The sequence below is a fragment of the Mycolicibacterium neworleansense genome (assembly GCF_001245615.1).
Classification (GTDB): domain Bacteria; phylum Actinomycetota; class Actinomycetes; order Mycobacteriales; family Mycobacteriaceae; genus Mycobacterium; species Mycobacterium neworleansense.
Genome location: NZ_CWKH01000001.1, coordinates 1255632 through 1717004 on the forward strand (window position 1 = coordinate 1255632; position 461373 = coordinate 1717004).

Genomic DNA, 461373 nt, shown 5'->3' on the forward strand with positions numbered 1-461373 from the left:
GCCCGGTCAGTCAGCCGAATTATGGGATTGGCGCCCAGCGCCCGCACGATCCAACAACGTCCGGCGCCGAAGGTGAAGTGCATCAACAGAAACCTCCTTGTTTGAATCCCGCCTTCCATCGTGCTGAGGCCCGCCGCACGATGGACAGAGGACAAAGGCCGCTCCATACTCTGATTCTTGGGGACCTTCGGCGTCAGATCGATTACGAAAGACCCTATGCTGCATGGACTTTCTCCTCCAGAGCTCACCCTTTGACGACACGTCCCGATAGAGGACTTATGGCCCTTCCGTGCGGGGACCGAGCGAGAAACAGTGGATAGCCAACCGGACACCTTGCGGAAAGCGCCGCCAACTGCCTGATCCTGAGAACCGCCGATTCAGCCCTTCGTCGGTGCGTGGGTGTGGGTATAGAGAGGAGATCTGTCAGTGACTGCCGAAGCCCCTCCAATCGGAGAACTCCAGGCACGTCGTCCGTTTCCGGAACGGACAGGCCCCAAGGGCAACCTGATCTACAAACTCATCACCACGACCGATCACAAGCTGATCGGCATCATGTACTGCGTCACGTGTTTCACGTTCTTCGGGATCGGCGGCGTGATGGCGCTATTGATGCGCACCGAACTGACCGAACCCGGGATGCAGTTCTTATCCAATGAGCAGTTCAACCAGCTGTTCACCATGCACGGCACGGTGATGCTGCTGTTCTATGCCACCCCGATCGTGTTCGGGTTCGCCAACCTGGTGCTCCCGCTGCAGATCGGCGCGCCCGACGTGGCGTTCCCGCGGCTGAACGCCCTCTCATATTGGCTGTTCCTGTTCGGAGCGCTGATCGCCCTCGGCGGCTTCATCACCCCCGGTGGCGCAGCCGATTTCGGCTGGACCGCCTACACCCCGCTCAGCGACGCCATTCACTCCCCCGGCGCCGGAGCGGACCTGTGGATCCTGGGAATCGCCGTCGGTGGTCTGGGCACCATTCTCGGCGCGGTCAACATGATCACCACCGTGGTCTGCATGCGCGCCCCAGGTATGACGATGTTCCGGATGCCGATCTTCACCTGGAACATCCTGATCACCTCCATGCTGGTGGTGATCGTGTTCCCCCTGCTGACCGCCGCGATGTTCGGACTGGCCGCCGACCGCCGGCTCGGCGCCCACATCTACGACCCCGCCAACGGCGGCCTCATGCTGTTCCAACATCTGTTCTGGTTCTTCGGCCACCCCGAGGTCTACGTCCTGGCCCTGCCGTTCTTCGGTGTCGTATCCGAGATCATTCCGGTGTTCAGCCGCAAGCCGATCTTCGGTTACACCACACTGGTCTACGCCACCATCAGCATCGCCGCTCTGTCCGTGGCTGTTTGGGCGCACCACATGTACGCCACCGGCGCGGTCCTGCTGCCGTTCTTCTCCTTCATGACGTTCCTGATCGCGGTGCCGACCGGCATCAAGTTCTTCAACTGGGTGGGCACCATGTGGCGCGGCCAACTCACCTTCGAATCCCCGATGCTGTTCTCGATCGGCTTCCTGGTCACGTTCCTGCTGGGCGGTTTGTCCGGCGTGCTGCTGGCCAGCCCGCCGATCGACTTCCACGTCACCGAGAGCTATTTCGTCGTCGCGCACTTCCACTACACCCTGTTCGGCACCATCGTGTTCGCCACCTACGCCGGCGTGTACTTCTGGTTCCCGAAGATGACCGGACGTCTGCTCGATGAACGCCTGGCGAAAGTGCATTTCTGGCTGACCTTCATCGGCTTCCACCTCACCTTCCTGGTGCAGCACTGGGTCGGTGACGAGGGCATGCCGCGCCGCTACGCCGACTACCTGCCCACCGATGGGTTCACCACATTGAATGTGGTCTCCACCATCGGATCCTTCATCCTGGGCATCTCGGTACTGCCGTTTGTGTGGAACGTGTTCAAGAGCTGGCGCTACGGCGAACCCGTCACCGTCGACGACCCCTGGGGCCACGGCAACTCGCTGGAGTGGGCGACCTCCTGCCCGCCGCCGCGGCACAACTTCACCGAGCTGCCCCGCATCCGTTCGGAGCGCCCCGCATTCGAGTTGCACTACCCCCACATGGTCGAGCGGATGCGCCTCGAAGCCCACGTCGGCCACAACAACGAACCATGACCATGCCGAGCGCGGACGAGCCGCTACCGGAGCCTCTGGAAGCGATCAACTGGAACGCAGTCACCGACTACCGGGACATCGAAGTATGGAATCGGTTGACAGCCAACTTCTGGCTCCCCGAGAAAGTGCCATTGTCCAATGACCTGGCCAGCTGGAACAGCCTCAGTGAAGCCCAGCAACTGCTCACCATACGGGTATTCACCGGCCTCACGCTGCTCGACACCATGCAGGGAACCGTGGGATGCGTTGAAATGCTCGCAGATTCGCTGACCCCACACGAAGAGGCCGTCTATACGAACATGGCGTTCATGGAGTCGGTTCATGCCAAGAGTTACAGCTCCATCTTCTCCACCCTGTGCTCCACACGCGAGATCTCCGATGCGTTCGCGTGGTCACGCAGCAATATCTACCTACAGCGCAAGGCTCATATCGTCCACGACTACTACCGCGGCAACGACCCGCTGAAAAAGAAGATCAGCTCGGTCATGCTGGAGTCGTTCATGTTCTACAGCGGCTTCTACTTGCCGCTGTATTGGGCAGCACACTCGATCCTGCCCAATACCGCCGACATCATCCGGTTGATCATTCGCGACGAGGCCGTGCACGGGCACTACATCGGCTACAAGTTCCAACGCGGATTTCACTACGAAACGACCGCGCGGCAAAACGAATTGCGCGAGTTCGCCTACGCCATGCTCACCGAGCTCTACGACAACGAAACTGACTACGCCCGCTATCTCTACGACCCGCTGGGCATGACAGATCCAGTGCTGCCCTATATGCGCTACAACGCCAACAAAGCCCTCGCCAACCTTGGCTTCGACCCATTGTTCGCGCGCGCCGACAGCCAGGCTCCCGTGGAGATCCTGTCCGCGCTCGACCCCGGGGCAGCCGAGAACCACGACTTCTTCTCTGGCAGCGGCAACGCGTACGTCATCGGAACCGCGGTCACGACCACCGACGACGACTGGAACTGGTAGTTCCACATCGAGGGTCTTTCTGCTCTAGCAGCCGGCAGCGGATCGGTGGATCGTCCAAGTGACACCGCTCATTTGACGACGGTGCCGGAAGAGGGATAGTCCTATGGGCCTTTCGTATTGCATTGTCGGTGGCGGAATCTCGGGTCTGGTAGCCGCCTACCGGCTTCGAAGGTCCGCCGGTCCGGACGCGTCGATCACGTTGTTCGACGGCGCTGATCGGCTCGGCGGCGTACTGCGCACCGTGCGTCTTGGCGGGCAACCATTCGACATCGGCGCCGAGGCCTTCATCACCCGCAGGCCGGAAATGCCGGCTCTGCTGGCCGAGCTCGGGCTGGCCGATCGCCAGATCCAGACCACTGGTGCGCAGCCGTCGCTCTACAGCTGTGGGCAGTTGCACCCGTTGCCGCAGGGCGCAGTGCAAGGGATCCCGACGTTGGCATCGTCGATGCTCGACCTGGTGGACAACGCATCGATCGCTCAAGTTCTCGACGAACGCATCCGCCCGCTGACCTGGAACGTCGGCGCTGATCCGACCGTCGCGGAACTGGTCGGCGATCGGTTCGGGCAGCAGGTCGTAACCAGGTCGGTGGACCCCCTGCTGGCCGGTGTGTATGCGGGATCGGCGGCGAGCATTGGCTTGCGCGCGGCTGCCCCGGCCGTGGCTGTCGCGCTCGATCGCGGCGCGACGAGCTTGACCGAGGCGGTGCGCAGGGCATTGCCAGCCCCGGTTTTCGGGTCGGCCTTCGGTGCGGTGCGGGGTGGCTACTCAGTGCTGGTCGACGAACTACGTCACCGGGCCGGTGCCCATTGGATTCAGAAGGGTGTCCAGCGAATCGACAGCACCACCGGTGGCTGGGAGGTGATCGATGAAGAAGGTGGCTACTGGCCGGCCGATGCAGTCGTGATTGCTGTTCCGGCGCCACGCCTGCCCTCACTGATCGAGCACCTCGCGCCGCACAGCGCGGCAGCTGCGCGCCGCATACCCGTCGCCTCGGTGGCCGTTGTAGGGCTGGCTCTTCCAGCGGGCACACCGCTGCCCCAGCAGTCGGGGGTCTTGGCGGCCAGCGGAGAAAAGCTGCGCTGTAAGGCGATCACCCTGTCGTCGCGGAAATGGGGCCGGTGCGGCGATGTAGAACTGGTCCGGCTGTCGTTCGGCCGACTGGGCGACGAACTGGCCCGCAACGCCACTGACGACGACCTGCTGTCCTGGGCACAACAGGATCTGGTCACCCTCTTCGGCATTGCCGTGGAGCCCGTGGACTCTCACGTGCATCGCTGGATGGACGCGATCCCGCAGTACCAGCCGGGCCACCGAGGGGTGATCACCGAGCTACGGGCTGGGCTGCCGCCAACGCTGGTGGTGGCAGGCGCATACCTGGATGGAGTCGGGGTTCCAGCGTGTGTCGGGACGGCTACCCGCGCGGCCGAGTCACTGCTGACCGCCTGCGCGACACGGTAGGCGTGCCGCCTTGCGATCGAGGAGGCACGCTCCGAAAGGTGGTCAGTCAGTCGACCGGGTACGGGGGCTGGTCGCTAGCTCGTGGCCCTTGGTGGTCAGGCATTTGCCGTTGTCCAGGTTCCACTGCCAGCCGTGCAGGTTGCAGGTGAGGGTGTTGCCCTCCACCACACCGAATTTGGACAGGTCGGCTTTCAGGTGTGGGCATCGGCGCTGGATCTGGTAGCCGTCCAGGGTGATCGACGAGGAATCGTCGTGGGCCTCGGCGAACCAGCCGTCGGCGTAGGCGATGCGTTCATCGGTCAGGCACTTGAAGAAGGTGTACAGGTACTCGTTGTAGCCGCCGACGCGCCAGGCTTTGAACCGGGTGGACAGGAAGATGGTGTTGACCCAGTCCGGCTCGTTGTCGCGCAGCACGGTGCGCACCAGCTCGGGCGGGATGGCGAATCCGTAGCGGAACTTCTCGTCCGCGATAGGTTCGCGCACAAGACGTTTCGGGAAATCCAGGACCACGGTCTCGGTGTGGTCGGGCCCGGACAGGCGCAGTTCCACCGGGTAACCGATACCGTCGCAGATCTGGTCGGTCTGGCTCATGATCGGCTCGAACAACGCCCGCAGCCCGGGCAGCAGGGATTCCCCGGCCGCGGGCGCCCATGACGCCTTCTGCGCGGCCAGCACCGGGGCCATCCGCGCGGCGTACTCTTCGATGTAGGCGGCTTTGCCGGTGGTGAAGATCGTCTCCGGATCCGGCACCGGATGCGTCAGCGAATCCAGTTGCGAGCCGGTGAAATCCGCGGTGCTGCCCGGGATCATCAGCAGGCCGCCGTCATGGCCGTGGCGCCGCATCTGATCGAGGAACACCACCTGGTCGGGGAAGATGTTGGCCGGGTCGCCGTGGTCGTCGTTGAGATCACGCAGCTCGGCATCCAAAAAGCACGGCGGCCCGGCCGACGGGATCACCCACGTCGCACCGACCTGCGCGATGTACTGGCGGCACCGGTCCATCTGGCGCTGGCGCTTTTGGACGCCGAAGGCCTCCTTGGCGCGGGCCGGCATGTCATAGACCATCGGATACCAGATGGCGCCCGAGTACTGCAGCATGTGCACGTCGATCTGACCGAAATCGGTGTGCAGCATGTCCAGATCCACTGGGCGCGCGTCGTTCATGTTGACGGCAACGGCTTGGTCTACCTCGAGGACACAGGACCGACTCGCTGATCGGTCCGTCGGCCGGTGCGCGCAGGGCGATGATCATCACGTCCAGCTCGCCCTTGGGGCCGCGCACGGTGTGCTTGACCGAATCGGTGGTCTCGAAGAACCGGTGAAAGCCCAGCGCCTGCAGTTCGCGCTGCAAATCCGGCACCGGGAAGTCGGGCAGCAGCACCACCGCGTCCTTGTTGACGTGGCGGCTCAAATTCTGCGGGTCGAAGTGATCCTTGTGCAGGTGCGACACGTAGAGGTAGTCGACGTCGCCGAGGGTGTCCCAGTCCAGTCCGCTGTTGTCGGGGAACGGGAACCACGAGGCAAAATAGGCGGGGTTGACCCAGGGGTCGCACAGAATGCTGCCAGCCTTGGTCTCGATCAGGAAGCCGGCATGCCCGACGCTGGTGACCTGCACAAACAACCTTTCGATGGAATCAGAAACGAAATGGACCGGTGCCCAATAGGGTTTCGCTGTGCGGCGTCAGTGGCCGCCGTAGTCGACTTGCCAGTGCTTGATGAGCGTCGAGAGGATCGAAGCCTTCCGCGAGATTCAGATTGGCCATGGCTGAGGGCTCCCCACATTCCACATTCTCGGGCTCTGCGATGTAGCAGCGCACCATCACTATTGCCCTGGGCACCTGTCCACAAAAGGGCCTTTAGTCCCTAGCTCCATGTTCGAACCATGAATCGTATTGCATGCCAACAAAGTTCATCCTGGCTGCGGCTGATCCGTATGCACGCCAATAGGGACAGCCCGATGCGGCGGACCGCGCCGGGGTCGCATCGGGACGGCCCAAACTAGGGACCTTCGTCCCTATTCGACCGCTTCGGCCTGCCCTTAGTGTAGCAATCCAGCGAATTAAGGAACGTGTTCTCGTTTCCCGTTAGGTGGCTGGAGGTAACGGATTGTCCAACGATTCGACTGGTGCCGCGGTGCGTGAGATCGATGTCGGGACGGCTCCGACGCGATTTGCCCGGGGCTGGCATTGTCTGGGCATGCTGTCAGAGTTCGTTGACGGAAAGCCGCACTCGATCAACGCATTCGGAACGAAGTTGGTGGTCTTCGCCGACAGTGAGGGCGCGGTGCACGTGCTTGACGCGTACTGCCGACATCTCGGTGGCGACCTCTCGCAAGGCGAGATCAAAGGTGATGCCGTTGCGTGCCCGTTCCACGACTGGAGGTGGGCCGGCAATGGCCGCTGTACACAGGTCCCGTATGCGAAGCGCGCTCCCCGACTTGCTCGTACACGTGTGTGGATATCGAGTATCCGTGCAGGTCTCTTGTTCGTCTGGCATGACCCAGAGGGCGGTGCACCGTCGCCGCATCTGGACATCCCCGACATTCCTGAGTTTCGTGACGACGGCTGGACGGAATGGTCTTGGCGCACTGAGCTCATCGGCTCGAACTGTCGAGAGATTGTCGACAACATCGTCGACATGGCGCATTTTTACTACATCCATTTCGGCTTTCCGACCTATTTCAAGAACGTGTTCGAAGGCCAGGTGGCGTCGCAGTACCTTCGGACAATCGGCAGGCCCGACGTCAACCTGGGCGGTTCGCACTATGCCGGCGAGCAGATCCTCGATTCCGAGGCGTCCTACTTCGGGCCGTCGTTCATGATCAACCGCCTGCACAACAGCTACAGCGGGTACGAAGTTGAAGCGATCCTGGTCAACTGCCACTACCCCGTGACGCCGGATTCCTTTGTGCTGCAATGGGGAATCATGGTATGTCGCCCGCAAGGCCTGAGCGACGAGGCCACCGACATGCTGTTGCGGGCGTTCACCGATGGTGTCAGCCGTGGCTTTCTGCAAGACGTCGAGATATGGAAGAACAAGACGCGTATCGACAATCCACTTCTGGTGGAGGAGGACGGTCCGGTCTATCAGCTGCGACGGTGGTACGAGCAGTTCTATGTCGACGCCGCCGACGTCACCGCGGACATGACCGATCGCTTCGAGTACGAGGTGGATACCACGGCCGCCAACGAGTACTGGCGCCAAGAAGTCGCGGAGAACCTCCGGCAGCAAGAAACCCTGACCCCGGTCGACACAGACCTCGGTCTCAATCAGCGCAGCGTTGGGAAGGCAGTTCAGTGACTTCTGTTCAGCAAGGTACTACCCGGGCGGTTCACGACACCCGAACAGTTCTGGCGGGCGTCGACGAGTTGTTGCCGCTGCTGCGCGAGCGGGCCCAGTCCACCGAGGATTTGCGGGCGATCCCCGACGAGTCCCTGACAGCGCTCGAGGACATCGGGTTCTTCACCCTGCTGCAGCCCGAGCAGTGGGGCGGTCTGCAGTGCGACCCCACCATCTACTGCGAGGCAGTGCGCCGGCTGGCCAGCGCCTGTGGTTCGACCGGCTGGGTGGCGGGTGTGCTGGCCGTGCACAACTGGCACCTGGCGCTGTTCGATCAGCAGGCCCAGGAAGACGTCTGGGGTGACGACCCGTCCGCACGCGTGTCCTCGTCGTACGCCCCGATGGGTGCGGCCCATGCCATCGACGGGGGCTATCTGGTGTCGGGATCATGGCAGTGGTCGTCAGGAAGTGCGCACGCCACCTGGGCCTTCGTCGGTGGCCCGGTCATCAAGGACGGCCGGCCGGTCGATTTCGGCAGCTTCCTGATCCCGCGGACCGACTACCAGATCGACGACGTCTGGAACGTCGTCGGCCTGCGCGGCACCGGCAGCAACACCGTCGTGGTCAAGGACGTGTTCGTGCCCAAGCACCGCTTCCTGTCCTACAAGGCCATGAATGACGGCACCGCCGGCGGGTATCGGACCAACACCGCCCCGGTCTACAAGATGCCTTGGGGCACAATTCATCCCACCACCATCTCGGCCCCGATCGTGGGTATGGCCTACGGCGCCTACGACGCCCACGTCGAGCACCAGGGCAAGCGTGTCCGCGCCGCCTTCGCCGGCGAGAAGGCCAAGGACGATCCGTTCGCCAAGATCCGGATCGCCGAGGCCGCCAGCGACATCGACGCCGCCTGGCGCCAGCTGTCGGGCAACGTTGCCGACGAGTACGCGCTGCTGGTCGCCGGTGAGGAGATCCCGTTCGAGCTGCGCGCCCGCGCCCGTCGCGACCAGGTGCGTGCCACCGGCCGCGCGATCGCCTCGATCGACCGGCTCTTCGAGGCCTCGGGTGCCACCGCGCTGTCCAACGACGCTCCGGTACAGCGGTTCTGGCGTGACGCACACGCCGGCCGGGTGCACGCGGCCAACGATCCCGAGCGCGCCTACCTGATCTTCGGCAACAACGAGTTCGGCCTGCCCCCGGCCGACACGATGGTCTGATACATGACCGCTACTCACAAGATCACGGAGAAGAGAATCCGGTCGTTGGGGTACCTGCGCATCGAGGCCACAGACATGGCGGCTTGGCGCGAGTACGGGTTGAAGGTGCTCGGCATGGTAGAGGGAGCGGGGCCTGCTGCGGGAGCACTGTATCTGCGGATGGACGACTTCCCTGCTCGACTGGTCATCATCCCGGGTGAGACTGACCGCCTGTTGTCGTGCGGTTGGGAGACTGCGAACGCCGAGGCCTTGCGCGACGTTCGGTCCCGCCTCGACTTCGAGGGCATTCCCTACCGTAAGGGGACAGCGGCCGAGCTCACCGATCGTCGCGTTCGGCTGTGAAGGATTGCAGGTCGACGACCTCGATTGGATTGTCCGGGAATCGACTGCCGTCAGCCTGTGGGGACACGACTTCGGCGTTGGATCCCAGCTGCGCTGACGCTGTTTGAACTCCCCCGGCTTCGCTACGTCGCCGAAGCGCCTCCCTCCCCGCTGGCCGGCGACAGTGCCATCAGTATGTCGCCGCGTTCATCGGCCGTCAGCCCTCCCCAGACCCCGTGCCGTTCGGCGAGTCTCAGCGATTGTCTGAGGCATGCACGCTTTACCGGACATGCTTGGCAGATCGCCTTGGCCTGGGCTACACGTCGTCGTCGCGCCGCGGCTCTTTCGCGATCGGGGCCATAGAACACCGTCGGGTCGGCGTCGCGGCAGCTGCCCCGTGAACGCCAATCCAGAGAGGCCGACTCAGCAATCGGCCGCTGGCAGGTGTTCATCGGACCAGCACGGTGAGGTGCGGGAAGGCGGGCCACAAATGCTCCTTTCGCGGCTACCGATCAGGTACAACGATTCGACCACCGCACACCTGCTGCCGCTAGGGACTGAAGTCCCCGGCCGGTGAGGGCATTTGTCAGGGCCTGATCTGGATCCCCGACAAGATGTGCTCCGAGTCCAGTTGGAATGTACGGTTTTGCGGTGTCACGCTCTGTGCAGCGACAATGACGACGGACATCTTGCCTTCGATGGGAACAGCGACGGCGATTGCCGTGGCACTTACTCTGTCAGCGGTGTAGGAGACTCTGCGGGCGGAGTATCCGCATACGGTCGCCGGGTGCTGCGAAATATTCTGGGCGCCAATATTTTCGAAGCCCGCGATGCTGTCGTTCAACATCTCGTCAGGCGTCTGATCTGGCTCTGTTGCCTCACCGGCGGCAACAGTGATCACAGGCACCCCGTTTCCATCGGCCAGTGCATTGTTGCGCAACACGAGCTTCATCGGCGGCTTGATGAAGTCCGGTTCTGATTCCCAATTGGGTGGCTGCGGAATCCGCATCGTCGGTTGCCCGGCGGCCAGGGAAACATCGATCCACCGGTCAGCCCTCACAATTGCGCAGTGTGCTGCCGCAGGCTGCGGCGTCGGTGTTCCTGTGGCTCCTTGGGCGGCCGCCGAAGTCGCTCGCTTGTTCTCCTCTGCGCTGCCGCAAGCGGCCAACAGCGCGGCGGCGACGGCGACCACAACGAGTGTGTGTCCGAGCAGCTGGGGACTACCTCGATGTGCCGCTGACCGCGAAACCGTCATCAGGTCCGAAAAACCTTTCACCGAACAGATCGGGTTTTCGTCGCAACCTTCTCGAACGCGAGATTCGGGTCGACCACGGGCCCGTTTCGTAGCATCGCCACGTCATGGAAGTAGTTCATCGACATCACCCACGGGCCCGTGACGCCGCGGCGAGGCATCTGACCCAGAGCTCGCTGCACGTACCCTGCCGAGAAGTCCAGCAACGGAAGAGTTTCCATCTCCGGATCAGCGACCGGCCACACCATGTCATAGCCGTGACCGTCCATGTGGCTCAGCAGCCGGCAGAAGTGCTCGCACAACAGGTCGATCTTGAGCGTCCACGACGAGTTGGTGTAGCCGAACGCGAGCACGAAGTTGGGAACGCCGGACAACATCATGCCCTTGTAGGCCACGGTCTTCGATATGTCGACCGGATCACCGTCAACCGTAAGGGTCATCCCGCCGAGCAGCTGGATGTTCAATCCGGTTGCGGTGACGATGATGTCGGCGTCGAGCTCGCGGCCGGACTCCAGCAGGATGCCCTTCTCGGTGAACGTCGCGATGCGGTCGGTGACCACCGAAGCACCGCCGTCACCGAGCGCGGCGAACAGGTCACCGTCAGGCACTGCGCACAACCGCTGGTCCCACGGGTTGTAGTGGGGGCTGAAATGCTCGTCCACCGGATACCCCGCGGGCAGCTTGGCGGCGTTGATCCAGCGGATCACAGCCCGGGCCGCCGTCGGGTACTTCTGGCAGAACGTGTAGACCCCACGCTGTTTGAGGATGTTCTTACGCCGGGTCAGCGCGTAGCCACGCTTGTCGCCCAGCAGCCGCTTGGCGGTGTTGGCGAACTTGTCCTTGGCCGGCACCGGCATCACGTAGGTCGGTGAGCGCTGCAACATGGTGACGTGGGCCGCGGTCCCCGCCATCGCCGGGACCAGCGTGACCGCGGTGGCACCGCTGCCGATCACGACGACCTTCTTGTCGGTGTAGTCGAGATCCTCGGGCCAGTGCTGGGGGTGCACGATGCGTCCGGTGAACCGCTCCTGGCCTTCGAAGCGCGGGGTGTAACCCTGGTCGTAGCGGTAGTAGCCGCCCCCGCAGAACAACCAGCTCGCCGAGATCTGCACGAATTCGGGATCCGCGCCCTCACCGTCGGTCCGCTCGATGTCCACCGTCCAGCTCGCCTGCACCGAATCCCAGGCCGCGCCCAACACCTTGTGGTGGAACCGGATGTGGCCGTCGATGCCGTTCTCGGCGACGGTCTCACGCAGGTAGGCCAGGATCTTGTCGGCGGTGGCGATGGCATGCTCGTCGCGCCACGGCTTGAACTCGTAGCCGAAGGTGTGCAGGTCCGAATCCGACCGGATGCCCGGGTAGCGGAACAGGTCCCACGTGCCGCCGGTGGCGCCACGGGCCTCCAGGATCGCGTAGCTGCGGCCCGGATGTTCACGCTGCAGGTAATAGGCGGCACCGATGCCGGAGATGCCGGCGCCGATGATCAGCACGTCGAGGTGTTCGATATCAGTCACAGCCAACCAAGCCTTTCGATGCACGGGTTTATCGATGCCGCAGTTCTTGTCGGGTCAGCGACGCTGCCGGCGGCTAGACGACGGAAAGCAGATGCTGACGTTGCGGTTCGCTGCGGTAGCGGCTCGGGGGCCCGTCGATCTTGCAGATCCGCCACATCAGCTTGGCGATCGGGTTCATCAGGCCGGTGTCGTGGCACAGCATGCGGACATCGCCGAACATGTCCCGCAGGATCTTGCGCGACTCGGGCGAACCGAAGAACAGGTCCTTGCGCACCGAGCGCGGGATGTCGAACTCCTTCCAGAACGCGCGCGGCGGCACGATGATCGCCGAGCACAGGATGCGCATGGTCAGCGGCACGAACAGCGACAGCAGCAGGCGCTGGTGGAAGCGAAGATTCGGCACCCGCTTGTGCAGGTACTGGTGCGCGAAGGACATGTGACGGGCCTCCTCGGCGACGTGAATCGCCATGACCCGCTCCATGATCGGATGCAGGGCCTTGCCCTCGCGCAGCACGTTCTTCTGCGTGTGGTCGATGGGCTCCTCGCCGGCGAGCACACCGAAGAAGAACGGGATCGGCAGCGGGCCCGCGGTCAACGGGATCAGCGGCTGCATCCACTTGAGCAGCCGCGGCATACCCGGCACGTCCATCCCGATCCGATTCACCATCTCCTGGAACATCAGATTGTGGTTGCACTCCTCAATGGATTCGTGCAGGCAGTACCGGTACTCCGGCGAGCCGTTGGGCACCCAGAACGAGTACTCCATCAGGCCGCGGATCAGGATGTTCTCGAACTGCTCACCAACCTTGGCGACATTGGCCTGGCGCCACATGCCGATCTCGATCTGCCGCTCCACCGGCTGCGCCTGGTACCACGCATGAGCGCCGATCGGGTCCGATTCGGGCAGGATCCAGCGCGGATCGTCTGCTTTGACAGCGAAAGCTGGTGTGTCCCACTCGATGTCCTTGTACGGGTTGAAGCTGCGACGCACCGACCCCTCCGACAGGGTCGCGAGCATATCGGCGTACTGCATGTCGTCGCTGACGTCCATGTTCTTGCGCCAACGCCTGATCATCCTGGTCCGAGCCATTGTCCAACCTCCCCTTCGGGGTTTACATACACCCGCTTCGTGTACACAAACGGTACCGGCGGTATCCCCATCTGCGGATAGGGCCAAAAGGCCCTATTGGTATGGACGAGAGGCGGCGGCGGTTCAATGCCAGGTGAAGGATTCACAGCGCTCCGGCGGACACCCCGCAGTTGGCCGCTAGCCACCCTGGGCACCCCCGGGTTGGGTCTATCCCAGAACTACGGCTAGACAACAAAATTCAGCAGGGACGAAGGCCCGTAACGATTTTGCGGTCCGTTGTTGTGATTCGAGACGCCCGTTCACCGAACAGGTCGTCGACGTTGAGGACCAAGGACTCTTCACCTCGTCCAGCCGGGTACTCCAATCTGGATGACGAGCCGGCCGGGAACGGGGACAACGGCGAGCAGCGTGGGCGTCATCGCTAAGTCCGCCAGCCAAATCGATATCAAGGAGTATCTATTGCCCTGGATCGCAAGCGCGGTTGAGAGTACCGCCAACGTTCTTGTCGGCATTGACGGATCGATGTCTGCCCTCGAAGCAGCCGCATGGGCGGCACGGGAGGCAGAACGACGGAGGATCCCGCTGCGGCTGGTACACATCGTCGATCCTGGTGAAGCAGAGATCGAACTAGGTCCTTGGTCGCAGCACAGGGTACTGAAGTACCTGGAATCCAGGGCCGTTGACTTTCTGGCCGAGGCTCGGCAGAAGGTAGGTGTGGCATGTCCGGAGGCAGCAGTTGAGACCACATGCATCACAGGCCGACCTCTGCCGACGCTGATTGCGTTGTCGCGAGAGGCGCTGCTGACGGTTGTGGGATCGAGCCGCGCCGATCCCCGGGGCGTCGTCCATGCCGGGTCGGTAGCGGTATCCGTGAGCGCTCACGGGTACGGTCCAGTGGTCGTTGTGCGCGGCACAGAGGACGATTCCCGAGAGCAACAGCGGCAGACGGTCGTAGTCGGTATCGACAGTTCCAACGCCGCCGAGAACGCAGCCCAGTGGGCTTTCGAGGAAGCGGCTCTGCGCGGCGCTGATCTCACGGCCGTCTTCAGCTGTGGTGAACTGCCCGGTAGCCTCACGGATCGGGCATCCGATCACCAATGGTGGCTGGAATATCAAGCCCGTCAGAAACAATCGCTGGTTGAGCGCATCGGGCAGTGGACCGAACGGTATCCCGAGGTTGTCGCCAATTGCGAAGTAGCAACTGGCCGGCCGGCGTGGGCGTTGATGCGTTGGGCGCACGATGCGAAACTGGTCGTCGTTGGCAGTCGCGGCCGAAGTGAATTTGTGGGTTCCGTCCTGGGATCGACCAGCCACACCCTCGTTCATCATGCACCGTGTCCGGTGATGATCGTGCCGTCGAGCGCCTCCTCGAACCGCAGTGGTCAGCCATAGACCCAGATGTCACCGATCATGCGGCCTCAGATGCGATTACCTCTCCCCTGTTGTCGCCTGCGTTCGCACGCCTTGAACGCTGTTGTGGTCAGCATCAGTGCACCGCCCGAAGATGCCGAGCAGCGCCACTATCAGTAGCAACCACACCCACATCGGTGCGCGGTATTGAGCCATCACACAGGCCTCTCGATCTCGGGAGAGCCCAGTTTGGCCTAGTCCAGTGGCATGTCGAAAGGGCCACAAGACCCTAGATCCGCCTACTACAGCTGTGAATGCAGGCGGGCCGTTGGTTCGTCGAGGAGTCCATCGCATCGGCGATGGTCGGCTTAGGGCCGAAAGTCCCTACATGAGTACCTCGCCCGTGAATTATCTTGGCGATGCTGCGGTTCCAATTGGTCAAGGGGGCACGACTGGGCCGAGGATCCGTTGTCCTCGACCTCCCTAGCAGTCGGTCGTGCTGCCGCAGCCGCCCCGCTGAACTTCCGCAGCGGGGCGTCCCCTGCCTTGGGCGATCGCTGCCGAGAACAAAAGTAGGGTCGAGAGACCCTAGGAGGGGCGGACCCATTCCGTCTAGCGTAGCTATTGCTGCGGGCGTGGCGGGCCACTTTGCTCACGTGGGCGTGCATCAAGGGCAGGTCCGCTACGTCCGCGGCTCGATCATGCCCAGGCGACCGTCATCCTGCACCGTGGCAGCGCGACCACGGCGTTACCCCTGCTGACGTCAAACATGTTGCCGCATTGTCAATCCCACGACCCGACCTCACTGAGTGTGGGACCTTCGCCTCTATTGCCGGAGGTCCTGTCGACGTACACAGAAGGGGTTGCGCAACCGAGGGTTGCGTCACAGAACAACAGACCGAAACACAGGGAAGGTCCGGAGATGACGAGTAGGCCAGGCCCGGCAACCAACGGCGACAGGCCCTCCTCCGACTGCACGATCACCGAAGAACGCCGCGGTGACATCAGCATCATCTCAGTTGCGGGAACTCTCGACGCTCTGACACTTCATCAGCTGGAAGCGGCGATGACCTGGCCGGCGACCAACACGCCCAAAGCCGTGGTTGTGGATCTCAGCGAGGTGGATTTTCTCGCCTCAGCCGGGATGGGGCTGCTCGTGTCCACACACAACGCCCTCGCCCCGGCGGTTCGGTTCGCTGTTGTGGCCAGCGGGCCGGCCACCGGGCGCCCGCTGGCCCTCGTTGGTATCACCAACATTATCGACGTGTATGCCACGCTTGCCGAGGCGCTCGTCGCCGTGGCGGAGCAGGTAGATTGACCGGGATAGATGGACGGGTCGATGTCACGGATGCCGTTGGGGCCGGGTGCTTTCGCAGGATTGGCATCCCCGCGACGCTGACGCACGTCGCACAACTGCGCTTCGAGTTCTCGGACTGGCTATGCAGAAACTTCGCATTGGCTCCGCAGAAGGCCAGCGATATCGTGCTCGCGGTACACGAAGCCTTGGCCAACGCCGCCGAGTTCGCATACATCACCAACGCGCAACATGGCGTGATGCATCTGCGGGCCGACTATAACCAGCCGGAGACTCTCACCGTCACGATCGCCGACGAAGGTCGTTGGCGTATAAGAGACCCCGCGACGGAACAGGACCCTACCCGTGGTCGTGGGATCTCATTGATGCGTGCACTTGCAGACCGTGCGGTGGTTGAGTCTGCGCCATCCGGCACCCAGGTTCGGTTGCAGTGGAACCACATCCGGGCAATCCCCCAGACGGAGGTTGATGCCTGGCAAACGAGTGATGGACCTCGGACTCACTGAGTGGCGGCCCGCCGGGGTCGAATGGTCAAGTGCCGCGTCATCTCGGTCCCCGCGCGACGCGAAGGACAGCATTTGGGGCGTCTGGCTGAGTTGACGGATACTAGTTGGGTGACAGCCCGCGATCCGAGGAGAACCATCCTGCAGCGCTTCCCGGTGCAGGGCAGGTTCAAAGACCGCCGCGTCATCGTGCGCTTCTTGGGAAACCCCAGCGCCACGTTCGCCGGGAGAATCGTGCGGTTCGACGTCGCAGATCCATTCGTGACCATCATCAAGCTCGACGACGGGCGGTACGTGCTGGCTACCGAATGTCTCTACTCCCTCGAGCAACCGACGATCTGACGACGGAATCCCCTACGGCAGGGAAACATTGGTCCACCGAGATAGGACTTTTGGCCCTGCTGAACACCATTCTTCCCGACCTATCATCAAGGCAGGGGCTACTCAACGATCCACAGCTCAACTTAGGGGCACAGGATGGTGGACAGCACAAACACATTCAGCCTTTTCGTTGCCGACGACGGCTCAGCGGGGGCCGCAGTCTCGCCATGGGAACGCCCCGCTGGGAATCCAGCGGGGCGGCTGCGACCACGGTGCGAAAGCACCGCACCCGACACGGCGAAGTCGCAGCGACACCGAGCGTAGGCAGGCGAACGTCGTTCTGGTAGAGCCTTTCGGCCCTATCGCTGTGGACGGTCCTGAGGCGGTGGCAGCTAGGCATAGCGGGTTTCATTGACGAATCGGTCGATGATCTCCCTCGCGGCAGCCGTGTGCTTGTGAGCCTGCTCCATGTCGGTATCGAACTCGGCCCGATAGCTGACAATGGCGCCGCCAATTGTCGACAGACAGATATGCGCTGCGTCATGTGCGTCGTCCGCAGCGGCGGTCAGTTCGGCGGTCAGCCTCACATCAGGTGTGGGAAGCTGGGCAGCAACGTCTACGGCAGCCACGTCATGCATCCGCTCGCACGCTGCCTCCAGCGCCGCAACGTCCGCCTGCTGTAACGCTTCCTGCGAATCATCCAGGGCGCTCTGAAAGGTGATGAAGTCCGTGCGACTGGCGATCCACCACTCGCGTATCGCGGCGTCTATTGACACACCCTGAACGGATCGCAGGTCCCCCCGTTCACGCACCCAGGCCGGGACCGTAATCGCCAGAGCAACAGTGACAACTCCTATTAGACCCAGCACCAGAATATTCCGGGTAGATAACCAATCCGACCGAACAGCGTCACGTTCGTTCGCCACAACTCCAGTGTCAGCGTGTGAGTTGTTCTGCGTCTAGGGGCTTTTGGCCCTCCTGGCAGAACTTCGGCAGTGTGCGGCAGTACGCCGAGCTCTCGGGGCTTTTGAACTTCTAACGAGGTGTCAAAGTGATTCTCCCCCTTATTGTTTCCTATCGCGTGTCGATGTGGGCTTCTCCTCGACAACCAGTCTGGAACGCCTGGAGTTACCCGAATACCCGACGGCTGAATGTCGACTGAGGACTTTCGACCATAGCCATGGCACTCTGCCGCCGGTAGGTTCTGCCTCCTGCATGAACGGGCTTCAGAAGGAGTTGTATGCACACGGAAGCAGCTACGGGTGGATCGGCTCAGACCGACAAGTTCCCGGACGTGCCTATCAGCAAGACCAGCGCGTTCTGGGTGCTGATCGCCGGGATTCTGGGCCTCGCGGCAGCGATGGCGTTGACCGTCGAAAGGATCGAGCTGCTGATCGACCCGTCCTACACGCCCTCGTGCAGCATCAACCCGGTGTTCTCTTGTGGCTCTGTGATGGTCACTTGGCAGGCATCAGTGCTCGGATTCGCCAACTCGCTGATCGGCGTGGTCGCATTCACCGTTACCGTCGTCACGGGTGTGCTCGCCGTCGGAGGAGTTCGGTTGCCCCGCTGGTACTGGGCGGGTCTGGCCGCAGGGACGGTCTTGGGGGCAATGTTCGTGCACTGGTTGATCTTTCAGAGCCTGTACCGCGTCGGAGCACTTTGCCCCTACTGCATGGTGGTCTGGTCGGTGACAATCCCGCTGCTGGTGGTGGTGTGTTCGATCGCGCTGCAACCGCTACGCCACAACGCGCCGGTCCGGGCGATCTACGGGTGGCGCTGGTCGATCGTGGCGCTCTGGTTCACGGCTATGGCGCTGTCGGTCTTGGTGCGGTTCTGGGACTACTGGTCAACACTGCTGTAGCCGCCCGGCGACTTCGTCACGGAATAGCCCAGGCAGGATGCTCAGGCCGCAGGAACCGCTTGGCGCGCCGGTTCGCTCCGGTAGCGCGATGCCGGACCGTCGATTCGCAGGACCCGCCAGAGGACCTTGGCGATCGGGTTCATCAGTCCCGTATCTACGGCAAGCATCCGCACATCGCCGTAGATCTCCCTGAGCATCGCCCTGGATTCCGGTGCCCGCCAGTAGATTTCCTTCTTCACTGATCGCGGGATGTCGAACTCGCGCCAGAAGGTGCGCGGAGGTTTGGCGATCAGCGATGCGGCCAGACGGAAGCTGAGCGGGTAGATGATCGACAGCCCGAACCGGTTGAGCCGCCGCATCTCCGGGATGCGCCGGCGCAGGAATTCATGGGCGAACGAGATGTGTCGGGCTTCCTCGGCGACATGGATCGCCATCACGCGTTCCATGACGGGGTGTATTGGTTTGCCCTCGCGCAGAATGGATTTCTGCATGTGGTCGATCGGCTCCTCGCCGCACAGCACCATCATGAAGAAGAACGCCGGCATCGGGCTCGCGAACAGCGGCGGCAACCAGTGCATCCAACGGAGCCACCGCACCAGACCCGGTACATCCACGCCCGCGTGATTCACCATCTCCTGGAACATCAGGGTGTGGTTGCACTCCTCGACCGCCTCGTGCAGGCAGTACCGGTATTCGGGGCTGCCGTTGGGCACCCAGAACGTGTAGTTCAGGATTCCCCGGATCAGCATGTTCTCGAACTGCAGGCCGGCCTTGGCGACATTGGCCTGACGCCACATGCCGATCGCGATCTGCTTCTCCAGCGGCTGCGATTGGTACCACGGACTCATTCCGATGGGGTCACTATCCGCCGCCAGCACCCAGCGCGGGTCGTTCTCGGTCACCTTGAACTCCGGCGAATCCCACGGAATGTCCAGGTACGGATTGAAGTTGCGCCGCACCGATCCGTCCGAGAGGGTTGCCAGCCTGGTGCAGTAATCCGCGTCGTCGCTGACGTCCATCCTCCCGCGCCACCGACGGACCGCCTTCGTTAATGCCATGACGTCGCTTCTCCTCGGCGATTGAGCACCGGCCCATTTATCGGGACAGCGAGTCCCATACGTTATCGGTATGAGACACCCTGTCCCATATAGCTGTCAAGGCGCGGCGCCGGACATCAACCGCGAATCTGCCCTGGTCGCAATCGACAAGTCACCGCGGACCGGCGGGACCAGACACGCTGTCGATCACTTTGGCAACTGTGGTCGCGGTCAACGCACAGGCCCTACGCCGAGCCGCGCCGTCGAGCATGTAATGAGCGTCTCGAAGCGGCGACTGAGGCTGCGCACCGCGTCCAACTCCGGGTTGCCATAATCGGTCGGGCCGGTGCCGAGGAAGGCGTACCTCGCGGGGTGATCGATCCGCCAGGTCAGCAGGGAGCCGGCGGTTCTGGTGACGATCTCGTCGATCGATCCCGTCGAGAAGTCCAGGTTCGCCGCGTACATCTGGAAGCACTGATGACAGCGCTATGGGAACTCAGTGTGTCACGGCCCGTCGACGGTGGCCTCGGGGAAATCACACCGGTTGGGCGCCCGGTTCGAGCAATCGCTTGGGGTGCATACCGTCGACCTGCCCGATGAACGGCGGATGGATGCTGTAGCCGAGCATCCGCCGAATGTCCTCGGAGACTGCGCGCACTGTATCCCGGGTCATCGACAAGGTGAACGCCTCCTGTGGACGCAGCCACGGCTCGCAGTATTGCGCCGTTACGGCCAAGCGGGCGTTCGTGGTTCGGTTGGCGCCGCCGCCGTGCCACAGGGTACCGAGGAAGAACACGCACGACCCAGCGCTCATCACCACCGGTTCACGTTCGGCGGGTTCGGGCAGCCGGTCGCCCCACTCGTGGCTACCCGCGACGATGTCGGTGGCGCCGTTGTCGGCGGTGAAGTCATCGATGGCCCAGATCGTGGCCGCACTCAACGCCTTTCGCGGCCTGGGCAGCGGGTAGAAGCCGTCGTCGGTGTGCAGGAACTGGGCCTGCTCCCCCGGCAGGATGTTGATCACCTGCAACATCGACAACAGATAGTTCGGCATCAGCAGCCGATCCAGCAGCGCCAGCACACGCGGATGATCAGCGATCCGGTCGCAACTGCGAGTCTTGTTCAACACGCTGTACACCCGCTGGGTGGTGTGACCTTCGAATCCGTTGCGGCCCTTTCGATCCAGTAACGGCTCGACATCCGCTCGGATCGTGTCGAGTTCGGCCGCGGCGAGCAGGTCGGGCAGGATCACGTACCCGTCGCGCAGCACGGCCTCCAGATCGGCCTCGGCGACCGCTGGGTCGACCTGCTCGCCACTACTGGGGGTGCGCCGATAGGTGCCCGCCAGGTCACCGGCCAATTCGGTCAACGATGTCACTTCGGTGCTCATACTCGCCCCTGCCCGAAACATAACTGACTTCTGTTATGGTTCGCACTATGGCACGGGCCCCGATCGGACGTCAACAGTTGCTCGACGCCGCCCGCGACGAACTCGTCCAAGGAAACGGTGTCTTCGAACTCAGCGGACTGACCCGCCGCGCCGGGCTCAGCACCGGTGCCCTTTACCACCACTTCGGGTCCAAGAGCGGACTTCTAACCGCGATCTACGACGGCTTCTACGACGGGCTGCGCCACGCTATCGCCGATGCCCATCTACCCGCCGGCGACTGGGCCACCCGCGAACGTGACCGCACCCACCGCTTCGTGGCCTACCACCTCGCCGACCCATTGGCGCCAATTCTGCTGAACCGCACCGCCAGTGACCCACAGTTGACCGAACTCGAAGCCGCCTACATCCGCGACCTGATCGACAACGCGGCCGCCAACGTCCGCCACGGCCAGCGTCTGGGTGAACTCCCGCCCGATCTGGACCCCGGCAGCGCCGGCGCTTACGTCATCGGGGGTCTACGCCACGGCATCGCTCAGCAACTCCGTGTCACTCCGACGCCGAACGCCGATGAGGCCACCCAGACGCTGTGGCACTTCACCGCTGCCGTCCTCGGCATCGTGTAGGGCGGCAATCCCAGTCAGCGCCGGTCATCTTGACCGCGTCCGGCGATGCGGCCCAAGGCGGAGATACCCGGGATATTCGTCAACATCCGGAACACATCGTTGCCCGTGTTGATCAACGCCTCGAGTTGTGGCAACAGGCGGTCCAACGTACGAAACATCGGATCGGCCGTGGCCATATACCGCTCGGTCCGGTCGATCGTGGTGTTGAGGCGTTCGGTCGCGACGGCGAGGTTCTCGAGCAGATCGGGCAGCTGGGCGACGAGTTGAGCCGACGCGGGCGGAATTCGCATCGCGCCGCTGGCAACCGCCTGCGCGGCTCCCACGGCGGACTGGGCAGTTTCGACCGCAGACTGAGCGGCCGACCTGAGATCACTGGGTTTGGGCACTTTCTGGCTACTCATATTGGCAACTGTGCCCCACATCGGCCGTACCGTCAGTCATATCCAGCAACAATGAGCCACGGTTGCCCCACCGTGATTGCCGAAGGGCACACTTGATCAACGGCACCGCGGCGCTCACGGCGCCGGCGACCGCCCGCAGCCCGGATGTCCGAACGGAAGGAACCCTCCATGAGCACAGCGCGGACCCCGATCGACCCGGACGCACCGGTGCTCGTGACCGGCGCCAGCGGCTACATCGGCAGCTGGATCGTCCGGTACCTGCTGGAAGCCGGCCGCACCGTCCACGGCACGGTGCGCAACCCGCAGAAGGCCTCCGGGTTGGAGCATCTGCACAAGCTGTCGGCTGACCATCCCGGCCGGCTGAAGCTGTTCAAGGCGGACCTGCTCGAGCCCGGCAGCTTCGACGAGGCGATGGCCGGGTGCGAGCTTGTCATGCACACCGCCTCGCCGTTCCTGCTCTCGGGCTTCACGGATGCGCAGGAGGCGCTGGTCCGCCCGGCGCTCGAGGGCACCCGCAACGTGTTGGATTCGGTCAACCGCACCGAGAGCGTCAAGCGTGTGGTGCTGACCAGCAGTGTGGTCGCGATCTACGGCGATGCCCGAGAATCATGCGACGTCCCCGGCGGCGTGTTCACCGACGAGCACTGGAACACCACGAGCAGCGTGGACCACCAGCCCTATCCCTACTCGAAGACGGTGGCCGAGCAGGAGGCCTGGCGTTATCAGAACGCACAGGAGCGCTGGGACATGGTCACCATCCATCCGGGCCTGGTGCTCGGCCCCGCCCTGACCAGCGCCAGCGATTCGGCCAGTCTGAGCACGATGAAGCAGTTCACCGACGGCAGCATGCTGGCCGGGGCTCCGGCGCTGACCATGGGCGTGGTGGACGTGCGCGAGGTCGCCGATGCCCACCTGCGTGCCGGGTTCACCCCGGAGGCCCACGGCCGCTACATCGTCAACGCCGATTCTCTGAGCCTGCTGCAGATCGGCAAGGTGCTGCGGCGCCGGTTCGGCCCCTTCTACCCGTTCCCGAGGATGACCGCCCCCAAGGTGCTTGTGAAGGCCATCGCACCGCTGGCCGGGCTGACTCGAGAGTTCGTGGACCGCAATGTGGGCTACCCGCTGCGATTCGACAACAGTCGCAGCCGCAACGAGCTGGGTCTGGCCTATCGGCCGGCCGAGCAGACCGTCACCGACCATTTCGAGCAGATGCTCGACGACGGCGTGGTCCGCCGCATGCCTGGCAGCTAGTCCGAGGGTTCGAGCGGAAGTCCGTACTGCACGGCAATTCCGGTGAGCAACATCGTCATTCGGTGTTGGAATGTTCCTTCACTGAACGGGTCGTAGCCGGACTGCGCGACCGCTCGCAACGTCGGATATTCGGACGCGGGCCGTTTGGCGATGAGCTTGAAGATCCGGGCCAGCCATGGCTGTCCGTTCTCGGCGTGAAGATGTTCGCGATGCGCCTCGGTGACACTGCCGATCGCCATCGCGCTCACCGCCGCCCACACGGCCATCGCGTCATCGGGTGCCAGGCCGTGCTCGGCCAGCGCCTCTACCGCGTCGCCGTTGCACTCCATCTCCATGTCGTCGCGCACCCCGCCGGTGACGAACTTCTCCACCAGCGCCGGCTGTGAGGCCAGCACCGTCCGGATGTAGGACGCGTAGCTGCGCATCCAGGTCGCCCAATGCTCGCCGGAGTACCGCGGTGGCGGCGAGTTCACCAGTGCGTTCTCTGCGACCATGCGCAGCAGATCGTCCTGGTTCTTCACATGGTGGTACAGCCCGGGAAGGCTGATCCCGAGGCGCTCGGCGACCCGCCGCATCGTGACGTTCTCACTGCCGATCTCCAGCACCGCCGCAACGATGGCGCCTTGGTCTATGCGCGGCGGCCGACCCCGGCGCGGGGTTAAGTCGTTGGAGGTCACGGAATCCTCCTACCAAGCGGGACATTAGCGATCCGGGGGTTGACGCTAATCGATGCGAGTTCTAAGAATCAATATGAAAACTCCGATGACTACGGGAGACACGAATTGACTGACGCCGCGCATCGCCAGAACCGCCAGATCCTGTTGCGGCGCCGCCCCGATGGTCTGGTCTCCCCCGACGACACCCAGATGGTGACCACACCCGCGCCCGTCCCCGCCGACGGTGAGGCGCTGCTGCGGACAACGTATATCGGCATCGACGCCGCGGCGCGCACGTGGCTGGACGGCGAGCCCGGTTATCTTCCGGCCCTCGAGCTGGGCGAGGTGGTACGCGTGGCAGGGATCGGCGAGGTCGTCGAAACACGTTGTGACGCCTACAAAGTAGGTGACATGGTCACCACCCTGACCGGACTGCAGGACTACGCGATCATCCGCGATGACCTGTTCAGCACGCCGGTGGTCGGTTACACCGATCCGCTTGCCGTGATGTCGATCTACGGCCCGACGGGCGCGACGGCTTACTTCGGGATGAAAGGCGTCGGCAATCCGCAAGCCGGCGAGACCGTCGTCGTCTCGGCAGCCGCGGGCGCCACCGGGTCGGTGGCCGGCCAGATCGCCAAGATCGCCGGCGCCCGGGTGGTCGGGATCGCGGGCGGCCCCGAAAAATGCCGGGTCGTGGTCGAGGAGTTCGGCTTCGACGCCTGCGTCGACTACAAGGCCGGCGACCTGACCGCCGCGCTCAAAGAAGCGTGCCCGGGCGGCATCAACGTCTACTTCGACAATGTCGGTGGCGAAGTTCTCAATGCCGTGCTGGCCAACCTTGCACACAGAGCGCGGGTGGTGATGTGCGGCATCATTTCGAGCTATTTGCACGGCGATCATCCGGGCCCGTCCAATTACGTGAACCTGCTGGCCACGGCCTCGACGATGCAGGGCTTCATCGCTCTCGAAGAGTGGGCACGCTTCGACGAGGCGTTCGCCGCACTGCAGAGTTGGGAAAAGGAAGGCCTGTTGGTGCACCGCGAAACCGTCTACGAGGGACTGGAATCCAGCATTGATGCCCTCAACGGTCTGTTCAACGGGGCCAATATCGGCAAGATGCTGGTGAAGATCAACGAACCCGGCGGAGCGTGACGGCAACGGCCGCGGTGAACAGAAACAAGACCCATGCTCACACCTTTTGACGACTACCCCATCCACTCGACGGCCGAGCCGGTCGCGACACCGGCCAGTGCCGATCCCAATCACTACGACCGGTACTGGTTCAACGGCCATCAGCGCGACGCGGAGTTCTACTTCGGCGCGGCGATGGGCCATTACCCCGTCCGTGGAATCATCGATGCCGCGTTCAGTCTCGTCAAAGACGGTGTGGAGCATTCGATCTTCGCTTCCGGGGCCATGCCGCTGGACCGGTCGGCGACCATCGGGCCGTTCCGCATCGAGGTCATCGAACCGTTGCGCACCATCCGCTACGTCGTCGACTCGAACGACCACAACATCGCCTGTGACCTGACGTTCCGAGCCACCACGGTGGCGATCGAGGAACCTCGACAAACGCGTCGGACCGCCGAAGGCGTCGTGCTGACCGACCACACCCGGCTGACGCAGTGGGGTACCTGGGAAGGGACCATCAGTGTCGACGGTGAGGACATCAAGGTCGACGCCGGTTCGGTGCCCGGCACCCGGGACCGCTCGTGGGGAGTTCGGCCGGTCGGCGAGCAGGTGCCGATGGTTCGTCAGCCGATGCCGTTCCAGGTTTTCTGGCTCTGGGCGCCTTTGCATTTCGGCGACAGATTCACCCACTACGCCTTTCACGAACACGAGGACGGCCGTCGGTGGTTGGAGACCGCCCAGATCCTCGATCCCTTACCGGCCGGTGTTTCCCCGTCCAGTCGAGCGGGCGTGCGTGAGTGCCACGACCTCGGCTATGACCTCGAGTGGGAACCGGGGCGACGTGAAATCCGGAGGGCGCACCTGTGGTTCACCGACCCGGTAGAGGGTGAGATTCACATCGAGGTGGAGAAGTTGTTCACCTTCCGCATGCGCGGGATCGGCTACTGGCATCCGTACTGGGGACACGGTTCCCACCACGGGCAGTTCGAGATCGGCCGGGAATCCATCCGTCTCGATGAGTTCGAGCCCACCGACTTCGCCTCGATCCACCTGCAGAACGTCGTCAAAGCCACGATGGGTGAGCGCACCGGCATCGGTGTCGTCGAGCAGATCGCCATCGGACCGCACGAGCCATCTCGGTTGAAGGGATTTCTCGACGGCTATCGAGCCTGAGCCGCGTAGTGCGTGACGTTAGCCGCTGCGCCTGTAACCAAAATGCAATCTCTGCAATGAATTACAGAAATGCAGTTTGTGACGGGTGAGGCAGACGCGAACACTGTGATGTACAGTACGTATCTACGTAGTATCTCAGTAGCATGTGTCGAGCCGGTTCTTGAACCGTCACGGCCGGCGCGAGGCGGAAAGGAAATGCGTGACAATGCCTTCCATTCCGCACGCAGACCGTTCCCGCTGGGATCGCCGAAGTCTCTTGCGCACCGGGGTATTGGCGGCCATCTCGCTCGTCTGCGTTGCAGCGCCACGCGCCTATGCAGAACCCAACGCCGGGCAGTGGGATCCCACGCTGCCCAACCTGCTCAGTGCGGGGGCACCCGGCGATCCGGTCGCCATTGCCAATGCCTCGTTGCAGGCCAGTGCGTTCGCGGCGCAGACGACCTTCGACATGGGCCGGAAGTTCCTCGGGAGCCTGGGACTTGCGCCCGCCGAAGCCGGTGCGGCCCCGACACTTCGCGGCAACCGTGTGTACGGCAGGCAGGCGGTCGAATACGTCATCCGGCGGGCCGGCACTCAACTCGGAGTGCCGTATTCCTGGGGCGGCGGAAGCTTGACCGGACCGACTCGAGGAGTCGATTCCGGTGCAGGCACCGTCGGTTTCGACTGCTCCGGACTCACCCGGTACGCGTTCGCCGGTGTCGGTGTGCTGCTCCCCCGCTATTCAGGCGACCAGTACACCGCGGGACGCCAGTTGCCGCCATCGCAGGCCAAGCGGGGCGACCTCCTGTTCTGGGGGCCGGGCGGCGGACAACATGAAGCGCTCTACCTCGGCGGCGGTCAGATGCTCGAGGCTCAGCAGACGGGTGTTCCGATCAAGATTTCTCCGGTCCGCACCGCCGGTATGACTCCCTATGTCACCCGCATCATCGAGTATTGACCCGTGCCCAGCCGACGAGTCCCGCTATGGCTCCTGGCCTGCGCCCTCGTTTTGGGCGTAGTTGCCGTGATCGCCGTCAAAACGCACGGCTTCGGCCTCGTGAAGTCCGCGGACCAGAAAGCCCAGGAACGTTGCGAAACCGATGTACGTGCCAAGCTGGCGTCCCCCGACACGGCCGAGCTGTCTCAGGTGCAGTCGCAGCGCGCCGACCTGGACCCAGACAGTCGGGACATGTTCGCGTTGACGACCAATGAACCGCTCAAGGGCATCGATCCTGCGCGCATCACCGTGTGGAATGTGTCCGGGATGGTCCAGGCGCAGACCGAGGTCGGCAGCGTGATCCACGACCCCTTCACGTGCCGGGCGTATTTCGTCGACGGCAACTTGGCGGACACGCTCGTCGTGTTCGACCGCGAACACTGACATCACCAGCAGAGCAGGCCAGAGGCTCCCAGCACGAACGTCGCGACGGGCGCGACGGCGATGACGGTGATGGCGCCGAGAAGGCCGGCGTGCGCACTGACCCGGGCCCACGCCGCGGGTGGCAGCGCAAGCCGTTCAGCACGGCTCAGCAGCGCCACGTCGGCGGCGCCGAGTGCCTGGGCCGGTGTGGCTCCGGCGAGCGCCATCAGTCCGCCCAGCAGCGTGTGCTGCCCGAACCGGCGCGCAGCGGCATCGTCGGCACACATCTCCAGTAGCCGCCCGACCTCAACAGCTCCGCGGGTCATCAGCGTGATCCTCGGGAAGACCATGGCCAGCCCGCGCAGCGCCGTGACGATCTTCAGATGATGACCATCCAGGTGCGCCCGCTCATGGGCGAGTACGGCAAGCAACTCCTCGGTACCCAGCGCGGCAATCGCACCGGTGGTGACCACGATCGCCGGAGGTGCGCCCGCCACGCAGTATGCGGTGGGCTTACCGGCGTCGACGATGAAGACATCCCGCTTGTCGGTGGGACGTCCGACCAGCCGCACAGCTTGCGCGTGGCTGTAGGCGTGGGCGTGCAGCCGACGAATGGTCCGTATCGCCTTTATCCCGACACCGATCACCGTCACCGTCAACACGACCGCGAGGACAGTCACCGTGGCCTGCGCCGCGAGACCCCGTCGGCCGGCGGCGATGTCGCAGAGGAACTGGACACAGGAAGCCAGGAAGGACCGGCGCCGCCCGTCGTGAAGTACCACGTCGACGATGATCAGCAACGGAATGACCATCCAGGTCGCCAACACGCTGACGATGGCGGTCAACCATGCCGCGACACCGAATCTGGGGGCCGACCCGCCGCGGGTGAGAGCACTGAGCAGCGCGGGCGCCACCAGCACCATCACCACGCTGTAGATCAGCAGGCCCGCGGCGATGCTCACTGCTTCTTCGCCTTTGTGGAGCGTCTGGCCAGCGTGCGCAGCGCGGCGCGCAGTCGATCGGAGTCCTGCGGGTCGATCTGTTCGATGAAGTAGCTGAGCACCAGGTCAGAACGACCGCCGCCGTCGAGTGCCTCGCGCATCAATTGAGCGGTGTGTTGCTCGCGGTTCAGCCGCGGCCAGTACCGATAGGCTCGCCCGTCGCGGTCGCGTTCCAGCCAGCCCTTCGTATGCAGGTTGTCCATCGTCGACATGACGGTGGTGTAGGCGATTCGGCGCTCCCCCGCGAGTTCGTCGAACACCTCGCGCACCGTGACTGCTGCATCGCCGCGATTCCAGATCCGATCCATGATGTCGGCTTCGAGTTCGCCGAACCCTCGTACGCGCACTACATCCCTCCACGTTCGGTGATGCGAGCGTACCCCCCGGCGCGGGCTGACAGGGGTCTCGACGCGGCCACGCTATCTACTACCTAGGCTAGTACGTAGTACTTCCGCGCTGTGCGCTTCGTCACGCGGTGTAGCCGAGAGTCGTCATCATCCCGCCCTCTTGGTGATAGGTGTTGTGACAGTGCAGCATCCACACGCCGGGGTTGTCGGCCGTGAAGACCACCCGTTGCCGCTGCATCGGCAACACGATGAGGGTGTCCTTGCGGGCACCTGGGCGTCCGTCGTCACTCAGCACCTGAAACGTGTGCCCGTGCAGGTGCATCGGATGCCACATCATCGACGAGTTGCGGAATGTCATTGCCACCCGCTGCCCTTCGCGCACCTTCAAAGGCTGGGTGTGCGCGAACGAACGGCCGTTGATCGTCCACTCGTAGGTCGCCATCGAGCCGCCGAGCTCGACCGGAAGCTCGGCTTCCGGTCGAGCGGCGTCGAAGGTGGCCTCCGGTGATGCGGTGAACGACCGCACCGTGCCGAGCCGGCCCCGCAACTCCGGTGGCGCATAGTCGGGCGGCGGGGTGGACCCGTCCGCGGTCACCAGTAGTGCGCGCGTCGACGCACCCTTCCCCTCGGCGGCGGCAACCAACGGAAATACCCCGTCTTGCGCCGTGACCACCACGTCGTACCGCTCCCCCATCCCGATCAGCACCGCGTCCACCTCGGTGGGAACCACCGGGAAGCCGTCGGTGTGAGTGACAGTCATCCGGTGACCGGCCAGCGCGACCCGGAACGCGGTATCAGAGCCGGCGTTGATCAATCGGATCCGCACCCGCTGGCCGGGGCGGACCCGGAAGCTGTTCGGGTTCTGAGCATTACGGCCATTGACCACGTACAGCGGATAGTTGACGTCGCCGGCATCGCCGCCTAGTGGCGAACCGTCACGGCCGCCCATCGAACCCATCTCCGCATCGTGGTCCATGCCGGGCATACCGCCCATACCGGGCATGTCGTGCCCGCCGCCAGAACGTATCCGGAGCCGGTCGTAGATCTGGGCAGGGCTTGGCCCGACGTCATCGGTCCAGTCGTCGAGCATCACCACCCATTCCGCGTCGTAACCGCCCGGCTCATCCGGGTCATCAACGATCAGCGGGAAGTACAGTCCGGTGTCCGCATCGAGCCCGGTGTGAGGATGCGCCCAGTACGTCCCCGGGTGAGGTACGGAGAACCGGTAGGTGAAATCGCTGCCGTCGGCAATGTCCGGAGTAGCCGGCGCCGCCCCGTCCATGTCGTTGCGCAGCGCCAGGCCATGCCAGTGCACCGAAGTCGAATGGCCGAGCCTGTTGCGTACCGTGACCTCCACTTCATCACCGACCGAGGCCCGCAGCAGCGGCCCCGGCACGATGTCGTTGTAGGCGATGGTGTCGGCGATCGTGCCACCGAGGTCCACGCGTGTGCGCTGGGCGGTCAAGGTGGTAGAGACCGTGCGACCGCTATGGGGCCGACGCGCCTCCGCCGCGGCGATAGCATCCTGGGAGTCAACGCGGGTGGGGGTGGCGCCCGGGTCGCGCTGACACCCTGCGAGGGCCGTCGCGCTCAGGGCGACGGATGCCGCGAGGAATCCGCGGCGGCCGAACCGGTGCAAGTTGGCGATCTCAGACATGCCTTCCACCCTGAGCACGGAGATCGGTGAATCGGTATGAGTTGTGTGAAGGTTCGTTGAAGAATCTGGGCGTTTCAGCGGTCACACGTCAGGTCGACATACACAGTCGGGGCGATGCTCTGTTGCGGACGCGTTCGTACCCCGACCAGTGGATTCTGGGACAGCGAGGATTTGCGCCCGGGGCGTACCGCGTTGACGGTGCATCTGTTGAGCGGTCCATGACCGACCTTGCTCACCATGACCCGAAATCCCTGGGCCTGCAGCATCCCGATGGTCGTCTGAGCATCCGAGGTCCCGGTCGGAGCGGCCCCGGCAATGCTCGCGGATGTCATCATCACGGCGGCCGCAACTGCGAGAACCGCCATTCCTGAACGTAATAGGGGCATCGACGTTTCCTCTCTCGAGTCGATCGTGTGCGCCAAGCGTAAGTACGCGACGGCGACCCGCACCGAAACTCATACCGAATGCACAACGATCTACGTACCATCCTCGTATTGCCTGACTACGTACGCCCCAATCCAGCAGGTCAGCGCCACGACGGTTACACGTGTCGATGGTGAGCAATAGCAAGACCATCCGCGCTATCTACTATCCACGTACGTAGCTAGTAGACTGGGTCGCGTCATGTATCCGCCCTGGCGGGCGTGGTCATCAAGGACATCGCGTCGATGGAGGCCTCGTGCAGCAGCGCACCAGAAACCTGTGGATCACCTCGATCGCGGCGACCGTCATGGTCACCGCATCGAGCGTTACCGGCACTTCCGCCTGGGCGGAGCCCGTTGGCCCACCGCAGCCCGTCGACCCGGCGCCACACCTCGGCCCCGCCCAAATGCCTTGGCCGGCACCGTTCGGTCAGTCGGCCGGTGCCGACGTCCCGGCCGGCCAGAATCCGCTGCCGTTCATCGGTGAGCCGCCATTTGCGCCACCGACGTTCAATCCGGCCAACGGAGCAATGGTCGGTGTCGCCAAGCCGATCTACATCAACTTTCAGCGGCCGATCGCCGACCGTAAGATGGCCGAGGACGCAATCCACATCTCCTCCAACCCACCGGTGCCCGGCAAGTTCTACTGGATGAGCAACACCCAGGTGCGCTGGCGGCCAATTGATTTCTGGCCGGCAGGCACCGTGGTCAACATCGACGCCGCGGGCACGAAATCCAGTTTTCGGGTGGGCGATTCACTGGTGGCCACGATTGACGACGACACCCACCAGATGCAGGTCCACCGCAACGGCACGCTCGAAAAGACCTTCCCCGTCTCCCTGGGCAAGCCGGGTTACGAAACTCCCAACGGCACCTACTACGTACTGGAGAAGTTCTCCGACATCATCATGGATTCGTCCACCTACGGCGTTCCGGTGAACTCGCCCGAAGGCTACAAACTCAAAGTCCAAAACGCGGTCCGTCTCAGCAACACCGGGATTTTCGCGCACAGCGCCCCCTGGTCGGTCGCCGATCAGGGCAAGCGCAACGTCAGCCACGGCTGCCCCAATCTCAGCCCGGCGAACGCCCAATGGTTCTTCGACCACTTCGGCAGCGGCGATCCCGTCGTCGTCAAGAACTCCGTCGGCCTCTACAACCAGCCAGACGGCGCGCAGGACTGGCAGATCTGATTCGACTGCGTAAGACCCGGACGCAGTGCGTCAGCTCAGAAGTTGCCGTCCAGGAACTCGGCGTACGCCGGCAGATCGAGTTGGCCATGACCAGAGAGGCCGATCACGACCACCTGCTCGGCCGGGTCGTCGGCCACATGTGCGGCGGCGGCCGCGATCGCGTGCGTGGACTCGGGAGCGGGCACGATGCCCTGCGTCCGGGCGAACAGGACCCCTGCCGAGAACGCATCGTGCTGACCGATGGCAACACCTTCAACCAGTCCCAGCTCGACGGTGTGGCTCAGCGCCGGTGCCATCCCGTGATAGCGCAGGCCGCCCGAGTGGATGGGATCGGGCACGAAATCCATTCCAAGCGTGTGCATCTTGAGCAGCGGGGTAAGGCCTGCCACGTCGCCGTGGTCGTAGCGGTACTCACCCTGTGTGATCGACGGACAGGCGGACGGCTCCGCGGCCACGATCTTCGGGTTCGACCGCCCGTGGATCTTCTCACGCAGGAACGGGAATGCCAGGCCGGCAAGGTTGGACCCCCCTCCAGCGCAGCCGAAGACGACGTCGGCACCGTCCGGCTCGACCGCGGCGAGCTGCGCGACGGCCTCCAAACCGATCACGCTCTGATGCAGCACAACATGATTCAGCACGCTGCCCAGCGCATAGCGGGTGTCGGTGTTGGCAGCCGCCACCTCGACAGCCTCGCTCACCGCCATTCCGAGGCTGCCGGTGGTATCCGGGTTCGTCGCGAGAATCGCGCGACCCGACTCGGTCAGGTTCGACGGGCTCGAGTGCACAGTGCCGCCGTACGTTCGGATGAGATGGCCCCGGTAGGGCTTCGACTCATAGGACGCACGCACCTGCCACACCTCGACCTCGAGGCCGAACTGCGCTCCGGCAAAAGACAGTGCACTGCCCCACTGCCCAGCGCCGGTCTCGGTGGTGAGCTTCCGGACACCGTCGATGCTGTTGTAATAGGCCTGCGCCACAGCGGAGTTGGTCTTGTGGCTGCCGACCGGGCTGACGCCCTCGTACTTGACGTAGATGTGGGCACCGGTGTTGAGCGCCTGCTCGAAACGCCGGGCCCGGATCAACGGCGACGGCCGCCACATCGAGTAGATGTCACGCACCACCTCCGGGATCTCGATGTACGCCTCGGTGGACACCTCCTGCGCGATCAGTCCGCTGGGGAAGAGCGCCGCGAGATCGTCGGGGCGGACCGGCTGCTTGGTGCCGGGATGCAGGTGCGGCGGGATCGGCTGATCCAACTCGGCAGCCAGGTTGTACCAGTGCGTCGGCACCCCGACGGAAACCAGGTCCGGATGGGAAGCGTCAGCGTGCAGCGTCATGCCGACACTGTAGTCCGGCCCTACCGCATGCCCTCCACCAGTGCGTTCGGCACCGTGCAGCACGTCTAGTGAGCGCGCTCCGCGAGGTTGCGACGCACCGCAGTCACATGTCCGACTTCCGGATCGGCCACCGCGACGACGCGATCGAACTGTGTCACCGCGTCGTTCCAACTGCGAAACTTGGTGTCCCAGCCGAGGCCGTCGAGCCGCTCACACACTCCGCGGATGGTGTCATCCGGGACGTCGACCGAGGCCTGGCCGCCGACCAGGCTTCGCAGTCCGGCGTACGGCGAGCTGTCGGCATCCACCGCGTACCGGCTGACACCGAACTGGCTGCCCGGAGCGGAAAGATCGGTCAAGGCCACCACCACGTCATCGCGCGGCTCGGGCGGCAGATAGGCCAGCGCGCCCTCGTCGACCCACAGTGTTGGAATATGCGAGCGAAACCCACTGTCACACAAAGGCTTCGTCCAGTCCGACCGCAGATCGGCGGCGATGACGTGGCGGCGACACGAGGGAGTGACTTCGGCGGCGGCCAGAACCGGCTCTTTGAACTCGAACAGCTCAGGCAGGTCGATCTCGAAGACTGTGACGCTGTCCGGTAGATCCATCCGAAAGGCGCGGGTGTCCAAACCGGCACCGAGCATGACGATCTGCGTGATGCAGGCAGCGACGGCCTCCTTGATGCGGTCGTCCACCAGGCGGACTGCCACGGTGCGTCCCTCGTAGAACTGATCGGCGAGCTCCTCGAGGTATTCCCACCGCTGTGCGGGGAACCCGGCCCGAGCCGCATCGACAAATGCCTGTGCCAACGGGTCGCTGTACAGCCGATCTGGACGTCGGCTCTCCCGCGCCCGGATGACCGCAACCCCGATTGCGGTCAACGCAACACCGGCAAGCGGCACTGCAGGATTGATTTCCCCCACGATTCCCCCGAGTCTGTGTCGTCTCAGGACGCTAGGCGGCCCTATCTAAGTCGTCAAGAGATAGCAGATTTTCATTGCCGTCATTAGGTTTACGGCTCGCCGGTGTGGGATAGCCAACGTATCCGTGAGATTCATCCGCATACGGATTGGAGGTCTACGGCTATGAAGATCACCAAGATAGTCGCCGGTACAGCTATTGCAGGTGCGCTGGCGGCCGGAGCCGCCGGACTGAGTGCGGCCGGCGCGAGTGCGGCCCCACCGCAGGCACCCGCGCCAAACCAGCCGATGGTTGCGATGACCATTCCGGGTGGCCCGAATCCCGGTCCGCCGCCGGCGTGGGCACCGCCAACGCCGGCGCAGCCGACGTGGGGTGCCGGCAATCCCCAGGTGTGGGATGAAGGCTGGCAGCACTGGGGCGTCTGGATGAACGGCGTGTTCGTGCCGACGTTCTGACCCGATCTGGACCTCCGCCACCGTGGATCCGGTCCGCGGTGGCGGAGCTTTGAGAACCCAGACAGTGTTCCGCCGGCCGGGACTGGCGATGGGCCGGCGGGTGTCCCCCCGTAGGTTGGTCGGCATGACCGAGCTGGAACTGAGGGAGATCGAAACCGCCGCCGGAGCGTTGCGGTACTACGACACCGGCGAGGGACCGGCGCTGCTGTTCCTGCACGGCTCGGGCCCCGGCGTTACCGGTTGGCGCAATTTTCGCGGGATCCTGCCCACCTTCGCCCAGCAATTCCGTTGTCTGGTCTTGGAATTCCCAGGATTCGGGGTCACCGACGACCTCGGCGGCCATCCGATGATCACCGCGCAGGGTGTGGTGGGTCCGTTCCTCGACGCCCTGGGTGTCGACCGCGCGCACATCGTCGGAAACTCGATGGGCGGCGGGGTGGGAATCAACTTCGCCATCCGGCAGCCAGATCGCATCGGCAAGCTCGTCACCATCGGCGGTATCGGAACCAACGTCTTCAGCCCGGGGCCCAGTGAAGGTATCCGTCTACTGCAGGAGTTCACCGAAGACCCGACCCGCCAGCGCCTGATCGACTGGTTGAACTCGATGGTGTTCGATCCGGCGCTGGTCACCGAGGAACTCATCGAGCAGCGGTGGGAGCTGGCCACCGACCCCACGACACTGGCCGCGGCAAAACGGATGTACGGCAAGGCCGCGTTCGCGGGAATGATGGCCGCCATGCGGGCGTCCGATGCTCCGCTGCCGTGGGCGCAGATGCACAAGGTGGCCGCACCCACGCTGCTCACCTGGGGCCGCGATGACCGGGTCAGTCCGTTGGACATGGCGCTGATCCCCATGCGGACCATTCCGAACGCCGAGCTGCACGTGTTCCCCAACTGCGGACACTGGGCCATGATCGAGGCCAAAGAGGCCTTCGAGCAGACGGTGCTGGGGTTCTTGGCCCGCGCCTAGGTTTGCCGCCCACGCGGGTCCGCGGACTCCACGTGGGCCATCACCATCTCCAGGAACGGCCGGTACAGGTCCTCGGAATCGATGTGGCTGCCGAGCGTGATGCCCTCATTGGCGGCGATCAGCACCTTGGCCAGGAGGTCGGACCGTACCCGTAGGCGTCCACCGATCTTGTCCAGGTGAGCGTCGATGTAGTCGGCCAGCGAGCGCACGGTCTGCCGGCGCTGTGCGGCCACTCGATCGCGTGCTTCGGGATTGCGCAGTAGGAACAGCGTGAACTCGTAGCCGAGCGCCGCGCGGTCGGGTGCGCCGATGCTCAATTCCCGCCAGCGCTCGGCCAGCTTGCCGGCATCGAAGTCACTGACCGTCCGAAACGACTCGACGATGTCGGCGAAGCCGTCCAGGAAGCGCTGCAGCTGACGCTCCATGACGGCGAGGAACAGCTCCTCTTTTGTCCCGAAATGCGAGTAGATCGCCCCGCGGGTGTAACCGGCGGCGTCGGCGATGACCTCGAGGGCTGCTGCGCCAAAACCATCCCGCGCGACCACCTCTTCAGCCGCGTCCAGCAACAACGAGCGCGTGTGCTCCACCCGCTTCTGCCGGGTCCATCGTTGCGTCACGGGTCCCCCTCCCAAGAGGCGCAGCCGACATCATCAACCTGCACCGCACGCATGAAAATTCATCGTTGAATCTACGATACAGATATGTATATTAGTTGTGTGCGCCACGCCACATGAGTCGCTGGCCTGGCCTCTGCCGCTCCCCCAATGGATAAGGACCGCAATGGATCTCGTCGATCGAATCGCCAAACACCGCCGAATGGCCGAGAGCTACCGCGACAAGTACGTGCTGCGGAAGGTGCAGGAAGGCGAGAGCTACGACGAGTGGGAGTTCACCGACGACGCCGTGTACACCTCGCCCTACTTCGTGGCCGGCCAGGAACTCGTCCTCAAGGACGTGGCGACGTCATTCGACGTCGCGGCCACCGTCGAGGCCAAGGCGTACTCCGTGGTCTTCCCGGACTGGAAACCCGTCGACCACAAGTTCTGGCCCGCGGAGAACGGCCTGGTCATGCGGTACCGGTGGGAAGGCACGACGGCCGACGGCGAAACGATGGGCTTCTACTCGATCAGCTTCATCGACACCAACGATGACGGCCAGATCACCCATTGGTCGACCTACGTCAACGATGAGGAGTACGGCCCCTTCCTGGAAAAGGCCATCGGCGCCCGCGGTCCGTTCCACGGCGACGAATACATGGAGGCACTGGCCCGCCACTTCGAAAAGCACAACCTCACCTGGTGACTCAGGACCGGTTTTCATTTCGTTACGAATCACACAGCCCGGCCCCACACTGAGCACAGGGCAAACATATCGCGCCGAAATAGCTTTGCTCTCCGTGCGGCACCGTCGTCGCACTGGTCAGAAACGGAGTAGAGCAATGCGTTTCAAGAAATCCGTGGGCGTATCGGCGATGGCGGCAGGAATCGGGATCGCCGCGTTGCTGGGCGTCGGCATCGGTACCGCCGGCGCCGATCCGGGCCCGGGGTGCGATCGTCCCGGCGCACCATGCGAACATCGCGACGACCGGGGGCCGCAGCCCAACGATTGGCACGGCCGCGGCATCGACGCGGGGCGCCGCGATCATCAACCGTTCGAATGGAATGGGCAGCGTGTGACCCCGATGCCTGCCGGTGACGGCCGCGGGTGGGGCTTCTGGTTCCTCGGTACCTGGATTCCGCTGTAGCCGAAACGATTTCTGGTGGGGCACCATCCCCAAGTGCCCCACCAGATACCGGAACGAGTGTGCTCACCGTGGCGTCGAGCACACCGCCTTCACCGCACCGTCGATGGCTGTGGCCGCAGTCCAGCTCGCGTGATCTGGCGGCTCGAACTTCGGAAGCTTCGCCGCGTAATTGTCGATGTACCGAGATTGGGCCCGCAGCATGCCAGTCAGCAGCGGGTCCATCGACTTGTCCGCCAGACGACGTAGTTCGGCAGCCTCCTGCCGCATCACCGGGATGACGGCCAGCGTCACCGACCGCTGCTTGGGCGACCAGCGAGCGGCCGGCACCCGGTGATCGGTTTTGGCCCAGGCCTGCTGCTTCCCGTCGAACCCGGAGCTGGCCCGCTGCCACTGTGCGCACACCGGATCCGGCTTCGCCGCGGCAAAGGCCTGAGACGGCTTGGTACCCGGATCATCCGTCACCGACGCAACCACTTCTGCGGGAACAGGTTTCGCCGCACTGGACGGCGCTGGACCCACAGCGGCCGGCTCCGCCTCGTGCCGCGACAGCGTGACCGCCACGACGCCACCGACGAGCAACGCCGCGGCGGTGGTCACACCGATCACCGTCCGTGCCCGTGACTTTTTGGTCAGCCCCGAGCTCACCGGCCAGCGGCTGCCACCACCGGCACCTCGCAGAGCCACATTGAACGCCGCGTCCGGGCGGGCCCGGAGTTCGGCGACGGCCATCTCGACAGCGGCGGTAGGCGTGCCCAGATCCGTGAGCGACTTCACGAATCGGGCAACCGATACGAGATCGCGTCCGTAGAGATTCTCTTGCGGCTGCGCGGCCGGCAGGAACCGCTCGACCAAGTCCTCGCGCAGCTGCGACGCGCGCGCAACCTCTGCCGCCGTCAGCCACTGCCCTGGAACGTCTTCTGTCCCAATCCCGGCCATTCAGATGGTCCTTCCCGCGCACACCTGATGATTGGTACTCCATTCGACGTACCGGCGGCAACCGGGTGAGCCCCTCACCGCCGCCACGTTGCTGTCACAAGTTGGCCACCGGAAGGTCACGGCCGCCGAAGACGGATGCCGCACGGGATCGCCTGGCAAACAGTAGTTCTCGTCCAACTCGACATAGCCGCCCGCATCGCCAATAGTCCACGTTCAGTTCAGATGCCGGACGGTGATGGGGACGGTCCCCGACCAACCGTCGACTTGGCATGATGCAGGGTATGGATCAATACCGCCGCGGGGAGCTCGTGTTCGACGTGATCGATGACGGTCCGGCCGACGGTCCGGTGGTTGTGTTGCTGCACGGCTTCCCACAACAGAACAGCAGCTGGGAACCGATCATCTCGCTGCTCACCGCGGAGGGCTTCCGGTGTCTGGCGCCCAATCAGCGCGGCTACTCCGCCGGTGCCCGGCCGCTTCGCCGCCGCGACTACCGGGCGACGGAACTGGTCAAGGACACGCTTGCTCTGATCGATGCCAGTGGTTCCGACCGGGTGCACCTCGTCGGCCATGATTGGGGCGCCGCGGTGGCTTGGGGCCTGGCCTCCTACGCACCTGAGCGGCTGGCCTCGTTGTCGGCACTGTCGGTACCCCACCCGATCGCCTTCCTGCGGTCGATGTTGACCAGCCGGCAGGGACTGTATTCCTGGTACATGTACGTCAACCAATTCCCGTGGCTCGCCGAACGGTTGATGCTCGGGCGCGACGGTAGCGGAAAATCCATGGCCAAAGCCCTGATCCGTAGCGGGCTTCCACAGGAGGCAGCCGCGCGTGACGTGCGGTCCATGGCCGAAGCCGGGGCCCTGACCGCCGCTCTGAACTGGTACCGAGCCATGCCGATGAGTCGCCCGCGCTCGCGCTCGCGCTCGCGCGCCGGCGCGGCGCAGAAGGTCACGGTGCCGACTCTGTATGTGTGGAGTGACCGCGACATCGCGATCACCGCCAAACCGGCGCGCGACACCGCCAATTACGTGAGCGGTCCTTATCGATTCGAAACGATGCACGGAGCCTCACACTGGCTTCCGGAGGAGAAGCCGGCCGAAGTCGCTCGCATGTTGTTGGAGTGGTTCGCGGCCCATCCCATCTGAGCGGAGGACGAAGCGTGCTGACCCTGGGAGTTCTGCCCGGCGACGGTATCGGGCCCGAGATCGTGTCATCGGCCCGCCGGATCGCTGAACGGGCACTGAGAACTGTGTCCATCGATGTGCAGTGGCGTGAACTGCCCTTCGGACTCGCCGCGATATCCGAGTTCGGCACTCCGCTGCCCGAGGCGACTCTCACCGGCCTCGACGGCCTGCCCGGCTGGATCTTGGGCCCGCACGACAACGCGGGATACCCGGAACGATTCAAGGGGACGCTGTCGCCCGGCGGGGCCATCCGCAAGCACTTCAACCTGTTCGCGAACATCCGGCCTGCGCGCGCCCTGAGCGCCGCCGTCGCTGCCGTGTGTCCAGATCTCGACGTGGTGATCGTCAGGGAGAACACCGAGGGTTTCTACGCCGACCGCAACATGTACGACGGCGCAGGCGAATTCATGCCCACACCCGACGTCGCGCTGGCGGTCGCCGTCTTCACCCGGTCCGCCTGTGAACGGATCGCTCATCAGGCATTCCAGTTGGCCAGCGATCGGCGCAAGTCCGTCACCATCGCGCACAAGACGAACGTCCTGGCCAAGACCACCGGCCTGTTTCGCGACGTGTGTCTGACCGTCGCCGAGCGCTACCCCGATGTCGACGTGCGCGGTGAGCACATCGATGCTCTGGCGGCACGATTGGTGAGCCACCCCCGCGAGTTCGACGTGATCGTCGCCGAGAACATGTTCGGCGACATCCTCTCCGACCTCGCCGGCCAGCTGAGCGGCTCACTGGGAATGGCACCCTCCGTCAACGCGTCCCACACCCGCGCGATGGCCCAGGCTGCCCACGGGTCCGCGCCCGACATCGCCGGACGCGACATCGCCAACCCTGTCGCGATGATCCTGTCCACCGCGATGCTGTTGCGCTGGTTGACCGGACACGACGATGGCGCACCGGCACTCGGTGTGGCTGCTGATCGCATCGAGGACGCCGTCCGGCACACCCTCGATGCCGGCGTCGGCACGCCCGACATCGGGGGCACCGCCTCGACATCGTCATTCACCGAGCACGTACTGGCCGCGCTGCCGTGAACGCCTAGAACCGACGGTCTGACCGCGTCAGCGACCGATATGCACCGTAAAGCGCCAGCGCTACAACAAAATTGACAAAGTAGGCGATGTCGGCGCCGTGCCAGGCGGTGGCGACCGGCCCCTGGATCAACGTGGTGTTCATGAACGGCACCGCCACCGCGTATGCCACCAGGAAGGCGATCAGGGCGGCCACCGCGTCGCGGCGCCCGGTGGGCTCCGTACCAGGATCGATGGTGCTGCGCCCACGGGTACGGATCACCCAGTCCACCACAACCACGGCGACGAACGCCGGAATCCAGTAGCTGACCAAGAGCAGGACATCGGTGAACCGGGTCGCGGTATCGGCGGCATGCAGCCACAGGATCAAACCGAATGCCAACGCCGTCACGATGATCGCCGACAACGGCCGTCGTACCCGTACACCGATGGTCTGCAGCGCGAGGGAGCCGCTGTAGTCGTTCATCACTCCCGAGCCGATCGCCGCGAGCGCGATGACCGACAAGGCCAGGCCGCCGAGCAGGCCACCGCCCATGACGGCGTGAACTCCGGCGGCGGTGTGCTCACCGATGACGGAGGCGGCCGCGATTCCGATTGCCTGAACGAATATGTAGCCCAACACGATCCCGGCGAACGAGTATCCGAACACCTGCCACCGGGAAGAGTCGGCAGGCAGATACCGACTGAAATCGGCGGCGTAACTGGCCCAGGAGATTGCCAGACTCAGGGCGATCGTGACCTCGAAGACGAACGCCCCGGCCAGGTCGGCACCGGCCACCGACGGCGCCACCACGATGTCGTGGCCACCGACCAGTTTGACGGTGAAGACCGCGAACGTCAGGAACAGGATGACGGTCAACACCGCCTGCAGGCGATGGATCACCTCATAGCCGAAGAACCCGACGACGCCCTGTACGACCAGCACTATCAACACCGCGGCCCAGAACGGGATACCGAGCAGCGCCGCGAGGGCCTCCCCGCCGAAGAGGCCGACGAGCGCGTCCCAGGCGATCGACGATCCCCACTGCAGGATGCCCGGCACCACGACCAGGCCGCCAAATGCCATGCGCGCGTTGGGAAGCTGTCCGGTACCGGTGCGCGGGCCCCACGTCGACAGGTACGCGACAACGGCCGAACCCAAGACGGTGCCGATCACCATTGCCAGCAGACCCAGCCAGAAACCCAGTCCCAGGGTGATCGCCAGCGTCCCGGTGAAGACTCCGGTCATGTTGACCTGGGGCGCGAACCACACCGTGAACAGCCGGGCGGGATGTCCGTACCGCTGATCGGCCGTCAACGGTGCGATCCCGTGGGTCTCCACCGTCAGATCACCCGATCCGGCCGGGCGACGCCCGCTGAACGTGGACGCGGTGAGCGCACTGACTCCGAAAGCCATTCACCTATTCGACCACGCACCCGGTGCACGGGCACCTGCCCCACCATGGCCATAATCAAGAAACACAAAGATTAGCTATGGATCGGAGCGGGACGTGGCCAGGACCGAAAGTGACCGGTCCGCCTCCCCCGCGATCGCCGGAGCCCCACGGCGCCCCGGTGTGCTGATCGCCGGGCTGAGCCTGGTCGCCCTGACCGTCGCCATCCTGCAGACCGCGGTGGTCCCGATCCTCGGCATCATCGCCCAACAGTTGAACACCTCATCGGTGGCAGTCAGCTGGGCCGTCACCGCCAACCTGCTCGCGGCGGCTGCGTCGACCCCACTGATCGGCCGGCTGGCCGATCTCTACAGCAAGAAACGCGTCCTGCTCGGCGTGCTGCTGGTCGTGCTGACCGGATCGGTGCTGGCCGCGGTGACGGCGTCGGTGCCACTGCTGGTGGCGGCGCGCATTCTGCAGGGCGCCTCATACGCGCTCTACCCGATCAGCATCGCGATCCTGCGTGAAGAACTGGCCGAGGACCGGCTGGTCGGCGCGATGTCGGTGTTGTCCGGAACGCTGGGTTTCGGCGGTGGCGTCGGGCTCGTCGTCACCGGTCTGCTGATGTCGGGCGACGCCGGCTATCACCGGGTGTTCTGGCTCACCACCGCCTTCACCGCCGTCGTCATCCTGGTGGCGGTCGTGATCGTGCCCAACCGCCGGCCGGACGCCGGTGGCGCGATCGACTGGCTCGGCGCCGCCGGCCTCGCGATCGGACTGTCGTCGGTGCTGTTGGCGATCACCCAGGGCAACTCGTGGGGCTGGAGCCACCCGGGGACGATCGGCTTTCTGTGCGGGGGCATCGCCGTCCTGATCGGCTGGTGGTGGTGGGAGCGCCGGGCCGCCGATCCCCTCGTCTCCACCACGATGCTGGCCCGCCGGCCGATCCTGCTGACCAACCTGGCCACGATCCTGGTCGGAATGGGCCTGTACTTCGCCTTCCTCGGCCTCACCCAGTTCGTACAGATCTCGCGTCAGGCCGCCGGCTACGGGTTCGGCGCGAGCGTGCTGCAGGCCAGCGTCTACTTCCTGCTCCCCGGTGCGCTCACCGGTTTTTTGGTGGCACTCGTCAGCGGCCGGTACATCGACCGGTATGGCGCCCGCCGGGTGCTCGTGGTCGCTGCTGTCGCCGGTATCGCCGGGTTCGTCATGCTCGCCGTCGCGCATGACCGTCCCTGGCAGGTCGTGGTGGCCGGGGTGCTGGCCAACGCCTATATCAGCCTGGGATACGGCGCCTTGCCCGCGCTGGTGGTCAGTGAGGTCGACGGCAGCGAGACCGGCATCGCCACGAGCATGAACGCCATCGCGCGGACGATCGGCAGCTCCGTGGCCGCGGCCGTCGTCGCCGTGCTGCTCGGGCATCGCCTGGTGCCGTCGGAGGCCAGCTTCGTGACGATCTTTGTCGCCGGCGCCGTCACCGCCGCCCTGGCGATGGCCCTCATCGCGGTGTCCCGCGCGCCCGACCGCCACCGTGAGTCCGTGCAGACGCTGTCCGAGTCCCGCGCGATGAACCATGAGTGGGGCTGACCCCTGCAGTCGCCGGTTTCCCGCCGTGACAACCCGCTGAACTGCGAAACTTGACCCTGGCCAGTCAGCGCCCGTGCGAACCCGGAATCGACCACACCCGCCGTGGCCGATCGCCCGACACGCTATGGAATCACGCTGTCAAGCCGCTTCAAACGAAGGATTCCATTGAAAAATTGTTAATTCATTGCGGAATCCCTTGCGAAGGTCGGCTGAATCCGCGATTGTTTACCGACAGCTTCCAGGCTGCACCGGAGGAGGAGACCGCTGACCGGCCCAGATATCACCGCCGTCGACAAGTCGACGGGACCGGACGACGCGCCACGTAGTGGCACGCCCGTCATCGAGATCGACCACGTCACGAAACGGTTCGCCGACTACGTGGCCGTGGCCGACGCAGACTTCTCGATCGCGTCGGGCGAGTTCTTCTCGATGCTCGGCCCTTCGGGCTGCGGGAAGACCACCACCCTGCGCATGATCGCCGGATTCGAAAGCCCGACCGAGGGCGCGATCCGGCTCGAAGGCGTCGACGTCTCGCGCGTGCCACCGCACAAGCGCAACGTCAACACCGTCTTCCAGCACTACGCGCTGTTCCCGCACATGACCGTGTGGGACAACGTGGCCTATGGCCCGCGCAGCATGAAGAAGGAAAAGGCTGAGATCAAACGCAGCGTCGACGAGCTGCTGGAGATCGTGCGGCTCACCGACTTCGCCAAGCGCAAGCCGGGCCAGCTTTCCGGCGGGCAGCAGCAGCGCGTCGCGCTGGCCCGCGCGTTGGTCAATTACCCGAGTGCGCTGCTGCTCGACGAGCCACTCGGAGCCCTCGATCTCAAGCTGCGCCACGCGATGCAGTTCGAGCTCAAACGCATCCAGCGCGAGGTCGGCATCACGTTCATCTATGTGACCCACGATCAGGAAGAGGCGCTCACCATGAGCGACCGGATCGCGGTGATGAACAACGGGAACGTCGAGCAGATCGGCAGTCCCACCGAGATCTACGACCGTCCGTCGACCGTGTTCGTCGCCAGCTTCATCGGACAGGCCAATCTGTGGCCGGGCCGGCAGACCGGGCGCAGCAACCGCGACTTCGTCGAGGTCGAGGTGCTCGGAACCACGCTGAAGGCCAAGGCCGGCGACACCACGATCGAATCCGGCGGCCATGCCACCCTCATGATCCGCCCCGAACGGGTACGTGTGTCGTTGGACCAGCCGGTCGGTGACGTCGCGACCGTGCCCGCCACGGTCAAGGATCTGACCTTCCAGGGGCCGGTGTTGCGGCTTTCGCTTGCCGCACCGGACGATTCGACGATCATCGCCCATGTCGGGCCCGAGCAGGACCTGCCCTTGCTGCGCCCCGGTGACAAGGTGCACGTCAGCTGGTCGCCGGAAGCGTCGCGAGTACTTCCGGCAGCCGACATTCCCACCGCCGAAGACCTCGAAGAGATGCTCGACGACACGTAGACACGCTCCATGCCCCGCTCGAACCCCTGACATAGCCAAGCGCCCCAATTCACCGAAAGGTCGCCCATGCCTGACAACATCGACCCCCGACTGCTCGCCCGGCTGACCGCGAATCGCACATCGCGTCGTCGATTCCTCGGCGGCGGTGCAGCTGCCGCCGCCGCACTGGCACTGGGCCCCTCGGTCCTCGCCGCCTGTAGCTCCGGCGAGAAATCCAGTGCCCCAACCACTTCGGCTGTTCCCGATGACGGGTCGCCGGCCAGCGGCACCGTCCGCATCTCGAACTGGCCGTTGTACATGGCCGACGGGTTCGTCGCGGCCTTCCAGACCGCGACCGGTCTCACGGTGGACTACAAGGAAGACTTCAACGACAACGAGCAGTGGTTCGCCAAGGCGAAGGAACCGCTGTCGCGCAAGCAGGACATCGGCGCCGACCTCGTCGTTCCCACCGAGTTCATGGCGGTCCGGCTCGCCGGACTCAAGTGGCTCAACGAGATCAGCGAGTCCCGCGTCCCGAACAAGAAGAACCTGCGCCCGGATCTCCTCAACTCGAAGGCCGATCCCGGCCGCAAGTTCACCGCTCCGTACATGACCGGCATGGTCGGCCTCGCCTACAACCGGGCTGCCACCGGACGCGACATCACCAAGATCGACGATCTGTGGGATCCCGCCTTCAAGGGCCGGGTCAGCCTGTTGTCCGACGTCCAGGACGGGCTCGGCATGATCATGCAGTGGCAGGGCAACTCCGTCGAGAACCCCACCACCGAAGCCGTCACGAAGGCCGTCGATTTCATCCGCGAGCAGAAGGACAAGGGGCAGATCCGCCGGTTCACCGGCAACGACTACGCCGACGACCTCGCCGCGGGCAACATCGCTGTCGCCCAGGCATATTCGGGTGACGTCGTCCAGCTGCAGGCCGACAATCCGGATCTGAAGTTCATTGTGCCCGAGTCCGGCGGCGACTGGTTCATCGACACCATGGTGATCCCGTACACCACGCAGAACCAGAAAGCCGCCGAGGCCTGGATCGACTATGTGTACGACCGCGCCAACTACGCCAAGCTCATCGCGTTCACCCAGTTCGTGCCCGTGCTGTCGGACATGACCGACGAACTCGCCAAGATCGACCCGAAGGTCGCCGGCAACCCGCTGATCAACCCGCCGGCCGACATCCTGTCGAAGCTGAAGTCGTGGTCGGCACTCACCGACGAGCAGACCCAGGAGTTCAACACTCTCTACGCCGCAGTGACCGGAGGCTGACGCCGATGGCGGGTGTGGCCACAAGCAGCCGGCAGCGAAGCAAGATCGCTCCCTACCTGATGATCCTGCCGGCGTTGGTGTACCTCGGGATCTTCTTCGTGGTGCCGTTCTTCTCGCTGGCACGGACCTCGTTGTCGACGTCGGGCGGGTCGGTGTATCTGCCGACCCTGGAGTTCGATTGGAACTTCGGCAATTACACGCACGCGTTCAGCCTGTACCAGGATCAGATACTGCGATCATTCGGCTACGCGCTGGTGGCGACCGTCGTGTGCGCGGTGCTGGCGTTTCCGTTGGCCTACGTGATCGCGTTCAAGGCCGGCCGGTACAAGAACCTCATCCTCGGGCTGGTCATCCTGCCGTTCTTCGTGACCTTCCTGATCCGCACCATCGCCTGGAAGACGATCCTGGCCGATGACGGACTGGTGGTCAGTGCCCTCGGCTCGATCGGGCTGCTGCCCAGCGAGGGACGGCTGCTCTCGACGAGCTGGGCGGTGATCGGCGGCCTGGTCTACAACTGGATCATCTTCATGATCCTCCCGCTCTACGTGAGCCTGGAGAAGATCGATCCCCGCCTGATCGAGGCATCCAAGGACCTGTATTCGTCCAACCGGCGCAGCTTCACCAAAGTGATTCTGCCGCTGTCGATGCCGGGTGTGTTGGCCGGCAGCATGCTGGTGTTCATCCCGGCCGTCGGCGACTTCATCAACGCCGACTACCTGGGCAGTACCCAGACCAGCATGATCGGCAATGTGATCCAGAAGCAGTTCCTGGTGGTCAAGGATTACCCCGCGGCCGCGGCACTCAGCATGGTGCTGATGGCCATCATCCTGGTCGGCGTGCTGCTGTACACCCGAGCACTGGGCACGGAGGATCTGGTATGACAGCCACCGCGGTCGAGGCCGCCATCAACCCGGCCGAACCTCGAGTCGTCAAGGGCTCGCCCAGATGGGGCGACCTGGTACTGCGACTCGTGGCCGGCGTGGTGTTGTTGTATCTGTTCCTGCCGATCTTCGTGATCGTGCTGTTCTCGTTCAACAAGCCGGCCGGCAAGTTCAACTACACCTGGCAGGGTTTCACCCTCGACAACTGGGCGAACCCGTTCAAATACCCGGCGCTCACCGATGCCCTGAAGCTGAGCCTCAACGTCGCCGCGGTGTCCACGGCCGTTGCCCTGGTGTTGGGCACACTGGTGGCAATCGCGCTGGTGCGTCAACGCTTCCGCGGCCAGAAGGCGGTCGACACCTTCCTGGTGCTCCCGCTGACCGCCCCTGAGGTGGTCATGGGCGCGTCATTGCTGACGCTGTTCCTCGATTTGGGTTGGGCCACCGGCTACACCACGATTCTGCTGGCCCACATCGGCTTCCAGATCAGCTTCATCGCGATGACGGTGCGGGCCCGGGTGCGCGGCTTCGACTGGACTCTCGAAGATGCCTCGATGGATCTCGGCGCGAGTCCGACCCGGACGTTCTTCAAAGTGACTCTGCCGCTGATCGTTCCGGGCATCGTGGCCGCGGCGATGCTGTCGTTCGCGTTGTCGCTCGACGACTTCATCATCACCTACTTCGTCAGCGGCTCCACGGTCACCTATCCGCTGTACGTCAACGCGGCGGTCAAGGCTGCCGTACCGCCGCAGATCAACGTGTTGGCCACGGCCATCCTGGTGGTGAGTCTGCTGCTGCTCATGGCCGGAACGCTCTACCGGCGAAAGCGCATCGACGCCTGACGTCAGGGTGCGTCGAGTTGCACCGTGACGGCCACTTTGCCCTGGCCGTCACGGTGTGCGACGGCACGTCCCGTACGGTCGCCGCCGTCGAGGTTCAGCAAGGTGAGCTCGCCGCCCTCCCCGAGGAAGTTGCGCCACCAGTTCTTGCTGTCCGGCGCCATCACGTTGATGGTCACCTCGTTGTCGTCGCGCGTCACCGACACCGGAGTCTCGAAAGTGCGGCCCGACCGGCGCCCGGTGTACCGGATGACCACCACACCGTGGCCGATCCAGCTGCCGAGCACCGGAACTCGGGTGAGGCCGACCGCGACCGTATTGAACCACCGCGCGATCGGGGAATTGAAGATTCCACGTGACATTGGCGCCAGCGTAGCCCGATCAGCCGATCTCGGCAGGGACGGGCGTGGCACGCGCTCCGGTGCGCGCCGCGCCGATCCCGGCGGCCACCACCAGGCAGATGCCGAGCGCGGCGGCCGGCGCCGGAATCTGGTGCAGCAGGACGAAGCCGACCAGCATCGCGAACGCGGGTTCAAGCGCCATCAGCGTGCCGAACGCCGCGGTGCTCAGATACCGCAGCGCAGACATCTCCAGTGCGAACGGGACCACCGGCAACAGGATCGCCAGACCCACACCGATGAGCAGCAACTGTGGCGTCAGCTGGGGAAACACCGACGGCCCGACAACCGCTGAGCCGACCAGCCCGGCCACCGGCATGGACACCCCCAGACCCTTGATGCCGGCCACCTCGTCACCGACCCGTTGTGTCAGCAGGATGTAGCCGGCCCAGCACAGCGCCGCGCTCAGCGCGTAGAGCACACCGATGAGGTCGACGTCGCCCGTCCAGGGCTCGGTGAGCAGCACGACGCCGGTCGCCGCCAGCCCGGGCCACAGAATCCGGTTGCGCCCCTTCCCGTGCGCGACTGCCACCCCGAGCGGGCCCAGGAATTCCAGGGCGCTGGCCGTGCCGAGCGGGATACGGGACAGCGCCGCCATGAACAGCATCGTCACCCCGGCGGTGACCACACCGAGTGCGACACAGGTCCAGAATGCGGATCTGGTGAACGCCGAAGGCCTCGGTCGCACGATCACGAGCATCAGCACGCCGGCCCAAGCCAGACGCAGCCACGCGGCACCCTCGGCCCCGATGTCGTCGATCAGGCCGACAGCAACCGCCAGCCCGATCTGCACGCACAGCATCGAGGCCATCGCCATCAGCGCACCGGTGCGCGCGGGATGTGCGGCCTCGGTCACAAGTTGTTCCCCTTGGGGACAACGATGTTGGCCAGCACCATGCGGAGAAACGGCCGGTAGACCGCCTGATCGTCGAGCAAGCTGTTCAGCGTGACGCCATCATTGGCGGCCAGGATGACCCGGGCCAGATCCACCGCCGGAATGCTCACGTGGCCGCCCAACCGCGCAGCACCCTTGGAGATGTAGTCGGCGAGGGCACGAACCGTCTCCTCCCGCTGTGCGGCCACGCGCTCGCGTGCTTCGGGATTACGCAGCAGGAACAGCGTGTACTCCGAGCCCAGGACGGCCCGGTCCGGCCCCTCGGCGGTGACCAGGTCCCGCCAGCGGTCGCCGAGTTCGTCGGCGTCGAGATCGTCGAGCCGGTGAAACGTGGCGATGACATCGGCGAAGCCGTCGAGGAATTGTTGGCGCTGCCGTTCGACCACTGCCAGGAACAACTCGGCCTTGCTCCCGAAGTGGGAGTAGATGGCGCCGCGGGTGTATCCCCCGACCTCGGCGATGTCCTCGAGCGCTGCCCCGTCAAACCCCTTGCGCGCAAACACCTCCTCGGCAGCATCCAGCAGGACGTTGCGCGTGTGCTCCAAGCGGCGTTGCTTGGTCCAGCGTTCGGCCATCACCCCATCCTGTCAAAGGTCAGCGCAGTTGTGTCGACATGGTCCAGCCAGCAGTGGGACCAGTGCGCCACCGAGTGCCGGTGCGGCGGAACACACCTGCGCCGCCTCGGCCGAGACGGGTGGTCCACAGGCTCTCAGAGCCTGGCCTTGACGGCTCGTGCAGCAAAGCTGGGCGCACGTCACCTATTGCTCCACGCTTTCGGCCGTGAGCGCCACATCCCGTCTATATTCATTCTTGTATTGAATATACGTCTATGTATAGTAGTGATCGCAGTCACAGCCACTCACCGAGGCGCCGACAGAGCCGGGCGTCCCCGGCCGTCGGCGACACCTCACCGCCCACAATTCGATCGAGGAGGTCCTGCCCGTGCAGACAGCACGCCCCGGAGATTGGGTCGAGAACGCCACCTGCCTGGACGACATCGCACCCGATGCGTATCGGATGGAGATTCCGACGAGCCGTTACGTCGCGCCGGAATTCGTTGCCCAGGAGCGTGATTCGATCTGGAAGAAAGTCTGGCAGGTGGTAGGCCGAGCCGACGAGTTGATCAAGGCCGGCGACTGGAAGCAGTACCAGATCTTCGATCAGTCCTACCTCATCGTGCGGGGCAAGGACGACAGGATCCGGGGTTTCGTCAATGCCTGCCGCCATCGGGGCAATGTGCTGTGCCGCGAGGCGCGCGGAAACGCGAAGCGCGGCTTTCTGTGCCAGTACCACCTGTGGTCCTACGACCTGGACGGTCGCCTCAAGGGCATGTTGCGTGAAGCGCTGGCCGGGCCGATCGACAAGGACACCCACGGACTCATCGAGGTCTCGGTGGATACTTTCGCCGGATTCGTGTTCCTCAACCCGGATCCGGATGCGGCGCCCCTGGCGGACTTCATCGGCGACGAGGTCGCCACGATGCTGGCGCCCTACCACCTCGACGAGATGGTCACCGTGATGGACGTGACCGAGGCCATCGACTGCAACTGGAAGGTCGTCCTCGACGCCTTTCAGGAGGGCTATCACATCAACGGCATACACCCGCAACTGTTGCGAGTGATCAACATCGACCCCGCCACCAGTCGGTACCGGTTCTTCGAGCAGCACAGCGTGTCGATGGCACCGTTCGACGTCGTCGGCGCCACCCCGGAACAGCAGGTCGACGGCATCATGGACCTTCCCGAGACGTTCCCGTCCACTGTCGCGGTGATCCCCCGGTTCTCCGAACTCGTCGCCGAATACCGCGGCGACGACGGCACGTTGACATTCCCCGACGGGGTCACCGCCCGCACTCTGCTGCAGAGGGCGACGCGAGACACCTTGACCGCCATGGGACTTGACGTCAGCGGGCTGACAGATGCGCAGATGAGCGACAACCACGGCTGGGTATGGTTCCCGAACTTCTTCATGACCATCCGCGCCGGCGAAGCGCACATCATCATGTCACTGCCCCACCCCGACGGGGATCCCAACCGCTGCATCTGGCACGTCGCGAGCTACATGTGGTTGCCGGACGAGGCGAAAGCCGCCTTCACCGCTGAACCGATCGTCGTCGACGAGGCGGGCAGCTACAAGTATTTCGAAGCACTGCAACAAGATTACGAGCAGATGCCCCGCCAGCAGATCGGATTGCGCAATACCGCGCTCAAACACATGGCGTTGGTCAAGGAGGAAGTGGTGATCGCCCATTTCCATGCGGTCGTTGACAAGTACCTGGAGTCAGCCGGCACCCACTGATGATCGACCAGGTTGCGAAACATACTACAGAACAGGAGTTTTCGTTGAAGCATGTCAGTGAGGTGGTCCACGATCACAATGGGCGCAGCCGTGCGGCGGTGCAGTACGCGGTCACCACCAAGCAACTCGTGGACGCCGCCAAACAACCCGGCTTCGGGGTCGAGGGCTGGGCACCGCTGGCGGACCTGGTGGCCGTCGACGAGTTCGAGCGGGTCGGCAATTTCAAAGAGGTGATGAATTGGGAGCAGTACACCGACTTCCTCACCAACTGGGCCACCGCGTCGGAATGGGACGGCTTGTTCAAACGAGTCAGCGAGGTCGACGGCGTGGTGTTCCTCGAGCTCGAGGAACGCACCAAGATGGGTGATTTCGAGTCGGTGGTGAACTCGGTCTCGGTGTATGAGTTCACCACCGAGGACAAGATCCGTCACATCGACGTGTACCTGCAGATGGCGTTGCCGAACACCGAGATGCTGACGAGCTACGAGGGGGTCGAGATCGCGGACTGAGCAACCAGTGGAGTTTGCTCAGTGCTCACGGAACTGACACCTTCCGATGCCACGGTGACCAGGTGCGGAGCGAACCCGGCCAGGTGTCCACGGCCGAGCGGTTTCACCGGATCTGTGTCCAGGTGGTTCGGCGCCTGCCCGCGCCGCTGAATTCGCTCGTAGCGCCCACATTCCTCGGCTTCGTGGTGATCAACAGCTTCACCTTCGGCGTCGATCTGGCGATTCTGACGGTCCTGCACGGGGTGTTGCGGCTGCCTCTGCCACTCGCGGTCACCCTCGGGTATGCCGGAGCATTCGGCCTCGCGTATTACCTGAACCGGACACTGAACTTCCGCTCGCACGCTGCCGTCGGTCCTCAGCTCACGGTGTATGTGGTGGCGGTCGTGATCAACTACCTGGCGTTCATCCTCGGGGTATCCAGCGGGCTGGCGGCCCTCGGTGTCGAGTACCACCTGGCCCGGATCGTCGCAGGCGGCTGCGAGGCGGTCTTCATGTACAGCGCCATGCGGTGGGTCGTGTTTCGCCGCTGACGGCGCCCGTGCGTCAGCCGGCCAGAGATTCGGCGAGGTCGCGGTAGCCTGCTGCCCGGTGCGACTCGGGCAGCCGTGGACCACGTCCGAACAGCTTGTTGCGCAACGTGCCCTCCCCATAGGAGGTCTTGTACAGCCCGCGTCGCTGCAATTCCGGCACCACGTGATCGACGAAATCGACGAACGAACCGGGAGTGATCACGTTGGTCAGGTTGAAGCCGTCGACATCGGTCTCCTCGAACCACTCCTGCAGCTCGTCGGCGACTTTCGTGGGCGACCCGACGGTGAAGCCGCCCTCCGCGTCGATCGATTTCGAGTCGATGAAGTCACGCAATGTCCACTGTCCCTGACCGAACGTCTCCACCGAGGACTTCAGGAACTCATTGTCGGTCACCGCCACCGGATCATCGAGGTCGAAACGTGAGAGGTCCGTACCCAGCCACCCGGACCACAGCGCCAACGTCCCTTCCGGATCCGTATACCGCCGAAACTCGTCGTAGCGGGCTTGCGCGGCCTGTTCGGTCGCCCCGGTCACCACCACATGCCCGTTCACGATCTTGACGTCGTAGGGGTCACGGCCGGCCGCTGCCGCCCGGCTACGGATATCGGCCACCGCCTCGCGCAACAGGTCCTTGGTCGGCGCCCCGATGAAGATCACCTCTGCGTTCTCCGCCCCGAACTGGCGGCCACGATTCGACGCTCCGGCCTGATAGAGCACCGGGGTGCGCTGCGGCGACGGTTCGCACAGATGGATGCCGGGCACGCGAAAATGCTTGCCGTCATGGGCGATCGGGTGCACCTTGGCCGGATCGGCATAGGCCGGCCGTCCCGGCGCGGTGCCCACCGCATCGTCCTCCCACGAACCCTCCCACAACTTGTACAACACCTCGGTGTACTCATCGGCGATGTCGTAACGGTCGGCATGCGGGACGATGGTGTCCAGACCGTGGTTCCGCGCCGCACTCTCCAGGTACCCCGTGACGATGTTCCACCCGACCCGCCCTTTGGTCAGGTGATCCAGCGTGGACATCCGGCGGGCGAACGAGTACGGGTGCTCGAACGAGGTGGCTGCCGTGATGCCGAAGCCCAGATCGGTTGTCACAGTCGCCATTGCGGGCACCACAAGCAGCGGATCGTTCACCGGCACCTGGGCGCCTGCGCGCAGCGCGGCCGCCGGACCTCCCCCGTACACGTCGTAGATTCCGAGCACATCGGCGATGAACAGGCCGTCGAACAGGCCGCGCTCGAGCAACCTGGCCAGGTCCAGCCAGTAGCCGATGTCCTTGTAGCGCGCCGCCTGTGAGTCCGGGTGCCGCCAGGTACCGGCCACGATGTGGGCCACACAGTTCATATCGAACGCATTGAGCACGATCTGGCGTGTCACGGTAGACCTCCGGCAAACAGGGCACGGGCTGACGAATCTCCCGCGGGCGGCGAAACTATCCGCCAACCCGCACGCCGAAACAAGGGATCAAATCCGGTCGATCAAAACCGCGTTACGAATTCGGCCAGGACGTCGGTCACCGCGGCGATGGCGCTTCGTGAGATCACCTCGTAGCCGTGCGTACTGAGGGTGGGCAGGCACAACAGCCCGGCCTGGGGCGAGAGCCCGGAAGCTTTCGTGTGTGACGCATCAGACTCGAAGGCGCCGAGCACCGCGGCCTGTGGCGAATAACCGAGCTCCCGTGCGATTTCACACAGGCGATCGGCTACGCCTTTGTCATACACGCACTGCGCGTCGCTGTACGCCACTATCGGCCCGCCGGTAACCGTTGTGCCGTACTCCGCCTCGGTCGGTCCGACTTCCACCGCCAGCGTGAGATCCCCGGGCAGGGTCCGGCAGGCGTGGGCCGCTCCGACCCCGCCGACCTCTTCGTTCGTCGTGAAAACCAGGTACAGGTCGCCGGCCGGGCCCCGGCCGGTGTCACGCAGCCGGCGGGCGAGCAGGATCAGGGCGAGTACGGCGGCACGATCGTCCATGAAATAGCAGCCGACATACTCGCCCACCTCGATCAGTTCACGCTTGCTCCGATCGATGCAGACCCTGGTGCCCGGCCCGACCCCCGCCTTGGCCAACTGTTCGGGCTCCAGGCCGGTGAATACGTAGACGTCTGGCCAATCCAGCGCCTTGTCACCCTGGTCCGGCTTGGTCTGCCAGACGTGCTGGGTCTCCTGGGTGGTGTGCTCTGAGCCCAAAGCGAGGACTCCGCACAGGGTTTCGTCGTTGCCCAGAATCGCGACCGGGCCCAGACCGAAATTGGCCGGGTACATCGTGCCCAGCGGGGTCAGTCGCAGCGTGCCGTCCGGCTCGATTCGTTTGACGAGCATGGACAGTTCATCTAGGTGGGCCAGCACCCGGGTGGTCGCGGCGTCTTGCTCTGATCCTTTGATGAGCGCGACAAGGTTACCGGCGGCGTCGGTCGAGAGTCCGTCGACGAGGTGTTCCAATTCTCGGCGGCAGACCGCGCGAACCTGGTCTTCCTGGCCGCAGGGCCCGTATGCCGACAAGAGTTCCTGCAACAGCGCACGTTCGAACCCGTCATTCAGCTCGGCCACACCTGCTGGATTGCCGGCGGAGCCGAACTGGAAACCTCCCGGTCGCTCAGGTGATCACCGCGGCGCGGATCGCTCCGGGAACGGGTCGTTGGAGAAGTCGATCTGGGCTGCCGGATTGCTGATTGCGGTGACGAGGCCGGTGCCGAACGCCCCGGCACTGTCGAACAGCGTCGACGCGCCCACGGCGATGCCTTCGGCGGCCAGGTGTGAATCGGCCTGCACCCCGATCCACTCGTCGACGGGCAGCCGCGACAATGCCACCGTCAGGTCGCCGTTGATGTAGCCGACGCCGGCGGTGCCCAGGTTCGTCACCAGGCTGGTGCCCTCGGCCGCCATCGCCGCCCGCACGAACGGCGAGTTCGCTTGCCCCTGCACCACGGTGATGGTCCGGTTCATGAACCGCTTGCGGGACGCGTTCTGATGCTCGGCGATGGCGCGACTCCAACCGCCCGCGTCACTGCCCATATACGTCGTCCGGTCCTCGTCGAGTGCGGCCGGCGGTTCAAAGCCGGTCGCTGCGGACCATTCCTCACCACGCGGGGGTGCGCTCAACCGGTATTGCACCAGCGTGGCGCGTGCCACGGTCACGCCGTCCTGTACGAGCTCGCATTCAGAGTTGCGCACTCGCCGGCCATCGCGGACCAACGCCACCTTCGTGGTGGTCGGCACCCCGCGCGCGGCCTTGAACAAGTCGACCGTCAACCGGGCCGGCAGGAACTCGGGCAGGCCGAACGCCGACTCCAGCGCCCGTGCGGCCAAACCCACGAGCGCCGGGCCGTTGAGGTGGTCCTCACCCCAGTGGCTCTGCGCAAAGCGGGTCGGCTGGAACCGGTCCTGCTCGGACTGCACGAAATGGGCGTCAACCTCGGTCATCGGCGAATCGTCGCATATGGGCTAACTAAATTTGTCGGCGGGGATCACGAAGCGCTGCGGGCGCTCAACCACCGCTGCTGGAGCCGGATGAAATGAGCGTCGACGACGGCGCCGTGCCCGGGCACGAACACGGCGTCCTGCCCGCCCGCGGCCAGTACCGCCTCCAGCGTCGCCGGCCAGGCCGCGAGATCGGAATCGGCGTCGACGACCGGATCACCAGACTGCTCGATGAGGTCCCCGCAGAACACCACGGTGTGCTTGTCCGGCACGGTGACGATCAGGTCGTGGGTGGTGTGGCCCCGGCCGGGGCTGCAGATGCTCACGGTCCGGACACCGAGATCGATACGGCCGTCGCATAATTGGTGCGTGGCGACCGGCAGCCCCGTGATCGCCTGGTCGACCTCGTCGGCGGCTGCGCCATGGCTCACCGCGTCCGTGCGCAGATGCGTCCGGCCGGAGTCCATCGTGGCGGCAACTTCTGGTGCGCAATAGATTTCGGCATCTTTGAACCAGGAGCAGCCGAGGATGTGGTCAAAATGATTGTGGGTCAGGACGATATGGCCGACGCGCTGGCCCGTCAGCGCTTCGACATCGGCCTCGATGCCGCGAGCCTCGGCCAACGTGGTGCCCGAATCTATTAACAGGGCGTGCGTGCTGCCGCTGACCAGTCCGACCGTGACATCGAGAAACGGCAAGCGGGTGCGCCATATGCCCCCGCCCAACTGTTCCCAGTCGTAATTCACTGCCCACCGTCGATGCCGGCAATGTGTCGCACGCCTGCGAAGCTACTCCCATGCGCCGCCTCCTGTTCTGTGTTTGTGTCCTCGTCGCGATCGCCTGTGGCATCGCGATCCCGCCGGCGAGCGCAGCCTGCAGGGCCGTTACGGACTGCGACTTCGCCGAACGCATCGCGGCCGCAGACGCCTATCTTGCGACCCGTCCCGGCACCGTCGGATACGTGTTGCGCGACCGCGCCACCGGTGCCGTCTACCGGAACGCTCACGCCGGCGAACAGGTGTGGACGGCGTCCACGATCAAGCTCGGCATGGTGGTCGACCTACTGGCCAGGCAACGTGCCGGCACCGTGTCGCTGACCGATTCGGACCGCGCGTTGATGGCGGCCATGCTGCACTCATCCGACGACGACGCCGCCGACACCCTGTGGTCCCGGTACGGCGGCGCCGACCACCAAGCGTTCAACGCCGATTTCCCGGCCTACGGCCTGACGGGGCTACAACCGCAGCGCGGGTACAGCCGCATCTATCCGTACTGGGGCTTTCAGAAGGCCACCCCAGAGGATCTGGACCGCTTGATGGCGTACACGCTGACCAGCCTTCCCGCGGCCGAGACCGCAGGCATCGTGGATGCGCTCCAGCATGTGGACGCCAACCAGCAGTGGGGTGTCTGGGGCGCCGGACCGGAGATGGATCCCGGCAACAAGGACGGCTGGTCACTCGAACAGGGCGGCTGGGTCGTCAACAGCGTCGGTTTCGCCGGACCGCAGCAGCGCTACACCTTGGCCATCATGAACGCGCTCGGTGATCAGGGCGGCTATGACGACGGCGTTCAGACCACCACTCACCTCAGCGAACTGCTCCTGGCCGGGCGACGGTGAACTGACCGCACAGGTTTGCCGTAGCGGGCTGTGGGAACTCCTAGCCCATGTTGATCAGACGAATCGCCCGCCCCATGCTGTCTGCGACCTTCATCGCCCGAGGTGTTGACACCCTGCGCGACCCGAGCACCTCCACCGAGTCGACGCGCCGAACCCTGGGCGCCCTGAGCTCATTACCCGGTCCGGTCGGAGCCGAGGTACCGAACAATGCGAACACGGTCGCCCGCGTCAATGCCGCGGTCCAGATCGCAGGTGGGCTGCTGCTGGCGGCCGGGCGAGCGCCCCGGCTGACGGCGGCTGCCCTGGCTGTCACGATGATCCCGAACAGCATCGGTTCGCAGGCGTTCCTGAAGGATTCGGATCCAGAACAGGCCGCGCGGCATCGCCGCGAGTTGCTCACCGATGTGAGCCTGCTCGGCGGTCTGATCATCGCCGCGGCCGACACCGCCGGCAAACCGTCGCTGGCCTGGCGCGGACGCCGGGCCGCACGCCAGGTGTCGGCCAGCGTGGCCGCTGCCGTTCCGGGCGTGGCAGCCGGCGGTGACACCCTCGCCGACAGCGCGATCGCCGAGAAGATCGGCCACAGTCTGGCCGTCGGCGCCGAGCGGGGCCGCGAGCTGGCCGACGCGGCCGTGGAGCGGGCGTCCGAATTGGCCTCCGAGTTGGCCCAACTCGCGCGTGAACACGGACCTGAGGTTGCCGACGCCGCCCGGGCCCGGGCAGGTGAGTTCGCGCTCGTCGCCCGCGAACGTGCGCCCGAGCTCGCCGAGGCCGCCCGCGAACGCTCCGCTGCGCTGGCCGATCTCGCACGAACCCAACTCGACCAGCGCCGTGATCGGTAGCGTTATGGCATGAGCACGGGTGACTATCAACCGGAATTCGGTCAATACGGACAACCGGGTGGCTATCCGCCGCCCTATGGCGGACAGGTGCCGGGCGGCTATCCCCCGCCGTACGGCACGCAGACCCCGGGCGGCTTGGGGCGGCGCTTCTTCGCGCGGGTGATCGACGGCATCATCGTCGGGATCGTGGCGTTCTTCCTGTCGTTCATCACCGATTCGCTGTCGAATTACTGGGTCACGGGCCTGTTCAGCGGATTGCTGATGTTCGTCTACTTCGTCGGTCTCGAAGTGGCGACGGGCGCGACACCGGGCAAGAAGCTCCTCGGCCTGGCGGTGCACGGCGCGGGTAACACACCCAAGCCGACGGCCAAGGAGTCAGCGATTCGCAACGCGTTCACCCTGCTGCCGATCATCCCGTTCGTGGGCGGCTTCCTGGGCATCATCGCGATGATCGTCATCGCGGTGACCATCAGCGCCAGCCCGACCAAGCAGGGCAAGCACGACGAACTCGCCGGTGGCACGCAGGTGGTCCGAGGCTGAAAACCGTTGCGTGAGGTGCCTGTTGGCTCAGGCACCTCACGCAGGGGTTGGTGTTACCGGCTCAGATGACCAAACCGAGCAACAGCACGAACACCAGACCGGACACCGACAACACGGTCTCCATCAGAGACCAGGATTTGATGGTCTGACCGACGGTCATCCCGAAATACTCCTTCACGAGCCAGAATCCGGCGTCGTTGACATGTGAGAAGAACAGGGAGCCGGCGCCCACCGCGAGCACGACCAGCGACACCTCGCCGGAGCTCATCCCCTCGACCAACCCCAGCATCAGTGAGGACGCGGTGATGGTGGCCACCGTGGCCGAACCCGTCGCCAACCGGATCAGTACCGCCAACACCCAGGCCAGCAGTATCACCGAGAGATTCGCGCCCTTGGCCCATTCGGCGAGCAGGGTGCCGATCCCGGTGTCGACCAGAACCTGCTTGAACCCGCCACCGGCCGCGACGATCAGAATGATGCCGGCCACCGCGGGAAGCGAGGACTCAACGCATTTCACGATCTGGTCGCGGCTCATCTTCGCGCCGCCACCTAGGGTGAACATCCCGACGACCACCGCGATCAGCAACGCCATCAAAGGCTGGCCGAGGATGTCGAACGTCTGCCGCAGCAGATGCGACTTGTCGTCGACGAAGATGTCGACGAGCGCCTTGCCCATCATCAGTGCCACCGGCAGCAGAACGCTGAAAATCGTGACGCCGAAACTCGGCCGCGTCTTCGTCTCGGTGGCGGTCGCGGTGGCCTCGGAGCCCGCGGTGGCCTCGGAGCCCGCGGTCCGGCTGTCCGTGGCGTCGAAGCGGTCCGGGACCTCAAGGACGACCCAGCGTCCGGCCAACCTGCCGAACAACGGACCCGCCACCACGATGGTCGGGATGGCCACCAGCACCCCCAGCGCCAACGTGACACCGAGGTCGGCGTTGAGCAATGAGATGGCGGCGACCGGTCCCGGGTGCGGTGGGACGAACCCGTGCATGGCCGACAGGCCCGCCAGCGCGGGGATACCGACCGTGATCAAGGACAGTTGAGAACGACGGGCCACCAGGTAGATCACCGGCATCAACAACACCAGGCCGATTTCGAAGAACATCGGCAGACCGATGATCGCGCCCACCAACGCCATGGCCCACGGCAACATTCGCGGTGACGCATGCCCGACGATGGTGTCCACGATCTCGTCCGCGCCCCCGGAGTCGGCCAACAGCTTGGCGAACATCGCACCGAGCGCGATCAGTATCCCGACGCTGGCAGCAGTGGAACCGAAGCCGCTGGAGAACGAGGCGAGCACGTCGCTGACGTTCTCGCCCGCGGCCATGCCGACGGTCAGCGCGCCGAAGATCAGAGCCAGGAACGGATGCAGTTTGACCAGCGTGATGAGCACGACGATCAGGGCGATGCCGGCCAGCGCGGCCAGAACCAACTGCACGCCCCCCGCCACCGGTTCGACCAGTTCCGTCCCGGCTGCAAGATGAGTGAGCGCCGAGGTCATCGGTTCTCCTGTTCTTTTGTCTCAGTGTCGGATTGGGCCACATATTCATCGACGATGGCGTCGATGCTCTGATCCACGTCGATGGCGATACCGGCCTCATCCGGGCCGAGCGGCTCCAACGTCGCGAACTGGGAGTCCAATAGGGCCGCCGGCATGAAATGGCCCGGCCGGCTGGCCTGGCGTCGGCGGATCACCTCGGGTGATCCGCTCAGAAACAGGAACACGACATCTGGGCAGTGGCGCCGCAATTGGTCGCGGTACTTGTGTTTGAGGGCCGAGCAGCTCATCACGCCGCCGTTGTGGTGCTTGGCGAGCCATTCACCGATCGATTCCAGCCACGGGTAGCGATCGTCGTCGTCGAGCGCATGGCCTGCGGACATCTTGGCGATGTTGGCGGCGGGATGAAAGTCGTCGGCGTCGGCGAACGGCACCCTCAAGCGTTGTGCCAGTGCTGCGCCGACGGTCGACTTGCCCGACCCCGATACGCCCATGACCACCACTGGTGAACCCATACGACCGCCTCGTGCTGTGTGTCTGCCGTCACACAGCATGGCTTAAAAAGCATACTTTTGCAATACCCAGCTCATTACGTCTGTTCTTTAGTCCCTCACTGCCCAATATGACACGATGTAACCGTGTCCTCGCCATCAAACGTCGGAGCGTTGCACGCCAACCTGCTCGCCGCCCTCGGTACCGGAATCGTCTCGGGCGAGCTGGCCGCCGACCAGGTGCTGACGCTGGACCAGCTCAGCACCGAGCACGAGGTGTCTCGCAGCGTGGCGCGTGAGGTGATCCGGGTGCTGGAGTCGATGGGCATGGTGGAGTCGCGACGCCGCGTCGGAATCACGGTGCAGCCGTCGCGCAAGTGGAATGTGTTCGATCCCAGACTGATTCGGTGGCGCTTGCGCGCCGGAGACCGCGCTGCCCTGCTGGCGTCGCTGTCCGAGCTGCGGCGGGGCTTCGAACCGGCCGCCGCAGCACTTGCCGCCCGGCGGGCGAACCCTGACCAGTGCCGCATCATGGCCGCGGCCGTCTCCGACATGGTGGTGCACGGGCGGGCCGGGAACCTCGACGCATACCTGTTGGCGGACAAGGTTTTCCACCAGACACTCCTGGAAGCCAGCGGCAACGAGATGTTCCGCGCCCTCAACGACGTGGTGGCCGAGGTCCTTGCCGGGCGTACCCAGCACGGGCTGATGCCGGACTCCCCCAATCCTGCCGCCATCGAACTGCACGACGAGGTGGCCCGGGCCGTCCGGTTGCGCGACGAGGACGCGGCAGAGCGGGCCATGCGGGCGATCATCGACGAGGCGGCCACCGCGGTCACCAACAGTGACCGGCCCGGTGCTTAACTAGCGTCATGGGTCGTTCTCCCGCACTGGCGCGTCGTTTCTTCGATCGACTGGAACCGGTGCACGCGGTCACCTACTTCGCCCCGGAGCCGCGTGCGGCCCTCGACGCCCTGGGCTACCGCGGTTTCTGGATGGGCTATTTCGCCGCCCGCTCAGCCCCGCTTGGCATCGTGCCGGCGGAAGTCGTCGCCGCCGCGTTCTACAACTTCACCGCCGAGCGGGTCGCCAAGGCGCTCCCCGCGGCCTGGGACACGGCAAGTCCGGCAACGCTTTTGCAGGTCCGGTCGGACTCGGCGGTCGCGGCGCTGCGTCGATCCGGGGTGACCGACTCCGACTCGACCCGCCGGGCTGCCGAGCTGACCGCCAAGGCCGCCCGCACGGCCCCTCTCGACGGCCGTCCGCTATACGCGGCGAATCGGGCTTTGCCGTGGCCCGAGGAGCCGATCGCCGAACTCTGGCACGCCGTCACCCTGCTGCGCGAGCAGCGCGGTGATGCGCATATCGCGGTGCTGGTGGCCGAAGGGATCAGCGGCCGGGAATGCAATGTGCTGCACGCCGCGGCCGGCCGGGTGCCGCGCGAAATGATCATGCGTAGCCGCGATTACGACGAGGACCAGTGGGCGGGCTACGTGGAGCAGTTGCGCTCGCGTGGCTGGTTGGACGGTGCGGGCGAGCTCACCGACGCCGGCCGGGGCGTCAAGCAGGCCATCGAGGACCGGACCGATGCCCTGGCGCTCGGTGCGCTCGACGCGTTGAGCGACGAGGAGATCACCGAGCTGTTCCGGGTGCTGACGCCGATCACCCGGCAGGTGGTGGCCGCCGGCGATGTTCCGGCCGCCACGCCGATGGGGCTGAGTCGCGATGACCTCGAGGACGACAGCTCCCATCTGAGCTGAACCGGATCAGCGCGGCGCGTACATGATCAGCCCGACGCCGATCAGCGCCACGAGCGCACCGGCGACATCCCAGCGGTCCGGCCGGAAGCCGTCGGCAACCATGCCCCACAACAACGAACCGGCGATGAAGACCCCGCCGTAGGCGGCCAGGACGCGGCCGAAGTGGGCGTCGGGCTGGAAGGCGGCGACGAAACCGTAGGCACCCAGCGCGATCACCCCGGCACCGACCCACACCCAGCCGCGGTGCTCGCGCACGCCCTGCCACACCAGCCAGGCGCCGCCGATCTCCAGCACCGCGGCGAGGGCGAACAGCACGATCGATTTACCTACCATCACCACCTCAGCGTGCCGTGAGGGTGCGCAAATGTCGGGTTCTGCTCGGCGTGTCGCCGGCAGACGCGCACGCTCGCGGTGCTGGAGGTGCTGGAGGTGCTGGAAAACACGGTGGCGGGATAAGTGCGTGGGTTACGCGACGCCGAGGTAGGCGGCGCGAATGCTGTCGTCCGCCAACAGTTCCCGCGCGTCACCGGTGCGGGTGACGCTGCCGGTCTCCAGGATGTAGGCCCGGTCGGACCGGCTCAGTGCCTGCTGGGCGTTCTGCTCGACCAGCAGCACCGTGGTGCCCTGGGCGTTGATCTCGGAGATGATCTTGAAGATCTGCGAGATCACCATCGGCGCCAACCCCATCGACGGCTCGTCCAGCAGCAGCACCCTGGGCCGCGCCATCAACGCCCGGCCGATGGCCAACATCTGCTGCTCCCCACCGGAGAGCGTGCCGCCGACCTGGTACCGCCGTTCGGCCAGCCTCGGGAACGTCTCGAACACCCAGTCCAAGCGCTCGTCATGTTCGGCGCGGGTCGCGAATTTGCGCCCATAGCATCCCATCTCGAGGTTCTCCACCACCGTCATGCCGGGGAAGACCCCACGGCCCTCAGGCGCCTGGATCAGTCCGTCGATCACCCGCTGATGCGCCTTCACCCGGGTGATGTCACGGCCCTCGAACCAGACCGAACCCGAGGTCAGCGGTCGCAGACCCGAGATCGCCCGCATCATCGTGGTCTTGCCGGCCCCGTTGGACCCCAGCAGCGTGACCAACTCCCCCTCATGCACCACCAGCGAAACCCCGTGCAGCGCCTTGATCCGGCCGTAGTGCACCACCACGTCACGCACCTCGAGCAGCACCTCAGGGCCGGCCTCAGCCGAGTTCGTCATCGGGCACCCCCAGATAGGCAGCGATGACCTTCGGGTCCTCGCGGATTTCGTGCGGCAATCCGTCGGCGATCTTGCGGCCGAACTCCAGCACCACGATGCGGTCGGTCACGCCCATCACCAGACGCATGTCGTGTTCGATCAACAGCACGGTGTAGCCGTCGTCGCGGATCTTGCGGATCAACTCGATCAGCGAAGCCTTCTCGGCCGGATTGAACCCCGCCGCCGGTTCATCGAGGCACAGCAGCTTGGGCTCGGTGGCCAGGGCACGAGCGATCTCCAGGCGGCGCTGATCACCGTAGGGCAGGTTCTTGGCCTTCTCCTCGCCGCGGTGCGCGATCCCGACGAAGTGCAGCAACGCAGCGGCCCGTTCGATCGCCGACCGTTCCTCACGACGATGCCGCGGGGAGCGCGCCAAGGCGCCCGGCACCGAGGTCTTGTGCCGCGCATCGGTTCCCACCATGACGTTCTCCAGTGCGGTCATCTCGCCGAAGAGACGGATGTTCTGGAAGGTGCGGGCGATACCACGACGGGTGATCTGGTGACGCTTGATCCGGCCCAACGGGGCGCCGTCGAACACGACCGACCCCGCACTCGGCCGGTAGACACCCGTGATCGCGTTGAAGCACGTCGTCTTGCCCGCGCCGTTGGGTCCGATCAGGCCGAGGATCTCACCACGACGAATGTCGAAACTGACCGAGTCCAGGGCCACCAGGCCACCGAACTTGACCGTGAGATCCCGTGTCTCCAGCAGGGTCTCGCCCTCGGCTGCCTGGATGTCGCGGTGTACCCCGGCCAGCTCCTCGACGCTCTCGGTCACTCCGGGCATGGGCTCGCTCATCCCACCGGCTCCTTGTCCGTGCCACCGCGCAACAACTGTCGAGCCGATCTTCCATAGGTCAACAGCTGTTGGCGGACCGGGAACAGGCCCTGCGGCCGGAAGATCATCAGCACCACCAACGCCAGACCGAAGAACAGATACTTCAGGTCACCGAGGTTGATGCCGAGGAATTCCACACCCAGCAGCCGGTTGGGCAGATATACGACGATGAAGGCGCCGAAAATGACACCGAGCTTGTTGCCCTGCCCGCCGAGCACCACTGCACACAGGAACAGCATCGAGTTGATGATGTTGAACGTCGGCGGTGCGACGTACTGAACCTGGCCGGCATACAGCGCACCGGAGAGCCCGCCGATCGCGGCGCCGATGACGAACGCCCACAGCTTGAACCGGAAGGTGTTGACGCCCATGACTTCCGCGGCGTCCTCATCCTCACGGATCGCCACCCAGGCGCGTCCGACCCGGCTGCGCTCCAGATTGCCGACCAGCAGCAAGATGCCGATCATCAGGATCAGGCCCAGCCAGAACCACCAGGTGCCGTAGTTCGCCTCACCGGCCGAGTTGCCGCTGGAGAACACCCCGTTGGGCAACTCCTCGCTCTCCCCCAGCCGCGGATAGGCGACCTGGTTGAGCCCTCGCGAGCCGTTGGTGATGTCGGACAGGTTGTCGGCGAGCAGCCGGATGATCTCACCGAAGCCGAGCGTCACGATGGCCAGATAGTCGCCGCGCAATCGCAGGGTGGGCGTTCCGAGGATCAGCCCGGCCAGTGCGGTGACGGCCATCGCCAGCGGCACGCACGACAGCCAGGCCCAGTCCTTGCTGAAGAAGCCGTCGGGGCCCACCTTGTTCCACGGGCTGTCGGGACTGGTCAGCAGCGCCACCGTGTAGGCACCCACCGCGTAGAAGCCGACGTAACCGAGGTCGAGGAGGCCGGCCTGCCCGACCACGACGTTGAGGCCGATGGCGATGATGGCGACCATCGCGAACTGGGCCATGGTGCCACCGAAACTGATCCCCGGGGTGGCCAGGAAGCTCGGGGTGAACAGCGGCAGCAGGCCCAGCAGCGTGAATCCCACTATGCCGACAAGCCATTTGGCCATCCGCGGCAGAGTCGACCACGCTTCGCGGATGGCATCGCCGGGGGCCAGCAGCGTCTTGGTCACCGACCCGGCGGACTCTGAACCGTGATGCTCGCTCATACCCGCGCCTTCCCGAGGCTTTCACCGAGTATGCCGGTCGGCCGGAACAGCAGGACCAGCACCAGCAGGACGAACGCGACGACGTCGCGCCACTGCGTTCCGAACACCGCCTGCCCGTAGTTCTCCATGATGCCCAGCAGCAGGCCACCCAGCAGGGCGCCGCGCAGGTTGCCGATACCGCCGAGCACCGCCGCCGAGAAGGCCTTGATGCCGAGTAGGAATCCGCCCGAGTAGATGATGCCCTGCGGCACCTTCAACGTGTAGAGCAGCGCCGCGGCGCCCGCCAGCAGGCCGCCGATGAGGAAGGTCCGCATGATGATGCGCTCGCGCGAGACACCCATCAGCGTGGCGGTGGTCGGATCCTGTGCGACCGCCCGGATGCCGCGGCCGAACTTGGTGCGGTTGATCGCGATATCGGTCAGCAGCGCGAGGACCAGCGCGGCGCCCACGATCACCAGCGTCACATTCGACACCGAGGCACCGAAAATCGTGAACTGGGTTTTCGGCTGGACCAGGACGATGGGCTGTTGAGCGTTGCTGCCGCCGTACCCCTTCAACAGCTTCGGTAACACGAAGTGCACGAACTCCTGCAGCACGAACGACATACCGATGGCCGTGATGAGGAACGTCAGGGCGCGGGCGTTGCGTTTTCGCAGTGGCCGGTAGGCAATGAACTCCAGACCGACCGCCGCCGAGCCCGAGACGAGCATCGCGAACAACATGGCGATGCCGAGATACAGCACGGTCAGTGCCACGCCCTTGTTGTAGGCGTTGCCGCTCGGGGTGAACCCGAGGATCACGTCCAGACAAAAGTAGGCGCCGAACATGCCAAGCATGAAGATCTCGGAATGGGCGAAGTTGATCAGGCGCAGCACACCGAACACCAGGGTGTAGCCCACCGCCACCAGCGCATAGATCGCGCCCCAGGACAGGCCGTCGATGGTCAACTGCCAGAAGCCGTCTCGCAGGCCGTCCAGGTTGAAACTGATGTTGGCTGCCAGGCAGGCGGACTGCTCGACGCACTGGTGGATCATCCGGTGGCGGCTCCTGACTCCGTGATGTGAAGAGAAACGCGTCCGAGTCCGGGCTACGGTCTCGGACGCGTCTCGTCAGAGGACTACTTGACTTCGTACATCCAGATCAGGGTCGTGGTGAGCTCCCCCTTGTCCGTCCACTGGTACTTGCGGGCCACGCCCTGGCCCTCGTAATTGCGGACGAAGTCCAGCAGTGCCGGACGGGTGATGGCGCCGGAGTCGATGCCCTTGAGCAGGATGGTGCCCAGGTCATAGCCCTCGGTGCTGTAGGTGCCCGGGGCCTGACCGAACTTCTGCGTGTACTCGTCGGCGAACGATCCGGTGGCCGGGCCGCACGGGCAGGACAGCAACGCGCCCTTGGACGATTCACCGGCCTGGTCGACGAACTGCTGGTCCTTGGTGCCGTCGGCGCTGACGAAGGTCGCCGTCACACCGCCGTCCTTGAGCTGCTGCACGAACGGTGCGGCCTCGGAGTAGTACCCGCTGTAGAACACCGAATCCGGAGCGGCTCCCTTGATCTGGGTGACCGCGGCCGAGAACTCCTTGTCGCCCTTCTTCACCGAAATGTTGCACGACGAATCGGCCACCGGGCCAAGCGTTTCGCGTACCGCCTCGGCCAGGCCCAGCCCGTAGTCGGTGCTGTCGTCGACCACGCACACCTTCTTGTTGCCCAGCGTGTTCTTCAGGTAGTTGGCCACCGAGGGACCCTGGACGCCGTCGTTGGCCAGGCCGCGGAAGAACGTCCGCCACCCGTTCTCGCTCAACGTGACGTTGGTGGCCGATGCGGTCGCCGCGACCAGGCCGGCCTGGTTGAAGACGTCGCCGGTGGCCTTGGTCTCGCCGGAGAATGCCGGCCCGATCAGGCCGATGATGAACGCCTCGTCGACGATCTGCGGCGCCACACCGGTGGCCTTCTGCGGATCGCCTTCGGTGTCATAGCTCTTGAGTTGCACCTGGCAGCCGGAGTTGGCGGCGTTGTGCTTGTCGATCGCGAGCTGCACACCGTTCTTGATGTTGATACCCAGGGCGGCGTCCGGACCGTTGAGCGCACCCATCATGCCGATCATCACCGGCGGGCAGGTGGCCTTGCCGTCGCCTGCGGGGTCGGCGGGCGTGACTCCCTCGGCAGCCTTCACCTCGGCACCGTTCTCGTCGATCTGGACCTTCTCGACGATCTTCAAATCGGTCTGCGATGTCTCGCCTTCCGGCGAGGACTGGTTGCAACCGGCAATCGCCAGGGCAACCACACCCGCACTTCCGAGAGCAAATGCTTTCCGTGCCACGCGACCGCGCACGCTTCACCTCCGGGTCAGAGTTGTCAGCGGCACCGGCGCCCTGGCCCTGTGGGGGCTGGGCGCCGGAGCTTCGGGTAGAACATAGCCAACGACCGGCCCCGGTGCGGGATGTTGAGTGAATGGTTCTGCCGCGGATCCTGGCTGAACGCGGAATATCGGTCCGGGGGAAACGCACAATTAACAACCGGGCCCGCCGGTCAGCTCTCCTGAGCGGGTGCTTCCTCGGAATCCTCGAGCGTTTCCAGCACCACCTCGGCCACCCTTTTCATGGTGGTGCGGCGGTCCATCGCGGCCCGCTGGATCCACTTGAACGCCTCGGGCTCGGTCATCTGATGTTTGCTCTGCAGCAAACCCTTGGCCCGCTCCACCAATTTGCGGGTCTCCAGCCGGTCCCCCAGCGTCGCCACTTCGTTCTCCAGGGCGGCGATCTCGCTGAACCGGCTGACCGCCACCTCGATGGCCGGCACCAGGTCGGTGATGCTGAAGGGCTTGACCAGGTACGCCATCGCCCCGGCATCACGGGCCCGTTCGACCAGCTCGCGCTGGCTGAACGCGGTCAGGATGACGATCGGGGCGATGCGCTTGCTGGCGATCTCCGAGGCGGCGTCGATGCCATCGCGACGCGGCATCTTGACATCCATGATCACCAGGTCCGGGCGCAGCGACTCGGCAAGCTCGACGGCCTCCTGGCCGTCACCGGCTTCACCGACGACCTCGTAACCCTCTTCGCGCAGCATCTCGGCGAGATCGAGGCGGATGAGCGCTTCGTCCTCGGCGATGAGCACGCGGCGTGGTCTGTCAGCGTCGTTCGGTGACCCGGTCATGGGAGACATTGTGTCGTGGAGGCCGCCGTTCGGCGACCGCGGGGCCATCCTCTATGGTGGTAAGGCCGCAGTACAGATCGGCACGCCCTCGTATCCCAACTGGCAGAGGAAACGGATTCAAAACCCGTACAGTGTGAGTTCGAATCTCACCGAGGGCACCACCACACGCCAATCGGCTCCTGGCTGATCGGTGATCAGAAACCCGGGCGCCAATCACCACGTCCGTGCCAGTGCCCGCGGTCACGAGCCTCGCCGTCGAAGTAAAAGTCGTCATGGCACCGGTCGCCACCCCAGTTGAAACCCCATTCGGGGTGCCAGAACTCCCCCGGGCACCAGTGGTAATCCGGCGGCGGCGCCATGGGCGCCGCCTGCGCGACAGCTCCGCCCAGACCCGCGAGACCGATACCTGCGGCAAGTACCGCTGTCATTGCCGCAACACGTGCTTTCGTCTTCATGTTGTCAGGCCTATCACCCGACCCCCGGCCTACCGCTGCCAGAAGGCTTCGGGTCCGCTGTCGCTTCAAGGGCCTGCGTTCAGGGCCTTGACTTGTGCGTCAATCGTGCCCGTCTCACAGGTGACCGACGGTAGGTTGAGCCGTGCGTCGCGTGGCCGCCTGCAGTCGACACTGCGGCGGACGACAGGAGGATTCGTGAAAGCCGTTGCGAGAGTGGTGGGATTCGGGCTTGTCGAACTGATCGTGTTCGGCTTGGTGCTGTTCTCACTCGCCGGCACACTCGACTTCTGGCAAGCCTGGGCCTTCCTCGTCGTATTCGCCCTTTCGACATGGATTCCCAGCATCTTCTTGCAACGGACAAACCCCGAGGCACACCAACGGCGTAAGCACGCCGGACCGGCGGCGGAGACCCGAACGGTCCAGAAGATCCTCATAGCCGGCTGGTATCTGTCGCTGGCGGCCATGGTGGTGGTCAGCGCCCTGGACCATCGTTTCGATTGGTCGTCGGTACCAGCGGCGATCTGCGTGGCCGGTGATGTTCTGGTGGCCCTCGGACTGGGTGTCACGAGCCTGGTGGTCATCCAGAACAGCTTCGCGGCCTCCACCGTGCAGGTGGAGACTGGCCAGAAGCTCGCCTCCACCGGCCTGTACGGGTTGGTACGTCACCCCATGTACACCGGGAACGTGCTGACGATCGTCGGCTTCCCCCTCGCGCTCGGCTCCTACTGGGGGCTCCTGCCCGTGATACCGAGCCTCGTCGTGCTCGTCATCCGCATCCAGGATGAGGAAAAGCTGCTTGTCGAAGAGCTGGACGGCTACCGCGAATACGCCCAGAAAGCGCGCTACCGCCTGGTCCCCTATATGTGGTGACGACCGCCGGCCCGCACGGGTCGGCGCGGTCGCCGTTCACCGAACCGGTGCGTTTGCCAACTGCTGAGCCAAGCTGCGCACGGATGGCGCCTCGAACAGCGTGAGCATCGTGAGTTCGACGTCGAGGGCTCCGTTGATCGCGGCGATGGCGCGCATCGCAGAAATCGAATCGCCACCTGAATCGAAAAACGACTCCTCCACACCCACCCGGTCGACGCCCAGCACCTCGGCGTAGATGCTGGCCACGATCTGCTCGACCAAGGTGGCCGGGGGGCGATAGGAACCGTCGGCGTCACCGCCTTCGGGTGCGGGCACCGCGCCGCAGTCCGGCCGAGCCGATTCCGCCTTGCGCCCCCACTCGTCGAGCCGCCCGGTACTCGTCAGGAGATCCAGCGATGACACGCGGCGACCGGGGTGGGCGGTCATCCCCACCAATACCTTCTTGAACCGCTCCATCAGCGCATCTATCGTCTCGCGGTCGAATACATCGGTGTCGTATTGGACCCGCAGTTCCAACTCGCGACCAGGCCCGGCTTGTACCGCGATCGGGTAGTGGTAGAAGTCGCGGCTGCTGAAACCGGTGACCGCCAAACCCTCGTCACCTGGTGGCGTTCCGGTATCGGTCGGATAGTTCTCGTAGACGAAGACGGTGTCGAAGAGGCTGTCCTGGCCCGTCATGCGGTGAATGTCGCTGAGCGCCACGTGCTGATGATCGAGGGTGTCGTTGTGGGCACTCTGTAACTGATCCAGCAGATCGGCCGTGGTGGTGTCGGGGGTGAAGGTGGCCCGCACCGGCACAGTGTTGATCAGCAGACCGACCATCGAATCCGCGCCGTCCACCTCCGGTGGTCGACCAGAGACCACAGTTCCGAAGGCGACGTCGTGGTGACCGGTCAGCGAGCTGAGCAGCAGCGCCCACGCCCCCTGAAGCACGACGTTCACCGTGGTGTGATGCGAGCGAGCCAGCTTGGTGAGGGCGCGCGTGGTCTTGGCAGGCACCCGGTACACGTCGACACGTCGCTGCCCGAACCGCAGCTTCTGCGGTGGCCCGACGAGAATCGGGGTATCGAATCCGGCCAGCACCTCACGCCAAGCGGCATGGGCGGCATGGTGATCGCGTTCGGACAACCACGTCACATAGCTGCGGTACGGCGAGGCCGCGGGCAGCCGCAGCCCCTGGTAGCCGGCGAAGATCTCCTGCATCAGGATCGGCATCGACCAGCCGTCGAGCACGATGTGATGGTTGGTCACCACGAACCGGTGCCGGTCTTCCGCGATGCGGATGAGCGCGGTGCGGAAGGCGGGTTGATTCTCGAGGTCGCACACCGCGGCGCGTTCGGCGGCACAGATTTCCTCGATCTGTCCGTCGACGCCGATGCCGTCGCCGTTCAACTCGATATACCGCCAGGGCGCCACCGGGTCGGCGGGAATGACCTGCACCGGTTGCTCGAACTGCGAGCAGAAGCGGGCCGCCAGATGGGGATGGCGGCTCACCACCGTCTGCACGGCATCGCGCAGCCGGTGCACGTCGAGCGGACCACTCAATGCCAGGATCAGCTGGACCGCGTAGACGTCATCGCCGGAACAGTTCGCGACACTGGCGTGATATAGGAGCCCCTGCTGCAACGGCGTCAACAGAAGCACGTCGGCGATGGGGAATTCGCTGTGCAGTGCATCGATCTGCTGCTGGCCCAGCCGCGCCGGCGCGATGTCCGACGGGGTGAGCCCGCCGCCGCCCCGCCTCACGTGGGCGCAGATCCCTGCCAGGGCGTCGAACCACAACCGGCTGATCCGAGCGACAGCCGTCCGATCCAGGACGGTGGGCGCCCAAGTCCAGGTGGCGTTGAGGTGCGGGCCGCTGTCGGTGTCGATGGTGACCGCATTGAGCTCCACGGAATGGGCCAGCGCAACGGGCATCGCTCCGGCGGCGCCGGTCATCGACACGCCGTCCTCACTGAAACGCCACACGTCGCCGGACGCATACGCCGCCGGTGAGCCGAGTCGCCCGAGATAGTTGAACCCGATCACCGGATCGGACCCGGGCAGATCCACGGCAGGATTGAGGTAACGCAACAGACCGTAGGTCAGGCCGTCGGGCAGAGCACGGAGCTGCTCCTTGGCGTCCTTGATCACCGCGCCGAGCGCCGCATCGCCTGCCACCACCTGCGTCCAGCGCAAACCACCGACCCCCAGCGACACCGGGTACTTGGCGGTGAACCACCCGACCGTGCGGGAGAGGTCGACCTCTGGATCGTCGGGCCCGACCAGATTTTCCAGGTCCTCCTGGCGCCCATGGCTTTCCACATCGATGGCGATCGGCGCACCGCCGGTTCCGAGATATTGCGCCCAGGCCAAGGCGAACGCGATCAACAGGATCTCTTGCACCCCGGTATGAAAGGCCGCCGGAACGTCACCCAGCAGCATGTGGGTGGTCTCGGCATCCAGAAACTCCGACAGGTGTCCGGCGGTTGCGAACGTGTTTTCCGGGAGTCGCGGTGCCGGCAGAGCGGGTGGGATCGATGCCACCTGGCGCCACGTCTCCGCGTGGCAGACCACGTCGCGGTGGTGCGCATACTCCCCCAGCAGGTCCGCCCATCGCTTGAACGACGTTCCCGACGGCGGCAGCAGCACCAGCTGTCCGCCGCGGTGCTGAGTCCAAGCGATGTTGAGGTCCTCCAACACAATTCGCCACGACACGCCGTCGACCGCCATGTGGTGGGCGATCAACACCAGCTGGCTCGTGGAGTCCACCCACAACGCGCTCAGCATCACGCCGGCGGCAGGACTCAACCGTGACCGCGCCGCAACCAGCGCGTCCTCCGTCAACTGGTCGACGGTGTGCAGGTACTCGCGCGCATCCACCGCGTCCGGTTCGGGCACCGTCAACGCCCATCCACCGGTGCCGTCGTCCTCGGCACGCAGTCGGAGCATGCCATGCCGATCGAGCAAGGCCTGCAACAGGATTGCCACGTCGGCCGCGGAGGTACCGGCGGGCGCCTGCAACACCACCGTCTGATTGAACTCGTCGATCGGGGCGTCGGCACGTTCCAGCCCCTTCAGCCACCGCATGATCGGGGTCGCCACCACCGGCCCTAGACCTTCGTCGATCACGTCGCCGGTGCCGCCGGCCATCCTCACCACCCGCGCCAGCCGAGCGACGGTCTGCTGAACGAAGATGTCGCGTGGGCGCCCGGTCAGGCCGGCCGCATGGGCGCGCCAGATCACCTGAATGGCCGAAATGCTATCGCCGCCAAGGTCGAAGAACGAGTCGTCGACGCCGACCTGCTCCAGCCCCAGCACTTGGGCGAAGATGCCGGCCAGGAGCTCTTCGACGCCGGTGGCCGGGGCCCGGTAACGATCGACGTCCTGGTATTCCGGCGCAGGCAACGCACGAACGTCGAGTTTGCCGTTGACCGTCAGGGGCAGGGCCTCGATCTCCACCACTGCGGTCGGGACCATGTAGGACGGCAGTTTCTCCGCCAGCGCCGCACGCAACTCGGCAGGATCGGCGGTCCCGGTGACGTAACCGACCAGGCGTTTGTCCCCGGGACGGTCCTCCCGGGCGATCACCACCGCCTGTTCGACGCCGTCCAGAGCCGCCAGCGCGGACTGGATCTCGCCCAACTCGATCCGATAGCCGCGGATCTTGACCTGCTCGTCAGCACGACCCAGATACTGCAGTTCCCCGTCCGTGCGCCAGCACACGAGATCCCCGGTGCGATACATCCGCGCCCCCGGCGACCCGAACGGGCAGGCGATGAACCGCGTCGAAGTCAAGGGCGCCCGGCCTACATAGCCGGATCCCAAACCCGCACCGGCGACGTACAACTCGCCCACGACCCCGACCGGCACCGGACGCAACCAGCGATCGAGCACGACAAAGGCCAGATGCTTCAACGGCACACCGATCGGGCTGACGGCGACCTCCGCATCCGTTTCGGTGATCTCGCGGAACGAGGCGTGCACGGTGGTCTCGGTGATCCCGTACATGTTGATCAACCGCGGCAACACCGGATGGTCCTGAAACCACTCAGCCAGCCGGGTCGGGTCCAGTGCTTCACCGCCGAATACGACCAACTCCAGCTCGAGTTCAGAACCTGCGCCCGGCGCGAGTTCGTCCGCGGCTTGCAGCGCATAGAACGCCGACGGCGTCTGGCTCAACACGCTGACCTGCTCCGCGACCAGCAAGGCGTGGAGCTCTTCGGGCGAGCGCGCGACCGAATCGGACACCACCACCAGCCGTCCACCGTGCAACAGTGCGCCGAATATCTCCCACACCGAGAAGTCGAAAGCCAGCGAATGACTGTGCGCCCACACCTGGTCCGCCGACAATTCCAGATCGGCGTTCAGGGCCTGCAGCAATCGGGTCACGTTGTGGTGTGGGATCGCCACACCTTTCGGCACACCCGTGGTGCCCGAGGTGTAGATCAGATACGCGATATCGTCCGGTTCCGGCCCCGGCAGACCAGTATCGGGTTGGCCGGCCACCGCGGCATCGTCGAGGGCGATCACTGTCAATTCGTGCCCGGTCAGCCGATCGGCCAGATCCGCGGTGGTGACCGCGGCCACCGGCGCGGAGTCGGTGAGGATGAACTCCAATCGAGAATCGGGTACCGCGGGATCAATGGGCACATAGGCCGCACCGGCTTTGAGTACCGCGAAGATTGCGACGATCGCCTCGACCGACCGCGAGAACAGCAACGCCACCCGTTGTCCCGGACCCACGCCCTGCTCGACGAGCAGGTGCGCCAACCGATTCGCGGCCCGGTCGAGTTCTCCGTATGTGATATGGCTGCCGTCGGAACTGACTGCCACCGCACCGGGATCACGGGTCACCCGAGCGTCGAACACAGCCGATATCGACGCGTACCCTGCCGCCGGATGCATCAGAGTCGCCAGATTGCCCACCGCGTCCAGACGGGCCTGCTCGTCGGGAGCGAGCACATCGATCGCGGAGAGTCGCTGGGTCGGATCGGCAGCCATCGCCGCCAGGACCCGACGTAGCCGATTGATCAGGGCTTCGATGCTGGTGGCATCGAACACATCGGTACGGAACTCGACGGTGCCGGAAATACCTGCGGCCTCGCCGGTTTCCGTCCAGCGTTCGGCCAGCGACAACGACAGGTCCATCCGCGCGGTACGGGTGTCCAGCGGCAACTGGGTGACCTCTACATCCCCCAGCGACACTCCGCCGCCGGACTCACCTGTCTGTCCGGGGACGTTCTGCCAAGCCAACATCACCTGCACCAGCGGGTGATGAGTCAGCGAGCGGGTCGGATTGAGCCGCTCGACGAGCACCTCGAACGGCACGTCCTGATGCTCGAAGGCAGCGAGACTGCGTGCTCGAACCTGAGCCAGCACCTCTGCGACACTCGGATCGCCCGCCAGGTCAACGCGAAGCACCAATGTGTTGACGAAGAACCCGATCAGTTCGTCGAGGGCAGGGTCGCGCCGCCCGGCGATTGGGAAACCCACCGCCACATCGGAACTCGAGCTGAGTTTGGAAAGCAGCGTCAGCAGTGCCGCCTGAACCACCATGAATTTGGTCGCGTTGTGCTCGCGAGCCAGGCGCGCCACCTGCTGCTGCAGATCAGCAGGCCACTCAACATCGACGCGGTCGCCGTTCTGGTCGGCCACCAGGGGAAAGGGACGGTCGGTCGGCAATGCCAGGCGTTCAGGCATCCCGGCCAGGTTGTGCGCCCAGAATCTCAGTTGCTGGGAGATGCGGCTGTCGGTGTCCTCCAGATCGCCGAGTTGGGCACGCTGCCACAGCGTGTAATCCGCATATTGCACCGCCAATGGCTGCCAGTCCGGCGCCTGCCCTTCACACCGACTCGCGTAGGCCACCCCGAGATCGGCTACCAACGGAGTGATCGACCAACCGTCGGCAGCGATGTGATGCACCACCGCCACCAGCACATGCTCGTGGTCGGAAACCCGGAAAACCTTTGCTCGCAAGGGTATCTCGGCAGCGAGGTCGAAGCTGTGCCGCGCGGCGTCATCGACGGCCGCAGCCAACCTGCCGGCCGGCCATCCGACGGCGTCAACCACATCCCAGCCGAATTCGCTCTGTTCGGCGGGAACGATCAGCTGCTGGGGCGTCCCGTCGACCGTCGGAAACAACGTGCGCAAGCTCTCGTGACGATCCAAGAGATCCCCGAACGCCTCACCCAGCGCCTCGACGTCGAGGGGTCCGTCAAGGCGCAAACCCGCAGCCAGGTTGTACACCGGTGAGGGCCCGTTCAGTTGGTCGATGAACCACAACCGGCTTTGCGCAAACGACAGCGGCATCGCCGCCGGCCGCGGGCCGGCCAGCAACGGTTGACGCCGACCTTCACCATCACCGATGCGCAGCACCAACTGCGCCACGGTCGGAGCGTCGAACACGACACGCTCTTCAAGCCCAGTGTCCAGCGTACGGTTGATCGCCGCGACCAGGCGCATGGCCTGCAACGAATCCCCTCCGAGATCGAAGAAGGATTTGTCGGTGCTGACGCGGTCCAGGCCGAGGATCTGGGCGTAGATGCCGGCCAGGATCTCCTCGGTGGGTGTACTCGGGGCCCGGTAGCCATCGAGGTGCTGGTATTCCGGTGCCGGCAAAGCCTTCTTGTCGAGCTTGCCGTTGACCGTCAACGGCAACGCCGCCAACGCCACCACCGCAGCGGGCACCATATACGGCGGCAGCCTCTGCCCCAACGCCGCCCGCAACTCAGCAGGATCAGCACTGCCGGTGACATAGCCGACCAGACGCTTGATGCCCGGATGGTCCTCGCGGGCGATCACCACCGCCTGCTCGACACCGTCCAACCCCATCAACGCAGACTGAATCTCACCCAACTCGATCCGATAGCCGCGGATCTTGACCTGCTCATCGGCTCGGCCGAAATAACGCAACTGCCCCTCGGCGCCCCACGACACCAGATCGCCGGTGCGATACATCCGCATCCCCGCCGACCCCAACCGGCACGCAACAAACCGTGACGCGCTCAACCCAGGCCGACCCACATAGCCGTATCCCAAACCCGCACCAGCGACATACAACTCGCCCACCACACCCGCAGGCACCGCACGCAACCAGCCATCCAGCACAAAAAACGCCAGATCCGCCAACGGCACACCGATCGGGCTGACCGCGTTCCCGACATCGGCAGCGGTGATCTCCCGCACCGAGGCATGCACCGTCGTCTCGGTGATCCCGTACATATTGACCAACCGCGGCAGCCCCGCGTGCCGGTCCAACCATGGTGCAAGCCGCTGCGGCTCCAAGGCCTCGCCGCCGAACACGACGAGCTCGAGTGAGAGCTGGTGGTCAGCCCGGGCGCCGTCGACCGCGGCCAACGCATAGAACGCTGCCGGTGTCTGACTGAGCACACTCACCCGCTCGGCGACCAGCAACGCGTGGAACTCTTCGGCCGAGCGCGTCACCGATTCGGGCACCACCACCACCCGGCCGCCGTGCAGCAGTGCGCCGAAAATCTCCCACACCGAAAAGTCGAAAGCCAACGAATGACACTGCGTCCACACCTGACCCGCCGACAACTCCACATCACGATCGATCACATCCAGCAACCGCGCCACATTCCGATGCGCAACCGCCACACCCTTAGGCACACCCGTCGTCCCCGACGTGTAGATCAAATACGCAACATCATCGCCAGTTGGTTCGACGGGCGGTGGGCTGCCCGGCCGGCCGGCCGCAGCGGAGTCGTTGATATCGATCACCGTCAACCCGCGTCCGTCCAACCGACTCACCAGATCAGCGGTGGTGACCACAGCGATCGGAGCCGAGTCGGTGAGGACGAAATCCAAGCGCGCATCCGGCACCGAAGGATCAATCGGCACATACGCCGCACCGGTCTTCAGTACCGCCATGATCGCCACAACCGCCTCGACCGACCGCGCGAACAACAACGCCACCCGCAGCCCGGGACCTGCTCCCCACTCGACCAGCAGATGCGCCAACCGATTCGAAGCCGTGTCGAGTTCCCGATAGGTCAACGAACTGTCACCGAGGCTGACCGCCACCGCGTCCGGATGACGAGCCACCTGCTCAAGGAACAAGGCCGGGATCGACACCGACACCGGGACCGCCCCATTCAAGGCAGCCCGGTTACCCCACTCATCCAGCTCCTCGACGTCATCGTCATCGTCGAGATCCATCGACGACAATCGCCGGTTGGCGTCCGCAGTCACGATGGCTGAACCTCCCCGGTCATGGCCTCAAGTACCCGCTGGAAACGTCCGACCACCTTGTGCACCCGTTTCGCGGTGAACACGTCGGTATCGAATTCGACTCGCAGAACCAGTTCGGTGCCGGGCATGGCCTGCAGGGTCAGTGGGTAGTGGTTGTATTCGCGGCCGTTGACTTCGGTGATGGCCAACCCGTCGGGCATCGCCGCCGCGACCGACTCGACCGGATAGTTCTGGTAGACGAACAGGGTGTCGAACAGCTGATCGTGGCCGACAGCACGGTGGATCTCACTGAGCGCCAGATGCTGATGCTCGAGAGTGTCGCCGTGATGGCGTTGCAGTTCCTCGAGCAGCCCGGCGATGGTCGTGTCCGGCGTGATGGTCGCCCGAACCGGCACGGTGTTGATCAGCAGGCCCACCATCGAATCCGCGCCTGCCACCTCTGCCGACCGGCCCGAGACCGCGACGCCGAAGGCGACGTCATGCTGGCCGGTGAGCCACATGAGCACCTGCGCCCAGGCTGCCTGGAGCACGGTGTTGGCGGTGGTGTGCTGCGAGCGCGCGAGTTCGTTGACCGCCCTGGTGGTTTCGGCGGACAGCCGGAAGGATTCGGTGGCGCGTCGCCCTGGTGTCACCCGATTCGGTGCGACCAGAGTCGGTGTGGCGAAGCCGGCCAGAACCTCACGCCACGCGGTGTGAGCGGCATCGACGTCTCGATCGACCAGCCAGGTCACGAACCTGCGGTAGGACGCAGCGCCAGGAAGCCGCTGCCCGTAGTAGCCGGCGAAGATCTCCTGCAACAGGATGGGCAACGACCAGCCGTCGAGCACGATGTGGTGATAGGTCATGACGAACCGGTGCTCGTTGTGCGCGGACCGGATGAGCGCCGCACGGAACGCCGGTTGGTGGATCAGGTCGCAGACCAACGTGCGTTCGTCGGTACATAGCCGCTCTATCTGCATCTCGACATCGGAACCGGCCGTGCCCGTTTCCATTTCGAGGTACTGCCACGGCACGCTCGGGTCGGCCGGAATGATCTGGACGGGTTCGTCGAACCGCTTGTCGAACCGCGCGGCCAGGTTGGGGTGGCGCCTGACCACGGCCCGCACCGCCTCGCTCAGCCGATGTGGATCCAGGGGGCCGGTTATGGTGACGTCGAGTTGCATGGCGTAGACATCGTCATCGTTGGCGCGAGTTGCATTGGCCTGGAACAGGAGTCCCTGCTGGAGCGGCGTCAGTGGCAACACGTCGGCGATTCGGTGGTGCTCACTGAGTTCGTCGAGCTCTGGCTGAGTGAGGCGGGCGGGCAGGATGTCGGACGGAGTCAGACCGCCGCCGCCCCTGCGGATGTGCGCGCAGATACCGGTGAGCGCCTCGAACCACAGTTGGCTCAGCCGGCTGACCTGGGTCTCGTCGAAGGCTGAGGGTGCCCATGTCCACGTGGCGTGAATGCTTGGGCCGCTGTCGGTTTCAGCGGTGCTCGCATTCAGTTCCACGGTGTGCCCGAGCGGCATCGGGATGGCCGCAGCGACCGCGGCGATCTCCGCACCATCGCGGCTGACCTGCCACAGACCGGCAAGCTCGTCCGACTGTGCCGCGCCGGTCGCACCCAGCCTGCCGAGGTAGTTGAAACCGATGGTCGGTTCAGCCCCCGACAGGTCGGCGTCGGGGTTGAGGTAGCGAAGAAGCCCGTAGGTCATTCCGTCGGGCACACCGCGCAGCTGTTCCTTGGCGTCCTTGATCACACGGCCGAGTGCCGGAGCGCCGGCCTGCACGTCAGACCATTGCAGCCCGGCGATAGGCCCTCGGACATTCAGCGCCACCGGGTATTTGGTGGTGAACCAACCCACGGTTCGCGAGAGGTCGACGTTCCGGCCGTAAGGTCCACCCAATTCCTCGGTGCGGCCGTGGCCCTCGACATCGATGGCGACCGGCAAGGTGACTCCCAGGTACTCAGTCAATGCCAGCCCGTAGGCGATCAGCAGAATGTCTTGTACCCCAGCGTGGAACGCTGACGGAGCCTCACCGAGCAGCACGCGGGTCGTCTCGACGTCCAACGATGCGGTGAGGTGCCCGGCGGTCGCGTACGTGTCGCGTTCGGGCCTGACCTCGGGCAATGCGGAGGGGATCGCCAAGGCGCGCCGCCAGCTGTCGGCCTGGTCCACCACTGCCTTCGAGCGCGCATGTTCACCGAGCAGTTCGGTCCACTGCCCGAACGAAGTCCCGGTGATCGGCAATTCCACCGTCTGGCCCTGGCAGTGCTGCGCCCAGGCGATGTTGAGGTCTTCCAGCAGAATCCGCCAGGACACCGCATCGATCGCGAGGTGATGAATGGTCAACACCAATTGGCGGGTGGACACCACCCACAGGGCGCTGACCATCGCACCCCTACCCGGGTTCAACCGCGACCGGGCCCGCACCAACGCTTCTTCGGTCAGCACATCGACCGACTCCAGATGTGCTCGCACCGAGCCCGTCTCTGGGACTGCCAGCGACCAGCCTGCGGTCCCGTAATCGTCGGCGCGCAACCGCAGCATGGCATGCCGGTCCAGCAGCGCGGTCAAAAGCGTCTCGACGTCGGACACGGTCGCTCCCGGCGGTGCCTGGACGACCACCGTCTGGTTGAACTGGTCGACCGGGCCGCCGGCGCGATCGACCTCTTCCAGCCATCGCATGATCGGGGTCGCCCCAACCGGGCCTACGCCGTCGTCGACCGGACCGGCGTCATCACCGTCGACGCCTGCCACGAGAGCCAGTCGCGCCACCGTCTGTTCGACGAAAATGTCACGCGGCCTGCACACCACCCCGCACGCCCTGGCCCGAGCCACCACCTGCATCGACAGAATGCTGTCGCCGCCCAGGTCGAAGAACGAGTCGTCGACGCCGACCCGATCCAGCCCTAGCACCTGGGCATAGATGCCGGCCAGGACCTCCTCGACCGCGGTTTCCGGTGCACGGTAGTGCTCGGCGTCCTGGTATTCCGGTGCCGGCAAGGCCCGGGTGTCGAGTTTGCCGTTGACCGTCAACGGCAATGCGTCCAGGACCACGACCGCAGCCGGGACCATGTACTGCGGCAATCGATCGGCAAGGACGCTCCTGACGCCCGCCGGATCCACGGAACCGGTCCCGTCCGCAGTGACATAGCCGACCAGACGCTTGATGCCCGGATGGTCCTCGCGGGCGATCACCACCGCCTGTTCGACTCCGTCCAGCGCGCCCAACGCGGCCTGGACCTCGCCGAGTTCGATGCGATAACCACGAATCTTGACCTGGTCATCGGCACGACCCAGGTACTGAAGTTGCCCGTCAGCACGCCAGCTGACCAGGTCTCCGGTGCGATACATCCGCGTTGCGGGCTGGCCCGGCTCACCGAACGGGCACGCCACGAAACGCGCTGCGGTCAGTCCCGCGCGGCCCAGGTAACCGCACGCCACACCCTCACCGGCCACGTACAGTTCACCGACCACCCCGGCGGGCACCGGGCGCAACCACTCGTCGAGCACGAACAATGCCGACGTCGGGACGGGCGCCCCGATGGGCGCGGCCCCCGACCCAGCCGTCAGGGGTGCGCTCATCGACGCGTAAACCGTGATCTCCGTGGGGCCATAGGCATTGATCACCACTCGTCCTGGTGCCCAACGATCGACCACCTCTCCCGGACAGGCTTCACCGCCGAGCAGCAATGCGACCGACTCCAGGCCCTGCGGGGACAGCGCGCCGGCTGCCGACGGGGTCTGGGTGAGCACATTGACCCGTTCGCCGACCAGGAGAGCGTGGAAGTCTTCGGGTGAACTCACGACGGGCTCGGGCACGACGACCAGGCGTGCACCACCCAGCAGGGCAGCCCAGATCTCCCATACCGAGAAGTCGAACGCGTACGAATGACACTGCGTCCAAACCTGCTTCGCCGGCAGGTGCTCCGGCGTGGACCGCGCCAGGTGAGCGAGGTTGCGGTGGGTGACGGCCACGCCCTTGGGCAGTCCGGTCGTTCCCGAGGTGTAGATGAGATAGGCGATATCCCCGGGCGCCGGCGCCAGGTCCGCGGGCGCGCTGCCGGGTTGGTGAACAATCCCCGGGTCATCGACGTCGATCACCCGCAAGCCATGGCCGTCCAGCCGACCGGCCAGACCGGTGGTCGTGATCGCGGCGACCGGTGTGGCATCGGCGAGCATGAACTCGATTCGGGCCGCGGGCAGGGCAGGGTCGATCGCGAGATAGGCGGCTCCCGCTTTCAACACCGCCAACATCGCGACGATCGCGTCGGCCGAGCGCTCCAGCAGCAGGGCCACGCAGCAACCGGGCCCCGCACCTTGCTCGATGAGCAAGTGTGCCAACCGGTTTGCGGCCTCATCAAGCCCGCGATACGTCAGGTGCCTGCCGTCGAAGGTCACCGCGACGGCCTCCGGGTCCCGCGCCACCCAGGCTGCGAACAACCCCGGCACCGAAATCTGATCCGGGGATGGCAGCGCGGCATCCAGAGCGGCCCGGTTACCGAGCGCGTCGAGTTGTGCGTGTTCGACGGCATCGAGCAGATCGATCGAGGACAGGCGCCGGTCCGCGTCGGCGGTCATCGCCGACAACACCAGTTCGAAACGCTTGATCATCGTTTCGATGGTCGCGGGGTCGAACACGTCGGTGCGGAACTCCACGGTCCCAACGATTCCCGCCGGTGCACCGGCCGTGGTCCGCTGTTCCGCCAGAGAGAAGCTCAGGTCCATGCGTGCGGTGTGGGTCTCGGCCGGCATCTGGCTTACCTCCAGATCACCGAGCGCCAGGGCGTCGCCGGACTGGCCGGGGACGTTCTGCCAGCCCAGCGCCACCTGAATCAGGGGGTGGTGGGTCAGCGAACGGGCCGGATTGAGCCGCTCGACGAGTACCTCGAACGGGACGTCCTGATGGTCGTAGGCGGCCAAGCTACGGGACCGCACCTGCGCCAAGAGCTCGGCCACCGTCGGGTCGCCGGCCAGGTCGGCACGCAACACCAACGTGTTGACGAAGAACCCGATCAAATCGTCGAGGGCGGGATCACGGCGCCCGGCGATGGGGAAACCCACTGCCACATCGGAACTCCCGCTGAGTTTGGACAGCAGGGTCAGCAGCGCTGCCTGGATCACCATGAAGCTGGTCGCGTTGTGCTCGCGGGCGACCCGGGCGATCTGCTGCTGCAGTTCGGCCGGCCAGTCCAGCGAAACGACGGCGCCGCGCTGATCAGCGGCCGGCGGATAGGGCCGGTCCGTGGGCAATGCCACCCGTTCCGGCATGCCGGCCAACGCGTCCTGCCAATAGCTCAGCTGGGTGGCGATACGGCTCCGGCTGTCGTCGAAGTCACCGAACTGCGCGCGCTGCCACAGCGTGTAATCGACGTACTGAACGGCCAGATCGGCCCAGGCGGGGGCCTGCCCGGCGCTTCGGCCCGCGTAGGCCACTCCGAGGTCGGCCACCAGCGGGGTGAGAGACCAGGCGTCGGCGGCGATGTGGTGCACCACCGCCGCCAGCACGTGCTCGTCACCGGCGAGGCGGAAAAGCTCTGCCCGCAACGGTATTTCGTTGGACAGGTCAAACGTGTGACGAGCCGCCTCGCCGATCGCCTCGTGCAGCTGCTCCCCCGACCAATCGGTGGCATCGACGACGTCCCAGCCGAACTGCGCGTGCTCGATCGGCACCACCGACTGCCGCGGGATTCCATCGACTACGGGGAAGACGGTACGCAAGCTTTCGTGCCGGGCCACCACGTCGGCCAACGCGACGCCCAAGGCGTCGACATTCAACGCCCCACTGATCCGCAGTGCGGTGGCCATGTTGTAAACCGGTGAGGGGCCCTGCAATTGGTCCAGAAACCACAGCCGGGACTGCGCGAACGACAGCGGGATCACGGTGGGCCGCTGACCGGCCACGAGCGGATCCAGATGAGCCGCTGCGCCGCCGATCCGCGGGGCCAGTTGCGCCACCGTGGGCGCCTCGAACAGGACCCGGACCGAAAGACCTGTGTCGAGGGCCGCGTCGATGGCAGCGACCAGGCGCATCGCCGACAGCGAATCTCCACCCAGATCGAAGAACGAATCGTCGACCCCGACCCGCTCGACGCCCAGCATGGCGGCGTAGATACCGGTCAGGATCTCTTCGGTGACTGTTCCCGGCGCGCGGTAGCGGTCGATGTCCTGGTATTCGGGCGCGGGCAGGGCGCGGGTGTTCAGTTTGCCGTTGGAGGTCAACGGCAGCGTGGGCAACGAAACCACCGCGGCCGGAACCATGTAGGCCGGTAGCTGCTCGGCCAGCTGGGCGCGCAGCTTCGCCGGGTCCGCGGTCCCGGTTACGTAACCCACCAGTCGCTGGTCCCCCGGACGGTCGGTACGGGCGATCACCGCCGCCTGCTCGACGCCGTCCAGTCCGGCCAAGACCGACTGGATCTCGCCCAGCTCGATGCGATACCCGCGGATCTTGACCTGTTCATCGGCTCGGCCGACATAGCGCAACTGCCCATCGGGGTCCCAGCGCACCAGATCGCCGGTGCGATACATCCGCTGTCCCGGAGACCCGAACGGGCAAGCCACAAAACGCGAACCGGTCAGATCCGCCCGTCCCAGATAGCCGACACCGACGCCGCGGCCGGCCACATACAACTCGCCGACCACACCGGGCGGAACCTGGCGCAGCGCCCCGTCCAACACGAACAGCGCGGCGCCGGGCACAGGAGCGCCGATCGGTGGAGCCCCGGTCCCTACGCCCAAAGGTGCAGTCCGGGAGGCACATATCGTGGTCTCGGTCGGGCCATAGGCATTGACCATCACCCGGCCCGGCGCCCAGCGGTCCACCAACTCGGCCGGACAGGCCTCACCGGCCACCAACAACGACACCGCACCCAGCCCCTCGGGTGAGAGCATCGACACCGCCGACGGGGTCTGGCTCAAGACATCGACCTGTTCGGCAACGAGCAAGGTCTGCAGATCCTCCGGCGAGCGGGCCACCGACTCGGGCACAACCACCAGGCGCCCCCCGTGCAACAGTGCACCCCAGATCTCCTCGACCGAGGCATCGAAGGCGTAGGAATGCCACTGCGTCCACACCTGTCCCGCCAGGAAGGTGTCGCGCGACCCCAACAGTGCGGTCACGTTGCGGTGGGTGATCGCCACGCCTTTGGGAACACCGGTGGTGCCCGAGGTGTAGATGATGTAGGCGACATCGTCCTGGTGCGGCGCCGGCAATGCGGTGCCGGCAGCGCCATCGAGAGCCGGATCGCCGAGATCACCGACCTGGATGACCCGCAGATCGCACCCGGCCAGCCGATCGGCCAGGCCGGCGGTGACGATGGCGACCGCCGGCCCGGCATCGGCGAGCATGAATTCGATTCGCGCATCGGGCAACACGGGGTCGATCGGCAGATACGCGGCGCCGGCCTTGAGCACCCCCAGCATGGCCACGATCGCCTCCGCCGAGCGGTCCGACAGCAACGCCACGCAGGCACCCGGACCGACGCCGTGCGCGGTCAGCTCGTAGGCCAGCCGAGTTGCGGCCTCATCTAGTTCCAGATAGGTCATGCGGCTGCCCTCGAAGCTGACCGCCACCGCCTCGGGCACCCGGGCAACCTGTTCGGCGAACAGTGCCGGAACGGACATGCGGGACGACGCAGGCTCGGTGGTCTGCAGTACGGCCCGGTTGCCCCACCCGTCCAGGCGGGCGTGCTCGGCGTCGTCGAGCAGATCGAGAGACGAGAGTCGCTGGGCCGTATCGGCCGTCATCGCCGCCAGAACCCGCCGCCACCGGCCGATCAGAGCCTCGATGCTGGCGGCGTCGAACACGTCGGTGCGGAATTCCACCGCCCCGCCGATGCCCGCAGGCTCTCCCTCGGGGGTCCAGCGCTCCCCGAGGGAGAAGGTCAGATCCATGCGGGCGGTCTGGGTGTCGACCGGCAACGGGGTGACCCGAAGGTCCCCCAGGCTCAGCCCGCCGGCCGGGCCGGTGTCCTGCCAGGGCAGGTTCTGCCACGCCAGCGCCACCTGGACCAGCGGGTGATGACTCAGACTGCGAGTCGGGTTGAGCCGCTCCACCAGCACCTCGAACGGCACGTCCTGATGCTCGAAAGCGGCCAGGCTCCGGGCTCGCACCTGGGCCAGCAACTCCGCCACGGTGGGATCACCGGCCAGATCCACGCGGAGCACCAAGTTGTTGACGAAGAAGCCCACGAGCTCTTCGAGGACGGGGTCGCTGCGTCCGGCGATCGGGAATCCAACGGCGACATCGGAACTCGCACTCAACTTGGACAGCAGCACTGCAAGCGAGGCCTGCATCACCATGAAGTTCGTCGCACCGTTCTCACCGGCCACCGCACATACCTGCTGCTGCAGCTCGACCGGCCAGTCGACCGGCACCGTTGAGCCGCGCTGATCGGCAACCGGCGGGTAGGGACGGTCGGTGGGCAGCTCGATTCGTTCGGGCAGGCCCGCCAGGGCGTCTTCCCAGTAAGCCAACTGCGCGGCGATGGGACTGCCGGCGTCGTCGAAATCGCCCAACTGCTCGCGCTGCCACAACGTGTAGTCGACGTACTGCACCGCCAGCGGCTGCCAGTCGGGCGACTGTCCTGCGCACCGGCGCGCGTAGGCCACACTCAGATCACGCACCAGCGGGGCGAGGGACCAACCGTCGGCGGCGATATGGTGCACGACTGCCACCAGCACGTGATCGTCGTCAGAGACTCGGAACAGCTTTGCCCGCAAGGGGATTTCGGCCGCAAGGTCGAAGCTGTACCGGACTGTTTCCTCGATGGCGTCGGTCAGAGCGCTCTCGGGCCAGCCCGCGGCATCGACGACGGCCCAACCGAAGTCGGCCCGGTCGATGGGCGTGACCACCTGGCGAGGCGTTCCGTCGGGTGCATCGAACCGTGTGCGCAGGCTCTCGTGACGTGACACCACATCGGCCAGCGCCGCCCTGAGGGCTTCGGGATCGAGCCGTCCATGAAGACGCAGACCGACCGGCATGTTGTAGACAGGTGACGGCCCCTGCAACTGGTCGACGAACCACAATCGGTTCTGGGCGAACGACAGTGGGATCACCGCGGGGCGCTCAACGACCACCATCGGCGCCAGTCGGCGCTGGTGTTCACCGATACACAACGCCAGCTGCGCAACCGTGGGCGCTTCGAACACCGTCCGTACCGAAAGCTCGGTATCCAAGCTGGCATTGATCGCGGAAACCAGGCGCATCGTCGAGACGGAATCCCCGCCCAGATCGAAGAACGAGTCGTCGGCGCCGACCCGATCGACACCCAGCACCCGTGCGTAGATCCCGGCCAGGATCTCCTCGTCGGGACTGGCCGGCGCGCGGTAATGGTCGGCATCCCGATAGTCGGGCGCCGGGAGTGCCCGGGTGTCGAGCTTGCCGTTCACCGTCACCGGCAGTGCGGCGAGGGCCACCACCGAGGCCGGAACCATGTAGCCGGGCAGCCGTTCGGCCAGCGCGGCACGCGCTTTCACCGGATCGGCCGTCCCGGTGATGTAACCCACCAGGCGCTTGTCGCCCGGGTGATCCTCGCGGGCGATCACCGCCGCTTGGTCCACGCCCTCCAGCGCGGTCAGCGCAGACTGGATCTCTCCGAGTTCGATGCGGTAGCCGCGGACCTTGACCTGCTCATCGGCACGGCCGAAGTAATCCAGCTGCCCGTCGGCGCGCCACCGCACCAGATCGCCCGTGCGATACATCCGAGTACCGGGCTCCCCGAACGGACACGCCATGAAGCGCGACGCGGTCAGCCCCGACCGGCGCCAATACCCGATGCCGACCCCGGCGCCGGCCAGATACAACTCACCGACCACACCGGCCGGAACCGGACGCAGCCACTCGTCGAGCACGAAGAACGCCGCCCACGCGGTCGGCGCACCGATCGGCGGAGCTCCCGTCCCGGCAGCCAACGGAGCACTGGCACACAACCACATCGTGGTCTCGGTGGGTCCGTAGACGTTGACCATCACTCGTCCCGGCGCCCAGCGGTCCACCAGATCCGGCGGGCAGGGCTCAGCACCGATCACCAGCGCCGTGGCATCCAGGCCCGGCACGGGCAGCACCCCCACCGCTGACGGGGTCTGGGTCAACACCGTGACCTGTTCGCGCAGCAGGAGGGCGTGGAAGTCTTCCGGCGACCGGGTCACCGAGTCGGGCACCACCACGAGGCGCCCGCCGTGCAGCAACGCACCCCAGATCTCCCACACCGAGAAGTCGAACGCGTACGAGTGGAACTGCGTCCACACCTGTCCTGGCGTCAGCGGTATCCCGATCTCGAGCGAATCGAACAGTTGCGCCACGTTGCGCTGGGTGACCGCCACCCCCTTGGGCTGTCCGGTGGTCCCCGAGGTGTAGATGATGTGGGCCATGTCGTCGGGAGCGGGCGGCGCCAACGCCGTACCGGGCTGGTCGGCCACGCCGGTGTCCGCCACATCGAAGATCATCAGGCCGCGCCCGGCGAACCGGTCGGCCAACTCGGCGGTGGTGACCGCGGCGATCGGGGCGGAGTCGGTGAGCATGAACTCGACCCGGGTCTCCGGCAGCGCCGGGTCTATCGGCAGGTACGCCGCCCCGGCCTTGAGTACCGCCAAGATCGCGACGATGGCCTCGGCCGAACGGGGGAACATCAGGGCCACCCGCTCGCCGGGGCCCACCCCGTGACTGACGAGCAAGTGCGCCAAACGATTCGCGGACTCGTCGAGCTCCCGATACGTCAGCGAGTGATCCCCACAGACCAGCGCTACCGACTCCGGCGCCCGCGACACCTGCGCGGCGAACAGCTCCGGCACCGAGTCCGGCCGCGGCAAGTCGGACAACACCGCCCGGTTGCCCCAGCGCGCCAGGCGCGTGCGCTCAGACTCGTCGAGCAGGTCCACGGACGACAGCGAGCGACCCGGTTCGGCGGTCATCGCCTCCAGCACTGCCTCAACCCGTCTGGTGAGGGTCTCGATGTCGGCGCGTTCGAAGACGGCCGTGTCGTACTCGAGGCGCAGGCGCAGTTCGTCACCGGGTATGGCCTGCATCGTCAGCGGGTAGTCGGTGGACTCGTGGCTGGTTACCTCGGTGATCTCCAACCCGCCGTCGGCACCCGACAACGCGCTGGTGTCCACCGGGTAGTTCTCGAACACGAACAGCGTGTCGAACAGGCGGTCATGGTCGGTGATGCGGTGGATCTCGCCCAGTGAGAGGTGCTGGTGCTCAAGGGTCTTCGTTTGCGCACCTTGCAGCTGGTCGAGCAAATCGCTCGTGGTGGTCGTCGCGGCGATGTCGGCGCGCACGGGCACTGTGTTGATCAGCAGGCCCACCATCGACTCCGCGCCCACCACCTCGGCCGGGCGCCCCGAGACGACGGTGCCGAAGACGATATCGCGCTGGCCCGTCAGCGAATTCAGCAGTAGTGCCCAGGCGCCCTGCAGCACGATGTTGACGGTGGTCCGGTGCGAGCGCGCCAGTTCGTTGAGCGCACTGGTGGTTCGCGCCGACACCCGATGAGCCAGGACTCCTCGCTGCCCGAGCTCCGACTTCTGCGACGGGCCGACGAGGGTCGGGGTGTCAACGCCTTCCATCACCTCGCGCCAGGCGGCGCGGGCGGCCGGAAGGTCCCGATCCGCGAGCCAACTGATGAAGCTCCGATACGGCGTGGCCGCGGGCAACCGGTGTCCCTGGTAGCAGGCAAAGATCTCCTGCAGCAGGATCGGCAGCGACCAGCCGTCGAGCACGATGTGGTGGTTGGTGAGCACGACCCGGTGCCGGTTGTGTGCGGTGCGGATCATGGCCACCCGGAAGGCCGGCGGATGAGCCAGATCACAGACCGCCGCGCGTTCATCCGCACACACCTGCTGGATCTGCTCTTCGGTTGCCGCAGTGCCCAATTCGACATACCGCCAACCCGCGGTGGGGTCGGCCGGAATGATCTGCACGGGCTCGCCGAACTGTTCACAGAACCTGGCCGCCAGGTGCGGATGGCGGTTGGCCACGGATTGCACGGCATCCCGCAGTCGGTGCTCGTCGAGCACACCGGCAACGGTGATGTCCAACTGCACCACGTAAAGATCGTCGTCGGGACTCTGTGCGCTGGTGCTGTGAAAGACGAGCCCCTGCTGCAGTGCCGTCAGCGGCAGAATGTCGGCGATCCGGTGTTGCCGTGACAACTCGTCGATCTCGGACTGGACGAGCCGGGCCGGCGCGATGTCCGAAGGCGTCAGCCCGCCGCCACCGTTTCGCACGTGCTCGCAGATGCCGGCCAGGGCATCCAGCCACAGTTCGCTGAGCCTGGTGATCTGCTCGTCGTCGAAGATTGAGCGCGCCCAGGTCCAATTGGCCTGCAGCTGCGGTCCGCCATCGATGTCGAGGGTGCCGGCATTGAGTGCCACGGTGTGGGTCAACGGCATGGGTATCGCCGCGGCCGCCCCGATCGCCGACAGGCCATTCGCGGACATCCGCCACAGTTCATCGGTCCCCCCGGCGGATTCCCCGCCGAGGCGACCCAGGTAGTTGAAGCCGATCGTCGGGTCGGCCCCGTCGAGGTCAATGTCGGCGTTCAGATAACGCAGCAGGCCGTACGACAGTGGATCCGGGAGTGAACGGAGTTGCTCCTTCGCATCTTTGACCACCGCGCCCAACACGGCATCACCGCTCAGCACCTGGGACCAGGTCAGTCCCCCGAAGGCCAACGCCACCGGATATTTGGTGGTGAACCACCCGACCGTGCGCGACAGATCGACGTTCCGGTCGAGGGTTCGGCCCAATTCTTCATGACGCCCGTGACCTTCGACGTCGACGGCGATCGGCAGATCCGAAGTGCCCAAGGTCCCGGAAAATTCAGCCACGGCAAGCCCGAACGCGATCAGCAGTATGTCCTGTATCCCGGCGTGGAATGCCGTCGGCACCTCGCCGAGCAACATGCGGGTGGTCGCGGCATCGAGGGACACTGCCAACTGCCCGGCCGTCTCATAGGTGTCCGTGTCGGGGCGCACCGCCGGCAGCGTCGCAGGAGTCCCCGCCACCCGCCGCCACACCGGCGCCTGAGCCACAACTTCGGGGTGGACCGCGCGTGTCTCCAGCAGTTCGGCCCACCGCGCGAAGGACGTCCCGGCGGGCGGTAAATCCACCGGTTGTTCGCCGCGGCGTTGTGCCCAGGCGAAATTCAGATCCTCCAAGATGATTCGCCAGGACACCCCGTCGACAGCCTGGTGGTGGACGATCAGTACGAGCTCGCGCGTGGAGGTCACCCACAGTGCGCTCAGCATCACTCCGGCCGCCGGGCTGAGCCGCGACCTCGCCGCCACCAGCGCCTCGTCCGTCAGTGTGGGTACGGATCGCAGGCATCCGTTCGCGTCGACCGAGCCCGCCTCGGGCACCGCCAATGACCAGCCGGCCGCGGCGTCTTCGGTCCGCGCCCGCAGCATTCCGTGCCGATCGAGCAAGGCCTGCAACATGATTGCGACGTCGTCCTCAGCCACACCGTCAGGAGCCTGCAACAGCACTGCCTGGTTGAACTGGTCCACGGGTCCGTCGGAGCGCTGCACGTCGTTCAGCCACCGAATGATGGGAGTCGCCGGTACCGGCCCGACCCCTTCGTCGACCGGGCCACGGGAAGCGGCCGCCGTTGCCGCTACCCGCGCCAACCGGGCCACGGTCTGCTCCACGAAAACGTCGCGCGGGTGGCACACCAGTCCTGCCGCCCGGGCCCGGGCGACCACCTGCATCGACAAGATGCTGTCGCCACCGAGATCGAAGAACGAGTCGTCGACCCCGACGCGCTCCAGCCCGAGAACCTGGGCGTAGATACCAGTCAGAACCTCTTCCACCGCATCTGCCGGGGCGCGATACCCGTCCCCGGAGTCGTAATCGGGGGCAGGGAGTGCACGAGTGTCGAGTTTTCCGTTGACCGTCAACGGAATTGCAGGCAACACCGTGACTGCGGCGGGCACCATGTAGGCCGGCAGCCGCTGGGCCAGTTCGGCGCGGATCGCGGCCGGAGATGTGGTCCCGGTGATGTAGCCGACGAGGCGCTTGTCACCGGGACGGTCCTCGCGGGCGACCACCACCGCCTGCTCGACGCCGTCGAGTCCGGCCAAAGCGGCCTGGACTTCACCGAGTTCGATGCGATAACCGCGGATCTTGACCTGCTCGTCAGCGCGGCCCAGGTACTGCAACTGCCCGTCCGGACGCCAGTACACCAGATCTCCGGTGCGGTACATGCGTGTGCCGACCCCGCCGAACGGGCACGCGACAAATCGCGAGGCGCTCAACCCGGTTCGGCCCACGTAGCCGTATCCGAGGCCCGCACCTGCCACGTACAGCTCGCCGATGACTCCGGCAGGCACCGGACGAAGCCACTCATCGAGCACGAACAGTGCGGCACCCGGAACCGGTGTACCGATGGGGACGACGTCCGGGCGCTCCGGGTCGAACTTCAGTGGCGCACTGATCGCCACACACATGGTGGTCTCGGTGGGTCCGTAGGCGTTGATCATCACGCGACCGGGAGCCCACTGCTCGACCACCTCGGGTGAGCAGGCTTCTCCCACCACGACCAACGCCGTCGATTCCAAGCCGTCGGTCGGCAACATCTTGACCGCAGAGGGTGTCTGGGTGAGAATGTCGACCCGCTCGCGAACCAGCAAGGAATGGAAGTCGTGCGGGGACACCGCTATCTCCTCGGGTACGACCACCACGCGTCCGCCACGCAGCAGGGCGCCGAAGATCTCCCACACCGAGACGTCGAAGGCCAGGGAGTGACACTGGGGCCACACTCCAGGATGCGGCAGCCGGGCATCGAGGGAACCCAGCAGCTGGGTCACGTTCAGATGGGTGACCGCAACGCCTTTGGGAACACCGGTGGTGCCCGAGGTGTAGATCAGGTAGGCGATGTCGTCGGCGCCCGGCATCGGCAACGGACCCCCGCCGGGGACGAGGCCCCCGAGCTCGCCGACGTCGACGACCGCCACACCGCGATGCTGCACCCGGCCGGCGAGTTCCGCGGTGGTTACCACGGCAACCGGTGCGGCATCGGTCAGCACGAACTCCAGCCGGGTATCGGGCACGGCAGGATCGACAGGCAAATACGCCGCCCCGGTCTTGAGGACGGCCAGGATGGCGATGATCGCCTCGGCGGAACGGCTGAACAGCACCGCGACGCACTGTCCCGGGCCGGCACCGCGGGTGATCAGCAAGTGCGCCAACCGGTTCGCGGCGTCATCGAGTTCCCGGTAGGTCCACGAACGGTCTCCGCAGGAGACCGCCACCGTGTCGGGGGTGCGCCCGGCATGCTCGGCGAACAGCGCGGGGACCGAGACCGGTCTCGGCGCCGGACGGGTCAGCGTCTCGTGATTGCCCATTGCCGCGAGACGGGCGTGCTCGTCGTCGTCCAGCAGATCGACCGACGACAACCGCACCGTCGGGTCGGCGGTCATCACCGCCAGCACCCGCTGGAACCGGTCGATCAGCGCGGCGATGGTATCGGCGTCGAACACGTCGGTACGGAATTCCACCGCTCCGCCGATTCCGGCCGGCTCACCGGCCTCGGTCCGGCGTTCGGCCAGGGAGAAATTCAGATCCATTCGGGCGGTATGGGTGTCCACCGGGACCCGGGTGACCTGCGAATCACCGAACTTCAGTCCGACAGTTGAATCGTTGACGTCGTGCCCGGCCAGGTTCTGCCATGCCAGCGCCACCTGGATCAGCGGGTGGTGCGCCAGGGATCGAGCTGGATTCAGCCGCTCGACGAGCACCTCGAACGGCACATCCTGGTGATCGAATGCGGCCAGGCTGCGGGCGCGCACCTGGGCCAGTACCTCGGCCATCGTCGGGTCGCCGGCCAGGTCGACCCGCAGGACCAAGGTGTTGACGAAGAAGCCGACCAGGTCATCCAGCACGGGGTCGCGTCGTCCGGCGATCGGGAAACCCACCGCCACATCGGAACTGCCGCTGAGTCTGGAGAGCAGCGACAGCAACGCCGCTTGAACCACCATGAAGCTGGTCGCATTGTGCTCACGCGCTACGCGGGCAACCTGCTGCTGCAACTCCACCGGCCAGTCCACCGCGATCGTGGCACCCCGCTGGTCGGTGGTCAGCGGGTACGGCCTATCGGTGGGTAGGGCGAGACGCTCGGGCATACCGGCCAAGGCATCCTGCCAGTAGCTCAACTGGGTGGCGATGCGACTCTGGCTGTCGTCGAGGTCGCCGAGCTGCGCGTGCTGCCACAACGTGTAATCGGCGTACTGCACAGACAGGGGTGTCCATTCGGGAGCCCGCCCCGCGCAACGGCTGGCGTAAGCCGCCCCCAGGTCAGCCACCAGCGGCGTGATCGACCAGCCGTCGGCGGCGATATGGTGGACGACGGCGGTGAGCACGTGCTGGTCCTCCGCCAGGCGGAAAAGCCTTGCCCTCAGCGGAATCTCGCTGGACAGATCAAAAGTGTGCCGTGCCGTGGCCTCGAGCTCCGCGCTCAGCTGCGCCGGCGTCCACCCATTGGCATCGACGACATCCCAGCCGGGTTCGGCCCGCCCTGACGCGACCACCACCTGGCGTGGAACGCCGTCGGGAGCCACGAACAAGGTGCGCAGACTTTCGTGGCGAGCCACCACGTCGCCCAACGCCTCCTTCATGGCGTCGATGTCGAGCACACCGCTGATCCGGAAGGCGGCGGTCATGTTGTAAACCGCTGACGGACCCTGCAATTGGTCTAGGAACCACAAACGCGACTGGGCAAACGACAGTGGAACCACCGCGGGCCGCTCACCGGCCACCAACGGCTCCAACCGCGCCTCCTGCCCGCCGATGCCGAGCGCCAGCTGGGCCACGGACGGCGCGTCGAACAGGGACCGCACGGTGATGTGGGCATTCATCGATTTGTTGATCGCGGCGACCAAGCGCATCGCGGACAGCGAGTCCCCGCCCAGATCGAAGAACGAATCGTCGACACCCACCCGGTCCCGGCCGAGAACACGGGAGTAGATGTCGGTCAGGATCTCCTCGACCGGGTTGGCCGGGGCCCGATAGTGCTCGGCGCCGGCGTAGTCCGGCGCGGGCAGGGCGCGCCGGTCGAGTTTGCCATTGACGGTGAGCGGCATCGTCTCGATGACCACCACCACGGACGGGACCATGTAGCCAGGGAGTCGCTCCGCCAGCCGAGAGCGGAGCTGTCCCGGGTCGGCGGCACCGGTGACGTAACCGACCAGACGCTTGTCGCCCGGGGCATCCTCACGAACGACCACCACGGCTTGGATTACGCCGTCGAGGGCAGCCAGCGCGGCCTGGACCTCACCCAGTTCGATACGGTAGCCGCGGATCTTGACCTGTTCGTCGGCGCGACCCAGATACTGCATTTGACCGTCGCGGCCCCATCGCACCAGATCACCGGTGCGGTACATCCGGCTTCCGGGCGCACCGAACGGGCACGCCACGAACCGTGACGACGTCAGCCCCGACCGGCGCCAATACCCGGTTCCCACACCACGGCCGGCGATGTAGAGCTCACCGACCACTCCGGGCGGCACCGGACGTAGCCAACTGTCCAAGATGAACAACGCTCCCCCGGCGACCGGCGCGCCGATCGGCACCGCCGACCCCGTCGTCAGCGGCGCGCTGATCGACGCGTACACCGTGGCTTCGGTGGGACCGTAGGCGTTGATCATGACGCGGCCCGGCGCCCAGCGCTCCACCAGCTCGGGCGGGCAGGCCTCGCCTGCCACCACCAACACCACCGACTCAAGGCCCTGGGGCGCGATCATTCCCGCGGCCGACGGGGTTTGACTCAACACGGTGACGTGTTCAGCCGTCAGCAGATCATGGAAATCGTCGGGTGAAGCGGCGACCGACTCGGGCACCACCACCAGACGCGCGCCATGGAGCAACGCACCGAAGATCTCCCACACCGAGACGTCGAAGCTGTAGGAGTGCCACTGCGTCCACACCTGCCCCGGTCCCGACGGCACGTGGGCACCGAGTGATCCGAACAGGCCGGGAACGTTTCGGTGCTGGATGGCAACACCTTTGGGGACACCGGTGGTACCCGAGGTGTAAATGATGTACGCGATGTCATCGGGCGCCGGTCCCGACAGGGTCGTGCCCGGCTGAGCGCCCGCGACGGAGTCCGCGGTGGTCGCGATGTCGCCGATCTCGACGACCGGAATGTCGCACCCCTCGAGGCGGGACCGCTGTCGCGCCGTGGTGACCGCGACCACCGGCGCGGCGTCGGCGACCATGAAGTTGATCCGCGCAAGCGGTAGGGCCGGATCGACCGGCACGTAGGCCGCACCGGTTTTCAAGACGGCGAGTATGGCCACGATGGCTTCGGCCGACCGCGAGAACAGTAGCGCCACAGCCTCGCCCGGGCCCGCACCATGAGCGGACAACACGTGGGCGAAGCGATCTGCGGCCGCATCGAGCTCCCGGTAGGACATCGACCGGCCGCCGACGGTGACTGCCACCGCGTCTGGCGTACGGACCACCTGTCGGGCGAACAACGTCGGAATCGATTCCGCCGTTGCAGGTTTGACCAATGCCGCGTGGTGGCTCCACTCGTCGAGACGGGCGTGCGCAGCCGCGTCGAGCAGGTCGAACGACGACAACGGCCGCAGCGGATCCGCGGTCATCACTGCCAGAACCGCTTTCAGCTGTTCGACCAGGGCCTCGATGGCGTCGAATTCGAATACCTCGGTGTCGTATTCGACACGGAGCTGCATTTCGCGACCCGGCAGAACCTGCACTGCCAACGGGTAATGGTTCGATTCGCGGAAATCGAACCCGGTGACCGCCAAGCCGTCGACATTCGACAGAGCGTTGGTGTCGACCGGGTAGTTCTCGAAGACCAGAAGGGTGTCGAACAGTCTGTCCTGGCCGGTGATGCGGTGGATGTCGCTGAGCGCCACGTGTTGATGCTCGAGGGTGTCATTGTGGGCACCCTGCAGTTGATGCAACAGGTCTGCGGTGGTGGTGTCGGGGTGAAGGGTGGCCCGCACCGGAACCGTGTTGATCAGCAGGCCCACCATCGAGTCCGCGCCGACGAGCTCGGCAGGACGTCCGGAGACCGTCGTGCCGAAAGCGATGTCTTGCCGGCCGGTCAGCGAGCTGAGCAGCAGCGCCCACGCACCCTGCAGCACCACGTTGGTGGTGGTGTGATGCGAGCGGGCCAGATCGCCGAGCGCCCCCGTAATCTCGCCGGGCAGCCGGAAGGACCCAACACCTCGTTGCCCCAGACGATCTCGGTCAGCCGGACCGATCAACGTCGGCGTTTCCAACCCGGCCAGCATCTCACGCCACGCCGCGTGGGCACCGGCGCGATCACGTCCGGTGAGCCAGGTGACAAAACTGCGGTACGGCGCGGCCGCGGGCAATCGCTGCCCGCCGAGACCGGCGAAGATCTCCCGGAGCAAGATCGGCATCGACCAGCCATCGAGCACGATGTGGTGAGTGGTCAGCACGAACCGGTACTGATCGCCATCGACGTGAATGACGACAGCCCGGAAGGCGGGCTGGGTCTCGAGGTCGCAGACCGCGCTACGTTCGGCGGTGCGAATCCCCTCGATTTGGTCGTCGATTCCGATCCCGTTGGCGTCCAGTTCGATATAGCGCCAGGGCACCACGGGAACAGCGGGGATCACCTGCACCGGTTGCTCGAACTGTCTGCAGAATCGGGCGGCGAGCTGCGGATGTCTGCGGACCACGCTCTGCACCGCTTCGCCCAGCCGCTGCACATCGAGCCGGCCGCTCAGCGCGACATCCAGCTGCATCGCATACACGTCGTCGGAGCCCAGCGCCGTATCGGCGTGGTAGAGCAGTCCTTGCTGCAGAGGAGTCAGCGGCAGGATGTCGGCGATAGGTTGTTGCCGGCTCAGCTCGTCGATCTCGTCCTGGCTCAGCTCAGTGGGGGCGATATCTGACGGAGTCAGACCACCGCCACCGCTTCGCACGTGCGCGCAGATGCCGACCAGCGCCTCGAACCACAACCTGCTCAATCGGCCGACTTGCTCGCTGTCGAGAACAGAACTCGCCCACGTCCAGTCGGCGTTCAGCTGCAGGCCGGTGTCGGTATCGACGGTGGCTGCATTGAGTTCGATGGTGTGCCCAAGCGTCGTGGGCACCGCTGTGGCCGCGCGCGCCAACGACAGGCCCTCGGGTCGGATCTGCCAAAGATCGCCGGACGTATCGCCGGGAGTTCCACCCAGGCGGCCCAGATAGTTGAACGCGATCGCCGGGTCGGGTCCGGAAAGGTCCACGCCGCTGTTCAGGTAGCGCAGCAGACCGTAGGTCAGGCCGTCGGGCAGCGCGCGGAGCTGTTCTTTGGCGCCCTTGATCACCGCGCCGAGAGCCGCGTCACCGGCCACGACCTTGGCCCACGGCAGTTCACCGACGAGAAGGGCCACCGGGTACTTGGTGGTGAACCATCCGACCGTGCGTGACAAGTCGATTTGTCGATCGCCGGCTCCGCCCAATTCTTCGGTGCGACCGTGGCCCTCGACGTCAATGGTGATCTGGGCACCGTCGGCGCGCGAGAATTCCGCGACCGCAATCCCCAATGCGATCAACAGAATGTCTTGGGTGCCTGCGTGAAAGGCCGTAGGCACTTCACCTAGGAGCATCCGGGTGGTACCGGCGTCCAGCGTCATCGACAGCTGCCCGGCGGTCTGGTAGGTATCGACGCCGGATTGCGGGGCGGGCAGCACCGGCGGTCCGGCCGCAACCTGCAGCCAGGCCTGTGCCTGCTCCGTCGCTTGTGGGTGCTGCGCGAACTGGGTAAGCAGGCTCGCCCATCGGGCGAACGACGTGCCGGGCGGCGCCAGCGCTACCGGTTGCCCGCCGCGATACTGGGCCCAGGCGATGTTGAGGTCCTCCAACAGTATTCGCCAGGACACCCCGTCGACCGCCAGATGGTGAACGATCAACACCAGCTGACTCGTCGAAGCGACCCACAGCGCGCTGAGCATCGCCCCGGAGGCGGGTTCCAACGCTGACCTCGCCGCCACCAGCGCCTCATCGGACAGCACATCCACCGAACGTAGACACCCAGCGGCGTCGACCGCCCCCGCGTCGGGCACCGTCAGCGACCATCCGCCTGCGCCGTCGTCCTCGGCTCGCAGTCGGAGCATTCCGTGCCGATCGAGCAAGGCCTGCAACAGGATTACGACGTCAGCCGTGGTCGTGCCCGTCGGAGCTTGGAGCAGCACCGTCTGGTTGAACTGGCCGATCGGGCCGTCGGTGCGTTCCAGGCCCTTCAGCCACCGCATGATCGGGGTCGCCACCACGGGGCCGAGGCCCTCGTCCGCCGGTTCGTCGGCGGCACCGGTCACCTCGACTACCTGGGCCAGCCGGGCCACGGTCTGCTGGACGAAGATGTCTCGCGGGCGACACGTCAGGCCTGCGGCCCGCGCGCGGGAGGCCACCTGCATCGACAAGATGCTGTCGCCACCCAGTTCGAAGAAGGATTTGTCGGTGCTGACGCGGTCCAGGCCGAGGATCTGGGCGTAGATGCCGGCCAGGATCTCCTCGGTGGGTGTACTCGGGGCCCGGTAGCCATCGAGGTGCTGGTATTCCGGTGCCGGCAAAGCCTTCTTGTCGAGCTTGCCGTTGACCGTCAACGGCAACGCCGCCAACGCCACCACCGCAGCGGGCACCATATACGGCGGCAGCCTCTGCCCCAACGCCGCCCGCAACTCAGCAGGATCAGCACTGCCGGTGACATAGCCGACCAGCCGCTTGTCACCGGGACGGGCCTCGCGGGGGACCACCACCGCCTGCTCGACACCGTCCAACCCCATCAACGCAGACTGAATCTCACCCAACTCGATCCGATAGCCACGGATCTTGACCTGCTCATCGGCCCGACCCAGATACCGCAACTGCCCATCGGCGCCCCACGACACCAGATCCCCGGTGCGATACATCCGCATCCCCGCCGACACGGACACGCAACAAACCGTGACGCGCTCAACCCAGGCCGACCCACATAGCCGTATCCCAAACCCGCACCAGCGACATACAACTCGCCCACCACACCCGCAGGCACCGCACGCAACCAGCCATCCAGCACAAAAAACGCCAGATCCGCCAACGGCACACCGATCGGGCTGACCGCGTTCCCGACATCGGCAGCGGTGATCTCCCGCACCGAGGCATGCACCGTCGTCTCGGTGATCCCGTACATATTGATCAACCGCGGCAGCCCCGGATGCTCGGCCAACCACGGACTCAGACGCGACGGCTCCAGCGCCTCCCCGCCGAACACCACGACCTCCAGCGCCAGCCGATTCTCCGGCTGGACCGCATCCACCGCCTGCAACGCATAAAACGCCGACGGCGTCTGACTCAACACACTCACATGCTCAGCAACCAGCAACGCGTGGAACTCCTCAGCCGAACGCGTCACCGACTCAGACACCACCACCAACCGACCACCATGCAGCAGTGCGCCGAAAATCTCCCACACCGAGAAGTCGAAAGCCAACGAATGACACTGCGTCCACACCTGACCCGCCGACAACTCCACATCACGATCGATCGCATCCAGCAACCGCGCCACATTCCGATGCGCAACCGCCACACCCTTAGGCACACCCGTCGTCCCCGAGGTGTAAATCACATACGCAACATCGTCCGGCGACGGCCCCACTACCAACGCCGTAGCCGGCTGACTGTAGACCGCACGATCATCGACATCGATCACCGTCAACCCACACCCACCCAACCGATCAACCAAATCGGCCGTCGTCACCACGACCGCCGACCCAGAATCGGCCAACACGAAATCCAGCCGCGCATCAGGCACCGAAGGATCAATCGGCACATACGCCGCACCAGTTTTCAGCACCCCCAAGATCGCCACGACCGCCTCAACCGACCGCGCGAACAACAACGCCACCCGCTGCCCAGGCCCCACACCCCGCTCGATCAGCAGATGCGCCAACCGATTCGAAGCCGCATCCAACCCCCGATACGACATCGCACTAACACCAAAACTGACCGCCACCGCATCCGGATGACGAACCACCTGCTCAAGGAACAAGGCCGGGATCGACACCGGCACCGGGACCGCCCCATTCAAGGCAGCCCGATTACCCCACTCATCCAGCTCCTCGAGTTCACTGCGGACAGCGATCGAGGAAAGGGTTCGTCCCGGGTCCGCAGTCATCGAGGTCAGAACGCGTTCGAAGCGCTCAGCCAAGTCGCGGGAGTCGCAACCGGGGAAGAACTGCCCGACACCGGTCGTGCTGAGAAAGAGCTCCTCATCCTTCTGAAGGAAAACCAGGCCGAACTGATCCACCAGGCCGGTGTGCGTGACAGTTCCCACGGCGGGAGCACCATCGAACTCGGCCCTGGGAATAGTCGGAATGAAGTTGATGGCAGGGCGGACCGACGGCTGACCGGTGCCTCGGAATCTCGACTTGTTCTCGACCGCACGTAACGGGAATCGTTGATGGCGCAGCGCTTCTCGGATCCGCTGGTCGACATGTTCACACAGGCCCGCAACCGTGGACCGCGGTGGCGTGGCCAAGATCAAGGGCACAACCCCAGAGACCATCCCGGGCACCATCAGCGTCTCGGGACGCACCCGTCGACTGACCGGAAAGTCGAGTGTGACCTCGGATCCTCCGGTCTCGCCGTGCACCAGCAACGCGTATGCCGCGGTGATCACCGATGCGCGGCGTACCCCGAGAGTTTTGGCCAGATCGCGGGCCCTGGCCACGACAGAAGTTGCCAGTTGGACTGGCGCAGAAGGCTCATACTCGTCGGACCGGTTTGCGACTTCGACGACGACCCCGTGGCGGTGTTCATTCTCGGGGGGAACGTTCTTGGCCCAATAGGCTTCATCGTCGAGGTAATCACCGGTAGCCTCGTAATCCGACTCGCAATCGATCAGGCTCTTCAACGAGCCGAAGATCGCAGGTGGCATCGGTGCGGATTGGGCGATTGCTGTGTAGACAGCGGCAATCTGGTGGCAGACCAGGCCCATCCCGATTCCGTCGATCGCGATGTGGTGGCAGCACACAAAAAAGTAGAACTCGTCGGCGCGCGTCTGCAGCAACGCGAACTTGAACAGCGGGCCGCCGAGCGGCATCGGGGTCCGTCGGATCGATGACGCTACTCGGTAGGCGTCCAGCGCCGGATCCGACGAGTTCGTCAGGTCATGGCGAACAAGCTCGATATCCGGATGGTCAACTGGCGTCTGGAAGACCTGGCCGTCTACTTCGGAGAGGGTGATTCTGAGCGGTTCGGCCTCGTGCACCACGTGGCGAATCGCCCGTTCGAGCAGGCCATGCTCGATGACTCCGTCAATCCGCGCCAGCATGCCCAGCTGCCACTTGACGCCCGCGAGACCGGTTTCCTCCGAAAGCCAAATGTCCAGCTGGCCCCGCGTGAGCGGGAATCTCTCGTGATCACATTCCATCGGTCGCAGCCCGCCGACTACTGATCAACGGTCCGACCCTGTGCCAACCTCTCTCGCAGACTCTTCGGCCGAATGTCGGCCCATTGTTGCTCGATCCACTCCAGACACGCGGCGCGATTCGCCTCGCCGTAGACCACCCGCCATCCAGCTGGGACATCCGCGAAGGCCGGCCACAAGCTGTGTTGCTCCTCGTCGTTGATCAAGACGAAAAAACTGCCGTTGTCGTCGTCGAATGGATTGATACTCACCAGTTCTCCAAACCGTCTGGGCGAGTTAAATGGAACACGTTCTAAACCTAACCCAGACGGAGCCCGCGGCAGTCGATTTTAGGTAAATCGTCAATATTTGCTGCTCGACATCCAGCGCAAGCCGCTCGTTGCGGCGCTTCCCCGCGAGGCCATCGTTAACATGGCGAATTAGCCACCGAGCCTTGATGTACGCCTGGTAGAGAACGCGCCCGGGCAGTCGAAGCCAGCTGTTTCACCGATGGTGTCAGAGTGTGCCAAATTTGCTGCCGCATGCACGTCTTGCATCCGCCAAGAGTCGAGGTACCACCCAGGTGTCGGCTACGGCGCCTCGGCGATAACAAATTCAATCGATGTGAGCATGCTGTGCAGCCGCTTAGGACTCAGCCGGTAGAAGGCCGGAACGGTGCCCACTCGAATCGATTCTGGCCGCAGTCATCGGCACAACGTGTGCACCAGTCACCGCCGGCCGGCCTGGAGGGGCGGCGGTATCGCCGAAAGTGCCCCGCACCCCATCCGGCAACGTACGGTTGGGAGTTACCGTAGAGCCCAGAGCTGCGACCGCGGATCGGCCCGGAGCACAACTCCCCCGCGACCGGCGGTCAGCGTCGGTCGCAGCGCGAGGCCGTCATGTCGGAATCCGTAAACGTCGAGTAGCTAGGGATCACGTAGAAGTGAGCGATACCGCGAAATCCGCACTGCCGCCTGGTCCTCCGCTTCCGATGGTGGTGCAGTCCGCGTTGATGGCGGGTTACGGTTTGCGCTTCCTGCGCGGGTGCCAACGCCGTTACGGCAACATGTTCACGCTGCGTATTCCGCTGTCGGGCACGGTCGTGTACCTCGCGGATCCGGCTGACATCAAGACGGTGTACGCCGGCGATCCGAAGGTATTCCATTCCGGCGAAGCGCATTGGTTTTTTCGTGGACTTCTCGGCGACAGCTCGCTGTTTGTGCTCGACGAGGATGCACACCACATCTTGCGCCGCCTGACGATGCCGGCATTTCACCGTGATGCCGTGGCAAACCAGGCTTCTCAGATGACCGAGATCGCTGCCGCGAACATCGCCGGCTGGGAGGTCGGCAAGAGCTTCGCGGTATTACCCAAAACAACAGAGATCACGCTGGAGGTGATCCTGCGGACCGTCATCGGCGCCAGCGACCCGGCGCGACTGGCCGCGTTGCGCAGGGTCGTGCCGCGGCTCCTGTACATGAAGTCGTGGGAAACGCCGGCGATCACGAAACCCAGCCTGCGACGCCATCATCCGTGGCGCGGAGTGGGCCGGCGATTCGAGGAGACCGACGCCCTGCTCTACGCCGAGATCGCCGACCGCCGTGCCGACCCGAACCTCGCCGAACGCACCGACGTTCTGGCCATGCTGGTCCGCGCCACCGACGACGACGGTCGCGTGATGTCCGACAGCGAACTGCGTGACCAGCTGCTGACTGCGATCGCGGCCGGACACGAGACCACCGCGACAGCCCTGTCCTGGGCGCTGGAGCGGCTGACCCGCCACCCGGCGGCGTTGGCCAAGGCCGTCCAGGCCGCCGATGCCAGCGCAGCGGGCGATCCGGCCGGCGACGAGTACCTCGATGCGGTGGTCAAGGAGACGCTGCGGATTCGCCCGGTGCTGTTCAGCTCGGGGCGGGTGCTGAAGGAGCCGATAGAGGTGGGCGGCTACCGGCTTCCGGCCGGCATCATGGTCGACCCGGCGATCGGACTAGTGCACGCCAGCCCCGCGGTGTACCCGGATCCGGACAGGTTCGACCCGGATCGAATGCTCGGAACCACTCTCGGCCCAACCACCTGGCTGCCGTTCGGCGGCGGGAACCGTCGCTGCCTCGGTGCCACCTTTGCCATGGTCGAGATACGGCTCGTACTACGTGAGATTCTCCGCAGGGTCGAGTTGAGCACCACGACTGCAGCAGACGAGAAGCAGAGGCCGAAGCATGTCACCTTCGTGCCGCATCGCGGTGGGGTGATCCACGTTCGGGCGATCAGGGACACTCCACTCACATCACCGGCGTCGATGGCGCAGGCCCACTGTCCTGCCAACGTTCATGGCTCACCGAACTCGCAGTCGTAACGCACCGCGAGGTTGATTCGGCTTCTGTCAGGGGCGGCCGAGGGCGGCGAACTTCTCCACGAGGTCCGCGGTGGCCGTCACGCTTTCGGACGCCTTGGTCATGTGCGCGGCGACCTCTCGAGCGCGAACCGCATATTGCGGAGCGAGGATGGTGCGCAGGTCTGCGACCAGTGACTTTTCGGTGGTGGCCGAAAAGCGGCGGGCCGTACCCACATTCAGTCGTTTTACCCGTCTACCCCACAGTGTCTGATCGAGGTCCGTCGACAGGATCAACGTGGGAACTCCGGCACGCAGCCCTGCTGCCGTGGTGCCCAGTCCCCCGTGGTGCACGACTGCGCGGCAACCGGGAAAGGCGGTCGAGTAACTCATCGAGCCGACGACCTTGACGTGATCGGACTGCGGTACGTCGCTCAAGTCGGTTCCGGCAGCGCACACCAAGGCCCGTTCACGCAGCTGCGCGCAGGCGGAGCTGATCATGGCGAGAGTCTTGGCGCCCGATTCCATCGGCAAGCTGCCGAAACCGAAGAAGATCGGCGGTGTTCCCGCGGCGATCCAGGAGGCAACCTCCTCATCGGAATCGCCGGGCAGATCCATGGTCAAAGCCCCGACGAAGGGCCTTTGAGCAGACCATTGCGCCCATTCGGCGGCCAGGCCCGCGAAGCAGACTTCGTCGTAGCCCTGGATCTCCAGACATCCGCGTTCGGTGAGCCGCCATGGTGAGGGTGAGGTGGCCTTCGGCAGTGCCAGTTCACCGCGCTGTATGCCCTCGACCTTCTTCGCGTTGCGCCACGCGATCCATTCGGAAGCCTTCATCGCGCGACGGCCCAGCGGCGCCGGCAGATACGGTACGAACTGACCGTTGGCCCGCAACGGGAACAAGTGGAGGGTGGCCAACCGAATGTCGTAGTACTCAGCGACGTTGCCGGCGGCGTCTTCGAAGTTCACGCCGGTGAACAGCAGGTCAGCCCCCTCGGCGAGTGAGGTGAGGGTGGCGATGATGTCCTTCCAGCATTGGTGAAACGGCTCCACGACTTCGCGCCGCAACCTGATCAGTTCCCGGACTTTCCAGAAATTCCGAAAGAAATGGGTCCAGAAGTCGCGGTGCGCATCGAGCACCGCCTGCAGATCTGGCCCGTATGGAACGGCCGTCACCCCGGCCGCCTCGGCGAAGGAAACCAGGTCAGGGGGGACAGCCATCTGCACCTCGTGCCCGCGAACCCGCAGCTCACGGCCAACGGCCACCAAGGGCTCGATGTCACCACGGGTGCCGTAGCTCGCGAGCACGAATTTCATCGCAGATTCTGGCCTCTCACTTGCCTTGTGCGCGTGCGGAACGCCGGCGAGATCCTCGCCGGCGCCGTCACTACTTGCGCCACAACACAGCAGTCCCGTCGATGTCGACGATCTCGGCCGTAATCCCGTGCTCCGCCCGGTAGTCGGTGACGGCTTCCCGGCAGGGTTTCAGGTCGTGGTAATCGTCGATGATGCAGAAACCCTGTGGGGACAGCCGTGGGTAGAGCGCCTCGAGCGCCTGGATCGTGGACTCGTACAGATCGCCGTCGATCCGCAGGACCGCGATGCGATCGATCGGCGCATCGTGCAGCGTGTCCTTGAACCACCCGGCAAGAAAGCGGACCTGATCATCGAGCAGTCCGTAGCGCTGGAAGTTTGCCCTGACCTCCGTCTCGGGTACGCCCAGGATGCCTGCGAGGCTCTGAGTCCGCAGGCCTTTGTCCGCCTTGTAGTTCTCGGGGTCTGCGGGTGGCAGACCTTCGAACGAATCCGCCACCCAGACGCTTCGCGTCTGATCGCCATAGGCCGCCAGTACAGCCCTCATCAGGATGCAGGCCCCGCCTCGCCACACTCCGCATTCGATCAGGTCGCCCGGGATCTCCTCCGCCAGCACCGTCTCAACGCAATGCTGAAGGCTGGTGAGTCGCTTCATTCCGATCATCGTCTCGGCCTCCGCCGGCCAGTCGATACCCAAGTCTCGCTTGTGCTGAACGAGGGTGCTGCGATTCTCGTTCGGACTGGCAAGGGCAAGTCGATGCGCCCCGCCGCGAACCATCAGGCGATTGAGGGTCTTGAAGTAGAGCCGTCGCCGCAGTGTCCATTGCGCGGGCATTCGCTCGTGCATCCCGTACCTGGTGAGGTTGCCTCGGATCAGTTCGAGGTACAGAGATCGAACGTCGAGATCGGTCACGTGAAACGGGCCCCCAGCTTGTATTCCAGTCGGTTTCGCTGACTCTAGCCCCGAACGGGCATGGACTCGGCTCGGTTTGGTTGATTCAAATTCAATAGTTGACTCGGCGGGTGCTGCTCGATTGACGGGCCAAGGTCCGTCCGAGCTTTCCATCTGGCGCGAACAGCTGGATTGATTGCGGCAGAGCAGATTTCCAGCTGTCTGACGCCTCACATCGCCCGCAGGACGAACCCAGTCTGGTCGCCACGCTGCTGCCGGTTGAGCGATAACGCGCGTTTCTCCCACTCCCACAGCTGCTTGGGTCCAAACATTCGAAGAATCTTGGGATCGGTCACCGCAACGTCCCGTCGATAGGCTTCGCTGCCGAGGAACTGGCCCAAATTCGAATCATCAAACGTACGGACCACTCGCAGTCCAGCCCGCTCGGCTGCCATCGCCATTCCCTGCCGCGACGGTATGACCATGTGCCGGGGCGCATCGGCCTGCACCCAGTCCGCCCGGTAAGTTGCCCAGGCTTCTGACGAGGTCGTGGGCACACGAGCCAGACACATAGCTCCCGCAGCGAGCTTGTCGTAGGCAACCTTGAGCATTGCGACCGGATCGGGAACGTGCTCGAGGGAATGATTGAACATCACGAGGTCGAATCTGCCGTCGACCTCGCTCAAATCGCGCTTCATCAATGGCACACCTTCGGCAGACACCCCGTCTGCCACGATGAACGGATCCACACCGAGCAAATTATTGAATCCAATTCGACTCAAGCGGTCGAGCAGTCCACCGGTACCACAGCCGACATCCAGAATTCGTGCCTCACGCTTGACTTCAAGTTGAGCGAGCATCTTGACGACGTCTCCGCCGAGGAGCACGCGGAAGATCCCTTCGGACACCCGTGCCGTTATGAGGGCACTGAGCATCCGGTTGCCGCCGCCGCGCAGCTTGTACTCGTCGTGCTGGGTAACCAGCCATCGGAACGCAGTCGGCTCGGCCGACGCATTGTGAGAGTAGTAGTTTGGCGGATAATGGCGCATGAGTTCTTCGCCCTCGAGCGCATCATGGATCTGCAGGGTGTCGCACGCAGCGCAGCTGAAATACTCGAACAGTTCCCGAGTGCCGAACATCATCTCGCGAACTTCGATTGCCTGATGAGGACCGGTTGACCCGCATAGTCGGCAATCTCTGGTAACCGCGTTCACTCGGCCAACCTCAGAGATCTCCACGCCACCGGAGCAGGATAGCGTTTGCGGACGCTGCCCGTGCTGAAACCGCCATGCCGCTGGAGTCAGCATGCGGACGAAGTTTGCTCTGGCACGCCGACTTTGGCGCACGGTGAGCACTGTGAGCAACCAGGGTTTCAAAAGAGCGGACAGTTCCGGGCAACCGAGTTAGTGTTTCGGCGGTGTGGGGTTCGGTGCTTGCGCTAGGTGTTCTGGTTGGGCTGGATCCCATGCGACTCGGCATCACCCTTCTCGTGATCTCACGTCCGCGACCAGTGCAGAACCTGCTCATGTTCGGAGCCGGGTGCGTAACGGCATGCATTCCCACCTTGGTGATTCCGCTGACGCTGCTGCACCTCACGCCGATGTTCAAGTCCACGGCGGAATCGTGGGCCAAGAGCTCTACCGGCGGTTACATTCAAATCGGCATGGGTTCTGTCGCGCTGATGACGGCCACGGTGCTGACCGTGCACTTCTGGGCGCGCCGGCGGGTGGAAGTGCCGGCTCCGGAGGGTGGCGCGTCGACCCTGGTGTCGGACGCGAAGACGTCGACACCGGTCTCGCGGCTCCTGGCCCGCGCGCAGGATGCCCCGGCAGAGGGTGGGTCCTTCTTCCGGCGGTTGTTGCGGCGCGGCCATGATGCGTGGGAAGACGGTTCCTTGTGGGTCTCGTTCGTCATCGGCTTCTCGTTTGCCGGTACGCCGCCCGACGTGGCTCTGTTCCTGCTTGCGATCGTCGTGGTGTCGGGAGCTGCCGTGGGCACGCAGATCACCGCCACCATCGCGTTCGTGGTGGGGATGCTGGCCGTTGTCGAGATCGTCCTCATCAGTTATCTGGCCGCACCCTCGAAAACCGAAGCCATCGTGCAACGGCTGCACGATTGGGCCTGGGCGCATCATCGAAAGATCCTGGTGGCCATGTGCGTATTGGCCGGCGCAATGCTGATCTCCAAGGGCTTGAACAGCATCTGAGTCGTAGCTGCGAGCCATCTCCTCCGGTTGGCACCGGGTTAGGAGCGACTGGCTACCGCCACCGTCGGCCCCAATACCCGCCGAGTCCGAAACTCCACCGTGATGGACGGGTCGGCGTGACGGCCCAGCGCACGCAGCGCCGACGGGCTGTAGGCGCGGAGCGAGCTGATGAACCCGTCGTGTTGCAGCGGAGAGATCCTGACAAGCGGCAGCACCACCGCCAACAACGCGATGTGCAGGGGTGCGGGCGGTCGGGGAAGGTCGACTATCAGGAGCTTCTTCGCTGCGCGGGTACCTGCCGCGAACACTCGGGCCGCGAGCTCCGGAGGCAGATGGTGCAGCGACAACGCGAACACCGCGAGGTCGTAATAGCCCTCTGGAGCGTCGATTTCAGTGGCATCCATTTGCCGCACGGTGGCGCGTGGGTGACTGCCGAGGTCTCCCTCTGCCATATCTGCGACAAACGCCGGTTCGATGTCGGTGACCGTCATCTGGGCGGTGGGATGGCTGTCCAGCAGCTTGCGCGATAGACCGCCGAGGCCTGCACCGAGTTCGAGGATCCTCGGAGCGGGCACCTCAGCCACCTCGCGAAGCACCATCTGGGCGCATTTGTCGTGAATGCCGATCCGCCGCCGTCTCCCGGCGCGGTCGAGTGAATCCATGACTTTGCGTTTCAGATCGTCGACATCGTCCCGATCCAGGTACTCCAGCCGGTTGGTCTGCAAACGCCGGTCCAGCCAGGACGCATCAGGTCCGCCCCGGGGCATGTTCTCGATGTCGCGGATGCCGCTATCCACGGAGCCCAACTTGTCTGAGCTGCGCGAGCTTTTCCAGCAGGTCGGCGGCGGCCGCAGCGCTTTCGGCGGGCTTGGTCATCTGTGTGGCGACCTCGCGGGCACGGGTCGCATACCGCGGCTCGAGAATCGTGCGCAGGTCAGCCACCAACGACTTCTGGGTGGTAGCCGAAAGCCGCCGGGCGGTACCAACTTTCAGCTGTTTGATCCGCGCGCCCCACAGCGTCTGGTCCAGATCGGTTGAGAGGACCAAAGTGGGCACACCTGCGCGCAAACCCGCAGCGGTGGTACCCGCACCACCGTGGTGCACGACCGCCCGGCAGGCAGGAAAGGCGGCTGCGTAGTTCATGGTGTCCACGATTTTGACGTGGTCGAGGTGCGGGAGGTTGCTGAAGTCACTCGCGCCGGCGCACACCAACGCCCGCTCTCCAAGCTCGGCACATGCGGCACTGATCATCGCCAGCGTGTCAGCGCCTGAATCCACCGGCATGCTGCCGAAACCGAAGCAGATCGGCGGTGTGCCGGCAGCAATCCACGTGGCGATTTCGTCGTCGTTTTCCGTTGGCAGCTCCATCGTCAACGCACCGACAAAAGGCCTTTGGCCATCCCATTTCGCCCATTCGGCAGCAAGTCCCGGAAAGTAGATCTCGTCGTAGGCTTGGATTTCCAGCGAGCCGCGCTCGGCCACCCGCCACGCCGAAGGACCGGTGGCCTTGGGTAGACCCAGCTCGCGCCGCTGCGGATCCTCCAGGCGCTTCATCATGGGCCAACTCAGCCACTCCGACGCCCTCATCATCGTGCGGGCCAACCGCGCGGGTAGGGCCGGAACGAGCTGACCGTTGGGCCGCAACGGAAACACATGGAGCATGGCGAAAGGGATGTCGCATGCCTCCGCGACATTGCCCGCGGCCTCCTCGCCGATCACGCCGGTGAACAGCACATCCGCCCCGTCCGCCAACGACATCAGCGTCCTGCTGACTTCCTGCCAGTACTGGTCGAACAGATGCCATTCCTCGCGCAGCAACCCGACCAGATCGCCGACCCGCCAGAAGTTCTTCCAGAACTTGCGCAAGAAGCGGGCCCAGAAGTCACGGTTCAAGTCTTGCCACACCCGGACATCGGGCCCGCAGGCTATGGCCTCCGGACCGGCAGCCTCCACGAACTCAACCAGATCGGGCGAGACGGCCATCCGTACTTCGTGTCCGCGGCGCAGCAGCTCACGGCCGACCGCCACACCGGGCTCGACGTCACCACGAGTCCCGTAGAAAGCCAGCACAAATTTCATCGCGAAGACCTTGAGCCTTTCAAATTGTCGCGCCCGTAGGGCGCCCAGAGACATCGGTCATTATCCCGATCCCCTGCCCGTTCCGGTCCGAAACTGAAGAGGAACCTGTGCCAGGTTCAACCGAGATCAAATGGATCCATCCGTGATGGGCGTTGTCATCCCATGGCCGCACCAGGAGGCCTGCCGAGCCCCGAACCGCCCGCGGGCGGACCGAGGCCGGCTCATCGGACCGACCGTCGCGCGCACCTGTCCGGCAGTCAAACCGAAACGACGGCAAGTACTCTCAACGCACCGCAGGAAGTATCCGCAGCTGGTACTCCACGCACTGATCTCCGCTGGCCCGGCCGATCAAGATCGCCAGGGTTTCGAAAGCCACAAAATACAAACAACCAGCAGGTAGTGTCCCGGGCCGTGTGGGGCTCACTACTCGGGATGGCCGTTCTGATGGCGTTCAATCCCGCCCTGCTGGCCCTCATCCTCCTGGTGATCTCCCGTCCGCGTCCTGTGCAGAACCTGCTCGTCTGCTGGATCGGGTCCCTCACGACGAACATTCCGGCCCTGGTGATCCCGGTGCTGTTGCTGCACCGTGCGCCCATGTTCAGCCCTCAAGCCCCAGCCGCCAGCGCCGCGACCCGGCACATACAACTCGGCATGGGTGTGCTCGTGCTGTCGGTCGCCGGGCTGATCGCAGTACGTTTCTGGTTGGGTCGGCGAGCGCGGGTGCCGGCGCCGAGCGGCAACAGCTCGGGCCAGGTGCTGGAATCCGAGCGGCCGGCACCGATGTCTTCGCCGTTCGCGGCCCTGCAAGATGTGCCGGACGGCAAATCCGCAATTCGGCGGCTGTTCGGTCGCCTTCAAAGAGCTTGGGACAGTGGCGCTTTGTGGGTCGCTTTGGTCTGCGGCATGGGATTCTTGCCGGGATTCCCGTTGGTCCTGTTCGTGGCCACCACCGTCGCGTCCTCCGGGGCCTCGACGGGCACCCAGATCGTCGCCGTAATCCTGTTTGTCGTCGCGATGTTCACGGTTTTCGAGGTCGTCGTGGTCAGCTATCTGATCGCGCCGGTGCGCACCGAAGCGGTGTTGGGACCGGTGCACGACTGGGCGCTGGCCAACCGTCGCCAGGTGATGATCGGCATCTTCGTGATGATCGGGTTGCTGCAGGTGGTGAAGGGCTTGAACATCATCTGAGTTCGACGTCGGTCAAGAAGCCTTGGCGGCGAACCGTTCCAGAAGATCAGCGGTGTTGGCAACGCTTTCATCCGGTCTGGTCATCTGGGTGGCGACCTCACGTGCCCGGGCGACATACTGCGGATCAAGAATCGTGCGTAGGTCTGCGACGAGAGATTCGCTACTGACAGCCGATATACGCCGGCCCAGGCCAACTTTCAGCCTTTTGACCCGAGTTGCCCAGATCGCCTGATCGAGCGCCGTCCAGAACACCAGCATCGGTACACCGGCGCGCAGACCCGCCGACATGGTGCCCATGCCACCGTGGTGCACCAAGGCGCGGCAGGCTGGGAACACGGCGGCGAAGTTCATCGTGTCCACGACCTTGACCCGGTCGGAATCCGGGATCTGGCTGAAGTCGCTCGAACCGGCGCACACCAACGCCCGCTCTCCCAGCTCCGCGCAAGCGGTTTCGATCATGGCAAGGGTGTCTGAGGGAGATTTGACCGGTGTGCTGCCGAAGCTGAAGAAAATCGGCGGTGTTCCCGCGGCAATCCAGGCGGCGACGTCGTCATCGCCGGCCGTTGACAGCTGCATCGTCAGCGCTCCGACAAAGGGCCTTTGGCCATTCCATTTCGCCCATTCGGTGGCCAGTCCGGGAAAGCAGACCTGATCGTAAGCCTGAATCTCCAATGATCCGCGGTCGGCCATCCTCCGTGGTGAGGAGCCGGTGGCCTTGGGCAGACCCAGCTGCCGGCGCTGCGCATCGTCGAACTTCTTCACCCCGCGCCAGTTCGCCCACTCGTATGCCTTCAGCGCATAACGACCCAGCGTCGGTGGTAGGAATCCGAGCATCCGCCCGTTGGGACGAACAGGCGAGACGTGCACTGTCGCCAATGGAATGCCGTAGTACTCTGCAACATTGAGGGCCGGCGGCTCGAAATTCAGGAAAGTGATGAGTAGGTCGGCACCGTCGGCCAGCGACGTCAGCGTGGTGGAGATCTCCTCCCAGAACTGGACGACCGACTCCCCGATCTCGCGCATCTCGCGCCACAGTCTGGTCAGTTCTCCGACCTTCCAGAAGTTGCCGAAGAATCGGATCCAGAAGTCTCGGTGCGCATCCGCCCATACCGCCGTGTCCGGTCCGTAGGGAACTGTCGGAAGGCCGGCCGCCTCAGCGAAACCTACGAGGTCCGGTGATACCGCCAGCCGCACGTCGTGGCCGCGGCGCAGCAACTCGCAGCCGACCGCGACGCACGGCTCCACGTCTCCGCGAGTTCCATAGCTTGCCAGCACCAGCTTCATAGCGCTTCTTTCGACATGAGGTCTCCACTCGACCTGTTGCGAACAACGCTGCAGCGCCGGGTGTTCGGGGTCGAACCGTAAAGGCTACCCACGGTTTTACGCGCACGTCAGTGAATTTCCCCGGTCAGGCCGAAATCAGTCAGCGTGCGAGTGGCCAATTCACGCAATGCACACGTGGTGTTCTCGGCGCCAGGCTGATAAGCGCCCACGCTGATGAAAATCTTGCCGCTGATGCGTCCGGAAAGGATGACAGTGCGGCCGCCTGTTCGTTCGAGGAGCTGTCGCGATTCTCGTTGCCCAGTCGTGCGTGCGTTGGCGAAGGCAGCCAGCGTGCCATCGGCCTGACTGATCAGTGAGCTCAGATCGCCGAGATAAGAAGAGAACACTGCCTGGTCGGGATCGGCGGGCGCTCGGGCCACCATCTGTTTCAGCATCCGCTTCGGCACGAATGACGGCAGCCATAAGAGTTGCTTTGACTCGTCCGAGGTCTCTTTCAGAGTCCTGAGCGTCTGTTTGACGGCTGCCCGGATCTCGCTCAAATCGGTTGTGCACTGTGCCGGGTCGACCGTGACGCGCGCGTACGACAGTGCCATCGCCCGGGTGTCGTTCTCGTCCGCGCGGTCACTGATCGGGATCTGGAGTGTGACGGCGCCGTCCTCGGCGCGTACGCGCCCGATGTTCTGCCCGAACTTGGCCGCGAAAGCCGCTGCCAGAGTGTGGCTCGCTCCGCCCAGGGCGGTCGCTCGCGCGTCCCAGTCATTCAGGTCGACATAGATCGTGAGGGCCGGCACGAGGACGACCTCATCGGCTCCCTCGACCGAGGCCGGGCGCGGTGCCGACGAACGCTGACCTTCAACCGCCGTGCGCGTTTGCTTCCGGGCCGATTTCACCGCGCTGACAAGCGCTCGGGCGACATTCGGCACGTCCCGGGCTGTCTGTCGGACATCCTGGCCCAATGCGCGCAGTCGTGTCCGTGACAGTGGCGGAGGGTAGTCAAGATCGCGCGTTTTGCCCAGGACCCCTTCGACTATGACAAGGGCGAGCCCGAGGCCGTCGATCAAGTTGTGTGAAAGTACGAGGCTGACGGCGGTCGAGCCGTCGTCGAGGGGAAGGACGCCGATGTGCCAGCCCGGACCCGATTGTGCGTTGACGGGAAGTTGCGACCGTTCATCGACCCAATTGCCGAACTCGGTGCGCGGGCGGATCGTCTCGACGACGTCGACGTCCGACGGTCCACGATCGGCGACCCACCGATGCCGCGCGATCGGTAACGCCGGACGCTCGATGCGACGCCCCAACAACCCCCGGCCGAGATTGTGGTGGAACCGGCGCAACCCATCGAGATCGACAGGACGCTCATACAGCCAGGTGACCTGTATGACCACGTTCATGCCGGCAGCCTGATGCTCGGCCAACAGGGCTTCGTCTGCCAATGCGAGCCGATTATCCGGTCGTACAGGCGGTTTGGATGTGCGGCGGATGCTCATCAAGCCCAAGTTCCCCGGCGCCGGTGAGCCATCGCGACGACCTCGTAGCGAAACTTGAGGATGGAGGGCCTGATGAATCGGTTGAGCTTGTGCAGGCGAGCGGAATTCTCGAATACCTTCCGGAAACCCTGTTCGCTCGCCCGATATTCGGCATAGACCCGATCCAGCGCAGACTGATCCCAGGGTTCATCACGCGCCGCCGCGTGCAACGCCTCGTAGACGCCAGAAATCCAATCGGTGCCGAAGGTTTCGTCCACTGGGCCAGTACGCCGCTGGCGGTGAAGATCTGGTGTCAGGAACTCCTCGATGGCGCTCTCATCCCGCTTCTCCAGATCGATGCCGAGTGCTACCGAGATCCGTTTCACTTCCCGACGCCAATCCTCGAGGAGGTTGGCGTACTCGACGAACACGCGCGGCAGCTCGCGGGTGTCGCGCTCTGCCAGCAAGTTGAATTTCAGCCACAGCGCGCTGCCGAGTTCGGGCAGTGTGAGAAAGTCCGCCGCGCCCGATGCGATGACTTCCTGCGGCGGGCGCACCATGTTCACGACCGCGACGTCGAAGCCGGCCTGCCGCGCGGCCTCGAACCACAAGCCGGACAACAGCGTTATCTGCAGATCTTTGATGAGTACGAGCGGCGCGGCGGGCAGCGTGGCGAAGAACTGTCCGATCTTGTTGATGCAGGCGGCCTTCTGGCTTGCATCAAAGCCGCCTTCTTCTTGCAGACGCAGCGACGCGTCGAACACGGCGCTGCCGTGGCTACGCAAAATCGTGTTGTTGAGATGCAGGGACGCCCGCGGCTCCCAGTAACCGCGCGGGTTTCGCGGGTCGGCGCCGGACAATCCAGTCGGGAGCGTGGCACCGCACAACGACAGCACACGGGTAACAGCCGACGTACCAGATCGAGGCACGCCCAACACAAACAGGGCTACGGGACGGGCCGAAGATCCGCTGTGTCCGGCCGGGTTCACAGACACGGCTCCGGGTACGGTGCTGCGGACAGCTCAGGAGCGCGGCGGTCCGCGGCGAGGTTCGACGACGATGCGTTCGGGCATGTCCCTGCGGTGCCGTTCGCGGCGTGGTATCGGCTCTGAATCATGCCCGCAGAGTATTCGGATATGCGGGGTTGACGTCGTGAATTGCCATATGCCGCAAGATCTTCTGGCCGTCCCGCGCGGTCATGTGACGACACCCGGGCACCGGCCGACAACTGCCGACGGTCAGGCCCTGCGGGCAGATTCTCCGCCGGAAACCAACATGATGGCTCCCATCTCGGGATCAGAAGTTGTTGCAGGTGTTGAAAGCCTGCTCGATCGTGCCCAGGTACGGCTGAAAAATCGGAGCGTTGGCCACGTCCTGGGCTGTCCTCGCCCGCTTGTCCGGCGGGTCGGCGATGAATTGACGTAAGCCGCGCTGCAGGATCGGCGACTGGTCGAAGGCCTGACGGACCTGGGGATCTTGCGCATCGAGCGCCGACACCAACTGCGGGTAACTGCAGGTCGTGTTGATCGCGGAATCCAGGTTGGGCCCCGCGGATGCGACACCGGCGCCTGCGGTCAAGGACAATGCCAGCCCTCCGAGCCCGACAGCCAGTCTGGTCAGCGACGGACGGAACGTATACAAACTTCCTCCCTACCATTGCTCCCGACCCTTCCGACTGTAATCGGCTCGGGCCGATCTCACCCATGAATTGGCCAGTTCTGAATCAGCACGAAATTAGGCCTCCTGCTTGACCAGTGGGCCGGAAGGAAGCGTCACCGGGCCCAGGACCGCGCTGGCCGGCCGTTGCCGGACCCTCAGCGGCCACCAGAACCACCGCCCGAGCAACGCGGCGATCGCAGGTGTCATGAATGCACGTACCACCAGGGTGTCGAACAACAATCCCAGCCCGATGGTGGAACCGACCTGGCCGATGATGCGCAGGTCACTGACGACCATCGACAACATGGTGAACGCGAACACCAGACCTGCCGACGTCACCACCTTGCCCGTGCCGCCCATCGCCCGGATGATGCCCGTATTGATCCCGGCGCCGACTTCTTCCTTCATCCGCGATACCAGCAACAGGTTGTAATCGGAACCCACGGCCAAGAGGACGATCACAGACATGGCCAGAACCAGCCAGTGCAACTCGATGCCGAGGATGTGCTGCCAGACCAGCACCGACAAGCCGAAGGCCGCGCCCAGGGAAAGCGCCACGGTGCCGACGATCACCAGCGCAGCGACCAAACTCCGCGTCACGACCAGCATGATGCCGAAAATCAGACAGAGTGCCGCGACACCCGCAATCAGGAGATCGTATTTGGACCCGTCACGCAGGTCCTTGTATGTCGCAGCGGTTCCGGCCAGATGGATCGAGGCGTTCTCCAGCGGCGTCACCTTGATCGCTTCCTCGGCCGCCGTCCGCACCGCGTCGACCCGTGAGATGCCCTCGGGCGTTCCGGGATCACCGCGGTGCGTGAGGATCAGCCGTACCGCTTTGCCGTCCGGAGAGAAGAACAGACTCATCGCGCGTTGGAAGTCCTTGTTCTCGAACACTTCCGGAGGCAGATAAAAGGAATCGTCATTCTGGGCGCCGTCGTAGATCTTCCCCAACGCGGTGGCGTTCGACGTCGTGTCTTCCATGATCGCGATCATCCCGGACATGGTGCTGTGCATCGTCAGCATCATGGTCCGCATCGACTTCATGATCTCGATCATCGGCGGCAGTTGCGTGACGAGTTGCGCCTGTAGCCCGTCGACTCGCACCAAATTGTCGAGCAGTTTGTGCAGCTGAAGGCTGAGCCGGTCAGTGCCGTCGAGCGCGTCGAACACCGATCGGATGGCGAAACAAACGGGAATGTTGTAGCAGTGCGGTTCCCAATACAGATAGTTGCGGAGCGGCCGGTAGAAATCGTCGAAACTCGCAACAGTCGCCATCAACTGGTCGGTGAGATCGGCTGTTTCGCCGGTCAACTCGACCGTGTTGTGGGTGATCGAGCCGATCAACTTCATGAGGTTGTGGGTGCCCTGCATCTGGGTGATCATCCGCTGCATGTCGTCGGCCTGCTTCAACATGCCGTCCATGCGGTCTTTGGCAAACGGCACGATCTGACGGAGACCGGCGCTCTGGAGGCTGATCTGAAATGGGATCGACGTACGCTCGATCGGGCTGCCCTCTGGACGGGTGATGCTCTGTACCGTGGCGATTCCCGGGACCGCGAAGACCTGTTTGGCCAGTTTGTGCAGGACCAGAAAATCGGTCGGATTGCGCATGTCATGGTCTGCCTCGAGCATCAGGATGTCGGGCGTCATCCGCGACTCGGGGAAATGTCGCTCCGCGGCCGCATAACCCAGATTGGCCGGAATCTCCTGGGGCACATACAGGCGATCGTCGTAGCTGGTTTGGTACCCGGGCAGCGCCAACAGTCCGATGAACGCCACCGCGCAAGCCGCGGCGAGAATGGGCACCGGCCACCGAACGACCGCGGTGCCCACGCCGCGCCAACGGCGGACCATGAGCCGGCGCTTGGGTTCGAACAACCCGAAACGGCCACCGACGGCAATGACTGCCGGGACCAGCGTGACGGCCACCGCCACCGCGACTGCCATACCCACGGCGGAAGGAATGCCCATCGTCTCGAAGTAGGGCAACCGGGTGAAGCTCAGACAATAAAGGGCTCCGGCAATCGTCAAGCCCGAAGCCACAACGACTTTGGCGACGCTGCGGTAGGTGGTGTAGAACGCGGTCTCGCGGTCCTCCCCGGCTTGCCGCGCCTCGTGATATCGCCCGACGAAGAATATGCCGTAGTCCGTTCCGACCGCGATCCCGAGTGAGACCAGCAGATTGACCGCGAAGGTCGACAGCCCGATTACGTCGTGATCGCCCAGGAATGCGACGACTCCCCTGGCCGCCTGCACCTGAACGCCCACCATGACCAGCAGGAGAACGACGGTGATGATCGAGCGATACACGAACAGCAACATCGCGAAGATCACCACGAGGGTCACCAAGGTGATCCTGATGATCGACGTATCGCCGGCGTGGTTCATGTCCGTCACCAACGGCGCCGGACCGGTGACGTACGCCCTGACCCCCGGTGGCGCCGGTGTGCCGGCCACGATGTCCCGGACAGCTTGCACAGACTCGTTCGCCAGGGCCTGCCCCTGATTACCCGCGAGATTCACCTGCACATAAGCACTCAGATCATCGGCGCTCTGAACGCCCGCCGCGGTGAGCGAGTCCCCCCAGTAATCCTGGACGTGCTGCACATGCGTCGTATCGGCTCGCAACTGACGAATCAGGGCGTCGTAGTAGCCGTGTGCGTCTTCGCCGAGGGGCTTGTCTGCCTCCAAGACGATCATCGCGACGCTGTCGGAATCGGATTCCTTGAACACCTGACCCATACGCTGCATCGCCTGAAACGACGGCGCGTCTTTGGGAACCAGCGATACCGAACTTTCCCGCCCGACTTGTTCCAGCGAGGGAACAGCAAAGGTGAGGACGGCGGTGATCGCCAACCAGCCGAGGATGATCGGCACCGCCAGCCGATAGATCACCCGAGCGATCACCGGTGGTCGGTCGGTTCTGTGCCGTTCGCTCATGCGGCTTTCACCGCACAGGAGGAAGACGCTTTCATGTCAGTCAGCGCTCTTCCCTCTGCAGGATGGAACGCACAAGCTGGCCGCGGCCGGCTGTGCGCCGTGATGCACTGAGCGGCCGCGGGTGCACCCGCTGTGGCCACCAGAACCACCGCCCGAGCAGTGCGGCGATCGCCGGAGTCATGAATGCACGCACCACCAGGGTGTCGAACAGCAGCCCGACACCGATGGTGGCGCCCAGCTGCCCGATCGTGACGAGGTCGCTGACGACCATCGCCAGCATGGTGAACGCGAACACCAGGCCGGCTGCCGTCACCACCTTGCCGCTGCCGCCCATCGCCCGGATGATGCCTGTATTGATCCCGGCGCCGATTTCCTCTTTCATCCGCGACACCAGCAGCAGGTTGTAATCGGAACCCACTGCCAGAAGCACGATCACGGACATCGCCAGAACCACCCAGTTCAATGGCATACCGAGGATGTGCTGCCAGATGAGCACCGACAAGCCGAAGGCCGCGCCCAACGAAAGCGCCACCGTGCCAACGATCACGAGCGCGGCGATCAAACTCCGCGTCACGATCAGCATGATGCCGAAAATCAGACAGAGGGCTGCGACGGCAGCGATCAGCAGATCGTATTTGGACGCTTCCACAAGGTCTTTGACCGACGCCGCCGTGCCGGTGACATAGATCGTGGCATTTTGCAGCGGCGTGCCTTTGAGTGCTTCTTCGGCCGCGGTTTCGATCGGGCCGACCAGTGACATTCCCTCGGTCGTCGCCGGATCGCCCCGTTGCGATATCAGCATTCGAGCGGCTTTCCCATCCGGGGACAGGAAGATGTCCATGACGCGCCGGAAGTCCTTGTTCTCGAACACTTCCGGCGACAGATAGAAGGAATCGTCGTTCTGTGCGGCATCGAATGCCTTGCCCATGGCGGTGGCGTTGTTGGACGTCTCCTCCATTTGATCCATGATTCCGGACATGGTGCTGTGCATCGTCAGCATCATGGTTCGGGTGGATTCCATGGTCGAGATCATCACGGGGAACTGCTCGGCCAATTGCGGCAGGATCTCGTCGAGCCGATCCAGATTGGCAACCAGGTCAACCATCTTGACCGTGATCTGGTCAATACCGTCGAGCGTGTCGAAAACCGATCGTATCGACGAGCAGATCGGGATCGTGTAGCAGTGCGGCTCCCAATAGAAGTAATTGCGGATCGGTCTGAAGAAATCATCGAAATTCGCCACATGATCGCGCAATAGATTGGTTGTCTGTTGCAGCTCATGTGTATCGGCCACCATTTGGTGCGTCGTGGCGACCATCTCTTGCGTCAGCGCCTGCATGCGCTTGACGATGGCGATCGTTTTCTCCATGTCGGCGGCCTGCACCAGCAGATCGTCCATGCGGTTCTTCTGGAACGGCATCAGATGCGTCTGGGAGGCGTTGCTCATGCTGAGCATGAACGGAATCGTCGAGTGTTTGAGCGGCTCACCGCCGGGGCGGGTCGGCGCCTGGACGGTGGAAACGCCCGGCACGGACAACACGCCCTTGGCCAGCTTGTTCAGCACCAGGAAGTCGACCGGATTGCGCATGTCGTGGTCGGCCTCGATCAACAGGATGTCGGGGGCCATCATCAACGACTGGGGGAAGTGTCGAGTGGCCGCCGCATAACCCACATTGGCGGGGATATCTTGCGGGATGTACTTCTGGTCGTTGTAGCTGGGCTTGTAGGCGGGAAGCGCCAACAGTCCGATCAGCGAAACCGCACACGTCGCAACGAGTATGGGCCCGGGCCACCGAACGACCGCCGTACCGACCTTGCGCCAGCGGCGGACCGTGATCTTCCGCTTGGGCTCGAACAGGCCGAAACGGCTACCCACCGCGATGACCGCGGGAACGAGTGTCACGGCCACCGCGACGGCGGCGACCATGCCGACGGCGGTGGGAACGCCCAGGGTCTGGTAGACGGGCAGGCGCGTGAAGTGCAGACACAGAACCGCACCGGCGATGGTCAGACCGGAACCCACCACCACCTTCGCGACGCTGCGGAACGTCGTGTAGAACGCCGTCTCCTTGTCCTCCCCCGCCTGGCGCGCCTCCTGGTAGCGCCCGGTGAAGAAGATGCCGTAATCCGTTCCGGCCGCGATCGCGAGGGCGACCAGGAGGTTGACGACGAACGTGGTGATCCCGATGACCCCGAGGCTGCCGAGTAATGCGACAACCCCTCGGGCGACAGTCAATTCGATGGCGACGACCACCAGCATGAGAATGACCGAGATGACCGATCGATAGACGAGCAGCAACATCACGAAGATCACCGAGAAGGTCAGGGAGGTGACCAGCGCGACCGTCCGGTTGCCGGCGGGTCCCAGATCGGCGGCGAAAGCGGCGGGCCCGGTGACATACGCCTTGACCCCCTGCGGCGCCGGAATCCCCTCAACGATCGCCCGCATCGCCTCGAGGGATTTGATCGCCGTGATGTCCTGATTGGCGGTGAGCGTCACCTGTGCATAGGTGGCCTTGCCGTCGACGCTCTGCGCGGCGCCCTGGGTCAGCGGATCACCCCAGAAATCCTGGACATGCTCCACATGCCTTGTGTCGGCTTTCAACTGACGAACCATCTCGTCGTAGTAGCCGTGCGCCTCGTCACCGAGGGGTTGTTCGCCCTCCAGGACGATCATTGCGACAGCGTTCGAACCCGATTCGCCGAACAGCTCGCCCATCCGGTGCATCGCCTCGAACGACGGTGCCGCGGTGGGGTCCATCGCTACCGGGTGCTGTTTCTCCACCTGTTCGAGCGAGGGGACGGTGACACTCAGGATGACGGTGATCGCCAGCCACCCCAGGATGATCGGCACCGAGAGCCGGTGGACCATCCGCGCGATGAACGGCGGGCGCTCAGCTATCGGCAACGGCTCCGTTGCGGGTTCGCTGTCGGTACTCATGCAGCCTTCAGCACACAGAAGGTGAAGGCGCTGACCCCTTGCCGGACCTTCTCGTCTTTGACTTCATCGCCGACGAGGATGCGGCAACCGATGCTGTCGGTGTTGCCCTGCGCAGTGACGTTCCCCATCGCCGTCGCCTCGGAAATCGGGAACTCGACCGACCACGGCAGCGTCGCCTCCCTGACCACTCGCGGTTCGGCATCGGCATCGAAGTAACTGATCGTCGCTACCGTGCCTGGCGGCCCGAAGACCTCGTAGACCAGGTGTTTGGGGTCATGGGGCCGCTTTTCCTCGCGTTCGGCGCTGGTATACGCGGGGCGGCTCTGGCTGCCGAAGACACCGTGCAATCGCGACACAGTAAATCCGCCTGCAATTCCCACCACCACCAGCACTAGCGGAATCCACAGCCGCTTCAGGATCCTGAAAATCGCGCGTTCCTCCGACTGTCTCCCGTGTCGGCCCCCTGCCGGGTGCACAACATGCATTTGCAGATCGGATGCGAACAGTCGAGTCCCGAGTGCGGCGGCATCCCCGGCAACATTGTGCGCGAAGTCACCGCAAACGTACGGCGCGCCTCGATGAGCGCACCCGATCCCGAAGAGTAAACCATGCCGGTGCGTCAATATGGCGCAAACGAGTCAGTTCGCCGGAATCGGTTCAACGCCTTGACAATCCCTGTGACGCCCCACCCGCTGGCACACCAACCGGCGCCTCCGGTGAACACCGGCGTGCGGGGACCTCGGGGTCGCACCACGCCGCTCCGGAACTGGGAACTGGCTATGAATCTTCTATGAAAGGACCACGAAGTGCACCATTGCTGCGGTCGGCTCGGCGGATGCGACCTGGCGGGGATGAATCCATCCAGCGCACGCACCGGCACCGATCGCGCGCCCCGGAAACCAGGGTTCAGTCGCTACGAGTTTCCGACTGCGTTCAGGGCAGGAAACGGGCGATCTGTGGCGACGGCAGGGTCTGTGCGGCCCGGGCCTGGCGGAACCCGACCAGCCCGCCGGCCGCCGTCATCAACACCATGCCGCCCAGCCCCGGCAACACTGCGAACAACAGGTCGGACGTGCTGGCCGTACGCAGGTAGTCGGCGTAGCCGATCCGGAATGACTCCGGCACCGCGGGCACCGAAAGCGGCTGGGCGGCTGGAGGTTCGGACTGTGGCGCGGGAAGGCTCGGGCCGCTCGGAGCGGCGGGCGGGGCGCCCACCGGTGGAGCCGAGGGCACCGGGGCGGTGAGCACCGGAACGGCAGGGACGACCACGGGTACCGGAGCCACGGGAGCAACCGGTGCCGCGGGTGCCGCCGGAGCCGGGGCGGATGGAGCGGACGGCGCTTTTGGCGGGGCCGAGCGGATCACGATCTTGCGGCTACTCGGGGCGGTCGGCACGGGCGCGAGGTTGGGGGCCCGACCGATATTGCCGTTGGTGGGTGTTCCGCCGCCGCCTCCCCCACCGCCGGATACGACTGCCGTGGGAACCTCTGCGACCCCGCCGGTCACCGCAGCGGTGGGAGCCTGGGCCGCGCCGCCTGTCACGGTTGACGCAGTGGGGGCCTGCCCGGTCGCCGTGCCCGTCACGCCCACCGACTGCGGGGCCTGGTCCGTCGAGGACTGGCCGGCGCCCACTTTCGCCGTGGGACCGCTGGACGCCGGTGACCGGCTCGCACCGACCTTGGCCTTCGGCCCGGTGGACGCGTTGGGCCCGGTGAGGCCGCCACCGGAATTCTTCGCCCCACCGGTGCGCTGGTTGCCGATCTTGGCACTGTGGTCGGACTTCTTCTTTTCCTTGTGATCGAAGATGTCCAAGACGTCGAAGTCGATGCCGAACAGATCGGCCGAGGCCACCCCGGTGCCGAGCATCCCTGGCCCAACCACCATGGCGCCGCAAGCGATCGCACAGCCAGCTGCGGTGTTACGCATCCACGACCGGTCCACTACGAGATCCCCCCACAAGAGATCGGCGGCGCAACTGCCGCACTCAATGGAACAAGTTGCCATTGTGACATACCGACGTTTCGTCGGGTTTGCTGGACCATGCCAATGACAACGGCCCGGCCAATGTCGACCGGCCGGGCGGCGTGCGGCGATACGCTTTGTCCGTGGTGGTCGGCGAGTTCCGCCGCTCGGTGTGCATGCCCGAGATGGCGCTGAACAACCGCGTATCGGCCCGCACTCGGCACTACGCCGAGAGCGTGTCGAGCCGACTGCGCGTCCTGACCATTGCCACCTGGATCGCCGCCACCGTGTGTACGGGCTTCGGCATCTTCCAGTTGACGCTGGACGGACCGATGTGGCGATTCGGGTTCATCAACCTCGTTTCAGCAGGTCTGTTCCTCCTTGTGCCACTGCTGTACCGGTTCGGCGAGCTGATCGCACCCTTGACGTTTTTCCTGATCGCCTACGTATCGGTGTCCGTGATGTGCTTCGCCATCGGGACCGACTCGGGGCTTCAGTTCTATTTCGTGGTGGCGGCCGCGCTGGCGGTCCTGCTGCTGGGAATCGAGCGCATCGTGCTCGCGGCGTCGCTGTCGGCGATGGCCGTGGCCGCCACGATCGCGCTGGAGGTGTTCGGACCCGACGATCGCGGCCTGGGCCCAGCGTGGGCAATGACCGCGGGCTTCGTCATCTCCACGGTGTCCGCGGCGGTGATGGTGTTTGCCACGGTATGGATGTCGCTACGTGAGATCGCCCGCGCCGAGGAAGCCATGGAGGCCGAATATCAGCGGTCCGAGCAACTGCTGGCCAACATTCTGCCCACCACGATCGCCCAGCGGCTCAAGGAACCATCCCGCACCATCATCGCCGACGATTACGACGACGCCTCGATCCTGTTCGCCGACATCGCCGGCTACACAGAGCGGGCCAGTGACCTGACCCCGACCGACCTGGTGCGCTTCCTCGACCGCCTGTACACCGACCTCGATGCCCTGGTCGATCGGCACGGCTTGGAGAAGGTCAAGACCAGCGGTGACTCCTACATGGTCGTGGCCGGCGTACCCAAGCCGCGTACCGACCACATCGAGGCATTGGCGTGTCTGGCGCTCGACCTGGCCGATGCGGTCGCCGACCTCAAGGACCCGCGAGGACGCGCGGTTCCACTGCGGATCGGCCTGGCCGCCGGTCCCGTGGTGGCAGGAGTGGTCGGCGCTCGCAAGTTCTTCTACGACGTGTGGGGTGACGCGGTCAACGTCGCATCACGCATGGAGTCCACCGATATCGCCGGCCGGATTCAGGTGCCGCAGAACGTCTATGACCGGATCAGCCACGCTTTCGTGCTCGAGGAACGCGGCGACGTCGAGATCAAGGGCAAGGGGCTGATGCACACCTGGTACCTGGTGGGGCGCCGCGACGACGAGGAGGCGCGCGCCAGACTGGAGACTGCCAGTCCGGTGCGCACCGCCTCGGTCGTGCCGCCGGCCGGCGTCTAGACCTTGCGGTTCTCCGACTTGATCAGCCAGGCCAGTTTCTCCAGGCCGTCGATCAGCTGGTGCAGAATGTCGGCGGTGGTGGGGTCATGGGCATCGACTGCGTCGTGCACTCCGCGCAGGGTGCCGACCGTCGCGTAGATCCGCGTGGTGATCAGATCGACCACCTCGCCCGTGCTGCGCTCGTAGGCGGGGAAATCCGGAAGCGTCGTGCTCGCGACGACGGTGTCCGACCGTCCGTCAGGAACAGCATCCAGCGCGCGCATCCGCTCGGCGATGGTGTCGCTGCCCTCTCTGGCGAAATCGACCACCTCGTCGAGCTGCAGGTGCAGATCCCGGAAGTTCGTGCCGACGACGTTCCAATGCGCCTGCTTGCCCTGCAGGCCGAGCTCGATCAGGTCGACGAGGACCTGCTGAAGATGACCGCCGAGCTCCGGCGCGGCCTGGTAACCCTGGATATCCGATTCGTTTCGACGTGTACTCATGCCATGTGCAACAGCGCCTAAATTGGAATAAATCCAGATTAGCGATTGTGTGGTCACCCTCACACCGGATGTCGCTCGCTCACCTGGTCCTGCTGATTGAGCAGGCGTGCATACCCCGCGCCCATGCCCAGCAGCGCCAACCCGACGACGATGAACACGGCCACCCGGAACATCCCGTCGAGCGTTCCCAAGTCGAACAGGAACAGTTTGGCCATGGCGGCGACGACCAGTGCCATCCCGCCGCCGATCGGCAGCGACCGCTGCGCACGGGGGCGACGGGCCGCGTAGCCGAGCAGCCCGGCCGCCACCGCAATCCAGCAGATGGTTGCCGCCATGTGACCGCCGAAGAACCCGGCCCCGGTACCGCCCATGACGACACCGGCCGTGACAGTGAACGCCGTGACCGCATAGCCGGCTGCCACCGCCGCGGCCACCCACACCAGCCGGACCACCTCCTGATCCGCGTCACCGCCCACCGACCATGCCCACGAGATTGTGGCGGCCGCGGCGATCACCAGTACGCTGCCGACCAACACCGAAACCGTAACCCCGCCAGACGGTTTCGTCGCATGCACGAGAATGTCAGGGCTGGCGGAGTCAAAGTAGATCAGGCCACCGACCACGGCCAGGCCGACGGCGATCCACCGCGTCACCGCGCCTCGTCTTAATGAGACGGCGACCACCGGGCCCGGCCACCGGTCCGTCGAAGGCGACCAGCACGGCGATCAGCGCGGCAACCGCGGCGAGCACCGTCCACGCCTGGCGCACCACCGCGCTCAGCCCGGGTATGCGGTCACCTAGGGCCACGATCGCCACCAAAGCCGCGGCCAGCGCCGCCATCATGAGGGCTGCGAGAACACGGTCGACGGCGGCCGCCACGCTCAACAGCGGCAGCACGCCGCCCGCCGTGAGGACCGCCGTCGCCGCCGGCCTGGTGGTCCACCGCAGCACCAGCACCCCGCCCGCCAGCGCCAGCACAGCGGCAAGCCCGCAGGTCAGCCCGAGTACGACGTCATGCCGATCATCGAAGGAGGCCGCAGCCAGCGCGATCAACAACGGCAACGTCGCCGCCGCGGTGCGCGCGGCATACAGCCACAGCCAGTCCCGGCCGAACTGGACCGGCAGGGCGGCGGCCGACAGGGCCAGCATGAACCCGATGAGCAACAGGGTGACACCGTCGGTGACGACGGGCGCCAGGGCGATCAGCGGTATCAGGACCAGCAGGCCCAGCTGTTCGGAGTTCCAGCGCCGCGCCAACGTCAGGCCGCCGCCACCTATTGCCGCGGCCAGCGCCAGACCGACCGGCGCGGACACCCAGTCGTAGATCGTCGTCACGGCGATCACGTCGATGTATCCAGCGGCGATTCCGGTTGCGGCCAGGGCGATCGCACCGACGCGGCCGCCCGGGCGGCGGTAGAGCCACCACCCGGCACCGATCAGTCCGCCGGCCAGGACAGCGCCGGCCGCGACCCGGAATTCAGGTCGCAGAATGCCCGCTTGCGCCGCCAACACCAGTAGCAGCACCACTCCGGTGAGTGTCACGGTCACCCCGGCCACCGCGAGTGCCTTGCCGATCCAGCCCTCTGAACGTTCAGGACCGAGTGCGGGTGCGGGCCGGGGTGGCACGGAGACCGGCCCCGTGACCGACGGCCACGTCGTGGCCACCGCGGCAGGCGCAGGCAACGGAGGTGGCACCGGCGCCGGCGCCTGATCGACCATGCGGGCCAGCTCCCCCAGATCCGCTGACACCCGGTTCAAATACGCCGAGATCGCGGCCAGGTCGGAGGACATCCGGGCGATGACAACGCGATGAGGTTCGCTCATGCGGTCATCGTGGCAACAAAAAGGGCGGCCGTGATGAGTAGGACTACTCGTCGAGTCCGTGCTCGATGGCGTAGCGCGCCAACTCGACGCGGTTGGCGACCTGCAGCTTGCGGAACGTCGCCTGGACATGGTTTTCCACCGTCCGGTGGCTCAGCGAGAGGCGGGTGGCGATCTGCTTGGCCGTCAATCCTTTTGCCACGTAACGCAGCACCTCGGTCTCCCGCTCGGTCAGACTGGGAGTGGCCGGGCCGTCGTCCGGCCGTTGCGCGATCCGCCGGTATTCACCCAGGACCAGCCCGGCCAGCCCCGGGGTGAACACCGCACGCCCGTCCGCGGTGGCCCGCACCGCGTCGGTCAGCTCGGCTTTCGACGCACTCTTCACCAGATAGCCGGTGGCCCCGGCCTTCACCGCCTCCAGAACGTCGTCGCGCTCGTCGGAGGCCGAGAGCACCAGCACCCGCGACGACGGCGACACCGACAGCACCTCGGCGGTGGCTGTGGCACCGCTACCGTCGGACAGGCTCATGTCCATGACCACCACATCGGGCAGGACCACGCCGGCCCGCCTGCGCGCCGAAGCCACGCCATCGGCGGTGGCCACCACGTCGAACCCCTCGTCGGCGAGGTCACGGGCCACCGCGTCGCGCCAAATCGGGTGATCGTCGACGACCATCACGGTCAGTGCTGCCTCGGTCATCACTGCCCCTTCTCCATCGCGGTGCCACTCGGGCGGGGCAGCGTCAGCTCCCATTCCGTGCCGCAACCCGGTGCCGTGTGCAGCACGGCTTGTCCGCCCAGCCAATCCATGCGGCCCACAATTGATTTCGCGATACCCACATGGCCTTCGCCGACCGCCTCGGCCAGGCGCCCGTCGCCGATACCCACCCCGTCGTCACGGATGCTCACCGTCACCGAATCGCCCAGATCTTCCAACAGTACGAAGACCCGGGCGTCGGCACCGGCGTGTGCGGCCGCGTTGTCGAGGGCATTGCACGCCGCGGCGAACAACTCTTGGGCAGTTTCATGTTCGAGCAACACCGGCTCGGCCGGGAGGCTGACCGAGACCCGATCGGAGGCGCGGCTCCGCAGCAGCGCGCCGATGTCGGTCGCCCCGCCGGTGTGCACCTCCGGGTCGGGCGCGCTGACCAACCTGCGCAAGGCGCGCTCCTGCTCGCCCGCCAATTCAGCCAATTCGGCTGTCTCACCACCGATTTCGCGTCCGCGCCGGGATACCAAGGCCAGCACCTGAATGGCTCCGTCGTGCACGCGGCGTGACAACCGCTCCCGTTCCTCCAGCGACGCGGTCAGCCGCGCCGCGCGCTCCAACTCGGAGTGGGCACGGCGCGCGGTCTGGGCCGCCATCCCCACCGCGAGACCGACGGCCAATTCGATGACGATGGTGGCGTTGCGGCCCAGATTGACGCTGACGTAGCCCTTCAGCGCGGCCGCGGCGGCCATCACCGTCAGGCCGGCCGCCATACCTCCGACCGGGCCGAATTGCAGTGCGGCCGAAATGGTGGCATTCGTCGCCCACAACGTGGTGGGCCAGGACTGGTTGTCGGCGATCCAGTGGTCGGACGCCACCAGCTCGGTCGAGAGCATGAGCGCCAGGACCACCACGATCTCGGCGATCACCCACGCCGGGCGACGGCCGAAACCCTGCAGGTAGGCGATCGCGCACGCGATGCTCCAGGCGATCAGCACCGCACACAGCACGCCGGCCAGTACCGGACGCATCAGATCGTCGTTGATCGCGATCTGAAAACCCACTGCGTACAGACAGCTCAGCAGCCGGAAGATCTGCGCGGCACGCCACAACGGCGTGACCGGGTCCGGGCGGCGCTGCATGCGCCCAGCATAAAGTTGCCCAGCAGCGCCAGGGAGCACCGATCTGGCGCGTCGGGCTACCCGTCGCCCCGTGCCACGGGCCGGTCCGGATCAGAGGCCCACTCCGACCACGACCCGGGATACAGTGCCGCGTTCACGCCGGCGGCAGCCAGGGCAGCCACCGCCAGCGCCGCCGTCACCCCTGACCCGCAGTAGGCGCCGGCTTTGGCGCCACCGGCTATGCCAAGATCGGCGAGAAGCGCGTGAAGCCCGGCATCCGGGAGCAGTGTGCCGTCGGCGGAAAGCAACTGGGTGCTGGGCAGATTGACCGCCCCGGGGATGTGGCCGGCCACCGGGTCGACCGGTTCAGCGTCGCCGCGAAACCGTTCCGGCGCCCGCGCATCCAGCAGCACATCGACGCCCGACTGCGCCTGTTCGGCGGTCAGGGTGCGCAGTGCCCCGCGGTACAGGTCGTCGTGGATGACCTCGACATCACCGGGCCCGGGCGTGACCGGGCCGGATTGCAGAACCTCACCCGCCGCGGTCCAGGCCGGAAGACCTCCGTCGAGGATGCGGACGCCGTCGACCCCGGCCGCGGTCAACACCCACCAGGCCCGGGACGACCCGGCGCGGTTCCAGTCGTCGTAGACCACCGTCGGTACGCCCTTGCGCACGCCCCAACGGCGTGCGGCTGCCTGCAGGTCCGCCCCGGAGGGCAACGGATGGCGGCCACGGCCGGTGACCCGGTGATCGGACAGGTCGTCGTCCAGCGAGACGTAGACGGCGCCGGGAAGATGGCCGGTCAGGTACGCCTGTTCACCATCGGGCTCGGCCAATGACCAACGCACGTCCAACACGGTGACGGGACTCCCGGAGGCGATGTGCTCACGAAGTTCACCGGCAGTGACGAATACGCCATCTCGTGCGGAAGCCACGTAATCGAAGCTACATCACCTTCGACAGAAACTCCTTTGTGCGTGCGTGTTTGGGATTGGCCATCACCTCGCGCGGAGGACCGCTCTCCACGATCACGCCGCCGTCCATGAACACCAGCTTGTCGGCGACCTCACGGGCAAAACCCATTTCGTGAGTGACCACCACCATGGTCATGCCCTCGCCCGCCAGTTTCTTGATCACCGCCAGCACCTCACCGACCAGCTCGGGATCCAGTGCCGACGTCGGCTCGTCGAACAGCATCAGCTTGGGGTTCATCGCCAGTGCCCGGGCGATGGCCACCCGCTGCTGCTGTCCGCCCGACAGCTGGGCCGGATAGGCGTCGGCCTTGGCGGCCAACCCCACCTGGTCGAGCAGGTCCTTCGCCCGAGCCACCGCGGCTTCCTTTTTCACCTTCTTGACCCGGATGGGTGCCTCGATGATGTTCTCCAGCGCCGTACGGTGCGGGAACAGGTTGAAATGCTGGAACACCATGCCGATGTCGCGGCGTTGGCGAGCGGCGTCTCGCGGGGCCATCTCGTGCAGCTTGCCGCCGCGTTCGCGATAGCCGATCAGCTCCCCGTCGACGTAGAGCCGGCCGGCGTTGACCTGCTCGAGATGGTTGATGCACCGCAGGAACGTCGACTTGCCCGAGCCCGACGGACCGACCATGCACAAAACCTCACCCCTGCCGACGTCCAGGGTGACGCCCTTGAGGACGTGCAGGGCACCGAAGTTCTTGCACACGGTTTCGGCCCGCACCATCGGTTCGGCGGCAGCGGTCATGGATGCGGTTCTCCCATCTGCGCTTTGGCCAGAGCCTGAAGCTGTTTGGAGGTGAGCCTGCGCGACGCACCCCGCGAGAAGTGCCGCTCCAGGTAGTACTGCCCGACCATCAGGACGCTGGTGATCGCCAGGTACCAGGTGGAAGCCACCAGCAGCAGCGGAACCGGCTCGAACAATGCGACCCCGATATCTTTTGAGCGGCCGTACAACTCGAAGCTGTACGGCACGGCGGTGACCAGCGATGTGGTCTTGAGCATGCTGATGAACTCGTTGCCGGTCGGCGGGATGATGACGCGCATCGCCTGAGGAAGAACGGTGCGCCGCATCGTCATTCCCCACGACATGCCGAGCGCGACAGAGGCTTCGGTCTGGCCTTCGGGTACCGAGATCAGCCCGCCCCGGATGATCTCGGCCATATAGGCGGCCTCGTTCAGGCCCAGGCCGAGAACCGCCAGCCAGAACACATTCGGATCGGCCAGGCTGAACTCGAACAGCGTCGGACCCCACGGCACACCGAGCTGGATGTTCTTGTAGATCACCGGTACCAGGCCCCACAGCACCAACTGGACGTAGATCGGTGTGCCGCGGAAGATCCACAGATACGTCCAGGACACCGCCTTGAGCACCGGGTTCGGCGATAACCGCATCACCGCGAGAATCACGCCGAGCACCAGCGCCAAGACCATCGAGTAGATGGTCAGTTGCAGTGTGTTCCAGGCAGCTTCGGAAATCCGTTGGTCGAAGAGGTACTTGGCGTACGTCTGCCATCCGTATGCCTCGTTGGTGGCCGCGCCCCAGACGAACAGCCCGAGCAGGATGACAATGATCCCCGCCGCCACCCACCGCCACGGATGTCGCAGCGGGACCGCGTCGATGGCGGGCGGCGGCGACGCATCAGTCATCGGCGGCTCAGCTGACTGCACCGTTGATGACCGGCTTGTCGATCATCCCGTTCTCGGCACCCCAGTTGGTGGCCACCTGCTTGTACGCCCCGCTGTCGATGAGGTGCTGCAGTGCCTGCCTGAGGGATTCGGCCAGCGGCGAGCCCTTCTGCACGGCCCACCCGTAGGGAGCGGAATCGAAGATCTCCCCCGCGGCCTCCAACTTGCCGTCACTCTGCTTGATCGCGTAGGCCGTCACCGGCGAGTCCGCGGACATGGCGTCGGCCTGACCCAGCATGACCGCACTGGTGGCCGCGGTCTGGTCATCGAACTTGATGACATTGATCGTGGGCTTACCGGCCTCCAGGCACTTCTTGATGCGGGCCGGCATCTCTTCGGTGTCCTGCACGGTGGCCGTCTGCACCGCAACCTTCTTGCCGCAGGCGTCATCCGGGTTGATGCCCGCACCGACCTTCTGCGCCCACGCCGAGCCGGCCTTGAAGTAGGTGACGAAGTCGACCTGCTCCTCACGTTTCTTCGAGTCGGTGAACGAGGACATACCGACGTTGTAGTTGCCGCCCTGAACCGACGGAATGATCTTGTCGAACAGCGAGGCCCGGTACTCGGGAGTGAGGCCCAGCGTCGCGGCGATGGCATTCATCAAATCGACGTCGAAGCCGATGATCTTGCCGGCGGGGTCCTTGAATTCGTTCGGGGGGTACGACGGATCGGTGCCGATGATGAGCTTGCCGCTCGATTTGATCGGCTCCGGCAGGGTGTTGGCGATCGCGTCGACCTTCTCGGCCGACGCCGCGGTGGTCTCGGTAGCCGGCCCGCTGCTATCGGTGTTGGTGGCGCAGCCCGACATTGCCAGTGCGCCGCTGGCGGCGACCACCACCGCGAAACGCCACACCTTGCTTCGTCGGGGTTGACATCCAACTGTCACGATTGCCTCTTTTCTCTGTCTGCGGCTGTGGTCGGGCTATCCCAAATCGGAGACGTTAACGCCCTCCGGCCGGGGATGCAGCGCCGGTAACGGAACCTTAACGAGCATGCTTCGACGCCACAGCCGTACCGTAAAATCCGTGTTCAGGGCCGCTGTCTGTGCCACACTGCGACCATGGAAAGCACCGCTGCCCCAAGCTTGTTGCCGCACCTGTGGAAGACGGCGTTAGTCACCGGCATCCTCGCCATCCTCCTCGGCATCCTCGTATTCATCCGCCCCGGAGCGGCGATCTTCGTCACCGCCATTTTCTTCGGCGCCTATCTGTTGATCACCGGCATCTCACAGCTCGTACTGGCATTCAGCCTCCGTGCGTCCGTCGGCGGACGGGTGTTGCTGTTCATCGGCGGTGCCGCCGCGCTCGTCCTGGCCGTGCTGTGCTTCGTCAACCTACAGAATTCGGTCGATCTGCTGGCGATCTGGATCGGCGTCGGGTTCATCTTCCGCGGTGTCGCGACAACGATGTCGGCCATCGGAGACCCGTCGCTGCCCGGACGTATCTGGGAGATCATCGTCGGCATCATCAGCGTGATCGCCGGCATCATCATGTTCGTCGCCCCGCTGGAAGGTCTGGTCGCCCTGACTCAGGTCACCGGCATCATCCTGATCATCGTCGGCGTGTTCGAGGTGATCTCGGCGTTCGGCATCCGCAGCGACGCCAAGAAGCTCAAGGCCGCGTTCTCGCCGGAGGCGCCGGCGTCGTGACGTAGGACACCGGTCAGCGACGGCGGTTTCTACCCGAACATCTACTACACTCCGTCGTAGATTGGTCTGAGACCTCGGAAGTAGGACCAGATGGACGCTTTGGACGTATCGCGGTGGCAGTTCGGGATCACCACCGTCTACCACTTCATATTCGTTCCGCTGACCATCGGGTTGGCGCCACTCATCGCCGTCATGCAGACGGCGTGGGTGGTGACCGGCAACGACAGCTGGTATCGACTGACCCGCTTCTTCGGCAAACTGTTCCTGATCAACTTCGCCATCGGTGTGGCAACCGGCATCGTGCAGGAGTTCCAGTTCGGCATGAACTGGAGCGAGTACTCCCGATTCGTCGGTGACATCTTCGGCGCTCCGCTGGCATTCGAAGGCCTGGTCGCGTTCTTCGTCGAGTCCACCTTCATCGGCTTGTGGATCTTCGGTTGGACCCGGCTCCCCCGGGCGGTCCACCTGTTCTGCATCTGGATGGTGGCCTTCGCGGTCAACGCGTCAGCCTTCTTCATCATCGCGGCGAACTCGTTCATGCAGCACCCGGTCGGCGCCAAGTTCAACCCGGAGAGCGGCCGCGCGGAGCTGATCGATTTCGGCGCCCTGCTGACCAACAACACGGCGATCTGGGCGTTCATGCACGTCGTCGCCGGATCACTGCTCACCGCCGGCACCTTCGTCGCGGCCGTCAGCGCCTGGCTGATGGTGCGGGACCGGCGGCGCGCCGCCCGCGAAGAGAGCCTGGACACCCCGGCCGCCGAACCCACCGCGGACTCCGCGGGGATGTACCGGCCCGCCACCATTCTCGGCAGCGTCGTCGCACTGGCGGCCGTGGTGGTGCTGTTCTTCACCGGCGACGTCCAGGGCAAGCTGATGTTTGTCCAGCAGCCGATGAAAATGGCTTCGGCCGAATCACTCTGCGACACGCAGACCGACCCGGACTTCTCGGTCCTCACCGTCGGCACGCACAACAACTGCGCCAGCGTGACCCACGTGATCGAGGTGCCCTACGTCCTGCCCTTCCTGGCCGAAGGCAAGTTCAGCGGTGTGACTCTGGAGGGTGTCAATGACCTTCAGCGGCAATACGAATCAAAGTTCGGACCCGGCGATTACCGGCCCAACCTTTTCGTCACCTACTGGTCGTTCCGGGCCATGATCGGCCTGATGCTGGTGCCGCTGGCGTTCGCGCTGGTCGCCCTGTGGCTCACCCGGGGCCGCCGGCTGCCCGATCAGCGGTGGTTCGGCATTTTCGCGCTGATCACACTGCCGACACCATTCCTGGCCAACTCCGCGGGCTGGGTGTTCACCGAAATGGGACGTCAACCCTGGGTGGTGGTACCCAACCCGACCGGCGACCAGATGGTCCGGCTGACCGTGCAGCAAGGCGTGTCGGATCATTCGGCCGGCACGGTGTTTTTCTCGCTTGCGGTCTTCACCCTGCTCTACGGCGTCCTCGCGGTCGTCTGGTTCTGGCTGATGCGTCGCTATGTCACCGAAGGACCCCTGGAACACGACTCCGAACCGGCACCGCCCACGCCTCCCGGCGAGGACGAATCTGCCCCCTTGTCTTTCGCTTACTGAGAGGACTGATCGCAGATGGGACTCCAAGAGCTTTGGTTCATACTCATCGCCGTTCTGTTCCTCGGATTCGTGGTACTGGAAGGCTTTGACTTCGGCGTCGGCATGCTGATGGCGCCGCTGGCCAGCGCAGGCGAAGGCGATCCGGAAAGCCGGAGGCGCGCTGTGCTCAACACCATCGGACCGGTGTGGGATGCCAATGAGGTGTGGCTGATCACCGCGGGCGCCGCCATGTTCGCGGCGTTCCCGAACTGGTACGCCACTCTGTTCTCAGCGCTGTACCTACCGCTGCTGGCCATCCTGTTCGGCATGATCCTGCGCATCGTCGGCATCGAGTGGCGCGGCAAGATCGACGACACCAAGTGGCGCAAGTATGCGGACCTCGGCATCGCCGTCGGATCGTGGTTGCCCGCCATCCTGTGGGGTGTCGCCTTCGCAATCCTGGTGCGCGGCTTGCCGATCGACGCCGACCATCGCGTCGATGCCTCGATCGGCGACGTGCTCAACGCCTACACCCTGCTCGGTGGCCTGGCCACCGCATCGTTGTTCGCGTTCTACGGTTCGGTGTTCATCGCCCTCAAGACCGCCGGGCCCATACGCGATGACGCCTTCCGGTTCGCCCGGATACTGACTCTGCCGGTCATCCTGCTGGCCGGCGGGTTCGGGCTGTGGACGCAACTGGCTCACGGCAAGCCATGGACCTGGGCCGCGTTGGCGGTGGCGGTGATCGCGCTGCTCATCTCGGTGGCGCTGATGTGGTCGCGGTCGCGGGAAGGATGGGCGTTCGTCTCGACCGTGGTGGTCGTGGCGGCCGTCGTCGTCCTGCTGTTCGGAGTGATGTACCCGTACCTGCTGCCATCCACCCTCAATCCGGAATGGGGCGTGACGATCTACAACGGCTCGTCGACCCCGTACACCCTGAAGATCATGAGCTGGGCGTCGTTGACCTTGCTGCCGCTGGTCCTGGTGTACCAGGGCTGGACGTACTGGGTGTTCCGCAAGCGGATTTCGGCCGATCGCATCCCGGCCCCCATCGGGTTGTCGCGGCGGTCAGTCTGAATCTCTGGCGGGTACTGGGCATCCGCGGCGCCTCCGGGTCGACGGCGGCACTGCGGCGCCACCTCATGGCGACAGTGGCATGCGGGGTGACCATCAGCGCCTGCACCATTGCCGCAGCCGTGGTGCTGGCGCACATCGTCGCCGCGATCATCACCGACCCGGGCACAGCGACCCGCCACGGCGCGGCCCTGGCCGCGTTGTCGGCGCTGTGGGTGCTGCGGGCAGCCGCACACTGGCTGCAGGGCCGGCTGTCCCAGCGCGGCGCCACCGCGATCATCGGAGAGTTGTCCGGACAGGTGCTGCGGTCGGTAACCACCGCGCCGCCCAGGCAGTTGGCCGCTGACCGCGACGCCGCCGCGGCCGTGGTGACGCGGGGGCTCGACGGGCTGCGCCCCTATTTCACCGGCTATCTGCCCGCGGTGATGCAGGCGGCGATCCTCACCCCGGTGGCGGTGGTGGTGATGGCCTGTTACGACCTGCAGGCCGCAGCGATCGTCCTGATCGCACTACCCCTGATCCCCGTGTTCATGGTGCTGATCGGTCTGGTCACCGCCGAGCGGTCGGCGGCAGCACTGGCCGCGATGACCACATTGCAGGCCCGATTGCTCGATCTGGTGGCGGGGATTCCGACGCTGCGCGCGGTCGGCCGAGCCGGCGGATCGGTCCAGCGGATCTCCGAACTGGCTGCCGCCCATCGCCGTTCGGCGATGGCGACCCTGCGGATCGCCTTTCTTTCGTCGCTGGTGCTTGAACTGCTGGCCACACTCGGCGTGGCATTGGTGGCGGTCAGCGTCGGTGTGCGGCTGGTGTACGGCGAGGTGACCCTGACGGCGGGTTTGACCGTTCTGCTGCTGGCCCCCGAGGTGTTCTGGCCGCTGCGGCGGGTAGGCGCTGCGTTTCATGCCGCCCAAGACGGGAAAACGGCGGCAGCACAGGCTTTCCGGTTGTGCGAGGCGCGCTCACCGGCAGAAGGTGGTGTCCGGCTGTCGGATTCGGCACCGACGATCGTGCTCGACGATCTAGGACCGGCGATCGGACCCGGCCGGGTGACGATCCTGACGGGGCCCAACGGGGCGGGAAAATCCACTGCACTGCAGGCCATTCTCGGACTGACCACGCTGCCGTCGGGCCCGGTACGAATCGACGGTGTCGACGTCGGCGACCTGGACCTGACGGCGTGGTGGCACACCGTCGCCTGGCTCCCCCACCGCCCGGTTCTCATCCCGGGCACCGTCCGCGAGAACCTGGAGCTGCTCGGGCCGCTGGACGACCTGGACGGGGCCTGCCGCGCGGCCGGGTTCGACGATGTCCTCGCCGACCTTCCCGACGGCCTGGACACCCGGATCGGCCGCACCGGCGTCGGTCTGTCGCTGGGACAGAGGCAACGGCTGGGGCTCGCCCGCGCCCTCGGGTCGTCCGCGCATGTGCTGCTGCTCGACGAGCCCACCGCCCACTTGGACGCCGCCCTGGAACAGCGCGTCCTGCAGGCCGTGGTGGCGCGGGCACGAGCCGGCGCCACCGTGGTGGTGGTCGGGCACCGCGATCCGGTGTTGGCCATCGGCGATCAGGTGATCACGATTGGGGCCGTACATGTTCCGTCGTGACCCGCTTCTCCGGCTGACGCTGGAGCTGTTGCGGCCCCGGCTGGGCCGGCTGATCCTGGCGAGTGCCCTCGGAGTGCTCTCACTCGGCAGCGCGCTGGCCCTGGCCGGTGTTTCGGCGTGGTTGATCACCCGGGCCTGGCAGATGCCCCCGATCCTCGACCTCTCGGTGGCCGTGGTTGCGGTGCGCGCACTGGGTATCTCGCGCGGCGTCCTCGGCTACTGCCAGCGGCTGGCCGCCCACGACACGGCATTACGGGCCGCGGCCAACGCCCGGACCGGGCTGTACCGCAAACTCGCCACCGGACCCGAAGACGAGGCGACACGGTTGCCCAATGGCGAACTGGTGGCCCGCGTAGGCAGCTCCGTCGACGAGCTGTCCGATGTGGTGGTGCGCTCGGTGCTGCCGATCGTGGTGGCCGCGGTGCTCAGCTGCGCAGCCGTCGGCGTCATCGCCCTCATCTCACCGAGCGCGGCCGCGGTACTGGGACTGTGCCTGCTGATCGCCGGCGTGGCGGCCCCGGCGATCACCGCCCGCGCCGTGGCTGCCGCCGAATCGGTTGCGGTACAGCACCGTAGTGAACGCGACTCGGCGACCATGCTTGCCCTCGCGTACGCTCCGGAGTTGCGGGTGAGCGGACGGCTCGACGAGGTGATCGCCACCGCGGAGCGCCACCACCGCGACTGGGGGCATGCCGCCGACCGTGCCGCGGCCCCGGCGGCGCTGGCGGCAGCCATGCCCAGCATCGCCATCGGAGCCAGTGTGCTGGGCGCCGTCGTCGCAGGCATCGCGCTGGCTCCCACGACCGCACCGACCACGCTGGCCATCCTGATGTTGTTACCCCTGTCGGCCTTCGAGGCCACCACGGCGCTTCCCGACGCTGCCGTCGGTCTCACCAGAGCCCGCATCGCCGCCCGACGTCTCCTCGAGCTCACCGAGAGCGACCCAGCGGCCCGACGACGCCCCTCCGTTGCGCCCGTCGACATTCCGGCCACGGGCCGGCTCGCCGTCGTCGGCCCGAGCGGCTCCGGCAAGACCACACTGCTGATGGCGATGACCGAGCAGCTCAACGAAACTCCGGGGCGCGCAGCCTTTTTCGCCGAGGACGCACACGTCTTCGAAACCACGGTGCGGGACAACCTGCTGGTCGTCCGCGGGGACGCCACCGACGCCGAATTGCTCTCCGCGATCCGGCGTGTCGGCCTCACCGACTGGCTGGCCACACTGCCCGACGGGCTGTCGACCGTACTGGAGGGCGGCCACAACGCTCTATCGGCCGGGGAGCGCCGCCGGCTCTTACTGGCCAGGGTGCTGCTGTCGGATTTCTCCGTCGTTCTGCTCGACGAGCCCACCGAGAACCTCGACGCCGCCGATGGCCGGCGGATCCTCACCGAAATCCTCACTCCGGGCGATTGGTTCGCCGCCGAGCGCACCGTCGTCGTGGCCACCCACCATCTTCCGGACACTCTCGACTGCCCCGTCGTCCGCTGTCCGCAACCGGGCACCGCGATCGGCGAGTAGCCTCACAGACATGACCGACGAGCGATCAAACCCGCCCGGGTCTGACGAGCCGCAGCCGGCCGGACCTCCCCCGCCACCGGCGTACCCCTACGGGCCGCCACCGGGCGCGTATCCCGGTGCCTACCCGCCGCCGCCACCATACGGCGGATACCCCATGCAACCAGCCACGCGTGCCCCCGCCAACGGGCTGGGCATCGCGGCGCTCCTGCTCGCGATCTTCGGGCTGCTGCTCGTGTGGTCGGTGATCGGCGGACTGATATTCGGCATCACCGCGATCATTCTCGGAATACTGGCCCGCGGGCGGTGCAAGCGCGGAGAAGCCACCAACTCCGGCGTCGCCGTCTCCGGAATCGCGCTCGGCGCCATCGCATGCGTGTTGTCACTGGTGTTCGTCGGCATCTGGACCTACTTCGGCGCGCGATGGTTCGACGACGTCGGCGGCCGGGACTACGTGTCCTGCCTGCAGCAGGCCGGCGACGACACCGCGGCTCAGCAGCGCTGCGAGCAAGAGTTCGAGCGGCGGGTCGAGGATTCGTTCGGCGTGACGCCCACCCCTACCCGCTGAGCCGACTCACGGCTTGGCGGCGCCGGGGAAGTACTTGACGATGCCTTCCTGCACCACCGTGGCCAGCAACTGGCCCGAGGCATCGAAGAAGTGTCCGGTGCCGAGCCCACGGGACTCCGCTGCCACCGGCGACGTGGTGGAGTACAGCACCCACTCGTCGAACTTGATCGGCCGGTGGAACCACACCGAGTGATTCATCGTCACCGCGAAGATCCGGTCGAAGCCCCAGGACAAGCCGTGGGTGGTGATGATCGAATCGAGCACCGTGGTGTCCGACGAGTAGACCAGGGCCGCACCGTGCAGCACCGGATCGTCGGGCATCACCCCTTCGGTCTTGAGCCACACCCGGTTGTGGTCGAGCTTGCCGCCCTTGTCCCGCATCACCCAGGACGGGTCGTTGGTGTAGCGCCATTCGATCGGGCGCAACGCCTCGACGAACAACGGCACCGTCGTCTCGTAGCCGCGCAGCAGCTCGTCGATCTTGGGCAGTGTGTCGGGATGCGGAACCTCCGGCGCGGGCACACTGTGCTCCAGCCCGCGTCCGGCGTTCATGTAGGACAGCATCACGGTGGTCAGCAGGTTGCCGTCCTGCATGACATCGACCCGCCGGTTGGCGAACCGGCGCTCGTCACGCAGCGGCACGACGTGGAACTCCAGATCCTTCTCCGGATCGCCACCGGCGATGAAATGCGCGTTCAACGCACTCGGTGCGAGTTTGTGTTCCAACGTGCGGCCGCCGGCGACGAACGCCTGCGCGACCATCTGCCCGCCGAAGGTGCGTACCGGGTTCTTGCTCGGATGCGAGCCGATGAACAGGTTGTCATCGACGCGATTCAGATCGAGAACAGCCAGCAGCTCCTCGAAATCCGGGTGTGTCAAGAGATGCCTTTCGAGATCTATTGCAGGCGCTCTCCGGCCGAGGACCGCTAGACGTCGTCCTCCCCGATGCGGTGCACGTGGATCAGATTCGTGGAGCCTACTGTGCCCGGAGGAGCACCCGCGACGATGACCACCAGCTCGCCGCGCTTGTAGCGGCCCAGATCCAGCAGCGACTTGTCGACCTGACGGATCATGTCGTCCGTGCTGGCCATCTGCGGCACGATGAACGTCTCGGTGCCCCAGGTCAGGGCCAATTGGCTGCGCACCTCGGGCAGTGCAGTGAAAGCCAGGACCGGAAGCGGTGTGTGCAGCCGGGCCAGGCGCCGCACGGTATCCCCGGATTGGGTGAACGCCACCAGGGCCTTGGCGTCGAGGCGCTCACCGATGTCGCGGGCCGCGTAGGAGATCACACCGCGCTTGGTGCGGGGGGTGTGGGTCAGGGGCGGCACCGTCACCGAGTTGTCCTCGACCGCCTTGATGATGCGGGCCATCGTCTTGACGGCCTCCAGCGGGTACTTGCCGACCGAGGTCTCGCCGGAGAGCATCACCGCGTCCGCACCGTCGAGGACGGCGTTGGCGACGTCGGAGGCTTCGGCGCGAGTGGGCCGGGAACTGTCGATCATCGACTCCAGCATCTGGGTCGCGACGATGACGGGTTTGGCGTTCTCCCTGGCCATCTGGATGGCGCGCTTCTGGACCAGCGGCACTTCTTCCAGCGGCAGCTCGACGCCGAGGTCACCGCGGGCGACCATGATCGCGTCGAATGCCAGCACGATCGCCTCGAGGTTCTCGACCGCCTCGGGCTTCTCCAGCTTGGCGATCACCGGGACCCGGCGACCGACGCGGTCCATCACCTCGTGGACGAGCTCGACGTCAGCAGGTGACCGCACGAAGGACAACGCGACCAGATCCACGCCGAGCCGCAGCGCGAATTCGAGATCCTCGATGTCCTTCTCGGACAGCGCCGGAGCCGTCACGTTCATGCCGGGCAACGACATGCCCTTGTTGTTGCTCACCGGACCGCCCTCGGTGACCGTGCACACCACGTCGTTGCCGTCGATCTGGTCGACCTTCAGGCCGACATTGCCGTCGTCGACGAGGACCCTGTCCCCCGGCCGGGCATCCTCGGCCAACCGCTTGTAGGTGGTCGACACCCGGTCATGGGTGCCCTCACAGTCATCGACGGTGATCCGCACCGATTCTCCGGCCGCCCAGTAGGTCGGCCCCTCGGCGAAGCGGCCCAGCCGGATCTTGGGACCCTGCAGGTCAGCGAGCACGCCCACGGCGCGACCAGTGGCGTCCGATGCGGCCCGCACCCTCTTGTAGGCGGCTTCGTGGTCGGTGTAGTCACCGTGGCTGAAATTCAGCCGGGCGACGTCCATACCGGCCTCGACCAAGGCCCGCACCGTCTCATCCGTGCTGGTAGCGGGGCCAAGCGTACAAACGATCTTTCCGCGTCTGCTCACGTCATGCCAGTCTAGTTGATCGATTCAGACGACGCTTAGCGGGAGCGTCCCGGGCCGCACAGGAGCCGGCAGATCCGACTCGCCCATCAGGTAGGCGTCCACCGCATGCGCCGCGCTGCGGCCCTCTGCGATGGCCCACACCACCAGCGATGCGCCCCGGTGCGCGTCACCGCAGACGAACACCCCGGGCGCGTCGGTCTGCCAGTCCGAACCGCAAGACACCGTGCCGCGCCGGGTCAGGGTGAGGTTCAACCCGTCGAGCAGCGCCATGTGCTCGACACCCTCGAACCCGATCGCCAGCAGCGCCAGATCACAGGGAATCTGCAACGACTCGCCCACCGGGGTGATCTCGCGGCGGCCGTCGGCGTCCCGGGTCACCCGCACCTCGGCGATCTCGATGGCCCGCACGTGTCCGTTGTCGTCGCCGATGAACCGCTGCACGGCCACCTCGAATCGCCGCGCACCACCTTCGGCGTGAGCCGGGGAGGTCCGCAGCACCAGCGGCCATGTGGGCCACGGCGAGAGCTCGTCATCGCGGGTCTCGGGCGGCTCGGTGTTGTAGTCGAGCTGAGTCACCGAGGCCGCGCCCTGACGGTGCGCGGTGCCCAGGCAGTCGGCACCGGTGTCACCACCACCGATGATCACCACGTGCTTGCCCGCCGCCGAGATCGGCGTGGACGAGTCGCCCTCGCACTCCCGGTTGGCCGGCACCAGATGCTCCATGGCCAGGTGCACACCCTCGAGTTCGCGGCCGGGCACCTCGTTGTCGCGACCCCGCAGCGCGCCGACCGCCAGCACCACCGCCTGATGACGTTGGCGCAACTGCTCGACGGTCAGGTCCACACCGACCTCGCATTCGGTGACGAACCGCGTGCCCTCGGCCCGCATCTGGGCCAGGCGCTGATTCAGCACCGACTTCTCGAGCTTGTACTCGGGGATTCCGTAGCGCAGCAGACCACCCACCCGGTCATCGCGCTCGTAGACGGTGACCTCGTGGCCGGCGCGGGTGAGTTGTTGCGCGGCAGCCAGACCCGCCGGACCGGAGCCGACCACCGCGACGCTCTTTCCGGTGGAGATCGCCGCCGGCTGGGGTTCGACGGTGCCGTTCATCCAGGCGTGATCAGCGATCGTCTGCTCGATCCGCTTGATCGTCACACTGCCGCCGGTCTGCTCCTCGGCGATCGACAGCACACAGGCAGCCTCGCAGGGCGCCGGGCACAGCCGGCCGGTGAACTCCGGAAAGTTGTTGGTGGCGTGCAGACGATCACTGGCCGCGTCCCAGCGGCCACGCCGCACCAGGTCGTTCCATTCCGGGATCAGGTTGCCCAATGGACAGCCCGCCTTGCCGGAGTGGCAGAACGGTATTCCGCAGTCCATACAACGCCGCGCCTGCTGCGACACCTCGCCGGCACGTTCATTGGGATCCTCGCGCTCGTACACCTCGCGCCAGTCCCCCACCCGTTCCTCGACGGGCCGCTTGGCGGCCTCGATCTTGGGTACGCGAAGAAATCCGGTCGGATCAGCCACGGCTGGCCTCCATGATCGCGCTGTCCACATCGCGTCCTTCGGCCTTTGCCATCCGGGTCGCCTGCATGACACGCTCGTAGTCGGTGGGCATTACTTTGGTGAATTGCGCACTGCGCCTGGGCCAATCGGCCAGGATCGAGGCGGCCAGCGTGCTGCCGGTGTGCCGGGCATGGCAGGCCACCACATCGTGCAGCCAGGTCAGGTCCTCGGCTTCCAGCCGCTGTAGTTTCACCATCTCGGTGTTGACGCGGGCCGGGTCCAGGCCGAGCACATAGGCGATACCGCCCGACATACCCGCGGCCAGGTTGCGACCGGTCTTTCCCAGGATCACCACCCGGCCACCGGTCATGTACTCGCACGCGTGGTCACCCACGCCCTCGACGACGGCCAGTGCCCCCGAATTACGGGCGCAGAACCGCTCACCGACCCGGCCCCGCAGGAACACCTCACCCGAGGTGGCCCCGTAGAGCAGGGTATTGCCGGCGATGACGTTGTCCTCTGGCAGGAACAGCACATCGTCCGGTGGCCGCACGATGACCCGACCACCGGAAAGGCCTTTGCCCACATAGTCGTTGGCATCACCGATCAGTTCCAGTGTGACCCCGGGCGGCAGGAAAGCGCCGATGGACTGGCCGGCCGAACCGGTCAACGTGACGTGAATGGTGTTGTCGGGCAAGCCGGCCGCGCCGTAGCGGCGCGTGACCTCCGACCCCAGCAGGGTGCCCACCGTGCGGTTGACGTTGCGGACAGGTAGTTCCAGACGCACCGGATGGGCATCTTCCAAGGCACCCTCGGCAAGTTGGATCAGGGTCCGGTCGAGGGCCTGCTCGAGACCGTGATCCTGATCGCGGACCCGCCGCCGCTGCGTGAGCGCACTGCCGTCGGCATCAGTCGGGGACGCGAAGATCGGGCTGAGATCGAGCCCGCGGCTCTTCCAGTGCGCCACACCGGGAGCGGTGTCGAGTACCTCGGCGTGGCCGACCGCCTCGTCGATGCTGCGGAATCCCAGCTCGGCGAGGTAGCGGCGGATGTCCTCAGCGATGAATGTGAAGAAGTTCTCCACGAACTCGGGCTTGCCGTTGAACCGCGCCCGCAATTCCGGATTCTGTGTGGCCACGCCGACCGGACAGGTATCCAGATGACAGACCCGCATCATGATGCAGCCCGACACCACCAGCGGTGCGGTGGCGAACCCGAACTCCTCGGCGCCCAGCAGCGCCGCCACGATCACATCGCGGGCGCTGCGCATGCCGCCGTCGCACTGCACGGTGATCCGATCCCGCAAACCGTTGAGCACCAACGTCTGCTGCGTATCGGCCAGCCCGATCTCCCACGGCGCCCCGGCGTGCTTGAGCGAGGTCAGCGGCGCCGCACCGGTGCCGCCGTCATACCCCGAGATCAGCACCACGTCGGCATGCGCCTTGGACACGCCGGCCGCGACGGTTCCGACCCCGACACTGCTGACCAGCTTCACGTGGATCCGGGCATCGGCGTTGGCGTTCTTCAGATCGTGGATCAGCTGGGCCAGATCCTCGATCGAGTAGATGTCGTGGTGCGGCGGCGGGGAGATCAACCCCACGCCTGGTGTGGAGTGCCGCGTCTTGGCGATGTTGGGATACACCTTGTAGCCCGGAAGCTGACCGCCCTCACCGGGTTTGGCGCCCTGAGCCATCTTGATCTGGATGTCGGTGGCGTTGACCAGGTAATCACTGGTGACACCGAACCGGCCCGAGGCCACCTGTTTCACCGCACTGCGCCGCCGCGGATCGTAGAGCCGGTCGACGTCCTCCCCGCCTTCACCACTGTTCGACCGGCCACCGAGGTTGTTCATGGCGATCGCCATGGTCTCGTGGGCCTCCGCCGAAATGGAGCCGTAGCTCATGGCCCCGGTGTTGAACCGGGTCACGATCGACTCGACCGGTTCGACCTCGTCGAGCGGAACCGGGGGTCGCAGCCCCTTCTTCAACTCGAACAAGCCGCGCAGGGTCCCACCTTCCCGGGACAGGCGGTCGACCTCGTCGGAATACCGGGCGAAGATGTCACGACGCCCGGTGCGGGTCGAATGCTGCAGCAGGAAGACCACTTCCGGGGTGAACAGATGCAGCTCGCCCTCCCGGCGAAACGCATACTCACCGCCGACCTCCAGTCGCCGGTGCACCCGCTCGGTGGGGTTCTCCGGGTAGGCGCGCCGATGACGCAGCTTGACCTCCTCGGCCAGCACGTCCAGCCCGACACCGCCGAGCTGGCTGGTGGTGCCGGTGAAATAGGCGTCGACGACTTCACGGCTCAGCCCGATCGCCTCGAAAACCTGTGCGGCGGTGTAGGAGGCGACCGTGGAGATGCCCATCTTGCTCATCACCTTGACCACGCCCTTACCGAGCGCTTTGACGTAATTGCGCACGGCTTCGGCAGTTTCGATGCCGGTCAGCTCACCCTCGCGAATCAGATCCTCGATCGACTCGAACGCCAGATAGGGATTGACCGCGGCCGCGCCGTACCCGATGAGCATGGCGATGTGATGGACTTCGCGGGCATCGCCGCTTTCCACCACCAGCGCCACCTTGGTGCGCTCCTTGGTGCGGACCAGGTGATGATGTACCGCCGAAACTGCCAGCAGCGACGGGATCGGGGCCCTGGTGTGGTCCGAATCGCGGTCGGAGATCACCAGTGTGCGAGCGCCTTTGGCAATGGCCTCGGTGGCCCGCATCTGCAGGTCATCGAGCGCCTCGGCCAGGCCTTCCCCACCGCGTTCGACATCGTAGAGGGCACGCAACACCGTGGTACGCAGGCCCGGATGCTCGCCGTCGTCGTTGATGTGGACGATCTTGCCCAGCTCGTCGTTGTCGAGAACCGGCCAGCGCAACACGATTTGGCGACATGAGGCCGCCGACGGCTCCAGCAGATTCTCCTCGGGGCCCATCACCCGGGCCATCGAGGTAACTACCTCTTCGCGGATGGCGTCCAGCGGCGGGTTGGTCACCTGGGCAAACAGCTCGACGAAATAGTCGTAGAGCAGTCGTGAGCGCTTGGACAGCACCGCGACGGGAGTATCGGTGCCCATCGATCCCAGCGGCTCCCCGCCTGATGCGGCCATGGGTGTGAGCAGGATGCGCAGTTCCTCTTCGGTGTAACCGAAGGCGATCTGCCGGCGCACCACCGACTCGTGATTCGGCTGGATCCGGGAACGCTCCGGCAAGGTGCTGAGGTCCAGCAGTCCGGCGTGCAGCCACTCACCATAGGGTTCGGCCGCCGACAACTGCTCCTTGATCTCGTCGTCGCCGACGATGCGCCCGGCGGCGGTATCGACCAGGAACATCTTGCCCGGCTGCAGACGACCCTTGGCGACGATCTCGCCCGAGGGCACGTCCAGCACTCCGCTCTCACTGGCCAGGATGACCCGGTCGTCGACCGTGCGCCACCAGCGCCCCGGCCGTAAACCGTTGCGGTCCAACACCGCACCGACCACAGAACCGTCGGTGAAGGTGACGCAGGCCGGCCCGTCCCACGGTTCCATCAGCGAAGCGTGGAACTTCCAGAACGCACGCTCCGCGGCGTCCATGGTGGTGGCGTTCTCCCATGCCTCCGGGATCATCATCAGCACCGCGTGCGGCAGACTGCGCCCGCCCAGGTGAAGAAGCTCAAGCACCTCGTCGAAGGACGCCGAGTCAGACGCGTCCGGGGTGCAGATCGGAGACAACCGGCCCAGGTCACCGGGAATCCGGGCGCTGGCCAGAAGTGCCTCGCGGGCATGCATGCGGTTTCGGTTGCCGCGCACCGTGTTGATCTCCCCGTTGTGCGCGACGAACCGGAACGGATGCGCCAACGGCCATGACGGGAACGTATTCGTGGAGAATCGGCTGTGCACAATCGCGATCGCGCTCAGACAGCGCTCGTCGCGCAGATCCGGAAAGAACTGCGGCAGTTGCATTGTCGTCAGCATGCCCTTGTACACGATGGTCCGGCTGGACAGCGACGCGAAGTACACCGCGTCGGACTCCGTGCTCTGCTCGGCCCGCTTGCGCAACGGATACACCTTGCGATCGAGCTCGATCCCCCCGACCCGCACCCCACCGGCCTCCGGTGCAGCGACAAACAGCTGCGCCATGTGTGGCATACAGCCGAGCGCCGTCGTACCGATCTCCGCGCCAACAGGATCGACCGGCACCTCCCGCCAGCCCAACACCTGCAGGCCTTCCTCGACGGCCAACGCCTCGATGCGGGTGCGTGCGGCACTGCGCGCACCCTCATCCTGCGGCAGGAAACAGATCCCGGCCGCGAAGGTGTTGCTGCCGTCCTCGGCAGGCCCCGGCAAGGCGAAGTTGACCACCTCACGCAGCAGTTCGACCGGCAGCTGCAGCAGGATGCCGGCACCGTCGCCGCTGTTGGGTTCGGCCCCGGCCGCACCGCGGTGTTCGAGGTGCTCGAGCGCGGTCAGCCCGTCAGAGACGATGCCGTGAGAACGGCGGCCCTGGATATCGGTGATCATGGCCACGCCGCAGGAATCGGCCTCGTTGGCAGGGTCATAAAGCCCCTGCGCCTCTGGCAATGCCGAGAACAGCACTTGATCGCACCTCCGCAAGTCCGGAACATCCTGGTCCCGGGACTGCACCGGCCCGAATTTTCAGTGTATCAGCGCAGGTGGGCTACTACTGGCCGGTTAATGTCGGCACCAGGGGGAAGCCCGGCAGGTTCCGCACCACCGTCCAGGCCACGACGGCCACCACGATGGTCACCACCGCCTGCAGCGGAAACAGCGTCTTCCCCAGCCGCCACCGCACCAACATCCACAGGGCCAGGGCAGGCAGGCCGGCCAGGACGAAGACGTTGTCGACGACGGCGGCGCCCACATCGCCGTGCAGCAGGTCGTGGGTCATCCGCAGGCCGCCACAGGCCGGGCAGTTCCACCCGGTCAGAGCCTTGAACGGGCATCCGGGGAACAAAAACCCGGGTCGGTGCGGGTCAGCGACGCCGACATAGGTCAGGGCTCCGGCCCCGAGCAATCCCGCGGCCGCCAGCGAGTACCGTCCCGCCGCCGTGGCGGTGGGACCGCTACGTTCCATCGCGAAGCGGACGCCCGTACGGATCACGCACCTTGTCGGTGAGGATCAGGACCGCGTCGATGATCCCCCAGATGATGGCGCCGAGAGTGCAGGTGAGCAAACCCACGATCAACTGGATGACACCCAACTTGGTATCGCCGAGGTAGATACGCCCGATACCGACGAGGCCGAACAGCCCGAGCAACTGCAGCAGGCCCGCGATCACCTTGGACTTGTCGGAGAACGGCTCACCCGTGATCGGATGGCGGCCGTACGGCGCGCTCGGATCCCCGTAGGGCGACGGATACGGCGGGTAACCCGGCGGCGGTGGCGGATACCCCGCAGGCGGCGGAAAGCTCGCCGGCTGCGGGTCGTTCATCGGGTCTCCGGACTGCGACGGATCAGTCATACAGTCAGAATGCCAGAGCTCGAGCCCTTACCGGTTACGCCGGAACCAACGACGCACCCGGCCACCTTCCTTGGTCGGCTCATGCTCGACCGCGGTGGGCGTTGCGGGTTCGGCCTCGCCGGTGACATCCTCGGCTTCCACCTCGGAGTCGGGCTCAGCCTCATCCTCGGCCGGTTCGGAATCCTCGTCGACGACAACCTCATCGGCACCAGCGTCGTCAGCCGCCTCTTCGGCTTCGGCTTCGGGCTCCTCGGAAACGTCGGGCTCGACGGCAGCGTCACCGGAGTCTTGTTCGGCATCCTCGCCAGCAGCCACTTCCTCAGCGGCTTCCTCCGACTCGGAGTCCGTGACCTCGGACTCATCTTCGCCGGTGTCTTCCGACTCAACCGGCTCTGCAGCATCGTCGGCGGCATCGGTCGCGTCTGTCTCTGTCTCTGCCTCTTCCACGAGCTCGTCGGCAGATCCGTCGGCGCTCTCTTCGACGGCCACCTCGTCGGCCTCGGCGACGACTTCTTGTGCCTCGGCCTCGGTTTCAGCCTCTGGCTCTTCAGATTCCGCAGACTCAGCTTCGGCATCCTCTGCCGCTTCCTCAGATTCGGCCTCCGCCTCCGCTTCTGCGAGTTCCTCGGAGTCCTCGGCCTCGACGTTCTCTACCGAGGCTTCTTCCTCAACGTCCTCAACGGAGTCTGACGACTCAACAGACTCAGCACCTTCGGCTTCGTCCTCGGTGTCGGCTTCCTCAGATTCGGCATCCTCATCTGCGGCCACATCCTCGGCGGCTTCCTCGGATTCGGTTTCCGCCTCCGCTTCTGCGGGTGCCTCGACGTCCTCTACTGAGGCTTCATCCTCTGCCGCTTCCTCAGATTCTGCCTCCGCCTCCGCTTCTGCGGGTGCCTCGACGTCCTCGGCCTCGACGTCCTCTACCGAGGCTTCTTCCTCAACGTCCTCATCGGAGTCCGACGGCTCAACAGACTCAGCACCTTCGGCTTCGTCCTCGGTGTCGGATGCCTCAGACTCGGCATCCTCATCTGCGGCCACATCCTCGGCGGCTTCCTCGGATTCGGTTTCCGCCTCCGCTTCTGCGGGTGCCTCGACGTCCTCTACTGAGGCTTCATCCTCTGCCGCTTCCTCAGATTCTGCCTCCGCCTCCGCTTCTGCGGGTGCCTCGACGTCCTCTACCGAGGCTTCTTCCTCAACGTCCTCATCGGAGTCCGACGGCTCAACAGACTCTGCACCTTCGGCTTCGTCCTCGGTGTCGGATGCCTCAGACTCAGCCTCCGCCTCAGGCTCGGCCTCCTCTTCGAGGTCCTCTTCAGCTTCCTCAGGCTCAGTGGCGATCGCCTTCAGTTCGATTGCCGCCGCAGCCTCAGCTCCGTCGTCCTCACTGGCGCCGACCTCGTCCGGATGCATGTGGTCGGCGTCTTCGTCATCGTCTCGCCCGGCCACCGCAGCGGCCGCGACAACACCGGTGGTGGCGCCTGCGGTGACAAGCTCCTTGCCGAGCTCATCCAGCGCTGACTCGTCCTCGTACTCTTCCGGCTTGCCCGCCAAGGTCGCCGGATCTTCACGGCCCTTGGTCGCCAACATGATGTAGACGACCGCACCGATGAACACGAATGTCGAGGTGAAGGTGTTGACCCGGAAACCGGCAAATTCGGTCGCCGGGTCGGTGCGCATCAGTTCCACCACGAACCGGCCCACGCAATAGCCGGCCACGTAGAGAGCGAACAGCCGGCCGTGGCCGAGGTTGAACCTGCGGTCGGCCCAGATCAGGAGCGCGAAAATCAGGAGGTTCCACAGCAACTCGTAGAGGAACGTCGGATGAACCACCCGCAGGACCTCGCCCGTGGACACACCGTTGAGATCGTCGGGCACCCCGGCCGCGTTCAGCCGCCGGTAAATCTCCAGGCCCCACGGCAGCGTCGTGTCACCGCCGTACAACTCTTGATTGAAGTAGTTTCCGAGCCGGCCGATGGCCTGGGCCAGGATGATTCCGGGCGCGATGGCATCGCCGAAAGCCGGCAGCGGGATCCCCCGCGAACGGCAACCGATCCAGGCACCGACACCACCGAGCGCGACGGCGCCCCAGATACCGAGGCCGCCCTGCCAGACCTGGAAGGCGGCGCCGAGCCCTTTGCCGGAGGGGCCGAAGTATGTGGGCCAGTCCGTCAGGACGTGGTACAGCCGACCACCGACGAGGCCGAAAGGCACTGCCCACAAAGCGATGTCATAGATGACGCCGGCCTGGCCGCCTCGCGCCTGCCAGCGCCGGTCACCGATCACCAGCGCGGCGATGATGCCCACGATGATGCAGAGCGCGTACGCGCGGATCGGCACCGGGCCCAGATGCCAGACGCCCTGTGACGGGCTGGGCAAATACGCGAGCACGGTAGTGGTCAAGCTGAAATCCTCTGCCTAACGCCGTTGGCCAGTTCTTCGGTGAGGCGACGGACGGCGTCCAACCCCTCGCCCAGGGCCGACACCAGCGCCGACCCGACGATGACTCCGTCCGCGTACGCGCCGATCTCGGCGGCCTGCTCGCCCGAACGCACGCCCAACCCCACCCCGACGGGGATGTCGGACACTTCCTTGACGCGGCGCACCAATTCCGGCGCCATGTTCGAGACCACATCGCGTGCCCCGGTGACGCCCATGGTCGATGCGGCGTAGACGAAGCCCCGCGAAGCGTTCACCGTCGACGCGAGCCGCTCGGGCGTCGACGACGGTGCGACCAGGAAGATCCGGTCGAGATTGTGTTCCTCGGAAGCGGCGATCCAGTCGTCGGCTTCCTCGGGGATCAGGTCGGGAGTGATCAGGCCGTACCCACCGGCAGATGCCAGGTCGCGGGCGAACGTGTCAACACCCTTGCGCAGCACCGGGTTCCAGTAGGTCATCACAACCGCTCGGCCGCCGGCGTTGCTGATCGCCTCGACCGCGGCCAGGGTGTCGCGCACCCGCACACCACCGGCCAGCGCGGCCTCGGTGGCGGCGGCGATCGTCGGTCCGTCCATGCCGGGATCCGAGTAGGGCACCCCGACTTCCACCAGGTCGCAACCGGATTCGACCATCGCCGTCATCGCCGCGATCGACTGCTGCACATCGGGGTACCCGGTCGGCAGGTAGCCGATCAGCGCGGCCCGGCCCTCGGCGCGGCAGCCGTCGAACAACTCCGCCAGCCGGCTCATCCCACGCTCCCCTCATCGAGCAGTCCGAACCATTTGGCCGCCGTTTCGACGTCCTTGTCGCCGCGCCCGGATAAGTTCACCACGATGATCGACGCACTGCCCAGTTCTGGCCCGAGTTTGAGTGCACCGGCCACCGCATGTGCCGATTCGATCGCCGGAATGATGCCCTCGCGCCGGCACAGCAGCGAGAACGCGTCCATCGCCTCGGTGTCGGTGACGGGGCGGTACTCGGCACGACCGATGTCCTTGAGGAAGGCATGTTCCGGCCCTACCCCCGGGTAGTCCAAACCAGCCGAGATGGAATGCGATTCGATGGTCTGGCCGTCCTCGTCCTGCAACAGGTAGGAGAACGAACCTTGGAAGGCGCCGGGCGAGCCACCGGTGAACGTCGCTGCGTGCCGGCCTGTTTCGACACCGTCGCCCGCGGCCTCGAAACCGACCAGCCGCACCGCCGGGTCATCGATGAAGGCGTGGAACACCCCGATGGCATTCGAGCCGCCGCCGACACACGCGGTCACCGCGTCGGGCAACCGACCGGCCTGATCGAGGATTTGCGCGCGGGCCTCCATGCCGATGATCCGTTGGAAGTCACGCACCATCAGCGGGAACGGATGCGGGCCGGCCGCCGTCCCGAAGCAGTAGTAGGTGTTGTCAGCGTTGGTGACCCAGTCCCGGAACGCCTCGTTGATCGCGTCCTTGAGGGTTTTGGAACCGGCCTCGACCGAGACCACGGTGGCTCCGAGCAGCCGCATCCGCGCGACGTTGAGGGCCTGGCGCGCGGTATCCACCGCGCCCATGTAGATGATGCATTCCAGGCCCAGCAGTGCGCATGCGGTGGCGGTGGCCACCCCGTGCTGGCCGGCACCGGTCTCGGCGATGACGCGGGTCTTGCCCATCTGTCGCGCCAGGAGCGCCTGCCCCAGCACATTGTTGATCTTGTGAGAACCGGTGTGGTTCAGGTCTTCTCGCTTGAGGAAGATGCGCGCGCCACCGGCATGCTCGGACAGTCGGGCCGCCTCGTACAGCGGTGACGGCCGGCCGCTGTAGTGCCGCTGCAGCCGATCGAGCTCGTCGAGGAACGTCTGGTCGCCGCGAGACTTTTCATACGCCGCGGTGACCTCTTCGATCACCGCCATCAGTGCCTCGGGAACCAACCGGCCGCCGTAGGAACCGAAATGCCCCCGTGCGTCAGGATCGTGAACGGTGGGTTCGGCGACGCCTGCGCTGGTACGGGGCAATTCGGGCCCCGCGAGATCCGCCATCAAAGTGCCTTTTCGTGCAAGCGGCTCATTGCCTGGTTCAGCGAGCCGGTTTCGGGCAGGACGGGTGCGTACCGGCGGTGACCAGATCGGCGACCGCGCTGCGGGGATCCCCGCTGGTCACCAGGCCTTCACCGACCAGCACGGCATCGGCACCCGCGCCGGCGTAGGCCAGCAGGTCAGCGGTTCCGCGAACACCGGACTCCGCGACCCGGATGACATTGCTGGGCAACCCAGGTGCGATCCGGGCAAAGCAGTCGCGATCGACTTCCAATGTCTTGAGGTCGCGGGCGTTGACACCGATCACCTTGGCCCCGGCCTGCAGCGCCCGGTCGGCCTCTTCTTCGGTGTGCACCTCGACCAGGGCCGTCATCCCGAGCGATTCGGTGCGCTCCAACAACGATTCGAGCACCGACTGCTCGAGCGCGGCCACGATCAGCAGGAGCAGGTCGGCGCCATGGGCCCGAGCCTCGTGGATCTGGTACGGCTTGACGATAAAGTCCTTGCGCAACACCGGGATTGACACCGCGGCGCGCACCGCGTCCAGGTCGGCAAGTGAGCCGTTGAACCTGCGCTGCTCGGTGAGAACGCTGATGATCCGCGCGCCACCGGCCTCGTAGGCCTGCGCCAGCTGCGCCGGATCGGCGATGTTGGCCAGCTCGCCGCGGGACGGGCTCGCGCGCTTCACCTCGGCGATCACGGCAATTCCCGGCTCCCGCAACGCAGCCATCACGTTGAGCGGCGGAGGTGCGTCCTGGGCCCGGGCCTTGATATCAGCCAGGCTGATAACGGCCTCGCGGGCGGCAACATCGGCGCGGACTCCCTCGATAATGGAGTCGAGCACTGTGGCCGAACTCATCGCCCGTCGGTTCCTTTCTGGTGCCTCCGGGCCGGTCCCGGTTGCCCTCCCTGGAAGGGTAGCCGTCGCCACACGTTCACCATTCACCGGCCCTTATTGTCTTTGATCGCCACCGTCACCGGTTGGATCCTGTCCCTCGTCCAGCGCGTCCCACAGCATTCGCTCCGACATCGGCTCATCACTGTTCTCGCTCTTGACCGCGTCACGACGGGCCGCCGGTGCCGCGTAGCGACCGGCAATGCCGCGTTTGGCGCTGTTGGCGGACCGCATGAGCAGCACCGCACCGGCCAGCGCACACACCGCGGCCACCAGAGTCAGCACTGCGCCGCCGTAGGAACGGCTGGTCGCCGTCAACTGCGCGAGCGGCACTTCTGCCAGGTCAGCGGCTCGAACCGCGACATCTTTGACCGCCCACAAGCTCATTCCCAGGTACCCCATGCCGGCACTGGCCACCGCGATCAGCAGGGCCAGCAATCGCAGCGGCCAGCCGTGCACGGCCAGCGCTGCGACCGCGGCGGCCAGCACCAGCAACGCCAGCGGGATCAACGCCGTCGACCAGTCCGCGCCGGTCAGTGTTGCGGTCTTGGGTTGGCCCAGCCCATCGAACGAGCTCACCTGGACCCAGGTCATCCGCGACGCCACCCACAGCACTACCGCGGCGACGACGAACAGCGCCTGCGCTGCCCGCGTCACGGCTCGGCCAATGTGTCGGCGGCGGCGATGGCGTTGAGCACGGCTTTGGCCTTGTTCGCCGACTCGTTGTACTCGTAGGGCCCGTTGGAATCGGCCACGACTCCCCCGCCCGCCTGCACGTAAGCCGTGCCGTTACGCATCAGCGCGGTGCGGATGGCGATCGCGAAGTCGGCGTTGCCCGCGAAGTCGAGGTAGCCCAGCACTCCGCCGTAGAGGCCACGCCGGGTCTTTTCGACCTCCTCGATCAGCTCCATGGCCCGCACCTTGGGCGCCCCCGACAGGGTGCCGGCCGGGAAACATGCCGTCACCGCGTCAAGCGCGGTCTTTCCCTCGGCCAGCTCGCCGGTCACCGTGGACACCAGGTGCATCACGTGGCTGTAGCGCTCGATGTGGCTGTAGTCCTCGACCCGAACCGTGCCCGGGCGGCACACCCGACCGAGGTCGTTGCGACCCAGATCGACCAGCATCAGGTGCTCGGCGCGTTCCTTCTCGTCGGCCAGCAGTTCCTTTTCCAGCAGCACATCTTCTTCCTCGGTGCTGCCGCGCCAGCGGGTACCGGCGATCGGGTGGGTGGTGGCCCGCCCGTCCTGCACCGTCACCAGTGCCTCGGGGCTGGAGCCGACAACCGAGAAGTCCAGTCCGCCATCGGCATCGGGGACATTGAGCAGGTACATGTACGGGCTGGGATTGGTCACCCGAAGCATCCGGTACACATCGAGAGGGTCGGCGGCGGTGTCCATCTCGAACCGCTGCGACGGCACCACCTGGAAGGCTTCACCTGCCTCGATGTCGCCGACGAGCTTCTCCACGATCGCGGTGTACTCCTCCACCGTGCGCTGCGCACGGTGCTCGGGTACTGGGCGGCTGAACGTGGCAACCGTCGACGGCAGCGGCTGGCCGAGGGCGGTGGTCATCACATCCAGCCGGGCGACCGCGTCGTCATATGCCTCGTCGACGCGCTCGTCGGTGCCGTTCCAGTTCACCGCATTGGCGATCAGGGTGATGGTGCCCTCGTGGTGGTCGACGGCGGCGATGTCGGTGGCCAGCAGCAGCACCATGTCGGGCAGGCCGAGATCGTCGACCGCGAGATCCGGGAGCCGCTCGAGGCGGCGCACCATGTCGTAGGCGAAATACCCCACCAATCCCGACGACAGCGGGGGCAGGTCGGGCACCGCCTCGGTCTGCAGCACATCCAGGGTGGCCCGCAGCGCCGCCAACGGCTCACCGCCGCTGGGCGCGTCCTTGGGCGCCGTTCCCAGCCATACCGCCTCGTTGTCGCGAATCGTCAGCGCCGAGGGCGCACCGGCGCCGATGAACGACCAGCGCGACCACGAGCGACCGTTTTCCGCCGACTCCAGCAGGAACGTGCCCGGACGGTTGGCAGCGAGCTTGCGGTACGCCGACAGCGGCGTCTCACTGTCGGCCAGCACCTTGCGGGTTACCGGGACCACACGGTGCTCGGCGGCCAGCGCCCGGAAATCCTCGCGCGACGTGGTGACGGCAAGCGAGGAGCCGGCGCCCGTGGACCCCGGCGCGTGGGTGGCTGTGGTTTGCACGAGAACAATTCTCCCAGATCGGGGCCGCGGTCCTGCCATGCAGACGGCGTAGCGTAGCCAGCCATGACATCCCTGAAGACGGGTGACACCGTCGCCGAGTTCGAACTGCCGGACCAGACCGGCACGATCCGGAGCCTGACCAGCCTGCTCGCCGACGGCCCAGTGGTGCTGTTCTTCTACCCGGCCGCCATGACTCCGGGATGCACCAAGGAGGCCTGCCACTTCCGGGATCTGGCGGCGGAGTTCACCGCTGCTGGCGCGAGCCGGGTCGGTATCAGTACCGACCCGGTCGCCAAGCAGGCCAAGTTCGCCGACATCCAGAACTTCGACTATCCGTTGCTGTCGGACGCTGACGGCAAGGTCGCCGCTCAGTTCGGGGTGAAACGTGGCCTGCTGGGCAAGCTCATGCCGGTCAAGCGGACCACGTTCGTCATCGACACCGATCGCACCGTTCTCGGGGTGATCTCCAGCGAGATCAGCATGGACACCCATGCCGACAAGGCGCTGGAGCTGCTCAAGGCGCGTTGATCGCCCGCAGCACCGCCGCCATCGAAGCGGCGAGCACCGAGTCGCTGCGGCCGCATGCCCAGCCAGCGCGGGCGGCCGACCGGTACTCCAGATAACTGACGGCGGTGCTGCCGATCGACTGCTGGGTCAGGCTCAGCACCTCGACGTGATGGCCGATCTCCTCGAGTGCGGCCCGCAGCGCGTCCACCGGTCCGATGCCGCGATGGCTGCTGGCCACCGTGCGCCCGTCGAGCACCAGGACCAGATCGGTGACCGCGGCCGCCCCGTCGCCGCCGGTATGCCAGTCCTTCAGCTGCACCGGGCCCGACGGGTCGAGGTACGTCGCCTCGAACAGATCGAACAGTTCGGCGGCGGTGACCTCGGAACCGCTTTCATCGGTGTGTTCCTGGACGTGGCGAGCGAAGTCGATCTGCAGCCGGCGCGGTAATTCCAACCCGTATTCGGTGGCCAGCAGGTAGGCGATGCCGCCCTTGCCGGACTGCGAGTTCACCCGGATCACCGCATCATAGGTCCGGCCGATATCGGCCGGATCGATCGGCAGATACGGTACCCGCCAATCGATTTCAGTTTCCGGCCGTCCGGTTGCCGCCGCGCGCCGGCGATGTTCGGCGAAACCCTTCTTGATCGCATCCTGGTGCGTCCCGGAGAACGCGGTGTGCACCATGTCCCCCACATAGGGATGGCGTTCGTGGATCGGCATGCGGGTGCAGTGCGTGACCGTTCGCGCGATCTCGTCGATGTCGGAGAAATCGATCATCGGATCGACCCCCTGGGCATGCAGATTCAGCGCCAGGGTGGCGATGTCCACATTGCCGGTGCGCTCCCCGTTGCCGAACACACATCCCTCCACCCGCTGTGCACCGGCCAGCACTGCCAGCTCGGCGCATGCGATGCCGGTCCCCCGGTCGTTGTGGGGATGCACCGACAGGATGACGCTGTCGCGGCGAGACACGTTGCGGTGCATGTACTCGATCTGGTCGGCATAGACATTCGGGGTGGCAACTTCGACGGTGGCCGGCAGATTGAGGATGACCGGACGTTCGGGCGTGGCCTGCCACAGCCCGGTCACCTCATCGCACAGATCCAGGACGTAGTCGGGCTCGGTGAGGTTGAACACCTCCGGTGAAAACTCGAACCGCACGTTGGCCATGCCGTCTGTGTATTCGAGGACGTCTTGTGCGCCGGCCAGGATCAGCTCCCGCAGTTCGGCTCGGTCCTTGCCCAGCACGACATCGCGCCAGGTCGGAGCGGTGGCGGTGTACATGTGGATGACGACGTCGTTGCCGATGCCGCGCACCGAATCCACGGTCCGTTCGATCAGGTCGCGGCGCGCCGGGACGAACACCACGATGGTGACGTCCGGCGGGGCGATGTCGGTTTCGGCCAGGAGCCGGACGAAGTCGAAGTCCGTCTGCGAGGCGGATGGATAGCCGACCTCGATCTCCTTGTAGCCCATGGCCACCAGCAACTCGAAGAAGCGGCGCTTGCGAGCCGGGTCCATCGGCTCGGCCAGAGCCTGATTGCCGTCGCGCAGGTCGACCGGCACCCACAGCGGGGCGGTCTGGATCCGGGCGGCGGGCCAATGGCGTTGCGTCAGAGGGACTTCGACGCGGTCGTAGACGGAGGCGTAGCGATGGGACGGCATCTGGGAGTGGCGCTGACGGTTCCAGGCCGGCGCGTGCACCGGGATCTCCCCGGCCGGGGTGTCGATGGTGGGAAAAGCAGAGGTAGTCATGAGAGCGCTTTCGGTCGGATTGAAGGTTCGACCGGCGCGACACAGCCCCACGGCAGGGGGCCGGTCGATTCAGGCCCCGCCGCGGCGGCTAAGGAGCAGAACGCGCGTCATGATGGGTAGACTATACACAACTCCTCAGACAAGTAGACAGGTTTCGATGACCTCCCGAGTTCAGCGTCACCCGCTGGCGACCCAGACCGCCCAGCTCCTCCTGACGCGCATCCGCCAGGGCGAATGGCCACTGGGCCATCGACTTCCCGGCGAGACCACCCTGGCGGCCCAGCTCGGGGTGGGCCGCTCCACCCTGCGCGAAGCGATCCGCGAACTGTCCGGCAAGGGGGTGCTGGAGAGCCGTCAAGGCGCCGGGGTGTTCGTCACCGCGCTGGATGCCGCCGAGGACTGGGACACCGTGCTGCGCCGCGCCACCATCGTGTCGGTGATCGAGGCCCGCATCGCCATCGAAGCCGAGGGCGCCGCGTTGGCCGCCACCCGGCGCACCCCCGCCGATCTGCGGGCCATCCGCCGCACCCTGGCCGCCCGCGGTGTGGTGGGACAGTCCGTACCAGATCATGTCGACGCGGATATGGCATTCCACCGCACGGTGATCGCCGCGGCGCACAACGAGGTGCTGATCCAGCTGTTCGACGCCTTCCTGCCCCGGTTGCGGCTGGCGATGATCGACATGCTCAAAATCCGGCCGATCGCGTCCGAACCCTGCGATCACGAACTGCACCAACAGCTGGCCGACGCGATCATCGCCCGCGATCCCGAGGGTGCCGCCGCCGCCAGCAGAACCCACCTGAGCTCATTGAAGGAGTCTTTCGCATGACCCCGGTCCTCGACATCGCCGATGTGACCTTCCGCCGCGACGGCAAGCAGATCATCGACGGCATCTCACTGACCGTGCGGGCTGGTGAGCACTGGGCCCTGCTGGGGCCCAACGGTGCCGGCAAGAGCACTCTGCTGGGTTTCTGTGCCGCCGTGACGTTTCCGACCACCGGGACCGTGCATGTGCTCGGCGGCCGGATGGGCCGCACCGATCTGGCGGTGCTGCGGCGATCGATCGGCCATGTGAATCCCCGGCACCGGCTGCAGTATCCGCTCACGGTGCGTGAGGTGGTGCTCACCGGCATCACCGCCACCATCGACATCGCGGCGCACTGGACGCCGACGGCTGAGCAGGCGCGCCGGGCCGATGAACTGATCGACACCGTGGGGCTGTCGCCCCGGGCCGACGCGATCTGGCCCACGCTGTCCCAGGGTGAGCGCGGCCGCACCTTGATCGCGCGGGCATTGATCGCCGACCCGCGGCTGCTCTTGTTGGACGAGCCCACCACCGGTCTCGACGTCGCGGCGCGCGAACAACTGCTGGAAACCCTTGACACACTGGACGACTCGCACCCCGAGATGGCCTCGATCCTGGTCACGCACCATCTCGAGGAACTTCCCACCAGCACCACGCACGCGCTGTTGATCTCGCAGGGGCGCACCGTGGCCAGCGGGCCGGCTCTGGACGTGGTCAACACCGATCACGTCAGCGAGGCCTTCGCGCATCCCGTGGTGGTCGGGTATCAGGACGGCCGCTGGAGCGCGCGCGCCAAGGCAAGCTCGCGGGTGCTCTAGGCCTGACGCTCAGGCTCCGACGGCATGTTGCGACGCCGCCGCGCCTCACGGTGCCGAGTGACCGGTGTGGTGTCGATGACGCGGTTGACCATGGTCGCCAGAAAACGCGAGGGCTGCAGCTCGGGCGGCACGGTGTCATGCCGGATCGCGATGTCCGGTAATGCCGCCATTGCCTCGTCGACGGCAGCGGTAGCGACATCCACGATCTCGAACAGGGTGTCCGGCTCGGCCTTCTCGATGCTGTCGACTTCCTCGTCGGCGGCCTCGGTGACCTCGGAGTCGTAGTCGATCATCACCAGCGCCACGGCGTGATAGGCATCGTCCTCGGTGCCGAGCTTGCCCAGCAGGTCGATCAGCCACTCGGCCTTGTCCGGTTCGGTGCTCAGGATCGTCGAGCGCAGGCCGTAGACGAACCCGAGCGCCGACAACGGGTGGCGCAGTCGCAGGTTCTTGGCATCGCCGTAGCTTTCCTCGACCCGGTTGGCGGCGTTCTTGCCGAAGCTGGAGTCCATGCGTTTGGTGCTGATCAGCAATTCCGGACCGGTGTCCCAGTCCGACATCACCACGTCGACCTGCTTCATGTAGTGCTTGCCCAGCACACTGGCGCTCGACGCGGCAACGCCTTTCATCGACCGCTTCAGGCGTTGCTCGATGAGGTGGCGTTCCTTTTGCGGCAACGCCTCCAGGAGACTGGCGATGGCGCTGGGCATGATCCGCGGATCGGTGGCCCTGGGCCACACCGCGTCCGGATCGAATCCGGCGCGCCGCAACTCATACGCCAACCACACATCGAGAGCCAGTGCCGGGACCCCGGTGGTCGACGGGGCATCCAGGTACAACGGCACCCCGAGCAGTTTGCGCAGCACCCGAAAATCGGGAACGAAACTCAACTCGCCGGCCACCCGGGCCCAGGGATTGGTGTGCACGCCCGCCGGTGCCGCGTCGGCCACAATGCGGTCGAAGATGGCCCACGCAGTGGCTTTGGTCGATGGTTCAGCGGGCACGCCGAGACCTTACCGTCCGGCGTGTCGCCAATGAATCGCGCGCCGTCCGAACGGGTTCCAGGACGATTCGAGTTGCCAGCCCCAGGGCGTCGTCGACAACGTGAGTCGCCTCGAGCAACTTGCCACGCTCCAGCAGCGCCGCGACGCGCCGCCGCACCGCACGCAACTCGTCGGCGCGGGCGGCCACCAGATCGGGCGACGGGACCAGCCAGCGGTCGGCCTCGCGAGGTTCGATCTTGAGGATGCCGCCACCGTACGAGCGGCCGACGATCTCGGCGTGCAGCACCGTCACCGAGTTCAGGGCCGCCAGTCCCAGCAGGTCACGCCCGAGCGTGCGCACCTCGTCGCGCAGGTACACGCCGTGCACCGAGTTGAGGTGGTGCGCCTTGGCTCGATTGGTGACCAACCGCGGGGTGTCGGCATTCATGCAGGTCAGCAGCAGGTCAGCCGGATTCACCAGGGGCACCTGATACCAGGGCCGGCGCACCCGGCACTTATAAGCCAGATGCACACCGGCGGCGTGACCGGCGTCGATGTAGCGCTGAGCCGCAGCAGATGGGTTCCCGGCCGGACGGAACAGGTGGATCGACCGCCCGTCCTCCCCCAGCCTGGCCAACTGCTCGGCGGACAGGGTCAGGCCGCGCAGGTGAGCGCTGCCGGGTGGGGATAGCGGCAGTAGATCGGTGCGGCGCAGTCCGAGTGCCTGCACCCGTTCTGGGGACAGCGCGAAGAAGCTGTTGTTGCCGGTCACCATGCCCAGCGTGGTGTCACCCCAGGTTTCCAGCATCGAGAAGTGACCGTCGTCGTGCAGGCCGTGGATGGTATCCACCGGCGCGTTGCCGATCAGGCCGCTGACCCACTTGTCGGCGGGATCGCGTGGCGACCAACGCCGTTGTGCAAGTTCAGATGTCAGCGAAGCCGCATTGCGAGCCCGATGGATGATCGCGTGCCCACACGGCCCGCCACCGTAGCCATCGGCGAGCAACAGCACCACGTCGGCTTCGGCTTCGGGGAACACCTGCTCGTCGAACATCACCAACTCGACACTGGCGAAGCGGTCGAACAAGAACTTCCGCACGGCCGCCGCGTAGTTCACACTCAGCAGCTCGGCAGGCAGCACCAGCGCCAGGCGGCCGCCCGGCTTGAGAAACAGCGCGGCGTGCACGGTGAACGCCGCCCAACTCGATGCCAGCCCCGACAGCGTGACCCCGGCCTTGAGCGCGGCCCGGCGCGACTGTGCCCGGGTGGCGCCCCGGAACTCCTGATAGCGGATGTAGGGCGGGTTGCCGATCACCGCCGTGTACGCGGCCCGCGGCTCGACGGCGAAGAAATCCGCGGTCCGGATCTGCGCCCGGCCTCCTGCCTCGGTCACGCGGCGGCGCGCCATAGCCGCGCTGGACCGGTGGATCTCGATGCCGTGCAGCTCGGGGTCTTCGGCACCGAGATCCTGCAGCCGGCGGGTGGCCGCAATCAGAAATGCCGCGTCCCCGGCCGAGGGCTCCAGAATCCGCTCATCAGCCGATCGCACAGCCCACTGCGCGAGGTAGTCGGTGATCTGTGCCGGCGTGAAGAAGGCACCGCGCGCTTTGCGGGCTTCGGCAGAATCGCCGTCGGCGCGCACTCCGGTGTCGGTCACCCCGCCATTGTCATCGACACCACCGACAAGCCCGGGGACCGCAACGCCGCGGCTAGTCCTCAGCCGCCAGCAACTGGTCGGCGTCGAAGCACGTGTGAGCGCCGGTGTGGCACGCTGCCCCCGTCTGATCGACTTCCAGCAGCACGGTGTCGCCGTCGCAGTCCAGGCGAACGGAGTGCACATACTGGGTGTGCCCAGAGGTCAGGCCTTTGACCCACTGCTCGCCGCGGGACCGCGAAAAATAGGTGGCCTCACGGGTTTCCAGGGTGCGGGCCAGCGCGTCGTCGTCCATCCAGGCGACCATGAGCACCTGACCCGTGGAGCGTTCCTGCGCCACCGCACTGAACAAGCCTTCGGCGTTGCGCTTCAACCGCGACGCGATGGCTGGGTCGAGAGCGCTCATCGGACGGTGATCCCTTCAGCCGCCATCGCAGCCTTCACCTGACCGATCGTCAGCTCCCGGAAGTGGAACACGCTGGCGGCCAGCACCGCATCGGCGCCGGCCTGCACCGCCGGTGCGAAATCACCCACTGCACCGGCACCACCGCTGGCGATCACCGGGACGGCCACCGCCGCCCGCACCGCGCGCAGCATCGGCAGGTCGAACCCGGCCTTGGTGCCGTCGCGGTCCATCGAGTTGAGCAGGATCTCGCCTACGCCGAGTTCGGCGCCGCGCGCCGCCCACTCGATCGCATCGATGCCGGCGCCGCGGCGCCCACCGTGAGTGGTCACCTCCCACCCCGACGGGGTGGGCTGATCGCCGGCCGGCACGGTGCGCGCGTCGACGCTGAGCACGATGCACTGGGAACCGAACTGCCGCGCCAGCTCGGCCAGCAGTTCGGGCCGGGCGATCGCCGCGGTGTTGACCGACACCTTGTCCGCGCCGGCGCGCAGCAGCACGTCGACGTCGTCGACGGAGCGGACGCCACCACCGACGGTCAGCGGGATGAACACCTGTTCGGCGGTGCGCTTGACCACCTCGAGCATGGTGGACCGGCCCGAGGAGGACGCGGTGACGTCGAGGAACGTCAGCTCGTCGGCGCCCTCGGCGTCGTACGCGGCCGCGAGTTCGACGGGATCCCCCGCATCGCGCAGGTTCTCGAAGTTGACCCCCTTGACCACCCGGCCGGCGTCGACGTCGAGGCACGGGATGATCCTCGTTGCGACATCACTGATGGTGCTCACAGGTAGTCCTCCGGTTTGCCAGCGGATTTCACGATTTCCAGCATGCGTTCGTGCACACCGGGCGCGGCGGCCAGGGCCGACTTCGATTCCGACGTCCACGGATCACCGGCCAGGTCCGTCACGATGCCGCCCGCGGCGCGTACCAGGGCCACACCCGCGGCGTGGTCCCAGATGTGGTGCCCGAAACTGATGGCCCCGCCCAGGATCCCGGCCGCCACGTAGGCGAGGTCCACCCCGGTGGCGCCGTGCATCCGCACCCGCGAGCACACCCGGCTCAGATTGGACAGCACCTCGACCCGGTAGCGGCCGGGGAACCGGCCCCGCGAGTCGATGTTGAAGGTCTGGATACCGACGATCGAATCGGTCAGGGTGGGTGACCCCAGCGCCGGCAGCTCGGTGCCGTTGTCGCGCACCGGACCTCCGACCAGCGCCGAGTACCGCTGCCCGGTGAACGGCAACCAGGTCAGGCCGGCCACCGGCTCACCGTCGGCCAGCAGCCCGAGCAGGATGGCCGCCATCGGTGACCCGGCCGCATAGTTGAACGTGCCGTCGATCGGGTCGAGCACCCACACCAGCGGCGAATCGATCGGCTCGCCGCCGAATTCCTCACCGTGGACCCCGATCCCGGTGGCTTCGGTCAGCGCCCGCACCACCTGCCGCTCGATCGCGAGATCGACCTCGGTGGCGAAGTCGTTGCCCTGCTTACTCACCGCGGAATCAGCGCGGTGCCCGGCGATGAACGGCACCGACGCGGCGTCGAGAATCTCTGTCGCCGCGTCTACCAGTGCGGCCAACTTCGACGGGTCCAGGGCAGCCACCTCGCTTATCCGCTGACCGCGGCCAGTGCCTGCGGCAAGGTGAATCGTTCGGCGTAGAGCGCTTTTCCGACGATCGCGCCTTCGACTCCGTGGCCGGTCAAGGTGGCGATCGCCCGCAGATCGTCGAGGCTGGAGACCCCGCCCGAGGCGATCACGGGGGCGTCGGTGCGGTCGGCCACAGACGCCAGCAGTTCCAGGTTGGGGCCCGTGAGGGTGCCGTCCTTGGTGACGTCGGTGACGACGTAGCGCGAGCAGCCTTCGCGGTCAAGGCGGTCCAGGACCTCCCACAGGTCCCCGCCATCGGTTTCCCAGCCGCGGCCGCGCAGTCGCCAGCTGTCGTTCTCGAACTGCACGTCCAGCCCGACGGCCACCCGGTCGCCGTACTCGGCGATGGCACGGCGGCACCACTCGGGGCTTTCCAGCGCTGCGGTGCCGATGTTCACCCGGGCGCAGCCGGTGTCCATGGCGGCCTTCAGCGAGTCGTCATCACGGATACCGCCGGACAGTTCGACTTTCACGTCGAGCTTGCCGACCAGATCCGCCAGCAGCTCGCGATTGCTGCCCCGCCCGAAGGCGGCGTCCAGGTCCACCAGGTGGATCCACTCGGCACCGTCACGCTGCCAGGCCTCCGCGGCCTCCAGCGCCGAACCGTAGTCGGTCTCGCTGCCTGCCTTGCCCTGCACCAGACGCACCGCTTTGCCGTCCACCACGTCGACAGCCGGCAACAGAATCAAACTCACAGTCCCTCAACCCAATTCGCGAGAAGCGTCGCACCGGCGTCGCCGCTCTTCTCCGGATGAAATTGCGTGGCGGACAACGCGCCGTCTTCGACGGCGGCGATGAACGGCACGTGGTGCGTCGCCCAGGTCACCAGTGCGTCCGGATTACCGGACCACTCCTGAGCGGCGTACGAATGCACGAAATAGAAACGCGTAGTGGCGTCGAGCCCCTTGAACAGGGTGCTGCCGGCTGGCGCGTCGATGACGTTCCAGCCCATGTGCGGGATCACCGGGGCATCCAGCCGGGTCACCGATCCGGGCCACTGCCCGCATCCGGTGGACTCCGTCCCGAACTCCACTCCGCGGGCGAACAGGATCTGCATGCCGACGCACACGCCCAGCACCGGGCGCCCGTGCTGTAGGCGGTCGGCGATGATCTTCTCGCCGCCGATCGCCCGGAGCCCGGTCATGCAGGCCTCGAACGCACCGACACCGGGTACCACCAGTCCGTCGGCCGCCGCAGCAGCACCCGGATCGGCCGTCACCTCGACATCGGCACCGACGCGTTCCAGCGCCCGCTGGGCCGAGCGCAGATTGCCCGATCCGTAATCGAGAACAATGACTTTCTTGGTCACAGAGTGCCTTTGGTCGACGGAACGCCGGTCACCCGGGCGTCGTACTCGACGGCCTGGCGCAGCGCGCGAGCCACCGCCTTGTACTGGGCCTCGGTGATGTGGTGCGGATCGCGGCCGTACAACGTGCGCACGTGCAGGGCGATCCGGGCGTTGAACGCCAGCGATTCGAAGACGTGCCGGTTGATCACCGTGTGGTACGGCGCGCTGGACCCGGCGATGGTGAACTCCACCATGAACTCGGGCTCCCCGGTGTGCACGAAGTACGGACGACCGGACACGTCGACCGCTGCGTGGGCAAGGGACTCGTCCATCGGGATGAAGGCGTCGCCGAACCGGCGGATGCCCTTCTTGTCGCCGAGGGCCTCGCCCAACGCCTGCCCCAGCACGATCGCGGTGTCCTCGATCGTGTGGTGACCCTCGATCTCGATGTCGCCCTTGGCGTGCACGGTGAGATCGAAGCTGGCGTGGGTCCCCAGCGCGGTGAGCATGTGGTCGAAGAACGGGACACCGGTGTCGATGTCGACGACACCGCTGCCGTCGAGGTCGATTTCGACGACGATGTCGGATTCCCTGGTCTTACGTTCGACCTTCGCGCGACGGGTCACGATGCTCCTACCGGGCTGTTGGCGGGCTGAAGTTCGGTGGCGGCCAGATCGGCACTGGCGGCCAGGAACGCGTCGTTCTCCTCGGCCAGACCGATCGTGGTGCGCAGGAATCCGGGGATGCCGACGTCGCGGATCAGGATTCCCTTGTCCAGATAACGCTGCCAGCTGGCCGGGGCGTCGCGGAATTGCCCGAACAACACGAAATTCGCGTCGCTGGGGATCACGCGGTAGCCGAGGCGGGCCAGCTCGGCGCTCACCCGGTCGCGTTCGGCAGCCAGGGTCGCCACGCTCCCCAAGGTGTCATCGGCGTGACGCAGTGCCGCGCAGGCGGCGGCCTGGGTGAGCACCGACAGGTGATACGGCAGGCGCACCAACAGCAGCGCATCGATCACCGCGGGGGCAGCCGCCAGGTAACCGAGTCGGCCACCGGCGAAGGCGAACGCCTTGCTCATGGTGCGGGTGACGATGAGTTTGGCGGGAAAATCGTCGATCAGGGTGACCGCGCTGGGCTGCGTGGAGAACTCGCCGTAGGCCTCGTCGACGATCAGGATGCCACCAGGCATCGCGTCCAACAGCCGACGCAGGTCCTCGACCGAAACACTCTGGCCCGACGGGTTGTTGGGGCTCGCCACGAACACCACGTCCGGTGTGCGCTCCTTGACCGCGGCCACAGCCGCGTCTACGTCAAGCCCGAAATCCGCGGCCCGCGCCGTCTGCAGCCACTCGGTCTGGGTGCCGTCGGAGATGATCGGGTGCATCGAGTACGACGGCACGAAGCCGATGGCGGTCCGTCCCGGTCCGCCGAAGGCCTGCAGCAGCTGCTGCAGGATCTCGTTGGAACCGTTTGCCGCCCAGAGATTGTCGACGGTGAGCTGCACGCCGGTGGCCGCGGTGAGGTAGGCCGCCAGGTCGGTCCGCAATGCCACCGCGTCCCGGTCAGGATAGCGGTGCAGCTCGGTGGCGACCTCGCGGACCGACGCGGCGACGTCGTCGATCAGGGCCTGAGTCGGCGGATGCGGATTCTCGTTGGTGTTGAGCCGCACCGGCACCACCAACTGCGGCGCCCCGTAAGGCGATTTCCCGCGCAGGTTCTCGCGCAGCGGCAGATCGGCCAGCGTCACATCCTGTGCGCCCATTACCGCTCGAACCTCCGTCGTACCGCCTCGCCGTGCGAGGGCAGGTTTTCCGCCTTGGACAAGGTGATGACATGCCCGGAAACGTCTTTGAGTGCGGCCTCGTCGTACTCGACGACGTGGATACCGCGCAGGAACGTCTGCACGGACAGGCCGCTGGAATGCCGGGCACAGCCCGCGGTCGGCAGCACGTGGTTGGAACCGGCGCAGTAGTCACCGAGGCTGACCGGCGACCAGGCGCCGACGAAAATTGCTCCGGCAGCACGGATCCGGCCGGCAACACCGGGCGCGTCCGCGGTCTGGATCTCCAGGTGCTCGGCCGCATAGGCGTTGACCACCCGAACGCCGGCATCGATGTCGTCGACGAGCACGATCGCGGACTGCTTGCCCGAGAGCGCCACTCGGACCCGCTCGACATGCACCGTGGTCTCCAGCTGACGCGTGAGCTCGCGGTCAGTGGCCTCGGCCAGCGCCTCGCTGTTGGTGACCAACACGCTGGCCGCCATCTCGTCGTGTTCGGCCTGGCTGATCAGGTCGGCGGCGACGTGCACCGGATCGGCCGTGTCGTCTGCCAGGATCGCGATCTCCGTCGGACCGGCCTCGGCGTCAATGCCCACCTGCGAGCGGCAGATGCGCTTGGCGGCGGTCACATAGATGTTGCCTGGGCCGGTGATCATGTCGACCGGAGCCAACTCGGCACCATCGGTGTCGGTGCCGCCGTAGGCCAGCAGCGCCACTGCTTGCGCGCCACCGACGGCCCACACCTCGTCGACGCCCAACAGCGCCGCGGCGGCCAGGATGGTCGGGTGCGGCAGTCCGTCGAACTCCGCCTGCGGCGGGCTGGCGATCACCAGCGAGTCGACGCCTGCGGTCTGGGCAGGCACCACGTTCATCACGACGCTCGACGGGTAGACCGCGTTGCCGCCGGGTACGTACAGCCCGACGCGCTCGACCGGTACCCAGCGTTCGGTGACGGTGGCACCGGGGGCCAGCGTGGTGGTGGTGTCCGTGCGGCGCTGATCGGCGTGCACCGGGCGAGCCCGGTCGATCGCGACCTGCAGGGCCGCGCGTACGTCAGGGTCGAGGTCGGCCAGGGCGGACGCGAGCCGGGCCGCGGGCACCCGGACGGCAGCGGGGCGGATGCCGTCGAAGGTATGGCCGTAATCCAGCGCGGCCTCCGCGCCGCGCTCGGCGACGGCCTCCACGATCGGGCGGACCTTGGGCACCACTGCGTCCACATCGACTCCGCCGCGGGGCAGCGCAGATCGCAACTGCGCAGCGCTCAGCACACGGTCACGCAGGTCGATTCGGGACATCTGAAACTCGGCCATCAGTTCAATTGTCCCTGATCAGTCCAGTTGATAAAAATCCGTCGCCCACTGCGCCCGGCCCGGCCCGCCGTAGGGTGGTCCCAGACTGCCGAATGGAGCCCCAGATGTCCGCGAAAGACCACCCGAACAACGCCCCCGGCGTTCCGATGCTCGTGCCGCCCGCGCTCGAGCGGTTCCAGATCAAGTACATCAACCCGGCCCTGAGGCCGTTCTCCAAACGCCTCCCCGGATTCACCGTGATCAAGCACCGGGGCCGTACCTCCGGTACGCCGTACGAGACCATCGTCACCAGCTACCGCAAGGGCAATACGCTGGCGGTTCTGCTGGCCCACGGAAAGACCAACTGGGTGAAGAACGTCCTGGCCGCCGGTGAGGCCGACGTGCACCTGTTCCGCGGGGACATCAAGATCACCAATCCCCGGGTGCTGCCCGCCGGCACTGACGACCCGACGCTCCCCCGGATCGCCCGGATGGGCGCCCGCCGGACCGGCGTCTTCGTCGCAGATATCGTTTGACACGTTCGCCAGACTGCATACATGACCTGGCAGATCTGGCTCGCGTTTCTCGGTGCGTCGATCGCCATCAGCGTCTCGCCCGGAGCCGGAGCCATCCAATCGATGGCCACCGGCCTGACCCATGGGGTACGCCGTGGGTTCTGGAGCGTGCTCGGACTCCAGATCGGACTGCTCGCCCAACTGGTGTTGGTCGCCGTCGGGCTGGGTGCCGTAGTCGCCAAATCGATGCTGGCCTTCCACATCGTGAAATGGATCGGCGTCGCGTACCTGGTGTATCTGGCGGTCCAGCAGTGGCGTAGTGCCTCGCAGGACCTACGTGATCGGATGAGCGGCGGCGCGAGCGAGCGGAGCCGGCTGGCCCTGGTGGTCCGCGGGTTCCTGGTGAACACCACCAATCCGAAGGGCCTGGTGTTCCTGGTCGCGGTGCTGCCGCAGTTCGTGGTCCCGACGGCGCCGCTGCTGCCTCAGTACCTGGCGATCGGGGCGACGATGGTCGCGGTCGACATCGTCGTGATGACCCTCTACACCGGACTGGCCGCCCGGATGCTCAACTGGCTGCAGACACCTCGGCAGCAGACCATCCTCGGCCGGGTGTTCTCCGGGCTGTTCGCCACCGCCGCCGTGGTGCTCTCGCTGGTGCGCCGCGGCGCGACTGCCTAGCCGCCCGACCTGTTCTCCAGCGCGGCTTTGATGATCGGCGCGGCCTGCTCCATGGCCGCCCGCAGCGGACCGGCGGCATCATGTGGCAGGACGTCGCGGACCCACAGGAAGCGGCTGCGGTTCGGGCCTGCGGCCAGCACCTGCATCACGGCGTTGTCGTGCTCGGGCCGCGCGGTGTCCCCGATCAGCGAATAGGCGATTCGACGGGCTGGATCGTCGTGGCTGACCAGGCGCTCGCGCGCGATGAAGCCATCCGCGAACGTCACCACCCGAACATCACCGTCGGCCTCGCTGGACACCACGAAACCCGGCGCCATGCGCACCGGGCCCTGTGCCCAGTCGCCGATCACCTGCCACACGCGGGCAGTGTCGGCCGCAATGTCTAATTCGATCCGGATCGATGCCATGCCACCAGTCTGGTCGCCGGCAGTCTCGGTGTCTTGAACATTCTTGCGACCCGGCGGCGGTCGGGCTGTTTCCCCTCGCGACCGCGCTCGGGGTCTCGCCCTACCGGCTGAGCCGCAGTTTGCGCCAGCACACCGGGCGAACTCCGGCCGCGGTACGGAGCGAATTGCGCCGCGGGGCAACGATTTAGGTGTCGAGACCGATGTCGAGCACCTGCACCGAATGGGTGAGCGCCCCGATCGCGAGGTAGTCGACGCCGGTGCCTGCGTAATCGGCGGCGCTGTCCAGCGTCAGGCCACCGGAGGATTCCAGCAGCGTCTTGGGAGAGCGGGTGTCGCGGCGCTGCACCGCGATCTGGGTCTGCCAGACCGGAAAGTTGTCCAGCAGCACCAATTCCACGTCGGCCGAGAGCACCTCGTCGAGTTGTTCGAGCGAATCGACCTCGACCTCGCACGGCAGGTCCGGCGCCTCGGCCCGGACCGCCTTGAGCGCTGCCAGCACCGACCCGGCCGCAGCGACGTGGTTGTCCTTGATCAGGGCCGCGTCGCCAAGACCCATCCGGTGATTGACACCGCCTCCGACGCGCACCGCGTACTTCTGCAGGGCGCGCAGGCCCGGCAGTGTCTTTCGGGTGTCGCGGATCTTCGCGTTGGTTCCGGCCACCGCGTCGACCCAGGCGGCCGTCGCGGTGGCGATGCCCGAGAGGTGACACATCAGGTTGAGCAGCGTGCGTTCGGCGGTCAGCAGTCCACGGGTCGGCGCCTCGACGGTGAGGATCGCCGAGCGGGCGTCCAGCCGGGCACCGTCCTCGACGCGATTGATCACGCGGTAGCTGTCGGCGCCGAGCACCTCGTCGAGCACCATCAGCGCGATGTCGACACCCGCGGCCACACCCGGCTCGCGGTTGACCACCGAGGCGGTGGTCATCGCATCGGCACCGACGGTCGCGATGGTGGTGACGTCCGGGCCGTAACGCAGGTCCTCTTCCAGCGCCCGTGTGATGGTGGCGCGTGCCTCGGCCAGCTCGATATCCGAAAGTGCCATCAGCACACCACCGGTGCGGTGTCGAGGGCGGGACGGCCGGCTTCGGCACGAATCGTCACGGAATGCTCCTGAGCAGGGTCGGTTTCGGGGTGGTCACCACGATGGTGGCAGCCCCGGCTTTCAGTGCGGGCCAGGGCCGCGACGGCAATCGCGCGAGCGGTAATGGTGAGGGCCGCGTCTTCGAAGCTCTCACGGCTGGCGGGCTGCACAGCTCGCGCATGGGCCAGAACAGCTTCGAGGCGACGCAGTCCATCGGCATCGCGGACCACCGAGGCGTATTCGGACATGTTGCGCTGCAAGATTTCTCGGCTCACCGTATCTTGACGGCGGTCCTGCGGTACCTGTGCGCGCACCGAACCTGCCGCGCCGGCGTGCTCGGCAGCAGCCTGGCCGGCACGCCTACCGACAACCAGCCCTTCGAGCAGGCTGTTCGAGGCCAGTCGGTTGGCGCCGTGCATCCCCGTCCGGGCCACCTCGCCCGCGGCGAAGAGACCAGGTAGTTCGGTGCCGCCGTGCACGTCGGTGAGCACGCCGCCGCAGCTGTAATGGGCGCCGGGCACCACCGGAATGGGCTGACGGGTGGGGTCGACACCGGCCTCCGCACACGCGGCCGCCACCGTGGGAAACCGATCGGCGAACTGCGCCACGCCACGCGCGTCGAGGTATACGCACGGATCACCGGTGGCGCTCAGCCGGGAATTGATGGCCGCAGCCACCACATCACGCGGGGCCAGGTCCCCCATGGGATGGACCCCTTCGGTCACCGAGTTACCCTGCGCGTCAATGAGAACGGCGCCCTCACCACGCAGCGCCTCGGTGATGAGCGGACGCCGTCCACCACCGCCCGCGGCGTACAACATGGTCGGGTGGAACTGGACGAACTCGATGTCCCGGACCGGGACACCGGCCCACAACGCCAGGGCGATGCCGTCGCCAGTCGAGCCACTGGGGTTCGTGGTGGCGGCATAGACGTGACCGAGCCCGCCGGTGGCCAGGATGACCGAGGGCGCGTGGATGATGCCCAAACCGTCCTCGTTACGGACCAGCACCCCCGTCACGGCGGCGTCGTCGCGCAGGACCTCTAGCGCCACGTGGTCGCGGCGGATGTCGAGGGTGGCCGCCGCGGAGTCGAGCGCGCGCTGGACCTCGGCACCGGTCGCATCACCGCCGGCGTGAATGATGCGGCGCCGGGTATGCCCGCCCTCGCGGGTCAGTGCCCAGCGCCCAGGAGCTGCCTCGTCGAACCGTGCGCCGTCGGCGACCAGATCGGCCACCGCGTCATAGCCGCCCGCGACAATGGAGCGCACCGCATCGGGGTCACACAGTCCGCCGCCGGCGGCGATGGTGTCGTTGACATGCGCCTCGACCGAGTCGTCCGTGTCGGGCAGGACCACGGCGATGCCGCCCTGGGCGTAGAAGGTCGCGGTTTCGCGGGCCTTGCTCAGCACCACCACCCGGCGGCCGCGGCGGTGTGCGGCCAGTGCCGCCACCAGGCCCGCGACGCCGGTGCCGACGACGACGACGTCAGCTCGCTGCTGCCACAGTGTCGAACTGCCGCAGGCGAAGCGGCTCGATCCCCGGGCGCTGCCCGTCGGGGTCATTCGCCGCCGCCGGGCTGACCAATCGCGATCATCCGCTGCACGCTGGCACGGCCCAGGCGGGCGGTTTCGGGGTCGACGTGCACCTCGTCGGCGCCTTCGATCAGGCACCGCAGCAGCGCGGCCGGAGTGATCATCTTCATGTAGGTGCACGACGCGCGATCGTTGACCGCCAGGAAGTCGACGTCGGGCGCGGCCCGGCGCAACTGGTGCAGCATGCCGACCTCGGTCGCGACGAGAACCTGCCGCGCCCGGGTCTCGCGGGCCGCGTCGAGCATGCCGCCGGTGGACAGGATCTTCACCCGCTCCTCAGGCACCGCGCCCTCACCGGCCAGGTAAAGCGCCGACGTGGCGCAGCCGCATTCCGGGTGTACGAAGAGTTCGGCGTCGGGGTGCGACCGGGCCTGGTCGGCCAGCTCGTCACCGTTGATCCCGGCGTGCACGTGGCATTCGCCGGCCCAGACGTGCAGGTTCTTGCGACCGGTGACGCGCCGGACGTGCGCTCCCAGGAACTGGTCCGGGCAGAACAGCACCTCGCGGTCCTCGGGGATCGAGGCCACCACCTCGACCGCGTTCGAGGAGGTGCAGCAGATGTCGGTCAGCGCCTTCACCGCGGCGGTGGTGTTCACGTAGGAGACGACGACCGCACCGGGGTGCTCGTCCTTCCACGCCTGCAGTTCGTCGGCGGTGATCGAGTCGGCCAATGAGCAACCGGCCCGCTGATCCGGGATCAGCACCGTCTTGTCCGGGCTGAGGATCTTGGCCGTCTCGGCCATGAAGTGCACCCCGCAGAACACGATGGTGTCCTCGGGGGCCTCGGCGGCGATGCGCGAGAGCGCCAGTGAATCGCCGACATGGTCAGCGACATCCTGAATGGCCGGCAGCTGGTAGTTGTGCGCCAGCAGCGTCGCACCGCGCAGGTCGACCAGACGACGGATCTCGGCGGCCCACTGCTCGTCGCCGTCAACGCCGGAATAGCCACCGGGCCCATCGACGATCTGATCTGCCAAGCCCCCCGTGAGGGTGCCATTGAGAGCGGTCACGCCGACCTCCTCCACTACGTCAGGTTTTCGACTTATAATCGAAAACATGCCACATGGTAACACCGCGCACGAAGTACTCGCCGTTGTGTTCCAGGTTCGCGGCCTCGACACCCGCCAGCCCGCCCTCAACGTGCTGCTCTGGCAGCGCGCGCTGGATCCCGAGCGGGGCAAGTGGTCCTTACCGGGCGGCCGGCTGGATGACGACGAGGATCTGACCAGCTCAGTGCGGCGACAGCTGGCCGAGAAGGTCGATCTGCGCGAGCTGGCCCATTTGGAGCAACTGGCGGTGTTCTCCGACCCCCATCGGGTCCCGGGCATGCGCACCATCGCGTCCACATTCCTGGGCCTGGTCCCCTCCCCCTCCACCCCAACCCTGCCGCCGGACACCCGCTGGCATCCGGTCAGCGACCTGCCCCCGATGGCCTTCGACCACGCCCCGATGGTCGAACACGCGCGCACCCGGCTGGCAGCCAAGCTTTCGTACACCAACATCGGATTCGCTCTGGCGCCAAAGGAATTCGCGCTCTCGACACTGCGCGACATCTACAGCGCCGCGCTCGACTACCAAGTCGACGCCACAAACCTGCAGCGCGTGCTGGAACGTCGCAAGGTCATCACCCGCACCGGAACCACCGCCCGATCCGGCCGCAGCGGCGGGCGCCCCGCCGCGCTGTACCGCTTCACCGACTCCCGGTACCGCGTGACCGACGAATTCGCCGCGCTGCGCCCTCCTGGGTGAGTCGACTGGATTCTTAGACCCTTCTTAAGTAAGAATGCCCGGATGGACTTGGGCAGTACGGCCAGCGTCTCGGCAGCCGAATGGATCGGTCGAGCACCTCACGAGCATCTCGACCCGGCCGCTCGACCCGTACTCCCCCACAAGGACGCGTTCTACGTCCCGCCTGCTGGATTCCAGCACGCCGAACCGGGCACCGTCCTACGCAGCCGCGATGTCGAGCTGGCCTTTCTGGGCCTCATCCCGCAGCGCCTGCACGCCACCCAACTGCTGTACCGCTCGACTGACCGCAACGGCGTCCCCGAAGCCGCCGCCACCACCGTCATCGTCCCTGCCGACGCCGCGCCGGACTGTCCGGTCGTGTCCTACCAGTGCGCGATCGACGCCATCTCGGGCCGGTGCTTCCCCTCCTACGCGCTGCGCCACCACGCCAAGGCCACCGGATCCCTGGCCCAACTGGAATTTCTGCTGATCTCGGCCGCGCTGGCCGAGGGCTGGGCGGTCTCGGTCCCCGACCACGAGGGCGTCGGCGGCATGTGGGGTGCGCCCTATGAGCCCGGCTACCGCGTCCTCGACGGCCTGCGTGCCGCGCTCAACGCCGAGCACCTGCCACTGTCACCCGACGCGCGCATCGGCCTGTGGGGATACTCCGGCGGCGGCCTGGCCAGTGCCTGGGCCGCCGAGATGGCCGACAGCTACGCGCCCGAACTCAACATCGTCGGCGCCGTACTCGGCTCCCCCGTCGGCGATCTCGGAAACACCTTCCGCCGGCTCAACGGCACCGTGTTCTCGGGGCTTCCCGCCCTGGTGGTGGCCGCCCTCTCCGACATCTACCCCAACCTGAACCGGGTCATCGCCGAGCACGCCACCGTTGAGGGACGCAAGCTCCTCGACCGCCTGCACCGGATGACCACCGTCGAAGCCATCGTGCGGATGTTCCGCACCGACATGGCCGATCTCGTCGACATGCCGCTGGAACAGATCCTCGACGGCCCCGAGGTCAGTGAGGTGTTCCACGACACCAAACTCGGTGTGGCCGCACCAGTTCCGCCCGTGCTGATCGTCCAGGCCGTGCACGACGAGATCATCTCGGTCGATGACATCGACGAACTTGCCGACACCTATCTTGCCGGCGGCGCCGACGTGACCTATCACCGCGACATGTTCAGCGAGCATCTGCTGTTGCACCCGTTCTCGGCGCCGATGGCGTTGCGCTGGCTGACCGACCGATTCGCCGGTCGTCCGCTGACCGCCAACATCGTGCGGTCCAAGTGGCCGACGCTGCTCAACCCCATCACGTACATGGGCATGGCGCGACTGGCCGGAATCGCCACCAAAGTCGCCCTGGGCCGGACGGTCCACCGCCGCCCACTCTGACCAGCCACGCGCTGGCACAATGGGGGTAGATGCGATATTTCCGTCAACTCCCGACGGTGGCCCTGCGCGACAGCGTCGACCACCTGTGGTGCATTGCGGACGGACCCACATACCCCACCGAGCGCATCCTGCCCACCGGCACCACCGAGCTCGTCATCAACCTGGGCCCTGACGTCGTCGCCATAACGAACCATCATGGCTCACAACGCTTTTCAGGAGCCGTCATCTGCGGCCCTTATTCCCTGCCCTTCGACATCGACGCACGCGAGCACACCGCGATGCTGGGCGTGCATTTCAAACCGGGAGGGGTGGGCACTGCCCTCGCACTATCACCGCGCGAACTCGTCGGCTCCCACGTCGGCCTGGACACGTTGTGGAACGGCGCGGCCGCCGACCTCCGGGGCGAGATCTGCGAGGCGGAATCGGTCAGGGCACGCTTTGCCATCGTCGAACGCGCACTGCTGACCCGATCACCCGCCGGCCGCGAACTGAGCCGCGAAGTCGCCTTCGCCGTGCAGGCGCTCAGCCTGGACCACCGTCAACCTTCGATCGAATCACTGGCGCGCGAAGTCGGTTTCAGCCATCGCAGACTGATCCAGCTGTTCACCACCCAAGTCGGAATGCCACCCAAACGGTTCGCCCGCCTGCAACGGTTCCGGCACGCACACGACGCCGTCTCGTCGACACCGACACCGCCGCACTGGCCGACCTTCGCCATCGAGCACGGCTACTCCGACCAGTCCCACATGATCCGGGAGTTCCAGGAATTCTCCGGGATGACCCCCGTCCAGCAACTACGCCGAACCGTGTACGTCGCGAAAGACGACCACATCGCACTCGAACCGTAGGTCAATTTTGTTCAATACTTCCACCGCGGAACTCGGCACACTGCGGTCATGTCTGGACACATCACCTACCGAACCGGCGCGCTCCGCTACCAGGTCACCGACGTCGACCGCGCGGTCGCTTTCTATACGGAGCACCTGGGGTTCCACGTCGCCTTACAGGGCGGACCGGCATTCGCGTCCGTGGCCAACGGCAATCTCACCCTTTTCCTGAGCGGACCGGGCAGCTCAGGGGCGCGTCAGCTGCCCGACGGCAGCACGCAGGCACCCGGGGGGTTCAATCGACTCGTGCTGGAGGTCGACGATCTCGACGCGGCGATCACCGAACTGCGCGAAGCCGACGTCGCGTTCCGCAACACCGTGGAGACGGGGCCCGGCGGGCGGCAGATCCAGATCAATGATCCCGACGGCAACCCCATCGAGATCTTCGAACCGGCAGCCGTCAAACCCCCGGCGAACTGATCCGTCACGACCAAAACTGCTGCGATCAGGAGGCCCGCCGCGCCCCTACGATCGCTATAGCCGCAGTCGTCGCGACGGAAGGATGGGCGTGTATCCGCCTGCAGACCAAGCTGACTCAGGTCCGCAGTACCCGCCCTGGTACTCGCCCTATCCGCAGTACCAGCAGCACCACAGCCATCCCGCCTACCCGCACCATCCGCAATCGGGCTATCCGTCCGGGGCGCCCATCCCGCCAACGCCGTGGCAGGCTGGTCCACCACCGCCCCGACCGGCACCACCGAATTATTTGGGCGTCGGCCTGGCCCTCGGCATGGGGATCTTGACCATCGCCCTCGTCATGGGCTACTTGCTTTTCGCGGCCTCCAAGGGAGGTGACTACTTCGCCAACGGCGCCCGCCGCAACCCGCATCTGAAACCACGGCAGTAGGGCAGGGTTCGGATCAAGCCCCTGGCGTACTGACCGCCGGCGGGATCACCGGATAGGTCGGCGTCTGCACCGGCGGCCAGGCGCCCAAATCATCGCGCGCCGTGGACACCGCGATCAGCGCGTAGGCCATCGCCGCCATGGCCGCGGGAAACAAGATCGTTCCGGCGATCTGCAGCGACGTGTGCCCGAAGAAGACCGATGCCGCTTGCACCACATAGTGCACGCGGTGTTCCGGGGTCACGGGAGCGGCCGCAATATCGAGCGAACCGAACCGCCAATAGGCAAGCGCGGTACCGACACCCGCACCCACCGCCGTGGCCAACGCGCACCCGGCCGCCAGCGCGGCGGCCAGCACCGGCCCGCGATGCGGGGTCCACTGCCAAACCGCCACCGCGGCGACGACACCCAGGACGACGAGCAGGCCCACGAACATGAACGCCGAGGTGAAAAAGTGGTCGGATTCGCCGCCCAGATAGGCGTGCACCCGTTCACCGCTACGGGTCAACGCCACCACGCCGTGTACCCCCGGAGCCAGGAAAGCCCACAGCGCGCCGAGCACGGCACCGGCTACGGCCAGGGCGGCAATGACGATCAGCACTGCCCGGCCACGCGAAACCCGCGGCGCCCCAGGGATATCGGCGTATGCCAGGCCGGCGGGCGCGCTCTGCTCTTCGCCCGAGAGGCTCATCTGTGCCCTCTGCTCTTCGCCCGAGAGGCTCATCTGTGCCCTCTGCTCTTCGCCCGAGAGGCTCATCGCCGCGTATCCAGGTCCGTGGAATCCACCTGCCCATGCCGCGAGCACTTCGCCCACCACCCGGTCGGGCGCACCTGGACGATCATCCGGCGGCCGCACTCGGCGCAGAACCGGGGCGGCTCCAGGCCGAGCTGTGCCGCGGTCGGCAGCACGCTGCCCTCCGCCGCGTCAGCCTGGACCCCGGTGTAGACGTTGTACAGCCCGGCGCCGACGGGCGCGGGCAGAGCCGGCGTTTCTGCCATCTCGGAGATCACCACACCCCTGTTCTACAGGCTGGCGTTGAGGGCCTTGATCGGCATCTGCAGATCATCGAGCAATTCGAGATCCGACTCGGCCGGGCGGCCCAGCGTGGTCAGGTAATTGCCGACGATGACGGCATTGATACCGCCCAGGATGCCCTGCTTGGCACCGAGGTCACCCAGGGTGATCTCGCGGCCACCGGCGAACCGCAGCATGGTGCGCGGCAGCGCCAGCCGGAACGCCGCCACTGCCTTGAGCGCCTCGGCCGCCGGCAGCACCTCGAGATCGCCGAACGGCGTGCCCGGGCGCGGGTTGAGGAAGTTCAGCGGCACCTCGTGCGGGTTCAGCTCGGCCAGGTTGGCGGCGAACTCGGCGCGCTGCTCCAGGGTCTCCCCCATACCGAGGATGCCACCGCAGCAGACCTCCATGCCGGCCTCGCGCACCATCTCCAACGTGCCCCAGCGCTCCTCCCACGAGTGGGTGGTGACGACATTGGGGAAGAACGACTGGGCCGTCTCCAGGTTGTGGTTGTAGCGGTGCACGCCCATGTCCTTGAGGCGGTCCACCTGCTCCTGGGTCAGCATGCCCAGCGAGCAGGCGATCTGAATGTCGACCTCGTTGCGGATCGCCTCGATGCCCGCGGCCACCTGGGCCAGCAGCCGCTCATCTGGGCCGCGCACCGCGGCCACGATGCAGAACTCGGTGGCGCCGGTCTTGGCGGTCTGCTTGGCGGCCTCGACCAGGCTCGGGATGTCCAGCCAGGCGCTGCGCACCGGAGACGCGAACAGACCCGACTGCGAGCAGAAGTGGCAGTCCTCCGGGCAGCCGCCCGTCTTGAGGCTGATGATGCCCTCGACCTCGACCTCGGGGCCGCACCACTTCATCCGGACCTCGTGGGCCAGGGCCAGCAGCTCCTCGAGCTTGTCGTCGGGCAGCTGCAGCACCTGCAGTGTCTGATCCTGGTCGAGGCCGACGCCACGCTCCAGCACCTGCTCGCGAGCTACGCCCAGTACATCTACGGCTGCCTGCGTCACGAAACGTCCTCCTGTGGATCATGTGGCCGGTCGAGCCGACACTTGAACACCGTTCAGGCTAGGGTAACGGTGTGCAACTCCACAAACCCGACGTGGTGGATGCGGCGACGGCCATCCTGGACAACTACGGCATCGCCGACCTGACGATGCGGCGCCTGGCCCGTGAGCTCAATGTCAGCCCGGGGGCGCTGTACTGGCACTTCGCCAACAAACAGGAACTGCTCGGCGCCGTCGCCGACCGCATCCTGCAACCCGTCCGCGTCGAGGGCACCGCAACAGCCTGGCCGGGCCGGATCCACCAGACCTGCGCGGCGTTGCGTGATGCACTGCTGTCGCACACCGACGGTGCCGAGCTCGTCTCGTCCAGTTTTGCCGCCGGCCAGTCCCAGATCGTCGGCGAGATCGTGGCGCAGCTCGCCGATGCGGCCCAGCGGGCCGGCGTCATGTCGCCTGATGACGAGTTGGCCGCCCGCACGGTGCTCTACTACGTGCTGGGCTTCACGGCAGACGAACAATCCCGGCTGCAGTGGGACGCGGCGGGTGCTCTGACCGACGAGCAGTCGGTGCTCAATCGCGACACGTCACGTCAGTTCGCCTTCGGCCTGCAACTGCTCGTCGACGGGTTGGCAGTCCGCGGCGCCAGCACGCTCAGCGCCGGCCGCGACATCGGGCAGGGATGATCGCCGCCCGATCAGCCGATCGGGTGTTCGGTGCGCTTGTCGCCGTCCCAATGTCGTAGGCCCGTCACCCGTCCGACGATCTCGGCCGGACGTCCGGCGATGCGCATCGCGGTGGCGAGCCGCCCCGGAGCGACTCGCCGGGCCAGGGTCACGTGCGGCGTCCACTGCCCCGGTTCGGCGTGCGGCATCGGGGCCGGATCCATGAACGGCAGACACAGCCGGTGGGCATCGGCCTGCACCGTGAGCAGCTCGGCAGTCGGAACCAGCAGCCGCGCCAGCACCCCGGCCGAACGGCCGAAGATCAGCGTCGCCCCGATCCGGCACGGCAACGGGAATCGGTCGACGAGCACACCCAGTTCCTCCTCGGCCCGGGCATCGATGCGCTGGGCCACCGTCAGCGTGGCATGCGGCCGGCTGGCCGGTGCCTGGCTGGGAATATCCGCGTCGCGCAGCGCATCCCAGATTCCGCGGACGGCGGCTTCAGTGTCCGGGTCGAAAACCAGCTCGACGGAATGCACCATGTCAGATCAGGCCGGTCAGCCAGTCTCGGTCGAAGGCGTTGGCACACAGTGCCTCGAACTCCTCGGCAGTCCCGCCGCCGGCACCGGCCGGCAGTACCGCGCGGACGGGCGCCAGCCGCGCCAGCGCCTCCCGGTTGCCCAACTCCGCCACGCCGGGGTTCTCCGGCCACGCGCCAATCACCAGGCCGGCGCACGGAATCCCTTGCCCGGAAAGCGATTCCAAGGTCAAAGCGGTGTGGTTGAGTGTTCCCAAGCCCGGGGACACCACGACCAGAACGGCCGCCGACAGATCGGCGGCCAGGTCACGCACCGTGACGCCGTCAGCGCCCAGTTCGACGAGGAGACCACCGGCTCCTTCGACCACGGTCAGCCCGCCGGGAATCTCGGCACCGCGCACCGCCTCCACCAACTCGGTACGGGTCGGCAACGCACACCCGGCCCGGTGCGCAGCGGCCACCGGGGCCAGCGGCTCCGGATACCGCCATCCGCCGTGCAGGTTGTCCGCCCCGGACAACCGGTTCACCTCACCGAGGTCGTTGTCTCCGTCGATGGTTCCGGTCTGCACCGGCTTGCACACCGCGACGTCGAGACCGGCGAGGCGGGCCGCACACGCCAGCGCGGCGGTCGTCACCGTCTTGCCGACACCGGTGTCGGTGCCGGTGACGACCAACGTGCTCACAACCGGGCCTTCGACAGCACCTCGGTCAACACCTGCCGGGCCAGGCCCATCTCGTCGGCGGTCAACGAGGCCCGCGCGGTCAAGCGCAGTCGTGAGGTGCCTTCAGGGACCGTCGGCGGACGGAAGCAGCCCACGCGGACGCCACGGTCCAGGCAGGCCGCGGCTGCCGCCACCGCCACCTCCGGATCGCCGAGGATCACCGAGACGACCGCGGATTCGGGTACAGCGGCGTCCCCGGAGATCCGGGCCAGTTCAGCGGCATGGTGCAACACGGCTTGGGCTCGCTGCGGTTCGGCGATCAACACCCGCAGCGCGGCCCACGCCGCGCCGACGGCCGCCGGGGCCAGCCCCGTGTCGAAGATGAACGGGCGGGCCGCATCGATCAGGTGGGCGCGGATCGGCTCCGGGCCGAGCACGACCCCGCCCTGGCTGCCGAGGGCCTTGGACAGCGTCGTCGTCATCACGACGTCCGGCGCCCCGGCCAGCCCGACCTCGTAGAGCAGGCCCTGCCCGCCCGGGCCGCGCACACCGAGCCCGTGTGCCTCGTCGACGAGCATCAGCGCGCCGTGCCGGCGACACACCGCGTGCAGCTCACGCAGCGGCGCCAGTGCCCCGTCGGTGCTGAACACGGATTCGGTCAGCACCACCGCGCGCTCCTCGGTGCGCGCCGACAACGCGGCATCGACCGCGTCCACGTCACGGTGCGGGGTGACGTGGACCCGGGCACGCGACAACCGGCAGGCATCGACCAGGGACGCGTGGGTGAGTGCGTCGGAAACCAGCAGCGAGCCCGGTCCCGACAGTGCGACGACGGCGCCGAGGTTGGCGGTGTAGCCCGAGGAGAAGACCAACGCCGACTCGGCCCCGACGAACGTCGCCAGGGCGGTCTCGAACCCCTCGTGCAGTTCGGTGTTACCGGTGACCAGCCGGGATCCCCCGGCGCCGGCACCCCAGGTCCGCAGCGCTTCGATGCCGCCGTCGAGCACCTGCGGGTGCTGCGACAACCCGAGGTAATCGTTGGAGGCCAGGTCCAGCTCGGTGGCCACGGCGGGCCGGGTGCGCAGCTCGCGACGCAGTCCGGCCTGCCGGCGCTGCTGCTCGACGTCGGCGAGCCAGGCCAGCGGTGAAAGCTCCGTGCGCGTCACGTGGTGCTCCTCAATGCCGATCCTCGGCCTTGAACACGTCGGCGGTGCCGACCCTTGAACACCGTTCAGGTTAGTGCACGCGCCACGCCGACCATGCCCGCGGTGATCTGTTCGACCTCCGCGCGCGTGCAGATGAAGGGCGGCATCGCATAGATCAGCTTGCCGAACGGGCGCAGCCAGACGCCGTGACTCAACGCAGCCAGGGTGGCCACGCGCATGTCCACCGGCTCGCTCATCTCGATCACGCCGATCGCACCGAGCACCCGGACATCGGCTACTCCGGGCAGCGAGCGGGCCGGCTCAAGACCTTCCCGCAATCCCTCTTCGATCGCGGCCACCCGGGCCGGCCAATCACCACTGATCAGCAATTCCACCGCGGCAACGCCGACCGCGCAGGCCAGCGCGTTGGCCATGAACGTCGGTCCGTGCATGAGGGCGCCGGGCTCCCCCTCGCTGATCGTCCGCGCGACCTCGCGCGTGCACAGTGTGGCCGCCAGCGTGATGTAACCGCCGGTGAGCGCCTTGCCCACACACATGATGTCGGGGCTGATCCCGGCATGTTCGGCGGCGAACAGCTTGCCGGTGCGGCCGAATCCGGTGGCGATCTCATCGAAGATCAGCAACACATCGTGGCGGTCGCAGATCGCGCGCAGGTCAGACAGGTAGCGCGCATCGTGAAAGCGCATGCCCCCGGCGCCCTGCACCATGGGTTCAACGATCACCGCGGCGAGCTCGTGGGCATGCTCGGCCAGCTGCCGTTCGAACGCCTCGCTATAGGCCGGTTGATAGTCGGCCGGCACGGGCGGTGCGAAAATTTGGGGCACCAGAACGTCGGTCCACAGCGAATGCATGCCGCCGTCGGGATCGCACACGCTCATCGGGGTGAACGTGTCGCCGTGATAGCCGCCGCGCCATGTCATCAGGCGGTGCTTGGCGCCCTTGCCGAGGCTGCGCCAATATTGCAGCGCCATCTTCACCGCCACCTCGACGGACACCGACCCGGAATCGCTGAAGAAGACGGTCTCCAAGCCCTCGGGGGTGAGTTCGACCAGCAGTTGGGCCAGCCGTGCGGCCGGTTCATGCGTCAGACCGCCGAACATGACGTGATTCATGGTGGCGAGCTGGTCATTGATCGCACGGTCCAGCACCGGGTGCCCGTGACCGTGCACGGCCGTCCACCACGACGCCATCGCATCGATCACCTCGATCGTTGCGCCGTCGGTAGGGTCGATCACAGACAGCCACGCGCCTTTGGCACCGACCGCCACTACCGGCGGAAGCGCCGCGGAGCCCATGGCGCTGTAGGGGTGCCAGATGTGGGCCGCGTCGATGGCATTGATCTGCGCTGGGGTCAGCTCAGCCACAGTCGGGCAGCCTAGCCCTTTGCTCACAGACTGTGACGCACGCATCCGAAATGTGAGCGGCAGACCGATGTTAGGTAAATTGGCCTCGACCATGGAAACCCTTGACGCCCCCCGGACGGAGCCCGGCACCGAATCCGGTTCCGTTCCACGCGCAGTCATGGGTACCCGTGCATCGGGTTTCTACCGCCATGATCTGGATGGACTGCGCGGCGTCGCCATCGCCCTCGTGGCGATGTTCCACATCTGGTTCGGTCGGGTTTCCGGTGGTGTCGACGTATTCCTGGCGCTGTCCGGATTCTTCTTCGGCGGCAAGATCCTGCGGATCGCACTGAACCCAGAGGCGCCGCTGTGGCCGCTTCCCGAAGTGGTCCGACTGATTCGACGCCTGCTTCCCGCGCTCGTCGTCGTGCTTGCCGCGGCCGCGGTGCTGACCATCCTCGTGCAGCCGGAAACCCGCTGGGAAACATTTGCTGACCAAAGCCTGGCAAGCCTGGGTTATTACCAGAACTGGGAGCTGGCCAACACCGCCGCGGACTACCTTCGCGCCGGTGAGGCGGTCAGCCCGCTGCAGCACATCTGGTCGATGTCGGTGCAGGGACAGTTCTATCTGGCGTTTCTGCTGCTGGTCTTCGGGTTCGCTTTTCTCGGCCGCCGGCTGTTCGGCCGCCACCTGCGTACCGCGTTCATCGTTTTACTGAGCGCACTGACCATCGCGTCCTTCGTGTACGCGATCATCGCCCACAACAACGACCAGGCCACGGCCTACTACAACAGCTTCGCTCGTGGCTGGGAGCTGCTGATCGGCGCACTTGCCGGCGCACTGGTCCCGGCGGTGCGGTGGCCGATGTGGCTGCGCACCATCCTGGCGACCGTCTCGCTGGCCGCGATCCTGTCGTGCGGCTGGTGGATCGACGGCGTCAAGGAATTTCCCGGGCCGTGGACATTGGTTCCGGTCGGCGCCACGATCATCTTCATCCTGACCGCCGCCAACCAAGCCGACGATCCGACCGCGGGCCAGCGGCTGCCCGCACCCAACCGGATGCTGGCGACGAAGCCTTTCGTATCACTGGGCTCGATGGCCTACTCGCTGTATCTGTGGCACTGGCCCCTGCTGATCTTCTGGCTGTCCTACTCGGGCCACTCACACGCGAACTTCCTCGAGGGCACGATCGTGCTGCTCGTTTCAGGCGTTCTGGCGTGGCTCACCACCCGCTACATCGAAGAGCCCCTGCGCTCGCAGAAGGCCAAGGCCACCACCACCGCGGCTCCGGTTCCGCTGCGGGTGCGCCTGCGGCGGCCGACCATCGTTCTCGGTTCCATCGTCGGTCTTCTCGGTATCGCACTGACGGCCACCTCGTTCACCTGGCGTGAGCATGTCACCGTGCAGCGGGCCAACGGCAAGGAACTGTCCGGACTGTCGGCCCGCGACTATCCGGGTGCACGCGCACTGCTCGACCACGCGCGCGTCCCCAAACTGCCGATGCGCCCCACCGTGCTCGAGGCCAAGGACGATCTGCCCGCATCCACGACCGACGGCTGCATCAGCGATTTCGGCAACACCGACATCATCAACTGCACGTACGGCGACAAGAACGCGACGCGCACCATCGCAGTCGCCGGCGGATCGCACGCCGAGCACTGGATCACCGCACTGGACCTGCTGGGCCGCCGGCACAACTTCAAAGTGGTCACCTACCTCAAGATGGGTTGCCCCCTGACCACCGAGGAAACGCCGCTCGTGATGGGCGACAACCGCCCGTATCCGAAATGTCATGAGTGGAACGAAAAGGTGATGTCGCAGCTCATCACCGACCGTCCCGACTTCGTCTTCACCACCTCGACTCGGCCCTGGAACATCAAGCCGGGAGACGTGATGCCCGGCACCTACATCGGAATCTGGGAAACCTTCTCCAAGAACAACATTCCGGTCCTGGCTATGCGCGACACCCCATGGCTGACCCGCAACGGCGAGCCCTACTTCCCATACGATTGCCTGGCCAACGGCGGCGATTCCATCTCCTGCGGCATCGAGCGGTCCAAGGTACTCTCCGACCACAACCCCACGCTGGATTTCGTCGGGAGGTTTCCTCTGCTCAAGCCACTCGACATGAGCGATGCGGTGTGCCGTAAGGACTATTGCCGCGTGGTGGAGGGAAATGTGTTGCTGTACCACGATTCTCATCACATCTCCACGACGTACATGCGGACCATGACAGGTGAACTGGGCCGTCAGATGGCGGCGGCCACCGGTTGGTGGTGAAACCATGCCGCCGTCGTCCGCAGTGCCTCCGTCTTCCGCCCCTACGCCGATGTCGACTGTCTGGCCCGGCGAGCCGTATCCCCTTGGCGCGACCTATGACGGTGCGGGGACCAACTTCTCGTTGTTCTCCGAAGTAGCCGAGCGTGTCGAACTGTGCCTGATCGCCAAGGACGGCACCGAGCAACGGATCAATCTCGAAGAGGTCGACGGGTACGTCTGGCACGCCTATCTGCCGACGGTGACACCCGGCCAGCGCTACGGGTATCGGGTGCACGGCCCGTGGGATCCCGGCAGCGGGCACCGGTGCGACCCCAGCAAGCTGCTGTTGGACCCGTACGGCAAGTCGTTCCACGGCGACTTCGACTTCAGCCAGGCCCTTTTCTCCTACGATCTGACGGCCGACCCGCCCGGCACCGGAACGCCGCCACAGGTCGACTCCCTGGGCCACACCATGACGAGCGTGGTCATCAACCCGTTCTTCCAGTGGGGTTCGGACCGCGCACCCAAGACGCCGTATCACGACACGGTGATCTACGAGGCACATGTCAAGGGAATGACCCAGACCCACCCGGGTATCCCGGAGGAACTTCGGGGCACCTACGCGGGCCTGAGCCATCCGGTGGTGATCGAGTACCTCCAGTCGCTGAACGTCACCGCGATCGAGCTGATGCCGGTACACCAGTTCATGCACGATCACCGGCTTCTGGACCTCGGGCTGCGAAACTACTGGGGCTACAACACGGTCGGCTTCTTCGCTCCGCACTTCCAGTACGCGGCCACCCGGCACGCCGGCGGCGCCGTCGCCGAGTTCAAGACCATGGTCAAGGCGTTCCACGACGCCGGCATCGAGGTCATCCTGGATGTGGTCTACAACCACACCGCAGAAGGCAACCACCTCGGCCCGACCATCAACTTCCGCGGCATCGACAACGCCGCCTACTACCGGCTGCTCGACGGACAACCCGAGTACTACAAGGACTTCACCGGGACCGGAAACAGCCTGAACGCCCGGCATCCCCACACGCTGCAACTGATCATGGACTCGCTGCGCTACTGGGTGCTGGAGATGCACGTCGACGGCTTCCGGTTCGACCTGGCCTCCACGCTGGCCCGCGAATTCTATGACGTGGACCGGCTTTCAGCCTTCTTCGATCTGGTCCAGCAGGACCCGGTGGTCAGCCAGGTGAAGCTGATCGCCGAACCGTGGGACATCGGCGAGGGCGGCTACCAGGTCGGCAACTTCCCAGGTTTGTGGACCGAATGGAACGGGAAGTATCGCGATACTGTGCGCGATTACTGGCGGGGCGAGCCCGCAACCCTCGGCGAGTTCGCCTCCCGGCTGACCGGCTCCTCGGATCTGTACGAAGCCACCGGCCGACGTCCCGGTGCCAGCATCAACTTTGTGACCTGCCACGACGGATTCACCCTCAACGATCTGGTGTCCTACAACGAGAAGCACAACGAGGCCAACGGTGAGGACAACCGAGACGGCGAGAGTCACAACCGTTCGTGGAACTGCGGGGTCGAGGGACCGACCGACGACCCGGAGATCCTGGCCCTGCGCGCAAAACAGATGCGGAACATCATGGGAACGCTGATGCTCTCCCAGGGCACCCCGATGATCGCTCACGGCGACGAGATCGGGCGGACCCAATTGGGCAACAACAATGTGTACTGCCAGGATTCCGAACTGTCGTGGATGGACTGGTCCCTGCTCGAATCCAACGCCGACCACCTCGAATTCACCCGGAAGGTGCTGGCTTTCCGTAAGCGCCACCCGGCGTTTCGGCGCCGCCGGTTCTTCGAGGGCAAGCCGATCCGCAGCGGGGATCAGGTCCGCGACATCGCCTGGCTCACCCCCGGGGGTACCGAGATGACCCCGGAGGACTGGGGCACCGGGCTGGGCACCTGCGTCGCGGTGTTCCTCAACGGCGAGTCCATCCCGGCACCCAACGCCCGCGGTGAGCGCGTCGTCGACGACACCTTCCTGTTGTGCTTCAACGCCAATGACCATGAGCAGGATTTCGTCACCCCGAACGGCGATTACGCCGCCGAATGGACCGGGGACCTCGACACCGCCAGTCCGACGGGCGATTCGGATCTGGTCGTCGCCGCGGGCGAGAAGATCTCGCTGCAAGCCCGCTCACTGCTCGTCCTGCGCAAGACGGCCTGACATGCCCAGCCAGGTCCTGTCCACGTATCGGCTCCAGATGCGTGGGGACTGCTGCACATTCGATGACGCGGTGAACCTGCTCGACTATCTGGACGAGCTGGGCGTTTCGCATCTGTACCTGTCGCCGATCCTGACCGCCTCGCATGGGTCCACTCATGGCTACGACGTCACCGATCCCACCACGGTGTCGGCCGCACTCGGGGGCCCGGACGGGCTGCGCCGACTCTCGCAGGCTGCCCGGTCCCGTGGCATGGGGTTGATCGTGGACATCGTGCCCAATCACGTCGGTGTCGCCCAGCCTGAGCAGAACCGCTGGTGGTGGGACCTGCTGACGCACGGCCGGGCCTCCGCCTATGCCGACTACTTCGACATCGACTGGGATCTCGACGGCGGGCGGATCGTGTTGCCGGTGCTGGGTTCCGACGACGACGTCGCCGATCTGGCGGTCGACGGGGAGCTGCTGCGACTGGGTGACCTCGTCTTCCCCGTCGCACCCGGCACCGGGGGCGGCACCGGCGCCCAGGTACATGATCGTCAGCACTACCGACTGACGGGGTGGCGCAACGGAATCTGCGGTTACCGGCGCTTCTTCTCGATCACGTCGCTGGCCGCGCTGCGGCAGGAGGACCGTGCCGTGTTCGACGCCAGCCACGCCGAGATCAAACGCTGGTTCGATGAGGGCCTGGTGGACGGCCTGCGCATCGACCATCCGGACGGATTGTCCGACCCCGCAGGCTATCTGCGGTGGTTGCGTGAGCTCACCGGCCCCGGCGCCTGGATCGTGGTGGAGAAGATCCTGGCCGCCGATGAGAGCCTCGACGCGTCGCTGCCCGTCGACGGCACCACCGGGTACGACGCACTGCGCGAGATCGGTGGACTGTTCGTCGCCCCGTCCGGAAAGGTCAGGCTCACCGCAGTCAGCGGGCCCCCGGACCCAGACGCCGAACGGACGCTCAAGACCGCGGCCGTCACCCACACCCTGGCCAGCGAACTGAGCCGGTTGTGCCGTGCAGTCACGGCGGTGACCGGACAGCACGACGAACAGCTCCCGACCGCCGTGGCAGCGCTGATCAGCAGGATCGGCGTGTACCGCAGTGACTATCCGGCCCTGGCGACGATCCTGCCGGTGGCCTTCCAGGAAACAGCTTGTGCGGCGCCGGAACTCACCGACGCCCTGAGCGCTTTCTCGGTAGCCCTGTCCACCAGCGCCGAGGTGGTGTCGCGGTTCAACCAGTTGTGCGGCGCGGCGACGGCCAAAGCGGTCGAGGACTGCCTGTTCTACCGCGACGCCCGCCTGGTGTCCCTCAACGAGGTCGGCGGTGCACCCGAGTTGTTCGGGGTGTCGGCAGCCGAGTTCCACCAACGGACGACGACACGCGGCCGCGCCTGGCCGGCAGCGATGACGACCTTGTCGACCCACGACACCAAACGGGGTGAGGATGTCCGCGCCCGCATCGGGGTGTTGTCCCAGGTGCCCGTCACATGGGCGGACTCGGTCGAGCGGTGGGCAACGCTGACCACTCCCCCTGATCGGGAGACGGCGCTGTTCCTGTGGCAGAACATCTTCGGCGTCTGGCCCGTCGACGGCAACGTCACCGACGAGCTTCGTGTCCGGCTGCACTCCTACACCGAGAAGGCCATCCGGGAGGCCGCCACCCGCACCTCCTGGCATGACCCCAGCGTGGAGTTCGAAGACGAGGTGCACGGTTGGCTGGACCGGGTACTGGACGAACCGGTCGCTGCCGAACTGACAGCGCTGGTGAGCCGGCTCGACGCACACGCCCGAAACGACAGCCTTGGGCAGAAATTGATCCAGCTGACCGCCCCCGGGGTGCCCGATGTGTACCAAGGCACCGAATCTACGGAGGACAGCCTGGTCGATCCGGACAACCGGCGCCCGGTCGACCATGCCGCGCTCCATGATGCGTTGGCCCGTGGTGACGATGACAAACTGCGGGTCACCAAGGCGGCGTTGACACTGCGTCGCGCCAGGCCGGATACCTTCCTCTCCGGCGACTACACACCACTGCCGGCCACCGGTAGCACAGCGGCACACCTGGTGTCATTCCTGCGGGGAGAAGATGTGGTGGTGGCCGCGTGCAGGTGGACCGTGGAATTGGCCGAAACCGGCTGGGCCGATACGGTATTAGCGTTGCCCGACGGCCAGTGGACGGACCGCCTCAGCGGCCGGCGCTGGGCCGGTGCGGTGCCGGTGGCCGGGCTGCTCGCCGATTCGCCGGTGGCGCTGCTGGAGCGCACCGATGACTGAATTCGCTGTGTGGGCGCCCATACCGGACCGCATGCGGGTCGAGGTGGACGGAACACTGCACGAGATGACCCGCTCCGCCGACGGCTGGTGGCGCGCTGAGATCAGCTGCGGTACCGACGCCCGGTACGGGTTCGTTCTCGACGAGGACGACACGGTTCTGCCGGACCCCCGCTCAGCACGTCAGCCCGATGGCGTCCACGGACGCTCGCAATTGTGGCAGCCGGCACCGGATGCGTGGACCGACGCCGACTGGGCGGGCCGGTCCATCTGCGGTGGGGTGATCTACGAACTTCACACCGGAACATTCACTCCTGAGGGCACATTCGATGCCGCGATCGGCAAGCTGGACCATCTGGTCGAGCTCGGTGTCGATTTCGTCGAGTTGATGCCGGTCAACGCCTTCAACGGCATCCACGGCTGGGGTTACGACGGTGTGCTGTGGTATGCGGTGCACGAACCGTACGGCGGCCCGGACGGGCTGATCCGGTTCATCGACGCCTGCCACGCACGCGGACTCGGCGTGCTGATCGACACGGTGTTCAATCACCTGGGCCCGTCCGGCAACTATCTGCCGCGGTTCGGTCCGTATCTGTCCTCAGGCCAGAATCCGTGGGGCAGTTCGATCAACCTGTCCGACGCCGACGCCGACGAGGTCCGCACGTACATCATCGACTGCGCGCTGCGCTGGATGCGTGACTTCCGCGCCGACGGCCTGCGACTGGACGCCGTTCATGCGCTGGTGGACACCACGGCGATCCATCTACTGGAGGAACTGGCAGCCGACACCGGTGCGCTTTCCGAAGAACTCGGCCGCCCGCTGTCGCTGATCGCCGAAAGCGATCTCAACGACCCCCGGCTCATCACGCCGCGCGACCGTGGCGGCTACGGCCTGACCGCCCAGTGGGACGACGACATCCATCACGCCATCCATACCGCGGTCTCAGGTGAACGGCAGGGCTACTACGCCGATTTCGGATCGCTGGCCACACTGGCGCAGACGCTGAAGCACGGGTATTTCCATGCCGGTACCTATTCGTCGTTCCGTCATCGCAGACATGGTCGCCCATTGGACACCGCCAGCATTCCGGCCACGCGACTGCTGGCCTACACCCTGACCCACGACCAAGTCGGCAACCGCGCCGTCGGGGACCGGCCGTCGCAACGCCTGACATCGGGCCAACTGGCGGTCAAGGCCGCGCTCGCTCTCGGATCGCCCTATACGGCAATGCTTTTCATGGGCGAAGAATGGGGATCCTCCTCGCCCTTCCAGTTCTTCAGTTCGCATCCCGAGCCGGAACTGGCACGCGCCACCGCCGAGGGTCGCAAGGCCGAGTTCGCCGCGCACGGCTGGGATGCCGACGAGATCCCCGATCCGCAGGACCCCCAGACATTCCTGCGGTCCAAACTGAACTGGGGCGAGATCTCCGACGGCGATCACGACCGGCTGCACCGCACGTATCGGCAGCTCATCGCGTTGCGGCGCACCGAACCCGACCTGGCCGATCCGTGGCTGGACCACATGGCGATCGACTTCGACGAGGACCAGCGCTGGATCGTTCTGCACCGCGGCTCCCTGTCCATCGCCTGCAATCTGGGCACCGAGGAGGTGTCGGTTCCGGTGACCGGGGAACTCGTCGCGGCCTGGGAAGATCCCGACATCGGTTCCGCCGCCACCACATTGGCCGGCCACTCTTTCGCCGTTCTGCGCACCGAGCCCGTTCAGTAGTCCTTCCGCACGCATGTGGTGTCCGAATCTACGGGGGCGCCAAGCGAATTCGTGGGCCGCAATTCGGCGAGCGTGCGCCCAGACTCGTCGACCAGCACTGAGCGAGCCTCGCCCGGCTCGAACGCATGCCGCTCCCCCCACTGGCGCAGCGCCACCACGACGGCAAACAGATCACGGCCAGCCTGGGTGAGCGTGTACACCTGCCGCCGGCCCGATGCTGCCGTTTCCCGGTCGAGGATGTCGCGCTCCACAAGCCGGCGCAGTCGGTCGGTGAGGATGTTGCGCGCGATGCCGGTGCGCTGCTGAAAGTCAGTGAAGGCTCGCGCTCCGTCCATGGCGTCGCGGACTATGAGCAGGCTCCAGCGATCCCCCACCAGGTCGAGCGTGCGCGCCACCGGACAGGTGGGGTCAGTCCAGGTCACGTCATCACGGCGGGTTAGCTCGTCCATCACCCTCCCTGAAGAGTTGCCGTTTGAAACCATTCTGCCGTAGCGTGTTTTTGGTTGCAATATGCAACCAATTGATCGGAGCGGACATGGAACTGACCCTCAGCCTGCGGATGTTCTTCGCCACCGTGTGTGCGGTGGCCGTTGCGACGATCTACGCCGCACAGCCCGTCCTCGCCGGCATCGGCGCCGACCTCGGGCTGCCGGCGGCCGAGCTGGGTTGGATCGTCACGGCCGGACAACTCGGATATCTCGTCGGGCTGGTCATCCTCGTCCCGATCGGCGACATCCTCGACCGGCGCCGGCTGATCAGCGCGCACCTGTTGCTCGCTGCGGTCGGGGTGACACTGGCAGCGGCCGCCACGCAGACCTGGCTGCTGCTCACCGGATTGGCGGTGGCCGGCCTGTTCGCCGTCGTCGTGCAGACCTCCGTTGCCTACGCCTCGGCCCTGTCGTCTGCGGAACAGCGCGGTCGCACCCTCGGTGTGGTGACCTCTGGGGTTGTCATCGGAATCCTCGGTTCACGCGTGGCGGCAGGCGCGCTTGCCACCGCATGGGGGTGGCGCAGTGTGTATGCCGGGCTGGCGGTGCTGCTGGTGGCCCTGGCCTTCTTGGTCCCGAAACTCCTACCGCCTGATCCACGACGCGAATCCCCTGCCTACGCCGAAGTTTTGACGTCGATGACCGGCCTGTTCGGCGACCGGCTCTTCGTCTCACGCGGGCTGATCGCGTTCTTTCTGTTCGCATCGTTCGGGACGCTGTGGAGCGGCTTGGCCCTGCCCCTCACGGCGGACCCGTGGCATCTGAGCACGGCACAGGTCGGCCTCTTCGGAATCGCCGGACTGGCCGGCGCGCTCGGTGCGGCTCGGGCGGGACGCTGGGCCGACAACGGGTTCGCGAGTGCCGTCACGGGCGCGGCGCTCGTGCTCCTTGCCGCGTCATGGCTGGCCATCGGACACGCCTCGTGGTCCCTCGCCCTCGTCGCCGGGGGTGTCATCGCTCTCGACTTCGCCGTACAAGCGGTCCATGTGAGCAATCAGCATCTGCTCACGACTGCCTATCCGCACCGCACCAGCAGCGTCATCGGCGGCTACATGTTCTTCTACTCGCTGGGCTCCGCACTCGGCGCCGTCGCCACGACCGCGGTGTTCTCCGCTGCGGGATGGGCGGGCTCCAGTGCCCTCGGCGCCTCGTTCGCGGCGTGTGCGCTGGTCGTCTGGGCAGTCAGCCGAGCGGCCCACCGAAAAGGCGAACCTGGTTCACGCCGTCCGTCGCCGGCTGCGTGCGCCGCAGTCGCAGAAAGAACTTCTTGCCGCGGGTGATCAGGTCAGATACCGGTAGGTCGGGGAGCCCGGTTCGAGCAGTTCGACGTGAATATCGGAATCCTCCATGCGGGCCAGCAGACCCTCCAGGTCCGTCGCGGCACTCAACTCGACCCCGCACAGCGCCTCCCCGGTCTCCCGGTTGTTGCGCTTGACGTACTCGAACAGGGTGATGTCGTCGCCGGGCCCGAGAACCTCATCGAGGAAACGCCGCAGTGCCCCGGGCTCCTGCGGGAAGTCCACCAGGAAGTAGTGCTTGAGGCCCAGGTGCACCAGTGACCGCTCGACCACCTCGTTGTAGCGGGAGACGTCGTTGTTTCCGCCGGAGATCAGGCACACCACGGTGGACCCGGGCTCGATGTCGGCCTCCAGCAATGCCGTCACCGACAGCGCACCGGCGGGCTCGGCGATGATTCCGTCGTTCTGGTACAGGTCGAGCATCGCGGTACAGACTGCGCCCTCGTCGACCGTGGTGAAGGCGACCATGTCACCGGCGGCGGCCAGCGCGGCGTACGGCAGCGCTCCGGCCCGCGCCACTGCCGCACCGTCGACGAACTGATCAACGTGCTCGAGGGTCACCGGTTCACCCGCCGCCAATGCGGCGATCATCGACGCGGCCCCCGCCGGCTCCACGCCGAGCACCGATGTGCCGGAGGCGCGCTCGGCGAGATATGTGGTGATTCCGGCGATGCAGCCGCCACCGCCGACGGGGACGATCACGAGCTCCGGCTCCTGGTCGAGCTGTTCGAGGAGCTCGGCGGCGATGGTGCCCTGGCCTGCCATCGTGCGCACGTCGTCGTATGGCGGCACGAGCGTGGCCCCGGTGCGGGCGACATCCTCCAGCGCCGCGGCGGCGGCCAGGTCGTAGGTCGACCCGACCGCGATCAACTCGATGAACTCCCGGCCGTGGTAGCGGATCCGGTCCCGCTTCTGCTTGGGGGTCTTGGCCGGCACATAGACGCGGCCATGGGTTCGCATCGACCGGCACGCCATGGCGAAGCCCTGGGCGTGGTTGCCTGCCGACGAACACACCACACCGGCGGCCAGTTCCTCGGGCGAGAGCTGGGCCATCAGGTTGAACGCCCCGCGCGCCTTGTAGGACCGCACCGCTTGCAGGTCCTCACGCTTGAGGTAGACGTTGGCGCCGGTCGCTTCCGAAAGGCGCTCGTTGAACTGCAGCGGGCTGCGGGTGACCACCCCGGAAATTCGCTTCGCGGCCTCGTCGATGTCGGCCGCGGTCAGGGGCGCGGCCAGCGGGGACACTCGGGAGCCTTTGCTCAAATCGGCAGTCACCGTTCAATGGTGCCACTGGCCAGCGGTTTCACTGCACCTGGGTAGGTGAGGGCGCCGAGATCGCGGTGCCGGCATCCCCGCACCGGCCGCATTCACGGCGTGTGGTTGAACAAACTCCGAACTGGGAAAACAAGCACCGTGCGGCACATTCAGCGCAAGGTGCAGCGAGCGGGAGCGCGCACCTTGATGGCCCTGGGGCTGGTTGCCTCCGCGTGTGCGACGCCGACCGGCAGCCCGGCCGATGCCCATACCGCGCGGGTGGTGATCAACAACCAGGAAATGCCGACGACCTACACGGTGCAATGCACGCAACTGTCCTGGCTGTGGACCATCGAAACGGTGCCGCAGGAACCGGGCTTCACCGCGATCGTCCAGACCGGGGGCACCGTCGAGCCCAAGGTCATGCGGATCCAGGGCCTGACCGGTTTCACCGGTAGCGCGCAGGCGCAAGCGCCGGACACCCAGGCCAGTATCGAGGGCACCACCTTCCACCTGAGCGGCACAGCGCACGGCTCCTTCGCCGATCGCCCCACCAAACCGGCCGACGTCCAGTACCGGGTGGAAGCCCACTGCTGATCGACCGAGCAGAACGACACGCCTCATCCCAGGTTTCGGCTGGCCGAAATCATTGTTGCGAGCTATCGTCAACATATGACCACCGCCGGGAACTTTCGTAGCGTCACCTCCCGGGCCGATCACCAGGTCGACATCGCCGGGGTGCCCTGGCCGACCTACAAGCTGATCGCCCTGGCGATCGGTGCCTTGGTGCTCGTGGTCGTAGGCGCGGCCACGATGAGTGCGGCACCGGCCGTACTGTCGTCCGCCGCGGTCACTCTTCTGGTGTGGCTCGGACTGGGCCGCATGTCACCCTCTGATCACTGACCTTCGAGCAGCCTCCGCAGCGTCTCCAGGTCGGCCGTCACCGCGGCGACATCCGCCTCCAGCTGTTCATCGGTCATCCCCGGCCGTTGCCGGACTGTGAACACCACTTCACACGCCGTGGCGTCCAACCCGGCTGGAATGACCCTCATCGGGTTGTAGACGGCCTCTCCTGAGGGCAGGCGCACCACGTGATCGAGAACGCCGAGTGTGTTGGTCGGCGTGAATTCGACTGTGACCTCACCCATCGGCGAATCCGCCACCCATCCGCGCGAGGTGAGGCGCAGTCCGCCCTCGGCCAGTCCCGCGGCCCACGTGACCAACTGCCGCGGGTCGCCCGCATACGCGTATACCGCGTCAGGGGCGACATCGATCCAGACGCTCACATGCCTGCTACGCATGGTTCCACCGTAGGCCGCCCGCAACTCACTGCGCACCCCGGCGCACCGCGCGGACGAGGTGAAACCTGTGATCGCAAGGGCGGTAAACGTTTTCGCCGATCTGTTCAGTCGCGCACCGGGTGTACGGTCGGGCTTGTGGGTATTGCGACGGCGGGCCTGACGCCGGTAGAGGAAACGGCATTCCTGACCCTGTACGCCCGGGCGCTCGACAGCCGGTGGGCCCGCCCGATCCTCGGTGACACGATGGCCGACGAGACCGTCGGCCAACTCGACTACGACTTCGCCGGCTTCGGGGTGCAGACCAGCGTGGTGTGCCAGACAGCGCTGCGCGCCAAGATGCTCGACGACCGGGTGCGTGCATTCGTGACACGCCATCCCGACGCCGTCGTGGTCGATCTCGGCGGCGGTCTCGACAGCGGCGTACACCGCGTCGCGCCGCCGGCCATGGTCGACTGGTACAACGTGGACCTGCCGGGAGTCAGCGAACTTCGCGAGCGCGTGATCCCGCCGCTCCCCCAGGCACACATCGTCGCCGCATCGTTGGCCGACCCGGATTGGACCGACCCGATTCCCGCCGATCGCCCGACCATGTTGGTGGCCGACGGGTTGTTCGCATTCCTCACCGAACCGGTGATCGTCGGCATCTTTCGCCGAATCACCGAGCACTTCACTTCCGGCGAACTGGCGTTCAACGATTACGGCCGCATCGGCTGGATGAGCCGGGCCGCGCTCAAGTTCTTTCCGGCCAAGATGTTCAAGGACGTCGGAAGTCAGTGGGGCTACCCGGGTTTCAAAGACGCCCACCACCCCGAGACCTGGAACCCGCGGCTGCAACTGGTCGAGGAATCCAGCCTCACCCACGAACCAGAGGTCGACCTCTTTCCCGGCGCGCTGCGGATCGCCACACGAGCCAGCGGGCTCAGCAAGGCCACGGCCCGCAAGGCGCGCATCCTGCGTTACCGCTTCTGACCCAGTCGTGCGTCAGGCGGGCAGTTCGTGATGAATGCCGCAGGTACACAATTCGATTGACGGACACGTGCAGCGCATACCCCACTCGATGATGGCCCGCGCCTGCGCCAGCGACTCCAGTTGTGCATCGATCTCGGCCAGTTTGGTCTGTGCCAGTTCCCGGGCCACGGGCCGGCCCGGGGTGTCGTCTTCGAGCAGCAACCCGATCTCGGTCAACGAGAATCCGGCAGCCTTGCACAGTCTGATCACCTCCAGCCGCATCAGGACCGACTCTTCATAACGGCGCTGCCCGCCCACGCGCCGCGGTGCAGGCAACAGCCCGACCTGTTCGTAGTAACGCAGCGCGGTCTGGGCGATACCGCTCCGCTGCGTGACATCTCCGATGGTCAGCGTCGTGCCCATCTGCCCTCCTCGTCGAGCTTGACTTAGAGTCAACTCTAAGTCGTTGACTGGACGCATGCCACAAACCGACACCACCCTTGACACCCTCGGCCGCTCCCAGTACGCCCTGCTGCGCACCTTCCGCCGGGACGGGACCGCCGTAGACACCCCGATCTGGTTCATCCTCGATGGCCGAACGGCCCTGTTCCGCACCAAGATCGGACCGAAAACCCGCAGGGTCACCGCCCGGCCCGATGTCGAACTGGTGGTCTGTGACTACAAGGGCCGTGCCACCGGTTCCGACTGGCTGACCGGCACGGCCACCGTCCTGGACGGCGAGCGAGCCCAATCGGCCAACCGGGCCCTGCACCGACGCTACGGATGGCAGTGGAACATCATGCCGCTGCTGAAGATCCCCGGCGTCACCAACGTGCACAGCGACCTCCCCTTGCGGGAAAAGCTGCGACGGGCACGCAATCGGGCGCTGTGGCCCGACAGTGCCATCGTCAGTGTGGAACTGGCCGCTACCCCAGGCAGCCGGGACCGAGCAACGCCTTGAGGTCACCCATCAAGGCCGAGGACGGGGTCACCCGCAGCGACTGATCCAGCTCCAGGGTGGTGATCCGCTCACCGCTGATCAGCCGGAGATGCACCTGCGAGGTGCCGGGATGATTGGCCAGGACCTGCTTGAGCGCACTCACCTTGTCGATCGTGCACTGACGGGTGGGCAGGCTGACCGCCAGCGGGCGGTCAGCTTGCGCACTGCTGAAGTCGGGCACCACCAGTTCGTGGGCGATCAGCGAGATCCGGTCATCGCGCGCGGCCACTTTCGCCTTGACCAGCACCACGACGTCATCGGCGATCTCGTGGCCGAACAGCGAGTACGTCTGCGGGAAGAACAGCACCTCGATACCACCGGTGAGATCTTCCAATTGAGCTGATGCCCAGGGCAAGCCGTTCTTGTTCACGCGACGGTTGACCGAGGCCAGGATGCCGCCGACCACCACCTGCGCATCGTTGGCGATGTCGCCGTCGAGAATTGCCGGGATCTGGGTGTCGACCTGGTTGGCCAGCAGGTGGGCTACTCCGTTGAGCGGGTGGCCGGACACGTACAGGCCCAGCATCTCCCGTTCGAGGGCGAGCTTGTGCTTGTCCTCCCACTCCTCCTCGGGCACCTTGATGGTGAACACCGCATCCGTGCCGCCACCGTCGTCGGCACCGCCGAACAGGTCGAACTGGCCCATGGCCTCGGCCTTCTTGGTGCCGAGCACCGAGTCGACGGCGTCGGTGTGGACCAGGAATAGCCCCTTGCGGGGGTGGCCCAGCGAATCGAACGCGCCGGCCTTCACCAATGACTCGGTGACCTTCTTGTTGCAGGCCGCGATATCGATCTTGTTCAGATAATCCGAGAAGTCGGCGTACTTGCCCTTCTCGGTTCGGGTACTGATAAGCGAAGCAACGACATTCGCACCGACGTTGCGGATCGCACCCAGACCGAACCGGATGTCGTCGCCGACCGAGGCGAAGTTCTGCACCGACTCGTTGACGTCGGGCGGCAGCACCGTGATACCCAGCCGCCGGCAGTCGGCCAGATACACCGCGGCCTTGTCCTTGTCGTCACCGACCGAGGTGAGCAGGCCGGCCATGTACTCGGCGGGGTAGTTGGCCTTGAGGTAGGCCGTCCAGTACGACACCAGGCCGTAACCGGCCGCGTGCGATTTGTTGAACGCGTAGCCGGCGAACGGAAGAATGGTGTCCCACAACGCTTTCACCGCAGCCTCGGAGAACCCGTTGGCGGTCATGCCTTCCTTGAAGCCCTTGTACTCGGCCTCGAGCACCTCAAGCTTCTTCTTACCCATGGCCTTTCGGAGCGCATCGGCCTTACCCATGGTGTAGGAAGCGACCTTCTGCGCGATGAACATGATCTGCTCTTGGTAGACGATCAGGCCGTAAGTCTCGGCCAGGATGTCCTTGAGCGGTTCCTCGAGCTCGGGATGGATCGGTTTGATCGCCTGACGGCCGTTCTTACGGTCGGCGTAATCGTTGTGGGCGTTCATGCCCATCGGGCCGGGGCGGTACAGCGCCAGCACCGCCACGATGTCGTTGAATCCGGTGGGCTGCATGCGGCGCAGCAGGTCACGCATCGCGCTGCCGTCGAGCTGGAACACGCCCAATGTGTCGCCGCGGCCGAGCAGCTCGTAGGCGGCCGGATCGTCGAACGGCAGCGTGTCCAGGTCCAGGTCGATCCCCCGGTTGGCCTTGATGTTCTCCAGGCAGTCACCGATGATCGTCAGGTTCCGCAGGCCCAGGAAGTCCATCTTCAGCAGACCGATGGCCTCGCACGACGGATAGTCCCAACCGGTGATGACCGCCCCGTCCTGGGGCCGCTTCCACAGCGGGATCGCGTCGATGAGCGGCTCGGAGCTCATGATCACCGCGCAGGCGTGGACACCCGCGTTGCGGACCAGACCCTCCAGACCGCGTGCGGTCTCGAAAATGGTCCGCACATCGGGGTCGGTGTCGATCAGGGTGCGGACCTCGGCGGCTTCCTTGTACCGCTCGTGGTTGGGATCGGTGATCCCCGAGACCGGGATGTCCTTGGCCATGATGGGCGGCGGCAGCGCCTTCGTGATCCGGTCGGCGATCGCGAAACCGGGCTGGCCGTAATGCACGCGGGCCGAATCCTTCAGCGCCGCTTTGGTTTTGATGGTGCCGAAGGTGATGACCTGGGCCACCCGGTCGCTGCCCCACTTGTTGGCCGCATACCGCAGCATCTCGCCGCGGCGGCGGTCGTCGAAGTCGATGTCGATATCGGGGGCGGACGGACGTTCCGGGTTGAGGAAGCGCTCGAACAGCAGACCGTGCGGGATCGGGTCGATGTTGGTGATGCCCAGCGCGTAGGCCACCAGCGAACCGGCCGCGGATCCGCGGCCCGGCCCCACCCGGATCCCGACCGAGCGGGCGTAGTTGATCAGGTCGGCCACGATCAGGAAGTAGGAGGGAAAACCCTTCTCGCAGATGACCTTGATCTCGTAGGCCGCGCGGTCCGTGTACTCGGCCGGCACCGCCGCGCCGCGGAACCTGCGCTCCAGCCCGGCCTGCACCTCGTGGGTCAGCCATGAGTTCTGGTCATGGCCGTCGGGCACCGGGAACACCGGCATGCGGTCGGTGGGTGTCCAGACGTCGGCGTAGGACTGCACCCGCTCACCGATGAGGACCGTGGAATCGCAGGCACCCGGCACCTGCGAGTCCCACAGTGCGCGCATCTCCTCGGCTGACTTCAGGTAGTAGCCGTCGCCGTCGAACTTGAACCGGTTCGGATCCGACAGGGTCTTGCCGGTCTGGATGCACAGCAGCGCCTCGTGGTTCTGCGAGGCCTCACGGGTGACGTAGTGGCAGTCGTTGGTCGCCAGCGGCGGGATGTTGAGCTTCTGCCCGATCTCCAGCAGGCCCTCGCGGACGCGGCGCTCGATGTCGAGGCCGTGGTCCATGAGCTCGAGGAAGAAGTTCTCGGGACCGAAGATCTCGCGCCATTTGGCGGCCGCTTCCAGCGCCTCCTGACGATGGCCCAGCCGCAGCCTGGTCTGCACCTCACCGGACGGGCAACCGGTGGTCGCGATGATGCCGGCGGCGTGTTCGGCGATGATCTCGGCGTCCATGCGCGACCATTTGCCGAGCTGACCCTCGAACGAGGCCAGCGACGACAGCTTGAACAGGTTGCGCAGACCGGTCGCGTTCTCCGCGACCATCGTCATGTGGGTGTAGGCACCGCTACCCGAGACGTCGTCGCTCTTCTGGCTCGGGTCACCCCACTGGACGCGCTTGGTCTCGAACCGCGACGCGGGCGCGATATACGCCTCGATACCGATGATCGGTTTGATCCCGGCCTTGGTCGCCGAGTTGTAGAACTCGCTGGCGCCGAACATGTTGCCGTGGTCGGTCATGCCGATCGCCGGCATGCCCAGACGCTGCGCCTCGGCCAGCATCGGGGTGATCTTCGCGGCGCCGTCCAGCATCGAGTACTCGGTGTGGTTGTGCAGGTGCACGAAGGACCCAGAAGATGAACCGCTCATAGGGATGCCAGTCTATGGCGCCCCACCGACACCGCCGCGCGTGTCGCTACGCGTGTCTCTGCCGGCGAGTCAGAGATCACGGTCGGAGACAGACAGCAAGCCGTCACCAATCAGCACATGCAGTTGCTTAGCTATCGCCGGGACATCGACGGGCCGACGCTGCCAACCGCTGTAGGCGCCCACCCCCCACAGCATCGAGTACAGCAGTTCGACCAGTGTGGCCCGCTCGGTGTGCGGCGGCAGCTCGCGTCGCGCAACCGCATCGTCGATCAGTTCACCGAGGAAACCGCGGGTGGCCGCGACGGTGGCGGCGGGCAGATCCGGGTGGCGGTACGCCTCCAGCCGCGCGTTGACCAGGAACCCCACCACTGCACAGTCCCGTTGCCACACCGCCACCACGGCATCGATGTACGCACGCAGCCGATCCAGTGTTCCGTCATGCTGTTTCGCGACGTGAATGCACGAGATGACAGCGTCGTGCGCCTGGTTGAGCAGTGCCCCGTACAGCTCCTCGCGACTGGCGAAATAATAGTTCAGCGTCGGACGGCTCAGCCCGCTCCGATTGGCGATCTCCTGGAATGTGGCCGCGGCGTAACCACGCTCGTTGATGACTTCATAGGCCGCTTGCACGATGCGTTCCCGGGTTTGCGCAGCGTCGGCACCAACCGGTCGACCCGGCCCCCGACGGCCGCCCCGAGTTCTCCCACGCGGAGTCATCTAGCAAACACTATTGCATTGCCATAAGGGCGTCAAAAGCCCCTACCGCAAATCGCGCTGACAGCGCCGGTCAGGACAGCCGGCGGATGCGGCCGGTCAGGTGGCTGCGCACCGCCTCATCGGAGGTCAACTCGATTGCGCGCCGATACGCCGCCGCTGCCTCCTCGGCCCGTCCCGCCTCGGCGAGCAGATGGCCGCGGGTGACCCACGCCGGCTGGAACACGTCGGCGGACCGGTCCGTGATCGCGTTCAGGGCGCGCAATCCAGCGTCGGCGCCATCGATTTCGCCGTCGAGAGCCGCCAGGGCGACGGCGGCGCCCAGTGATGGCCCCACCCGCATCAGCGCCCGGTACAACTTGCGCACTGCCTGACGGTCGACGCCGGCGGCGCAGTGCGCCGACTGAATCGCCGCCTCGTACTGGAACCGGCCCGGCCGTCTCGAGCGGTGGGCCTGGGCGAGCAGGCGCTCGCCCCGCGCCAGCAACCCGGTGTCCCACCGGCCGCGGTCCTGATCGTCGAGAGCAACGAAATTGCCGCTACGGTCGAAGCGTGCCGGACGCCGCGCCTCGCACAGGCAGATCAAGGCGGCCAGGCCGAGCGCTTCCGGCTCCTCGGGCAGCAACTCGACGAGTACCAGGGCCAGATGCAGGGCCTCCGATGCCAGCGAATCGATGACCGGCCGCTGCGGCACCGACAGCCAGTCGATCGAATACGCGCCGTAGACCGCCTCGAGTACCTCAGGCAGTCGCGTGGCGAGGTCGGCGCGCTCGGGCAGGGTGAACGGGATACCCGTGTCGCGGATGCGTTTCTTGGCCCGCACCAGCCGCTGCGCCATCGTCGCCGGGGCGACGGCGAATGCGGCGGCGATGGCGGCCGCGTCCACGCCCAGTACCGTCTGCAACATCAACGGGGTACGGATGTCGACGGCGATGGCCGGGTGCGCGCACACCAGCATGAGCTCGAGCCGACGATCGGGAATCTCCGCCGCTTCAGCTCCCCCTTCGACGACGTCGTAATCATCGGTCAACGGCCCAGTCAGCCGATGAGCCGGTGATTTCCACATGTCCCGCAGTCGATTACGCGCCACAGTGAGCAACCACGCCTCTGGATTGCCCGGGATGCCGTCTTGCGGCCAGCGCTGCAGCGCGCGCTCCATCGCGTCGGCCAGCGCGTCCTCGGCCGCGGCGATGTCGCGACACTGTGCGGCCAGCAGCGCGAGCAGCCGGCCGTACGACCGGCCGGCCACGTGCGTGAGCCGCTCCCCGGCCGGCGTGTTCAGGGCGTGTACCAGCCCTGGCCCCGGCCGTAGGTCACCGCGACAGGTCTGACCTCGATCGAGCCCCACGCCGCGGCCGGACATTTCGCCGCCCAGGCCAGTGCCGCGTCGAGGTCGGGCACCTCGATCACGAACACCCCACCCAGCCGTTCCCTGGTGTCGGCGAACGGGCCGTCCTGGATCTCCGGCGTGCCGCCGCGAGCGGTGTAGGTCGTTGTCGCCGACGCCGACTGGAGCACCTGCGTACCGATGAGCACACCGGCCGCATCCAGATCATCGGCATATCGGGCGAACGCGGCCTGGGCCGGCTTCATGTCCTCCTCGCTCAGGCCCGCCTCCGGCCCCTCCTGGTAATGCATGAGTAGGCAGTACTGCACGGTGTCCTCCTGGTTGTCATTTCCAGCCTGTCACCGTGATGACGATTCCGGTTCCACCCGATCGACAATGTCGGCCACCGCATCAGAGGGTTTTCTGCGCAGCGCGCTGAACGTCATGATCACCAGCGCCGCCCAGATCAGGGCGAAACCGACCCACCGGCCCGGAGGCATCGGCTCATGGCCGATGAACACACCCCAGGCCATCTGCAGCCCCGGATTCAGATAGAACAACAAGCCCAACGTCACCATCGGGAGCCGCTGCGCGGCCGCGGCGAACAGCAGCAACGGCACGGCGGTCACCGGTCCGGCCAGCAGCAACAGCACCGCGTGCCAGGGGCCGTGGCTGAGGAAGTTGCCGCGGCCCAGCACCTCCAGCGTGATCACGTAGCCGGCGGCCAGAGGAAGCGCCACCAACGTTTCCACGGCCACGCTCACCCGCGGATCGGCCTGAACCACCTTCTTCACCAGCCCGTATACCCCGAATGACAGCGCCAGGATGACCGCGATGTACGGCGGTGCCCCCAACTCGACCGTCAGGATGACCACCGCGACGAGGGCGAGCGCCAGGGCGACCGCCTGCCATCGATTGATCCGCTCACGGAACACCAGCACGCCCAGCAGCACGCTGACCAACGGGTTGATGAAGTAGCCGAGCGCGGCATCCACCACGTGGCCGGTGGTGACGGCGTAGATGTAGGTGCCCCAGTTGATCGAGATCAGGGCCGCCGCCGCAATCAATTGCAGCCACGTCCGAAGCGTCAACCGGCGTAGATCGCCCAGCCGACGGGCCACCGCCAGCACCAGCAGCAGGAACAGCGCGCTCCACACGATGCGGTGGGCCAGCACCTCCGGCGCCCCGGCCGGCAGCAACAGCAGGAAGAACCCGGGGCACAAGCCCCACCAGATGTAGGCACCCGCACCGTAGAGCACCCCCGAGCTGGCTCCACTCACCGGCTGCGGAGGTGCCTGCACACCCACGGCTAGTGGCGGCGCAGGACGTCGAGGGCGGACTGCAGGTCGGCCGGGTACGGGCTGGTGATCTCGACCCGCCGCCCGTCAGCCGGATGGGCGAAGGCCAGGGACCGGGCATGCAACCACTGACGTTCCAGCCCAAGCTTTTTCGCCAGTGTGGGATCGGCACCGTAGGTCATGTCGCCGCAACACGGGTGGTGCAGCGCGGCGAAGTGCACACGGATCTGGTGGGTCCGGCCGGTCTCCAGCTCGATGTCGAGCAGGCTGGCGGCCTGGAACGCCTCAAGCGTGTCGTAATGGGTGATGCTGTGCCGACCGCCCTCGACGACGGCGAACTTCCAGTCGTGGCCGCGGTGCCGCCCGATCGGGGCGTCGATGGTGCCGCTGGACGGATCCGGGTGGCCCTGCACCAGCGCGTGGTAGCGCTTTTCCACGGTGCGCTGCTTGAACGCCCGCTTGAGCACCGTGTACGCCCGCTCGGAAAGCGCCACCACCATGACGCCGGAGGTGCCGACATCGAGTCGGTGCACGATGCCCTGGCGTTCGTGGATGCCCGATGTGCTGATCCGGAACCCCGCGGCGGCCAGGCCGCCCAGCACGGTCGGACCGTGCCAGCCGACCGTGGCGTGCGCGGCGACCCCCGGCGGCTTGTCCACCGCCACGATGTCGTCGTCGGCGTAGAGGATGTCCATGCCCTCGATGTCGACCGGGGTGTTCTCGACCGGTGCCGGCGCCTCGGGCAGGCGAACCTCCAGCCACGCCCCGGCGACCAGCTTGTCGGACTTCGCCGCGGGCGCGCCGTCGATGTCGACACCGCCGTCCTCGGCCATGGCGGCCACGGCCGTCCGCGACAGCCCGAGCAGCCGGGCCAGGCCGGCGTCGACTCGCATTCCAGCCAGGCCCTCGGGCACCGGCATCGACCGAGTGGTCACTATGACGTCTCGGCCTGGGGACCGACCGTGCTCGACTCGCCGGATGCGGTCTCCGGCTCGGCGTCACCGGCCTCTTCGGCCTTGGTGTCCTGCGCCGGGGTGTCGGCAGCGTCGGATTTCACGTTCTCCGGTTCGGAATCGTCGAGACGCCGGCGCCCGACGGTATCGAAGTCAAAGCCGAACAACGACAACGCCACCAACAGGATCGCGCCACCGACCACCGCCGGATCGGCCACGTTGAACACCGGCCACCATCCGACCGAGAAGAAGTCGACCACGTGACCGCGCAGCGGTCCGGGCGCACGGAAGAACCGGTCGATCAGGTTTCCGGTCGCACCGCCCAAAATCATGCCCAGGCCGATCGCCCACCACGGGGAGACCAGCCGGCGACCCATCCATACGATGCCGATCACCACGCCGGTCGCGATGAGGGTCAACACCCAGGTGTATCCGGTTGCCATCGAGAACGCCGCTCCGGAGTTGCGCACCAGCGTCCAGGTAACGGTGTCACCGATGATCGAGACGGGCTGGCCGGGCGTGAGCAGGCGCACCGCGAGCACCTTGGTCACCACGTCGACGAGCAGCACCACAGCAGCGACGGCGAGCAGCAGACGCAGCCGCCGCCGAGGCGGAGCAGCGGTTACAGAGGACGGCTTCGCATCCTCGGTCGCGTCGGTTACCGGCTCTGCCGGGCCTGACGTTTCATCAGTCACTTACCCATCATCCCAAACAGTCGATGCGGGACAATCCGGACCGTGATCCAGACCCAGAAGCCGCCCGCGCGCATCGTCGTCATCACCACCGGCGGCACCATCTCGACCAGTACCGACGAAGCCGGAATCAGACGACCGACGCGCACAGGAGCAGAGCTGACGGCCGGGCTGGCCGTTGAGGCGCAGGTCGACATCGTCGACGCGATGGCCACTGACAGCGCGCTGTTCACGCCCGCCGACTGGGACACGATCGCGGGCGCGGCCCGCACCGCGGCAGTGTCTGCCGACGGCGTGGTCATCACCCACGGAACTGACACCATGGAGGAAACCGCGCTGTGGCTGGGACTCACCTACGGCGGGGCTGTGCCCGTGGTGCTGACCGGGTCGCAACGCAGCGCTGATGCGCCAGACAGTGACGGGCCTGCCAACCTGCGCGATGCCATCACGGTCGCGGCCGACCCGCAGGCCCGCGACCTCGGGGTGGCGGTGACCTTCGCCGGCACGGTGTGGCGACCGCTGGGCCTGCGCAAGCGTCACACCCAGGAGTTGAACGCCTTCACCGGCACCGCGCTCGGGACGGTTTCCGACAGGGGGTGTGCGATCACCGCATCCGGAGGACGTGCCTTCCTCGGTGAATTGTCCGCGGTGTCGGCGCCGCGGGTCGACATCGTCACCGCCTATCCGGGAGCCGATACGACGACGCTGGACGCCTGCGTCGCCGCCGGTGCCCGCGGCATCGTGCTCGCGGGGGTGGGATCGGGCAACGCCGGGGCCGCGCTGATCGACGGGATACGCAGGCACAGCCGCGACGGTGTGGTCATCGGCGTCTCGACCCGGGTTCCCGAAGGCCCCGTCGCCGCACAGTACGGACCGGGCCGGCGGCTCGTGGACGCCGGCGCCGTGGTGTTGCCCCGGCTGCGGCCGCCCCAGGCCCGGGTCTTGCTGATGGCGGCTTTGGCCGCGGCCCGACCGGTTGTCGAGGTCGTCGACGCCTGGGGTTGACGGCCCATGGTCAAATAGAGAACGTGCGTTTCCACATTGCGGCGGCAGCTGCCGCCGGCCTATTGGCACTCGGCCCGTTGCCGACGGCACAGGCTCTGCCATCGCCACCCGGCGTCGAGGAGATCGACGGTTATCCGATCGCTGAGGGCAACTACACCTCGCCCACCGACTACTACGGGCTGTTCTTCCGAACTCCCGACGGTCGGTACTGCGGGATCCGTCCCAACCGGGGTCCGGTCGGCTGCGACGCGGTACCCGGGGACGCTCCGGCAGGAACGAACCAGACCTTCGCCGAAAGCGGCGCACCCGCCGCGTACCGCTACTCGGGAACCGCGTCCTTCACCCGAGATGCCGTCGATGTCCTACCCGTTGGGCACCGGCTCGAGAACTGGGGCGCCAGTTGCGGTATCGGGCAACAGGGCACGGTGATTTGCAAAACCTCGGGCCGGCATGGCTTTTCGCTGGACGCCGCTTCCGGAGTGCTCTGGTAGGCGCCCGCGGGGTTGACGGCCTCGGTTGAATGGAACCCATGCGCCACGTCTGGGCAGTCGCCGCGGCCGGCCTGCTGCTGGTCGGCCCGGGACCGAGGGCTGCGGCCGCGCCGCCGCCGGGTGCCGACGACATCGACAGCTATCCCCTCGCGCAAGGTCACTACAGCTCGCCCACCGACTTCTACGGCGTGTTCTTCCGGACCCCGGACGGTCGCCATTGCGGAATCGGACCCAACGGCGGACCGGTGGGCTGCGACGCCGTGCCGATCGACGCACCGGCGGGCACCAACCAGATCCTGGTCAACAGCGGCGCACCCGCCTCCTACCGGCACTCCGACACCGCCTCGTTCACCCGCGAGGTCGACGTCCTACCCGAAGGCCATCGCCTCGAAAACTGGGGCGCCAGTTGCGGAGTCGGCTATCAGGGCACGGTGACGTGCAAGACCTACGGCGAGCACGGCTTCGTCCTCAACGCCACCTACGGCGTGCTCTGGTAGTCGGGCAGTCCGCTCAGGTAGTCGCCCCAGTCCAGGCTGTCGACCGGATCGGCCCGGCGAAAACCCGGTGTGTCGTCGGGAAAGGTGCGCGCCGGGCCCGGTCCGCTGGCCCGGGTCTCGAAACGCACGGTCATCACCCCGTGCCCGGCGCCCTGGATCCAGCCGTGGCCGTGCTCGGGATGCGTCACATCGTCGCCGACGCGCCAGCCGGTTTGGGTGGCCTGCGCCGCCTCGGTGGTCTGGTGGTGCGAGTCGGCGATGTCGTCGAGCTGCTCCAGATCCGGGAACAAGGATTCCTGCCTGCTGTCGGAAAGCCCCGAAAAGCCCACACCGACAAGGCGAATGGGTCCGATCTCAACAGGATCGAGCAGGAGCCGGCGGGCGGTGCCGATCAGCGTGGCCGCCTCGGTGGTGGCGTAGGCCAGGGTGGCCGAGCGGGTCAGGGTGCTCATGTCGGACTTCTTCAGCTTGACGGTGACGGTCCGGGCGCCGCGGCCGTCCTTCTCCAGACGCCGGTGCGCGTGTTCGCCGATGGGACCGATCGCATCCTGCAGCTGACGCAGGGTGGTGAGGTCCTCGGGAAAGGTCGACTCGGCGCTGATCTGCTTGGCCTCGGCGCGCTCGGCCACCGGGCGGTCGTCGATTCCGCGGGCCAGCCGATGCAACGCGGTGCCCACCGCGGAGCCGAGCACGCTGGCGGCTTCGGCATCCGACAACGCGGCCAGCGCGCCCACCGTCTCGATGCCCAACCGGTGCAGCTTCTCCTCGGCCACCGGTCCGATCCCCCACAACTTGCGCACCGGCAGTCCGTTGAGCAACGACTCCTCCTCGTCGCGGCGGACGACCCGGATCCCGTCTGGCTTGGCCAGTCCGGAGGCGATCTTGGCGATCTGCTTACCCGAGCCGGCCCCGACGGAGGCCACCAGCCCGGTCTGCTCGCGCACCTTGGCCCGTAGCTGCTGGCAGAACTCTCCGACTTCGGCCGCGGTGGCGCCGACCAGCTCGGCCGGTTCACCGAATGCCTCGTCGAAAGACAGCTGCTCGAGCACCGGAACGACGCTGCGCACGGTGTCCAGGGCGCGGCGGCTGGCTACGCCGTAGACCGCACCGCGGGGCGGCAGCACCACCGCAGGTGCGCCGACGAGCCGGCGGGCCTGATGCATCGGCATCGCCGAACGCGCGCCGTAGCGGCGGGCCTCATAGCTGGCCCCGGCCACCACGCCGCGCCCGCCCAGGCCGCCGACCAGCACAGGCCTGCCGCGCAGCGTGGGGCGGGTCAGCTGTTCGACGGATGCGAAGAACGCATCCATGTCGAGGTGCAGAACCCAGCGTCCGCCCGCGCCCATAACCTCGGCGGCGTTCATACCTGCAGATGCTATGGCGCTAGCCTGACGTGCATGGAGCCGGTTGACGTACCGATCAGGGACGACTCGATCCGCCTGGGGCAGTTCCTCAAGCTGGCATCGCTCATCGACAGCGGCGCCGACGCCAAGGCCGTCATCGCCGACGGGCTGGTCAGCGTCAACGGCGAGGTCGAGCTGCGACGCGGCCGCCAACTGCGCCCGGGAGACACCGTCTCGCTCGGCGACGGGTCCGCGCGGGTCACCCAAGGCTGAACCTGCCGGGTCACGCTTTCACGATGGTGACCCGGACTCCGTCCCCGATCTCGGCACCATCGGCGACGTCACCGAAGTCGAAACTGGTGGCCAGGATTTCACCGGCGATGAGATCCCGGTGGGTGCGTGCCCACGGCTCATACTGCGCCGGCACCGACATCTGCACGACAATGCGGTCGGACACCTCCAGGCCACTCGACTTACGCAGTTCCTGCAGTTCGCGGATCCGGTCCTTGGCCCAGCCCTCGGCCTCCAGCTCCTCGGTGACCGTACCGTCCAGTACCACCAGGCCCGCACCGTCGGGCAGCGCCGCGGTCCATTCCGGATCCGCCGCAACAAGTTTGGCAGTGTATTCCTCCGGCTGCAGCACCACCGGGCCGGCGGTCAGGGTCCCGTCGGGGTTGACGACGCCCTCCCCTGCCTTGACGGCCTTGATCGCCGCCTGCACGTCCTTGCCGATCCGGGGGCCGGCGACGCGGGCATTGACCGCGAGGTCGAACTTGCCGTAGGTGTCGATATCGTCGGTCAGCTCGACGGCCTTGACGTTGAGCTCGTCGGCGATCAGATCTGCGAAGGGCGCCAGACTGTCCGGACCTTCCACCGCCACAGTCAGTTTCGGCAGTGGCAGGCGCACCCGCAGCTTCTTGGCCTTACGCAACGAAGACCCGACCGAGCACACCTCGCGCACCTGGTCCATGGCGGCCACCAGATCGGCGTCCTTGGGCACCACGTCGGCATCCGGCCAGTCGGTCAGATGCACCGAGCGCTCGCCCGTCAGGCCCCGCCAGATGACCTCGGTGGCCAACGGCAGCAGCGGTGCGGCCAGTCTGCAGGTGACCTCAAGGACGGTGTGCAGCGTGTCGATCGCATCGGCGTCCTCTTCCCAGAAACGCGAACGTGACCGGCGCACATACCAGTTCGTCAACGCCTCGGTGAACTGCCGCAACTCGTCGCACGCGCCGGAGATGTCGCAGGTATCCAGCGCGACGGTGAGATCGTCACGCAACTGGGCCAGCTTGGCCAGGATGTAGCGGTCCAGCACGTTGTCGGAATCGGTGCGCCACGTGCCCTTCTTCGGCGCGTACAGCGCCAGGAAGCTGTAGGCGTTCCACAACGGCAGCAGCACCTGCCGCACACCTTCGCGGATGCCCTGTTCGGTGACGATCAGGTTGCCGCCGCGCAGGATCGGCGAGGCCATCAGGAACCAGCGCATGGCGTCGGATCCGTCGCGGTCGAACACCTCGCTGACGTCGGGATAGTTGCGCAACGACTTGCTCATCTTCGCACCGTCGTTGCCGAGCACGATCCCGTGCGCCACACAGGTTTTGAAGGCCGGCTTGTCGAACAGCGCGGTGGCCAGCACGTGCATGGTGTAGAACCAGCCGCGGGTCTGGCCGATGTACTCGACGATGAAATCACCCGGAAAGTGGGCGTCGACACCATCGTGGCCGTCGAACCACTCTCGGTTGTCGAACGGGTAGTGCACCTGCGCGTACGGCATCGACCCGGAGTCGAACCACACGTCGAACACGTCCTCGATCCGTCGCATGGTGGACTTGCCGGTCGGGTCGTCGGGGTTCGGCCGCGTCAATTCGTCGATGAACGGCCGGTGCAGATCGGTCGGCCGCACCCCGAAATCGCGCTCGAGCTCGTCGAGGCTGCCGTACACGTCGATCCGCGGATAGGCCGGATCATCAGACTTCCACACCGGAATCGGGCTGCCCCAGTATCGGTTTCGCGACACCGACCAGTCGCGCGCATTCGACAGCCATTTGCCGAACTGCCCGTCCTTGACGTGCTCGGGATACCAGGTGATCTGCTGGTTGAGCTCGACCATCCGGTCCCGGAACTCGGTGACCTTGATGAACCACGACGACACCGCGCGGTAGATCAGCGGGTTCCGGCACCGCCAGCAGTGCGGGTAGGAGTGCTCGTAGGTTTCATGGCGCAGCAGCACCGCACCGTTGGCCGCCGCCGGTCCGTCACCATTCTTGAGGTCACGAATGATTTGGGAGTTGGCCTCGAAGACATGCTGGCCGGCGTAATCGGGCACGGTCGCGTCGAAGCGGCCCTTCGAATCCACCGGGGTGACCGCGACGATGTCCGCGGTGTCGGCAGTGGCCTTGTCGTCCTCACCGTAGGCGGGCGCCATGTGCACGATGCCGGTGCCGTCTTCGGTGCTGACGAAATCGGCGGCCAGCACCTGGAACGAGTTGGGCGCGTCCATGAAGTAGGTGAAGGGCGGCAGGTAGTGCGTCCCGAGCAGATCGCGCCCGGTGTAGCCGCCGAGAACCTCGGGTTCCTCCCCCAGTTCGCGTGCGTAGGCCGCGAGCCGGGCCTGGGCCAGGACGTAGCGCCGCCCGTCGGAGCCCTGCACCAGGACGTAGTCGATGTCGGGGTTGACGGCGACGGCCTGGTTGGACGGCAACGTCCACGGCGTCGTGGTCCAGATCAACAGGTGCGCACCCTTGAGGGGGCCGTCGGTCACCGTGAAGCCCACGGTCAGCGCCGGATCCTGGCGACTCTGGTAGACGTCGTCGTCCATCCGCAGCTCGTGGTTGGACAGCGGGGTCTCGTCGTTCCAGCAGTACGGCAGCACGCGGTTGCCCTCGTAGGCCAGGCCCTTGTCCCACAGCTGCTTGAAGGCCCAGATCACCGACTCCATGAAGGTCGGGTCCAGGGTCTTGTAGTCGTTGTCGAAGTCCACCCACCGGGCCTGACGGGTGACGTAGGCCTGCCACTCGTCGGTGTATTTCAGCACCGAGGCGCGGCAGGCCGCGTTGAACTTCTCGATGCCCATCTCTTCGATCTGCGCCTTGTCGGCGATACCGAGCTGGCGCTGCACCTCGAGCTCGGCGGGCAGGCCGTGGGTGTCCCAGCCGAACCTGCGCTCCACCTTGTAACCGCGCATCGTCCGGTAGCGCGGCACGATGTCCTTGACGTAGCCGGTCAGCAGGTGACCGTAGTGCGGCAGACCGTTGGCGAACGGCGGCCCGTCGTAGAACACGTATTCCTCGGCGCCTTCACGACGGGCGACGCTGGCCCGGAAGGTGCCGTCGGCTGCCCAGTAGTCGAGCACCTCGAGTTCCCGCTCCGGGAAGTTGGGTGCCGCCGGCTTGGGGTACCCGGCCGACGTTGAAGACTCCGATTGGGCAGTCACTGACGCGTCTCCTGTGCCTATGACGTGGCCGTCGGGCCACATCGGGGCTCCCTTCGGGGAGCCGGTGTGTCCAGGCACGGGGACGACGTCGCACGGGTGCGCAAGCGCCGCGGTACCACCCCGCTTGCGCGCTGCACGCAGCGCGCCGCTCAACTTTCGGGCGATCACGGGCCCATCCGTTCGGTTCTACTGGGCTACGCCGAATCCGAACATTCGAATAGCGCAACTGTTCTTCCGAAGACTCCCCGGTGATGGCCGGATCAACGCCGATTGACCCAGTCTAATGAGCGCCGCAAATCGGCCGAAATCAGACCTAACCGGAAGTGACCTCGATCAGGGCCAGCGGAAACTGCTCGGCCAACTCGTCGACCGTGCACCGGTCGAACCTGCGGCTGTCGAACCGCCAATCCAGGCGCATGGTGGTCGCGGTGTCGCACCGGACCTGCAGCGCCAACGGATGCTCGGACTGTCCGGCCCTCGGGCCGGCGCCGTAGGCGAAGCTCACGTCGGCCGATGGGTGGTCGCCGATGTCGGCGCCCGGCCGCGCCGCAACGAGCAGTTCGGCCCCCGACAGGCCACGGTCAGCCATGCAGGGCACGCCGACCCGGCGGAACCCGGCCCGCTCGGGACCGCTCACGATGTCGACGACCAGCAGGCCCTCTCCGATCGTGCGGGCGACCGTGCGGCCGAGGGCGGCCAGCAGCAACTGTTCGGCGCCGCAGCCCATCGCGGCCTGGGCTCCGTGCAGTTCCGCGGACAGCACGTCGTCCAACGAACTGGACACGGTTGCCATGTCCGAGGCGACGGGTGGACCGACCGTGGCATAGTCGGCGATCCACGAACCGGTGCCATATGCGTCGTGCAGAACGGAAACAGACATATCTGTAACGTTAGCCAGAGAGTCCCAAAAATGGGAGAGCTGTGCCAAAAGTCTGACATCCCTGTCAATAACGCGATTGCTGGCTGCGCTGCGGTTCGCTGTGACCAATCGTGGGTTCACGGTCTATGGTGTTGAAATGCCGCGAACCGACGAGAACGGCAGGCAACTCAAGGCCCTGCTCGACTATCTGCTGGACGGCGAGGTCGACGCCAAGGCTGTGTACAGCGCTCTGGGGGTCTCCAGCAGCACGTACTACCGGCGGGTCAAAGAAGCCGACTATCCCAACGCTGAGGAGCTGCGGCAGGTAGCTGACCGCTTCCATCTCAGCTATCCCGACCTGCAGATCCGGTTCGGGCTGATGAGTCGCCAGGAAGTCTGGCACTACATGGAGTCTTCGCCGGTGACGGTGGCTCCGGTGGACACCGCCACCCGGGTCCGGCCCGCCGTGCACCGGCCGAAGCGGCTGTCCGAACTGACCCCACGACCCGACGCGCCCCCGCTCTAAGAGCCGGCGCGCCTGCTATCCGCTACACCGTTCGAGGCAAAATCTCATGTCCGTCGCCACACTCATCGCAATCACATTGGCCTGCATCGCGTGGAGCCTGTGGATCCGGAGAGTCACCTGGTCCTGCCGGTGGGAAGTGGCCGCCACCCTGAACATCGCACTGCAGGGCATGGCAGTGCTGCTGATGTCACCGTGGGCCTCGGAAACCATCGGCCAGGTTCTGTACGAGCTGACCGGCAAGTGGAACGTCGAGGACTACATCGGGCACGACTGCTACATCGTGGCGGCGTCGGCCATCGTCTACAACTCCCTGGGCCGCCTGCAGGACGACAACGCCATGCAGCGCTCGTTCAAGCAGTACGTCGAGCGCCCGGCCACCATCTGCATCCCGGTCCTGCTGGCCACGTTCTCGATGGGCAACGGTGCCGCGGTGTACCGGGCCGACTTCTTCCAGGTACCCACGGACTTCTGGCTGAGCGCGTACTGGATCCTGCTGTGCGGCACCTTGATCTACCTGTTGGGCTACGGGGCCCGCGCCATGCTCGTGCTGCGGCGGGATCCCAAGTCCCGCCGGATCGCCAACATCTACCTGTTCGCCTCGGTGAGCGGGATGCTCGCCTGCACCACCCGGATCGTCACCTCGCTGGTGCCGGCCCTGCAACCGATCGAAAACGGCCGCCTGGTATGGGTTTTCGCCTGCGCCTGCGGCGCGATATTCGCGCTCGCATCGGCGCATTCGTGGCGGATCAAGACCCGCTGGCTGGTCCCCAGCCGGCACTGACCCGTCCGTCGCCGGTCCGGCCGGACGACTAGACCGTTACGCCGGCATCTCGCGTGTCGGACGATTCGGCATCATCGGCGCGGGTGTCACCGGTCTGCTTGTCGCCGTCGGCTTCCCGCTCCCCCGCGTCGGCCTCGGCCCGGCTGTGGTATCGGGGTTTGGACGGCCACCAGTTGAGCTTCCCGATCAGCACGGCCGCTGCGGGCACGGTGATCGTGCGCACCAGGAACGTGTCGAGCAGGAGCCCGACACCGATGATGAAGCCGATCTCGACGATGCTGGCGATGCTGCTGACCGTCAATGCCAGCATCGAGGCGGCGAAGATCAGACCGGCCGAGGTGATCACCCCGCCGGTCGCCCCCACCGTCCGGATCACCCCCGACCTGATACCCAACCGGGATTCTTCGCGGATCCGCGAGATGAGCAGCAGGTTGTAGTCGGCGCCCACGGCGACCAGAACCAGGAACGCCATTCCCGGAACACTCCACGACAGTTCGCGCCCCAGAATGAACTGGAACAACACGACGCCGATTCCCAGCGCCGAAAGGTACGACAGCACCACCGAGAGCACCAGATACAGCGGTGCCACCACGGCCCGCAGCAGCGCCACCAGGATCAGGAACACCACGATCAAGGTGATGCACACGATGTAGCGGATGTCGGCGTTGTAGAAACCGCGGATGTCACGGTTGACCGCCGAGAAACCGACCATCGAGATCTCGGCGTCGGACAAGGTCGTGTTCGGCTTCGCACTGTTGGCGGTCGCGATGATCTGATCGATCTGATCCATCGCCCCGCTGCCGAAGGGGTTCAGTGCCGTCTGCACGAGGTAGCGCACCGTGTGGCCGTCATCCGACACGAACAGCTTCGCCGCCTTCTCGAACTCAGCCTGGGTGAGTATCTCGGGCGGGATGTAAAAGCCCGACATCGGCGGATTCGCCGCGTCCCGCTTCATCCCGAGCAGGAAGCCCGATGCCTGGTCCAGGCCGCCGCCCATCGTGCGGGTCTGGTCGACGAGCAGCTGCACGCCGTCTGCGAGCTGACGGCTCGAGTCCGCCAGGAGATTGGCTCCCTCGACCGCGGTGTTGATCTGCTGCTGCAGCCCTTGCGGATCGTTCATCCCCAGCTGCTGGAGTGCGGTGGTCGCCGTGCTCATCGTCGACTCGAGCTGGCGGATCGTGTCGTCGAGGGTGCTGCTGCCTTCCGTGGACTCGAGCTGTCGGCTGAGGTCGGTGATCGTGTTGGCGGTGCCGTCGTCATAGGCAGCAACCACGCGCTGCAGATCCGCGCGCGAGGAAACACAGGACGGGTCGATATTGCAGGCCGGACTGACGTTGAGGGCATCGACGGCCGGCTTCGCCCAGTCGCGGATGGCCTTGGCCTGGCTCACGTTCTTCCGCAGCGCGTCCCCGAGCGACCGCATGTTGCCGACGAGAGTCGACGTGGAGTCGACATCGGTGAGGGTTTTGGAGCCGCCGAAGCGCTTCTGCATCTCCGTCAGCGCGCCCACGAGACCGCGAACCGAGCCGATCGCACCGACCACCTGGGTCCGCACCTGGCCCAAGACGTCGGCGAGTTGATGTGCGCCCCCGCTCAGCTTGTCGAGGTTCTCGTTGTTGTTCTCGATGAGGTTGGACGCGTCGCGCAGCTTGCCGCCGACCTCGCCGGCCTGGTAGGTGGCCTTCGCCTGTTCGAGCACCTCACCGGTCGGCCTGGTGATGCCGCGCACCACGTCGATGTCGGGCAGCTGGCTGACCCGCTGGGCCATCTGCTCCATGTCGGCGAGCGCCTTGGGGGTGCGCAGATCCTGGGGAGATTGGATCAGGATGAACTGCTGCAAGGTCTGGCTGATGGGGAAATGCTTGTCCATCGCCTCGTAGCCGCGGTTGCTCGCCGAGTCGGCCGGCAGCGCTTTTCGGTCGTCGTAGTTGAACTTGACCATCGCCGCACACGCGGCCAGCGCAACCAGAATGACCAGGCTGCCGGCGAGGTGCGCGAACGGCCGGCGTACGACGTGGATGCCCGACCTGCGCCAGAACCGGCCGGTCACATCCCGACGGGGATTGATCCAGCCACGGCGCCCGGCCAGCGTGATCAAGGAGGGAAGCAGGGTCACCGATGCCAGGAAGCCGATGAAGACCGTCACCGCCAGCGCCGGACCGACAGTCGAAAAGGCACCCAGTGTGGTGAACATCAGGCCAAGGAACGTGATCGCGACAGTCGCCGCCGATCCGGCTATCACCTCACCGATCGAGGTCAGCGCACTGGCGATGGCCACGTCGGAACTCATTCCGCCGCGCAGCAGTTCCTGGTACCGGCTGAACAGGAACACCGCGTAGTCCGTCCCGGCGCCCATCAGCATGCCGGTCATCAGCACGATCGTCTGGGGCCCGAGTCCGAGTCCCAGTTCGCCGAGGCCGGCGACCACCTGTTGCGCGACGACCATCGACACTCCGATGGTGATCAGCGGGATGAGCATCGCGACGAGATTCCGGTAGACGATGATCAAGATCGTCAGCACCATCAGCACGGTGGCGATCTCGATGACGTGCTGATCTCGCGCACCGATCTTGTCGATGTCGTCGAACGTGGCTGCCGCGCCGACGACGTTCACCTGCAGCGTGGAATTCTGCGTGGCCTCGTTGACCGTCTTGATCGCGCTCCGATAGGCCTCCTGCCCGGGTCCGGTCCCCATCGTTCCGGCCAGGCTCAGCGGCAACGTCCAGGCCTTCTGATCCTTGCTGGTCATGGCTTGGCGCAACTCGGGAATGTCCACGAAGTTCTGCGTGGACATCACGCTGGCGCTGTTGGCCTTCAGTTGTTCCACGAGATGCCGGTATGTTTCTTCGTCGGCCGCGGACAAACCGTTCTCGTTGCTCAGTACGACAACCGCGAAATTGCCCGCGTCCGCCTCGTGGAACGCGTCCTTCATCTTCTGTCCGGCGACCAGCACCGGGGCATCCGCCGGCAGGAAATCCGGCGGGTTTCGCTGCGCCACCTCGGTCAGGGGCGCGATACCCAAAAACAGCGACACGGCGAGCAGCAACCATCCGAGGATGACTGCCACGGGGTGCCGAACAACCAGCCGACCAATGCCCGGGAAACTCACGCGAGCGAACGCGCCGCTGACCTTGGCGCGGCTGAACATCCCAACAGGCTACACGGCTGAAACAGGCAAACAACGGCTACAAATGGTAGCTGGTATAGCAACCGCTGAAGGCTGCAGCGATGCCATGTAGAGCTGGAAATCCCCGCGGCGATGGCAAAATCGCCGAACAGCATTCGCCCGCAGAGGGCCAAGGGCCGCTCCCCTTCGTGCCCGGCCGGACCGTACGGAGCACAGCAGCAAGTGATCTGAACCTGGCAGGCCATGACCACCGCGCAACCGTTAGCGTGTAGCGGAATCGAGGCGTCCGGCGCCTGAAACCGACAGCGGGGTGGCCAGTGAAGTTTGTCGTGGCAGTCCACGGGACTCGAGGCGACATCGAGCCGTGCGCCGCCGTCGGTCTGGCCCTGCGCGATCGCGGCCACGAGGTGCGGATGGCCGTGCCGCCCAATCTCATCGAATTCGTCGAGAAGGTTGGCCTGGCGCCGGCAGCGGCCTATGGGGTCGATTCCCAGAAGCAGCTCGACAACGACGTGTTCCGCAACTTCTGGAAGCCGCAGAACCCCGTCACCGCCCTGCGCGAAGGCATTGCCTACATCGCCGAAGGCTGGGCGGACATGAACGCGGCACTGACCCCGCTGGCGCACGGTGCGGACCTGATCCTGACCGGGACCACGTACCAGGAAGTCGCCGCCAATGTCGCCGAACACCATGGCATTCCGTTGGCCGCCCTGCACTATTTCCCGGCCCGCCCCAACAGTCAGATCGTCCCGGTGCCGGCACCGAAATGGTTGATCAAATCGGGGTTCGCCGGCCTCGAATGGGCCCTGTGGCGCCTGTCCAAGAAAGCCGAGGACACGCAACGACGAGAGCTGGGCCTGCCGCCGGCGCGAGTCCGTTCGGCCCGGCGCGTTGTCGAGAGCGGCGCCCTTGAGATCCAGGCGTACGACGGGCTGGTGTTCCCGGGTCTGTCAGCCGAATGGGGTGACACCCGTCCGCTGGTCGGCACGATCACCATGGGCCTGGGCACCGACAACGACGACGAGGTGGCGTCGTGGATCGGCCGCGGGAAGCCGCCCATCTACTTCGGATTCGGCAGCATGCCTGTCGAGAATCCGGCCGCGGCGGTCGAGATGATCTCCGGTGTGTGCGCCGAACTGGGGCAGCGCGCGCTGATCAGCTCGGGCGTGTGGGACCTCCCCGACATCTGCCAACCCGATCACGTCAAGGTGGTGGGCGCGGTCAACCACGCCGCGGTCTTCCCGCTCTGCCGGGCCGTCGTGCACCACGGCGGCTCGGGCACCACCGCGGCAGGTCTTCGTGCGGGTGTGCCGGCCCTGATCCTGTGGGTCGCGGCCGATCAACCGATCTTCGCCCGCCAGATCAAGCGGCTCAAAGTCGGGTCTGCGCAGCGCTTCTCCAGTGTCAACGCCAAGTCGCTGCGAACGGGGCTGCAGACGATCCTGCGACCGGAATTCGCTGCCCGCGCGCGTACCCTGGGCGCAGGCATGACAACCCCGGACGTCAGCGTCGCGACGGCGGCACGCCTGCTCGAAGAGTCCGCCGCCGCGGGCCACCGGTAAGGTCGTCTGGCATGTGGACCACCGTTCTGGCACTTGCCATCGCGGTGAACTTCGACCCGACCCGAATCGGTTTCATCCTCGTCGTACTGAGCCGTCCGCGGCCGATCCTCCAACTCGCGGCCTACCTCAGCGGTGGCATACTGATGAGCGCCGCAGTCGCGATCCTCGTGGTGTTCGTGGTCCACCACGGATTGTTCAGCATTCCCGAGATCGACGGCGCCACAGTACAACTCGTGGTGGGCGTATTGGCACTGCTGCTCGCGGCATTCTTGGCCACCAACCTCTCGGTCGGCAGCCTGTCACGCAAGGCAGTGCCGGTCGGCGCCGCGGACCCGGAGCCCACCGACGACGGCCCGGGCAGCGCGGCCGGTACCCCCGGCTGGCTCAAGCGCAGATCGCTGGGCACCTCCCCCTGGGTGTCGGGGGTGATGGGGGTCAGCACCGCACTGCCGTCGGTGGAGTACATGGCATTGCTCGTGGTCATCGCGGCGTCGAGCGTGTCCACCTGGGCGAAAGCACTGACCATCGGGGGCTATCTGCTGGTCGCCAATGTGGTGTCGGCAGTGCCGCTGGTCAGTTACGCCGTTGCACCGCAGCAGACCCAATCCACGCTCGCATCGTTCCAGCGCTGGATCCGCGCCCGCCGTCGCCGGGATTTCGCCCTCGTGCTCGCCATCGCGGGGTGCGTGCTGATCGCCATCGGATTTGCCGGGCGCTGACCGCTATTCGACTACTCCGGCCAGGCCGAAATCGTCCAGACCCGACCGCACGGTCGCGCGCAGGGCATCTTTGCTGTTGACGCCACCGACCGTCCACGCGCCGACGCTGATGAAGATCCGTCCGTTCACCCGTCCCGACACCAGCGAGAGATATCCGCCGATCCGGTTGAGCACGCGAGTGGTGATCTGCGGCTCGAGGAGACGCAGCGAGACGAGATCCGCGTCGGTCCCGTCGGGACGGTTCATCGCCGGATCCAGCTCCCCGATGTTGGAACAGCCGATCGGATTGTCGACGGACACCACCATCGCCTCGAGCCTGCGGACCAGAGCCCTCGGCGTGAGCGGCGTCAGCGGCAACGGCGCGAGCAGCCGGGCCGACAGTTCCGCCGACTCGGCGAGGGCCGACTTCATCGCGCTACGGACCGCGCCGAGATCGGTGGTGACCGTGCCCGGATCGGCCCGCATCTTCGCCGCGATCAACGCGTTGGCACGCGTGTCACCGGGAGTGCGCTCGCTGACCGGCCACGACAGCGCGACCGTTCCGTCGGCGCCGCCACGCCCCAACTTCTCCCCCAGCCGCGCGGCCAAACCGGCGAACAACGAATTGCTCGTGCCGCCAAGCCGTCTCGCGCGGTCGTCCCACTGCTCCAGATCGATGAACACGGCGACAGTCGGGGCCACCACCGGGATGTCATCTCCCGCCGGCGGGTCGTCGGCGGCGGTCTTGAACGAGGATGCCAGGTCCGCGCGCTCGGCGCGGGCCACCCGCACGGCCGCAACCGCGGCCCTGCCGATCTCGGGCACCGACCGGAACGCGGCTCGGGCATCGTCGGCCAGCAACTGCCTGCGCGACCGCGATCCCGGCGCGGGATAACCCAATTCGCGGTTGACGCCGGTGACCGCCTCGGCGACCGACATCGTCATGGCCTGACCGTCGACCACCGAATGCGACGCCACCAGGGACACCGCCGCGCCACCGTCGCTGAACGGCTGTACACCGAGGTGCCACGCCGGCCCGAGCTCGGGATCGATCGGGCGCCGGATCCTGTCGTCGGCCCACGCCCATACGTCGGAACGTTGGCATGGGCGCGCCGAGACTTCGACGTCGGCCGGCCCTGCCGATGCGACCCACCGGTGTCGCCCGAACGGCAATGGAGACCGCTCGATGCGCCGACCGAGCAGGCCGTCGGCCAAGTTGCGCTGGAACCGGCGGATTCCATCCAGATCGACCGGGCGGTCGTAGATCCACGTGTATTGCATGAGGGGTCCACGATCCAGTGCCCGCAGGCTCAGAAACGAGGCCTGATCGATATAGGCGAGTCGACAATCCACGTGCGTCGCTTACCCCGCGTTACGCCGGCTGCAGGGCTTCGTCAAGCCGGTTGAACTCGCCGTTTCGGTACTGCTCCACACACGAAGCGCGCCGGATCTTGCCGCTGGTGGTGATCGGAATGGCACCCCGGGGCACCAGCACGAGGTCGGCGGCGCTCAGCCCGTAGGCCTGCGAAATCGCAGATGCCACATCACGTTTGATGGACAACAGATTCTCCGCGACCGCTTCTTCGGTGTCCCCGCGCTTCTTGACCTCGATGATCGCGACCAGCTGCTCGGTGCGGTCCTCCTCCACCCCGATCGCCGCGACACGGCCGCCGGTGATCTCCTGGATCGTGGCTTCGATGTCGTCGGGGTAGTGGTTGCGCCCCCGGACGATCAGCAGATCCTTGATGCGCCCGATGATGAACAGCTCGCCGTCGGAGATGAAGCCGAGGTCGCCGGTGCGCAGCCACGGCCCTTCCGGTGTACCCGCCGACGGACCGGCCAGGGTGGCGCCAAAGGTGTACTCCGTCTGCTCGGGCTTCTCCCAGTAGCCGAGGCAGTTGTTCTCGCCATGCGACCAGATCTCGCCGATTGCCCCGGCCTGAACCTCCAGGCGCGTTTCGGGATCCACGATGCGCACCACCGGAGATTCCGGAGTGCCGTACCCGACGAGCTGAGTGCCCGCCCCGGTCTCGCACCGCTCGGCGTGCCCAGCCGACAGTTTCTCCGTCTCGAAGGCCACCACGCTGGGCGGACCGGGCTCGCCGGTGGCGACGTACAGCGTCGCCTCGGCCAGGCCGTAGGACGGGCGCAGCACATCCTCGGAGAAGTTGAACTTGCCGAACCGCTGCGCGAACCGCTTCAGGGTCGCCTCGTGCACCCGCTCGGCGCCACTCCACACGGCGATCACACCACCGAGGTCGATCCCGGCGAGGTCCTCGTCCGAGGTCCGTCCGACAGCCAGCTCAAAGGCGAAGTTGGGTCCGGCGGTGACCACCCGCGGGTAGCTACCCATCAGCTGGATCCAGCGGGCCGGGCGCGCCAGGAAGGCGAACGGCGTGGTGAACACCGTGTGCCAGCCGCCCAGGATCGGTGCCACCACCCCGAGCATGAGGCCCATGTCGTGATAGAAGGGCAGCCACGACACCACATTGGTGCCCGGCGGCGGGACCTTGCCGAAGTGCGGGAAGAAATCGCACATCATCTGTTCGAAGTTGGCGGTGAGGTTGCGGTTGGTCACCATCACACCGGCCGGGGTGCGGGTGGATCCCGATGTGTACTGCAGGTGGGCGGTCGCCGGCCGGGCCTCGCGACTGCTGATCGCCTTCACCCGCGCGTCGAGATCGAGCGTGTCGACCGAGATCACCGCGGGCGCCGCCGAATCACCCTGCGCGACAGCGTATTCAGTGACCGCCGCGGTGGACGGCGAGGTGGTCAGCACGACCGACGGCCGGCAATCGCTGAGCACCGCGGACACCCGCTCGTCGTGCACTCCGCCCATCGGCACCGAGAGCGGCACCGCGATGAACCCGGCCTGCAACGACGCCAGGAAGGAGATGACGTACTCCAGCCCCTGCGGGGCGAGGATCACCGCGCGGTCGCCGACCGAGCCGTTCTGCCGAAGCACATGTGCCAGCCCCCGCACCTTGCGGTACAGCTGCGACCAGGTCAGGGTGACGGGCACGCCCTCGGGATCGTGGTCGTAATCCACGTACGTGTAGGCGTTGTCGTCGGGTTGCAGGCTGGCACGCTCCTGCAGCACCCCGATCAGCGTCGTGTCGGTCATCGATTCAGCCTTTCTCAGCCGTTCCAGTCAATCTCGCCGGTGAGATCGAACTCGGCCAGGGTTTTAGCCGTCAACTCGGCCAACCTGGCCTTCGAATTCTGTTCGCCCGCTTGATATCCGGTGATCCCAATGGAGACCTTGCCGCCGACGCGGGAGGACACCAGCACCAGCTGACCGTCGGCATCCTCCAGTTCCTGACGGGTGGTTCCCTGGTCGACACCTCGGAACACGATGTATTCGGCTTCCGTGCCGTCCACCCGAGTCACGTCCGACACAAGGTCACCGAGATTCGAGCAGGACACCGGGAGGTCGCCGTTTCCGATGAAGCCGTCGGCAACCTTCTTCAGGAATCCCTTGGGCACCAGCGGGGTCAGCGGTAGGAGTTGAAGGGTCTCGTCGGGCTCGTCGCGCAGCGTTTTGAACGCCTCACGGATGACGCCACGGGCACCCGACTGATCGGTGGTCACCGTCATCGGGTCCACCCGCGCGGTCGCCAGGGACATCGCGTTGGCGCGGGTGTCGCCGTCCGTGCGATCGTTGACCGCGATCAGCAGCGTGACGTCGCCATCGGGCCCGCAGCGCCCCATCCGCTCACCGAGCTTGGCTGCGAAACTCGCGAGCATCGAATAGCTGTTCCCGCCAACCGCTTCCGCACGCGCATTCCAGTCCGCAAGATCGACGAACACCGAGATCGCGGGCAGCACCATGGTCGTGTCACCGTCGGGCACCACGCGGACCGGTTTGACGGCCGCACCCGCGGCGGCATCGGGGTTCGGCTTGCGCAGGAGCCTCACCGCGACGGCGGCCGTGCGGGCCACCTCGGGAATGTCCGAAACGGTCTGGCGGGCGTCGCGCACGATCGCACGCAGCCTGCTGCGCGACTTCGGCGGCGGATAGCCGAGATCGGATTGCCGGCCGGCGATCGCATCGGCGACCACCATCACTCCCCCCACCCCGTCACCGAGGCAGTGCGAGACCACCACGGTGACCGCGGTCGAGCCGTCGGTCACCGGCAGCACACCCATGTGCCACCCCGGCCCGTGTTCGGGATCGATCGGCAGCTGTGCACGCTCGTCGAGCCAGTCGCCGATCTCGGCTCGGGACCGCGGCTCGTCGACATCCAGTGGTGCCTGGGGTCCGAGCGCGGACACCCAGCGGTACCGGCCGAAAGGCAAGGGCGAACGCTCGATACGACGGCCGAACAGACCCCCGCCGAAAGTCTGATGGAAGCGCCGGAGCCCGTCGAAGTCGATCGGATGGTCGTACACCCACGTGCACTGCATGACCTGCACGCGGCCCGTGGCACGCATGGTGCGCACCGCGGCCTCGTCCCACAGCGACAACCGGTTGTCCGGACGGTCGGCGGGCGAGCTGAATCGCTTTGACAGAGAGAGGGATCGGGACATCATCGCTACTCGATCACGCCGCTGAGGTCGAAGTCCGCCAGCGTCTTGGCCACCAGCTCATGCAGCCACGGCGTGGAATTCTCCGAACCCGGCTGATAGGCGACGACGCTGAGTGAAACCTTGGCGTCGACCTGGCAGGCGACCACCGTGAGCAACCCACGGCGCTGTTCGAGGGCCCCCCGGGTGGCGTACCGGTCGATCCCCCGGAAGTAGAGGTAATCGGCCTCGGTACCGTCGGCCATGGCCACCGCTGCCGGGACCTCACCCATGTTCGAGCACGACACCGGCAGGTCGGCGGCGAATCCGAACACCATGTCAGCCATCTTGCGCACCACCCGTTTCGGGATGAACGGTGTCAGCGGCAGCAACTGCAGGGTCTCGTCGGGGACGTCGCGCGCGGTGGCCAGGCCGGCTTTGATCGCGGCACGGGCGTCGGAGAGATCGGTGGTCACCCGCTCCGGGTCGATGGACACATTGACGAGTCGCACGGCGTTGGCCCGCATGTCGACCGCGCCCAGGGTGCGGTCATTCTGCGGAATGTTCAGGGTGACCGCGCCGTCCTCTTCGCGCACCCGCCCCATTGCCTCGGCAAGCCTGGCCGCCACGCCGGCAACCAGCGAATAACTGTTTCCACCAAGAGTTTTCGCACGAAGAAGCCAATCCTCGGCGTTGATGTAGGCGGTGACGGCCGGCATGTAGACGCGCTCGTCGGCGCCGGCCACCTCACGCGGCCGGGCCGCACCCGAACGCGAGATGTCACCGCGCCGCCGCCGGGCCAATTTGGCCGCGGCCACCACGGTGCGAGCCACCTCGGGGGTGCCGCGCAGCGTTTCACCCAGATCCGATCGGATCGCCCGCCACCGGGTCCGCGACGACGGGGCGGGATGGTCGAAATCAGTCTTGTTGCCGTACACCGCATCCAGGATCGTCAGGATGCCGCCGCCGCCATCGCCCAGACAGTGCGAGCCCACCAGGCAGATCGCGGTCGAACCGTCGGTCATGGGCAGCACGCCCATGTGCCAGCCGGGGCCGTGCTCGGGATCCAGCGGCATCGCCGCCCGCTCGTCCACCCAGCCGCCGAGTTCGGCGCGGGTCCGGGGCTCGGCGATGTCGAGTTCAGCCTGGGGCCCAGGTGCCGAGACCCACCTGTGCCGACCGAACGGCAGCGGTGAGCGCTCGATTCGTCTGCCGAAAACACCATGGCCGATGCCCTCGAAGAACCGCCGGACTCCGTCGTAGTCGATCGGCCGTTCGTAGATCCACACACATTGCATGACGGCTTCTTGACCCGTGGCACGCAGGCCGAGAAACATCGCCTGATCCGTGAACGACAGCCGATCCTCTGATCGCGTGATGGTGTCCGTCATCCCCCAGCAACCTCCAACATGTCTGTGTTCAAGCCGTTTTCAGACCGAGGGCCGCTCCACCGCCGACCTCGCCCGCGGTAACCACCACGTCGTGCCCATCCACCACACGCAGGTAGGCAGCCTTCATGACTTCCAGGTAGCGCAGCACCGATTCCCGCGCCACCGGGTTGCTGGGGAAGGCGGCGGTGACCGTCGTGCGGTCTTCGACCCGGTTCACCCACATGCCGACCTGGAAGGCCGACCGGGAATCGCTGTAGAGCGTGCCGTTGAGTCGCTGCCATTCCGCGATGACGCCCGGTGAGAGCAGACCGGCATCCAGGTACGACAGCATCGGCACACCGGGATCCGGGGTGCGGATGCCGCTGTCCGGGCCCGCCAACTCCAACACTCGCTCGAACGGGACGTGTGCCAAATCCATGCCGCCGTCGAACGACTGCTGGGCAACCCGTGCCGCGGCGCTGAACGACGGCGTGGGCACCTCGACCGTGATCGGCACCAGACCGGTGAACCAACCGGTGGTCATGAATTCGTCCTCGCTGCGCCGCGTCGTGGTCGGTGTGATGACCCGGTAGGTGTCCTCACCGGTCAGCGCATACTGCGCCAGTGCGCCGCAAGCGAATACACCACCACTGAACCGCGCGCCGGCGGCGATGCACGCCTGCTCGAACCGGTCACCCTGCTCCTTGTCGAGCAGTTGGACGGTGATGACATCACCCGTGTGGGGCAGCGACGGATCCCCCAGCGGGAACGGGAACCGCGGCAGGGTTCCGTCGTTGGCCTTCAGGAACGTCATCCAGTTCCGCACTTCCGGCGAGTTCGCATCGAGCTCGGCGGTGTACTTGCGTTGCTCGCGGCAGTACCGGTCGTAGCTGCCGGCGTCGGGCAGTTGCAGCGGTGCGGCCCCGTGGACCAGTGCCTGGTACATCATGTGGATCTCGACGAAGGCCAGACCCATGAACATCGCATCGGTGTGGACATGGTCGACGCTGATGTACATGGTGAAATGGCTGTCCCGCTGGATGATTCCGAATCGGAAGCAATCCCACTGCCACGGGCCGGGCGTGGCGAGAATGTGCTCACGCCATTGGTCGGCCGACATCTCACCGTGCTTGGTGGGCACGAACTTGATATCGCGGGGGTTGCTCACGGTGCGCCGACGAATCGAACCGTCGTCGACGTACTCGAACCAGCTGTGGAAGGTGTCGTGCCGGCGCAGGTACGCGTTGATCACGTGCGACATCGCACGGATATCGCAGCGGCCCGGGACATCCCAGGCCGGGATGTTGAGCCTGGCCATGTCGGTGCCCTGAGACACGTGCTTGCGGAACGCCAGTAGGTGCTGCTCCTGCTGATAGCTCACCGGCACATCACTGACCGGAGCTTCAGAAACCTTGGCCACCGATGCCTGCGATGGACTCCACGACACCACTTCGCCGGGATCCCCCGACCAATCGTGAATGGGTTTCATCGCAACCACTGAGCATCTCCTGTCTTGATGACCACGCTGGACGGCGTCGCGCTCCCCATCCTCACGACGGAACCGACACGGGCGAATCCGGAGCCAGTGCGTCGCAGAGGCGTTCGGCGAGAACCCTGATGGTGCTGATGTCGGTCGCGCCGACCCGAATACCTGTCTCGGCCTCGATCCGCGTGCGGACCTCCAGGGTCCCGAGCGAGTCGAGACCGTATTCGGCCAGCGGGCGGTCCGGGTCCACGGACCGGCGCAGGATCGTGCTGATCTGCTCGGCGATCATCTTGCGCATCCGGGTCTGCCACTCGGCCGGCGGAAGGGCGCGCAGCTCGGACAGGAAAGCGCTACCACCCGCGCCACCGCGTGCGCCCGCCGAGGATGCGAACGCCTCGGCGAACCGGCTCGTCTGCGCGAACGCGGTGAGCCACGGCGTCCCGAGCACCGGAGCGTATCCGCTGTATGCCCGGTTGTGGCGCAGCAACGTCGTGAACGCGTAAGCCCCTTCTTCTGGCGAGATCGCCGCACCGGAACCCTCGGCCAGACCGGTGCCACGACCGATCTCCGACCAGGGTCCCCATCCGATCGCCAGTGCGGGCAGCCCCTGGCTGCGCCGCCAATGGGTGAATGCATCCAGCCAACTGTTGGCCGCGGCGTACGCGCCCTGCCCCGGCGAGCCGACCAGAGCCGCTGCCGAGGAGAACGAGCAGAACCAGTCCAATGACTGGCCGAGGGTGGCCCGGTGCAGGTTCCAGGCACCGTAAACCTTTGGCGCCCAGTCTCGTTCGACCAGATCATCGGTGATGTTGGCCAGTACGGCGTCTTCGACCACGGCCGCCCCGTGCAGCACGCCACGCAACGGCAGCCCCGTCGCGCACGCCACTTCCACGAGCCGGACGGCGGTTTCGGGATCGGCGATGTCGCCCAGTTCGACGGCGACTTCGGTCCCGGCACTGCGTATCCGGTCGATGACGGCCAGGGCAGCCGTGGACGGCGCGGATCGACCGTTGAGCACGATCCGGCCACAGCCGGCCGTCGCGAGCGTCTCGGCGAGGAACAATCCGAGACCGCCCAGGCCGCCCGTGACGACATAGGCACCGTCCGACCGGAAGGCGGGTGCCTCTTCCGGCGGGACCACCGCCGGGATCTGGCCGCCTTCTGGGATGTCGAGCACCAGCTTGCCGGTGTGCTCGGCCGCTCCCATCACGCGAATCGCGGTGGCACCGTCCTGCAGGGGGTAATGGGTCGTCTGCGGCAGCGGCAGCGTTCCGTCGGCGATGCGGCCGTAGCAGACCTCCAGCAGGCGCCGGACGGTATCGGGTTCGGTCAACGCCAGCAAGGCCAGGTCGACGGCATAGAACGACAGGTTGCGGCGGAACGGGAAGAGCCCCATCCGGGTGTCGCCGTAGATGTCACGCTTGCCGATCTCGACAAACCGTCCGCCGAAGGACAGCAGTTCCAGTCCGGCCCGCTGGGCCGCGCCGGTGAGCGAGTTCAGCACGATGTCCACGCCGTAACCGTCGGTGTCCCGGCGGATCTCGTCGGCGAAATCGGTGCTACGCGAGTCGTAGACATGCTCGATTCCCATGTCGCGCAGCACATTCCGTCGCGCTTCACTGCCCGCGGTCGCGAAGATCTCGGCTCCTACCGCACGCGCGATGGCGATCGCGGCCTGCCCCACACCGCCGGTGGCGGAATGGATCAGTACCTTGTCGCCGGCCGAGATCCGGGCCAGATCGTGTAGGCCGTACCAGGCGGTGGCATGTGCACTGGGCACCGCCGCGGCCCGGTCCATCGGCACCCCCGGGGGCAGCGTCACGGCCATGTTGGCATCGCATGTGACGAACGTCGACCAGGCACCATCGGCCGAGATGCCACCCACTTGGTCACCGACCTGGTGGGTGACCACACCGGCGCCCACCGCGGTGACCACACCGGCGAAGTCGGCGCCGAGTTTCGGCAGCCGCCCTTCGAAGCTGGGGTACCGCCCGAAAGCCACCAGCACATCAGCGAAGTTCAGGTTCGACGCGGTGACCGATACCTCGATCTGCCCGGGCCCCGGGGCCACGCGTTCGAAGGCAGCGAGTTCCAGCGACTGGATGTCACCAGGGGTCCGGATCTGCAACCGCATGCCCTCGCGGGCCGGGTTGACCACGGTGGTCCGTCGTTCCTCCGGCTGCAGCGGGCCCGGGATCAGCCGTGCCACATACCAATTGCCACCTCGCCAGGCGGTTTCGTCCTCGTCGGAGCCAACCAGCAGTTGAGCCACGATCCGCGCCGCGTCGGTGTAGTCGTCGACGTCGATCTGACTGGCCCGCAGCCGCGGATGCTCCATGCCGATCACCCGGATGAGACCGCGCAGTCCCGCTTCCTCCAGGTTGGCGGAGTCCTCTGCCAGCACCGTCTGGGCGTTGCGGGTCAACACGTGCAACCTCGGCGGTTCGCCGTGGACCTCGGGCAGTTCGCGCGCGATGTGCACCAGGTGCCGCACATTGTCGCCGCCGCGGCTGCCCGACTGTTCGTCGGTGATGCCGTTGCGCGGCGCGGTCACCACCAGGACGTCGCTGAACGGCCGTGCGGCAAGGTGCTCGCGCAGCCGCTCGGCGCGTGCGGCGTGATCAGACCGCTGCGGCCAAGCCATGGTCGTGACATCGACCTCGTGTGCCTTCAACGTGTCGGCCAGCCTGGTCGCCAGGAGATCGGCGGCGTCGGACGTGCTGATCAGCAGCCAGCGGCCCGGGTCGCGGAAGTCCGCTTCCGGCAATTCCTGCTGTCGCCACTCGATCGCCAGCAGTCGTTCGTTGAGCGTGCGCTCACGCTGCCCACTGGCCGAAACGCCTGTGCCCAAACGCAATCCGCCGATACTCAGCAGGGCGGTTCCCTGCTCGTCGAGCAGGTCGATGTCGACGGCCACTCCCGTCGGCGTGATCTCGGCGAACCGCGCCAGGCAGTACTGGACATTGCGGGTCGACCCGTAGGCCCGAAGGTGTCGCACCCCCAGCGGCAGCATCAGCGCACCGGTCAGGTCACCGCGCAGATGTGGATGCGCGCCGACAGCCTGGAAGCAGGCATCGAGCAGCGCCGGATGGATGCCGTACATGCCCTGTTGCGAACGGATCGAGCCGGGCAACGCGACCTCGGCGAGCACCGTGTCGACGGACTCCCCGTCCGGCGCACCGACATACGCGGCAACCAGGCCGGAGAAGGCGGGGCCGTATTGGATCCCACGCTCGGTGAAGCCGGCCCGCATCTCGGCACCCTCCACCCGCTGCGGGTGGGTGTCGAACAGTGCGGCGATGTCATAGGCCGGCGGCACTGCGGCGTCGTCACTGCGCTGCACCCGAGCGCCGGCGCGCCGGACACGCTCGCCCTCATGCAGCGTTTCCACCGCGAAATCGGCGGACGCGGCCCCCGTTACGGTCGCCGACGCCGACACCAGACTCTGCTCCTCGAGCAGCAGCATCTGATCGAACGTGATGTCGCGCAGTTCTGCCGCGTCACCGAATACGGCCCGTCCGGCCGCCAGTGCCATCTCGCAGTACACCGCGCCCGGCAAGGCCGCGACGTTGTGCACCTGATGATCACCGAGCCACGGCTGCGTGTCCGTGCCGACATCGGCCTGCCACACATGGCGTTCGGGTTCTTCGGCCAGCCGCACGTGCGCTCCGAGCAGCGGATGGACCGCGAGGACGGCGCCACCGGGGGCCAGCTCGTTGGGATCACGGACGAGCATCAACTGCTGCCGGTTCCAAGTGGGCAATGGCGCGTCGACGAGCCGGCCCTGCGGGCACAACACCCCGAAGTCGACCTGTGCGCCGGCACTGTGCAGGTCGGCCACCGCGCCGAGCAGGCCGCCGGGGAGAATCTGTTCGCGGCGCAGCGTGGCCAGGGCCACGTGCGGGATGTCGAGCGTGCGGGCGGTCTGATCCACGGCGTGGGTCAGCAGCGGATGCGGCGCGAGCTCGGTGAACACCCGGAACCCGTCCTCCAGCGCAGCCTGTACAGCCGCGGCGAACCGGACGGTGTGCCGCAGGTTGTCCACCCAGTAATCGGCATCCCAGTCGGCCAGATCACGGGGGTCGTACAGGGTGGCCGAGTAGTACGGAATGGTGGGCTCAGCCGGGTCGAGGTCGGCAAGCTCATCGGCGAGCTCGTCCAGGATCGGGTCGACCTGGGGAGTGTGGGACGCCACGTCGACCGCGACCTCGCGGGCCATGATGTCGCGGCCCTCCCACTCGGCGATCAGCGCGCGGATCGATTCCTTCGCGCCACCGACGACCGTCGAGTTGGGCGATGCCACCACCGCGAGCACCACGTCGTTGATGCCGCGGGCGGCCAACTCCGACAGCACCTGCTGGGCCGGCAGCTCGACCGACGCCATCGCACCGGCACCGGCGAGGGTCGCCATCAGCCGCGAGCGCCGGCAGATCACCTTCACGCCGTCGTCGAGCGACAGCACCCCTGACACGACCGCGGCGGCAACCTCGCCCATCGAGTGTCCGATCACGGCACCGGGTTCGGCACCGTGGGCGCGCAGCGTCGCCGCCAGCGCGATCTGGACGGCGAACACCGTGGGCTGCACCCGGTCGATACCGGTCACCACGTCGGTTGCCGTCATCGCCTCGGTCACGGAGAACCCGGACTCGCGCTCGATGAGTGGTTCGATCTCGGCGACGGCAGCGGCGAACGCCGGTTCGGACGCCAGCAGCCCGGCTCCCATTCCGGCCCACTGGGATCCCTGGCCGGAGAACACCCAGACCGGGCCGCGATCGTCCTGCGCCACCGCGGGCTCGTAGGGCACCTCGCCGCCGGCGATCTCGCGCAGTCCCGCGATGAGGCTGACCCGGTCGTCGGCGAGCACCGCGGTGCGCACCGGCCGGTGCGCCCTCCTACGCGACAGCGTGTAGGCCAGATCGGTCAAGTCGACGTCGGCCCGGTCGGCCAGCCAGTCAGCCAGCCGTCCCGCGGTCTCCCGAAGCGCCTCGGCAGACGTGGCCGAGAGTGCGAACAGTGAGGAACCGGCGCCGCCCCGAGGCTCTGCGTCCCCGTCGGCGGCCGGCGCCTGCTCCAGTACGGCGTGCACGTTGGTACCGGACAACCCGTAGGACGACACCGCGGCCCGACGGGGGTGTTGCCCGGTGACCGGCCAGTCGACCGTTTCCTTCGGGACGAACAGGTCGGTGTCGATGCGCGCCATCTCGTCAGGCAGGCGGGTGAAGTGCAGGTTGGGCGGGACGACGCCGTGCTGCAACGCAAGTACGGCCTTCATCAGGCCGACCGCACCCGAGGCCGATTGACTGTGGCCGAAGTTGGTCTTGGACGAGCCGAGCGCACACGGTGCGGCCGTGCCGTACACCGACGCCAGGCTTGCGAACTCGATCGGGTCACCGACCGGAGTACCGGTGCCGTGCGCCTCCACCAGGCCGACGGTGGCCGGGTCGACCGAAGCTGCGGCCAGCGCCGACCGGTACACGGCCTCCTGGGCATCGCGCGACGGGGTGGCGATGTTGACCGTGCGCCCGTCCTGATTCGCTGCGGTACCGCGGATGACGGCCAGCACGCGATCGCCGTCGCGTTCGGCATCGGTCAACCGCTTGAGCATCACGACCGCGGACGCCTCGCCGGCCACGAATCCGTCGGCCGCCGCGTCGAACGCATGGCAATGCCCGGTCGGCGACAACATGCCCTGCGCCGAACCCGATGCCAGCTTGCGGGGCTCGAGCACGATGCAGACACCACCGGCCAGAGCCACGTCGCTTTCGCCGTCATGCAGGCTGCGGCAGGCGTTGTGCACGGCCAGCAGACCCGATGAGCAGGCCGAGTCCACCGAGTAGGCGGGCCCGTGCGCGCCCAGGTGGTAGGCGATCCGGCCGGAGGCCAGGCTGAAGTTGTTGCCGGTGAACCCGTAGGGCCCCTCGATCGAGTGGGCGTCGGCGGCCAGCAGTTGGTAATCGCCATGGGTCAGACCCATGAACACACCCGTCAGCGAACCGGACAGCGTCGCCGGGTCGATGCCGGCATGTTCGATGGCTTCCCAGGCGGTTTCCAGGAGCAGGCGGTGCTGCGGGTCGATCGCAGTGGCCTCGCGCTCGCTGATACCGAAGAACCCGGCATCGAAACCGGCCACGTCGTCGAGGAATGCGCCCCACTTCGACACGGAACGGCCGGGCACGCCGGGTTCCGGGTCGTAGAACTCCTGTGCGTCCCATCGGTCGGCCGGCACCTCGGTGACGAGGTCGTCGCCCTGCAAAAGCGCAGCCCACAGCTGTTCAGGCGATTCGATCTGGCCCGGGAGCCGGCAGCCCATGCCGATGACGGCAATAGGGGTTACTGGAGTCTCGGCCAAGTCGGCTCAACCTCTCTCGATGTGATCGATGAGCAAAGCTCCGATCAACGTACTAAGACTGTGGAAAAGAATGTGTGCCACGTCGTCATCGACGCACGGTACCGAATCCGCATATCCGGCTCGAGTCGTTGCCAACGAAGTTCCGTAGCCTAGCGCCTGGGCCAGGCTAGATGTTGGAAACATGTGATCGCAAAAATGCTCCCATGTTCGCTGCGCCGGTCATGTTATTGAAAAATGGCAGGGTCCGCCAAATTGGCCAGCGAGGCCGAGCCGCGCCGCCCCAAATGGCGAAAAACGTCCCAATGATGTTGTCTCTCAACATATTCGGCACAACACGCTCGCAGCACGCGTCGGTGGTACTAATTATTCCGCTAACTAATCCAAACGCCATATCGGCGCCGTCGATCGCTTTCCCCAGGTTGTCCATAGTTGGAAAACGGTGTTCAGAATCAGTCCCACAGTTAATTCATAGGTTGCCGAGAAATCGTTAGCTGGCAACCGGCACGCAAACTACCGAATCCGTACTTGAACAGAATTCACGTTCCGGTCCGCCACGGTCAGATAATGGTACGAATGTGTACCCGAAAGACGCATCAGCTAATGGTTGTTGTTGACATCGCAACGTAATGACCAGCGGAGATCACGATCGACACGGCCTACGGCGCAACTCCGGATGGCAGGACCACCCCCACGCAGGTCGCCATGTCGCCACGAGCTGAGATTCAGGCCACGGCCGCACGATCACGTGAGGAGACCCACAACGCCCGCCGGAAGCAAACCGACCAGGGTTAACGGCGGAGATGCGCTGCAACTCCAGGAATAGTGACCCAATAATGGGACATGATGTGATGTATATCACTGCAGCTAGAACGCTTGCAGGCCGGTCCTTCGGCCCGGACGGCCCCACCGCAACGAAGAAAGCCGACCTGACGGCATCCGTCAGGTCGGCTCGGTTCGACAGTTGGTGAACTACCCCGCGGCGGGCTTCGGTACGCCGTGTGGCGACGCACCGAGATCGGGCACAGCGACGTAGCCGCGCTCCCGGGCGCGAGCCACATCCTTACGAATCAATGCGTTCAGACCGACGAAGGCAGCCATGTCCAACACCATGGGGGTCAACAACCGGTTGTGGACGAATCCGATCGCCAGCCCGCTGGCCGGGTCCGCCCAGCCAACCGACCCACCGAGGCCGACGTGACCGAACCCAGGCATGACCCCGAACGGAACCGAGTGATACCCGAGATGGAAGCCGAGTGGCACCCCCAGATTTCGGTCCGGGCGAATGCCCGATGGGCCGGTCAGCCCGGCCACGGTGCGCTCGGACAGGTATTCCACGCCCTTGATGCGCCCTCGATTGGCGATGGCGCCGTACATTCTGGCCAGGCCGCGGGCCGTCGCAACACCATTGACCGCAGGTGCCTCGGAGTCCAGGAACGGGGTCTGTCCCTGAACCAGCGACATCACGCCGGGGAAGTACATGGAGCCGAAAGCGCCCGAGAAGTTCAACGCGGCGACCCGCGGCGCCACGAAGTCGAACACGTGGTTGGGCCAGCTGCGTTGCGGCCCCAGAATCTGGGCGACCCGCGTGGGCGCGTCCACCGGTGGACGTCCCAGGTGCAGACCATCAGTTCCCAACGGTTCGGCCAGCTCCACCCGGAACAATTCACGCATGCCCTGTCCGGTCACCGCGCGAGCCAGACCCGACAACAACCAGCCGTACGTCAACGCGTGATACGCCGGCTTGCCGAACAGGAGTGAGTTCACCGACGCCTCGGCGACCCGGCTCTCCATCACCAGGTGATCCAGCAGATCGGCTTTGCTGACGCCATTGAGCTGAGAGAGCCCCGCCTCGTGGGCCATCACCTGACGCACCGTGATTGCGGATTTGCCGTTGGCCCCGAATTCAGGCCAATAGGCGCTCACCGGGGCGTCGTATTCGAGCAGGCCACGGTCGACGAGACGATGGATGACCGTCGAGGCCATGCCCTTCGTCGCCGAGAACACCATCGCGGCCGTATCGGCCGTCCAATATTGCGTCCCTGCGCGATCCGAGTAGCCCGTCCAGACGTCGACGACCGGCTCTCCGTCCTGGAGAACCACCAGCGCTCCACCGCCGTACTTCCGGCCTGGGAACAGCTTCGAGAACCCGCGGACCGTACAGGAGAAGTTCCTGTCCGCCGCGCCTTGGACGCCGTGTGGGAGCGCCTCGTCGCGCCTCCCGTTGTGATCGGTCACACACTTGAATTTACCTGGACCCCCGGCAAATTCCACCAGCGTTACCGACCTGTTAGCCGGGTTCGGCCGCCAACGTCACGGGGTCGGCTTGTCGTCCACCTTGAAGTCGATATTGACGTTGTCGGACTCGACAGCCTTGACCGTCGCCGTGACGCCGTACTTGGTGCCGTCCTTGGCCGTCAGCACACAATGCTGGGTCGCCCCGACCCTGCCAGGAATGCCATTTTCGCAGGTCACCGACTTGGCTTTGCGCTTGGCTGCGGCCTCCAGCTTCTCCTTCGCCAGCGTCTGCAGCTTGGCCTTGGCCACCGTGGGCGGCGAACCGGCCGACCCTCCGCCACCGCATCCGGTCAACACCGCACCGCCGAGCATCACCGCGGCCACGAGCACACGCAGTTTCACCTTCACGTCCCTCATCTCCGGGTCAGCCCAGCCTTTCGCTTCCGTGTCGCTGCGAACAGCCTAAGTGCGGCAAGGTCGGCGTCAGTCGGCCGCGTCGAGAATTTCCTGGGCAGCCAGCGCCGGTGTCAGTTCGCCCTCGCGCACCCGGCGCTCCACCTCGTCGCGGATGCTGCGCACGCCCGGATGCGACATCACCCGGTCCAGCACAGTGTCCCGCACCATCGACCAGGTCCAGTCCACCTGCTGCGCGCGGCGCCGGGCCTCGAACTCCCCCGCCTCGGTGAGCACCTCGCGATGTTTGAGCACTGTGCCCCACAACTCGGCAAGTCCGTGACCCTCGATCGCGCTCATCGTGAGAACCGGTGGGCGCCATAGCGTTTCGCGCGGGTAGATGAGACGGATGGCGCCGGTCAATTCGCGGGCCGCCGCCTTGGCCTCGATCGCGTGCTCACCGTCGGCCTTGTTGACCACGATGACGTCGGCCAGTTCCAGCACACCCTTCTTGATGCCCTGCAACTGGTCACCGGTCCGGGCCAGGGTGAGGAAGACGAAGGTGTCGACCATGTTCGACACCGTGACCTCGGACTGCCCCACCCCCACCGTCTCGACCAGGATGACGTCGTAACCCGCCGCCTCCAGCAACACGATGGTCTCGCGGGTGGCCTTGGCCACCCCGCCGAGCGTTCCCGACGTCGGCGACGGCCGGATATAGGCATCCGGATGGACCGCCAGTTGGGCCATCCGGGTCTTGTCGCCCAGGATCGATCCGCCGGTCCGGGTCGACGACGGGTCCACCGCCAGCACCGCAACCCGGTGGCCGGCCTCGATGAGGTACATGCCCAGGGCTTCGATAGTCGTCGACTTGCCGACACCCGGCACCCCGGTGATTCCGACGTGCTGGGCTTTGCCGGCATCTGGCATGAGCTCCAGCAGCAACTGCTGAGCCCGATCGCGATGGTCGGCCCGGGTGGACTCGACCATCGTGATGGCTCGTGCCAGCGCGGCGCGGTCGCCGCGGCGAATGGCGGCCGCCAGTTCGGGAACTGAACTCATATCCCGGGTCGCTCCGCTCCTGCCCTCCGGATGACAGCCACCCCTAGCTCAGCTGGTAACCGAGCCGGTCTGCCAGCTTCTGCAGCAGGCCGATGGCGGCATCGGCGATCACGGTGCCCGGCGGGAAGATCGCGTTCGCGCCGGCCTCGTACAGCTCGTCGAAATCCCCGGGCGGGATGACCCCGCCGACGACGATCATGATGTCGGGGCGACCCACCTCGGCCAGCGCGTCACGCAGCGCCGGCACCAGGGTGAGATGCCCCGCGGCCAGCGAGGACACCCCGACCACATGCACGTCGTTGTCGGCGGCCTGACGGGCCACCTCCTCCGGGGTGGAGAACAGCGAGCCCACGTCGACGTCGAAGCCGATGTCGGCGAATGCCGTCGCGATCACCTTCTGCCCACGGTCGTGCCCGTCCTGGCCCATCTTGGCCACCAGGATGCGTGGCCGACGGCCGTCGGCTTCGGCGAACTTGTTCACCAGCTCCGTCGCGGTAGACATTCCGCCGACCTTTCCAGCTCCCCCTATTTCGTCGCGGTAGACGCCCGAAATCGTACGGATCTCGGCCTGATGCCGCCCGTAGACCTTCTCCAGCGCGTCAGAGATCTCGCCGAGGGTGGCCTTGGCGCGCGCGGCGTTGATGGCCAGGGCCAACAGGTTGTTGCCCAGCCCGTCCTCGCCCGCGGAGCCGGTGGCCTCGGCGGCGCGAGTCAGCTCGGCCAATGCGGCTTGCGTCGCCGACTCGTCGCGGTCGGCCCGCAGTTGCTGCAGCTTGGCCAGCTGCTCTGCCCGCACGCGGCTGTTCTCGACCTTGAGGACCTCGATCTCCTGGTCCTCGTCGACCTGGTACTTGTTCACGCCGATCAGCGGCTGGGCACCGGAATCGATGCGCGCCTGGGTCCGCGCGGCCGCCTCTTCGATGCGCAGCTTGGGGATGCCGTCGCTGATCGCCTGCGCCATGCCGCCGTGTTCGGCGACCTCCCTGATGTGCGCACGGGCTCGGTCGGCCAGCTGGTGGGTCAGCCACTCGACGTAGTACGAACCGCCCCACGGATCGATCGGCCGCGTGGTGCCCGACTCCTGCTGCAGCAGGAGCTGGGTGTTGCGGGCGATGCGCGCCGAGAAGTCGGTGGGCAGCGCGAGCGCCTCATCGAGCGCGTTGGTGTGCAGCGACTGGGTGTGGCCCTGGGTGGCCGCCATCGCCTCGATACAGGTGCGGGCCACGTTGTTGAACACGTCCTGCGCGGTCAGCGACCAACCCGAAGTTTGCGAGTGGGTCCGCAAGGACAGCGATTTGTCGCTCTTGGGATCGAACTGGGCCACCAGTTCGCTCCACAGCAGGCGGCCGGCCCGCAGCTTGGCGACCTCCATGAAGAAGTTCATCCCGATGCCCCAGAAGAAGGACAGGCGGGGTGCGAACTTGTCGATGTCCAGCCCGGCGTCCAGGCCGGCCTTGATGTACTCGACACCGTCGGCCAGCGTGTAGGCGAGCTCCAGATCGGCTGTGGCCCCGGCCTCTTGGATGTGATAGCCGGAGATCGAGATCGAGTTGAACTTCGGCATCTTGGCGCTGGTGTAGGCGAAGATATCCGAGATGATCCGCATCGACGGCTTGGGCGGATAGATGTAGGTGTTGCGGACCATGAACTCTTTGAGGATGTCGTTCTGGATGGTCCCGGCGAGCTTCTCCGGGGGCACACCCTGTTCCTCTGCGGCGACGACGTACAGCGCCAGGATCGGCAGCACCGCGCCGTTCATCGTCATCGACACCGACACGGTCGACAGGTCGATGCCGTCGAACAGCTGGCGCATGTCGAGGATGGAATCGATTGCCACGCCGGCCATTCCGACGTCACCCTGGACGCGCGGGTGATCCGAGTCGTACCCGCGGTGGGTGGCCAGGTCGAAGGCCACCGACAGGCCCTTCTGGCCGGCCGCCAGGTTGCGCCGGTAGAAGGCGTTGGATTCGGCGGCGGTGGAGAACCCGGCGTACTGGCGGATGGTCCACGGCTGATTGACGTACATCGTCGGGTAAGGCCCACGCACGAAAGGCGGCGCGCCGGGGAAGCTGTCGAGCGGGTAGCCGGCTTCGGCCACCGCGTCCCGGTCGGCAGCGATGTACACCGGCTTGACGTCGATGCCCTCCGGCGTGGTCCAGGTCAGCTGGTCAGCCGTATAGCCGTGCGCGGCGGCGGCGGCCTCGACCTGCCCGGCCACCGCTTCCGGGGTCACCGGCTGGGCCGGGCTGTCCCCGCGCAGCGGTACGTCGGCGAAACTACGGATCTCTGATCCTGTTGTGGCAGTCATCTCAGGCCCCCAGTCCGGTGAGGAGGTTCGACAATGCTTCGACCGCATCGATCTTGGCGGTCAGGTACCCGTCGGGTTTCGAATCGGCTTCGGCGACGGCCTTTTCCGGTCCGGCCAGGAGCACCTGACCAACACCGGCGGCACGCGCCGCCGCCACCGCGCCGGAAGCCTCCGTGCCGTAACGGGCATCGGTCCCGCACAGCACCGCCACCGCCGGAGCGCCGGCATCGGCCACCGCTGCGGCGATCCCGGCCGCGTCCACGGTCCCGGGGTTGATCGCCTCGATCCCGCCGGAAGCCAACAGGTTCGAGGCGAAGGTGGTGCGGATGTTGTGCTCGGCCAACGGGCCCAGCGGCAGCAGCAGGACCTTGGGCCGGGCGCCGTTGGCCGCGAGGTACGCGTCCGAGCGGTCGCGCAGCGCCTCGAAACCGGCCGCGTACCGAGCGATCGACGACGGCGAAGTTCCCTGCGGGAGCGGCTTTTCATCGAGGTTCGGGAACTCGTTGACACCGGTGATCGCGGTGCGACGGTGTGCGATGTCGTCACGGCGGCGCGTCGCGACCTCATCGATCTGGGCGGCGATGTGATCGCGTGCCCCGACGAATCCACCGCGCGCCTCGATGTCCTGGAAGTGCGCCCAGGCCTGTTCGGCGAGTTGGGCGGTGAGGTCCTCGACGAACCACGACCCACCGGCCGGGTCGAGCACCTGACCGATGTGCGACTCCTCCAGCAGCAACAACTGGGTGTTGCGGGCGATGCGGCGCGCGAAGCTCGTCGACGTCCCCTCCAGGCCGTCCGGAATGGCTGCGTCGAAAGGCAGCACCTGGACGGTGTCGGCGCCCCCGACGCCCGCCGAGAAAGCCGCCAACGTGGTGCGCAGCATGTTCACCCAGGGATCACGCTGGGTCATCATCGGCAGGGAGGTCACGGCGTGGATCCGGGCGGCTCCAGCCTCGGGCGCCCCGACCACCTCGGCGACCCGGGCCCACAGCTGACGCGCGACGCGCAGCTTGGCGATCGTCATGAACTGATCGTCATCAGCGGCGTAGCGGAAGCTGATCTGCCGCAACGCATCCGATGTGGCCACGCCGCCGTCATTGAGGATGCGCAGGTAGGCGACCGCCGCGGCGATCGAACCTGCGACCTCCCAGGCCGCGCTGGCGCCGCGGTTGTGGAATGCCGGTCCGTCGACGGTGATCGCGCGAACTCCGCCGGCATGGCCGGTGAGCTTGGCGACGGCGGCGAGTAAGTCCGAGTCATCGGCCGTGGCTGAATTGTCGGCTCCGCCGACGGCGGGCTGCCCGGACAGCGGCGCGGTCAGCGGATCGGCGCCCAGATCGATCGACAGCCGCGAGCGCTGGTCGTCGTCAAGGTCTTTCAGCAGGGGCAGCACCGCATCGGCGATGGCGGTCAGGTCGGTTCCGGCGCTTTCCAGGATCACCGGCACCAGGTCCAGGAACACACCGTCCAACAGACGGTCCAGCTCACCCAGCGAAATACCGTCCTCGCCGCCGACCCGCAGGGCCAGCGCGCTGGCGCCCTCGGTCAAGGCCACCAGTACCGCGCCGTTGACCGTGCCCACGGCGGTGCCTGCGACGGCTGGGAAGCTCTCGACGACCTTCCAGCCGGACTTCACGTCACGAAGGGCGTCGCCGCCGCGCACGAATGGCCACTGCCCCGGCAGGGTGGATTCCGGACGGGCGTCCAGGCTCGTGTAGAGCGGCCGGATGGCGAAACCCTCGTAGGTCTGCGAATCCAGCAGGCGCTCCGGCTCGGCGGGCAGATCGGCAACATCTCGCCGACTGCTCTTGGCCAGCACACCGGCGACCGCCGTCCGCCACTGCTGACGGTCCGACTCGACCGCACTAGTCCCCTGTAACGACACCCGCATCTCCTGTTATCGCAGCGTGTGACCTACCCACTTGACCCTCAGGCTAAATGATCGCCATCACGGCGCTGACCGCTGGTGGGCGGACTCGCGGTTACACCCAGCGGTGTTCCCCGCCGCCGGGACGTACTGTTGTAAAACGTGAAACCCGTCGTCAGAACCCTGCGCGTGGTACGCGCCGCGGTGATCGCGACGGCTTCCCAGTTGCCACCTCGGCGGATCGTGGGCCTGCTGACGGGCATTGTGATTCTTGTCGCAGTTGCCGTACTGGTTCCGTTGCCGACAGCCATGCAGATGCGGGACTGGGCCACCTCGGTGGGCCCATGGTTCCCCCTCGCGTTCCTCGGCGCCCACATCGTGGTGACGGTCTTCCCGTTCCCGCGCACCGCCTTCACGCTGGCCGCAGGTCTGTTGTTCGGTCCGGTACTGGGCATAGCGATCGCGGTGGTCGCCAGTGCGGTCAGTGCCGTGCTCGCGCTGTTCCTGATCCGCGCGGCCGGCTGGCAGCTCAATCGTCTGGTCCCACATCCTCGGGTCGACTCGCTGGACACCCGGCTTCGGCGGCGGGGCTGGCCGGTGGTGCTGTCGATGCGGTTGATCCCGGCGGTGCCGTTCTCGGTGCTGAACTACGCCGCGGGCGCCTCGGCGGTGCGGGTGGTCCCCTACACGTTGGCGACGCTGGTCGGGCTGTTCCCCGGCACGGCGGCGGTCGTCATCCTGGGCGATGCGCTGACCGGCAACATCAGCCCGGCGCTGATCCTGGTGTCGCTGGGCACCGCCGCGCTCGGCGTGGCCGGGCTGATCTACGAGGTACGTCTCCACCGCCGCGACCACCACCGCGAGCGTGCGCGTCTGCAGGCCGACACACCGCAATCGGTGGGCATTTCACGCACGCTCACCGAGCCCTGAACGGAGCAGGAGGAGACACCACATGAGCGCACTGTCCGGCTTCGGTGCCCGCCTCCTGCGCAACCGCGGTCTCGTACGAGCCCCGATCTGGCTCTACCGGATCCGGGCCGGGGCGCTGCTCGGCACCAGAATGATGATGCTCGAGCACATCGGCCGCACCTCCGGTGAACGCCGCTACGTGGTGCTCGAAGTCGTCGACCGCCCCAGTCCCGACGCCGTCATCGTCGCCTCCGGTTTCGGCGCGAAAGCCCAGTGGTTCCGCAATATCTCGGTCAATCCCCAGGTTCGGGTGTGGCTCGGCAGCCACCGGCCGGTGGCCGGCGTGGCCCACGTCATCGACCAGGACCGCACCGACCGGGTTCTGACCGACTACCGGCAGCGCCACCCCGCCACCTGGCAGCAGTTCAAGCTCGTCCTCGAAGACACGCTCGGCCAACCGATCACCGACACCGGCGCCCCGCTGCCGATGGTCGAGATCCGGTTACAGCCGCAACGCTGACGCCCGCCGGCCCTATTGCGCCCGGTGCGCGCCTCCCTCGAGTTCGGTGGGCGGAGGCTGCGGCGGGTTCGGCAACGACGCCTGTTGCGGCCCGGCGTTCAGCGGCGGCGTCGTGGCGCGCGCCTCGGCCTCGGCCTTGGCCACGGCCTGGGCGATCGCCGGATCGGTCTCGGTGGAGAACCATTCGGCGACCTCGTCGCTGTCGTCCTCGGGCTTGGGCAGATCCTCGTCGACCGGCGACGGCGTGTACCGGAACACCCCGTCCTCGCCGGGCGCGCCGAGCAGCTTGGTGAAGCCCTGCAACGCCGAACCGAAGTCGCTGGGCACCAGCCAGACCTTGTTCGCCTCCCCCTTGGCCATCTGAGGCAGCGTCTGCAGGTACTGGTACGCCAGCATTTCCGGGGTGGGCCGCCCGGCCTTGATCGCGGCGAAGGTCTTCTCGATGGCCTTGGCCTGCCCCTGCGCCTGCAGGTACTGAGCCGCCCGCTCACCCTGAGCCCGCAACATCCGCGACTGCCGGTCGGCCTCGGCGGCCAGGATCGCGGCCTGCTTGGCCCCCTCGGCCGCCAGGATCTGCGACTGCTTCTGGCCTTCGGCCTGTTTGATCGACGACTCCCGCACGCCCTCTGCGGTCAGGATCATCGCGCGCTTGTCGCGGTCGGCCTTCATCTGCTTTTCCATCGACTCCTGGATGGAGGGCGGCGGGTCGATGCTGCGCAATTCGACCCGTGCCACCCGCAGCCCCCAGCGACCGGTCGCCTCGTCCAGCACGCCCCGCAACTGAGCGTTGATCGAGTCGCGTGAGGTCAGCGTCTGCTCCAGCGTCATGCCACCGACGACGTTGCGCAGCGTGGTGGTGGTCAGCTGCTCCACACCGACGATGTAGTTGCTGATCTGGTACACCGCCGCTTGCGGGTTGGTGACCTGGAAATAGACCACGGTGTCGATGTTGAGGGTCAGGTTGTCCTCGGTGATCACCGGTTGCGGCGGGAACGACACCACCCGCTCGCGCAGGTCCACCCGCGCACGGATCCGGTCGATGAACGGCACCAGCAACGTCAGCTGACCGCTGACCGTGCGGCTGTACCGGCCGAGACGCTCGATCACCGCGGCCTCGGCCTGGGGAATGAGCGCAACCGATTTGGCCACGACGATGATCGCGAAAACCACCAGCACAAGCAGCAAGACCAGCCCGGCTACGGCACCTTCCATGGTGAATCCTCCCTGGTACTACGTCGACTCGAAGAGGCACTACATCGTTTTGAAGACCACCGCGGTGGCGCCGTCGATCCTCACCACGGTCACATGATCACCCGGTTCGTATACATCGTGGTCGTTGAGGGGCCGCGCCGTCCAGACTTCTCCGTCGAGCTTGACCTGACCCTCGTGCTGAGCCACCCGGTCCAGCACCAGCGCGGACTTACCCTCCAACGCCTTGACGGGCTCGGGAAGCCCTCGCCCGGCCTCGAACCGGCGCCGCAGCGCGGGCCGGACCAGCACCAGCAAAAGCACCGACACCACGAGGAACACCACGCCGTCCGCCCACAGCGGCAGGTCGAACAGCCAACTCGATCCGCTCGCGGCCAGGGCACCACCGGCCAGCATGAGCAGGAACATGTCGCCGGTCAGGGCCTCCGCCCCGGCGAGTCCCAGCGCCAGGATGAGCCAGATCAGCGGTAGCGGCATGCGCTCACCCTAGCGAATCAGGCCCGATCGGCGGCCGACAATTACACTGCCAGGATCATGTGGTGTCCAAGTGCAACGCTTTCGATGTGGGCCAACGCCTGGCTTGCCGGCGCGGCCGCGCCTGACGACGTCCTCGACGCGTTATCCCAGTGGGCTCCAATGCATTCTGTGACCGCGTATGACTCGCAGGCCGCGGTCCGCACCGGCCTGCCCTGGCCGGAGTTGGAGGACTCCGGCTCGGTGTCCTTGCTTCAGACCCTGCGCACCGCCGTCGGCAGGTCCGGTACCAGGCCCTCGATCAGGGTGGCCCTGCCGGTCCCCGGCGACGTCCGCGGATTGCCCGCCGGCTCGCAGTTCCAGCGGGATGCGCTCACGGTCGGCGAAGCCGTGCTGGTGACCCACGACGAGTTGGACGGCGTCGGACTGGTGCCCGAGTTCGAGTACTTCGAATTCGATGACGTGGAAACCGAATCCACGTTCGAACCCGAACCGCGGGCGCTGTCGTGGACGGTGTACTCGCTGCCCGTCCTGCCACCGCCGCAACACCACGACCTCGGTGCGGCCGAGTACGAGTTGCGGTCGGCGGTGCGCTCGGCAGCCGACACCCTGGTCGCGCTGCGGGCCGGTGTCGGTGTCGACATCGACGACCCCCGCGGCATGGTGGAAGACATCCTCGAAGCCGGCCGGATGCACCCGATCCCCGACCACGCCCCGACCCGGGCGGTGCGGGTGCTGGAGAACGCCGCGCACGTGGAGGCGATCATCACGGTGAGCTCGGGCCTGATGCCGATCGGCCTACAGAGTTCCTCAGAGGTACAGATCGCCGGCGACGCCATGCGGCCGCTGGCCCAGGTGGTGCGCTCGGCCCGACTGGCCGCCCTCGAGGCGATCCTGCAATCTGCTTGGCGGGACTAGCTTTTCACCAGACCCGAACGGTTCACCGGCTAGGACGGCGTGCCACAGCAGCCCGGTGAGCACGGCGCACCGTTGATGCTGAATCCGTAGCCGGGGGCCGGCTCCGGACCGACCACCCGCAGCGGCTGCGCACCGGTGCGCAACTCCTCGATCAGCCCGGCGGCCAACCGGGCGAAACGCTCATCGGCATTCGGGGTACTGGCCCGCGCGAAGGCGATACCGGCCTGCTCGGCCTGCTGCCGCAACTCGTAATCGAGATCCCACACCACCTCGATGTGGTCGGCGACGAAGCCGATCGGGCAGACGATGACCGCCCGGGTCCCCTTCTGCCCCAAGGCCGTCAGATGATCGGCGATGTCGGGCTCCAGCCACGGGATCCGGGGCGGGCCCGACCGCGACTGCCACACCTGGTCGAAATCGGCATAGCCCGCGGCGGCGGCCACGAGCCGTGTCGCGTAGCCGACCTGCCGACTGTAGAGCCTCGGACCGTGCCGCTCATCGGCAGCGATCGGAATCGAGTGCGCGGTGAACACCAACCGGGCCTCGTCGCGCAGTTCGGCAGGCAGGGTGGCGGCCGCTTCGGCGATCGCCTCGGCGAACATCTCCACCAGCAACGGATGGTCGAAGTACTGCCGCAGTTTGACCAGCTCCGGCGCGTCGTCACCCACCGCGGCGCGGGCACGGGCGATGTCCTCGACGTACTGCGTGCAGCTGGAATAGCCGCCCCAGGCCGATGTGGTGAACACCGCAGCCCGCCGAATCCCGTTGTCGCGCATCTGCGCAACCGTGTCCTCGACGTACGGTGCCCAGTTCCGGTTTCCGAAGTACACCGGAAGGTCGGGCAGCTGCACCCGCAACTGCTCGATCAGGGCCCGGTTGATGCCGTTGATCGGCGATACCCCGCCGAAATGCAGGTAATGCTCGGCGACGTCGGCCAACCGCTCGGCCGGGATGCCGCGCCCCCGGGTCACGTTCTCCAGGAACGGCATCACCTGCTCGGGCGCCTCCGGCCCCCCGAAGGACAGCAGCAGAACCGCGTCGAAGCCGGCTTCATCGACCGCCATCTTCTCGCCTCTCTATACGGCGAAACCGCATTCCAGCAGGAATCGTGCGCGGGCACACCTGCTGGAATGCGGTTTCGGCGAAAAACAAAGTCAGAGCAGCTGGGTGCTGGCGCCGCCGTCGGCGTAGATGATGGTGCCGGTGGTGGCAGGCAGCCAGTCGGACAGCAACGCGCACACCGTCTTGGCGACCGGCGTCGGATCCTTCATGTTCCAGCCGATCGGCGCGCGCTGATCCCAGCCCTCTTCGAGGAGCTGCATCTGCTGGCCGGCCTCGTCGCCCAGCGCGCCGCCGACAATGGCACTCATGGCCAGGGTCCGAATCGGGCCTGCGGCAACGAGGTTCGACCGCACGCCGAACTTGCCCGCCTCCCGCGCCACGAACCGGTTGACTGATTCCAGTGCGCTCTTGGCCACCGTCATCCAGTTGTAGGCGGGCATGGCGCGGGTCGGGTCGAAGTCCATGCCGACGATGCCGCCGCCTTCGTTCATGACCGGCAGCAGCGCCTTGGCCAGCGAGGCGTACGAGTAGGCCGAGATGTGGATGCCCTTGGCGACGTCCTCGTAGGGGGCGTCGAAGAACGGGTTGACGCCCATGCCGCTCTGCGGCATGAAGCCGATCGAGTGCACCACGCCGTCGAGCTTGTTGCCCGCACCGATGACTTCGGTGACCCGGTCGGCCAGGCTCGCCAGATGCTCCTCGTTCTGCACGTCGAGCTCCAGCAGCGGCGCCGGCTTGGGCAACCGGTCGGCGATGCGCTGGATCAGCTTCATCCGGTCGAACCCGGTGAGCACCAGCTCAGCACCGGCCTCCTGGGCCACCTTGGCGATGTGGAACGCGATCGACGAGTCCGTGATGATCCCGGTGACGAGGATCCGCTTGCCTTCGAGCAAACCTGCCATTGTCCTGACTCCTACTTTGGTGAAGAGTTATGCGAAAGTTGTTGTGATCCAGCGCTTTTGGATCAGTGCCCCATGCCCATGCCGCCGTCGACGGGAATCACCGCGCCGGCGATGTAGCTGGCGTCCTCGGAGGCCAGGAAGCTGACCGCACCGGCGACCTCCTCGGCGGTACCGACCCGCTTGGCCGGAATGAACTCCAGGGCACCGGCCTGGATCCGCTCGTCGAGCGCCCGGGTCATCTCGGTGTCGATGTAGCCGGGGGCCACGACGTTCGCGGTGACGCCGGCCTTGGACAGTTCACGGGAGATCGAGCGGGCCATGCCGATCAGGCCGGCCTTGGCGGCCGCGTAGTTGGCCTGGTTGCCGATGCCCCACATACCCGAGACCGAGCCGATGAAGATGATCCGGCCGAAGCGCTTGCGCTGCATGCTGCGGGAGGCGCGCTGGGCCACCCGGAACGCCCCGGTCAGGTTGGCGTTGATGACGTTCTCGAACCGCTCCTCGGTCATCCGCATGAGGAACGCATCCTGCGAGATGCCGGCGTTGGACACCAGGACCTCGACCGGCCCCTGGTGCTCCTCGACCTCTTTGAACGCGCGGTCGACGGCGTCGTTGTCGGTGACGTCGCACACGACGCCAAACAGTCCCTCTGGCGCTCCGGAGCCGCGGTGGGTGACCGCCACCTTGTGCCCGTCGGCGGCCAGCCGCTGTGCGATCGCCAGGCCGATCCCCCGGTTACCACCGGTGACCAGAACGGAGCGGGGAACGAAAGCCGGTCGACCGCCGGGTTCTGCGGTGGCGGTTTCGGTGTCGGCGTTCGAGACAGCAGCGTCACTCATGCCCGTCAACTTATCTCCTCAACGGCAGGGTCTGAAAATCGCATCACCCGCGCTGAGCATGCCCGGCGGGCACCGGACAGGCGCCTACCCGGGCAGTCTGCGGTTGATCACCAGCGCCGCCACACCCGCGACGGCCAGCACCAACGCACCGAGCCGCAGCCAGCCGAGGCTGGCATCGCCCTTGATGGTCTCGTAGCCGATCTGCTGCTGCAGCGAGGTGAACACCTGCTTGAGCTGTTCCAGGCTGGACGCGGTGAAGGCGTCACCGCCGGACAACTTGGCGATCTTGCCGAGCATCTCGTCGTCGACCGGCACCGGCTGGCGCTGATCGTTGATCTCGACGTAGCCGTACGGCGTACCGAAGGACACCGTGGAGATCGGTACCCCCTGGTCCTTGGCGGTGCGCGCCGCGGTGTAGGCGCCCTTGGGGTTGTCCGGGTTGGACGGCACGGTCTCCTTGCCGTCGGACATCAGCACGATGCGCGCCGGCGGCTTCTCGTCGCCGCCGCCGATCACCGCACCGACCGTGGCGATGGCCTGCAGCGCGGTGAAGATGCCCTCACCGGTGGCAGTCCGGTCGGCCAGCTGCAGCTTGTCCAGGCCGTTCTTGGTGGCCTCGCGGTTGGTGGTCGGCTGCACCAGCACGGTGGCCGTGCCGGCGTAGGCGATCAGGCCGAGGTTGATCCCCGGGGTGAGCTGATCGGCGAACTGCTTGGCGGCTTCCTGCGCGGCGGCCAGACGGCTCGGCGCGACGTCGGTGGCACGCATCGACTGCGACACGTCGATCACCAGCATCACCACGGCACGGTTGCGCGGAATCCGCACATCGTGAGTCGGACCGGCCATTGCCACCGTCAACAGGACGAGCGAGATCGCCAGCAGCGCCGCCGGCAGATGCCGCCAGCGGGTCGGCTGTTTGGGCGCCACACTTTCGAGCAGCTCCATGTTGGCGAACCGCAGGACCCGCTGCTTCCGTGCGCGCTGCACGATGACGTAGAACGCCACCAGGCCCAGCACCACGAACAGGAACAGGAACCACCATGCGTGGGCGAAGCCCGTCAGGCTCATCGGACCGAGAATCGGTAAAGTCATGTGCTAGAAGTCATTTCGGTTTGTTTGCTCACAAGCTTCTTCTACCGGTCAAGCGCTCATCGGCCGGCCAGGGCGCCGCGCCGCCGGGTCGCCACAAACCGCACCACATCGGCGATCCAGTCCCGGTCGGTGCGCAGGCTCAGCAGCGGTGCATCGCAGCGCCGCAACGTACGGGCCACTTCCGCCCGGTGAGCCGCGGCCGCCCGCTCGAAATCGCTGCGCAGTTGCTCGTCGATGGTGAATTCGCGGGTGGCACCGGTCTCGGTGTCCTGCAGCACCACATCGCCGACCGCGGGCAGTTCGACGTCGCGCGGGTCGAGGATCTCGATGCCCAACACCTCGTGACGACCGGCGATGGCCCGCAGCGGGCGCATCCAGTTGATCGGCCCGAGGAAGTCGCTGATGATCACTGCCATGCCGCGTCGGCGCTCCGGACGACGCAGGGCGTCGATGGCAGCGGCCAGGTCGCCCCGCACCCCGGTCGGGGCCTTCGGCGTGGTGGCGATCGCGCGCAGCAGCTCCTGCTCGTGCACCCGCCCGCTCAATGCCGGAACCCGGCGCATGGTGTCGCCGTTGGCGATGATGGCGCCGATCCGATTGCCGCCCCCGCTGTTGAGGAACGCGATCGCGGCCGCGGCCGCCACCGCCAGATCACGTTTCTCGCAGCCGGTGGTACCGAAGTCCAGGCTGGCCGACATGTCGACGACCAGCCAGGTCTCCAGTTCGCGGTCGGCGATCATCTGCCGCACGTGAGGTGTCTGGGTCCGGGCCGTCACCGACCAGTCCATCCGGCGCACGTCGTCGCCGGGCTGGTAGATCCGTGAGTCTCCCGGCTCTGATCCCGGACCCGGGATCAGGCCGAGGTGGTCCCCGTGCAGAACTCCGTCGAGCTTGCGCCGCACCGTCAGCTCAAGCTTGCGCAGCGCCGCCGTCAATGCCGGGTCCCGGATCTCCCCGCGCTTCAGAGACGGCAGGTCGACGGTGCGCCGGGAAGTGGTCACCGACCACCCGCCGCGCCGGCGGCGGCGGGAACGGCGGGCGGAACCGAATGTCCTTGCTGCGGAAGCGCATTCACCTGAGGCAGGGCCACGGTCTGCAGGATCCGGTTGACCACGGTCTCGGCCGATACTTCGTCGGCCAGCGCGTCGTAGGTCAGCACCAGCCGGTGCCGCAGCACATCGGGGATCACCTCGACGACGTCCTGCGGGATGACGTAGTCACGGCCGCGGACCAGTGCCAGCGCCCGCGCGGCCGAGATGATGCCGAGTGAGGCACGCGGCGAGGCACCGTAGGCGATCCACGCCTTGGCATCGGGCATGCCGAACTTCTCGGGCTCACGGGTCGCGGTGACGATCCGCACCACGTAGTCCACCAGCGCGTGGTGCACGAAGGTGTTGGCCGCCAACTCCTGCAACCGAAGCAGGTCGCCGGTGTTGAGGATCTGCTTGGGCTCCGGCGGCTTGACGCCCATCCGGTAGATGATCTCGCGCTCTTCCTCCGGCGTCGGGTAGTCGACGTTGAGCTTGAACAGGAAGCGGTCGCGCTGGGCTTCGGGCAGCGCGTAGACGCCTTCCTGCTCGATCGGGTTCTGGGTGGCCATCACCAGGAACGGGCTGGGCAGCGGGAAGGTCTTGCCGCCGATGGAGATCTTGCGCTCGGCCATCACCTCAAGGAGGGCGGACTGCACCTTCGCCGGCGCGCGGTTGATCTCGTCGGCGAGCAGGAAGTTGACCACCACCGGGCCGAGCTCGATGTCGAAGTCTTCCTTGCCCTGCCGGTAGATGCGAGTGCCGATGATGTCGGTGGGCACCAGGTCAGGGGTGAACTGGATGCGGGCGAAGGTGCCGCCGACGACCTTGGCGAACGTCTCGACAGCCAGCGTCTTGGCCACACCGGGCACACCTTCGAGCAGCACGTGGCCCTTGGCGAGCAGTCCGACGAGCATTCGCTCGACGAGCTGGTCCTGGCCGACGATGATCCGCTTGACCTCGAAGATGGCACGTTCCAGGGTGTGCACCTCGGCCTGCAGGCTGCCGTTGGTCGGGGCCTGCGAGGCAGCCGGCGCGGCGTGGGAGCCGGCCGACCCGGGCGGAAAGCCCGGCGCCGGGCTCGAACCGGGATAACCTCCGGCGCCCTGCGGCGGTCCACTCGGTGACGTCATCAACTTCCTCCCACGGTATTCGACTACAAACGCTGGTCTTGCCTGTTGTTCATCGGGCAATCGGGTGCCCGCCGTCAACTATTCCAGGCACTTCGAGATCCGTCGACGCTGCCCGGAAGAGTTCAGCTTCCCCTCAGGATTCGATGATGCGGGCCGCATAGGGCTGGATGCCCGCGGTGCGGACCGGGCTCACGGTCACTTTTTCCGCGCTGCCCGACGCCTCCAGCATCTTGCCGCCGCCCAGGTACATCGCCACGTGCTGACTGCCGCCCGGCCCCCAGAACAGGAGGTCACCACGCTTTGCCTGGGCGACCGGCACCTTGCGGCCGGTGTTGTACTGGTCTCCGGAGTACTTGGGGATCTGCACCCCGACCCCGGCGAACGCGTATCGGGTGAAGCCCGAGCAGTCGTAACCGATCTTGCCGGCGTCGTAGTCCACACCCGGGCCCGGGCCGTTCAGCTTGCCGCCGCCCCACGAGTAGGGCACGCCCATCTGGGAACCACCGCGGCGGATCACATACTCGATGGCCTGTGGACCGCGGACCCGACCACCGGGGAATGCCGAGGCCGCCTGCTTCGGCGCCAGCCCGATACTCTGCAGGAACTGCTGGCCGAGGTTCTGGGTGGTCTGCAGCGCGATCTGGCTGACCTGGAACGACGCGTTGGCGATCGCCACCGGGTCGCCGGGGGCACCGGAACTGACGATCTTCGGGAGAGTCGGATCCCACTGCCCGTCGTCAGGCGCGGCACTGGCCGGGGCCACCAGACCGATCGCCGCGAACGCAGTTGCGGCGATCAGGATCAGACACCGTAAGACGAAGAAGCGCAAGGTATTCCCATCAGTATTCGATCATTCGGGTGACATACGGCGTCATGCCGCTGGTGCGTACCGGCGAGACCTTGACGTGCGACCCGGTGTAGGGCGCCTCAAGCATCTGGCCGTTGCCGAGGTACATCGCGACGTGCTGACTTGCGTTGGGGCCGTAGAAGATCATGTCGCCACGGCGCATCTGCGAGGACGGGACTTTGCGTCCCGCGTTGTACTGCGACCCGGAGTAGTGCTCCAACTTGATGCCGACACCGGCGAACATGTAGAGCATCAGCCCCGAGCAGTCGAAACCGACGGTGTTCGCGCCCGAATCGATGCCGCGGCTCGGCCCGGCGGCGTTGCCGCCACCCCAGGAGTAGGGCACGCCCATCTGCGATCCGCCACGCTGGATCACGTACTCGACGGCCTGACGGCCGTACACGCGCGGGATCGCACCGTTGGTGTAGCCGGTCGGCGTCGGCAGGATGCCCAGCTTCTGCAGGAACTGGCGCCCCATGTTCTGGGTGACCTGCGCCGAGGTCGACGAGATGCCCAGAATCGTATTGATGATCGCGATGGGGTCACCGCTGACGAACGCGCTCGGAATCGCCGGGAGCGTGGGATCCCATGCGGTGTCCCAGTTCTGGCCCGCTCGAACGGGCTCGCCCGGAGCCCGATCCCAGTCCCCCGCCGCCGCTTGTGGCGCCGGTCCCTGCGCCGGCGCGGCGGGAGCGGCCGGAGCCGACGCCTTGTGCACCTGATCGAGCTGGGCCTGGGCTGACGCTCGTTCGGCGGTCAACCGTTGCAGGTCCGCCTGTTGAGCGCTGAACGTCTGCTGCGCCTGCTGCAGCGCCGCGACCGCGTTGTCCTGACTGGTCTGAGCATTGACGGTGGCCTGATCGGCATTCTGCTTGGCCAAGCGAGCGGCCGACTCCCGGTTGACCTGCTCGGTGCGGGCCCGTTGCAGATCACTGATCACCTTGTCGGTGCTGGCGGCCAGGGTCTGGCCGGTCGCCGCGGTGCTGACGATGTCGGCGGGGTCCGCCGCGGTCAGATACGAGCTCGACGGCCCGTTGACGTAGGTGGCCGCGGCGAAGGTGTCGAACCTTTTCTGCGCCTCGGTGATCGCGGCATTGGCATCGGCGATGCCTTGCTGACTCGCGTCGACTTCCTGCTGCGCGGTGATCGCCGCGTCACGGGCGCCCTGCACGTCGACGATCGCCTTGTTGACGGCTTCCTGTTGAGTCTGGATCGCCGCACCCAGCTCCTGCAGCTTCTGGTCGGCGTTGGCCACCGCGGCGACGAGGCTTGCGACCTGATCGGGTCCACCGGGATCAGCCGCGGCCGGGACACCGCCGGACAGCGCCGTGGCCAGCAGCATCGCAGCGGTCAGCGGCACGGCCCAGAAACGGCCGGACAACCGCGCGCGTGAAGCCCCAACTGCTCCTCGCGTGCGCGGGACGCCAACGGTGCGTCTCATTCGACTCAAGTCTCCTATGGCTCAACGCGGCGTACCGGCGTTTGCTCGGGCCGTTGCACAGAAGTCACATCAAGCACAACTGCAACAATGGGTACCGATTGCACCGTACGTCACATCTGAAGCCAAAGAAACTTTAGTCACAAATTACAAGAATGTAATTGCGAATAGTGTGACCAATTAGTGATATTGGACGTTATTCCGAACTAATGTTCGACGAGGTTTTCAGGCGCCGCCGAAGGGCCGCTCGTGGCCCCTGACCCGGCCAGTTGTTTGCTGCGGCGCTGCAGAACCCGAGTCAGCGCAGCCGCTGCGGCCACGCCGAGAGTCAGCGCGATCGTGAGTGCGGTCCAAGGGAAATCGGGGGTCGAAATCTCGCCGACGAAATTCTTCGCCGACAACACCGGATTACCCGTCTTGGCCACATCCTGTCCGGCTTCCAAAGTCACCCGGTCGATTGTCGGGCTGTACGTACCGGCGAACGACGGGCTCAGCGCAAGCACGGTCGAACCCGGATTGGCAGTCCCCACCTCGGTGGCGATATCGCGCAGGGGCGTGTCGATCCCCGGGTTGTTCGGCAGCACCACGATCTTGAGGTCGACGCCGCCCTGGCGAGCATCGCTGACGACCTGGCGCAGGGCCTCCACGTCGGCGTCGGGTGCGCTCACCCCGTCGTCTCGGACGTCGGCCTGCACGGCCGCCATGCACTTGGCCACGCCCTCGGGTTGCGCCGGATCGATCCCGACGGTCTCGCACACCTCGACCGGGATATAGGCCGGCAGGAACGGGATGACATGGGGTCCGGTCACGTCAGCACGGTACGCCGCGATCATCCGCCGCTGCGAAGCGACACCGGAATTGTCACCGCATCGACCGCCGATCGTCACAGTGCGAGGTCAGAGCGGAGGCCGCCCAGCCGGATTCACACCGACCGGGCGAACGGGGTAGCAACGCGCACGCGACCAGGGAAGACTGGACCCCGGCCCGCTGGGCCTTGCAGGACAAGCGTACTGTTAACATCGGAACGCCGCCGACACAGCCCGTCGCGGTGAGATCTAGCCGGGAGTTGATGTGAGCAGCGAGAATACGGAAAATTCGTCCCTTAACTCATTTGGTGCCCGCGACACATTGACTGTCGGGGACCAGAACTACGAGATCTACCGCCTCGACGCGGTACCCGGTACCGAAAAGCTCCCGTACAGCCTCAAGGTACTTGCGGAGAACCTGTTGCGCACCGAGGACGGCGCCAACATCACCAAGGAGCACATCGAGGCCATCGCCAACTGGGATCCCTCGGCCGAGCCGAGCATCGAGATCCAGTTCACCCCGGCCCGTGTGCTGATGCAGGACTTCACCGGCGTGCCGTGCATCGTCGACCTGGCCACCATGCGCGAGGCCGTGGCTGCCCTCGGCGGCGACCCGGACAAGGTCAACCCACTCTCCCCCGCCGAGATGGTCATCGACCACTCCGTCATCCTCGACGTCTTCGGCAACGCCGGCGCCTTCGAGCGCAACGTCGAACTCGAATACGAGCGCAACTCCGAGCGCTACCAGTTCCTGCGCTGGGGCCAGGGCGCGTTCGACGACTTCAAGGTCGTCCCCCCGGGCACCGGCATCGTGCACCAGGTCAACATCGAGTACCTGGCCCGCGTCGTGATGACCCGCAACGGCGTCGCGTACCCCGACACCTGTGTGGGCACCGACAGCCACACCACCATGGAGAACGGCCTGGGCGTGCTGGGCTGGGGCGTCGGCGGTATCGAGGCCGAGGCCGCCATGCTGGGCCAGCCCGTCTCGATGCTCATCCCGCGCGTCGTCGGCTTCAAGCTGACCGGTGAGATCAAGCCCGGTGTCACCGCCACCGACGTCGTGCTCACCGTCACCGACATGCTGCGCCGCCACGGTGTGGTCGGCAAGTTCGTCGAGTTCTACGGCAAGGGCGTGGCCGAGGTGCCGCTGGCCAACCGCGCCACCCTGGGCAACATGAGCCCCGAGTTCGGTTCCACCGCAGCGATCTTCCCGATCGACGAAGAGACCATCAACTACCTGCGACTGACCGGGCGCAGCGAGCAGCAGCTGGCGCTCGTCGAGGCCTACGCCAAGACGCAGGGCATGTGGCACAACCCCGATCACGAGCCCGCCTTCTCCGAATACCTCGAGCTGGACCTGTCCACCGTGGTGCCGTCGATCTCCGGCCCGAAGCGCCCCCAGGACCGCATCGAGCTGTCGGACGCCAAGAACGCATTCCGCAAGGACATCCACAACTACGTCGAGGAGAACCTCCCGACGCCGCACACCCAGCTCGACGAGGCGGTCGAGGAGTCGTTCCCGGCTTCCGACCCCGCCAAGCTGTCGTTCGCCGACGACGGTGCCGTCGACGTGCGCCCGTCGGCCGCCAACGGCGCGGAGGGCCGGCCGACCAAGCCCGTCACCGTGCGCTCCGACGAGCGCGGCGATTTCGTGCTGGACCACGGCGCGGTCGTGGTCGCGGGCATCACGTCCTGCACCAACACCTCGAACCCGTCGGTCATGCTCGGCGCGGCACTGCTGGCCAAGAAGGCCGTCGAGAAGGGCCTGAGCACCAAGCCGTGGGTCAAGACCAACATGGCGCCGGGCTCGCAGGTGGTCACGGACTACTACAACAAGGCCAACCTGTGGCCGTACCTGGAGAAGCTGGGCTACTACCTGGGCGGCTATGGCTGCACCACCTGCATCGGCAACACCGGTCCGCTGCCCGACGAGATCTCGAAGGCCATCAACGACAACGACCTTTCGGTGACCGCGGTGCTCTCGGGTAACCGCAACTTCGAGGGCCGCATCTCCCCCGACGTCAAGATGAACTACCTGGCGTCCCCGCCGCTGGTGATCGCCTACGGCATCGCGGGCACCATGGACTTCGATTTCGAGACCGACCCGCTCGGTCAGGACCAGGACGGCAACGACGTCTTCCTCAAGGACATCTGGCCGTCGGCCACCGAAATCGAGGAGACCATCGCGTCCTCGATCAACCGGGAGATGTTCACCGACTCCTACGCCGACGTGTTCAAGGGCGATGACCGCTGGCGTTCGCTGGCCACCCCGGAGGGCAACACCTTCGAGTGGGACGACGCTTCCACCTATGTGCGCAAGGCCCCGTACTTCGACGGCATGCCCGCCGAGCCGGAGCCGGTCAGCGACATCAAGGGCGCCAGAGTCCTTGCCCTGCTGGGCGATTCGGTGACCACCGACCACATCAGCCCGGCCGGTTCGATCAAGCCGGGCACCCCGGCCGCGCAGTACCTCGATGCCAATGGCGTTGAGCGCAAGGACTACAACTCGCTGGGGTCGCGACGCGGCAACCACGAGGTGATGATCCGCGGCACCTTCGCCAACATCCGGCTGCGCAACCAGCTGCTCGACGATGTGTCCGGCGGTTACACGCGTGACTTCACCCAGCCGGATGGCCCGCAGGCGTTCATCTACGACGCCTCGGTCAACTACAAGAAGGCCGGCATCCCGCTGGTCGTCCTGGGCGGCAAGGAATACGGGTCGGGCAGCTCGCGTGACTGGGCGGCCAAGGGAACGGTGCTGCTGGGTGTGAAGGCCGTCATCACCGAGTCTTTCGAGCGCATCCACCGGTCGAACTTGATCGGCATGGGCGTCATCCCGCTGCAGTTCCCGGCCGGTGAGTCGGCCGCGAGCCTCAAGCTCGACGGCACCGAGACCTACGACATCACCGGTATCGAGGCGCTCAACGAGGGCAAGACGCCGAAGACCGTGCATGTGACAGCCACGAAGGAAGACGGCAGCAAGGTGGAGTTCGACGCGGTCGTGCGCATCGACACCCCCGGTGAGGCCGACTACTACCGCAACGGTGGCATCCTGCAGTACGTGCTGCGCAACATGCTGAAGTCGAAGTAATCCTGACCGGATACATCGAAGCGGAGATGGTCTCACGCCGACGAGCGCTTGCGCGAGGAGTGTGGGTTAAGTGCCACGGGTAACGGACGACCATCTCGCCGCCCGGCGCCGTCAGATCCTTGACGGCGCCAGGCGCTGCTTCGGTCAATACGGATATGAGAGTGCGACCGTGCGGCGGCTCGAAGAAACCATCGGGCTGTCGCGCGGCGCAATCTTTCACCACTTCAAGGACAAGGACACCTTGTTCTTCGAACTGGCCCGGGAGGATGCCGAGCGGATGGCCGATGTGGCCGCCCGCGAAGGACTGATCCAGGTGATGCGGAACATGCTCGCCGCACCGGAACAGTTCGACTGGCTTGCCACCCGGCTGGAAATCGCCCGAAAGTTACGCAACGATCCGGCGTTTCACCGAGGATGGGCGGAGCGGTCGGCCGAGTTGGATGCGGCCATCACCGAGCGCCTGCGCCGCCAGAAGCAGGCCGGACGACTGCGTGACGACGTGCCCAGCGCGGTCCTGCACATCTACCTCGACCTCGTACTCGACGGCCTGGTGGCCCGGATCGCCTCAGGCGAGGACCCGAAGAACCTGACCGCGGTGCTGGACCTGGTCGAGGACAGCGTGCGCCAGCAGCAGCCGGCGGAGAGCTGAAACCGGCGATCGCACAGCGGTTCTGCTCATGACACCCTGGACCGAGTTCGGTGGTTGGGGCCGCCACGGCTGCGCATCGTGGTTCCCGACTCGCGCAGCAAGCTGTGGATCGAACCGTAGGAACGCCCGGTCGTGGCCACCAACGTGCGAATGCTGGCACCCCCCTCGTACGCCTTACGAAGCTCTGCCAACAGTTCGCCGCGATTCTTGTTCATATCCCTCATCGACATCTCCCGCTCGTGATGTCCCGACGGGTACCCAGAGTAGAAACCACCGACACACCGATGGGCCGATTTGTCCAACGTCTTATATTGACGTTCTCGAAGATGTGGTGGGTCTTGAAGATTCGCGGTCAGGCGAGCTCGATGAGATCCCGGTATTCGTCGGACCAGAAGTCCTCGGTGCCGTCCGGCAGCAGCACCACTCGCTGCGGATCGAGGGCCTCGGCCGCACCCGGATCGTGGGTAACCAGCACCACCGCGCCCTGATAGCTGCGCAGCGCGTCGAGCACCTGCTCGCGTGAGGCGGGGTCGAGGTTGTTGGTCGGCTCGTCCAGCAACAACACGTTGGCGGTCGAGGCAACCAGACCGGCCAGGGCCAACCGGGTCTTCTCACCGCCGGACAACGTGCCGGCGGGCTGCTCCAGCTGCGGTCCGGTGAACATGAAGGCGCCCAACAGACCCCGCAGATCCTGCTCCCCGGTGTCCGGTGCGGCGTGGCGGATGTTCTCCCAGACGGTCGAGTCGTTGTCGAGGGTGTCGTGCTCCTGGGCGAAGTATCCGATCTTGCAGCCGTATCCGGGTTCGAGGGCACCGGCGTCGGCGGTCTCCGTGCCGGCGAGCAGGCGCAGCAGGGTCGTCTTGCCTGCACCGTTGAGGCCGAGCACCACCACGCGCGATCCTCGGTCGATGGCCAGGTCCACGCCGGTGAAGATCTCCAGCGACCCGTAGGTTTTCGTCAATCCCTTGGCCACCAACGGGGTCTTCCCGCACGGGGCCGGCGTGGGGAACTTGATGCGGGCCACCTTGTCGGCCACCCGCTCGGCATCGAGTTCGGCGATCATCCGCTCAGCTCGACGCAACATGTTCTGCGCGGCAACGGCTTTGGTGGCCTTGGCGCCCATCTTGGCGGCCTGGGCCCGCAGTGCGCCGGCTTTCTTCTCGGCGTTGGCACGTTCGCGGCGGCGGCGCTGTTCGTCGGTGGCGCGAGCGTCCAGGTACTTCTGCCAACCCATGTTGTAGACATCGGCCTCGCCCCGGACCGCGTCGAGGAACCACACGCGGTTGACCACGTCGGCGAGCAGGTCGACATCGTGGCTGATCACCACCAGGCCACCGGTGTGGTTCTGCAGGAAGCCCCTCAGCCATCCGATGGAGTCGGCGTCCAGGTGGTTGGTGGGCTCGTCGAGTAAGAGGGTCGTGCCAGAATTCCCAGCACCCGATCCTCCATCACTGGCCGCGAACAGGATGCGCGCCAGCTCCACGCGCCGGCGCTGGCCGCCGGACAGTGTGCGTAGTGGCTGGGTCAGGATGCGGTCCGGAAGCCCGAGGCTGGCGCAGATCCGGCCCGCCTCGCTCTCGGCGGCGTACCCGCCCAACGCGGCGAAGCGCTCCTCGAGCTGGCCGTACTTGCGCACCGCTTTGTCGCGGGCCGCGTCGTCGGCCACCTCGGCCATCAGCGCCTGCTGCTTCTCCAGGTCGGCCAGCAGGGTGTCCAGCCCACGGGCCGACAGCACCCGGTCGCGGGCCAGCACATCGAGATTGCCCTCGCGAGGGTCCTGGGGCAGGTAACCGATCTCACCCGTGCGTGAGATGGTGCCCGCGTAGGGTTCGCCCTCCCCCGCCAGAATGCGCATCGTGGTGGTCTTGCCCGCGCCGTTGCGTCCGACCAGACCGATCCGGTCGCCGGGCTGCACCCGCAGCGCTGAACCTTCGATGGACAGCAGCGTGCGCGCGCCGGCGCGGACCTCCAGGTCCGTTGCGGTGATCACGCTGCGGTCCTCCTAGAAACTCGTCGTATTACTTCTCGTCGGTAAAAATCGGTGGGCGCTTCTCGGCGCGCGCGGCAACCGCTTCCTCAAAGTTTGCGGTGAGCAGGCGCACGAAGAGTTGTCCCAGGCCTTCAGCCTGCATGTGCCCCTCCAGGCTAGCGGCGTCCAGTCCACTCCAAAGTGTGCGCTTGGTCAACTCGATACCCGGCCGGGAGAACGCCGCCATGCGGTCGGCCATCGCGTAACAGGTGTCCAGGAGCGCCTCCTCGGCCACCACATTGGACACCAGGCCGATGCGTTCGGCCTCCTGCGCATCGACGTCGCGGCCGGTCAGCATGATCTCGAACGCGCGTGAGGCCCCGATGGCCCGCGGTAGCAGATAGGACAACCCCAGCTCACTGGCGGTAAGCCCGTTGTTGATCCCGGCCGCCCGGAAGTACGCGCCCTCGGCGGCCACCCGGACGTCACAGGCCAGGGCCAGGCACAGGCCGCCCCCGATGGCCGCGCCGTTCACCGCGGCGATCACCGGCTGGTGCAGCCGGCGTAGGGCGAGAATCACATCGTCGAGGATCTCCATCGACCGCAGCGCGTACGTCGGCCTGGTCAGCCCGGCGACGTGGGGCACCGACCCGGCCGACTTGTGGTCGGCACCGGACGAGAAGCCGCGACCGGCCCCGGTCAGCACCACCACGCGCACGCTGTTGTCGTTGCGCAGCTCTTCGAGGACTCCCTTGAGCGGCACCATGACGTCGAACGCCATCGAGTTCATCCGCTCGGGACGGTTGAGGGTCACCAGGGCAACGTCCGGTCGGGGACGGTCGACCAGGACGAATTCGTTCTGCGCAGTCACGGACAGCACGCTATCGCGTGCCGCCCATCACATTTGTTCGGCGTCGCCCTGGGCGGCCTGCTCTTTCATGGCCGCGTCGATGTCGAATTCCTTGATCTTCTGGACCAGATCCTCCAGCGCTGCCGGCGGCAGGGCTCCGGCCTGGTTGAAGACCAACTTGCCCTTCTTGAACGCCATCAGGGTGGGGATCGACCGGATGTCGGCCGCCGCGGCGAGCGCCTGCTCGGCCTCGGTGTCCACCTTGGCGAAGACGACGTCGGGGTGCTGCTCGGAGGCAGCCTTGAACGTCGGCGCAAATGCGCGGCACGGCCCACACCACGACGCCCAGAAATCCACCAGCACGATCTCGTTGCCGTTGACGATGTCATTGAACTGATCTGCGGTGATGTCTTGCGTACTCACACTTTTCCTAACGTCGGGGCTTGACGGCCTGTTCCCACCATATGGGCAACGCGAGCCGGCAGCAGGCTTTCGGCGGGTCCGCGACCGCCGAAAGCCGCCGCAGGACCCACGGCCGTCAGGCCGGCACGTCCCGCTGGCACGGGCGTCCCGACTCGAATCGCCAGATGGCGTGGTCGAGTTCGATCACACCCCAACCGCCCGCTTCAGCCGTCGCACGCACCAATTCCGCGGCCCGGGCCGCATCGACCGGACCGACTGCCCGGCAGACGTAGCCGAGCACCATGCGGTCAGCCTTCACACCGGGGATCTGCGCCAAGATCTGGGCGTACTCCCAGGTGATTCCGGACCGCTGCCCGGGCACGGCACACCACGCCGCCTTGATCTTTGCGCGTCGGGCTTCATCCTCGACCGCGGCCCGCAGGTCGTGGGCGGTCCGAATCCCCAGTGCGACAAGCACTTGCGCGGCCTGGGCGATGGCGATCGATTTCAGTGGCGCGCCGGCCGCGGTCGAGGTGGGCCGACGGTTCCCGATCTGCGACGCCCACGCGTCGGGCCCGCCCAACTCGGCGATGTTCTGCAGAAGCTCGGTGACACCGTCGGTCTCGGCATCCGCGCCCTGGGCCGCACGGTATCCCCGGTACCGGGCGATGATCTTCTCCACCGTGGCGTACCGCGCCCCGGTCGAGTAGATCGAATCGATCACGCACTGCGCCAACGAATCCGGGTAGCCGCGCGGGCTGAACCAGCGCTGCGGATCACCGAGATCGCGTACACATGCGGCGTGCAATGTGGCGACGTCTGAACTCATCTCAAGGCCTTCCGACTGTCCGGGAACGCCATCCGTTCCTCATGAGCCGGAAGCTAGCGACCTGGGCCGACAAGTTGTCGGAACTGCGGCGAAGTTATCCACAGGCCTGCCGGACATTGGCCAGCAGCTGAGCCTGTCGCTTCGGCCACCAGAACACCTCCGCGGCCAGAGCCGCCAGGTAGACGACCGACACCACGACGTTGCCGACCGATCCGAATGCGGCGTCCCACAACGCACTTGCCGCCGCGACGACGAGTACCAACGGCAACAGCCAGCGAAACGGGCGGGCCGCCTCGGCGGCCGCGTGCACTCCCCGGCCGTAGTCGCGGGCGGCTTCGACCCACCGCGGATCGTCGATAGGTTGCCCGGCGCGGGCAGCGCGCACGATCGCCACCCGGTCGGGGCCGGTCAGCTGCTTCGACATCGGCCAGTACCGTGCCATCCGACGCGCCATGAAGGTGCCGTAGAAGGTCCCGACGATCACGAGGACCAAGACAGCAGACACCCAGAAACCGGAGTCCAGCCAGGCGAGCAGGCCCAACACCAGGCCCACGCCGACACCGACGATCAGCGCCCGGCCGGCGAAGCCACTACGCCATACGAACGGCGGGACCGTGATCACACGGTCATTGTGCGGTGTCTGTCGTGAATCAGACGGTGAAACCGAGGGCTCGCAGCTGTTCGCGGCCGTCGTCGGTGATCTTGTCCGGGCCCCACGGCGGGTTCCAGACCCAGTTGATCTTGATCTCGTTGACCAGGCCGGCGCCCACCAGGGCGGTACGTGACTGATCCTCGATCACGTCGGTCAGCGGACACGCCGCCGAGGTGAGCGTCATGTCGATCAGTGCGACGGCACCCTCATCACCCTGCTCGACGTTGAGTCCGTACACCAGCCCGAGGTCGACGACGTTGATCCCGAGCTCGGGATCAACCACGTCGCGCATGGCCTCCTCGACGTCGGCGAGCAGTTCGTCAGAAGCGGTGTCACTCATCGCTTGTCCTCCAGGTCATTGCCGGCCTGCACCAGCGCGTCTTTGAAAGCCATCCAGCCCAGCAGGGCGCACTTCACCCGCGCCGGGTACTTGGCGACACCGGCGAACGCGATGCCGTCACCGAGTACATCTTCGTCCCCCTCGACGTTGCCGCGCGAGGAAATCATCTCGGTGAATGCCTCGACCGTCTTGAGCGCGTCGCCGACACTCTGGCCGATGACCTGGTCGGTGAGCACCGAGGTGGCGGCCTGGCTGATCGAACAACCCTGGCCGTCGTACGAGATGTCCGTCACCGTGTCGGCGTCGTCGGAGAGCGTGACCCGCAAGGTCACCTCGTCACCACAGGTCGGATTGACGTGATGTACCTCGGCGGCGAACGGCTCCCGCAGTCCGCGGTTATGCGGATGCTTGTAGTGATCCAGGATCACTTCCTGGTACATCTGTTCCATTTTCACGAGAAGAACTCCACAGCGCGTTTGACGCCGGCCACCAGGCGGTCGACCTCGTCGAGCGTGTTGTACACCGCGAAGGACGCACGGGCGGTGGCGGCAATCCCGAAGTGACGGTGCAGCGGCCAGGCGCAATGGTGCCCGACACGTACCGCGACACCCTCGTCGTCGAGCACCTGCCCGACGTCGTGGGCGTGGATGCCGTCCACCACGAAGCTGACCGGGGACCCGCGATGTTCCGTCGTCGCCGGACCGATGATCCGGACCTGGGGAAGCCCGGACAGCCCTTCCAGCGCGGCCGCGACCAACTCGGCCTCGTGCTCCTCGACGGCGGCCATCCCGATCTCGCTCAAATACCTTGCCGCAGCGGCCAATCCGACCACCTGTGAGGTCATCGGGGTGCCGGCCTCGAAGCGCTGCGGCGCCGGCGCATAGGTGGTCTGCTCCATCGTGACGGTCTCGATCATGGAACCGCCGGTGATGAACGGCGGCATCGCGTTCAGCAGATCGCGCCGGCCGTAGAGCACACCGATACCGGTGGGCCCGAGCATCTTGTGACCCGAGAATGCCGCGAAATCGACGTCGAGCGCATGGAAATCGACCGGCTGATGCGGCACCGACTGGCACGCATCGAGGACGGTGAGCGCGCCGACCGCCTTGGCCCGCGACACCAGCTCGCCCACCGGGGCCACCGCACCGGTGACGTTCGAATGATGGCTGAAAGCCACCACTTTCACCCGGTCGTCGAGTTGCAATGGATCCAGGTCGATCCGGCCGTCATCGGTGACCGAGTACCACTTCAGCGTGGCACCGGTGCGCTGAGCCAGCTCCTGCCACGGAATCAGATTCGCGTGGTGTTCCAGCTCAGTCGTGACGATGACGTCGCCGGGGCCGACGGCATGCTCGAACCGCTTGTCCCCCAGCACATACGACACCAGGTTGATCGACTCGGTGGCGTTCTTGGTGAACACCAGCTCGTCGGGTTCGGCGCCGACGAACGCCGCGATATCCGCGCGGCCCTGCTCGTAGGCGTCGGTCGCCTCTTCCATCAACTGGTGTGCACCGCGGTGCACAGCCCCGTTGGAGGTGGTCAGGAACGCACGTTCGGCGTCGAGGACCTGCAGCGGCTTTTGTGACGTCGCCCCGGAATCCAGATACGCCAACTGTTGTCCACCGCGCATCACCCGATTCAGGATCGGGAAATCAGCACGGATCCTGGCCAGCCCGGCTTGGTCCAAAGTCGCCGCCGAGATGGTCATGTCAGGCTCCGACGGCTTGGGTGAAGCGCACGTATCCGTTCTCTTCGAGCTCGTCGGCGAGTTCCGGCCCACCCGATTCCACGATGCGACCGCCGACGAACACGTGCACGAACTGCGGCTGGATGTAGCGCAGGATCCGGGTGTAGTGGGTGATCAGCAGGACGCCGCCGTGCTCGGCCTCGGCGTAGCGGTTCACGCCCTCGCTCACGATGCGCAGCGCGTCGACGTCCAGGCCCGAGTCGGTCTCGTCGAGGATCGCGATCTTCGGCTTGAGCAGGCCCAGCTGCAGGATTTCGTGGCGCTTCTTCTCACCACCGGAGAAACCCTCGTTGACGCTGCGCTCACCGAACGCCGGGTCGATCTCGAGCTCGTCCATCGCGGCCTTGACTTCCTTGACCCAGTGGCGCAGCTTGGGCGCCTCGCCGCGGACCGCGGTGGCGGCCGTGCGCAGGAAGTTCGACATCGACACCCCGGGCACCTCGACCGGGTATTGCATGGCCAGGAAGAGGCCCGCGCGTGCCCGCTCGTCGATGCTCATCTCGAGGACGTCCTGCCCGTCGAGGGTGATCGAACCGGAGGTGACGGTGTATTTGGGGTGGCCGGCGATCGCGTAGGACAGCGTCGACTTTCCCGAGCCGTTGGGGCCCATGACCGCATGGGTCTCCCCCGACTTCACGGTCAGGTCGACACCCTTGAGGATCGGGATCTCGGTGTTCTCAGCGCCTTCGGCGGCGTTGACCGAGACGTGCAGGTCCTTGATTTCCAGAGTGGTCATGACTAGTTAGCTTTCGATTCGGTAATGGCAAGTTCTTTTTCGATGGCGGCGGTCAAACGCTCGCGCACCTCGGGGACAGCGATCTTGGCGATGATCTCGTTGAAGAATCCGCGCACGACCAGGCGGCGGGCCTGATCCTCGGGAATACCGCGGGCGCGCAGGTAGAACAACTGCTCGTCATCGAAACGCCCGGTGGCACTGGCGTGCCCGGCGCCGACGATCTCGCCGGTCTCGATTTCGAGGTTGGGCACCGAATCGGCGCGGGCCCCGTCGGTGAGCACCAGATTGCGGTTCACCTCGAACGTGTCGGTACCGGTGGCTTCTGCCCGGATCAACACGTCGCCGATCCACACCGTGTGCGCGTCGGGCTTCTTGGAGTCCGGATCACCCTGCAACGCGCCCTTGTAGAGGACGTCGGACTTACAGTGCGGCTGGGAATGGTCGACCAGCAACCGTGACTCGAAGAACTGGCCGTCGTCGGCGAAGTAGGTGCCGAGCATCTTGGCGTCGCCGCCGGGGCCGCTGAACCGCACGGTGGCCGAGGTACGGACCACATCGCCACCGAGGGTGACGTTGACGTGGCCGAGCACCGCGTCCTTGCCGAGCTTGGCGTGGTGGGAGCTGACATGCACCATGTCGTCGGCCCAGTCGGCGATCCAGATCAATCCGAGGCCGGCCGAATCGCCGACGATGATCTCGACGTTGTCGGCGTAGGTTCCGCTGCCGCGCAGGTCGACCACCACGATCGCCCGGGACAGTTCCTCGACGCGGATCTGCAGGTGTCCGTAGCCCACGGTGTCCGCACCGGGTCCGTCGATCACGATCTCGATGGGCTCGGCCACCTCGGTTTCCCGCTTGACGGTCACCACGGTGGCGGTCTCGAACGACGAGTAGGCCTGGGCGGCAACCCGATCGGTGGGCGTACCGCCCTCGCCGAGCCGCTTGTCGTCGCGGCCGACGGTCTCGACGGTCACGCCGGGCCGCTCGCTCACGGTGACTCCGGCGCTGCCATTGGCCACGGCCGAGCCGTCGTGCAGGCCGCGCAACCGCTTGAGCGGGGTGAACCGCCACAGCTCGTCGCGGCCGCCGGGCACCTCGAAGGCGTTCACATCGAAGGACGAGAACAACTCACCCTTGTTGACGGCCACACTCTCGGCCGCTTCAGTCAGATTGGACCCCACTTAACCGACCGCGCCTTCCATCTGCAGCTCGATGAGCCGGTTGAGCTCGAGCGCGTATTCCATGGGCAGTTCCTTGGCGATGGGCTCGACGAAGCCGCGCACCACCATCGCCATCGCCTCGTCCTCGGTCAGGCCACGGCTCATCAGGTAGAAGAGCTGATCCTCGCTGACCTTGGACACCGTGGCCTCGTGCCCCATCGTGACGTCGTCCTCGCGGATGTCGACGTAGGGGTAGGTATCGCTGCGGCTGATCGTATCGACCAGCAGCGCATCGCATTTCACGCTCGAGCGGCTGCCGTGCGCACCCTTGTTGACCTGGACCAGGCCGCGGTAAGACGCGCGGCCGCCGCCGCGGGCCACCGACTTGGACACGATGTTGGACGACGTGTGCGGCGCCAGGTGCAGCATCTTGGCGCCGGTGTCCTGGTGCTGGCCCTCACCGGCGAACGCCACCGAGAGCACCTCGCCCTTGGCGTGCTCACCGGTCATCCAGACCGCGGGGTACTTCATGGTGACCTTGGAACCGATGTTGCCGTCGATCCACTCCATGGTGGCGCCGGCCTCGGCCCGCGCCCGCTTGGTGACCAGGTTGTAGACGTTGTTCGACCAGTTCTGGATCGTGGTGTAGCGCACCCGTGCACCGGGCTTGACGACGATCTCGACGACTGCGGAGTGCAGCGAGTCGGACTTGTAGATCGGCGCGGTACAACCCTCGACGTAGTGCACGTAGGAGCCCTCGTCGGCGATGATCAGCGTCCGCTCGAACTGGCCCATGTTCTCGGTGTTGATCCGGAAGTACGCCTGCAGCGGGATGTCGACGTGCACGCCCGGGGGCACGTAGATGAACGAACCACCCGACCACACCGCGGTGTTCAGCGCGGAGAACTTGTTGTCGCCGGCCGGGATCACCGTGCCGAAGTACTTCTGGAAGATCTCCGGGTGCTCACGCAGGCCCGAGTCGGTGTCGAGGAAGATCACGCCGAGCGCCTCGAGGTCCTCGCGGATCTGGTGGTACACCACCTCGGACTCGTACTGTGCGGCCACACCGGCAACCAGGCGCTGCTTCTCGGCTTCCGGAATGCCGAGGCGGTCATAGGTATTGCGAATGTCCTCGGGCAGTTCCTCCCAGGAAGCCGCCTGCTTCTCGGTGGAGCGCACGAAGTACTTGATGTTGTCGAAGTCGATGCCCTCGAGGTTGGAGCCCCAGTGCGGCATGGGCTTCTTGTCGAAGGTGCGCAGCGCCCGCAGGCGGGTCTCCAGCATCCATTCCGGCTCGTTCTTCTTGGCCGAGATGTCACGCACGACGGCTTCAGACAGGCCGCGCTGCGCACTTGCGCCTGCGACGTCCGAGTCCGACCAGCCGTAGCCGTATTTGCCCAGTGACGCGATGGTCTCTTCCTGGGTCAATGGCGTTTCGGGCGTGATGGTCATTTCGCCGCTCCTTGTTTGATCGTTGCGGTCGTCCGGGCGCGGGCTGTGCTCCGAACCTTCTCTGTGCTGTCTGTGTTCACTTTGTGTTCGATGCCGTCGGCATCGAGTGGGACGTGAGTGGTGCAGGCGCAGTCACCGTTGACGATGGTGGCCAGCCGTTGTACGTGGGTGCCAAGGATCTCGGCGAACGCCTCGTTCTCCGTCTCGCAGAACTCCGGAAACTCTTCGGCGACATGCGATACCGGGCAGTGATGCTGGCAGATCTGCACCCCGTGAATCGGGCCGTCCACCGGCGTCGTGGTGGTGGCATACCCGGCCCTGCTCAACGCGTCGGCGACCCGCTCGGCGGTGTCGCAGACCCCGCCGGACCCCTCGGTGACCCCGGCCAGGATGGTGTCCATCCGGCGGCGCGCGAAAGTCCGCACGGCGTCCTTGCCGCCGATCTCACGCAACTGCCGAATCGCGGCAACCGCCAGATCGTCATAGGTGTGGCCGAGCTTGGCCCGCCCCGCCGCCGTCAACCGGTAGCGCTTGGCCGGCCGACCCCGGCCGTTGTGCTGCCACGCGGCAGCGGCACTGGCCTGAGCATCACCAGCGTCGATCAGGGCATCGAGGTGACGACGCACGCCGGCGGCCGAAATGCCGAGGCGTTCGCCGATCTGCCCGGCCGTGATGGGCCCTTCGAGCAACAGGTGGATGATCGCGCGCCGGGTGTGCCCGTCAGAGGCCGGCACCACGTCGGCAACCGGCTTCGGCACACTCACCGAAGCAGGGCTCGACACAGAGCCCGGAGCCGTCCGACGCATTTTCACAACACCATTGTGACGGAATTCCCCGCGCGGTTCTAGCAAGGGCACCCTTACGTGACCTGGGCCACCGTTGCCCGGCGAAGGCCGCCTCCGCCGACGGTTACGCTGCCCTGATGGCAAGCCGCCTGTCGACCTTCAGCTCATCGATCGCCCGGTGGCACGGCGATGAACGGACCGTCGGGTCTCCACTCAACCCCGCCGAGGTCGTCGCACAGCGCCGAACCCGGCTGTTCGGGGCCACCGGAACCGTACTGATGGCGATCGGAGCCCTCGGCGCCGGCGCCCGACCCGTCGTGCAGGACCCGACCTTCGGGGTGCGGCTGCTCAACCTGCCGTCGCGCATCCAGACCGTCTCGCTGACGATGACCACGACCGGCGCGGTGATGATGGCGCTGGCCTGGCTCATGCTCGGGCGCTTCGCGCTCGGACCGCGCCGGATGTCACGCAGCCAGCTCGACCGCACGCTGCTGCTGTGGGCCATCCCCCTGTTGATCGCGCCGCCGATGTACAGCAAGGACGTCTACTCGTATTTGGCCCAGAGCGAGATCGGGTACATCGGCCTGAACCCCTACAAGGTGGGTCCGGCCACCGGCCTCGGCCTTGACCACGTGTTCACACTGTCGGTACCGAGCCTGTGGCGCGAGACACCGGCCCCGTACGGGCCGCTCTTCCTGTGGATCGGCGAGAGCATCTCCGCATTGACCGGCGAGAACATCGTCGCCGCGGTGCTGTGCCACCGCGTCGTCGTGCTGCTCGGTGTCGGGCTCATCGTGTGGGCGACGCCACGGCTGGCCCGGCGCTGCGGCGTCGCCGAGGTCAGCGCGCTGTGGCTGGGCGCCTGTAACCCGCTGCTGTTCATGCACCTGGTCGCCGGGATCCACAACGAGGCGCTGATGCTCGGGCTGATGCTGGCAGGTACGGAATTCGCGCTGCGTGGCATCGACGCGGCGGCTCCGCTGCTTCCCCGGCCGCTGACCTGGCCGCACTCGCGCGAGGACTGGCAACACTGGTACCCCGCGGCGATGCTGCTGCTCGGCACCGTGTTGATCACGCTGTCGTCCCAGGTCAAGTTGCCGTCGCTGCTGGCGCTGGGTTTCGTGGCGATGGCCCTGGCCTGGCGCCTGGGCGGCACGATCAAGGCCTTCTTCGTGGCGAGCGTCCCACTCGGCGCGGTGTCGCTGGCGGTGATGGCGCTGATCGGCTGGGCCAGCGGCCTGGGCTTCGGCTGGCTGGGCACCCTCGGCACCGCCAACGTCGTGCGCAGCTGGATGTCGCCGCCGACCCTGGTGGCCCTGGGCACCGGCCAGGTCGGCATCCTGCTGGGCCTCGGTGATCACACCACCGCGGTGCTGGCCCTGACCCGCGCCATCGGTGTCTTCCTCATCGCGATCCTGGTCAGCTGGCTGCTGCTGGCGGTGCTGCGCGGCCGCCTGCATCCGGTGGGCGGTCTGGGTGTCGCCCTGGGCGGCACGATCCTGCTGTTCCCGGTGGTGCAACCGTGGTACCTGCTGTGGGCGGTGATCCCGTTGGCCGCGTGGGCAACCCGGCCGGGGTTCCGCGGCTCCACGATCGCGATCACCCTGGTCGTCGGTATCTTCGGTCCGACCGCCAACGGCGACCGGTTCACGTTGTTCCAGATCGTGATGGCAACCCTGGCCAGCACCGTGATCGTGTTGATCTTGATCGGCCTGACATGGCGCCGGCTGCCGTGGCGTGCGTCACCTCAGACGGACATAAGCCCACCACCGGCACGCACACAGTCCCCCGACGCCTACGCTGAATCCCCGTGACCTCGCGTTCTGATCATCCAGTGCTGCTCCGCGGCGTCAGCAAGCGCTACGGCGCGACGACGGCGGTGTCCAACCTGGACCTCGAGGTGCAGCGCGCCGAAGTGCTGGCGCTGCTCGGCCCGAACGGCGCGGGCAAAACCACCACTGTCGAGATGTGCGAGGGATTCATCCGCCCCGACGACGGTCGGGTCGAGATCCTCGGCCTGGACCCCATCGCGGACAACGCCCAGCTGCGCGAGCGGATCGGCGTGATGCTGCAGGGCGGCGGCGGATACCCGGCGGCGAAGGCCGGCGAGATGCTCGACCTGGTGGCCTCATACGCCGCCGATCCCCTCGACCCGGCCTGGCTGATGGACACGCTGGGCCTGACCGAATCCGCCCGGACCACCTACCGGCGCCTGTCGGGCGGCCAGCAACAGCGCCTGGCGCTGGCCTGCGCGGTGGTCGGCCGGCCCGAGCTGGTGTTCCTCGACGAGCCCACCGCCGGGATGGACGCCCACGCCCGAATTGTGGTGTGGGAGTTGATCGATGCATTGCGCCGCGACGGCGTGACGGTGGTGCTGACCACCCACCACCTCGCCGAGGCCGAGGAGCTCGCCGACCGGATCGTGATCATCGATCACGGCGTGGCGGTCGCCACCGGCACCCCGGCCGAGCTCACGCACAGCGGCGCGGAGAACCAGCTGCGGTTCAGCGCGCCGCGCAAGCTCGACCTGACCCTGCTGGCCGCCGCCCTGCCGGAGAACTACAAGGCCACCGAGACGGCCCCCGGCGAGTACCTGGTCGAGGGACACATCGACCCGCAGGTGCTGGCCACCGTGACGGCCTGGTGCGCCCGGCTCAACGTGCTGGCCACCGGCATGCGGGTGGAGCAGCGCAGCCTCGAAGATGTATTCCTCGACCTCACAGGACGGGAGCTGCGGTCATGACGAGCGCTCCGAACCGGTTCGCCCCGGGCACCTTCTCCCCGGATCCCCGCCCGGCCAAGGTGCCGGCCATGCTGGCCGCCCAATTCAAGCTGGAACTGAAGTTGCTGCTGCGCAACGGCGAACAGCTGCTGCTGACCATGTTCATCCCGATCACGCTGCTGGTCGGGATGACGCTGCTGCCGCTGGGCTCGTTCGGCGACGACCGGGCGGGAACCTTCACCCCCGCCATCATGGCCCTTGCCCTGATCTCCACGGCGTTCACCGGGCAGGCCATAGCGGTGGCGTTCGACCGCCGCTACGGCGCCCTGAAACGCCTCGGCGCCACCGCGCTCCCGGTGTGGGGGATCATCGCAGGCAAGTCTCTGGCAGTGGTGACCGTGGTGTTCTTGCAGGCAATCCTGTTGGGTGCCATCGGTTTTGCACTGGGTTGGCGACCTTCGGTGATCGGGTTGGCGCTCGGCGCGGTGATCATCGCGCTCGGCACTGCCACATTCGCCGCGTTGGGACTGCTGCTCGGCGGGACGCTCAAGGCCGAGATCGTGCTGGCCCTGGCGAACCTCCTGTGGTTCGTGTTCGCCGGCCTCGGCGCACTCACCCTGGAAGGCGGCCCGGTGCCGTCGGCGCTGCGCTGGGCCGCCCGGCTGACCCCGTCGGGAGCTCTCACCGAATCCCTGACCCAGGCCATGACGATGTCAGTGGACTGGTTCGGTGTGGCCGTGCTGGTGGTGTGGGGTGTCATCGCGGCAGTCTGCGCGCTGCGCTGGTTCCGCTTCACCTGATCCACCAGCCCTACTACGGGCTGTAGTTACTGATCAACTACGATCAGCCCGTGCCCGTCGGAACAGTTTTCCAGCGACTGGTCGATCTGCTGCCCATGCCCAGCCTGCGGGTCCAGCGCCTCATCGCGTTCCTGGTGATCCTCACCCAGGGCGGCATCTCGGTCACCGGGGCGATCGTCCGGGTCACCGCCTCCGGTCTGGGCTGCCCCACGTGGCCCCAGTGTTTCCCCGGCAGCTTCACACCCGTCCCACACGCCGAAGTCGCCGTCGTGCACCAGGTGGTCGAGTTCGGCAACCGGATGATCACCTTCCTCGTGGTGCTGACCGCCATCGCCGCCGTCCTGGCCGTGACCCGGGCGCGACGCCGCCGCGAGGTGCTGATCTACGCCTGGCTGATGCCGGCCTCCACCGTGGTCCAGGCCATCATCGGCGGCATCACGGTGCGGACCGGGTTGCTGTGGTGGACCGTGGCCATCCACCTGCTGGCCTCCATGGCGATGGTGTGGCTCTCGGTTCTGCTGTTCGTCAAGATCGGCCAGCCCGACGAGGGCGCGCCGACGGCGACCGTGCCGAAACCGTTGCGGCAGTTGACCGTCCTGAGCGCCGTCATCCTGGCCGCGGTCCTGGTGACGGGCACGCTGGTGACCGGCGCCGGCCCGCATGCCGGGGACAAGAGCCTCGATCGCGTGGTACCGCGGCTACAGGTCGAGATCACCACGCTCGTGCACATGCACTCGTCGCTGCTGGTCGCCTACCTGTCGCTCATCGTTGCGCTGGGGTTCGGCCTGACCGCGGTACGTGCCGGCCGCCCCGTCATGGTCCGGCTCGCCGTTCTGGTGGCACTGGTGTGCGCGCAAGGGCTCGTCGGGGTCGTGCAGTTCTACACCGGGGTGCCGGCGGTACTGGTCGCCGTGCACGTCGCCGGTGCGGCCGCCTGTACCGCGGCGACCGCAGCGCTGTGGGCATCGATGCGTGAACGGGTCCAGGCCGGGGCCTAGACCCGGCGCATCCTCGTCAGTGCGTCCACCCGGCCGCGGTCTGCGCGTCGAACGTCGCGTCGATCCGATCGAACCTACGGCGAATCGAAGTTCGTGACGCCTCGTGCGGCAACACATACAGGCGATCGGCGAGGACCGCCTCGGCCGTGAGCCGGGCGACCTCGTCGACGTCGAGTACGTCGTTGCCGGTGATGAGTTGGTCCTCGACCACCTGGCCGCGTGCCCGCGCCGACGTGGCAAGGAGGTTGGTGCCCACCATCATCGGGCACAGCACCGAAACCCCGATCCCGTTGTCGCCGACCTCACGGGCCAGCACCTCGGCCAGCGCGACCACACCGTATTTGGCCACGCAGTACGCGCCGAGCCCGACGTTGGGGACCAACCCGGCGAAGGACGCGGTGAACAACACGTGCCCGCCCTGGCCCTGCTCGATCAGCCGGGGCAAGAACGCCTCGACACCGTGAACCGGTCCCCACAGGTCGACATCGAGAATGAAATGCCAGTCGTCATGGGTCATCTGTGCAACCGGCCCGTCGACGGCCACGCCGGCGTTGTTGAACACCACGTGCACGGCGCCGAGCAACCGGAAGGCCTCGTCGGCGAGGTGGGTGACCTGGTCCAGTTCGCGGACATCGCACGGCACGCCGTGGGCGTCGTACCCCTCTGATCGCAATTGCGCGACAGCGCGACCGAGCGCCGTTTCGTCGTAGTCGGCCAGCACAATACGGGCGCCACGCATGGCGAACTGCCGCGCTGTCGCCAAGCCGATGCCGCTGGCCCCGCCGGTGACCACGGCGCCCCGCCCTTCAAAGGTGTCCACCCGGCCGACTCTAGGGCGGCTCTGTCGACCAGTTCGTCCAGTTCGTCAGAAACCCCGGTGCGACAGCGGGCCCAGCCCGAAGCGCTCCAGCGCGGCCTCCACACCGACGGCGAACTGCCGCTCGGCGTCCGCCCGATCGCGCGCACGGAGCTGGCGGAATCCCAGACCGGGTTCGACCAGTTCCAGCTCGAGCAGGCGGGGGTCCTCCGGTCCGCCGATCACATCGACGCGGGCGTACACCAGCTCCTCGGCGTCGAAATCGAACAGCCGGACCACCGCGTCGACCGCCTGGTGGCCGACCCGCCAGACTTCTTCGCCGGGATCGGCCGGCGACAGCGACTCCTGCGCATAGGTGCCAGTCTCCTCGAACTCGGGTGACTGCCCGGCCGGCGGCAGGATCGGCCCCTTGGTGAAGGCATGGGATTTCTTGCCGCCCAAGAACACCAGCGCGGTTTCGCCGTCGGAGATCCGCGCGTCGTACGGCTGCACCAGTACCGCGTGGCCACCGGCGTGCAGAGCCTCCGCGTGAGCCAGCGCCTCCGTGGCGTCGACGAACCGCTGGGCCCCGGCCGAGCCCGCCCCCACCGCGGGCTTCACCACCACCTCACCGTCGGGCACGCTGACCTTCTCTCCGACCGCGAAGTATCCGGTCGGCACCACGGGAACACCCATGCGGTGCAGATCGTCGAGGTAGCGCTTGTCGGTGTTCCACTGCACGATCTGCGCGGGGTTGATCAGGTGGCGCACCGACCGGGTCCAGGCCAGGAACTCATCGAGACGCTCGGCGTAGTCCCAGGTGGCCCGCAAGACCACCAGGTCGGCATCGAGGGTGGCCGGATCGTCCCAGGGCAGCCAGCGGGCATGCAGACCGCGGTTGCGCAGCGCCATCAGCAGGCCGGCGTCGTCACCGTCGCCTTCCGGCAATGCCGCACAACCAGCCAACACGATGCGGGGATGGAACACATCCGGACGGGCAAGCTTCACCCCCGCGATGATAGGTGTGGATGATGGATGGCGTGTATGCCATCGAAGTTGCCGAGACCGGCGGACCCGAAGTCCTGAGCTACGTCGAGCGGCCCGAGCCCGCCCCGGGCCCCGGCGAGGTACTGATCAAGGCCGAGGCCATCGGCGTCAACTTCATCGACACCTACTTCCGGTCCGGGCAGTATCCGCGGGACCTGCCGTTCATCGTCGGGTCGGAGGTCTGCGGCACCGTCGCCGCAGTCGGCGACGACGTGGCGGCACTGGCTGTCGGGGACCGCGTGGTGACCGCCAACGCGACCGGCGCCTACGCCGATTTCTGCGTCGCCCCGGCCGATTTCGTGGCCTATGTGCCCGACGGCGTAGCGCCCGACGCGATCGCGTCGGCGCTCCTGAAGGGTATGACCGCGCACTACCTGATCAAGTCCACCTACGCTGTGCAGCCCAACGACACCGTGCTGGTGCATGCCGGCGCCGGCGGCGTCGGCCTGATCCTCACCCAATGGGCCACAAGCATCGGCACCCGGGTGATCACCACCGCCTCGACACCGCAGAAAGCCGAACTGTCCCGCCAGGCCGGAGCCGTCGAGGTGCTCGACTATCCCGAAGACCCAGCTGAGTTCGGCGACAAGATCCGCGATCTCACCGGCGGCGCGGGTGTGGCCGCCGTCTATGACGGAGTCGGCGCATCGACGTTCGACGCGAGCCTGGCCAGCCTCGCGGTGCGCGGCACGCTGGCCCTGTTCGGTGCGGCCAGCGGACCGGTGCCGCCGGTGGATCCGCAGCGTCTCAACGCCGCCGGCTCGGTGTTCCTGACCCGGCCGACGCTGGCTCACCACACCCGCACGCCCGATGAATTCTCTTGGCGGGCAGGTGAATTGATCAATGCCATCGCAGACGGTTCGATCACCATCACCGTCGGCGGCCGGTACCCGCTGGCCGAGGCCGGCCAGGCCCACACCGACCTGCAGGGCCGCAAGACCGTCGGCTCGATCGTGCTGGTGCCCTAGACCGGCTGGATGTCCGGGAACGTCCAGGAGCCGTCGAGGATCTCAGGCCGCGGCCGGTACAGCCGGACGATGTAGTTCCAGCCCGCGGTGACCGGCAGCAGATTGGCTGCGCCGGTCCCACCGAACTGCACCGTGGTGGAACCGTCCGGGTCCTTGACCGCGGTGACATTGTTCACCGAGTAGGCGTTCTGCGGGTTCGCGGTGAAATAGCCGTCCTTGTTGTAGACCGTCACCGACCAGAATCCGTCCACCGGGACGTCTTTGACGGTCAGCCGGTGCACGGTGGTGCCGTCGTTCCCGGCCGGCACCACGGTGAGATACATCGCATCGCGCGCGGGGTTTCCGCCCCAGGCGAACGCCGAGCCGATGAGGTGACGCACCGGGTCCACCTCGTATTTGGCACCGAACATGGCCGTGCTGTCCGTCAGCGTGGTGGACAGTGTGATGAGCGCATCACGAACCGTCTTCTGGCTGACCGGATCCCACTGCGGAATCTCGAAGAACCCCGGATCCGCCTGGGACACGCCGATGGCGTCCTGTAGCGCATGCACCGCGGCCAGGTCGGCGGTATCGCCGGGGTCGACCAGGGTGCGGACTGCCACGATCGCATAGCGCGCATCGACGGAATCCCGGCTGAACGTCACCTCGGCCGGCGCATAGGCGACGTTGGTTGTGTAGTGATCCTCGCTGATGACCTGGAGCGACATGAACCGGCCCGCGCTGTCGGGAAGCGTGATCGTCACGGGCCCGCCGTCGAGATCGAACACCGCGGCCGAATACAGCGTGTCCCGGTTCTGCCGGATGACGATCTGGTGATCGACCGGGGTCAGATCACGGTTGTGGAAGAACTTCCCGAACCCACCGTCCTTCACGGCTCCGGCGAAGTACTGATCGGATTCGGCGCGCGCGAAGTTGTCAGGACTCACATGTTCGGTCATGACGACAACGCTGCCACACCAACGACGTTGGGGCGACGGTTCGCGGGGCTAGCGGCCGAAGATCGTCGGCAGCGCCAGCGCCGAGTCGATGGCCAGCGCGCAGAACACCACGGCCAGGTAGTTGTTCGACTGCAGGAACAACCGCAGCGGCTTGACCGGCTCCCCGCGCTTCACCCCGGAGTACAGCTGGTGGGCCATCACCAGGAACCACGCGCCGGCCAGCAGGGCCACAGCACCGTAGAGCCATCCGGTGGCCAGCGCCAGCACCAGCGTGGTGAGCACCGTCAGCCAGGTGTAGATCAAGATCTGGCGGGTGACCTCACGCTCAGTGGCCACGGCGGGCAGCATCGGCACGCCGGCCGCCTTGTAGTCGTCCTTGTACCGCATCGCCAGGGCCCAGGTGTGCGGCGGCGTCCAGAAGAAGATGATGAGGAACATCACCAACGCCGGCCACTGGATGGTCCCGGTCACCGCGGACCAGCCGATCATCACGGGCATGCAGCCGGCCGCCCCGCCCCACACGACGTTCTGCGAGGTGCGGCGTTTGAGCAGCAACGTGTAAACGAAGACGTAGAACGCGATCGTGGCCATGGCCAGCAACCCGGACAGCAGATTCGACGTCCACCACAGCCAGCCGAACGAAGTGACCGAGAGGACCAGACCGAAGATCAGCGCGTGCCGGGTCGGCACCGAAGCCTGAGCCAGCGGGCGACGGGCGGTCCGCTTCATCACCTTGTCGATGTCGGCGTCCACCACACAGTTGAGCGTGTTGGCACCGGCCGCCGCGAGCCCCCCGCCGATCAGGGTGTTGAGGATCAGCAGCGGGTCAATTGTGCCGCGGGCCGCCAATAGCATCGCCGGAATGGTGGTGACCAGCAACAACTCGATCACGCGCGGCTTGGTCAACGCCAAATACGACAGGAAGGTGGATCGTATTCGGCTCGGCGCCCCATTGATGAGCCGGCGCTCGCGAATGCTCACGCAAATAACTCCTCGGGTGGCGTCACGCGGCTTCTACTACACACGATGGTAGACCGCCGCCCGAACAGCTCGGCACCGCAGGGTCATGTTCGGCGGCAACACCGGGGTAAACGACGGGGTATCGGTGTGAGAACCAGTCTGCATCGGACGAGTCCGCCCCACTAGGGTGTTTGTCGTAGCAGCATGGCAACTGCGTGCACGTGCCGGCAGATTGAAGACGAGGAAGTGAGCTTAGTGACCACCGCCGAAGAGATCACCGCTCTCACCCAGCCCAACCACCCAGATGACTGGACCGAACTCGACAGCGTTGCGGTCGACACCGTCCGGGTGCTCGCGGCTGACGCGGTGCAGAAGGTCGGCAACGGCCACCCGGGGACAGCGATGAGCCTGGCACCGCTGGCCTACACGCTGTTCCAGCGGCAGCTGCGCCACGACCCCAGCGACACCGAGTGGATCGGCCGAGACCGCTTCGTGCTGTCTTGCGGGCATTCCAGCCTGACCCTGTACCTGCAGCTCTACCTCGGCGGCTTCGGCCTGGAGCTGGCCGACATCGAGGCACTGCGCACCTGGGGTTCACTGACGCCGGGCCATCCCGAGTACCACCACACCAAGGGCGTGGAGATCACCACCGGCCCGCTGGGCCAGGGTCTGGCCTCGGCGGTCGGAATGGCGATGGCCGCCCGTTACGAGCGCGGCCTGTTCGATCCCGACACCGCCCCGGGTGAGAGCCCGTTCGACCACTACATCTACGTGGTGGCCTCGGACGGTGACATCGAGGAAGGCGTCACCAGCGAAGCCTCGTCGCTCGCAGGCACCCAACAGCTCGGCAATCTCATCGTGTTCTGGGACGACAACAAGATCTCCATCGAGCACAACACCGACATCGCGTTGAGCGAGGACGTGCCCGCGCGCTACCGCGCCTACGGCTGGCACGTCCAGGAGGTCGAGGGCGGCGAGAACGTAGCCGGCATAGAAGAAGCCATCGCGGCCGCCAAGAAGGTCACCGACAAGCCGTCGTTCATCGCGCTGCGCACGATCATCGGCTACCCCGCCCCCACCAAGATGAACACCGGCGGCGTGCACGGTTCGGCACTGGGCGCCGACGAGGTGGCGGCCACCAAGAAGATCCTCGGCTTCGACCCGGACAAGAGCTTCGAGGTGCGCGACGACGTCATCGCCCACACCCGTGAGCTGGTGGCCCGCGGCAAGCAGGCACACGCCGATTGGCAGGTGGGCTTCGACGCCTGGGCCGAGCGTGAGCCCGAGCGCAAGCAGCTGCTGGACCGGCTGCTGGCACAGAAGCTCCCCGAGGGCTGGGACGCCGACCTGCCGCACTGGGACGTCGACTCCAAGCCGGTGGCCACCCGTGCCGCCTCCGGCGCCGTGCTGGCCGCCGTCGGGCAGACCCTTCCCGAGCTGTGGGGCGGGTCGGCCGACCTCGCCGGCAGCAACAACACCACGATCAAGGGCGCGAACTCGTTTGGGCCGCCCTCGATCTCGACCGAGGACTGGAACGCGACCTGGTACGGCCGCACCCTGCACTTCGGCATCCGTGAGCATGCGATGGGCGCGATCCTGTCCGGCATCGTGCTGCACGGCCCGACCCGGCCCTACGGCGGAACTTTCCTGCAGTTCTCGGATTACATGCGCCCGGCCGTGCGTTTGGCCTCATTGATGAACATCGATCCGATCTACGTGTGGACGCACGACTCGATCGGCCTCGGTGAGGACGGTCCGACCCACCAGCCGATCGAACACCTGGCGGCGCTGCGCGCGATCCCGAACCTGTCGGTGGTGCGACCGGGCGATCCGAACGAGACCGCCTATGCGTGGAAGACCGTGCTGGAGCGCACCGCCAGCACCGGCCCGGTGGGGTTGATCCTGACCCGGCAGGGCGTCCCGGTGATCGAGGGCACCAGCGCCGAAGGTGTGGCCCGCGGCGGCTATGTGCTCGGCGGCACCCCGGAGGACAACCCCGACGTGGTGATCATCGCCACGGGCTCCGAGCTTCAGCTCGCCGTCGCGGCGCAGAAGCTGCTGGCGGACAAGGACATCAACGCCAGCGTGGTGTCGATGCCGTGTGTCGAGTGGTTCGAATCGCAGCCCAAGGAGTACCGCGATTCGGTACTGCCACCGGCGGTTTCGGCCCGGGTGGCGGTCGAGGCCGCGGTGGCGCAGAGTTGGTACAAGCTGGTCGGAGACACCGGCGAGATCGTCTCGATCGAGCACTACGGTGCCTCCGCCGACGACAAGACGCTGTTCCGTGAGTTCGGTTTCACCCCCGAGGCCGTGGCGGCTGCGGCGGAACGATCCCTAGACAACTAGCGACGACTAGCAGGAGAAGGCGAATCATGACTCAGAACCCGAATCTCGCGGCGCTGAGTGCCGCGGGTGTGTCCGTCTGGCTCGACGATCTTTCGCGCGACCGATTGCAGACCGGCAATCTGCAGGAACTGATCGACACCCGCAGCGTGGTGGGGGTCACGACCAACCCGTCGATCTTCCAGGCCGCACTGTCGAAGGGCACCGCCTACGACGCGCAGGTCAAGGAACTCGCCGAGCGGGGCGCCGACGTCGACGCCACCATCCGCACGGTCACCACCGACGACGTCCGCAACGCCTGCGATGTCCTGGCCAAGCAGTATGAGGCCTCGGGCGGCATTGACGGCCGGGTGTCGATCGAGGTCGACCCGCGCCTGGCCCACGACACCGACAAGACGATCCTGCAGGCGATCGAGCTGTGGAAGATCGTCGACCGGCCCAACCTGCTGATCAAGATTCCGGCGACGCTCGCCGGGCTGCCCGCGATCACCGCGGTGATCGCCGAGGGTATCTCGGTCAACGTCACGCTGATCTTCTCGGTCGAGCGGCACCGCGCCGTGATGGACGCCTACCTGGCCGGCCTGGAGGCCGCCAAGGAAGCGGGCCACGATCTGTCCAAGATCCATTCCGTCGCATCGTTCTTCGTGTCCCGCGTGGACACTGAGATCGACAACCGGCTGGAGAAGATCGGCTCGGAGGATGCGTTGGCCCTGCGCGGCAAGGCCGGCGTGGCCAACTCGCGCCTGGCGTATGCGGCCTACGAGGAAGTCTTCGGCGGCGAGCGGTTCGCCGCACTCAAGGGTGAGGGGGCCCGCGTACAGCGCGTGCTGTGGGCGTCCACCGGCGTCAAGAACCCGGACTACCCCGATACGCTCTACGTCACCGAGTTGGTCGCGCCGCACACGGTCAACACGTTGCCGGAGAAGACGCTGGAGGCGGTCGCCGATCACGGCAAGATCGCCGGTGACACCATCACCGGGACTGCGGCGCCGTCGCAGGAGACCTTCGACAAACTCAGCGCCGTCGGCATCGACCTGGTCGATGTGTTCAAGGTGCTCGAAGACGAGGGTGTGGACAAGTTCGAGAAGTCGTGGCAGGAACTGCTCGACGCGACACAGGGCCAACTCGACGCCGCAAAGAAATGAGCCCGGCAAACGACAGGCCGGAGACCGCCTGGCGTAACCCGCTGCGGGACAAGCGCGACAAGCGCATGCCCCGCATCGCGGGGCCGTGTGCGGTGGTGATCTTCGGTGTGACCGGTGACCTGGCCCGCAAGAAGTTGATGCCGGCCATCTACGACCTGGCCAATCGCGGCCTGCTGCCGCCCAGCTTCGCGTTGGTCGGCTTCGCCCGCCGCGACTGGGCGGACGAGGATTTCGGCAAGATCGTCTACGACGCGGTCAAGCAGCATGCTCGCACCCCGTTCCGACAGGAAGTCTGGGACCGGTTGGCCGAGGGATTCCGGTTCGTCCAGGGCACTTTCGACGACGACGCGTCGTTCGAACGCCTCAAGGAAACCCTGCACAAACTCGATGTCGAGCGCGGAACGAGCGGCAATCACGCGTTCTACCTGTCGATCCCGCCGAAGTCGTTCCCCCAGGTCTGCGAGCAACTGTCCAAGTCAGGGCTGGCGGACAAGCCGGAGGGCAGCTGGAGCCGGGTGGTCATCGAGAAGCCGTTCGGCCACGACCTGAAGAGCGCCGAGGAACTCAACGGCGTCGTCAACAGTGTCTTCCCGGAGTCGTCGGTGTTCCGCATCGATCACTATCTGGGCAAGGAGACGGTGCAGAACATCCTGGCGCTGCGTTTTGCCAACGAGATGTTCGAGCCGGTGTTGAACTCGCACTACGTCGACAGCGTGCAGATCACGATGGCCGAGGACATCGGGCTCGGTGGGCGCGGGGGCTACTACGACGGTGTCGGCGCAGCGCGAGATGTCATCCAGAACCACCTGCTGCAGCTGCTGGCGCTGACGGCGATGGAAGAGCCGGTGAGCTTCTCCCCCGCTGAACTGCAGGCCGAGAAGATCAAGGTGCTCTCGGCGACCCGGCTGGCCGAGCCGCTGGACGAGACCACCTCACGTGGGCAGTACATCGCCGGCTGGCAGGGCGGCGAGAAGGTTGTCGGACTGCTGGACGAAGAAGGTTTCTCGAAGACCTCGACCACCGAGACTTTCGCAGCCATCACGCTGGACGTGGACACCCGCCGCTGGGCCGGTGTGCCGTTCTATCTCCGGACCGGAAAACGCTTGGGCCGCAGGGTCACCGAGATCGCGCTGTTGTTCAAGCGCGCACCGCACCTGCCCTTCGACGCCACGATGACCGACGAACTCGGGCAGAACGCCCTGGTGATCCGGGTCCAACCGGACGAGGGCATCACACTGCGGTTCGGGTCAAAAGTTCCGGGCCACATCATGGAGGTCCGCGATGTAAGCATGGACTTCTCCTACGGCTCGGCTTTCGCCGAGGAGTCGCCCGAGGCATATGAGCGCCTGATCCTCGATGTGCTGCTGGGTGAGCCATCGCTGTTCCCGGTCAATGCCGAAGTCGAATTGTCTTGGAAGATCTTGGATCCCGCACTGGAATACTGGGCCACCCACGGTAAGCCCGATCCGTATGAGTCGGGGACCTGGGGCCCCGACTCGGCGTTCGAGATGCTGCGCAGGTCTGGCCGGGAATGGAGGCGGCCGTGATTGTCGATCTGCCCGACACCAACACCGGCGCGATCAACAAGAAGATCGTCGCGATGCGTGAGGAGGGTGGCGCGATCACCCTCGGACGGGTGCTGACGCTGGTCATCGCACCCGATTCCGAAGCGCTGCTGGAAGAATCGATCGACGCGGCCAACGCAGCCAGTCGTGAGCATCCGTGTCGCGTGATCGTGGTCATTCCCGGGGACAGATTGACCACCGAGGCGCGACTGGACGCCCAGTTGCGGGTGGGCCGCGACGCCGGCGCCAACGAGGTTGTGGTGCTGCGACTGTCCGGTCCACTGGCCAACCATGCCAGCAGCGTTGTCACCCCATTTTTGTTGCCGGATACGCCGGTGGTGACCTGGTGGCCCGATCTCGCCCCCGCGGTGCCCGCACAGGATCCGTTGGGCAAGTTGGCAATTCGCCGAATCACCGACGCCACCAACGGCATCGATCCGCTGGCCTGCATCAAGAGCCGGCTCAACGGCTATACGGACGGTGACACCGATCTGGCCTGGAGCCGAGTCACCTATTGGCGTGCATTGCTCGCCGCGGCGATCGATCAGGCGCCCCACGAACCCATCACCTCGGCTCTGGTTTCGGGGCTGCGGGACGAACCGGCACTCGACATCCTGGCCGGCTGGCTGGCCAGCCGGATCGACGGACCGGTGACCCGCGCGGTCGGTGAATTGAAGGTCGAACTCGCCCGGCCGAGCGAGACCGTGACCCTGACTCGTCCCCAGACCGGCGTCACCGCCACATTGAGCCGCACCGGCAAGCCGGATGCATTGGTGCCGCTGGCCCGGCGTGAGGCCAAGGAGTGCCTGGCCGAGGATCTACGCCGGCTCGACGCCGACGAAATCTATTACGACGCCCTGCAGGGCATCGACAAGGTGACTTATGTCTGAACGCATCATCGAGACCTACGCCGACGCAGACCAATTGGCCACCGCGGCAGGAGCCCGGCTCGTCGGGGCGATCACGTCGGCCATCGCCACCCGCGGCGCGGCGGACATCGTGCTGACCGGCGGCACGGTAGGGATCGCGTTGCTGCGTCATGTCGCCGGGGCCGAGATCGATTGGTCCAACGTGCAGCTGTATTGGGGCGACGAACGCTACGTGCCCCAGGGCGACGCCGAACGCAACGATCAGCAGGCCCACGACGCGCTGCTGGAGAGCATCAACATTCCACCGGCCAACGTGCACCGGATGGCCACCAGCGACGGCGAGTTCGGCGACGCCATCGACGATGCCGCCGCCGCCTACGAACAGCAGCTGCCGGCACAGTTCGATGTGCATCTGCTGGGCATGGGCGGCGAGGGGCACATCAACTCGTTGTTCCCCGACACCCCGGCGGTCCGTGAAACCACCCGGCTGGTGGTCGCGGTGACCGACTCCCCCAAGCCACCGCCGCGTCGAATCAGCTTGACCCTGCCCGCGATTCAACGGTCGCGCGAAGTGTGGCTGGTGGTGTCCGGGGAGGCCAAGGCCGACGCGGTTGCCGCCGCAATCGGCGGTGCCGAGCCGGTCGACATCCCCGCCGCCGGCGCGATCGGCCTGGAGAAGACGGTGTGGCTGCTCGACGAGGCCGCCGCCGTCAAACTCTGAACCCACCGCCTAGTCGTCCGTGACACCGCCGTGCCGCTCGGTCGTCGCGTCGGCCAGCGCCTCGGCGTAACCGGCCAGATAGTCGGCCACCTGGTGGTGACGTGTCACCCGGTCGGCCGCAGCAGCGGCCGACCGGGTTCGGTGTTCACAGAATTGCCGCACAGCCATTCAGACGCGGTTCGTCCCCGTTCGGTTCCCTACCGGCCATACTGATCGGCATGGCAGACAAAGGTGACGGCCGCGCCCGCCCGAACTCCGGGCGGCAGAGAATCCGGACACTGACGCAGGCCGCGCTCAACGCCGACATGACGGTGGAGCAGGTCGACACGCTGCTCACCGACCTGAGTACCACGCTGGTCGACCTGAACAAATCGACCGGCGGCCTGGATGCCACGCTGGACCGGTTCAACCAGACCATCACCCGCATCGACGAGCTCGCGCCGCGCCTGATCGGCGTCGTCGAACGCCTGGAGTCGATCGTGGAGCGCGTCGAAGCCATCGTCGCGATCGGCGAGGCGGTGATGTCGCCACTGGCCGCCACGGAGAGCGCGGTGCGCGGCGTGATCAGCCGGGTTCGCAAGAGCGCAGGCCTGTAGAACCAGCGTCCTCGGTTACAGTGGTCGTCATGGGTGCCGGATTCGATCGCGCAGACGCACGCCCCGTGCACGCTGCCGCATCGTTCGCACCCAGTTTGCTGGCGTCGATCTGGAATCGCGCCCGTCTCGCGCCGCTGAAGAGGATCTCGGGTTAGCTCTCGCTGCCCATTTGATCCTTCTATCAGCTTCGAGGCGTCATGAAGCCGTCCCTTTGCGCCGTTGCGGCGTCGCTCTATCTGACCGAATACACGCTGTACTCCAACTCGTCATCGGCTGTGCTGCTGAACTCGGCGATCGCCGACCATTTCGGTATCCCGTTCTCAGCGGCCGCATATATCGGTGTGGCGTTCCTGGCCGGGTTCTGCCTGGCGTTGCTGCCCGCGGGCCTGCTGTCGCATCGCTACCCGCCTGCGGCGTTGTTCTTCGCCGGCTCGGCGGTGCTGGCTGTTCTCGGCATCGCCGCCGCGCTCAGCCCTCAGTTCTGGGTTCTCATCGCGCTGCGGTTCCTGCAGGGCATCGCCTCGGCGGTGGTCGCGCCCCAGATCTTCCGGATCATCCGCGCGCAGTTCTATCCGGACCATCATTCGGCGGTCTTGGGCGCCTGGGGGCTGGTGGTGTCGGCATCGGCGCTGTTCTCACCGCTGATCACCGCGCTACTCAACGATCTGTGGGGCTGGCGGTCGTTCCCGTACGAGACCGTGGTGACGACCCTCGCGGCAATGGTGCTGCTGACGCTGGCCCCCGCACGGCCGGACACCGCCGAGGAGGCTGCCATGACGGGGCGGGCGGCGATCCCGGTCGTCGGGCTCGCGGCGGTTCAGCTCGCGATCTTCCTGGCAATCGGCTCGTCGAGCGGACCGGGAACCAAGGTGGCTCTGCTGGTGGTGGCGATAGCGCTCGGGCTCGCGGTGATCGTTCTTCGTAGCCGGTCGCAGTCACATGTGCTCTCGGGGAGTCTGGTCGTGATCTTCGTCGCGGGGATCGCGACGAACGTGTTCACCCTGTCGGTGGTGTACGCGGTCCAACAGCTGCGCGGGTTGGATTCGTATGCCTCGGCGCTGTTTCTGTTGCCGATGGCGTTGCTCGCCGGTCTGATTCCGATGCTGAGGTTCGGCAGGCCCGGAGACAATCGGAAGAGCACCCGTCTGGTGTGCGTCGGCGCGGCGTTCCTGATCGTGGCCGGCCTGAGCCTGCCCGCGCAGCTACTGCTGGTCAGCGCCGCGTTGATGGGCGCCGCGATGGGGTTCCTGTGGAGCGCGCTGGCCGCCAATGTGCTGACCAATTCGACGGACATCCCCTTCGATTCCAGCCTGTACTACTACCTTCGTGCCCTGGGCGCCGCGATCGGGGTAGCCACTGGGGCGACGATGATCGACGGCCTGGGCACCGCGCTGTTCGGCGGGGCCGCCGTGCTGGTGACAGTGGCTGGATTGACGGCGGTGACGGCGGCCCGTTCGGCTTGGCGGGCAACACATTTGGTGCAGGTGCGATGATGAGCGACCTCACGTTCGGCTGGCCCACTCGCCAGCTCGTCGACGATCCTCGGCTGGCCTACAACAGCATCTCGAAAACCTACTGCCGGCTGATCTATGAGAGCCTGCTCGACATCGATCCGAACACCGGGGAACTGCTGCCGTGGCTGGCCACTTCGTGGCACTACCGCGACCCACTCACCCTGGATCTGACGATCCGCCCCGGCGCGGAGTTCTCCGACGGCACACTGCTCACATCGCAGGCCATCGCACAGAGCTTCTCCGACATCGCTGCCCTGCAGCAGATTTCACCGCGGCCGGCCGCGGTCGCGGCGCTGGCCGGACTGGACCGCATCGAGACCGGAATCGGTGTCGTGACGTTTCACTTCTCCTCGCACAACGCGGCATTCCCGCGGTGGCTGGCGAGTGTGAACCTGGCGATCAGAAGCCGGTCAGGGCGTGGCACCGGCCGGTGGGTTCAGAGCGGGGACGCGCTGACCGACCGGACACGTCGACTGGCATTCCGCCAGGGCGACACCGGCGACGTATACGCCGGACGGGTCGACGGCCATCGCGTCGTGGAGCTACGAAATCCCGGCCTCAGTTACGGGCTGTGCCCCAATGCGTCCCGCGGCCCGCTCACCGACCCGCGGGTTCGGCGGGCGCTGTCGTTGCTGATCGATCGCTCCGCACTGCAACCGATCCTGGATACCGACGGATACCCGGTCGCGTCGTCGGTACTCACACCGACCACCGCCGGCTACCGGGACTGTTCGGCCGAACTCGCCCACGATCCGGTGACTGCCCGGCGACTACTCATTGCCGCGGGCGTGCAACGACTTTCGGTCGAGGTGGTGTTCAACAGCACGTTCTCCCCTGTCGATGCCTCGATGTTGGCCGCCGTCGCCGCCCAGTGGGCCCAGTACGGCATCGAACTGGTCCTCGCCGATGTCGATTTCCCCGAGTTGCGTAACCGTCAGCTGTCGGGCGATTACGACGTCCGGTTCTTCTATTTCACCGGCAGTGACCCGGACCTGTTGCGCTACCAGTTCGCTGTGACGCAGCGGAACATGAACCGGCGCACCGGGCCCGACGATCTCGACACCCTGCTCGACGCCCAGCTCACCTGCGCGGACCCTGATGGTCGCAGCGAGCTGGTGCACGAGATCCAACGCCGCATCATCGACAGCGGCCTGTGGTTGCCGATCTGCGACGTCCGCACCGTCACCAGTTATCGACCGTCCGTGCTCTCGGGCGTCTACCTCGACGCCGAAGCCCTGGCCCGAATTCCCGGAACCTGAAAGGCACGTCATGGACATCGCCATCATCGGCGCCGGGCTCGGCGGCCTGGCCGCCGCCCTCGCGCTGCAGCACCACGGCCACCGTCCCGTCGTCTTCGACAAGACCCGCGCGCTCGGTGAGGTCGGCGGCCCGCTGGGCATCTCCCCGCAGACCCTGCGGCTGTTCGCACGGTGGAACATCATCGAGGCGTTCAACGGAATCTCCTCGGCCACCGGTTACTTCGAAAACCTCGACCAGAGCGGCCAGTTGGAGAAGATCACCGACTACGCGGGGGCACCCGAGGCCGGCGGCGAACACGGCCGCTTCGGCTACGCCGACACCGAGGTGTCCCCACGCACCGTGCACCGGGCCGACCTGCACGGTCTGCTGGTCGCCACGGTCGGCGCCGGCAATGTCCGGCTGCGCTCTCAATTGACGTCGATCACCGAGCGGGTCGACCATGTCGAGCTCACCTTCGCCAACGGCGAGGTGCGACGGGCCGGTTTGGTGATCGCGGCCGACGGCCTGCGCTCCACCGTACGGAAGATGTTCAGCGACGACGAGATCCACTACTGCGGCTCGGTGATCTTCCGGGCCGTCAGCCCCGCCGCATGCCTCGAGGTGCCCAACGACCGGCTCCGGTCCTGGCATTCGGCGGACTACGCCAAGCACGTCATCTCCATGCCGGTGCGGGCCGGCCGGCAGGTGGCGGTCGACGCCACTCTCGGGGTGGACGAGCCACCCCGGCACCTGTGGTCGGCTCGGGCCGACCTGGCGGCGCTGGCCTGCCAATTCGACGAGTTCGATCCGGCGGTGGGCCGGATGTTGCGCGCCGCGACGAGCCCGGTGTACATGCACCCGGTGTACGACCGAGATCCGATCGACCGGTGGACCAGCGCCCGTGTCGCGCTGCTCGGCGATGCGGCCCATCCGATGACACCGTTCGGCGGGCAGGGCGCCAACCAGGCCATCCAGGACGCCGCCGAACTGGCCGATCAGATCGCCACGGTGCGCGACGGCGACCACACGGCCGCGCTGCTGCGTTACCAACGCGTCAGAACCGCACAGACCGCCGAGATCCAGCGTGCCGCAAGGGGCTACGCCGACCGCCGGGCCAGGGTGTCACTGCGTCTCGCCGACATCTTGGTGAGCTGAACGTTGCGCGACTCAGCCGCTGTTGCGCAACGCGGTCGCCAGTCCGCTCATGGTGAGCAGGATTCCGCGCTGTACCAGTTCGTCGGTGTCCCCCGCGCGATACCGGCGCAGCAGCTCGACCTGAAGGTGATTGAGCGGTTCGAGATAGGGGAACCGGTTGAACACCGATCGGGCCAGGGCGGGGTTGTCGGCCAGCAGGTCGTCCTGACCGGTGATCAGCTTGTACATGGCGATGGTGCGGTCGTGCTCGGCGACGATCTTGTCGAACACCCTGGCGCGCAGTTCCGCGTCGTCGACCAACTCGGAATATCGTGCCGCCAGGCCCATGTCCGACTTGGCGAGCACCTGCGCCATGTTCGACAGCACCGTACGGAAGAACGGCCACCGCTCGTAGAGGTCCTGCAGCACGGAGACCCGGTTCTCGTCTTCGGCGATCCACTCCTCGAACGCCGTGCCGGTGCCGTACCAGCCCGGCAGCATCACCCGGGACTGGCTCCAGGCCAGTACCCACGGGATGGCCCGCAGATCGGCGATCGACGTGGTCGGCTTGCGTGAGCTGGGTCGGCTGCCGATGTTGAGCGCACCGATCTCACTGACCGGTGTCGACGCCTTGAAGTACTCGACGAATCCCGGTGTCTCGTGGACCAGTTCGGCATAGGCCCGCTGCGCCAGGGCGGCCAGCTCATCGAGCACCTGATAGGCCGGTTCGGCGTTTTCACCCAATCCCTCGACATCGAGCAGGGTGGATTCCAGGGTTGCCGCCAACAGCGTCTCCAGATTGCGGTGCGCGATGCGCGGTTCGGCGTACTTCGCCGCGATCACCTCGCCTTGTTCGGTGATCCGCAACGAGCCTTTCACCGCCCCGGGCGGCTGCGCCAGGATCGCGTCGTAGCTCGGTCCGCCGCCGCGGCCCACGGTTCCGCCCCGGCCGTGGAACAGGCGCAACCGAATTCCGGTCTTGCGCGCTGCCTCGACGAGGTCCAGCTCGGCCCGGTACAGCGCCCAGTTCGCCGCAAGGTAGCCGCCGTCCTTGTTGGAGTCCGAATAACCCAGCATCACCTCCTGATGCAGGCCGCGTGCCGAGATGATGCTGCGGTACACCGGCAGCGCCAGCGCCTCCTGCAGGATCGCCGACCCTCGCTGCAGATCGTCGATGGTTTCGAACAGCGGCACCACACCGACCGGCGCATACACCTCGCCCCCGTGAGCTGCACCCGAAACATCGAGCAGCCCAGCCTCTTTGAGCAGGATTGCGGCTTCGAGCAGATCGGACACCGACTGACACATGGAGATGATGTAGTTGGGCACCGCTGCCGGGCCGAAGACGGTGACCGCCCGCGCTGCCGCTCCGACGATGTCGAGTTCCTTGCGGGCCAACTCCGACAGTTCGGCGCCCTCACCGATCAACGGCCGACGCGTCGAGATTTCGGCGGCCAGCAGCTCCACCCGCTGCGATTCGGGCAGTGAGGCGTAATCGGGATGCACCCCGGCCCACGCCAACAGCTCGGCGACCACCTGCTCGTGCACCTCGGAGTTCTGCCGCATGTCCAGGCCGCACAGGTGGAACCCGAAGACGCGCACCGCTTCTCGTAGCCGGGCCAATCGGTCGTCGGCCAGCACCGCACTGCCATTGCCGCGCAGCGAGGCATCCACCGTGTCGAGGTCGGCCAGGAACTCCTCCGGGGTCTGATAGGCCTCCAACCCGAGGTCGAGCTCGTGTTCGGGTTGCTCGTCGAGGATTTCGCGGCCGGTGGCGGTCAGGCGGGCATGAATTACGCGCAGTGCCCGCCGGTACGGCTCGTCGGCACGGGCCGGCTCGTGACAGGCACCGGCCAGCACGGTCATACCCTCGCTGATCTTGACCAGCCGCGCCGACATCGACAGCTCTTCTTCCAGCGCGGTGATCTCGGTGAAGTAATGCGCGAACGCCACGTGGGCGGCCCGGCCGGTGGCCAGCCGCACCACGCCCGCGTCGACATTGGGGTTGCCGTCCCGATCACCGCCGATCCAGCTGCCCGGTCGCAGGATCGGGCGCTCCAACAGGTGCGCCTCCGGCCACCGGGCCTGCAGCGCGGTACGCACCTCGGCATTGACCTGGGGAATGACCTCGAAGAACGCGGCTGGGTAATACCGCAGGCCGGTTTCGATCTCGTCGGAGATCTTGAGTCGCGACAAGCGCACAAGGGCGGTTTGCCAGAGCGTGAGGATGTGGCGGCGCAACTCGGTCTCGATGTCGCGGCCATCGGCGGTACGGGTCTGGCCGTGCAGACGCAGCCGCATCAACTCGGTGACCCGGTGCTGAGTGTCGAACACGGTACGGCGCCGGGTTTCGGTCGGATGTGCCGTGATCACCGGTGCGACCAGGGCGCCGCTCAGTCCGTCCGCGACGGTGGCGGCGTCCAGGCCGGCCGACGAGATCGCCTGATCCAGCTTGCGGTAGGTGGCCGCCAGGCTGCTGTCCTGAGGGGGCTCCCCGGCCGCCTCGTGCATTGCCCGGCGCCGCTCGCGGTGGATGTCCTCGGCGACATTGGCCAGCAGCGCGAAGTGGGTGAACGCCCGGATGACCGGAATGGCTCGGCGGACGTCGATGCCGGAAAACAGTGCGGCCAACTCGGCCCGGTCGATTTCCGAGCGGCGGACCCGGAAGGATTCCACCCGGGCCCGCTCCACCAGGTCGAAGACCTCCGCACCGTTCTGCTCACGCACGGTGTCACCGAGGATCGCTCCGAGCAACCGGATGTCCTCACGCATCGGCTCAGTGGCCTCACGGCCCACGGGGGTGCGCTGGACCGCACCGATCGGGTCGAGCGCGGTGTCGGGACCGTCAGCCATGTCCCCCAGTATCGGGGCAGCCGCGGCGCACCGCATCGCAGCGACGGCAGGTGCCCGCTTGACTGGGCAACGACCGCGTGGCCGGATTCGCCGGATCTCTCGACGTCGCCGGCGGATACGGCGGAGCATGTTGTGAATCAGCTGTGACAGTTCCGGCAAACCCAGGAGGCCATCATGGCCAATATCAAACTTCCGCGACATAGCCGTTGGGGCCGGTTGGGTCAGGGCGCCCTTGTGGGCGCGACGTTGGGGCTCGGCGCGCTGGCGGCGCCCGTGTCGATCGCCGCGCCCGACGACGGCACCTGGGATGTCGAGGCGTACGACGCCTGCATGAGCAAAACAGTGCGAAACGCCGACCTGTGCTGCCTCGACTCGGGTGGCGTGCCCACCTCAGATCCCGAAGACACCCAGCCCGACGGGTCGCCCAACTGCTACGCGCCCCCGGCCCAGCCGGCCGGCGCCGAGCAGGGCACCGCACCGCGGACACCGCGCGGGATTATCGACACCCCGATAGACACCGCGACCGAAGTCGCCCCGGATGCCGGTCCGACCCGGCCGCTGCCGACCCTGATCGCTCCCGGCTGACCTGGTTGGCGGTACGGGCCGGACAGCCCGGGGTTAGCTGTACTTGATCAGCAGCGCCACGCCGACGATCGACACCAGCCAGATGCCGGTCACGAACAACGTCAGCCGGTCGAGGTTCTTCTCGACCACGGTGGAGCCGGACAGGCTGGACTGGACACCGCCACCGAACAGGGTGGACAGACCGCCACCTTTGGCGCGATGCAGCAGCACCAAGAGCACGACCAGCACGCTGGTCACGACCAGAGTGATCTGCAGAGCCAATTCCATGGCGGTAAGACTACCGGGTGCGGTGTCCGGCCCAGGTCCCCGGGGTTACGGCAGAGGTCCGCCCGCGGCGATGGCCGACAGCGTGGCGAACTGCTCACCGTCCAGCGACGCCCCACCGACCAGCGCGCCGTCGACGTCGCCCTGCGCCACGATCTCGCCGACGTTCTTGGCGTTGACCGACCCGCCGTAGAGCACGCGCACGCCCGCCGCGAGCTGTGGTGAGGACAGGTTGCCCAACTCGTCACGGATGGCCTTGCAGACCTCCTGGGCATCGGCCGCACTGGCCACCCGCCCGGTGCCGATCGCCCACACGGGCTCGTAGGCGATGACCGCCTGGCCGATCTGCTCCTTGCTCAGCCCGGCCAGCGAACCGCGCAGCGAGTTCACGTTGAACTCGACGTGATTGCCCGCCTCGCGCACCTCGAGCTGCTCACCGATGCAGATGATCGGGGTGATGCCGTGCTTGAACGCCGCAGCGGCCTTGGCGGCCACCACCTCGTCGGTCTCGCCGTGGTAGGTGCGCCGCTCGGAGTGCCCCACCACCACGAAGCTGCACCCGAGCTTGGCCAGGAACGCCCCGCTGATCTCACCGGTGTAGGCGCCCGAATCGTGCTTGGACACGTCCTGGGCTCCGTAGGTCAGCCGCAACTTGTCCCCGTCGACGAGGGTCTGCACGCTGCGCAGGTCGGTGAACGGCGGGATAACCGTGACGTCCACCTTGTCGAAGTACTTGTCCGGCAAGGCAAACGCGATCTTCTGCACCAGCGCGATGGCCTCGAAGTGGTTGAGGTTCATCTTCCAGTTGCCGGCGATGAGCGGCTTACGGGCCATGTTTCTACGACTCCAGTACTTCGATGCCGGGCAGGGTCTTGCCCTCTAGGTATTCCAGCGACGCGCCGCCACCGGTCGAGATGTGGGAGAAACCGTCCTCGGCCAGGCCGAGCTGACGCACGGCGGCCGCCGAGTCACCACCGCCGACGACGCTGAATGCGCCCTTCTCGGTGGCGCCGATGATCGCCTCGGCCACTCCGCGCGTGCCTTCGGCGAAGGCCGGGAACTCGAACACGCCCATGGGGCCGTTCCAGAACACGGTCTTGGCGTTGGACAGCAGTGCGGTGAACCGCTTGACCGACTCCGGACCGATGTCGAGGCCCATCTTGCCTTCGGGGATGCGGTCAGAGGCCACGGTCTCCGACTCGGCGTCGGCGGCGAACTTGTCGGCCACCACGATGTCCACCGGGAGATGGATCACGTCGGCGTAGGTGTCGAGCAGCCGCTTGCAGGTATCGATCATCTCCTCCTGCAGCAGTGAGGTACCTACCGAAACCCCTTGGGAGGCAAGGAAGGTGAAGCACATGCCACCACCGATGATGATGCTGTCGGCCTTGGTCGCGAGGTTCTCGATGACCGCGAGTTTGTCGGAGACCTTGGAGCCACCGAGCACGACGGCGTAGGGACGCTCAGTCGAGCTGGTCAGCTGCTCCAGCACCTTGACCTCGGCGTCCACCAGCGTGCCGGCGTAGTGCGGCAGCAAGGTGGCGATGTCGTAGACCGAGGCCTGCTTGCGGTGCACCACGCCGAAGCCGTCGGAGACGAAGGCACCCGGCGAGCCGTCGGCACCCTCGACCAGGGCGGCCAGCGCCTTGGCCAGCGCCAACCGCTCGGCGTCGTCCTTGCTGGTCTCCCGCGGGTCGAAGCGGATGTTCTCCAGCAGCAAGACGTCACCGTCGGTCAGGCCCTCGGCCCGGGCCAGGGCGTCGGTGCCGACCACGTCACCGGCCAGCTGCACGTGGCGACCGAGCTTCTCCCCCAGTGCCGCGGCGACCGGGGCCAGCGACAACTTCGAGTCCGGGGCGCCCTTGGGCCGGCCCAGATGAGCGATGACGACGACCTTGGCACCGGCCTCGGCCAGCGCTTTGAGCGTCGGCACCGAGGCGATGATGCGGCCGGGATCGGTGATATTGCCCTCGTCGTCGAGGGGGACGTTGAGGTCGGAGCGCACCAGGACGCCCCGCCCCTCCACACCTTCGGCCAACAGGTCAGCGAGTGTCTTGACAGTCATTGGTATTAGAGCGACTTCCCTACGAGTTCAACAAGATCGGCGAGGCGGTTGGAATATCCCCACTCGTTGTCATACCAGGAGACGACCTTGGCCTGGTTGTCGATGACCTTGGTCAGACCCGAGTCGAAGATCGAACTGTGCGGATCGGTGACGATGTCGCTCGACACGATAGGCGCGTCGTAGTACTTCATGATCCCCTTCATCGGTCCCTCCGCGGCGGCCTTCATCGCGGCGTTGATCTCGTCGGCGGAAGCCGACTTGGCCAGCTCGGCGGTCAGGTCGGTGACCGACCCCGTGGGAATCGGCACGCGCAGAGCGTAGCCGTCGAGCTTGCCCTTGAGTTCGGGCAGCACCAGACCGATGGCCTTGGCGGCACCGGTGGAGGTCGGGACGATGTTCAGCGCGGCAGCGCGAGCACGGCGCAAATCCTTGTGCGGACCGTCCTGCAGGTTCTGATCCTGGGTGTAGGCGTGGATGGTGGTCATCAGGCCCTTGACGATGCCGAACTCGTCGTTGAGGACCTTGGCCAGCGGGCCGAGACAGTTGGTGGTGCAGGAGGCGTTCGAGATGATGTTCTGGCTGCCGTCGTACTTGTCGTCGTTCACACCCAGCACGATGGTGATGTCCTCACCGGAGGCGGGCGCGGAGATGATGACCTTCTTGGCGCCCGCGTCCAGGTGACCCTGGGCCTTTTCGCGCTTGGTGAAGATGCCGGTCGACTCGACGACCACATCGACTCCGAGGTCGCCCCACGGCAGGGCTGCCGGACCTTCCTTTACTTCGAGGGCCTTGATCTTCTTGTCGCCGATGACGATGGTGTCTTCACCCTCGAGGCTGACGTCCTGCGGCAGACGGCCCAGGATTGAATCGAACTTCAGCAGGTGAGCCAGGGTGGCGTTGTCGGTGAGGTCGTTGACCGCCACGATCTCGATATCAGTGTTCTTGCCCTCGGCCTGCTGCGTTGCCAGGGCCCGGTAGAAGTTGCGCCCGATGCGGCCGAAGCCGTTAACGCCTACCCGGATAGTCACGTGATTCTCCCTACAGTTGCCGTTAACTGAACTGCCCGCCGCCAGCCTAGTGGCGTAAACGCCGTGCCGCGCGGTCCGGCCAGTGCATCAGATTTCGCGGTCGCGTAGGGCTAGTTGGTCGACTTCGTGCGGATCCTGACCCACCAGATCGGCGATCAGCCCGTCGTCCGACAAGTCCATCGGTTCGGAGTGTTTCCAGTCGTGATGGGCCACCTCGTTGAGGCGTTTGATGATGTGGTGATCGGTCACTTCGATGGCCAATTCGCGGCGGTGGTCGAAGCTGCCCGGAGAGAAGTTGATCGAGCCGACGATCGCCCGCTCGTGATCGGCGAGGATCATTTTCGCGTGCAGCTTCATGTGCTTGAGGCGGTGGATCTTGATGCCGACGTCATCGAGGATGCGCATCCCACTGACGCCTTCGAGCAGCTTGCCCGACTTGAGGTGGTGGGCCGCGCGGGCCATGACATGAACTTTCACTCCGCGGTGCGCCGCGCGCACCAACCGCTCGATGATCACCGGGTCCTGATAGCGCTCGTTCTGGACGAACAACGTGTGCTTGGCGGTGTCGATGAACTCGGCGATGCGATGCCTGCCGTTGGTGGGGCACCAGATCAGGTGCGCCCCACCGCCCGGATCGAAGTCCTCACGCGCCCAGTCGGCCTCGAAGCAGTCGATGATCTCGGCGACCTCGTAGGCGCTGGGAGTGACGACGGCGTAGTCCCGCGTCACGGTGAAGTTCTCCTCTGTCCAGTTCAGCGACTCGACGAAGGCGCGCTCGTCGTCGACGACCATGGATTTCTCGTGCGTCAGGTCGAAGGCGGGGTTGCTCTCACGGACCGCGATACCGAACCGCTGCAACGTCTCCCGCGCGACGTCGTTGTCGGTCTCGCCGTCGCGGCGCTCGGGGTTGAGCATGACCTTGACGTCGACGCCGCGCCGGTGGGCAGCCACCACCGCCTCCAACAGCGGCCGATGGCTGAAGGCGAACATCTTGATGCGCACCGACCGGGTGGACTCGCCGATCGCATCGATCACGGGCTTCGCGGAGTCGTCGGGCAGGATGATCAGCGAACGTGTCACGTTGTCTCGTCCTCGTATTGGATGCGGTGCAGTTCGGCATATCTGCCGCCGGCGGTGAGTAGTTCGGTGTGCGTCCCCTGCTCGACGACGCGGCCCTCCTCGAGCACGACGATCTTGTCCGCGTCACGAATCGTGCTGAGCCGGTGGGCGATCGTGATCACCGTGCGGTCCTTCATCAACCGTTGTAGCGCCGACATGACCAGGCGCTCGGATTCGGCGTCCAGTGCGGCGGTCGGCTCGTCGAGGATCAGGATCGGGCTGTCCCGGATGAGGGCGCGGGCGATGCCGATGCGCTGTCGCTGACCACCTGACAGGGTGAGCCCACGTTCCCCGACCGGGCTGTCGTACCCCTGCGGCATCTCGGAGATGAACTCGTGGGCGTTGGCCAGTTTGGCCATCTCGACGATCTCGTCGTGGTCGGCGTCGGGCCGGCCGAAGGCGATGTTGTCGCGGATGGTGCCCCGGAACAGGACGGTGTCCTGGAGGACGTAGGCGATCTGGCGGCGGAGCTCGTGAAGTTTGTAGTCGCGCAGATCTGTTCCGTCGATGCGGACGGTGCCCATGCTGGGGTCGTAGAACCGCGGAATCAGGCTGACCAGACTGGATTTGCCGCTTCCGGTGTGCCCGACGACCCCGACGAGCTGGCCCGGCTTCACCTCGAAGGTGACGTCGCGCAGCACGGGCGTCTCGCTGTCGTAGCTGAACGCCACCCGCTCGAAACTGATCGCGCCCTTGATGCGCGGTGCATCGATCGCGTCCGGCTTCTCCTCGACCGACGTCTCCGCGGTGAGCAGGGCGTTGACCCGGTCCACCCCGACCGAGGCCATGGCGATGGTGTTGGTGAGCTTGGCCAGATCCTGCACCGGCTTGAAGAACGAGGCCAGATAGGAGATGAAGACGGTCAACGTGCCCGCCGTCATCGCACCCGCGAGGATGAGCGCCGACCCGCGCCACAGCACCACCGCGGTGCAGGCGGCCACCACGACGCCGACGATGGGTGACACCACCGATTTCACGCGCCGCGCATTGAGGGCCGCATCGACAGCCTGCTGGCCGGCGGCCGCCAGCTCACGTTCCTGCATGTCCTCGCGATCGAAGGCCTTGACGACCCGGATGGACTGCAGGCCCTCCTCCGCGACCGCGACGATGTCGGATTCCCGTCTGCGCACCTCATGGGTCGCCGCCTTCACGGCCTTTCGGATCCGGGACACGAACAACAGGAGCAGGGGCGCCACGGCGAGCGCGATGAGCGTGAAATCCCACTGCAGCCACAACATCATGGCCAGCATCCCCACGATGGTCAGCAGGTCGGTTGCGATGCCCAGGGTCGAGGACGACGCGAAGCTCTGGATGGTGTCGACGTCGTCGGTGAGCGTGCTCAAGATGGGGCCGACGCGGTGGGTGTCGAAGTAGTTGAGCGACAACTGCTGCAGGTGGTGGTAGGCGCGGGTGCGCAGATCGTTGCCGATGCGCTGGCCGACGGTTTCGGTCAGGTAGTTGGAGATGTACGACGCGATCGCTGCCACCACGGCGATGACCAGGACCATGATCGCCGCGAGACCGGCGATGTGCATCTTGGTTTCGCCGCCCAGCAGCGGCTGCAGCAGGCCATGCAGCCAACCGGGCAGCGGGTGGTGACCGACCACGCTGTCCAGCACGACCTTCAACGGCCAGGGCGCGGCCAGGCCGGTGGCGATCTGGATCAGCAGGACCGCGAAGATTCCGGCGACCAGCAATCGGTACGGGCGGATCAGCTCAAGAATCAGTCGCATCGCGCCCGTCGCCTCGATTGTCGGTGTTGACGTCCAGTTTGTCGCCACACATTACAACGCCACGACGACGCCGGAGTGAACAAGTGGCCGACGGCCGGACGCCTCACGGCAAAGGCGGCGACGCGGTCACTGCGATGCGGACATCACCGGCGGCTTCTGCGTCGTGCGCTCGATGTCCGTTGCGTTGGCGTCACTTTCGCACCAGCCCGGCGGGCCGAACAGGTAACCCAGCCGGCCGCGCCAGGTCCGAGCCCGCCAGACGTCACCGACCATGGCCACGAACTCGTGGTAGTTGACCTTGATCGGGTTGTGGGTGTCGATGTTCTTGGTCAGCCCGTAGCGCACGGGTTCGCCCTCTTCCACGAAGGTGCCGAACATCCGGTCCCACAGGATGAAGATGCCGGCGTAGTTCTTGTCGAGGTAGGGATTGTTGGCGCCGTGGTGCACCCGATGATGCGACGGGGTGTTGAACACGTACTCGATCACGCGGGGAAGTCGGTCGATGCGCTCGGTGTGGATCGGGAACTGGTAGAGCAGCACGATCGCCTGTGACAGGAAGACCAGCCAGGCCGGGATGCCGATCAGGGCCAAACCCACGTACCCGATGGTGGCCAGAAACGACCCGGGAATCAGCCAGGACAACCGCATGGCGGTGGACAGGTTGAAGTACTGGCTGGAGTGGTGCACGTTGTGCGCCGCCCAGAACAGCCGAATCCGGTGGGACATCCGGTGTTGCAAGTAGTAGGCCAGGTCGGCCAGCACGATGGCCAGCACCCAGACCCACCAGTGCGAGGCCGACAGATGCAACGGCGTCACGGATGCGGCGATCGCGACCATGGGGACTGCGATGAACTTGTCGAGCGGTCGCAGCACCAGGCCCAGGGCGTAGATCGACAGGTTCGTTGCGCTGTCCCGCCACGAGATCGCGGGCCGGGTACGGGCGGCATCCTTGTCCTTGTCGAAGCGATAGCTCAGGAATTCGACCGCCATGAGGACGAAGAAGGCGGGCATCGCGTAGAGCCCGATCCGGATCGGATCCATCGGGGCTACCTCGTGTCTTTCTTGCGGTCTTTCTTGGGCATACCGGCCAGCTGCCAAGCCAGTGCCTGGCCGAACAGTTCCGCGGGTACGCGGTCGGCGTCGATCCGGCGCTGCCGGATCAGCCCCTGGAACAGCGCGAGAACCACCACGGCGAACCTCTCCACGGAGACGTTGTCGTCGATGTTGTTGCGCTCCAATGCATCGGTGAGGATCTCGCGCAGTGCGGCCAGCGTGCGGGCCGACCGACCCCGCAGAATCTGCATGGCATCGGGATTGCGCACGGCGTGCAGCCAGAACTCGGCCTGGATCGCCTCGAATTCGATGTCGTTGTCGGCGATTTCGACGAGCATCCGCCCCAGGGCGGTCAGCGGTCCCTCATCGGCGTTGCCGGAGATGGTCTGCACCACCTGGTCGAGCCGACCGGACGCACGTTCATTCATCAGCTCCGAGAACAACTCCTCCTTGCTGGAGAAGTTCGAATAGACGGCGCCGACCGAGTAACCCGCTGCCGCCGCGATCTCGTCCACCGACGCCGCGGCGTAACCCTTACGGGCGCAGGTTTGGGCGGCGGCGTCGAGTAGTGCCGCTCGAGTTCTCGCCTGGTTCTCGGCTCTCGTCAGCCGTACCGGCTTCGGTTCCTTGCCACTTCGATCGTCGCCCATATTTCAGATAGTAGCCGTTATCTGAAATTTCGGATAGTGCCCGCTATCCGAAATAGCGCCAGTCCCGTCAGCGGCCGGTCGGGGCAATCGGCGAGTGTCCTTCTTCGGGGTCCCGGTGTATGAGCCGCAGTGGCTCGTCGGCCGCCAAACAGTTGCTCGCGCCCATGATGAAGCGTTGAGCAAGGCTTACGGCGAACTCGTTGATCTCGCCAGGAAGCAACAGGGTCGCAATCAGGCACCGCCCCGAATTCAGGGACCGCTCGCAATCCTGACTCATGCTTGGCTACAACGGGATCCGGAAACCTCAGGTGACTGGGGCTGGGTCGCCGGTGTCCAATTCGATGCGAACGTAGCCATCATCAGCTACTCGGTGATACGTCCACACGCCTTGAGGATGGGACGTCGCCTGTCTCAGGCGTCGTCGAGTAGATCCGGGGTCACCGCCGACTCGGTGTCGGGAATCCCGTCCTGCTTGGCCTTGCGGTCGGCCATCGACAGCAGGCGCCGGATACGGCCGGCCACAGCATCTTTCGTCATCGGCGGGTCGGCGAGCCGGCCCAGCTCCTCCAGCGACGCCTGGCGGTGCTCGACCCGCAGCTTGCCCGCGGCGGCCAGGTGATCGCCGACCGGCGCAGGTTGGCGTCGTCGAAATTGGCCAGACGATTGGCGGTGGCGCGGACCTCACGGCGCATGCGCCGCTCCTCCCACGTCAACCGAGTGTCCTGGGCGCCCATCCGGGTCAGCAGGGCACCGATCGCCTCGCCGTCACGCACCACGACCCGGTCACTGCCGCGTACCTCGCGGGCCTTGGCGCTCACGCCGAGCCGACGCGCCGCACCGACGAGGGCGAGCGCCGCCTCCGGGCCCGGGCAGCTGACCTCCAGGGCCGACGACCGGCCCGGCTCGGTCAACGATCCGTGCGCGAGGAACGCCCCACGCCACGCGGCCTCGGCGTCACCGACGCTGCCGCCCACCACCTGGGCGGGCAGGCCCCGAACCGGGCGGCCGCGGAGATCGAGCAAGCCGGTCTGCCGGGCCAACGCCTCGCCATCGGCGGCCACTCGCACCACATAGCGGGTGTTCTTCCGGATTCCACTGGCCGACAGCACGTGCACCACGGCGTTGTACCCGTAGAGGTCGTAGATGTCCTTGCGTAGCCGGCGCGCGATGATCCCGAGGTCCACCTCGGCCTCGACCACCACCCGGCCGGCCACGATGTGCAGCCCGCCGGCAAAACGCAACAATGACGCCACCTCCGCGCGGCGAGCAGTCACCGAGTTGACTACCAGGCGGCTCAGCTCGTCCTTCACTTCGGCTGTCATCGCCACGGATTGTCCCCTCTCGGTGTATTCGGCGCCGGCTCCTGGTGCCCGACGTCGAGCGACCTCGCAGCGGGCGTGGGAACGGTGGGCTCCTGCACGGCCCGCCCTGGCGTCGACGCGCGTAACCGGACCCCCTCCAGCACCGCGGCCAACTTCGCCGGGTCATGTAAAGGTGTACCAGGTCTGGACACGTCAGCAAACTCAACTCTGGCGTTGAGGATGTTGGCGGTGCGGCTGAGTTGCTCCCGTTCACGGTCGCTCGGCACCCGGCTGGCATCGACGATGATGTCATGCACGCTGAAGTCCGGAGCATGCTGGGCCAGAACGTGGATGTGACGCTCCGCCGAGAACCCCGCCGTCTCCCCCGGCTCGGCCGCCAGGTTCAGCACGAGCGCACGGCGCGCCGTCGTCGCTCGCAGTGCGGCAGCCAACTGCGGCACCAGAACGTGGGGAATGACACTGGTGAACCACGACCCGGGCCCGAGCACCACGAGATCCGCGCTCATGATGGCCTCGACGGCCTGCCGGGTCGCCGGTGGATCACCCGGCAGCAGCCGGACCCGGCGTACCTTGCCCACCGTGGTGGCGATCGCCACCTGACCGCGGATCACCCGGCTCATCCGGGGATCGGACTCCAGGCCCGCGACGTCGGCCTCGATCTGCAGCGCGATCGGACACATCGGCAGCACCCGGCCCTTCACACCCAGGATCCGCCCCAGCTCGTCGAGCGCGGCAACCGGATCGGCCAGCACCTCGCTGAGACCCGCCAGCATCAGATTGCCGATCGGGTGACCGGCCAGCGCGCCACTCCCACCGAACCGGTGCTGGATGATGGTCGCCCACAAGCGGCCGTGCGGACTGTCGGAAGCCAAGGCCGCCAACGCCATTCGCAAGTCACCCGGCGGCACCACGTCGAGCTCGCTGCGCAACCGTCCCGACGAACCACCGTCGTCGGCCACCGTCACCACGGCCGTCACGTGTGGGCTGAGTCGCCGGGCCGCCGACAACGTGGCGTACAACCCATGCCCTCCACCGAGGGCGACGATGCGGGCCGTCATTCGCGACCCAAATCCCGGTGCAGCACGTGCACGGTGAGCCCGTCACCGCCCTGCAACCGCTCCGCCAGCGCCTCGGCGATCGCCACACTTCGATGTTTGCCGCCGGTACAGCCGATGGCGACGGTCATATAACGCTTCCCCTCCCGGCGGTATCCGGCGATCACCACGTCCAACAGCCGATGGTAGGTGTCCAGAAATTCTCTGGCCCCCGGTTGTCCCAGTACGTAGTCACGCACATCCGGGTGTTGGCCGCTGTGCGGGCGCAACTCGTCGACCCAGTGCGGATTCGGCAGGAACCGCACGTCCATCACCGTATCCGCATCCATCGGCAGTCCGTATTTATAGCCGAACGATTCGACGGTGACATTCGTATACGCGACGGTCTCACCGCCGAAGGCTCGCTCGATGCTCTCGCGCAGCGCCGGCACCGGCAGCGCGGAGGTGTCGATCACCAGATCAGCGGCCGCGCGCACCGGGGCCAGCAACGCCCGTTCGGCGGCAATCCCTTCCGCCAGGGTCTGTGTGCCCTGCAACGGGTGGCTGCGCCGGTTCTGCTCGTAGCGGCGCACCAAAATGTCGTCGGAAGCCTCCAGGAACAACACCCGGGGGGTGATGCTGCGCGCCGCCAATTCATTGCGCACCCAGTCGAGATCGCCGGTGAAGCCACGCGACCGCACATCCATCACCACCGCCAGCTGGGTAATCCGCGATCCGGCGGCCAATCCCAACTCGACCATGCGGGCGATCAGTTCCGGCGGCAGGTTGTCGGCCACATACCAGCCGAGGTCCTCCAACACTTTGGCAGCCGTGCCGCGCCCCGCCCCGGACAAGCCGGTGACCAGCACCACGTCGATACCCGAATCCGCGTCCGCACCACCCACGATGCCGCCCTCGCGCAGATGTTCGTTCATGCGCGATCCGCCTGGCTACTCATGTCCCCGTTACCCGTCATCCCGACACCCTGCGTCGATCATCCTCGATAACCGTTGCGGGCGTCCCTGAATCGCCCAGTCCGGCATTGTTCTCGCTTAGCGGATCATCACGTTCGGGTGAGGGCTGCTCTATTGGCGGCTCGCCGCCGGGCTCGATTGGCGGCTCGCCGCCGGGCTCGATTGGCGGCTCGCCGCCGAGCGCAGCCAGGACGGCCTTCGCCGTCGTCACACCGATCCCCGGCACCGCGGTGATCTCCTCGACGGTGGCGTCCTTGAGCCGCGCCACCGAACCGAAATGCGTCACCAACGCCTTGCGGCGCTGTTCGCCCAAGCCTCGCACCGAGTCGAGGGCCGAGGCGGTCATCCGCTTGGACCGCTTGCTGCGGTGGTAGCTGATGGCGAACCGGTGTGCCTCGTCGCGCACGCGCTGCAACAGATACAGCCCCTCACTGTTTCTCGGGAAGATGATCGGATCGGGCTCTGAGGGCACCCACACTTCCTCCAGCCGCTTGGCCAGCCCGATCACCGCGACGTCGGTGACGCCCAGCTCGTCGAGCACCGCTGCCGCCGCATTGACCTGAGGTGCACCACCGTCCACCACGAACAGGTTCGGTGGGTAGGCGAACCGGCGCGGACGTTGCTCGGTGGCCGGATCGGGCTGCGCATCACTCACGTGTCGCAGGAAACGCCTGCGGGTCACCTCGGCGATCGAGGCGACGTCGTCCGAGCGTCCCCCGCCGGCCGCCTCCCGGATCGCGTAATGCCGGTAGTCCGACTTACGCGGTAGCCCGTCCTCGAACACCACGAGCGAGGCGACCACGTCGGTGCCCTGCACATGGCTGATGTCCACGCATTCGATCCGCAGCGGCGCATCGGCCAGCCCGAGGGAATCCTGAATACTCTGCAGCGCTTCCGATCTCGCATTGAAGTCGCCGGCACGCTTGAGCTTGTGCTGGGCCAGCGCCTCGTGCGCGTTGCGCGCAACGGTCTCGGCCAGGGTGCGCTTGTCGCCGCGCACCGGCACCCGCAGGCTCACCCGCGAGCCGCGAAGCCCCGACAACCAGGCCGCCAGTTCATCGGCATTCGGCGGCAACACCGGCACCAGGACCTCGCGCGGCACCGGGTTGGTCGCCTCATCGGCGGCGCCGCCCAGTTCGGCCTGCTCACCGTAGAACTGAGTGAGGAACTGCTCGACGAGGTGCTCCTGCCCGGATTGTTCTGGGTCACCGGACTTCTCGACGATCCAGCCGCGCTGGCCCCGCACCCGGCCGCCCCGCACGTGGAACACCTGCACGGCCGCCTCGAGGTCGTCATCGGCGAACGCCACCACATCGGCATCGGTGCCGTCACCGAGCACGACGGCCTGCTTCTCCAGCGCACGCTTGAGCGCGGCGATGTCATCGCGAAGCCTGGCGGCCCGCTCGAAGTCCAACTCCTCGGCGGCCGCGGTCATCTGCTGCTCCATGTCGCGCGCCAGCCGGTCGGTCTTGCCGGCCAGGAAGTCGCAGAAGTCCAGCACGATGCGCCGGTGCTCCTCGGCACTGACCCGGCCGATGCACGGCGCCGAGCACTTGTCGATGTAGCCGAGCAGACATGGGCGGTCGATCTGCCTGTGCCGCTTGAATACTCCCGCAGAACAGGTTCTGGCCGGAAACACCCGGGTCAGTAGATCGAGGGTCTCCCGGATGGCCCACGCATGCGAGTACGGGCCGAAATAGCGCACCCCTTTGCGCCGCGGCCCGCGGTACACCATCAACCGCGGGTACTCCTCGTTGAGAGTGACCGCCAACACCGGGTACGTCTTGTCGTCGCGGTAGCGGATGTTGAAGCGTGGATCGAACTCCTTGATCCAGTTGTACTCCAGCTGCAGTGCCTCGACCTCGGTGGTGACCACCGTCCACTCGACACTGCCCGCCGTCATCACCATCTGGCGGGTACGCGGCGCCAGGCTCGCGATGTCGGCGAAGTACGACGTCAGCCGACTGCGCAGGCTCTTGGCTTTACCTACGTAGATGACCCGACCGTGCGGGTCCCGGAACCGGTACACGCCCGGCTCCACTGGTATCGATCCGGGCGCCGGCCGGTACGTCGCTGGATCGGGCACGGTTTCCAGGTTACTGCCGCGATCCGACGGAACTCCGCTACCGTCGAACTGTGCGGTTGCTGGCGTCCACGCGGTCGGTCATCGCGCTGCTCAGTGTCGTCGCCGTGATCCTTGCCGGGTGCGCCGATGGCAGTCGGCGCCCGGCGAGGACCGATGCCGGACCGTGCCAGATTGTGTCCAACGGCACCCCGCTCCCCAAACCCCCGCCGCCACCCACGGCCCAACCGCCCGCACCGCCGACGACCCGGGACCTGGCCACCCAACCCGAGATCGGCACCGGCTACCGCAGCGACATGACAGCCGTGGCCACCACGACCTACGCGGTGGCCACCGCCAATCCGCTGGCCACCGAGGCCGCCTGCAAGGTGCTGCGCGACGGCGGCACCGCGGCCGACGCACTGGTGACCGCACAGGCCGTGCTCGGCCTCGTCGAGCCCCAGTCCTCCGGGATCGGCGGCGGCGGTTTCCTGCTCTACTACGACGCGGCGGGCAATGCGGTGCGCGCCTATGACGGGCGTGAGACCGCACCGGCCGCGGCCACCGAGAACTACCTGCGGTGGGTGTCCGACACCGACCGCACCGCCCCCAAACCCGATGCCCGGGCGTCCGGCCGGTCCATCGGGGTTCCCGGGATCGTGCGGCTGCTCGACGACGTCCACCGCCAGTTCGGAAAGAAGGTCTGGCGCGACCTGTTCGACCCGGCCGTGTCGATGGCCGATCGGGGATTCGACATCAGCCCGCGTCTGGCCGCGGCCATCGATGACGCCGATGCCCAACTTCGCTCGGACCCCGCCGCCGCGGCCTACTTCCTCAATCCCGACGGCAGTCCCAAACCCGTGGGCACCCGGATGACCAACCCGGCCTATGCGAAAACCTTGGGCGCCATCGCATCCGAGGGTGCCCAGGCGTTCTACACCGGTGACATCGCCCGCGCCGTCGTGGCCGCCGTCACCGATCCGAGCGGCGGCCGGACCCCGGGTGCCCTGACGGAACAGGATCTTGCCGGTTACACCGTCAAACAACGCGACCCGGTGTGCACGACCTACCGGGGCCGCGAAGTCTGCGGGATGCCGCCGCCGTCATCGGGCGGCATCGCGGTGGCGGCCACCCTCGGCATGCTCGAGCACTTCCCGATGAGCGACTACAAGCCCGCCCGCGTCGACCGCAACGGCGGGCACCCGTCGGTCACCGGGGTACATCTCATCTCCGAGGCCGAACGCCTCGCCTATGCCGACCGAGACCGCTACGTCGCCGATACCGATTTCGTCCCGCTGCCCGGTGGCTCACCCGAGACCCTGCTGAGCGGCGCCTACCTGACCGGCCGGGCCGCCCTGATCTCCAGGTACCACACGATGGGCGTAGCCGCGCCCGGCGATTTCGCGCCCCCGATCACGGTCCCGCCTGCGCGCGAACACGGCACCAGCCAGATCAGCGTCATCGACAGCTTCGGCAATGCCGCCTCGCTGACCACCACGATCGAGTCGGCGTTCGGGTCGTTCCACATGGTCGACGGCTTCCTGCTCAACAACCAGCTCACCGACTTCTCGGCCGAGCCGATCAGCACCGAAGGCCTTCCCATACCCAACCGGATTCAGCCCGGCAAGCGCCCACGCAGCACCATGGCGCCCACCCTGGTGTTCGACAAGACCGGGCCACAACGAGGACGGCTGTATGCGGTGCTGGGCTCCCCCGGCGGGGCGGTGATCATCCAGTTCGTCGTGAAAACCCTTGTCGGCATCATGGATTGGAACCTGGACCCGCAGCAGGCGGTATCCATGATCGACTTCGGCGCGGCCAACACACCGGTGACCAACGTCGGCGGGGAACATCCGCTGGTCGATACGGTCGCCAATGGGGACCGTGATCAATTGGTCGAGGGCCTGCGGGCACTTGGACACCAGGTGTCGCTGGCCGATCAATCCAGTGGGCTCTCAGCCCTGGTGCGCACGTCGTCGGGCTGGATCGGGGGGGCCGCCCCCCCCCGTGAGGGCCTGGTGCTCGGCGATGCCGGCTGAACGTGGCTGTGTCAGACCAGCTTTGAGCGGTACCGGTCGATGAGGACCCGCACCTCGTCCATGGCCTCGACCGCACGCCCCTTGTCGATCGCCTGGATCGCCATCACCGGGATGTACTCGTCGTCGGGCAGGTCCAGCCGGGCCCATCGAGCGCCGGTCGGGAAGGACACGCCGAGCGCCTCGGACCAGGGAATCACCTTGAAGCTGACCAGATTACGGACCGCCACCCCCGCCGGGCCGACCCGCAGCCGGGGCCGCGCGAACATCAGCACCACTCCGGCGATGATCGCTCCGAGCAAGGCGATGGCCACCTGATCGGAGGTCTGGAACACCACCCCGGTGGATCCGACCTTCAGCAGGGCGCCGACCGCAACGTGCGCCAGAAAGATGATCAGGGCCGCGCCATAGGCGAAATACGGTGTCCGATAGGGCCGGATGTCGAGGTCCCAGGCTTGTTCAGTCATCTGAGCATCACGCGTTGGCACGCAGTTCCCGCAGTGTCAGCGCGGTGGACAGGGCTGCCGCCGCGGCCTGCGCGCCCTTGTCCTCGGTCGAATCCGGCAGACCGGCACGGTCGAGGGCTTGTGCCTCGTTGTCGGTGGTCAGCACACCGTTGGCCACCGGGGTGGACGCATCGAGCGACACCCGGGTCAAGCCCTGCGTCACCGCATCGCAAACGTAGTCGAAATGCGGGGTCTGGCCGCGGATGACCACACCCAGCGCCACCACCGCGTCATGGGTGACCGCCAATGCCTGTGCCACCACCGGGATTTCGATCGCTCCGAGCACACGCACCACGGTCGGCTCGGCGATGCCGGCCTCGACCGCGACCTTGCGCGCCCCGTCGAGCAGCGCATCGCAGATCTGGGTGTGCCAGGTGCTGGCCACAATCGCCAGCTTCACCTTCGAGGCGTCGATCTGGGGCAGATCAGGGACTCCGTGGCCGCTCACAGGCTCGGTCCGGAATCGGTCGCAGTGGGCGGCCGACGGTCACCGAGCAGGTACACCGCCTCGTCGTAATCGTCCATGCTCACCGCTTCGTCATAGTCTTCGAGGCCGACGAGGTCGTGGCCCATCCGGTCCCGCTTGGTCATCAGGTAGCGGATGTTCTCCGAGTTCGCGCGCACCGGCAGCGGCACCCGCTCGATGATGTGCAGCCCGTAGCCGTCCAGGCCCACTCGCTTGGCCGGGTTGTTGGTCAGCAGCCGCATGGACCGGATACCGAGGTCGACCAGGATCTGCGCGCCGATGCCGTAGTCACGCGCGTCGGCGGGCAGCCCGAGTTTCAGATTCGCGTCGACGGTGTCCTCACCGGCGTCCTGCAGCTGATAGGCCTGCAACTTGTGCATCAGACCGATGCCCCGGCCCTCGTGCCCGCGCATGTAGAGCACCACGCCGCGGCCTTCGCGGGCCACCATCGCCATGGCGGCATCGAGCTGCGGCCCGCAGTCGCAGCGCCGCGAGCCGAACACGTCACCGGTCAGGCACTCGGAGTGCACCCGGACCAGGACGTCGTGACCGTCGCTGGCCGGCCCGGAGATGTCACCGCGGACAAGCGCGACGTGCTCGACGTCCTCGTAGATGCTCTTGTAGCCGACCGCCACGAACTCACCGTGCCGGGTCGGGATCCGTGCCTCGGCGATGCGCTCGATGTGCTTCTCGTGCTTGCGGCGCCACTCGATCAGGTCGGCGATCGAGATCAGCGCCAGGTCGTGATCGTCAGCGAAGACGCGCAGCTCATCGGTGCGTGCCATGTCGCCTTCGTCCTTCTGGCTGACGATCTCGCAGATCGCGCCGGCAGGCTGCAGCCCGGCCAGGCGGGCCAGGTCGACGGCCGCCTCGGTGTGTCCGGGGCGGCGCAGCACCCCACCGTCCTTGGCGCGCAGCGGAACCACGTGGCCGGGCTTGGTGAAATCGTCGGCGACGGTGGTCGGATCGGCAAGGGCACGCATCGTGGTGGCCCGGTCGGATGCCGAAATGCCGGTTCCGACATCCTTTTTCGCGTCCACCGTGACGGTGTAGGCGGTGCCGTGCTTGTCCTGGTTGACCGCGTACATCGGCAACAGGCCCAGCCGGTCGCAGATCTCACCGTCCAGCGGCACGCACAGATAGCCCGAGGTGTAACGGACCATGAAGGCGACGAGTTCGGGAGTGGCCTTCTCGGCAGCGAAGATCAGATCGCCCTCGTTCTCGCGGTCCTCGTCGTCGATCACCACCACGGCTTTGCCCGCCGCGATATCGGCTATCGCCCTCTCGACGGAATCGAGCCTGGTCATCTGCGCCACCTTGCCTGTTCGAATGCCAGGTCCCAATGCGGGACCATGCCGACTCCAGTATGAACCACCGAAATCCAGCGGTTATTGCCAGCTCTTATTCACCGGGACCGGCCATCAGCCGTTCCACGTATTTGGCGATGATGTCCACCTCGAGATTGACCGTGGTCCCCACGGCCGCCTGGCCCAGCGTGGTGAGCTCGCGCGTAGTCGGGATCAGTGACACCTCGAACCAGTCGTCGGCCACCGCGGACACCGTCAGGGAGACTCCGTCGACCGTGATCGAGCCCTTCTCCACCACATAGCGCGACAGCGTGGTGGGCAGGCCGATGCGCACCACTTCCCAGTGGTCGAAGGGCGTGCGGGAGATCACAGTCCCGGTGCCGTCCACGTGGCCCTGCACGATGTGGCCTCCCAGGCGGCTGTTGACCGCGGCGGCGCGCTCCAGGTTGACCCGGCTGCCCACGCCGACCCCGCCCAGGCTCGACCGGTTGAGGGTCTCCCCCATGACGTCGGCGGTGAACGCGCCGTCGGGCAGGACGTCCACCACGGTCAGACAGACGCCGTTCACCGCGATCGAGTCGCCGTGGCCGGCGTCGGCGGTGACCACGGGGCCGCGGATGGTGAACCGGGCGGCATCCGTCAGCTCCGCCTTGTCGATCAGGACACCCAGCTCTTCAACGATTCCGGTGAACACGCCGACCAGAGTATTCGCCTCGACTGGGAGTTGGAGAAAACGCCCGGCCGCCACGAACCTCTACGATGCAGTCATGCAGACGCGCCCACGCTTCGCAGTCCAGTCCTTATTCGCAATCGTCTTCGCAGCGGCCGCCCTCGTCGCGGGCTGCTCGTCGGCTCCCGAGACGTCGAACGCCCCGCTGCCCGAGGCCGCCACGTTGCTGCAGGAATCTGCAGCCACCACCAAGGCCCAGCAGAGCGTGCATCTGCTGCTGACCGTGCAGGGCACGATCAAGGGCCTCCCCGTGGAGAAGCTCGACGGCGACCTGACCAACTCGCCCGCGGTGGCGGCACAGGGAACCGTGGATCTCGACGCCTTCGGCCAGAAGATCTCCGACGCGAAGTTCGTGGTCGCCGACGGGAACCTGTATGCCGCGCTGACGGCAGGCGATCCGCTGTCCGATTACGGACCTGCCGAAAAGATCTACGACGTGTCGACGATCTTGAACCCCGACCTGGGCCTGGCGAACGTGCTGTCGAACTTCACCGACCCCAAGGCGGACGGTCGCGAATCCATCGGCGGCACCGAGGGCGTCCGGGTGACCGGCACCGTCAGCGCCGACGCCGTCAACAAGATCGCCCCGCAGCTCAAGGCCGAGGGCCAGGTCCCGGCCACCGCGTGGATCTCCGAAGACGGCGACCACGCGCTGCTGCAGGCCAAGCTCGAACCCACCCCCGGCAACAGTGTCACCATGACCCTGTCTGACTGGGGCAAGCAGGTCACCGTCACCAAGCCCGCTTCCTGATGTCGGCCGCGGAGTCGGTGAAGACCGGCCGCAACCGCAACATCGCGATCAGCGCGGGCAGCCTGGCCGTGCTGCTCGGTGCCCTCGACACCTACGTCGTGGTCACCATCATGACCGACATCATGTCCGACGTCGGGATCGCGGTGAACAAGATCCAGCAGGTCACCCCGATCATCACCGGCTATCTGCTCGGCTACATCGCGGCCATGCCGCTGCTGGGCCGGGCCTCGGACCGGTTCGGGCGCAAGATGCTGATCCAGGCCGGTCTGGCTGGTTTCGCGGTCGGTTCGGTGATCACCGCACTGTCCGGCGACCTGACCACGCTGGTCATCGGCCGCGTCGTGCAGGGCACTGCCAGCGGAGCCCTGCTCCCGGTGACACTGGCGCTGGCCGCCGATCTGTGGGCCGCACGTAATCGAGCGGCAGTGCTGGGCGGTGTCGGTGCCGCGCAGGAGTTCGGCAGCGTCCTGGGCCCGCTCTACGGCATCGGCGCGGTGGCACTGTTCCACCATTGGCAGGCCGTTTTCTGGATCAACGTCCCGCTGGCCGTCATCGCCATGGTGATGATCCATTTCAGCCTGCCCGGCAAGGAGCCGAGCGAGCATCCCGAGAAGGTCGATGTCGTCGGCGGCCTCCTGCTGGCGATCGCGCTGGGCCTGGCTGTCGTCGGCCTCTACAACCCGGAACCGGACGGCAAGCAGGTGCTGCCCGAGTGGGGCCTGCCGGTCCTGATCGGCGCGCTGGTGGCCACCGTGGCGTTCTTCGTGTGGGAGAAGGTCGCCCGCACCCGGCTGATCGAGCCCGCGGGTGTGAAGTTCGTGCCGTTCCTCGCCGCGCTCGCCGCCTCGTTGTGTACCGGTGCCGCACTGATGGTGACGCTGGTCAACGTCGAACTGTTCGGTCAGGGCGTGCTCGGCAAGGACAAGTACGAAGCCGCCTTCCTGCTGCTGCGGTTCCTGATCGCCCTGCCGATCGGCGCGCTGCTGGGTGGCTGGATCGCCACCCGAATCGGGGACCGCATCGTCAGCTTCACCGGTCTGATGATCGCGGCCGGCGGCTTCTGGCTGATCACCCACTGGTCGATCAATGTGCTCGACAAGACCTACGACCTGATGCTGTTCCAGTTGCCGGTGCTCGACACCGATCTGGCGATCGTGGGTCTGGGGCTCGGGCTGGTGATCGCTCCGCTCACCTCGGCCACGCTGCGGGTCGTGCCTGCCGCACAGCACGGCATCGCCTCTGCGTTCGTGGTGGTGGCGCGGATGATCGGCATGCTGATCGGCATGGCGGGCCTGTCCGCCTGGGGTCTGTACCGCTTCAACCAGCACCTGGCGGGCCTGGCCGCCGCGGCCGCCAGCAGCGAAATGTCGCTGCAGGAGCGGCTGGCCTCTCAGGCGACCCGCTATCGCGAGGCGTACGTGTCGATGTACGGCGATATTTTCGGTATCACCGCGATCGTCTGCGTGGTGGGTGCGGTGCTCGGTCTGCTGATCGCCGCGCGTCATTTCCACGCCGACGAACTCGCCGGCCCTCCCGAGCATCTCGGAGTCAACGACGGCGGTGACGCGCCGACCGAGATGTTCGACCTTCCGACCCAGTCCCTGGGAGCCCAGCGCGTGGACGAGACGGTCCGGCTACCGCGGCAGCAGCCGCCGGGCCGGCACCGGTCCAGCTGACGGGATCAGCAGCGCTCGACCCCGGGGCGGAGCAAGCGTGGTGCCCGGCCGGCCTCTTCAACCGGCCGGCTGGGCAGCACGAGGCGCAGTGGGGCACGCACCAGCGCCCGAATCGTGCGGGGAGTCCACGGGGTGGTGGGGAGCCAGTCCTGCAGTGCAGTCATGCTCGCGTCCTTTGCTCGTGTTCACCGGGCGCAAATTCGGCAGTGAAACGCGCTTTGGTACGAGTGTACCGGTTAGCACCGTCAACGCTCGGCATTTCACCAGCTTAGCTTAGGTAAGCCTAACCTTGTCTGGCTACCTACTGCGAGCCTGCGATCAGTTGGGCACCAGACTCAGGCGAACATCCGGCCCGATGGCGGTGATGCCGTCGAACCGCCACCGCTGCGCGTGCACGATGCTGGGTACCCCGATGTCATCGACCGCCGTGATCGGCCCACCCAACAGGATCGGCGCGACGTAGGCCAGGATCCGGTTGACCACGCCGGCTCGCAGGAAGGCGCCGGCCAGGGTCGGTCCACCCTCCAGCAGCACATCGGTCCGGTCGCCCAGCGACCGCATCACCTCATGCGGATCGTGGGTGCGGATCAGCATGGTGCGCGAATCATCGTTGAGCACCTTGGCGTCCGACGACACGTCCCGCATACCGACCACGACCCGCAGGGGCTGATGGTCGGCCGGCGTGCCGTCGGCCAGGCGCGCCGTCAGCGTCGGATCGTCGACAAAGACAGTCCCGGTGCCGACCACGATCGCGTCGGCCGCGAACCGCTTGCGGTGGACGTCCGCGCGGGCGGCCTCGCTGGTGATCCACTGGCTGGAACCGTCGGCGGCGGCGCTGCGGCCGTCCACACTGGTGGCGAATTTCCATGTCACATGCGGCAATCCGGTGCGCTGCTTGTGCAGCCACTCGCGCAACGGCCCCTTTTCGACCTCATCGGCCAACACCCCGGCGCGTACCACCACACCGGCTTCGGCCAGCCGCTGAGCCCCGCCCTCGGCCACGGGGTTGGGGTCGGAAACCGCAAAGGCAACAGTCGAAATCCCGGCCGCCAGAAGCGCATCCACGCACGGCGGAGTCCGGCCGTGGTGATTGCACGGCTCCAGGGTGACCACAGCGGTGCCGCCCTTGGCCCGGTCCCCCGCTGCCTGCAACGCCATCACCTCGGCGTGCGGACCGCCGACAGGCTGTGTCCCGCCGACACCGGCGATCTGCCCGTCGCTGTCCAGGATCACCGCGCCGACCGGCGGATTGGGATAGGTCGAGCCCTTGACCTGTTCGGCTTGCTCGATGGCCAGCCGCATCGCGGCCTCTGGCGTCATAGCGTCAGATGTCTCGACGCGCTCGCAGCCTGCTGGCGCAGGGACTTCACCGCGGCGGCCGGATCGGCCGCGCTGTACACCGCCGAACCGGCGACGAAGCAGTCCACACCGGCCTCGGCGGCCTGCTCGATGGTGTCGGCGTTGATGCCGCCGTCGATCTCGACGACGATGGTCAGCTCACCGGCATCGACGAGCCGGCGCGCGGTGCTGACCTTGGCGAGCACCTCCGGGATGAACTTCTGCCCACCGAAACCGGGCTCCACCGACATCACCAGAAGGGTGTCGAATTCCTTGAGGATCTCCAGGTAGGGCTCCAGCGGGGTGCCCGGCTTCACCGACAGGCCGGCCTTGGCACCGGCAGCCCGGATATCGCGAGCCACACCGATCGGATTGTCGGTGGCTTCGGCGTGGAACGTGACGTTGTACGCACCGGCCTCGGCGTACGGCGGCGCCCAGCGTTCGGGTTGGTCGATCATCAGATGGCAGTCCATCGGGATGTCGGTCGCCTTGAGCAGGGACTCCACCACCGGCAGACCCAGCGTGAGGTTGGGCACGAAGTGGTTGTCCATGACGTCGACATGCAGCCAGTCGGCCCCGGCCACCGCGGCGACCTCATCGGACAGCCGCGCGAAGTCCGCGGACAGGATGGACGGGGCGATCAATGGAGTCTTGTGCTCCTCGCGTGCGCGGAGGTCTGCCATGGCGGTCAGCCTACTTTCAGGGCGGCGGCGAACATCGCATCGGTCCCGTGCCGGTGCGGCCACAGCTGGACGTGCGGTCCATCACCGAGATCCTCGGCCGGGGCAAACAGCTCCCGGGTGTCGAGTTGGGTCACCGGATGCCTGCGCACGGCGTCGGCCACCACACCGACCGTCTCGGCCAGGTGTGGTGAACAGGTCGCATAGAGGACGACGCCGCCGGGACGGGTCAGCGCGATGGCCGCGGCGAGCAGCTCGCGCTGCAGTTTCGCCAGCCCCGGGACGTCACCGGGCTGGCGTCGCCACCGCGCTTCGGGGCGGCGGCGCAACGCCCCCAGACCGGTGCAGGGGGCGTCGACCAGGACGCGGTCGAAGCCGGGTTCCAGGCCGGATTCCCGGCCGTCGACGCGTTGGACGTCGACGTCGAGCCCCCGGGTGTTCTCCTCGACCAGGTCAGCACGCCGCGGTGCGGGCTCGACCGCGGTGACCCGGGCGCCCGAAGCCGCACCGATGGAGGCCAGCAGCGCGGTCTTGCCGCCCGGGCCCGCGCACAGGTCGAGCCAGCGACCGTTGTCCGGGCCGTCGAGCTCGGCCAGGGTCAGCGCGCGGGCGACCAACTGGCTGCCCTCGTCCTGCACCTGGGCGGCTCCGTCGCGCACGGCCGCGATTTGCCCGGGGTCGCCACCGGACAGGTAGACGGCATAGGGCGAATACCGACCCACGGTGCCGTCCGCCGCCGCGGCCAGCTCGGCCGCGGTCAGCGCGGTGGGCCGGGCCGCCAGGTGCACCACCGGGCGCTCGTCGTCACTGGTCAGCAGGGCGTCGAGTTCCCCGGCCCGGGCGCCCAGCGCGTCGGTGAACGCCTGGGCGATCCAGCGCGGGTGGGCGTGGAGGAACGCGGCGTGCCCGACCGGGTCGGTGGCCGCAGGCGGGGCCAGCTGCTCCATCCATTCCTGCTCGGTGCTGCGCGAGACCGTCCGCAACACTCCGTTGACGAAACCGGCTCGGGCCGAGTCGAATTCGATTCCGGCCTGTTCCACGGTGGTGGACACCGCGGCGTGCGGCTCCACCCGGGTGCGCAGCAGCTGGTAGGTGCCGAGCCGCAGCAGGTCGAGCAGCACGGGGTCGATCCGATCGGGCGGTCGCCCGGCGGCCGCCTCGATGACGGCGTCGAGCAGCCCCTTGGTACGGCAGGCTCCGTAGGTGAGCTCGGTGGCGAACGCCGCATCACGGCCCTCGATCCCCCGTTCCCGCAGCAGGGCAGGCAGGGCCAGGTTGGCATACGAATCGCGCTCAGACACCGCACGCAGCACGTCGAAGGCCGCCCGGCGGGCGGGGTCGAGCGGGGTGCGACGGTGCTGCCGGTTGCGTTGCGGCGGGCGGTTCTGCCGGTTCGAGGGCCTGCTCATGATGCGCGCACCGAATCCTCCAGTCGTGCGCCGCGGGCCCAGTCGGCGGCGTTCATGAGTTTCTTTCCGGGCGGCTGGATCTGCCCCAGCCGGACCGGCCGCGACCCGGTACCGACCAGCACCGCGTTGCGCTCGACCCGAATGTCACCGGGCGCCAACACATCTTGCGAGTGCTCCACCGTGACCGGACCGACCTTGACGCGTAGGTCCCCGATCATCGTCCACGCACCGGGATTCGGCGTGACCGCACGAATCTGGCGGTCGACGACGTGGGCCGGCAGCTCCCAGCGAACGCGGGCCGACTCCACGGTGATCTTGGGCGCCAGGCTCACCCCGTCGGCCGGCTGCGGCACCGCGGTCAGGGCGCCCTCGGCGATACCGTCCAACGTCGACTCCAGCAGTGCGGCACCCGAATCAGCAAGCCGCCCAAGCAGTTCGCCGGCCGTATCGGTGTCACGCACCCGCTCGGTGACCACCCCGTAGACCGGGCCCGAGTCGAGCGCCGGCTCGATGAGGAACGTCGTGGCTCCGGTCACCTCGTCACCGGCGGCCAGCGAGGCCTGCACCGGTGCTGCCCCGCGCCAGGCCGGGAGCAACGAGAAGTGGAGATTGATCCAGCCATGCCGTGGCACCGCGAGCAGGCGTTCGCTCAGCAGTGCGCCGTAGGCCACGACGGCACAGCACTCAGGTGCCAGCTCGGACAGCTCGGCGATGAACTCATCGGAGTTGGGCCTGGCCGGCCGTAGGACCGGTATGTCGTGCTCGAGCGCCAGCTGCGCGACCGGTGACGGCGCGGGCTTACCGCGACGCCCGGCGGCGGCGTCGGGCCGGGTCAGCACCGCGACCACGTCGTGGCGAGGCGAGTCGATCAGCCGCTGCAACGACGGAAGGGCGGGCTCTGGAGTTCCGGCAAAGACAAGACGCACCGCACCAGTTTAGGGAGCCGGACCGCCGCTTCCCTAATGCGGCGAGCGGTAATACTCCCGCTCGGACACTCCGGCCAGCGGTGCCAGGTACACCCACGGAATGGTTCCCACGAGCCGGTTGAGGGTGGCCACCGCATCGTTGTAGTACTGGCGGGCGAACGCCAGCTTGTTCTCGGTGTCGGCCAGATTCTCCTGCAGATTCAGGAAGTTGTTCGACGAATTGAGTTGCGGATACGTCGATCCCACTGCCAGTACCCCCGACACGGCGGCATCGAGATTCCGTTCGGCGGCACTGCGCTGCTCTATCGAAGCACCACCGGTCGCCGAGGTCAGCGCCGCCTGCGCAGTACTTGCCCGGCCCAGGACCGCCGTCTCGTGTGTGGCGAACGTCGCCACCGCCTGCACCAGTGCCGGAATCAGCGCGGCCCGGCGGGTCAACTCGACGTCGATGCCGCTCAACGCCTCGGCGACGCGCACGTCGGCCGCCCGCAGCTTGTTGTAACCGACGACGAAGCCCACCAGGACCGCCACCGCCAGGACCAGCACCACGACCAACAGCAGTCTCACCACGAGCCGCCTCCTCCCCCTCCTCCGCCGCCACCGCCGCCGCCTCCACCAGACGACGATGACCCGCCGCTCGATGAGGAGGAGGACGACTGCGAGGCGGTGTACGCCCCGATCGATGACGATAGTGCCGATTCGAAACTGTCGAAGTCCGCTCCGCCGGATCCGCCGGTGAAACCGTGACTGTCGCCCGACGACGATGACGACGAGTTGTACCAATCCGGTTGGGGCGCAGGAGCCCCCACGGTGTCCTGATACTTCTTGGCCCACAGTGCGGCCGCACCACCGGCCACCGCGAACGGGATGTAGGCCAGGTAGAGGTCCTTGCGGGCGGAGAAGTCGAATCTGGTCTCGGCCGATTCGGTGGACAGCAGGCGGTGGAAACCCTCTGCCCGCGACCACAATTCCCGGCCGGCGGGAGTGCGGCGCGTACCGACACCGCCCCGCCAACCACGCAGCGAGCACAGGAAGAACACCGCGAAGGGCACACCCCACAACGTGATCCCGAACCAGAGGAAGAAGCCCGCCAGTGCGGCGAGGAATGCCACCACATTGGCGACGCGGACCCACAGTTCCTTGCCACGCCGGACCAGGAAACCTCCATCGAACGCCCACTTGCGGACGGCGACGGCCATATCCGTCTTGGCCTTGCTCAGCTTTTTGCCCGACGTCGCGGAGTTCTTCGCCGAGAACTCGGCGCCCACCGACATCACCTTCAGCGCCGCACCCACTTCGACGCCGACCGGATCGACTTCGCCCCAGTCCGCAGGCTTGGCGAGACCCCTGATCTTCCAGTGCTTGTCACTGACCTGCCGCAGCTCGATGAGCCCGCGCTCGGCGAGGTGGAACAGCGTTGCGCTCAGGCCGTTCTTGGGGACTGTCTCGGTGCGGATGAACTCGGTCTGCACCGGTCCGAGTCCTTCCGGCGGCGCGTACTGCACCGGGAATCCCGGTGACGGTTCGACCGTGGTGCGAGACCAGAAGTAGGCCAGCAGTCCCATCCCGGCGGTCAGCAGGGCGAACCAGAACAACGCGGTCACCGACCGGCCCAGGATCCGGTCCCAGGTATTGGGCCACGGCAGGGTGGTCTGCGGCGGTGTCACCACGTCGACGCCGGCCCGCAGCGTCACCGGTGTGTGGGGGTCCAGGCCGGTCGCCGTCAGGCGCACGGCGTTGCCCTCGGTGCGCAGATCCGCACACGCCCGGCCGACGCCGAAGCCGACGCTGCACCCGGCCCCGGTCACCTCGGCCGGCAGGGTGACCGAGATCTCGGCCCGCTCGATCGTGTTGTTCCACGCCGGGGCGACGACGTTCCAGTAGAACGCCGAGGGAGCATCGGGGTTACCGGTGTTCGCGGCGAACTGGCGCTCGGCGCCGGCGGTGCCCGGATCCAGGACACCGTCGATCGTGTAGCGGATCTCGAAGACGTGGCTGCCCCAGTCCAGGGTGGTGGCGGGGTCACCGATCTTGGCCACCCGGAACCGTTTGCCGCTCTCCCACAGCAGTTGGTAGGTCACCGGCGCGCCATCCATCGTGATCGACACGATCTCGGGCACCTGCCGAACGTGGGAATTGTTCTGATTGGCCACATCCCAGTAGCGGAAGATGCCGTGCCGTCCGCTGGGGAAGTCGCCGGTGACGGTCTCGACCGCGGACATCCGCCCGTCGGCGTCGACGGTGAAATCGGCCCGGTAGTCGGTGATCACCACCGGATCGGCCGGGCCTACCCCGACGCCCGACCCGGACCCGCCGGTGAACACCAGCGGCCACAGCAGGCCAAAGGCGATGAGCCCCAACGCAAACAACCACGAGCACACCCGGCGCATGGCAGCCTCCTGATTCGGCACTCACCGGCAACGGGTGAAGTATCCGCCCTAACCTATGTGCAACGGGTCGATTTGGATACGACATGGTTGCTGATCCTTGCGCGCACTGAGCACCGCGGTGGCCCGGCGCAGGGCGGCGGCCAACTCCAGTCCCCCGTCGCGGGGCACCCGGACCAGCATGCGGTTCACCTCGGCGTCGGACGCAAGCCCGGGTGGGCGGCGGGCGCCCACGGGTAGTTCCACCGGCCCGAGGATTTCCGCGACATCCGGTAGCCGTGCCGTTTCGAGCAGTGCCTCGACCGCCGTCGTCGTGCCGTCGATGGCTGCCATGTGCACCGCCGGCGGCAGGCCCACCTCACCGCGCCCGTCGAGTTCGGCGTCGGCGTGCCCCACCGGATCCCACCGGATGAGCGCCTGCACGGTGGAGATGGCCGACTCCGCCACCACGGCGACCACGCCACCGTCGGTGCGTGGCCGGACCAGGGCCGCCGCGGCCATCCACCGGCGCAGCGTGTCCTCGGCGGCGCGCAGGTCCTGCCGGCCCAGCAGCGCCCAGGCGTCGAGCAGCAGTGCCGCGCCGTAACCGCCTTCGGCGATCGGCTCGGCGCCGGGTGTGCTGACCACCAGGGCCGGGCCGGCCCCCACCGCACCGAGCACCGCGTCGCCGCCCGAGGTGATCACCGACGTGCCGGGAAACGCCCGGCCCAACTCTTCCGCGGTCCGGCGGGCACCCACCACGACCGCTCGCACCGCATCCGAACCACAACGCGCACAACGCAACGCGGGTTCGGCGCGGCCACACCACCGGCATTCCGCGGCGGCGCTCCCCCGGTCCGGCAGGGCCAGCGGGCCGGTGCAGTGCCTGCAGCGGGTCACGGCCCGGCACCGCGCGCAGGCCAGTGCCGGCACGTACCCGCGCCGCGGAACCTGGATGAGCACCGGATGTTCGGCCTGCAGCGCCGACCGGGCAGCCTGCAGCGCCATCGACGGCAGCCGGGCGGTGTGGGCGGCCGGATCGCGTTCCTGGGCGTACCCGCTGTCCTCCAGCGCGACCACCCGGGGTGCGGCGGCCCGGACCACCGGCCGGGGTGCCACCACGTCGTGCGCCCAGCGGGTCCGCACCAGGGCCTGCGCCTCGGCGGTCCGCGCGTAACCGCCGATGATCGCGGAGCACCGCAGCTGATGGGCGCGCAGCATGGCGACCTCGCGGGCATGCGGATAGGGGGCCCGCGGTTCGGCGAGGTTGTCGTCGCCGTCGTCCCACACCAGGACCAGCCCGAGGTTGGCCACCGGCGCGAATACCGCGCTGCGGGTGCCGATCACCAGTTGGGCCTGGCCCCGCAGCACCGCCAGCCAGCGGCGGTAGCGGGCCGAGGGGCCCAGCCCGGCCGACAACGCGACCACCCGCGACTCCGGTACCCGTTCGGCGGACGCGGCGTACAAGGCATCCACGTCACGCTGATCGGGCACCACCGCCACCACGCCCAGGCCCGCATTGACCGCCACCGCGGCCGCTTCAGCCAGCCGGTGCGCCCAGTTCTCCCCGGGCAAGGCCTGCCACACCGCTCGAGCCGCCCGGCCCTCGGCGACCGCGGTCAGGAACTGTTCGCCGCGACCGTAACGAGCCCAGGCGCTGGTATCGACGGGCCCGGTCGAGATCGGTTCCGGCTCGTCGGGAGTCTGCTTCTCGACCCTGGCATGGCGTGGCGGCACCGCCAGGCGCAAAACATCCGCGCGGGTGCCGGCGTAGCGCGCGGCGACCGCGTCGACGAGCCGACGGACCTCCGGGGTGAGCACCGGCTCGGGCGAGACCACCCGGTCGAGCCAGCCCAGCTTCCCGGTGTGGTCGGTATCGGATCGTCGCTCCAGCAGGTACGCGTCGACCAGCCTGCCGTTGAAGCGCACCCGGACTCGCACGCCGGGCTGGGCGTCGTCGGATTGCTCCTCGGACACCAGATAGTCGAACTCCCGGTCCAGGTGCGGGACCGTGAGAAGGGGAAGCACCCGCGCGATGGGCTCATGCTCGGCGGCGCGGCGGGTGATCGTCACTGCCCAGCTTTAGCAGACTTGTCTGACGCCCGGCCGAAGAACAGACCCGCCGTGATCAACAGCAGCGACGTCGCGTACGCCCACCAGATCGGCACGGCGAGCAGCTGATCGCCCCGCACGAACTGGCTGATGCCGATCATGGAGTCCGACACCGCGAAACACACGGCGCCGGCCGCGGTCCACGGTGTGGGCAGCCGGGCCAGCAACGCCGTGCACACCATGGCGCCGAGCACCCCGATGTAGGCGACCACCGGAACGGCCATACCCTGCTCGATGAGACGGGGCCAGAACCAGGTCAGCAGCGCCAGGCAGGCCAGGACGGTGAGCGCCACGGCGATCAGCCGCGGCGTCGATCGGCGCGCCAGTGGCACCAGCGCGCCCAGGAAGCACAGGTGCGCGACCAGGAACGCGGCCAGCCCCAGCACGAAGGACGGCTGCCACCACGGGATGGCGAGCAGGAAGTCACCGAGGGCGGAGAACACCAGCGCACCGACCAGCCAGCGGCGTTCCCGCACGATCGGGTGTGACCAAGCGGCTGCCGCCAGCAACAGCGCTGGCAGCGCCTTGACGGCGGGTTGGGCGAAGAACTGGCCGGTGAGGTCGGAACCGGCCGGCAGCCTCAAAGCCACCACGAGGAGAAACAGGCCGTAAGCCGCGCCGATGACCGCGGCGGTGCCCCACAACCACACCGTCCGGCGAGGTGCGTACGGTGGCGGAATGTCCGTTGCTGATGAGAAACCGGCTGTCGATGCCATTCTGCAGAAGGTACTGGAGGCAGTGCCGTTCCAACTATCCACTGACATCGGTGTCGAGGAGGCCCGACGCCAGTTCAGTGAGATTCCGCGGCTACCGGTCCATCCCGACGTGAAAACTGAGGACCGTGAGGTCCCCGGGCCGGCCGGCCCGGTCCCGGTGCGGATATACCGTCCACCTACCGCCGACGGCACGACGATGCCGGTCGTGGTGTTCATCCACGGTGGCGGCTGGGCGCTGGGTGACCTGGACAGTTACGACGGCACCGCGCGCCAGCATGCCGTGGCCGCCGACGCGGTCGTGGTGTCGGTGGACTACCGGCTGGCTCCGGAACACCCGTACCCCGCCGCGGTCGACGACGTGTGGGCGGTGACGCAGTGGGTCGCCGCCAATGCCGCCGAACTCGGCGTCGACGCCACCCGGATGGCTGTGGCCGGGGATTCGGCGGGCGGCAACCTGAGTGCGGTCGTGGCACTGCTGGCGCGTGACGCAGGCCTTCCCGGGCTGCTTTTCCAGTTGCTCTGGTACCCGGCCACGACGTGGGACACCAGCCTGCCGTCGTTCAAAGAGAACGCCACGGCGCCGATCCTCGGACTCGACGCCGTCACCGGGTTCTCCCGCTGGTACGCCGGTCACGTCGATCTGTCCGACCCGCCGGCCACGCTGGTGCCGGCCCGCGCGGCCGACCTGTCCGGCCTCGCACCGGCCTACATCGCGGTCGCCGGGCACGACCCGTTGCGCGATGACGGCATCCGCTACGCCGAATTGCTGGGTGCCGCAGGTGTGCCGGTGCAGCTGGACCACGCCGAGACTCTGGTGCACGGCTACCTCGGCTATGTCGGTGTGGTCCCGGCGACTACCGAGGCATTCGATAGGGCGATGGCCGCACTGCGGGAGGCACTGCACGGCTGACGCTGTTCGTCATCGAGATCGGCCACCTTGCGGCCGAGACCACGCACTGGGCGCCACGCCGTGCCAGCGTTTGAAGGCGTGGCAGAACGTCGAGGTCTCGGTGTAGCCGAGCCGGCGGGACACCTCATCGACGGTCAGCCCGACGTTGCACAGCAGGTCGCGGGCGAGCGCCGACCGCGCCTCGTTCACCAGCGCACGGAATGACGTGCCCTCCTCGGCCAACCGCCGTCGCAACGTGCGCGGATGCATGTCGAGCTCGGCAGCCACCTCGGGCAGGGCCGGGAACTGCCCGGAATCGCGAAAGAGCTTGCTGCGCACCACGGCAGTGATGCCGCGACGGTGCTCGTAACGCTGCATCAGCGCATCGCACTGGGCGATACACAGCTCAAGGGTGTAGGGATCGGCTTGCGGCAGCGGCTCGTCGAGCATGGCGCGGGGAAAGTGCAACCGGGAGTGGGCACGGCCGAACTCCACGTTCGGCAACGGCATCAACGTCAGGATCGGCTGGAGCACTTCCTCGTCGATCGACACTTCGGCCGATATCCGGTCGGCGTACTGCGCTACCACCGGATAGGCGAAACTGGCTGTGGTAGCGATGATTCCGGCGATGTCCCGTTCGATGAAGAAGTGCTGGACATCGCTGGGAAGGTGTCCTGCGTTGAGTTCCAGCACGCAGTCCTCGACGCCCTCGAACAACTGCAGATCGATCTGCAGGGTGGTCAGCGCGAAGTAACGCATCCCGATACTGAACAGTTCGCGCAGCGTCGCGCAGGACATGACCGCGAACCCGAACAGACCCATGTGCGTCAGGGCCGACCGGCCCCCGACGTCGATACCCAGTCCGGGCCCGTCGGGTAACTCGGCCTGCAGGTGACGAACGGCCAGGATCTCGTCGTGAGCGCTGATCACACCGTCGGGATCATCGAGATCCGCTGGGCTGACCCCGGTTCCGGCCAGGACCTGCCTGGCTGCCACGCCCCGTTCTCCGGCCACCTCGCACAGCACCCTGGTGGCGTGTATCGGATGGCAGACATCAGCCGACCACGTTGATCGTGAGATCGATCCTGACTTGGCCATTGGATCCGCCCTCAGCCGCTGTCCCAAAATCCCAACTCTGTGTCCGATAGTCCCATTCCTCGCCGGTTCTGTCACTCATACGCTGGATTCATGGCGGCGCCGGCGGCACGACTGAACACGTGGACGATGACCCGCGAGGCCATCACGGTCGGATTCAGCACCGACGGTGGCTTCCTGGCCCGGACCCAGGGCCGCAATATCACCCGGTTCCGTTGTGCAGGAAGACGTTTCGTTTCGATTGCACATCCCGATTACGTCGACCACGTTCTGCACCGAGCGCTCCTTCGCTACGTCAAATCCAACGAGTACGAGCCGATTCGGGCCGCGGCGGGCATCAACCTCCTGACGGACGAAGGCGACTCCTGGGCCGGCCACCGTGCCGCGCTGAACCCGACCTTCGCGCGCCGTCATCTCAACACGCTCGTCGACCTTATGATCGACCCGATCGAGCGGGCGACGAACGAGCTCACCGAACAGGGTGAGGGTGTGCAGTTCGACATGCACGCGGCCATGGTGGAAACCACCCTGCGAGTGGTCTCCAATGCGTTGTTCAGCCAAGACTTCGGCCCGATCGTGCACAGCATGCGAGATCTCACGACCCGGGGTCTGCGGCGCACCGAACTGCTCGGCAGGCTCGGACTGTTGGGCTTGCTGCGCCGCCCCTTCTACGACGCGATGGCATCGAGCACGTTCTCCGGAATCCGCCTGCCTCCGCCGCTGCGCGAAGGCCAGCGGATCGCCCTGGCCCTGGATGCCGCGGTGAACACCGTGCTCGACGATCGCATCGCCCACCCCACAGAGTCGGCCGACCTGCTCAACGTGTTGTTCGGCGCCGACGACGCGAGCTGGCCCCGCCAACGCGTCCGGGACGAGGCGCTGACCTTCATGCTCGCCGGGCACGAGACCACTGCCAACGCGATGTCGTGGTTCTGGTACCTGATGGCACTCCATCCCGACGCCCGCGACCGGATGCTGGCCGAGGTGGATGACGTGGTCGGGGCACGCCGTCCGACGGCCGCCGACCTGACCCGGTTGCCGTGGACCACCGCATGCCTGCAGGAGTCGCAGCGGTTCTACTCCGCGGTGTGGATCATCGCGCGCGAGGCCGTCGAGCCCGACGACATCGGCGGCCACCACATCCGCCCCGGTACAACCGTCATCATCCCGATCCACCAGATCCACCACGACGAGCGATGGTGGCCCGACCCGGAAACCTTCGACCCCAACCGATTCCTGGGCGAGACACCCAAGAATCGCCCACGTTCGGCCTACCTGCCGTTCGGCGGCGGACGCCGGATCTGCATCGGACAGAGTTTCGCCCTGATGGAGATGGTGCTGCTCGCCGCGATCATGAGCCAGCGCTTCGTGTTCGACCTCGACCCTGGTTACTCGGTGGAGTTGGAGGCTACGTTGACATTGAGACCCAAACACGGCGTCCACATGGTCGGACGCAGCCGGGAGGTGGCTTGATGCCCGACTTTCACACGCTCATCGTCGGCGCCGGATTTTCCGGCATCGGCGCCGCCATCGCCATGGACAAGGCCGGCCTGCACGACTACCTGATCCTGGAAGCAGGCGACGGAGCCGGCGGCACCTGGTTCTGGAACACCTATCCCGGTGTGGCCGTGGATATTCCGTCGTTCTCCTACCAGTTCTCCTTCGAGCAGTCACGACAATGGTCGCGTACCTACGCTCCCGGCAGCGAACTGCGCAACTATGCCGACAACTGCGTCGACAAATACGGCCTGCGGCCCCGGATCCGGTTCAACACCACCGTCACCCGCGCGGTCTTCGACGACGACGAGGACCTGTGGCGACTCGAGCTGGACTCCGGAGACACGCTCACGGCCCGGTTCCTGGTCAATGCCAGCGGTGTGCTGACCATCCCGAAGCTCCCCGAGATCGACGGCGTCGACTCCTTCGGTGGGGTCACCGTGCACACGGCCCGGTGGGACCACACCGTGGATCTGGCGGGCAAACGCGTCGCGATCATCGGCACCGGCGCCTCCGCCGTGCAGGTGATCCCCGAGATCGCGTCGAAGGTCAAGCAGCTCACCGTGTTTCAGCGCACCCCCATCTGGTGCTTCCCGAAGTTCGACGTGCCGATCCCGCCGATCGCACGCCGGCTGATGCGACTGCCCGGCGGCCGCACCCTGCACCGGCTGATCAGCCAGGCCTACGTGGAGTTCACGTTCCCGCTGGCCGCGCAGTACTTCACGATCAACCCGTTCGCCAAGCGTGCCGGCGCAGCCGGGCGGGCCTACCTCCGCCAACAGGTGCGCGATCCGGAAGTCCGCGACAAGCTCACACCGCGGTATGCGGTGGGATGTAAGCGGCCCGGCTTCCACAACACCTATCTGGCCACATTCAACCGGGACAACGTGCGACTGGTCACCGAACCGATCGACAAGATCACCGGTTCGGGTGTCGCGACCACCGATGGCGAGAGCCACGACGTCGACGTGCTCATCCTGGCCACCGGCTTCAAGGTGATGGACGTCGACGCACTGACCTTCGAGATCGTGGGGTCGGGCGGGCAGTCACTGAGCGAGTTCTGGAACGAGCACCGAATGCAGGCCTACGAGGGTGTCAGCGTTCCCGGGTTCGCGAACTTCTTCTCAGTGATGGGCCCGTACGGCTACGTCGGATCCTCGTATTTCGCATTGATCGAGGCGCAGACCCACCACCTGGTGCGCTGCATCGCCCAGGCCAACCGCCGCTCGGCCCGCCGCGTCGAGGTCCGCGCGGAGGCCAACGACCGGTATTTCGCCGAGATGATGCGTAAGCGTCACCGCCAGATCTTCTGGCAGGACAGCTGCAACCTGGCCAACAGCTATTACTTCGATCGCAACGGGGACGTGCCATTGCGGCCGGCCAGCACCTTGGAGGCCTACTGGCGCAGCCGCCGCTTCCCGCTGGAGGATTACGCGTTCAGTTCCTGACACCGGGAACACCCACCACAACGCTACGGTCGCTCCGCCCCGGCGATCACGACCATGGCGTTGATCTCGCGGCGATGCTGCCCGGGAAACACAACAGCCCCCGATCAGCGATCGGGGGCTGTTGGCAAGAAAAGCTAGACCGAGGCCTTCAGGTCGTCGACCTTGTTGAGCTGCTCCCAGGGCAGTTCGATGTCGGTGCGCCCGAAGTGGCCGTAGGCCGCGGTCTGGGCGTAGATCGGCCGCAGCAGGTCCAGGTCGCGGATGATCGCGCCGGGACGCAGATCGAACACGCTGCTGATGGCCTTCTCGATGCGGGCCGGGTCGACGGTCTCGGTGCCGAAGGTCTCGACGAACAGGCCGACCGGGGCCGCCTTGCCGATCGCGTAGGCCACCTGGACCTCGACCCGCTCCGCCAGGCCGGCGGCGACGACGTTCTTGGCCACCCAGCGCATCGCGTACGCGGCCGAACGGTCCACCTTTGACGGGTCCTTGCCGGAGAAGGCGCCGCCGCCGTGGCGGGCCCAGCCGCCGTAGGTGTCGACGATGATCTTGCGGCCAGTCAAGCCGGCGTCACCCATCGGCCCGCCGAGCACGAACTTGCCGGTCGGGTTGACCAGCAGGCGGAAGTCGGAGGTGTCCAGCGTCTCGTGGTTGAGATCGGCCAGCACCGTGTTGACGACCTTCTCGCGGATGTCCGGGGTCAGGGTGGCGTCGAGGTCGATGCCGTCGGCGTGCTGGGTGGACAACACCACGGTGTCCAGCCGCACCGGGGTCCGGCCGTCGTACTGGATGGTGACCTGGGTCTTGCCGTCCGGGCGCAGGTAGTCCAGCACGCCGTTCTTGCGGACCTCGGTCAGCCGCCGCGACAGCCGGTGGGCCAGCGCGATGGGCAGCGGCATCAGCTCGGGGGTGTCGCCGATGGCGTAGCCGAACATCAGGCCCTGGTCGCCGGCGCCCTGGGCGTCCAGCGGATCGGCCGCACCCTCGACGCGCGCCTCGTGGGCGGTGTCCACGCCCTGGGCGATGTCAGGCGACTGCGCGCCGATCGCGATGTTCACGCCGCACGAGGCACCGTCGAAACCCTTGGTCGACGAGTCGTAGCCGATCTCCAGGATGCGGTCGCGCACGATCTTCGGGATGTCGGCGTAGGCCGAGGTGGTGACCTCGCCGGCGACATGCACCTGGCCGGTGGTCACCAGGGTCTCGACTGCGACCCGCGACTTCGGATCCTGCTCCAGCAGCGCGTCGAGCACCGAGTCGCTGATCGCATCACAGATCTTGTCGGGGTGTCCTTCGGTTACCGACTCACTGGTAAACAGGCGACCTTGGCTCACGGTCTGCTTCCTTCCTTGACGATCTGAAAAGTTCTCAGTCTCAAAACTACTTAGTTAGGCGAATGATATCTAGGCCCTGTTGCACCCAAGCGCAGCGGACGCCGATGCGCAACCCTTATCCGCACCTTGATGCGTACGTCGGATCACCCGTCCTGCTTGCCCAGAAATGCCGCAATCGCGTCCACGATACGGGTGGCCATCAGAGTCTTCGAACCGTGCTCGAGCGCGACCTCGGCGCCGTCGGCACTCAGCAACCAGCCGTCGTTGTTGTCGACCTCGAACGCCCGGTTGTCCCCGACCGCGTTCACCACCAGCAGATCGCAGCCCTTGCGCTGGAGTTTGGCCCTGGCGTGAAACAGCACATCGCCGTTCGCGTCGCCGGTCTCGGCCGCGAAGCCCACGATGGCCCGCATGTTCGGCAACTGCCCCTCGGCGCGCGCCCGCACCGCCCCGGCGAGTACATCGTCATTGCGGACGAGGTCGATGGAGCTGGGCTCGGAGGCGCCGCCCTTCTTGATCTTGCTGGTGGCCACCTGTGCGGGCCGGAAGTCGGCGACGGCCGCTGCCATCACCAGAACATTGGACTCGGGGGCGTACTTGGACACCGCATCGCGCAGTTGCGCGGCCGAACCGATGTGCACGACATCGACGCCGGCCGGATCGACCAGACCCGCGGTGTTACCCGCGACGAGCGTCACGTCGGCGCCGCGCTGGGCCAGGACCCGGGCCACGGCATATCCCTGCTTGCCGGAGCTGCGGTTGCCGATGAACCGGACCGGATCGAGGGGTTCGCGGGTTCCGCCGGCCGTCACCAGCGCCTTGACACCGGCCAGGTCGTAGGGCAGGGCGTCGCCACGCTCAAGCAGGAGCTGCGCGAAGGTGGCGATCTCCTCGGCCTCGGGTAGCCGCCCCGCGCCGCTGTCGGCCCCGGTGAGCCGTCCCGACGCCGGTTCCAGCACCACGGCGCCGCGGCGGCGCAAAGTGGCCACATTGTCGACGGTGGCCGGGTGGAACCACATCTCGGTGTGCATCGCCGGGGCGAACAGCACCGGACATCGCGCCGTCAAGAGCGTCGCGGTCAGCAGATCGTCGGCCCGGCCGGCCACCGCACGGGCCAGCAGATCGGCGGTGGCGGGTGCGACGACGACCAGATCGGCCTCCTGGCCGATCCGGACGTGCGGTACCTCGTGGACATCGGTGAAGACACCGGTGTGCACCGGATTGCCCGACAGGGCTTCGAACGTGGCGGCGCCGATGAACCGCAGGGCCGACTCGGTGGGCAACACGCGCACCGAGTGTCCGGCCTCGGTGAGTTGACGGACCAGGGTGCACGCCTTGTAGGCGGCAATGCCGCCGGCCACACCGACGACGATTCGCTTACCCGCGCTCACGTGCCCGGCCCTGGCCTGGCTACTCGCCGCCCTCGGTGTGCTCAAGCAGGTCCTCGTGGATCTCCCGCATCGCGATCGACAGCGGCTTCTCCTGCAGACCAGGCTCGACCAGCGGACCGACGTACTCGAGAATGCCGTCACCCAGCTGGTTGTAGTAGTCGTTGATCTGACGCGCCCGCTTGGCGGCGTAGATCACCAGCGCGTACTTGCTCGACGCGCGGTCCAGCAACTCGTCGATGGGCGGGTTGGTGATGCCCAACGGCGTGTCGTAGGCGCTGGCGGCGGACGAATCGATACCCAAGTCGTCCGCAGCGGCCAGCTGCGCGTCGGCGTGCGGGGTGCTCACGAAAAAGTCTCCTGGCGGTTATGGCGAATACGTTTGGCGAACAGCGTGCTGGTGGCTCGCGGACCCGATCGCGTCGGTCCCGGCACGGTGAGTCATCGGCTGTGCACCAGCAAGGATACCAATTCCGCGCATGCGGTATCCAACTGGCGGTTCACCACCACCTGGTCAAAGTCGGATCGGGCGGCCATTTCGGCCCGCGCCGTCTCCAATCGCCTGGCCATCACCTCGGGTGTCTCGGTCCCGCGGCCGGACAGCCGGCTGACCAGTTCGTCCCAGCTCGGCGGCGCCAGGAACACCGATACCGCCTCTGGCATGGCCTGCTTGACGGCGCGCGCCCCGGCCAGATCGACCTCGATCAGCACCGGGCGCCCGGCGCGGGTGGCCTCACGCACCGGCTGGGCCGGCGTCCCCGAGCGCTGCAGACCGCCGTGGATTTCAGCCCATTCCAGCAGCTCACCGTCATCGATGAGCTGTTGGAAACGCTCTTTGGACACGAATGTGTAGTCGACTCCGTCGACTTCGCCCGGTCGCGGTGCCCTGGTCGTGACCGAGACGGAGAAATACAGGTCGGGAAGCCGCTCCCGCAGACAACGGACCACGGTGGACTTCCCGACAGCGGAGGGACCGGACAACACGACGACCGGAGCCGTCGCTGTGTGTTGTCCGGCCCCTCTACCAGCGCTCAATGCGGGCGTCTCTACTGGTCGAACTTCTCCAGGAGGGCCTTGCGCTGACGATCACCGAGGCCGCGCAGACGGCGCGTCGGGGCGATCTCCAGCTCGGTCATGATTTCCTGCGCCTTGACCTTGCCGACCTTGGGCAGGGCCTCCAGCAGCGCGGAGACCTTCATCTTGCCCAAGACCTCATCGGTCTCGGCGTCGGTGAGCACCTGCTTGAGGTTGGTGCCGCCGCGCTTGAGTCGATCTTTGAGCTCGGCTCGCGCTCGACGTGCGGCAGCAGCCTTCTCCAACGCTGCCGCGCGCTGTTCGTCGGTCAACTGGGGAAGGGCCACGGGTTCCTCCGTCTCCTGGCGATTCTTCTTCGGCCATCTCTTGTTTTGTACGGCTGGAGTGCAAACCAGCCAGCGACGACGAACCTACCCACGCTGGCTGACGAAAGCGAACGCCACCCCCTGGTTACGACGCCAAAAGCCCAGCGTGTAGTGCGCGCACGCGACCGCCGGTTTCCTCCCGAAAACGCCGTCTGGCATCGCCCGCGACACCGGTTCTGGCCGGATATTCCTGCATGTCAATGGTTTTCGAGCGATCGACAGCTAACTACTGAGGCATGTGGCACCGGTTCGGACGACCCCGCACCCGGTTACCGCCGGGTATTCGAGAAAATTTTCGCTGGTCACGGCGTGTCGGGCGTGTCGGAGGCGGTTACGCGCACGTCAAGCGAGTGCGTTTGACGGCGCCCAGCCGACGCCTAATTGCCACATAGCGATTACACAGCTTGGCTAAATAGCCTCCCCTGGTCGGGTATCCATGACCCCCGAAGGGAAGCTGGACATGAACATCAAGCGTCTGACCTGCGCTTCTGTCGCCGCCATCGCTCTCGGAACCGCCACTTTGGCGGCGGGAGCCGGCGTGGCAACCGCCGCACCCGGGCAGCCGTGTGGTTTCGGCAACTGCCAGGGCCCGGGCGGACCGGGTGGACCAGGTGGCCCTGGTGGGCCGGGCGGATCCGACCGTCCCGGTGGCCCAGGAGGCCCAGGAGGGCCCGAACACCCCGGCGGGCCGGGTGGACCAGGCAGACCGGGTGGACCCGACCGTCCCGGCGGCCCAGGAGGCCCTGACGGCCACGGCTGGCCGGGTGGCCCGGGCGGTCCGGGCGGACCCGACCGTCCCGGTGGACCCGGTGGGCCCGGCGGCGGCCCGTGGGACAACCCTCCCCCACCTCCGCCCGACCTGGCCTGGCGTGGAATCGACCAGGGCCGCTTCGATCACCAGCCGTTCAACTACAACGGGCACTGGGTTTCGCCGTTCTTCAACCCGCAGTTCAACAACTGGGGCTTCTGGCTGTTCGGTATCTGGATTCCGCTGTGACCGGCTGTGCCGCAATCGATCTGGCAGTCAGCTCAGCGATCTGATTCTTCTCGACCGCTATCGCGACCCGGGCATGGCTTTCCATGCCCGGGTCGCGATAGCGCGGCAACCACAAACCAGACGTGGAAAACGGCGCAGGCCCACGCGCACAACGGCCCACGCGACAGACCGCGGACGCCGTCAGGCCAGGTAGGCGACCTCGTCGCGCAGCCGTTCGGCCGCCGCCCGCAGATCGGACACCGCCGGGCCGGCCCGCAGCACCTCACGAGACACCGTGGGTAGCACCAAATGGGCCCCACCGAATCCCCCCAGCGCATCGGCACGCCCGCCCTGGGCCCCCACCCCGGGTACCAACACCGGTCCGCCCAGCGCACTGAGATCGGGCAGTTCGGTCACCGTCGCCCCGACCACCACACCCACCGAGCCGATGCGGCCGCCCGAGGCGCGATTGACCGCGGCCACATCATCGACGACGGATTGCGCCACGGTGCGTGACCCGGCCATGGCGCGCTGGACGCTCGCGCCCTCCGGGTTCGAGGTGGCGGCCAGCACGAACACCCCACGACCCTGGGCCTCGGCGACATCCAGCAGCGGCGTCAACGACCCGAAGCCCAGATACGGCGAGGCTGTCACGGCGTCGGCCGCCAGCGGTGAGTCACCAGCCCAGGCGGCGGCATAGGCGGCCATGGTGGAACCGATGTCCCCGCGCTTGGCATCGGCGAGCACCAACACCCCGGCCTCACGCAAGGCCGCCATCGTGCGCTCCAGTACCGCGAAACCGGCCGAACCATAGGCCTCGAAGAAGGCCACCTGAGGCTTGACCATCGCGAAATCGGCGAAGGCCGCCACACAGATGTCACTGAACGCGGCCAGACCGTCGACATCGGTGGAAAGGCCCCACGCCTTCAGCAACTCCGGGTGAGGGTCGATACCGGGACACAGCGGCCCCCGCCGCGACACCGCGCCGGCCAGCCGCTGCCCGAATGCCTCCATCGTCAGTGCGATTCCAGCTCGCTGTGCAGTTCCTGCAGTGACATCACGCCGATATCGCCCCGAATGCCGGCCTCGATGCCCTGAACCGCGGCCGAGGCGCCCTGCACCGTCGTCACGCACGGAATGTTCATCGACACGGCGGCCGATCGGATCTCGTATCCGTCCACCCGCGGCCCGGAGTTTCCGTACGGCGTGTTGATGACCATGTCGACCTCGCCGGCCTTGATCACGTCGACCGCGGACGGACGGTCGCCGCCACCACTGGGTTGCTCGGAGTGCTTACGCACCTCATCGCAGGGAATCCCGTTGCGGCGCAGCATCTCTGCGGTGCCCTCGGTGGCCAGCACCCGGAATCCGAGATCCGCCAGCCGCTTGACCGGGAACACCAGCGAGCGCTTGTCGCGGTTGGCCACCGACACGAAGACGGTGCCCGAGGCCGGCAGCGATCCGTAGGCCGCGGTCTGGCTCTTGGCGAAGGCGGTACCGAAGTCGTGGTCGATGCCCATCACCTCGCCGGTCGACTTCATCTCCGGTCCGAGCAGCGAGTCGACCTGGGCGCCGTCCGCCCGGCGGAACCGGTGGAACGGCAGCACCGCTTCCTTGACCGCCACCGGGGCGTTGCGGGCGATGGTGGCCCCGTCGCTGTTCTTGTTCAGCAGACCTTCGGCCCGCAGCTCGGCGATGGTGGCACCCAGCATCACCCGGGCACAGGCCTTGGCCAGCGGCACCGCGGTGGCCTTGGAGACGAACGGCACCGTACGGCTGGCGCGCGGGTTGGCCTCCAGCACGTAGAGCACGTCGTCCTTGAGCGCGTACTGGACGTTGAGCAGGCCGACCACGCCGATGCCGTGGGCGATGGCCTCGGTGGCCCGGCGCACCGATTCGATGTCGCTGCGGCCCAGGGTCACCGGGGGCAGCGCGCAGGCCGAGTCACCGGAGTGGATTCCGGCCTCCTCGATGTGCTCCATGATCCCGCCGATGTAGACCTCGTTGCCGTCGCACAGCGCGTCGACGTCGATCTCGATCGCGTCTTCCAGGAATCGGTCGACCAGCACCGGGTGCTCGGGTGACAGCTGGGTGGCGCGGGCGATGTAGCCCTCCAGGGTCGCCTCGTCGTACACGATCTCCATGCCGCGGCCACCCAGGACATAGGAGGGACGCACCAGCACGGGATAGCCGATGTCGGAGGCGATCCGCCGGGCCTGCTCAAAGCTGGTGGCGGTGCCGAAGCGGGGCGCGGGCAGGCCCGCGTTGACCAGGACCTCGCCGAAAAGCCCACGGTCCTCGGCCAGGTCGATGGCGTCAGGTCCGGTGCCCACGATCGGGACCCCGGCCTCTTCCAGGCGCTTGGCCAGGCCCAGCGGCGTCTGGCCGCCGAGTTGCACGATCACACCGACGACGCCGGGGCCGGACCCGTCCTCGCCCTTACCCGAGGCGTCCTCGGCGTAGTAGACCTCCAGCACGTCCTCGAACGTGAGGGGTTCGAAGTACAACCGGTCGGCGGTGTCGTAATCGGTGGACACCGTCTCGGGGTTGCAGTTGACCATCACCGTTTCGAACCCGACAGCACTCAGCGTCGTCGCGGCATGCACGCAGCTGTAATCGAATTCGATGCCCTGACCGATCCGGTTCGGACCGGAACCCAGGATCAGCACCTTGGGCTTCTCGGTCTGCGGGGCGACCTCGGTCTCGGCAGCGGGGTCGAGTTCGTAGCTGCTGTAGTGATACGGCGTCTTGGCGTCGAACTCGGCCGCGCAGGTGTCGACGGTCTTGTACACCGGGTGAATTCCGAGCCGGCGGCGCAGCGCGCGCACGCCCGACTCGCCGGCCAGTTCCGGTCGCAGCGCGGCGATCTGGCGATCGGAGAGCCCGCTGTTCTTCCCCCGCCGCAGCAGTTCGGCATCGAGCACCGGCGCTTCCAGCAGCTCGACGCGCAGCGCGACCAGACCGGCGATCTGCTCGACGAACCACGGGTCGACGCCGGAGGCCTCGGCCACCTGCTCGACGCTGGCGCCCAGGCGCAGCGCGTGCTCGATGTCGTAGAGCCTGCCGTCCACCGGCGTGCGCAGGCCGGTCAGCAGCTGCTCGACCGTCACATCAGGGTCCGGGCCCGTCCAGAACCCGGCCCGGCTGGTCTCCAGGGAGCGCATGACCTTGCCGAGGGCCTCGATGAAGTTGCGGCCCAACGACATCGCCTCACCAACCGACTTCATCGTGGTGGTCAGGGTGGCGTCGGCGCCGGGGAACTTCTCGAACGCGAACCGCGGGGCCTTGACCACGACGTAGTCCAGTGTGGGCTCGAAGCAGGCCGGGGTTTCTTTGGTGATGTCGTTGAGGATCTCGTCGAGGGTGTAGCCGATGGCCAGCTTTGCCGCGATCTTGGCGATCGGGAAGCCGGTGGCCTTCGACGCCAACGCCGAGGACCGCGACACGCGCGGGTTCATCTCGATGACGATCAGCCGGCCATCGCGCGGGTCGATCGCGAACTGGATGTTGCAGCCACCGGTGTCGACGCCGACCTCACGCAGGATCGCGATGCCCAGATCGCGCATCTTCTGGTATTCGCGGTCGGTCAGCGTCATCGCCGGTGCCACGGTCACCGAGTCGCCGGTGTGCACGCCCATCGGGTCGAAGTTCTCGATCGAGCAGACCACCACGACGTTGTCGCGGCTGTCGCGCATCAGCTCAAGCTCGAATTCCTTCCATCCGTAGATGGATTCCTCGATCAGCACGTTGGCCGAAGGCGAGGCGGCCAAGCCATCGCCGGCCATCCGCTCGACGTCCTCGGCCGAGTACGCCATGCCGGATCCCAGCCCACCCATGGTGAAGGACGGGCGGACGACGACGGGCAGTCCCAAGTCGGCGACCGTCTCACGGACCTCGTCCATGGTGTAACACACGCGGCTGCGGGCGGATTCACCGCCGACCTTGGCGACGATGTCCTTGAACTTCTGCCGGTCCTCGCCGCGCTGGATGGCTTCGAAGTCTGCGCCGATCAGCTCGACGCCGTAGCGCTCCAGCACGCCGTTCTCGTGCAGGGCCACCGCGGTGTTCAGCGCGGTCTGCCCGCCGAGGGTGGCCAGCACGGCGTCGATCTTGTTGCCGCGCTCGGCCTGTTGGACGATGACCTTTTCGACGAACTCCCAGGTGATCGGCTCGACGTAGGTGTTGTCGGCGTACTCGGGGTCGGTCATGATGGTCGCCGGGTTCGAGTTGACCAGGCTGACCTGGATGCCCTCGGAACGCAGCACCCGGCAGGCCTGGGTGCCCGAATAGTCGAATTCGCAGGCTTGGCCGATGACGATCGGGCCGGACCCGATCACCAGCACGTGGTTGAGGTCAGAGCGACGTGGCATCTACTTCTCTCCTGCCATCAGGTCGACGAACTGGTCGAACAGGTATTCCGCGTCGTGTGGTCCGGCCGCGGCCTCGGGGTGGTACTGGACTGAGAACGCCCGGCCGTCAGCCAGCCGGATGCCCTCCACCACACCGTCGTTGGCGCAGGTGTGGCTGACCTCGGCTGAGCCGAACGGGGTATCGAAAACCTCGCCCTTCTCTCCTTCTAATGCGAAGCCGTGGTTCTGGGCGGTGATCGCAACCCGCCCGGTGATGTGGTCGATCACCGGAATGTTGATGCCGCGGTGGCCGAACACCATCTTGTAGGTGGACCGGCCCAGCGCCCGGCCCAGGATCTGGTTGCCGAAGCAGATGCCGAACAACGGGATTCCGGCGCCGAGCACCTCGCGGGTCACCGCGACGATGTGATCGGCGGTGGCCGGGTCACCGGGACCGTTGGACAGGAACACCCCGTCCGGTTTGAGATCGGCGATCTGATCGAAGGTCACCGACGACGGCAGCACGTGGCTGCGGATGCCGCGACGGGCGAAGTTGCGCGGGGTGTTGGTCTTGATACCGAGATCAACCGCGGCAACCGTGAACCGGTGGCCGCCTTCGGGTTCCACGATGTAGGAGCTCTCGGTGGTGACCTGGCCGGCCAGGTCCGCACCCAGCATCGAGGGCTGGTCGAGAACACGGGCCACCAGCTCGTCGACCGGGGCCAAGGCGGCACCGGAGAACACTCCGGCCTTCATCGACCCGCGCGTACGCAGGTGGCGCACCACCGCCCGGGTGTCGATCCCGGCGATGCCCACGATGCCCTGCCGGATCAGCTCGTCGTCGAGGGTTCCGCTGGCGCGCCAGTTCGACGCGCGCGGCGAGGGATCACGCACGGCGTAGCCGGCCACCCAGATCTTGTCGCCGCGGCTTTCGCCGTCCTCGGTGTTCCAGCCGGTGTTACCGATCTGCGGTGCCGTGGCGACCACGATCTGGCCGTGGTAGCTCGGGTCGGTGAGCGTTTCCTGGTACCCCGACATGCCGGTGGAGAACACCGCCTCACCGAGGGTCTGGCCGACCGCCCCGAACGTCGTACCGGTGAAGACGCGCCCGTCCTCGAGTACCAGGACCGCCTTTTCGTTGCTCTTGTTACTCGTCATGCCTCTTCCTCCAGCCAGCGGTCGTACTCTGCGCGATTGTCGGCGCGGAACCCGGTGTCGATCTCGGTGCCCGAGGGCAGCCGCCATCTGATGGCCAGAATTCCGTCGTAAGTCAGTGCCTTGCCTGCGATTCCGCGTTCGGTTCTGACCGCGGTGATCGATTCGGCGGGAATCCAGATGGGCCCGGCGCCGCTGCGCTGCATCATGATTCCCTCGGGATAGCGGGTCAGCACCGCCTTGGTGCGAAAGCCCAGGTCGCCCGCGGCGACCTTGTCGTTCCAGTGCGGCACCAGCGTGGTGCCGACATACATCCCCTTGGTGGCCGGGATCGTCGCCGCGCCGACGGTGTCGGGCAGCGACGGCAACGTGCCGATCAGCTGAGCCTGGCGTTGTGCGCGGTGCAACCAGCCCCGCATCATCTGGCGGATCAGGAAGGCGATCAGCACGGCCAGCACGGCCGCCAGCACCAGTGACGCGATCAGCGTGGGAGTGTTCACCGTGTCGATCCCGACTTGCCGTCGAGCGCGGTGATCTTGCCGCGCAGCAGGGTCACGGTCACCGTCGCGGGCAGCGTCATCGATTCGAAAGGCGTGTTGTCCGAGCGGCTGGCCAGCTCGTCGCCTTCCACCGTCCAGGTCGCGTCGGGATCGATCACCGTGAGGTTGGCCGGCTCCCCCACTGCCAGCGGCCGGCCCTGATCGGGCAGCCCGACGATGGCGGCGGGGGCCTCGCTCATCACTTTGGCGACACCGCGCCAGGTCAGCAGGCCGGGCCGCACCATGGTCTCGGCCACCACCGACAGCGCGGTCTGCAGACCGAGCATGCCCGGCCGGGCCACCGAGAATTCGCAGCACTTCTCGTGGTCGGCGTGTGGTGCGTGGTCGGTGGCCACGCAGTCGATGACCCCGTCGGCCAGGGCCTGGCGCAGCGCCTCGGCATCACTGGATTCCCGCAGCGGCGGGTTGACCCGGTTGCGACCGTCGTAGCTGGCCAGCCGGGTGTCGTCGAGCAGCAGGTGGTGCGGAGTGACCTCGGCAGTGATCGAAATACCCTGCGCCTTGGCCCATTTCAGCAGTTCCACGGTTCCGGCAGTGGAGGCGTGGCAGATGTGTACTCGCGCCCCGGCATCGCGGGCCAGGATCGCGTCACGGGCGACGATCGACTCTTCTGCCGAGCGCGGCCAGCCCGCCAGACCGAGCTTGGCCGCGTTGGGCCCTTCGTGGGCAACGGCGCCGACGGTCAGGCGCGGCTCTTCGGCGTGCTGGGCGATGAGCACCCCGAGTCCGGTGGCGTATTCCAGGGCCCGCCGCATCACCAGCGGATCGTGCACGCACAGCCCGTCATCGGAGAACATCCGCACCTGGCCGACACCGTCGGCCATCAGGCCCATCTCGGTGAGCTGCTTGCCTTCCAGGCCGACGGTGACCGCGCCGACCGGGTGCACATCGACCAGGCCCACCTGCTGGCCGCGGTTCCACACGTGATCGGTGATCACCACGGAGTCGGCGACGGGGTCGGTGTTGGCCATCGCGAACACCGCGGTGTAGCCACCCAGAGCGGCTGCTGCTGAACCGGTTTCGATGTCCTCGGCGTATTCGCGGCCCGGCTCGCGGAGATGCGTGTGCAGGTCGACGAAACCGGGCAGCATCACCTGGCCGGTGGCGTCGATCACCTCGGCGCCCTCGGGAGCCTTGAGCGCGGAACCGATCTCGGCGATCTGTCCGTCGGCGACCAGCACGTCGACTGCGTCGCCCTCGCCGTAGAGGCGTACCCCGCGGATGAGGACCGGCGGATTCGAGCCTGCGATGTGTGTCGTCATACGCTGATCGCCTCCCGATCCGCGCCCACCAGCAGATGGAACAGCACCGCCATCCGCACGTGGACTCCGTTTGAAACCTGTTGCAGAACAGCCGATTGCGATGAATCGGCGACCGGAAACGCGATCTCCATGCCGCGCAGCATCGGCCCGGGGTGCAGCACCACGGCGTTACCCGGCAGCATGGCCTGGCGCTTCTCCGAGAGTCCGTAACGCACCGAGTACTCGCGGGCGGACGGGAAGAACGCACCGTTCATCCGCTCGGCCTGGACCCGCAGCATCAGCACCGCGTCGGCGGCGGGCAGCTCGGCGTCCAGATCGTGCGACACCGTGACCGGCCATCCGGACACCCCGACGGGCAACAGCGTCGGTGGCGCCACCAGCACCACCTCGGCGCCCAGGGTGGCCAGCAGCGACACGTTCGACCGGGCCACCCGGCTGTGCAGCACGTCGCCGACGATCACCACGCGCTTGCCCTCGATGGAACCGAGCCGCTGACGGATGGTCAGGGCGTCGAGCAGGGCCTGGGTCGGATGCTCATGGGTCCCGTCGCCGGCGTTGATCACGCTGGGGCCGGCGCCGCCGTCCTCGGCGGTCCACTCCGCGAGTTGTTGTGCCGCACCGGAAGCGGGGTGGCGGATGATCAGGGCGTCGGCGCCGGCGGCGCGCAGGGTCAGCGCGGTATCGCGCAGCGACTCCCCCTTGGCCACCGAGGATCCCGACGAGCTGACGTTGATCACGTCGGCGCTCATCCACTTACCCGCGACCTCGAACGACACTCGGGTCCTGGTGGAGTTCTCGTAGAACATGGTGATGATGGTGCGGCCGCGCAACGTGGGCAGCTTCTTGACCTCACGGCCCAGCAGCGCCTCGCGGAACCGGTCCGCGTCGTCGAGGATCGCCGTCGCGTCATCCCGGCTCAGATCCGCTGCCGACAAGAGATGACGTGTCGTCACTTCGAGATCACCACCCCATCACGGTCATCATCCTCGGACAGCAGCACATGGACACTCTCGGTGCGCGAGGTCGGCACGTTCTTGCCGACGTAATCGGCCCGGATCGGCAGCTCCCGGTGGCCACGGTCGACCAGCACCGCCAGCTGCACCACCCGCGGCCGGCCGATGTCGCGCAGCGCGTCCAGCGCCGAGCGCACCGACCGCCCCGAGTACAGGACGTCGTCGACGAGGATCACCACGGCGTCGTCGATGCCACCGGGCGGGATCGACGTGGTCGCCAGGGGCCGCGGCGGCTTGAAGTTGAGGTCATCGCGGTAGAGCGTGATGTCCAGCGCCCCGACGGGCAACGCCACATCGGCGAACTCGTCGATCTTGGCGGCCAGGCGCGTGGCCAGCGTCACGCCGCGAGTGGGGATGCCGAGGAGAACGACCCGCTCGCGTTCGGCGGGATCGTCGAGAGCGGTCTTCTCGATGATCTGATGTGCGATCCGGGAAATGGTGCGGCCGACGTCCGCCGCAGACAACAATTCCCGGTCGGTACCTGAAGAGCCCATGAGCTGACCCTGACCTCCTTCTCCGCCTCTCTGGACGGATCGTTAAAGGACGTCGAACTGCGGGGTAGCTTAGCAGGCCGCAAACCTGGAGCCCGCCACGGTCACCTCGCGGAGTCGCTCAGAACGGCGTCCAGTTCGGTTCCCTTTGTCTCGGGCAGCAGCACCGTCGAGATGATGCTGACGACCACGAAAACCGCCATCATCGCCCCGACGGCCCAGCTTCCCAGCGTGGCCACCAGGACTCCGGCGACCAGTGGCGGAATCGCCCCGCCCACGATGCCGGCCAGATTGAACGAGAGACCAGCGCCGGTGTAGCGGTAGCGGGTGGCGAAGATCTCAGGCAGGAAGGACCCGATGGGCCCGTAGGACAGGCCGAAGATGCAGAAGATGCCGGCGATCGCCACCGCGAAGCCCACCGGTGAACCGGAGTCGATCAGTGGCATCACCACGAATGCCCACGGCAGGGCGAGGGCGAACCCGGCAAGGATGACCCGTCGGCGGCCGTACCGGTCGCACAGCACCGCCGAGATCGCGGAGAAGATCATCAGGGAGATTCCGGCGAGCACACCGACCCCGAGGATCAGGCTGCGCGGATGCCCGATGCGGGTGCTGGCGTAGCTCATCAGATAGGTGCCGCCCAGGAAGCTCATGGTGAAGATGCCGACCATGCAGCCCGCCGCAAGCGCCACCTGCCGGGTCTGGGTGCGGAACAGTTCGCTCAACGGCGCCTTGGGCACGCCGCCGGTCACCTGCTCCCGGGCGAACACCGGCGTCTCGTCGATGCTCAGCCGCACATACAGCGCCACGACCAGCAGCACCGCGCTGAACAGGAACGGCAACCGCCAGGCCCATTCCAGGAACACCGCGCTCTTCTCGCCGATGGTCACGCTGACGGTGAAGACCACGAGATTGCTCACGGCCAGCCCGGCGCCGGCACCCAGTTGGGTGAACATCCCGTACATGCCGCGCTTCCCGACGGGCGCGTACTCGGCGCTCAGCAGCGCCGATCCGGCCCACTCCCCGCCGACGGCGAAGCCCTGCAGCAGCCGCAGGATCAGCAGGATGATCGGTGCGGCGATGCCGATCGTCGCCGCGCTGGGCACCAGCCCGACGCACACCGTCGACAGTCCCATGATCAACAGCGTCGCGATCAGGGTTTTCTTGCGGCCCAAGCGATCTCCGAAATGCCCGAATACCGCGGCGCCGATCGGTCGGGACAGGAAGGCGACCGCGAACGTGGCCAGCGACGAGATCGTCGCCATCGTCGGGCCCATGTTCGGGAAGAACACGTGGGGGAAGATCAGGGCCGCGGCGGTGCCGTAGATGTAGAAGTCGTAGAACTCGATCGCGGTGCCGACGAAGCTGGCGAACGCCACCCGCTTCATGGGGTTGGCCTCGGGAGTCGCGACGGAGCTCGGCTCGCCGTCGATCTGGTCCTGCTGGGTCATCTGCCTCTTCTCACGCCACGATCTTCGCCCGAGAAGTATCACCCACCCGCGGGTTCAGGCCATCTCGAATCCGTGATAACCCGCCACGGCCACCCCGTCACCGATCTGTTTGTAGACGCCGACACCGGCGACGAACGGCAGGAACACCCGCCGCTTACCGGGCACATTGGCGCCCATGTACCAGGAGGCGGCTTGCGGCAGCAGCGTGAGATCGGCCGTGTCGTTGGTGATGTTCACCCAGTTGTCCTCGGCCTCGCCGTCGGCTTCCATGCGGTTCAGACCGTGCTCACGCAGGTGTACCAGCGCCGTGCTGATCCACTCGACGTGGTACTCGATCGAGGTGAGCATGTTGGACAGCACCGAGGGACTCTGCGGCCCGGTGACGGTGAACAGGTTCGGGAACCCCGCCGACATCAACCCGAGATAGGTCCGCGGACCGGCCGCCCATTTCTCCCGCAGGGTGCGGGTGACGCCGTTCTCGTCGGTCGCCCGGATGTCGATCGCATTCAGCGCCCCGGTCATCGCGTCGAATCCGGTGGCCAGCACGATGACGTCGAGTTCGTGCTCGGTGTCACCGGCGAGGATGCCCCGTTCGGTGATCCGGTGGAGCGGCTCCGCGTTGAGGTCGACCAGCGTCACGTTGTCCCGGTTGTAGACCTCGTAATACCCGGTGTCGACACACAGCCGCTTCGCCGCGATCGGATAGCTGCGCGGCGTGAGCTTTTCGGCGAGCTGCGGATCGGTGACCTTCTGCCGGATCCGGTCCCGCACGTATTCGGCGGCGGTCTCGTTGGCCTCCGGATCCAGCAGCAGGTCGTAGAACGACTGCTGGAAGCAGAGCCCGCCGTCGTCCCAGCGCCGGGTGAGCTCGGCACGGGTGGCGTCGCTGTCCAGGTCGCCGAAGAACGGCGGCAGGCCGGCGCCGTCGCCGCATTGCGCGCCGCCCCGCGACGTCCGGCTGATCTCCCGGAAGTGTGGGTAGTGCTGTTTGACGTCGGCGAGTTCTGCAGCGATCGGACGGTTCTGCGCCGGGACGGCATACGGCGGTGTGCGCTGGAACACCGTCAGCGTCCCGACCACCGGTGCGATGGCGGTGATCGTCTGCACGCCAGAAGATCCCGTGCCGACGACAGCGACCCGTTTGCCCTGCAGGTCCGCTCCTGCGGCGGGCCAGTCCCATGTCCAGAGGATGTCACCGGCGAAGTCGTCCTGCCCGTCGAATGACGGCACCAGCGGTTTGGACAGACATCCGGTCGCCGCGATCACAAAACTCGCGGTGGTCCGGGTGCCGGCTTCGGTCGTGACGGTCCACTCGGTTGCGGCGTCATCGAACTCCATGGCGACAACGCGGGTGTCGAAGCTGATGTCACGACGGAGGTCGTAGCGGTCGGCGACATGTCTGGCATAGGCCAACAGCTCCGGCTGGGCGGCGTACCGCTCGGTCCAGTTCCACGACTGCTGCAACTCCGGGTCGAACGAGTAGGAGTACTCGATCGACTCGATATCGCAGCGGGCACCGGGATATCGGTTCCAGTACCAGGTCCCGCCGACCTCCGGGCCCGCCTCCAGGATGCGCGCCTCGAATCCGAGCTCGCGCAACTTGTACAGCTGGTAGAGACCGGCGAATCCGGCGCCGATGATGATCACGTCATGGTCTGCCATCGCTCACACCGCCTTCAGGTCGGTCCGGTACCCATCGACGAATGCCCGGATATGGTTGGCGACCAACGACATTCCGGCCTGATAGCCGGGCAGGATGTTGGCCATCTGGAAGTACCCGTGCATCTGACCGGCCGCTTCCTCGAGGGTCACGCTCACCCCGGCTTCGGCCAGCGCCGCCGCGTAGGCGACACCCTCGTCGTGCAGAGGGTCGTACTCCGCGACATAGACGAGGGCAGGCGGAAGGCCGGCGAGGCTGGGCGCCCGCAGCGGCGAGGCATCCGGGTTCGTCCGGGCGGCCGGATCGGAAAGGTAGTGCGCCCAGAACCAGATCATGGTGTCCCGGCTCAGCATCAGCTGATTTTCGGGCGCGACGTACGACGGTCGATCGAAGTCGCAGTCGGTGACCGGATAGATCAGGGCCTGGTAGTCGATCGTCGGACCCTGCCGGTCGCGGGCCCACCGGGCCATCACCGCGGCAATGTTGCCACCGGCACTGTCACCCGCCACGATCAGCGGGGCATCGGCGGGGGCGAACTCGGCTGAATGCGCTGCAGCCCAGAGCAATCCGATCCAGCTGTCTTCAAGGGCGGTCGGGAACGGATGCTCGGGAGCCTTGCGGTAGTTCACCAGGACCACCGTCGATTCGGTGAGGTTCGCCAGGTGCCGGGCCAGATGGTCGTACTGCAGATCGATATCCCCGATCACCCAGCCGCCGCCGTGGAAATAAACGATCACCGAACGGGATTGCCCGTCGGGGACGACGACCCGGACCCGAAACCGTCCCCCGTCCTCACCCTCGAGCTTCAGGTTGTGCACCGCGGCCACCTCGGGTCCGCGTCCGCTCATGCCGGCGAAGATCGGTCCGGCCATCCGCGCCATCGCCGGCGTGCCTTCGTGCATTGGCGGATCGCGCGTCTCGGCCAGTTGCGCCAGCAGTGCCTGTGTCACCGGTTCCAGTGGCATCCGATCACCGCTGGATCGACTTGATCTCGAGGAATTCCTCGAGCCCGTACAGTCCGGCCTCGCGCCCGTTACCCGACTGCTTGTATCCGCCGAAGGGGGCGTTGGCGTTGAAGGCGCCGGCGTTGATCTGCACCTGGCCGGCCCGGATCCGGCGCGCGATGTTCTCGGCACGTTCCGGCGAGGAGGACCAGACCGCGCCGGCCAGACCGTAGTCCGTGGCGTTGGCGATTCGCACCGCGTCGTCCTCGGAGTCGTAGGCCTCGATCGCCAGGACCGGGCCGAAGACCTCCTCGGCGTGGATGGTCATGTCCTCGGTGACATCCGAGAACACCGTCGGCCGCACGAACGCACCGGGAGCATCGGTGTCGGTTTCGCCGCCGGTGACCAGACGCGCCCCCTCGGCCAGCGCGGTGCGGATGTAGCCGAGCACCCGTTCCTGCTGGGCCCGGGATGACAGCGGACCCAGCGCGGTCCCCTCGTCGGTGGGATCACCCACCGGGAGCGCATCGGCGGCCGCCTTCGCGAGGGCCTCGACCTCGGCCAGGCGGTCGCGCGGGACGATCATGCGGGTAAGTGCCGAGCAGGTCTGCCCGGAGTTGAGCATCATGGTCCTGACCGATGCGGGCACCACCGATTCCAGGTCGGCGTCGTCGAGAATGATGTTGGGGCTCTTGCCGCCGAGCTCCAGCGAGACTCGCTTGACGGTGCGGGCGGCGACTTCCTGTACGCGCCGGCCGGCCCGCGTGGACCCGGTGAAGCTGACGATGTCGACGTCGCCGTGTCCGGCGATCGCCTCACCGACATCCGCCCCGGTGCCGAACACCAGGTTGAACACGCCTGGGGGAAGGCCGATCTCGTCGATGATCTCGGTCAGCGCGAGCGCACACAACGGGGTGATCTCGCTGGGTTTGACGACGACGGTGTTGCCGGCGGCCAGTCCGTAGGCGACCTTCAGGGCGATCTGGTGCAACGGGTAGTTCCAGGGTGTGATCGCACCCAGTACACCGAACGGTTCCCGCACGATCGTCGATCCCCGGTACTCGCTCTCGAACTCGTACTCACGCACGATGTTGGCGGCCTCGGCGAAACTGTTGAGCGGCAGCCCCAGCTGGATGGCCCGGGAAATCGAGATGGGACAACCCATTTCGGAGGAGATGGTGCGGGCGACGTCCTCCGACCGCTCGGCCAGCTTGCCGGCGATCGCGGTGAGGTAGTCAGCCCGCTCGCCCACCGGTGTGGCCGACCACGCCGGGAAGGCGGCACGGGCGGCCGCGACGGCGGCGTCGACGTCGGCCGCGGTGCCCGCCACCACTTCGGCGATCACCTCGTCGTTGGCCGGGTTGATGACGGGGATGCGGGTGGTGCCGCTCGACACCGCCCACTTGCCGTCGATGTAGTTGCTGTCCTGGATCTGCATCAATGCCCCCATGTCAGTAGTCGGTGTCGGAGTAGACGACGAGACCGCGAAGGTTCTTGCCGTCGAACATGTCCTGGTAGCCCTGGTTGATGTCCTCAAGGCGGTAGCGGGTGGTGACGAGCTCGTCGAGCTTGAGATTCCCGGAGCGGTAGAGGTCGAGCAGCTTGGGGATCTGGGTGCGAGGACCGACGCCGCCGAACACCGCACCTTGAACCCGCTTCTGCAGCAGGGTCAGCTCGAACAGGTTGAGGTCCACGGTCGACTGAGTGAAATCGCCCATGCCGGTGACAATTACCTGTCCACCCTTGCCGGTCAGGCTCAGCGCCTGCTGGATGTGTTCACCTTTGATCTCGCCGACCGTGATGATCGAGACCTGGGCCATCTTTCCCCACGTGAGGTCGGGCAGTTCGGCTGCGGCGTCCGCGACGGAGGCGAACGTGTGGGTGGCGCCGAACTCGAGCGCCTTCTTTCGCTTGAAGTCGACCGGGTCGATCGCCACCACGAACCGGGCACCCGCGAACCGCGCACCCTGCACGGCGTTGATGCCGACACCGCCGATGCCCATCACGACGACCGTGTCACCGGGATGGGTGGCGCCGATCTCGGTCGCCGAGCCCCAACCGGTGGAGACGCCGCAGCCCAGCAGCGCGGCCACCTCCAGCGGCACATCCTTCTCGATCTTGACCACCGACGCCTCGCTCACCGTGACGTACGGCGCGAAGGTGCCGAGCAGGCACATCTGGATGACCGGTTGACCGTCGCGGGTCACGCGGTAGGTCTTGTCGGACACCGCCTGTCCGGTGAGCAATCCGGCGCCCTCGTCACAGAGGTTCTGCAGACCGGTGGCGCACGATGGACATGTCCCGCATGCCGGTATGAAGGCGAGCACGACGTGATCACCCTCGGCCAGGCCGGTGACACCCGGGCCGACCTTGGTGATCACCCCGGCGCCTTCATGTCCGCCGAGAACCGGCATGAAGGGCACCGGGCTGCTGCCCGCGACGACGTGTGCGTCGGAATGGCACAGGCCCGACGCGGCCAGCCGCACCTGGACCTCGCCGGCAACCGGGTCTCCCAGCTCGACCTCACAGATCGTCCAGGGTGCGCCGATCTCCTCGACCACAGCAGCCTTTACTTTCACGAGTGCCTCTCTTTATGTGCCACCGGACACAGTTCGCGCCGAACTGAGATGTGAATCACTATTCGCACCGTAGAGCGGTCGCGGGCGCTTCGACAGGACCGCCCCGGCCACAACTCGACATTTCCGGCCATTTCGGCGGCTTCCGAGCGCATTGACCTGCCCTCGCAGGTCGGCAAAACTGGCCATCATGACGTCGGGCCTCGCTGAATTCGCAGATCAGAGCCAGCTGCCCGGCTCACCCGTGCTGCATTCCACCAACCGGGTCATAGCGGCCATGACCGACCCGTGGGATCACCCGCGTTCGGCGGTTTCCGTCGCGATCATGTGCGAGTGGGCGGCGCAGCGCCACATCTCCGCCGAGGCGCTGCTCGTGGGTTCGCATCTCGACATCGCCTCTTTGGGCGACGTCGACACCGTCGTCGAGGCCAGTCAGGAGCTGGCGGTGATCCGCAACCTGGCTGCCCTGGCCGGCGACCGCCCCGGGCTGGGCGTTCAGCTGGGCAGCCGCTACCACCTGACCGCGTACGGCTATCTGGGCTATCTCCTGACCGCATCGGCCAGCGTGCGGGACACGGTCCATCGCGGCCTCTACTACGCGATGCTGACGTTCGCGTTCTCGACGATGACCGCGCGCATCGACGACGACCGCTACATCCTGGCCTTCGAAGCCGACGACATGCCCGAGGGCATCCGGCGGTTCGTCGTCGAACGTGATCTGACCGCTGTCATGCAGATTCAGCGCGACACGTTCCCGGACCTCGATGCGGTACCGCTGCGCGAGATCAGGTTCGCCTTCGCCGATCCCCGACTGGCCGAGTCCGCCGAGGTCTACCGGGACTACTTCCGGGTTCCGGTGTCATTCGGCTGCGCCCGCAACGAAATCGTCTATGACGCAGGCTATCTGGATCTGGCACCGCCGATGGCGAACGCGCACACGACCCAGCTCATGGTCGCCGAGTGCGACCGAATCCGCGCGGAGCGGTTGCATCACACCGGTGTCGCCGCGCAGGTCCGCGCGCATCTGCTCGACCAGTCGTCTCTCGACCTCACGTTCGAAGACGTGGCGCTACACCTGCACTACGCCCCGCGGACATTGCGCCGTCACCTCGAACGGGAGGGCACCACTTACCGGGCGGTCCTCGACGAGGTGCGTCGCAGCGTCGCGGACAACCTTCTGCGCGACCGCAGGATCCCGCACTACGAGATCGCCAACCGGCTCGGGTACCAGGACTGGTCGAGTGTGGTCAGGGCCCGCCGGCGCTGGCGACGCGGGTGACGCCCGTAGGTAGCGCCGACCCTCGACTCCGCCGCTGGATAGGCTGGTCGGCGATGAATCTCGACGGCAATCAGACATCCATCCGGGAAGCGATCGACGCCGGGCTGCTCGCCGGCGCCGTCACGCTGGTGTGGCAGGCGGGCGAGGTACTCCAGGTCAATGCCCTGGGGCACCGCGACGTCGAGGCCGGCCTGCCGATGCAGCGCGACACCATCTTCCGGATCGCCTCCATGACAAAGCCCGTCACCGTGGCGGCGGCGATGGCCTTGGCCGAGGAGGGCAAGCTCGCGCTGAACGAGCCGGTGGCGAAATGGTTGCCGGAGCTGGCCGACATGCAGGTGCTGCGCGAGCCGCGCGGCCCGCTGGACCGCACCGAGCCCGCGCGCCGGCCCATCACCTTCGACGATCTGATGACCCACCGCAGCGGCCTGGCGTATGTGTTCTCGGTGCTGGGCCCGCTGGCGTCGGCCTACGGCAAGCTGTCGCTGCGTCAGGATCAGGACCGTTGGCTGGCCGATGTCGCCAAGCTGCCGTTGGCCCATCAGCCGGGCGAGCGGCTCACCTACAGTCACTCCACCGATGTGCTCGGTATCGCGCTGTCCCGGATCGAGGGCAAGCCGCTGTCCCAGGTGCTGGCCGAGCGCATCTTCGGACCGCTGGGCATGGTCGACACCGGCTTCTCCGTCGATGCGGCCGGCCGACGACGCGCCGCCACGATGTATGAGCTGACCGCCGACAACAAGCTGACCCACGACGTGATGGGACCGGCGCCGATCACCGATCCCCCGTTCTGCACCGGCGGGGCCGGATTGTTCTCCACCGCCGACGACTACCTGAAGTTCGCCCGGATGTTGTTGGCCGGCGGCACGATCGACGGGGTGCGGGTGCTTTCCGAGGAGTCGGTGCGGGTGATGCGCACCGACCGGCTCACCCCCGAACAGAAGCAGTTCCAGTTCCTCGGGGCCCCGTTCTGGATCGGCCGGGGCTTCGGCCTGAACCTGTCGGTGGTGACCGATCCGGCGAAATCGCGCCAGTTGTTCGGCCCGGGTGGACTGGGCACGTTCAGTTGGCCCGGCGCCTATGGCACCTGGTGGCAGGCCGACCCATCGGCGGATCTGATCCTGATCTACCTGGTGCAGAACCATCCGAACCTGTCGGTGGACGCGGCTGCCGTCAGTGGCAACACGTCGACGGCGAAACTTCAGACCGCACAGCCCAGATTCGTCCGGCGCACATATCAGGCGCTCGACATCTAGCTCCGCGCCGGCTTGCCGTTCGAGCCGGCACCGGTGCGCTTCTCGACCGAGTCCTCATCGGCCCTGCGCGGCGGCCAGTTTGGCTTCGGCGATCCGGTAGAGGCCGTCGAGTGCGGACTCTTCGATGCTGAGGTACTCACACACGACGTCGCGTGCGACACCGGCGTCGCGCAGCCGCAATGCCAGCGAGTACGGCAATGGCAGCTGCCGCAGCGCCCGTTCGTGTATCTCGCCCTCGTCGGCCATGCGATCCAGGATGCGACGCTCAAGTCTGGCCGGAGCGAGTACCCCGGTACTCGAATCAGCGGTGCCGTCGCGGGAGCAGGGCGATCAGCTCGGCCCGGGTCGACACACCGGTTTTCGCCATCGCCCGGTAGATGTGGCCCTCGACGGTGCGCACCGAGAGGTGCAGCCGCTCGGCGATCGCCCGGCTCGACAGCCCGGCCCCGATCAGCATGGCGATCTCACGTTCCCGGTCAGTCAGTGGCAGGCGTTCGGCGGCGGCGAGCAGCGCCGGGGTGGCCGCGCCGCGGCGCCGATAAGCCACCGCCGCGAGACCGGCAGCGTCAGCCGCCGCCACCAGATCGCCGAATTTCTCGAATTCGATTGAGACCTTTGCCAACCCGTCGCCGTCGTCGTGGATCAGGGCGCGGCACAGCGCGGCGGCGGCGCTGACCCGCGGTCCCTCGACCAGGCCGGTCAGCTCGTCGAGCCGGTGGGTGCGGGAGTGGTCGCCGAACTGTGCTGCGGTCTGCAGGCACAACACCTCGGCCGCCAGTTGCCCGTTGGCCCCGGCGGTGTCGGCGGCGGCGAGCGCGATGTCGACGGCCTCCGACACCGCACCCTGGGTGGCGGCCACCCATGCCCGCACCAGGCTGTGTTCGTAGGCGAGGTACTGCCAGCTGGCATGCCGGTATTCGTCGAGTTCGGCCACCGTGGTGTCGTCGGCCAGACCGCGGACCGCCAGCGCCGTGACACGCGGCAGGTGAAAGCGATAGCCGAACCCGTTCGACTCCCCTACGGCGCGCATCATCTTCACCACCGGATCCAGCAGCCCGGCAGCCGCGCCGAGCTCGCCCGCTCCGAAGGCGGCGCGACCTGCCAGCGCGAGCCCGAACAACTGTGCCGCACCCGGCCGCTCGGCGGCCCGACGGCTCAGCTGCTCGGCTTCCTGTTGCGCCTCACGAATCCGCCCGGCCAGCAGCAACGCACCGATGTGTGCATCGGCGATGACGAACCGCGTGTGCGCCGCATCGAAGGAATCATCCGTGATGCGGTAGCCGGCGCGGGCCGCCGCGACGGCATCGTCGGCCCGGCCGGAATCCCCGCAAGACGCGGCCACCGCCCATGCGGTCACCGCGCCCACGATGGCAGGCATCGCGTCGAGGTCCAGGCCACGAGAAGCCGTCCTGGCCCGCTCCGGATCACCGATCGCGGCCCAGTACACCGTGTAGAACGCGTCGATCGCGGCCCGGGCGGCCTCAGGGATGTCCACCGCCGCGGCGTCGACATGCCCTTTGGCGCCGTCCGGGTCGGCCAGCGACCAAAGCATGTTGGAGGCACGCAGGAAGGCGAGCCGGGCCCGCCCGTCGTCGGTCAGCTCGGTGGTGTCGATGGCGTCGAGTACCGCGTCCGATTCGGCTCCGCGGCTGAGCCACGACAAGGCATGGGCGCGAATGAAATTCGCCTCCGCGTCGGCGCCGGCCGAGATCGCGCCCTGGGCCAGCCGGTCGGCCAGCGCCAGATCCGACAGCCACACCGCGCCTTGTGCGGCGCGGGTCAACAACTCGGGGTCGAGCGGCAGATCCGAGTCCAGCATCAGCGTGGCCCGGCGTACCACCACCCGCATGGCATCGCGATCTTCCCGGTTACCGAGCGCGTCTGCCACCAGCCCCCGCAGCCGACGTAATCGAGTACCCGGCACCCGATTGCGTCGCACCTCGGCGTAGAGCGGATGGGCGACCCGGACCTCCCGGTCGGTGGAGTCGATGGTGATGAGTCCGCGGGACTCGGCCGCGGCCACCGAATCGGCATCGGTGATCGCCGTCAACCGATCCAGATGGATCGGCTCGGCCACCGCCAGGACGTCGACGACTTCGCTGACCTCGGGCGGTAGCGCGCCGATCCTTGTCTCGATCAGTTCGACGAGTCCGGGTGGCATCACCGGATCTCCCGTCCACCGCCAACTGCCATCCTGACAGGCGAGCCGTCCCTGGGTGACCTCCTGCTCGACGATGTTGCGCAGGTAGAGCACATTGCCGCGGGTCAGGCGCCACAACCGTTGCGCTGCCTCATGATCGAGTGGCCCGCCCAGCGCTGCGGTCAGCAAACGGGTCGATTCGTCGTGGGACAGCGGCTGCAGGTCCAGCCGCTCGAACCGGCCACGGTCGCAGGCTGTCTGAACCTCGGCCGGTACCGGTGCACCGGTACGCACGGTCAGCAGTAGCTTGGCAGCGCCGCGCTGCACGATCTGCTGCAGCACGAAACCCGACAATCCGTCGAGCAGGTGTGCATCGTCGACGCATACCAGCACCGGTTGACCGTTCGCGGCAGACGTCAGGCCGTCGATCACCCGGCCGACCAGTGCCACGCTGTCGGCATCCGAGGTACCCACCCACCGTGCGAACGTCCCCAGGGGCAGGGCTCGAGCCGCTGATGTGCCCACCGCCCAGCGGGTTTCGAGGCCGCCGGCGTCCGCGGTCGACAGCGCTTCGCGGGCGATGCGGCTCTTGCCGACCCCGGCGGTCCCGTATATCACGATCCCGGACAGTTCGGCGGAGGCCAGCGCGGCGTCGATCAGCCGGGTCTCCTCCAGCCGCCCCGTCAAAGGCCAGGCGAGTCGCACGCTTCGAGATTAAGCCGAGGTACGGTCGTTAGCAGCGGTAACGACGAACTTTGCCGTGACCGGAATTCGGGCCGCGTGCGGTCACCGGCCCGTCACGCCGTCGATCAGCTCGCGCAGGATGTCGGCGTGACCGGCGTGGCGGCCGGTCTCTTCGATCATGTGGGCCAGCGCCCAACGAACGCTGGCCGCCGGCCCCCGCCCCGGCCGCGATCGGGGAAGTGGCGCGGCGAGATCGGTGCAGCCGTCGAGCACGGTGTTGGCGTGCCCAACTGCTGTCCGATAGCGAGCCACCACATCGTCGATGCTGTCCGACGGTTCGACGACGAAGGTTGCCTGCCAGTCGGTGACGTCGTCGCCGAAAAAAATCCATCGTTCGACGTAGGTCAGGTGATTGAGCAGGCCGAGCAGCGTGGTTCCCGACGGCACAGAGAAGGTCCGTGCCATCGGTTCCGGCGCGTCGCCGACCTTCGCGGCGATCGACGTGCGCAGGTAATCGAGGAATCCCCGCAAGACCTCGGATTCGCTGTTCGCGGTCCGCGGCGGCGGATTGTCATGCCTGCGTTCCTGACTGGTCTGCACGGAGCCCAGTATCGGTGCAGCAGTGCGGTATGGCACGCAACCTTGCCGTTCTGGCAAGGTTTCGCTCAGCCTGCCAGGGCCTGACGGGCATACGCGCGCACGTCGGCGTCAGTGTCCTCCAACGCCGCCGTGAGGGCGTCACGGGCCGTCGACTCCGAGTCCGCCCACCGGCTCAGGCTCAGCACAGCGGCTTTGCGCACGTCCAGGTGCTGGTCGTCCAGCGCGCGCGACAGGGTCGGAACCGCCACCTCCGGCTGGGCCCCGGCCAGCGCCCGTGCCGCACCCTGCCGGATCTGCCAGGCCGACTCGGTGAATGCCTTCTCCACACTGACCACGTCGTCGTCGGTGCAGCCGACCGCGCCGAGCGAGGCCAGCGCCGCCGCCCGTACCAGAGGATCGGGGTCGTCCAGCGCCACGCGCACCGCATCCGCGCCCGCGCGCAGGGTCGCCAGACCGCCTACCGCGGCGATCCGCACTTCCCGGTTCTCGTCGACGGTTGCCGCTGCCACCCCGGTGTGGTCGTCGACCGACACCAGGGCCCGCACCGCCTCGATCCGCACCCGGTGATCGGCGTCAATCGAGGCGACCCGGTACGCGTCAGCGCTCCCGACGCGCCGCGAACTCAGCAGATACACCGTGACCGCGCGGACCACGGGGTCGGCGGAACCCAGCCGTTCGACGAAGGCGCCCGGGTCGGGCAGGACCTCGACGAGTTCACGTACCGCATCCGCGGTCTCGCGCCGCACCTCGGCGTCGGTATCGGCCAGCGCGGCCACCAGCACCGGCTGGTACCCGTCGGGCAGATGCTCGACGAGGGTGGCCACCGCGGTGCGTCGCACGCCGGCGTCCGGATCGGCGAGGTAGGCGCTCAGCTCCTCCAGCGAAGGCTCCTCCAACGCCAGTACCGCGGCGATCCGTGGTGACGGCGGTTGCGCGGACCCGGCCGCGCGGACCCGAGAACGTTCGGCGGCCGGAGCCCGGCCACCGTGCAGGTGTGGCTGTTCGACGGCGGTCACCGGATCCTGCGATGTCAGATGGTCGAGCTCGGGCACCGCGACGAAATACGGTGCCACCGGACGCTTGACGAACCGCATGGCGCCGTCGGCGTCCTTGTAGAGGTTGAGGTGGTAACGCCACTGCGTATCGTCACGCTGTGGCAGGTCGGCCCGCTCGTGGTACAGACCCCAGCGCGATTCGGTGCGGGTCAGCGAGGAACGGGCCGCCATCTCCGCGCAGTCGCGGATGAACGACACTTCGGCGGCGCGCATCAACTCGTGTGGCGTGCGCGCTCCGATCCCCTCGACCTCGGCAGCCATGCGTTCGAAGGTCTGCACCGCGATCGACAACTTGGTCGCGGTCTTCGGCGGTGCCACATAGTCGTTGACGAACCGCCTCAGCTTGAACTCGACCTGGGGCTGCGGCGGACCGTCCGGGTGCTGCAGCGGACGGTAGATGAGCTCGTGGGCCGCGGCCACCTGATCGGCCGGAAGCACCTGCGGGGCAGCCACTTCCGACAACGTCGAGGCGGCGTGCTCCCCGGCGAGATCGCCGTAGACGAATGCGCCGATCATGTAGTTGTGCGGGACGCACGCCAGGTCTCCGGCGGCGTACAGGCCGGGAACCGTGGTGCGGGCGTGCTCGTCCACCCACACCCCCGACGCGGAATGACCTGAGCACAAACCAATCTCGGAGATGTGCATCTCGATGTCATGGGTGCGGTAGTCATGCCCGCGGTTGGCGTGGAACGTGCCGCGGGTGGGCCGTTCGGTGGTATGCAGGATGTTCTCCAGCGTGGTCAGCGTCTCGTCGGGCAGGTGGCTGACCTTCAGGTAGATGGGCCCGCGGGCCGATTCGATCTCCTCCTTGACCTCGGCCATCATCTGCCCCGACCAGTAGTCGGAGTCGACGAACCGCTCCCCCAGCGCATTGACCTGATAACCGCCGAATGGGTTGGCCACATAGGCGCAGGCCGGGCCGTTGTAGTCCTTGATCAGCGGATTGACCTGGAAACACTCGATTCCCGACAGTTCGGCACCGGCGTGGTAGGCCATGGCATACCCGTCTCCGGCGTTGGTGGGGTTCTCGTAGGTGCCGTACAGGTACCCCGATGCGGGCAGACCGAGACGGCCGCACGCCCCGGTGGACAGGATCACGGCCTTGGCGGCGACGGTGACGAATTCGCCTGTACGGGTGTTGAATGCGGCCGCACCAACGGCCCGACCCTCATGGGTGAGCACGCGCACCGGCATGAGCCGGTTCTCGATGCGGATCTTCTCGCGCATCGAGCGTTGCCGCAGCACTCGGTACAGCGCCTTCTTGACGTCCTTGCCCTCGGGCATCGGCAGCACGTACGAGCCGGACCGGTGTACGCGCCGCACGGCGTACTCACCGTGCTCGTCCTTCTCGAACTTGACCCCGTACCGCTCCAGCCGCTGCACCATGGCGAATCCACGGGTTGCGGTCTGATAGACGGTGCGTTGGTTGACGATTCCGTCGTTGGCGCGGGTGATCTCGGCGACGTAGTCCTCCGGTTGGGCCTTACCCGGAATGACGGCGTTGTTCACGCCGTCCATGCCCATGGCCAGCGCACCGGAGTGCCGCACGTGGGCCTTCTCCAGCAGCAGCACCTGGGCACCGTTCTCGGCGGCGGTCAGCGCCGCCATGGTGCCCGCGGTCCCACCGCCGATCACCAGGACGTCGCAGTCGATCCGAAGCGCATCGTCGACGTGGGGAATGTCAGTCAGTTCGGTCACGGTTGCTCCAGGGCGGCGATGATCTCGGCGCGCAGCGCGGATCGTTCGGGATGGTCGGTTCTGGGCTGGCCCACCTCGATGAGGGCACGCAGCGGCTGCCCGGCGCGGCCGAGGACGGCAACCCGGTCGCCGAGCGTGAGCGCCTCGTCGACATCGTGGGTGACGAACACGATCGTCGTCGGATGAGCCTGCCAGGTGTCGATCAGCAACCGCTGCATGGCAGCCCGGGTCTGGGTGTCCAGGGCGGCGAACGGTTCGTCCATCATGACCGCGCGTGGTGCGCCGGCCAGGCCGCGGGCCAGCTGGACCCGCTGGCGCATACCGCCGGACAGGCTCTTCGGCAGGAAATCGGCGAACCCGGTCAGTCCGACCTCGTCGATCCAGCGATCGGCACGTTCGCGGTAACCATTGCGCGGCCCGCCGCGGCGTCCCGCCTTGGGCTCCCCGCGGAGTTGCAGGGCCAGTTCGATATTGGACCGCACCGTGCGCCACGGCAGCAGGGCACTGTCCTGGAACACCATGCCTCGGTCGCGGGAGGTGGTGGTGACCGGGTCGCCGTCGGCCAGGACCCGGCCGCCGTCGGGCCGCAGCAGTCCCGTCAACGCACGCAACAACGTGGACTTGCCGCAACCGGACGGACCGGTGAGCACCAGGATCTCGCCGGGCTCGACGGTGAGGCTCAGATTGTCGATCACCGGAGCGCCGGTGTAGGACAACCGGATTCGATCGAGTTCCAGCCGCATACCGCTGGTGGTCGCAGCGGTCATCGGTTCACCTCCTCACCGCGAGGCAACCAGCGGGTGGTACGGCGGCCGATCAGTTCCACCGCGGCGGCGGTCACGAAGCCCAGCACACCGATGGTGATGATGCCGACGAACACGTCGGGATAGTTCAGCACCGTATACGCCTGCCAGGTGCGGTATCCCACCCCGAGACGGCCCGAGATCATCTCGGCCGAGATCACGCAGATCCAGGCCACCCCCATGCCGACCGAGAGCCCGCCGAACAGCCCGGGCAGGATTCCGGGCAGCACCACCTGGCGCAGCACGTCGAGGCGCCCACCACCCAGGGTGCGCACCGAGTCCTCCCAGATGGTGGGCAGGGCGCGCACCGCGTGGCGCACGCTGACCATGATCGGGAAGTACGCGGCCAGGAACGTGATGAATACGATTCCGGCCTCATCGCTGGGGAACAGCAGGATCGCCACCGGCACCATGGCGATCGCCGGGATCGGCCGGGCCAGCTCGGTGAGCGGGCCGAAGATGTCGGCGAACAGAGCGGTGCGCCCAAGCAGGATTCCGGTGATGACGCCGACGACTGCGGCGATGCCGAACCCGGTGAGGATCCGGATCAGCGACTGGCCGAGGTCCAGCCAGTATTCCGGTGTGCCCAGCCGGTTCACCAGGGCCGCAGTGATTTCGGTGACGGTGGGCAGGGTGTCGAACCGCAGACCCAGCCGGACGTCGTTGGCGGTCAGGAGCTGCCACAGGACGACGGCACCGACCACCGACGCCAGCCGCAGCAGGCGGTGCGGCCAGACCGAGGGCGTGCGGCGGGTGTGCACCGCCTCCGGTGCGGCCGTCAGGTCATCGGCCGTGACCGGAGCGGTGTCGGTGGTGGTCATACCGCACCTGCCAGCGCCTGCCGATAGTCGACGACCGCCGCACCGGGATGCGTGGCCGTATAACGTTCGGCGCCGGCCTGGGTGCCGAACGGCAGGTACCCCTCGGCTCCCGGCCCGGGCAGGCGGACCCACACCGCCTTGTCTGCGAACCACCGGGTACCCAGTTCGGCGTCGCTGACGTAGGCGGCGCGAACCTTCTTGCCCTCGCCCTCGGCCTGCCGGATCGCCTTGAGCAGGCACACCGGCGTCACGGCCGCCGTGGTGGTGTCCGCCCCGTCGAGCCAGAGTTCGCCGGCCGTGGCGGGGTTGTCGACGGCGGTGTGGCACACCGGGTCGGTGCCGCTCAACGCCGACGGGTTGGCACCGGAACTCACGGCCTTGTCGTAGTCCTGTCCGCGCGCCGAGAACGCAGCCCGCAGCGGCCCGTCCTGTACAAATCCGGCTACGTCGAGATCGGCGAAGTTGTCGATCGACTTCAGGTAGGGCACATCACCTTTGAGCGCGTCGACCAGCGAAGGCTTGAGCGTGGTGTCGAATGATGTACCACCGGGCCCGTTGTACAGGTAGACGACCTCCTGCGGCAGTCCACTGCCCTCGGCCACGAGCCGGGCCGCCTCCAACGGTTTGGTGTTGAGGAAGTCGGTGGCGTCGAGCTGAGCCTGCAGGAAGGCGTCGAGCACTTCGGGATGCTCGGCCGCATAGGCGCGCCGCACCACCACACCGTGCAGGGTCGGATAGTTCAGTTCGGCACCGTCGAAGAGCAGCTTGGCCTTACCCTGGTGTACCAACAGCCCCGGCCACGCCACGAACTGCGAAAGTGCCTGTACCTGGCCGGATTCCAACGAGGACGCACCGACCTGCGGCTGCTGGTTGAGTACCTCGACCCCGGTCTTGGCGTCGATACCTGCCTTGCCGAGCGCTTGCACCAGCATGCCGTGGCCGGCTGATCCGACGCTGGCCGAGACCTTCTTGCCGGCCAAGTCGGTCAACGATTTCGCCGGCGAGTCAGGCGAGACCACAACCATGTTCAGCGCGCCTTTCGGGTTGTACCCGGTGACCGACACGATTTCGGTCTTGGCACGTTCGTTGGCCTGTGTCTTGGATCCGTTGATGAGCATCGGATAGTCGCCCATCGAGCCGATGTCGATCTTCTCGGCCACCATCTGCGCGGTGATCGGGGCGCCGGTGTCATAGTCCTGCCACGTGACGTTGTACTTCGTGCCGGTGCGGGTGGTGATGTCGTTCAGGCGCTGTTCCAGGTAACCCTGGGCGCGCAGCAACGTGCCGGCGGTGACGGTGTTGATGGTCTTGGACTGGTAGCCGACCACGACGTCGACGGTGTCGGCGGATTTGGTAGCCGAATCCAGAGAGCATCCGGCCGCCGCGAGGGTCAGGCCGGCGGTCAGGGCGATCAGGGCTGTTTTCACTTCGGTCCTCTAGCGGATGAGATAGGGCATGTTGACGGAGACGGCGCCGGTTGGGCAGCGAGCGGCGCACGGCCCGCAGTACCAGCACTCGTCGACGTGCATGTAGGCCTTGCCGTTGTCAGGGTTGATGGCCAGCGAATCAAGCGGGCACACGTCGACGCACAACGTGCAGCCCTGGATACACAGGGATTCGTCGATGGTCACCGGGACATCGGCGCGTTGATTGACCAATGTCATATGTTGCTCCCAATCATGTGTCTCGGATGAGGTTGCCGCGCATGGTGATTCGATCACCACGCATCCTGATGTACTCCAGGTCGACGGGTGTCCCGTCGTCCAGACTCGTCAGCCGCTCGGCCATCAGCAGCGCCGACCCGGCCGGCACCTGCAGCGTCGCGGCGGAATGCGGATCAGCCGAAACCGCTTCCAGGGCAAGGCCGGCCCCACCGAGGCGGCGCCCGCTGACCCGTTCGATGAGCGCGAAGATGTCGTTGCTTTCGAGCGGGTGCTCGATCACCTGCTCACCGATGTCGGGCGTCAGGTAGGTGAGGTCCAGCGACAGCGGCAGATCGGCGAGATAGCGCAGCCGCTCGATGAAGACCACCTGCGCACCGGGCTCCAGCGCCAGCTTGCGGGCCACCGCGGGCGGGGCGGACAGGCGCTGCACGGCGCGGACTTCGTTGCGGACATCGCCGTAGTCCTTGAAGGTCTCCTTCAGGCCCACCAGCGCATCGAGGCCGTGGTCGTACTTGCGGGCCGCCACGTGTGTGCCCACCTTGGTGCCACGGTCGATCAGGCCCTCGGACTTGAGGACTGCGAGAGCCTCACGGATCGTGTTGCGGGACACGAAGAATTCGGCGGCCAGCTCGCCCTCGGCCGGCAGGGCGTCGTCGTAGGTGCCCTCGTAGATCTGATGGCGCAGCACGTCGGCCACCTGGCGAGCCTGATCGGCACGCGCGCGGCGACTCGGCAGCGATACGGGATGGCCTTCGGGCTGGGACGACACGCACTCAAGGTAAGGGGCGATTCAGGGGTGCCGCAGTGCGGCGAAGTCACCGTTTACGCAGGTTAACCGATTGCGCCGCCGGCTGAGGTGCCGTACCTGGCGAAACCCCGGCGCCGACCGGCATTACGCCACCCCGGCCGCGACGAGAATTTACAAATCGCGGTGAGCGAAAGTCGCCGCGTGGGCCTGAAGAACTTTCGCCACTGTGGCCACATCGGCCCCAAACAGCGGTTTCCTGTCAGGGTATCGAACTAGTGTTCGAATCATGAAGGTCGGGTTGGCGCAGAACCGGGATGCGGTGCAGACCGCGCTGGCCGGCCACCTGGCTGCGACCTCGACGCTGGCTGACGTCGATTTCACCAGGTTCGGCACCGCCGAGTTGTTGGCGCTCCAGTCGGAACGCGAGCGCCAGGCCCGCACGCAGGCGATGATCGATCACCGGATCCAAGCCGCCCTGATGGGTCAGGCCGCCCCGCACGAGATCGGTGGCAAGTCCTGGAAGGACGTGCTGGCCACCCGGATGCGGATCAGCGGCAAGGAAGCCTCACGCCGCGTGGCCGCGGCCGCCGATCTGGGGCCGCGCTGTGCCATCGGCGGTGAGGTGTTGGAGCCGCTGCTGCCCGCGTGCGCCCAGGCGCTGCTGGCCGGCACGATCAACACCGAACACATCACGATCATCCGGGACACCGTGGCGAAGGCCGAAAAGTACGTCAACACCGCCGAACTCGGCCAGATCGAATCAGACCTGGTGGCCGCAGCGACCCGCGACACCCCCGAAACGCTCAAGGCAGCTGCCGACAAGCTGCTGTATCTGCTCAACCAGGACGGCGACGGGCCCGATGTCGCGGCACACCTGCGTGGGCTGCGGGTCGGCAAGCAGGACGCCGACGGCCTGGTGCACGTCGAGGGCTGGCTGGACCCCGAGGCCGCGTCGTATCTGACTACGGTCACGGGCGTGTGGGGCCGGCCGGGCATCAACAACCCCAACGATCCTGAGCCACTGCACAACCCCACGCCCAACCCGCTCGAGGCTCCAGTCGCCGATGTCGAAGTGCCCAAAGCCGATTCGCAGGGCCCCGACGCCTGCCACCAGCAGGCCGCCGCCGACCGTGACGCCCGGACCCAGGCGCAGCGCAATCACGACGCACTCAAGGTCGCGTTGCGCGAAGTTCTGATGTCCAAACGGCTCGGCCGGCATGGCGGGCTTCCGGTCACCGTGGTCGTGTCCACCACCTTGACCGAACTGGAGGCCGGCGCCGGAATCGCCGTCACCGGTGCGGGCATCCGGATGCCGATGAATGACCTGATCCGGTTGTCCTCCCACAGCTTTCACTACCTCACCGTGTACAAACACCACACCGCCGAACCGCTGTACATGGCCCGCACCCAAAGGTTGGCCACCAAAGCTCAACGACTGCTGCTCTATGACCGTGACCGCGGCTGCACCCGCCCGGGTTGCACCGCAGCGGCCGACTACTGCCAGGTTCACCACGCCGAAGCCGACTGGCAGCATGGCGGACAGACCGACGCCCCCGGCCTCGCCCTGAGCTGCGGACCTGACAACCGCCTCGTCGGGCTCGGCTGGACCACCAGTGTCGACCCCGACACCGGCCGCATCCACTGGCATCCACCGCCGCTGATGGACACCGGCCAAGGCACCGTCAACCACCACTTCCACCCCGAGGAACTATTGGTTCCTCCAGAGCCCTAGCTGTGAGCCAGCGTCCGGCTGACTGTCACCGGGATGCCATTGAGTGCACCATTGCCGGACGGCTCGTCGATGAAGTCCGGCAACGACAGGATGTTGGTGTTCACCCCGGGTGACGCGTTCGCGACGCCCAGCCGCGTGCCAGGCTGACCGTGACCCCAGCCGTGCGGCATCGACACCACGCCCGGCTTGATCGCATCGGTCACCTCGACCGGCACTACGATCTTGCCTGCGGTCGACGCCACTTCCGCGTTGTCGCCGTCGGAGATACCGCGCTCGGCGGCGTCGCGGCTGTGCATCAGCAGGGTGCACCGGTCCCGGCCCTTCATCAGCGAGCCGACGTTGTGCAACCAGGAGTTGTTGGAGCGCAGATGCCGCCGGCTCACCAGCACGAGGTCGTCGGGATTGCGTTCGAGCCGCTCGGCCAGCCGTGGCAGGTCGTCGAGCAGGTATTGCGGCGCCACCCGGATCTTCTTGTCCGCGGTGCCGAGCACTTCGGGTACGCGCGGCACCATCGGGCCGTAGTTGATGCCATCCGGGTGGGCCTTGAGCTTCTCCAGGGTCAGCCCGTCGGCGTTTTCGCCGTACCGGTCGCCGAATGAGGCGGTCCGCAGGGTCAGGTCGAGCATGCGCTCCGGGCCGCCGTGGTCGTAGTGCCGGCGAATCTCCGCGCCGTCCAGCCCCTGGGTGAAGCACAGGTAGTCGAACCAACCGTCGTCGAGCGCGGCGATGTCGACGTCCTCGGCGGGGGTGCCGGTGCACAGCCCGGTCAGCCGGATCAGGATCTCCCATTCCTCAGGCGCATCGGGATCCTCGCGGTGGAACACCGGTGGCGAGTACCGGGCGAAGCTGTTGATCGCCGCACCCAGCAGCAAGTCAGCGGAGTGCGCCTGCTCGAGCGCCGAAGCACCGGGCAGGATGACGTCGGCGTGCCGAGTGGTCTCGTTGAGCCACAGGTCAATTGAGATCATCGCGTCCAGTTGCGGCAGTGCCTCGTCGAGCTTGTCGCCGCCCGGGGTGGACAACACCGGATTGCCGGCCACCGTAATCAGCGCCTTGAGCTGCCCCTCGCCGGGCGTGACGATCTCTTCGAGCATGCACGACACCGGCACCTGGCCCAGCACCTCTTTGGCCCCGCGGACCCGGGTGCGGTAGCGGCCGAAGTTCGGGGCGCCGTCCTCCAGGCCCGGGATCGGCTGGCCGGTGACGGTCCAGGCGGTCGGGGTGGCGAACATCGCGCCGCCGGGGGTGTCGAAGTGGCCGGTGACGATGTTGACGACGTCGATCAGCCAGCTCGCCAGGCTGCCGAACTCCTGGTTACAGGTGCCGATCCGGCCGTAGACCACCGCACGCGGGGTGCCGGCCAGCTCGCGGGCCAGTGCCCGAATCCGCTCGGCATCGATACCCGTTGCGGCGGCGACTCTTTCGGGCGACCAGTCGGCGACGGCCCGCTCCAGCGCGGGGACCCCGTCGAGGTGCCGTTCCAGATCGCCGAGGTTGACCAGCCCTTCGTCGAAGACGGTGTGGATGATCCCGAGCAGCAGCGCCGCGTCGGTGCCGGGCGTGATCGGCAGCCACTCGTCGGCCTTGGCGGCGGTGGCGGTGCGCACCGGGTCGATGACGATCACCTTGCCGCGCTTACGGATACCGGCGATGATGCCCATCACGTCGGGGGCGGCCAGGAGCGAACCCTGGGAGGCCGCGGGGTTGGCCCCCATCACCACCAACAGGTCGGTGCGCTGGATGTCCGGCGTCGGGAAGGCCCACCAACTGCCGTACATCAGGTGCGACGACAGGTTCTTCGGCCACTGGTCGATCGTGCCCGGCGAGTAGGTGATCGGCATACCGGACAGGCCGAGCAGGATCGCCGAGTAGCGCGACAGCGAAAACGAGTGCGCCAGCGGGTTTCCGGTATAAGCCGCGACCGCGCCGATGCCGTACTTCTCGATGACGGGAGCGATCAGTTCGGTACAGCGACGGAACGCGGTGTCCCAATCGACCTCGCGCCACTGGCCGTCGACCTTGATCATCGGACGGCGGATCCGGTCCGGGTCCTCGTGCAGCGCGGCCAGCGACGCACCCTTCGGGCAGATGTGACCCGCGCTCCACTGATCGGACTTGTTCGGCCGAACGCTGGCCACCAAACCGGCGGAGACCTGAATCTCCAAGCCGCACATCGCCTCACACAGCGGGCAAGCGTGCAGGTGCAGGCCGTCCTCGCCGACGTCCGCGATCTTTCTCGGCTCGAGTCCCATCAGCGGCCTCCGAATGTCGGTACGGGTCCTCACACACGTAACAACATCGTGGCACCGAATGGCACCGGTGATCCCGGTGTTCGGGATACGCGTTCTACTGCTCGGGGCGGTCCTGAGTCGCGCCCTGCACGGCCGCAGCCGCGGCGCGGATCTGCGGCGTCACCAGCATCACCTGGCCGAGCACGCCGTTGACGAACCCGGGCGACTCGTCGGTGGACAGCTCCTTGGCCAGCTCGACGGCTTCGTCCACGGCCACGGGCTCGGGGACGTCCTCGGCGTGCAGCAGTTCCCACACCGCCACCCTCAGGATGGCCCGGTCCACGGCGGGCAGCCGCTCCAGCGTCCATCCCTGCAGATGCGCAGAGATCAGGTCGTCGATGTGGGCGGCGTGCTCGGTGACACCGCGTGCCACCGACACCGTGTAGGGGTTGAGCGGGGTGACGTCGGACTGGTCCTCGGCCAGGGCGGCTCGGCCATCGGCCACCGCCTCCGGCGTCAGACCGCGCGCCTCGGCCTCGAACAGCAGGTCCACGGCGCGCTTGCGGGCCTGGTGACGGCCCCGGTCGCCACGGCGGTCAGGCATGGTCAGCCATTCACGCGGCCGAGGTAGCTGCCGTCGCGGGTGTCGACCTTGAGTTTGTCGCCGGTGTTGATGAACAGCGGAACCTGGATCTCGGCGCCGGTCTCCATCGTGGCGGGCTTGGTGCCCGCGCTGGAACGGTCACCCTGCAATCCGGGCTCGGTGTGGGAAACCTCGAGCTCGACGGACACCGGCAGTTCCAGGTACAGCGGAACACCGTCGTGGAAGGCGATCTGCACCGGCAGGCTCTCCAGCAGGAAGTCGGCCAAGCGGCCGACGAGCGACTCGGACAACGGATGCTGGTTGAAGTCCTCGGAGTCCATGAAGACGAAGTCGTTGCCGTCGCGGTACAGGTAGGTGGCGTCGCGGCGATCCACGGTGGCGGTCTCCACCTTCACGCCCGCGTTGTAGGTCTTGTCGACGACCTTGCCGGACACCACGTTCTTCAGCTTCGTCCGCACGAAGGCCGGGCCCTTACCCGGCTTGACGTGCTGGAATTCGACGATCTGCCACAGCTGTCCGTCGATCTGCAGGACAAGCCCGTTCTTGAAGTCGGCAGTCGATGCCATGAGGGTGTAGCTCCTAAGCTTTTGTCACAAAATGGCCAGTTCCTTGGGGAACCGGGTAAGCAGGTCGGGTGCCGCCTCTCCGACGACCAGGGTGTCCTCGATCCGGACACCGCCGCGATCGGGCAAGTAGACACCTGGCTCAACGGTGACCGCAGAGCCAGCAAGCAGTGTACCGGCGGCAGCGGCATTGATTCCCGGCGCTTCGTGGATCTGCAGTCCGACGCCGTGCCCGAGGCCGTGGCCGAAGTTGTCGCCGTAGCCCGCATCGGCGATGACCTGGCGCGATGCGGCATCCACCGCACTCAGCGAGACACCGGGAGCCAGTGCGTCGCACCCCGCCTGCTGCGAGGTGGCCACCAGGCCATAGACGTCGCGCTGCCACTGCGCCGCCGGGCCCAGCACGAACGTGCGCGTCATGTCGGAGTGGTATCCCTCCACCAGGGCACCGAAATCGATCTTGACGAAGTCCCCCGCGGCCAGCACCGCATCCGTGGGCCGGTGGTGCGGGATGGCGGAGTTCGCGCCCGCCGCCACGATGGTCTCGAAGGACGGCCCGTCGGCACCGTGTTCGAGCATCAGGGCTTCCAGCTCGTTGCGCACCTCGCGCTCGGTGCGGCCGGGACGAAGGGCGCCACGCTCCAGCAGGTCCATCAGCGCCGCGTCGGCGGCCTCGCAGGCCAATCGCAGCATCGCGATCTCGCCGGCGTCCTTGACCTCGCGCAGGGCCTCCACGGTGCCCGCGGCGCGTACCCACTCGACCGTGTCGCCGGCGGCCTTCTTCAGGGCCGTGTAGGCGTCCACGGTCACCACGTGGCTCTCGAAACCCAGCCGCACGGCACCGGCGCGGGCGGCGCGCCCGGCCAGATGTGACCCGCAGGCCCGTTCGATGACCACCTCGGCGTCCGGTGACTGATGCGCGGCCTGCGTTCGGTAGCGCCCGTCGGTGGCCAGCACCGGAGTGGCGTCCTCGGCGAGGATCAGCAGGGCCGCGTTGGAACCGGTGAATCCGGACAGGTAACGCACGTTGACCAGGTCCGTTACCAACATCGCGTCCAGGCCCGCGTCGGCCAGCCGACGCCGCAACCGGTCCCTGCGCTGGGAAATAGTCACGGTCTGTGACGCTACTCGCTACAGTGTGCCCCCATGAGCAAGTGGTTACTGCGCGGAGTGGTGTTCGCAACAGCGATGGTCATCGTGCGCTTACTGCAGGGAGCACTGATCAACGCCTCGCCGGGTAATGCCACCTGGTGGAGCCTCGCGCTGGTCACGGTGTTCGGAATCGGAGTGCTGATCTGGGGCCTGTTCGACGGCAAGGCGGACGCACGTGCCAATCCGGATCCGGATCGTCGTGCCGACCTGGCGATGACCTGGCTGGTCGCCGGTCTGTTCGCCGGAATCGTCAGCGGTGCGGTGGCGTGGTTCATCGGGTTGTTCTACAAGAGCCTCTACACCGATGCACTGCTCAACGAGGTCACCACGTTCGCGGCGTTCACCGCCCTGCTGGTCTTCCTGCTCGGCGTGGCCGGCGTGACGGTTGGCCGCTGGTTGGTGGACCGCAAGGCCCCGCCGATGCCGCGCCAACGCCACCACGGCCTGGCCGCGGACGACCGCGCCGACACCGATGTGTTCGCCGCGGTGAGTGCCAACGGCGCCACCGAGCACCCCGAACAGCCCAAGCAGTAACCGCTCCCGCCCGCGAGGGCGGCCCACGGGTTTCAGGCGCCAGTGGCGCGGGCAGTCAGGCCCGCGCCACTTCTGCGTATGCGGCCGCCAACAGTGACGGATCCGGGCCCTCCAGGCGGCCCGGCTTGGCCAGCCCGTCGAGCACGACGAACCGCAGCACTCCCGAGCGGTTCTTCTTGTCGCCTGCCATGTAATCCATCAGCTGGGGCAGCGCGTCGCCGTCGTAGGTGACGGGAAGGCCGAGCGCGGTCAGTACCGTGCGGTGCCGGTCGGCGGTCTCGTCATCCAGACGCCCGGCCAGCCGGCCCAATTCGGCCGCGAACACCAAGCCCACCGACACCGCGGCGCCGTGGCGCCACTTGTAGCGTTCGCGACGCTCGATGGCATGGGCCAGGGTGTGGCCGTAGTTGAGGATCTCGCGCAGTTGCGACTCGCGTTCGTCAGCAGCAACCACCTCGGCCTTGACCGCGATCGCCCGGCGGATCAGTTCGGGCAGGACCGTGCCGGTGGGGTCGAGCGCAGCTTCCGGATCGGCCTCGATCAGATCGAGGATGACCGGATCGGCGATGAATCCGGCTTTCACTATCTCAGCCATCCCGGCGACAATCTCGTTGCGCGGCAACGTTTCCAGCGTCGCGAGGTCCACGAGCACCGCGGCGGGCTGATGGAAGGCGCCGACAAGGTTCTTGCCGGCATCGGTGTTGATGCCGGTCTTTCCGCCGACCGCGGCGTCCACCATGCCCAGCAGGGTGGTGGGGACGTGCACGATGTCGACACCTCGCAACCAAGTGGCCGCAGCAAAGCCGGCAACGTCGGTTGCCGCTCCCCCGCCCAGGCTGACGACAGCATCCTTGCGGCCGATACCGATGCGCCCCAGCACTTCCCAGATGAAGCCGACGACAGGCAGTTCCTTGCCCGCCTCGGCATCCGGAATCTCGATACGGTGGGCTTCAATTCCCTTGTCGGCCAAGTGTTGCCGCACGGCTTCGGCGGTCTGCGTCAGCACCGGCTGGTGCAGAATCGCCACCTTGTGCCGGCCCTCGAGGGTGTTGCCCAGTTCGCCGAGCAGTCCGGTTCCGATGATGACCGGGTAAGGCCGGTCCACCAGTACCTCGACGATTACGGGGTCAGTCATCATGTCGCTCCGCGTTGCGAGCGGCCAGGGCCGCTGGGGTGGGTATGGCTGTGGATTCGGCACCAGAAGCCGTGCCTGCGGGTTGGCTGCCCTTGGCCTCGGAACCGGAGGAGGACTGTGCGGAGGCCGTACCGCGCCGCCACGGCGGACGCCGTCGCCGCCGCTTGGCCGCCCGCGTCTGCTGGGCCTGTTTCTGAGGCTGTTTTTGGGTCGGGGGGTTTTCCAGTCGCGTGACGATCGTGCGGACCACCGCGCCGGGGTTGCGCCGGTTGGTGTTGATCCGCATGGTCGCCACCCGGCGGTACAGCGGCACCCGCTCGGACATCAGGGCACGAAACTTCTCGGCCCGGTCGGGCCCGGCCAACAGCGGCCGGACGGTGGAACCGCCTGTGCGGCGGACCCCCTCGGCCGCGCTGATCTCCAGATACACGACGGTGTGCCCGGCCAGTGCGGCACGAACGCCGGGGGTGGTGACCGCGCCGCCACCCAGGGACAGCACGCCATCGTGCGTGGCCAGCGCCGAGCGGATGACCTCCTCCTCGATGCGCCGGAACTCCGCCTCGCCGTCGGTGGCGAAGATGTCGGCGATCGTGCGGCCGGTGGTCTCCTCGATCGCGGCGTCGGTGTCGAGCATCGTCAGGTTCAGCGCCTTGGCCAGCCGGCGGCCGATCGTCGACTTGCCCGAACCCGGCAGGCCGATCAGTACCGCCCGTGGCGCCATCAGCCCAGGGCCTGCGCCGCCGGCTCGCGCTCGGCGACGGCCCGCAGGTAGGCGTCGATGTTGGCCCGGGTCTCGGTCAGCGAGTCCCCGCCGAACTTCTCCAGCACGGCGCGGGCGACCACGAGGGCGACCATGGTCTCCACCACCACACCGGCGGCTGGGACCGCACACACGTCGGACCGCTGGTGAATGGCGACGGCTTCTTCACCGGTGGCCATGTCGACGGTGGCCAGCGCGCGCGGCACGGTCGAGATCGGCTTCATCGCGGCGCGGACCCGCAGCGCCTGGCCGTTGGTCATGCCGCCTTCCAGGCCGCCGGCCCGGTTCGTCGAGCGCAGGACCCCGTCGGGGCCGGGGTACATCTCGTCGTGGGCGACGCTGCCGCGACGGCGCGCGGTCTCGAAGCCGTCGCCGATCTCCACGCCCTTGATCGCCTGGATACCCATCACCGCGGCAGCCAGCTGGCTGTCGAGCCGGTTGTCGCCGCTGGTGAACGAGCCCAACCCGATCGGCAGCCCTTCGACGATGACCTCGACCACACCGCCGAGGGTGTCGCCGTCCTTCTTGGCGGCCTCGATCTCGGCGATCATCGAGGATTCAGCGTCCTTGTCGAAGGCCCGCACCGGGCTGTCGTCGATGGCCTCCAGATCGGAGAACTGCGGCGGCGGGCCGTCATAGGGCTCGGACGCGCCGATGGAGATGACGTGCGAGACGACTTCGACACCGAGTGCGGCGCGCAGGAAGGCCCGGGCCACGGTGCCTGCCGCGACCCGCGCCGCGGTCTCGCGGGCACTGGCACGTTCCAGCACCGGGCGGGCATCATCGAAGCCGTATTTGAGCATGCCGGCGTAGTCGGCATGCCCCGGGCGGGGACGGGTCAGCGGGGCGTTACGCGCCACGTCGAGTTCGGTGGGGTCGACCGGGTCCGGGGACATCACGGTCTCCCACTTGGGCCACTCGGTGTTGCCGATCTCAATGGCGATCGGCCCGCCCAGGGTGGTGCCGTGACGCACCCCGGCCAGCATGGTGACCTGGTCCTGTTCGAACTTCATCCGGGCGCCCCGGCCGTAGCCGAGTCGACGACGCTTGAGCTGTGCCCCGATCTCCTCGGAGGTGATGGGCACGCCGGCAACCATCCCTTCGAGCATGGCCACCAGGGCGCGGCCGTGGGATTCACCAGCTGTGGTCCATCGCAACACGGCTGTCATTCTCCCACGTCGGGGTTTGCCTCCCGAAATCCGTGGTCGATCGTGCTGAACGTCGCCTTGTGTGCGAGTTTCGCGCGGCTTTTCGACCACGGGCCAACGCTCGCCCGTGGCTAGGCCAGAACGAGCGCCACCGCCGCGGCACTCGCGGCACACATCGACGGTCCGTGCGGCACGGTCCGCACCCCGCACGCGGCCGCGCCCAGTGCCAGGCAGGCGGTCAGCAGCGGTGCGGCCAGCGCGGCCAACAACCACACATCGATCCCGAACGCCCCGGTCATCGCACCCAGGCCGATCGCGAGTTTGACGTCGCCGCCGCCCATCGCCCGCGGCGAAAGCAGATGCACCACCAGGTAGAGCACCGCCAACCCGGCGGCCCCGGCCAGTGCAGCAACACCGCGTCCCGCGATGGCGGCCGCACCCAACACCAGAAGCGCACCGGGAAGCGTCAGCCAATTCGGCAGCCGGCGTTCGGCGATGTCGTAGCCGGTCAGGGCCAGCAGCCACGCCGCCGTGACGAGCGTCAGCCCCACCCCCATCGATCGAGGCTAGAGCCGCTGCAGCGCGTCCCTCATCACCTCTTTGGGAGCGGGCATCCCGGTGAACTGCTCGACCTGGGCGAAGGCCTGGTTCAGCAGCATCTGCAGACCGTTGATCGCCTCGCCACCTGCGTCCTCGACGGCCTGAGCCAGCGGCGTCGGCCACGGGTCGTAGATGGCGTCCAGCACGCGTGGCACCCGCGCCAGCGTGCCCGCATAGGCGGCGGCCGCGTCGGCCGGGATGGTGCTGACGGCCGCATCGGCGGAAGCCACCGCGTCTGCCAGCGCCGTGCCGCCGATGTCGCACCATCTGCCCTGCGCCCCGCACCGGCCGGCCAAATCGACGAGCCGCGATGCCTTGCCCTCGTCGCGCGCCACGATGGTGATGGTTTGCACGCCGAGTTCGGCCAGCGCCACGACGGCAGCCGGGGCGGTGCCACCGGATCCGATCACCAGCGCGGACTCACCGGCCGTGCCGAGCGCGCCGGTGACTCCGTCGATGTCGGTGTTGTCGGCGCGCCAGCCACCGGTCGGGGTCCGCACCAGGGTGTTGGCCGAGCCCACCAACTGGGCGCGGTCGGTGCGCTGATCGGCGAACTCCAGCGCCGCGAACTTGCCCGGCATCGTGACCGACAGTCCGACCCACTCCGGGCCCAGGGCGCCGACCAGCCCGGGCAGTTGTTCGGCCGTGCACTCGATGCGCTCGTAGGTCCATGTCGCCAACCCCAGCGCCCGGTAGGCCGCCAGATGCAGCTGCGGCGAACGCGAATGCGTGATCGGCGAGCCGAGAACAGCCGCGCGGCGTCCCTCTGCGTCTTGGTTATCGGGCACTGTCGAGGACACCGTTGTGCTGCGCCAGTTCGATGTTGGCCAGGTGTTCGTCGTAGTCACGGGTGAACAGCGTGGTGCCCTGCAGATCGATCGTCACGAAGTACAACCAATCCCCCTCCGCGGGGCGCTCGGCCGCGGCCAGCGCGTCCGTGCCGGGTGAGCAGATCGGGGTCTTCGGAAGCCCTTCACTCATATAGGTATTCCACGGGGTGACCTTGGCCCGGTCGTCATCGGTGGTCGCCACTTCCTGGCGGTCCAGCGGATAGTTGACGGTCGAGTCGAACTCCAGCTTGCGGTGTTCGGCCAGCCGGTTGTAGATCACCCGCGCGACCTTGGCGAAGTCCTGCGGCTTGGCTTCGCGCTGCACCAGGGAGCCGACGGTGAGGATCTGATAGGGCGACATCTGCATCGCCGCCGCGGTGTCGAGCAGACCGCTCTGGGTGTAGACGTTGGCACTGCCCGCGATGAGGGTGGACAGGATGTCCTGTGCCGTGCCGGCGGGGTCGACATTCCAGGTGCCGGGCGCGATCAGGCCCTCCAGCCGACGATGATCGTTGGGCATCGCCGCCACCGGAGCGGCGGCCCACTCGGGTACCGCCAGCGCCGCGGCGGGTGCCGTCTGCGCTGCGGCGCGCAGTTGATCGACCGGTACGCAGCGCTTTTCGCCGTCGAGTTCGACGCAGGAGGCCTGCGAGATCAGGGTGAAGATGCCTTCGGTGACGGCCTTGGTCTTGACGTCGGCGGTGTCGTCGAGCTGGCGGCCCTCCGGGATCGTCAGCTTGCCCACCCGGCTCTCCGGATCAGCCAGGCGCTCAACGGCATTGGCCGCGGGGATCTCGGTGCGCAATTTGTAGAAGCCGGGCTGGATCGCCGAGATGGCCTCGTTCTCGTGGGCCGCGTCGACGAAGGCCTTGACCGTGGCCACCACTCTTCTGTCCTGCAGGGTCTTGGCAATGGCCGTCGTGGAATCGCCGTCGTGCACCTGGATTACGACGTCGGCCACCCCGTCACCCGCGTAGTCGTTGGCGCTACCGGACATGCTGTGCCACAGCTTGGATCCCAAGAACACGGCGCCGATCGCCACCACGATGAGCGCTGCGATCGAGAAGCCCCTGGTGACGCGTCGCTTCCGGTCATTGCGGGCTTTGCGGGCCCGCTCGGCCTTGCTCAGCCCGCGGCGCGGTGGTCCGACCACCTCGGGCTTCGCCCTGTCGGCACCCCACTTCTCAGCCATCCATGCCCTCTCTGCGCGCAGCCAGGGCCGCACGTCGCTGATCCAGCCAGCTCTGCAGAATGCCCACCGCAGCGGCCTGGTCGATCATCGCCTTCTGTCCCTTTGCCCGAACCCCCGCTTCGCGCAACGACCGTTGAGCCGAAACAGTAGTGAGCCGCTCGTCGGCCAAGCGCACCGGTATCGGGGCGATCCGACGGGCCAGCAGATCAGCGAGTTCGACGGCGTCGACGGCTGAGGTGCCGGCCCGGTCGGCGAGAGTGCGCGGCAGTCCGACGACGACCTCGACGGCCTCGTACTCGCCGATCAGCGTCACCAGTCTGCGCAGGTGCTTGCCCGACCGGTCGCGCTTGTCCCGCTGAACGGTCTCGACCGGCGTGGCCAGGATCCCGTCGGGATCGCAACTGGCCACACCGATCCGCACGGTTCCGACGTCGATGCCGATGCGCCGCCCACGTCCGGGGTCGTCGTCCCCTGGGCGGTCCGGTAACCGGTCGTCGACCGTGTCGGACACGAAGCTAGCCCCGGCCGATCTCGGCGCGCAGCGCGGCCAACGCCGCGTCGATACCCGCCGCCCCCTTACCGGAACCTTGTGCCATGTCCGCTTTGCCGCCCCCGCGGCCGTTGACCGCTGCGCTGAACGGTTTGACCAATTCGTTGGCGCGCAGCCCGAGATCCTGAGCGGCCGGGTTGACCGCCACCACGAAGGGCACCGCGTCGTTCTCGGCCTCGGCGATCAGCGCCACGACCGCCGGGTCGGAGCCGAGCTTGCCCTTGATGTCGCCGACCAGGGTGCGCAGATCACCGCCCGACATGCCGCCGGCCATCCGCTGCGCGACGACCCGGACCTTGCCGATGGTCTCGGCGCCGGCGGCCGCGTTGGCCGCCGCGGCCCGGGCGTTGGCCAGCCGGGCCTTGTCCAGTTCCTTCTCGGCCGCCTTGAGGCGCTCGACGAGGTTCGCCACCCGGGCCGGCACCTCTTCGGAGGGCACCTTGAGCGACGAGGCCAGGCCCGCCATCAGGGCGCGTTCCTTGGCCAGGTGCCGGAAGGATTCGAGGCCAACGTAGGCCTCGACCCGGCGGATGCCGGAACCGACCGAGGACTCCCCGAGGATGGTGACCGGGCCGATCTGGGCCGAGTTGTGCACATGGGTGCCACCGCAGAGTTCCAGCGAGAACGGCCCGCCGATGTCGACCACCCGCACCTGGTCGGGGTAGTTCTCGCCGAACATCGCCATCGCGCCCATCGCCTTGGCCTTGTCCAGGGCGGTGATGAAGGTGTTCACCTGGTAGTCGGCCTCGACAGCCTCGTTGGTCACTTCTTCAATCTGGGTGCGCTGGTCGTCGGTCAGCGCACCCTGCCAGTTGAAGTCGAACCGCAGGTAACCGGGACGGTTCAGCGAGCCGGCCTGAACGGCACTGGGGCCCAGCACCTGTCGCAGCGCGGCGTGCACCATGTGGGTGCCCGAGTGCCCCTGGGTGGCGCCGTGACGCCACTTGGGATCCACGGCCGCGGTGACGGTGTCACCCTCGACGAACTCGCCGGATTCGACGTTGACGCGGTGCGCCCACAGGGTTTTGGCGATCTTCTGCACATCGGTGACTGCCGCCTTGGCTGTCCCGGAGGCACCGGTCCCGGTGATCGAGCCCTCGTCGGCGATCTGCCCACCGGATTCGGCGTAGAAGGGCGTGCGGTCGAGGATGAGTTCGACCCGGTCGGCCTCCAGCCCGTCATGCGACACCACCGGGACCCGCTTGCCGTCCACGAAGATACCGAGAATCCGTGCCTCGGAAGACAATTCGTCGAAGCCGGTGAACTCGGTGGGCCCGCTGTCGACCAGCTCGCGGTACGCCGACAGATCGGTGTGGGCCTGCTTGCGGGCGGCGGCGTCAGCCTTGGCACGCTGCCGCTGCTCGGCCATCAACGATCGGAAACCCTGCTCGTCGACGGACAGGCCGGCCTCGGCCGCCATCTCCAGGGTGAGGTCGATCGGGAAGCCGTAAGTGTCGTGCAGGGTGAATGCGTCGGTGCCGGACAGCACCGTGGCACCCGATTTCTTCGTCGCGGCGGCGGCGTCGTCGAACAGCTTCGAGCCGGCGACCAGGGTCCGGTTGAACGCCGTTTCCTCCGCCACGGCGATCCGGTTGATGCGCTCGAAGTCGGTGACGAGCTCCGGGTACGACGGGCCCATCTCATCGCGCACAGTGGTCATCAGCTGACTCATGATGGGCTGCTCGACACCGAGCAGCTTGGCCGCGCGGATGATGCGGCGCAGCAACCGGCGCAGCACATAGCCGCGGCCCTCGTTGCCGGGGCTGACGCCGTCGCCGATGATGATCGCCGCGGTGCGGCTGTGGTCGCCGATGATGCGGTAGCGGACGTCGTCCTCGTGGTTGCCCGCACCGTATCCGCGGGGCGCGATCGAGGCGACCACGTCGATCACCGGACGCACCAGGTCGGTCTCGTAGACGTTGTCCACGCCCTGCAGCAGGCAGGCGATGCGCTCGACACCCATGCCGGTGTCGATGTTCTTGCGCGGCAGCGGCCCGAGAATCTCGAAGTCGTCCTTCGAGGTGCCCTCACCGCGCTCGTTCTGCATGAACACGAGATTCCAGATCTCGATGTAGCGGTCCTCGTTGGCCTCCGGCCCGCCCTCGATGCCGTACTCGGGTCCGCGGTCGTAGTAGATCTCCGAGCACGGACCGCACGGCCCGGGGATGCCCATCGACCAGTAGTTGTCGGCCATGCCGCGGCGCTGGATGCGCGACAGCGGTAGGCCGGCCACTTCCTGCCACAGTCCGATCGCCTCGTCGTCATCCAGATAGACCGTTGCCCACAGCCTTTCCGGATCGAAGCCGTAACCGCCCTCGCTGACCGGGTTGGTCAGCAGGGTCCAGGCCAGCTCGATGGCGCCCTTCTTGAAGTAGTCGCCGAACGAGAAGTTGCCGGCCATCTGGAAGAAGGTGTTGTGCCGGGTGGTGATGCCCACCTCGTCGATGTCCGGGGTGCGGATGCACTTCTGCACGCTGGTGGCGCGGTCCCACGGCGGCGTGCGGGCACCGAGGAAGTAAGGCACGAACTGCACCATGCCGGCATTGACGAACAGCAGGTTGGGGTCGTCGAGGATCACCGAAGCACTGGGCACCTCGGTGTGGCCCGCCTTCACGAAATGATCGAGGAAGCGCTTCCTGATCTCGTGTGTCTGCACGTTGCTCGTGTCCTCGTGTTCGTGGGTGGCTGGGGTTGCAGGCAACCACCAGTTCGACCGCTTTACATTACCGTTCTGCGCGTTCGCCCCGAAAAGGCGACGAGCGTCACTCCCCCAGAAAGCTCAGCCGAACCGAACGCTGCGGGTTGTCGCGGTTCAGATCGACCAGCACGACGCTCTGCCAGGTTCCCAGCAGCGGGCGACCCGCCTGGACCGGCAGGGTCACCGACGGCGATACCAGGGCGGGCAGCACGTGATCGGCCCCGTGGCCGAACGATCCGTGGCTGTGCCGGTAGCGGTCATCGCGCGGCAGCAGCCGTTCCAGGGTATCGAGCAGGTCGTCGTCGGAGCCTGCGCCGGTCTCGATGATGGCCACACCGGCCGTCGCGTGCGGGACGAACACGTTGCACAGGCCATCTCGGTGCGCCCGGCAGAACTCGCGTACCGAGTCGGTGAGATCGACGATCCGGCGCCGCGAGGTGTCCACGTCGAGTACGTCGGTGTCCATCGGACCAGCCTACGAGCCGATCGTCAGACCCATTGCCACCTGCGGCCCAGCGGAGGAAGGTGGGGGTGGAACCGGTGGCGCCACCGGGGCGCCGCCCTGGCAGGAAGGGGTGGATCGTGTTCGCACGTTCAACCACGATCGCGGCGCGCACCCAGGCCGTAAACACCGGCATCGCGCACGTCCGCGACGAGGTCATGCCCGCCCTCGACTCCGTCGACGGCTGCGTGGGCCTGTCCCTGATGGTGAACCGGGAATCGGGCCAGTGCGTCCTCACCACGGCCTGGCGATCCGCGGATGCCATGCATGCCAGCGCCGCAGCGATAGCGCCGATGCGCCATCGCGTGGTGGAGGTATTCGCCGGCACCGCCACCGTCGACGAGTGGGAGATCGCGGTGGTGCATCGCGAGCAGTACTCCGGACCCGGCGCCTGCGTTCGGGCGACGTGGCTGCGAACCCGCCCCGAACTGTTCGACCGGGCCGTGGAGTTCTACCGGACCTCGGTGCTGCCCGCGATGGAAGATCTGGAGGGATTCTGCAGCGCGAGCCTCATGCTCGACCGCGGATCGGGCCGGGCGGTGTCCTCGGCCACCTTCGACAGCGTCGAGGCGATGGACCGCAACCGCGATCAGGCCAGGGCATTGCGCACGGCCCGGCTGCGTGACCTGAGTGCCGAACAAATCGATGTCGGAGAGTTCGAACTGGTGCTGGCTCACCTGCGGGTACCCGAGATGGCCTGACCGGTAACGAGTCCAGAATTGACGGCACCGTTTGGGCGGTGAATGCCCGGGGTATCTCCCCTCCAGTCCAACTCAGCCCTGGAGGAGAAATGACCATCACCGGCATCATCAGCGCGATCCTGATCGGTATCGTCGTCGGCCTGATCGGCCGGCTGATCGTCCCCGGCAGACAACCCATCGGGGTTCTGGTGACGATCGTGGTCGGCATCGTGTCGGCATTCATCGGTAGCGCCATCGCCCGTGCCCTCGGCATCCCGACAGTCACCAATGGCATCGACTGGCTCGAATTGCTCGTCCAGGTCATCGTTGCCGCCATCGGTGTGGCACTGGTATCGGCGTTCATGGGACGCAGAAGGACCGGCATCATGGGTAACCGACGGTCCGGCCTGCTGGGCTGACCATCCAGCCCGCACGGTCCCGGTTGAAAATTCAACCGGGACCGTGTTTTTCGTCGAGCCGTCAGCGGCGGGCGCGGCGGATGATGGCCCGCAGCTTGTCCACCCGGGTGACGAGTTCGCGTTCGAAGCCGCGCCCGGTCGGCTGGTAGTAGTCCACGCCCACCAGGTCGTCTGGTGGATATTGCTGTGGCACAACACCATCGGGATGATCGTGGGCGTACTTGTAGCCCACCGCGTTGCCCAGTTTCTGCGCGCCCGAGTAGTGACCGTCGCGCAGGTGCGGCGGCACCAATCCGGCCTTGCCGGCCCGGATGTCGTTCATCGCCGCCCCCAGCGCCGTGGTCACCGCATTGGACTTGGGCGCGGTGGCCAGGTGCACCGTGGCGTGCGCCAGCGTCAACTGCGCCTCGGGCATTCCGATCAGCTGCACGGTCTGGGCTGCCGCCACCGCGGTCTGCAGCGCGGTGGGATCGGCCATCCCGATGTCTTCGCTGGCCAGGATCATCAACCGGCGCGCCACGAAGCGGGGGTCCTCCCCCGCCACCAGCATCCGCGCCAGGTAGTGCAGCGCCGCGTCGACGTCGGATCCGCGGATCGACTTGATGAAGGCGCTGACGACGTCGTAGTGCTGATCACCGTCGCGGTCGTAGCGCACGGCGGCCTTGTCCAGCGATTGCTCGATCGTCTCGACAGTGACCTGTTCGCGGGGTTCGGCGGCCACCTCCAGGGCGGTCAGCGCCCGCCGCGCATCACCGGCCGAGAGCTGCACGAGCAGGTCGACGGCCTCGTCGGTGACCTCGACCGCGCCGCCCAGACCGCGCGGGTCGGTGATCGCGCGGCGTAGCACGGTCTCGATGTCCTGCGGGGTCAACGGCTGCAACTGCAGGATCAACGACCGCGACAGCAGCGGCGCGACCACCGAGAACGACGGATTCTCGGTGGTGGCCGCGACCAACAGGACGACCCGGTTCTCCACCGCCGCCAGCAACGCGTCCTGCTGGGTCTTGGAGAAGCGGTGCACCTCGTCGATGAACAGCACCGTCTGTTCACCGTGGTGGACGAGGGCGGTCCGGGACTTCTCGATCACGGCCCGGACCTCTTTGACCCCGGCGCTCAGCGCCGAGAGCGCCTCGAACCGCCGGCCGGTGGCCTGCGAGATGAGCGAGGCCAGGGTGGTCTTGCCGGTGCCGGGCGGGCCGTAGAGGATGACCGACGCCGCGCCGGATCCCTCCACGAGTCGGCGCAACGGCGAACCGGCCTGCAAGAGATGTGACTGGCCGACGACCTCGTCGAGGGTGGCCGGGCGCATCCGGACTGCCAGCGGCGCCGAGGCAGGCGCCGGCGCACCCGGATCCGCAGGTGCGGGCTCACCGGGCACGTCGAACAAACTGTCGGACACGCCTTCTGCTTACCACGCCGAGGCCACCGGCTACGCCGGTGCCGTGACGAAATCGATCAGTTCCTCGACCCGGCCGATCAGCGCGGGCTCCAGGTCGTTCCAGTCCCGGACCCGGCCGCGGATCCGCTGCCAGGCCCGGGCGATGTCGGCCTGGTCCTGATGTGGCCAGCCCAGCGCGTCGCAGATGCCGTGCTTCCACTCCACATTGCGCGGGATCGTCGGCCAGGCCTTCATCCCCAGGCGGGCCGGCTTGACCGACTGCCAGATGTCGACGAAGGGGTGCCCGACCACCAGTGTGTGCTCACCACCGGGGCCGCGCCGCACCGCCTCGGCGATGCGCGCTTCTTTCGACCCCGTGACCAGGTGATCGACCAGCACGCCCAGTCGCCGGCCCGGCCCGGGCGCGAACTCCGCGACGATGTCGGCCAGATCATCGACGCCACCCAGGTATTCGACGACCACGCCTTCGATACGCAGGTCGGCGCCCCACACCTGCTCGACGAGCTCGGCGTCGTGGCGGCCCTCGACATAGATCCGGCTGGCCAGCGCGACGCGGGCCTTGGCGTTCGGTACCGCGACCGATCCGGACGCGGTGCGGGCCGGCGCCGCGGTCCGTTTCGGCACCACGAGGCTCACGGGCTTGCCGTCGATCAGGAAGCCCGGCCCCATAGGGAATGCCCGCACCTTGCCCCGGCGGTCCTCCAGTTCGACCCGGCCGCCCTCGACCCGCACCACTGCCCCGACGTAACCGCTCTGGGCATCCTCGACGACCAGGCCCTTCTCCGCGGGCTGTTCCTTCGATCGAGTCAGCTTGGGCGTGTGCGGGTTTCGGGACAGGATGTCAGAGCCGTAGCGATCAGTCACGCGGCGATCCTAGAAACGCCCGCAGCGATAACGAGGTTGCGACATACGATCGTGATCGTGCTGTTAGATCGGCCGACTGCCGATGGCATTGCCGACCGGACCATCTCGCTGGTGCTGCGGCGCTGGGACCGGCCCCGGGCCAAGCCCGGCGGGACCCAGCGCACGCAGGCCGGGACGATTCGCATCGACTCGGTCACCGAGCGTCCGGGCGATTACCGGGTCACCGCCGCGCAGGCCCGGGCAGCCGGTTATCCGGACGCGGCCACCGCCCAGCGGCAACTGGACCGTAGACCCGCCGCGCACACCTACCTCATCGGCGTCTCCTATCTCGGTCCGGACGAACGGCCCCAACTCGCCGCCGATGACGAGCTCACCGACGCCGATGTGGCGGCGATCTCCGCCAGGCTGGCGCGCTGGGACGCGGCCACCGAACCGTGGACGCGCCGGTACCTGGAGATGATCGCGGCCAACGCAGCCGTCCGCGCGCCCGATCTGGCGGCCCGGGTGTGCCTCGATGTGCCCCGGTTCAAGCGCCGGGTCCGCCAGCTCAAGGGGCTGGGCCTGACCATCAGCCTCGAGGTGGGGTACCGCCTGGCCCCGCGCGGGCGCGCCTATCTCGCGGCCATCGGGATCACTCCGGATTCGTGAACCGGGCGAGCACGATCCCACCGACGATCATGGACAGGGCCAGCGCACGGCCGGCACTCAGCGGGTCGCGGTGGATCAGAACCCCCAACGCGATGGCGCCGACCGCCCCGATGCCGGTGAAGACCGCGTACGCGGTGCCGACCGGCAGCCCGCGCATTGCCAGCGACAGCAGATACACCGACAAGGCGCCGACGGCCACGCACACGACGGTGGGCACCGGCCGGGTGAATCCGTCGGTCGGCTTGATGCTCTGCGACCAGGCGATCTCCACCAGACCTGCCAAACCCAGTAACAGCCAACTCATCTCGCGTACTCCTCGCCGAGAGTGCGGGCCGCGGCAAGGGCGTCCGCCAGAGATCTGTCATGGGTGGCCAGGAACCGGGCCAGCGAGGGATCTACTCGTGCGTTGGCCATTTCGGCGTTGACGAACACGGTGTCGGTGACGGCGTAGTGGCCCGCGAAGAAATCCCGCAAGAACCGTTCCTGGTAGTCGAACTCGGCCTTCGGCGAGCCGGGTGAGTACGCGCCACCGCGGGCTGTTGCCACCACAAATCGCGTCGGCGCCAGGGACATCCGCGGAAAAGTGACCTGATCGAGCCAGGCCTTGAGCGAGGCCGGTATCGAGTAGTTGTACATCGGGGTCGCGATCAGCACCACGTCGGCGGAGCGCAGCTCGTCCAGCAGGGGCTTGACGATCGCCCAGGCGGCGGCCTGCGTGGGTGTCCGCACCACGTCTTCGATCCGGTCCAGATCGGTGCCGCCGGCGGCCAGCACCGCGTCACAGATCTCCGTCCATCCTTCGCCGATGAACGGCACCGGGTCGTTCGCGACGTCGCGGTACAGATACCGCCCGTCGGGCCGGGCAGCCCGCCAGGACCGGGCGAACTCGGCGCCGACCTGGCGGCTGAGGGACCGATCGCGGGCGCTCGCGTCGATGTGAAGAAGCGTGCTCATGACAACCTCCAATTAAGTGGACAATGCGTCCATTTGAACTATGCAGACAACCGGACGTTTCGTCCACTTATTCCGTCGATCGGCTACAGTGCAGAGGTGGACATCGGCGCCGACCTGCTTGCGGCCGACGACTCCGGTGCCGGACGGGCCGGCACGGAGCGAGCCGATGCGGCACGCAATCGCGCGAAGATCCTCGCCGCCGCAGCCGGCGTCTTCGCCACCCGCGATCCACGGACCGTGACCATGGACCACATCGCCACCGCGGCCGGGGTGGGACGCGGAACGCTCTACCGGCGCTACCCCAGTACCACGGCCATCGCCCTGGCCCTGCTCGACGAGCACGAGCGCGCCCTGCAACAGCGGTTGATCTCGGGGGCCCCGCCGCTGGGGCCCGGCGCGGCACCGGCCGACCGGCTCGCCGCGTTCTACGCGGCCATGGTCGACCTGCTGGAAACCCACGCCGATCTGGCGCTCGGCGCCGAGACCGGCGGCGCCAGGTTCACCACCGGCGCATACGGCTTCTGGACGGCACACGTGCGGGCCCTGCTGACCGACGCCGGTGTGGCCGAACCGGATTCACTGGTCGATGTGTTACTGGCGCCCCTGGCGGCGGAAAACTTCGCCCACCAGCGCGCCCGCGGGCTCAGCGTCGAGCAGATCACCGAGGCGCTCTCCCGGCTGGCCCACGCAATGCTGGCCCCCGACCGGCGCTAAGAGGTGACCTCGTCGATGACGGTGTGAACGAACCGCATCTTCTCCAGCACCGCCGGCGCCAGGACGAACGGGTACAGATCGTCATGGCCCATCGAGCGGTTCACCATGTTCAGCGACCAGGACAGCGGCAGCCACATCTCGATGATGGTGTCGAAGCCGCTGGGCCCCAGTATTTTTCGTTCGAACGTCGCCCCGGCCGGGGCGAAACCGAACGCCGCGGCGGTGTCCAGGGTGTCGCGGATGTGCAGGTAGTGCGCGAAGGTCTCGGCCCAGTCCTCGGCGGCGTGCATGGTGGCGTAGGACGAGACGAAGTTGTCCTCCCAGCCGGCCGGCGGCCCTTGCTGGTAATGCCGATCGAGTGCGGCCTGGTAGTCGGCGTCGGCGTCACCGAAGAGTTCGGAGAATCGCGAGCGGTAATCCGCTGACGGCGCGACCAGCCGATAGTAGTAGTAATGCCCGATCTCGTGACGGAAGTGCCCCAGCAGGGTGCGGTACGGCTCGTCCATCGCGATGCGCAACTGCTCTCGATGCACGTCATCGCCCTCGGCGAGATCCAGTGTGATGACCCCGTTGTGATGGCCGGTGAACACCTTCTCGAACTCGCTGGAGAGCAGGTCGAAAGCCAGTCCGTACTCCGGGTCCTCGTCGCGACCGACGATCGGCAACTTGAGCTCGTGCAGTTCGGCGATCAGCCGGCGCTTGGCTTTCTCCGCCACGGCGAACGACGACATCGCCGCGGTGTCGGTATCGGCGGGACGGGTACGGGTCAGTGCGCACGAGGCACACAACTGCCCACCCCGAGCGACGCGGACCAACCAGTTGCATTCGGCCAGATGCAGGTTCGCGCACAGCTGATACTGGTCCTCATCGACCGCACCGGTATGGTCGCTCCGGTCACTGTCGGTGATCACCAGCAGCGCCATGTCATCGAGCGAGAAACCCAGCGCGCTGCCGCACGACAGGCACAGGGAATTCTCGAATGCCAGCCGCTGGCCGCAGTTCGGGCAGTTGAAATCACGCATGCAGCCATCCCCCTCGGCCGGGCGGGCACGGCGCCACGTCCACGGACACTTCGATCACACTGCTCAGTGAATCCGTGTAGATGATGCCGCGCAACGGCGGAACATCGGCATAATCGCGGCCGAAGCCGGCCACGATGTAGCGCTCGTCGACCATCTGGTCGTTGGTGGGATCCATACCGAGCCAGACGTTCTGCGGCGTCCACACCGACGCCCAGGCGTGTGTCGCGTCCACCCCGATCATGCGTTCCTTGCCGGGTGGCGGATCGGTGGCCAGATAACCCGACACATAACTGGCGGCCAGGCCGTTGGCGCGCAGGCATGCGATGGCCAACCGGGCGAAGTCCTGACACACCCCTTCCCGCGCCGCGACCACCTCGGCCACCTGGGTGGACACCGTGGTCGAGCCGGATCGATAGGTGAAGTCCGAGTAGATCCGGGTGGTGAGCTCGCGCAGCACCTCGATGAGCGGCCGCCCCGGCTCGAAACTCGGTGCGGCGTATTCGCGCACCGCATCGGTGATCTCCGGCGGCGACAGATCCAGCGTGAATTCGGCGGCCAGGGCCCCATCGCCGCCGACCGGGCGGGCAAGCTCCCACGGCGCCCTGGCCGACGCACCGGAATAGTGTTCGGGCGCGGTCGGATCCACTTCCACCACAGAGTGGCTGGTGATGCTCAGCGTGCGGTGACGTTCGGTGACATGGAAATACGAACTGATGTTGCCGTAAGCGTCGCGGCTGGTGGATCTATCGGCCGCGTCCGGTTCGATCACCAATTCGTGGGAAAGGCAGCGCTGCCACGGCAGATCGCGAGGAGTGAGAAACCCGCGGCCGTAGGAACTGGTCACATCGTCGGAGTAGCGGTACACGGTGCGATGGGTGATGTCGTAGCGGCGCGTGCCCTCTGCGCCGGCCGGGCCGGTCATGGCACCACCCGCCGTTCGTCGGGCCCCCAGAGCGGTTGCATACCGCCCGGCAGCGACAGGTGCGCCGCGGTGATCAGACCGGACAGCTCCCGCAACCCGGCGTGCATACCGTCGAGCAGCGCGGCCAATTCGGCACGCGTCCCGTCCTCGGTGACCTCTTCGAGGTCGGCCGGGTCGAGCCGGCGCAGCCGGGTGGTCAGCTCATCGACCAGACGCTCCGAGCGTGACGAGCCCGACGATCCGGGCAGTGTCTTGAGACCTGAGCGGATGCGCTCCAACTGGTAGATCAACGATCGGGGGTTCTCGGCATCGAACAGCACCAGCTCGGCGATCGCGGCGACACTGATCTGCCCGGGGTTGCGGCGCCGGTAGATCACCGAGGATTCACAGACCACCAGGGTCGATTCGGTCACCGCTCGTTCGGCTTCGGCGCTGCGCATCGTGGTCACCGTGGCTCGCCACAATGCGGTCAGCGCCAGCCCGCGCTCGATGCGTTTGCCGAGGTCCATCATGGTCCAGCCGATGTCCTGCACCATGGACTCCGCCGCGACCCCCGACAGTGCCAGCATCCCGGCCAGGGTCTGGCTGTGCGCGGTGGCCAGATAAGCCTCTGCCACAGTGGGCGATTGGGGCGGATCCGCCGACGGCCGCAGTACCGCGCGTTCGACTCCGGCCAGCACCATCCAGGTGTCGTTGGACATCTGGTCACGCACCGCGCGGGCCGCCAGCCCGAGACGCTCCACCGATTGGGCGAGCGAGCCCGGCCGATGCCGATCCGCGGTGGCCGACCAGAGTGTGGCCGGGGCGATGGCGATCATCTCATGGTCATCCGCGGTATCGCCGGTATCCGTACCGGTGAGCGAGCCGACCGCGGCCAACAGCACCGGAACACACTGGCTTTCCTCAAGATCGGGTCGGTAGCGATATTCGTGGTAGCGCTCCCGGGTGACGTTGAGCAGCCGCGCCATGCCCTCGGCACGTTCGCCGTAGCGCCCCATCCAGAACAAATCCGAGAGCACGCGCGGCGAGCTGACCGCCCGGGTCGGGCTGGGCACCGCACCCGGCGCCACGAGCTCCACCGATACGGTCGGGGTGCGCTCGGCCATCACCCGCTGCGGGGTTCGCACCCAAACATCCTTGGCCGCAAGGGTGTTCATCCGGTAGGCGGCATTGCCCGGGGCCACCACGTATCCCAGGCCACCGATCATCGGGGCGTATCCCCCACGCTGGGCGACGGTGAACAACCGCATGCCGACGTTGCCTGCCGACAGTCCTTTGGCCCGGTAATCTGTTGGCGCGGTGGAGAACTGAGGTAGCTCCTGGCCCACCCACCGCTCCGGCGCGGCGTCGATCCGCGCGGCGAGGTCTTCGCGGGCCGCGGTGGACAGCATCGGCCCGACAATGGTGTCACCGCCGCCGGTGGGCCGGATCAGCAGCGTGGACAGCTTGGTGAGCAGGTGGGAGCGCTCGATGTCGATGCCGCCCCAGTACATCGGGGTGCTCGGCAACTGCGGCGTCTCGCCCAGCAGCAGCTCGGCCAACTGCGGCAGAAACCTTGCCAGACCGGGACTTTCCAGGATCCCACTGCCCAGGGTGTTGACGACGGTCACCGCGCCGCGCCGCAACACCTCGACCAGACCCACCACGCCGAGCCGGGAATCCGGACGCAGATCCAGCGGGTCCACGTAGTCGGCGTCGACCCGCCGCAACACCACGTCGACCCGTTTGAGGGTGCCCAGCGACCGCATCCACAACGTGCCGTCACGGACCACCAGATCGGCGCTCTCCACCAGCGGGAAGCCGAGCACGCTGGCCAGGTAGGCCTGGTCGAACGCGGTCTCGGAATGGATTCCGGGGCTGAGCACCACAACCACAGGCTCTTCGGCGGACTCCGGTGCCGCGTCCAGGAGGGCCAGGCGCAGCGCCTGCGCCCATGGCGACGCCGGCCGCGGGCTGACCCGCTCGTAGAGGTCGGGGGCCGCGTGGGCGATGACCCGGCGGTCGGCCAGGGCGTAGCCGGCCCCAGAGGGCGCCTGCGTCCAGTCCGCATTCACCATGAAGGCGCCGTCGTCGCCGCGGCTGACATCGCAGCCGTGCAGAAACAACTGATGACGCCCTGGGACCACGATGCCGCGGGCGGCCCGCACGTACCCGGGATGGCCGAACAACAACTCGGCCGGAAGCACGCCGCTCGTGATCGAGCGCCGGGCACCGTACAGATCGGTCAGCACCGCATCGAGCAGCCGGGAGCGCTGCACCAAGCCCGATTCCAGACAGTCCCAGTCCTGTGCCGATACCACCAGGGGCAGCGCGTCGAGGTGCCACGGGCCAGGCACCGCGGTGCCGTCGCCGTCGGTGACCACATCGCCGTGCCGGTCCACCTGGATGTAGGTGATGCCGTCGTTGTCGACGAGGCCACGTACCACGGCGCGCAACCGGTCCAGGCCGTCACGGCCCCGCTCCCCGACTCCCTCGGCCAGTTCGCGCCACGCCGGGCGGACATCGCCGGAGGCATCGACCAACTCGTCGTAACCGGCTCCGGCACCGTCGTCGCGAACTTCGAACAGCGCTCGCTGGGCACGCGATCGGCGATAGGCGGCCAACACACCGTCGACATCCACACCGGTGTCCGCGGCGACACCGGTGGCTTGGGCGGACTCCGGTGAGCCGTTCGCGCGTAGAACCATCAGTTAAGAACGGTACGCACCCGGCGAAGATCCAGAATTCCGGGCGCGCCGAGATCAGTCGATTGACGTGCCTGCTTCTCCCGCAGGTCGGCCAGGTCGATGACCCCGGGGGTGAATCCCGTCACCTCGAATCTGCGGCCCCGCCGCGATTCGGCCTCGACCGCATTGACCGGAGGGGTGTCGTAGGACCGTCCGCCCGGATGGGCGACGTGGTAGGTGCACCCGCCGCGCGACGTGCCCGTCGCGACGTCGACGAGCTCGAACCGCAACGGTCCGTCCACGGTGATCGTCGGGTGCAGCGCACTCGGCGGCTGCCACGCGCGGAACCGCACTCCGCCCACCTGGATGTCGGGATTGTCCGTGGCCAGCAGCGGAATCGGGTGCCCGTTGGCAGTGACGATGTAGCGGTGCCGGTCCGCGCCGACCAACCGCACCTGGACCCGCTCCACCGAAGAATCCACATAGCGGGCGGTGCCGCCCGCGGTCGACTCCTCACCGAGGGTGTTCCACGGTTCGATCGCGCCGCGCAGCTCGATCTCCACGCCGTCGTAGACCGCGGTCCCGAGCCGGGGGAACCGGAACTCGGTGAATGGGTCGAGCCAGCTGGTGTCGAAGTCGATCCCGTGTGCCCGCAGATCCGCGGCGACCTGTGCGATGTCCTGAATCAAAAAGTGCGGCAGCAAGTATCGGCCATGCAGGTTGGCACCGTGCCGGATCAGCGGGGCGCGCAGCGGCCGCTCCCAGAACTTGGCCACCAGAGCTCGCACCAGCAGCGACTGCACCATCGCCATCTGGAAATGCGGCGGCATCTCGAATCCGCGCAGCTCCAACAGGCCCAACCGGCCGCGTGCACTGTCGGGGCTGTAGAGCTTGTCGATGCAGAATTCGGCGCGGTGGGTATTGCCGGTGATGTCGGTCAGGAGGTGGCGCAGGGCGCGGTCCGTGACCCACGGCGCGACCCCGTGTTCGGTCAGGCGCGCGATCTCGGCGAACGCGATCTCCAGCTCGTACAGCGCTTCCGAGCGACCCTCGTCCACCCGCGGCGCCTGAGAGGTGGTGCCGACGAACCGGCCGGCGAACAGATAGGACAGCGCCGGGTGACGCTGCCAGTAGGTGAGCAGCGACACCAGCAGGTCGGGCCGCCGAAGCAGCGGTGAATCGGCCGGGGTGATGCCGCCGAGCGTGATGTGGTTGCCGCCGCCGGTTCCGCCGTGCGTGCCGTCCACATCGAACGACTCGGTGGACAGGCGAGCCTGCCTGGCCTCGGCGTAGAGCGTTTCCAGCTGCTCCCGCTGCTCGGCGAAGCCGGCGGTGGGCGCGACGTTCACCTCGATGACGCCGGGATCCGGCGTGATGGTCATCGCGGCGATGCGAGGGTCGGGCGGTGGCCCGTAACCCTCGATCACAACTGAGGTGCCCACCTCGGCGGCCGCGGACTCGACGCGGGCCACCAGGTCGACGAAGTCGTCGAGCTCCTCGGTCGGTGGCAGGTAGACATGGAGGAATCCGGACCGGATCTCGGCGACCAGCGCGGTAGTGGGCACGTTGTCGGCGGTTTCCACCGCCGCCGTATCCCCTGCAGGTCCCCGCTCGTCGCGCCGCGTCAGCGGATCGGCGTCGAACGCCGGGGGTGCAGGACACCAGCTGATCGCATCCAGCGGCAGCCGCAGACCGGCGGGGGAATCGCCCGCGGTCAGCACGATCCTCCCCCGGCGCAGCTGCCAGTCGGCGCTGGCCCAACCGGCGCCGTCGTCGCGCCGGTGCAGGGGCAGAAGGTAGGCGGCAGGCTGATCGACGGATGCATCGAGCCGGGCCAGCAGCGCCGCCCTGGCGTCAGGGGTGTCATCGGCCAGATCGTCAGCTGCGGACACCGGATCTCCGGACGGCTGACGCACCGCGGCGGCCAACCGGCTCAACGCATCCTCATATGCCGGTCGCACCTGACTGGCCGGCAGGTCGAAGTCGGCGGCCACGGCGGCGAGGAGTCGCTGACCGGTGTCGTCGGCCGGCGCGTCCACCTCCCCGCCCCATGGATCGGCCAGCAGCGTCGCGTCCTTCCACAGCGGTTGGCCGTCCCTGCGCCAGTACAGGCCGATTTGCCAGCGCGGCAAGGGTTCTCCCGGATACCACTTGCCCTGACTGCGCTGGATCAGCCCGCCCGGGGCCCACACCTGTTTGAGCCGTGCCGCAAGCACCGAGGCGCGTTCGCGCTTGTGCTCGCCGTCGGCATCGGTGGTCCACTCCGGGTCGATCTGATTGTCGATCGAGACGAACGTCGGCTCGCCTCCGACGGTGAGCCGCACGTCGCCATCGGCCAGGCGCTGGTCCACCGCGGCGCCGAGTTCCATGATCGATGCCCAGGCCGCGTCGGTGTAGGGCAGCGTGACCCGCGGGTCCTCGTGGACGCGGGTGACCACATTGGCGAACTCCAGAGTGGATTCGCACGGCCCGGTGGCACCGGTGATGGGCGCCGCCGACTCCGGGTGGGGCGTGGCAGAAAGTGGGATGTGTCCTTCTCCGGCGAACAGCCCTGACGTCGGATCCAGGCCGATCCACCCGGCGCCGGGGATGTAGGCCTCGGCCCAGGCATGCAGATCCGTGAAGTCTGCGGGCGGGCCCGACGGACCGTCGAGGGCCTCCACGTCCGCAGCGAGCTGGACCAGGTAGCCCGAGACGAACCGGGCCGCCAGGCCGAGCCGGCGCAGGATCGACACCAGCAGCCATGCCGAATCGCGGCACGACCCGATTCCGGTGCGCAGCGTGACATCGGGAGTCTGGACGCCGGGTTCCATCCGGACCGAATAGCCGACGTCGGCGTGCACGGCCCGGTTGAGCGCGACCAGAAAATCGATGGTGCGCGTGCCGGGCGGCACGGTGAAGTTGCTCACCCACGCGGTCACGAGGTCCCCCGGCCCGGATCCTTCGCCGTCCTCGTCGACCGGACGCAGGTACGGCTTGAGATCCTCCAGCAGGGCTTTGGGGTATTCGAACCCGAAATGCTCGGCGTAGTCCTCGATGAAGAAGTCGAACGGGTTGATCACCTTGAGGTCGGCGATCAGCCCCACCGTGACGGTCAGAGTACGGGTGCGATCCGGAAACACCAAGCGGGCCAAGAAGTTACCGAACATATCCTGTTGCCAGTTGATGAAGTGCCCCGCCGGCTCCACGGTCAGCGAGTACGCCTCGATCGGGGTACGTGAGTGTGGCGCCGGACGTAACCGGATGACGTGTGGATGCACCTCCACCAAACGGTCGAAGGTGTAGCTGGTGCGGTGCTCCAGCGCCACTTTGATCCCCATCGGGAAATCCCACCACAAGGCGAACTGCGCCGCAGTACATGCGACCGGCGGCCCGTCCGGACACGCCGGGATTCGGCCGGATTCGGTCAGCGCTGGTTGAATTCGTTGAAGTACCGAGGTGAAGGGATGTGGCCGGCCACGATGTGGAGCACCGTGCTGGTGATGGCCGCCGTGGCGGCCATCGACCCCCTGCGAATCGGGGTCGTTGCCTTCATGCTGTCGCGGACCCATCCGGTGCGGTTGCTGCTCCCGTTCTTCCTCTTCGCCTTCACCGCCAACGTCGCGGTCGGCGCCGCGGTGGTGCTCGGGTTCAAGAACGCCACCAGCGACGGCGGAGCCTCGATGCCGCCCGGCGTGGAGATCGGCATCGGCGCCGTGGCGCTGGTGATCGCCGTCCTTTCCGCAACCGGACAGCTCGAACGCCTGGTCAACCGGGTGCGTGCCGGCCGCAAGGTCCCAGCGTCAGTGGGCGAACACGGCACCGAGACGCCTCCGGAAGACGTGCCCGGTCTGTCGAAACTGCCGGCGGGTATGCAGGCCGCGCTGCGCGGTGAGGCCCCGTGGGCCGCCGCCTTGTTGGGCCTGATCAACGGTTTTCCCACGCCCTACTACCTGGCGGCCATGGCCGCCGCCCTCACCTCGGGCGCCGCATTGGCCGAGCAGATGGCGGCGCTGGTCGTGTTCAACCTGGTCGGTTTCCTGGCGGCCATCATCCCGATCATCAGTTTCTGGGTTGCGCCGGAGGCCACCCGGTCAGGCGTCGAGCGGGTCTACCAGTGGATGGGAACCCACCATCGGCTGGTCGTGGCGGCCATCGCCGGTGCGGTCGGCGTGTTCTTCCTCGCCATGGGTGTCAGCCACTTGTGACGGCGCGGCGGCTCCTCGCGCGGCGGTACACCGCGAGCACCAGAATGCCGGCCGCGGTGATCCCCACCAGGTTGACGGCCAACTGCAGCACCGAGAAGGCCGCCACCCGCCAGTCCCCCACCGTGGCCGCCACCACCGCGAAGCCGGCGGCGGGCACGGTCGTCACCGAGATGAAGACTCCCACCAACGCCGCCGATTTCGAAGACACGAGCGAGAGCATTCCGGCCGCGCCGGCCAGCAGGGCGACGACGAACGAGAATGGCCCCACTTGGAAGATGAAGTCGACCTGCGTGAGCTCGCTGATGGAGCTCAGTTGCACCCAGCCCAACGCCTCGAAACCCAAGGTGGCGACCCCGGTGACGATCATCGCAACTGGGAAACCGATCAACAGCGCGGCACCGGCCCGCCGCGCCAGCGACAAGCGGCGCTGGACGAGCGCTACCGCGAGCGCGGCCAAGGGACCGAACTCCGGACCCACGACCATCGCACCGACAACCGTGACCGGCGAATCGGTGACCACACCGACAGCGGCGAGCAGGCACGCGATGCACAGGAACATCAGGTAGGTGACGCTGAGACTGGACTCCTCGCGAGTTCGGGCAACCAGCTCATCCCAGATCACCGCGTCGGCGGCGTCGCCGTCCGCGGCGTCCTCCGCGTGGTAGGCCAAGCTCGACAGCACCGTGTCGAGAGGCTCCATCGTGATGGCACCGAAGTGCGGTACATCAAGGGATTTCAAGCGCGCGACCACATCGTCGGCAGCCTCCCTGGCGACGTCGGCGGTGATCTCGTCCCCCGAAGGCTCCACCGCTGCTCCGGCGTGCACCACGATGTGGGTGACTCCCGGCTCGCCGTGCAGGACGTTGAGGATCGGCCCCCGCAGGTCGCCTGGCGCTATGACGCGTAAGTGCAGCACCGGCCGAGAGTAGCGCCCGAGTCAGGTGGACCGCTCGAAGCGGACGACGAGTTCCTCAGGCGGCACGCGGTGTCCCTCGTCGCACCGGATCTCGACTCCGGCCAGGGCACCGCAACCGTCGTGTGCGAGCCGCAGCCCGGTGTCATTGAGATGTTTGCGACCCCACTCGAACATGGCCCACACCACCGGCATGAAGTCGGTGCCGGATTCGGTGAGTACGTACTCGTCGCGCTCGCGCTGGCCGGGTTCGCGATAGGGCCGCTTGGCCAGCAATCCGGCCGCCACCAGGTCGGACAGGCGCGCGGAGGTTGCCGCCTTGGTGATCCCGACCCGGCGGGCGAAATCGTCGAATCTGGTGGTGCCGTAGAAGGCCTCGCGCATGATCAGCATCGCCGACTTGGTGCCCGCGAACGCCATGGTCCTCTCGATCGGGCAATGGCCCACCGCCGACCAACTGTCTCGGTCGGCGAGCTTGCCCTGCAGCATTCCCACGGAATCAAACCCCATCCCTGAGTTGTTCTCACTATACCCAGGTGCTATACCTGGGTAGCCATAACAATACTCAGCGTGGAGCATCAGGAGGCACCCAATGACCGGATATGCAGATCGCGACGCAGTCATCGTCGGAGCGGTCCGGACCCCGATCGGCAAAGGCAAGGCCAACGGCGCACTGCACGGTGTCCTGCCGGCCGACCTGCTGGCCCACAGCCTGCGGGAGCTGATCACCCGCACCGGAGTCGACCCAGCCCTCGTCGATGACGTCATCGCCGGAGCGGTCACCCAGGTCGGCGACCAGGCCGTCAACATTGCGCGCAACGCCCTGCTGGGCGCGGGCTTCCCGGAGAGCGTTCCGGGGACCACCGTGGACCGCCAGTGCGGCAGCAGCCAGCAGGCGATCAGCTTCGCCGCCCAAGGTGTGCTGGCCGGTGCCTACGACATCGTGATCGCCGCGGGTGTGGAGTCCATGTCGCGGGTGCCGATGGGCAGTTCGGTACTGCCGGGCAGCGACCCGTTCGGCCTCGACATGGCCGCGCGCTATCCGGACGGCCTTGTCCCACAAGGCATCAGCGCGGAGCTGATCGCAGCCAAGTGGGGGTTCTCCCGCGCTCAGCTCGACGAGTTCTCCGCGGGCAGCCACGAGAAGGCGGCCCTGGCCACCAAGGACGGACTGTTCGACGCCGAACTCGCCCCCGTCGCCGGGTTGACCACCGACGAGATCATCCGGCCGGGGACGACGGTCGACACCTTGTCCGGGCTGAAGCCGGCGTTCTACAACGACGCCTATGCCGCCCGCTTTCCGCAGATCAACTGGGAGATCACCCCGGGCAACTCATCGCCACTGTCCGACGGTAGTGCGGCGGTGATGATCACGAGCGGCGCGACGGCGCGACGGCTCGGCCTGAAGCCGCTGGCACGCATCCACACCACGACGGTCGTGGGCTCCGATCCGCTCTACATGCTGACCGGTGTCATCCCGGCCACCGAAAAGGTCTTGACGCGTGCGGGTTTGACGCAGGCAGACATCGACCTGTTCGAGGTCAACGAGGCATTCGCCCCGGTGGTGCTGGCCTGGGCGCACGACACAGGTGCCGATCTGGGCAAGACGAATGTCAACGGCGGGGCGATCGCGATCGGCCACCCACTGGGCGCCAGCGGGGCGCGCATCATGACCACCCTGGTCAATGCGCTCGAACAACGTGGCGGGCGCTACGGCCTGCAGACCATGTGTGAGGGCGGCGGCATGGCCAACGCCACCATCATCGAGCGGCTGTAGCCGGTTTGTCAGGCTGGAGTGGCACTCGACGTCCACTGCCACTCCAGCGTGACAGTTGTCGCGCACACTTACGCGCGGACCAGCTCGAACAGCGGGATGGCCCGGCTGGTCTTGGCCTGGTATTCGGCGAACACCGGTGCGGCCTCGACGATCTTCGGATAGGCCGCGTCCCGCTCGTCTGCGGGCAGCTCCCGCGAGACGACGTCGTAGGCGTCGGTGCCGACCTCGATACGGGCCTTGGGGTTTGCCCGCAGGTTGTGCACCCACGCCGGATCCTTGGGCCCGCCTGCGTAGGAACCGACGATCAGCATGCGGCCGTCCACCTCGAGGTACGCCAGCGGGGACAGCCGAGGCTGACCCGACCTGGCTCCCGTGGTGTGCAGCAGCAACAGGGTGCCACCCTCGAAGGGCCCACCCACCTTGCCGCCGTTGGCCCGGAATTCCTCGACCACGTTGCGGTTGAAGTTGTCGAGGGCCGCCACGTCGGCGACCAGTTCGCTCTTGTCGAAATCAGGATCGATATCGGTCATGACTTCTTGAGCTCCTCAGGCTTGGCGTCTATTCCCGATTCCTTGCGCTGCTGCGGGGTGATCGGCGCGGGCGCATCGGTCAGCGGGTCGACGCCGCCGCCTGACTTGGGGAACGCGATGACCTCGCGGATCGAGTCGACCCCGGCCAGCAGCGCGGTGATGCGGTCCCAGCCGAAGGCGATCCCGCCGTGGGGCGGGGCACCGAAGGCGAAGGCGTCCAACAGGAATCCGAACTTGTCCTGGGCTTCGTCGTGGTCGATGCCCATCATCGCGAACACCCGCTCCTGGATGTCGCGCCGGTGGATACGGATCGAGCCGCCACCGATCTCGTTGCCGTTGCAGACGATGTCGTAGGCGTCGGACAACGCGCTGCCCGGATCGGTGTCGAAGGTGTCCTCCGACTCGACCTTCGGCGCGGTGAAGGCGTGGTGCACGGCGGTCCAGGCACCCGAACCCACCGCCACGTCACCCGAGGCGGTCGCCACATCGGCGGGCTCGAACATCGGGAAGTCCACCACCCAGGTGAACGCCCAGGCGGCCGGGTCGATCAGGTCCAGGCGCTTGGCGATCTCGATGCGGGTGGCACCGAGCAGCGCACGCGCCGTACGGGCCGGGCCCGCCGCGAAGAACACGCAGTCACCGGGCTCGGCCCCGACATGGGCGGCCAGGCCGTCACGCTCGGCATCGGTGAGGTTCTTGGCCACCGGGCCGCCCAGCGTCCCGTCCTCGCCGATCAGCACGTAGGCCAGCCCCTTGTGGCCGCGTTGCTTGGCGAACTCCTGCCAGCCGTCGAGGGTGCGGCGCGGCTGCGACGCCCCGCCGGACATCACGACAGCGCCCACATACGGCGCCTGGAACACCCGGAACGGGGTGTCCTTGAAGTACTCGGTGCACTCGATGAGTTCGACGCCGAACCGCAGGTCGGGCTTGTCGGAACCGAACCGGCGCATCGCCTCGGCGTAGCTGATCCGCGGCAACGGCAGCGGCAGCTCGTAACCGATGGTCGACCAGACCGCCTTGAGCACCTGCTCGGCGATTCCCATCACGTCGTCGGCGTCGACGAAGCTCAACTCCATGTCCAGCTGGGTGAACTCGGGCTGACGGTCCGCGCGGAAGTCCTCGTCGCGGTAGCAACGGGCGATCTGGTAGTAGCGCTCCATGCCCGCCACCATGAGCAGCTGCTTGAACAACTGCGGGCTCTGCGGCAGCGCGTAGAAGGAACCGGGCTGCAGGCGCGCGGGCACCAGGAAGTCGCGGGCGCCTTCGGGGGTGGAACGGGTCAGAGTCGGGGTTTCGATCTCGACGAAGTCATGTTCGTCCAGCACCCCGCGGGCGGCGGCGTTCACCTTGGAGCGCAAGCGAATTGCGTTGCCCGGGCCCTCACGGCGCAGATCCAGGTAGCGGTACTTGAGCCGGGCTTCCTCGCCGGCGGTCTCATCGAGCTGGAACGGCAGTGGGGCGCTCTCGGACAGTACGGTCAGCGAGGTGGCGTTCACCTCGATCTTCCCGGTGGGGATTTCGGGGTTCTCGTTGCCCTCCGGACGGACCTCGACGACGCCGGTGACGGCGACGCAGAACTCGGCGCGCAACCGGTGCGCGGCGGCCAGCACGTCACCTTCGCGGAACACTACCTGAGACACGCCCGACGCGTCGCGCAGGTCGATGAAGATGACGCCGCCGTGATCGCGGCGACGCGCCACCCATCCCGCCAAAGTGACCGTTTGACCGGCATCCGCGGCCCGCAATGAACCGGCGGCATGACTGCGCAGCACGAAAACTCCTGAATGTTGAGTCGATAGACACTGGTGGTGACGAGTGACCAGTCTAGAGAGTCGTGCGCGCCGGTAACTTGGCGACATGGATGAGCGCTTGCGCGAAGACCAGACGGTAGTGCACTCCCCCATCGCGGTCATCGGTCCCGGTGCCATCGGATCCACCGTCGCGGCACTGTTGCACGCAGCCGGCCGGCCGGTCGTACTGTGCGGACGGACCCCACGCGACGGCGTCGAGGTCCGACCCGACGACGGGGACCCAATCCTGGTGCCCGGCCCCGTGCATACCGATCCGGCGAGCGTCGACGGTCCGCTCGACGTGGTGTTTCTCGCTGTCAAGGACACCCAGAACGCCCAGGCCGCCGCCTGGCTGGACCGGCTGTGCGACGAGAAGACCGTGGTGTGCGCGCTACAGAACGGTGTCGAGCAGGTCGAGCGGGTGAGCGAGATCAGCCGGTACATCGACGAGTCCCACGTGGTGCCCGCCGCGGTGTGGATCTCCTCGGAGAGCCAGCCCGGCGGCTGGGTGCGGTTGCGCAGCGACGCCCGGGTGGTGCTGCCCGACACCCCGGCGGCCGCGACCGTGGCCGAGGCGGTGCGCGGTACCGCGATCGCGGTCGAACTCGATCCCGACTTCCGCAGCGCGGCCTGGCGCAAGCTGCTGGTCAACGCCGTGGTCGGCTTCATGGTGCTGGCCGACCGGCGGGCGGGAATGTTCCGCCGTGACGACGTGGCCGCGCTCGCGCGGCGTTATCTCACCGAATGCCTGGCCGTCGCCCGGGCCGACGGCGCCGACTTGGGTGATGAGGTGGTCGACGAGATCGTCGCCATGCTGGCCGCCGCGCCGGAGGACCTGACCACCTCGATGCTGACCGACCACCAGGCCGGCCGGCGGCTGGAGTGGGATGTGCGCAACGGCGTCGTCGCCCGCAAGGCGGCCGTACACGGCCTGCCCACCCCGATCAGTGACGTTGTGGTCCCCCTGTTGGCGGCGGCCGGCGACGGGCCGGGCTGACCCGTCACTAGACACTCTGCCCTAGGGTGTCTACCCATGGCCCGGACCTACCAGTGCGAACGCGTCGAATTGGACTTCATCGAGCGTGCGCCGTTCCGCTTCGTCAGCACCGTCGACCTCGCCATCACCCCCGAACAGCTGTGGGAGGTACTCGGGGACGCGACCTCGTGGCCACACTGGGCCACCGTGATCACCAACGTGGAGTGGACCAGCCCCGAACCCCGTGGCGTAGGCACCACCCGCACGGTCACGATGCGCGGCCACATCGTCGGCGATGAAGAATTCCTGGCTTGGGAGCCCTTCTCGCACATGGCTTTCCGATTCAACACCAGCACCTCGAACGCAATCTCGGCCTTCGCCGAGGACTACCGCGTGGTGGAGACGGCCGAAGGTTGCCACCTGACCTGGGTGATGGCCATGCAGCCCAGCGGACTGGCCGGGCGGCTCGGGATGACCATGGGCCAGCCGGTGATGGCGTGGCTGTTCCAGCGTTTCCTGCACAACCTCCGCCGCTACACCGACGAGCGGTGCGGCAAATAGGCCGCTAGTCCAGACCTTCCCACACCACCCGGCGCAGCGCGTCGGGATCTGCGACGGTCTCGTCGCGGGTGGACCGGATGACCCGGGTCAGGCGCCGCTCGACGTCGTACTCCGGCCAATCGGCGATCTCGGCCCGGGCGAAATCCAGCCAGGTGCGTTGCATCCGCCGGCCGACCGACGGCTGGACCCGGCGGCCCAGCGGGTGCAGTTTGCGGCCCAGGTACGACCCGTAGCTGTGCTGGATGTGCACGATCTCACTGCCATGGGTAGCGCCCAGGCCCAACACCTTCAACGTCCACGTGGTGTGGTCGAACCGGTAGACGTGAGTCGGCGCGTGGGCGCTGTACGCGTCGGCGAACGCCCAGGTGGGCGCCCCGAACATGACATCTGAGCCGAATGCGATCAGCGCACGGCGGCGCGGGAAATCCGGATAGGCGGCCAACACCCGATCGCGGTCATGCGGTGCATGGCGGCGCAGATAATCCTCGACGCCGGCCAGCGTGGTCGGCAACATCGGCGGTTTACCCCAGGCGAACATCGACGCCTCGTGACTGTTCGTGCCGATGATCAGCGGCACCGCCGACACCGCACCCGCGCGGGCCGCGTCCACCGGGTGCCGTGGAAGCAGGTCGACGCCATGGGTGAGCCCGTAGGCCAGCGTCGGTGTCTGCTGCGCACTCTCGAGCTGCAGCTGGCCGGCGGCACGGCGCAACTGACGCTGCGGCAGCACTTTGAGCTGCTCGGCGCCGACCCCCAGCAGTTGCATGAAGCGCCGCGACTGACGGGCCCGGTCCTCGCGGTCGGCGATCAGCGGCAATGCCGGGCTCTGGGCGATGGCCCGGGCGAACAACCCGTCGGCCATCGGGCTGGCCAGCAGCGCCAACACCGATGTGGCACCGGCCGATTCGCCGAACACCGTCACCTGCTCGGGATCGCCGCCGAACGCGGCGATGTTGTCGCGCACCCACTGCAGGGCGGCGATCTGGTCCCGCAGGCACAGGTTGTCGTCGAATCCCTCACCCAGGTCACCTAGTTCGAACCCGCCGAACACGCCGAGCCGATACGTGACGTTGACGACCACCACCTTGCCGTTGGCCGCCAGGCGAGAACCGTTGTACAGCTGCAGCTGGCCGGCGCCGTAGACGAAGGCCCCGCCGGGGATCCACACCATCACCGGCAACGACCCGCCCGTGTCCGGGGACCACACCGTGACGGTCAGGCAAGCCTCGTCGCGGACCTTGGGGTCGTCTCGCCCTCCCCCGACGAACGAACGGCCCTGGGGCGGCAAAGGCCCGTGTTCGACGGCGTCACGCACCCCGGTCCAGGGCACGACGGGCCGCGGCGCCAGGAATCGCAGGGCGCCGACGGGCTGTTGGGCGTACTCGACACCCCGCCATACGCTGACCCCGCCTTCGCGGGTGCCGCGTAGCCGCCCCAGCGAGGTGTGGGCGATGGTCGAATGTTCCGCAACGACGGACACGTCTGAATCGTAGTGTGACAAGCTGAACGGGCTGTTGAGCACGCACCTACCGGCGAATGCGATGGAGTGACGGGATGACCTTCAACGAGGGTATGCAGATCGACACGAGCACCACGTCCAGTTCGGGCGGTGGCCGTGGCCCCGGTCGGGGCATCGCGATCGGCGGCGGTATCGGCGGTCTGTTGATCGTGGTGCTCGCGATGTTCCTCGGTGTCGACCCCGGCACGGTGCTGCCCCAGCAACAGGAGATCCCCACCAACGGTGTCGAGGCCGAGGGTTTCGACCTGAGCCAGTGCAAGACCGGCGCCGACGCCAACTCCAAGGTCGAGTGTCGCGTGGTCGCCACCGGAAATTCCGTGGACGGCGTCTGGCAGCAGTTGCTCAAGGGATACAGCCGTCCGCAGGTGCGGCTGTTCAAGGGCCAGGTGCAGACCGGGTGTGGTCCGGCCACCAGCGACGTCGGCCCGTTCTACTGCCCGGTGGACCGGACCGCGTACTTCGACACCGACTTCTTCCAGGTCCTCGTCGACCAGTTCGGTTCCAGCGGAGGCCCGCTCGCGCAGGAGTACGTCGTCGCCCACGAGTTCGGCCACCACGTGCAGAACCTGCTCGGCGTTCTCGGCCGGGCCCAGCAGGATCCCGAGGGTGCCACCGGTGCCGGCGTGCGCACCGAACTGCAGGCCGACTGCTACGCCGGCGTCTGGGCGCACTATGCGTCGATCACCCGGCAGGAAGGCACCGACGTGCCGTTCCTGGAACCGCTGAGCGACAAGGACATCGCCGACGCGCTGTCCGCTGCCTCCTCGGTGGGCGACGACCGCATCCAGAAACAGGCCACCGGCCGGGTCAACCCCGAGGCCTGGACCCACGGCTCCTCCGAGCAGCGTCAGAAATGGTTCACCATCGGCTACCAGACCGGTGATCCGAACAAGTGCGACACCTTCGCCGCGAACAACCTTGGCTAGGGCCGCCACCGCCGTGGACACGGTAGCCGAGCGCTACCTGGACACGTACGCGCGCCTCGATCCCTGCGCCGCAACCGAACTGGGGATCACCGGTCACGACGACGACGTCACCGACTACTCCCCCCAGGGGGTGGCGGCGCGCGCCGAGGCGGCACGGGCCACCTTGCGCGAACTCGACGGGGTCGCCCCCGTCGACGAGGTCGACGTGGTGACCGTGGCCGCACTGCGCGAGCGTCTCGGCGCGCTTGTCGACGTGCACGACGCCGGGCTGGACCTGGGCGAGCTCAACGTGATCGCCTCGCCGCTGCAAACCATGCGCGATGTGTTCGACCTGATGCCCACTGACACCGAGGACGACTGGGCGCTGATCGCGGCACGACTGGCGAAAGTTCCCGAGCGGGCCGCCGGCTACGCCGACGCGCTGCGCGCAGCCGCCGACGGCAGCCACGCCCCGGCACTGCGACAGGTCACCCGAGGCGTCGCCCAGGCCCGCCAGATCGCCGAGCTGTTCATCGAGATGGGTACGAGTGCGGCACCGGGAAACCCGCGACTTCAGGCGGAGTTGAGGCAACGCACCGAAGCTGCGGCCGACGCCTACCGGCAACTCGGCGACGTGCTGCGGGAGGACATCGCGCCGCGGGCCCGCGAAACCGACGCCTGCGGGCGCGACGCCTACGGACTGATGTCCCGGTTCTTCCTGGGCACCTCGGTCGACCTCGACGAGGCCTACGACTGGGGTTTGGGGTTGCTCGACGCTGTTGTGGCCGAGCAGGAATCGATCGCCCAGCAGCTCTACCCGGGCGCCACGGTCGCCGAGACGCTGCGCCGGCTGGACGAGGAGCCGCGCTACGTCATCAGTGGCACCGACGCGCTGCAGGCGTGGATGCAGCAGCTGTCCGACCGCGCGGTCGAGTCACTGGCCGGCACGCACTTCGACATCGAGGGCCCGCTGCGCACCCTTGAGTGCCGGATCGCGCCCACCCAGACCGGCGGCATCTACTACACCGGGCCCTCCGAGGACTGGTCACGCCCCGGGCGCATGTGGTGGTCGGTGCCGCCCGGGGTCGAACGGTTCCACACCTGGCAGGAAACCACCACGGTGTTCCACGAAGGGGTGCCCGGGCATCACCTGCAGATCGGCCGAGCGGTGGCGCTGGCCGATCAACTCAACCGGTGGCGGCGGCTGGGCTGCTGGGTGTCGGGCCATGGCGAGGGCTGGGCGCTGTACGCCGAGCGGCTGATGGCCGAACTCGGCTGGCTCGACGATGCCGGTGACCGGATGGGAATGCTTGACGCGCAACGTTTCCGCGCTGCCCGAGTGGTGATCGACATCGGTGTGCACTGCGGCCTGACCGCACCCGACGGCGAGGTGTGGGACGCCGAGCGGGCGTGGAACTTCCTGACCTCACATTCGGCCATGGCCGAGGAGAACCTCCGCTTCGAGCTGGACCGTTACCTGGGTTGGCCGGGTCAGGCCCCGTCGTACGCGATCGGGCAACGGATCTGGCACGAGCTCCGAGAGGAGTCCTTGCAGCGTGGTTCGACGTTGCGGGAGTTCCACAGCCGTGCCCTCGACCTGGGCGGCCTGCCCCTCGATGTGCTCCGGTCTGCGTTGTCCTCCGGCTGACCGGCGACGAAACTGGTGGCATGGAAGATCTGGAGCCTGACACCAAGGACTGGACGTGGGTGCTGTCACGGGCCTGCGCCGAGTGCGGGTTCGACCCCACGGCGGTGGGCCCGCGCGAGGTAGCCGGCCGGATCCGGGACGACGCCGCACTGTGGGTGCCGCGGCTGCACCGCCCCGGGGTCACCGCCCGTACCCGCGCGGACCGGTGGTCGGTCCTGGAATACGGCTGCCATATCCGTGACGTGCACCGGATCTTCGACCACCGAGTGCGGTTGATGCTGACCGAGGACGATCCGCGGTTCCCCAACTGGGATCAGGACGCCACGGCGATCGCCGACGACTACGGGTCGCAGGACCCCAAAATCGTCGCCACCGAACTGTTCGACGCGGCAGGCGTCGCGGCCGACACGTACGACCACGTGCCGGCCCACGCCTGGTCGCGTCGCGGGCTGCGCAGCAATGGCAGCGAGTTCACCGTAGCGACGATCGCGATCTACCACCTGCACGACATCGTCCACCACGCGCACGACGTCGCCCTGATGTGAATCGGCTCGGCCCGGATCTGCCGAAACGCTGACCACATTGAACACATCTCGTTAATGTGTTCAAATGCGCGATGCGGACCGTACGGTGTCACCCGCGCTGCTCGCTGCCACCTCTGAGACGCTAAGGCGTTTGGGTCCAAGGCAATTCAGCCTGACGGCGGTCGCCGAACACGCGGGCGTGTCCCGCGGCACCGTGCACAACGCGCTGGGCAGCCGTGACAACGCCATCAGGGTCGGGCTCGACCACCTGGCCGGAGCATTCATCGAGACCATCGCGGCCGAGGTCGGCCGTCACGACACCCTGGCCGACCAGGTTGCCGCGGCCGCGGTTGTCATCTGCGCGCACCGCAGGCAGTCAGGCTCGGTGGCGCCGCGCGGCATCAACGAGAGCATCCTGGTGCTGCTGCTGCGCAATACGGGCGACGACCTGATGCGCCGGTCGATCGACCTGTGGAAGCCGTTCGTGCGCACAGCTCAGGAACGCGGCGAGGTCGGGGCGGGGATCGCGCCGGCACGGGCCAGCGAATGGATCGTGCGCCTGCTGCTGAGCTTCGAACTTCTCCCACCGATCGGCGTGAACCTCGACAGTCCACGTGCGGTGAAACGATTCGTGTCCGACCACATCGTCGTCGGCCTGACCGGAAGGCAGTAATGACCGAGCCAGATTACGAGGTGGCGATCATCGGCGCCGGCCCCGGCGGCATCGCAACCGCACATATGTTGCGCCAGAAGGGTATCCAGGACTTCATCATCATCGAACGGGGCAACGACTTCGGCGGCACGTGGCGCGACAATCACTACCCCGGCCTGGCCGTCGACATTCCCACACTGTGGTACCAGCTGTCGTTCGCCCCCAACCCGAATTGGAGCCGGTTCTTCGCGCCCGGACCGGAGATCCAGCGTTACCTGCAGGACACCGCCACCAACCTCCGGCTTTATGCGCACCTGCGCCCCGACTCGGAGGTGATCCGCCAGGAGTGGGACGACGAACACGGCCTGTGGCGCCTGCAGATCCGTGGCGGTGCGCCGGTGACTGCACGTTTCGTGGTCAGTTCGGTCGGCGGGTATGTCAACGCCAAGAACACCGTGGACATCGAGGGCGTCGAGGACTTCACCGGGACCATCCTGCGCCCCAACGCCTGGGACGACAGCTACGACACCAAGGGCAAGCGCATCGCGGTGATCGGGACCGGATCCTCGGGTGTCCAGATCACCGCTGCTCTGTCCGCGGAGGCCGCCAATCTCGATGTCTACCAACGCACCCCGGCCTGGGTGCTGCCGAAGGTCGACTTCGACATCTCGCCGTGGATGCGCCGGCTGTTCCGGCTGCCCGGAGTCGTCCCGGCCGTCAACGCAGCCGGCCGGCTGGCGATGGACGCCTTCATGGTGGCACCGATCATCCACGTGTTCTCCCGGCTTCCGGACAAATGGTTGCGCCGCTTCATGCCGCTCTATGACGGCTGGTCCCGGCTGCTGTACCGGCTGCTGCTGCGTGCGGTGGTCGACGATCCCGCCACCCGGCGAAAGTTGGTACCGCGCTACGGCATCCTGGCCAAGCGCCCGGTGATCTCCAGCACCTTCCTGCCTGCGCTGAACAATCCCGGTACCCACCTGATCACCACACCGATCGAGCGGATCACCGCGACCGGCATCCGCACCACCGACGGCGTCGAGCACCCAGCCGACCTCCTGGTTCTGGCCACCGGCTACGAGCTGTGGATCGACCCGGAGACCTACCGCCCCGAAACCATCCTGGGCGCATGCGGTTTCGACCTCGCCGAGTACTACCGGGCGCACGGTCTGCACAGCTATGCCGGCACGGCCCACCCGCGCCTGCCCAACCGCTGGGAGATCGTCGGCCCGCTCGGCTTCGTCGGCTTCGCCTGGCCGGACTACGTCGAGACGGTGGCCGCACATGCTGTACGGATCATCGACGAGACGCGCCACCGCGGCGCCCAGGTCGCCACCGTCAGCCAGGACGCGTTCAACCTTTGGAACGCCCGCATGCGCCGCCACGGCCGCGTCGCGCACCTCTACTACACCGCGGCGTCCGGTCTGAACACCTACTTCGTCAACTCCCAGCACGAAACCCCGTACTACCGGCCGCAGACGATCACCGGATCCCGGCAGTTCGCCCGGCACTCACCGCTGTCCGACTACGAATTCACCAATGTCCGCACCACCGCACTACCCGAGGAGCAACCCGTATGAGCGATACCGACACCCCGCTGGCCGGGCGGGTTGCCTACGTCACCGGAGCAGCGCGCGGACAGGGCCGCTCGCACTGCGTGCGACTGGCCCGCGCCGGAGCGGACATCGTCGCGCTCGACGCCTGCGCGCCCGTGGCCGAGCACAACGGATACGCCGCTGCCACCCCGGAGGATCTCGCCGAGACCGTCGCACTGGTCGAAGGCGAGGGACGCAAGATCCTGGCGCGCGAGGTCGATGTGCGCGACGCCGAAGGCCAGCGACGGCTGGTGGCCGATGCCGTCGAACAGTTCGGCCGCCTCGACATCGTCGTGGCCAATGCCGGTGTGCTCAACTGGGGCCGGCTGTGGGAGATTCCGGCGCAGCAGTGGCAGGACATCATCGACGTCAACCTCACCGGTCTGTTCCACACCGTGCAGGCGGTGGTACCTACGATGATCGAGGCCGGCAACGGCGGTTCGATCATCACCGTCAGCTCCGCCGCCGGAATCAAGGCCGTGCCCGGCTGCGGTCACTACTGCGCCAGCAAGTTCGGCGTCGTCGGACTCACCAATTCTCTCGCGGTCGAACTGGGCGAGTTCGGAATCCGGGTGAACTCGATCCACCCGTACGGCACCGATACCCCGATGGGCAACGACCTGTCGATGTACCAGATGTTCGCCGACCATCCGAACTACATCCACAGCTTCTCCCCCGGCGCCCTGCCGACCGATTCGCTGGCCCCGCCAGACACCATCTCCGACATCGTCGTGTGGCTGGCCGGCGATGCGTCGTCGTTGGTCACCGCCGCCCAGATCCCGGCAGACAAGGGGTATCTGAAGATCTGAGCGGCGACGACGAAACTACAGCCGTGAGTGCTCGGAGATGTTGGTGTCGGTGGTGCGCAGCGGACGGATCAGCGCGTCCTGGCTGAACGACGCGATGAGTTCCCCTTCTTCGGTGTGCACGGCGCCGCGCACATACGACATGCCCGAGCCGACCTGGGTGCTCTCGTGGCTGTAGAGCAGCCAGCCATCCCAGCGAACCGGCTCGTGGAAGCTCACCGTGACGGTCATCGGCGCGGTCGAGACGGTGAGGTGAGCTTGCGCGGTGCCGATACCCTCATGCGCCCGCATGGTCGTCGAAATGCCCAGGTGCCCGGTGAAGTACGCGATCAGCGCCTTGGCCAGATCGTCGCGGGCCGGAACGGGATCGTAGCGCAGCCAGGCGTACAGCTCAGGCGGGCCGACCTCGTAGGGGCTGTTGACGTCGACGACGTCGACGATCCGAAGCTCGCGGCCGATCATCGGCATGTGGGAAACGTTTGAATCGGCCGGGCTCGCGACCTCGGGCCGCGGCAGGTGATGACGGATCACGTCACCCGACGGCACATCGGTGAACACCGTGATGGTGATGCAGCGCTTGCCGTTCTGCGAAGCGGCGATCACGGCAGTCGCCGTGGAGCGCCCTTCACTGATCACGTCGAGGTCGAGCTCGACCGGCGGGCCCACCATGACGGCCCGGGCGAACACCGCGTGCGCCGACCGAACCGACTTGTCCGGAAAGCGTTTCGCCGCCGCGACAATGGCCGCGCCGACGATCTGGGTCCCTTCCACCACCTGGCGCTCGTCCACACCGGCGATGCCGGTCTGCACGGTGAAGCGGTTCTCCCCCGCGGGTTCGGCGTCGAACAGGTCGAGCAGCATCTGCAGCGTCCACTGCGTCGGTTCCACGGTGGCCTCGGATTCTGTGGTCATGTCGTTCCTCTCTGTCACGCGTTGATGACTGTCTCGGCGAATTCTGAAATAGTCTGGGGCGCCGCGAAATCGGCGAACCATACATAGAAGCGTTCGACGCCCTGGGCCGACAGCCCGGCGAAGTGGGCGGTGAGTTCCCCGGCGTCGCCGCACACCAACCCGTCGCCGAGGTGCCCGAACAACCGGGCGCTGCGTTCGGTCACCACCGCTCGGTCGGAGCCGCGACCCACGAAGCCGACCATCTGCTGCAGGGAAACCCGGGCCGACCCCACCGTGGGCAGCAATGCGGGCAGCCGATCCAGCTGGTGCGACGGAATGTTCCACCAATCCGCATGCGCACGTACCAGTTCCATCATGCGTTTGCCGGTTCCGCCCAGTACCAGTGGGATCGGGTGTGACGGTCGCGGAGTCTGCGCTCGTTCGTCGTCACCACCCCAATACTGCTGCAGGCCTTGCAGGTTCTCCCCGAGCGTGCGGACCCGCGCTGCGGCGTCGCCGGTCTCGATGCCGAATCGTTCGAACTCCTGCGGCCAGGAACCCGAGCCCAGCCCGAGTTCGAACCGGCCCCCGCTGGCCTCCGACAACGTGACAGCCTGCTTGGCCAGCACCGCCGGATGGCGGAACGCGTCGCACAGCACCAGATGACCGATCCGCAGCCGCTCGGTGCGCGCTGCCACCCACGTGGCGACAGTCATTGCCTCCCAGATGTTTTGGTGGGTCGCACCCGGAGCCTCCAGATGATCGATGAACGCGATGCCGTCGAATCCACTGGCCTCGGCGACCCGGGCACGCTCAACGACGTCGCCGACGTCCAGCCGCACCTGCGGTAAGAACAGAAACCACTCGCTCAATCACAACCTGCCTAATTGCTTCTACAGAAACGGTAACGTCATTCTCGCAAGTGCAGCACGACGGAGGTGATGGCGCAATGGCTAGGCCGGCCGAACGACCGTCCGACGGGGCACGCGCCGAGGCGCAGGCGGACCGGGCCCGCCGCTTCATGAAATCGGCGCTCGCCATCCTCGGCGAGACCGGACGCACCGACTTCACCGTGCTGGAGGTGGTGGAGCGCTCCAAGACCTCACTGAGGTCGTTCTACCAGCACTTTTCCACTAAGGACGAGCTGCTGCTGGCCCTCATCGACAAGATCATGGCCGAGTCCACACAGCGCTGGCGCGCCGACACCGACGGGCTGGCCGGACCCGAGGCGCTGCGGTTGCTCATCGAGCGCATCACCACACCGGCCTCGTCTAGCACCCAGGACAGCATCAACCGTGGCCTGACCTTCTACAACGACCACCTCGCCGAGTCACTGCCCCGCGAATACGCGCGGGTGCTGACACCATTGCACGAGCTCATCCAGGACATTCTGCGGCGGGGCATGGACACCGGCTCTTTTGGGTCGGACGTCGACGTCGAGAGCACCGCGGCGCTGATCATGCAGTCGGTACTGGGGGCGATGCGCCTGCGTTCCCTCGGCGTGGAACTCAATGGATCGCCGATCGACGGCAAGCACATCTACGAGTTCTGCGCGCGCGGCCTGTTGACGCCGCAATCTTCCACTTGACCAGCGCTTTCCCTCGACTTTGGGCGATCGCCCGAATGGGCTCGTCGCGGCGCCTCATCGCGTGGTAACGTCATTACCAGTTTCGGAAACCACACTCTTCCAGGAGGCGAACATGCCGTCACGCGAGCTTCCCTATCCGGTGTTCGACGCCGACAACCACTTCTATGAGCCCCAAGAAGCGCTCACCAAGTTCCTCCCGGAGCACCGCAAAGGCGTCATCGACTACATCGACGTGCACGGCCGCACCAAGATCGTGGTGCGCAACCAGATCAGCGACTACATCCCCAACCCCACGTTCGAGGTCGTCGCCCGGCCGGGCGCCCAAGAGGAGTACTTCCGGCACGGCAGCGGCGGCAAGAGCTACCGCGAGGTGATGGGCAAGCCCATGAAGGCGATCCCCGCATTCCGCAATCCCGAAGCGCGCCTTGAGGTTCTGGACAGCCTCGGCCTGGATTACACGATCATGTTCCCGACATTGGCCAGCCTGGTCGAGGAACGCCTCAAGGATGATCCCGACCTGATCCTCGACATCATCCACGCGCTCAACGAGTGGATGTACGAGACGTGGCAGTTCAACTATGCCGACCGCATCTTCTCCACCCCCGTCATCAATCTCGGTGTCGTCGACCGCGCCCTCGAAGAACTCGAATGGTGCCTGGAACGCGGGGCCAAGACCGTGCTGGTCCGCCCGGCGCCGGTGCCCGGCTACCGCGGCAGCCGCTCACTCGGATTCCCCGAGTTCGACCCGTTCTGGGACGCCTGCGTGAAAGCCGGTATCCCGGTCTGCATGCACGCCTCGGACAGCGGTTATGCCCAGTACCTCAACGACTGGGAGCCGGCCGACGAGTTCCTGCCGTTCAAGCCGACATCCTTCCGGATGGTCGCGATGGGTAAGCGGCCGATCGAAGACACCATGGCCGCACTGGTCTGTCACGGCGCGCTGACCCGCAACCCGGACCTGCGCATCCTGTCGGTGGAGAACGGCGCCTCGTGGGTGCCCTACCTGTTCTACCAATTCAAGGACGTCTATTCGAAGATGCCGCAAGAGTTCCCAGAGGATCCCATCGAGGCGTTCAAGCGCTGCGTGTACGTCGCCCCGTTCTGGGAGGACGACTTCAAGCAGATGGCGGATCTGTGCGGCATCGATCGCGTGATCTTCGGATCCGACTGGCCGCATCCCGAGGGCCTGGCCGATCCGATCAACCTGGTCGAGGACCTGCAGGCACACGGCCTCGACGAGGAAGGTGTCCGAAAGGTGATGGGCGGCAACCTGGTCGACCTTTTCAAGGTCGAGAACAAGAAGGTGTACCGGCCCGATGTGCCGGCGCTTGTCCTGAACTGACCTAGTCCTCCTCACACACAAGAAGCTGGGCCGACTCCATGACCGATGTGGCAAATCCCGAACAGATGCTGTTCGCCTCCACCGCGCAGGCCTTCCTGGAAAAGGAGGTGCCGCTGACCCGAGTGCGTCAGCTGCACGCCGAGGGCATCGCGTTCGATTCCCGATGGTGGGGCCGCGCAGCTGAATTGGGATGGGCCAGCCTGCTGGTGCCCGAGGAGCTGGGCGGCGGCAGTCCGTCCGGGGACGGCGTCACCGACCTGGCCCTACTCGCCGAGCAGGCCGGGCGCACTGTGGCGCCCGGGCCGCTGCACCCGGTCAGCATCGTGCTGGCCGGTCTGGTCGAGGCTCCCGGCGGGCATGAGGAATTGATCGAAGCGCTGGTGTCCGGCGAGACGGTGGCTTCCTGGGCGGTCTATGAGCCCACCCGGCCGTTCGGCGCCCTCCAGTCCGCCGGCGGCGTCGCCACCACGGCCACCCGCACCGGATCGGGATACCGGATCGACGGCGTCAAGGACCGTGTCGAGGCCGGCGACCAGAGCGGCGCGGTGCTCGTGGTCGCCGTCTGCGACGGTCAGATCCGGCAGTTCGTGGTCCCCGTCGACGCGGCCGGGGTCACCGTCACGCCGCAGAACTCGGTGGATCTGGTCAAGCGTTACGCCCGAGTGGAATTCGACGGTGTCGAGGTCGGCGAATCCGCCGCGCTGGGTTCGGCCGAGCAGACCCCGGCGATCATCGAACGCCAGCGTCAGGTGGCCCTGCTGCTGCAGTGCGCCGAAATCGTCGGGATCCTCGACACCGTGCTCACGATGACCAATCAGTGGCTGGTCGACCGACACAGTTTCGGTCGCCCGCTGGCGTCATACCAGGCGCTCAAACACCGCGCCGCCGACATGAAGATGTGGTTCGAAGCCGCGCGCGCCACCACGGCGGGGGCCGTGGCCGCGGTGGCCGAACGCTCCGCGGAAGCGCCGAAGCTCGTCAGCGTCGCGAAAGCCTATGTGGCCGAACGTGCTCCGGTGATGTTGCAGGACTGTGTGCAACTGCATGGCGGCATCGGGGTGACCTGGGAACACGACCTGCACCTCTACCTGCGCAGGGCCGCCCTGTACCGGGCCATGTACGGCTCACCCGAAGACCACCACCGCGCGGTGTACGCGCTGAGCCGCAAGACCCGAGCCACCGAGGAGATTGGGGCATGACCGACACCGTGAGCACCCCCGCCACCACTGAGTCTGTCGAAGACTTCGCCCTGCGAGCCAGGGCATGGCTGGCCGAGAACATGCCGCCCATCGACCCGCAGAACCCCCCGTTCGCGGTGCGCGCCGAGACCGAATCCTGGCAACGCGCAAAGGAACTGCAGAAGCGACTCTACGAAGGCGGATTCGCCGGTATCTGCTTCCCGCGGGAGTACGGCGGCCTGGGCCTGGATTACGCGTACCAGAAGGCGTTCAACGACGAATGCACGGCCTACGAGATGCCGCTGATTCTCAACACACCGTCGTTCACGATCTGCGGCGCGACGATTCTCGACATGGGCAGCGAAGAGCAGAAGCGGGAACGCATCTCGGCCGCGATCCGCGGCGACGAGGTGCTCTGCCAATTGTTGTCCGAGCCCAGCGGCGGATCGGATCTGGCCGGTGTGATCACCCGGGCCGAGCGTCAGGGTGACACATGGATCATCAACGGGGCCAAGACCTGGAGCACCAGTGCGTTCGCGGCCGACTACGGGCTGATGCTGGCCCGCACCGACTGGACCGTGCCCAAACACGAGGGCCTGACCATGTTCCTGGTGCCGCTGAATGCGCCGGGTATCACGATGCGCCGCATCACCGAGGTCAACGGCAACGAGGAGTTCTGCGAGGAGTTCTTCGACAACCTGGAGCTTCCCGCCGACGCCGTCGTGGGCGAGGTCAATGACGGCTGGACGGTTGCCTCGCGCCAGCTGCACCACGAACGTCGCGCTGTCGGTGGCGGTTCCGAATTCGCCAGTGGCACCGGGGCCGAGAACGCGAACGAGATGCCACCGGACCACGTCGGGCTGGCCGAGGCCACCGGCCAGGGTGACGATGCCCGGGTCCAGGATCTGGCCGGGCGCGCCCTGGTGCGACGCATCGTCAAGAAGCAACTCATCGACCACGTGGGCACCGCGATCGGCAACGGATCACTGCCGCCGAATGCCGGCACCTTGATCCGGCTGTTCCACGCCGAGACAACCGAACTCGAGGTGGATACCGCGCTGGCCATCGCGGGTACCGCCGGTGTGGTCGACGAGGGCTCGGCGGATGTGGCCGGCCTGCTCGACATCGGTGTGCGCTACCTGTCGCGTCAGACCGGGTCGCTGGGCGGCGGCAGCTCGGAGATGGCGCGCAATGTGATCGGTGAGCGGATTCTCGGCTTCCCCCGCGAACACGCTGCCGACCGCGGCGTGCCGTTCAATCAGGTCAAGCGCAACAAGAGCTGATCTGCCCGGCCTCCCCAGTAGGGGGATTCACATGATGGCCGTCATGCGAAATTCAGCGACGAAGCGCGCCGACAGCAAGCAGGAGTCTCAGGACCGGATCCTGGATGCCGCCGCACGCAGGCTGCGTGAAGAGGGATTGACCGGCGCCGGCATCGCTGCGGTCATGCGCGATGCCGGGCTCACCCACGGCGCCTTCTACTCCCACTTCGGCACCAAGGACGAGCTCGCGAGCGCGGCCTTCGCCCATGCCATCGGCACCGGCCGTCCACGGTGGATCAAGCCCGCGCGCGGTGAATCCTGGCGGGCCCGCCTGACTGGCCTGGCGAAGCGCTACCTCACCACGGCACATCGCGACGACCTGGCGACCAGCTGCGCATTCGCCACCCTGGGCTCCGAGGCAGCCCGTGGATCCGACGAATTTCGCGCCGCCTACGAACGTGAGCTGCGGGCGTCGCTGTCCGCGATCTGCGACGACGACGCCGATCCCGCACGCTTCGACGAGGCCATCGCATTGATGGCGCTCTGTGTCGGCGGCATGACCCTGTCCAGGGCAGTCGCCGACCCCGAGTTCTCCGCGCGCATCTTGCGTTGTGCGCGGGCCGCCGCCGCCAAAGTTGCCGGAGACCAACCACATTGAGGAGAACGCCATGCTCAGCGCTGAACCGTACGGAAAGCTGCAGTACACCGAGATCAACGGGAAGCAGATGGCGTACATCGACGAGGGAGAAGGCGGTGACGTTTCGGCCATCGTGTTCCAGCACGGCAATCCCACCTCGTCGTACCTGTGGCGCAACGTGATGCCGCACCTGGAAGGCCTCGGCCGGCTGGTGGCGTGCGATCTGATCGGCATGGGCGGGTCGGACAAGCTCGACGATTCCGGGCCGGACCGCTACCACTATGCGGAGCAGCGCGACTATCTGTTCAAGCTCTGGGACTCACTGGATCTGGGAGACCGGGTGGTGCTCGTCCTGCACGACTGGGGATCTGCTCTTGGCTTCGACTGGGCCAATCAGCATCGCGACCGCGTAGCCGGCATCGCCTACATGGAGGCCATCGCATCGCCGATGACATGGGAGGATTGGCCCGACCCGGTGCGGGAGGTCTTCCAGGGCTTCCGCTCCCCCAATGGCGAGTCGATGGTCTTGGAACAGAACATGTTTGTCGAAGCCGTCCTTCCTGGAGCGATCCGGCGCACATTGACCGACGAGGAGATGGACTACTACCGCGGGCCGTTCCGCGAGCCGGGCGAGGGCCGCCGCCCCACGCTGTCGTGGCCGCGGAGCATCCCGGTCGACGGCGAGCCCGCCGACGTCGTCGCGACAGTCGAGGACTACGGCAACTGGCTCAAGACCAGCGACGTCCCCAAACTCTTCGTCAACGCCGAACCTGGCGCGATCGTCCGCGGGCGCATCCGTGAATTCGTTCGGACCTGGCCGAATCAGACCGAGGTGACGGTGGCCGGTTCGCATTTCATCCAGGAGGACAGCCCAGCCGAGATCGGTGCGGCCATCGCGGACTTCGTTCGCCGACTCGGCGACTGAACGAACCGACCAACCGTTCAGAACAGCGTCGGCTGCGCGACCGCCGGCTCCCCGACGATCGCCGGAGCGGGAGCCGGCGCCGGCGTCATCCGCGCGGTGCGAGCCAGGCCGTGCCGGGCGACCAAAGGCGCGGCACGCGCCCGCAGCATGTCGCGGTAGTCCGCGGGCAGGTACGCCCCGCGCCGATACAGCCGCTGGTATTCACCGACCAGGTCAGGACGCGTGCGTGCCAGCCAATCCATGAACCAGCCGCGGGTGGAACCGCGCAGATGCAGACCGAACACGGTCACCCCGTTGGCACCGGCCGCCGCGATCCGGCCGAGCAGCGCATCGAGATGCTCGACGGAATCAGTCAGATGCGGCAACACCGGGGCGACCATGACATGACAGTCCAGGCCCGCGTCGCGAATCGCCGAGATCAGACCGAGGCGAGCCTGCGGCGACGGCGTTCCCGGTTCGACCTCGCGGTGCAGATCGTCGTCGCCGACCGCCAGTGACACCGCGACACTGACCGGTACCCGGCGGGACGCGTCGGCCACCAATCCGAGGTCCCGACGCAGCAGCGTGCCCTTGGTGAGAATGGAAAACGGGGTTCGGGAATCCGCCAGCGCCCCGATGATCCCGGGCATCAGCGCATACCGGCCCTCGGCCCGCTGATAGGGGTCGGTGTTGGTGCCCAGCGCGACCGCCTCCCGGGTCCAGGATGGGCGACGCAGTTCGCGGCGCAGCACCTCGGCGACGTTGGTCTTGACCACGACCTGGGTGTCGAAGTCCGACCCGCAGTCCAGGTCCAGGTACTCATGAGTGGGACGGGCGAAGCAGTAACGGCAGGCATGACTACAGCCGCGATAGCCGTTGACCGTGAAGCGAAACGGCAGCGCGGAGGCCGCAGGCACCTTGTTGAGGGCTGATTTGCACAGCACCTCATGGAAGGTCATCCCCTCGAACTGCGGCGAGCGGACGCTGCGTACGAATCCGACCCGCTGCAGGCCGGGCAATGCACCGTCGTCGACACCCACCGCCTGCCCATCCCAGCGCACCCATCAATCGAACATCCGTTCGATCTCGATGTCAAGGTAATTCCACCCGTGTCGGGCTTCTGGTCAGGTCGAGGAACACCGCGCACCCCAGCCGGGTTCGTAGCAGTGTGCCGGCGAACCGTCGGCCACCCCCTCGCATCGCGACGACTCACGATTGGACCTGCGCCAGAATGACATTCACGCCACCGCAACCGGACACGGTCGAGTACGCCCGCGCCGGAACGACGCTGAGCCATCGGGTCCGGCCCGGTACCGGGACTCCACTGGTGCTCGTCCCCGGGGTCATGGCCGACGCAGCGACGTGGCAACCGGTGGTGGACGCCGTCGAGCTACCCAATCCGGTGGTCACCCTGAACCGGCGCGGCCGTGCCCCCAGCGGTGCTCTCGGCGCCGACTATTCGGTGGGCGTCGAGGTCGCCGACCTACGGCACGTCCTCGACCGGCTCGGCCATGCCCACCTGTTCGGCTGGAGTTACGGCGCGCTGGTCGCGCTGGAAGCCGCGCTTGGCACCGCCCAGGTCCGTTCGGTGACCGCATACGAACCGGTCAGCCGCCCCTTCGCCCCAGACGTCGTCCCCCAGCTTCGCCGCGCCATCACCGCCGGGGATCTCGATCAGGCGGTCGCGCTGATCAATACCGAGGTGTCCGGATTCTCTGCCGAGTACGTCGCCGACCTACGCGGCGGCCCCGCGTGGCCGGTCCTACGGCGGCTCGCCGTCCCGCTGGGCGAAGAACTGGCCGCGATCAATGCGTATCAACCGGCTCTCGACCGCTACCGACAGCTCGGTATGCCGGTGACACTCATCCTCGGCGCCCTGAATGAGAACCGGGCGCCGTACGGTAGCGCCTTTGCGCCGTTCGCGGCCGCGTTACCTCAGGCACATGTCGCCCGACTGCCAGGGCAAGGCCACCTGGCGCACGTCGAAGCACCGGCCGATCTCGCACGCGCGATCACGGCTGCAGTCCGCGAAGCCGAGGCCAATAGATGAGACTGGTGCGCCGATGCCGCGGTTTCGGGTACGGCATCGGCGCGCGCCGAGGGCGCTTGCCCAGTCGATCGCGCATCTAGACGGAAGCGGAACCGCCCGATGCGCACTCGTTTATCGAACAACAGTTCGAGCGCGACGTCAAGGCCGTTCCCAGTCCGTGGGAAGTCGGGTACCGACCTCCACACGGATCGCTACCACTGACCGAGCTGGCACCGCGGGCTGTACGGGTGATCGTTCTGGACGGCGATCTGACCGTCGACCGAGATCTCGCAATGCGCGTTGGGCTCGGCCCGGCCGCCGTGCGTGGTGCTCGCGACGGTGAAGATGGCCCACTGCGGATCGGCGAGCGTGGTTTCGAACACCCACGGCGCGTCCGGACCGACGTTGACCGTCGCCTTCTGCAGGTACTTGTACGCGTCGGCGTTGTAGGCGTCTTTACTCGCCGGCTGAGCCGTCAGGTAGTAGAGGTCGAACTCGTAAGGTGCTCCGGAGGTCAGCGTGTACTTGACCTTGTGGCCCTGGGCGTCCGGCTCCGCATACGACGTTGCGTTGGAGACCGCCATACCCGCAGCCGCCAGAACCAGCGCTGCACCGACCGTGGTTGTCGCTTTTCGCATGTTCCTCATATCGACGCAGGCTACCGCCTTGTTACAGGTGCGACTAACGGGTCTGGTGGCACTGCGCCAACGGCAAACCAACTCGGTCTAGCTTGAGGTTAATTTGTTTGTCACACACAGACATTTCCCAGTAACAGCTGCGCTCTAACGTCCCGATTCGACACCCGCACCGGGCGTCAGCCTCTTGCTCCGCTGCCGATCGTGATCGGCCGAGAAGCGCTGCCATTCAAGGGAAAGGTCGCCCATGCGAGTTCCAGGACGTGTCCCGTTGCGTCGGTCAACGTTAGCCGCAGGGAGTGTGATCGCAGCTGCCAGCCTGCTATTGGCCGGCTGCGGCAGTCGGGCGAGCGAAACCGACTCAGCAAACGCGGCATCCTGTGTGGACACATCCGGCCCCAAGATCAAAGTCGGATCGTTGAACTCGCTGTCGGGCACGATGGCCATTTCCGAGGTGACGGTGCGCGACGCGATCAAGCTCGCGGTCGAGGAGATCAACACCAAGGGCGGCGTCTTGGGCAAACAGATCGAGCTGATCGGCGAGGACGGAGCCTCCGAGCCCACGGTGTTCGCTGAAAAGGCCGAGAAGCTGATCAGCAGCGATTGTGTGGCGGCGGTGTTCGGCGGCTGGACCTCCTCGAGCCGCAAGGCCATGCTCCCGGTGTTCGAGAGCGCCAACGCCCTGCTGTACTACCCGGTGCAGTACGAGGGGCTGGAGTCGAGCAAGAACATCTTCTACACCGGCGCCACCACCAACCAGCAGATCGTCCCGGCGCTGGACTATCTGAAGGAGAAGGGCGTCAAGTCGCTCTATCTCGTGGGCAGCGACTACGTCTTCCCGCAGACGGCAAACCGGATCATCAAGGCCTACGCCAAGGACAACGGCATCGAGATCAAGGGCGAGGACTACACGCCACTGGGCTCGACCGACTTCTCCACCATCGTCAACAAGGTCCGCAGTGCCGACGCCGACGCCGTGTTCAACACCCTCAACGGTGACTCCAACGTGGCGTTCTTCCGCGAGTACAAGAACGTGGGCCTGACCCCGCAGGAAATGCCCGTCGTCTCGGTCTCCATCGCCGAGGAAGAGGTCGGCGGTATCGGCGTGCAGAACGTCACCGGCCAGCTGACCGCGTGGAACTACTACCAGACCATCGACACCCCGGTGAACAACGCCTTCGTCAAGGCCTACAAGGACTTCGTCAAGGATCCGAAGAAGCCCACCTCAGATCCGATGGAAGCCGCCTACGTATCGGTGTACTTGTGGAAGAACACCGTCGAGAAGGCCAAGTCGTTCGACGTCACGGCGATTCAGGACAACGCCGACGGCGTCAGCTTCGACGCCCCGGAGGGCAAGGTCACGATCGACGGCGAGAACCACCACATCACCAAGACCGCGCGGATCGGCGAAATCCGGCCCGACGGACTGATTTACACGATCTGGGAGTCCAAGGGACCGATCGAGCCCGACCCGTACCTGAAGTCCTACCCGTGGGCCGCGGGGCTGTCCGGCTAGATGGACATCCTGATCGGCCAGCTGGCAACAGGATTGAGCCTCGGCTCAATCCTGTTGCTGGCCGCGCTCGGACTCTCCCTGACCTTCGGCCAGATGGGCGTCATCAACATGGCGCACGGCGAATTCATCATGGCCGGCTGCTACACCGCCTATGTGGTGCAGCAGGTCATCACCAACGCCGGTGCCTCACTGTTGATTTCGCTACTGGTCGGGTTCCTCGTCGGCGGCGCCATGGGCGCCCTGTTGGAGGTGACGCTGATCCGGCGGATGTATCACCGTCCACTGGACACGCTGCTGGTCACCTTCGGTGTCGGGCTGATCCTGCAGCAGGTGGCCCGTGACATCTTCGGCGCGCCTGCGGTCAACGTGGTTGCCCCGGAATGGCTCTCGGGCGGGGTCGAGATTCTGGGCGCCGTGGTGCCCAAGACCCGCATCTTCATCCTGGTGCTGGCCGTCGTGTGTGTGGCGGTGCTCGCCACGGTGCTCAAGACCAGTCCGATGGGCCGGCGGATCCGGGCAGTGGTGCAGAACCGCGATCTGGCCGAGACCAGCGGTATCTCGTCACGCAGAACCGACATCACCACCTTCTTCATCGGATCCGGGCTGGCCGCGGTGGCCGGTGTGGCGCTCACGCTGATCGGCTCGACCAGTCCGACCATCGGCCAGAGCTTCCTGATCGACGCCTTCCTGGTGGTGGTGGTCGGTGGGCTGGGCCAGATCAAGGGCACCGTGATCGCGGCATTGGCCCTCGGTTTCCTGAACTCGTTCATCGAATACAGCACCACAGCGTCGCTGGCCAAGGTGATCGTGTTCGCCATCATCGTGATCTTCCTGCAGGTACGCCCGCAGGGGTTGTTCACGGTCCGGACCAGGAGTCTCGTGTGAGAACCATCATCGGCCGCTGGCAGACCTGGGCCGGGTTCGGTGTCGCGGCAGTGTTGCTGTTCGGGGTGGCGCCGGCAGTGCTGTCGGATTTCCGGCTCAGCCTGCTCGGCAAGTTCCTGTGTTTCGCGATCGTGGCTGTGGGCATCGGATTGGCTTGGGGCCGTGGCGGAATGCTCGTCCTGGGCCAGGGGGTGTTCTTCGGCCTCGGCGGCTACATGATGGGCATGCACCTCAAGATCGCCGATGCCCAGATCCGCGGGCACGACGTGCCCGACTTCATGCAAATCGCCGGGGTGCGCCACCTGCCCGGTTACTGGGAGCCGTTCGCCTCCCCCGCGTTCACGTTGGCGGCAATCCTGCTATTGCCGGCCGGGGTCGCGGCCCTGCTCGGTTTCGGTGTGTTCAAGCGCCGCGTCAAGGGCGCCTACTTCGCGATCCTGTCGCAGGCACTGGCCGCGGCGCTGGCGATCCTGCTCGTCGGCCAGACCAGCCTGGGCGGCAGCAACGGGTTGACCAACTTCCGAACCTTCTTCGGGTTCAACCTCAATGACCCCGCCAACAAGCGGATGGTGTACTTCATCGCGGCGGCCACACTGCTGATCGTGGTCGTCGTGGTCCGTCAGCTGATGTACAGCCGCTACGGCGAGCTGTTGGTCGCCGTGCGCGACGGCGAGGAACGCGTGCGGTTCCTCGGCTACGACCCGGCCAACATCAAGGTGGTGGCGTACACGCTGGCCGCGCTGTTCGCCAGCATCGCCGGCGCCTTGTTCGTGCCGATCGTCGGCTTCATCGCACCGTCCCAGGTCGGCATCGTGCCGTCCATCGCGTTCCTGATCGGAGTCGCGATCGGCGGGCGCACCACCCTGCTGGGCCCGGTCCTCGGCGCCATCGGCGTGGCCTGGGCGCAAACCCTGTTCTCCGAACGGTTTCCGTCGGGCTGGATCTATGCCCAAGGCCTGTTGTTCATCGTCGTCGTCGGCTTCTTCCCCGCCGGCCTGGCCGGGCTCGGGGTGCTGGTCACCCGGTGGCGTCGCAACCGGTCCGCCAAACCCGGCGAGCAGAGCACGCCCGAGACGGCACCGGACACCGACTCCGATACCGAGAAAGTAGGTGCCGCATCGTGACCGGAACCGAACAGGCAAGCGAGGCGCCGGAGCCGGTGGCGGGCGGCAACGCGGGCATGGGCGCCGAGTACCTGGAAGTCCGGGGCCTCACCGTCGATTTCGACGGGTTCAAGGCGGTCAGCGACGTCGATCTCACCTTGTTCCAGGGGGATCTGCGCTTCCTGATCGGACCCAACGGTGCGGGAAAGACGACCGTCATCGACGCCATCACCGGGCTGGTGGGGGCCACCGGTTCGGTGAACAAGTCGGGCGTCGAGTTGCTCGGCAAGAAAGTGCACCAGATCGCCCGACTGGGCGTGGGCCGCACCTTCCAGACCGCGAGCGTGTTCGAACAACTGACGGTGCTGCAGAACCTCGACATCGCGGCGGGCGCCGGCCGTTCGCCGTGGACCCTGCTGCGCCGGCGGCGGGGTGTGCTGCCCGCGATCGAGGAGGCATTGGAAACCACCGGCCTGGCGGATCTGGCCGACAAGCCGGCCGGCGTGCTGGCCCACGGCCAGAAACAGTGGCTCGAGATCGGCATGCTGCTGGTGCAGAACGCCGACGTCCTGTTGCTCGATGAACCGGTGGCCGGGATGAGCCACGAGGAACGCGAGGAGACCGGGAACCTGTTGCGCCGCATCGGCGGAACCCGCACGGTGGTCGTCGTCGAGCACGACATGGACTTCATGCGGGCGTTCGCGACCTCGGTGACGGTGCTGGCCCGCGGCCAGGTGATCGCGGAGGGTTCGGTGGCCGAGGTCCAGGCCAACCCGAAGGTCCAAGAGGTCTACCTCGGCACCGCCGCGGCCGGCGTGGAAGGAATCGTCTGATGCTCGAAATGCTCGATGTCCGAACCGGTTACGGCCGTTCCGAAGTGATCCACGGGGCGAGCATCGCGGTGCCCGCCGATGGTGTCGCGGCGGTGATGGGCCACAACGGTGCGGGTAAGACCACCCTGCTGCGGGCTGCCGTCGGACTGCTCAAATGCAGTGCGGGCAAGGTGCTTTTCGGCGGGGAGGACATCACCAAACTGCGTCCGAGTGCGCGGGTGGCCCGCGGCCTGGCGTACGTGCCCCAGGGACAGCAATCGTTCGGCCAGCTGACCACCGCGGAGAATCTCCAGGTGGTGGCCGACGGCCGTAAGAACGGCAAGGCGCTGATCGACGAGCAACTGGACCTGTTCCCCGCCCTCAAAGAACTGCTCAACCGGCGGGCTGGTCTCCTGTCGGGCGGGCAGCGCCAACAGCTCGCCATCGCGCGGGCGTTGATCACCAGTCCCAAATGTCTGATCCTCGACGAGCCCACCGAAGGCATCCAGCCCTCGGTGGTGGCCGAGATCGAATCGGCGATCACCTCGCTGACCGCCCGCGGCGATCTGGGTGTGTTGCTGGTGGAGCAGCACATCGGGTTCGCACTGGAATCCGCTCAGCGCTACTACATCCTGGAGGCCGGGCGCATCACCTCGAACGGCACCGGCGGCTCGACATCCGAAGCCGACGTTCGCGCCGCCATGGCCATCTGATCCCCAGCACCGCGAGCGTGCGCGTCTGCCGCCCGACACGCCGCCGATCGTCGGCATTTCCCGCACGCTCGCGGCCCGCCACAGGCACACTTTCGACCATGACCCAACCGGCGCAGCCCCGGGTTCTGGCCGATACCGGCGGAACGGTGGTGGCCGAGCACGGGCCGCTCGTCGTCGTCATCGATCGGGGCAACGGCCCCTTGACGACCGCGGCGTTCGTCCTCGGTGTGTTGGCGGTCGTGTTCGGCGGGTTCGGCGCCGTCACACTCGCACTCGCGGCCTCGGCCGGGCGCGGGGCTGACATACCCCCGGTGGTGAGTGCGGTATTTCTCGCGGCCGGGCTGGCCTTCGCCGCCGCGACAATCGCCGCGGTGCGACGGATCAAGGCGAAGAACCGGCGGCCGCTGACCGGCTACCGGGCGGTGGCGGTGTTCGACCGGGCCCGCGGAGTGCTCACCGACGCCGACGGCGTGGTGCTGGCCCCACTGTCGCAGGTGCAGCTCGCCCGGCGGATGCAGCTGGGGTCCAGCTCACCCAAACTCGTCGCGATGACCCCGAGCGGCGATCGGGTCCTGAAGCGGGGCAACCCTTTCAACGGCGGCATCGGCAACCTGGACGAGGTACTCACCGCGGCGGTGTATGGCCGCTGAGCCCGCGTGAGCGTGCACAGAATGCTGCCGGAATGCGGCGTGTCGGGGGGCAGACACGCACGCTCGCGGTGCAGGAGATCAGGCCAGGCGGGAAAGTACCTCGGCGACAACGGAATCGGCGGCGACATCGACCTGCTCGCCGGTCGAGAGATCCTTGAGCCCGACGGTGCCGGCCTCGATGTCGCGGTCGCCCGCGACGAGTGCGTACTTGGCGCCCGAACGGTCGGCCGCCTTCATCGCACCCTTGAGCCCGCGGTCGCCGTAGGCCAGGTCCACACGGACCCCGCCGGCCCGCAGCCGCGCGGCCAGCTTGGCCAGTTCCAGCTTGGCGGCCTCACCCAACGGCACACCGAACACCTCGACGCCGCCGGCACCGGCCACCGTCTTGCCCTCGGCCTGCAGTGCCAGCAGGGTCCGGTCGACGCCGAGCCCGAAGCCGATGCCCGACACATCCTGCCCGCCGAGCTGACTCATCAAACCGTCGTAGCGGCCACCGCCACCGATGCCGGACTGCGCGCCCAGCCCGTCGTGGACGAACTCGAACGTGGTCTTGGTGTAGTAATCCAGCCCGCGCACCATCCGCGGATTGATCACGTACGGTACGCCGAGCGCGTCGAGGTGCGCCTGCACCACCTCGAAGTGGGCCTTGGCGCTGTCGGACAGGTGGTCGAGCATCAGCGGCGCATCGGCGGTCATCTCACGCACGTGCGGCCGCTTGTCATCGAGCACCCGCAGCGGGTTGATCTCGGCGCGTCGCCGGGTTTCCTCGTCGAGGTCGAGCTTGAACAGGAAGTCCTGCAGCAGCTCCCGGTACGCCGGGCGGCACGTGTCGTCGCCCAGCGAGGTGATCTCCAGGCGGAACCCGTCCAGACCGAGGGACCGGAAACCGGCGTCGGCCACCGCGATCACCTCGGCGTCCAGCGCGGGGTCGTCGATCCCGATGGCCTCCACGCCGACCTGCTGCAGCTGGCGGTAGCGCCCGGCCTGCGGGCGTTCATACCGGAAGAACGGGCCCGAGTAGCAGAGCTTCACCGGCAACGCGCCCCGGTCCAGGCGGTGCTGGATCACCGCACGGATCACGCCGGCGGTCCCCTCGGGACGCAGCGTCACCGAGCGGTCACCCCGGTCGGCGAACGTGTACATCTCCTTGGACACCACATCGGTGGACTCGCCCACACCGCGGGCGAACAGCGCGGTGTCCTCGAAGATCGGCAGCTCGATGTCGCCGTAACCGGCGCGCCGCGCCGCGCCCAGCAGGCCGTCCCGGACCGCCACGAACTGCGCCGACTCCGGCGGGAGGTAGTCGGGCACGCCCTTGGGCGCCTGGAATGCAGATGTCACAGAGTCAAACCTTCGAGAAACGGGTTGGTGCGGCGTTCGTGCCCGATGGTCGTGCCAGGGCCGTGCCCTGGTAATACCACGGTGTCGTCGTCGAGTACCAACAGCTTTGTCACGATCGAGATGAGTAGGTCACGTCCGCTGCCACCGGGCAGGTCGGTGCGTCCCACCGAGGACCGGAACAGCGTATCGCCCGTGAACACCGTCTGGCCCACCCGGAACACCACCGAACCCCTCGTGTGTCCCGGCGTGTGGTCGACAGCGACCGAGACGCCGCCGAAATCGAGGATCTGACCGTCGCGGTCCAGCTCGACCAGCTGTTTGGGCTCGGAGAACAGCACCCCGAAGGCCAGACGGGACAGGCGTCCCAAGACCGCAGGCCCGAACCCCTTGATCGGGTCGGTCAGCATGAACCGGTCCTCCGGGTGGATGTAGGCCGGGCAGCCATAGGTGTCGGCCACCTTCTGGGCTGACCAGATGTGATCGAGGTGACCGTGCGTCAGCAGGACCGCGGCCGGGGTCAGGCGGTTCTCGTCGAGGATCCGGCGAAGCCGGTCCATCGCGCGCTGGCCCGGGTCGACGACGATCGCGTCGGCCCCTGGCCGCGCGGCCAGGACGTAGCAGTTGCACGCCAGCATCCCGGCCGGAAATCCGGTAACGAACACGGCTTCAGTTTCCCATGACCGCGCCGTCACCTGCGGTTCCCGCGGGTCGCGGCCCCGGCACCCGGGTTCGCCTGGCAGACTCGTCACCGATCCCAACCGCTCACAAGGAGGACTGCTGCGGTGCCGACCAACCAAGAACGGCGCGAGACCGCCAAGCGCAAGCTGGAAGAACAGCTGGAGCGCCGCGCCGCCCAGGAACGCAAACGTCGCATCCTGACGATCGCGGGCTCGGCCGTCGCGGCCGTCGTCCTCATCGGGGCTGTCGTGGCCACGTTCGTGTTCACCAGCAAGGACTCGGGCAGCACCACCGCCTCGGCGGAGACCACCACCGCAACCTCGGGAGTCCCGGCCCAGCCCGCCGCCAACGGTCAGCTGCCGGCCTTCGTCGCACCCGCCGACCTGGGGGCCAACTGCCAGTACCCGGCAGCGGGCCCGGCCAGCAAGCAGAACACCCCGCCGCGTACCGGCAAGGTTCCCACCGATCCGGCCACGGTCAGCGTCAGCATGGTCACCACCCAGGGCAACATCGGGCTGCAGCTCGACAACGGCAAGGCACCGTGCACGGTCAACAGCTTCGCCAGCCTGGCGGGGCAGAACTACTTCAACGACACCCCATGCCACCGCCTGACCACGGGCGGCCTGTCGGTGCTGCAGTGCGGTGACCCGACCGGCCAGGGCACCGGCGGCCCCGGCTACCAGTTCGCCAACGAGTACCCGACCAACCAGTACCAGCCGGACAACCCGGCGCTGCAGCAGCCGGTCCTCTACCCGCGCGGCACAGTGGCCATGGCCAACGCCGGGCCGAACACCAACGGCAGTCAGTTCTTCCTGGTGTACCAGGATTCGCAGCTGCCCCCTGGCTACACCGTGTTCGGCAAGATCGACGACACCGGCCTGGCCACCCTCGACAAGATCGCGGCAGCCGGGGTCGCCGGCGGCGGACCCGACGGCAAGCCGGCGCTGGACGTCCAGCTGAAGTCCGTGGCACTGGATTAGATCGGCAGCCATTGACTGTCCCGCCCCCTTACGGCGGTTACCAGCCGGACGATCCCAGTTCCGCGCCGGGTTACCCGGCGGGATATCCGGCTGGTTATCCCCCGCCCGCCCACACCAACGGCATGGCGGTCGCATCACTGGTGTGTGCGGTGCTGTTCGCGCCGCTGGGCATCGTGCTGGGACACCTCTCGCTCTCGCAGCTGAAACGCAGCGGTGAACAGGGCCGCGGCATCGCGATCGCGGGCCTGGTGATCGGATACGTGATGACGGCGCTGGCGATCGTGCTGGTGGTGTTGGGGCTGGTGTTCGCGTTCATCGCCGTCAAAGTCGCCGAGGACATGCCCGCGCAGGACCGCTACACCGCGTCCCCTGGGGCGGGCCAGGAACTGCCCGCATTCGCCCCGCCGAAGAATCTCGGGGCCAACTGCCAGTACCCGGCCACCACCGAACCGGCCGCCAGGCCGGCCTCTCCGCCGCGCACCGGCACGGTGCCGACCGAACCGGCCACGGTGGAAGCCGGCATCGTCACCGATCGCGGCAGCATCGGCCTGCAGCTGGCCAACGGCAAGGCGCCGTGCACGGTGAACAACTTCGCCAGCCTGGCCGCTCAGGGGTTCTTCGACGGCACCCAATGCCATCGGCTGACCACCGGCACCCTGGCGGCACTGCAATGCGGTGATCCCTCGGGCAGTGGCACCGGCGGGCCCGGATACCGATTCCCCAACGAGTACCCGACCAACCAGTACCGGCTCTCGGATCCCGCGGTGGAGCGGCCGGTGCTCTATCCGCGCGGCACGGTGGCCATGGCCAACGCCGGGCCGGGCACCAACGGCAGCCAGTTCTTCCTGGTGTACGAGGATTCCATGCTGCCGCCGACCTACACGGTGTTCGGCACCGTCGACAAGACCGGACTGGCCACCCTCGACGCGATCGCCGCGGGTGGGGTTGCCGACGGCAGCGACGACGGCAGGCCCGCAACACCGGTGACCATCGAATCGGCGAACGTGGGCTGAGCTGCGAGGAGATTGCGGTGTCCGATCCAATACCGTTCCAATATCCCCCACCGCAATTCCCGCCGCCCGGGCACAGCGGAACCACCGCGTTGACGCGCATTCTCGGCGCGCTGTTCCTGGTGGTACCCGTCGGCGGCTACGCGGCAGCGGTGTTCTGGACCGGGCACATCTGGCAGAACCGGGAAGCCACCCGCATGACGTATTCGACCGCGACCTCGAACGGCTCACCGCCGCCACCTGATGCCCTGGCGAAGACGCGCGAGGTCGTCGAGAACCGCTTGCACGGGATGGGGTTCTCCGGATCCGAGGTGGCCACCGACGGGAGCACCTTGGTGGTCACGATCCCGAGTCGCGATCCGGACGCGGTACGGGACATCACCATGCCGGGCCAACTGGCGATCCGTCCGGTGGTCCACGCGATGCCCGCCAAACCCGGATCGTCGCCCGCACCCACGTCGACACCCGCGCCCCGTGCAACGAAACCCGATCAGGCGCAACGGATTTCCGATGAGAAGCAACTTCGGCAGGCCACCAACCCGTCGATGCAGATCCTGGCGCTGCAGTTCCAGGCCACCCGCTGTGGCGACGATGACGTGCTCGCCGGACACGATGACCCGAACCTGCCGCTGGTCACCTGCTCCGACGACGGGGAAACGGTCTACCTGCTGGACCGGTCGGTCATGAGCGGCGCGGAGATCACCGATGCCGACTCGGGGTACAGCGAGGACGCGGGCCGATATGTCGTCGACGTGGCGTTCACCGGCGCCGGAACCAAGACCTGGGCGGATTTCACCACGGCCAACATCGGCACCCAGACCGCGTTCACCCTCGACACCCGTGTGGTCAGCGCTCCGGAGATCCGTGAGGCCATCACCGGTGGGCGCGTCCAGATCACCGGCGACTTCACTGCCGATTCGGCGCGCGCGCTCGCCGGCGTCCTGGAATCGGGGTCGCTGCCCTTCTCGTTGTCCCCGGAGTCCTCCGAGGACGCGACGCTGCCCCCGACGATGCTCTCCAAACTGCTGCGCGGGCTGATCATCGCGGTGGGGATCGGCGTTCTGGCGATCACGATCGCCGGTGTGGTGTACCTCGCCTGGCGCAGGCCCGGCCCCGCTGTGCAGATGTACTGATCGGCTCGCCTGTTGGTCCTATGCTCACCGGTATGGATCGCGGCAGCCGGGATTCGGGGATCTCCCTGGCCGAGCTGCTGAGCGCCTTCTCGTTCGCCATGGATCTCGGTCTGGGCCAGCCGATGGAACACGTGCTGCGCTCGTGGCGGCTGGCCGCTCGCCTGGGCGAGCGTGTCGGTCTGGTGGCCGAGCAACGGGCCGATCTCTACTACACGGCGGTGTTGGCCTGGGTGGGCTGCATCTCGGATGCCCCCGAGGTAGCGGCGTGGTTCGGCGACGACATCGCGTTTCGCTCGGACAGCTACCGCGTCGATCTGGGCGGGCTGCGCGGTGCGACATTCATGCTGTCGCATGCCGGTTCAGCCGGCCCGCTACTGAGCCGGGTACGTAAGACGGCGACGCTGATCGGCACCGGTGGCCGCGATGTCGAGCAGGGGCTGATGTCGCACTGCCTGAGCACCTCGACGATGGCCGAGCGCCTCGGTCTGGATGCCGCCGTCGGAGACGCCCTGCGCCAGTTCTTCGCACGGTGGGACGGCAAAGGGGTGCCCGCCGGTCTGGGCGGCGAGGCGATCGCCTTGCCGATCAGACTCTTTCACCTCGCCGACGTGGCCGAGGTGGTGCACCGTGACGCCGGGGTGGCCGCCGCGGTCGACGTCGCCAGGTCGCGCCGGGGCACCCAGTTCGACCCCGCCGTGGTCGACGCATTCTGTGCTGCCGCAGCCGATCTGCTGTCCGAGGGCGACGACGAGGCGGACTGCCACGATCTGGTCGCCGCCGATCCGGCGCTGCAGCGCCGGCTCACCAACGGCCAACTCGACTCGGCGCTGGAGGTGTTCGCCGATTTCACCGACCTTCGCTCACCGCACCGCGCCGGGCATTCTCGCGCCGTGGCCGAACTCGCGGCGAAGGCCGCGAACACCGCGGGGCTGACCGAAGACGACGTGACCCTGGTGCGGCGCGCCGCACTGCTGCACGACATCGGCCTGCACGGCGTGCCGGCCACGGTCACGGACAAGCCCGGGAAGCTCAGCGCCGCCGACCATGAACGACTGCGGCTGAGTTCGTATTACACCGAACGGGTGCTGGCCCGCCCGGCCGCGGTGGCGCGCATCGGTGCGGTCGCGTCGCTGGCCTATGAACGGATGGACGGCTCGGGAGCGCACCGCGGCTTGTCGGGGCCGTCGATTCCCGTCACCGGCCGCATCCTCGCCGCGGCGGACTGCTACCGGGCCATGACCGAACCGCGGCCGTACCGGCCGGCCTTGTCCGCCAAGGCCGCAAGTTCGGAACTACGGGCCGAGGCACGTCGCGGACGGCTGGACGGGGCGGCCGTCGATGCCGTTCTCGAAGCCGCCGGAGGACCCCGACCCCGACGCCGCGTGGGTCCGGACGGGCTGACACCGCGGGAGATCGAGGTGCTGGGGCTGATCGCCCGCGGCGCGTCCACCAGACAGGTGGCGACCGCCCTGGGGATCAGCCCGAAGACCGCCGGCACCCACATCGAGCGCATCTACACCAAGACCGGTTCCTCGACCCGCAGCACCGCCACCCTCTACGCCGTTACGCACGGCCTGCTGGACACGGTGGCCGACGCCGAAAAGTAGGGCAAATGCCCGACGACACGGGGTTTGCGGGCTCCTAGCGTTCACCTCACGACCCGCACAAATGCAAAGTGAGGATCCCCCGATGCCAAAAGCCGTCATCAGCCTGTCCACCGGGCTGGAAGACCCCGAGAAGGTCACCGTCGCCTACCTGGTCGCCGTCGGCGCTGCCGAGACCGGGCGGGACACCCTGATGTTCCTGACCAAAGAAGCCGTCCGGCTCGCGATCACCGGAACCGCGGTCGCCGTGGCCTGCCACGGGTGCCCGCCGTTGGCGGATCTGCTGCGCCGCTACGAGGCGGCCGGCGGCAGGTACTTCGTCTGCCCGATCTGCTTCGAGGCCAAGCAACTTGACAGCGAAGCCCTCATCGGCGGCGCGGAACTGCAGGGCACGATCCCGATGTGGCAGTGGATCGGCGACGAGCCAGCCACCACCTTCAGCTACTGACGACCATGCTGAATCTGGCTTCGCACCTGTCGAATCTGCCCGAACACTGTGGGCAGGCCCCATGGCCCGGCCACGAATACGTCAAGGGCTGGGGCGTTTTCGGCCTGCCCTTCGACAGCGGCCATGTGCTGGCGCTGCGGGTGTTCCCGGAGAACGACTTCGGGCCCTACCGCACCGTGTGGCACCGTGACCCGTCCGGCCGGTGGTCGATTTTCGTGCACGGCGACCGCCTCGACACCGCCTGCCCCCGCTACTACGGTCCCGCATGCACCTACACCGGATTTGCCGAGATCACCCTGGATTGGACCGGACCCGCATCGCTGCGGGTCACGGTCGACCGTCCGGCACTGGACTGGACCCTGACCGCCACGGCTAATCCGTTGCTGCGCACCATGAATGCGGTCAGCCGACGTCTCCCCCTGAGCACCTGGCGGCCGCGGCCGCTGGTGCGGGCACGCGAGGCGCTGGCCGCCGGGCTGGGAATGGGCCAGGTACGCATGACGGGCGTCATGCCGAGCGGGCACGTCGGAACCCTCATGCCCCAACAGATGTACCTCATCACCGAGGCTTCGGCCACCCTCGGCGGCCACGGCTTGGGCCGGCCGGCACGGCTGGACACCAACCCGATGATCGGTGAAGTGACACTGCCCGCCCGCGGCGTGCTGGCCATCGGCCAGGCGGTGTGGCAGATCCCGGTACCGGATCGGTTGGGTGTCAGGCCGCGGAGGTGACGCGGTAGACGTCGTAGACGCCTTCCACGTTGCGCACCACGCTGAGCAGGTGGCCGAGATGTTTGGGGTCACCCATCTCGAAGGTGAACCGGCTGATCGCCACCCGGTCGTTGGAGGTGGTCACCGACGCCGAGAGGATGTTGACCTTCTCGTCGGCCAGCACCCGGGTGACGTCGGAGAGCAGACGGTGCCGGTCCAGTGCCTCGACCTGGATGGCCACCAGGAACACCGATGACGGCGACGGCGCCCAGTTCACCTCGATGATGCGTTCCGACTGTTGTTGCAGAGACGCCGCATTGGTGCAGTCGGTACGGTGCACGCTGACCCCACCGCCGCGCGTCACGAAACCCATGATGGTGTCACCGGGTACCGGGGTGCAGCACTTGGCGAGCTTGGTCAGGGTCCCCGGCGCTCCCGGCACCGCGACGCCCGTGTCGTCGGTGCTGCGCTGGCGCACCGGCATGGTCAGCGGGGTGGACCGCTCGGCGAGTTCGTCCTCGGCCGCATCGTCGCCGCCGAACTGGGCCAGCAGACGCTGCACCACATGACGCGCCGAGACGTGGCCCTCGCCGACCGCGGTGTACAGCGCCGAGACGTCGGTGTAACGCAACTCCCGGGCCAGGGCACCCATGGTGTCGGCATTGATCAAGCGCTGCAACGGAAGTCCGCCACGGCGCACCTCGCGCGCGATGGCGTCCTTACCGGACTCCAGCGCCTCTTCGCGCCGTTCCTTGGCGAACCACTGCCGGATCTTGGCCTTCGCCCGCGGTGACACCACGAACGTCTGCCAGTCGCGCGACGGCCCGGCGTTGGGGGCCTTCGAGGTGAACACCTCGACCACCTCGCCGTTCTCCAGCTTGCGCTCCAGGGCGACGAGCCGGCCGTTGACCCGGGCGCCGATACAGCGGTGCCCCACCTCGGTGTGTACCGCGTAGGCGAAGTCGACCGGGGTCGATCCGGTGGGCAGGTTGATCACGTCACCCTTGGGGGTGAAGACGAAGATCTCTTGTACCGCAAGGTCATAACGCAACGACTCGAGGAACTCGCCGGGGTCGGCGGCCTCCCGCTGCCAGTCGAGCAGCTGGCGCATCCAGGCCATGTCGTCGATCTCGGTCGCGGCGTGGCTCTGCGGAACGCCGTTGCGGCCCTTGGCTTCCTTGTAGCGCCAGTGCGCGGCGATGCCGTACTCGGCGGTGCGGTGCATGTCGCGGGTACGGATCTGCACCTCCAGCGGCTTGCCCTCGGGGCCGACCACGGTGGTGTGCAGCGACTGGTAGACGCCGTAGCGCGGCTGGGCGATGTAGTCCTTGAACCGGCCCGCCATCGGTTGCCAGAGTGAGTGCACGACGCCGACGGCCGCGTAACAGTCGCGGATCTCGTCGCACAGGATCCGGACACCGACGAGGTCGTGGATGTCGTCGAAGTCGCGGCCCTTGACGATCATCTTCTGGTAGATCGACCAGTAATGCTTGGGCCGGCCCTCGACGACCGCGTTGATCTTCATCGCGCTCAGCGCCACGCCGATCTCGGCGCGCACCTTGGCCAGATAGGTGTCGCGTGACGGTGCCCGGTCGGCGACCAGCCGCACGATCTCCTCGTACTTCTTCGGGTGCAGGATCGCGAACGACAGGTCCTCGAGCTCCCACTTGACCGTTGCCATGCCGAGCCGATGAGCCAGCGGCGCAATCACTTCCAGTGTCTCGCGGGCCTTGCGCGCCTGCTTCTCCGGTGGCAGGAACCGCATGGTGCGCATGTTGTGCAGCCGGTCGGCCACCTTGATGACCAGCACCCGCGGGTCGCGGGCCATGGCGATGATCATCTTGCGGATCGTCTCGCCCTCGGCAGCCGAGCCGAGCACCACCTTGTCCAGCTTGGTGACGCCGTCGACGAGGTGGCCCACCTCGGACCCGAACTCGGCGGTCAGGGCCTCCAGCGTGTACCCGGTGTCCTCCACTGTGTCGTGCAACAGGGCGGCCACCAGCGTGGTGGTGTCCATTCCGAGCTCGGCCAGGATGTTGGCCACCGCCAGCGGATGGGTGATGTAGGGATCGCCGGACTTGCGGAGCTGGTCGGCATGACGCTGCTCGGCGACGTCGTAGGCACGCTGCAGCAACTGCAGGTCGGCCTTCGGGTAGATCTCGCGGTGTACCGCGACGAGCGGCTCCAGGACCGGGTTGACGGCACTGCGCTGCGCCGTCATCCGGCGGGCCAGCCGAGCGCGCACCCGGCGGGAGGCGCTGGTCTTGGCGGCGTCGGGCCCGGTGGCGGCGGGCAACGCCGGCGATGACTGCACCGCCTGGCCCGCACCCGTGTCCGTACCCGTATCGCTGGCCATCGTCACCTCCCGGTGTTGCTCAGAATCCGAGGATATCCCTCATACCGTGTGCAGGCTGCTGACCCGCAACGGTGCCACCACATCCCGGCCACCCAGGGCCGTCAATTCCAGCACCACGGCTGCGCTGACCACATTGGCACCGCCGGCCTCGAGCAGCCGGGTCGCCGCTGCCAGGGTTCCGCCGGTAGCCAGGACGTCGTCGATGATCACAACGTTGAGTCCGGTGATATCAATTCCGTCGGCCGGAATCTCCAGCGTCGCGCTGCCGTATTCGAGCTGATAGGTGACGCTGTGCACCGGTGGCGGCAACTTCCCGCCCTTGCGGACGGCCAGCACACCGGTGCCGAGCCGCGTCGCCACCGCCGCACCCAACAGGAAACCCCGGGCGTCCAGGCCCGCGACCAGATCCGCACCCGCCGCGGTGGCGGCCAGCGCATCGGTCACCGCCGACAGGCCGTCGGCGTCGGCCAGCAATGGGGTGAGGTCCTTGAACTGCACGCCCGGCTCCGGGAAGTCCGGAACCTCCCGGATCATCGTCTTGACGAGCTGCGAGATATCGCCGGGTGTGCTCATGTGGACAGCTTCCAGCGGTCCATGTTCCAGCCTGCCCCCCATCGGGTCGGGTTGCTGCTCACGGCGTACATCTTGGTCGAGGTCAGCACGGTGCGCTGCTGCCGGTACAGCGGCAGGGTCGGCATGTCGTTCCACAGGATGGGTGCGCCCTCCCCTGCCAGCCGGGCCAGTTCCTTCGGGTCGGTCGTGACGGCCTGGGCGTCGATGATGCCGTCGACCCGCTCGTTGAAATAGGCGGGCAGGTTGTTGCCGTTGCCGGAGTGGAACGCATAGGCGTCGATCGCCGAGGACCCCGAGGAGCCGCTGCCCGCGGCCCCGCCGGTGCTCGCCAGCAGTCCGTCGATCTCGTTGTTGCGCAATGCCACCGGCCCGGCTGTCGCCGATCCCGCGTCCTGGACGGTGATACCCGCGGCGGCACACGATTTCGCGATCGCCCCGACCGTGGCCGCCAGCCTGGCGTTGGGTGTCTGATACCCGATGCGCACCGTCAGCGGCTTGTTGTTCAGCGCGGCGCGGGCCGCATCCGGGTTGGCGACGCCGAATTGCGCTGCTTCACCGACGTTTTCGGCCGCACTGAACGCGTCGTCGGCGACGGGACTGAGCCGGGAGTTGATGATGGGTGTCGCGGCGTTGCGGGCGATGACGTCACGCGGCGTGCACAGCGCGACGGCGCGCCGCGCCGGCGGGCCGGCCAGCGGACCGCCCGGCGCGAAGATCAACTGCTCGATGCCGGCCGACGGGCTTTCCATGCTGACGTAGTCGTCGGGGAGGTTGAGCAGGCCCGAGGATCCGGATTCGATGTCGACGACGTCGAAGGATCCCTCGTTGACCCGCTCCTGGATGTCGGCGCCACGGGGCCACACCGCGATGCGGTTGGTGACCGGCGGGGTGCCCCACCATTTGTCGTTGGCGACCAGCACCACCACGCCGTCCTTTGTCACCGAGTCGATCCGGTAGGGGCCCGACGACGGGAACCGCTTGAGGTCGAGGTCTGGCTTGAGATCCCAGACGGTGTTCCACGCCTTGGCGATGCGGTCGATGGTCGGCTGGTCACCGTTTTGCAGCGCGGTGGCCACATCCCCGTCGCCCAGGTCGAGTTCGTCGGCGATGACGTGGGCGGGCATCAGCGAGGTGGCCGCGAACAGATGGGCGTAGTCGAGGAACCCGCGGTCCTGGGCGAACGAGACCCTGGCCCGCTTCTGGCCGGGTGCGCAGTCAACGGACGCGATATCGCGGTATCCGGCCTGGCTGGCGGCGTCGAACACGGGGAACCGGCCGGACTGCGCGCCCCAGGCCAGGACCATGTCGTCACAGGTGATCGGCTTGCCGTCGGAGTAGACCGCCTTGTCGCTGATCACGTAGTCGAGGACCAGCGGGGCGCGCCCCACGACCGACACCGAACCGAAGTCGTTGTCGGCGACCATCTGGCCCTCGGGGCCGTGATAGGCGAACCCGGTCAACGCCCGGGCGAATGCCTGGGGTCCGGCGGACGCGGCGCCGGCCACGGTGTTGGTGTTGTAGGTGGTCAAGGTGCCGTCGACGGCGTAGTCGATCTCGTCGGCCGCACTGTCCGAACACGCCGCGAGTCCCATCGCGGTGACCACGGACAGCGTCGCCGCCGTCACCGCTGTCCGTGCCCGGGCGACGGCCCGCCACTGAACCATGCGGTTTACCGCCGGGTGTTCCGCTTGCCCGACGGACGTCCGGTCCGCGAGGCCGGACGCGAACCCGGCGCCGGCTTGGCCGGTGCGGGCTCGGCCGCGACCGACGCCGATACCGTCTCGGCGCCGGTGGCGGAGGCTTCTGCGTCGGCGGTCTCGGCGGTGTCCTTGGTGGCCGTCGACGCCTTGGCGCCCTTCTCCCGGCGGTTCAGCACCCGCTTGGTGTGCTTGCGCACCAGTTCGGTGCGTTCGCGCAACGACACGAGCAACGGCGTGGCGAAGTAGATCGACGAATAGGTGCCGACGATGACGCCGACCAGCTGCACCAGGGCCAGATCCATCAGGGTTCCGACGCCGAGCAGCCACACCGCGATCACCATCAGCGCCACGATCGGCAACACCGAGATCAAGCTGGTGTTGATCGAGCGCATGAAGGTCTGGTTGATCGCGAGGTTGGCCTGTTCGGCGAAGGTCCGCCGGGTGGTGTGCTCGAAGCCGTTGGTGTTCTCCTCGACCTTGTCGAACACGATGACTGTGTCGTAGAGCGAGAAGCCCAGGATCGTCAGTAGACCGATCACGGTGGCCGGGGTGACCTCGAAGCCGACCAACGAGTACACCCCGGCGGTCACGATCAGGTCGAACGCCAGCGTGGCCATTGCGGCGATCGCCATGTAGCGCTCATAGCGCCACGCGATGTAGATCGACGCCAGAACGACGAAGACCACGAGTGCGATCAACGCCTTCTGGGTGATCTGGCCGCCCCAGGTCTCGGAGACCGCGGAGTCGCTGATCACCTGCTTGCTGGGCTGACCGTCGCCGCCCTTGGGGTGGAACGCGTCGAACAGTGCGGTGCGCAGCTTTTCGGTCTCGTCGTTGGACAACGTCTCCGAACGGATCTGCACGGTCGCCGAGGCGCCGCTGCCGACGAGCACCACCGATTCGGGCGCCCGGTTCAGCGTCTTGTTGAAGACGTCCTCGACCTGTTGGACCGAGACGACCCCGTCGGAACCGGCCGAGGGCATCGACACCTTGGTGCCGCCCTCGAAGTCGATGCCGAAGGTGAACCCGCGCAGCACCATGCTGGCGATCGCGATCGCGACGATGACGCCGCTGACCAGGTACCAGAACTTGCGGCGCCCGACCACCTCGAAGGCGCCGGTGCCGGTGTAGAGCCGGACGAAGAATCCGTGCTTGGGTGCGCCCGAAGCGGATTCGAGGCCGGGTGCCTCGACGGCTTCGGTGGTGTCGATGTCTGTTGTGTCCTTGGCAGCCATCTGACTATCCCCGTCCCGCGGTTGCATGAGAAGCCTCCCGGCGTTCCCGGGCGATCTGCTGGACCGCGCCGAGGCCGTTGAGGGAAGGTTTGGCCATCGTCGGGGACTTGGACGCCAGGTACACCAGCGGCCAGGTCACCAGGAACACCACCACGAGGTCGAGGATGGTGGTCAGTCCCGTGGTGAACGCGAAGCCCTTGACCTGTCCGATCGCCAGGAAGTACAGCACCGCGGCGGCCAGGAAGGTCACGGCGTTGCCGGACACGATGGTCTTGCGGGCGCGGGCCCAGCCTCGCGGAACCGCCGACCGGAACGACCGGCCCTCGCGGATCTCGTCCTTGATGCGTTCGAAGAACACCACGAAGGAGTCCGCGGTCGTTCCGATACCAATGATCAAACCGGCGATACCGGCCAGGTCCAGCGTGTAACCGATGTACCTACCGAGCAGCACGAGAATGGCGAAAACCATTGCGCCGGAAGCAACCAGCGACAAAGCCACCAGCAGACCCAGCACTCGGTAGTACAGCAGTGAGTACAACAGCACCGCCGCCAGGCCGACCGCGCCGGCGATCAGGCCGGCCCGCATCGAGGACAGGCCCAGGGTGGCCGAAACGGTCTCGGCCTCAGACGATTCGAACGACAGTGGCAGCGAACCGTACTTGAGCACGTTGGCCAGTTCCTTGGCCGTGTCTGAGGTGAACTGGCCGGTGATCTGGGTGTTCCCGCCCGGGATGGCCTCCCGGATCTCGGGTGCGCTGACCACCTGCGAGTCCAAGGTGAAGGCGGTCTGGGTGCCCACATTCGCCGCCGTGAAGTCGGCCCAGGTCTTGGCTCCCCCGCTCTTGAAGGTCACGTCGACGACGTACTGGCCCTGCTGCTGGTTCAGGCCGGAGGTGGCGTCGGCGATCTCCTCGCCGCTCATGATCGACTTGCTCAGCAGGTAGACCGTCTGGCCGTCCTGCGAGCAGGTGATCAGCGGCAGGTTCGGGTCGTCGTTGCCGGCCAGCACGTCTTCGTCACCGCAACGGGTCGCCTGGTACTGCAACGCCAGGATCTGGATCGACGGATTGGTGCTCTGCCGCAGTTCCTTCTCGTCGGCAATCCGCTGGGCCAGCGCGGCCTTGGCATCGCCGGGCTTGGGCGGCGCAGGTGGCGCCGGTGCGGGTGCGGGAGCCGGGGCGGGCTCACCCGGAACCGGGGCCGGGGTGGGTTCGCCCGGAGTGGGCGCCGGGTCCAGTGGGTAAGGCCGTGGCTGAGGTGCCGGCACAGGCTCGCCTGCCGGTGGCGCCACCGGTGCCTCACCGGCCGGCGGCGCAACCGGTGCCTCGCCCGGCGCCAGGCCCGGAATCGCGCCCGGGAGACCGGGCACCGCCGGTGCCGCAGGAGCACCGGGGACACCGGGAGCCGCGGGGGCGCCCGGGGCACCGGCACCCGGCTGCGCACCCTGTTCGGCGGGCGGCTTGGCGGGCATCGCGTGCACGACGGGCCGGATGTACAGGCGGGCGGTCTGGCCCAGGTTGCGGGCCTCGCTGCCGTCGTTGCCGGGAACGGTGATCACCAGGTTGTCGCCGTCGATGACGACCTCGGAGCCCGAGACGCCGAGACCGTCGACGCGGGCACTGATGATTTGTTGGGCCTGGTTGAGTGCCTCTCTGGTCGGCGTCGAGCCGTCCGGGGTGCGCGCGGTCAGCGTCACCCGGGTACCGCCCTGCAGGTCAATGCCGAGTTTGGGCTTGGCCTGCTTGTCGCCGGTGAGGAACACCAGCAGATATACGCCGATCAGAAGGACCAGGAAAAGTGTCAGGTAGCGCGCAGGATGCACCGGCGCCGAAGACGATGCCACGTTTCTAGGGTCTCCTCGAGATCAGTTCGTCAGCACCGCAAAGGGTACGTGCTTGTCCTGGGTGCTCTGCGGTCAGTCTTTCTTGAGGCCGTCGGTGTCGGTGACACCGGTGCTCTCGGTCAGCTCGGTCGCCGCCGTCGGGACGTCGGTACCGGCCTCTTCGTCGGTGTCGTCCTCGATACGGTCGCGCACCGCGAGCTTCATCCAGGTGGTGACGACGCCCGGGGCGATCTCCAGGTCGACGTTGTCGTCGGTAATACCGGTGATCGTGCCCTGCAGGCCCGACGTGGTGTGCACGCGATCGCCGATCTGCAGCGAGTTGTGCAGGTCGATGGTCGCCTGCATCGCCTTGCGCTGACGACGCGACGCGAAGAACATGAACGCGCCCATGACGATCAGCAGGGGCAGGAAAATGACGAGATCCATGTCGACTATGTCTTTCGTGTTGTGTCGGATGTCAGGGCGACCGAGGCCACGATACCGCCGCCGACCCGGACCACCGCATTCGCCGCCGACGGGCGGGCTGCGCGGCTAGGCTCAGTACGCGTTCCTTCCGACGCCGCCGCTGATGTATTCAGGAGGCAGAGTTGAGCCATCCCGAGCAGAGCCGCCAGCTGGCCACAACGATCCCGGGCCCCAAATCTGAGGCATTGATCGGCCGGAAGGCGGCCGCCGTCGCCCGGGGTGTCGGGAACACCATGCCGGTTTATGCCGCCCGCGCCGGAGGCGGCATCGTCGAGGACGTCGACGGCAATCGCCTCATCGACCTCGGCTCGGGCATCGCCGTCACCACCATCGGCAACTCGTCGCCCCGCGTGGTCGAGGCGGTTGCCGCGCAAGCCGGCGAGTTCACCCACACGTGCTTCATGGTGACGCCGTACGAGGGGTACGTCGCGGTGTGCGAACAGCTCAACGAGCTGACCCCGGTGCGCGGCGAGAAGCGTTCGGCCTTGTTCAACTCGGGCTCCGAGGCGGTCGAGAACGCCGTCAAGATCGCCCGGTCCTACACCCACAAGCCTGCCGTCGTGGCCTTCGACCACGCCTATCACGGGCGCACCAACCTCACGATGGCGTTGACCGCCAAGTCCATGCCCTACAAGCACGGTTTCGGCCCGTTCGCACCCGAGATCTATCGGGCGCCGTTGTCCTACCCGTACCGCGACGCCGAGTTCGGCAAGGAGCTGGCCACCGACGGTCTCCTTGCGGCCAGGCGCGCGATCGACGTGATGGAAAAGCAGATCGGCGCCGACAACCTGGCCGCCGTCATCATCGAACCCATCCAGGGTGAGGGCGGGTTCATCGTCCCGGCCGACGGATTCCTGCCGGCGCTTTTGGGCTGGTGCCGCGACAACAACGTGGTGTTCATCGCCGACGAGGTGCAAACCGGGTTCGCCCGGACCGGGGCGATGTTCGCGTGTGAACACGAGGGCATCGATCCCGATCTCATCGTCACCGCCAAAGGCATCGCCGACGGGCTGCCGCTGTCCGCGGTCACCGGGCGGGCCGAGATCATGGACTCGCCGCACGTGTCCGGACTCGGCGGCACCTACGGCGGCAACCCGATCGCGTGCGCCGCGGCGCTGGCCACCATCGAAACCATCGAGGCCGACGGACTGATCGAACGCGCGGCCCGCATCGAGGCGTTGATGAAGGACCGGCTGGGCCGGTTGCAGGCCGAGGACGACCGGATCGGCGACGTGCGCGGCCGCGGCGCGATGATCGCCGTCGAACTGGTCAAGGCCGGCACGACCACACCCGACCCCGAGCTGACCAAGGCGCTGTGCGCCGGTGCTCATGCGGCCGGGGTGATCGTGCTGTCCTGCGGCACCTACGGCAACGTACTGCGCTTCCTGCCGCCGCTGACGATCAGCGACGAACTGCTCATCGAGGGACTCGATGTGCTCGAGCTGATCCTGCGCGACCTCTGAGGCGCTAGTGCGCCGGGGTGTGGCGTCCACCGAACAGTCCGCCCCAGCCCCGATGCTTCGGCGCGGTGACGGTTTCGGTCGGCGGCGCATCGGCCACCGCGACGGGTTCGGCCGCTGCCGTCGTCGCGACGGGGCGTTGGGCGTACTCGACGTCACGCACACTGCGAACCGACAACCGGCCCACCGCCATGGCACCGAGGAACACGATCAACGCACCGAGGCCCGAGAAGTAGGCCAGCTCCAGCGTGATCCGCTTGGCGTCGGTCACCGCGATCGGCATCCCGACATCGCCGATGCCCAACGGCCCGGCGAGCGCCCGGCCGATCACGAACCACGCTCCGCCCAAAACGGCCAGCCATGCACCGAAGTGCGCCGTCGCCCGGTTACCCGAGCCCATGAGAAGCAAGCCGCCCAGCGCCGTCACGGCACCCGGAAGCACCTCCAACCAGCCGCGCGCCGACGTCCACACCCAGGCTTGATCCGGGGTGAAGGCGAAGTCGAAGTACGGTCCGATGAACGGGATCAGCGCACCCCAGATTCCCAGTAGAACCAGCAAAAGGCCGCTGGCGGCGCCTCGGCTGCGCCTCATGCGTAGCCGGCCACCGCGGGTATCGAATTCGGTCATGATGCCTCCTTTGACACCCCGGTGGGTACCCCGAACTCAAGCGGGACTAACTCTCCTACCCCGAGGGCATGCGTCTCGTCGGGAGCGCCCTGCGCGATGAACTGGCCGTCGCCTGGGAACGATGGCGGCGTTGGCCGCCACCCGCGACGGCGGTGGAGGCGCTTGCCGGACGGTCGCCCGCACGGGCGGCCGTCCCGGCGATCCGTTGATTCCCGGTTATCAGGCCTTCTCCGGGCCGTACGCCGGAACGGTCAGACTCACAGGACATTGACAGCTGAGAAGCTGGTTTTCCGGAAATAAGTTTAGTTTCACTAACGTAGTAGTTCGATAGCGCAACGTCGCGCCGGTGATTGATTCAGCTATCTGTAAAGAGGGTTTTTGATGTCGTTTGATACTCGTGATGAGCAACTGGCCAGCCGTATCTCCGATCTGACCGCAACCGATCCACAGTTCGCCGCCGCGATTCCCAGCGACACCGTCACCGCCGCCGTCGACGTCCCCGGCCTACTCCTTCCCGAGATCGTCCGGACCGTGTTGCAGGGCTACGCCGAGCGGCCCGCGCTCGGAGAACGCGCCCTGGAATTCGTCGCCGACCCGGCGACCGGGCGCACCACCGCACACCTACTCCCCCGCTTCGACACAATCAGCTACGGCCAGCTCTGGGACCGGGTTCGCGCCCTGGCCGCCACCCTGCACACCTCAGGGGTCGCGGCCGGCGACCGGGTCGCCATCCTCGGTTTCACCAGCGCTGACTACACCGTGATCGACACCGCGCTCAGCCAGATCGGCGCGGTGTCAGTGCCTCTGCAGACCAGCTCCTCGCCCGAGGCGCTGGCGCCGATCGTTACCGAGACCGAACCCCGGGTGATCGCCGCGAGTGTCGACCACCTCGCCGACGCCGTCGAGCTGGCGCTCACCGCCCACGCTCCGGCCCAGCTGGTGGTCTTCGACCATCACCGCGAGATCGATGACCACCGCGACGCGGTGGCATCGGCCATCGAGCGGCTTTCAGCGGCGGGCAGTACCGCCACCGTCGACACCTTGGCCGATCTGCTCGACCTCGGCAGTGAGCTTCCGACGCCTCCGGCCCCGGAAACCGACGGCACCGATCCCCTCGCATTGCTGATCTACACCTCCGGCAGCACCGGCGCCCCCAAGGGCGCGACGTACCTGCAGAGCTCGGTCGCCAAATTCTGGCGGCGCAACAGCAAGGCCTGGCTCGGACCGGTGAGCTCGGCGATCAATCTGAGCTTCATGCCGATGAGCCACGTGATGGGCCGCGGCATCCTCTACGCCTCGCTCGCCGCCGGCGGCACCTGCTATTTCGCGGCCCGCAGCGACCTGTCGACGCTTCTGGAGGACCTCGCCCTGACCCGGCCCACCGAGCTGAATTTCGTTCCGCGCGTGTGGGAGATGATCCACAGCGAGTACCAGAGCCGCGTCGACCACCGCCTGACCGAGGCCGACAAGGACCGCGAGGCGGTCGAGGCCGAGGTGCTGGCCGAGGTGCGGGACAAGGTTCTCGGCGGCCGCTTCGTCGCGGCGATGACCGGCTCGGCACCCATCTCAGCCGAGCTGAAGGCCTGGACCCAGGACATGCTCGGCATCCACCTGCTCGAGGGCTACGGCTCCACCGAGGCCGGAATGGCGCTGTTCGACGGCGTCGTCCAGCGCCCGCCGGTGATCGACTACAAGCTCGTCGACGTGCCGGACCTGGGCTACTTCGGCACCGACCAGCCGCACCCGCGCGGCGAGTTGCTGATCAAGACGGAGAACCTGTTCCCCGGCTACTACAAGCGTCCCGAGGTCACGGCTTCGGTGTTCGACGAGGACGGCTTCTACCGGACCGGCGACGTGGTCGCGGAGATCGGCCCGGACCAGCTGCGCTACGTCGACCGGCGCAACAACGTGCTCAAGCTGGCCCAGGGCGAGTTCGTCACGCTGGCCAAGCTGGAGGCGGTGTTCGGCAACAGCCCTCTGGTGCAGCAGATCTACGTCTACGGCAACAGCTCGCAGCCCTATCTGCTGGCCGTGGTGGTGCCCACCGACGCAGGCGTTTCGAAAGAGGCGATCAGCGAATCCCTGCAGGAGGTGGCCCGCGAGGCCGATCTGCAGTCCTATGAGATCCCGCGCGATTTCATCGTGGAGACAACGCCTTTCAGCCTGGAGAACGGTCTGCTGACGGGCATTCGCAAGCTGGCGTGGCCGAAGTTGAAGGCGCACTACGGTGAGCGGCTCGAGCAGCTGTACACCGATCTGGCCGAGACGCAGGCCGCTGAACTTCGGGAGCTGCGTTCGGCGAGTGCCGACACCCCCGTGCTGGAGACCGTGAGCCGGGCCGCGGGCGCCCTGCTGGGCGCCGCGGCATCAGATCTGGGACCTGACGCCCACTTCACCGATCTGGGTGGAGATTCCTTGTCGGCGTTGACCTTCGGCAATCTGCTGCGGGAGATCTTCGATGTGGACGTGCCGGTGGGCGTGATCGTCAGCCCGGCCACCGACCTGGCCGGCATCGCCGAGTACATCGAATCCCAGCGCAGCGGATCCAAGCGTCCGACCTTCGCGTCGGTGCACGGCAGGCACGCCGCTGAAGTCAGTGCCGCCGACCTCACGCTGGACAAGTTCCTCGATGCGGACACCCTGGCCGCAGCTCCGAGCCTGCCCAAGGCTCCTGCAGAGGTCCGCACCGTTCTGCTGACCGGCGCCACCGGCTTCCTCGGCCGCTACCTGGCGCTGGAATGGCTGGAGCGCATGGACCTGGTCGACGGCAAGGTCATCGCCCTGGTGCGCGCCAAGTCCGACGACGAGGCCCGGGCCCGGCTCGACGCCACCTTCGACAGCGGTGATGCGAAACTTCTTGCGCACTACCAGAATCTGGCCGCCGACCACCTCGAAGTCATCGCCGGCGACAAGGGCGAGGAGAACCTGGGCCTGGATCAGCAGACCTGGCAGCGGCTGGCCGACGAGGTCGACCTGATCGTCGACCCGGCCGCACTGGTCAACCACGTGCTGCCCTACAGCGAGCTGTTCGGGCCCAACGCCCTGGGTACCGCCGAGCTGATCAAGATCGCCCTGACCACCAAGATCAAGCCCTACACCTATGTGTCGACCATCGGCGTGGGCGATCAGATCGAGCCCGGGAAGTTCGTCGAGAACGTCGACGTCCGCCAGATGAGCGCGGTCCGCCAGATCAACGACGGATACGCCAACGGCTACGGCAACAGCAAATGGGCCGGTGAGGTGCTGCTGCGCGAGGCCAACGACCTGTGCGGGCTGCCGGTCGCGGTGTTCCGCTGCGACATGATCCTGGCCGACACCAGCTACTCGGGCCAGCTGAACCTGCCGGACATGTTCACCCGGATGATGCTGAGCCTCGTCGCCAGCGGTATCGCGCCGAAATCCTTCTACGAGCTGGATGCCGACGGGAACCGGCAACGGTCGCACTACGACGGGCTTCCGGTGGAGTTCATCGCCGAGTCGATCTCGACGCTGGGCGGACAGTCCGTCGAGAGCTTCGAGACCTACCACGTGATGAACCCTTACGACGACGGTCTCGGCATGGACGAGTTCGTCGACTGGCTGATCGAGGCCGGCTACCCGATCGAGCGCATCGCGGACTACGGACAGTGGATCCAGCGCTTCGAGAGCACCCTGCGCGCCCTGCCGGACAAGCAGCGCCAGGCCTCGCTGCTGCCCCTGCTGCACAACTACCAGCAGCCCGAGCGGCCGATGCTGGGGGCCCTCGCTCCGACCGACCACTTCCGCGCCGCGGTGCAGGAAGCCAAGATCGGGCCCGACAAGGACATCCCGCATGTCAGCCCGGCAGTGATCGTCAAGTACATCACCAACCTGCAGCAGCTCGGCCTGCTCTAACCCCCCGTGCGCCCGTCCCCCATCGCAGTGGGACGGGCGCACGCCGGGCGTGACCAATCTCGCAGCCACCGGACTGGGATCTCGAAATATAATTAGTTTTACTAACGTAGTAGTTAGTAGGCGCGGCAAATGCGCCGACCATAGTTATTTTGATTTGCTCAGGGGACCGATATGACCACCGAAACACGCGAGGACCGGCTCCAACGCCGCATCGCACACCTGTATGACACCGACGCCCAGTTCGCCGATGCCCGCCCCAGCGACGCCGTCAACGCCGCCGTCGCCCAGCCAGAACTGCGTTTGCCCGCCGTAGTCAAAGGCATCTTCACCGGGTACGCAGACCGGCCCGCCCTCGGGCAGCGCGCGGTCGAGTACGTCACCGACGCCGCCGGCCGCACGTCGGCCCAGCTGCTCCCCCGGTTTGAGACCATCACCTACCGCCAGTTGGGCGACCGCGTCCAAGCGGTGACCAACGCCTGGCACAACCACCCCGTGAAGCCCGGCGACCGCGTCGCCATCCTCGGCTTCACCAGCGTGGACTACACCACCATCGACACCGCGCTCATCGAACTCGGCGCCGTGTCCGTGCCGCTGCAGACCAGCGCCCCGGTCACCACCCTGCGGCCCATCGTCGCCGAGACCGAACCGACCGTGATCGCAGCGAGCATCGACTTCCTCGACGACGCAGTCGAATTGGTGCGCTCCGGACCCGCACCCCGCCGCCTCGTCGTCTTCGACTACCGGCCCCGGGTAGACGCACAGCGCGAAGCCTTCGAGGCTGCCAAGTCCGCGCTCGCCGGCACCGACGTTGTCGTCGAGCCGCTGGCCGACGTCCTGGACCGCGGACGCTCACTGGCCGACGCGCCGCTCTACACCCCGGGTCAGGCCGACCCGCTGACCATGCTGATCTACACCTCCGGCAGCACCGGCACCCCCAAGGGCGCCATGTACCCGGAGAGCAAGGTCGCCAACATGTGGCAGCTCGCGTCGAAGGCCACCTGGGACGAGAACCAGGCCGTACTGCCCGCGATCACCCTCAACTTCATGCCGATGAGCCACGTCATGGGCCGCGGCATCCTCATCGGCACGCTGAGCTCTGGCGGCACCGCATACTTCGCCGCGCGCAGCGACCTGTCGACCTTCCTCGACGATCTCGCCCTCGTGCGGCCGACGCAGCTGAGCTTCGTGCCGCGGATCTGGGACATGCTGTTCCAGGAGTACCAGAGCCGGCTCGACCGTTCCGGCGGCAGTGAGGACGCAGTGCTCGCCGAGGTCCGCGAGGACCTGCTGGGCGGACGATTCGTCTCCGCGATGACCGGTTCCGCGCCGATCTCGGCCGAGATGAAAACGTGGGTCGAGCGGTTGCTCGACATGCACCTGCTGGAGGGCTACGGCTCGACCGAGGCCGGATCGGTCTTCGTCGACGGCCAGATCCAGCGCCCGCCGGTGATCGACTACAAGCTCGTCGACGTCCCGGATCTGGGCTACTTCCGCACCGACCAGCCCCACCCGCGCGGCGAGCTGCTGGTGAAGTCCGAGCAGATGTTCCCCGGGTACTACAAGCGTCCGGAGATCACCGCCGAGATGTTCGACGAGGACGGCTATTACCGCACCGGTGACATCGTGGCCGAACTCGGCCCTGACCATGTCGAGTACCTCGACCGGCGCAACAACGTCCTGAAGCTTTCGCAGGGCGAGTTCGTCACCGTCTCCAAGCTGGAGGCAGTCTTCGGGGACAGCCCGCTGGTGCGCCAGATCTTCATCTACGGCAACAGCGCCCGCTCGTATCTGCTGGCCGTCGTGGTGCCCACCGATCCCACCGCCTCGAAGCAGGCGATCGGCGATTCACTTCAGGAAGCGGCCCGCACCGCCGGGTTGCAGTCGTACGAAGTTCCTCGTGACTTCCTCGTGGAGACGACGCCGTTCAGCCTGGAGAACGGTCTGCTGACCGGTATCCGCAAGCTGGCTCGTCCCAACCTGAAGAGTCACTACGGCGAGCGTTTGGAGGAGCTGTACACCGAACTGGCCGAGGGGCAGGCCAACGAACTGAGCGAGCTGCGGCGCAATGGCGCCCAGGCTCCCGTGCTCGACACCGTGAGCCGGGCCGCAGGCGCCCTGTTGGGTGCTGCGACAACCGATCTCGCACCCGAGGCCCACTTCACCGATCTGGGCGGGGATTCGCTGTCCGCGTTGACCTTCGGAAACCTGCTGCAGGAGATCTTCGACGTCGAGGTGCCCGTGTCGGCCATCGTCAGCCCGGCATCGGATCTTCGGACCATCGCCGAGTACATCGAGGCTCAGCGCTCCGGTACCAATTTGCGGCCGACCTTCACCTCGGTGCACGGTCGCAACGCGACCGAGGTCCATGCGTCCGATCTGACGTTGGACAAGTTCATCGACGCCGCGACGTTGGCCGCCGCACCGGGGCTGCCCGGTCCGGTCAGTGAGATCCGCACCGTACTACTCACCGGCGCAACCGGTTTCCTGGGTCGTTACCTGGCCCTGGAGTGGCTGGAGCGCATGGATCTGGTTGACGGCAAGGTCATCTGCCTCGTGCGCGCAAAGTCCGACGAGGAAGCCCGCGCACGGCTCGACAAGACCTTCGACAGCGGCGATCCCAAGCTGTTGGCGCACTATCGTGAACTGGCCGCCGACCATCTCGAAGTGATCGCCGGCGACAAGGGTGAGGCCGACCTGGGCCTCGACCAGCCCACCTGGCAGCGCCTGGCCGACACCGTCGACTTCATCGTCGACCCGGCCGCGCTGGTCAACCACGTGCTGCCCTACAGCGAACTGTTCGGACCCAACGCGCTTGGCACTGCCGAGCTCATCCGTATCGCGCTCACCACGCGGATCAAGCCGTTCGCTTACGTGTCGACCATCGGCGTGGGCGGCGGTATCGAGCACGGAAAGTTCGTGGAGGACGCTGACATTCGAACCATCAGCCCCACTCGACGTGTCGACGACAGCTACGCCAATGGATACGGCAACAGCAAGTGGGCCGGTGAGGTCCTGCTGCGTGAAGCCCACGATCTGGCCCGCCTGCCGGTGACGGTGTTCCGCTGCGACATGATCCTGGCCGACACCACCTATGCCGGGCAGTTGAACCTGCCGGACATGTTCACCCGCATGATGTTCAGCCTCGTCGCCACCGGTGTCGCGCCGAAGTCCTTCAACCAGCTCGACGCGGACGGCAACCGCCAGCGCTCGCACTACGACGGTCTACCCGTCGAGTTCATCGCCGAGGCCATCTCCACCCTGGGCGCCCATGCCCAGGACGGCTTCGAGACCTACCACGTGATGAACCCGCACGATGACGGCCTCGGCATGGACGAATTCGTCGACTGGCTCGTCGAGGCCGGCTACCCGATCCAGCGCGTGGAGGACTACCAGGAGTGGTTGTCCCGCTTCGAGACCACGCTGCGGGCGTTGCCCGACAAGCAGCGTCAGGCCTCACTGCTGCCGCTGCTGCACAACTACCAGCAGCCCGGCGTGCCGGTCAACGGCGCGATGGCGCCGACCGACGTTTTCCGTGCTGCGGTGCAGGACGCGAAGATCGGCCCCGACAAGGACATCCCGCATGTCACCCGCGAGATCATCGTCAAATACATCAGCGATCTGAAACTGCTCGGGTTGCTGTAACAGACTTCCCCACAAGGGAAGAATCCCCTGAGCGGCCGCGGTCCTTATCCAGGACCGCGGCCAATCAGTATCTGGCGCAGCAAGCCGTTGTCCCGTCAGCGAGCAGCTCGGTCCGCGTTCGCATGAATCGCGTCGCGGCAGAACACCGCCAAGCCCGGAAGCGCGAAAGATTCGTCGTACCTTGCGACGTATGCCGGATCGCTCACGTACATGTCTCCCAGCTTGCGGTGGAATTCGCTCGGGCAGTCGTAGAACCAGCGGTTCACGTGGAGCCGGTGCCGTTCGGCGGCATCCATCGCCGCGTCGGAGTCAGCCGGAAGTCCACTGCGGAAAGCGTCGGACAGAGCCTGCTCGACGGCTTCTCCCTCGGTCTTGATCTGGATCCACTCGTCCTTGCCGTAGGCCTTCGTTCGACGCTGCGACTCCTTCCACTCCGCGGTCTCGCCCCACTTCTGTTCGACCTCGGCCTGATAGTCGTCGAAGTCGTCGCCGAAGAGTTCGCGCATGTCGTCGTCGGTCATGGGGGTGTTCGTCATTGCCTTCTCCAATGCCTGATCGATGGCCTCGACGAGGTCCTTCATCTCGTCGAGACGGGTCATGACGCGTTCGCGCTGACGGACCAGGTGACTGACCTCATCGCCCTCGTTCAGCAGGCTCGCGATCTCGTCAAGCGAGAACTCGAGCCGGCGGTACACGATGATCTGGGACAGCCGCGTGAGGTCGGCCGACGTGTAGACCCGGTATCCCGAGACGCCACGCCGGGACGGGGTCAACAACCCGATCTCGTCGTAGTGGTGAAGTGTCCGGACCGTGATGCGAAATCGCTCAGCCACCTGGCCGACGGTGAGCTCATCCACCGGCAACTCCTGCGTCATGTTGATCAGACTGGCGCCTCACGTCGCGTGAGGGTCAAGTGCTCATGCTCGAACCTATGGGGCCGCGTCTGCGAACGGCCTAGAGCAGGCTGACCGCGAGCAAGACGACCGCGATCAGTGGGAACGCGCCCTGGGTGATGGCTGCCCGCGCCTTGTCCGGCGAACTGGTCAGCAGCACTGCGGCGGCGGCCAACATGGAACCCACCCCGGCGAACACCAGGGCAGCTCCAACTGCGTTATGCCCCATGCCAACCGCGACGATGCCGACCACGGTGACGATCGCCAGGAACAGGTTGTAGAAGCCCTGGTTGAACGCCAGCTCCTTGGTGGCCTGGGCTTCCTCCTCGCTGATACCGAAGGTCGCACGGGTCCGCGGTGAAGTCCAGGTCAGCGACTCCATGACGAAGATGTAGACATGCAGGGCCGCGGCGAGCGCGGCGAACACCAGACCGGCGATAACCATGCCGCCTATTCAAACAGCCCCGGCTGTCCCAGTCCGGTAACCGGCGGTTGCATACCCAGATGAGTCCACGCCAGCGGCGTGGCCACCCGGCCCCGCGGTGTGCGGGCCACCATGCCGGCGCGCACCAGGAAGGGTTCGCAAACTTCCTCGACGGTGGAGGCCTCCTCGCCGACGGCCACCGCCAGCGTCGACACCCCGACCGGTCCACCGCCGAAACTGCGGGTGAGGGCCGACAGCACTGCACGGTCCAGGCGATCGAGCCCGAGTTCGTCGACGTCGTAGACCTCGAGCGCGGCCTTGGCGATGTCGCGGGTGATCACCCCGTCGGCGCGAACCTCGGCGTAGTCCCGGACCCGGCGCAGCAGCCGGTTGGCGATACGCGGTGTACCGCGGGAGCGCCGGGCGATCTCGGTACCGGCCTCGCGACCCAACTCGATGCCGAGGATGCCTGCCGACCGGGCCAGCACCCGCTCGAGTTCGACCGGCTCGTAGAAATCCATGTGCGCGGTGAACCCGAAGCGGTCCCGCAGGGGGCCGGTCAGCGCACCGGACCGGGTGGTGGCCCCCACCAGCGTGAAGGGCGCGACCTCGAGCGGGATCGACGTGGCGCCAGGGCCTTTGCCGACCACCACGTCGACGCGGAAGTCCTCCATCGCCAGGTACAGCATTTCCTCGGCCGGCCGGGCGATGCGGTGGATCTCGTCGATGAACAGCACGTCGTGCTCGACGAGGTTGGACAGCATCGCCGCCAGGTCACCGGCGCGCTCGAGCGCGGGGCCCGAGGTGAGCCGCAGCGACGAGCCCAGCTCGGCCGCGATGATCATCGCCAGCGAGGTCTTGCCCAGCCCGGGCGGGCCGGACAGCAGGATGTGATCCGGTGTGCCACCGCGATTCTTGGCGCCCTCGAGGACCAGCTGTAGCTGTTCCCGTACCCGGGGCTGACCGATGAACTCTCCGAGGGAGCGCGGTCGCAGGCTGGCGTCGATGTCGCCCTCGCCGACCGTCAGCGCCGGCGAGACCTCCCGCTCGTCAGGTTCCTCGGTGTCGTCGAAACGGCCCATTTACTTCTTACCCAACATGGACAGCGCGGCCCGCAGCGCGGAAGACGTGGTGGCCTCGGGGTCGTTGGCCAGCACCTTGTCGGTGGCCTCCTCCGCCTGCTTGGCGGCAAAGCCAAGTCCGACAAGGGCTTCCACCACAGGAGCGCGCACCGCGTGGCCGATCGCCCCACCGATGGCCCCTGGGGTGACCGGACCGATCTTGTCCCGCAGCTCCAGCACCATGCGTTCGGCACCGCGCTTGCCGATACCGGGAACCCGGGTCAGCGCGGTCACATCGCCGTCGGCCAGCGCCTGCCGCAGGGCCTGCGGGTCATAGACCGCCAATGTCGCCAAGGCGATCTTGGGGCCCACGCCGGAGACGCCGAGCAGTGTCAGGAACAGGTCGCGGGCGTCGCCGTCGGCGAACCCGTAGAGCGTCATCGAATCCTCGCGCACGATCATCGCGGTGATCAGCCGCGATTCGGTGCCACGGCGCAGGTTGGCCAGCGTCGAGGGCGTGGCCATCACCTTGTAGCCGACACCGGCGGCCTCGATCACGGCATGGTCGAGCGCGATGTCGATGACCTCGCCGCGCACCGAGGCGATCATGTCCGGGCCGCCTTCGCGGTGGCCTTCAGCCGGGCCTGGTACTTGCGGCGTTGTTCGGCCGCCATGGCCTCGGCGGCGGCCATGCGCTCGATCATCGGGGCGCGCCAGCAGTGGCAGATGGCAAGGGCCAGCGCGTCGGCGGCGTCCGCCGGAGACGGCTTGGCTTGCAGCGCAAGAATTCTGGTGATCATCTCGGTGACCTGAGCCTTGTCGGCACGACCGTTTCCGGTAACTGCCGCTTTGACTTCCGAGGGGGTGTGGAAGTGCACCTCGATGTCGCGCCGAGCCGCTGCCAGGGCGATCACTCCGCCGGCCTGGGCGGTACCCATCACCGTCGACACGTTCTGTTGTGCGAAGACGCGCTCGATCGCGATCACGTCGGGCCGGTGGGTGTCCATCCAGTACTCGGCAACGTTGCTGATCTCCAGCAGCCGCTTCTGCAACGGTGCGTCAGCCGGGGTGCGGACCACGTCCACATCGAGGGCGGTAACCTGCCGGCCCTTGCCGCTCTCCACCACGGACAGGCCGCAGCGCGTCAACCCGGGATCCACTCCCATCACCCGCACACGAACCCCTTCGTCAGAACATCTGTTCGAGAGCCTAGCGTGAGCCGGCAGCAGCCCGCCGCAGGGACACGCTCACATCCGTAGGGTCGGAGCCATGCGTGTAGTGATAGCCGGCGGCCACGGCAAGATCGCCCTGATCCTCGAGCAGTTGTTGTCCGACCGCGGCGACGAGGTGGCCGGGCTCATCCGCAATGCCGCCCAGGCCGACGACCTGCAGGCCGCCGGAGCCGAGGCCATAGTGCTCGATCTGGAGCAGGCGACGGTGCAACAGGTCGCCGATGCGCTGCGCGGTGCCCACGCGGTGGTGTTCGCCGCCGGCGCGGGACCCGGCAGCGGCGCGGCCCGCAAGCAGACCGTGGACCGCGACGCCGCGATCCTGCTGGCCGATGCCGCCGAGGCCGCGGGGGTGAGCCGCTACGTGATGGTCTCGGCCCTGGCCGCCGATGACCGGTCGCTCGACGCCGACTACGACGAGGTGTTCCTGGCCTACATGCGGGCCAAATCGGAGGCCGACGCCGACGTGCGGGCCCGCAGCGGGCTGCGCACCACGATCGTGCGGCCCGGCGGGCTCACCGATGAACCCGGCACCGGGCACGTGAAGGTCGCCGAGTCGACCGGGCGCGGCACGATTCCGCGCGCGGATGTCGCGCGCGTGCTGCTGGCCGTCCTGCACGAGCCGGAGACCGCCGGACGGACCTTCGAGGTGGTCTCCGGCGACACGCCTATCGACGCAGCGCTGCGCCCGACGCAATCACCGTCTTGAGGTGATCGATGCGGGCGCTGGTCGCCGACCAACCGCGGACGGCCTCCTCGGCGACGATCTTGTGGTCACGGCGCACGACGATGATCCACGGCGTGCCGAACACCGAACGGGCCAGCACCCACAGCGGCAGCAGGAGCAGCAACAACAGGAACTCAGCGGCCACCAGCAGCGTGAGCAGCAGCACGGGGATCAACAGCACCAGCAGCGCGACGTTGAGCACGATGCCGATGATGTCGTCACCATCGGTGAACGACGCGTCGCCAAAACCCCAGTCGTCAGGCATCTTTCGGCGCGGACGCCACGGCAGCCAACGCCGGCGCACGGTCCATTTGACGCCCTCAGGGTCGAGGACGCTCGCCACTACTCCTCGTCGAGCTGCGCGGCGACATCGTCAGGGATGTCGATGTTGGTGTAGACCTCTTGCACGTCGTCGCTGTCCTCCAGCGCGTCGACGAGCTTGAGGACCTTGCGCGCACCCTCCAGGTCGACCGGCACGCTGACCGAGGGCTGGAAGCTGGCCTCGGCCGAGTCGTAGTCGATGCCGGCCTCCTGCAGCGCGGTGCGCACCGCAACCAGGTCGGTGGGCTCGGAGATGATCTCGAAGGAGTCGCCGAGATCGTTGACCTCCTCGGCACCGGCCTCCAGCACCGCCATCAGTACGTCGTCTTCGGTCAGGCCGTTCTTCTCCAGCGTCACCACACCCTTGCGGGAGAACAGGTAGGCAACCGAGCCGGGATCGGCCATGTTGCCACCGTTGCGGGTCATCGCGACGCGAACTTCACCGGCTGCGCGGTTGCGGTTGTCGGTCAGGCATTCGATGAGGACCGCGACGCCGTTGGGGCCGTAGCCCTCGTAGGTGATGTTCTGCCAGTCGGCGCCGCCGGCCTCTTCACCGCCGCCGCGCTTGCGGGCGCGTTCGATGTTGTCGTTGGGTACCGAGCTCTTCTTGGCCTTCTGGATGGCGTCGTAGAGGGTGGGGTTACCGGCCGGGTCTCCCCCGCCGACACGCGCCGCGACCTCGATGTTCTTGATCAACTTGGCGAACATCTTGCCGCGCTTGGCGTCGATGACGGCCTTCTTGTGCTTGGTGGTGGCCCACTTGGAATGGCCGCTCATGCAGGTACGCCCCTTTTCCGGTTAAAACTCCGGCTCTCCAGTCTACGGGTCCGGTCCTGCCGCACCCGATACGACGCCTACAGTGCCTGCAGCAAGACCAACGTCGTAGCCGCCGCGGCGCCGCACAGCACCGGCCAGTACCAGATGTGCCAATGCCGCCAATGCCCGATCGCCATGCCGATCGGGGCGAGCACCACGGTCCCGAGGGTGAGCATTGCCCATCCCGCCACGGTCCCGGCCTCGTCGGCCTGTTCGGGCACCGCCCCACTGAAGCCCACGGGAAAGATCGCGGCGAACGCCAGCAACACGGCGATCAGGCCCACCAGGGCCCATACGGCCCAGCTCATCACCGACTCGACGACACCCGGCCGCCGAACCGACGTTGGCGACGACGCATACATGCACGGAGCGTACGCCGACACAGCGGCATTACCGGGTAGCTACCGGCAGCGCGGCGTTGGCGTCCGCGGTGAGGATGTCGTCATCCCCCATCCAGTGCACGAATCGCGCCAGCGGGTACATGGCGTCGTGCGGCCCACCGGCGACATGTCCGTTGGCGGTGCCCACCCGGCACACCCGCTGAGCGCCCGCACCGGCCAGCGCGTCACGCAACTGGGGCTTGCGCGCATAGGGGTAGACGCCGATTGTCTGGGTCGCGACGTTCACGTGACGGACCGCGTCATCGAGAGACCCCACCATCACCACGTTGGAGACCTTGTTCGACGGGTGGAACTCCACCGGTTCGTCCCACAGCAGCACGACGCCGCGGCCGTCGAAGCGCCCGAACACCTCAAGCTCGTCGCCCATCGCACCCATCACCTCGATCTCGTCGCGGATGTCGGTGGGCGGGAGCGGCGCCACCGCCGAGCCGAACAACCGCTCGGCCCCCAGGCGTGGCAACAGGGCGGCGCAGAACCGGCGGGCCTCGGCGCGGTCGGTCGTTTCCAGGAACACGAAGCGGCTCGCCAGGCACGCCTCCTGGTTGAAGACGCAGGTGTCGGCCGCGACCCGCTCGGCCACGTCGGCGACGGTCTCGTCGGAGGCAAACACCTCGCGCCCGATCATCGAGATCGATGACTTGGGATCGAACGACACCAGTTGGATACCGGGGCCGAGGTATTTGATGACGTTGTTTATCGCCGGGCCGCCGCCCCAGGCCACGATCTTGTCGAAGTACTGCGGTCGGTAGAGCGTCCGTTCGATCGCCTCGTCACCGCCGGCCCAGTACACCGCCGACATCGACTGCACCACGGGGTGATCCGGGTCGATCGCGGCCATGGTGCGCAGCACCGCCACGGTCGTGAAGGGATCCGAGGACGGCATCTTGAACATCGACTGCCTCGAGCTGCATTTCCAGCAGGTCCATGGCCTCTCCTCGGAAGAGTTCGGATTAATAGCACCTAGTTCGTTTCATTACCGCTACTGTGGCCCCGTGGACCGACTTCGTCAAGTGGGCCGCCCCACCCGGGAGCAGGCCGCGCAGCGTCACATCGAGTTGCTCGACTGCGCGCTGGAGGTGTTCCTGTCCAACGGATTTGAGCGTTCTACCATCGACGGAATCGCCGCGGCCGCAGGCATGGCGAAGCGCACGATCTACGGGCTCTACCCCGACAAGGCCGCCCTGTTCGAAGCCGCCGTACAGCGCGCCGTTGACCGCTGGCTGGTGCCCTTGGAGACATTGCAGGCCGCCGAAACCGACGATCTGGAAGAGACCCTGCTCGCCGTCGCCCGGATCAGGCTGGACAGCTACACCAGCGAGGCCGGCGTCGCGCTGCAGCGCATCCTGAATGCCGAGGGCTACCGGTTCCCCAACCTCTACCGGCTGGCGTACGACCAGGGCACCGTGCCGGCGCTGCGGTTCATCGCCGACCTGCTGCGACGGCACGCCGCGGCCGGCGCCATCGAGGTCGAGGACCCCGAAGTCCTCGGCGGCGCCTTCCTGTCCATGACCGTAGGCGGACCGGCCACCGGGGCCCTGTGGGGCGTGGTCTGGGATGCCGACGTGCTCGACCAGCGCATGCGGACCTGCGTGCGCCTGTTCCTCGACGGAGTGAGGCCGCGAAATCCATGACTACCCAATCCTTCATCGACGGCGCCTCGGTGCCATCGCCGACGCAGTACGACAACATCGACCCCGCCACGGGCCGGTCCATCGGTGCGGTGGCGCGCGGTGGCGCCGACGAGGTCGACCAGGCGGTCGCCGCTGCGCGCCGCGCATACGCTCGATGGCGCAAGACGGCACCGGCTCAGCGGTCCGACGCGCTCGGTGCGATCGCCGATGTCATCGACGGGCACCGGGAACGGCTGGCACTGCTGGAGTGCGAGGACACCGGCAAGCCGTTGAGCCAGGCGCGCACCGACATCATCGTGGCCGCCCGGTATTTCCGGTTCTACGCCCACGCCATCGACAGCTACTACGGCCAGTCCATTCCGTTGGGCGAAGACCTGCACGTCTACACCCGGCGTGAGCCGCTGGGCGTCACCGGTCACATCATCGCCTGGAACTACCCCATGCAGCTGCTGTCGCGGGCGGTGGCACCGGCCATCGCCGCGGGCAACACCGTGGTGGTCAAGCCGGCCGATGAAACACCGCGCACCGCAACCGAACTCGCACGGCTCGCGATCGAGGCCGGACTGCCGGCCGGCGTCGTCAACGTGGTGACCGGTATCGGCGCCGAGGCCGGTGCGGCCCTGGCCGCCAACCCGGGAGTGGACGCGCTCGGATTCATCGGATCCACCCGGATCGGCTCGGAGATCGCCCACGCCGCCGCGGAACGCGTGGTTCCCGTCGTGCTGGAGCTGG

General features: G+C 66.7%; 396 protein-coding genes, 1 tRNA gene and 5 pseudogenes (2 of these 402 running past the window's edge). 148 read left to right on the forward strand and 254 right to left on the reverse strand.

The features are described 5' to 3' along the window. Positions 1–83: the 5' portion of an Rv1733c family protein gene (locus BN2156_RS06000; protein WP_131725132.1), read on the reverse strand. The gene continues 511 nt to the left of window position 1, outside the view; 83 of the gene's 594 nt are visible here — the first part of the coding sequence; its start codon is at positions 81–83; its stop codon lies off the left edge, out of view. A gap of 343 nt (positions 84–426) precedes the next feature. Between BN2156_RS06000 and ctaD the strand changes: the two genes are divergently transcribed. From ctaD to BN2156_RS06015, 3 genes are all read left to right on the forward strand, one after another. Beyond that, a complete protein-coding gene (gene ctaD / locus BN2156_RS06005; protein WP_090511320.1) occupies positions 427–2127 on the forward strand; it encodes an aa3-type cytochrome oxidase subunit I in 1701 nt (566 codons plus the stop codon). Then, positions 2124–3107: a class 1b ribonucleoside-diphosphate reductase subunit beta gene (gene nrdF / locus BN2156_RS06010; protein ID WP_235625217.1), complete on the forward strand. Its 984-nt coding sequence runs from the start codon at positions 2124–2126 to the stop codon at positions 3105–3107. Before ctaD ends, nrdF begins: the two co-directional genes overlap by 4 nt. 103 nt (positions 3108–3210) lie before the next feature. Then, positions 3211–4566: a protoporphyrinogen oxidase gene (locus BN2156_RS06015; RefSeq protein WP_090511322.1), complete on the forward strand. Its 1356-nt coding sequence runs from the start codon at positions 3211–3213 to the stop codon at positions 4564–4566. A gap of 42 nt (positions 4567–4608) precedes the next feature. Here BN2156_RS06015 and BN2156_RS06020 read toward each other — a convergent pair. After that, positions 4609–6181 (reverse strand): annotated as a pseudogene (locus tag BN2156_RS06020) (Rieske 2Fe-2S domain-containing protein). A 491-nt stretch (positions 6182–6672) separates the two neighbouring features. Between BN2156_RS06020 and BN2156_RS06025 the strand changes: the two are divergent. The 3 genes and pseudogenes from BN2156_RS06025 to BN2156_RS06035 all read left to right on the forward strand — a co-directional run. Continuing rightward, a complete protein-coding gene (locus BN2156_RS06025) occupies positions 6673–7866 on the forward strand; it encodes a 3-ketosteroid-9-alpha-monooxygenase, oxygenase component (RefSeq protein WP_090511324.1) in 1194 nt (397 codons plus the stop codon). Next, the gene (gene hsaA, locus BN2156_RS06030) at positions 7863–9065 is read left to right on the forward strand and encodes a 3-hydroxy-9,10-secoandrosta-1,3,5(10)-triene-9,17-dione monooxygenase oxygenase subunit (protein ID WP_090511326.1); all 1203 of its coding nucleotides are present in this window, start codon (positions 7863–7865) and stop codon (positions 9063–9065) included. The genes BN2156_RS06025 and hsaA overlap by 4 nt, the downstream gene beginning before the upstream one ends. Positions 9066–9068: 3 nt before the next feature. Further along, positions 9069–9398 (forward strand): annotated as a pseudogene (locus BN2156_RS06035) (2,3-dihydroxybiphenyl 1,2-dioxygenase); the annotation flags it as partial. A gap of 131 nt (positions 9399–9529) precedes the next feature. On the opposite strand, the gene BN2156_RS06040 reads toward BN2156_RS06035, so the two are convergent. The 4 genes from BN2156_RS06040 to BN2156_RS06055 form a co-directional block, all read right to left on the reverse strand. Further along, positions 9530–9838, reverse strand: a complete 309-nt coding sequence (locus BN2156_RS06040; RefSeq protein WP_090511329.1) for a WhiB family transcriptional regulator — start codon at positions 9836–9838, stop codon at positions 9530–9532. A 134-nt stretch (positions 9839–9972) separates the two neighbouring features. After that, positions 9973–10578, reverse strand: coding sequence for a hypothetical protein (locus tag BN2156_RS06045; RefSeq protein WP_131725133.1), 606 nt, complete (start codon positions 10576–10578; stop codon positions 9973–9975). A gap of 80 nt (positions 10579–10658) precedes the next feature. Then, a complete protein-coding gene (locus tag BN2156_RS06050; protein WP_090511334.1) occupies positions 10659–12152 on the reverse strand; it encodes a flavin-containing monooxygenase in 1494 nt (497 codons plus the stop codon). Between the two features lie 73 nt (positions 12153–12225). Beyond that, the gene (locus tag BN2156_RS06055; protein WP_090511337.1) at positions 12226–13242 is read right to left on the reverse strand and encodes an AurF N-oxygenase family protein; all 1017 of its coding nucleotides are present in this window, start codon (positions 13240–13242) and stop codon (positions 12226–12228) included. Between the two features lie 408 nt (positions 13243–13650). On the opposite strand from BN2156_RS06055, the gene BN2156_RS06060 reads away from it, so the two are divergent. From BN2156_RS06060 to BN2156_RS06075, 4 genes are all read left to right on the forward strand, one after another. After that, positions 13651–14634: a universal stress protein gene (locus tag BN2156_RS06060; protein WP_159402818.1), complete on the forward strand. Its 984-nt coding sequence runs from the start codon at positions 13651–13653 to the stop codon at positions 14632–14634. An 880-nt stretch (positions 14635–15514) separates the two neighbouring features. Further along, positions 15515–15910 (forward strand): STAS domain-containing protein, encoded by a 396-nt coding sequence (locus BN2156_RS06065; protein WP_090511343.1) that lies wholly within the window; start codon positions 15515–15517, stop codon positions 15908–15910. Next, positions 15907–16413, forward strand: a complete 507-nt coding sequence (locus tag BN2156_RS06070) for an ATP-binding protein (protein WP_264035048.1) — start codon at positions 15907–15909, stop codon at positions 16411–16413. Before BN2156_RS06065 ends, BN2156_RS06070 begins: the two co-directional genes overlap by 4 nt. A gap of 108 nt (positions 16414–16521) precedes the next feature. Continuing rightward, the gene (locus BN2156_RS06075) at positions 16522–16752 is read left to right on the forward strand and encodes a hypothetical protein (RefSeq protein WP_131725134.1); all 231 of its coding nucleotides are present in this window, start codon (positions 16522–16524) and stop codon (positions 16750–16752) included. A 371-nt stretch (positions 16753–17123) separates the two neighbouring features. On the opposite strand, the gene BN2156_RS06080 is transcribed toward BN2156_RS06075, so the two are convergent. Beyond that, the gene (locus BN2156_RS06080; protein ID WP_131725135.1) at positions 17124–17657 is read right to left on the reverse strand and encodes a hypothetical protein; all 534 of its coding nucleotides are present in this window, start codon (positions 17655–17657) and stop codon (positions 17124–17126) included. 314 nt (positions 17658–17971) lie between these two features. Between BN2156_RS06080 and BN2156_RS06085 the strand changes: the two genes are divergently transcribed. After that, a complete protein-coding gene (locus BN2156_RS06085; protein ID WP_090511352.1) occupies positions 17972–18595 on the forward strand; it encodes a vitamin K epoxide reductase family protein in 624 nt (207 codons plus the stop codon). A 41-nt stretch (positions 18596–18636) separates the two neighbouring features. On the opposite strand, the gene BN2156_RS06090 is transcribed toward BN2156_RS06085, so the two are convergent. The 3 genes from BN2156_RS06090 to BN2156_RS06100 form a co-directional block, all read right to left on the reverse strand. After that, on the reverse strand, positions 18637–19653 hold the full coding sequence (locus BN2156_RS06090) for an AurF N-oxygenase family protein (protein ID WP_090511354.1): 1017 nt from the start codon (positions 19651–19653) through the stop codon (positions 18637–18639). Between the two features lie 210 nt (positions 19654–19863). After that, positions 19864–20097 (reverse strand): UBA domain-containing protein, encoded by a 234-nt coding sequence (locus tag BN2156_RS06095; RefSeq protein ID WP_090511357.1) that lies wholly within the window; start codon positions 20095–20097, stop codon positions 19864–19866. Positions 20098–20167: 70 nt separating this feature from the next. Continuing rightward, on the reverse strand, positions 20168–21022 hold the full coding sequence (locus BN2156_RS06100; RefSeq protein WP_090511359.1) for a phytanoyl-CoA dioxygenase family protein: 855 nt from the start codon (positions 21020–21022) through the stop codon (positions 20168–20170). Between the two features lie 47 nt (positions 21023–21069). Here BN2156_RS06100 and BN2156_RS06105 point away from each other — a divergent pair, with 47 nt between their 5' ends. After that, positions 21070–21645, forward strand: a complete 576-nt coding sequence (locus tag BN2156_RS06105; protein WP_090511362.1) for a TetR/AcrR family transcriptional regulator — start codon at positions 21070–21072, stop codon at positions 21643–21645. Between the two features lie 14 nt (positions 21646–21659). On the opposite strand, the gene BN2156_RS06110 is transcribed toward BN2156_RS06105, so the two are convergent. Further along, positions 21660–22046, reverse strand: coding sequence for a hypothetical protein (locus tag BN2156_RS06110; RefSeq protein WP_090511364.1), 387 nt, complete (start codon positions 22044–22046; stop codon positions 21660–21662). A gap of 168 nt (positions 22047–22214) precedes the next feature. On the opposite strand from BN2156_RS06110, the gene BN2156_RS06115 reads away from it, so the two are divergent. Further along, complete coding sequence (locus BN2156_RS06115; RefSeq protein WP_210436575.1) at positions 22215–23297, forward strand: SDR family oxidoreductase; 1083 nt, start codon at positions 22215–22217, stop codon at positions 23295–23297. Here BN2156_RS06115 and BN2156_RS06120 read toward each other — a convergent pair. Further along, positions 23294–23974, reverse strand: a complete 681-nt coding sequence (locus BN2156_RS06120) for a TetR family transcriptional regulator (RefSeq protein ID WP_090511370.1) — start codon at positions 23972–23974, stop codon at positions 23294–23296. The two genes, BN2156_RS06115 and BN2156_RS06120, sit on opposite strands and share 4 nt — an antisense overlap. A 105-nt stretch (positions 23975–24079) precedes the next feature. On the opposite strand from BN2156_RS06120, the gene BN2156_RS06125 reads away from it, so the two are divergent. The 4 genes from BN2156_RS06125 to BN2156_RS06140 all read left to right on the forward strand — a co-directional run bounded on the left by BN2156_RS06125 (position 24080) and on the right by BN2156_RS06140 (position 27620). Then, positions 24080–25108 carry an NADP-dependent oxidoreductase gene (locus BN2156_RS06125; RefSeq protein ID WP_090511372.1) on the forward strand — a complete coding sequence of 343 codons (1029 nt, stop codon included), beginning with the start codon at positions 24080–24082 and terminating at the stop codon, positions 25106–25108. 33 nt (positions 25109–25141) lie between these two features. Continuing rightward, positions 25142–26260 carry an Rv3169 family protein gene (locus BN2156_RS06130; protein ID WP_090511374.1) on the forward strand — a complete coding sequence of 373 codons (1119 nt, stop codon included), beginning with the start codon at positions 25142–25144 and terminating at the stop codon, positions 26258–26260. A 205-nt stretch (positions 26261–26465) separates the two neighbouring features. Next, a complete protein-coding gene (ripB, locus tag BN2156_RS06135) occupies positions 26466–27197 on the forward strand; it encodes an NlpC/P60 family peptidoglycan endopeptidase RipB (RefSeq protein WP_090511375.1) in 732 nt (243 codons plus the stop codon). Between the two features lie 66 nt (positions 27198–27263). Further along, positions 27264–27620, forward strand: coding sequence for a hypothetical protein (locus BN2156_RS06140; protein WP_235625218.1), 357 nt, complete (start codon positions 27264–27266; stop codon positions 27618–27620). A 2-nt stretch (positions 27621–27622) separates the two neighbouring features. Here the strand turns inward: BN2156_RS06140 and BN2156_RS06145 are convergent, their stop codons facing one another. From BN2156_RS06145 to BN2156_RS06160, 4 genes are all read right to left on the reverse strand, one after another. Next, a complete protein-coding gene (locus tag BN2156_RS06145; protein WP_090511377.1) occupies positions 27623–28561 on the reverse strand; it encodes a M56 family metallopeptidase in 939 nt (312 codons plus the stop codon). Beyond that, the gene (locus tag BN2156_RS06150) at positions 28558–28947 is read right to left on the reverse strand and encodes a BlaI/MecI/CopY family transcriptional regulator (protein ID WP_090511380.1); all 390 of its coding nucleotides are present in this window, start codon (positions 28945–28947) and stop codon (positions 28558–28560) included. The genes BN2156_RS06145 and BN2156_RS06150 overlap by 4 nt, the downstream gene beginning before the upstream one ends. A 121-nt stretch (positions 28948–29068) precedes the next feature. Next, positions 29069–30604, reverse strand: coding sequence for a multicopper oxidase family protein (locus BN2156_RS06155; RefSeq protein WP_090511384.1), 1536 nt, complete (start codon positions 30602–30604; stop codon positions 29069–29071). A 74-nt stretch (positions 30605–30678) separates the two neighbouring features. After that, positions 30679–30969, reverse strand: coding sequence for a hypothetical protein (locus BN2156_RS06160; protein ID WP_090511387.1), 291 nt, complete (start codon positions 30967–30969; stop codon positions 30679–30681). Between the two features lie 365 nt (positions 30970–31334). On the opposite strand from BN2156_RS06160, the gene BN2156_RS06165 reads away from it, so the two are divergent. Next, a complete protein-coding gene (locus BN2156_RS06165; protein ID WP_090515558.1) occupies positions 31335–32216 on the forward strand; it encodes a L,D-transpeptidase in 882 nt (293 codons plus the stop codon). A 35-nt stretch (positions 32217–32251) separates the two neighbouring features. On the opposite strand, the gene BN2156_RS06170 is transcribed toward BN2156_RS06165, so the two are convergent. Together BN2156_RS06170 and BN2156_RS06175 are read right to left on the reverse strand one after the other, a co-directional pair. After that, a complete protein-coding gene (locus tag BN2156_RS06170) occupies positions 32252–33553 on the reverse strand; it encodes a TrpB-like pyridoxal phosphate-dependent enzyme (protein WP_090511388.1) in 1302 nt (433 codons plus the stop codon). Between the two features lie 65 nt (positions 33554–33618). Then, a complete protein-coding gene (locus tag BN2156_RS06175; protein ID WP_235625219.1) occupies positions 33619–34437 on the reverse strand; it encodes an SAM-dependent methyltransferase in 819 nt (272 codons plus the stop codon). Between the two features lie 204 nt (positions 34438–34641). Here BN2156_RS06175 and BN2156_RS06180 point away from each other — a divergent pair, with 204 nt between their 5' ends. Then, positions 34642–34932: a hypothetical protein gene (locus BN2156_RS06180; RefSeq protein WP_090511393.1), complete on the forward strand. Its 291-nt coding sequence runs from the start codon at positions 34642–34644 to the stop codon at positions 34930–34932. 124 nt (positions 34933–35056) lie between these two features. Further along, entirely contained in the window at positions 35057–35902 is an 846-nt protein-coding gene (locus BN2156_RS06185; protein ID WP_090511396.1) for an alpha/beta fold hydrolase, read from the forward strand. On the opposite strand, the gene BN2156_RS06190 is transcribed toward BN2156_RS06185, so the two are convergent. Further along, complete coding sequence (locus BN2156_RS06190; RefSeq protein WP_090511398.1) at positions 35899–36519, reverse strand: TetR/AcrR family transcriptional regulator; 621 nt, start codon at positions 36517–36519, stop codon at positions 35899–35901. The two genes, BN2156_RS06185 and BN2156_RS06190, sit on opposite strands and share 4 nt — an antisense overlap. A 163-nt stretch (positions 36520–36682) precedes the next feature. On the opposite strand from BN2156_RS06190, the gene BN2156_RS06195 reads away from it, so the two are divergent. After that, complete coding sequence (locus tag BN2156_RS06195) at positions 36683–37204, forward strand: nuclear transport factor 2-like protein (protein WP_090511401.1); 522 nt, start codon at positions 36683–36685, stop codon at positions 37202–37204. Positions 37205–37340: 136 nt separating this feature from the next. Beyond that, positions 37341–37646, forward strand: a complete 306-nt coding sequence (locus tag BN2156_RS06200) for a hypothetical protein (RefSeq protein ID WP_090511404.1) — start codon at positions 37341–37343, stop codon at positions 37644–37646. A 63-nt stretch (positions 37647–37709) separates the two neighbouring features. Here the strand turns inward: BN2156_RS06200 and BN2156_RS06205 are convergent, their stop codons facing one another. Then, on the reverse strand, positions 37710–38582 hold the full coding sequence (locus BN2156_RS06205; RefSeq protein ID WP_090511407.1) for an ESX-1 system-associated protein: 873 nt from the start codon (positions 38580–38582) through the stop codon (positions 37710–37712). Between the two features lie 281 nt (positions 38583–38863). Between BN2156_RS06205 and BN2156_RS06210 the strand changes: the two genes are divergently transcribed. Further along, positions 38864–39730, forward strand: a complete 867-nt coding sequence (locus BN2156_RS06210; protein WP_090511409.1) for an alpha/beta fold hydrolase — start codon at positions 38864–38866, stop codon at positions 39728–39730. 14 nt (positions 39731–39744) lie between these two features. Then, positions 39745–40809 (forward strand): isocitrate/isopropylmalate dehydrogenase family protein, encoded by a 1065-nt coding sequence (locus BN2156_RS06215; protein ID WP_090511412.1) that lies wholly within the window; start codon positions 39745–39747, stop codon positions 40807–40809. A 4-nt stretch (positions 40810–40813) separates the two neighbouring features. On the opposite strand, the gene BN2156_RS06220 is transcribed toward BN2156_RS06215, so the two are convergent. Further along, positions 40814–42202 (reverse strand): purine-cytosine permease family protein, encoded by a 1389-nt coding sequence (locus BN2156_RS06220; protein ID WP_090511414.1) that lies wholly within the window; start codon positions 42200–42202, stop codon positions 40814–40816. Between the two features lie 94 nt (positions 42203–42296). Between BN2156_RS06220 and BN2156_RS06225 the strand changes: the two genes are divergently transcribed. The 5 genes from BN2156_RS06225 to BN2156_RS06245 all read left to right on the forward strand — a co-directional run bounded on the left by BN2156_RS06225 (position 42297) and on the right by BN2156_RS06245 (position 48207). Beyond that, on the forward strand, positions 42297–43766 hold the full coding sequence (locus tag BN2156_RS06225) for an MFS transporter (RefSeq protein ID WP_090511417.1): 1470 nt from the start codon (positions 42297–42299) through the stop codon (positions 43764–43766). Positions 43767–44195: 429 nt separating this feature from the next. Further along, positions 44196–45224 carry an ABC transporter ATP-binding protein gene (locus BN2156_RS06230; RefSeq protein WP_276020407.1) on the forward strand — a complete coding sequence of 343 codons (1029 nt, stop codon included), beginning with the start codon at positions 44196–44198 and terminating at the stop codon, positions 45222–45224. 66 nt (positions 45225–45290) lie between these two features. After that, positions 45291–46484 carry a polyamine ABC transporter substrate-binding protein gene (locus BN2156_RS06235; protein WP_090511423.1) on the forward strand — a complete coding sequence of 398 codons (1194 nt, stop codon included), beginning with the start codon at positions 45291–45293 and terminating at the stop codon, positions 46482–46484. 5 nt (positions 46485–46489) lie between these two features. Next, positions 46490–47365, forward strand: coding sequence for an ABC transporter permease (locus BN2156_RS06240; RefSeq protein ID WP_090511426.1), 876 nt, complete (start codon positions 46490–46492; stop codon positions 47363–47365). Next, positions 47362–48207 (forward strand): ABC transporter permease, encoded by an 846-nt coding sequence (locus BN2156_RS06245; RefSeq protein ID WP_090511429.1) that lies wholly within the window; start codon positions 47362–47364, stop codon positions 48205–48207. Before BN2156_RS06240 ends, BN2156_RS06245 begins: the two co-directional genes overlap by 4 nt. A 2-nt stretch (positions 48208–48209) precedes the next feature. Here the strand turns inward: BN2156_RS06245 and BN2156_RS06250 are convergent, their stop codons facing one another. The 3 genes from BN2156_RS06250 to BN2156_RS06260 are packed head-to-tail and all read right to left on the reverse strand — an operon-like array spanning position 48210 to position 50072. Continuing rightward, positions 48210–48566 (reverse strand): hypothetical protein, encoded by a 357-nt coding sequence (locus tag BN2156_RS06250; RefSeq protein ID WP_090511432.1) that lies wholly within the window; start codon positions 48564–48566, stop codon positions 48210–48212. 19 nt (positions 48567–48585) lie between these two features. Next, positions 48586–49419 (reverse strand): EamA family transporter, encoded by an 834-nt coding sequence (locus BN2156_RS06255; protein ID WP_090515563.1) that lies wholly within the window; start codon positions 49417–49419, stop codon positions 48586–48588. 35 nt (positions 49420–49454) lie between these two features. Continuing rightward, a complete protein-coding gene (locus tag BN2156_RS06260) occupies positions 49455–50072 on the reverse strand; it encodes a TetR/AcrR family transcriptional regulator (protein ID WP_090511434.1) in 618 nt (205 codons plus the stop codon). A 367-nt stretch (positions 50073–50439) separates the two neighbouring features. Between BN2156_RS06260 and BN2156_RS06265 the strand changes: the two genes are divergently transcribed. From BN2156_RS06265 to BN2156_RS06275, 3 genes are all read left to right on the forward strand, one after another. Then, a complete protein-coding gene (locus BN2156_RS06265; protein WP_090511437.1) occupies positions 50440–51795 on the forward strand; it encodes an aromatic ring-hydroxylating oxygenase subunit alpha in 1356 nt (451 codons plus the stop codon). Beyond that, on the forward strand, positions 51795–52304 hold the full coding sequence (locus BN2156_RS06270) for a hypothetical protein (RefSeq protein ID WP_090511439.1): 510 nt from the start codon (positions 51795–51797) through the stop codon (positions 52302–52304). The genes BN2156_RS06265 and BN2156_RS06270 overlap by 1 nt, the downstream gene beginning before the upstream one ends. A 62-nt stretch (positions 52305–52366) precedes the next feature. Further along, on the forward strand, positions 52367–52834 hold the full coding sequence (locus BN2156_RS06275; protein WP_235625221.1) for a GtrA family protein: 468 nt from the start codon (positions 52367–52369) through the stop codon (positions 52832–52834). Positions 52835–52847: 13 nt separating this feature from the next. Here BN2156_RS06275 and BN2156_RS06280 read toward each other — a convergent pair whose 3' ends face one another. The 4 genes from BN2156_RS06280 to BN2156_RS06295 all read right to left on the reverse strand — a co-directional run bounded on the left by BN2156_RS06280 (position 52848) and on the right by BN2156_RS06295 (position 57006). Further along, entirely contained in the window at positions 52848–54218 is a 1371-nt protein-coding gene (locus tag BN2156_RS06280) for an LLM class flavin-dependent oxidoreductase (protein ID WP_090511442.1), read from the reverse strand. A gap of 101 nt (positions 54219–54319) precedes the next feature. Further along, positions 54320–55390 (reverse strand): M42 family metallopeptidase, encoded by a 1071-nt coding sequence (locus BN2156_RS06285; RefSeq protein ID WP_090511445.1) that lies wholly within the window; start codon positions 55388–55390, stop codon positions 54320–54322. Between the two features lie 54 nt (positions 55391–55444). Further along, positions 55445–56263 (reverse strand): acyl-CoA thioesterase domain-containing protein, encoded by an 819-nt coding sequence (locus tag BN2156_RS06290; RefSeq protein WP_090511447.1) that lies wholly within the window; start codon positions 56261–56263, stop codon positions 55445–55447. A gap of 44 nt (positions 56264–56307) precedes the next feature. Continuing rightward, the gene (locus BN2156_RS06295; protein ID WP_090511450.1) at positions 56308–57006 is read right to left on the reverse strand and encodes an MBL fold metallo-hydrolase; all 699 of its coding nucleotides are present in this window, start codon (positions 57004–57006) and stop codon (positions 56308–56310) included. Positions 57007–57056: 50 nt separating this feature from the next. Between BN2156_RS06295 and BN2156_RS06300 the strand changes: the two genes are divergently transcribed. From BN2156_RS06300 to BN2156_RS06310, 3 genes are all read left to right on the forward strand, one after another. Further along, on the forward strand, positions 57057–57878 hold the full coding sequence (locus BN2156_RS06300) for a serine hydrolase (protein ID WP_235625222.1): 822 nt from the start codon (positions 57057–57059) through the stop codon (positions 57876–57878). 74 nt (positions 57879–57952) lie between these two features. After that, complete coding sequence (locus BN2156_RS06305) at positions 57953–58720, forward strand: DoxX family protein (RefSeq protein ID WP_090511451.1); 768 nt, start codon at positions 57953–57955, stop codon at positions 58718–58720. Positions 58721–58729: 9 nt separating this feature from the next. Then, positions 58730–59260 carry an RDD family protein gene (locus tag BN2156_RS06310; RefSeq protein ID WP_090511454.1) on the forward strand — a complete coding sequence of 177 codons (531 nt, stop codon included), beginning with the start codon at positions 58730–58732 and terminating at the stop codon, positions 59258–59260. Between the two features lie 61 nt (positions 59261–59321). Here BN2156_RS06310 and BN2156_RS06315 read toward each other — a convergent pair whose 3' ends face one another. Together BN2156_RS06315 and BN2156_RS06320 are read right to left on the reverse strand one after the other, a co-directional pair. Next, complete coding sequence (locus tag BN2156_RS06315; protein WP_090511456.1) at positions 59322–60764, reverse strand: GntP family permease; 1443 nt, start codon at positions 60762–60764, stop codon at positions 59322–59324. Beyond that, entirely contained in the window at positions 60761–61276 is a 516-nt protein-coding gene (locus tag BN2156_RS06320; protein ID WP_090511459.1) for a gluconokinase, read from the reverse strand. The genes BN2156_RS06315 and BN2156_RS06320 overlap by 4 nt, the downstream gene beginning before the upstream one ends. 123 nt (positions 61277–61399) lie before the next feature. On the opposite strand from BN2156_RS06320, the gene BN2156_RS06325 reads away from it, so the two are divergent. Continuing rightward, the gene (locus BN2156_RS06325; protein ID WP_090511462.1) at positions 61400–62116 is read left to right on the forward strand and encodes a FadR/GntR family transcriptional regulator; all 717 of its coding nucleotides are present in this window, start codon (positions 61400–61402) and stop codon (positions 62114–62116) included. An 8-nt stretch (positions 62117–62124) separates the two neighbouring features. After that, positions 62125–63012, forward strand: coding sequence for an SCO6745 family protein (locus BN2156_RS06330; RefSeq protein WP_090511465.1), 888 nt, complete (start codon positions 62125–62127; stop codon positions 63010–63012). 6 nt (positions 63013–63018) lie between these two features. Here the strand turns inward: BN2156_RS06330 and BN2156_RS06335 are convergent, their stop codons facing one another. From BN2156_RS06335 to BN2156_RS06365, 7 genes are all read right to left on the reverse strand, one after another. Then, positions 63019–63345 carry a YnfA family protein gene (locus BN2156_RS06335; protein WP_090515568.1) on the reverse strand — a complete coding sequence of 109 codons (327 nt, stop codon included), beginning with the start codon at positions 63343–63345 and terminating at the stop codon, positions 63019–63021. A gap of 132 nt (positions 63346–63477) precedes the next feature. Continuing rightward, positions 63478–64224, reverse strand: coding sequence for an ABC transporter ATP-binding protein (locus tag BN2156_RS06340; RefSeq protein ID WP_090511468.1), 747 nt, complete (start codon positions 64222–64224; stop codon positions 63478–63480). Next, entirely contained in the window at positions 64208–65062 is an 855-nt protein-coding gene (locus tag BN2156_RS06345; protein ID WP_090511470.1) for an ABC transporter ATP-binding protein, read from the reverse strand. The genes BN2156_RS06340 and BN2156_RS06345 overlap by 17 nt, the downstream gene beginning before the upstream one ends. Next, positions 65059–66261, reverse strand: coding sequence for a branched-chain amino acid ABC transporter permease (locus BN2156_RS06350; protein WP_090511473.1), 1203 nt, complete (start codon positions 66259–66261; stop codon positions 65059–65061). Before BN2156_RS06350 ends, BN2156_RS06345 begins: the two co-directional genes overlap by 4 nt. Continuing rightward, positions 66258–67295, reverse strand: a complete 1038-nt coding sequence (locus tag BN2156_RS06355) for a branched-chain amino acid ABC transporter permease (protein ID WP_090511476.1) — start codon at positions 67293–67295, stop codon at positions 66258–66260. Before BN2156_RS06355 ends, BN2156_RS06350 begins: the two co-directional genes overlap by 4 nt. Before the next feature lie 83 nt (positions 67296–67378). Further along, a complete protein-coding gene (locus BN2156_RS06360) occupies positions 67379–68590 on the reverse strand; it encodes a branched-chain amino acid ABC transporter substrate-binding protein (protein WP_162490743.1) in 1212 nt (403 codons plus the stop codon). A gap of 197 nt (positions 68591–68787) precedes the next feature. Further along, on the reverse strand, positions 68788–69414 hold the full coding sequence (locus tag BN2156_RS06365) for a two-component system response regulator PdtaR (RefSeq protein ID WP_090511481.1): 627 nt from the start codon (positions 69412–69414) through the stop codon (positions 68788–68790). 84 nt (positions 69415–69498) lie between these two features. On the opposite strand from BN2156_RS06365, the gene BN2156_RS06370 reads away from it, so the two are divergent. Beyond that, positions 69499–69575 (forward strand) — tRNA-Leu (locus tag BN2156_RS06370). Positions 69576–69608: 33 nt separating this feature from the next. Here BN2156_RS06370 and BN2156_RS06375 read toward each other — a convergent pair. After that, the gene (locus BN2156_RS06375) at positions 69609–69842 is read right to left on the reverse strand and encodes an Mtp family mycobacterial-type pilin (RefSeq protein WP_235625223.1); all 234 of its coding nucleotides are present in this window, start codon (positions 69840–69842) and stop codon (positions 69609–69611) included. A gap of 222 nt (positions 69843–70064) precedes the next feature. Here BN2156_RS06375 and BN2156_RS06380 point away from each other — a divergent pair, with 222 nt between their 5' ends. Continuing rightward, on the forward strand, positions 70065–70739 hold the full coding sequence (locus BN2156_RS06380; protein WP_090511485.1) for a methyltransferase family protein: 675 nt from the start codon (positions 70065–70067) through the stop codon (positions 70737–70739). Between the two features lie 36 nt (positions 70740–70775). Here BN2156_RS06380 and BN2156_RS06385 read toward each other — a convergent pair whose 3' ends face one another. From BN2156_RS06385 to BN2156_RS06395, 5 genes and pseudogenes are all read right to left on the reverse strand, one after another. Beyond that, entirely contained in the window at positions 70776–78932 is an 8157-nt protein-coding gene (locus BN2156_RS06385; RefSeq protein ID WP_131725136.1) for a non-ribosomal peptide synthetase, read from the reverse strand. Further along, the gene (locus BN2156_RS06390; RefSeq protein WP_235625343.1) at positions 78929–100789 is read right to left on the reverse strand and encodes a non-ribosomal peptide synthase/polyketide synthase; all 21861 of its coding nucleotides are present in this window, start codon (positions 100787–100789) and stop codon (positions 78929–78931) included. Before BN2156_RS06390 ends, BN2156_RS06385 begins: the two co-directional genes overlap by 4 nt. Continuing rightward, positions 100684–102054: an amino acid adenylation domain-containing protein gene (locus BN2156_RS31500; protein WP_407661721.1), complete on the reverse strand. Its 1371-nt coding sequence runs from the start codon at positions 102052–102054 to the stop codon at positions 100684–100686. The genes BN2156_RS06390 and BN2156_RS31500 overlap by 106 nt, the downstream gene beginning before the upstream one ends. A 261-nt stretch (positions 102055–102315) precedes the next feature. After that, positions 102316–103311 (reverse strand): annotated as a pseudogene (locus tag BN2156_RS31505) (condensation domain-containing protein); the annotation flags it as partial. 17 nt (positions 103312–103328) lie between these two features. Next, entirely contained in the window at positions 103329–103559 is a 231-nt protein-coding gene (locus tag BN2156_RS06395; protein ID WP_090511490.1) for an MbtH family protein, read from the reverse strand. A 671-nt stretch (positions 103560–104230) separates the two neighbouring features. On the opposite strand from BN2156_RS06395, the gene BN2156_RS06400 reads away from it, so the two are divergent. Beyond that, entirely contained in the window at positions 104231–105640 is a 1410-nt protein-coding gene (locus BN2156_RS06400; RefSeq protein WP_090511492.1) for a cytochrome P450, read from the forward strand. 27 nt (positions 105641–105667) lie between these two features. Here BN2156_RS06400 and BN2156_RS06405 read toward each other — a convergent pair whose 3' ends face one another. From BN2156_RS06405 to BN2156_RS06415, 3 genes are all read right to left on the reverse strand, one after another. After that, positions 105668–106933, reverse strand: coding sequence for a glycosyltransferase (locus BN2156_RS06405; RefSeq protein ID WP_090511495.1), 1266 nt, complete (start codon positions 106931–106933; stop codon positions 105668–105670). Positions 106934–107003: 70 nt separating this feature from the next. Then, the gene (locus BN2156_RS06410) at positions 107004–107843 is read right to left on the reverse strand and encodes a TylF/MycF/NovP-related O-methyltransferase (RefSeq protein WP_090511496.1); all 840 of its coding nucleotides are present in this window, start codon (positions 107841–107843) and stop codon (positions 107004–107006) included. Between the two features lie 209 nt (positions 107844–108052). Further along, a complete protein-coding gene (locus BN2156_RS06415; protein WP_162490826.1) occupies positions 108053–109036 on the reverse strand; it encodes a class I SAM-dependent methyltransferase in 984 nt (327 codons plus the stop codon). Positions 109037–109251: 215 nt separating this feature from the next. Here BN2156_RS06415 and BN2156_RS06420 point away from each other — a divergent pair, with 215 nt between their 5' ends. Next, positions 109252–110028: a GAP family protein gene (locus BN2156_RS06420; protein WP_264034990.1), complete on the forward strand. Its 777-nt coding sequence runs from the start codon at positions 109252–109254 to the stop codon at positions 110026–110028. Positions 110029–110066: 38 nt separating this feature from the next. Here BN2156_RS06420 and BN2156_RS06425 read toward each other — a convergent pair whose 3' ends face one another. Beyond that, entirely contained in the window at positions 110067–110795 is a 729-nt protein-coding gene (locus BN2156_RS06425) for a class I SAM-dependent methyltransferase (RefSeq protein WP_162490827.1), read from the reverse strand. 22 nt (positions 110796–110817) lie between these two features. Continuing rightward, entirely contained in the window at positions 110818–112107 is a 1290-nt protein-coding gene (locus BN2156_RS06430; RefSeq protein ID WP_090511506.1) for a glycosyltransferase, read from the reverse strand. Positions 112108–112539: 432 nt separating this feature from the next. On the opposite strand from BN2156_RS06430, the gene BN2156_RS06435 reads away from it, so the two are divergent. Further along, positions 112540–113295, forward strand: coding sequence for a GAP family protein (locus BN2156_RS06435; protein WP_235625226.1), 756 nt, complete (start codon positions 112540–112542; stop codon positions 113293–113295). A gap of 12 nt (positions 113296–113307) precedes the next feature. Here BN2156_RS06435 and BN2156_RS06440 read toward each other — a convergent pair whose 3' ends face one another. From BN2156_RS06440 to BN2156_RS30655, 8 genes are all read right to left on the reverse strand, one after another. Continuing rightward, positions 113308–114579: a glycosyltransferase gene (locus BN2156_RS06440; RefSeq protein ID WP_090511511.1), complete on the reverse strand. Its 1272-nt coding sequence runs from the start codon at positions 114577–114579 to the stop codon at positions 113308–113310. Between the two features lie 107 nt (positions 114580–114686). After that, the gene (locus tag BN2156_RS06445; protein ID WP_090511513.1) at positions 114687–116066 is read right to left on the reverse strand and encodes a hypothetical protein; all 1380 of its coding nucleotides are present in this window, start codon (positions 116064–116066) and stop codon (positions 114687–114689) included. Next, complete coding sequence (locus BN2156_RS06450) at positions 116066–117034, reverse strand: sulfotransferase family protein (RefSeq protein WP_090511515.1); 969 nt, start codon at positions 117032–117034, stop codon at positions 116066–116068. Before BN2156_RS06450 ends, BN2156_RS06445 begins: the two co-directional genes overlap by 1 nt. A gap of 307 nt (positions 117035–117341) precedes the next feature. Continuing rightward, positions 117342–117686 (reverse strand): hemophore-related protein, encoded by a 345-nt coding sequence (locus BN2156_RS06455; RefSeq protein WP_090511517.1) that lies wholly within the window; start codon positions 117684–117686, stop codon positions 117342–117344. Between the two features lie 93 nt (positions 117687–117779). Beyond that, positions 117780–120647, reverse strand: coding sequence for an MMPL/RND family transporter (locus BN2156_RS06460; RefSeq protein WP_090511520.1), 2868 nt, complete (start codon positions 120645–120647; stop codon positions 117780–117782). 40 nt (positions 120648–120687) lie between these two features. Continuing rightward, positions 120688–123588, reverse strand: a complete 2901-nt coding sequence (locus BN2156_RS06465; RefSeq protein ID WP_090511523.1) for an MMPL/RND family transporter — start codon at positions 123586–123588, stop codon at positions 120688–120690. Beyond that, a complete protein-coding gene (locus tag BN2156_RS06470) occupies positions 123585–123995 on the reverse strand; it encodes an MmpS family transport accessory protein (protein WP_090515570.1) in 411 nt (136 codons plus the stop codon). Before BN2156_RS06470 ends, BN2156_RS06465 begins: the two co-directional genes overlap by 4 nt. A 526-nt stretch (positions 123996–124521) precedes the next feature. Further along, positions 124522–125472 carry a hypothetical protein gene (locus BN2156_RS30655; protein WP_159402819.1) on the reverse strand — a complete coding sequence of 317 codons (951 nt, stop codon included), beginning with the start codon at positions 125470–125472 and terminating at the stop codon, positions 124522–124524. A gap of 254 nt (positions 125473–125726) precedes the next feature. On the opposite strand from BN2156_RS30655, the gene BN2156_RS06485 reads away from it, so the two are divergent. Beyond that, positions 125727–127022 carry an adenylate/guanylate cyclase domain-containing protein gene (locus tag BN2156_RS06485; RefSeq protein ID WP_090515571.1) on the forward strand — a complete coding sequence of 432 codons (1296 nt, stop codon included), beginning with the start codon at positions 125727–125729 and terminating at the stop codon, positions 127020–127022. On the opposite strand, the gene BN2156_RS06490 is transcribed toward BN2156_RS06485, so the two are convergent. From BN2156_RS06490 to BN2156_RS06525, 8 genes and pseudogenes are all read right to left on the reverse strand, one after another. Further along, complete coding sequence (locus tag BN2156_RS06490; RefSeq protein ID WP_090511532.1) at positions 127019–127504, reverse strand: Dps family protein; 486 nt, start codon at positions 127502–127504, stop codon at positions 127019–127021. The two genes, BN2156_RS06485 and BN2156_RS06490, sit on opposite strands and share 4 nt — an antisense overlap. A 59-nt stretch (positions 127505–127563) precedes the next feature. Beyond that, a pseudogene (locus BN2156_RS06495) lies at positions 127564–129328 on the reverse strand (DUF2339 domain-containing protein). A gap of 43 nt (positions 129329–129371) precedes the next feature. Then, the gene (locus tag BN2156_RS06500) at positions 129372–130025 is read right to left on the reverse strand and encodes a response regulator (RefSeq protein ID WP_162490746.1); all 654 of its coding nucleotides are present in this window, start codon (positions 130023–130025) and stop codon (positions 129372–129374) included. Then, positions 130025–131176 (reverse strand): MacS family sensor histidine kinase, encoded by a 1152-nt coding sequence (gene macS, locus BN2156_RS06505; protein ID WP_090511537.1) that lies wholly within the window; start codon positions 131174–131176, stop codon positions 130025–130027. Before macS ends, BN2156_RS06500 begins: the two co-directional genes overlap by 1 nt. A gap of 56 nt (positions 131177–131232) precedes the next feature. Next, positions 131233–132090 (reverse strand): sulfurtransferase, encoded by an 858-nt coding sequence (locus tag BN2156_RS06510; protein ID WP_090511539.1) that lies wholly within the window; start codon positions 132088–132090, stop codon positions 131233–131235. Between the two features lie 10 nt (positions 132091–132100). Further along, positions 132101–132853 (reverse strand): amino acid ABC transporter ATP-binding protein, encoded by a 753-nt coding sequence (locus BN2156_RS06515; RefSeq protein ID WP_090515573.1) that lies wholly within the window; start codon positions 132851–132853, stop codon positions 132101–132103. Between the two features lie 17 nt (positions 132854–132870). Continuing rightward, positions 132871–133776, reverse strand: a complete 906-nt coding sequence (locus BN2156_RS06520) for an amino acid ABC transporter permease (protein WP_090511541.1) — start codon at positions 133774–133776, stop codon at positions 132871–132873. A gap of 7 nt (positions 133777–133783) precedes the next feature. Beyond that, on the reverse strand, positions 133784–134668 hold the full coding sequence (locus BN2156_RS06525; protein WP_090511544.1) for an ABC transporter substrate-binding protein: 885 nt from the start codon (positions 134666–134668) through the stop codon (positions 133784–133786). Positions 134669–134875: 207 nt separating this feature from the next. On the opposite strand from BN2156_RS06525, the gene BN2156_RS06530 reads away from it, so the two are divergent. The 6 genes from BN2156_RS06530 to BN2156_RS06555 all read left to right on the forward strand — a co-directional run bounded on the left by BN2156_RS06530 (position 134876) and on the right by BN2156_RS06555 (position 141791). After that, positions 134876–135463, forward strand: coding sequence for an HdeD family acid-resistance protein (locus BN2156_RS06530; RefSeq protein WP_090511546.1), 588 nt, complete (start codon positions 134876–134878; stop codon positions 135461–135463). Positions 135464–135553: 90 nt separating this feature from the next. Further along, a complete protein-coding gene (locus BN2156_RS06535; RefSeq protein WP_090511551.1) occupies positions 135554–137047 on the forward strand; it encodes a cytochrome ubiquinol oxidase subunit I in 1494 nt (497 codons plus the stop codon). A gap of 15 nt (positions 137048–137062) precedes the next feature. Next, positions 137063–138103 carry a cytochrome d ubiquinol oxidase subunit II gene (gene cydB, locus BN2156_RS06540; RefSeq protein ID WP_090511553.1) on the forward strand — a complete coding sequence of 347 codons (1041 nt, stop codon included), beginning with the start codon at positions 137063–137065 and terminating at the stop codon, positions 138101–138103. A 50-nt stretch (positions 138104–138153) separates the two neighbouring features. Further along, positions 138154–139707 (forward strand): thiol reductant ABC exporter subunit CydD, encoded by a 1554-nt coding sequence (cydD, locus tag BN2156_RS06545; protein WP_210436636.1) that lies wholly within the window; start codon positions 138154–138156, stop codon positions 139705–139707. Beyond that, the gene (locus BN2156_RS06550; protein ID WP_090511559.1) at positions 139694–141226 is read left to right on the forward strand and encodes an ATP-binding cassette domain-containing protein; all 1533 of its coding nucleotides are present in this window, start codon (positions 139694–139696) and stop codon (positions 141224–141226) included. Before cydD ends, BN2156_RS06550 begins: the two co-directional genes overlap by 14 nt. A 10-nt stretch (positions 141227–141236) precedes the next feature. Continuing rightward, a complete protein-coding gene (locus BN2156_RS06555) occupies positions 141237–141791 on the forward strand; it encodes a DUF4190 domain-containing protein (RefSeq protein ID WP_090511561.1) in 555 nt (184 codons plus the stop codon). 6 nt (positions 141792–141797) lie between these two features. On the opposite strand, the gene BN2156_RS06560 is transcribed toward BN2156_RS06555, so the two are convergent. The 12 genes from BN2156_RS06560 to BN2156_RS06615 all read right to left on the reverse strand — a co-directional run bounded on the left by BN2156_RS06560 (position 141798) and on the right by BN2156_RS06615 (position 158663). Continuing rightward, positions 141798–142670 (reverse strand): acyl-CoA thioesterase II, encoded by an 873-nt coding sequence (locus BN2156_RS06560; RefSeq protein ID WP_090511564.1) that lies wholly within the window; start codon positions 142668–142670, stop codon positions 141798–141800. Positions 142671–142717: 47 nt separating this feature from the next. Further along, positions 142718–144136, reverse strand: coding sequence for a pyruvate kinase (pyk, locus tag BN2156_RS06565; RefSeq protein ID WP_090511567.1), 1419 nt, complete (start codon positions 144134–144136; stop codon positions 142718–142720). Between the two features lie 24 nt (positions 144137–144160). Then, positions 144161–145663, reverse strand: coding sequence for a glutamate synthase subunit beta (locus tag BN2156_RS06570; protein ID WP_090511569.1), 1503 nt, complete (start codon positions 145661–145663; stop codon positions 144161–144163). Then, positions 145656–150224: a glutamate synthase large subunit gene (gltB, locus tag BN2156_RS06575; protein ID WP_090511572.1), complete on the reverse strand. Its 4569-nt coding sequence runs from the start codon at positions 150222–150224 to the stop codon at positions 145656–145658. Before gltB ends, BN2156_RS06570 begins: the two co-directional genes overlap by 8 nt. Before the next feature lie 85 nt (positions 150225–150309). Continuing rightward, entirely contained in the window at positions 150310–150723 is a 414-nt protein-coding gene (locus BN2156_RS06580) for a DUF2752 domain-containing protein (protein ID WP_090511575.1), read from the reverse strand. Continuing rightward, a complete protein-coding gene (locus BN2156_RS06585) occupies positions 150713–151111 on the reverse strand; it encodes an NINE protein (protein WP_090511577.1) in 399 nt (132 codons plus the stop codon). Before BN2156_RS06585 ends, BN2156_RS06580 begins: the two co-directional genes overlap by 11 nt. Positions 151112–151138: 27 nt before the next feature. Next, positions 151139–153511 carry a prolipoprotein diacylglyceryl transferase gene (gene lgt / locus BN2156_RS06590; protein WP_090511579.1) on the reverse strand — a complete coding sequence of 791 codons (2373 nt, stop codon included), beginning with the start codon at positions 153509–153511 and terminating at the stop codon, positions 151139–151141. Beyond that, complete coding sequence (gene trpA, locus BN2156_RS06595) at positions 153508–154296, reverse strand: tryptophan synthase subunit alpha (RefSeq protein WP_090511582.1); 789 nt, start codon at positions 154294–154296, stop codon at positions 153508–153510. Before trpA ends, lgt begins: the two co-directional genes overlap by 4 nt. Further along, on the reverse strand, positions 154293–155558 hold the full coding sequence (trpB, locus tag BN2156_RS06600) for a tryptophan synthase subunit beta (protein WP_090511585.1): 1266 nt from the start codon (positions 155556–155558) through the stop codon (positions 154293–154295). Before trpB ends, trpA begins: the two co-directional genes overlap by 4 nt. A gap of 37 nt (positions 155559–155595) precedes the next feature. Then, on the reverse strand, positions 155596–156414 hold the full coding sequence (gene trpC, locus BN2156_RS06605) for an indole-3-glycerol phosphate synthase TrpC (RefSeq protein ID WP_090511589.1): 819 nt from the start codon (positions 156412–156414) through the stop codon (positions 155596–155598). A gap of 93 nt (positions 156415–156507) precedes the next feature. Continuing rightward, positions 156508–157107 (reverse strand): TIGR02234 family membrane protein, encoded by a 600-nt coding sequence (locus BN2156_RS06610; RefSeq protein ID WP_090511592.1) that lies wholly within the window; start codon positions 157105–157107, stop codon positions 156508–156510. Then, entirely contained in the window at positions 157104–158663 is a 1560-nt protein-coding gene (locus tag BN2156_RS06615; RefSeq protein ID WP_090511596.1) for an anthranilate synthase component I, read from the reverse strand. Before BN2156_RS06615 ends, BN2156_RS06610 begins: the two co-directional genes overlap by 4 nt. Before the next feature lie 63 nt (positions 158664–158726). Between BN2156_RS06615 and BN2156_RS06620 the strand changes: the two genes are divergently transcribed. After that, complete coding sequence (locus tag BN2156_RS06620; RefSeq protein WP_090511597.1) at positions 158727–159191, forward strand: peroxiredoxin; 465 nt, start codon at positions 158727–158729, stop codon at positions 159189–159191. On the opposite strand, the gene BN2156_RS06625 is transcribed toward BN2156_RS06620, so the two are convergent. Continuing rightward, on the reverse strand, positions 159178–160926 hold the full coding sequence (locus BN2156_RS06625; protein WP_090511600.1) for a 2-isopropylmalate synthase: 1749 nt from the start codon (positions 160924–160926) through the stop codon (positions 159178–159180). The two genes, BN2156_RS06620 and BN2156_RS06625, sit on opposite strands and share 14 nt — an antisense overlap. Before the next feature lie 157 nt (positions 160927–161083). On the opposite strand from BN2156_RS06625, the gene BN2156_RS06630 reads away from it, so the two are divergent. Beyond that, on the forward strand, positions 161084–161755 hold the full coding sequence (locus BN2156_RS06630; RefSeq protein ID WP_090511602.1) for a FadR/GntR family transcriptional regulator: 672 nt from the start codon (positions 161084–161086) through the stop codon (positions 161753–161755). Next, a complete protein-coding gene (locus BN2156_RS06635; protein ID WP_090511604.1) occupies positions 161752–162549 on the forward strand; it encodes an ABC transporter ATP-binding protein in 798 nt (265 codons plus the stop codon). The genes BN2156_RS06630 and BN2156_RS06635 overlap by 4 nt, the downstream gene beginning before the upstream one ends. Here BN2156_RS06635 and BN2156_RS06640 read toward each other — a convergent pair. From BN2156_RS06640 to hisD, 10 genes are read right to left on the reverse strand one after another with little or no spacing between them, the layout of a single operon-like run. After that, the gene (locus BN2156_RS06640) at positions 162546–163553 is read right to left on the reverse strand and encodes a hypothetical protein (protein WP_090511606.1); all 1008 of its coding nucleotides are present in this window, start codon (positions 163551–163553) and stop codon (positions 162546–162548) included. The genes BN2156_RS06635 and BN2156_RS06640 overlap by 4 nt on opposite strands. Next, positions 163543–165189 (reverse strand): HsdM family class I SAM-dependent methyltransferase, encoded by a 1647-nt coding sequence (locus BN2156_RS06645; protein ID WP_210436576.1) that lies wholly within the window; start codon positions 165187–165189, stop codon positions 163543–163545. Before BN2156_RS06645 ends, BN2156_RS06640 begins: the two co-directional genes overlap by 11 nt. A gap of 52 nt (positions 165190–165241) precedes the next feature. Continuing rightward, positions 165242–165592, reverse strand: coding sequence for a phosphoribosyl-AMP cyclohydrolase (gene hisI / locus BN2156_RS06650; protein ID WP_090511609.1), 351 nt, complete (start codon positions 165590–165592; stop codon positions 165242–165244). Then, the gene (hisF, locus tag BN2156_RS06655; protein WP_090511611.1) at positions 165589–166374 is read right to left on the reverse strand and encodes an imidazole glycerol phosphate synthase subunit HisF; all 786 of its coding nucleotides are present in this window, start codon (positions 166372–166374) and stop codon (positions 165589–165591) included. The genes hisI and hisF overlap by 4 nt, the downstream gene beginning before the upstream one ends. After that, a complete protein-coding gene (locus tag BN2156_RS06660) occupies positions 166371–167192 on the reverse strand; it encodes an inositol monophosphatase family protein (RefSeq protein WP_407661637.1) in 822 nt (273 codons plus the stop codon). Before BN2156_RS06660 ends, hisF begins: the two co-directional genes overlap by 4 nt. A gap of 5 nt (positions 167193–167197) precedes the next feature. Then, positions 167198–167932: a bifunctional 1-(5-phosphoribosyl)-5-((5-phosphoribosylamino)methylideneamino)imidazole-4-carboxamide isomerase/phosphoribosylanthranilate isomerase PriA gene (gene priA, locus BN2156_RS06665; RefSeq protein WP_090511616.1), complete on the reverse strand. Its 735-nt coding sequence runs from the start codon at positions 167930–167932 to the stop codon at positions 167198–167200. Then, positions 167929–168546 (reverse strand): imidazole glycerol phosphate synthase subunit HisH, encoded by a 618-nt coding sequence (gene hisH, locus BN2156_RS06670; protein WP_090511618.1) that lies wholly within the window; start codon positions 168544–168546, stop codon positions 167929–167931. Before hisH ends, priA begins: the two co-directional genes overlap by 4 nt. After that, a complete protein-coding gene (gene hisB, locus BN2156_RS06675) occupies positions 168543–169151 on the reverse strand; it encodes an imidazoleglycerol-phosphate dehydratase HisB (RefSeq protein WP_064914603.1) in 609 nt (202 codons plus the stop codon). The genes hisH and hisB overlap by 4 nt, the downstream gene beginning before the upstream one ends. Then, positions 169148–170287, reverse strand: coding sequence for a histidinol-phosphate transaminase (locus BN2156_RS06680; protein WP_090511621.1), 1140 nt, complete (start codon positions 170285–170287; stop codon positions 169148–169150). Before BN2156_RS06680 ends, hisB begins: the two co-directional genes overlap by 4 nt. After that, positions 170287–171615 carry a histidinol dehydrogenase gene (gene hisD / locus BN2156_RS06685; protein ID WP_162490747.1) on the reverse strand — a complete coding sequence of 443 codons (1329 nt, stop codon included), beginning with the start codon at positions 171613–171615 and terminating at the stop codon, positions 170287–170289. The genes BN2156_RS06680 and hisD overlap by 1 nt, the downstream gene beginning before the upstream one ends. Before the next feature lie 104 nt (positions 171616–171719). Between hisD and BN2156_RS06690 the strand changes: the two genes are divergently transcribed. Next, positions 171720–172130, forward strand: coding sequence for a nitroreductase family deazaflavin-dependent oxidoreductase (locus BN2156_RS06690; protein WP_090515577.1), 411 nt, complete (start codon positions 171720–171722; stop codon positions 172128–172130). A gap of 21 nt (positions 172131–172151) precedes the next feature. After that, positions 172152–172790 carry a homoserine/homoserine lactone efflux protein gene (gene rhtB, locus BN2156_RS06695; protein WP_090511626.1) on the forward strand — a complete coding sequence of 213 codons (639 nt, stop codon included), beginning with the start codon at positions 172152–172154 and terminating at the stop codon, positions 172788–172790. Here rhtB and BN2156_RS06700 read toward each other — a convergent pair. The 4 genes from BN2156_RS06700 to nadA all read right to left on the reverse strand — a co-directional run bounded on the left by BN2156_RS06700 (position 172787) and on the right by nadA (position 176880). After that, positions 172787–173197 carry an SRPBCC family protein gene (locus BN2156_RS06700; RefSeq protein ID WP_090511629.1) on the reverse strand — a complete coding sequence of 137 codons (411 nt, stop codon included), beginning with the start codon at positions 173195–173197 and terminating at the stop codon, positions 172787–172789. The genes rhtB and BN2156_RS06700 overlap by 4 nt on opposite strands. A 184-nt stretch (positions 173198–173381) precedes the next feature. After that, positions 173382–174239 carry a carboxylating nicotinate-nucleotide diphosphorylase gene (gene nadC, locus BN2156_RS06705; RefSeq protein WP_090515580.1) on the reverse strand — a complete coding sequence of 286 codons (858 nt, stop codon included), beginning with the start codon at positions 174237–174239 and terminating at the stop codon, positions 173382–173384. Continuing rightward, on the reverse strand, positions 174239–175840 hold the full coding sequence (locus BN2156_RS06710; protein WP_090511631.1) for an L-aspartate oxidase: 1602 nt from the start codon (positions 175838–175840) through the stop codon (positions 174239–174241). Before BN2156_RS06710 ends, nadC begins: the two co-directional genes overlap by 1 nt. Then, positions 175837–176880 carry a quinolinate synthase NadA gene (gene nadA, locus BN2156_RS06715; RefSeq protein WP_090515582.1) on the reverse strand — a complete coding sequence of 348 codons (1044 nt, stop codon included), beginning with the start codon at positions 176878–176880 and terminating at the stop codon, positions 175837–175839. Before nadA ends, BN2156_RS06710 begins: the two co-directional genes overlap by 4 nt. A 46-nt stretch (positions 176881–176926) precedes the next feature. Here nadA and BN2156_RS06720 point away from each other — a divergent pair, with 46 nt between their 5' ends. From BN2156_RS06720 to BN2156_RS30530, 5 genes are all read left to right on the forward strand, one after another. After that, positions 176927–177619, forward strand: a complete 693-nt coding sequence (locus tag BN2156_RS06720; protein WP_090511634.1) for an NUDIX hydrolase — start codon at positions 176927–176929, stop codon at positions 177617–177619. Between the two features lie 42 nt (positions 177620–177661). Next, a complete protein-coding gene (locus BN2156_RS06725) occupies positions 177662–178993 on the forward strand; it encodes a lipase family protein (protein WP_090511636.1) in 1332 nt (443 codons plus the stop codon). 29 nt (positions 178994–179022) lie between these two features. After that, positions 179023–179841 carry a helix-turn-helix domain-containing protein gene (locus BN2156_RS06730; protein WP_090511638.1) on the forward strand — a complete coding sequence of 273 codons (819 nt, stop codon included), beginning with the start codon at positions 179023–179025 and terminating at the stop codon, positions 179839–179841. A gap of 48 nt (positions 179842–179889) precedes the next feature. Further along, the gene (locus BN2156_RS06735) at positions 179890–180300 is read left to right on the forward strand and encodes a VOC family protein (protein ID WP_090511641.1); all 411 of its coding nucleotides are present in this window, start codon (positions 179890–179892) and stop codon (positions 180298–180300) included. An 88-nt stretch (positions 180301–180388) separates the two neighbouring features. Continuing rightward, positions 180389–180727, forward strand: coding sequence for a hypothetical protein (locus BN2156_RS30530; protein ID WP_131725139.1), 339 nt, complete (start codon positions 180389–180391; stop codon positions 180725–180727). 13 nt (positions 180728–180740) lie between these two features. Here the strand turns inward: BN2156_RS30530 and BN2156_RS06740 are convergent, their stop codons facing one another. The 3 genes from BN2156_RS06740 to bioB form a co-directional block, all read right to left on the reverse strand. Then, positions 180741–181415 (reverse strand): DUF2567 domain-containing protein, encoded by a 675-nt coding sequence (locus BN2156_RS06740; protein WP_162490828.1) that lies wholly within the window; start codon positions 181413–181415, stop codon positions 180741–180743. 62 nt (positions 181416–181477) lie between these two features. After that, positions 181478–181723, reverse strand: a complete 246-nt coding sequence (gene bsaP / locus BN2156_RS06745) for a biotin synthase auxiliary protein BsaP (protein ID WP_162490748.1) — start codon at positions 181721–181723, stop codon at positions 181478–181480. A 24-nt stretch (positions 181724–181747) separates the two neighbouring features. Then, on the reverse strand, positions 181748–182755 hold the full coding sequence (gene bioB, locus BN2156_RS06750) for a biotin synthase BioB (RefSeq protein WP_090511647.1): 1008 nt from the start codon (positions 182753–182755) through the stop codon (positions 181748–181750). 71 nt (positions 182756–182826) lie between these two features. On the opposite strand from bioB, the gene BN2156_RS06755 reads away from it, so the two are divergent. Further along, positions 182827–183435, forward strand: a complete 609-nt coding sequence (locus tag BN2156_RS06755; protein ID WP_090511649.1) for a TetR family transcriptional regulator — start codon at positions 182827–182829, stop codon at positions 183433–183435. Between the two features lie 11 nt (positions 183436–183446). Here BN2156_RS06755 and BN2156_RS06760 read toward each other — a convergent pair whose 3' ends face one another. From BN2156_RS06760 to BN2156_RS06775, 4 genes are all read right to left on the reverse strand, one after another. Next, positions 183447–183956 carry a 2'-5' RNA ligase family protein gene (locus BN2156_RS06760; RefSeq protein ID WP_090511651.1) on the reverse strand — a complete coding sequence of 170 codons (510 nt, stop codon included), beginning with the start codon at positions 183954–183956 and terminating at the stop codon, positions 183447–183449. A 1-nt stretch (position 183957) separates the two neighbouring features. Further along, positions 183958–184635, reverse strand: a complete 678-nt coding sequence (bioD, locus tag BN2156_RS06765; RefSeq protein ID WP_090511656.1) for a dethiobiotin synthase — start codon at positions 184633–184635, stop codon at positions 183958–183960. Further along, the gene (locus BN2156_RS06770; RefSeq protein WP_090511658.1) at positions 184632–185780 is read right to left on the reverse strand and encodes an 8-amino-7-oxononanoate synthase; all 1149 of its coding nucleotides are present in this window, start codon (positions 185778–185780) and stop codon (positions 184632–184634) included. Before BN2156_RS06770 ends, bioD begins: the two co-directional genes overlap by 4 nt. A 65-nt stretch (positions 185781–185845) precedes the next feature. Continuing rightward, positions 185846–187144, reverse strand: coding sequence for an adenosylmethionine--8-amino-7-oxononanoate transaminase (locus BN2156_RS06775; RefSeq protein WP_090511661.1), 1299 nt, complete (start codon positions 187142–187144; stop codon positions 185846–185848). 91 nt (positions 187145–187235) lie between these two features. Between BN2156_RS06775 and BN2156_RS06780 the strand changes: the two genes are divergently transcribed. From BN2156_RS06780 to treZ, 4 genes are read left to right on the forward strand one after another with little or no spacing between them, the layout of a single operon-like run. Beyond that, positions 187236–189404: an acetyltransferase SucT gene (locus BN2156_RS06780; protein ID WP_090511664.1), complete on the forward strand. Its 2169-nt coding sequence runs from the start codon at positions 187236–187238 to the stop codon at positions 189402–189404. A gap of 49 nt (positions 189405–189453) precedes the next feature. Continuing rightward, complete coding sequence (gene glgX / locus BN2156_RS06785) at positions 189454–191577, forward strand: glycogen debranching protein GlgX (RefSeq protein ID WP_235625229.1); 2124 nt, start codon at positions 189454–189456, stop codon at positions 191575–191577. A 1-nt stretch (position 191578) separates the two neighbouring features. After that, entirely contained in the window at positions 191579–193846 is a 2268-nt protein-coding gene (gene treY, locus BN2156_RS06790; RefSeq protein WP_090511669.1) for a malto-oligosyltrehalose synthase, read from the forward strand. After that, complete coding sequence (gene treZ, locus BN2156_RS06795) at positions 193839–195572, forward strand: malto-oligosyltrehalose trehalohydrolase (RefSeq protein ID WP_090511671.1); 1734 nt, start codon at positions 193839–193841, stop codon at positions 195570–195572. Before treY ends, treZ begins: the two co-directional genes overlap by 8 nt. Here treZ and BN2156_RS06800 read toward each other — a convergent pair. Continuing rightward, complete coding sequence (locus BN2156_RS06800) at positions 195566–196021, reverse strand: winged helix-turn-helix transcriptional regulator (RefSeq protein WP_090511674.1); 456 nt, start codon at positions 196019–196021, stop codon at positions 195566–195568. The genes treZ and BN2156_RS06800 overlap by 7 nt on opposite strands. Before the next feature lie 86 nt (positions 196022–196107). Between BN2156_RS06800 and BN2156_RS06805 the strand changes: the two genes are divergently transcribed. Continuing rightward, positions 196108–197340, forward strand: coding sequence for an MFS transporter (locus tag BN2156_RS06805; RefSeq protein ID WP_090511677.1), 1233 nt, complete (start codon positions 196108–196110; stop codon positions 197338–197340). Here the strand turns inward: BN2156_RS06805 and ilvA are convergent, their stop codons facing one another. Then, positions 197341–198633: a threonine ammonia-lyase IlvA gene (gene ilvA / locus BN2156_RS06810; RefSeq protein ID WP_090511679.1), complete on the reverse strand. Its 1293-nt coding sequence runs from the start codon at positions 198631–198633 to the stop codon at positions 197341–197343. A 138-nt stretch (positions 198634–198771) separates the two neighbouring features. Between ilvA and BN2156_RS06815 the strand changes: the two genes are divergently transcribed. Both BN2156_RS06815 and BN2156_RS06820 read left to right on the forward strand, forming a co-directional pair. Further along, the gene (locus BN2156_RS06815; RefSeq protein WP_235625230.1) at positions 198772–199209 is read left to right on the forward strand and encodes a lipoprotein LpqH; all 438 of its coding nucleotides are present in this window, start codon (positions 198772–198774) and stop codon (positions 199207–199209) included. A 75-nt stretch (positions 199210–199284) separates the two neighbouring features. Beyond that, positions 199285–199515: a hypothetical protein gene (locus BN2156_RS06820; protein ID WP_090511682.1), complete on the forward strand. Its 231-nt coding sequence runs from the start codon at positions 199285–199287 to the stop codon at positions 199513–199515. On the opposite strand, the gene BN2156_RS06825 is transcribed toward BN2156_RS06820, so the two are convergent. Then, positions 199509–199913, reverse strand: a complete 405-nt coding sequence (locus BN2156_RS06825) for an SRPBCC family protein (RefSeq protein WP_090515588.1) — start codon at positions 199911–199913, stop codon at positions 199509–199511. The two genes, BN2156_RS06820 and BN2156_RS06825, sit on opposite strands and share 7 nt — an antisense overlap. A gap of 135 nt (positions 199914–200048) precedes the next feature. On the opposite strand from BN2156_RS06825, the gene BN2156_RS06830 reads away from it, so the two are divergent. Next, a complete protein-coding gene (locus tag BN2156_RS06830) occupies positions 200049–200882 on the forward strand; it encodes a class I SAM-dependent methyltransferase (RefSeq protein ID WP_210436577.1) in 834 nt (277 codons plus the stop codon). Positions 200883–200894: 12 nt separating this feature from the next. Here the strand turns inward: BN2156_RS06830 and BN2156_RS06835 are convergent, their stop codons facing one another. Further along, positions 200895–201284: a MerR family transcriptional regulator gene (locus tag BN2156_RS06835; RefSeq protein WP_090511688.1), complete on the reverse strand. Its 390-nt coding sequence runs from the start codon at positions 201282–201284 to the stop codon at positions 200895–200897. Positions 201285–201339: 55 nt separating this feature from the next. Between BN2156_RS06835 and BN2156_RS06840 the strand changes: the two genes are divergently transcribed. Further along, positions 201340–201822, forward strand: coding sequence for a PPOX class F420-dependent oxidoreductase (locus BN2156_RS06840; protein WP_090511691.1), 483 nt, complete (start codon positions 201340–201342; stop codon positions 201820–201822). Here the strand turns inward: BN2156_RS06840 and dnaE are convergent. The 7 genes from dnaE to lspA all read right to left on the reverse strand — a co-directional run bounded on the left by dnaE (position 201788) and on the right by lspA (position 210323). Continuing rightward, positions 201788–205336 carry a DNA polymerase III subunit alpha gene (gene dnaE, locus BN2156_RS06845; protein WP_090511693.1) on the reverse strand — a complete coding sequence of 1183 codons (3549 nt, stop codon included), beginning with the start codon at positions 205334–205336 and terminating at the stop codon, positions 201788–201790. The genes BN2156_RS06840 and dnaE overlap by 35 nt on opposite strands. A 69-nt stretch (positions 205337–205405) precedes the next feature. After that, a complete protein-coding gene (locus BN2156_RS06850) occupies positions 205406–205966 on the reverse strand; it encodes a TetR/AcrR family transcriptional regulator (RefSeq protein ID WP_159402820.1) in 561 nt (186 codons plus the stop codon). Between the two features lie 157 nt (positions 205967–206123). Continuing rightward, positions 206124–207275 (reverse strand): RNA polymerase sigma factor, encoded by a 1152-nt coding sequence (locus BN2156_RS06855; protein WP_090515590.1) that lies wholly within the window; start codon positions 207273–207275, stop codon positions 206124–206126. 53 nt (positions 207276–207328) lie between these two features. Further along, a complete protein-coding gene (locus BN2156_RS06860) occupies positions 207329–207706 on the reverse strand; it encodes a YciI family protein (RefSeq protein ID WP_090511699.1) in 378 nt (125 codons plus the stop codon). Between the two features lie 30 nt (positions 207707–207736). Next, the gene (rarD, locus tag BN2156_RS06865; RefSeq protein ID WP_162490829.1) at positions 207737–208636 is read right to left on the reverse strand and encodes an EamA family transporter RarD; all 900 of its coding nucleotides are present in this window, start codon (positions 208634–208636) and stop codon (positions 207737–207739) included. Positions 208637–208686: 50 nt separating this feature from the next. Next, the gene (locus BN2156_RS06870) at positions 208687–209610 is read right to left on the reverse strand and encodes an RluA family pseudouridine synthase (protein WP_090511701.1); all 924 of its coding nucleotides are present in this window, start codon (positions 209608–209610) and stop codon (positions 208687–208689) included. Further along, positions 209610–210323, reverse strand: coding sequence for a signal peptidase II (lspA, locus tag BN2156_RS06875; RefSeq protein ID WP_090511704.1), 714 nt, complete (start codon positions 210321–210323; stop codon positions 209610–209612). Before lspA ends, BN2156_RS06870 begins: the two co-directional genes overlap by 1 nt. Before the next feature lie 42 nt (positions 210324–210365). Between lspA and BN2156_RS06880 the strand changes: the two genes are divergently transcribed. The 3 genes from BN2156_RS06880 to BN2156_RS06890 are packed head-to-tail and all read left to right on the forward strand — an operon-like array spanning position 210366 to position 212313. Further along, positions 210366–211325, forward strand: coding sequence for an asparaginase (locus tag BN2156_RS06880; protein WP_235625232.1), 960 nt, complete (start codon positions 210366–210368; stop codon positions 211323–211325). Between the two features lie 23 nt (positions 211326–211348). Beyond that, a complete protein-coding gene (locus BN2156_RS06885) occupies positions 211349–211816 on the forward strand; it encodes a hypothetical protein (protein ID WP_235625233.1) in 468 nt (155 codons plus the stop codon). A 38-nt stretch (positions 211817–211854) separates the two neighbouring features. Next, complete coding sequence (locus tag BN2156_RS06890) at positions 211855–212313, forward strand: hypothetical protein (RefSeq protein WP_090515597.1); 459 nt, start codon at positions 211855–211857, stop codon at positions 212311–212313. On the opposite strand, the gene BN2156_RS06895 is transcribed toward BN2156_RS06890, so the two are convergent. After that, on the reverse strand, positions 212295–213677 hold the full coding sequence (locus tag BN2156_RS06895; protein WP_090511706.1) for a DNA polymerase IV: 1383 nt from the start codon (positions 213675–213677) through the stop codon (positions 212295–212297). The genes BN2156_RS06890 and BN2156_RS06895 overlap by 19 nt on opposite strands. A gap of 33 nt (positions 213678–213710) precedes the next feature. Between BN2156_RS06895 and BN2156_RS06900 the strand changes: the two genes are divergently transcribed. Then, a complete protein-coding gene (locus tag BN2156_RS06900) occupies positions 213711–213929 on the forward strand; it encodes an RNA-binding S4 domain-containing protein (RefSeq protein WP_090511709.1) in 219 nt (72 codons plus the stop codon). A gap of 10 nt (positions 213930–213939) precedes the next feature. Here BN2156_RS06900 and ileS read toward each other — a convergent pair whose 3' ends face one another. After that, positions 213940–217089, reverse strand: coding sequence for an isoleucine--tRNA ligase (ileS, locus tag BN2156_RS06905; protein ID WP_090511711.1), 3150 nt, complete (start codon positions 217087–217089; stop codon positions 213940–213942). 313 nt (positions 217090–217402) lie between these two features. After that, a complete protein-coding gene (locus BN2156_RS06910) occupies positions 217403–217969 on the reverse strand; it encodes a hypothetical protein (protein WP_090511715.1) in 567 nt (188 codons plus the stop codon). Positions 217970–218105: 136 nt separating this feature from the next. Between BN2156_RS06910 and BN2156_RS06915 the strand changes: the two genes are divergently transcribed. Continuing rightward, positions 218106–218474 carry a transcriptional regulator gene (locus BN2156_RS06915; RefSeq protein ID WP_090515599.1) on the forward strand — a complete coding sequence of 123 codons (369 nt, stop codon included), beginning with the start codon at positions 218106–218108 and terminating at the stop codon, positions 218472–218474. Between the two features lie 46 nt (positions 218475–218520). Continuing rightward, on the forward strand, positions 218521–219255 hold the full coding sequence (locus BN2156_RS06920) for a hypothetical protein (RefSeq protein ID WP_090511718.1): 735 nt from the start codon (positions 218521–218523) through the stop codon (positions 219253–219255). Between the two features lie 28 nt (positions 219256–219283). Here the strand turns inward: BN2156_RS06920 and BN2156_RS06925 are convergent, their stop codons facing one another. After that, positions 219284–222403 (reverse strand): MMPL/RND family transporter, encoded by a 3120-nt coding sequence (locus BN2156_RS06925; RefSeq protein ID WP_090511720.1) that lies wholly within the window; start codon positions 222401–222403, stop codon positions 219284–219286. 296 nt (positions 222404–222699) lie between these two features. Between BN2156_RS06925 and BN2156_RS06930 the strand changes: the two genes are divergently transcribed. Beyond that, positions 222700–223944: a glycosyltransferase gene (locus tag BN2156_RS06930; protein WP_090511722.1), complete on the forward strand. Its 1245-nt coding sequence runs from the start codon at positions 222700–222702 to the stop codon at positions 223942–223944. Positions 223945–223955: 11 nt separating this feature from the next. Further along, complete coding sequence (locus BN2156_RS06935; RefSeq protein WP_090511724.1) at positions 223956–224663, forward strand: GAP family protein; 708 nt, start codon at positions 223956–223958, stop codon at positions 224661–224663. Positions 224664–224666: 3 nt separating this feature from the next. Here BN2156_RS06935 and BN2156_RS06940 read toward each other — a convergent pair whose 3' ends face one another. The 11 genes from BN2156_RS06940 to mutA form a co-directional block, all read right to left on the reverse strand. Next, positions 224667–225923 carry a hypothetical protein gene (locus tag BN2156_RS06940; RefSeq protein ID WP_235625234.1) on the reverse strand — a complete coding sequence of 419 codons (1257 nt, stop codon included), beginning with the start codon at positions 225921–225923 and terminating at the stop codon, positions 224667–224669. A 91-nt stretch (positions 225924–226014) separates the two neighbouring features. Next, positions 226015–227766: an AMP-binding protein gene (locus tag BN2156_RS06945; RefSeq protein WP_090511729.1), complete on the reverse strand. Its 1752-nt coding sequence runs from the start codon at positions 227764–227766 to the stop codon at positions 226015–226017. 14 nt (positions 227767–227780) lie between these two features. Continuing rightward, a complete protein-coding gene (locus BN2156_RS06950; protein WP_090515601.1) occupies positions 227781–229172 on the reverse strand; it encodes a WS/DGAT/MGAT family O-acyltransferase in 1392 nt (463 codons plus the stop codon). 5 nt (positions 229173–229177) lie between these two features. Continuing rightward, complete coding sequence (locus BN2156_RS06955) at positions 229178–230539, reverse strand: wax ester/triacylglycerol synthase domain-containing protein (protein WP_090511731.1); 1362 nt, start codon at positions 230537–230539, stop codon at positions 229178–229180. A gap of 28 nt (positions 230540–230567) precedes the next feature. Further along, entirely contained in the window at positions 230568–232016 is a 1449-nt protein-coding gene (locus tag BN2156_RS06960) for a condensation domain-containing protein (RefSeq protein WP_162490749.1), read from the reverse strand. Positions 232017–232068: 52 nt separating this feature from the next. After that, on the reverse strand, positions 232069–238353 hold the full coding sequence (gene pks2, locus BN2156_RS06965; protein ID WP_090511736.1) for a sulfolipid-1 biosynthesis phthioceranic/hydroxyphthioceranic acid synthase: 6285 nt from the start codon (positions 238351–238353) through the stop codon (positions 232069–232071). A 969-nt stretch (positions 238354–239322) separates the two neighbouring features. After that, positions 239323–240588 (reverse strand): esterase/beta-lactamase LipL, encoded by a 1266-nt coding sequence (gene lipL / locus BN2156_RS06970; protein ID WP_090511739.1) that lies wholly within the window; start codon positions 240586–240588, stop codon positions 239323–239325. A 75-nt stretch (positions 240589–240663) separates the two neighbouring features. Continuing rightward, positions 240664–241005 carry a DUF4333 domain-containing protein gene (locus tag BN2156_RS06975; protein ID WP_090511741.1) on the reverse strand — a complete coding sequence of 114 codons (342 nt, stop codon included), beginning with the start codon at positions 241003–241005 and terminating at the stop codon, positions 240664–240666. Positions 241006–241071: 66 nt separating this feature from the next. Next, positions 241072–242043 carry a methylmalonyl Co-A mutase-associated GTPase MeaB gene (gene meaB / locus BN2156_RS06980; protein ID WP_090511744.1) on the reverse strand — a complete coding sequence of 324 codons (972 nt, stop codon included), beginning with the start codon at positions 242041–242043 and terminating at the stop codon, positions 241072–241074. A gap of 43 nt (positions 242044–242086) precedes the next feature. After that, the gene (gene scpA, locus BN2156_RS06985; protein WP_090511747.1) at positions 242087–244351 is read right to left on the reverse strand and encodes a methylmalonyl-CoA mutase; all 2265 of its coding nucleotides are present in this window, start codon (positions 244349–244351) and stop codon (positions 242087–242089) included. A 1-nt stretch (position 244352) separates the two neighbouring features. Further along, positions 244353–246242: a methylmalonyl-CoA mutase small subunit gene (gene mutA / locus BN2156_RS06990; RefSeq protein WP_162839208.1), complete on the reverse strand. Its 1890-nt coding sequence runs from the start codon at positions 246240–246242 to the stop codon at positions 244353–244355. A gap of 138 nt (positions 246243–246380) precedes the next feature. On the opposite strand from mutA, the gene BN2156_RS06995 reads away from it, so the two are divergent. Then, complete coding sequence (locus BN2156_RS06995) at positions 246381–247148, forward strand: TVP38/TMEM64 family protein (RefSeq protein ID WP_090511749.1); 768 nt, start codon at positions 246381–246383, stop codon at positions 247146–247148. Positions 247149–247170: 22 nt separating this feature from the next. After that, positions 247171–247647: a nitroreductase family deazaflavin-dependent oxidoreductase gene (locus tag BN2156_RS07000; RefSeq protein WP_090511751.1), complete on the forward strand. Its 477-nt coding sequence runs from the start codon at positions 247171–247173 to the stop codon at positions 247645–247647. A 12-nt stretch (positions 247648–247659) separates the two neighbouring features. Here the strand turns inward: BN2156_RS07000 and BN2156_RS07005 are convergent, their stop codons facing one another. After that, the gene (locus BN2156_RS07005; RefSeq protein ID WP_090511753.1) at positions 247660–248859 is read right to left on the reverse strand and encodes an SPFH domain-containing protein; all 1200 of its coding nucleotides are present in this window, start codon (positions 248857–248859) and stop codon (positions 247660–247662) included. Between the two features lie 39 nt (positions 248860–248898). Then, positions 248899–249333 (reverse strand): NfeD family protein, encoded by a 435-nt coding sequence (locus BN2156_RS07010; protein ID WP_090511755.1) that lies wholly within the window; start codon positions 249331–249333, stop codon positions 248899–248901. Positions 249334–249390: 57 nt separating this feature from the next. Between BN2156_RS07010 and BN2156_RS07015 the strand changes: the two genes are divergently transcribed. Next, positions 249391–250248 (forward strand): Rv1486c family protein, encoded by an 858-nt coding sequence (locus tag BN2156_RS07015; protein ID WP_090511757.1) that lies wholly within the window; start codon positions 249391–249393, stop codon positions 250246–250248. 29 nt (positions 250249–250277) lie between these two features. On the opposite strand, the gene BN2156_RS07020 is transcribed toward BN2156_RS07015, so the two are convergent. The 9 genes from BN2156_RS07020 to BN2156_RS07060 all read right to left on the reverse strand — a co-directional run bounded on the left by BN2156_RS07020 (position 250278) and on the right by BN2156_RS07060 (position 259398). Beyond that, positions 250278–251312, reverse strand: coding sequence for a ferrochelatase (locus tag BN2156_RS07020; protein ID WP_090511759.1), 1035 nt, complete (start codon positions 251310–251312; stop codon positions 250278–250280). Positions 251313–251402: 90 nt separating this feature from the next. After that, the gene (inhA, locus tag BN2156_RS07025) at positions 251403–252212 is read right to left on the reverse strand and encodes an NADH-dependent enoyl-ACP reductase InhA (protein ID WP_090511761.1); all 810 of its coding nucleotides are present in this window, start codon (positions 252210–252212) and stop codon (positions 251403–251405) included. Between the two features lie 62 nt (positions 252213–252274). Beyond that, positions 252275–253051, reverse strand: a complete 777-nt coding sequence (fabG1, locus tag BN2156_RS07030) for a 3-oxoacyl-ACP reductase FabG1 (protein WP_090511764.1) — start codon at positions 253049–253051, stop codon at positions 252275–252277. A gap of 84 nt (positions 253052–253135) precedes the next feature. Next, positions 253136–254143: a VWA domain-containing protein gene (locus tag BN2156_RS07035; protein WP_090511767.1), complete on the reverse strand. Its 1008-nt coding sequence runs from the start codon at positions 254141–254143 to the stop codon at positions 253136–253138. A 56-nt stretch (positions 254144–254199) separates the two neighbouring features. Further along, positions 254200–255144 (reverse strand): DUF58 domain-containing protein, encoded by a 945-nt coding sequence (locus BN2156_RS07040; RefSeq protein WP_090511769.1) that lies wholly within the window; start codon positions 255142–255144, stop codon positions 254200–254202. Then, a complete protein-coding gene (gene moxR1 / locus BN2156_RS07045; protein WP_090511772.1) occupies positions 255141–256304 on the reverse strand; it encodes a chaperone MoxR1 in 1164 nt (387 codons plus the stop codon). Before moxR1 ends, BN2156_RS07040 begins: the two co-directional genes overlap by 4 nt. Before the next feature lie 133 nt (positions 256305–256437). Then, positions 256438–257133 carry an NlpC/P60 family peptidoglycan endopeptidase RipB gene (gene ripB / locus BN2156_RS07050; protein WP_090511774.1) on the reverse strand — a complete coding sequence of 232 codons (696 nt, stop codon included), beginning with the start codon at positions 257131–257133 and terminating at the stop codon, positions 256438–256440. A 10-nt stretch (positions 257134–257143) separates the two neighbouring features. Next, positions 257144–258592, reverse strand: coding sequence for an NlpC/P60 family peptidoglycan endopeptidase RipA (ripA, locus tag BN2156_RS07055; RefSeq protein ID WP_090511777.1), 1449 nt, complete (start codon positions 258590–258592; stop codon positions 257144–257146). 203 nt (positions 258593–258795) lie between these two features. Further along, positions 258796–259398, reverse strand: a complete 603-nt coding sequence (locus BN2156_RS07060; protein ID WP_090515605.1) for an Rv1476 family membrane protein — start codon at positions 259396–259398, stop codon at positions 258796–258798. A gap of 262 nt (positions 259399–259660) precedes the next feature. Between BN2156_RS07060 and BN2156_RS07065 the strand changes: the two genes are divergently transcribed. Next, positions 259661–262489: an aconitate hydratase gene (locus BN2156_RS07065; RefSeq protein ID WP_090511781.1), complete on the forward strand. Its 2829-nt coding sequence runs from the start codon at positions 259661–259663 to the stop codon at positions 262487–262489. A 70-nt stretch (positions 262490–262559) separates the two neighbouring features. Further along, on the forward strand, positions 262560–263138 hold the full coding sequence (locus BN2156_RS07070) for a TetR/AcrR family transcriptional regulator (RefSeq protein WP_090511784.1): 579 nt from the start codon (positions 262560–262562) through the stop codon (positions 263136–263138). Positions 263139–263164: 26 nt separating this feature from the next. On the opposite strand, the gene BN2156_RS07075 is transcribed toward BN2156_RS07070, so the two are convergent. From BN2156_RS07075 to BN2156_RS07135, 13 genes are all read right to left on the reverse strand, one after another. Further along, positions 263165–263362, reverse strand: coding sequence for a helix-turn-helix domain-containing protein (locus BN2156_RS07075; RefSeq protein WP_090515607.1), 198 nt, complete (start codon positions 263360–263362; stop codon positions 263165–263167). 128 nt (positions 263363–263490) lie between these two features. Further along, positions 263491–265128, reverse strand: a complete 1638-nt coding sequence (locus BN2156_RS07080; protein WP_090511787.1) for an ABC-F family ATP-binding cassette domain-containing protein — start codon at positions 265126–265128, stop codon at positions 263491–263493. A 28-nt stretch (positions 265129–265156) separates the two neighbouring features. Then, positions 265157–265987 (reverse strand): enoyl-CoA hydratase, encoded by an 831-nt coding sequence (locus BN2156_RS07085; protein WP_090511789.1) that lies wholly within the window; start codon positions 265985–265987, stop codon positions 265157–265159. A gap of 18 nt (positions 265988–266005) precedes the next feature. Further along, complete coding sequence (trxA, locus tag BN2156_RS07090; RefSeq protein ID WP_090511792.1) at positions 266006–266380, reverse strand: thioredoxin; 375 nt, start codon at positions 266378–266380, stop codon at positions 266006–266008. A 115-nt stretch (positions 266381–266495) separates the two neighbouring features. After that, positions 266496–267188 carry a DUF8548 family protein gene (locus tag BN2156_RS07095; protein WP_090511794.1) on the reverse strand — a complete coding sequence of 231 codons (693 nt, stop codon included), beginning with the start codon at positions 267186–267188 and terminating at the stop codon, positions 266496–266498. Positions 267189–267282: 94 nt separating this feature from the next. Further along, positions 267283–267810, reverse strand: coding sequence for a hypothetical protein (locus BN2156_RS07100; protein WP_090511797.1), 528 nt, complete (start codon positions 267808–267810; stop codon positions 267283–267285). A gap of 28 nt (positions 267811–267838) precedes the next feature. Further along, entirely contained in the window at positions 267839–268180 is a 342-nt protein-coding gene (locus BN2156_RS07105; RefSeq protein WP_064886506.1) for a metal-sulfur cluster assembly factor, read from the reverse strand. Beyond that, entirely contained in the window at positions 268177–268635 is a 459-nt protein-coding gene (sufU, locus tag BN2156_RS07110) for a Fe-S cluster assembly sulfur transfer protein SufU (RefSeq protein WP_090511800.1), read from the reverse strand. Before sufU ends, BN2156_RS07105 begins: the two co-directional genes overlap by 4 nt. Continuing rightward, positions 268632–269888, reverse strand: coding sequence for a cysteine desulfurase (locus BN2156_RS07115; RefSeq protein WP_090511802.1), 1257 nt, complete (start codon positions 269886–269888; stop codon positions 268632–268634). Before BN2156_RS07115 ends, sufU begins: the two co-directional genes overlap by 4 nt. 1 nt (position 269889) lies before the next feature. Further along, on the reverse strand, positions 269890–270663 hold the full coding sequence (sufC, locus tag BN2156_RS07120; RefSeq protein ID WP_090511805.1) for a Fe-S cluster assembly ATPase SufC: 774 nt from the start codon (positions 270661–270663) through the stop codon (positions 269890–269892). 2 nt (positions 270664–270665) lie between these two features. Continuing rightward, the gene (gene sufD / locus BN2156_RS07125; protein WP_090511807.1) at positions 270666–271844 is read right to left on the reverse strand and encodes a Fe-S cluster assembly protein SufD; all 1179 of its coding nucleotides are present in this window, start codon (positions 271842–271844) and stop codon (positions 270666–270668) included. Beyond that, positions 271845–273275 carry a Fe-S cluster assembly protein SufB gene (gene sufB, locus BN2156_RS07130; protein ID WP_090511809.1) on the reverse strand — a complete coding sequence of 477 codons (1431 nt, stop codon included), beginning with the start codon at positions 273273–273275 and terminating at the stop codon, positions 271845–271847. Continuing rightward, the gene (locus tag BN2156_RS07135) at positions 273272–274081 is read right to left on the reverse strand and encodes a helix-turn-helix transcriptional regulator (RefSeq protein ID WP_090511811.1); all 810 of its coding nucleotides are present in this window, start codon (positions 274079–274081) and stop codon (positions 273272–273274) included. Before BN2156_RS07135 ends, sufB begins: the two co-directional genes overlap by 4 nt. Positions 274082–274197: 116 nt before the next feature. Between BN2156_RS07135 and mptB the strand changes: the two genes are divergently transcribed. The 4 genes from mptB to BN2156_RS07155 are packed head-to-tail and all read left to right on the forward strand — an operon-like array spanning position 274198 to position 278580. Next, a complete protein-coding gene (gene mptB / locus BN2156_RS07140) occupies positions 274198–275874 on the forward strand; it encodes a polyprenol phosphomannose-dependent alpha 1,6 mannosyltransferase MptB (RefSeq protein WP_162490751.1) in 1677 nt (558 codons plus the stop codon). Then, positions 275871–276803: an ABC transporter ATP-binding protein gene (locus tag BN2156_RS07145; protein WP_090511816.1), complete on the forward strand. Its 933-nt coding sequence runs from the start codon at positions 275871–275873 to the stop codon at positions 276801–276803. The genes mptB and BN2156_RS07145 overlap by 4 nt, the downstream gene beginning before the upstream one ends. Then, positions 276800–277582: an ABC transporter permease gene (locus tag BN2156_RS07150; protein WP_090511819.1), complete on the forward strand. Its 783-nt coding sequence runs from the start codon at positions 276800–276802 to the stop codon at positions 277580–277582. Before BN2156_RS07145 ends, BN2156_RS07150 begins: the two co-directional genes overlap by 4 nt. Positions 277583–277632: 50 nt before the next feature. Next, complete coding sequence (locus BN2156_RS07155) at positions 277633–278580, forward strand: COX15/CtaA family protein (protein WP_090511821.1); 948 nt, start codon at positions 277633–277635, stop codon at positions 278578–278580. A 16-nt stretch (positions 278581–278596) separates the two neighbouring features. Here BN2156_RS07155 and BN2156_RS07160 read toward each other — a convergent pair whose 3' ends face one another. Both BN2156_RS07160 and BN2156_RS07165 read right to left on the reverse strand, forming a co-directional pair. Further along, the gene (locus BN2156_RS07160) at positions 278597–279400 is read right to left on the reverse strand and encodes an SDR family NAD(P)-dependent oxidoreductase (RefSeq protein WP_090511823.1); all 804 of its coding nucleotides are present in this window, start codon (positions 279398–279400) and stop codon (positions 278597–278599) included. A gap of 45 nt (positions 279401–279445) precedes the next feature. Beyond that, positions 279446–280384, reverse strand: coding sequence for an ATP-grasp domain-containing protein (locus BN2156_RS07165; RefSeq protein ID WP_162490752.1), 939 nt, complete (start codon positions 280382–280384; stop codon positions 279446–279448). Between the two features lie 32 nt (positions 280385–280416). Here BN2156_RS07165 and BN2156_RS07170 point away from each other — a divergent pair, with 32 nt between their 5' ends. Beyond that, positions 280417–281391 (forward strand): quinone oxidoreductase family protein, encoded by a 975-nt coding sequence (locus BN2156_RS07170; RefSeq protein WP_162490830.1) that lies wholly within the window; start codon positions 280417–280419, stop codon positions 281389–281391. Here the strand turns inward: BN2156_RS07170 and BN2156_RS07175 are convergent. Further along, entirely contained in the window at positions 281388–282317 is a 930-nt protein-coding gene (locus BN2156_RS07175; protein ID WP_210436639.1) for a DUF1254 domain-containing protein, read from the reverse strand. The two genes, BN2156_RS07170 and BN2156_RS07175, sit on opposite strands and share 4 nt — an antisense overlap. 60 nt (positions 282318–282377) lie before the next feature. Further along, complete coding sequence (locus tag BN2156_RS07180; RefSeq protein ID WP_090511828.1) at positions 282378–283310, reverse strand: heme o synthase; 933 nt, start codon at positions 283308–283310, stop codon at positions 282378–282380. A 234-nt stretch (positions 283311–283544) separates the two neighbouring features. Between BN2156_RS07180 and tkt the strand changes: the two genes are divergently transcribed. The 5 genes from tkt to pgl are packed head-to-tail and all read left to right on the forward strand — an operon-like array spanning position 283545 to position 289932. After that, on the forward strand, positions 283545–285635 hold the full coding sequence (tkt, locus tag BN2156_RS07185; RefSeq protein WP_090511831.1) for a transketolase: 2091 nt from the start codon (positions 283545–283547) through the stop codon (positions 285633–285635). A gap of 26 nt (positions 285636–285661) precedes the next feature. After that, entirely contained in the window at positions 285662–286777 is a 1116-nt protein-coding gene (tal, locus tag BN2156_RS07190) for a transaldolase (RefSeq protein WP_090511833.1), read from the forward strand. Next, positions 286774–288324, forward strand: a complete 1551-nt coding sequence (gene zwf, locus BN2156_RS07195; protein ID WP_090511836.1) for a glucose-6-phosphate dehydrogenase — start codon at positions 286774–286776, stop codon at positions 288322–288324. The genes tal and zwf overlap by 4 nt, the downstream gene beginning before the upstream one ends. Further along, positions 288321–289232: a glucose-6-phosphate dehydrogenase assembly protein OpcA gene (gene opcA / locus BN2156_RS07200; RefSeq protein ID WP_090515613.1), complete on the forward strand. Its 912-nt coding sequence runs from the start codon at positions 288321–288323 to the stop codon at positions 289230–289232. The genes zwf and opcA overlap by 4 nt, the downstream gene beginning before the upstream one ends. Continuing rightward, positions 289225–289932 carry a 6-phosphogluconolactonase gene (gene pgl, locus BN2156_RS07205; RefSeq protein WP_090511837.1) on the forward strand — a complete coding sequence of 236 codons (708 nt, stop codon included), beginning with the start codon at positions 289225–289227 and terminating at the stop codon, positions 289930–289932. Before opcA ends, pgl begins: the two co-directional genes overlap by 8 nt. A 9-nt stretch (positions 289933–289941) precedes the next feature. Here pgl and BN2156_RS30660 read toward each other — a convergent pair whose 3' ends face one another. Then, positions 289942–290100: a hypothetical protein gene (locus BN2156_RS30660; protein WP_159402821.1), complete on the reverse strand. Its 159-nt coding sequence runs from the start codon at positions 290098–290100 to the stop codon at positions 289942–289944. Between the two features lie 50 nt (positions 290101–290150). On the opposite strand from BN2156_RS30660, the gene BN2156_RS07210 reads away from it, so the two are divergent. The 4 genes from BN2156_RS07210 (at position 290151) to BN2156_RS07225 (ending at position 294436) form a co-directional block, all read left to right on the forward strand. Further along, positions 290151–290528, forward strand: coding sequence for an ATPase (locus BN2156_RS07210; protein ID WP_090511840.1), 378 nt, complete (start codon positions 290151–290153; stop codon positions 290526–290528). Between the two features lie 197 nt (positions 290529–290725). Then, positions 290726–292021 (forward strand): MFS transporter, encoded by a 1296-nt coding sequence (locus BN2156_RS07215; protein ID WP_090511842.1) that lies wholly within the window; start codon positions 290726–290728, stop codon positions 292019–292021. Continuing rightward, positions 292021–293301 (forward strand): ABC transporter substrate-binding protein, encoded by a 1281-nt coding sequence (locus BN2156_RS07220; RefSeq protein WP_159402822.1) that lies wholly within the window; start codon positions 292021–292023, stop codon positions 293299–293301. Before BN2156_RS07215 ends, BN2156_RS07220 begins: the two co-directional genes overlap by 1 nt. 10 nt (positions 293302–293311) lie before the next feature. Continuing rightward, entirely contained in the window at positions 293312–294436 is a 1125-nt protein-coding gene (locus BN2156_RS07225) for an FAD-dependent oxidoreductase (RefSeq protein WP_159402823.1), read from the forward strand. Between the two features lie 12 nt (positions 294437–294448). On the opposite strand, the gene ppc is transcribed toward BN2156_RS07225, so the two are convergent. Then, positions 294449–297268 (reverse strand): phosphoenolpyruvate carboxylase, encoded by a 2820-nt coding sequence (gene ppc, locus BN2156_RS07230; RefSeq protein ID WP_090515615.1) that lies wholly within the window; start codon positions 297266–297268, stop codon positions 294449–294451. Positions 297269–297442: 174 nt separating this feature from the next. Here ppc and BN2156_RS07235 point away from each other — a divergent pair, with 174 nt between their 5' ends. Beyond that, the gene (locus tag BN2156_RS07235; protein WP_131725140.1) at positions 297443–297853 is read left to right on the forward strand and encodes a hypothetical protein; all 411 of its coding nucleotides are present in this window, start codon (positions 297443–297445) and stop codon (positions 297851–297853) included. 33 nt (positions 297854–297886) lie between these two features. On the opposite strand, the gene secG is transcribed toward BN2156_RS07235, so the two are convergent. The 12 genes and pseudogenes from secG to uvrC all read right to left on the reverse strand — a co-directional run bounded on the left by secG (position 297887) and on the right by uvrC (position 311181). Next, positions 297887–298120, reverse strand: a complete 234-nt coding sequence (secG, locus tag BN2156_RS07240) for a preprotein translocase subunit SecG (RefSeq protein WP_019348649.1) — start codon at positions 298118–298120, stop codon at positions 297887–297889. A gap of 45 nt (positions 298121–298165) precedes the next feature. Continuing rightward, entirely contained in the window at positions 298166–298951 is a 786-nt protein-coding gene (gene tpiA, locus BN2156_RS07245) for a triose-phosphate isomerase (RefSeq protein WP_090511852.1), read from the reverse strand. Positions 298952–298955: 4 nt separating this feature from the next. Further along, positions 298956–300182, reverse strand: a complete 1227-nt coding sequence (locus tag BN2156_RS07250) for a phosphoglycerate kinase (RefSeq protein ID WP_090511854.1) — start codon at positions 300180–300182, stop codon at positions 298956–298958. Positions 300183–300187: 5 nt separating this feature from the next. Beyond that, positions 300188–301210, reverse strand: a complete 1023-nt coding sequence (gap, locus tag BN2156_RS07255; protein WP_055113682.1) for a type I glyceraldehyde-3-phosphate dehydrogenase — start codon at positions 301208–301210, stop codon at positions 300188–300190. An 87-nt stretch (positions 301211–301297) separates the two neighbouring features. Further along, positions 301298–302290 carry a phospholipase D-like domain-containing protein gene (locus BN2156_RS07260; protein ID WP_055113680.1) on the reverse strand — a complete coding sequence of 331 codons (993 nt, stop codon included), beginning with the start codon at positions 302288–302290 and terminating at the stop codon, positions 301298–301300. Continuing rightward, entirely contained in the window at positions 302287–304062 is a 1776-nt protein-coding gene (locus BN2156_RS07265) for an ABC transporter ATP-binding protein (protein WP_090511857.1), read from the reverse strand. Before BN2156_RS07265 ends, BN2156_RS07260 begins: the two co-directional genes overlap by 4 nt. A gap of 126 nt (positions 304063–304188) precedes the next feature. Continuing rightward, positions 304189–305103: a sterol desaturase family protein gene (locus BN2156_RS07270; RefSeq protein WP_090511860.1), complete on the reverse strand. Its 915-nt coding sequence runs from the start codon at positions 305101–305103 to the stop codon at positions 304189–304191. Between the two features lie 5 nt (positions 305104–305108). After that, positions 305109–305765, reverse strand: coding sequence for a TetR/AcrR family transcriptional regulator (locus tag BN2156_RS07275; protein ID WP_090511862.1), 657 nt, complete (start codon positions 305763–305765; stop codon positions 305109–305111). A gap of 411 nt (positions 305766–306176) precedes the next feature. Next, a pseudogene (gene whiA / locus BN2156_RS07285) lies at positions 306177–307087 on the reverse strand (DNA-binding protein WhiA). Continuing rightward, positions 307084–308145 carry a uridine diphosphate-N-acetylglucosamine-binding protein YvcK gene (gene yvcK, locus BN2156_RS07290; protein WP_090511867.1) on the reverse strand — a complete coding sequence of 354 codons (1062 nt, stop codon included), beginning with the start codon at positions 308143–308145 and terminating at the stop codon, positions 307084–307086. The pseudogene whiA and the gene yvcK overlap by 4 nt, the downstream one beginning before the upstream one ends. Then, positions 308142–309056 (reverse strand): RNase adapter RapZ, encoded by a 915-nt coding sequence (gene rapZ, locus BN2156_RS07295; RefSeq protein ID WP_044518226.1) that lies wholly within the window; start codon positions 309054–309056, stop codon positions 308142–308144. Before rapZ ends, yvcK begins: the two co-directional genes overlap by 4 nt. Before the next feature lie 37 nt (positions 309057–309093). Then, positions 309094–311181: an excinuclease ABC subunit UvrC gene (gene uvrC / locus BN2156_RS07300; RefSeq protein ID WP_090511870.1), complete on the reverse strand. Its 2088-nt coding sequence runs from the start codon at positions 311179–311181 to the stop codon at positions 309094–309096. Positions 311182–311231: 50 nt separating this feature from the next. Here uvrC and BN2156_RS07310 point away from each other — a divergent pair, with 50 nt between their 5' ends. Beyond that, on the forward strand, positions 311232–313196 hold the full coding sequence (locus BN2156_RS07310) for a gamma-glutamyltransferase family protein (protein WP_210436581.1): 1965 nt from the start codon (positions 311232–311234) through the stop codon (positions 313194–313196). A gap of 11 nt (positions 313197–313207) precedes the next feature. On the opposite strand, the gene BN2156_RS07315 is transcribed toward BN2156_RS07310, so the two are convergent. The 4 genes from BN2156_RS07315 to BN2156_RS07330 form a co-directional block, all read right to left on the reverse strand. After that, positions 313208–313660, reverse strand: a complete 453-nt coding sequence (locus BN2156_RS07315; RefSeq protein WP_090511874.1) for a PH domain-containing protein — start codon at positions 313658–313660, stop codon at positions 313208–313210. 7 nt (positions 313661–313667) lie between these two features. Continuing rightward, a complete protein-coding gene (gene ribH, locus BN2156_RS07320) occupies positions 313668–314147 on the reverse strand; it encodes a 6,7-dimethyl-8-ribityllumazine synthase (protein ID WP_090511876.1) in 480 nt (159 codons plus the stop codon). Continuing rightward, positions 314144–315472: a bifunctional 3,4-dihydroxy-2-butanone-4-phosphate synthase/GTP cyclohydrolase II gene (locus tag BN2156_RS07325; protein ID WP_090511879.1), complete on the reverse strand. Its 1329-nt coding sequence runs from the start codon at positions 315470–315472 to the stop codon at positions 314144–314146. Before BN2156_RS07325 ends, ribH begins: the two co-directional genes overlap by 4 nt. Before the next feature lie 94 nt (positions 315473–315566). Further along, positions 315567–316166 carry a riboflavin synthase gene (locus tag BN2156_RS07330; protein WP_090511881.1) on the reverse strand — a complete coding sequence of 200 codons (600 nt, stop codon included), beginning with the start codon at positions 316164–316166 and terminating at the stop codon, positions 315567–315569. 73 nt (positions 316167–316239) lie between these two features. Here BN2156_RS07330 and BN2156_RS07335 point away from each other — a divergent pair, with 73 nt between their 5' ends. Both BN2156_RS07335 and BN2156_RS07340 read left to right on the forward strand, forming a co-directional pair. Next, positions 316240–316953, forward strand: a complete 714-nt coding sequence (locus tag BN2156_RS07335; protein ID WP_090511883.1) for an LppX_LprAFG lipoprotein — start codon at positions 316240–316242, stop codon at positions 316951–316953. Beyond that, positions 316953–318629: an MFS transporter gene (locus BN2156_RS07340; RefSeq protein WP_090511885.1), complete on the forward strand. Its 1677-nt coding sequence runs from the start codon at positions 316953–316955 to the stop codon at positions 318627–318629. Before BN2156_RS07335 ends, BN2156_RS07340 begins: the two co-directional genes overlap by 1 nt. Before the next feature lie 5 nt (positions 318630–318634). On the opposite strand, the gene BN2156_RS30665 is transcribed toward BN2156_RS07340, so the two are convergent. From BN2156_RS30665 to BN2156_RS07380, 9 genes are all read right to left on the reverse strand, one after another. Further along, entirely contained in the window at positions 318635–318793 is a 159-nt protein-coding gene (locus tag BN2156_RS30665; protein ID WP_159402824.1) for a hypothetical protein, read from the reverse strand. Between the two features lie 154 nt (positions 318794–318947). After that, entirely contained in the window at positions 318948–319949 is a 1002-nt protein-coding gene (ribD, locus tag BN2156_RS07345) for a bifunctional diaminohydroxyphosphoribosylaminopyrimidine deaminase/5-amino-6-(5-phosphoribosylamino)uracil reductase RibD (RefSeq protein ID WP_090511888.1), read from the reverse strand. Continuing rightward, the gene (gene rpe / locus BN2156_RS07350) at positions 319946–320650 is read right to left on the reverse strand and encodes a ribulose-phosphate 3-epimerase (protein WP_090511890.1); all 705 of its coding nucleotides are present in this window, start codon (positions 320648–320650) and stop codon (positions 319946–319948) included. The genes ribD and rpe overlap by 4 nt, the downstream gene beginning before the upstream one ends. A gap of 5 nt (positions 320651–320655) precedes the next feature. Beyond that, positions 320656–322056, reverse strand: a complete 1401-nt coding sequence (locus BN2156_RS07355) for an RsmB/NOP family class I SAM-dependent RNA methyltransferase (RefSeq protein WP_090511893.1) — start codon at positions 322054–322056, stop codon at positions 320656–320658. After that, the gene (fmt, locus tag BN2156_RS07360) at positions 322053–322982 is read right to left on the reverse strand and encodes a methionyl-tRNA formyltransferase (RefSeq protein ID WP_090511895.1); all 930 of its coding nucleotides are present in this window, start codon (positions 322980–322982) and stop codon (positions 322053–322055) included. The genes BN2156_RS07355 and fmt overlap by 4 nt, the downstream gene beginning before the upstream one ends. Positions 322983–323015: 33 nt before the next feature. Then, entirely contained in the window at positions 323016–323552 is a 537-nt protein-coding gene (locus BN2156_RS07365) for a LemA family protein (RefSeq protein WP_090511899.1), read from the reverse strand. After that, positions 323546–325372, reverse strand: coding sequence for a DUF2207 domain-containing protein (locus tag BN2156_RS07370; RefSeq protein WP_090511902.1), 1827 nt, complete (start codon positions 325370–325372; stop codon positions 323546–323548). The genes BN2156_RS07365 and BN2156_RS07370 overlap by 7 nt, the downstream gene beginning before the upstream one ends. A 48-nt stretch (positions 325373–325420) precedes the next feature. After that, positions 325421–327421, reverse strand: a complete 2001-nt coding sequence (locus BN2156_RS07375) for a primosomal protein N' (protein ID WP_090511904.1) — start codon at positions 327419–327421, stop codon at positions 325421–325423. After that, positions 327418–328176, reverse strand: coding sequence for a lysoplasmalogenase (locus tag BN2156_RS07380; protein ID WP_162490753.1), 759 nt, complete (start codon positions 328174–328176; stop codon positions 327418–327420). The genes BN2156_RS07375 and BN2156_RS07380 overlap by 4 nt, the downstream gene beginning before the upstream one ends. Between BN2156_RS07380 and BN2156_RS07385 the strand changes: the two genes are divergently transcribed. Continuing rightward, positions 328139–329086: an alpha/beta hydrolase gene (locus BN2156_RS07385; protein ID WP_162490754.1), complete on the forward strand. Its 948-nt coding sequence runs from the start codon at positions 328139–328141 to the stop codon at positions 329084–329086. The genes BN2156_RS07380 and BN2156_RS07385 overlap by 38 nt on opposite strands. A 9-nt stretch (positions 329087–329095) precedes the next feature. Here the strand turns inward: BN2156_RS07385 and BN2156_RS07390 are convergent, their stop codons facing one another. Beyond that, positions 329096–330163 carry an AraC family transcriptional regulator gene (locus BN2156_RS07390; RefSeq protein WP_090511907.1) on the reverse strand — a complete coding sequence of 356 codons (1068 nt, stop codon included), beginning with the start codon at positions 330161–330163 and terminating at the stop codon, positions 329096–329098. Between the two features lie 90 nt (positions 330164–330253). Here BN2156_RS07390 and BN2156_RS07395 point away from each other — a divergent pair, with 90 nt between their 5' ends. Together BN2156_RS07395 and BN2156_RS07400 are read left to right on the forward strand one after the other, a co-directional pair. After that, positions 330254–331633 carry a cytochrome P450 gene (locus BN2156_RS07395; protein WP_090511909.1) on the forward strand — a complete coding sequence of 460 codons (1380 nt, stop codon included), beginning with the start codon at positions 330254–330256 and terminating at the stop codon, positions 331631–331633. Next, a complete protein-coding gene (locus BN2156_RS07400) occupies positions 331633–333105 on the forward strand; it encodes a flavin-containing monooxygenase (RefSeq protein WP_090511913.1) in 1473 nt (490 codons plus the stop codon). Before BN2156_RS07395 ends, BN2156_RS07400 begins: the two co-directional genes overlap by 1 nt. Positions 333106–333239: 134 nt before the next feature. Here the strand turns inward: BN2156_RS07400 and metK are convergent, their stop codons facing one another. From metK to mihF, 5 genes are all read right to left on the reverse strand, one after another. After that, complete coding sequence (metK, locus tag BN2156_RS07405) at positions 333240–334439, reverse strand: methionine adenosyltransferase (protein WP_090511915.1); 1200 nt, start codon at positions 334437–334439, stop codon at positions 333240–333242. Positions 334440–334582: 143 nt separating this feature from the next. Beyond that, positions 334583–335830, reverse strand: a complete 1248-nt coding sequence (coaBC, locus tag BN2156_RS07410; protein ID WP_090511918.1) for a bifunctional phosphopantothenoylcysteine decarboxylase/phosphopantothenate--cysteine ligase CoaBC — start codon at positions 335828–335830, stop codon at positions 334583–334585. A gap of 19 nt (positions 335831–335849) precedes the next feature. Then, complete coding sequence (gene rpoZ, locus BN2156_RS07415; RefSeq protein WP_036444461.1) at positions 335850–336176, reverse strand: DNA-directed RNA polymerase subunit omega; 327 nt, start codon at positions 336174–336176, stop codon at positions 335850–335852. A gap of 92 nt (positions 336177–336268) precedes the next feature. After that, a complete protein-coding gene (gene gmk, locus BN2156_RS07420; RefSeq protein ID WP_090511920.1) occupies positions 336269–336862 on the reverse strand; it encodes a guanylate kinase in 594 nt (197 codons plus the stop codon). 11 nt (positions 336863–336873) lie between these two features. After that, complete coding sequence (gene mihF, locus BN2156_RS07425; protein ID WP_003880790.1) at positions 336874–337188, reverse strand: integration host factor, actinobacterial type; 315 nt, start codon at positions 337186–337188, stop codon at positions 336874–336876. A 499-nt stretch (positions 337189–337687) separates the two neighbouring features. Between mihF and BN2156_RS31065 the strand changes: the two genes are divergently transcribed. Then, entirely contained in the window at positions 337688–338224 is a 537-nt protein-coding gene (locus BN2156_RS31065) for a hypothetical protein (protein WP_220096215.1), read from the forward strand. A 180-nt stretch (positions 338225–338404) separates the two neighbouring features. On the opposite strand, the gene pyrF is transcribed toward BN2156_RS31065, so the two are convergent. The 12 genes from pyrF to BN2156_RS07490 all read right to left on the reverse strand — a co-directional run bounded on the left by pyrF (position 338405) and on the right by BN2156_RS07490 (position 353667). Then, complete coding sequence (gene pyrF / locus BN2156_RS07435) at positions 338405–339217, reverse strand: orotidine-5'-phosphate decarboxylase (RefSeq protein WP_090511925.1); 813 nt, start codon at positions 339215–339217, stop codon at positions 338405–338407. A gap of 2 nt (positions 339218–339219) precedes the next feature. Continuing rightward, a complete protein-coding gene (carB, locus tag BN2156_RS07440; RefSeq protein ID WP_090511928.1) occupies positions 339220–342573 on the reverse strand; it encodes a carbamoyl-phosphate synthase large subunit in 3354 nt (1117 codons plus the stop codon). Then, on the reverse strand, positions 342574–343710 hold the full coding sequence (gene carA, locus BN2156_RS07445; protein ID WP_090511930.1) for a glutamine-hydrolyzing carbamoyl-phosphate synthase small subunit: 1137 nt from the start codon (positions 343708–343710) through the stop codon (positions 342574–342576). Next, positions 343707–344207 carry a PH-like domain-containing protein gene (locus BN2156_RS07450; protein ID WP_090511933.1) on the reverse strand — a complete coding sequence of 167 codons (501 nt, stop codon included), beginning with the start codon at positions 344205–344207 and terminating at the stop codon, positions 343707–343709. The genes carA and BN2156_RS07450 overlap by 4 nt, the downstream gene beginning before the upstream one ends. Further along, a complete protein-coding gene (locus BN2156_RS07455; protein ID WP_090511934.1) occupies positions 344204–345529 on the reverse strand; it encodes a dihydroorotase in 1326 nt (441 codons plus the stop codon). Before BN2156_RS07455 ends, BN2156_RS07450 begins: the two co-directional genes overlap by 4 nt. Then, entirely contained in the window at positions 345526–346482 is a 957-nt protein-coding gene (locus tag BN2156_RS07460) for an aspartate carbamoyltransferase catalytic subunit (protein ID WP_090511937.1), read from the reverse strand. Before BN2156_RS07460 ends, BN2156_RS07455 begins: the two co-directional genes overlap by 4 nt. Further along, entirely contained in the window at positions 346479–347036 is a 558-nt protein-coding gene (gene pyrR / locus BN2156_RS07465) for a bifunctional pyr operon transcriptional regulator/uracil phosphoribosyltransferase PyrR (protein ID WP_090511939.1), read from the reverse strand. The genes BN2156_RS07460 and pyrR overlap by 4 nt, the downstream gene beginning before the upstream one ends. A gap of 101 nt (positions 347037–347137) precedes the next feature. Beyond that, positions 347138–348484 (reverse strand): MFS transporter, encoded by a 1347-nt coding sequence (locus BN2156_RS07470; protein WP_090511941.1) that lies wholly within the window; start codon positions 348482–348484, stop codon positions 347138–347140. Positions 348485–348538: 54 nt separating this feature from the next. Then, the gene (locus tag BN2156_RS07475) at positions 348539–350146 is read right to left on the reverse strand and encodes a flavin-containing monooxygenase (RefSeq protein WP_090511943.1); all 1608 of its coding nucleotides are present in this window, start codon (positions 350144–350146) and stop codon (positions 348539–348541) included. 3 nt (positions 350147–350149) lie between these two features. After that, positions 350150–351109 (reverse strand): alpha/beta hydrolase, encoded by a 960-nt coding sequence (locus BN2156_RS07480; protein ID WP_090511945.1) that lies wholly within the window; start codon positions 351107–351109, stop codon positions 350150–350152. Positions 351110–351113: 4 nt separating this feature from the next. Further along, the gene (locus BN2156_RS07485; RefSeq protein ID WP_090515621.1) at positions 351114–352526 is read right to left on the reverse strand and encodes an aldehyde dehydrogenase family protein; all 1413 of its coding nucleotides are present in this window, start codon (positions 352524–352526) and stop codon (positions 351114–351116) included. Between the two features lie 13 nt (positions 352527–352539). After that, on the reverse strand, positions 352540–353667 hold the full coding sequence (locus BN2156_RS07490) for an NDMA-dependent alcohol dehydrogenase (RefSeq protein WP_090511947.1): 1128 nt from the start codon (positions 353665–353667) through the stop codon (positions 352540–352542). A gap of 187 nt (positions 353668–353854) precedes the next feature. On the opposite strand from BN2156_RS07490, the gene BN2156_RS07495 reads away from it, so the two are divergent. Further along, positions 353855–354943 carry an AraC family transcriptional regulator gene (locus BN2156_RS07495; RefSeq protein WP_090511950.1) on the forward strand — a complete coding sequence of 363 codons (1089 nt, stop codon included), beginning with the start codon at positions 353855–353857 and terminating at the stop codon, positions 354941–354943. 53 nt (positions 354944–354996) lie between these two features. After that, positions 354997–356199 (forward strand): serine hydrolase domain-containing protein, encoded by a 1203-nt coding sequence (locus BN2156_RS07500; RefSeq protein ID WP_090511952.1) that lies wholly within the window; start codon positions 354997–354999, stop codon positions 356197–356199. 54 nt (positions 356200–356253) lie between these two features. On the opposite strand, the gene BN2156_RS07505 is transcribed toward BN2156_RS07500, so the two are convergent. The 9 genes from BN2156_RS07505 to BN2156_RS07545 form a co-directional block, all read right to left on the reverse strand. Beyond that, entirely contained in the window at positions 356254–356445 is a 192-nt protein-coding gene (locus tag BN2156_RS07505) for a hypothetical protein (RefSeq protein ID WP_090511954.1), read from the reverse strand. 55 nt (positions 356446–356500) lie between these two features. After that, on the reverse strand, positions 356501–359044 hold the full coding sequence (locus BN2156_RS07510) for a helix-turn-helix transcriptional regulator (RefSeq protein ID WP_090511956.1): 2544 nt from the start codon (positions 359042–359044) through the stop codon (positions 356501–356503). 81 nt (positions 359045–359125) lie between these two features. Continuing rightward, positions 359126–359623, reverse strand: a complete 498-nt coding sequence (locus tag BN2156_RS07515) for a DinB family protein (protein WP_090511959.1) — start codon at positions 359621–359623, stop codon at positions 359126–359128. A 65-nt stretch (positions 359624–359688) separates the two neighbouring features. Beyond that, positions 359689–362376, reverse strand: coding sequence for a fumarate reductase/succinate dehydrogenase flavoprotein subunit (locus tag BN2156_RS07520; RefSeq protein WP_090511963.1), 2688 nt, complete (start codon positions 362374–362376; stop codon positions 359689–359691). After that, on the reverse strand, positions 362373–363143 hold the full coding sequence (locus tag BN2156_RS07525) for an ABC transporter ATP-binding protein (RefSeq protein ID WP_090511965.1): 771 nt from the start codon (positions 363141–363143) through the stop codon (positions 362373–362375). Before BN2156_RS07525 ends, BN2156_RS07520 begins: the two co-directional genes overlap by 4 nt. Next, positions 363140–364000: an ABC transporter permease gene (locus BN2156_RS07530; protein ID WP_090511967.1), complete on the reverse strand. Its 861-nt coding sequence runs from the start codon at positions 363998–364000 to the stop codon at positions 363140–363142. The genes BN2156_RS07525 and BN2156_RS07530 overlap by 4 nt, the downstream gene beginning before the upstream one ends. After that, positions 363997–365427, reverse strand: coding sequence for an ABC transporter substrate-binding protein (locus BN2156_RS07535; protein WP_090511970.1), 1431 nt, complete (start codon positions 365425–365427; stop codon positions 363997–363999). The genes BN2156_RS07530 and BN2156_RS07535 overlap by 4 nt, the downstream gene beginning before the upstream one ends. Before the next feature lie 9 nt (positions 365428–365436). Continuing rightward, entirely contained in the window at positions 365437–365664 is a 228-nt protein-coding gene (locus tag BN2156_RS07540) for a 4Fe-4S dicluster domain-containing protein (RefSeq protein ID WP_090511972.1), read from the reverse strand. A gap of 13 nt (positions 365665–365677) precedes the next feature. After that, positions 365678–366433, reverse strand: coding sequence for a GntR family transcriptional regulator (locus BN2156_RS07545; protein ID WP_235625236.1), 756 nt, complete (start codon positions 366431–366433; stop codon positions 365678–365680). Positions 366434–366698: 265 nt separating this feature from the next. On the opposite strand from BN2156_RS07545, the gene BN2156_RS07550 reads away from it, so the two are divergent. Next, positions 366699–368144, forward strand: coding sequence for an HNH endonuclease signature motif containing protein (locus tag BN2156_RS07550; RefSeq protein ID WP_090511975.1), 1446 nt, complete (start codon positions 366699–366701; stop codon positions 368142–368144). On the opposite strand, the gene BN2156_RS07555 is transcribed toward BN2156_RS07550, so the two are convergent. The 4 genes from BN2156_RS07555 to BN2156_RS07570 all read right to left on the reverse strand — a co-directional run bounded on the left by BN2156_RS07555 (position 368141) and on the right by BN2156_RS07570 (position 372655). Beyond that, positions 368141–370396: a molybdopterin-dependent oxidoreductase gene (locus tag BN2156_RS07555; RefSeq protein ID WP_090511978.1), complete on the reverse strand. Its 2256-nt coding sequence runs from the start codon at positions 370394–370396 to the stop codon at positions 368141–368143. The genes BN2156_RS07550 and BN2156_RS07555 overlap by 4 nt on opposite strands. Positions 370397–370490: 94 nt before the next feature. After that, on the reverse strand, positions 370491–370979 hold the full coding sequence (nusB, locus tag BN2156_RS07560) for a transcription antitermination factor NusB (RefSeq protein WP_090511980.1): 489 nt from the start codon (positions 370977–370979) through the stop codon (positions 370491–370493). A 2-nt stretch (positions 370980–370981) separates the two neighbouring features. Then, positions 370982–371545 (reverse strand): elongation factor P, encoded by a 564-nt coding sequence (gene efp, locus BN2156_RS07565; protein WP_090511983.1) that lies wholly within the window; start codon positions 371543–371545, stop codon positions 370982–370984. A 24-nt stretch (positions 371546–371569) separates the two neighbouring features. Then, on the reverse strand, positions 371570–372655 hold the full coding sequence (locus BN2156_RS07570; RefSeq protein ID WP_090511985.1) for a M24 family metallopeptidase: 1086 nt from the start codon (positions 372653–372655) through the stop codon (positions 371570–371572). A gap of 33 nt (positions 372656–372688) precedes the next feature. On the opposite strand from BN2156_RS07570, the gene BN2156_RS07575 reads away from it, so the two are divergent. Further along, positions 372689–373228, forward strand: a complete 540-nt coding sequence (locus tag BN2156_RS07575) for a B-4DMT family transporter (RefSeq protein ID WP_090511988.1) — start codon at positions 372689–372691, stop codon at positions 373226–373228. A gap of 55 nt (positions 373229–373283) precedes the next feature. Here BN2156_RS07575 and aroB read toward each other — a convergent pair whose 3' ends face one another. From aroB to BN2156_RS07620, 9 genes are all read right to left on the reverse strand, one after another. Beyond that, complete coding sequence (gene aroB, locus BN2156_RS07580) at positions 373284–374363, reverse strand: 3-dehydroquinate synthase (RefSeq protein WP_090511989.1); 1080 nt, start codon at positions 374361–374363, stop codon at positions 373284–373286. Then, on the reverse strand, positions 374356–375084 hold the full coding sequence (locus BN2156_RS07585) for a shikimate kinase (RefSeq protein WP_090511992.1): 729 nt from the start codon (positions 375082–375084) through the stop codon (positions 374356–374358). Before BN2156_RS07585 ends, aroB begins: the two co-directional genes overlap by 8 nt. Then, positions 375084–376283, reverse strand: a complete 1200-nt coding sequence (gene aroC, locus BN2156_RS07590) for a chorismate synthase (RefSeq protein WP_090515624.1) — start codon at positions 376281–376283, stop codon at positions 375084–375086. The genes BN2156_RS07585 and aroC overlap by 1 nt, the downstream gene beginning before the upstream one ends. 119 nt (positions 376284–376402) lie before the next feature. Next, positions 376403–376828, reverse strand: coding sequence for a prepilin peptidase (locus tag BN2156_RS07595; protein ID WP_090511994.1), 426 nt, complete (start codon positions 376826–376828; stop codon positions 376403–376405). 9 nt (positions 376829–376837) lie between these two features. After that, positions 376838–377659, reverse strand: a complete 822-nt coding sequence (locus BN2156_RS07600) for a shikimate dehydrogenase (protein WP_090511997.1) — start codon at positions 377657–377659, stop codon at positions 376838–376840. Next, positions 377649–378893: an endolytic transglycosylase MltG gene (locus BN2156_RS07605; RefSeq protein WP_090511999.1), complete on the reverse strand. Its 1245-nt coding sequence runs from the start codon at positions 378891–378893 to the stop codon at positions 377649–377651. The genes BN2156_RS07600 and BN2156_RS07605 overlap by 11 nt, the downstream gene beginning before the upstream one ends. Continuing rightward, positions 378886–379404, reverse strand: coding sequence for a Holliday junction resolvase RuvX (gene ruvX, locus BN2156_RS07610; RefSeq protein WP_090512002.1), 519 nt, complete (start codon positions 379402–379404; stop codon positions 378886–378888). The genes BN2156_RS07605 and ruvX overlap by 8 nt, the downstream gene beginning before the upstream one ends. A 4-nt stretch (positions 379405–379408) precedes the next feature. Continuing rightward, positions 379409–382099, reverse strand: coding sequence for an alanine--tRNA ligase (gene alaS, locus BN2156_RS07615; RefSeq protein WP_090515626.1), 2691 nt, complete (start codon positions 382097–382099; stop codon positions 379409–379411). Positions 382100–382205: 106 nt separating this feature from the next. Beyond that, positions 382206–382607, reverse strand: a complete 402-nt coding sequence (locus tag BN2156_RS07620; RefSeq protein ID WP_090512006.1) for a secondary thiamine-phosphate synthase enzyme YjbQ — start codon at positions 382605–382607, stop codon at positions 382206–382208. Between the two features lie 116 nt (positions 382608–382723). Here BN2156_RS07620 and BN2156_RS07625 point away from each other — a divergent pair, with 116 nt between their 5' ends. Both BN2156_RS07625 and BN2156_RS07630 read left to right on the forward strand, forming a co-directional pair. Continuing rightward, on the forward strand, positions 382724–383344 hold the full coding sequence (locus tag BN2156_RS07625) for a hypothetical protein (protein WP_090515627.1): 621 nt from the start codon (positions 382724–382726) through the stop codon (positions 383342–383344). An 89-nt stretch (positions 383345–383433) separates the two neighbouring features. Continuing rightward, on the forward strand, positions 383434–383742 hold the full coding sequence (locus tag BN2156_RS07630; protein WP_090512009.1) for a GlsB/YeaQ/YmgE family stress response membrane protein: 309 nt from the start codon (positions 383434–383436) through the stop codon (positions 383740–383742). Positions 383743–383803: 61 nt separating this feature from the next. On the opposite strand, the gene BN2156_RS07635 is transcribed toward BN2156_RS07630, so the two are convergent. After that, positions 383804–385141 carry a replication-associated recombination protein A gene (locus BN2156_RS07635; protein ID WP_090512011.1) on the reverse strand — a complete coding sequence of 446 codons (1338 nt, stop codon included), beginning with the start codon at positions 385139–385141 and terminating at the stop codon, positions 383804–383806. 30 nt (positions 385142–385171) lie between these two features. Further along, positions 385172–386005, reverse strand: a complete 834-nt coding sequence (locus BN2156_RS07640; protein WP_090512014.1) for a DUF3097 domain-containing protein — start codon at positions 386003–386005, stop codon at positions 385172–385174. A 57-nt stretch (positions 386006–386062) separates the two neighbouring features. Here BN2156_RS07640 and BN2156_RS07645 point away from each other — a divergent pair, with 57 nt between their 5' ends. Beyond that, a complete protein-coding gene (locus BN2156_RS07645; protein WP_090515629.1) occupies positions 386063–386653 on the forward strand; it encodes a hypothetical protein in 591 nt (196 codons plus the stop codon). Here the strand turns inward: BN2156_RS07645 and BN2156_RS07650 are convergent. Both BN2156_RS07650 and BN2156_RS07655 read right to left on the reverse strand, forming a co-directional pair. Further along, on the reverse strand, positions 386637–386957 hold the full coding sequence (locus tag BN2156_RS07650; protein ID WP_090512017.1) for a DMT family transporter: 321 nt from the start codon (positions 386955–386957) through the stop codon (positions 386637–386639). The genes BN2156_RS07645 and BN2156_RS07650 overlap by 17 nt on opposite strands. Then, a complete protein-coding gene (locus BN2156_RS07655; protein ID WP_090512019.1) occupies positions 386954–387607 on the reverse strand; it encodes an FMN-dependent NADH-azoreductase in 654 nt (217 codons plus the stop codon). The genes BN2156_RS07650 and BN2156_RS07655 overlap by 4 nt, the downstream gene beginning before the upstream one ends. Before the next feature lie 96 nt (positions 387608–387703). On the opposite strand from BN2156_RS07655, the gene BN2156_RS07660 reads away from it, so the two are divergent. Next, entirely contained in the window at positions 387704–388321 is a 618-nt protein-coding gene (locus BN2156_RS07660) for a TetR/AcrR family transcriptional regulator (RefSeq protein WP_235625237.1), read from the forward strand. Here BN2156_RS07660 and BN2156_RS07665 read toward each other — a convergent pair. The 4 genes from BN2156_RS07665 to BN2156_RS07680 are packed head-to-tail and all read right to left on the reverse strand — an operon-like array spanning position 388318 to position 396251. Beyond that, positions 388318–389343 carry a zinc-binding metallopeptidase family protein gene (locus BN2156_RS07665; RefSeq protein WP_090512022.1) on the reverse strand — a complete coding sequence of 342 codons (1026 nt, stop codon included), beginning with the start codon at positions 389341–389343 and terminating at the stop codon, positions 388318–388320. The genes BN2156_RS07660 and BN2156_RS07665 overlap by 4 nt on opposite strands. After that, positions 389336–390265: a transglutaminase family protein gene (locus tag BN2156_RS07670; protein WP_090512024.1), complete on the reverse strand. Its 930-nt coding sequence runs from the start codon at positions 390263–390265 to the stop codon at positions 389336–389338. Before BN2156_RS07670 ends, BN2156_RS07665 begins: the two co-directional genes overlap by 8 nt. Next, on the reverse strand, positions 390262–392952 hold the full coding sequence (locus BN2156_RS07675) for a circularly permuted type 2 ATP-grasp protein (protein WP_090512027.1): 2691 nt from the start codon (positions 392950–392952) through the stop codon (positions 390262–390264). Before BN2156_RS07675 ends, BN2156_RS07670 begins: the two co-directional genes overlap by 4 nt. After that, positions 392952–396251, reverse strand: a complete 3300-nt coding sequence (locus BN2156_RS07680; RefSeq protein ID WP_090512029.1) for a transglutaminase family protein — start codon at positions 396249–396251, stop codon at positions 392952–392954. The genes BN2156_RS07675 and BN2156_RS07680 overlap by 1 nt, the downstream gene beginning before the upstream one ends. Before the next feature lie 126 nt (positions 396252–396377). Here BN2156_RS07680 and BN2156_RS07685 point away from each other — a divergent pair, with 126 nt between their 5' ends. Beyond that, positions 396378–397118: a GAP family protein gene (locus BN2156_RS07685; RefSeq protein ID WP_235625238.1), complete on the forward strand. Its 741-nt coding sequence runs from the start codon at positions 396378–396380 to the stop codon at positions 397116–397118. On the opposite strand, the gene BN2156_RS07690 is transcribed toward BN2156_RS07685, so the two are convergent. Both BN2156_RS07690 and BN2156_RS07695 read right to left on the reverse strand, forming a co-directional pair. Further along, positions 397105–398034, reverse strand: a complete 930-nt coding sequence (locus tag BN2156_RS07690) for a DUF389 domain-containing protein (protein WP_090512032.1) — start codon at positions 398032–398034, stop codon at positions 397105–397107. The two genes, BN2156_RS07685 and BN2156_RS07690, sit on opposite strands and share 14 nt — an antisense overlap. Before the next feature lie 21 nt (positions 398035–398055). Then, complete coding sequence (locus BN2156_RS07695) at positions 398056–398541, reverse strand: winged helix-turn-helix transcriptional regulator (RefSeq protein ID WP_235625239.1); 486 nt, start codon at positions 398539–398541, stop codon at positions 398056–398058. 82 nt (positions 398542–398623) lie between these two features. Here BN2156_RS07695 and BN2156_RS07700 point away from each other — a divergent pair, with 82 nt between their 5' ends. Continuing rightward, positions 398624–399808: a thiolase family protein gene (locus BN2156_RS07700; RefSeq protein WP_090512038.1), complete on the forward strand. Its 1185-nt coding sequence runs from the start codon at positions 398624–398626 to the stop codon at positions 399806–399808. Positions 399809–399876: 68 nt separating this feature from the next. Here the strand turns inward: BN2156_RS07700 and BN2156_RS07705 are convergent, their stop codons facing one another. Together BN2156_RS07705 and aspS are read right to left on the reverse strand one after the other, a co-directional pair. Further along, a complete protein-coding gene (locus BN2156_RS07705; RefSeq protein ID WP_090512040.1) occupies positions 399877–400338 on the reverse strand; it encodes a nitroreductase family deazaflavin-dependent oxidoreductase in 462 nt (153 codons plus the stop codon). Continuing rightward, entirely contained in the window at positions 400335–402110 is a 1776-nt protein-coding gene (gene aspS, locus BN2156_RS07710; protein WP_090512042.1) for an aspartate--tRNA ligase, read from the reverse strand. Before aspS ends, BN2156_RS07705 begins: the two co-directional genes overlap by 4 nt. A gap of 85 nt (positions 402111–402195) precedes the next feature. Here aspS and BN2156_RS07715 point away from each other — a divergent pair, with 85 nt between their 5' ends. Then, positions 402196–403125, forward strand: a complete 930-nt coding sequence (locus tag BN2156_RS07715; RefSeq protein WP_162839209.1) for an oxidoreductase — start codon at positions 402196–402198, stop codon at positions 403123–403125. Between the two features lie 36 nt (positions 403126–403161). Further along, positions 403162–403665 carry an SRPBCC family protein gene (locus tag BN2156_RS07720; protein ID WP_090512045.1) on the forward strand — a complete coding sequence of 168 codons (504 nt, stop codon included), beginning with the start codon at positions 403162–403164 and terminating at the stop codon, positions 403663–403665. A 4-nt stretch (positions 403666–403669) separates the two neighbouring features. Here BN2156_RS07720 and BN2156_RS07725 read toward each other — a convergent pair whose 3' ends face one another. After that, positions 403670–405145, reverse strand: coding sequence for a carboxylesterase/lipase family protein (locus BN2156_RS07725; protein ID WP_090515637.1), 1476 nt, complete (start codon positions 405143–405145; stop codon positions 403670–403672). Between the two features lie 74 nt (positions 405146–405219). Here BN2156_RS07725 and ypfJ point away from each other — a divergent pair, with 74 nt between their 5' ends. The 6 genes from ypfJ (at position 405220) to BN2156_RS07755 (ending at position 411317) form a co-directional block, all read left to right on the forward strand. After that, the gene (gene ypfJ / locus BN2156_RS07730) at positions 405220–406110 is read left to right on the forward strand and encodes a KPN_02809 family neutral zinc metallopeptidase (RefSeq protein WP_090512047.1); all 891 of its coding nucleotides are present in this window, start codon (positions 405220–405222) and stop codon (positions 406108–406110) included. Continuing rightward, positions 406103–407737 carry a DUF885 domain-containing protein gene (locus BN2156_RS07735; RefSeq protein ID WP_090512050.1) on the forward strand — a complete coding sequence of 545 codons (1635 nt, stop codon included), beginning with the start codon at positions 406103–406105 and terminating at the stop codon, positions 407735–407737. Before ypfJ ends, BN2156_RS07735 begins: the two co-directional genes overlap by 8 nt. Positions 407738–407757: 20 nt before the next feature. After that, positions 407758–408282, forward strand: a complete 525-nt coding sequence (locus tag BN2156_RS07740) for a DinB family protein (protein ID WP_090512051.1) — start codon at positions 407758–407760, stop codon at positions 408280–408282. A gap of 64 nt (positions 408283–408346) precedes the next feature. Then, positions 408347–408934 (forward strand): TetR/AcrR family transcriptional regulator, encoded by a 588-nt coding sequence (locus BN2156_RS07745; protein ID WP_090512054.1) that lies wholly within the window; start codon positions 408347–408349, stop codon positions 408932–408934. Then, entirely contained in the window at positions 408934–410493 is a 1560-nt protein-coding gene (locus tag BN2156_RS07750; protein ID WP_090512056.1) for a flavin-containing monooxygenase, read from the forward strand. The genes BN2156_RS07745 and BN2156_RS07750 overlap by 1 nt, the downstream gene beginning before the upstream one ends. Then, positions 410490–411317 carry a mycofactocin-coupled SDR family oxidoreductase gene (locus BN2156_RS07755; RefSeq protein ID WP_090512059.1) on the forward strand — a complete coding sequence of 276 codons (828 nt, stop codon included), beginning with the start codon at positions 410490–410492 and terminating at the stop codon, positions 411315–411317. Before BN2156_RS07750 ends, BN2156_RS07755 begins: the two co-directional genes overlap by 4 nt. Before the next feature lie 15 nt (positions 411318–411332). On the opposite strand, the gene BN2156_RS07760 is transcribed toward BN2156_RS07755, so the two are convergent. Then, complete coding sequence (locus BN2156_RS07760; RefSeq protein WP_090512060.1) at positions 411333–412226, reverse strand: acyl-CoA thioesterase; 894 nt, start codon at positions 412224–412226, stop codon at positions 411333–411335. 14 nt (positions 412227–412240) lie between these two features. Continuing rightward, the gene (locus BN2156_RS07765; RefSeq protein WP_090512063.1) at positions 412241–413077 is read right to left on the reverse strand and encodes an LLM class flavin-dependent oxidoreductase; all 837 of its coding nucleotides are present in this window, start codon (positions 413075–413077) and stop codon (positions 412241–412243) included. 77 nt (positions 413078–413154) lie between these two features. Between BN2156_RS07765 and BN2156_RS07770 the strand changes: the two genes are divergently transcribed. From BN2156_RS07770 to BN2156_RS07795, 6 genes are all read left to right on the forward strand, one after another. After that, complete coding sequence (locus BN2156_RS07770) at positions 413155–413793, forward strand: TetR/AcrR family transcriptional regulator (protein WP_090515638.1); 639 nt, start codon at positions 413155–413157, stop codon at positions 413791–413793. 112 nt (positions 413794–413905) lie between these two features. Then, on the forward strand, positions 413906–415135 hold the full coding sequence (locus BN2156_RS07775) for an amidohydrolase family protein (RefSeq protein WP_090512065.1): 1230 nt from the start codon (positions 413906–413908) through the stop codon (positions 415133–415135). A gap of 38 nt (positions 415136–415173) precedes the next feature. Then, positions 415174–416334 (forward strand): acyl-CoA dehydrogenase family protein, encoded by a 1161-nt coding sequence (locus tag BN2156_RS07780; RefSeq protein WP_090512066.1) that lies wholly within the window; start codon positions 415174–415176, stop codon positions 416332–416334. Continuing rightward, a complete protein-coding gene (locus tag BN2156_RS07785) occupies positions 416331–417596 on the forward strand; it encodes an acyl-CoA dehydrogenase family protein (RefSeq protein WP_090512069.1) in 1266 nt (421 codons plus the stop codon). Before BN2156_RS07780 ends, BN2156_RS07785 begins: the two co-directional genes overlap by 4 nt. A gap of 43 nt (positions 417597–417639) precedes the next feature. Further along, entirely contained in the window at positions 417640–418233 is a 594-nt protein-coding gene (locus BN2156_RS07790) for a TetR/AcrR family transcriptional regulator (RefSeq protein ID WP_159402825.1), read from the forward strand. Between the two features lie 10 nt (positions 418234–418243). After that, positions 418244–419137, forward strand: coding sequence for a haloalkane dehalogenase (locus tag BN2156_RS07795; protein ID WP_090512075.1), 894 nt, complete (start codon positions 418244–418246; stop codon positions 419135–419137). A gap of 17 nt (positions 419138–419154) precedes the next feature. On the opposite strand, the gene BN2156_RS07800 is transcribed toward BN2156_RS07795, so the two are convergent. Continuing rightward, positions 419155–420177: an Rv2578c family radical SAM protein gene (locus BN2156_RS07800; RefSeq protein WP_090512078.1), complete on the reverse strand. Its 1023-nt coding sequence runs from the start codon at positions 420175–420177 to the stop codon at positions 419155–419157. A 170-nt stretch (positions 420178–420347) separates the two neighbouring features. Here BN2156_RS07800 and BN2156_RS07805 point away from each other — a divergent pair, with 170 nt between their 5' ends. Next, positions 420348–421166: an alpha/beta fold hydrolase gene (locus BN2156_RS07805; RefSeq protein ID WP_090512081.1), complete on the forward strand. Its 819-nt coding sequence runs from the start codon at positions 420348–420350 to the stop codon at positions 421164–421166. A 191-nt stretch (positions 421167–421357) separates the two neighbouring features. On the opposite strand, the gene BN2156_RS07810 is transcribed toward BN2156_RS07805, so the two are convergent. After that, the gene (locus tag BN2156_RS07810; protein ID WP_090512082.1) at positions 421358–421792 is read right to left on the reverse strand and encodes an Rv2576c family protein; all 435 of its coding nucleotides are present in this window, start codon (positions 421790–421792) and stop codon (positions 421358–421360) included. A 235-nt stretch (positions 421793–422027) separates the two neighbouring features. Here BN2156_RS07810 and urtA point away from each other — a divergent pair, with 235 nt between their 5' ends. From urtA to BN2156_RS30990, 6 genes are all read left to right on the forward strand, one after another. Beyond that, the gene (gene urtA, locus BN2156_RS07815; protein ID WP_090512085.1) at positions 422028–423296 is read left to right on the forward strand and encodes an urea ABC transporter substrate-binding protein; all 1269 of its coding nucleotides are present in this window, start codon (positions 422028–422030) and stop codon (positions 423294–423296) included. Beyond that, positions 423297–424181: an urea ABC transporter permease subunit UrtB gene (gene urtB, locus BN2156_RS07820; protein WP_090512087.1), complete on the forward strand. Its 885-nt coding sequence runs from the start codon at positions 423297–423299 to the stop codon at positions 424179–424181. It abuts the gene before it with no gap. Further along, entirely contained in the window at positions 424178–425305 is a 1128-nt protein-coding gene (urtC, locus tag BN2156_RS07825; RefSeq protein ID WP_090512089.1) for an urea ABC transporter permease subunit UrtC, read from the forward strand. Before urtB ends, urtC begins: the two co-directional genes overlap by 4 nt. A gap of 56 nt (positions 425306–425361) precedes the next feature. Continuing rightward, positions 425362–426117, forward strand: a complete 756-nt coding sequence (gene urtD, locus BN2156_RS07830) for an urea ABC transporter ATP-binding protein UrtD (protein WP_162490831.1) — start codon at positions 425362–425364, stop codon at positions 426115–426117. Then, entirely contained in the window at positions 426117–426809 is a 693-nt protein-coding gene (gene urtE / locus BN2156_RS07835) for an urea ABC transporter ATP-binding subunit UrtE (RefSeq protein ID WP_090512094.1), read from the forward strand. The genes urtD and urtE overlap by 1 nt, the downstream gene beginning before the upstream one ends. A gap of 98 nt (positions 426810–426907) precedes the next feature. After that, positions 426908–427459, forward strand: a complete 552-nt coding sequence (locus tag BN2156_RS30990; RefSeq protein ID WP_210436583.1) for a hypothetical protein — start codon at positions 426908–426910, stop codon at positions 427457–427459. Between the two features lie 78 nt (positions 427460–427537). On the opposite strand, the gene hisS is transcribed toward BN2156_RS30990, so the two are convergent. Both hisS and BN2156_RS07850 read right to left on the reverse strand, forming a co-directional pair. Continuing rightward, on the reverse strand, positions 427538–428800 hold the full coding sequence (gene hisS, locus BN2156_RS07845; protein ID WP_090512096.1) for a histidine--tRNA ligase: 1263 nt from the start codon (positions 428798–428800) through the stop codon (positions 427538–427540). After that, positions 428797–429462, reverse strand: a complete 666-nt coding sequence (locus tag BN2156_RS07850; protein ID WP_090512098.1) for an MBL fold metallo-hydrolase — start codon at positions 429460–429462, stop codon at positions 428797–428799. The genes hisS and BN2156_RS07850 overlap by 4 nt, the downstream gene beginning before the upstream one ends. A 120-nt stretch (positions 429463–429582) precedes the next feature. Here BN2156_RS07850 and BN2156_RS07855 point away from each other — a divergent pair, with 120 nt between their 5' ends. From BN2156_RS07855 to BN2156_RS07880, 6 genes are all read left to right on the forward strand, one after another. Further along, positions 429583–430458, forward strand: a complete 876-nt coding sequence (locus BN2156_RS07855; protein ID WP_090512100.1) for a peptidylprolyl isomerase — start codon at positions 429583–429585, stop codon at positions 430456–430458. Positions 430459–430580: 122 nt separating this feature from the next. After that, positions 430581–431471, forward strand: coding sequence for a peptidylprolyl isomerase (locus BN2156_RS07860; protein ID WP_090512103.1), 891 nt, complete (start codon positions 430581–430583; stop codon positions 431469–431471). A 17-nt stretch (positions 431472–431488) separates the two neighbouring features. Next, a complete protein-coding gene (locus BN2156_RS07865; RefSeq protein WP_090512105.1) occupies positions 431489–432601 on the forward strand; it encodes a preprotein translocase subunit SecD in 1113 nt (370 codons plus the stop codon). 32 nt (positions 432602–432633) lie between these two features. Further along, positions 432634–434208 (forward strand): HD domain-containing phosphohydrolase, encoded by a 1575-nt coding sequence (locus BN2156_RS07870; RefSeq protein ID WP_162839210.1) that lies wholly within the window; start codon positions 432634–432636, stop codon positions 434206–434208. Positions 434209–434290: 82 nt separating this feature from the next. Beyond that, on the forward strand, positions 434291–434653 hold the full coding sequence (locus tag BN2156_RS07875; protein ID WP_090515644.1) for a DsrE family protein: 363 nt from the start codon (positions 434291–434293) through the stop codon (positions 434651–434653). Further along, on the forward strand, positions 434608–435384 hold the full coding sequence (locus tag BN2156_RS07880; protein ID WP_162839211.1) for a hypothetical protein: 777 nt from the start codon (positions 434608–434610) through the stop codon (positions 435382–435384). The genes BN2156_RS07875 and BN2156_RS07880 overlap by 46 nt, the downstream gene beginning before the upstream one ends. On the opposite strand, the gene BN2156_RS07885 is transcribed toward BN2156_RS07880, so the two are convergent. From BN2156_RS07885 to yajC, 6 genes are all read right to left on the reverse strand, one after another. Continuing rightward, positions 435368–437719, reverse strand: coding sequence for a RelA/SpoT family protein (locus BN2156_RS07885; protein ID WP_090512108.1), 2352 nt, complete (start codon positions 437717–437719; stop codon positions 435368–435370). The genes BN2156_RS07880 and BN2156_RS07885 overlap by 17 nt on opposite strands. A gap of 39 nt (positions 437720–437758) precedes the next feature. Continuing rightward, entirely contained in the window at positions 437759–438292 is a 534-nt protein-coding gene (locus BN2156_RS07890) for an adenine phosphoribosyltransferase (protein WP_090512111.1), read from the reverse strand. Continuing rightward, positions 438289–439956: an ABC transporter substrate-binding protein gene (locus tag BN2156_RS07895; RefSeq protein ID WP_090512113.1), complete on the reverse strand. Its 1668-nt coding sequence runs from the start codon at positions 439954–439956 to the stop codon at positions 438289–438291. Before BN2156_RS07895 ends, BN2156_RS07890 begins: the two co-directional genes overlap by 4 nt. A gap of 5 nt (positions 439957–439961) precedes the next feature. Then, positions 439962–441227 (reverse strand): protein translocase subunit SecF, encoded by a 1266-nt coding sequence (secF, locus tag BN2156_RS07900; protein ID WP_090515648.1) that lies wholly within the window; start codon positions 441225–441227, stop codon positions 439962–439964. Positions 441228–441231: 4 nt separating this feature from the next. Next, positions 441232–443070 carry a protein translocase subunit SecD gene (secD, locus tag BN2156_RS07905; RefSeq protein ID WP_090512116.1) on the reverse strand — a complete coding sequence of 613 codons (1839 nt, stop codon included), beginning with the start codon at positions 443068–443070 and terminating at the stop codon, positions 441232–441234. Between the two features lie 72 nt (positions 443071–443142). Next, entirely contained in the window at positions 443143–443496 is a 354-nt protein-coding gene (yajC, locus tag BN2156_RS07910) for a preprotein translocase subunit YajC (RefSeq protein ID WP_090512118.1), read from the reverse strand. A gap of 161 nt (positions 443497–443657) precedes the next feature. On the opposite strand from yajC, the gene gabT reads away from it, so the two are divergent. Next, positions 443658–444998, forward strand: a complete 1341-nt coding sequence (gene gabT, locus BN2156_RS07915) for a 4-aminobutyrate--2-oxoglutarate transaminase (protein WP_090512121.1) — start codon at positions 443658–443660, stop codon at positions 444996–444998. Between the two features lie 4 nt (positions 444999–445002). Here gabT and BN2156_RS07920 read toward each other — a convergent pair whose 3' ends face one another. Continuing rightward, positions 445003–445623 (reverse strand): hypothetical protein, encoded by a 621-nt coding sequence (locus BN2156_RS07920; RefSeq protein ID WP_090512124.1) that lies wholly within the window; start codon positions 445621–445623, stop codon positions 445003–445005. Between the two features lie 68 nt (positions 445624–445691). Between BN2156_RS07920 and BN2156_RS30670 the strand changes: the two genes are divergently transcribed. The 3 genes from BN2156_RS30670 (at position 445692) to car (BN2156_RS07930) (ending at position 453138) form a co-directional block, all read left to right on the forward strand. Next, positions 445692–445832 carry a hypothetical protein gene (locus tag BN2156_RS30670; protein WP_159402826.1) on the forward strand — a complete coding sequence of 47 codons (141 nt, stop codon included), beginning with the start codon at positions 445692–445694 and terminating at the stop codon, positions 445830–445832. A gap of 172 nt (positions 445833–446004) precedes the next feature. After that, on the forward strand, positions 446005–449496 hold the full coding sequence (gene car / locus BN2156_RS07925; protein WP_090512127.1) for a carboxylic acid reductase: 3492 nt from the start codon (positions 446005–446007) through the stop codon (positions 449494–449496). Positions 449497–449667: 171 nt separating this feature from the next. Next, positions 449668–453138: a carboxylic acid reductase gene (gene car / locus BN2156_RS07930; RefSeq protein ID WP_090512129.1), complete on the forward strand. Its 3471-nt coding sequence runs from the start codon at positions 449668–449670 to the stop codon at positions 453136–453138. A gap of 95 nt (positions 453139–453233) precedes the next feature. On the opposite strand, the gene BN2156_RS07935 is transcribed toward car (BN2156_RS07930), so the two are convergent. The 5 genes from BN2156_RS07935 to ruvC form a co-directional block, all read right to left on the reverse strand. Beyond that, the gene (locus BN2156_RS07935; protein ID WP_090515650.1) at positions 453234–453995 is read right to left on the reverse strand and encodes a MerR family transcriptional regulator; all 762 of its coding nucleotides are present in this window, start codon (positions 453993–453995) and stop codon (positions 453234–453236) included. Between the two features lie 97 nt (positions 453996–454092). Then, positions 454093–454476 (reverse strand): DUF1304 domain-containing protein, encoded by a 384-nt coding sequence (locus BN2156_RS07940; RefSeq protein ID WP_064886600.1) that lies wholly within the window; start codon positions 454474–454476, stop codon positions 454093–454095. Between the two features lie 5 nt (positions 454477–454481). Next, positions 454482–455537, reverse strand: a complete 1056-nt coding sequence (gene ruvB, locus BN2156_RS07945; RefSeq protein WP_055113446.1) for a Holliday junction branch migration DNA helicase RuvB — start codon at positions 455535–455537, stop codon at positions 454482–454484. Continuing rightward, positions 455538–456125, reverse strand: a complete 588-nt coding sequence (ruvA, locus tag BN2156_RS07950; RefSeq protein ID WP_064886601.1) for a Holliday junction branch migration protein RuvA — start codon at positions 456123–456125, stop codon at positions 455538–455540. Then, positions 456122–456691: a crossover junction endodeoxyribonuclease RuvC gene (gene ruvC, locus BN2156_RS07955; RefSeq protein WP_064886602.1), complete on the reverse strand. Its 570-nt coding sequence runs from the start codon at positions 456689–456691 to the stop codon at positions 456122–456124. The genes ruvA and ruvC overlap by 4 nt, the downstream gene beginning before the upstream one ends. A gap of 94 nt (positions 456692–456785) precedes the next feature. On the opposite strand from ruvC, the gene BN2156_RS07960 reads away from it, so the two are divergent. Beyond that, positions 456786–457454: an NAD(P)H-binding protein gene (locus BN2156_RS07960; RefSeq protein ID WP_090512132.1), complete on the forward strand. Its 669-nt coding sequence runs from the start codon at positions 456786–456788 to the stop codon at positions 457452–457454. On the opposite strand, the gene BN2156_RS07965 is transcribed toward BN2156_RS07960, so the two are convergent. From BN2156_RS07965 to BN2156_RS07980, 4 genes are all read right to left on the reverse strand, one after another. Further along, entirely contained in the window at positions 457414–457815 is a 402-nt protein-coding gene (locus tag BN2156_RS07965) for a hypothetical protein (RefSeq protein WP_090512135.1), read from the reverse strand. The genes BN2156_RS07960 and BN2156_RS07965 overlap by 41 nt on opposite strands. After that, entirely contained in the window at positions 457815–458570 is a 756-nt protein-coding gene (locus BN2156_RS07970) for a YebC/PmpR family DNA-binding transcriptional regulator (protein ID WP_090512137.1), read from the reverse strand. Before BN2156_RS07970 ends, BN2156_RS07965 begins: the two co-directional genes overlap by 1 nt. 77 nt (positions 458571–458647) lie before the next feature. Continuing rightward, positions 458648–458971 carry a hypothetical protein gene (locus BN2156_RS07975; protein ID WP_090512139.1) on the reverse strand — a complete coding sequence of 108 codons (324 nt, stop codon included), beginning with the start codon at positions 458969–458971 and terminating at the stop codon, positions 458648–458650. A 28-nt stretch (positions 458972–458999) separates the two neighbouring features. Continuing rightward, positions 459000–459902 carry an acyl-CoA reductase gene (locus BN2156_RS07980; RefSeq protein ID WP_090512142.1) on the reverse strand — a complete coding sequence of 301 codons (903 nt, stop codon included), beginning with the start codon at positions 459900–459902 and terminating at the stop codon, positions 459000–459002. Between the two features lie 100 nt (positions 459903–460002). On the opposite strand from BN2156_RS07980, the gene BN2156_RS07985 reads away from it, so the two are divergent. Continuing rightward, on the forward strand, positions 460003–460641 hold the full coding sequence (locus tag BN2156_RS07985) for a TetR/AcrR family transcriptional regulator (protein ID WP_235625240.1): 639 nt from the start codon (positions 460003–460005) through the stop codon (positions 460639–460641). Next, positions 460638–461373: the 5' portion of an aldehyde dehydrogenase family protein gene (locus BN2156_RS07990; RefSeq protein ID WP_090512145.1), read on the forward strand. The gene runs 686 nt beyond the window's last position; 736 of the gene's 1422 nt are visible here — the first part of the coding sequence; the start codon lies at positions 460638–460640; its stop codon lies beyond the right edge, outside the window. The genes BN2156_RS07985 and BN2156_RS07990 overlap by 4 nt, the downstream gene beginning before the upstream one ends.

Bases quoted from the DNA above. Each gene is read 5' to 3' on its own strand.
- nrdF (WP_235625217.1), top strand. From the start codon at position 2,124: ATGACCATGCCGAGCGCGGACGAGCCGCTACCGGAGCCTCTGGAAGCG.
- BN2156_RS06015 (WP_090511322.1), top strand. From the start codon at position 3,211: ATGGGCCTTTCGTATTGCATTGTCGGTGGCGGAATCTCGGGTCTGGTA.
- BN2156_RS06040 (WP_090511329.1), bottom strand. From the start codon at position 9,838: ATGAACACCTGCCAGCGGCCGATTGCTGAGTCGGCCTCTCTGGATTGG.
- BN2156_RS06055 (WP_090511337.1), bottom strand. From the start codon at position 13,242: ATGGCTCGGACCAGGATGATCAGGCGTTGGCGCAAGAACATGGACGTC.
- BN2156_RS06065 (WP_090511343.1), top strand. From the start codon at position 15,515: ATGACGAGTAGGCCAGGCCCGGCAACCAACGGCGACAGGCCCTCCTCC.
- BN2156_RS06085 (WP_090511352.1), top strand. From the start codon at position 17,972: ATGCACACGGAAGCAGCTACGGGTGGATCGGCTCAGACCGACAAGTTC.
- BN2156_RS06090 (WP_090511354.1), bottom strand. From the start codon at position 19,653: ATGGCATTAACGAAGGCGGTCCGTCGGTGGCGCGGGAGGATGGACGTC.
- BN2156_RS06095 (WP_090511357.1), bottom strand. From the start codon at position 20,097: ATGTACGCGGCGAACCTGGACTTCTCGACGGGATCGATCGACGAGATC.
- BN2156_RS06100 (WP_090511359.1), bottom strand. From the start codon at position 21,022: ATGAGCACCGAAGTGACATCGTTGACCGAATTGGCCGGTGACCTGGCG.
- BN2156_RS06105 (WP_090511362.1), top strand. From the start codon at position 21,070: ATGGCACGGGCCCCGATCGGACGTCAACAGTTGCTCGACGCCGCCCGC.
- BN2156_RS06110 (WP_090511364.1), bottom strand. From the start codon at position 22,046: ATGAGTAGCCAGAAAGTGCCCAAACCCAGTGATCTCAGGTCGGCCGCT.
- BN2156_RS06115 (WP_210436575.1), top strand. From the start codon at position 22,215: ATGAGCACAGCGCGGACCCCGATCGACCCGGACGCACCGGTGCTCGTG.
- BN2156_RS06130 (WP_090511374.1), top strand. From the start codon at position 25,142: ATGCTCACACCTTTTGACGACTACCCCATCCACTCGACGGCCGAGCCG.
- ripB (WP_090511375.1), top strand. From the start codon at position 26,466: ATGCCTTCCATTCCGCACGCAGACCGTTCCCGCTGGGATCGCCGAAGT.
- BN2156_RS06155 (WP_090511384.1), bottom strand. From the start codon at position 30,604: ATGTCTGAGATCGCCAACTTGCACCGGTTCGGCCGCCGCGGATTCCTC.
- BN2156_RS06160 (WP_090511387.1), bottom strand. From the start codon at position 30,969: ATGGCGGTTCTCGCAGTTGCGGCCGCCGTGATGATGACATCCGCGAGC.
- BN2156_RS06165 (WP_090515558.1), top strand. From the start codon at position 31,335: ATGGTCACCGCATCGAGCGTTACCGGCACTTCCGCCTGGGCGGAGCCC.
- BN2156_RS06170 (WP_090511388.1), bottom strand. From the start codon at position 33,553: ATGACGCTGCACGCTGACGCTTCCCATCCGGACCTGGTTTCCGTCGGG.
- BN2156_RS06180 (WP_090511393.1), top strand. From the start codon at position 34,642: ATGAAGATCACCAAGATAGTCGCCGGTACAGCTATTGCAGGTGCGCTG.
- BN2156_RS06185 (WP_090511396.1), top strand. From the start codon at position 35,057: ATGACCGAGCTGGAACTGAGGGAGATCGAAACCGCCGCCGGAGCGTTG.
- BN2156_RS06195 (WP_090511401.1), top strand. From the start codon at position 36,683: ATGGATCTCGTCGATCGAATCGCCAAACACCGCCGAATGGCCGAGAGC.
- BN2156_RS06200 (WP_090511404.1), top strand. From the start codon at position 37,341: ATGCGTTTCAAGAAATCCGTGGGCGTATCGGCGATGGCGGCAGGAATC.
- BN2156_RS06205 (WP_090511407.1), bottom strand. From the start codon at position 38,582: ATGGCCGGGATTGGGACAGAAGACGTTCCAGGGCAGTGGCTGACGGCG.
- BN2156_RS06210 (WP_090511409.1), top strand. From the start codon at position 38,864: ATGGATCAATACCGCCGCGGGGAGCTCGTGTTCGACGTGATCGATGAC.
- BN2156_RS06220 (WP_090511414.1), bottom strand. From the start codon at position 42,202: ATGGCTTTCGGAGTCAGTGCGCTCACCGCGTCCACGTTCAGCGGGCGT.
- BN2156_RS06230 (WP_276020407.1), top strand. From the start codon at position 44,196: ATGCTCGGCCCTTCGGGCTGCGGGAAGACCACCACCCTGCGCATGATC.
- BN2156_RS06235 (WP_090511423.1), top strand. From the start codon at position 45,291: ATGCCTGACAACATCGACCCCCGACTGCTCGCCCGGCTGACCGCGAAT.
- BN2156_RS06240 (WP_090511426.1), top strand. From the start codon at position 46,490: ATGGCGGGTGTGGCCACAAGCAGCCGGCAGCGAAGCAAGATCGCTCCC.
- BN2156_RS06245 (WP_090511429.1), top strand. From the start codon at position 47,362: ATGACAGCCACCGCGGTCGAGGCCGCCATCAACCCGGCCGAACCTCGA.
- BN2156_RS06250 (WP_090511432.1), bottom strand. From the start codon at position 48,566: ATGTCACGTGGAATCTTCAATTCCCCGATCGCGCGGTGGTTCAATACG.
- BN2156_RS06255 (WP_090515563.1), bottom strand. From the start codon at position 49,419: ATGGCGATGGCCTCGATGCTGTGCGTGCAGATCGGGCTGGCGGTTGCT.
- BN2156_RS06260 (WP_090511434.1), bottom strand. From the start codon at position 50,072: ATGGCCGAACGCTGGACCAAGCAACGCCGCTTGGAGCACACGCGCAAC.
- BN2156_RS06270 (WP_090511439.1), top strand. From the start codon at position 51,795: ATGATCGACCAGGTTGCGAAACATACTACAGAACAGGAGTTTTCGTTG.
- BN2156_RS06290 (WP_090511447.1), bottom strand. From the start codon at position 56,263: ATGACCGAGGTTGACGCCCATTTCGTGCAGTCCGAGCAGGACCGGTTC.
- BN2156_RS06300 (WP_235625222.1), top strand. From the start codon at position 57,057: ATGCGCCGCCTCCTGTTCTGTGTTTGTGTCCTCGTCGCGATCGCCTGT.
- BN2156_RS06305 (WP_090511451.1), top strand. From the start codon at position 57,953: ATGCTGTCTGCGACCTTCATCGCCCGAGGTGTTGACACCCTGCGCGAC.
- BN2156_RS06310 (WP_090511454.1), top strand. From the start codon at position 58,730: ATGAGCACGGGTGACTATCAACCGGAATTCGGTCAATACGGACAACCG.
- BN2156_RS06315 (WP_090511456.1), bottom strand. From the start codon at position 60,764: ATGACCTCGGCGCTCACTCATCTTGCAGCCGGGACGGAACTGGTCGAA.
- BN2156_RS06320 (WP_090511459.1), bottom strand. From the start codon at position 61,276: ATGGGTTCACCAGTGGTGGTCATGGGCGTATCGGGGTCGGGCAAGTCG.
- BN2156_RS06330 (WP_090511465.1), top strand. From the start codon at position 62,125: ATGGGTCGTTCTCCCGCACTGGCGCGTCGTTTCTTCGATCGACTGGAA.
- BN2156_RS06335 (WP_090515568.1), bottom strand. From the start codon at position 63,345: ATGGTAGGTAAATCGATCGTGCTGTTCGCCCTCGCCGCGGTGCTGGAG.
- BN2156_RS06340 (WP_090511468.1), bottom strand. From the start codon at position 64,224: ATGACGAACTCGGCTGAGGCCGGCCCTGAGGTGCTGCTCGAGGTGCGT.
- BN2156_RS06345 (WP_090511470.1), bottom strand. From the start codon at position 65,062: ATGAGCGAGCCCATGCCCGGAGTGACCGAGAGCGTCGAGGAGCTGGCC.
- BN2156_RS06350 (WP_090511473.1), bottom strand. From the start codon at position 66,261: ATGAGCGAGCATCACGGTTCAGAGTCCGCCGGGTCGGTGACCAAGACG.
- BN2156_RS06355 (WP_090511476.1), bottom strand. From the start codon at position 67,295: ATGATCCACCAGTGCGTCGAGCAGTCCGCCTGCCTGGCAGCCAACATC.
- BN2156_RS06365 (WP_090511481.1), bottom strand. From the start codon at position 69,414: ATGACCGGGTCACCGAACGACGCTGACAGACCACGCCGCGTGCTCATC.
- BN2156_RS06375 (WP_235625223.1), bottom strand. From the start codon at position 69,842: ATGACAGCGGTACTTGCCGCAGGTATCGGTCTCGCGGGTCTGGGCGGA.
- BN2156_RS31500 (WP_407661721.1), bottom strand. From the start codon at position 102,054: ATGACTGCGGACCCGGGACGAACCCTTTCCTCGATCGCTGTCCGCAGT.
- BN2156_RS06405 (WP_090511495.1), bottom strand. From the start codon at position 106,933: ATGAAATTCGTGCTCGCGAGCTACGGCACCCGTGGTGACATCGAGCCC.
- BN2156_RS06425 (WP_162490827.1), bottom strand. From the start codon at position 110,795: ATGCCCCGGGGCGGACCTGATGCGTCCTGGCTGGACCGGCGTTTGCAG.
- BN2156_RS06430 (WP_090511506.1), bottom strand. From the start codon at position 112,107: ATGAAATTTGTGCTGGCTTTCTACGGGACTCGTGGTGACGTCGAGCCC.
- BN2156_RS06435 (WP_235625226.1), top strand. From the start codon at position 112,540: ATGGCCGTTCTGATGGCGTTCAATCCCGCCCTGCTGGCCCTCATCCTC.
- BN2156_RS06440 (WP_090511511.1), bottom strand. From the start codon at position 114,579: ATGAAGCTGGTGCTGGCAAGCTATGGAACTCGCGGAGACGTGGAGCCG.
- BN2156_RS06445 (WP_090511513.1), bottom strand. From the start codon at position 116,066: ATGAGCATCCGCCGCACATCCAAACCGCCTGTACGACCGGATAATCGG.
- BN2156_RS06460 (WP_090511520.1), bottom strand. From the start codon at position 120,647: ATGAGCGAACGGCACAGAACCGACCGACCACCGGTGATCGCTCGGGTG.
- BN2156_RS06465 (WP_090511523.1), bottom strand. From the start codon at position 123,588: ATGAGTACCGACAGCGAACCCGCAACGGAGCCGTTGCCGATAGCTGAG.
- BN2156_RS30655 (WP_159402819.1), bottom strand. From the start codon at position 125,472: ATGGTGGTTGGGCCAGGGATGCTCGGCACCGGGGTGGCCTCGGCCGAT.
- BN2156_RS06485 (WP_090515571.1), top strand. From the start codon at position 125,727: ATGCCCGAGATGGCGCTGAACAACCGCGTATCGGCCCGCACTCGGCAC.
- BN2156_RS06490 (WP_090511532.1), bottom strand. From the start codon at position 127,504: ATGAGTACACGTCGAAACGAATCGGATATCCAGGGTTACCAGGCCGCG.
- BN2156_RS06500 (WP_162490746.1), bottom strand. From the start codon at position 130,025: ATGACCGAGGCAGCACTGACCGTGATGGTCGTCGACGATCACCCGATT.
- macS (WP_090511537.1), bottom strand. From the start codon at position 131,176: ATGCAGCGCCGCCCGGACCCGGTCACGCCGTTGTGGCGTGCCGCGCAG.
- BN2156_RS06515 (WP_090515573.1), bottom strand. From the start codon at position 132,853: ATGGTGCGGGCCGAAACCGTGTGCAAGAACTTCGGTGCCCTGCACGTC.
- BN2156_RS06520 (WP_090511541.1), bottom strand. From the start codon at position 133,776: ATGACTGATGCGTCGCCGCCGCCCGCCATCGACGCGGTCCCGCTGCGA.
- BN2156_RS06530 (WP_090511546.1), top strand. From the start codon at position 134,876: ATGGAAAGCACCGCTGCCCCAAGCTTGTTGCCGCACCTGTGGAAGACG.
- BN2156_RS06535 (WP_090511551.1), top strand. From the start codon at position 135,554: ATGGACGCTTTGGACGTATCGCGGTGGCAGTTCGGGATCACCACCGTC.
- cydB (WP_090511553.1), top strand. From the start codon at position 137,063: ATGGGACTCCAAGAGCTTTGGTTCATACTCATCGCCGTTCTGTTCCTC.
- BN2156_RS06550 (WP_090511559.1), top strand. From the start codon at position 139,694: ATGTTCCGTCGTGACCCGCTTCTCCGGCTGACGCTGGAGCTGTTGCGG.
- BN2156_RS06555 (WP_090511561.1), top strand. From the start codon at position 141,237: ATGACCGACGAGCGATCAAACCCGCCCGGGTCTGACGAGCCGCAGCCG.
- BN2156_RS06580 (WP_090511575.1), bottom strand. From the start codon at position 150,723: ATGGAACGTAGCGGTCCCACCGCCACGGCGGCGGGACGGTACTCGCTG.
- BN2156_RS06585 (WP_090511577.1), bottom strand. From the start codon at position 151,111: ATGACTGATCCGTCGCAGTCCGGAGACCCGATGAACGACCCGCAGCCG.
- trpA (WP_090511582.1), bottom strand. From the start codon at position 154,296: ATGAGCCGGCTGGCGGAGTTGTTCGACGGCTGCCGCGCCGAGGGCCGG.
- trpB (WP_090511585.1), bottom strand. From the start codon at position 155,558: ATGGCGGATCTCGCGGGGCCCGAATTGCCCCGTACCAGCGCAGGCGTC.
- trpC (WP_090511589.1), bottom strand. From the start codon at position 156,414: ATGAGTTCGGCCACAGTGCTCGACTCCATTATCGAGGGAGTCCGCGCC.
- BN2156_RS06620 (WP_090511597.1), top strand. From the start codon at position 158,727: ATGACATCCCTGAAGACGGGTGACACCGTCGCCGAGTTCGAACTGCCG.
- BN2156_RS06625 (WP_090511600.1), bottom strand. From the start codon at position 160,926: ATGACTACCTCTGCTTTTCCCACCATCGACACCCCGGCCGGGGAGATC.
- BN2156_RS06630 (WP_090511602.1), top strand. From the start codon at position 161,084: ATGACCTCCCGAGTTCAGCGTCACCCGCTGGCGACCCAGACCGCCCAG.
- BN2156_RS06635 (WP_090511604.1), top strand. From the start codon at position 161,752: ATGACCCCGGTCCTCGACATCGCCGATGTGACCTTCCGCCGCGACGGC.
- hisI (WP_090511609.1), bottom strand. From the start codon at position 165,592: ATGAGCGCTCTCGACCCAGCCATCGCGTCGCGGTTGAAGCGCAACGCC.
- BN2156_RS06680 (WP_090511621.1), bottom strand. From the start codon at position 170,287: ATGGGCGCACAGGATGTGACGCTGGCCGATCTGCCGCTGCGCGAGAAC.
- hisD (WP_162490747.1), bottom strand. From the start codon at position 171,615: ATGGCCGAGTTTCAGATGTCCCGAATCGACCTGCGTGACCGTGTGCTG.
- BN2156_RS06690 (WP_090515577.1), top strand. From the start codon at position 171,720: ATGTCCGCGAAAGACCACCCGAACAACGCCCCCGGCGTTCCGATGCTC.
- rhtB (WP_090511626.1), top strand. From the start codon at position 172,152: ATGACCTGGCAGATCTGGCTCGCGTTTCTCGGTGCGTCGATCGCCATC.
- BN2156_RS06700 (WP_090511629.1), bottom strand. From the start codon at position 173,197: ATGGCATCGATCCGGATCGAATTAGACATTGCGGCCGACACTGCCCGC.
- nadC (WP_090515580.1), bottom strand. From the start codon at position 174,239: ATGGCACTTTCGGATATCGAGCTGGCCGAGGCACGCGCCACCATCACA.
- BN2156_RS06710 (WP_090511631.1), bottom strand. From the start codon at position 175,840: ATGACCCCGACGGGCAGCGCCCGGGGATCGAGCCGCTTCGCCTGCGGC.
- BN2156_RS06720 (WP_090511634.1), top strand. From the start codon at position 176,927: ATGCCACATGGTAACACCGCGCACGAAGTACTCGCCGTTGTGTTCCAG.
- BN2156_RS06725 (WP_090511636.1), top strand. From the start codon at position 177,662: ATGGACTTGGGCAGTACGGCCAGCGTCTCGGCAGCCGAATGGATCGGT.
- BN2156_RS06730 (WP_090511638.1), top strand. From the start codon at position 179,023: ATGCGATATTTCCGTCAACTCCCGACGGTGGCCCTGCGCGACAGCGTC.
- BN2156_RS06735 (WP_090511641.1), top strand. From the start codon at position 179,890: ATGTCTGGACACATCACCTACCGAACCGGCGCGCTCCGCTACCAGGTC.
- BN2156_RS06740 (WP_162490828.1), bottom strand. From the start codon at position 181,415: ATGAGCCTCTCGGGCGAAGAGCAGAGCGCGCCCGCCGGCCTGGCATAC.
- bsaP (WP_162490748.1), bottom strand. From the start codon at position 181,723: ATGGCAGAAACGCCGGCTCTGCCCGCGCCCGTCGGCGCCGGGCTGTAC.
- BN2156_RS06760 (WP_090511651.1), bottom strand. From the start codon at position 183,956: ATGGTGCATTCCGTCGAGCTGGTTTTCGACCCGGACACTGAAGCCGCC.
- BN2156_RS06780 (WP_090511664.1), top strand. From the start codon at position 187,236: ATGGAAACCCTTGACGCCCCCCGGACGGAGCCCGGCACCGAATCCGGT.
- glgX (WP_235625229.1), top strand. From the start codon at position 189,454: ATGTCGACTGTCTGGCCCGGCGAGCCGTATCCCCTTGGCGCGACCTAT.
- treY (WP_090511669.1), top strand. From the start codon at position 191,579: ATGCCCAGCCAGGTCCTGTCCACGTATCGGCTCCAGATGCGTGGGGAC.
- treZ (WP_090511671.1), top strand. From the start codon at position 193,839: ATGACTGAATTCGCTGTGTGGGCGCCCATACCGGACCGCATGCGGGTC.
- BN2156_RS06800 (WP_090511674.1), bottom strand. From the start codon at position 196,021: ATGGACGAGCTAACCCGCCGTGATGACGTGACCTGGACTGACCCCACC.
- BN2156_RS06805 (WP_090511677.1), top strand. From the start codon at position 196,108: ATGGAACTGACCCTCAGCCTGCGGATGTTCTTCGCCACCGTGTGTGCG.
- BN2156_RS06820 (WP_090511682.1), top strand. From the start codon at position 199,285: ATGACCACCGCCGGGAACTTTCGTAGCGTCACCTCCCGGGCCGATCAC.
- BN2156_RS06825 (WP_090515588.1), bottom strand. From the start codon at position 199,913: ATGCGTAGCAGGCATGTGAGCGTCTGGATCGATGTCGCCCCTGACGCG.
- BN2156_RS06835 (WP_090511688.1), bottom strand. From the start codon at position 201,284: ATGGGCACGACGCTGACCATCGGAGATGTCACGCAGCGGAGCGGTATC.
- BN2156_RS06840 (WP_090511691.1), top strand. From the start codon at position 201,340: ATGCCACAAACCGACACCACCCTTGACACCCTCGGCCGCTCCCAGTAC.
- dnaE (WP_090511693.1), bottom strand. From the start codon at position 205,336: ATGAGCGGTTCATCTTCTGGGTCCTTCGTGCACCTGCACAACCACACC.
- BN2156_RS06890 (WP_090515597.1), top strand. From the start codon at position 211,855: ATGCGCCACGTCTGGGCAGTCGCCGCGGCCGGCCTGCTGCTGGTCGGC.
- BN2156_RS06895 (WP_090511706.1), bottom strand. From the start codon at position 213,677: ATGAACGCCGCCGAGGTTATGGGCGCGGGCGGACGCTGGGTTCTGCAC.
- BN2156_RS06900 (WP_090511709.1), top strand. From the start codon at position 213,711: ATGGAGCCGGTTGACGTACCGATCAGGGACGACTCGATCCGCCTGGGG.
- BN2156_RS06910 (WP_090511715.1), bottom strand. From the start codon at position 217,969: ATGTCTGTTTCCGTTCTGCACGACGCATATGGCACCGGTTCGTGGATC.
- BN2156_RS06915 (WP_090515599.1), top strand. From the start codon at position 218,106: ATGCCGCGAACCGACGAGAACGGCAGGCAACTCAAGGCCCTGCTCGAC.
- BN2156_RS06920 (WP_090511718.1), top strand. From the start codon at position 218,521: ATGTCCGTCGCCACACTCATCGCAATCACATTGGCCTGCATCGCGTGG.
- BN2156_RS06925 (WP_090511720.1), bottom strand. From the start codon at position 222,403: ATGTTCAGCCGCGCCAAGGTCAGCGGCGCGTTCGCTCGCGTGAGTTTC.
- BN2156_RS06935 (WP_090511724.1), top strand. From the start codon at position 223,956: ATGTGGACCACCGTTCTGGCACTTGCCATCGCGGTGAACTTCGACCCG.
- BN2156_RS06940 (WP_235625234.1), bottom strand. From the start codon at position 225,923: ATGCAATACACGTGGATCTACGACCGCCCGGTCGATCTGGATGGAATC.
- BN2156_RS06945 (WP_090511729.1), bottom strand. From the start codon at position 227,766: ATGACCGACACGACGCTGATCGGGGTGCTGCAGGAGCGTGCCAGCCTG.
- BN2156_RS06950 (WP_090515601.1), bottom strand. From the start codon at position 229,172: ATGTCCCGATCCCTCTCTCTGTCAAAGCGATTCAGCTCGCCCGCCGAC.
- BN2156_RS06955 (WP_090511731.1), bottom strand. From the start codon at position 230,539: ATGACGGACACCATCACGCGATCAGAGGATCGGCTGTCGTTCACGGAT.
- BN2156_RS06975 (WP_090511741.1), bottom strand. From the start codon at position 241,005: ATGAGGGACGTGAAGGTGAAACTGCGTGTGCTCGTGGCCGCGGTGATG.
- meaB (WP_090511744.1), bottom strand. From the start codon at position 242,043: ATGAGTTCAGTTCCCGAACTGGCGGCCGCCATTCGCCGCGGCGACCGC.
- scpA (WP_090511747.1), bottom strand. From the start codon at position 244,351: ATGACTGCCACAACAGGATCAGAGATCCGTAGTTTCGCCGACGTACCG.
- mutA (WP_162839208.1), bottom strand. From the start codon at position 246,242: ATGCGGGTGTCGTTACAGGGGACTAGTGCGGTCGAGTCGGACCGTCAG.
- BN2156_RS07000 (WP_090511751.1), top strand. From the start codon at position 247,171: ATGAGCGCACTGTCCGGCTTCGGTGCCCGCCTCCTGCGCAACCGCGGT.
- BN2156_RS07005 (WP_090511753.1), bottom strand. From the start codon at position 248,859: ATGGAAGGTGCCGTAGCCGGGCTGGTCTTGCTGCTTGTGCTGGTGGTT.
- BN2156_RS07010 (WP_090511755.1), bottom strand. From the start codon at position 249,333: ATGCCGCTACCGCTGATCTGGCTCATCCTGGCGCTGGGACTCGCCGGG.
- BN2156_RS07015 (WP_090511757.1), top strand. From the start codon at position 249,391: ATGTGGTGTCCAAGTGCAACGCTTTCGATGTGGGCCAACGCCTGGCTT.
- BN2156_RS07020 (WP_090511759.1), bottom strand. From the start codon at position 251,312: ATGGCGGTCGATGAAGCCGGCTTCGACGCGGTTCTGCTGCTGTCCTTC.
- inhA (WP_090511761.1), bottom strand. From the start codon at position 252,212: ATGGCAGGTTTGCTCGAAGGCAAGCGGATCCTCGTCACCGGGATCATC.
- fabG1 (WP_090511764.1), bottom strand. From the start codon at position 253,051: ATGAGTGACGCTGCTGTCTCGAACGCCGACACCGAAACCGCCACCGCA.
- BN2156_RS07035 (WP_090511767.1), bottom strand. From the start codon at position 254,143: ATGACTTTACCGATTCTCGGTCCGATGAGCCTGACGGGCTTCGCCCAC.
- moxR1 (WP_090511772.1), bottom strand. From the start codon at position 256,304: ATGACGTCACCGAGTGGACCGCCGCAGGGCGCCGGAGGTTATCCCGGT.
- ripA (WP_090511777.1), bottom strand. From the start codon at position 258,592: ATGAGACGCACCGTTGGCGTCCCGCGCACGCGAGGAGCAGTTGGGGCT.
- BN2156_RS07075 (WP_090515607.1), bottom strand. From the start codon at position 263,362: ATGAGGGATATGAACAAGAATCGCGGCGAACTGTTGGCAGAGCTTCGT.
- BN2156_RS07095 (WP_090511794.1), bottom strand. From the start codon at position 267,188: ATGAGTTCAGACGTCGCCACATTGCACGCCGCATGTGTACGCGATCTC.
- BN2156_RS07105 (WP_064886506.1), bottom strand. From the start codon at position 268,180: ATGAGTGACACCGCTTCTGACGAACTGCTCGCCGACGTCGAGGAGGCC.
- BN2156_RS07115 (WP_090511802.1), bottom strand. From the start codon at position 269,888: ATGACCATCTCGGCGGCGACTTTGGACCAAGCCGGGCTGGCCAGGATC.
- sufC (WP_090511805.1), bottom strand. From the start codon at position 270,663: ATGACCACTCTGGAAATCAAGGACCTGCACGTCTCGGTCAACGCCGCC.
- sufB (WP_090511809.1), bottom strand. From the start codon at position 273,275: ATGACCATCACGCCCGAAACGCCATTGACCCAGGAAGAGACCATCGCG.
- BN2156_RS07135 (WP_090511811.1), bottom strand. From the start codon at position 274,081: ATGCGTCGGACGGCTCCGGGCTCTGTGTCGAGCCCTGCTTCGGTGAGT.
- mptB (WP_162490751.1), top strand. From the start codon at position 274,198: ATGGCAAGCCGCCTGTCGACCTTCAGCTCATCGATCGCCCGGTGGCAC.
- BN2156_RS07150 (WP_090511819.1), top strand. From the start codon at position 276,800: ATGACGAGCGCTCCGAACCGGTTCGCCCCGGGCACCTTCTCCCCGGAT.
- tal (WP_090511833.1), top strand. From the start codon at position 285,662: ATGACTCAGAACCCGAATCTCGCGGCGCTGAGTGCCGCGGGTGTGTCC.
- zwf (WP_090511836.1), top strand. From the start codon at position 286,774: ATGAGCCCGGCAAACGACAGGCCGGAGACCGCCTGGCGTAACCCGCTG.
- pgl (WP_090511837.1), top strand. From the start codon at position 289,225: ATGTCTGAACGCATCATCGAGACCTACGCCGACGCAGACCAATTGGCC.
- BN2156_RS30660 (WP_159402821.1), bottom strand. From the start codon at position 290,100: ATGGCTGTGCGGCAATTCTGTGAACACCGAACCCGGTCGGCCGCTGCT.
- BN2156_RS07210 (WP_090511840.1), top strand. From the start codon at position 290,151: ATGGCAGACAAAGGTGACGGCCGCGCCCGCCCGAACTCCGGGCGGCAG.
- BN2156_RS07215 (WP_090511842.1), top strand. From the start codon at position 290,726: ATGAAGCCGTCCCTTTGCGCCGTTGCGGCGTCGCTCTATCTGACCGAA.
- BN2156_RS07220 (WP_159402822.1), top strand. From the start codon at position 292,021: ATGAGCGACCTCACGTTCGGCTGGCCCACTCGCCAGCTCGTCGACGAT.
- BN2156_RS07225 (WP_159402823.1), top strand. From the start codon at position 293,312: ATGGACATCGCCATCATCGGCGCCGGGCTCGGCGGCCTGGCCGCCGCC.
- ppc (WP_090515615.1), bottom strand. From the start codon at position 297,268: ATGGCTGACGGTCCCGACACCGCGCTCGACCCGATCGGTGCGGTCCAG.
- BN2156_RS07235 (WP_131725140.1), top strand. From the start codon at position 297,443: ATGGCCAATATCAAACTTCCGCGACATAGCCGTTGGGGCCGGTTGGGT.
- secG (WP_019348649.1), bottom strand. From the start codon at position 298,120: ATGGAATTGGCTCTGCAGATCACTCTGGTCGTGACCAGCGTGCTGGTC.
- tpiA (WP_090511852.1), bottom strand. From the start codon at position 298,951: ATGGCCCGTAAGCCGCTCATCGCCGGCAACTGGAAGATGAACCTCAAC.
- BN2156_RS07250 (WP_090511854.1), bottom strand. From the start codon at position 300,182: ATGACTGTCAAGACACTCGCTGACCTGTTGGCCGAAGGTGTGGAGGGG.
- BN2156_RS07265 (WP_090511857.1), bottom strand. From the start codon at position 304,062: ATGCGACTGATTCTTGAGCTGATCCGCCCGTACCGATTGCTGGTCGCC.
- BN2156_RS07270 (WP_090511860.1), bottom strand. From the start codon at position 305,103: ATGGATCCGATCCGGATCGGGCTCTACGCGATGCCCGCCTTCTTCGTC.
- BN2156_RS07275 (WP_090511862.1), bottom strand. From the start codon at position 305,765: ATGGGCGACGATCGAAGTGGCAAGGAACCGAAGCCGGTACGGCTGACG.
- yvcK (WP_090511867.1), bottom strand. From the start codon at position 308,145: ATGACGGCCCGCATCGTCGCCCTCGGTGGAGGGCATGGGTTGTACGCC.
- rapZ (WP_044518226.1), bottom strand. From the start codon at position 309,056: ATGAACGAACATCTGCGCGAGGGCGGCATCGTGGGTGGTGCGGACGCG.
- BN2156_RS07315 (WP_090511874.1), bottom strand. From the start codon at position 313,660: ATGACTGAACAAGCCTGGGACCTCGACATCCGGCCCTATCGGACACCG.
- BN2156_RS07325 (WP_090511879.1), bottom strand. From the start codon at position 315,472: ATGACCAGGCTCGATTCCGTCGAGAGGGCGATAGCCGATATCGCGGCG.
- BN2156_RS07335 (WP_090511883.1), top strand. From the start codon at position 316,240: ATGCAGACGCGCCCACGCTTCGCAGTCCAGTCCTTATTCGCAATCGTC.
- BN2156_RS07340 (WP_090511885.1), top strand. From the start codon at position 316,953: ATGTCGGCCGCGGAGTCGGTGAAGACCGGCCGCAACCGCAACATCGCG.
- BN2156_RS30665 (WP_159402824.1), bottom strand. From the start codon at position 318,793: ATGACTGCACTGCAGGACTGGCTCCCCACCACCCCGTGGACTCCCCGC.
- ribD (WP_090511888.1), bottom strand. From the start codon at position 319,949: ATGACGCCAGAGGCCGCGATGCGGCTGGCCATCGAGCAAGCCGAACAG.
- rpe (WP_090511890.1), bottom strand. From the start codon at position 320,650: ATGGCAGACCTCCGCGCACGCGAGGAGCACAAGACTCCATTGATCGCC.
- BN2156_RS07355 (WP_090511893.1), bottom strand. From the start codon at position 322,056: ATGAGCAGGCCCTCGAACCGGCAGAACCGCCCGCCGCAACGCAACCGG.
- BN2156_RS07370 (WP_090511902.1), bottom strand. From the start codon at position 325,372: ATGCGCCGGGTGTGCTCGTGGTTGTTTGCGTTGGGGCTCATCGCCTTT.
- BN2156_RS07385 (WP_162490754.1), top strand. From the start codon at position 328,139: ATGTCCGTTGCTGATGAGAAACCGGCTGTCGATGCCATTCTGCAGAAG.
- BN2156_RS07380 (WP_162490753.1), bottom strand. From the start codon at position 328,176: ATGGCATCGACAGCCGGTTTCTCATCAGCAACGGACATTCCGCCACCG.
- BN2156_RS07390 (WP_090511907.1), bottom strand. From the start codon at position 330,163: ATGGCCAAGTCAGGATCGATCTCACGATCAACGTGGTCGGCTGATGTC.
- BN2156_RS07395 (WP_090511909.1), top strand. From the start codon at position 330,254: ATGGCGGCGCCGGCGGCACGACTGAACACGTGGACGATGACCCGCGAG.
- BN2156_RS07400 (WP_090511913.1), top strand. From the start codon at position 331,633: ATGCCCGACTTTCACACGCTCATCGTCGGCGCCGGATTTTCCGGCATC.
- BN2156_RS31065 (WP_220096215.1), top strand. From the start codon at position 337,688: ATGAACATCAAGCGTCTGACCTGCGCTTCTGTCGCCGCCATCGCTCTC.
- pyrF (WP_090511925.1), bottom strand. From the start codon at position 339,217: ATGGAGGCATTCGGGCAGCGGCTGGCCGGCGCGGTGTCGCGGCGGGGG.
- carB (WP_090511928.1), bottom strand. From the start codon at position 342,573: ATGCCACGTCGCTCTGACCTCAACCACGTGCTGGTGATCGGGTCCGGC.
- carA (WP_090511930.1), bottom strand. From the start codon at position 343,710: ATGACGAGTAACAAGAGCAACGAAAAGGCGGTCCTGGTACTCGAGGAC.
- BN2156_RS07455 (WP_090511934.1), bottom strand. From the start codon at position 345,529: ATGACGACACACATCGCAGGCTCGAATCCGCCGGTCCTCATCCGCGGG.
- pyrR (WP_090511939.1), bottom strand. From the start codon at position 347,036: ATGGGCTCTTCAGGTACCGACCGGGAATTGTTGTCTGCGGCGGACGTC.
- BN2156_RS07470 (WP_090511941.1), bottom strand. From the start codon at position 348,484: ATGACCCAGCAGGACCAGATCGACGGCGAGCCGAGCTCCGTCGCGACT.
- BN2156_RS07475 (WP_090511943.1), bottom strand. From the start codon at position 350,146: ATGGCAGACCATGACGTGATCATCATCGGCGCCGGATTCGCCGGTCTC.
- BN2156_RS07480 (WP_090511945.1), bottom strand. From the start codon at position 351,109: ATGCCACTGGAACCGGTGACACAGGCACTGCTGGCGCAACTGGCCGAG.
- BN2156_RS07485 (WP_090515621.1), bottom strand. From the start codon at position 352,526: ATGCAGATCCAGGACAGCAACTACATCGACGGCAAGTGGGCGGTGTCG.
- BN2156_RS07495 (WP_090511950.1), top strand. From the start codon at position 353,855: ATGACGTCGGGCCTCGCTGAATTCGCAGATCAGAGCCAGCTGCCCGGC.
- BN2156_RS07500 (WP_090511952.1), top strand. From the start codon at position 354,997: ATGAATCTCGACGGCAATCAGACATCCATCCGGGAAGCGATCGACGCC.
- BN2156_RS07505 (WP_090511954.1), bottom strand. From the start codon at position 356,445: ATGGCCGACGAGGGCGAGATACACGAACGGGCGCTGCGGCAGCTGCCA.
- BN2156_RS07525 (WP_090511965.1), bottom strand. From the start codon at position 363,143: ATGACCGCTGCGACCACCAGCGGTATGCGGCTGGAACTCGATCGAATC.
- BN2156_RS07530 (WP_090511967.1), bottom strand. From the start codon at position 364,000: ATGACCACCACCGACACCGCTCCGGTCACGGCCGATGACCTGACGGCC.
- BN2156_RS07540 (WP_090511972.1), bottom strand. From the start codon at position 365,664: ATGACATTGGTCAATCAACGCGCCGATGTCCCGGTGACCATCGACGAA.
- BN2156_RS07550 (WP_090511975.1), top strand. From the start codon at position 366,699: ATGAAGGTCGGGTTGGCGCAGAACCGGGATGCGGTGCAGACCGCGCTG.
- BN2156_RS07555 (WP_090511978.1), bottom strand. From the start codon at position 370,396: ATGGGACTCGAGCCGAGAAAGATCGCGGACGTCGGCGAGGACGGCCTG.
- nusB (WP_090511980.1), bottom strand. From the start codon at position 370,979: ATGCCTGACCGCCGTGGCGACCGGGGCCGTCACCAGGCCCGCAAGCGC.
- efp (WP_090511983.1), bottom strand. From the start codon at position 371,545: ATGGCATCGACTGCCGACTTCAAGAACGGGCTTGTCCTGCAGATCGAC.
- BN2156_RS07575 (WP_090511988.1), top strand. From the start codon at position 372,689: ATGAGCAAGTGGTTACTGCGCGGAGTGGTGTTCGCAACAGCGATGGTC.
- aroB (WP_090511989.1), bottom strand. From the start codon at position 374,363: ATGACTGACCCCGTAATCGTCGAGGTACTGGTGGACCGGCCTTACCCG.
- BN2156_RS07585 (WP_090511992.1), bottom strand. From the start codon at position 375,084: ATGGCGCCACGGGCGGTACTGATCGGCCTGCCGGGTTCGGGCAAGTCG.
- BN2156_RS07595 (WP_090511994.1), bottom strand. From the start codon at position 376,828: ATGGGGGTGGGGCTGACGCTCGTCACGGCGGCGTGGCTGCTGGCCCTG.
- BN2156_RS07605 (WP_090511999.1), bottom strand. From the start codon at position 378,893: ATGGCTGAGAAGTGGGGTGCCGACAGGGCGAAGCCCGAGGTGGTCGGA.
- BN2156_RS07620 (WP_090512006.1), bottom strand. From the start codon at position 382,607: ATGGACACCGACGTACTCGACGTGGACACCTCGCGGCGCCGGATCGTC.
- BN2156_RS07630 (WP_090512009.1), top strand. From the start codon at position 383,434: ATGACCATCACCGGCATCATCAGCGCGATCCTGATCGGTATCGTCGTC.
- BN2156_RS07650 (WP_090512017.1), bottom strand. From the start codon at position 386,957: ATGAGTTGGCTGTTACTGGGTTTGGCAGGTCTGGTGGAGATCGCCTGG.
- BN2156_RS07655 (WP_090512019.1), bottom strand. From the start codon at position 387,607: ATGAGCACGCTTCTTCACATCGACGCGAGCGCCCGCGATCGGTCCCTC.
- BN2156_RS07665 (WP_090512022.1), bottom strand. From the start codon at position 389,343: ATGCGTGATTTCAACTGCCCGAACTGCGGCCAGCGGCTGGCATTCGAG.
- BN2156_RS07670 (WP_090512024.1), bottom strand. From the start codon at position 390,265: ATGACCGGCCCGGCCGGCGCAGAGGGCACGCGCCGCTACGACATCACC.
- BN2156_RS07675 (WP_090512027.1), bottom strand. From the start codon at position 392,952: ATGGTTCTACGCGCGAACGGCTCACCGGAGTCCGCCCAAGCCACCGGT.
- BN2156_RS07680 (WP_090512029.1), bottom strand. From the start codon at position 396,251: ATGGGGATCAAAGTGGCGCTGGAGCACCGCACCAGCTACACCTTCGAC.
- BN2156_RS07685 (WP_235625238.1), top strand. From the start codon at position 396,378: ATGTGGCCGGCCACGATGTGGAGCACCGTGCTGGTGATGGCCGCCGTG.
- BN2156_RS07695 (WP_235625239.1), bottom strand. From the start codon at position 398,541: ATGGGGTTTGATTCCGTGGGAATGCTGCAGGGCAAGCTCGCCGACCGA.
- BN2156_RS07700 (WP_090512038.1), top strand. From the start codon at position 398,624: ATGACCGGATATGCAGATCGCGACGCAGTCATCGTCGGAGCGGTCCGG.
- BN2156_RS07705 (WP_090512040.1), bottom strand. From the start codon at position 400,338: ATGACCGATATCGATCCTGATTTCGACAAGAGCGAACTGGTCGCCGAC.
- BN2156_RS07715 (WP_162839209.1), top strand. From the start codon at position 402,196: ATGGATGAGCGCTTGCGCGAAGACCAGACGGTAGTGCACTCCCCCATC.
- BN2156_RS07720 (WP_090512045.1), top strand. From the start codon at position 403,162: ATGGCCCGGACCTACCAGTGCGAACGCGTCGAATTGGACTTCATCGAG.
- ypfJ (WP_090512047.1), top strand. From the start codon at position 405,220: ATGACCTTCAACGAGGGTATGCAGATCGACACGAGCACCACGTCCAGT.
- BN2156_RS07740 (WP_090512051.1), top strand. From the start codon at position 407,758: ATGGAAGATCTGGAGCCTGACACCAAGGACTGGACGTGGGTGCTGTCA.
- BN2156_RS07745 (WP_090512054.1), top strand. From the start codon at position 408,347: ATGCGCGATGCGGACCGTACGGTGTCACCCGCGCTGCTCGCTGCCACC.
- BN2156_RS07750 (WP_090512056.1), top strand. From the start codon at position 408,934: ATGACCGAGCCAGATTACGAGGTGGCGATCATCGGCGCCGGCCCCGGC.
- BN2156_RS07755 (WP_090512059.1), top strand. From the start codon at position 410,490: ATGAGCGATACCGACACCCCGCTGGCCGGGCGGGTTGCCTACGTCACC.
- BN2156_RS07760 (WP_090512060.1), bottom strand. From the start codon at position 412,226: ATGACCACAGAATCCGAGGCCACCGTGGAACCGACGCAGTGGACGCTG.
- BN2156_RS07770 (WP_090515638.1), top strand. From the start codon at position 413,155: ATGGCTAGGCCGGCCGAACGACCGTCCGACGGGGCACGCGCCGAGGCG.
- BN2156_RS07775 (WP_090512065.1), top strand. From the start codon at position 413,906: ATGCCGTCACGCGAGCTTCCCTATCCGGTGTTCGACGCCGACAACCAC.
- BN2156_RS07780 (WP_090512066.1), top strand. From the start codon at position 415,174: ATGACCGATGTGGCAAATCCCGAACAGATGCTGTTCGCCTCCACCGCG.
- BN2156_RS07785 (WP_090512069.1), top strand. From the start codon at position 416,331: ATGACCGACACCGTGAGCACCCCCGCCACCACTGAGTCTGTCGAAGAC.
- BN2156_RS07790 (WP_159402825.1), top strand. From the start codon at position 417,640: ATGCGAAATTCAGCGACGAAGCGCGCCGACAGCAAGCAGGAGTCTCAG.
- BN2156_RS07795 (WP_090512075.1), top strand. From the start codon at position 418,244: ATGCTCAGCGCTGAACCGTACGGAAAGCTGCAGTACACCGAGATCAAC.
- BN2156_RS07805 (WP_090512081.1), top strand. From the start codon at position 420,348: ATGACATTCACGCCACCGCAACCGGACACGGTCGAGTACGCCCGCGCC.
- BN2156_RS07810 (WP_090512082.1), bottom strand. From the start codon at position 421,792: ATGAGGAACATGCGAAAAGCGACAACCACGGTCGGTGCAGCGCTGGTT.
- urtA (WP_090512085.1), top strand. From the start codon at position 422,028: ATGCGAGTTCCAGGACGTGTCCCGTTGCGTCGGTCAACGTTAGCCGCA.
- urtB (WP_090512087.1), top strand. From the start codon at position 423,297: ATGGACATCCTGATCGGCCAGCTGGCAACAGGATTGAGCCTCGGCTCA.
- urtD (WP_162490831.1), top strand. From the start codon at position 425,362: ATGGGCGCCGAGTACCTGGAAGTCCGGGGCCTCACCGTCGATTTCGAC.
- urtE (WP_090512094.1), top strand. From the start codon at position 426,117: ATGCTCGAAATGCTCGATGTCCGAACCGGTTACGGCCGTTCCGAAGTG.
- BN2156_RS30990 (WP_210436583.1), top strand. From the start codon at position 426,908: ATGACCCAACCGGCGCAGCCCCGGGTTCTGGCCGATACCGGCGGAACG.
- BN2156_RS07860 (WP_090512103.1), top strand. From the start codon at position 430,581: ATGGCGGTCGCATCACTGGTGTGTGCGGTGCTGTTCGCGCCGCTGGGC.
- BN2156_RS07870 (WP_162839210.1), top strand. From the start codon at position 432,634: ATGGATCGCGGCAGCCGGGATTCGGGGATCTCCCTGGCCGAGCTGCTG.
- BN2156_RS07875 (WP_090515644.1), top strand. From the start codon at position 434,291: ATGCCAAAAGCCGTCATCAGCCTGTCCACCGGGCTGGAAGACCCCGAG.
- BN2156_RS07885 (WP_090512108.1), bottom strand. From the start codon at position 437,719: ATGGCCAGCGATACGGGTACGGACACGGGTGCGGGCCAGGCGGTGCAG.
- BN2156_RS07890 (WP_090512111.1), bottom strand. From the start codon at position 438,292: ATGAGCACACCCGGCGATATCTCGCAGCTCGTCAAGACGATGATCCGG.
- BN2156_RS07895 (WP_090512113.1), bottom strand. From the start codon at position 439,956: ATGGTTCAGTGGCGGGCCGTCGCCCGGGCACGGACAGCGGTGACGGCG.
- secF (WP_090515648.1), bottom strand. From the start codon at position 441,227: ATGGCTGCCAAGGACACAACAGACATCGACACCACCGAAGCCGTCGAG.
- yajC (WP_090512118.1), bottom strand. From the start codon at position 443,496: ATGGATCTCGTCATTTTCCTGCCCCTGCTGATCGTCATGGGCGCGTTC.
- BN2156_RS07920 (WP_090512124.1), bottom strand. From the start codon at position 445,623: ATGACCGAATTCGATACCCGCGGTGGCCGGCTACGCATGAGGCGCAGC.
- BN2156_RS30670 (WP_159402826.1), top strand. From the start codon at position 445,692: ATGCGTCTCGTCGGGAGCGCCCTGCGCGATGAACTGGCCGTCGCCTGG.
- car (WP_090512127.1), top strand. From the start codon at position 446,005: ATGTCGTTTGATACTCGTGATGAGCAACTGGCCAGCCGTATCTCCGAT.
- car (WP_090512129.1), top strand. From the start codon at position 449,668: ATGACCACCGAAACACGCGAGGACCGGCTCCAACGCCGCATCGCACAC.
- BN2156_RS07940 (WP_064886600.1), bottom strand. From the start codon at position 454,476: ATGGTTATCGCCGGTCTGGTGTTCGCCGCGCTCGCCGCGGCCCTGCAT.
- ruvB (WP_055113446.1), bottom strand. From the start codon at position 455,537: ATGGGCCGTTTCGACGACACCGAGGAACCTGACGAGCGGGAGGTCTCG.
- ruvA (WP_064886601.1), bottom strand. From the start codon at position 456,125: ATGATCGCCTCGGTGCGCGGCGAGGTCATCGACATCGCGCTCGACCAT.
- BN2156_RS07960 (WP_090512132.1), top strand. From the start codon at position 456,786: ATGCGTGTAGTGATAGCCGGCGGCCACGGCAAGATCGCCCTGATCCTC.
- BN2156_RS07970 (WP_090512137.1), bottom strand. From the start codon at position 458,570: ATGAGCGGCCATTCCAAGTGGGCCACCACCAAGCACAAGAAGGCCGTC.
- BN2156_RS07975 (WP_090512139.1), bottom strand. From the start codon at position 458,971: ATGTATGCGTCGTCGCCAACGTCGGTTCGGCGGCCGGGTGTCGTCGAG.
- BN2156_RS07980 (WP_090512142.1), bottom strand. From the start codon at position 459,902: ATGTTCAAGATGCCGTCCTCGGATCCCTTCACGACCGTGGCGGTGCTG.